Here is a 461,373-nt window from a genome sequence, read left to right as displayed (position 1 = left end):
TTGTGGCCGGAGTGGGCTGCTTCGGTTCGCCGCCGTAGAACTGTTGCTCCACCGTCCAGCCCGCTTTGGTGAGGGCTTCCGCCTGGGATCTCAGGCGCTCGCGCATATCTACCCAGCCGTCTGGGTGCAGCATGAGTGCCCTCGGTGGCCCGGTGCGCCGAGTGCGCTCCCACTCCAGCGTCTTGGCAAGCACCGCTCGCAGATCGTCCACAGTCGATACAGGCCAGCGCCCAACGCCGATTTCCGGCACATAAGAAACGGCGTCGAAGTTGATCGGCGGCTCCTTGAAATGCTCACCGCGGACTTCCCCGAAGTAGCTCCCGTGGAAGCCGTCCTTCCGGGCATTCCAGTCATCGAAGCTGCCATCGGCCCTCGCGAGGTCCGCGTAGTACAGGTCGCTTGCGTAGAAAGCGTAGTCGAAAGCCTCGGTGGTGTTGCGATCCAGCACCATCCACCGCACCGGGAAGGTATCCGCATCGCCCACCAGTAGGGCGAGCTGCAGACCATTCTCGCGCCACTCGCGGTACAGATAGCGCTTGATTCGCTCCGGGGCATCGACGCCATCCTCCCGGGCCAGCACATCCTCAAGCGCCACGCACCGGGCGTCGAAGGCCTGACTGCGGGCCTCCACCCAGGGCCGCATGTCATTCACCCATGCCCCGGGGCAGATCGCCAGCAGGCCAGGGCGCGCGGGGACGCTCTGGGCCGAGACGAGGGTCACCAGCGCGAAAGACGCCGCGACAGCAATACGAAGGAATCCGGGGCGAGTCATACTCCCGCCATCTCCTCGAGGCGCGGATCAGAAACCGAGACCATTTTGCTTCTCGCAGGGCTCCGCTTCGTGCGGTTCCATCCTGTGCAGGCCCTGGGCGGTCGCAGATCAGGCCCATCCGGACGCCCGCGTTTGTGGAGCCGTCCTCAAGCCTGACGCCCCAGCCTTTGGTGCCCGAGCACTGCCGGGCGACCTTCTGCTGCGTGGGCCGAGAACGGAACCCGCCCGCGTGATCGGCGTTGCCCGGGGGGCGTGGAATAGGCCGGTAACGCAGCGTGAGCGCCTGTTTCGCGAGCGCCTCCACGCTTCCTTTGCTCTGCCGCGGAGTCGCTGCGGGACGAAGTTCGTCGGTGCTCCTCAAACTGCGGCTCTTGGTGCATGGCTGCCGGTGTGCCGGCCCATTCCTCGCACACCCGGCAGGTTCCTTCGCGATGCGCCGTCGGTGACGAGCGGAGGCACCAACGGATGCAATATGGTGCCCGCGTGCAGGGGTGTCGTGCATGAGCCGAGAATTATGTTCACAGGACTTTCTCGCAGACTTCGACGAAATGGTTCGCGGGCATCGGAAAGCCGGCAGTATCGACGCCGGGCTGGACTTCGCAGCAAGGGAGTGAACCGCATGCGCATTGGAGTGCCGCGCGAGATCAAGACCGAGGAGAGCCGCGTCGCCTGCACGCCGGGTGGCGTGCGAATGTTCACCAGCAAGGGGCACCAGGTACTCATCGAGCGGGGCGCCGGCGCCGATGCCGGGTTCCCTGACGCGGCCTATGAGGAGGCCGGGGCGACGCTGGTGCCCTCGGCGGCGGAAGCCTGGGAATGTGATTTCGTGCTGAAGGTGAAGGAGCCGATCGCCCAGGAGTACGCCTATTTGCGCCCGGGTCTGCTCCTGTTCACCTACCTGCATCTGGCGGCGAATCGCCCGCTCACCGAGGCGCTGATATCCAGCGGCACCACTGCCATCGCATACGAGACAGTTGCGGTGGGTCGCCATCTGCCACTACTCGAGCCCATGAGCGAGATAGCGGGACGCATGAGCGCCATCGTCGGGGCGTATTACCTGAGCACCACCCAGGGAGGCAAGGGCGTCTTGCTCGACGGGGTACCCGGGGTGCTGCCGGGCAACGTGGTGGTGATCGGAGGCGGCACGGCAGGCCTCAACGCCGCGCGCATGGCAACCGGTCTCGGAGCGGATGTCACAATCCTCGAAGTCGATCTGGAACGCATGCGCTTCCTGGACCTGGCCATTCCCGGCGTCAACACACTCTACTCCAATGAACACAACCTGGTGGAATGCCTGCCCCGCGCCGACCTGCTGATCTGCGCGGTACTTGTGCCCGGAGCCAAGACCCCCAAGCTCATCCGGCGCGAAATGCTCGACCTCATGGAGCCGGGATCCGTTCTCGTAGATATCGCCATCGATCAGGGCGGATGCGCGGAGACATCGCGCCCAACGACCCATCTCGACCCGGTCTTCACGGAGCACGGGGTCATTCACTACTGTGTTGCGAACATGCCGGGAACCTACGCGCGCACCGCCACGCAGGCACTCACCAACGCAACACTGCCATACGCCGTGAAGCTGGCGACTTTCGGACTCACGGAAGCGATCTGCAGGGCACCCGAACTGCAGCCGGGGGTGAACGTGTTCGCGGGGAACGTGGTCCACCAGGCAGTAGCTGATGCGCACGGCATGCCCTACACGCCGTGGTCGGAGATCCGGCACGGGTAGCCGCTTCCGTGCGAGACGGGCAAGACGGCTCGCGCAGCTACTCCCCTTCGTCCCCCTCTTCCCAGAGCGCCCAGAGCCTGGCCTTGCGCGGGTCGTCGCTCTTCTCGTAGCTCCTCATGACCCGCTCCAGGCCGTGCGCAAGCCGTTCAGCGGCCTCGATGTAGCTCTTATCGGCAGCCAAGGCAGACGCAGGCGAAAGCTCCGGCAATTGCCCGGCTTTCTCCAACTCCAACCGGGTGCGCAGGGCCTCGAGATGCCGGATGATCAGCCGGCAGTGCCCGGCCTCGTAGCTGTCGACCTCTCCCGCAGCCGCCAGTTTCGCGTAGAAGCTGCCGATCCGGGCGAAAGCAGACGGCGAAGCGGGTGCACCCGGCCCCTGAGCCACTTGCCTGCCATTCAGGTACAACCGCAGGCCATCTTCCCCATCACAGGTCGCCGCAAGGTGCACCCACGCGCCGGGCTGAAGGTTGGCTCCGTACGACAGATGCCCGCGCTCGGTGATGAGCCGCAGGCTATTGCCCGGGAATGTGTCCAACAGATACCCGTCGTCCACCCCTGCGGTGACCCGGTCGATAATCCGCGCGCCGGAGTCGGGAAGAGCGCCCGGCTTGACCCACGCATCCAGCGTGTAGTCCGAGAGCGTAATGCGGGCGTCCGCGGGTACATCCAGGTAGCCATCGCCGCTGAAGCGCGCCACCTTCCCGCCGGCCTCCTCCACAATCCGCACATCCCCCACTGCTGCGGGTACGAGGTCCGGATTGGGCGGATTGGGGCAGCGGCCGTCCACGACGCGGTCGAAAAGCAGGTCAATGACAAGCGCGGGATCATCGCCACTGCCCGCGAGGGGGTCACCGGCGAGCGCGCCGATCTCTTCGGGGCCGAGCGCACGACTATATACTCTCACCCGGCGCATGTCGCCCACGAAAACGCTTTTCCCGTTGCTGTCGGCTCCAATGCGCAACGGGCGTCCATTGCCCAGCGGGTTCGACCACCACGTATTCACCTGCCAGAGCGGGTCATCGGGGCCGGGCGCCTGATAGGTCTCCTGCACGATTTCCGAGAAGACCGGCGCCGCGCCGCCGAAGCACATGATGATCTGCGCGCGTTCGGGCACTCGATGGTAGGGCAACGACACCCTCGCCGCATCGTGGTCTGTCCACGGCTCACCGTTCACGTAGACTGCGCTGATCGGGCCGCTGCCACAGGTTGACAGGTACAGGCGCTTGTTGCCCAGACGGACAGGGAAATGCTGCTGAAGCTGGGTGATTCCCGGCGGCACATGGGGCAGGAGCGTAAGACCGTCCGCGGTGTACAAGTACTCGAACAGCCCCCGGAGCATGGCCAACGGCCCGCCCCAGGAATCGTAGACGCAATTGATCGGCTCCTTCGGCTGATAGACCGCATCGCCGAAGTCAACCAGAGGATTGTCAAACCTGAATTCGCGGGCGAACCCCAACAGGTGCTCCACGGACCTGCGCGCGTCCTCGTGCTTGCCCAGCCGATAGTAGGCCAGGATCATACGGGCCTCGCAGGTAGTCCAGTGTCCCCCGTTGACCCAGCGCCCGAACTCCCACAGCCCCCGGGGCTCGGTGTACATGTCATCGAGAGACGGGAAGTTCGTGATGATCACGTCGTGTCGGCGAAGACCGGGGATGGAGGCGATCTTGTCGTAGATCCGTTGGGCCTGCTGGTCATCGACCACCCGGAAGGCGATGGCGTCGTGGTTGCAGACGGCCTCGAAATACCCGTGCTTCTCAGCTCCGTACACGCCGTGCTTCGCGCCGTCCGGGTCGAGTGATTTGATGAAATAGCCCTCGTCCGTGATGAGGTTCGGCAGGCCCTTCACCGCAAGCTTCCGGCGCTCGGAGTAAAGCGCCGCCTTTGCCTCATCGCCCACCAGCTTCTCCAGTTCGATCAGCCGGTCCAGCGCGGCAATGTACGTGATCGATAGCCCCGCGAGGTACGACTTGCCGTAGGTGCCGTCGGGCTTCCGGTATCCCGCGTGGCTTGGGGCCAGGAGATTTCCCGCCGCGCCGGCCAGGAAGCAGTTGTTCGCCGGGTCGCGCCGGGTCTCGATGAAGTTCGCGCTGCGTTCCAGCATGGGCAAGTAGTGGTCGATGGCGGCCCGGTCCCGGCTGATCAGGAGCTGCTCCGCCTGAAGCACGATTCCGGCCGCGGTGAACTCCATGCCCCAGTCGTGGATGTCGATGCGCCCGTCGCCCTGCTTGTACACGATCCAACCCGGCGCCGCGGCATCGCACAGGCAGCCGTCCGGCGCCACCCATCCATTGGAGCCCTCGCGCTTGCCGTCGCCCATCTGGCTGAACCACAGGTCCTGGGCGTTGCTGACGAAGGTGCAGTACGGCTCCACGAAGAACGGCAGCCCGCAGTACGTTGGACCGTAGCTATTCTGGATCCACCACGCACCCCAGGTTGGTCCCTCCACGAACCCGTTCCAGGCCGAGTTGTAGAGCATCCCGATGTTCTGCAGGTCCGGGCTGGGGTACAGCATCTGGTAGCAGGTGTCCAGAAGCTTCAGATACCCAACGTCGCCGCTTCCCGAGAAACCCGCGCCCTGGTACCGGTCGGCGGGTTGGGCGCTGCACAGCATGGGCAGGGCAAGCGCAACCGGCAAAAATGCAACCTTCCCCATGTCAGGCTCCTTTGCCAACGGCGATCGCCAGAGTTACGAGTGTAAATGGCCCAGCAACGCAACCGACCGGTCGGTGATCATCCCCAATGCCTCGGGCGCCAGGTACGAGCCCACCGATGCTCCCGGGCATTGCTGACCCGCCTACGCTGCTGGGGTCGCCTTGATCCTCACACAGTAGACCGAGTCGTCCGGACCCCAGGGCCCGGCGCCCAACAAGCGCCGGCGGCCCGGCTTCCACGCGCGACCGTGACAGGATGAACTCGGACATCAGTCGACCTCCGAGTCAGCGGGATCAGCCATCACTTCGCCCGTCTTCCGCCCTCAACCTGCCGCGCAGAGGAGTTCGCCTCGCGAGGCTGTCAGGTTGCCGGCGCGTCCGGCATCGCGGCCCACTGGCGGTGGGTGAAGGGAAGCAGGATCGCCATGAATACCAACCACCCCGCACCCAGCGCCCAACCCGTGCCGACCGCGGGCTGGAGAATGTGTATCGTGACCATCATCGGCAACATGGCGATGATCAGCACTGGGATCTGCCGCGACAGCGTCCACAGGCAGTGGCGGCCCTCGTACGAAGCGATAACGCCGACCATCGGGAATACCGTCATGAAGCCCTGCAACTGCTGTTTGATCACCACCAGGGCGATGATCACCAGGGCGATGAGCGCTGCCTTGAGCGGTACGGGTAGAGGGCTGCGGTGCGGTGGTTCGTCGCGGTGTGGCATGAGACGGTACAGCAGAATCCCGGCCATGAAGACCGAGCCCGCGGCAATCCAGAAGACGCGGTCAGAGGCCGGCAGGACGCGCGCAAGGAGCGTCCCCGCAAGGCAGTAACCCACAGCGCAGCCGATGATGCTGGGGATGATCGGCGCGCGCCACCGGGCGTGCAGGAGGTACACCCCCAGGGTGTATCCGAGGAGCAGCACCAGGCCAGCCACATTCGTGACGCCCACCTGCAGCCCAAGGGACAGCGTGGACAGGGAGAACGGGATGGGCAGCGTCAGGATGAATGCTTTCCAACGGGGGTGGCGAAGATACGCGAGCAGCGTCGCCTGCGCAGTCACCGCCAGGACCAGCAGTAGGTCCCACCCGGTCATTGCGAGCGTCGCTGGGCCCATCTCAACATGCAGCAGGTGCCCGTCCACTCGCACTACCTCTCAACCACGAAGAGCCGGCGAAGGGTGGTGCTCGCGGTCGCGTCCAGGGCCAACGGACCACGGTGCAGGTTCCGACGCGCGACAGGCACGCCGGCCTCCTGCCCCGTGATAACGAGACTTGCGCACAGGAATGCAGGAAGCGTCACGCCGGGGTGTGTCATTGGACTCTCCCGGGGGGCATTGGAATCGCGGCTGCCGCGCGGGATATACACCGCGGCCGTCGCATTATCGCTTACGCGGCACGTTCTCGATCGTTCAGGCAGCAACCTTCCTCAGACCGCTCACACCAGCGCACGGTCTAGCGGCGCCCCGGCAAGTATACCTGCGCGTCTGAGGAGCTCGTCCGGCTGACCGCGCGGAAGGCGTACTCCCGGTCGGCGCGCAGGAAATACACCCTCACCTGGTGGTCGGTCACCAGCGTCGGGTCGAAAGTAGTGCGCTGGGCGAACTGGCCGTCATCTCCGTAGAAGACCTGGGACGTCGCCGGCCGGTCGGTCCGCCAGGTGACCAGCGCTGAAGGCTGCGCTCCGGCGAACCCCTCCTGTGCCGGTTCCAGCACGACGCGGGCGTCGGAGATGTTGAGCTCGGGTTCGGCTTCTCCACCCGGCTGCGAACCATCGGCCATGGAAAGCTCCACTGCCTCCCCGTTGGCGACGAGTTGAAGCTGGAACGCTCCCGGACAGTCCACCAGGGCTTCATTGCCCCTCAGGCTGATGTTGCAGTAAGGGTAGCGCCAGAGAGAACTGGTGAACTTCAGGTCCTGTCCATTGCTGAGGAAGCTGCCGTCCTTCAGGCAGACTTCCTGCACCCGGCCCTGCCCATCCGCGTGGATGAACGCCAGTTCCCCATCAAAGGTGTAGTCGCCGTACTGCCTCATGCCCGGGCCGCTGTGGGAGATCAGGCATACGTCCCGGAAGCTCTCAGTCACCGTTTCCGCGCGCATGGCCGCGACGCGCTGAAGTTCAGCGTCAGGAACCCGGTAAGCTTCGAACTCGCGCAGCGACAACCGGCCACCGGATGGCCTGCGGACGAATACGGACAGCCGCGTTGCGCTCACTGGCCGGAACCGGGTCTCGCTGACCTGCTCGTCATGCCACGTTGTCTGCTGCGCCTCGGCGTCTACCCAGCCTTGCCCGTCCCAGAACTGTACGGTCATCTCCTCTGCCGGGTAGAGAATCTGGCTTCCGTTCCAGGTCCCGTGGTGCAGAATGACGCAGTTGACCTCAGTCTCGGACGCGAAGTCTACGGTGAAACGCCCCTCGAGCAGGACGTTGGGGGTGTACGGGCTGCTGGACACCGCACCACCGATGACTCGCGGCGAGGGGTCGCCGTCGGTGAGGAGTGCGGAGGTAGTGGCGATCTGCCCCTGGCTGACTTCGGCGAACCCGGGTCGGCCCAGGGCAAGATTTGCCCCCCGTTCCACTCTGATCTCCTGCTCTGCGTACCTGGGACGTGTGATGCTCCCGGTCATCGTGAAGCCGGCAGCTTCTGTCGGGCGAAGCGCTTTGCCGTCCTGCGCGACAGGCAGCGCCGTGACGCTCAGCTCTGCCGTTGCCCCCGCGGGGGTGGGGTAAAGCACATTGTGGAAGGCCTGGGGAAGGGCGCCCTCCCGGGTGTAGACCGCCACCGGCGCTTTCACCCGCTGGAAGGTCCCGCCCGTCACCATCCAACCCAGCATTGCCTCTCGAGTGTACTTGTCCTCGACCTTCATGTCCGTTTCCTGCGCGGCGGCGAACCGGGCAGTGAGCCCATCGGTGTGAACCGGAATGACCTGCACGTTGGCTGTCCCGGTATGCGTCGATGCCGCCACCAGGGTGTCCTCGTCCAGACTTGCCTGGGCCGCGGCGGTCTGGGTAGGCCCTGCGAAGTGGAAGAACTGCTCTAACTTGTGGTTGCCCTCGCCGGTCAGGAGGTCACACAGCACGAAGTAATCAGGCTTCAGGAAGATCACCTTGCGCCGGTGGGTGACCCCCAGCCTTTCGTAGGCGCCGTGGGACAGGTCCGCGAGATCGAAGGCGCCTGTGCTCAGCCACTCCCGGGGCATCATGGGAGCGGCTGCAACGCCGCGCGCCTGGTCCTGCTCATCCACCTCGATGGTGTTGTGCAGCGCGGCCCGGTACCCCCAGCCAAGGAAGTAGTCGCCGGTATCGGCGAGCAGAGGCTTGCCATACGCATACAGGTCGAAATGCAGGGCGTCATTGTGGGCATGGCCCATGGCCTGTGGCGTCAGGTCGAGGTAAAGGTACCGCGCCTGGTCGTTCTCCCAGTCACTGCGCATCACGTAGTAGCCGGAACCGGGGAAGGCCCGGGACGTCCAGTCGGGCTGCTCGGCATCCCGCCCGTCAGCAATGGCAAGGGCGGCCTTGAGCCGCGCATAGTCGTCTTCGATGGCGTTGAGGGCCGCCTGATGTTCGGGGCTCATCTGGCTGTGAATGAAAGAGGTCAGCATAGGGCCGGCGGCACTCTTGCTCCAGTCCGGACGGCCGTAGGTGTCGCCCACATTTGGCAGGCCCCCATTGGGCAGGGCGATGCGCAGCATCAATCCCAGCAGCTTGCCCACCTGCACTGTGACCATCTCCGCCATTGCGTCGAAGTCCCCGCTTTGAGGGTTCGCCCTCAGAAACTCGAGAGACCGCAACGACCAGGGCACCGACACGGTCTGGTAGGAGATGGACTGGGTGTCCCAGGCGCCCTCCGGCGACGTTCTGTTGACCAGGCAGAAGCGCAGGTTCGCTTCACCGCTCTTGAACCAGGACTCTCTCTCGGTGAACTCAGGGAACATCACCGCCAGCGGGATGAGGCCGGGGTACGAGACGCCCTCGTAGGTCATCAGCTCCCGCGCCGAGGCGATGAACAGCTTCCAGAAGGCCATGTGCATCGCCGGAGTCAGGGAAGGTGACTTGCGCACCGCCTCGTAAGCCACGATCAGGTTGCAGGCCCGGTTGCGCACCTCCATCCCGGACTTGACCAGTTGCCCGTCCTTCATGTAGCCGTACCCGCGCGGGCATTGGCGCGTCCACGAAAGAACCGACTGCCCCACCTCAAGCGCAAGCCTCTCATCTCCAGTCTGGGCGTAAAGACCCGAGAGGGAATTGAGGTGGTTCATCTGGTTCAGGTACAGGATCCAGCTGACGGCGGAACTGGGATTGCTCATCCACTGAATCTGCGGCCCCAGGTCGTAGGTCTCCATTTTTCCGGTGTCGTTATTGCTCAGGGTGAAGACATGACGCAGCCAGGTCTCGGCCTGTTCCGGGGAGGCTTTCGCTTGGACGCACATGGAGTTGCCTTCGCCAACGCCCGGGGCCATCGCAGGCGGAATGACCGGTTGCGCCCGTCCGGCAAAGTGTGCGACAAGCAGCTCCTGCGCGCGGGCCAAGTGCCCCTCACCCATGGCGGCGGCGAACTCCTCCAGACCGGGACGTGATACATCCACCAGCCGGAGCACTTCCTGGTCACTGACCTCGTCATCCACCGGGATGATGTCCTGCGCAAGGGCCGCGCAGGCGACCAGCAGCAGGGCAAACAGCGCATGTGGACAAGTCACGGTCGAAATGCTCCCTCCACAATTCTCGGGTGTTCGCTAACCACGCTCAACGCGGGTGCCCCATCGGATGGGCATCAATCTGAGGCGGCGCTTCTCCCAGATGAAGCTGCGACGCAGCTCACAGGGGAACGTCAGGCCGTCACCACGCCCCGGTGAGCCTGCGGAACAGTGGGGACCGGCATTGGGTCGCCACTCCCTTTGCGAGTCGAGGCGTCTCAACGGAAACCCCAAGAGCTTTCTTCTCACGCCACGGGTATCCTCCTGCAATGTCGGGCATTGATCCCGGCCGGCGAAGCCCGCCGGGCGTTCGTGCGTTCGTATCCGCCTTGACACGGTCATGCTTTATAGAGACAATCTTATTTACGATGCATTCCTATTTAGGACCCCAGATACATGTCTGCTACTCCCGAAGCCTTGCAAGACCCCATCGAGCACTGCAAGGAGGTCCTCAAGGCCTCGGGCGTGCGCGTCACCCACCAGCGCCTCGAAGTCTTCCGCGAGGTCGTGGATTCCCGTTTGCATCCCGATGCTGAAACCGTCTTCAAGGGAGTTCGGGCGCGGATCCCGACAATCTCTCTCGACACCGTCTATCGGACCCTGTGGCTGCTCAAAGATCTGGGCCTCATCACCACTCTCGGGCTTCCCCACGAGCGGCACCGGTTCGACGGCAACATGCGGCCACACCACCACTTCGTCTGCACCGGCTGTGGCCTGACGGCGGACTTCTACAGCGAGGAGCTGGACAGATTAGCCGTTGCCGAGGCCGTGCGCGAGTTCGGCGATGTGGACAGGACACAGGTCGAAGTACGGGGACTTTGCCGCAAATGCCTTCAGGGCGCGACACCGAGGAGGCACGAGCAGGGCGGATAGGCGACAGACGCCGGGGCGGGGGAAGCCCGGCGAGGTCCTTCTGCCGAGACCGAAGTTCGCTGCAAAACCCAAATTGGAAGGGAGAGGATGTGCGATGGAGGAGAGCAAGTGCCCGGTGACCGGGCGATCAGCGAGACCAGTGGCTGGAGGAGGCACGTCAAACCGGGATTGGTGGCCAAACCAGCTCAACCTTGGCATTCTGCACCAGCACTCGCCCCTGTCCAACCCCATGGGCGAGGAGTTCAACTATGCTGAGGAGTTCAAGACACTCGACCTCGCCGCGGTAAAGCAGGACCTGTATGCGCTGATGACCGACTCCCAGGACTGGTGGCCGGCGGACTACGGCCACTATGGTGGGCTCTTCATTCGCATGGCCTGGCACAGTGCCGGCACCTACCGCATAGGCGACGGACGCGGGGGGGCGGGATCAGGCAGTCAGCGACTGGCGCCGCTCAACAGTTGGCCGGACAACGTGAACCTCGACAAAGCGCGCAGGCTGCTGTGGCCGATCAAGCAGAAGTACGGGCGCAAGATATCATGGGCCGATCTCATGATCCTCGCCGGCAACTGCGCCCTCGAGTCCATGGGCTTGAAGACTTTCGGCTTTGGTGGCGGCCGTGAGGACATCTGGGAGCCGGAACAGGACATCTACTGGGGCACCGAGAGCGAGTGGCTCGGCGACAAGCGGTACTCAGGTGACCGCGAACTGGAGAACCCCCTGGCGGCCGTGCAGATGGGGCTAATCTACGTGAACCCGGAGGGGCCCAATGGTGTGCCGGATGCCCTCGCTTCGGCCCGAGACGTGCGGGAAACTTTCGCGCGCATGGCGATGAATGATGAGGAGACCGTTGCCCTGATCGCCGGCGGCCACACTTTCGGGAAATGCCACGGCGCAGCTTCCCCGACCCACCTTGGCCCCGAGCCCGAAGGCGCACCCATCGAGCAGCAAGGCCTCGGCTGGAAAAACAGCTTCGGAACCGGGAAAGGCGCCGACACTATCAGCAGCGGCCTCGAGGGCTCCTGGACGCCCCGACCGACCCAGTGGGATATGGGCTACTTTGACATGCTGTTCAACTACGACTGGAACCTGGTGAAGAGCCCCGCCGGCGCGTGGCAGTGGGTCCCGGTCAATCCGGATGAGGAGCATCTTGCGCCGGCCGCGCACGATCCGTCGAAGAAAGTCACCACCATCATGACCACGGCGGACCTGGCACTGCGGATGGACCCGGTGTACAACAAGATCGCCAAGCGGTTCCGCGACAATCCCGAGGAGTTCGCGGATGCATTCGCCAGGGCCTGGTTCAAGCTGACCCACCGCGACATGGGCCCTCGCTCGCGCTATCTCGGACCGGAAGTGCCCGAGGAAGAGCTCATCTGGCAGGACCCCATCCCGAAAGTCGACCATGAGTTGATCGACGATACGGACATCGCGGCGCTCAAGGCGAAGATCCTCGCTTCCGGGCTCTCAGTTTCCCAGCTGGTCTCCACCGCCTGGGCTTCGGCATCCACCTTCCGCGGTTCGGACAAGCGCGGTGGCGCAAACGGCGCGCGCATTCGTCTCGCGCCCCAGAAGGACTGGGAAGTCAACCAGCCGGTCCAACTGCAGACGGTGCTCGAGACCCTCGAAGGGATCCAGAATGAGTTCAACAGCGGTCGGTCAGACGGCAAGAAGGTTTCACTCGCGGACCTCATCGTCCTTGGTGGATGCGCGGGTGTCGAACAGGCTGCGAGAAACGCCGGGTACGAGGTGACCGTTCCCTTCTCACCGGGCCGCATGGATGCGTCGCAGGAGCAGACTGACGTTGCATCTTTCGCGGTGCTCGAGCCTGTCGCCGACGGTTTCCGCAACTACCTCAAGGCGAAATACTCCGTGGCCTCGGAGCATCTGCTGGTTGACAGGGCACAGCTCTTGACGCTGACCGCTCCCGAAATGACCGTGCTCATCGGCGGTCTGCGCGTGCTGGGTGCCAATTACGGCGGGGCCAAGCACGGTGTCTTCACCGACCGCCCGGAGACTCTCACCAACGACTTCTTCGTGAACCTGCTTGACATGAGTACTGAATGGAAGCCGACTTCGGAGGACGCAGAGCTGTTCGAGGGGCGCGACCGCGCCACCGGCGAACCCAGGTGGACTGGCACTCGGGTTGATCTGATCTTTGGTTCCAACTCCCAATTGCGCGCTATCGCGGAAGTCTACGCGTGCGCGGACTCCCAGGAGAAGTTCCTCCACGACTTTGTGGCGGCCTGGAACAAGGTCATGAATCTCGACCGCTTCGATCTCGCCTGACGTATGATGCCGCAGCAGGCGATGGTGCGCTACAGGCTCCAGACTGACAGACGAAAGGTGCCGGGGCGATCGTGCATAGCGCCCCGGCACCGTGCATTTGCAGGGCAGGTGCTCCGCAGATATTGTTCAGTCAGCCGTCAACCGGTACAGATGCACGGCGTAGGGCGCGAAGGAATCCTCGAACGCACCATCCACAACCTCTATGGTGCGGCTCTCGCCGATTACCTGGGCCACCTTGCCGGTATCTCCAACCCGGAAGCGAGCCGTCGTGGCCGCGTTTCGCATTCCCACCGCGAAGACATACGTGGCGCCTTCGTGCTGTTTGACCATCGCATCCACGGGCACATCGGGGGTCGCGGATTCCACTGAGACGACATCCGTGACCGTGGGACTGTTGAGCACCGGAGCGAGCTCGCGGATCTGCTGGTTGATGGCCGTGACTGCAGCGAGCATTTCGGGATCCTCCAGCAGCGCCCATTCGCAGAATGTCGGTTGGAACTGGTGGACGAAGTAGATCAGCCCGGTTGACCCGTGGATCAGCGCCATCCAGACCTCCGCCTTCACCTGGTCCGGACTCGCCTTTCCCTGGCCGCTGATGTTCGTACACTCGATGCAGTTCCAGATAATCTTCTGGCCCCCGGTCCAGGTGACCAGCCTGTCCACACCCTTCGGCACAAGCCACAACCTGTCGGCCCCGTTCTCTCCCCCGCTGGCGACGGGGTAGATGTCGAAGGAGATGATGTCGCCGCCCTTGACGTAGGTCTCATAGTCGCTGAGTTTGGCCCCACTGCCGCGCCCATGCCACTGGTCATTAGCCACGCCTTGCCCGAGGTTCAGCAGCACCGGGCGAGTGGGATCGGCAGCCGCGATGCGTCGGTAGTCCTCCACGATCCGCTCCGGCGGCACGCAGGGCCCCCAGGTGCGCTTGCCTGTGGCCGGGTCGATCACGGGCTGCGCGTTGTCCGGTTCGTCTCCGTGCATCCACCCAACGATAGTCGGGGAATCCAGGTGCGCCATGCCCACCTCGTTTTGTTCGCAGATCACCTGCATCCCCGCGGCTTCCAGGTCCGCAAGCTGCTTCTCGGTCGGCCCCTTCCACAGGGCGACATAGAGGTTGATTCCGGCGGCCTTGTAGCGCGCCGCGTTCTGCGGACCCTGCAGCCACACCGCGATTGGGAAGTAGCTCGGGTCCGCCGGAGGACCGTTCTCCCACTGGGCGTAGGCGCCCGTCCGGGCTTCATCGGCAGTGCTGCGACACGCCAGCCCCCCGAGCAGCGCTATCGCGCAGGCCAGGGCAATAGCCCCATGGGAATGGGCATCCTGCAGCATGATGATCACCTCGCATCAATTGGGCGACCCTGACCCAATGTTCGCCCGCGACGACAAGGGACCTTCCGTCCGGCAGCGACGCTTTCCGCGAGAGGGCATCACAGGTCTCCGACCTCGCTTCGCGAGACGGCTCCGCCGCCCGTGGCCTCACCCTCCGCGAGCCCGGGAGACGGCTTGCAGCGAGCAGACCAGCGAAGTACGGGGGCGAGATACCACGGGCCAGTATGCAGAGGATAGGTGACGTAACCGTGTGGAGAACGGATTGAGGCGTCTCGAGTGAAAAACTGCTCCCAGTATGCAGAAAACCCCTCTGCTGGCTTGTTAGCCTTGCAGAGGGGCCCTGGTGTACTGTTTGGCGGGGCTGACGGGACTTGAACCCGCGACCTCCGGCTTGACAGGCCGGCACTCTAAACCGACTGAGCTACAGCCCCAGAAACAAAAAACGCCCGCAGCATCGCGCGCACGTCTAATCTACCATTGCCCTTGCGATCTGTCAAGCACAATGTGAACATGTTCGAGTGGGGTCGCTTGACAGCCGTGCGGGGCACCTCTATACTTCACCCGCGTGCCGAGGTGGCGGAATTGGCAGACGCACCGGACTCAAAATCCGGCGGGGCTTATCCCCCCGTGCGGGTTCGACTCCCGCCCTCGGCACCAGACAGTGAATAAGACGGCTCCAGGCCCCAAGCAGGGCATCTGGAGCCGTTTGGGGTTTTCGTGGTGCCTCGTCGGTGTGCCTGCGCACTGACGGGAATACCTGCTGACAAGCAGGGGTGCCTCGGAATCCCCCGCACTCGGCGACCACCACGGACCGGCACCCACAGTCGCGGCTGTCGGGGCTGTGCAGTTCCACTTCCACCGCGTCGACGACCACGGGTTCGGCCAAGGCCACTACCGTGGGAGCGCTCACGAAAACCCAGGATGAGCCGTGGTTTCAGTCATCGTCGACGGATCCGTCATCTGCGCTGCTTGGGCGGCCTGCACAGGTGGGTGCGTTCACGGAACCGCAGCCCGTCGCCCCGCCTGGGCTGCTGGGTAGTCGACCGATGCCGCGCAGTCTGTGACTGCCGACAGGAGCAACGTGGCCGCGGCGAGGGCTGACCACGCGCAATGCAGGAAGGCCAATGTCGCCGGCCTCAGTCCATTTTCGTCACCGGCAGGCGGCCAAGCGGCAGATCGGCATCGCCCACGACCAGGAGCGTCAAGCCCTTCCAGCCGGGGGTGATCCTGATGGGGACGGACAGGATTCCGTCTCTTGGCCCAACGCGCCCCAGGTCCTGCATCTCGGCTGTTTCCAGAGGCCGTGCGAGTTGAACTCGCTGAGGACTTTCGGGCGGAAGGCCAACATCGGCGAGTGAAAGAGCAATGGTGACCTGTTGCGCCTCGCCCATGCTGAGCACCGGGACCACCGCCCATCCGGGGAGTTGCTCCGCGAAGGCGACCACGTCTGTCTCTTCACGAAGGAAGTCGGGGCTTACTGCCCCGGCCTTGAGCACCAGCCGCCCGGGTCGCATCCAATTCGCGGCATCGATGGCGCGCCACTGGGCTTCGCTGAAATCGCCATTGGGCGGCACGCCATTGCTGGTGGGTGTGAAACCGAATGCCACGCACATCGCCAGGTACCGCGCCTCGTCCTGCCAGTACAGGGGCAGCATGGCCCGCGCAGGTTCGTGGTGGATCTCGCTGTCGTAGCAGAACTCCACGGTGTCCCGCCACGCCGCGCTCGGGCTGAAGTAGCCGCACTCCAGCCAGTACAGGTCGGCGAAGGGCATATTCTGGGCATTCATCAACAGGGCGCAGTCGGGGTCGGTCGACCGGATGGTCTCGCGCAGTCGGCGATGGAACCGCATCCAGTCGTCGGGCAGGATTGGTCGCCGCAGCCGCCAATCGGTGCTCTCGAACATGGCGCCCCCGTCCAGGTAGATCCACCCCGGATGATAGCGCTTGCAGACGGCCTGAACGCGCCGCAGGAAATGGTCGGCAAAGGGCGACAGGACGTTGAAGAAGTACATCTCGCCCAAGGGGTTGTCGCGGAAACCGCTGAAGAAAGGCTTCCCCTCCCGGGTCTGCATGGCCCACTCGGGGTGCTCTCGGAATGCCCCGGAATCGCTGTCAATCAGGCCCCCCTGGAAGTAGGTTCCCACTTTCACCCGCGGGTCAGCCTGGATCGTGTCGATACTCCGGCCGAAGTATTCGGGGGTCATGATCAGGGTGCCGATTTCGTTCAGGAAAGGCGCGTCGGTCTCGTAGTCCCCATCGAGGGACCAGGCGAACACCCCCAGGGGCAGCGTGCCCTCGCCCAGGCGTTCCGCCAGCCGATGAGCGTCCTGCGCCTGACGCTCGAGCTGAAGAGGATCGGGATGCCAGAAACTCCCCAACGCCACGCGGTTCACCCATTCCGGTCCCAGGTAGTCCATGGTCTGCCGGAACTCCGGTAGTTCGCGGTACTCGCGCCACAGGTCACGCAGGTCGCCGTCGCAGAAATGGTAGACGGCTGTGGCATCCACGGGCGACGGCTCACCGTCCAGGGTGTGGAGCAGCTCGAAATCCCAGCCGGTCGGGGTGTAACGCAGGGCCTCCTCGAATGCCGTGGCCCAGGCACCCATCACCGACGATGGCGGGACGTACTGGCCCCGAACCGCCAGCCGGTAGTGACCGACCGCCTGCGTGGCGTTGAAAGCCACCACAAGTCGCGGATCCCAACCCGCGCCGGACACGATAGGTTCGGTGATATCGGCGGCCCTGCGCACCCCGAAGAGGTTGCGGTCGGGCGTTGCACTCCAGGACTGGCGCTGGCAGTAGTACCAGGAGCCCTGCCGGAAGCTTTCAACGAGGGTCACTGAGGAACGGACCCGGAACATCCCGCGCTGTTGGAGAACCGGGACTGTGACGCGTTTGGCCAGTGCTCTGCCGCCGGCGACGAGCCAGTACTCCTTGCGGATTGTCAGGCCGGTATGAGGCACCCGGCATACGAGTTGGACTCTTTCGGCGGACGCCTCGCAGTGAATGACCAGATCGTTGGACTCATCCAGCAAGGTCTTCCCGTCGTCGGTCACCCACCAGTAAACGTCATTGGAGGCGCCGATGATCGGCGTCTCGTTCCGCAGTCCGGCGACCAGGTTCCCGTGGTGCCCGGAGATACGGAACGCCGTGTCCGGGCCGCGTAGCCACAGGTCTCCCTGGGCGAGACTGAGGGTCGCAAGAGCCGCCGCTGCCAATGCCGCTGCGAACCTCACTGCGCATCACCCCCTGCGGGGAAAGTCACTTCATCGATTGCCGGCGGCGCACCGTCCGTGGTCCGCAGGATGCGCAGGCGGACCGACTTCACCTGCCGAGGCGCGAAGCTGACCGAACAGGTGGTGGGCTCACTGATACCGTACCTGCTCGCGGCCTGTTCCCAGCCCAGCCCGTCGCTGGACACCTCGATGATTACATCTGCAGGGGTGCCCTCGCGCCCAAGGCCCTCGCGGCTGCGGCTCCAGGAGACGCTCCCAATCATCTTTGGCTCCGCCAGCACGACCGTCAACTCGCCCTGCCCGGGGGTTGCGGATTTCCAGAGGCTCTGCTCACCCACGCGCCCGTCGATGGCCTTACCCGGGGGGAAGGAGCGCTGAAAGCGGGTCCGCTCCGTGGTGACCTGCGCGATCCTTGCCGGCGTTCCATCCGCCGCGAGCACCTGCACTTCGTCCAGCAGCGGCCACTGCCCGATCTTCGCAGTGGTGTCGCCGATGATCCGCATCCGGACCTGTTGCGCTGACACCGGCTCGAAGCTCACTGTGAAGCGCGCAGCAGTCATCTTCGCCAACTCACGGGGATCGATCTTGAAGCGCTCGCGCCGGGCCAGCTCGGTCCACGTCTCGCCATCGCGGGACGCCTCCACTACGAAGTCGCGGGGCAGGCTGTCCGCCCTGGCCCAGCCCTGTCCGTCCGGACCTGCGAAAGCTCTGCCGTCCCGGCTCCAGACCAGGCCGGCCACCTCGCAGGACTCGGCGAGGGTGATGGTCACGTCACCAGTTTCAGGGAAGAGGCCAATTCGGGTCTCGTCCCCGTAAGCCCCGTTGTGGAGGGCCGGCACGTCGGTCTCAGTGCAAACGTCAGCCGCAGTGCTGTCCGCGTATGCCGTGGCACCGTCCGCTGTGAGGGCGAGGCCCGGCGGAAGGTTGTCAGGGAGCCTGCGGTCAGGTACGGGGATGCTCTCCATTCCGGCGTACAGCGGAAGAGTGCACAATCGCAGCTCGTCCACGAGACCCCTGAGCGCCTCGCCCATGCCAGTGCTTCCGCATCCGATGTACAGCTTCCCCGTCGGGGGTGTGATCTGCAGCGGATCGCGGTAGTCCGCGGCGCTCAGGAGCTTGCCATCGCCGAAGAGACGCTGGCTGTGTTCCGTCCAGCAGATTGCCAGGTGGTGCCATTCGCCCTTGCGCCAATTTAGGCCGTCGGGCCCGGCCTCCACAGCGAGGGGGTGGTCCAGTCCGTCCATGATGTTGGACTCGAAGACCTCGGATTTCGGACCGATGAGGCCGTGGTGGCAGGCACCGATCGAGTTCCAGTGCCCGCCGGCCAGGGGAATGGTCACGAAGTTGCGGATTGCCCGCTCCCCGAAGTCCCAGTCCAGTTTCACCCACATCTCCAGCGTGCCCTGGCTCAACGATGTCTCCCGGCCGATGGGCAACGTGAAGCTGCCCCCGGGTGCAGCAATGCCCGCTTCAAGGGCGCCCGGGGTCGGGTCAGCGGGGCATCCCGGCTCCGGCCAGTACGCGAAGCCGGAGACCGTCGGCTCAATTGCGCCGAAATCGTTGACGGCGGCGCGCAAGTCGGGGGTATCGAAGTGGCAGACCAAGAGTCCGGGTGCGCCGGACGCGGTGACGCCGCTGATGCAGACCAGGGCAATCACGTGCAAAGCCGTAGGTGGGTTCACTCGAGCACCTCCCCGGTAACGTCAGTCGGAAATGGTCTTTGCGCCTAACAGCGCATTTCGCCCGGGCCGGCGAACAGACCACCAGGCGGTACATGAGGGGATGCCGCGGCCTTCTGGAGAACCCACTCAAGCCGATCCGAACACGCGCTTGACCGCCTCCAGGTAACCGTAGCCGAACATGGTGCAGGGCTGCAGGTAGCTCGTCTCCGTCCATTCATTCCAGCTGTTTATGGTAATCAGCGGGGCCTGGTCCGGGTGAGCGTCCACGTAGTCTCGCGCCTTGATCAAGGCCTGCTCGAAGTTCGCCGGCGTATTATTGGTGGTGATGGCTCCCCGGAAGCTCAGAGCGCGCGGGCTGCTGTCCCAACCCACCGAGACATGGGGATAGTATGGCGCAGAGTAGGCCGCGTCCAGGGCGTTCCATTCGGCGATGACGTCCTGCATGATGGCGTTGTAGTCCCGGTTCACGTCCACAAAGTGGCAGAACTGGTAGTGGGTCATGGAGTCGAAAGCCAGTCGCTCCACGAGCTCCCGTTGCGTGCCCACATTGTCGCCGGGTATGCCCGAAAGGCTCTGGGCGGAATCCCGGCGGAGGGTAAGCTGTAGTTCCAGGCCCGGGTGTCCGGCCCGCACGACTTCGGCCCGGAACCACTGGAGCGCCTCATGTGCCGCCTCCACACTGCCCAGCCCGTTGATGAAGGTAGCCAGTTCGTAGAGCATGAAGACGGGCTTGCCGTCGATGCGGTAGTAGGACGGGTGGCTGAAGTACCGTTCAATGACCCGGTGACAGACAATTTCGAACTCCGCCCGGTCCAGCCCCCCGCGCCAGATGACCGAACGGTTGCGCCCTGAGAAGGCGTCGTCGGCATTGCGCCTGTCCCAGGCGAGATTGACGTCGTGGTTTGCCCACATCAGGTAGAACTTCATCTTGTGATTGTTCTTGGCCCCCAGGAACCCGTCGTTCAGACACCCTTCGAGGTAGGGCATACCGTCATACCAGTACCAATCGTAGATGAAGACGTTGATGCCGTGGTCGGTGGCGGCTTCGATCTGCATCTCCATGACGTACGGGTCGGCTTCGTTCACATACCCCCAGAGCGGATAGCGCGGCTGGGCGTGCCCTTCGAACTTCGGGGCGTTCTTCATCACGGTCTCCCACTCGCCGATGCCCATGGGCCAGAAGACTCTGGCGCGAGGCTCCGGATGATAGGAAGGCCAGATGAAAGCGGCGACATCATACTTGCTCATTGTTTGGCTCCTGCGATCCCGTGGTTAGTATTGAGGTGATTCTGGGAAAGGGCCCAGGCTACTCGCCTGGTGGGGCCTGCTGGTGCACCGAACGCCAGAGCTCCTCGTCGAACTCGGCGTGCCGGGACGGGCAATTCTCGCGCCGGCAGACCTGGCAGGTGCGGAAGTCGGTCTCGGTGGCGAAATGGATGCCCGAAATGCTCTTGTTCGGCAACATGAGGAAAGATGGCGTTAGCTCAACCCCGATCAGGCTCTTCACGTCGCCGAAGAGCGCGAAGAGTTGCTCCTGCTGCTCGATGGGCCAGACGTCCACATCCGCCGAGCCCGGCAGCATGCTGGAGCTCTTCGTGAGCAGAAACCGGGTGCGCAGATAGTCGTTCATGTAAGCAGTCGCACATCCGAGAGCCACCGCCTTGATGGTGTCCCACCAGAACTCAGCCATGAACTCGTCTTTCGGCAAGCGCACCTCGTCCATCTCATGCCCGCAGGTGGCGATGAAGGGGAAGACCCGCTCCACCTTGTCCAGGTTCGCCCGGAGCATGGGGCTGGTGAAGGTGATCCCATCGATGCGGACGGTGTTCTCTCCTCGCTCCTCGAGAAACGCCTCCCGGATCAGCACCTTGGGCCTTGAGACTTGCCGCGCCGTGTCGGCAAGCTGCTCGATGGTCCGCGCGTCTTCGGTGTCGGGCTCGGCATGAACGCGTTTGAGCAGGGACGCGAGATCGAGCTCAAAGGGAATGCTGGTGAGGGCCTCAATCATCGTCTGACCTCCGGACGTGGCCGAAAGAACGCGATCCGTCTCGCATCTTCCGCTCGGCGCGACGCCCGAAATGTTCCCCGATGTCACTGCACAGACCTGCCGTGCTCTGGTCCGGCAAAAGGCCGACCTGAGTGAGATGCGGAATAATGTTCGGCTACCCCGTCCTGGCGCGCCCGGGTGACGGGCGCATTTGAGAGGAACCATCGCCTTGCGGATGCCCCGTCTACTTCTGCTGTGTCGCGGAGGTCTGTCCCTGATGTCCACCGTGTATGGCAAGACGGCCCCGAACTACTACACCCCCGAACGCATCGAGTGCATGAGGCAGAACCTGGAGCGCCACGAGTGGCGCGGAAACAGCGCAACCGCATCGGCAAGGAAGTGGATCATTGGCCGGGCTGGGGTGACGAGCGGATCCGCGATCCTGTGTCACATTGCGTGCCCCGGGCCTTCGTCCGTTGCCCCAAACAGCGCCCGGTGGTTGGCGAGAGCTGCCCTGGAAATGACTTCTACGCGTATCTCAAGGGTGGGATGAAGGACAAGTCGCTGCTTACCGGCGCCAGCCGGTATGCCGCACATCTGGAGTGCTCCTGCGGCAACTGGCGACCCACAACTCGACTACCAAAACGAGACCCGGTCCGGCTATGGCCAGGAAGTCGACCCCGGCTGCAAGGGGCGCCTTCTGTACCGCACCTGGGTGGGAGTGGCACAGAAACGCGCCGCGCGGATTGCCCGTGGCGACGGGTTGCCCCTGGTGCCGGCAGTGCAAAGGGAAGGGGTTCGCTCGTTCCGGGAGAAAGTCACTGGCAGCAGATAATGGGATGAGCCTGGCGCGAAGACGCGCTGCTTCCGGAAGGAGACGGATGCGATGAAACGCGTACCAGCCAAGTGGTGGATATCGCTCCTGTCGATGAGTGCTCTGGTTTCGGCGGCCTTCGCACAGGTCGCTGATGATACTGCGGAAAGGACTGTTGCCGTCATGACCGAGCTTGAGCCCCTTCAGACACCCGACGACTTTTTCCCAATCCTGCCCTGGGACCCGCTGCGCGGCTGGAACGACGAGACCGGACCTGCCGACGCGCTCGAGGGCATCGCTGAGTGCAATTTCACCATGGCCGGATTCGTGAAGCCCGCCGATCTGCCCGCCTGCGAGGCGCTGGGTCTGAAGGCCCTCGTCTTCGGCACGGCGGACCGTGGCCCGCTGAAGCGGGACGAGTGGAAGAAGCTGTCCAATGAGGAGATCGACGCGTTCTTCAAGCAGGTGGTCGAGGATGCGGGCGACAGTGAGGCAATTCTCGGCTACTACCTGCTGGATGAGCCGGGCGCCGGGCTCTTCCCGAAACTCGCTGCGGGCGTGGCGGCGGTGAGGAAATACGCGCCGGGAAAGCTTGCGTACATCAACCTGTTTCCGGGGTACGCCACCATCGGCGCGCCGGACATGTCGCAACTCGAGACCCAGAGTTTCAATGAATACCTGGAGCGCTTCGTCACCGAGGTCAAGCCCCAGATCATCAGCTACGACGATTACATGGTCCAGTACTCGATGGACCTGGAGAACCCCGGGCGCGCTTCGCGTTATTTCATCGATCTGCTGGAAGTCCGCGCGGTTGCGCAGAAGTACGGGCTGCCCTTTTGGAACATCGTGTCTTCCAACCAGATCCGCGCCCACACCACTATCCCCTCGCCCGCTAACCTCGCCATGCAGGCCTACACCACCCTTGCCGCCGGGGGGCGAGGGGTTACCTGGTACACATACAACTCCCGTGGTTACGGCTACGCGCCCATCGACAAGCAGGGCAACCGCACCATGACCTGGCAGTATCTGCAGATGGTGAATCGGCAGGTGAAAACCCTGGGGCCGATCATGAACCGGCTGCGATCGACGGGTGTGTACTTCACGAACCCCGCACCTGTCGAGTCCGCTCCGGTGCTGCCCGGCGAGGTGATCCGGGACCTCAAGACGGACGTGCCCATGATGCTGGGAGAGTTCGCGTCACAGGACGGAGCGCGTTGGGCCATGGTGGTGAACCTGAGTCTCCAGAAATCCGCGAAGGTCACGCTGGAACTGCAGGAGGGCTACCAGCAGGGCACGGTCATTTCCGCCGAGGACAGGTCGGAACTGGGGATGGAGGAAGGCAACGCCGTCTGGCTCGTCGCCGGGCAGGGCGCGCTCATCAGGATTCGGTAGCGTGGGTCTTGCAGCGCGAATCGGTGATTGAAAAGCTCCGGGTTCGGACGGCACGGTGTCGAGCAGTGATGGCTCGAAGGGCCGCCCGGCAACCGGAGCGAAGTTGCGATGCAGTTCACAATGTCCTGCAGGCGAGGTCCGTCCGATGGCATCGACTCTTCCGCCCCAGCCTGACGAAAGCACCTGGCAGTTCGTTGATGAACTGCGCACGGCGTCGGTCCATGCGCCCGTGAAGTGGACCCGGCGCAAGGCAGCCGTGGACGAAGCCCACTTCCCCGGCGGTTTCGTCCTGGATGTGAGCTTCCCTGACCCGCAATGCCTGCTGGCGACAGCATACGCGGATTTCGGCGTTTTCCAGGAGTCCGTCGGTCTCGCGCCGTCATCCGGCAACGCGAAACGCCTCGTACTGCTTTACGCACCCACCGAAGTTCGGGAGCAGTACACGGTTACGGTTACCCGGGATCTGTGCCAACTGTCCGCGGGCGATACCGAGGGCATCCGTCGCGGCCTGATCTTCATCGAAGACGAAATGCTGCGCCGAGGCGGGCCTTTCCTGCCGCTGGGCAGAATTACCCGCAAGCCGTGGGTACGGACCCGCATTTCGCGCTGCTTCTACGGACCGATCAACCGTCCGCCGAAGCTGCGCGATGAGCTCACCGACACCGTGGACTATTACCCCGATGAGTACCTCAACCGGCTGGCGCACGAGGGCGTCAATGTCCTGTGGCTCACGGTCAACTGGTACGAACTGATCCCATCGCGGATCATCCCGGAGTATGGCCGGAACGCCGGTCCTCGTCTGGACAAGCTTCGCAGAACCGTGGCCAAGTGTGCGCGCTACGGCATCCGTATCTACCCCTTCTGCATCGAGCCCGCCGGGTTCACCCGCAATGCGCCGGAAGTCCAGGCCGCGGCGGAGGCGCACGCGGAACTCCTGGGCCACAACCGCGCCTTCTGCACCAGCACGGAAACGGGGCGCGCGTATGTGGAGGAGGCGGTCCGGACGCTGTTTGAGGAGGTGCCGGATCTGGGCGGGATGATCGTGATTCCGGTGGGGGAGAGGCAAACCCACTGTTACTCCGCCGGCATACCCGATGGCGGCTCGTGGCCCACTCCCAACACCTGCCCGCGCTGCAGCAAGCGGCGGCCCTGGGAGGTACTGGCTGACACTCTGTCCGCCATGCGCCGCGGGATGGACCAGGCAAGACCCGAGGCCGAGCTGGTGGCCTGGCCTTACGGACAGTTCATCGGCTGGGGTGCGGAGAAGACCGTGGAAGCCGCCGGGCACATCCCGCCGGGGGTTATCCTGCAGCACAACTTCGAGACCGGCGGCGCGAACCAGCAACTGGGGAAGTCGCGGCCAACCTGGGACTACTGGCTCTCTTACGTGGGCCCGAGCGAGGTATTCCGGCGCGCTGCCGAGGCGGCCCGGGACAATGGCACGCGCACTTCGGCCAAGCTGCAGGTGGGCTGTTCGCATGAGGTCGCGACCACCCAGGTAGTCCCCGTGCCTGGTCTGCTGCACCGGAAGTATCGGGCCATGCGCGAACTCGGCGTGAGCAGCGCCATGCACTCGTGGTACTTCGGCACGTATCCATCTCTCATGACCCGCGCGGCCGGCGAACTGTCTTTCGAACCCTTCCCGCGCTCCGAAGGCCAGTTCCTCCTGGCTCTGGCGAAGCGCGACTGGGGCGATCACGCAGAGACGGTTGCCGAAGCCTGGCGCTGGTTCGCGCGGGGGTACTCGAACTACCCGACCTCCCACATCTTCGGGTATTTCGGGCCGATGCACGACGGCCCGGCCTGGCCCATGTACCTGGAACCCCGGCGGCTGCCCCTGGCACCCACGTGGCAGATCGGGTATGCGCCCAGCGGGGATTACGTGGCGGACTGCGTCACCAACGGTTTCACACTGAACGAAATTGTGACCCTCTGCCGCCGCATGACAGAGTACTGGGATCGCGGGCTGGCGCTCCTGGCGCCACTCAAGCGGAAGTTCGCCGACCAACCCGAGCGCCTGCGGGACATCGGCCTGGCCACGGCCCTTGGCCTCCAGTTCCGCAGCGGCTATCAGCTTCTGCGCTTCTACCAGCTTCGTGAACGGCTGGCTGATGCGAAGTCCCCGGATGCGAAGGCGAAGCTGCTGGCAGAGATGAAGGTGCTGGTGCAGTCGGAGATCAAGGTGAGCCAGGAGCTCTTGCCACTGGCCGAAGCGGATTCGCGCCTCGGCTTCCATTCCGAAGCGGAAGGCTACAAGTACCATCCGGCGTTGCTGCGGTGGCGGATTGAGCAGTTGCGTGAACTGCTGGCGGAGGAGTTCCCGCGGGTCGAAGCACAGGCCAAGGCGCCCGGTCAGCTCTGGCCTGATTACACAGGGATGGCCCCGACAGGACCGGCTTACCGCGCGGGGAAAGTGGACACGGCTCCGACCGAAGTCGACTGGAACGCGGCTCCGCTGGCCGCGTGCACCCACTGGTTGCGCCACGTCTACAACGCCGAACGCTGGCGCAAGTGCGGCTATGACCCCAACGATCATCTGACGGTCGACGAGGAGGAAAAGGCCGGGCGAACCACCACCTGGCAAGCCCTGTTGACCGCGGAAGGCATACGCTTTCGCATTGCCTGCAAGGGAGCGGGCAACTCTGTGCAGATCTACATCGAGCCGGCGCGCACTCAACCCCGACGGATCTTTTCAATCAGCGCCGACGGTGCGGCGCGCTGCCAGCAGGATGACGGGTACATCCCGCGCGAGCACGAGGGCTGGGAAGTGGAAACGCAGGCCTGCTCCGACGGCTGGACCGCCACGGTCACATTGCCGTGGGAGGTGCTGGGGGCAAAGGCTGCCCGCAGACCAAAGCCGTTGCGCGTCAACGTCATCCGGCAGTTGCCGATCGACAGTGCTCCCGGTGTGGCGGCGTGCTCCTGGGCCTTGCGCGAGCCGGTCAAAGGCCGGCTCGTCTGGGGCGACCTGAACCCGGCGACGGACTTCGGCTGGCTGCAATTCGGATAGGTACACGACCGTGCGTCCTGCAGGTCCCAGGGTGGAACGCCGTTCCCCTCAAGGTAGCCAATGTGCACGTTCCTTGCGGCTCGGATCTGAGGCCGCCCGTACCGGCACGGACAGCCTGTTGGTTGCGTCGGGTGGCCGTGGCGGCTCTCAAGCATGTTTGGCCCACGAGTTTGCTGATGCCGTCGCCGCCAATTGCCGTCCGGCAATGAACCCCAGGTAACCCGTGGGTTACATGGCCGAGGGCAGCGCTTCTTCAATCTGCTCGCGCGCATCCGGGGCGATCCGCAAACGGCGAGCGGCATTTCTTGAGGGGACCTGCCGGATCCGGCCGCGCTTCATGGAGAGAGGGCAAGCCGGCGTGCTCAGAACCAACTCGGGTCGGCATCGCCTGTTAGCTGATGCCGACCCAAGGCCGGATTGCCGCTGGTTCTCGTGGCGCTCAGGGCATGAACTTCGCCCTTCGGAGCAAGCCGGGAAGTAGCCTGCGAAAGGTCTCGTCCTGCGTCGATGGCTTGAGCTTACAAAGTCGGGTCCCAGTGAGCCGGATTGGTCAGATTGTCCTGCACCGAGAACTGACCCTCGCGTCCGGTCTTGAACCACTTGACGTGCCCGTCCACCATGACGATGTTAGAGCCGCCGTTGTGGCACGGGTTCATCCAGTGAGGGTAGACAGGGTCATTTGCCTGTCCGCTGCAGCATCCTTCGTTGCTGGCTAGCCAGCCGCCACACCAGCGCAGGGTTACGTTGGTGCGGTGATCTGCATACATGACCGTCGAGGACGGTTGCTTGCAGACGCTCAGTTTGCCGCCGCTGCCCCAGCCGTCGAGAGAGCGGTTCCATCCATAGGAGAACCTGCGGCAGTCATCGCAACTGGGGCATTCCCAGAGCTGTCGGTTCTTGATATAGGGCTGGATGGGCTGAGGACCACCGCTGCCGCAGAACTCGCCGGCCATGAAACAGCCGCTGATGGTATTGCAGTTCGTAGGGGGTTGAAACCGTTCGTCGTTGTCCTGGACGTACATGAGGGTCCCGAGGCCGATTTGTTTGAGATTGCTGAGACAGCTCGACTGCCGGGCTTTCTCGCGGGCTCTGGCGAACACGGGGAACAGGATCGCTGCCAGGATCGCGATTATGGCGATCACGACCAGCAGCTCAATCAGGGTGAAACCGCGGTTCCTCATCTGCGATCACCTCGCAGTTCGGCCCGACCGCGACGCCTGAAGGTGCCATTGCAGTCGGTGCCGACCGACTACCACGGACGGTTTTATACTATCAGCTACCCTGGTGTCTGTAAATATGGTCATTGTGAGGCGCTGACCTGGGGCTTGTCGTTTCGGCTCCCCAGAGCAGGAAAGGGAACCGGCGCGCGAAAGGCGAAGTTAGCGTCTGCGGTTATTGGGAAGCCCTTGGAAGGAGATCGCCTGATGCACCGGATCTGTCTCGCCCTCGTGACACTCGCGCTTTTCGCAAGCCTGCCCGCCTCCGCCGATCTGACCCCCGGCGCCTCACCCGATGAGACCTTCGAGCGTCTCAGCCAGGCCCTGACCGAAGCCGCGAAGACCGGCGCGGTGGTCACGCTCCAGCCCGGCGAGTACGTGATTGGCAGGGGCCTGAACCTCACCAACGCCACGCTCACCGGTCCGGGCGCGACGATCCGCGCGGTGAACCCCGAGTCGAACCAGGGGTATCTCTTCGGCGTGACCCTCGGCAGCAATGCGGTCCTTCGCGACATTGCCCTGATTGGCGAAGGGCCACGCTGCGTTCCGGTGGGCATCGGCGGCGGCGCAAGGAAGGTCGCCGTGCGCAATGTCACGATGACCGAAGGCACCATCCTCCTGGACAGCAACGTCCCAGACATCCACGACATTCTCATCGACGGTTGCGACTTCTACAAAGGGGGCTACGGCCTGTTGCTGGACGCCAACTGCTCAGGCGACAATGTGCGCGTCGTGAACTGCCATTTCAAGGACAACCGCGCGGATGCGATCGAGCTGAACTTCCCCAACAGCGAGAATGGGAAGGTTGTGCGCAACATCGTTATCTCCGGCTGCCTGTTCGAGAATACCGGCGGCAACCCCAACTCCGGCACATCGGGTTTCGGAGTTGGGATCGCTGCCGGGCAGAACGTACAGATTGTGGGCAACACCTTCTACAAGTGTGCGGTTCAGGGGGTCCACATCGAGGACGACAGCGACAGCATCACCATCGTGGGCAACAACTTCGAGGACTGCGGGATAGGTTGTACCACAGGTAACTGGACCGGTGGAGTGCATGTGCTCAAGGGCAGCAAGTACATGACCGTGAGCGGCAACAACTTCCGCCGATGCCGGTACGGCATCAGTGGGCTGTCGGGGAATGAGCTCCACCACATGACAGTCGTCGGCAACACCTTCCGCGACTGTGAGCGCGGCGCCTGGTTCATGGAGTTTCCCAAAGGCACGTTCCAGGCCAATATCCTGCAGAACTGCGGCATCGCCATTGAGTTGTGGCGCTCGCACCGCTGGATTGTGACGGGGAACTATGTCGCCGCCGACCCGGCTGATCCCGCTGCACAGGACGCGCCGAAGGAGTCGATCGGCCTGCGAAGTTTCGGCTTCCGCGAGTTGATCTTCACGAACAACATACTGGACGTTGACGTGCCCTTCGACCACGACAACCGGGACTGGTATGACCAGCACTACATCATCAGGGACAACCTGATCCTCCGGGGCAAGAGCCGGGAGAACGGCCAGGATGCGGCAAAGCACCCGGGTGCGCCGAGCTGAGCGTGACCTTCTCGGAAGTTGAATGTGAGAGTTGGTCCGCACCGGTGGTTCTCGCCCGCGACTCGGCGAAAGGCTGGGTCACATGCCCGTGTGCCTTCGAGGCCGAACCGGGCATGATCCGGCTGACCACCATGCAGGGCGGCCTGCGGGTCAGGATGCGGGAAACTGAATGCGGTCGCGCCTCACGATCAGCGGAACGACGACTTCTTCCGCATTTTCACCCACGCTCAAGGCCTCACCGAGACCGTTCGCCATGTCCCGCGCACTCCGGCGCTTGGCCCAGTCTGATTGACGATGCGGCGTTTAGGCTGTCGAAATGACCGTTCTATGCGGTGAGTTCGTCAGGAGGACTTGGGCGATATTCGGCGAAGCAGACCGGGTACGGGGCAGCGCGGCCACCCTCAGACCGGCGGGTGCATACATGATTGCGAGGTGCGAGAGCTCCCGCTTATGAAGCGAGGAGGCGACCACATCGCGCACCCGGCCGATATTCAGGAGGCCCCGGAATGGCGATCGTAGCTGAACAGCGCGCTGCCCAGCCCTCGTCGATCCCGAAGCGCAGACGAGTCGAACCGTCTGCAGGCGTCACGTACCTCGCGGTCCTCGCCGCGGTCTCACTGTGCCCTCTATTCATTCCTGTCTCCGCGTCTGCCGGGACCTACTATGTGAGCGTCCAGGGCAACGACACCGCACCGGGCACTCTTGAGGCTCCCTGGCGGACCATCCGAACCAGTGTCAGCAGGCTGCAGGATGGAGACGTCCTGATTGTTCAGCCTGGCACCTACTACGAAGGGAACATCAACACCGGCATACACCCCACACCCATCACTATTCAGGCCGCTGTGCCCCGCGAGGCCATCATCGACGGCACCGGCCACAACTGGTTTGGCATCGGGGTCAATGACCCCAACCCGGCGAAATACCAGGGCTGCAGGCTCATAGGGCTGAAGATCCAGAACCAGAAGATCGGCATCGGTTGCCAGACCACGGCTGACGACTTCTACATCGAAAACTGCGAGATCACCGGTTGCACAAACTCAGCCATCCACTGCTATTCCGGTAGCAACTGGACAGTGCGCGATACCTACGTCCATGGCAACAGGAACGGCATCTGGTTTGGGGTGGAGGGCGTCTCAGGCGTCAACGGTGTGCTGGTAGAAGACTGCCTCTGTGTCGATAACACGAACCCCACGGACCCCAATACGGATGGCGTGCTGGTGGAGGAACTCTGTGGGGACACCATCGTCCGGCGATGTACCGCCTCGGGGCATGGAGACCAGGGATTCGACATCAAGCCCAACAGGGCCCTGGTCGAGCGCTGCCTGTCCCATGGAAACATGGGCGGCTTCAAGCTGTGGGGAGAGGGTATTCGTCTGGTCAACTGCATGGCTCGCAACAACGCCGGCACCGGACTGAAACTCATGGGCGACCGGACTGAACTGTGGAACTGTACGGTCGCCTATAATGAAACCGGTCTCCGCCCGCAAGCCCCCGACAACAGCACCGTCATCGTCCGGAACACCATCGTCGCCTTCAACATGAACAAACAGTACACAACGGCCCTGTTCGACGACGACTACAATCTCTACTGGGCTCCTCCCGGGCAGCCCATGTGGCGCTTCTTCATCGGGGACGAGATGCACGACTATACCATCGATGACCTTGAGGCGGGAGACCTGGCAATCGGGCCGCACACCGTACTCGCGGACCCGCACTTCGTGAATGCAGCCGACGGCGATCTGACCCCGGGCGAACAGAGCCCGGCTATCGCGGCAGGCGTCTGGGCCGAGTTCCTCACCGAGGATCTCTCCGGGAAGCCAAGACGCATCGGGGCACCACCGGATATCGGAGCGATCAGTACCTGGACCGGGCCCGCAGCACCCTCCGTGGATGCCGTCTCGCCCGACAGTGGGGCCAATATCGGTCCCGTTCAGGTTACGATCACGGGAGCGGGGTTCCGCACCGGGGCAAGTGCCGGACTCACCCGGGCGGACCAGGCGGACATCACCGCGACAGGCACGGTCGTCGATGGCCCCGGGCAGATCCGTTGCACCTTCGACCTGTCCCGGGCGGCTCCAGGGGACTGGACCGTGGTGGTCACGAATGAGGACGGCCAGTATGGGAAGCTCAAGGACGCCTTTGCCGTCACGGGCGATCCTCCAACGATTGTGGGGTGGTCTGTCGGGGCAACGCACGGTGGCGGCGTGGGACAGATACTGACTCCCTGCACCGACGGCTATGTTGAGCCACGCACATGCCGGCTGGCGGTACTACGGGTGGATTTCAGCGCGCCCGTTGCCAAGGTATTGCCTTCCGACATCTCGGTCTTCGGCTTCAAGAGCGGCGACCTCTCCAGCAGTGTTTCCGCGCTCACGCTGAGTGGCGATGATGACGCCCTGTGGATCGAGTTCGCGCCTGCCCTGCCGGATGACGACACCTACACAATCGCCCTGGCCGACACGGTGGTGGGCCGAGAGTCGGGGCTGGCACTCTCCGGAGACCGCGATCGCATCCTGAAATGCTGCGTCGGCGACACCAATGGGAGCGCACGCGTAACCATCACCGATATGTATCAGATGCAGGGCATGCTGAATCAACCGGTTACAGCAGACACCTGCCGCTTCGACCTGAACTGCAATGGCGCGATCACTATTACGGAGATGTACCTGGTCCAGGCGCACATGAACCACGCGGCACCATAGGCGGCTGTGCGAGGCCCGCAGGTTTTCGTCGACGCCCTGACCGGAGAATCGTTTGGACGCGCGCGACACGCCGGCACAAAGAAGACCGCCGCCCGAACCAGGGGCGGCGGTCTTGACCATGCGTCGGTTCGTTGCCAGGTGACGGCTTACTTCTTCCTGCGGCGCCACCCGACGATGCCGATGGGCACGAGGCCCACAAGCATGAGGCTCGCCGAAGACAGTTCCGGCGACACCTTTCCCTCGATGGGGTCGTTGCTGCGAACATCCCACGGATAGCCGGTGCTGTTCATGGTGAACGACAGCTTCACGTTGTGAGGGGTCCCGGGTGTGCTCAACTGGTGCATGGACCACTGGCCGTTTCCTACACCCTCTCCCCAGTATGGGTCCACCCACGTACTTGCCAGGGCCCCACCGCTGCCAGTGATGATCTTCCCACTACTATCGGTGGTATACCGGCTGAAGTACTCGAACTGGGTTCCTGTGAACGAGGACTTGGCCCCCGGGTCTCCCAGAACGGACCGGAAAGTCCACAGGGGCACCGGCGAAGTTCCTACACCCTTCTTGTAACTGGTGGAGTCCTTCGATTCCGTGGCGCCCTGCATTTCCGGCAGCGGGTTGCCGCTTCCGTCGGTGCCGCGATTGGCCGCGCCGAGCTGTGCACCCTTCTCGAACGCACGATCATTCGGAGTGGTGGTCCAATCATTAAAGGTGCCAGAGATCGGCTCTGCGAAGAACACGGCGTACAGGCTCTTGCCGTAGACATTGGTCTGGCCGCTATTCGCGTCGACCGTTACCTCGGCGTCTTTCTCGTGGTAGAAGATACCGGTAATCTCCCAGCCACTCGTGGCGGCGTTCCAGATTTGTTGGTTGGTGTCTGTCAGCGTTATGTCACTGAGCTTGACGATACCCCAACTGTCCTCGAGCGAAGCCGTACCGGAAGTCGGGATCGGCGACCCGGTGGGCAGCACCTTATAGGGTCCGGCCGGAGGGCTCCCGCTGCCGTTCCATATCGGGAGCGCATCCAATGCCGCCTGGTTGTACGTGGTCCCCGGGTTGAGGCCGAAGTACAGGGTCCCGGCATCGAAGTTATACAGCTTCAACGTCACATTCTGGCCACCGTAACCCTCAAAGGGGTTGTAGTACGCCCATGAGGGCGGGCCGATGGCACATAGCGCGACTACGGCCAACAACACCACGATAGACCTCATCACGTTTCTCCTTTCCTATCAACTTGCACAGCAACCACTGAAGGAGACGAGACGGGTATCTTGCCGATCGGCCACCTCCCCCGGCGACATCGTGGTGCCGCACGGGCCGCTTAGTGTTTGGTGATGACTGGACACACGGGTGCCCTGTCCCCGTGTCCCCGCCCCACATTCACATTATTGTAATCATCAGAGCGATGATTTCAACTAAAGATGTCTGCAAAGCCTGCTGTTGCCAACATCAAGGTCCTCGGTGCCACAGTCCAGCCGCATCCGTCTCGAACCTGCTTCCCGAACCCGGGTCACGACGCCCGGTAGAAGGGTCAGGCGCGAGTTGGCCGGCATGCCAGGTGACGGACTTACTGCTCACCTCGGCTCCTGTACAAGTGACCACAACCAAGAGACCCCGATCCAGGCACTCACGCACACTCTGTGTCCAGCAAACGGACAGTATCGGTGATTTCTATCTGTACTACAAGACAAATCTTTGATATTTCCTTGATCCTGAGCGATCTTATGCTTATAATCAAGACATTCTTGAGTAAAACATGAGCTTCAAAGGGATGTTTGGACTTGGCGACGCTGGCGATGAGCGAATCTAAGGGTGTAGACCTGGTGCGCCCACTGGCGAACGCCGCCAGAATGACGCGTCGCATTCGAATGCTCAAGGACGCCGGGCTCCTGGCGCGCAGGACCTTCACCGAGCATATCAGCCGGGCGATTACTCCGGAGGATCTGCGTGAGGCCTACAGGCTCGTCCACGATGTCTATGTCGAACAGGGGTACATCCTGCCGCACCGCACCGGCCTTCGCGTCCGCGTCTTCGAAGCTTTGCCGCACACGGCGACTTTCATCGCGAAAGATCAGGGCGAGATCGTGGGCACAATGAGTCTGGTGCTGGAAGCCCCCGGTCTGGGCCTTCCATCGGAGAAGCTCTTTCGCGAGGAGATCCGGGCGCTGCGGGCCAACTCAGGCCACCGACCGTTGTGCGAAGTGAGTAACCTGGCCGTGAGACCCGAGTACCGCCGTACCAGCGTCTTCTATGAGCTCATCCAACCCATCTTCGCACAGGCCTTCCTCTGGAAATGCTCCTACGGGTTCATCTCGATCTGCCCGAAACACGCGAAGTTCTTCCAGGACGTCATCCAGTTCGACCCCTGGGGTGATTGCAGGACCTACTGCGAGGAGACAAATGACGAAGTCGTCGGTATGTCCATGGACCTGGCGACCATCGAGCGCCGTTTCAAGGCAACCGACGAGCTGCTTGGAGACGATGGTTTTCTCCACCGGGATTTCTTCGCGGACAATCCGTTCATCGACAAATGCCGCGAGTGGGAACTTGCGGCGCTGTGCGCTTTCCGTGACTCGGAGCCCCTTCGGTCTCTCCTCATCGAAGAAGCCTGCCTGCTGGAACGGTGCAGCGACGATGAACGGGAATGCCTTCGGATCGCATGGGGTCCGCTTCTTTCCCGTACTCTCTTGACCGAGTGCCCGGACGACACCTGCGAAGAAACGCGCTTCGGAGGCATCATCGTACGGGTCATCTAGCCCTCTACTTGCCTGGATCCGCTTCGCAGCGCGACTTCCTCCGTGGTGCGCTTCTCCCTATCCACCAGAAATGAACCCTCTTCACATCCCGCCCTGTGCCGTGATAATCTGGGGCCTCAAGGCGGCAGCGAGTTGCGCGATGGCCAGGTGCCCCCGCCCGGCCCGGCGGAACCTCACGATGTTCCGGCCCGGTCAGCGTTGCGCTCTGGCACATGTCGCCTGGTCATAGGCGTCCATGTACTTCTACTTTCGGGCCGCGTCCGTCGCATAAGCGCTGGTCAAGTTTGGTCGTCCGCAGATTCCTGGGGCAGGGATGGCGGCGATGGAATGTCTTTGTTGCGCGATATTCAGTCTGTGCTGATCGATGCGCGACACCGGCGAATAGCCGGAGCTCTCCAGGCGGCTGACCCTGGCAACCTCGTAGCAAGAGGGGAGCGCCGACTCCTTCAGGTTTTCCACCGAGCAGCGAAGTTGGTGCCCGCTTACCGAGAACTACTGCGCGCGAGCGGTGTTGATCCTTTCTCGGTCCGCTCAGCCAGGGACTTCGCCGAGGTGGTTCCGGTACTCGACAAGGAGAAAGTCTTCGTCCAGAATCGCCTGCGCGACTTGTGCGTTGGGGGCACTCTGGAGGAAGTGGCCTCCTTTCATTGCAGCTCAGGCCACTCTGGGGTGTTCTCCTATGGAGTGGAGACCTGGCGCGAACTCGTTACTTCGGCTCGACAACTGGAGCTCAGCCTGGATTTGGCCTTCAAGGTCCGCCGGCGCAAGACCCTTATCATCAACTGTCTGCCGATGGGCGTAAAGGTCAGAACGTGCACAGTGCCCGTGGCAGACACGAGCGTCAGATCCGACGTGGTTCTTGCGCTGATAGAGAAGCTCACCGATGATTTTGAGCAGTTCATAATCATCGGCGAGAGTCTGTTCCTGAAGAAGGTGCTCGAGGACGGCGTCGACCGTGGCACACCGTGGAGTGACCTGCTCATCCATGTGGTCACCGGCGGCGAATTCATCGCAGAGAGCATGCGCAGTTATTTCGCTCAGATCCTTGGTCTGGATTTCGATGCGCCCGACAGAGGCGCAATGCTTGTGAGCATGGGGCTCTCGGAACTGGGCCTCAGTCTCTTCTCCGAGACCCCTGAGCTGGTGTCCGTCCGCAGGCGCGCTCAGGAGGATGAGCGGCTGTGTGCGGCGCTAGGCGGCCGACCGAATGAGGCTTTTCCGGTCCTCATGCAGTACAACCCCCTGGTGACGTTCGTGGAGACCATCGCCAACCAGCAGGGCTTCCCGCAGCTTATCGTCTCCATCCTGGGCTCGGAACAGAAGATACCCCTACTGCGCTACAACACACGCGATGAGGGGCAGCTCTTGAGCTACTCTTCTCTGCACCTGGCTCTGCAGCGCTGCGGGTGCGAGGCCCTCCTGCCCAAGTTCCCCTTGCCGTGCGCCCTGGTCAGCGGAAGAAAGCAGCGAGTGGAGATCGGGAAGGATCACTGGCTTTCGCCAGACGAGGTGAAAGAAGCCATCTACAAGGATTTCGAAGTGGCCCAGGCGGTGACCGGGCACTTCAAGCTGCAGGGAGGGGTGGAGGGCGGCAGACTGCGTCTTCAGCTCAGGAGGGGGTGGAATGCGCCCGAGGGAGCTTGTGAGCGAGTGGCCACGCACCTGGCGCGCTACTCTTCGCAGCCCGTGTCCATCGATTTCGTTGAGTTCGGAGAGTTTGGCGAAAAGGTCGACATGGACTATGAGAGAAAGAGCCGATATGTCTGACTTGGGATCTACCCGCTGCTCCCAAAGGGGAGTGCTTCGAACGAACCGGTGCCTCGGTTGCTGGAATCACAATCCAGGGTTGATGGGTCACTGATTAGATGATCCCGTTACGCTCTGGATTTGCTCATGAAATCTCCGTTTTGGCCGGTATGCGGCTCTGGGACGTCATACTGCTTGACCCGGACCGCAGTGATGTCTAGAATGTGCTCGTGCGTGCCTGGAGAGGGCGCGCACCATTGGCCAACTTCTGGGGGACAGTACAGAGCACAGATCCCATCTCCTGTAACGGGTGCCGCCGACAAGAGATGAACTCCACAGCCCTGGCGCCGCCACCTGTGTGCATCAAGGCGCGTGAGTGCAGGACGGGGAAACGTTCTGCATCATCTGTGTCTGCCTCGGTGCCGTCCCCCAGAAGCGTGTCTTCATTCATTTGCGACTATCCGTGGGAAGCTACAGCGCCCGCGCAGGCTGGCGCTGTCGTAACGGCGCGAAACGGTCACTCCTGACGGGCGCAAGCTCGCGGAGCCGGCATTCGGCACCCGCTCGGACACCATGTTTTTTTGGGCTGCGGAGGATTGAGACCTGTTGCGCCCGTCCTGTACTTTGCAGCGGGGCATCGGTCCTCCAAGGTCCCGAGGAGTCGTGTCGCCCTCTCCCTGCCCCCGGCGATGCGGCTCCTTGTCATTTCCTTGACCGGTTGAGCTGGGGCACTGGAGTACAGGAAAGCCGTCATGGGGTCGCCGAGACGGTGGGGAGGTGGGAGCGGGGCGAGGATGCCGGTTTCCCCGGCACGGTCGCCGTTCCCGCGGAGATTTGCGCTCCTGGTGAGTAATATGGTGTTGACGGCTGTGACCAATTCGGGTAGCATCTGTGATACTGGGGTGAACTAGGCATTGCCATCGTCGGCCTGACACTGTGCGCAATTGTCAAGGTGGCGGTGCGGTGTCTTTCCCAAAGCGTCAGTCCTGTGCGCCAATTCCCGCTGCCGAAGGCATGAGAGGGTTCGTGCCGCAGTGGCAGATCACTTCACAGCACACATCACAGCTCACGCCGCCGCGCTATCCTAAGGACTGTCCACCAATGGCAACGTACGATGGTCGAAGCCAGAACGGGGCTCACCTTGCTGAGAATTCGTCGGCGCCGTTGCCGCAGTTGACGCTATTCCTCCTCCTCCTTCTCTTCATTGGTCCCAGCCTGGCCCAGCCTGCTATTCACGCCCTCAGCGTGATGGACGTGACCGCCGCCTTGCAGGCATCTATCTCCCCGGCGACTGACATCGCTTTCCCCCCAGGTGGCTCAACTGCAGCCACCATGCCCGGAAGCCGAACAACCGCGCCTCGGATCACGCCCGGCATGGCGATGACCCGGGGCACCGTCCGGTCTGGCGACCTCATCGACATCTATATCGCAGACGAGCCTGAGTTCTCGGGGCAGTTCCCCGTCTCCGCCGACGGCAAGATCAAGATGCCGTATCTCGGGGTCATTGCGGTTGCCGGGAAATCCACTGAACAAGTCGCGCGGATTATTGCAGACAAGGGCAGGAAGTACCTGGTCGACCCCGTGGTTGTCGTGTCCATTGTTGGCGGCACATCGGCGCTTGTACATATCATGGGAGAGGTGCCGCGCCAGGGACCGGTACCGCTTGACGAGGCACCCAATCTCCTTAGTCTGCTCGCGGCTTCAGGCGGGGTTACGCCAACGGGTGATCTGAGCCAGATCGTGATCGTTCGGGGTAAGCAGCGGATCAGGGTTCCGGCGGACGTCGAAGGCGGTGTTGATTTTATTCCAGCCAACGTTCCCCTGTCTGAGGGGGACATGGTCATCGTACCGCGCAAGCCCGAAAAAATGGTGTTCGTCACGGGCGCGGTCCAGCGCCCCGGTTTTGTTCCCATCGAGCAGGCGAACACCTGCACCCGCGCCTTCATCCTGGCAGGAGGCGGCGTATCCGGCGCGGCGCTGTCCCGGTCCTACATTCTTCGAGGCCCCGAACGGATCGAGGTCGATCTCACGCGGCTTCTCGACGGCTCGGCGGATACTGAAGACGTGGCAATGCAGGACAAGGACGTACTCGTAATTCCGCTGGCATCCAGCGAGACAGGCGTTGGGGCACCGGAGGTAGCCATCGTTGCGGGTGCCGTCCTTACCCCAGGTGCGATGCCATTGGCGCAGGTCCAGTCCGCGGCTCGTGCCGTGACCCTGGCAGGAGGGCTTGCCCCGACCGCGAACCCCAGCGCTTCCTACATCCTGCGTGACGGGACTCGTATCGATGCGGATCTCCAGGCGATCCTTCGGGGAACCTCGGAGGATATCCCGCTCAAGGCCAATGACATCCTGGTCGTGCCCTCGCTACCCATTGACAGCGTGTACGTCGTAGGGGCTGTGGCGAGCCCGGGTCCGAGACTGATGACCTGGGCCGACACGCTGGCGAAGGCCGTCACTTTCGCGGGCGGGCCCACACCCCTTGCTGACCAGACACAGTGCTACATCCTGAGAGGCAAGGAAACGATCCCGTTCGACCTCGGCGCTCTTATGCGAGGCGGGGCCGGGGACGTTGCTCTCGAGGCCAACGACCTAATTGTCGTTCCTCCGAAAACCCCGGAGCGGCTGCAGCAGGAACAGTGGGAACGCAGCGTGGTGGTCGCCGGGGCGGTCGCGCAGCCCACGCGGGTGCCGTTGGCTCAGGCTGATAGCCTGATGCGGGTGCTCGTGTACGCAGGCGGCGTCACACCCATGGCAGACTTGGCCGGTGTGCAGGTGCTGCGCGGCGCTGAGCGGATTCGGCTGGACATCACAGACCTCATGACTGGCAAGGGGTCGGATGACATCATCGTCCAGCCGGGGGATCTCGTGATCGTGCCCACGAAGTCGCCCGATCAGGTTGCGCAGGAGCAACTGGCGCGTATGGCGCTGATTGCCGGCGCGGTCAATCAGCCCCAGTTGGTGCCCATCGTTCAGGTGCCGACCGTGCGTCGCGCCGTTGTGTTCGCGGGCGGAACCGCCCCGAATGCCGACCTGGAAGGCTCCTACATTCTCAGGGGAGAGCAACTGGTATACGTCGATCTTGGGGCAATCATGAACGGTGAGGCCGAGGATGTACCACTGCAGGCGGGGGATCTGCTGGTGGTGCCGATTCTGACGATGGAACGCGCGATGGCGCGCCAGGCAGCAGTCACCGGCGCCGTTATGCAGCCGCGGCCGGCGCCCCTCTCTCAGGCGCGCACCGTGTCACGCGCAATCATCTACGCCGGCGGCCCAGCGCCTAATGCGGACCTGTCGGCAGCGTATATCCTGCGCGGCAGCGATCGCATCAGCGTGGACGGCGAGGCAGCGATCAGTGGCAGCGGCCCGGATCCCGAACTTCGGCCCGGGGATATGTTGGTGGTGCCACAGATAAGCCAGCTTCCGGTGGTCATCGTCGGCGCGGTGAGGCAAGCGTCGGCGCAACCGGCAAATATGGCCGACTCGGTGGCCAAAGCGGTGACACTGGCCGGAGGTCTGCTTCCCACTGCCGACGGCAAACGTGGCTATGTGCTGAGAGATGGAACGCGTATCGATGTGGATATCCCGGCGATCCTGGCCGGTGGAGAAGACTTCCCCCTCAAACCCAGCGACCTGCTGGTCGTGCCGACAATGACTGCGGCGAACCAGATGGCCGCCTCGATCCTCGTAATGGGGGCAGTTGCACGCCCTGGAATGATCCCGGCCGAACTGGCCGCCACTGCTCGGCAAGCCGTGCTGCTAGCCGGTGGCTTCACGACCAACGCAAACCCTGCACAGTGCCAGCTCTTGCGCCGCGAGTTGAGCAGTGAGGTTGACCTGGAAGCCGTCATGTCGGGATCGCAGCCAGATTTCGCTGTTGGCGGGGGAGACGTCCTCATCGTTCCCGACAAGGCAGACGCTATGGTCTACGTTGCCGGGGCCGTGACTGCACCCGGTCCACAGGCGCACCACTGGAGCAATTCGGTCTCTCGGGCTCTAGCCTTGGCAAGTCCTGCTCCCCAAGCAGATCTTGAGCGCACGTATGTATTGCGAGGGGCGACACGTGTGGACATTGACGCCCTGAGAATACTGCACGGCGAGGAGGCCGACTTTGATCTGCAGCCCGATGACCTCATCGTCGTCCCCCTGAGGTCACCCGAGGCGGACCTTGCAAGCCGAGCTCGGGAGAGTGTGACTATCGCGGGCGCGGTCGCGCGCCCGGGCCTCTTCGCGCCGGAGCAGTGCGACACCGTAGCGCGCGCCATGGCCTGGGTCGGGGGACCAACCCCCCAGGCAGACCTCGAGCACGCTTACGTGCTCCGCGGGAAAGAGACCATCTCTCTGAACCTGGCACAGCTCGGTAGCGAGGGCGGGCCGGACAACGTCGCGTTGCAGGCCAACGACATCCTCGTGGTTCCAGTCTTGACACCGGAAATGCTCGCGGCCCAGGAGTTTTCTCGCCGGATCATGGTGAGCGGTGCTGTCCCGCAACCTGGAATGCTGCTGCACGAGCAAGCAGGGACGGTAAACGCCGCCCTTGCCATGGCTGGCGGCGTGACAGAAGCCGCTGACCTCGAGGGTGCATACGTGCTGCGCGAAGGCATCCGGCACGATATCAACCTCAAAGCGATCCGCAACGGAACGGCGCCCGACTTTTCTCTGCAACCGCGAGACGTGCTGGTAGTGCCCCCTCGTGTTCCCGAGATGGTCATGGTTGCGGGTGCGGTGCGGGCGCCAGGCCGCGTGCCTCTTGATCAAGCCGGCACGGTGCTGTCTGCTCTCACTGTGAGTGGCGGGGCAGCTGAAGCAGCCGATCTGCAAGCGGCGTTCATCGTCCGCGATGGCGAACGCGTCCCTGTGAACCTGCGTGCTGTCATAGCGGGCGAGAGTGAAGATTTGGCCCTGCAGGCTGACGACGTACTCATGGTTCCAGCAGCGGATCCGGATCCAGTTTACGTGATTGGGAACGTCAAAGCGCCCGGTGCCCACCCGATCACGCGTGCTGTCACAGCCTCCAAGGCTCTCGTGCTGAGCGGCGGCCCCATCGACCTTGTCTCTGACCTGCGGGGCGCGTATATCATGCGGGGAAGCGAGCGCATCCCGGTTGATCTTGACGCCGTGATCAACCGGGGGCAAGCAGACGCAGATGTGCCGCTTCTGGCCAACGATGCGCTGGTGGTGCCCAAAGCAGAGGAGAATTTCCACGTTATCGGCGAGGTCAAACAACCGGGCAGTTATCTTCTCACGCAAGCCGATACGGTGCTCGCAGCGCTTGCGATCGCAGGCGGCACGTTGCCCACGGCGAACCTTGAAGCTGCCACTCTGCTGCGCGATGGGCAGACGATACCTTTGGACCTGCGGGCTCTTCTCGACAATAGAGACTACGCGACGAACCTCGAGCTACAGGCAGGCGACTCTCTCGTCATCCCGCTGAGCAAGGCACGTGTCTTCGTTTTTGGTAGCGTCGGACGGCCCGGGGCGTACCCGCTGCAACCTGGTGATACGTACTTGGACCTGATCGCTCACGCCGGTGGGCTCAGCGGTCAGAGCCGCGTCGACAGAATATGGATTGTGCGCGCCGCCCGCCAGAATCCCGTCCCAGAAACATCTGGCACCAGCGGCGACAAGACGGCGTCCGCATCCACGACGACACCGGCACCGCGAACTGCCCAACCTTCTCGTACGCGTCGCGAGGAGCAAGCTGCGGGCGAGCCCAGCATCCACCGGGCTTTCGGTGGTGCTCCGTCGCACCTGCAGCCCCCGGCACCACGAGACGGCTCTGTAAGGGCAGGCAGCGCGCAACAGGGCGCGCCGGTTCGAGTCAAAGACCGCTACAGTATTACGGAACTCACACGGCTGGACGCGACGTCGTACGCCGGCACGCCGCAGGACGGCGACCTGATCTACGTCCCGGGACCGAAGGAGCGGAAGCAGAACCTTCTGGATTGGCTCCTAAACATAGGCGTTGGCCGATTGCTCTTCAATGACTGATCCGTGCTCGAAACCGACGCCGTTCAAGGGCTCAATACCGTGGAATACATCGAGTACTACCGCATAATCCGTGAGCGCGTCTGGCTCCTGATTCTCGGCGCCGTTCTTGCGGGGCTGGTAGTGGTGGGAATCCAGCTGGTTTCCGGAGGGATGCGCTCCTACACGGCCGAAGGGACGGTTCTCGTGCACCCTGTCGCAATGCCCACTATGCTGACCCAGGGTGACGAGCTTGTCATCGCGCAGGAAAAGGAGTTCTGGCCGAACCTGCTTCAGATGGGCTCCAATCCCGACGCACTGGGCGAAATCCTGAAAAAACTCAAACTCCCGCCGGAGGCCGAGGACCAGTACAAAATCACGATCACTGCCAAGCAGATTAGAGACAGCAGGTTCGCTGTCTTCTCTTGCTCGGCATCCAGGCGACAGACAAGCATCGACGTAGCCAAAGCTGGTATGGAGTTGTGGGACGAGGTCTGGCGCGAAGAGAAAATCAGAGAGGCTCAGAGCGTGATCGATGGCCTGCGTGGCCGCCTGCCTATGATCGCGCAACGACTTCAGGAAACGCAGGCGCGTGCTGAAGCGATCGAGGCGAAGCACGGGGGCTTGGCCCCGGCCAAGGAAGCCGAAAGCATAGAAGCATCCCTTGCAGCGGTGCAGATGGCGTTGCAGAACGCCAATCTGGAGACGGCGGCGGCCAAAGAACGATCCAAAGCGCTTGCTACACAGCCCTCGAGAACCCCGAACGCGCCCAACTTTGCATTGGTCGAACGTATTGATGATCTCAAGCAGCAGATCATGGAGCGCGAGGTCCTGCTGGCCGATATGCTCGAGCGGCGCACCCGGGATCACCCGTCCGTTTTGGCGTTGCAGCGCCAGATTGATGATATGAGAAAGCGCGTCGCCACCCTCGAGAAGGCAGAGGCGGTTGCTCAGCAAGAATCGGCGTTCGTGCAGGAGTCAGCAATCGCCGCGCAAACATACGCGCAAGAGATGGCCGCACGCAGCGAACTGCTTGCAGCGCGCGAGGGCGAACTACGGAATCGTCTGTCCGCCGCCCGGACAGACTTGGTGGAGTACGAGAAGCTGAGTGCTGACGCCACCGCCCTGCAAAAGCGCTATTTGACAGTCCAGGAGAGCCTTCGGTCGGCCGAAGCTGAGCTTCGGGCTCGGCGCGACGCGGAATTTATGCTCAAGACGGTTGCGGAGCCGCGAATTCCCCGCGAGGAGGGCCTACTCAAGCAGTTCGCAATCCGGCTTGGGCTGGCACTGTTTGGTGGCGCGGGCCTCGGGATCATCGCGATCTTCCTGCTGCACTACACCGACACGACGTTCAAGAACGAAGAAGACGCCGAGAGGCTGCTGGGATGCCCTGTACTGGGAGGGATTCCTCACAGCGACGTGCAGGTGATTGAGGAATCTCCCGCAACAGGACCGCCCCGAGAGGAAGATCAAGCGGGAACGGGCTGAGGGTTTCCCGATGGTCCCAATAACAGCGGCCTGCACCGTTAGAACCCATAGGCCGGACTCGCTGGCGTTTGCGGAGAGTTTCCATGTTACCCACGACTGACACGTTCCTGGGGCCCGCGCCTCCAAACTCCGCCTTCCTTGAGGGCTTCCGCGTTCTGCGCGCGAACCTCCTGGGGCTCTGGGGGCGCGAGCCGTTCAAGACGGTGCTCGTCACCAGTGCGCAAGCCCGGGAAGGCAAGACCACTGTTGCTGCGAACCTTGCCACGGTTCTGGCCTTGGCCGGTAAGCAGACCATTGCCGTTGACGCCGACGCGAACCTCCAGGGTTTGAGCCGCGCGTGCGGTCTGCGTGGCCGGCCCGGACTGACTGACTTGTGCGCCGGCAACATGACCGCTGATGAAGTTCTCTGCCCGACACAAGTCGACACGCTGAAAATGGTCCCCGCAGGGACGCAGGTGGATAGAGCTTCCGAGCTCATGCTGAGCGAGCACCTGCACCAGGCGATTCGTCAGATCGCCGACATGAGTGAATTCGTCATCATCGATGCCATGCCCGCAGTCGGCTTCGGGGCGACGCTCTCTCTCGCGCCCCTGACCGACAGAGTCCTCGTCGTTGCCCGTGCTCGCGGCGATGCCCAGGTCGTGAAGCAGGCCCTCGGGTCGCTTCATGACGTGGGCGCGAATATCGCGGGCATAGTCGTGAACGACATCAACCCCCAAGACTCGGCAATCATGACCTCATACTATCGCTATTACTACCAAGAGGAAGAATAGCACTCTCTGGGCCAGGCTGACGCTCTCATCGGGGATTGAGGGTCACTGAGGGAGCTCATTGCCGCCATGCTTGTCGACAGGTGGTGGGCTGATAGGCTGCGGCCCCAGTCTGGGCGGCAAGCAAGTGGGCCCCGCGTGCCCCAGCAAATCGTCACCTGGGCTTAGGGAATCCTTGAGTTGACTTTGGTCTACGTGGAGTGTATCCTATTGCCTAGAATATGCACGCGTAGGCTTCCGCGCCCTGACAGGTGCCGCTGAGGGTGCGGTTCTTCGCGACACTATTGCCCTGGCTTTCTTTCCACTATCGTCATTCTTGTGCTTGTCCGCCCGGACTTCAGGCCTGACCGTCGGTTGTTTTGGTGTCACTGCCTGAGATGCAGAACCGCGGTCGAGGTGCGGAGCTTCTGGCGCGTTGGGTGCAGTGCAGAAGGGGCAGGGGAACCTGTTGCAGCTGAGATGTTCCGCACCGCGATAGGAGTCGCTATCACGGTCGGTCCTCGATGTTGCGCCGTTCTGTAGGCTAAGTTCCTCGGCTCGCCCCGCACTCGTTCTGAAGATCGGCCCTATGGCTATCCGAAGCGACGATGGACAAGAGCGAAAGCAGTGAGATCGGCTGACCTGCCCTGCAGTGATACCCGATCCTGCGCGGTTGCGGTTCATGGTTAGCGCCAGGCCTCGTCTGCCGGTGGCACGCCAGACGGGGGAGACCGACCGATGCTCCCTTGGTCTGAGCCGACGATGTGGGGACTAGATGGTTACCTCCCGTGCCGCACGAGTCATTCGCGATACGAGCTACCTCGTAGCTGGCCAATTCGTCGTTGGGTTGGCTAGCCTCCTGCCATCCGCATGGCTGGCCCGCAACCTGCCTTCGGGCGAGTTGTCAGCCTGGCCCGCCTGCGTCAGCCTCGTCGCAATCATCTATACGCTGAGCAACTTCGGCTTCCGTGATTGCTTTGCGCGGGAGATACCGAAGCTTCTGACCCAGGGCGAGGATGAACGGGCCTGCAGTCTGCTGCGCAGCGGCCTTCTCCTTGTCACGATCAGCACGCTGCTGCTGAGCGTGTTGGCATACCTGCTTGCCGAGCCCGTGACCACGGTCATGCTCAAGAATGAAGTGTCAGCAAATGTTGTCCGCCTCCTGGCAATCGCTGTCTTTCTCGCGACCATGGCCACACACTTGGAGTGGTTCCAGAACGCGTTCCAGCAGTACAAGATGTTTGCGGTAAGCCGCACCTTGAGGAACGTCATACGCCCTGTCGGTTCTGTAGTGTGCTACTGGATGGGCGGAATTGAGGGGGCGATCATCGGCCTGGCAATTGGGCCCGCATTAGGTTGCATTGTGGGCCTGATATCTCTGTGGCCACGGCTCAGAAGGGGGACGGGGTTTGCCCCCGGAAGCTCTCTCTTGCGCATTTCGATGCCGTACTTCGCGTCCGGTATCTCGGCGGGTCTTCTGTCCCATGCGGACTATGTTCTGGTTGGCGCCATCGGCGGGACGCAAAGCCTCGCTACATACTACGTGGCGTTCAAGATCATTGAGTACATTGCGCACGTCGATGCGCATCTGATGGATACCATGCTGCCAAAGCTCTCGGAGGCCGCCCACAGGGGGCGCACTGCCTTCCAGGAAGGCTTCACAAAGTGCAGCAGGTACTACTTCCTGGCCTTGGTCCCTCTTCATATCGGGCTAGCGGCTGCAGGGCGGCCCATCATCACTCTCTATGCCGGCGAAGAGTACTCAGCGGCAGGCAGTGTCTTCTCGGTCCTTTGCATGTACCTCCTCGTGCAGACCTTCTTCTCCCTCTATCGCCAGCACGTCATCGCCCTTGGGAACAGGTGGCACCCGTTCGTCCTCGACTCTCTCCTGGCCTTGAGCGGGACCCTTCTGATTGCGGTGCTAAGCTCCTATTGGGGAAGCATGGGCGCCGCGTTGGCGCGCGGCCTTGCGCCTCTTCTGGTGCTGCCAGTGGCGGTCTTCCTGACGAGACGTGTGTTTGAGCCCAGGCATTCCAGACAAGCGGTTCTTCTCGGGGCCACGGGCGGCGCCATGGCGCTATGTTTCACGATGATCTGGTCGGGTGCGTTCCGGAGCAGCGGGTTGCAGGCTCTGGCCATACTCATCACTCCCCTGCTTTACCTGCTGATGCTTCGGGGGCAACTCCGAACGGAAGATATCGGCATTATTCGAAGTCTGGTGCCGGAAGGAGCCAGGAACAGTGACACAGGCAAGCGAGTGTTCGATGCGCTGAACCGGTTCTATGTCAGACCCTCGAATGAGAGCTCGAGAGTTGAGATCCTGCCCAGGCAGGAGTAGGTCCGGGGCTGTGCGGCATGCGGGGTGTGCCAACATAGGATCTGGGGTCAGAGCAGGTGGCCATAGAGCTTCGCACTGGGCCCGAGCAGAGACTAAGCCGTGGAGGATAGACGGGTGGCAGAACAGACCGCAGTTGGGTTTCCGGCGGGCCTGAAGGCTTTCCAGAGTGGTTCGAAATCGGTACTGTACATCGCCGTTGCAGTGCTGGTAACGTCGTTGGTGCTTGGCTGGTCGGTCTTGCTGGATAACCCCGCGTATGGTCTCCTCGGCCTGGCGGGGCTTGCATTCGCCCTCGTCTGTCTGGCCGATCCCTTCTGGGGCTTGTTGCTGATGTTGGTGCAGTTCGCCGTGTTGCCGTGTGAGTCGACCTTCTTCGGTTACTACATCCCAAACGTGCTTCAGGCGGGCGTCCCAGTCGTCTTCCTCTTTGCTTACCTCTCCGCACTCAAAGACCGCCGTGAACTCCGGATAATGCCATCTGACGTGTTTCTGACCGGCCTTGCAATATGGGGGTTCGTCGGCCTTGTGGAGAACAACTGCTTTGATACCTACTACAAGCAGTACGTGAACAAGATGATCCTGCCGATGGGCTTCTACTACATCACGAGGATCATCCCGTTCGACGCCACAAGGATCAGAAAGCTCCTGCAAGCGAACGTCATAGTGCTGGGCGTCCAGGCGCTTCTGATGATACGACAGGGAACCACCGGCCACAGCTCTATCTACACAACTCACGACGGGAATGCAACCGGACCGTTTGTGTATTTCTGGGAGGCGGCGCCCTATCTGGCGATGTGGGTGCCTCTCTTCATACGTGCGCTCCACAACGCGAAGTCACCGTCGGGCCGCTTCCTTGCCTACACAGGACTGGGCCTGACCGTCTACGCAACGACTCTCACCCAGCAGCGAGGAGCTACTCTTGCGTTGCTGATCTGCGTTCCCTTGTGCCTTCTGTCGAGAAGCATGCGACCCACGGTGAAAACTGTGATAGCGCTCGGGCTGCTTGGCTATATTCCCTGGTCCACCTCAAACCTTGGCGAGGACCTGCTCAATCGATTCGATGAGAAGGATGAGTCGCGAGCAGCGTATCGGGAGATAGGCTACGCGATTCTCAGGTCGCCCGAGTGGAACCCCGCCTTCGGGATAGGTTTCTATCAGGCGCACCGGGTCATGCGCAGGATCGATGAGGCACTCATCCCTGATGAAGAGCTGACGCTGTGGGGCCGCACCCAACGCTCGCTCGAGAGCGTCGCCAGGGAGGGAAAGGAAACGCACAACTTCTACCTCTCCCTGCTAATTGAGTTCGGCATCGTTGGGGCCGCTTTCTGGGGCGGCCTTATGGTGCTCATCCTGGTCGCTATATACCACGGCTATCGTCGGGCGCGCGATGGTATAGACATCGATGACGGTCTCTACGTCAGCCTGTTAGCGTCTTTGGTCGCATGGGGAGGTGTCGCCTACCTGCACAACATCTACCGTTTCGAGGCGACCATGTCGATGTTCTGGTTCATCTACGCGCTGCTCGTTGCCCAACCAGGCGCATTCGTACTGAGCGAATAGGGGGAAGATCCGCTGGTGGAGCGTCCAGTTTGGTCAGGCCGGGGCCCCTCGGAGGTCGCGTTGACCAAGTCCAAGCATTACCTCTTCTTGGGCCTTCTTCCCCTGTACATCGGCCCCGCGGCAATCCGCCGCCCGCAGATCACGCTGTACGCAGGCCAGGCCTACCCCGGGCCAGGCCCCATCTTCTCCATGCTCTGTATCTACCTCTTCCTAGACACAGTCTTCGCACTCTACCGCATGCACGTGATCGCCATTGAGAACCGCTGGTATCCCATGCTGATCGACACCGTGCTGGAGGCCCTAAACGTGGTTCCCATCCCGGTCTTGGTGCTGCATTGGGGCGAGATCCGTGCGGCTATCGCCCGCGCCTTTGCGGTGGTGCTCGTGCTGCCGCTGACGATCGCGCTGACACCCAGACTCTCAATGTCGGGGATAGCCCCGGGTACGTCGGGGGGCATCATAGCACTGCTCTTTTCGGGCCTGTGGATGCACGCTTTCCAGCGGGATCGCATCCAGTGTTTGGCGATCACAATCACCCCCGTGCTCTACTTGCTCTTTCTGAAGAGGACGTTGCTGCCGGATGACGCGAATCTGATGCTTGGGCTGGTCCCGGGCAGGCTTCGACAGAGCGTGGTGGGAAAGCGCCTGATGGCGTCTTTGGAGCACTTCTGCTTAGGCCGAACGGGCGAACACGTCGTCCGTGGTTCAAGTGACTGACGCGGCCAGCAGCAAGGCAGTCAGGCCGGCGCTTGTCATCACCGTGGACACTGAAGCGGACAACGAGTGGGACCATGATCGCGAGCCCTCATACGACAACATCTCCACGATGGTCGATTTCCAGGCGCTGTGCGAGCACTACGGCGCTAAGCCAACTTATCTCGTCACTTACGATGTGGCCGCGCAGCCCGACTGCTCTGAAATCTTACGATGGGTCAGCACAGACAGCCGCGCCGAGATCGGGGCCCACTTGCACCCGTGGTCAACGCCGCCCCTGAACGGTGACGGCCCAGGGAGTGGCCATGCATACTGGTACGAGTACACGCAATGGGTTCGGCGCGCCAAACTCGAGAGGCTGACGGAACAACTCACAGACGTCTTCGGCTGCCGGCCAACCAGTTTCCGGGCAGGGCGTTGGGGCCTTGACGGCGACTGTCTGGCCTTGCTCACCGAGGCCGGTTACACCGTGGACACCTCGGTTGCTCCGCTCACTAGCTTCCGCCGGAACACGGGGCGATACCAGGGCGGGCCGGACTTCACCAGGTTCCCGGTCTGGCCTTACTACCCCGATCCGCAGAGCATCTCGAAGGCCGGAGGCAACGCGATCCTCGAGGTCCCGGTGTCCGCCGGTGTGCTGGGGCCGCTCGGAGCGGGGCTGGAGCTACTGCTACGGAGCGGCGTGCCCGGCGGCGATATTGGCAGGCGCGCGCTGCGGAAAGCGCGCCTCGCCCGGCGAGTCCTTCTGCAGCCTGTCTATGAGCCCCTAGACCTGATGATCGGGCTGGCGAAGCAGCTGATCGCGCAGGGCGCACCGGTACTCAACATTGCGTTGCACTCGAGCGAGTGGAAGGCCGGTTACAGCCCGACCATCACTGACCAGCGCGCCGAGGAGCAGATGCTAGCGCGCACCAGCGGACTGCTCGAGTATCTCCGTCCGCGGACCGAGAGCATGGGCCTATCCGAGTTCGCCGCCAGATGGGGCCGAGACCGTATTGCGTGGCCTGACACCGCACCGTCGCACTGATGCGCTGCCGCGCACTGACAGGAACTGGCGGCGGGTCGGCTGGTTGGAGAGGGGAAACCTGTGGCATCTGATTCGAGGCTCGCTCTGGCAGCGGCCAGTATTGCGCGCCAGCGACCGCCATATTGCTGAACGCGCGAGGGTGGGCCCGGCGGCTCCCGAGACTGTGCCGGGTAGTGCCGTTGCCTACAGCACACAGGGCACCCCGGCCTGCGCTGTGGGTTCCGCGCCGCCACAAAGGGCAAGAAGACGGGGAGTGTGGTTTCTCGCTGCGCTAACCTGCACTGCATTGTGCGCCTCGCAAGCACGGTCTTGCGGCGAAACAGAATCACGCGGTCGAAGGCGCGGGGTTGGTGAGTGTATAGGGGTCGAAACCCCATCGGCGGGACGGCGAACCTGCCTGCTACCCCAGACCGGTACTCAGACATGTTGTATCAGACGCTGGACCTGCAGGGAGGGTTACCTGATGCGGTCACCAAGCGGAGGCCTGATTGCTAAGCCCTGGGATGTGTTGGCTGGGCTGGCCGTCATTCTGGGGCTGTCGCTGCGCTTCACTGGGCTCGCACAGGAATCGCTGTGGGATGACGAGGTCTGGTCCAAGGCGGTCGTCACTACCCTTGCACTGCCGGACATGCTGCAGCGCGTCGCGCAGGACCAACATCCCCCTCTCTACTTCCTCTGCCTGTCTGGCTGGGCAGCCATCTTCGGCACCAGTGAGGCGGCACTGCGGTCGCTTTCCGCGCTGTTTGGCTCACTCACGCTCCCGATTGCATGGATCGCGATGCGGCGCGCAACCACGCCCCAGACTGCAGCACTATGCGTAGTGCTCTTGGCCGTCAGTCCGAAGCATCTGCGATGGTCCCAGGAGGTGCGCCAGTATGCGTTGCTGGGTCTTGCCGTGTGGGCAATGCTCTGGTGTGCGGTGAAGTGTTGCTACAGGCCCTCACGCACACTGGGTGGATCGGGCTATCTCTCACCGCGGCTTGTGTGCTGTACACGCATAACTCGGGGGCCCTCTTCGTGCTTGCCACAGTGGGTGCAGTGGGCGCATGGGCGGTCGTCACTAGGGATCGCGGAGTGTGGATGGGACTCCCCGCAGTCCTTCCGCTGACAGCGCTCTTCTATCTGCCTTGGCTCCCGCATCTGCGTGCGCAACTGGAGGCCGGTGGTCCGGCATACCTGCAAAGCGCCGTTCCGTCACTTCCGGGCATTGCGGCAGTCTTATGGGGTGATCTGGCCCGCTTTGGTGCTGCCGATGATCTCGACGAGATGTCCAGGGGGCTTTTGGTGTTGCGCGCGGCCTCTGTCGCGCTGGTGTTCGTGTCGTACTGCCTGGGATGCTGGCGATGGTCATCCCGTGGTGGACAAGGTATGAAGTGGCTCCTGATCGCCAACAGCATACTCGCGGTTGTCTTTTTCGCCGGCGTCTGCTTGATGCGAGGAGGAATGTGGTCACCGAAGGCGCTGATGCCTGCTGGTCTATGTGCGCTCGGGTTGGCGGCGACGGGCCTGTCAACGATGCGCCTTCGTGGAATTGCCGTCGGGCTCTCAGCGCTACTCATCGTGTCTGGCGCGTATGGGGTCTGGATCGACAAGACCACGCTTGAGAAGACGCAGTGGCGTGAGGTGGCACAGTACCTCCGTATGCATGCGGAGCAGGACGACATCATGATCACGACTGAACGATACTGTCTCCGTTCCTATGAGCCGGGTCTGGCGCGCATCATGGTCACAGTTCCAAGAAGCCACGAGGAGCCCGACCTCCAGATGCTGCTCTCCCGGCAACTGTCGACCGTCAGACGCGTCTGGGTGGTGAGAAGCGACCCGGATGCACACGTAGCTGAGTACTTGAGCACTCTGGGCAGCCATGCAAAGACCTGGGAACATGGTTGGATCAAGCTGAACGTCTCGCTCTGGCGAAAGCGGTCATAGCGATCAACCAGGATGCACTATCCGAAAGCCCCTGTTTCGCTCTGTAGCGAACAGAAGCATACCAATGAATGTCGCGGAACAGCAATCAGCGTGGGCCTCACCCTGGGGGAGTATCCGTGACAGATTTCCGGAGAGCAGACGCGGTTGACGTCCGGGAGTTCGCAGCATCCCATTTTCGGCGCTCGCGGACTTGGCTTTATCTGCAGGCGACAAGAAGGCTGTCTCGACGTATACTCGCATCGGTGCCGGTCATCGCGAAGGCGGCCGACCGGGTATCTCACCGCAGCTGGAAACCACCCGGAGACGAGGGATACCTGCGGCTCTTTGCCAAGTACTGGGGGCACTTCAGAGCGAGCGGCCTGGATATTGACCGGGCCACGGTCTGCGAGATCGGCCCAGGGCGCACGCTCGATGTCTCCCTCATGTTCGCACTGCTTGGGGCGAAGCGGGTCATCGCCGTCGACTGTGAACGTTGGGCATCCGTCGAAGAGACCGTGTCAGGGGCATTGAGGATTGCCGAAGAGATCCCTGCATTCATAGAGTGCACCGAGCAGGAAACAGCGGAAATCAGGCGGCGCGCCGTAAATGGTGACTATGAGTTGGTCTATGAGAATTGGGCCGCGCCGAGGACATCCCGCTGCCCGCGGGAAGTGTGGATTTCATGTTCTCCCACTCTGTGCTGCAGCACGTGGGCGACCTCGACCGCGCCTTCGAAAGCATGTCTCGGGTGCTCTCCCCCGCAGGAGTCGCTGTCCACCATATCGATCTCAAAGACCATGGGATGTCGCGATCGAAGAATCCCCTCTTGATGATGCAGTTTCCCCGATGGCTCTGGGACCTGTGTACACGGAATGCACCTGACGCGATCAATCGGGCGCGCCTGGGCAGATACCTCGAATTGGCTTCGAAACACGGTTTGGAGGCACAAGTACTGTCCAGCACCGTCACCGACGAGCTTCCCGTACCTCGGCGGGCTCTGGCGCCAGAGTTCCGCGATCTACCCGACGAGGACTTGTGTACCCTGGCGGCGGACATCCTTTTCCGAAGCATCGCCTGACCGCGGCGCGGGTGGCGCACCCGAGCGGGGACAAGGTCATCATTCTGGATGCTTCATCTCGGAACCGGCACCATCAGGATCCGTCCCCCGCACCCGCTGCCAGATCTCGAGCTTGGGATTAGCAGCAAAGGTCCGCCTTACCAGCCGCGTTGGGCCGCCGAAACTGGCGACAACCCGGTACTTGCCCGGATTCGTTCGGAGCAGATAGTCCACTTCGTTGTCAGGACGGTCTGCGGGGAAAAGCACCACGAACTCGGGATCAAGGTTGAGCAGATAGGGCAGAGACTTGACCTCATCCGGAACTGCCGGCCGACGGAAATGGCGCTTCGGGTCCGTCTGATTCTTCTTATCCGCGAAGTACGAAGCAGGGCCAAGTGAGCGCAAGCGGACCAGATCCTGCAATCTCGGCGCTCCATCAGGGTCCTGGTACACGATCACGGTCGCATCTCGGTACTGCGGTCTTTCCGCGAACCATCGCTCGGCCTGCTGGCGGCTGCCGTTGAGGAGCACGTAGTCTAGTGCAATGACACGGGCTAGTAGAAAGATAGCCAAGACGATAGCGACAAGACCGAGGGCAAAGCGGTATGCCCGGAAGCGGAGAGAAGCCTGCCATAGCCGCTCTGCGCCGAAAGCGGCCATCAACAGGAGCGGGACCACGAGCGGGAACAGGTAGCGGTCGAAGGCAGCGTTCACATACCAATAGAAGGCCCCATATGCGATGGACGGGCCGACGAGAGCCGCCGCCTTGATTGGCTGGGTGCTCACAAGCAAGACCAGGCCCAACGCCCCCAGCCCCAGCACTGGCAGGCTGAACCCTTCCCTGACGCATACCCAGGTGCCCTCGGCGAAACTCAGTCTTAGCATCGGATCGGCAGCGTGCATCGAAGCGGCAAGTCTGGCCCACTCCGCACGAGTCTCCTTCGAGCCTTCTGCCCCACGTTTCTTGTTCGCGATCCACTCCATCGAGCTGTCAAAGTTCAGCATCCAGTTGTTCGCGACCGCGAAGGTTGCAACAAAGATGACCAGTCCCAGCCCCGCCAGTCCCAGTCCTTTCCGGGTTCTGGCCGGCCCTTGCCTGTCGGTCCGGCGCTGATCCGCAAGAAGCACCCACAGCACCACGGGCACCATTCCCGCGAAGAACGGCAGCGCCTGGAACTTCACGCTTGTTGATAGTGCCGCCCAGAAAGCCAGCCACGAGATGCTCCGTGCCGAAGGCTTCTCCAGAAATGCGAAGCAGGCCAGGACGGCCACTGCCAACAATGCGATGTACAACATGTCGGGGTTGCCGACGTGCGCATAGTAGACGAATGGATAGTACAGTGCGCCAAGGACGGCCGCGGCAAGAGCGGTCACTCTCCCGCGCAGCCGCAGACCGATCTGGTACATGGCCCAGATGAGGAGCAAGTGGGAGGCCAATGACAGAAGGCGGCCAATGAGAATGACCCCACTGAGCACCCATTCGGGGTCTCTCAGGCCCCATGGGTATGTCCTCTGCACGTCAGACAAGTTGATGCCGCCGGTGAGGTAAACGTACGCGAAAAGCGGGACACACAGGAGCGCGATCAGGGCAGGCTGCAACGGCTGGTGTTGACCGAACCATCCGAAACTGAACTGGTTGAGCGCGCCCCGCAGGGTGGTCATCGGGACGGAAGAGTCGGCGTCCCACTCTGCCGTATTCGGCAACCCCCACCAGATGGCCCAGATATCCAGCATCATGGCCGAGACGAGTATGAGCAACAGCCACTTGTCATCAAGGTTGTGCCGCATGGGCAAAGGGCGCTCCTAGCTTCGCGGGTGGGGGTCGGGATCCTATTTGGTCTCCGGCAGCCCGGCGGGCAGCCATCTTCCATTCACGAGGCTCTCCACCTCGGTGACGCGCACTTTCAAGCTTCCGTATCCACTCGCGCTAATGACCTTCGCGTCCAGTGGTTCGCGGCGCGCCGCCGATGCGCAGCTTCTTGTACGCATGGTCACGGCGACAGTAGATGGTGTAGTGGTGCCGTCCTGGATCCTGTGAATACCATCGAGAGCGCGGCAGAGAGAAAACGGCCACCGGGACATAATTGGCCGAGAACCAAGTACGGTCTGCATCTCCGCGGAACGGTCTATACGGTGATGTGATGGTCTGGTTCTGGTTCAGAAGCAGCGTTCGCTCGACGCAGTATTCTGGCTTGGCCCGACGCAGCAGATCTGCGAACCACCCATCACCGAGGGCTCGAGAAGGCAATGCCATCGGACTCACAAGCCCCACTTCGTCGAGGATGGGCCGCTTGCTATAGTAACCGATGTAGCCGATGGGTTCTGTGGCGACAACTGCATCTGGGACTGTGTTCTGCTCAAGCCAGACGCCGATTGGCTTGCGCAACTCGTTCTCAAACCGCTGCATCTTGACGGCCTCACCGATGTGGTTCGGCCATCTGGCCACCAGGGGCGCCAGCACAAGAACCCATATGAGTAGTCCCGCTGCAGTCCGGATAGCACGTCTCCCTGGGCAGGGCCCAAGGCCGTCGCGACTCGGGCGTCTACGTGAGTATGCGTTCACGGCATACACCCAAGCATACTGTGCACCCATCGCGCCCTGCAAAGCCACAGCTACGATCAGAGGCGGATAGTACCATGCGAACAGCACAGGACGAGGGACTACGAGGAACGCCCCGTAGGCCAAGGAATACCCGCTGGTAGACATCACCAATCCTCGATGCTCTCGTCGCCGCTGGCCCATATCAGTGCATCTCTCCCCATCCGACTGGCGAACGATCAGCATCAGCGAGACCAGAGCTTCGTACTTGGATTCAGTCTCCGGCCGGCCGATTGCCGTCTGATACTGCCTCTCTCGGCATCCGCCCAGTGGGCCATTCCTAAGTCGGTACCTAGACCAGGTAATAGCGATTGAGTGCGGACCTGATTCTGCTCCACAGGTGCCTACCACCGGGTAGCAGCTGCACTGCGCCCTTGGCCCCATGCACCAGTACGTCTTGAAGCGCGTAGAACGGTCCTGGCAGACCATGCGCCAGGGAACACAGGAGTCGCAGCCCGAGAGCCTTCGATCTCGCTGAGCATCTCGAAAGACATTCACGTGCTTCCGTGGCCAGACCCCAGCGCCACAGCTCCCGTGCCTCAGCCCAGTAGTATTCCGCGATCTTCCGGTCTACCTGCCGATGAGATAGCCGCGCGGGGTACTGGGCTGCCAACACCCCATAGCTCTCGACAATCGGTGAGAGCACTTGGTGACGTTTCCTAACCATTTCCGCCGTCTTCTCTGCTTCCTGTCTTCGCGATCTGCCGTAATAACGAAACAGCGGGATCGTGACAAGTCCGAGTGAGAACCCAAGTAACAGGGCTCTGAGCATCCATTCCGTATCTTGTCCACGTCGCATGTGAACCGCGAACCCGCCGCATTGGTCGAACGCTGTGCGGCGCACTATCCATCCCGAACAGCCACAATGGAATGGGATCCGTGGAAAGACGGTATCAAAGGCAAGCGTCTGAAGTAACCCATCGCTGTCGTCTACTGGGCTCGGCTGGTCATCAGTGAGGCTCTCTGTGGTGGTCATCACGAGCCCTGGGTAGGCCCGAAAACACCCCATCTGCAGCGCTGTCTTCTCGGGTAACCACTCATCATCATCGTCGAGAAACGCAACATACTCTCCGGAAGATGCCTCCACGCCTCGGTTCCGCGCCCCCGGACTGCCCGTGTTGGCTTGCTGGATCACAGTCACCTCCGGGTACCTGCTGCGCACGATATCAGCGGTACCGTCGGTGGATCCGTCGTCGACAACGATGATCTCGTGGATGTCGTCATACGTCTGCGCATAGATCGAGTTGATGGCCCGCTCGATGGTGTCCTGTGCGTTGTAGGCAGGAACAACCACACTCACCCGAAGACCGCTCTGGATACGGCCTCCGGCCACGCAAGTCTCATGCTCGCAGCCGCGTGTCTCTCGCGTGATTTCTTCCATTGCGCTCGACCTCTGCGCTGCAATATCTATGTTAGCTTTGCGGTCCGAGTTACGAGCGCCCGGAGGCTCTGCCCCACCGTCTCCGGCGAAAAGATTCTCCGCCCGCGGATTATGTTAGCGCACTGCTCACGGTAGCGGTCCCTGGGTGGCGCTTCGATAATCGAGGTGATCTGTCTCCGCATCGATTCGTAGTCATCGCACAGATACCCAATGTCGCCCATCTGCGCAAAATAGCTCTCGACGTAGGGTGCCCTCAAGAAGACCCCGGGCTTCACGAAAGACAGCGTGTCAACGAACGAAGCGCTCGCAGTGAAGCGGTATTTGGCAGGCGAACCTGCCCAAATGGAGTACGTGATCGCATCCCCTCGCCGACAGTACTCCTCCGTCGTGAGGGGCTGGTGCGAGACGCCCGTCACATCCTGAGTTGGATAGTCCGGTACGTCTGTGTTCAGAAAGCCGATGAGGACAAACTCACAACGTCCCTCGGCCGAGTATTCCCGCATGTCCGTAGCCAGTCGGCAGAAGATGTCGAAGCCCGTCCCCGGGCGCGGTGCTCCGAAGAAACCAAATCGCACGCAATCGCCATCAGACAGATCTGTCCCGGCGTCTCGCGCCCACAGGCATGGAAGATCGAGTTGTTCGAAATGATCAGCTACCTGAGGCAGTATCTCGCAGACCGCCCCATGGATCGCCGGACCCAATGCAATATACCGAAGGCAGTCCGGGTGCCGGGAACGCAACACCTGTCGTAGATCGATGAACCAATTCCAGGGACTGCGACGGAAAGGCTCTGCGATGCACCCAAGACTACTATGCATGAACGCAAGTACAGGTGTTGCGGGACTGCTTCTGTTCAGCATCCCCTTCAGCAGCCACAGTCCGGCGTCGGCAACGGAGCACAGGATAATCGCCCTCGTTGTGTGCCGCGCTGCAAGCTGTACCACAGCACGGCACCAGTGCCGTTCATACGGAAGGCGCCGGATGCCCCCAAAGTCCTTCGGCGCAATCTGGATTTCCTGCCAGCGAACCCGCGAGGAAATGGGCCCCAGAGAGGTCTCGTAGGCTCTCCGGGCCCACTGCAAATGGGCTTCCTGGGCAAGGAAGAGAACCTCCTCCTCAGGGTATGCAAGCAACACGGCCTCAAGCAGGGCCGCATTGAAACTTGCGTGCTCCTGATTGCGCCTTTCAGGCTCTACCAGGACAACCGTTTCGCGAATGCCGGGCACCACCCTTCATTTCTGAACCAGCCGAGACAAGATGTCCAGGAACCTTTGCGCCGCGCTGCCCCACGAGAAGAGCTTCACCCGTCTTGCGCCCCGCGCTGCCAGCTCAGTCCGCAGTTGGCTATTGGTCTCGAGCGCTATCAGGGCTGCGCCGAAATCTCGCTCGTCATCAGGATCGATGTAGTACGCTGCATCCCCGCACACTTCCGGAATGGCGGTGCAGCGCGTCGTGATCACCGGGCATCCCACCGACATTGCTTCCAGTGGCGGGAGCCCAAATCCTTCGTACTTGGACGGATAGACCAATGCAATTGCGTTTCTATACAAACCCGGCAGCGCACTCTCGGACACGTATCCCAGTTCCTCTACCAGGCCGAGGTCAACTCCGGAGCGGACCAGCGCCCGGAACTCCTCAGAGTAGTACGAACGGTCTCCGGTCAGAACCAGTCGCGAACGGATCAGCCGCTCTCGGTGCAACCCAAGAAAGACACGAACAAGCCCTTCAACGCCCTTCCGCTTGCCATACCCTCCCACGTAGAGGAAGTAGCCACCTGCCCCGGCTGGCGCAACACTGCAAGCCACGTTGTCCAGCGTCACACCAATGTGGATCACTTCGGGTTCCGACCGCACCCGGAAATGCCGCATGATCTCAGTCTTTGAGTACTCGGAACAGGTAATGATAACATCGCTGCGCAGAATGTCCCGCTGCAGGGCTCTACAGAACCTTGCTCTTTCGGCCTCCGTCTTGAGGAACTCCGGAATCGAGAGCGGCAACACATCGAAGATGGTGGTCGCTATCTTGACACCAGGCATCCAGATGGGGAGACGTCCATTCCAGGGGAAATGCACGACATCCGGATGTAGCATCAGAGTCATCAATGGTAGGACGCTGTTGCGCCAGACAGCTGTGGGGACTGCACAGCCTGCAGTCACAGGCTGGATCCAGTCAGCTAGCGGCGTCAGCAACGGGCGGTGATGCAATCCCGAGACTATCACGTCCGGGGCCACCATGTGGCAGGCATCGTAGAGCCTTCGAGTCGCTTTGGATATCCCTGTCTCGATATGCTCAAATGTCTGTGCGTCCAGAGCGATATGCACAATCGATCGCCTTGCCTGCTCACCGTGTCGACGCGCTGCACAAGGCCATCAAGCCGCAGCGAGGGTCCGTCGCGGTGTCGGTCTCAGTTCATTCGCCAAACCATCGTGTGCACTTGGAGCGTTTCAGTCAGCGCTCTGGCTCATGGCTTGCTTGCTGTGATGCAAATGGCACCGGGGAAAGGGACGCACCGCGCCATCAGAGCGTCGATAGTGTTGATCAGCCGACGCACCTTTCGCCAGCGATAGAATCTCTGCACGATCCGCAGGGGCCTGCATTGGAAGCACCAGTCCCTTATGGGACCGTCGAGAAAGGTCAACTCTTCGACACTAAGGCCTGCGTCTTGGATCAGCGAGACCAGTTGCCTCGGTCGGTAGCGCCTCAGATGCCCAACCTCATCATCAAGCCTGAACAGTGCACGCATTGGCAGGAGTCTGCTAGCGATGAACGGCAGACTGCACGCAGTCGGCGCGAGAAGAATCACCATGCCGCCTGGCCTCACGGCTTCCGCGATCTTTCCCAGGAAGCGTACGTCGTCAGGGACATGTTCTACCACGTGGCTGCAGAGAACAAGGTCGAAGGAACCAGGCTCATTCCATTCGTTCACAAAGTCCATCGCTTCAAAGCGTGCGTTGCTTATGCCATGTCGTGCGGCACTTCTGCGTGCGTTATCCACGGCGTTCCGCGCTATATCGATGCCGAGTACATCACATCCGAAAGCGGCCATGTAAAGACTTAGCTTGCCATTGTCGCAGCCTAGGTCCAATACTCTCAGGCCGCTCCGCAGGTGCGGCCGAATTATGGACAACACTTGCCCGTGGACAAAGTCGTCGTCTTGGGGGGGCGCGACCATATCACTAGATCGATGATACCGTTTCTCATAGAACTCTTGCAGCGCGCAGTGCTCTTGATTGGGTGGTTGGTACATGACTGTCGCGCCTCCTAGGCCAAGTATACTTGAGAGGGTGTGGTTGTCGCTCACTATCACCCGGGCACAAGCAGACGGTCTGCAAATAGGCCCGGGGGGCTACAGGCAAGCCCCTACACTTGGGGGATGTCTTCGGGCTTCGTCGCATGCAAGCATACTGCGTTCCCAATGCGAGTCCGTATGCTGTGCCATTCGACTGTGTTGAGTCCAAGCGATTGCGTGATCCGCTTGCCGTAGCGAAGCCACCACCATCCAGCGATCGGGTTGTAGGCACAGACCTGCGGGGCACCGATGCCTGCTTGGAGAGCGATAGCCCGTAGACGCCCCGCGGTCACATCATCCGTGAACCCGTATTTCCAGGTGCCGCGCCACTGGGACCAGGTCTTGTAGATCACGTACGGAATATTAGCGCGGTTGGGGGCTTGGACGAACAAATGCCCTCCAGGGCTGACTACCCGCCACATCTCCTGCAAGAGCGCGATCTTCCCGTCGTCGTAGAAGTGTTCCACAACCCCTCCGTTCCAGACTACATCGAATGCCTCATCCTCGAAACCCATCCGCAGCGCGTCCTGCTGGACCAGTGTGACAGCGAGTCCGCGCTGACGGAAGTACATGCCCGCGAACTCCAAAGGCTGCGGCGCTATGTCCACAAGCGTGACATGCGCACCTTCCGCAGCCAATAATGCGCTAAGCCGGCCGGAACCACACCCAACCTCGCAGAAGCGACGGCCCTTGGGGGCACCGACGAACGCAACCATGGTTCGAAAGAACGCAAGGTAGTCCGGCCCGAGTTCTGCGTGTGGGTTGTACGTCAAGGCAACGTCGTCCCAGACCTGAACGGTATTCTGCGGTTGAAGTGGGCTGAACATCATATCCTCCACAGGGGCTTGCTGGGCATTCGGTGCCTCAAAGGAAGCAGTCCGAGCTGTCGAAAGGCCAGAAAGGCAACCAGCGCCGCCCCGCTTGCGTCGCAGCCTATTAGAGCAAGAGCAGCTCCGGCCGCGCCAAACTGAGGAATGAGTAGCAGGTTGAGCATCACGGCGACAGTTAGCTGGACCAGATTAACGCCCCAGTACGCGCGGACCAACCCAAAGCTGTAGCCGACCACGCCCATGGGGCACATAAGGAGAGCAACGCAGTAGCGAATGCAGAGAAGTTGCCCCAGGAAGACGCCCGATGCATACTCGTCGCCAAAGAGCCAGGCGGTGGCCATGGGAGCGAAAATCGCATAAAGCAAGCCGCCCACCGCGGCGAGTGCGCTGACTTTGAGGGTACCGCGTAGGAGCCGGAGGGTCTCCGGAAGAGAAGTCACTGCCGATGCCCGCGGCCACAGGGCGGTGTTCAAAGCGCCGATGAGCATCGTCAGCGGTAAGGTGAATCTGGTCGCCACCTGGTAGATGCCGATCTCGGATTGGCTCAGGAAATAGCCCATCAGCCAGACGTCAGCACGGAGTGTGATCGCGACTATGATGGATGAGAGCACCATGTAGAAGGCGAATGTGGTGGGGCCGGTGTCGTCCAGGGAGTTCTCGCCGGCACTTCCCTGGTCGGGGGCTTTCCACAGTCGGGTCAGAACCGATTTCGCCGACCCCTGCAGGTCAGCAAGTGAGAAAAGAGCCGCCTTGGGGACGAGGACGATGAAAGCTGCAGCCCCCAGCGCCGCGGTCAAGACGCTGACCCTGATCACCGCATCGACGGACCAATACTCCAGCCATGCGAGGGCGATGATGCCCGCGAGAGTCAGCAGCGTCTGGACGATACTGACGGTTGCATTGATCCGGAAGCGTTTTAGTGACTGGAAGTAGACGGAAGGCACTCCCGCAACGCCGCTCATGATGCCAATCCACAGGCCCAGCCGGACGATAGGTGCAAGGCTCGGATCGTGCCAGAAGCGTTGGGCGATCCACGGCGCGACGGCGAAGGCTGCGGCACTGGCGACCAGGACCATGGCCATGCGCAGGCGGAATGCCCAACGCAGGACGCTCATCTGCAGGCGCGTATCACCCAGGGCGGCGGCACGCGCGGCGAAACGCACAGCTGTCCGGCCTATCCCGAGATCGGACAGCTGTGATGTCAGTCCGCAGACGCTGAGCACCAGGGCGTACTGGCCCATGCCCTCCGCCCCAAGCCCCCTGGCGATGAGGACAGAGGTAACGACCCCGGCAACAAGGCTGACCGCCTGCGGAGCCATGGAGACGAGTACGTCCTCGATGGCCTGGCGATAATACGCAAGCCGGCCTCGCAGCCAGAGAAAGAACTGCCCGGATCTATCGTGAACGGCAGATTGCGAGTCTTCCATGCCGGTGATGAGTGGCACCTGTTCTCGTGTATCGCGTCAGATTCTCTGCGGCGTGACGCCTGTGGCCCAGAGACGGGCGGCGCTGCTCTCCGCGGAGGCCCTCACGCACGGGTGACGGTAAGGCCGTCAAAGTCGAAACTGACGTCGACGCCCTCAAGACCTCGGGCCCTGAGGGCCTTCTTGATGCGCGCTTTGGCCTTATCGCTTTTGGCGATGAAAAAGACGCAGCCTCCCCCGCCAGCACCTGACGGTTTCCCTCCGAGGGTCTCTGACGCCGTCAGTTCGAATAATTCTTCGATTTGCTCATTGCTGGTGGATGGGTCCAGGCGTTTCATGTAGTGGCGTTGGCTAGTCACGATTCGGGCGAATGCTTCCAGGTCCCAGTCCAGGAGGGCCTGCCTGGCGGCGTATGCAGAATCCCGCAAGTCGAAAAGGGCCCGCAGGGTGTCCTGCTTGCCCGCCCGGAAATTGCCCCAGACACTACGGTGGATATTTGAGGAGAGTCGTGACTTCCCTGTGTAGCACAGGACGATCAGTGAAGCCAGCTCTTCCGCGCGGGTAACTGGGAGTTCTACGGCTTGTCGCACAACGTTTTCTGCCGTGAACTCGAAGAGATTGATGCCACCCACAGCGGAAGCGTACTGATCCTGCTTGCCCCCCAAAATCCCGAGCGTCTTCTCGATCTCATACGCCAGTTTTGCGATGTGCATCTTGTCATCGATCGAACTGACCAGTTCCCGCCGGGCCAAAGCCAGCCAGACTACGTTGAGCGTCGCGGAAGTGCCCAGGCCGCTGCCAGCTGGAATGGCACTTGAGTAGCTTACGTTCAGAGCCGGTGGATCTGCCAGTACGTGCTTGCCCGAAGGGCCGCTAACTACCTTGTGATGCCCGACCAGGCCATCTAGCGTCTCCTCGTGGCTTGTCAGTGAGCCAGTAACATACATCTTGATTGCGGCGTTCAGTGTTGCGCCACCGAAAGCGTCCGCGAAGTATGAGACATCAGTCCAAGCGCCTGCGAAGTCGATGCGGACTGGTGCACGACTTGAGATGATCATGCGTACTTCTCCCCTCAGCATACGGACTATCTTGTATCGACGAACGCATCAGGCGTCGGGCGTAATCAACCCGGGCCGCCGAGCAACTCTTGATAAACCCCTTCGATGTTGCGCAGCAGAGCCTCTCTGCTGAATGCCTCTCTTGCGCGGGTGTGGCCGGCTTCGGCTTGTCTCTTGAGAAGGGACCTGTCGCCGTGCAGTTCCAGCAGCCGCTTCGCTGCCGCTTCGTCGTCATCATCGGGGACGAGGAAGCCCTGAACACCGGTCTCCACGATCTCGCGGATGCCCATTACGTCAGTGGCGACCACGCCGCAGCGCATGAACATTGCCTCGGCAATGCCTAGCCCGAACCCCTCGCCCCGAGACATCAAGCAAAAGACCTCAGCGTCTCGCAGGAGGCGGCCCACATCCTGGCAGTAGCCTGGGAAATGGACACGATCGGTCAGGCCCAATCGATCGCGCATCTCGATGAGTTCGTCGAGCAGCGGACCGTCCCCGGCGCAGATGAAGTGCACGTCGTCGGCCCGTTCGCAGACCCGCGCGGCGCAACGCAGCAGTGCCTTGTGGTTCTTCAGCTCCACCAGCCTGGCCACAGTGGCGACGACGAATGCATTGGGCGGCAGGCCGAGTACCTCGCGGGTATCGACTGGGCTCTGGGCATCTGCCAGCAGGCGTTCCTCGTCAACCGCATTGTAGACGGTGCGGGGCAGTATCCCCACACATTCGTGGAATTTCCGCGCAACGCCGTCACTCACCGCGATGACTCGCGAACGCTTGCTGTGGGCGATCCGATACCCCAGGCGGTACGCGAGGGACCCCGCTTTGCCATTCCATCCCTGAAGATGGCAGACCGTGGGAATACCCAGCGAGTGGGCCGCCATCCGGCCGCAGACGTCGCCGTAGATCAGGTATGTGTGGACCAGGTCGGGCCTGAGTTCGGCCAGCACCTGTCGGCATAGCTGAAATCGCTTCGGGATGCCCATCCGGCCGGGTGGGCCTGGTGCCATGATCTTGACCGGGACGTCGGCCTGCGAGAGAACGCCCTCCAGTTCGCCCCCAAAAAAGGTGACGACTGTGGGAGAGAAGGCGTGCCTCAATCCGACGGCGATGAAGGCCATCAGCCGTTCCGCCCCATAGGGCTCAAGACTTTCAATCAGGTGAACGACCCTTTTCTGGGACATTGGTGGGTCCCTTCGCCATGATCAACATGCCGCCAACCGTCGCCTCGACATTGGTCAGTCCATGCCGAGGAGTTCTCGATAAAGCGCATCAATGCTTCGTGCGAGCGCATCGAGGCTGAACTTGTCACGCACTCTCTCGTAGGCTTGTTGTCCCATCTGCTCGCGCAACTTGGGATCGTGGTATAGCTGGAGGATCCGTTCAGCCATCGCTGCGTCGTCACCGGCGGGAACCAGGAACCCCTGCTGGCCGTCGACGATGGTCTCTTCCGTGCCTATGACCCGTGTACCCACGATTGGGAGTCCTGCCCACATTGCCTCAACGACGGATCGGGGAAAGCCCTCACCCAGCGAGGTGATCGCGAAGACATGAAGGCTGTTTAGGATCGCGCCAACGTCCTCGCGGAAGCCGAGGAAGTGGACCCGATCCTGAAGGCCCAGCCTATCACGGAGCTGCTGCATCTCACTGAAAAGAGAACCGTCCCCGACGCACACGAAATGCGCTTGGTCTGTCATCGCACAGACGCGCGCCGCGCATCGTAGCAAGGTAGGATAGTCCTTCACATGCTCGACACGTCCGACAGTTCCGATGACGAAGGAGTCGGGCGCTATCCCTAACGCCACGCACATCTCTTTCCGGGGATTGCTCGCATTGAGGATGACGTTCTCGTCCACAGCGTTGTATATCGTGATCGAGTCCAAGCCAGTGGCAAGTCTCATCTTATCTGCTAGCCCACCGCTAACTGTCACCAGTCGGGTCTGCCCAACATGCGCGACACGGTACGCTATGCGGTACAAGAGTGTCCCGCATAGCCGCTCTGTCCCGCGGACATGCGCTACTGTTGGAATACCTAGCAGATGTGCAGCGATTCGGCCGAGGGTGTTCCCGTACTCGTAGTGCGTGTGCACGATGTCAGGTCTGTAACGCCTGATATTATTCATACAGAACCAGAAGCGGGACCATACGCTGGGATTTCTCTCGCCGTCGGGTGCCAGAGTTGCAAAGGGGATTTCGTGCGCCCTCAACATCGTCTCCATCGCCCCTCCCCTGAAGGCCAGGACGGAAGGAGTATACCTGTCTCGCAGGCTTAGGCACACATTCAGCATCGAACGCTCGGACCCGTAGGGGTCTAAGCAACCGATGATGTGCATGACGCGGGGGCGTCTCACAGCACTCACTCCCTGACTTCCTCCCGCGCGGGATCGCCCTGGGCCGGAGCAGTCGTCGGCCGGCGGGGCAGACCACGTTCACAATCTGCCGTTGAAAGCGCGTCGTATGCCTCGCTCACACCGATGAATTCGATGCCGATGGATGCGCAGTACGCGACAACACGCTCGATGCGGGACACCAGCCGTAAGGCTGCCCGGTCCGTGGGCGTGTAGGGCGATGTGCCCCCGATCAGCTCCTGGCTATGAAACATCATCGTGAGCACCACCGGGCACTTTCCGGATGATGTCGCGATGGTTTTCTCGATCAGGCGGATCATCCGATGCGCTGATGTGTTGGTGGGGCGCAACCAATCGTACAGAAACCAATGGTCCGGAAGAAACGGGAGTTTCTTTGCTCCGACAGTCACCGGGACCTCAAGCACTGGGCCGTTCCCTGGCAGGGCCAAATCGCGGCCGTGCGGCCAGTAGGGCTGGTGTGGCGCAGTCCGGAAGTCCGGCCCTCCCTTGCGGACCCAAGAAATGCCCGGTGTCACGCTGCTGTCCACCTTGTAGCCAAGATCGGCCAACGCTATCAGTGTTGCGCTGTCCGCTCCGAAACGCCCGGCGCGGAAGCTTGTTGGGCGAGTGCCGGTACGCTCTGCGATGGTCGCGGTGAGCACCGACAGCTTCTCCATCTCCTCTTCATCGGAGATATCGGAACATCCGAATAAAGCGCGGCCCGTGCCTACTGCCGCTCCGCTTCCGGGGGGGGTGACGTGCTCCGGATGAAGATGAGCGCCGATCTCGAACCGTCCCGGCATACCCAGGATAGCTTCCATTGAGCGCTGGTCGTTCAGCACCAGCCAGTCGAGAAAGTACGTCCCGCACGCACCATAGTTGTTCAGCATCGGCTGGAGCCTGCGACAGACACCCTCGGCCACGTTCCTGAACTCGGGCGTTCCCATGCCGCGCAGCGTCTTGCGGGACCCATCGCATTCGGTATCGATTGTGACGCACAGGTAGGTCTTCTGTGACATGGTTCCCCTATCGGTCGCTCACGACGCATGCTCACTAAGCGTTGTCGCTATGCCGCACCATGGCATCCTGGTAGCGTTGGGCCACGTGCCTCCAGGCGTACATATCCTCTGCGCTCTGCCTGGCCGTCTTCCCCAGGTGTGAGCACATTACGGGGTCATGCAATAGCCGTTCGAGCGCGCTATGCAGCGCACCAACACTCGCGGGAGGGACTTTGAGGCCCGAAGCACCGACAAGCTCCGCGGAGCCGGTTCCGTCCGCGACCACAACGGGCAGACCCGCGAGCATCGCCTCGAGTACAACGACCCCGAATGCCTCAGCCAGCGACGGGTGAACGAAAATGGAAGAGGTCTCATAGAGGTCCCTTAGTGCGCCGTTGCTCTTGTCGAGCCAGCCATGGAATACGACCGGCACTCCCAGCCGCTCGGCCAGATCCCGCAGAACCGGCAGGTACGGCCCGTCTCCCACGATCTCCAGGCGGTAGTCGCAGTCCAAGCCGACCATCGCCTCGATGAGGTACTGGTACCCTTTGGCCTCCTCGATCCGTCCTACCGCCAGGATCCGCTTCTCACGCGCTTCCAAAGGCCGTGGCCGGATGCTCTCCGGGTCAATTCCGTTAGGGATGATCTGCAGGTTCTGGACCGGTCCTCCATATGCGGCTCGAATGCGCTCAGCGAGGTATTCGCTCTGGCAAGTGACTGCCGCCGCGTCGCGGATAATTCGTCGCCACAGGGGGCGTGTGAGCCGATGAGCCAGTCCGAATTTTCGCGGATTGTGGCCGGGCACATCGGATCCCGATGTCGTCAGCATGTACGGTAGACCCGTGGCCTGATGCAACTGTCTCGCCACCAGGCCCCCCGGAAGGATGCAGGTACCGTAGATCAAGTCATATCGGCGCGCACGCATCAGGCCCAGGGCGTGTGCCGGTGCTCGCCGTACGTAGCCCAGCAGTTCCGGGACCGACGGGGCGATCCGACTCTTGCGCCCGCACGAGATCCGGTGGATGGCCACACCACCGACATGCTCACGCTCCGGAAGGTCCCCGTAGGCCGCGGTGACCACGTCGATCTCATGGCCCAGTGTCACGAGCTCCCTTGCAAGGTCTGCTAAGACCATACCTGCGCCGCCTATTGGAGGGAACTCGTGAATGACGGCAAGGATCCGCAACAGGAAAGCCCCTCTCTACTTGCTCGGAGTGCCGCAGGTGATGATCTTCGAGACCATCTCCGCCACCATGTCTGTCCCCAGCAACTGGGCTGCCGCCAGGAGCATCATCATCTCTCCCTGGGAGATGTCGTGCTCCCAGAAAACGCCGTGTATGAGCTTTACGAGCCCGACGATGGTGCAGAACACCGCCGGCGGGACGAATACGCGGAGCGGGTTGAAATAGCAGACTGTCCTGAGGATCAGCACGACGAAATTGTAGGTGTCTTTGATTGGCCGGATCTTGGATGTGCCCACGCGGTGCAGGTAATCGATCGGCCTGTAGACTACCCGAAAGCCATTCGTCAACATGCCGAGCGTAATGGTGGTTGTGAATGAGAAGCCGTTCGGCAGTATGTTGAAGAAGCGCATAACCGCATCCCTGCGAAATGCGCGCAGGCCGGAGTTGAGGTCGGGGATATGCTGCTCGGCCAGATAGCTCGCCAGTTTCGCGAGCAACCATTTGGCAGGCTTGCGTATCGTCGGGATCGCCACTGACGATCCGACCCGCGCGCCGACGGCCATGTCTGCTCCGTCCCTCACGTCCTGCACCAGTTCGGGGATGTATCTCGGCGGGTACGTGCCGTCTGCATCGGTGATCACGACTATGTCGGCCCGCGCGTGCCGGATGCCTGTCTTCAGCGCGGCGCCGTATCCGCGGTTTACTTCGTGGTTGATGAGTTGAATGCCATCCACTTTGGCGGCTTCGGCGGCAGTGTTGTCTTTGGAGCCGTCGTTGACCACAACAATCTCAAAATCGAGACCGCTGGCTTTGAGCTCCTCTTTCAGTGCCGCCAGATCCTCCGCGATAGCCCCCTCCTCGTTATAAGCAGGAATGACGATGGAGACCGCCGGTGCTGGCTGATGCTCAGCCACGCACTGTTCACCTTGGAGCTCGCCTAGTGTAATCATCGCCGCGCCATCCCTTCACTGTTTCGCCGAAGTGAGCGGTGGTACCCCGGAACGAAACTAGCGTTACGGCATCTTGTCGAATGCCGCGATGTACTCCAACCAGCCCGATGCCAGAAGCATCGCGATTCCAATGGCTATCAGGATACGCCCACGGCGCTGGTGGTCGATCAGCTCCTCGCCCAGTTTGGGCGGAGGGACAGGTCCCTGACGGTTCCCGTGCATGCCCAAGGCGAAGCCGATCATCCCGGCAGCGAAGAGCCCCATCAGGCTGGCGAATGCAAACGCCAGGCGCCGTGATAGATCCATGTTTGGCGGATTGGGCACCCGGTGGATGAGCAGAACGAGCGCAACCGAGCCCGACAGAAGGATCCCGATGGCCAGAAGCAGCGCCGGCCTGCGCATCATAGGCCGCGGAGCAGGACGCATGGCTCCCGGCACAGGTCTGAGATGCCGGACCTTGATCACGCGTCTTGCTGCCATCACTTGCCAAGCACCCAACGCCCTGTCTCCCTTCAGACCAGACCACGAATGTGCTCGCGCAGCGAGGGACCAAACTCCCCGTCCTGAAGGGCCACCTCGACAAAAGCTTTGGCGTATTCCTCAAATCCCCCCACATCGTAGCGGCTCTCTGTAGCTAGTAGGGGGACGGCGAGGACCTTTCCCCCGTCGTTGATCAGGCTTTGGATGGCATCGGTAAGCTGAATCTCATTGTTCCGTCCAGCTGGAATCTGTTGGAGGTGCTGAATAATATCAGGCGCGAAAAGATAACGACCGGAGACAGCCAGATTACTGGGAGCATCCTGGGCTGCCGGCTTCTCGACAATCCCGGCGACGTCAATGAATCCATCCCCGGTGTGGCTTGGAACGATCACGCCGTAGCGCGATAGCTGCTCCCTTTGCACCTCCCGTACGGCAACAACTGCCTGGGGCCTACGTTCCGCGAACACCCGCAGCATCCGTGCCAGCACGGGCTCTCCGGGACCGGGCGAGGCAATGACAGCATCTCCGAGAGCTACTCCGAAAGGCTCGCCCTGGATGAACTCAGCCGCAGTGAGGATCGCGTGCCCGAGGCCGAGAGGCTTGTTCTGCCTGACGTAGAAAAACTTCCCGTCACCTTTGAGGGCTTCGGGAAAGAGGTGCTCACTCGCTCCGCCAGGGTCTCCGTTCCCGCTGATCGCATCGAAGTGATTCTCTACGGCATGTTTCTCCACGGCGGTAACCACGATGATCGAGGAGAACCCGCAGGCGAAAGTCTCTTCCGCCACAAGTTGTATAGCGGGCTTCCGCCCAAGGGGCAGCATCTCCTTGGGAAGTGACTTCGTGACCGGGTACATTCGCGTGCCCCGGCCCGCGGCTGGAATCACCATTCTGTGGATACATCTCACGTCGGCCCTGCCCCCTTGCCTATGAGCACCTCAACGATGGGTGATCCCGGCAACGCCCCGCGCTCTCCCTCGCAGGTCCGAAGCCGGTATGCTGTCACGGTCGCGATCGAGGCCGTTGAGGCCCCTGCTATGTCGGCTCAACCAGAAGCGTGCGCTTCGTCCTCCCATTCCACCCCATCGTCATCTGTCTCACGATCATCGCGGGGCAAGAGTGCCCCAAGAAAAAGTATGACCAGGACAAGAGCCGACAGGTACACGAGGGCGTCGGTCCCGCCGTGCACGAGGTCGCCCATCGCCACCCGGGGCCCGAAGAATTGGGCCGTCAGAAGCACGAGTGAAAGGCGCACCACGTTCGCGCTGATAACGATGGGAAGCAGGCTGGCCAGTGCGATCAGTTTCCGCCCTGCCGTCAGCCCGGAGATCTCTATCAGGAAAATGACCGTGAGGCTCAGGGCAAGAAAGGAGCTCATGCCGCTGCATTGTTCAGCGACCACGTACTTCTGCCCCTCAAGAAACAGGTTGATTCCTTCGCGCTCGACCGGCAGCCCGAGCAGGAGGTTCGCCCCATGTGCGGCAAGCCAGGCGGAGATCTTCTGCATCGGCATTGTGATGAGCGCCAGCGCATGCATAGGCGGGGCGATGAGGAACAAAGCAACGAACAGGGGCATCGCCAGGATGCGCAGGGCTGCCGGGCCCCACAAGAGCAATATCAGCCCCGCCACCACAAACGGAAAGGATACCCCCGTAAGCAGGTTGAAACCGATCCTCGCCGCGGCGATGACCAGCAACAATCCAAAACCAAGCAGGCCTATCCCTGCGTAGGACGGTCTTGGCGGTGTTGACAGAAGTTGCTCGCGGCGCTGATACACGAGCCACCCCAACAGCGGGGGCACGGCAATACAGTGGTAGTAGACTTCATTGGAGAACCACCGGGAGACGAAGAGCACTCCGACCTCCCAGTATAGCAGGAGCATCAGTACAGAGATGGCTGCTGCCCAGGCAAGAGTCGACAGGGGCCAGGGCGGCGCCCAGGAGCACGGGCTGCACTTTGTCTCGGCCTGCATCTCTGCCATGGCTTAGCCTGCCATCGGTTAGCGGTCTCGAACTGTCTCCGTTGACCTGCTCGTTCTACTACGCATCAAGGGCGAGAGGGCTTGCCACTCCCCGACTGCGACGCGGACCCTCGATCGTCCGGACTCTCCTTCTTGGGGCCGACCGTGACGCCCTTGGCCTTCTTGTCTCGACGCTGATAGATGCTGACATCACCAAGATTGATGCTGTAGGAGATTCTCTTGCCGATGATCTTCTGTGCCTTCGCATCGCCGCGACTACTGGCAAAGGCCAATTGTGCCCAGGGGTTCCTCGGGTCCCCGGCCGCTCCACCGGTGAGAAACACATAGTCCGGATCGACGCCATACTGCTTGAGCTTGGGCAAGTCATTGGGATCAGGCGGGAGCATGACGGCTCGGCGGCCCGAGTACCAAGCAGCGGGAGCGGGGGCATCGGTCGCGATCACGGCATCTTTGGCCAGGTACAGGCCCAGAGGTGACATCGACCACGCCGCGTAAGCTGGGTTCCTGCCGCCCAAGAGCGATGTGGCATACGGGAAACCGGTCAAGATCATCAGCCCCAAAACCGCGGCAAAGCGCCAAGTGGGTTTGGGGATCCGTTCTGTAATCACGGCGGCGACTGCACAAGACGCAAAGCAAAGGCCCAACGGCAGGAAAACGTCCAACTCGATGAGGTCTGGAGTCACGTTGTACACAAGCGCCGTGAAAAGCTGGACACATCCCATCACAAGGAACGCAATCCACACTGCATGCCTCGTCTGCCTGGCGGCGGCCCCGAGCCCGAACATGACCAGGAAGGGGAAGAGGTACAGATTCATGAACGACGGAACGTTCCGGTAACTCGACACTGCGCCGCTGAACAGCTTCGCCGCCATCTCTCCTGGATGGGTGAGCGCCCAAGAGATGGGTTCGGGCAACTCGCTGGGGAGTGTGGTCAAAACCGAAGACCCCGGAAACGAAGGTGTCCCGGCGATCAACTGGTACTGCGCCAAGACTGGAGCGACTGTGCCGGAGACCATGATATTCCGCACGACCCAGGGCGCGATTACCAGAGCGAAAGCGCCGCAGACGAGTGCCCATGTCTCACGCCGCCATGCGCGAACACCTGTCGCCAGCCAAGCTAGAGGGATTGCGAGCAGCAGGCTAAGACCACCGGATAGATAGGCGCAGGCGGCGCTCGCCCCCGTCAGGCCTGCCAATACTCGGACCGACCGAGCGCGGGTCGGACTAGACGGATCCTGCGCAGCCCGACATTTCAGGGCCAGCAGAACGCTCAAGGACAGGAAGAACGAAGCCAGGGTCAGACCGGTCGCGGACAGGGCCGTCCCGATAGCCTCAAGACTGATATAGTACAGGAGTACCGCCAGAACCGCGGTTTTCTGGCCGCGCAGCTGAAGTGCGAGCAAATAGACGAGAAGTCCGGTCGCCAGGTGCACGAGGCCGTTGAGCAGCGCTACCCCCCGGTCGCTTGCGCCACGGAGGCGGAAGAACCCGGAGAGCACGATGGGATACAAGGGATGGTAACCGCCTGCGACCCAGCCACCATTATCGGCTTTCAGATTCAGGATCGGAAGGTAACCCACCGAGGTCGTGAAGCCGTCACCCGAGCGAAGGTTCCGCGCGATCTCGGCCTGCTCGATAGCAATCGGGTTCTCCAGGTATCCGAAACGAGCAGCGAAGAATCGGCCAAAGCATCCGATCCCGATCACGAGAATAAGAGCGGTGACCGCAGCTGTCTTGCAGAATCGCTCGATCCTGGCGAAGCCCTCGAAACCTCGCGCCGCCGCTCGGCGAGGTCTGCCTGACCTGACTGCCACCGATGTCGTCGCGGAGACTCCGCCTCCAGTTGTCTCACGTTGCCCGTTCAGTGCCATAGCTGAGCCTTTCGGAGTTAGATCGCTAGGACCGTGGGTGTCAACCTGAGGAGGAGGCGACACGTCCCCCCCCCCGCGACCCCTGTGGGTCCACTAAGACCATTGGCAGTAACTCAGAGCTCCGATTCCCGTGCGATGGTCGGCAGGTGTGGGGCTATGGCACTCGCCAGCCCCAATGCGTCTGCTTCGTGTTCCTTCATCTTGGCCTTCCCCGTGGAGGAGACTGCCACGTAGAGCCCCAACCAGGGTGATCTCCTGCCTACCAACCGATCTCGCCACGCCTTGGTCTCCGCTCTGGCCAGGCTCCCCGCCTGGTCTTGTGGCGACGTATACCACGAGACTGCATGCACGACACGCTCGCCCTTGGTGATGCGCTGCAGCCGGACGTTCACCGGGATCGGTGACCCGTCCACGCGCAGCGCCCTGGTCTCTTCGTGGGCGATCGTCCAGCCTCCGGTTGTGTGTGCTAACGGCCAGTCCCGCAGCCCTCCGAGCCGCGTGTAGGTGCCCTGGAGAATCACCTCTGCGCGGCGTTCTCCGGGCGCAACGTACTCACGGATCAGAGTTTTCACTTCGCTGCCGTAAGCATCGGACTCCTCAGACTTCGAGCACTTCCAGTCCCCGAGATCACACGGCACACGATCGAGCAGAATCGTACTGGCCGACACGCATCGGGACTCATACTTTGACCACGCGAGCGTGCCGCCCAGCATACCCACAGCTATCCACAGGGCTATCCTCGTGGTGAGAGCCATGTTCTACTCAGCGAGCCCCATTCCGGCGAATGACCACGAGCACAGTCTGCAGGACAATCCAAAGATCGTACGTCAGCGAACGCTTGCAGATGTACTCCAAGTCTCTGCCGATCATGTATGCGCATCCCGTATCCTTGCGTCCACTGATCTGCCAAAGACCGGTAAGGCCTGGCAGGACACCGAGGCGGATCGAGTTCCGTTTGTCGGCGATTGGACGAGATATCGGCCTGGGCCCGACGAGACTCATCTGGCCAAGAAGCACATTGATAAACTGGGGCGTTTCGTCGAAGCTGGTTTCCCGCAGCACTCTGCCCAGGCGGGTCACCCTCGGGTCGTCCTTGATGCGTATCAGAGACCCGTCATCTTCCTGGTTCAGATGAATCACTTCGGGAAGCCTGCTTTCGGCGTCGTCGACCATGGTCCGGAACTTGAGCAGCGTGAATGGTTTGCCGTTCAACCCGGGACGGCGCTGCCTGAAAAAGACCGGGCCCTTGCTGTCACGTTTGATCAGGTACGCCGTGATGATCCACAGCGGCGTGCAAAGCACGATGGCGGCAAGGGAGACGATGATGTCGATAACACGTTTGGCGCAGTTGTAGAAGGGCCGGGGTCGCGCCAATGCGAGCCTGGCCTGTTGTGCCAGATCGAGCTCCACCTGGTCTGGAGCGGCAGCTGACCATGCCATGCTATGCTCCACTCTGACGGCTTTCTCGGGCACCCAAACCCCTCCTCGACACCGCTCACCAGACGGATGCAGCGGGTGGGACTGAAAGTGATCCTAGCGTGCTCTTGAGCGACGCCATCACGGACTATCGAGCGGGCCCTGGCAGCGCCCTGGCGCGTTCCGCGTTTTCGAAGCAGGATTGGTAGACCTGTTCGTAGATATCCGTCGTTCTCTCCCAGTCGTAACACTGCCGTACATACTCGCGGACACGCGCAAACTGCGCCTCAACAACGTCAGGTCGCTCTAGAAGCCATTGGAGCTTCTCCGTGAGGGACTCTACGCGGCCAGCCTCAAAGGTATACCCGTGCCCGCCCAGTGCTTCCTGGTTCTGGGGTATGTCGCTGGCTAGCACGCACCGTCCGTAGCTCAATGCCTCGAGAACCGAGATCGAGAGGCCCTCCAGGTCAGATGGCTGCAGGAACAGGTAGGCGTGCGAGTACAGTTCCGCAAGGGTCCGGCCGGAGACGTAGCCTAGAAAGATGATCTTATCGCTGGCGTGCGAGAGCAGTTCCTTCACGTATTCGCACTCATACGGACAGTCTCCAGCGATGACGAGCTTCTTGTCAGTCTGCAGTCTTTCAAAGGCAGCAACTGCGTAGTGGACGCCTTTTTCGGGCATCAGCCGCGAAACGCAAAGCACGTAGCTACCGGGCTCAATGCGACGCTGGAGTATGTCTGAAGGGGCGGCGATGCTGGACACTGGAATCCCCGGAGGGGCGTAGGTGGCATTGCAGCCCCGCTCCTGCCGCAGATACTCCTGGAGCCCTCGGGACACGGCCGTGACGCGGTGGGCCAGTCGAAGACCCACGGACGAAGCCTGATACATGCACGCACGGGCAACCGCACTCCATTTGCTGCCCTGCCAGTCGCAAGCGTGAGCGGTCAGCACAATGCGTTTGCGCGTGGTGGCCCTGAGCAGTGGGACCACGAACCCCGGAGCAAGGCCATGGATGTGAAGGACATCGAAATCGCGTGCTATTGCGTCGCATGCGGCCGTGAACGTATGTGACGGAGCGTCCAGGTGCTTCCCACTCAGACCGGGGGTCTTGCACCGGTGGATCCCCGCATGCACGCTGCATGCCGGGTCATCAAGGTATTGCTGTCGGCAATAGACAGTGACGTGATGACCCCGAGCGGCCAAACGACGCCCGAGCTCCTCTGTGTACTTGGCGATCCCCCCGCTGCAGGGGACGCTTTTGACGCCTATCATGCCGATCTTCATTCAGCCAGCGTCCATTCCAGATTTGGTCTGCCGATATTCGCGTTCCCTGCGAGCACCCAGATGACTGATCTGGATTGCGGCGGGCATCCAGCACTACCCCGCTTGGGAGAAGGCAGACGGCATTGCGTCAATGACGGGCGGGTGCAGTCCGCGCGCAGCAGCCATTCCATTGGCGGGAAGCAGCTCCACAAACTCGAAACCGCGTTCGTGGAAGGCTTCCCGGGCGCGCACGAACTTCTCAGCCGTATCGCAGACGCCGACGATTGCCCCACCGGAGCCGGAAAACTTGGCGCAAAGCCCCAGGCTGCGGGCAAGCTCAATCATTTCGAGGTTGCGCCGACCAATGCACTCGTCCCCAAAGATCCTGCGTCGCAGATCGAAATTGCGGTCCATCAACTCCGCAAGGAGCTCATGATCTCCCGCGAGGAGAGCCTCCCTCGCAGTGTCCGTGAACTGTGCGAACTGGCGCATTGCCTGACGCACATCCTCGTCCCCGCGGTTATAGCGGTATCGTACGCCGCTGTGGACGACCCCCGAATCGCTGGGAGCGTCCGCGTACGCGAGGTACAAAGGGGGCAGCAGGGAGATGGGGAGTTGCTCATATAGCCCATGGCCCTGCTTTGCGAAGTATGCAGGGTCGAAGTCCATGTAGACCAGGCCGCCGTAGGTCTGGACCACCCGGTCCTGGAGACCCGCCTGGATCCCGAGTTCGTCCACTTCCACACTCAGGATGAGGTTGGGCATGACAGCCGGGGGGAGGTCCTCGTCCGTAAGCTCGTAGAAGTCCTTCAGCGCCTTGACCGCGCCGGTGACGATGGCGCTTGAGCCCGCAAGGCCCACGCGACGGGGGATGTCGGTGTCGTACTGCAGTACGAAATTGCGGTCGGGCAGAGTGATGCCGCGCTCCCGACAGAACTCGAAGAACCGCTTGCACGTGGCGAACAGGAGGCGTATCCCGCCGTAATATCCATCATGTCGCGCCGTCTCAGCCAGATCTGTGAGACTGCGAAAAGTAACGGGGTCAAAGAGGGGGTGACGGACTATCTCGATTGTCCCGCTCTCATACAGCATGACCCGAGCGCCGAAGTTCGCGAGCATACAGGAGATTGTCTTGCCCCCGTAGCCATCGGACGGGTTACCGACCAGCCCTACCCTTGCGCCCACCCACCTGTCGATGATCATTTCCCGAGCCTCTCCCGATGCGTCGGCCTTGGGACAAGCCTCGCTCGCCTATCCATAGCGATGCGGGCCTGCGCTGAGAAAGTCTGTCTGCGGAGGGTCCAGATAGGGTATTCGTAGGGGGACAGATGACTTGACTGGGGAGGTCGAGTAACACTACAATAGTAGATGGCAGAGTCACTTTCCCCGAGCCAGGGCGAAGTATCTGTCCCCCAGGGCCAAAGGGCGGCACCCCTTTGGCCCCTTCTCTTTGTGAATACCCCTTACTGCAAACGGCCCTCCAAAGTGCTTTCGCTGTAGACAGCGCCAGCGTCTGATCGGCAAATAACAACGACTTTGTGCTTGGAGCTCTTTCCGCACAGGGAATTGCGCTGACCGGGAGGGGGAGACTGAAGTTGGTTGCGATGCGAACCGGTGGTGGAGTGAATTGCTGCGAAATGGGTCCGTGTCGCCTGGGTCTATCCGTCTTCCCTGCCCCAGTGTGGCACACGCCCGTCCGTACTCAAGTCGACTGAATGCCAGTATGCTACTGATACAAAGTCTATGTGTCAATGCTTCTGACAGAACATGACCGAAACTTTAGTTCAATTCGGACATGGCGAGTCGTTGGTCACAGAAAATTCCACAGCAAAACGGCATCTTAACTCCGGCCGGACATTCGAGATCGAATCACGGACTATGGCTTCAGACAGGGCTAATCACGCCGGAATCTGGCTTTTGGCAACCATCTGCCCAGTGTGTACGGGGCGCTGGGCATACCACGCTTCAAACATGAGCAGCCGCCACAGCGCATCGCAGGCATTCCGGGACTCTGGGCCGGCGTCTACCAGGCTTTCGACACCCTCACGCTGGAACATCCCACTTTGGGACAGATGGCCGGTGCGCAGGTAGCCATCGACCAGGTCACTCAGCGACGTACGCAGCCACCTGCCAATGGGCGGCGTGAATCCCTGTTTGCGTCTCTCGAAGAACTCGCGGGGAACATAGCGCGCAGCGAGTTCCTTCAGCAGGAGCTTAGATTGCTTCGGATGCGTCTTCAGGTGTGGGGGAAGGGACGCAGCGAACTCCACGATTTCCTGGTCAAGCAGGGGACAGCGGCACTCCAGCCCGTGGGCCATCGAGGCGACATCGACCTTGACCAACAGCACATCCGCAAGTGGGCCCACAATGTCCGCGTGCAGGAGGGGAGCCAGCGTGTCAATCGTGGTCCCAGTCAAGGCATCGCTGATGGCCTGGGGAAACCGCGAACCGCGCACGGACGCAAAGATGTCCGGGACGACCAAGGTCTGCAGCCCCTCGTCACCACAGGGATCGAGATGATCCCAGTAGCGCTCCGAGAGCGGGGCCACAAGGCGCTGCAGCCGGGAAACACGCGAAGGGGCGACGATTGCCAGCACGCCTGCAAGAGCCCGGAAAGCTCGCGGATGCAGATGCTCCGGAATAGTTTGCAAGATAGCGCGTCTTAGTTTCTTCGTCTCGTCCCACGGCATGGGTAGCCCGCGCATGTAGTAGTAGCGTCCGTAGCCGCCGAACAGCTCATCTCCGCCATCGCCATTCAGAGCGACGGTCACATGCCGGGATGTGAGTTCGGACAGGGCAAAAGTCGGTAGGGCCGACGCATCGCAGTACGGTTCCCCGTAATGCCACGCCACCGTCTCCACGAGGTCCGGTGAGACATCGCCCATCTCGAAGGTCTCGTGGTCAGTGCCGAGGACCTCTGCCGCGCCCTCGGCATACCGGCGTTCATCGAGTTCGGGTTCCGGAAAGCCGATGCAGAAGGTCCTGACAGGCGTGCTGACCAGGCGCGTCATCGCACCCACAACCACGGTGGAATCTACTCCGCCACTGAGAAACGCTCCCAGCGGCACATCAGCCATGAGGCGCAGCCGTACGGATTGCTCCAGCAGTTCCGCCAGAGCTTCGAGGGCCTCCCCGACATCGTGCGGTCCGTCGTGGGTGAACTCCAGCCGCCAGTACTCGTTGAGTCTGAGCTCTCCATCCCGGTAGACTGCCGTGTGAGCCGGCGGCAGCTTGCGAATGCTCTTGTAAATGCTCAGCGGCGCGGAGATGAGCCCACACCTCAAGTACTGGAAGAGCGCATCCGGATCCATCTCGTCGGAGACCTTCGGATCGCATAGCAGCGCCCTCAGCCCCGAGGCGAAGACCAGCCCGTCAGGGGTCTGCGCGTAGAATAGAGGCTTCTTGCCGAGCCGGTCCCTGGCCAGGAGAAGCTGTTGCTCCATCTCGTCCCACAGGGCGAAGGCGAACATCCCCCGGAACTCGCGGACGCAGTCTTCTCCATATTGCTCATAGGCGTGGATGATGACCTCGGTGTCCGATTTCGTCCGGAAAAAGTGCCCGAGGCCCTCCAGGCGCTTGCGCAGTTCCTGGTAGTTGTAGATCTCGCCGTTGAATACGACGCAGACCGTGTTTTCCTCGTTGCTCATGGGTTGCGCGCCCGTGAACAGGTCGATAATGCTCAAGCGCGCATGCCCCAGGCTGGCGGCTGCGAAGTCCGCCTGCCCGTTCCCGTCCGGTCCGCGATGACGCAGGGCGGACACCATCGCGGCGACAATCGCAGTGTCGCCCTGCGCCAGTGCCCCGCCGCGCGCGACTTTGCCGCAGATACCGCACATGCCTTTCACCTTCACCCTTCGAGGGACGACTGCGCCAGGGCTCGAGCCCCGGTACAATGTTTGCACGTATTAGCTCAGGTTCCCCCACCCATCAGCACCGCTTCCAGCTTCGGCAGAACGGCGTCCACGCTGTGAACCCGTTCCAGATGCTGTCTGGCTCTGTCGCCCATGTGTCGGCCCTCTTTCCCGCAGAGCCGCGCGATCCCGTGCACCAGCGTTTCGATGTCGTCGCCCGAAACGCCAACATCGCCGCTGTTCAACATGCCGTCCGGGTTGTACGTGGACACCACCGGGGTCTTGTGGTTCCAGGCTTGAAGGAATGTGTTCGGGAAACCCTCGATAGTGGACGTGCACAAGTATACGCTGGCCCGGGCGTAGTATTGGTCGATCTCGGAGAACGGCACGAACCCCAGGGTCTCCACGTTGGGCAGGAGCGCCGCCTCGCGCTGGACGCGCTCATAGAGGTCCTCGTGTCCACTCACCGGGCCGCCGGCCATGACAAATCTGATCTCCGGCAAGCGCCGGGCGATCTCCAAAACCATCTCGGGCCTCTTGAGAGGCAGGTAGCGGGCGGCCCAGAAGACCTCGGGAGGGTCTGCTTTCTCGCCGGCACATGGTGTGACATCCCACACGTTCGGGATCACCGGACAGTCTCGGCCATACAACTCGCGCATGGCGTCGCGCTGCTCATCGGTCTGAGCGATGACCACATCGGCGCGCCTGAGCCCTTGCTCAGCGAGCCAGCGCTCGTGGGGGCTGGCGAGGGAGATATCCTTGCGACGGACATGCGGGTCGGATGAAGACGCGATCCACAGGATGAATCGCCGCCCGCGTCTGCGGCATTCCCGGGCAAGCGCTCCGGCGTGCCAGTTTGCGCCGAACCCCACATAGACCGAGGCATCCGCGCGGCGCACGGCGCGGACATCCGCAGGGAGCGTGTGGGTGAAGAAACGGAGCACCGGCAGGCCACCCCTGGGTGCGCCCGCTTTCAGCAGGCGGATTCCGTCGTCGGTCACAAGTTCGTCCGGCTGGCCGTAGTCGCAGATGATGAAAGTCAGCGGCCAGCCGCGTTTCACAAGCGCCCGGGCGAGGATGCTGGCGCGCACCTCCGCGCCGCCCGCCTGCTGGGGTCCCTCGCCCAGGAGGATGTGGGGTAGCGCGCGCCCGGTGTGGAAGAAACAGATCGATGGCTTGTCAGTCATATGCGCCCCAGTTGCGACTTCCCTAAGGTATCTGCGTCGGCGCGGCAGTCTCCTGCTGCGCGACTCCGGCAGCGCGCCTTTCCAGCAGCTTCAGGTACAACTCCTGGTAGGCGCGTGCCATGGTTCGGTCCGAAAACCGCTGCTCCACCGTCTTGCGCGCGTTTTCGGCCATGCGCTGCCCGAGGCATGGATCCGTCACTACCTGCCTGATGGCCGCGATCAGCCCCTCGCGATCGCCGGTGGGCACCAAAATGCCATTTTCGCCACTGCTGATCACCGATGGAATCCCTCCGGCTTCGGTGGAGACGCAGGGCAGACCCGCTGCCATGGCCTCCAGAAGAGACATTGGCAGGCCCTCCCAGAGCGAACTGAGCGCGAAGAGGTCCATGCCCCCCAGGAGCACCGGCACGTCGTCTCGCTTGCCAAGTAGCCTGACCTGGTCCGAGACCCCGAGCGTTTCGGCCGCGCCACGCACTCGCGGGCCGTCCCCAATGTCCGCGCCGACCACTACCAGGTATGCATTGTGACCTTCACTGCGAAGCCGGTGTACCGCATGGACAAGTTCCACCTGGTTTTTCTGCGGCTGGAGATGGGCGACATTGCCGATGACCAGGGCGTCCTGGGGTACTCCCATACGCTCTCTGGCTTCGGCACGCTGCTCTCGGCAGTGGGCGAAACGTTCCAGGTCAATGCCGTTGGGGATGGTGAGCACTCGTCTTGTGTCTGCTCCCAGCCGACCAACCCCATCGGCCGCGGCCTGGGACACCGCAACCACGGCCTCACATTGCGGCAGGACCAAGCGATTCACGATTCGACGCCAACGGGGGTAGAAGTCATTCACATTGTGTTCAGTGGCGACGAAATGCGGAACGCCCGCCATGAGTGCCGCAACATAGCCGTGGGTGATGGCGCCGAAGATATGGGCATTGAGGAGTTGTATCCCATCATCGCGGAGCTTTCGCGCGAGCCTCAATATCAGGCTGACGTCGATCTTTCTGTTTTTCCCCAGGACTGTGACCGGGATGCCCAGGTCTCTGATCTGATCGCCTATCTCTCCGTCACGAAAAGTGTAGACAAAGCTGGTGAACACTGCAGGGTCCAGGTTACGCAGCACAAGCTTCAGTACGAGTTGGGCGCCGGCAGGGAAGAGGTCGTCGATGACGTGACCTGTCCGATAGGGAGCTGCTGTGCGCTCTGAGCACCGCATTCAGCGATCCACCTCGGAGCCGCGGACTGGCCGGCTGTCATCTGGAGGATGCGAATTACTGGAGTAACACCCTGCCGCTAGTCTCTCCCTGAGTTCATTCGCTGTCACGAAGACGGGTTCGACCAACCGCGCCTGAGCACTCGTGACAATGATCCGCAGATTCACCGGGAAATGGCGGCTGGAGTAGAGGCTATGGCTGTCGTCCTCCAGGAAATCGTCGGGATGGAAGGCCGTAACGAGAACCCCGGTTCCGTCGGAAGACCGCTCAGCCGCTCTTAACCGCTCCGCGACCAGCTTGCGGAAGATCATCGGCTGGATGGTTACATAGGCCTTGGAGGCACTGCTCCTCCAGGTTCCCGCGGAGAAAGCCGCGGTGATCCCCGGAAGTCCCCGCGAGCGAAACGCTTTTCGGACCGTGCGAAGCCCGCCCAGCAGCCCGGAAGTAAACGTAGATAGCGGGATCTCGGTCAAAGACAGGCTCGCGCGTCCGGGTTCAGCGGGCCTTCTGTAGTCCGCGCGCCCCGGGTGGTACGGCGTCGCGGGTGTGCCCCGCCAGTCGCAATAGCAGTGGAAGCGGGAACCACGGCTGGACTCGCCCGGCATGTACCAGTTCGCGATGGCGGTGAAGTCTTGTTTGACGCCCAACGCGTCCACCGTCTGCATGGTGTAATCGTTGTGGAACTCCCAGCCCATGCGTGATGTGTTTATCGGCACCCCGGCCGCATTGACCAGCGCGCTATGTCCCTGGGACAGGCACGCTCCAGCCCAGTCGGCGTCTTCGATCTCCTGATACCAGCAGGCTGCACTTTCGTCCCAGCGCCAGAGGTGGGCATGCCAAGCGATTTCGTCGCCCTGCGCTGCCAGATACTTCCACAGCTCTTCTTGTGACCTGTAAGGCCACGCCGGGTCATCGTACAGCCTGGCCATCTGGTCATCAGATCGCACGCACCAGGTGACGCGGACCGGCAGCCCGATCTCCCGGCTCACCTGGTCCGCGATTTCACGCGCTCGAGGGACACCCTGCGATACCCCACGCCACCTCAGACCGTCCGGGGCGTCATAGCTCGCACCACCGTGATGCGGCCGGTCCGGGTCGCAGTCACTCCCCAACAGTATGTAGAGCCGCCTGCTCGATGCCATGTGCGATTTCCCCGGGCGCCTTCCCGGCGACCAGCGCTCCAAGAATCGTAAGCAGTGTCTCGCAGTGCTTCTCCGGCGAGTAAAGACGCAGAAGACGCTGCCGGCCGGCGCGGCCCATACTGCGCCGCAGTTCACTATCGCCGAGCATGGCCGTCATGCATGACGCAAGGGCGTCCGGATCGTCGGCTTCGAAGAGCATGCCGCACTCCGGCGTGATCTGTTCTGGAATGCCCCCGATATCCGCACCAATCACCGGTTTCCCATGCGCGAAACTCTCGAGCACGCTCATCGGACAGTTGTCGTACCAGCGCGACGGAACCACAGTGAAGAGGCAGTGAGTGATGAGATTGTCCAACTCATCCCGGCCCTTGTGTCCTACAAACTCCACTCGATCCCCGATGCCCAGTTCCGCCGCAAGAGCCACCAAGTCGCCGGTGATGCCGTCTACATCTGAACCAGCGAGAACAAGCCGCACCTCGGGGTTCGCGATGGCGAAGGCCCGCAGGAGGGTATCGATGGCCTTCTCGATGGCAATGCGCCCGAAGTACAGAATGTAGTCCTGTTCTTTGCCGTTTGCCGTCTCTGCCGCTGGGCCGGAGTAGAAGCTTCGCAGATGCACGATCCGGCTCTCGTGGTAACCCGCCTCGATCAGCGTCTTGCGCATGAACATGGAGGGCGTGATGAAGAGATCGACGTTGTGGTAGACGCCCAGCAGATTGTGGACCCACATCGAGACCGCACGTGCGGCGGTGGCTGCCCTGGAACCCTTCAGGCACCGGTGCCGTATGGCGCGCAGAGGCGAATGCCCCACGCATTCCCTGCAAACATGGTTGTCCCGCAGCAAGTGCAGCTCGGCGCAAACCAGATTGAAGTCCGGCACACGCATGACCACTGGCAGGCCCTGCTCCTTGCACTGGTCAATCATGCTCGGCGACATATAGTTGTAGAGGTTGTGGACGTAGGCGATGTCAGGGGAAGTGTCCCGAATCAGGTCTCGCACCTTGCGCCGGGCTTCGAGGGAATACGTGGCGCGGGCAAGCAGGCGCAGAGCGTTCAAGGGCGTCAACTTCATATCGCGCAAATGAGACGCCTCGGGACCAAGCGGGGGGCTCATGAAGTAGTCGGAGTACTCTGACGGCTCGTTCTGGGCGTAACGCACGCTGAAGGGAATGGGCTCGTGCCCATGTTCGCGCAGATAGTCCATAAGGGCGAACAAGTACGTGGACGTCCCCCCACCGCGGAAGAAGTACTTGTGCCCAAGCAGTATCTTCATCCCGTCTGCCCCCAGGCGCAGGAGAAGGTGGACTGTGCATTGGCGAAAAGACTGCCCGCTCGCCAATGAGCGGGATGGACTTGTATCTCCGCCGGACCGCAGGCCGGTCACCCGAAAGCGCCGGGCACAGGCCTGATGCTGGGGATCATGTTGAGCCAGGGACTTGGTCAACCCGGTCTCGAGGCAGCACCCTCATGGCCGGGCTCGGGTTCTCGCGAAATCGCTCCCCAGGGACTACCATGGGAGCGCGCGAAATGAACCATAGCATAGTCTGTCGCCCTCTATTATGCACACCAGTGGGGGCGAACACAATCAAGGAGAGCTATATTCTGTCTAAAGACAGCGAATGCGCCCCGCACTTTGCGGGGCGCATTCGTACTCGAAGAGAGAGCTCTCTCGCCCGACTCGCCCTCTCCCTGCCCTTGTTCTGCTAACGGCGTTCAGGCTATCTGGCGCTCGTCTGCTGCGAGTTCCTCCACCGCATCAAGGCGCTTCTCTGCCTCCGCCCCCACCGCGCAGCAGATCACCGCTACCATCCCCAAGAGCGCCACTCCAACCGCCGCTATTGCAAATATCATGATATGCTCAACCCCAGGGCCTTATTCTCTGCATTTGCTCAAATTACTATAGCAAATATCAACACAAGAGTCAAGATCTAAAAGAATCACGGCGAGCGCACGATGATGATGTCCAGTTGGTGCAAAGTGGGGGAGTGCCGCGGGCGTACTATGACCGCGCGGCAAGTCGTGTGAGGTGTACATAGTCACAATGAGCGTCAAAGAGCGAACTCGGCGGCCCTTCCCTTCCCGGGTTGTGAGACACACTCGCACTGGAGAAATCCGGAAGCGCTCAAACCGGGCTTCACATGGCGTGTGGACACCGACAAAGCCAAATTGCCTTCGTTGCCGGCCCGATCCGGCCCACTGCCGGATTCCCGCGGCAATGTTCCACGCACGCCACCACACAATCGGGGACGGAACACCCTGGGAGCCTCAGGAATGCCCGCGAAGCAGCCGATCCAGGGCAAGCTCCCGCTCCTGGACCGCACCGACGAGGCCTTCGCATGCGGTTACCCCGGCGCCGTTGCCCACCTTCTTCTCTTCCGCTGCGCCAGGGTGCGGTCGGCAACCGGAGCCGCTGGTGCGAGCGGTCCGAAATTGCCCCTCGCGCATATGCGCGCAAGGCGAAGACAGCCGTCGCTCGGATCGGCCTCACAAAGACGAGACGATCTCCGACACGAAGCTGTGAGTCCGTGCTGCCCGGTGGTTGATGTCCTCAAGCTCGCTGCCGCCGAGACACTCCACATACAACGGCCCTACGAACCCGGCCTGCGCCAGACCCGACAATACTGCGCGGAAGTCCACCAGGCCTTCGCCGGGGAGGATCCACACGTCGGGTTTGCCGTCGATGATGATGCAGTCCTTGATGATGCACGTGGTCACGTAAGGCGCCACGTCGCGCAGCTCCACCTCGGGCGTAGCCGCGCCCTTAGTGTAGTAGATGATATTCCCGGGGTCGAAGCAGATCGAGAAGTTCGGGTGGCCCACAAGCTCCACGGTCTCGGCCATCATGCGCCCGGTAAGACCGATGCCCCCATGCGGCTTCATGTTCAGTGCGACGCCCTTGCTCTCGGCGTACGGTGCGCATTGACGCATGATCTCCCGGAAATCGTCGTACGTCGCCGGGTTCTCGGTGCCGCAGTTCATGAGCCAGCGCGCGCCCAATGCCGCGGCGGCGTCGATGAGCCGGCAGTAGTCCGCGACCGACTCGTCTACGGGTATGTCCAGCTTCACCCCGCTGATGAGCAGCGAAGGGACAAGGCCCGCGCTGCGCGTGAAGTCGGCGACAGCTTTCGCCTCTTCCACCGACGTCTCCGAGTTGACGGGGATCTTGCCCTCATTCGCGAACACCGCGACGTCGGAATAGCCGGCCTTCGCGATGGACTCACAGGCGGTCTGGTACGAGAAAGTGTTCCACGGGCGAGTTGTGGCTCCGAGGGTCAGTTGCATGGTGGCCTCCGGGCATTCAGTTGGTGGCATAGCAGGGCACAGCCGGGCAGTTCAACCGGGACGCGGACTTGTCCTTCAGGGATGCCTGCGGACCAGCGGTGTCCTCCTCCCGGTTCTTCGCGCCCCGCTTACCCGGGTCCTTCGCAGCGCGGAAACAAAGAGGCACGCATTGCGCCCCCGCGCTGCACAAAGATGGGAGAGCAGGAAACACGGGGACCCTCGCCCCCGGCTACAGGCTGCCACCCGCTTTGCGAGCTGTGGGGCAAGGGTTCAGGGCGAAGGGCACGCCCAACGCGAATTGGGCCTCAACCGGCGCGTGTCCCACAAAACCTATGCTCCTATGCGGGGGGTGTTTCAGTCTTGCAGGCACCTGCGCGTCCTCTGTCGCCGTCCCGAGCATGCCAGTAATTCGCCGGCAGGCCCCTTGTCTCACAGCCCGCGCAGCGGCGCGAGCTCTATCCGGGCGATCCGGTCTCCGTGCGCCCTGGATGATCTGAGGGTCTACGCACCCGCGGGATAGTGGCCCGGCTGTCAGTCCAACCGGAAAACCGCGACGCGGTCGACAACGATCGGCGCCCGGGCATGCCAGGTGACCCGGGTTTCCATGAGGCTCGGCAATCCCGGCCAATCGGTCTGCACCGTGAACCACTGCCATGCGCCAGCTTCCGCGAAGTCTCGGCGGCGGAGATCCGCCTGCCCGCAGACCTTCGCGATGCCGCCATACCCACCCGCGTGGACGTCCAGCGTTGCCAGATGCACATCCGGGTCGGTGGTCGCGCTTTTCGACAGCATCACCCGGAAGGCCACCAGGTAGCGCCCCGCCGGCATCGGAGCATAGGGCCCGTAGATCATGCAGCCTGGCTTCGCGGGAAGCTCCGGAGAGCCCCAGGCCCTGCCCCAGAGCGCCGCGGGGTCGCTGACAGCACCCCCCATGGACCGGTTCAGCGCGGTGGCGCTCCAGCAGGCGGCGAAGGTCGCGCGGTCGATATCAGCAACGCACGGCACCACACACAGGGCCGCACGGGAGCGCTGGGTCCGTCCGGCCGCACGAAGGGTAACGCGCGCCGTGTCGGCCTTTTCGCCTCTGGCCACTGCTAGCACGAGGTCCTCCACCTGCCGCGTCTGTCGGGCCTCCAGTGGCACTCGGGCCGAGCACTTAGTGGCCCCGGCGCGCACCTGTATCATCGCTACAGTGGGCTCCTGGCACCCACTGCTCAGTGTCAATGGGATGCGTGTCGGCACGCCTTCCAGCGCCGCCCACGACAGCCGCTCGTTGATGCCTTCGGAGCCCATCACCACGCGACCATAGGCCCATTTGCGGATTCCTGCCATCGCCTCATCGAGTCGCGCGGGCTTGAAGCGCCGCGGGTCCAGCGCGTCGGCAATGTCCTTGTACAGCGTTGCGTGCTGTGGGTACGAGTGCAGGTCGCCGTAGACCAGGATCACGAAGGGCGGCTGGTGCCGGGCCGCGATGTCCTCGATCCTCGTCACGATCCGTTCAACGCCCTTCCGGCGCCCATCTTCGGTGGCGAAGACGCGGGACCAGGGAGCCCCATCCAGCCCGTCGGTCTGCCAGTAGGCAAGCTCATGGTAGGCCACCGGCGTGCCGTCGGAGAGCAGCTTTAGCCGGGCGGGGGCGCAGTTCACCGTCATGCCCAGAGGCCGCGTGATCGTCGCGTACTTTTCCTGCACGTCAGGCCGCGAAGCTCCCCACAGGTCAATGACCGGGGTTCCGGCATTGGCACAGGCCTCCGCCGTGTGCCGGGCAAACCGGTCCAGGTCCTTCATGTCGTCAGGGTAGCAGTACCCCGCGCCGGAGCAGCCCACGAAAAAGTAATCCTCCGGCGTCGCGGTATCATAGTAGTAGTCCAGCATGGCCGGGAAAAGCTCAGCCATGAGCGGGTTGATGCCCCAGTTCACCGGCACCTTCCCGCGTGCCTGGTCGAACCAGCTGTCATAGAAGAAGGGGATCGGCCCCTTCATGGTGTCGCCCTCGCTGGTCATGAAGCAGACGTAGAAGCGTTCGGTCTCCGGCTCCGTGGTCTCGGGCACGAAGTTGGCCCGTTGCTCAAATCGACTCCGCGCGCAGGGGACCTTGTTGTGAAAACTCCAGTTTGTGAATGCGTGGAAGGAGTAGTGGCCGTGCCGGCTGAGAAGCTGGCACCATTCGCCCTCGGGGTCACCATAGCCGTTGATCTGCGCAGGAGTCTCCAGGGCGTCAAGGATGCGCTCGTACATTGCGGCCTGCTCCGGGCTTCCGCCGCACACGGTCCCATAGCTGACCCGCTTCTCCGCGGTGCATCCGAGGTTGAACACGAAGCCCCGGTTCTGGGTCTGCCAGTCGAACCCGGACATCGGCCCGCAGACGCCCACGTTGATCCCGTCGACCTGCCCGCCGTTCACGGTGTGTGCCAGTCTGCGGCTGCACTTCGGCATCAGTTCGCGCAGCGCCCATTCGTACGCGCTGATGGTGTCCGTGAACTGTCCGCGCAGGTCATGTTTGACAGGCAACTTCGCGGTATCCAAGGGCTGGGCAGGAAGCTCATCTGCGGACTGCCCATTCTGCGACACGAACCGCACCCGTCGCCAGAGCACCTTCGCCCCTTCTCCGAGCACATGCAACTGCACCAGTGCGAAGGCGTGCTTCCCGCGCAGACCGGTCAGTTCGTTGATGTTCCACCTGACAAGACCCGGCTCACGTCTCAGGGGTAGGCACAGGTCATCCTCGCCGCCGCTCACATGCCCACTCCCATCGCGGTCCCAGGTGAGCTTGATCTGCCAGCCCGCGCCCTCGCCCTGGAGCTCGGCCACATCGGCTTCGAGAAACGGGTACCGATCCAGGTCCACCAGCACCGGCCCAATTGAGATGAAGCTCCAGGGGCTGGCGGCTGTGGGGTTGCCTTCCTGCACCCACAACCCTTTCCCGGATTCCACGGACAGCACCGGGTTTGCGGCTCTGCGCCACGACTGGAGTTCGGCAGGACTCTGGAGCACGAAATCAGCGCCGCCCCATTCACCGGTTGGCCTCATCCCCGGCGACCGGCCCTCCAGCACCGTCGTGGACACCGGGATCAGCCCTTCCACGCCCGCGAGAGTGATGGCCACGTAACGGCTCGCGTCTTGCGTCGGGTCGTACACCACAAGCCCGCCTGTCTCCCCGCCGAATCGGGCCAGCAGGTTCCGCAGTCCGGACAGGCGCTCGTACTTCAGGCCCGCCCGTTCGGCGTAGATATCCAGCCAGCGCTGTTCGTAGGCCGCGCCCCCGTGCAGGAAGAGCCGCGGGCCGCTCCGGTTCACAAGCCCCTGCAAGGCCTCCGCGGTGCAGCGCTCATCCCAGTCCAGCTGCCGGGCGTCGAAGACGACAGAGCTTCCCGGAGAGACTCCGGGTGTGACGTACTGTGCTTCTCCGCCCCCAAGAGTGGCGGCAATGGCGGCGATGGGCAACAGTCGACTGAACAACATGGCGCCCCAGCCTTTCCGGGTTCAGTCCTTCACTTCCCGCACTGACACCTGCACCCGCGTGGGGTCGTCAGGTGTGGTGAACACAACTTCTGTCTCGCCGAACACGTACCGCAACTCGTCCGGCTTGCCCAGGTACGGCTGCAGGATCTCGCGCACTGCCGGAAGTGTCACGTCGTCGGTCACGACCCAGCGCCCCGTTCCCGTCGCGTGCGCCGTGACTCCAGCATCTCCTGGGCCCGCGAACTCCGGCGGTGCAAGCCTGCTCGTGGACACCACCGTCAGGCCGTTCTCGCTCAATGCGCGCAGTGTGGCGAGGCACTCCGGGCTCACCTGCTTGCCCACCAGGAACACCAGTCTCGCGCTCCGATACAGCGCTGGATCAGCGGCCAGGTGGTCGTACACCGCCACGTCGTTCGCAGGGAAGAGCACACGGTACGGGATGCCGAGATGGGTGTTGTAGTTCAGCGCCACCGGGGGAATCGTGCCGTGGGAGATCACGTGCCAGACTTTGATCCAGTAGCGGGTATCGGCGTCAGGCTCCAGGTTACTGGCGCCGTAGAGATTGCGCCTGATCCACGGCCCGGGGTTTTCCTGCCCCCAGTCAGAATCAGGGAACCGCACGATGATGATCTCCGGCGCGAACTGCTCGAACCTCAGGCGTCGCGGGTTTGCCGGCAGGTACTCGCGGATGAACTCCCGGGCGACCTCTCCGTATGGCGAGAGGACCGCTCTGCCCCCCTCCGGCGAGTACAGACTGCCCTGGTAGTTGAAGTTCTCGATGTAGGTGGCTTCGGAGCCGGTCCAGTAGGCGATCAGCAGGGCCGAGCGCAGTTCCTCCGGAGAATGGCCCGGGTAGCCGCCCGGGCCCCACAGGTCCACCGATGTCCAGTGCTGAACGCCGTACTGCTTCGCCGCACCCATTGCCATCGCCAGCGTCACCGGCGTGATCGTTTCCTTGAGCAGCTTGGGCATCTGCACCATGCCGGCCCGGGCGAAGAGGTGTTGCAGGATCGGGAAGACGTTCTCGGTACTCACAATGGGCAGCTTCCCGGGCTCCCTCGCACGTTCCGCGAAACCAGGGAAGACGCGATCCATGAGTATCCCGATATTGCGCAGGTTCCCCTGGTAAGCCTCCTGCAGCGTCTCGCCTTCGGCGTCGTGGAAATGGGGCTTGAACTCTCCTCCACCGGTCACGTTCACACCGTTGCAGATCCAGTGCTCGCACTCGTCGTAGCAAAACCCCATGAAGTACGGAGACTGCAGGCAGCGCTCTACGTACTCTCTCGAGGGCTGGAAGAACCAGCCGGGCTTGTGGTAGACAGCAGGGTCACCAGGGACGCGCCCGGCGGTGGCATTTTCGTGGTTGAGGAAGTAGCGGTGCCCGCCTTCGGATGCCCAGCGATCCATACGCTCAACGTCCGCGATCTTCGCCTCGCCCCAGAAGTGGTACATGAGGAAGTCGAACCCGATCTTTTCGAAGGCATCCTGGGCTGCCGGGTCGTCTCCGATCCACCGTGTCGCGCCGGCGTCATCGACACCGACGGGCATGGGGTTCCCGTGTCCCTGCGCTCCGGCGCAGGCCGCGAGGAACAGCAGCCCGGAAGCAATCGCCATTGACCACACCATTGCCTGCGGTCACTCCTTGTCGGGTAGCGCGCCCCACATGTCGCCCTTGCCCTCGTTCTCAAGCAGGTCCATCAGGTGCGCCTGCATGGCCTCGGCCCAGATGCGGTAGCCGTATTCGGAGAGGTGCAGCAGGTCCCGCAGTTTCTCGCGCTTGATGGTCCCGTCGGGCTCCACGAAACGGTGGCCGAAATCGAGATAGAAGACCCGCTCCCGGTCGGCGAGGCGGCTGATGAACGCGTTGGTCTGGCGGACCTTCTCGCGGATGGGGTGGTCCGGCTTCTCCCAGCACGGGAAGATTCCGAGCACAAGTATCCTGGTCTCGGGCAGCTTGTTCCGCAGGTAGTTGACAATGGTGGTGATGCCCGCCGCGGTATGTTCCGGGGTGCTCCCCTGCAGCAGGTTATTGATGCCGATGAGCAGTACCAGCACCTTCGGGCTCAAGCCGTCGAGATCGCCGCCGGCGGTGATTCGCCAGAGAATGTGCTCGGTTCGGTCGCCCGAAATGCCCAGGTTTGCAGCGCCCAACGGCGCGTAGTACTCATCCCACACGCGCGTGCCACCCTCGTAACCGGACTGCGACCTCCACATCATGGTGATGGAGTCGCCCAGGAAGATCACCCGCGCGTTCTCTCTGGGTTCCCGGGCGAGCATCACAGTGTGGTACGCACTGGCCCAGTCGGTGCGCTCGAGGGGGATACAGGTGGGGAGGTCGCTCTCCGGAATGCCATACTTCGCCCAGGACCAGTTGTCAGCGGGCGCGATTGATGTCGAAGTCAGCAGCAGGCATGCCGACACGACGTGGATACGGATGCCTGCGGGGATACTCATTGTGAGAGACCTTTCCTTGGATTCTCGCACGGTGTGACGATCTATATACCCAGCTCCTCCCTCAGATCGCCGCTTTCGGACCGGATCGCAAGCACATCGCTGACGACGCCCACGTGGTCCGTCCATCCTGGTCCCGCGATGATGAGACCGTCATCTTCTGCCTCCCACGACACGTCCGCCGCATCACGGAGATTGGGGATCAGGGCGAAAAGTGAGGTCGTCGAACCCGCTTTCCAACGCGCGATAGCCACCTGGTTGGTGAATTCCGGCCTGCTGGAAATGGGCATCCAGCGCCCCTTCTCCACCGACAGCGACGCGAATGGCGGCGCCACCGTGGTAAGCTGCGTCCTGCCCGGCTTCAGCGTGCGCCATTCCAAAGCATCCAGGCCCGGCCAGGTCACGCTGCGCTCAGACTGTGAACAGCCCTCCGCATCGGGCGGGCAACTGGAACGCACCTGCCACGCATACTCATGCTCCGCGTCAGCCTGCACTCGATCCACCACCAGAACGTACCTCCCACGCACAAGGGCCAGTGTGCGGCGAATTGTGCAGCCCTGGTACGATACGGTCACCGTGGCGTGCTTCACAGGACCGTCCGTGTCTATCGCCGACATCTCGCCCGGCGTGTCCTGCTGTGGGCCCTTGCCGTCGATAAGCAGTACATTGTGGAATTCCGAGCCGAAGTAGTCGTGGCTCTTCCAGTGGTCGTAGCCGGAGTCCGCCGCGAGTATCTCGTCCCAACCGGCCACAACAAAGTGACCGGCGTCGCCCTGGCTATAGGTGCCGTACCGGTACTTCAGCGGCCAGGTCGGATCCTTCCCGGCGAACCAAACGCTGACTGTCTCATGTCCCCAATTGTCGCGTAGCACGACCGTCTGGGACGGGCCGAAATCCCTGGACGCGGGAGGCATCTCCCCCGGCACGTGTTCCTCCCAGACCGAAAGGGCCAATGGCACGTGGAATATGTGGGGGCTGGCCGTGTGCCAGTTGAATGCCCAGTTGAACAGGGGCGCAAGGTCACGGCCGTAATGCTGATTGGACAGCAGCGCGAAGAAACGCACGACTCGACCCGTCTCGCACGTGCCCCAGGGGATCATCTCGCCCTGTGCGGTGGTCTGGTAAGCGGCGAAAGTAAGCCATTCGCGCAGCCTCTGGTCTTCGAACAGATACTTCCCTGTGGCGCGTTCGTACGCGATCACGAAGGGCACGAACAGGCAGCCCATGTAGTCCGTGTATCCGAGACCCTCCACGAAATGCCCACCAGGGCGGAAGAACCACCAGTTCTCCTCGCGGCGGGTCTGATACAGGGCGCGGGTCATCCACGCCAGCGGCCCGCGGGGGCTGTCCTGGTATTCGCACAATGCCAGCGCGGCCAATCCGAGAGCCGACGCGGCCAGCGTGCGCTGGTTCCCGTAGTTGCACCCCCCGGGCACGCCGTCCATCACGCTGTAATAGTGGTCTGCTTCGGCCGCGATCCTGTCGCGGATCAGCTTCTCATCCTCATCGCTCAGTCCGGGCCAACTCGCCAGAATATCATACGCCAGCACGTAGTCCGCGAACCGGTGGGAACTGGGCTCCAGGTATCCGTGGCCTGGCTCGCGCCAGATCGGTTTGCCCACGAGATCGTCACGTGCTTTCTGCGCATCCGCTTCGTCGCCCAGCAACCACCAGCGCATCGCAGCGGCGCTCCGATATCCGGCGCTCGCGAAACTGCGCCACCAGTAGTCCGTGGGCCGTTGTTTGGTGCGCTCCAGCATGCGTGTGCGATCGCTCTCGTCAAAGAAGAGCGACGGGTGCCGCTCCTTGTCGGGAAGTTGCACCTGCCAGATTGGTCCCCAGTCCTGGGGCAGGATGTCCTGCGCCGCCGACGGTGATGCGCTCCGCACGAAAACCACCGCCCAGACCAGTACGGCAACGGCTTTGCTCGCAACTCGCAGGCCTGTGACGCTCGGATCGCTCATCAAATACTCTCCTGCTAGTCATACACCCCATACTTCAGGCAACTCTGGAAGTATGCGTGTATATTCTCGGGCGGAGTGCCCTCGCGGAAGCTGTCGCTGCTGCCGATGATGAACCCGCCTCCGGGCTTGGCAATCTCCATCGCTTGCGCCACAGTCTGCTCCACCAACTCCGGCGTGCCCCGCTTCACCACGTAGAGCAGGTCCACATAGCCCTTCAGTGTCACCTTCTCCCCGATGGTCGCCTTCGCCTCCTGCAGGTCGAAATCGCACACGGGTGGCGGGGTACACGTCTCCAGCACATCCACCCCGCAGTCCGCGATAAGCCCCATGCTCTTCGACAGGTGCCCATCGTCATAGTAGTCCACATATCCGCCGTAGCTGTGCACGAGGTCCACCTGAGCGGTGATGTGCGGTACGAATACCTCCTCGAAGATCGCCGGCGACCATCCCGCCGAGATGCTGTTGTAGTAGCAGTTTGCGAAGACCCACTCCACCCCGGCCTCCATGACGGCTTTCGTCTCGGCCATGGTGCGCTCCTGGAACAGTCCCAGCAGCTCATCGAAGAACGGCCGATCGAGGTAGTAGTCCATCATGATGTCCTGCATGTCCCGCACATCGCCCGCCTGGTGGCAGAGCTCACTGTACACATTGACCATGACCACCCCGCGGTCCCCGAGTTCTCGCATTCGCGCCACTGCATGGTCGTAGTTGCCTTCGATCTCCGGCAGAATGTACCGCAGCGCAGGAATGTCCTCGCGGCTCTTCACAAGATACTCGGTCTTGATCGGGTTCGGCGACATCCCATATTCCCGGCCTGATGGCGGGATTTTCGTGCGGTCCGAGAGCTTGCCGGCAGGCGTGTGAAAGACCCGCTCCACCACCTGGTATTCGTCCTCCTGGTATCGCGTTGTGTCCACACGCACGTCGGGCAGATCGTACTGCTCGGGGTAGGTGATGATATAGTTGGGGGTGGTGCCGGTGAGGATCTCCATGGGGTCGATGACCGGCGCGTAAAGCTCCTCGAGCCTGTGGCTCTTGTCCGGATCCAGCCACGCCCAGTTGATGCGCGGGCAGATGGGCACCCGGTCGGGCTCCTCGTGTCGGACGGCAGTCATCAGACGTTCCTTTCCGGTCATTTCGGCTTTGGGCATGGTGGGTGACCTCGCGGACGATTGGGCGGGGATATAGTGGATTGTAGGCAGTGTGACCGCTATTGGTCATCGATGACTGCACTGAGCATCATGCGGGTGCCGCGGATGTGGGCGCGCATTGCGGCTTCCGCCTCGTCGCCGTCGTGGGCTTCTATGGCGGCCATCAAGGCAACGTGGGGATCATGGGGTTGCGGCGCGAGACCCGGCAAGATGCTTAGACTTCTATCGCGCACGAGATATGCCAGAAGCATGAGGGATTCCGCATAGCCCGCGCTGCCAAGGTACCTGTTGTCGCAACCGCGAATGATCTGGCGATGCAGATTGAAGTCCAGCACTCGAACTCCCAGGGCGTCTTTCCTGGAACGCGCAAGCTCTAGTTCGCGGCGGGTCTGGAACAGCTCCTGGCGCTGTATGGGCCCGGCGCGTTCCGCGAAAAGCCGTGCTGCGAGCCCCTCGAGACTCTCGCGCACCTCGTACACCTGTACAAGCTCCGGGACGGAGGGTTGCGCCACCCGGGAGCCCCGATGAGTGTCCCTCTGCAGGAGGCCGAGTGCTGCGAGGTGGAGAATTGCTTCCCGGACAGGTGTCCGACTAACCTGCAGCTCCTCTGCGAGTTCGATCTCGCCCAGGTGGTCCCCGGGCTGCAGGTCTCCGTTCACCAGACGCTGGAAGAGAGCTTCCGCGACCTGTTGTGCAAGGGATGTGCGTGGAATAGGTTGACCGGGTCTTTGCATACTGTATACAATATACGAAAAGCATTGGGAAGTCCAGTCTCATTCCATGCGTCCGCCCACTTTGTCTTCCGCCAAAGCGAAGGCGTTAGATCCGGCGAGTCGTCGTTAGCTGCAGGGAGGGTCACCCATGAAGTTCGAACGTGGGACGTGCAGAACAGGATCTGTCATCGACCGGGCAGAGGCGATGGGGCTCGACCCGCGGATGCTCTATGAGACCGTGATTGAGCTTGCCAGCGAGGGCCTGCTCACCGCTCGCTGCGTCAATGCTGCCGCCGGGGTGCTGCTCACCCAGCTCGGCCTCGCAGAGTACTTCTTCCGCAATATCTCAAGGGATGCTCTGAAGCGGGTCTTGCGCGCTGTTGCGAACAACATCCTCGTGCGCGAGGATGACGAAGTGGTCTTGCGAGGCGAGGTAGCTGAGGCGCGGTTCGACATCGACGGGGGCGTTCAGGCGCGTATCGCAACTCCCCAGAGTCGCGACCGCATGGAGGCGGTGCTCGACTCGGTGATGAACGGCAATCGGGTTGAGTACTACTTCAGCCCCGAGAGCTCCTACTACACCTATATCATCCACCCGCAGGTGCCTCCACCGCTGCGACCGGGGGATAGGCCGGAAGACCTCTTCGCCTTCCAGCAGGACCCCGCGGTGCCGGAAGACACCCGGCGGCGCTACATCAAATTCCTGAAACGCTGCGCGGCAGCAGCGGTGCCACTGGTGGAAGTCTCCTCAGCCAAACCCACCGGTGAGACCCGCATCATGTTCGCCGATGACTTCAGCCACTCAGCCCTGCCGGTGATCCGCCGGATGATGGAAGACCTGGGGATCGTCCTGCGTCGCGCGTACTGGGAGACATATCGCGGCGTCACCGGGCGGCTGGAATCCATCTGTTCGCTCTACCTTGACGGGAAGCATTCAGCCACCGCACTGTCCAAGGCGGTGGCCAATCTCCAGTCCTTCCTCGCCATCCAGACCGGTGACCTCGACATCATGTACGTGTCCGGGCAGCTTGACTTCCAGGAGTATCTTTTCGCCACCGCTGCGGCAGCTTTCGTGCACAGCTTCATCCACAAGGGACTGCAGACCGACCTGCACATCATGAATGGGCTGGCGCGGAAGGAACTTCGCGACGCCTTTGCCCACCGCGTGTTTGAATCCAGCCGTTCCGAGTACACGCGCAGGTGGGTACTGGACACGGTGCGCGAGAGTCCTGACCTGATAAAGCGCCTTTTCGGCTTGTTCGACCGCAAGTTCAACCCGGCCCACAGGAGTCGCCCGAAGCCCTCGACCCTCCGGCGGGAGATCGAGGATTTTCGCCGGCAGGCGGCAATCTCTTTCGTCGACAATCGGACCGGGTTCGACATCATGAGTTTCATGGCGAATCTGGTGACCCACGTCCAGAAGACCAATTTCTACAAGCGGGAGAAACGTTCCCACGCCTTCCGTCTGGACTCCGCGATCCTCGACCCCCTGGTCTTTCCCGGACCCGTGTACGGTCTCTTCTTCGTCCTGGGCTTCTACGCGACGGCCACACACATGCGGGCCGAAGACGTGGCCCGCGGCGGCGTGCGTCTGATCCGGGTTACCCCCGGCAACTATGACGACGAGCTGGACAACATGCCACTGCTCAACTACGCGCTCGGGCCGGTCGCGCAGCGTCTCAAACACAAAGACATCGCCGAGAGTGGGGCCAAGGGCGTCATTGTGCCTCATCCTGAGTTCCCGCGCGATGGCCTCCGGTGTATGCTTGACTTCACCGAAGGCGTTATGGATCTCACCCAGCCCTGCGAGGAGGTCATCGACTACCTCGGCAAATCCGAACGGGTCTTCTTCGGCCCGGATGAGGGGACCGCGGGGCTTATGGACGCCGTCGCCTATCGCGCCCGTGAACGAGGCGATCGGCACTGGCGCACAGTCACCACCGGCAAGAGCTTCGGCATCCCCCACGATGTCTATGGCATCACCCACGACCGCCGCGTCTTCGGCCTGGTGTCCCGTGGCAGTGCAGGGACCGAACTGCAGATCGAGGGCGTGCCGGTGCTGACCACCCCGGACACGTCGCTCATCTACCGGGAGATTGGGGATGAGATCGACGCCAGCGGCATGACCACAATGGGCGTCATGACTACCCTCCGCACTGTCCTCGATCATGTCGGTCTCGACGAGGCCGAGACCAATCTGATGATGACCGGCGGCCCTGACGGTGACCTGGGCGCCAACCAGATACAGTCCTTCAAAGGGCGCATCTGCCTGGTCATCGACGGCGGTTCCGTTCTCTTCGACCCTGACGGCCTGGACCGTCAAACGCTCATGGAACTCGCCTTCGCCCGGCACACGGCACCGAGAGTCGATACCATGGGTTACCCTCTGGAACTCCTGGGGCCTCGCGGGTTCAGGGTCCCTCGGCAAGCCGGGGCCGTGCGACTCCCCGACGGGACACTCGTGCCCGACGGCGCCTTCTTCCACCGCAACTTCTTGTGCAACCCCGAGGTGCGTCGCTACCTCGCGGAGGCAAACATCACTGCTTTTGTTCCGTGTGGGGGGTTCAAAGACACTGTGAATGGCGAGAACGTGAGCCAGTTCATCGCCAATTTCCGAGAACTCAAGGTCATTGTCGAGGGGGCCAACGTCTTCTTTGACGATACTTCACGCGAGCACATCGCCCGCGAGACCGGGATCGTGCAGATCAAGGACTCATCGGCCAACAAGGGCGGGGTGACCTGTAGCGCCATCGCTGAGGTTCTGAGCGCGTTCCTGCTGGGGGAAGACTACGAGCCCTTCCTGGTCCGCAATGCCCAGACGCGCTCGGGGCTGATCCGGTCGGTGCTGGAACTCATTGCGGCAAATGCTGTGGCCGAGACTCGCATGCTGCTTTCCTTGCACGAGAAGACCGGGACGCCGCTCTACTCGCTGTCAATTCAGACCAGCGAACAGCTTCTGTCCCTGCAGCAGTTGCTCTACCAGCGCATTGAGGAGATCCTGCGCCGTTCGTCACTGGTACGAGAGATCATCGCACGGTATGTTCCCGCAGTACTCATGGAGCACCTAGGACCGGCGAAGGTGATGCGGATTCTCGGCAAGCCCGAACTGCAGGCATACAGAAACGCCATCGTGACCAAGAAGCTGGCCGCGATGGCGTTGTACAGGTATGCGTCGGATTGGGACGAGTTCCTGGGGCGCCTGGATGCAGATTTCACGGGCGAGCTGGGCCGCCTGCTCCAGGAATGATTCGCGTGACTTGCGCAGGAGGCATCAGGCGCCCGGCATGGTGTGTATCGAACCCTTGATGATCTCTTCCCAATTCGGGCAAAGTGGTTGCAGGCGGTTGGTCTCGAACACAACGCGCCAGCGTTGCCGCTGGTCTTCTTCGACGAGCCACGGCTCGAAGCCCAGCCGGAGGTAAGTCTTGATGGCGGGCGCTCGAAAGTCGTCGGTCTGCAGCACCGCGCGTGTGCGTCCCTCGAACACGAACCGGTGCAACACCGCCAGTGAAACCATGTGCCCGAGTTTCTTGCCGGAGTGCGCCGGGTCCGCGGCCACGTAGTGAACGTAGCCGGTCTCGATGCCCCACTCGGGTCGGTACCAGGCCGACGCGGTGGCAACCGCTTGCCCGCGACAGGTGACAAGAAGCACTCGCTCCGGTGAGCAGGCGGCATCGCGTCCCATGACATCGCGGAAGCTCCAGGCCGGCTCTTTCTGGCCGAAAGACGCGGCCATCACCGCCTCCCAGCCTGCCTCATCGCCAGGCACGAAATGCCTCAGTTCATACCCCTGCGGCAGTTCCACTGGCGGCAGACCCTCGAGGCTGTGTTTCATCATCACCAGTTGCATTTGGACGGCTCCTTGCCGAGACAGGTTACGTTTCCACAATTCGCACGTCAGGAACCGCCTTGGTAAGCCACTTGCGGTCCTTGCGTGTCAGCCCGGTGTCGGTCACCACGTGATCGAACTTTCTCCAGTCCGCAAACTGCACCAGCGCGCGGCGGGAGAACTTGCTGCTGTCCACCACGAGCCACGTCTCACCCGCACCGTCAATCATTGCTCTCGAGATCGCCGCCACCCCCAGGTCCGAGGTGTATGTGCCAGCTTTGTCCACCGCATCGGCGCCAAGAATCGCAAGGTCGGGCCGGAAGAGGCGCAAATTGTCTTCGGTCAGAGAGCCTGCGAGATCCGGGCTCTCCTTCCGCACTCTGCCCCCGAGCAGAATGAGTTCCAGGTTGTCGTGGGCCTGCAGTGCTGACGCGATGGCCAGCGAACTGGTAATCACGGAGATTCGCGGCGTTCCCGCGATCGCTCGCGCAACCTCCAGGGTTGTTGTTCCCGTATCGAGCACCACCGTCATCCCCGGTCGCACTACCCCCGCCACGTGCCGCGCGATGGCCCGCTTCTGCTCGATACACTCCTGCGCGCGCTCCCGGAAACTGAACTCGATAATGCCTGCTCGCGACAGAAGCGCTCCGCCGTGGGTGCGTGTGATCGGGCCCTGCCGGGCCAGGGCGTCCAGGTCTCGGCGGATCGTGACCGCCGAGACCTGAAACTGCTGCGCAAGCTCCTCCACCGACAGTTCCCTGCCGCTTCGAAGCTGCTCCAGGATCGCCTGTTGCCGGGGAGTCATACGCCTCCCTTGACCTGGTCCAGCGCTTCGGCGATGCGGTCAATCACAAAACCCACCACTTTGCGGCATACGGTGATCGGCAGTTTGGTCAAGGCTGTCGGCGGACACTCGGATTTGTATGTCTGGACGCTGATGTCTAGTCCGCGGGCGTTCAGGAGCGAGGTGAAGGCTTTCGCCGTCTGCAGGTCGCGGAACGCGATGCCGCCCATGTGCCGCCTGCCATTGATACCAGCCACCGTCTCCGGATGCCTCGCGGCCAGTTCACGAAGACCGGCCTCGTACTCATCCCCGATGGCGCCGACCGCATCCCCGTTATCCTGAGCCCAGCGCATGGTCACGAGATACGCCAGTGAAGCAAGTTCCTCCTGTCCGTTTGTGACCAGCGCGCCGAATTGGGGAAGGGAGTCCATCCCGGCGCTGAAAAGTAGACGCGAAGCCGGATACTCTCCGCCCGGGAACCCCTTGCCAAGCACCACCATGGAAGGCTTCAGTCCGTACTCGCGATACTGAAACAGCCCGGGAGCCCACAGGCAGGACTGGATCTCATCCACCATCGTGGGCACGTCGCACTGGGCGCACAGTTCATACGCGCGGTGCAGGAACTCGCGGGCCAGGACCACGGCCCCATAGTTCATCATCACAATTTCGTGGATGAATCCCGCGATTTTGTACGGCGGCTGCTCGAACTGCGCGAAAGCGTCTTCCAGGTCCTCAACGCGGTTGGGTCTGATCGGACACACGCGAAGCGTCTCACAGCCGGTCAGGGATTCGGCAAGCCCCGGCCACATCCCGCGCAAGATCTGGGTCAGCACCGTAGTCCCGTGGTAATTGGCGAGCAGGCCACCATCGTCATTGCCCATCACCAGGAATACGGGAACGCGGCCACTATACACTGGCTCGGGTGAGTCGTCCTGAACCCGGTAGAACCGGGCCAGCATCATCTTCACCCCGGCCTCCACCGCAAGGCTCCCGGTCTCGAGGTTCAGGACGCGGTTCAGGCCGTTCAGCGACCGGTCCGCAAGCACGGTCTGTAGTCCCGGAGCATCGCGTCGATCAAGCCCGTGTGCCGCGCGCACCAGCTCCTCTTCCAAGAGCCGCGTAATGTGCCCCCTCGTGTTGTTGTGCGTGGCGTTGGGAATGCCGAGGCTCCGTGCGATCTCCAGCAGTTCGTATCCCGGGAAAGAGTGGCCCAGGGGCGTGTGGTAGTGCTCGCTCTTGGTAAGCAGGTACAAGCGGCCGTCTTCCCCGACTCGGAAGAGCCCGTAGCCGGTGAGTGGCGCGGCAGCGGCGTTGGTTGCCGCTGTGAAGGCCTGACTTCCCGCGCCGGCAGCGCTGGTGTCCAGTCCGTCGCAGACCTTTTGCCCTACTTCCGGCAGGCGCTCGAGCAAACGTTCATGCCAGGCAGCAGGATAAAAGGATACGCGCTTGCGCGCTGTGTCGAGTAGCTCAGAAAAGCTCTCTCCGGACAACGCCGCGCGTGCCTGGCATGCTGCCTGTACGTATCCCTCACCGGCCAGATCACTCAGGGAGTAAGCAACATCAGCGAATGTGAACTGTATCATGAAATCTCGCTTGTTGAGCGTTAGTGATTGTTTCTGACTGTTTCATACACGACGAAAATGCCCTTGTCAACCGCGCCGTTATACCCACAATCCCGCACAGTTGTCAGAATAGGAAAGATGCGTGGCTCTCTGCACTTGGCCGGAGACGCTCCTTGGCTTGGCGCATCCGCGGGGTTGGGCCTGCAGGGCGTGAGCAAGTATCCAGCGAATAGACACGTGCGGTGTGTGAGTCTGGCTGAACTGACTGGAGGCGATAGGGATGAGAGTTCTCGTCTGGAATGCAAGCCCCAACAAGGACGGTCTCACCGCGGCCTGTGCCGAAGCCTTTTGCAAGGGCGCCGCGGAGGCGGGCGCTGAAGTGGAACTGGTGCACCTGTGTGACCATGCGATCCAGGCCTGCCGTCAGTGCGACCGCGGGTGGGGAATCTGCCGGTCGGAAGCCCGCTGCGTCATTGACGATGATTTCCAGCGCCTGCGCGAAGCCATCTTCGCCGCCGATGTCTGGGTGCTGGCCAATCCGGTGTACTTCGGCGATCTGGCGGAACGCGCCAAGACCTTCCTGGACCGCTTGCGCCGCTGCAAGGTGGGCCCCGGCGACAATCCCCTCCAGGGCAAGGACTTCGTGGGCATCGCGGCGGCGGGAGGGTCTGGTGGGGGCACAAGCTGGTGCCTTGAAGTAATGAACCGTATCGCGGCCCACACCGGGGTGCGCGTGGCGGACCTGATCACCGTGACGCGACGCAACAGGGCTTACAAGATCGCGGCAATCGAAGCCGCCGGGCGCTCCATCGTCGAGCAGGAATGGAGCGGTTAGCGCGATCGACGGCTGCTGCCCTGCGACTCCGAGGGAGGTTCGAGATCATGAACTGGCGTGAGATAGCGAGACTGAACGCTCTGCTTTCGCTGGCGCTCTGCGTCTGCGTGAACGCCGACATGACTATGGACTTCGCCGCCGACACCGCACTGGAGGGCTGGCAGATTGACGGCGACGCCAGTCTTGATGTCACGCGCAGTCGGGGCGGTGAGGTGGGCGGCTCGCTGCGTATCGGGCCGGGGGCGAAAGCTGTTCTCCCCCTGCGTGATGAGGACGGCTCCGGCGTGGTCGAGATGTGGGTCTATGACGACTGTGCGAAGCCTGACAACCCCAAGGACCGTCGGGTGGGACCGCGTTGGGGGCTGATCCAGAGCGACGGTCGTGTGCTGGTCGTGGGTGCTCTGTATGCCCCGTACCTTTCGGGGGACACCACCTACTGCGCCTCGGATTCCGACCAGAAAACCACATGGTTCAACGTGCAATACCTGGGTGTTCGCCGCGACCCTGCCTGGCATCGCTGGACCTTCACCATGGACGCCGCGAAGGGCCTGTCGATCAGCATCGACGGCACGGACGTGAACGCCCGCACGCCGCGCTTCGACTGGAACAAGACCCAGTTCAGGGGCTTTCGCGGCATTGCCCTGTTCGGCGACGAGATGAAAGCGCCCGCGCATACGATCTGGGTGGATGACATCACCGTGCAACTCGGCGGCCCGATGACAGCCACCCCCGTGCCTCCTCCGCCCCCACCGCCGGTGGTACCGACAACCGATCCCGCGCCCGACAAGCCGGTGGACATCGTCCCCGAACTGCGGGGCAGGCACCCCCGCTTGCTCTTCTCGGCCGAGGATATTCCGGCCATGAAAGAGCGTATCGCCGGGCCGTCCAAGGTCTTCTTCGACAAGATGCTGGCCTACCTGCAAGCCTGCAAACCGCCCGACCATACCCGATGGGTCACCGACGCCACCGATGCCCAGCGCCAGGGAGTCTGGCGCCTGCCCACAGTGGCCCTGCATTACGTGCTCACGGGCGAAAAGGCATCTCTGGACAATGCCGTCGGGTTCATGCGCAAGTTCCTGGAGACGCCCGACTGGGAGACCACCAGCGAACGAAACAGCGGGATGGGTGCGGCGAATATCATGGTCGGCGCTGCGCTGGCCTACGACTGGCTGTACGACAGTCTGCCTGCCGAATTCCGCGAACAGTTCCGGCGCAAGCTCCTGAACCATGCGCGGTGGCAGTACTACGGCGGGCACCTCAACGGAAACAAGGACACAGGCTACTGGCAGTCGGATCCACAGAACAACCACCGTTGGCACCGGGATGCCGGTCTGACCCTCTGCGCCCTGGCAATCGCGGGCGACGGCCCCGGCTGGGAGTGGATTCTGTCCAAGACTCGCGAGGAACTGGAGTTCGTACACCAGTGGCTTCCCGAGGACGGTAGCTGCCACGAATCACCTTCGTACATGGTGTTCGGGATGCCCTACCTGTTGCTGGCCTTCGACGCTGCGGACCGTTGCTTCGGGACCGAGTTCCTGAGTCACGCCTACTTTAGGAACAACCCGCTTTTTCGTATGCACACCTTGCTTCCGGGATTTACCGACGCTTTCTGCTTCGGCGATGCGGGGGGCACCGGGTTCATCAATGACTATGCATTCAGGTGCACCGCTGTTCACGAACTCGGGGACCTGCAGGATGCCCTGATGCAGTTCCACACGGCCGACCCGGAGACCAGCTTCAACTACGGCTGGTTCTCGGTCATCTGGTATGACCCGTCGCTGAAGGGTTCGATCGAGAAGGTGCCTGTCAATGCTCTGTACCCCGATCTCGGCCTGGCGCTGGTGCGTGACGGTTGGGGGCCCGATGCCGTGGCCGCGATGTTCAAGTGCGGGCCCTACGGGGGCGTGACGCTGAACGACTTCCGCAATGAGACGGGTAAGTACATCAACATTGCCCATGATGACCCGGACTGCGGCATGTTCACACTCTTCGCCGGCGGCGCAATGCTGGCCGAAGATGATCGCTATGCCTACAACAAGCAGACCGCATCGCACAACACAATTCTCGTCAACGGTAAGGGCCAGATCGGAGAGGGTTCGGGCCACTGGATGCAGCCAGTCCGCAACGTGGACATGAACACGGTGGCCCGGGTGGTTGCCTGGCGGAACACGCCGCAGTTCACTATCGCCGACGGCGAGGCCGGGAAGGCCTACCGGGGCCTGCAGCGTTTCCGAAGGACCTTCATCTGGATGCCAGGCCGCTATATCCTGGTCTTGGATGATATTCGAGGAGCCGCTCCAGTTGACATTACGTGGTTGCTGCAGGCACCATCCATCGAGGAGGCGGACGCCCATGAGAGAGCCTGGCGGCTGACCAACGGAAATGCAGCCTGCCCGGTGTACGTCGGCTCGGACCTGCCCTTCGAGAGCGCTGTCGTGGATTCCCCCGCCGACAATCGCGGGGAGCCCCTCGGTTTCCGGCAAATCCGTTTGAAGGCCGCCGGAGCGCAATGGCGGCTGGCGACGCTTCTCGACCCGTGGGGTCAGTGTGATCCGGGAGTCACTCTCGCAGCTCAGGGGCCCGATGCAGCCCAGATCACCGTCACCTGTGATGGCGCCACCGACACCTGGCGCTGGGAAGCCGCCCGGGACGAGACGTCGGCGACGCAACTCTCCTGCATCCGCAACGGTGAGACTGTGGCGCAATTGGGCGCGGACGACCTCGTGCCCAACTCCGGGCCGCCACTATACTGAAAACTCACTGCTGGTCACATGGGAAGCGGTTGCCGTGCGGAACCTCACGGCTGTCTGCTTTGCCGCCTTGTTCGCGGTCGCCTCAGGGGGCACGCCCAGGATGTCCTCTTCGAAGACACCTTCGCCGACCTGAGCAACTGGAATACCGCGCCGGGGTGGACTGGGTCCGAGGGTGTGCTCTTCGTGGCCGGCGGGCCATTCAGACCTGGGGTCACCCTCACACTCGACCTGCAGGTGGTTGGGGCGCAGTAGCACAGTTGCCCTGCTACACCCGCAGCGCCTCGACCATCAGGTTCTCCACCGCCTTGGACATCGCCGCATCATCCACCAGCGGCTCCAGCCAGGTGCGTTCCGGCTTGCCGGGCTGAAGCGGAAGGTACTCGTGCGTACCAGTCTCGGGGTCGAACCCGAGGCCATTGCCGCCGTGCTCCGCGAACAGTCCCGCTCCACCGCGCACCGCAACGATAGCCGCCAGTTGGTCCCAGCTTGAGCGCGCCGGCTCCCGGTCGCCGAACCAGATCCGCAGCGCCCGGGCAACCGGGTGGCTTTCCGGCGCGGCCTGCAGGAAACGGGGCCCTGTCAGCACACTGCGGCCTGCGTGACTGACCGTGATGGGTGCGGGCCAGTCATTGATCACCCGCGCGCTGGCCTGCCGGTCCAGTGTCCAGTTGAAGCTGTCTGCGCCGGACGGGTAGAAGCTCTCGGCCATGGTGACCAGGCGATTCACCTTCGTCCTAACCAGGTCCTCGCCGGTTAGCGGGCTGTGCTCATCGGGGCCGGAATCCAGGAGTCTGCCCAGCGCGGATAGCCCGCCGATGGCGCAGACGGTGACGCTCACCTCGGGTGCCCGCGACAGCAGATCCCGGTACAGACTCACCGCCTCTCGGGGCCGCCAGTCTGGGTTCGCCTCCTGCCACTCGCGCCCAATCACTTCGTTGTACAAGGGCCGCACCGTTCCGTCCGTCGACCTGCCCCGATGGTAGAGATATCGCCCGTAAAGGGTCTCGCGCTCCTCCTCCGGCAGGTCAAGGAGTCCCACCGGGATGTCGCTTCGCCCGCAGGCCTCATTGATCGCCGCGGCGCAGAGGGCGGTCCAGGGCACGGGTACGCTGCAGATCACGCCCAGCAGTTCGGCCTCGCCCCGGTTCGCCAGGGCATGCAGGACCGCCAGGGCCCCTGCATCGTCGCAGTCGGTGTCGATATCGGTGTCCAGGATGAGTTGCACAGGGGAGCCAGTGGGCATGGAAGCATCCTTTCCTGAGCGTATTCAGCCCACCGCGCACCCGGCGGTCCGTGGTTTGGCGCCCACTGCCTGCATCGCCGCCTTGATATACCCGTGGGCATAGGCGCGAGAAGCCAGCCCCAGCGGCGTGTCTCCCGCCAGCTTCGGCCAGTGGTCGGGCATGATCGCGTACCGGTAGCCGATCTCGTGGTATACCCGCATGGCTTCGATCATGTCCACGTCGCCATCGTCGATGAAGGTCTCGTCGAACCGTGGGCAGGAGCCGCGCACATTGCGGAAGTGTACGTGGTTGATCTTGTCCCGCACCCCGAAATACCGCACGATGCTGAGCACGTCCGCGCCGCACTGTTCGGCCAAAGACCCCTGGCAGATGTTCAGCCCATTCGCCGGGCTGTCCACCAGTTCCACGAGGCGCTTCATGCCCTCGAAGTCGCTGATGATCCGGGCCTCGCCCTTGAGACACGGGGTCTGGGGCGGGTCCTGAATGTGGAAAGCCAGGCGCACTCCCGCCTGCTCCGCCGCAGGCACGATTCGCACCAGGAAATACTCGAGACGCTCCCACATCTCGTCGGCATCCACAGCGTAACCCGGTTCGGGCGGGATGTGCTTGATCTTGTCGTAATCGTAGCGCCGGGTAATCGCTCCGCCGCGCGCGTAGGGACCGGATTCGCTGCCCCAGACATCGATGATGCTCCAGGTCCACTCCACCACCGGGATGCCGCACTCGCCGCAGACCGCGATGGTCTGGCAGACATCCTCAATCTCCCGGTCGCGCTCGGGCCGGCCGAAGCGCGCGTTCCAGTACTGGGTCTCGGGACCCTGGGGCAGGAGGAATACGTCCAGGGTGATGCCGTGCTTCTCGAGGCGGTCCTGCAAGTGGCGGATGACGTCGCGGGAGACCACGCCGCAGCCTTTCGGGGGCATGAGTTTTGCCCCGGTGATCTTCACACATTCCACGCCAACCTGGCTGAGGAACTGGATGAACTCATCGGACTGGTCGTGCAGATCATCACACAGCTTCATCCATTGGGTCTCCCGGTCAATAGGTTTCGTCGAGCTTCCGGTACACGTAAATCCGCGAGCCGGGCCGGTCATCGATGGCCACCGGCAGCCCGCGGTCCATGAGCTCCTCGCCCGAGAGTTCAACTGCGCCCTCGGCGTCAAGGTCGCGCACTTCATACCGCGCCTTGCCATCCAGGCCCCTCAGACGCAGCCGGGCCGCCTCGTAGATGCTCTGGTCGCGGCGGAACACCTGCACCACGCCGCGACCAAGCTCCGGGCGGTCGAATTGCCAGGCCATCCAGACATCAGGTGCGAGGCTCCAGGATGTGATGGGGTAGTAGTCGCCATGCATTACATCCGGCGCCACCTGGCGCCATTGTGCGAACAGTCGCCGAACTGATTCGTAGTCGATGTCCTCGCGGCGCACGTCGTAGCACAGGATCATCCATGGGCAGAGGACGCTGCGGTGCAGGTACGCGTCGGATGAGTTCACGCCGGTGCCCCAGTACGGATACCAGTGGGCGATTCCGTAGGTGTGTGCCTGCTGGGAAACGGGCTCCAGCAGCCAGTCGCTGCGCAGGAGTGGCACCGCGCGGCGCAGGGTCTCCAAGTCATTGCGCCGGCCGCCGCTGGCGCAAGAGTCGATGAGCATGTCCGGGTGCCGTCGTCGAAGCTCGTCCCAGTACGCAAGGTATCCCTCGACGTGGCGGATCTCCGTGATCCCCTGGCGGTCCGGCGCATCGTTGCCTCGCCAGAACCCGAGAGGGTCCATGTTGAAGTCCTGCCGGTACAGGTCGATGCCCTGGGTCCTGAGCAAGGAGTCTACGTGGTCGGTCAGCCACTGGCGGGCTTCGGGATTGCCCAGGTTCAGTAGCTGGGTGCCGCCGGGATCGCCCAGAAGCCATTCCTGGCGCTCATTCGACAGCCACGTGTTGGGCGTGACCCGTTCCGGCTCAAACCACACCAGGGTCTTGATACCTTTCGCCCGGGCGTGGTCGGAGATGGATCGCAGGCCGCCCGGGAACCGCCTCGTATCTACTTCCCAGGTTCCCGTGTTGGGCCAAGTGCCGTCGTTGATGTACCAGCCCGCGTCCATCCACCAGTAGTCGGGCTTGATGCCCTCCTCCAGATAGCGGTCCACGAACAGCTTCTGGTTGGCGTCGTTTGCGTGGATCATCTCGCCGAACTGGTGGGAACTACAGGCACCCAGCATCGGTCCGGGGAGCTCACCACCGGGCCGGGGGAGATTATGGGCAACCATCCAGCGCCGCCACAGGTTTTGTCCGCGGATCCAGTCACCTTTCCAGAACAGTAGCGCAACCAGTGGCGTGCGGATTTCCTCGCCGGGATGCAGCACCAGGTGTGTGAGTTCCTGCCCGGCCCGCACACGGAGGCCCGTCGGCCCGGTGCGTTCGAAAGTCGCCGCCCACTGTCCCGGCCAGCCCAACGCGATGATAACTCCGGCGCTGTCGGGCTGTTCGAGGTTGAAGTAGCACAGGTCTGAATTGGTGGGGCGACCTCCCGCAGCGGCGATGCGCTTGCTCGAAGCTTCGCCCAGTTCAGTTACATGGGGCTCGTAGTCCCGGGGTGTGCACGGGGTGCCCGTGAAGTGGTGCAGTGACCATTCGCAACCCGGAGCAGGCGGGAACGTCCAGCGCTGTGCGGTCCAGTCCAGCGCCTGGATGTCCTCGAGCAACGGGGTGTCCGCCTCGCCCTCATTGCGCAGGTAGACCGTCCACTCCACCACCGGGAAGTCCCTGTACTCGACAGATACGCAGCGGATCGACAGGTCGGTCTGCGGGTCGCGGCAGGTCATGATGCGCTGGACGCGGTTCTCGTCAAGCGCGGTCTCGGTGCGCTCGACTGACCAGGACGGGAGAAGCTCCGCCGACGGTTTTCCGGCGTAGACGAAGGAGAACGGTGGCGCCGGATCGGGACCCGGCACGCGCGGGTCGATGACCGGCAAGTCAGCGAGCCTGATGATCTGGCCATCGTGCAGCAGAACTCGCGCCTGGGCCCAGTCGGCCTGGTCGCAGGAGATGTCGTCGCCGCCGTCGGTAACTTCAAGGGTCAATTCCTGCCTTCCGGCGAGATCCACACTCACCGGTATGCCCGCCATACCCTCGCGCATCACAGGCGAGCGGAACAGTTCGGTCTCCTGCGCGCGGACGATGAACTCCACGCTGCCGCGGCCGCCGATTGTCTGGGCATTAGAGTCCACCCCCACGGTGGCCTCAAAGCGCCTGCCCGGGCCGGGGAGTGTGACCACCACCTCGCTCCGGGCGTGGGTGAACAGTCCGTCTCGGTACTCCTTCCCGGCGATGTTCAGCGCAGCTCCGAGCCGCCCGTTCTTCTGGATGACGTCGTTGTTCGCCAGCACTGTGAGTGACCCGTGACCGGGGGGCTCCGGTTGTGTCGCGGACAGCTTCGCAGCTACCCAGGCCCTCATCTGGTGCATCTCGTCGGCTGTTGCGGTCACGGCATGGGCGAAATTCGGGATCATCGACAACACAATCACCGCCGCCAGGTGCAAGGATATCACTCTCCCGTCGGGAGGCAGTGTCCGAGACCTACCCCTCACCGCAGCTCAATCAGCATGGGCCGCAGCACCGGGGCTTCGAACTCCGCCGGCACTTCGGCGCCGGTGATCAGGTCCATCCCGCTGCGCGGCTGCCCGTTCACCAGCAGTCTCACCTTCACCGGTTCGGCCCGGTAGTTCGCGATGTTCACGACTCTGCGGCCATCGACTTGCGCCGTCACATATTCCACGCCCCAGGCCGGCGTATCATCCTCGGGGGAGAGCAGGAGCGCATCCCGCGAGATGCCCCAGTCGGCAAAGCGCGTCTGTGCCCACGCATGCACGGCCTCGGACGAGAGCGGCAGGTCCGCCTGTTCGCCGATCATGTTCGCACCACGCTCGCGATCGTACTCGTCCCTGGTGAAGCACTCGCCCACCTGCACCACATTCCCGCCGGATTCGGTGAAGCGCTTCAGGCCCGCCAGCGTGCTATCCGGAGTGTGGGTCACCCGGGGGACTACGACCACTTTCGCGCCCTGCAGGGACAGCGGCATCTCGCCACTCTCGGCATACTCCCTGAGTTGTCGCTCCGTCACGAACCCCAGGCGCACGCCGCTGAAGTTCATCCCTTGGAACACCCGGCCGAGAGCGCCCAGGTGCTCGTCTCCGTACACCACCGATGCCTGAGACCAGAGAAGGACCACCGGCGGCTTCAGACTCTGAAGGGCGGTGATTTCAGGCGCCAGGCGCATGAGATCCAGCGCCGTCTGGCCCAGGGCCTCGGTGCAGGCCGGCCGGTGCATAATGCTCCCGGCGAAGTCGCTGGTGGGGTCGAATGTTCGCTCCCACACCCAGGTGGTTGTCGCGCTCTGCCCGTGAACTGAGCCCTGCCAGTAGACGTTGGAGATGTACTCTGGCGGCACGAAGTCCTGGTTGCGGTCGGGGATGATGTGGTTCTCCGAGTTGAAGATAGGCTTGTCCGCCACACTGCGCTGGAAGTCGTAGCCCATGATCTCGCTCTGCCAATTGGCCGCCCAGTCACCGCGGGCGCTGTAGGTCTTCCAGCTGTCGTTGCCGTTGATGTCGCTCAGGCGGCCGAACAACTCCGGGTCGATGCTCCACGGGCCATGGGTATGTCGGCTGAAATGCGCGCCGATCATGATCTTGGCATGCAGCGGAATCTCCGGCGCCATCTCGCGAATGATCCCGGCCATCCATGCGTGGAAGCCTGCGAATATCTCCGTGTTGAACCTGACGAAGTCGTAAGTGATTGGCTGGGGGGTGAAGTTCGCGGGAGGGATCGGGATGGCGTCGAAGTCCGCATAGTCCGTTCCCCAACGCTCATTCAGCCGCTGAATGGTGCCGTGTTGCTCGCGGAGCCAGTCGTGCCACTGACCGGGCAGCGTGTGGCAGTTCACACTGTCAATGCTCAGCGGCTCATTGGACAAGCACAGGCTGTGCAGCGCCGGGTGGTCCTTGATGCGCGGGATCACGATGCGCAGGAACTTCTCGAGCACCGCCCTGGCCTCGGGGGCATGCACGCAGTAGCCGAAGAACCCGCCGGTGCAATCCCTGAGTTCAGGCCACTTGTTCATGGCCCAGTTTGGGAAATAGTGGGGGCTCAAGAGCAGGTTGATGGATACGCCTGCCTTCGCCGCGCGGTCGGCAACCTGCAGGAAGGAGTCGATGGCCGCCGTGGAGACCGTGTTCTCATCGGTAAGCACGGAGTTGGGGCCGAACTCGATTTGAATGATATTCATCCCATAGCCCGGGAACTTCTCCACATCGCGCCGCACCGACCCGAAATGGCCGTGACCCACGAACTGCACCGGACGCCCTTCTTCCAGGCGCCCGTCAGGCCAGCGGACGGTCCCTATCAGCGCCGGGCCGTCCACCGTGATCGGCCTGCCCTCGCCGGGAGTTACAAAGCGTGGCACCGGTGGGAGATACGCGCGTTCCAGCGCCTGCTTCGCCATCGCCTCCATCTGCAATGCCGCGTCGTAGGCGCGCGCCTGTTCACCACGGAACAGATCTTCCCGGGCGTATTCCAGGAAGTTCCGCAGAATGGTGAGGGTCACCAGGGGATACGCAGGATCCTTCCCCTGCGCTCGCAGAGCGTCAACGTGGGCGGCAAGCCTTTCGCTGAGCGCCTCCACGCGCGCCAGGACGGCCTCGATATTTCCGGCCGTAATCACCTCGCGCGCGATTCGCGTCTGGGTTGCCACCACCCGTCCATCGTCGGTCCGGGCACCTTTGAGGCTGACGTCCAGCGTCACTCTTCCGCCCGGCGTCGTCCCGGTACCCCAGCCGAATGCCACCCTGTAGGCCCCGGCATCCAGATTTCCCTTGCGCGTCTCTGCTGCGAGCTCACCGTCATCCGGGCCCATCAGTCGAAGGGTGAGTTCCGCGTCGCGCAGTGTGTTCGGCAGGTATAAGAGCCCGTCGGTCCACAGTTCGCGCCCGGCGAAGGTGTACTGGTCCCGCGGGAATTGTGTCTGGTTCCAGACAGGTAGGAGCGCGGTGCCCCGATAAAGGAGCGGCAAGGGCTTTGCGAACTCCATCTCCAGCAGAGGCTTGTCGTCCTGGTCCGGGCCGAGGTACGGCATAGGCTCGGGTCCCTCCACCAGCTGGAGATCATCTACCCAGAATGTCTCGGTGGGGCTCTCGGTGACGATCATCACCGGGATTGTGGTTTCGTCGCCTTCCGTGGTGAAACTGCGCACCACGCGTTGCCAGCCGGCGTCCAACTTGCGCGGGAACAGGGCGCGCACCCGCCAGCCTGTAGCGCCGCCGATCCACGCGGTCCCGATGCTGCTGCCCTTGATGTAGCACGAGATCGTGTACGTGGTATCCGGTTTCACCGTCACCCCGCTGAGGAGGTTGAGAATCCCGTAGACATGGGCGCCGAAAGGCGTGCTATTGGTAATGCGCACCGAATTCTTCCCGGAGCGCGATACCTCGCTGTCCACGGTGAGGGTGGCGTCGGTGTTGCGCTGGTCCCAGAGCCAGTGGCGGGGCCTGTTGCCGTCCACCTCTTCGAAGGATGAGTTCGGCAGGAGATTCGGTTGTAGTTTCATGGGACGCAGATTGAGCTGAGACGTGCCCGGCTGAAGGGGCTCCAGCGGGTCGAACTCGGTCGGGACATTCCCCAACTCGACCTGCACGTCGTCCACCCAGATGCCCTCCGTGGGGCTTTCGGTGAGGATCATCAGCTCGAAACTGCGTTCCGCCGGGGTGGCGGTGAAGGTGGTCGATACGCGCTGCCATTGCTCACCGGTGGCTGGGAGCGGCTTGCGAATGTGCCAGCCGTCTCCGCCGCCGATCCACGCCACACCCGGGTCTTCACTGCGCACGTAGCAGGAGATGGTATAGGTCTCGCCGGGTTCCAGCGAAAGGTAACGGCGCAGACGGCTGTAGACGTGGGGCTCACGCGCCGCCTTGTTTGTGATTCTGATCGAGCGCTTACCCGTGTGGCTCACGGTCTCATCCACAGTCAGCGTGCCCTGCGCCCGGTCCGGCAACCACTCCCATCCAACAGGCACGCCGTCCTCCTCGTGCTCGAAGCTCCCATTGGACACCAGGTTCTTCTGGGGCCGCAGGCCCTCGGCCCATGAGCAACCGAAGCCCAGCACTGTCAGGACAAGAAGGCTCACGGTGGGGCTGACCCACGGTGCACCTTGTCGCATGTTGACCACTCCCGAAATTGCATGTGCTCGGGGTAATACCCGCTGTGACCATACTGATTCCCCGTTTCTCGAGGCGCACCTGCCCACTTGCCGGCCGGGGCGTTGCAGGAGAATCGGGCTGCGAGCGGAAAGCCTCATATTAGCCGTCTGATCCGCGCGCCTGAACCGGAGGCGGACGAAGGAGCGATCACCTTGTCTCACCTTTTCCGGGGCGTTACGGTGCTGGTGCTTGCGTTGACCTGTCTCTTTGGTCAAGCGTTGACGCCGGCCGCCGATGGCGACGTGCCGTCAGGCCCTGCGCGGCTGATCCTGGACCGGTCCGCAATACCCGGCGGGGTGGCTCTGGTAATCGGCGGCAGCGACTGGGGCCTTGCCGTCGCTCTCGCGCGCGAAGCACCCTTCCTGGTGCATGTCCTCGACACCAATCCCACGCGGGTGGCCGAGGCCCGGCGCCATGTGCTGGCGGCAGGCCTGTACGGAAGGGTCACCGCAGGCTCATGGGATGGCGTCCGCCTGCCTCTCGCCGATGGGTTGGTGAACCTCATCATCGCCGACACTCTGCCGCCGGAGCTGGAGCCTGAAGTGAACCGGGTATTGGCGCCTCTAGGCGTCACGATGGTGCGCGAGGGAGCCTCCTGGAACCGGGATGACAAGCCCTGGCCCGCTGATATCGACGAATGGACCCACTACCTGCACGATGCCGGCAACAATGCGGTGGCGAAGGATACGCGCATCGGACCGCCGAGTTCGCTCCAATGGATCGGCAGCCCGCGCTGGTCGCGGCACCATGACCGCATTGCCGCGCTGTCTGGCATGGTCTCCGCCGCCGGGAGGGTCTTCTACATTTTCGACGAGGGCCCCACAAGTTCGATCATCCTGCCCTCGAAATGGTCCCTCGTTGCCCGCGATGCCTTCAATGGCGTGGTCCTGTGGAAGAAACCGATCCCCGACTGGCAGACTCGTCTTTGGCCGCTGAAGAGCGGGCCTGCGCAGCTTCCCCGCAGACTGGTGGCGTCGGCGGATACCGTCTACGCCACGCTGGGCATCGACGTTCCAGTCACCGCAATTGACGCCCGCACCGGCGAGACTGTCCGCACCTACGACGACACCCGCGGCACTGAGGAAATCCTGTTCTCGAACGGAGTGCTGTTCCTGTCGGCCGACCCGGCGCTGGACATGGACAAGTACACCAACCCCGCGGCAGTGGAGCGCCCCTGGTGGACCGGCGAGGCCAAGCGCGTCATGGCCGTGGATGCCGGCAGCGGCAGGATTCTCTGGGAGCGCCAGACCAGCGTGGTTCCGCTCACGCTGGCCGTGGATGAGGCGCGAGTGTACTTCCACGACGGTAAACAGCTGGTATGCCTTGGTCGGACTGACGGCAGTGTGCAGTGGACCTCTCCCGATGCCCCACTGGTGAAGCGCCTCATGTCATTCTTCGCGCCGACGCTGGTGGTGCGGGATGGCGTGGTGCTTTTCGCCGGGGGGGAGGAGTCCGGGCTGGTCAAGTCCACCGGCGGCGCCACCAAGTCGGATACCATCACCGCCTTCGATGCCGCGACGGGCCGCGTGCTGTGGTCCGCCGAGCACCCGCCGTCGGGTTACAGCTCCCCCGAGGATGTGTTCGTGATCGACGGGGTGGTCTGGTACGCCGGAGTCTCCAACGGCAGCCTGCCCGGCGCGGTAACAGGGCGCGATCTACATACTGGAAGGATCGTGAAGCATTACGAGAAAGCGGACGTGGAGACCTACTGGTTCCATCACCGCTGCTACCGGGGCAAGGCCACCAGCAAGTATCTCATGGTAGCCCGCACGGGGACAGAGTTCATCGACCCGCAGACCGGCCACTGGGACATCAACCACTGGACCCGTGGCGGATGCCTGTACGGGATCATGCCTGCCAACGGGCTGGTGTATACCCCACCCCACAACTGCATCTGCTATCCGGAGGCGAAGCTGTTCGGCCTGTGTGCCCTGAGCGCCGGTGCTCATACGCCCAGCCCTCCTGACGCCCGTGCTCGACTGGAACGAGGCCCGGCATACGAAGCCAACACCGGGCCGGTGGCGATGTCCCGCGCCGATCCCGTCAATAGCTGGCCCACGTACCGCCATGATTCGAAGCGCAGCGGGGCAACATCGGAAACGATAGGCGCGAACCTGAGCGAAACCTGGAAGCGCGACCTCGGTGGCCCGCTGAGCACGGTCACGGTGTCGGACGGTCTGGTGTTCGTAGCCGCTACCGATGCCCACACCGTCTACGCCCTGGACTACACCAGCGGCGAGGTCGTGTGGGCTTACACGGCCGGCGGGCGCGTGGACTCACCTCCGACGATCCACGACGGAACAGCGATCTTCGGTTGTGCGGACGGCTGGCTGTACTGCCTGCGCGCCAGTGACGGCGCTTTGATCTGGCGCTTCAGGGCCGCTCCCGAAGACCAGCGAATCGTGGCCTTCGAGCAACTTGAATCGCGCTGGCCTCTTCATGGCAGCGTGCTGGTGCAGGATGGGATTGTCTATGCCGTGGCAGGACGGTCGGTTTTCCTGGACGGGGGCATGCACCTGTGCCGTGTGAACGCCCGCACCGGAGAACTCATCTCGGAGGAATTGCTGGACGAAACCAACCCGCACACCGGCCAGAGCATCCAGGCCGATGTGGTCAGACTGGGCATGCCTGTTGGCCTGCCCGACGTGCTTTCATCCGATGGGAAGCATGTCTACATGCGCTCCCAGGTGTTCGACATGGAGGGCAAGCGGCTAGACATGACGCTGCCCACCGGGAAACTCGGCACCCACGCACGGGTTCAACAGGGCGAAACCCGGCATTTGTTCTCCCCCATCGGCTTCCTGGATGGCACCTGGTTCCACCGCTCCTACTGGGTGTACGGACGAAGCTTCGAGGGCGGCTGGAACGCTTACTATCTCGCAGGCAAACAGACGCCTACGGGGAAGATCTTGTCTTTCGACGGTCGCCACGTGTTCGGGTACGGCCGCGAGCCCCAGTACTTCAAGTGGACCACTCCCCTTGAGCACCAGCTCTATGCTTCGCCACTGGAGGGAGCAGCCCCCGAGGAGCCGGTCGTAGAAGGCTCCATCGTGCGGGTCGAGAAGTCGGAGAGCCTCAATCCCGCCAATGCTCCGCTAACAGTGGCGGCGTGGATCCGCGCCGAAGCGCCCGACGGGGTGGTGCTCGCGCGTGGTGGTGGCATCCTGGGCTATGCGCTGTATCTGAAGGACGGCGTTCCGCGCTTCGCTGTCACCGCCGACAACAAGCGGTGGGAGGTTGAGTCTGGGGCCGAAGCATCTGAGGGCTGGATGCACCTGACAGGCACGCTCACTGCCAAGGGCGAGCTGCGCCTATACGTGGACGGTAGTCTCGTAGGAGTGACTACCGGAGCCAGGCTGATCCCGAGGGACCCCGCCGATGCACTGCAGATAGGCGCGGATGAGAGCAGTTGCGTGGGAGATTACACCAACGCCTTCCCCTTCAAGGGCGCCATCGATGAGGTCCGCATCTACCGGGGCGAACTCTCGGAAGCCGCAATCCGCGCCCTGGCTGCCGCGACCGAACCGGCGCAGGAGGAGAGCGCCACCCTCGTCCTGTACCACAAGTACGATGCGGGCGGGGCGAGTGACTTCTCGGGCAACCGGAACGACGGTTCGATTGAGGGTGCGGTCCGCGTGGACGGCCGTATCAGCGGCGCTTTGGGCTTCTCGGGCAAGCTCCCGGGAGCCGTCGAAACCAACGTCCGGTACGAGTGGGCGCGGAAGGTCCCGGTCCTCGTGCGCGGCATGGTGGCTACCCCCCGGGCACTGTTCGTTGCCGGGCCGGAAGACCTGATCGACGAGCCCTCCGCGCTGAAGGCAATCGCAGATCCCGAGACAGAACGGCTCCTTGCTGCCCAGGAGGAGGCAATCGCCGGCAGACGTGGCGGAATGCTCATGGTCGTCTCCGCGGCGGATGGTTCGACAGTCTCCGAGTTGCGGCTGGACACCATCCCCGTCTGGGATGGCCTCGCTGCCGCGAGCGGCAACCTGTACATGGCCGGAATGGACGGGACGGTTCGTTGCTTTGCGGGCCGGTAAAGGACGTCACGGGAGCGTGAGAGCTGGTGCCCACCATGATCGTACGCTTCGTCGCGCTTACAATTCTGATGTCGTATGCCCACGCCTTGGCCGCGGAGTACTTTGTTTCCCCCAGGGGCAATGACGACGGCTCAGGCGCTGAAGCCGCACCCTGGAAGACCCTTTCGAAGGCTTGCGCGGTCGCATCGCCGGGAGACACCGTGACCCTTGCCGCAGGCACCTACCGCGAGGTCCTCAAGCCCGCGCGATCAGGCGAACCGGGCAGACCAATCTGTTTCCGCGCCCAGGTCGGCCAGAGGGTCACGCTTTCCGGAGCTGATCCGCTTGAGGGTCACTGGGAGCAGCATGACGGCAGAATCTACCGGCTCTCCACCGATCTGAAGTTCACGCAGTTATTCGTGGACGGCACCATGATGCCCGAGGCACGGTGGCCCAATACTCCGCCGGGGAGCCTCATGGAATACAACCGCGCCACCATGGGCCCGGGCACCGGATACGAGGTACTGGCCGACGCCAACCTGCCTGATGGCGACTGGAACGGTGCGGTGGTCCTCTTCTGGCCGGGATCACGCTGGGTGAGCATGACGCGCCGGGTCACCGAGTACCAGCCGGGCAAGTCGCTCCGGTTTGACGTGACCACCGAGCAGAAAGTGAAAGACAAGTACCACACCTCAGACCCCTACAAGCCCCAGGCGGGCAATCCATACCTGCTTTTCGGCGCTCTCGCGGGCCTGGACAGCCCGGGCGAATGGTTCCTGGACGAGGAGAAAGGGGCTGTCTACCTGTGGCTGCCCGATGGTTCTGCGCCCTCCGGTCACACTATCGAAGTGAAACAGCGGGATTACGCCGCGGACCTGAGCAAGCTGGCGAACATCGAGATCAGCGGCCTCGAGATCATCGGCGCCGGGGTGAACATGGCTGATGCCCAGGGCTGCCTGCTGGACGACTGCCGCCTGCGGTACTCGGAGCACGTGCGAGCGTGGGAATCGGGGAAGCTGCCGCCGGTGCGCAACGTCATTACCGGGAAGGCCAACGAATGGCGGCGCTGCCTGATCTACGGCGCGGCCACCACCGGTCTGCAGATGGCGGGCGAGGACAACCGGCTTTCCAACTGCATCATCCGCGACGTCAATTACGTGGGTTCCGGCCGCGGCGGCCTGGACCTCACGCGATCTGTGGGCGCGGTGGTCTCGCACTGCACCATCTCCCGCACCGGGCGCGACAATGTCCAGCACCACGGAAGCAAGCGCATTCGAATCGAGTATTGCGACATCTTCCATACCAACATGCTGAACAATGATTCCGGCGCGATATATGCCTGGGGTACGGATGGTGAAGGCGGGGTGATCGCGTACAACTGGGTGCATGACAATCTGGGCCACAGTACCGTGGGCATCTACCTCGATAACTTCGACAAGAACTTCATCGTACATCACAACCTGATCTGGAACTGCACGGGCAGCGGCATCCGACTGAACAGTGATGCCATAAACCACCTGGTCTGCAACAATACGATCCAGCAGGTGCGCGAGCCTTTCGGCACATTCTGCTACTCCGCGTACACCCCCACCATGCAGGGCACGCGGATCATCAACAATCTGGTGAACGAGGCGATGGACCCGAAGAGCGCGGCGCAGTTCGTGCAGGGCCAGCTGGGGCCTGAACTGCACCACAACGCCGCCGGAGCGGTGGATCGCGACGGCTACCCTGTGGCCGGGTCAGCCGCGATTGATGCAGGCATCGTGATCGAGGGCATCACCGACGGATTCACGGGAGCCGCGCCTGACCTGGGCGCATACGAGTTCAGTGGCCCGAAGTGGACCGCCGGAGCCGATTGGGCTGACCCTGACGCACCGGAACCCCCTGTGCGCGATCTGTCCTACAGCCCGCACCCGCCGATCACCAGTGAAACCATGATCACCCAGGGCCTGGCACTGTGGCTTGACGCGGCAGACAGGGATACGCTTGAATTGGGCGCCGACAGCGTCGTCACTGCGTGGCACGACAAATCGCCCGAAGGACGGGTGGCCATTCCTGCGCTGCCCGGTGGGAGCGTGAAGCTGGTCTCGGATGGCCTCAACGGTCTGCCGGTGGTGCGCGGGAACGGTACAGGAAGCCTGCGAGTGGCCGATATGGGTGGCGCCCCCGGGCCGCTCGCGGTGTTCGTGGTGTCCCAGGCACTGGAGGAGACCGGGCCGTCCTGGCAACGCATCATCGCCAGCTTCAACGGCGAAGGGCAGGAATGGGTGCTGCCCAACTGGATGATCGGCGCTCCGGGCAGAGACAAGCCGGCAACCTGGCCTGCGCAGGTGTTCATCCACCAGCAGCGTGACGGCGCGAGCCTGAGCACTGTCACGGTGCTGGGGGCGTCGGCGGTGAATGGACAGGCTCTCGGAGGGGACGTGGCCGAGGTCTTGATTTTCAACCGCTCCTTGCGGTTCGACGAGACCGAAGCAGTGCTCAACTACCTGACCGAGAAATGGGGCCTGGAGCCGAAGGGGTAGACCCCTGTGCCGACCGGGACGGTCGGCCTGCGCGAGGTCCCCCGCCTCCGCCGCGTAGCTTGAGCGTCCGTGCATCGGGTTGCAACCCAGGGCTGGGGGACCTTCGATCCGAGCGTCCTGACGGGCGCACGAGGTGAGCATCCCGCTCACCGTCCTTCGGGTGGCCATGCCTTTCGCGTTGCTTCGCCCTTCGCGTGGCGCGGCCGTCTCGCCCGCATTGCCTGTGCCGCATAACCACCATCACTTCCCGGGGGCTCCGCATGACCTCACGAGAACGCATCCGCACTGCCCTCCGCCGACAGGAACCCGACCGCGTTCCGCGTTGCGAGCAGTCCTACTGGCCTGACACCCTTGCACGCTGGCGGCAGGAAGGAATGCCCGCGGACAAGTCGCCCCACGAACTGTTCGATCTCGACGGTTTCGCCAACGTCGGCCTGGACAACAGCCTTCGCCTGCCGAAGGAAACCGTGGACGAGAGCGACGACTGGATCATCGAGCGCGACTCCGACGGCGTGGCACACAAGAGCTGGAAGACCCGGTATGGGACGCCCTGCGAGGTGGACTTCCTGATCAAGACCCGTGCCGACTGGGAGCGTTACCGCGAACGGCTGGCCCCCGATCCGGCGCGCATCAGTGACGGCGTGCGGCAGGCGATCCAGGCCTACGCGGACGCCGGGACCTTCTGCACCATCAGCCCCGGCGAGCCGGTCTGGTGGACAATCAGCACCCTCGGGATGGAGAACGCGCTGCTCACCCTGGGCATGGATCCCGATCTGTTCGCGGAAATGCTCGAGGCCCAGGCGACATTGGCTCTGCAGATGACCCGGCAATTGCTGTCAGAAGGCTACCGACCTGACGGCATTCTTTTCTCCTCAGACCTGTGCTACCGCGGCGGGATGCTCTTCTCTCCGGCGAGCTACCGGGCGCTGATGATGGACTACCACAGGGAATACGCCCGCCTTTGCCATGAGAACGACATGTTCCTGATCCTCCACTGCGACGGTGACGTACGCCAGTTCATCCCCCTGCTGATCGAGGCCGGGTTCGACTGCATCGAGCCGCTCGAAGCCCGGCAGGGGAACGATGTCCGGGAACTCAAGCCGCTTTACGGCGACCGCATCAGCTTCTTCGGCAATATCAACATGGATATCCTCGCCACCGGGGACCGTGCCCTCATCGAGCACGAGGTGGTGAGCAAGATCGAGACGGCGAAAGTCGGCGGCGGGTACATCCACCAGTCCGACCATTCCGTCCCGCCGACCATCAGTTACGACTCATACTGCCTGTGGATGGACCTGGCGCTGGAACACGGACAGTACGGTTAGCGCCGGATATTTGGACTTCAGGTCAGGTTGGACTCTGCGGCCCGCTTGGTGTATGGTGCTGGCTGCAGCCGCAATCGTCCACTGCCTGTGCCAGTGCTCACACCGCGCGGCTATCGTTCGCGGGCCGGGAGGGTCGCCTCTCGCCGCGAGCTCAATCACACCGGAGGTCTGTCTGATGCCGAAGATCGCCTTCATCGGGGCCGGGAGTTTTGGTTTCACGCGTACGTTGGTCAAAGACATTCTCACATTCCCGCTGCTGGAGAACGCGGAACTCGCGCTCATGGACATCGACCCTGAGCGTCTCGAGTACAGCACCCGCGCGGTGCAGCGGATCGTGGACGAAGGCAAGTACCCGGCCACTGTGACATCCACCATGGATCGACGCGAGGCACTGGACGGAGCCGATGCCGTGCTCGTCACCATTCTCGCGGGCGGCGTGCAGGTCTGGCGGCACGATATCGAGATCCCCATGAAGTACGGCGTGGATATGAACGTGGGCGATACCCGCAGCGTCGCCGGGATCTTCCGTGCTCTGCGCACTATCCCCGTAATGGTGAGCATTGCCAAGGACATGGAAGAGCTCTGCCCCCGCGCGGTCATGCTCAACTACACCAACCCCATGGCCATGCTCTGCCGGGCCATGCAGCGCGAGACGAAGGTTGCCGTCAGCGGCCTGTGCCACTCGGTCCAGGGCACCGCGGCGATGCTTGCCAACTGGGCGAAAGTCCCGCCGGCAGAACTGGACTATGTCTGCGCGGGCATCAACCACCTGTCCTTCTTTCTCAAGCTCGAGCACAAGGGCCGGGACATCTATCCGGACCTGCGCAAGGCCATGAAAAAGAAGGAAATATACATGCACGAGCAGGTGCGCAATGAGATGTTCCTGGCCTTCGGATACTATGTCACCGAATCCAGTGGCCACAATTCCGAATACAACGCATGGTTCCGCAAGCGCCCCGACCTCATCGAAAAGTTCTGCAAGGATGGCACGGGATGGAACCCGGGCGAGCATGCGTACATCCTCAAGCACTACCTCAAGCGAGAGAAGGACTGGAAGAAGGACATCATCGCGTGGCTGGAAAACCCCGAGCCGCTCAATCTCAGCCGCGGGCATGAGTACGCCGCGTCCATCATCAATGCCTGGATGGGTGGTGAGATCTTCCAGTTCAACGGGAATGTGCCGAACACCGGGATCATCACCAATCTACCCGACCGCTGCTGCGTGGAGGTGCCCGTTTTCGCCTCCCGCAATAGCCTGAATCCTGTCCACGTGGGAGCTCTTCCCCAGAGCGTACAGCCCATGGTCGCTCAAAGCGTTGCAGTGGAAGAGATGGCTGTGGAAGCCGCACTGACCGGCAATCCCGAACTGGTCTACCAGGCCTGCTGTTACGACCCGCTCTGCTCGGCGGTGCTCGGTCTGCAGGAGATCAAGGACATGGTCAAGGCCATGCTCAAGAAGAACAAGCCTCATCTGCCCACCTTCAAGAGCGTGACCTGGTAGCCTGAAGTGGCGTCACAGACAATGCCGCCCGCCCGGCGAGTCAAACCAGACTCCGGGCGGGCGGTCTTGTTCGGGCTCAACGGCGATCAGACTCTCACTGTCACCTTCACTCCCGGAACCGCGTCCAGGGTCACGATGAAGTCCCTGCCCCGCTTTTCGCACCCGTAGACCTGTGACCGCAGAGCACCGCCGGGCAGCGGAGATGGCTGGAGGGACACCGCGCACTCTCTCGACGCCGGCAGACCCGACACGCGGAAGCTCAAGCGACTGCTGATCACGCCCACCGGCCAGTCCCCCCGCAGTTCGAAAGTCAGGCTTCGCTCAGCCGCCTCGATCACCTCCACGGTCAATGCCCTCCGCAGAAGAACGTAGTCCACCACATCGTCGGGTTTTGCAGCCCACAGCGCCCCTCCCGAGATCTCCCGCAGCTTCTCAAAACGCCGCGTGAGGTCTTCCGGCGTGATGCACTTGTGCGCTTGCGGCACATCCCACATCACCAGATGCGAGGTTTCATACAGCCATGATCCCAGCAGGAATCCCAGATCCAGGTTGTGGGTGAGCAATTCGCGCTTCCAGTCATACGCTGAATGGATCTCGCCCGATGCCACCATGAAGTTGCCGATCTTGTGCAGGTCGAAATTCTCGCGGTTAGGCGCGCCATCGATGTACGCGCAGGCGAGATAGTGCTGCTTCACGAGGTCGATGACCGGCGCGTAATTGTACTTGTCATTCGGCAGCGTGAAGATGCGCACCGGGTGGTCCAGGGCGTCTTCGAGACGATACTTGCTCCAGACGATCTCGCGCCAGAGGTCTAGCCCCGGCTGCAGCGGGTAGACGTAGTGAGACCATGAGTGATTGCCCACGCCCCAGCCTTTGTCCAGGAGGAAGCGCAACTCGTCCGCGCTCATGTGCACGTATGCGTTGAGGGAACTGCCGTAAGCCTTCCGCTGCCGGCCGAGTTGCCCGGCAACCACGTCCACGTGGCCGGGGAATCCGAACTTCTCGTGGATTGGCAGTGCATTGGCCAGGGCGTCGACGGTGCCCTCGTCGTAGGTCATGGAATACGCGAAGGGCGCGTCATAGAGCCAGGTGCAGGGCGTGACACAGGGCGTCGTCTTCGGGGGCATGTGCAGGATCCTCCCAGTGGATGTCGCCACGCCGATGTTACCCGTATGCGCCGAACTCCCGGATTGCGTCGGCCATGGCGCGCACGTTCTCGTCCTTCATGTCGGCGGTCAAGCTGTTGGAGGAAGAGATAATGTATCCCCCGCCGGCACCGATGCGCTGGATGCGGTCGCACACCTGCCGACGGATGTCCGCCGGCTGCTTGTGCACCAGGTCGTCCATAAAGATATTGCCCACCAGGCAGATCCGATTGCCGTACCTGGCCTTGACCGCGTTGATGTCCATCACGTCAGGCTGGATCGGGTGGATCGCCGCCTGCCCGAGCTGCAGCCAGTCGTCGAGGATCGGGGTCATGTCCCCGTCGCTGTGGGTGATGAGAGGCAGTTCCAGGGCGGCGGCCGCGCGCTGCTGTATCGGCAGAACCGTTTCCCGGTAGAATACCGGCGAGAACATGGGGCCGTTGTTGAAGGCTACGTCGTCGAAGGCCCAGAAGAGGTCGAAGCCGATTTCGGCCAGTCGCGGTGCGAGCCGGATTGTCCAGTCCGCGTAGCGTTCCAGAATCTCCACGATCAAGTCCGGATCGTCGGCCATGGCGTAGGAGAAAGCTGCCAGGCCCATGCTCATCAGCGTCGCGCCGATACCCAGCCGGATGCAGGCGATGGCGCAGAAATCCTCTTTGTGGGCGATGAACTCCCGCGCACTGTCCAGGAAACCGGGGGCATCTATATCCGGAAACTGCATCTTCTGCAGGTCATCCCGGGTGTGGATGAGTCCCTCCCCAACGATTACCACGCCCTGCATGCTGGTGCGCCCGGCGTATACCGGTGCGAAGGCGTTGTAGTTGATATTGTCCTTGCCCAGGGCTCGGCAGACGATCTTCTGCTGTTCGGCGAGATATGCGCCCGATGTCACCGGCGTCCCGTCCGGCGCGATGTCCCAGTTCACGTCGATCTTCCGGCCGCACAGACGCGTTGCCAACTCGTCGCTGACGATGCCCTCTATCCAGGGCACGCGGTCGGGGATCTCCCGGCGGAGCGCGGCAAGAACTCGTTCGCGTGAAGTCATGGGTCTGGCTCCTCAGGCTCGGTTCGCGTCTGCAACCGCTCGGATGATCTGCGCGGCGATACTGCAGTGCTCCTCGGTGTATTTCTCGCAGAAAGTGCTCCAGCGGATGAACCGCTGCAGGAACTCTGCGGCGACCGGAGTGCTGTGGGCGCCGTAGCTATACCGGCGGCTTGCCGGCGGCTGTGAGAACGGGAAGCGCCGGGCTTGCGCGTACTCGTCCAGGAAGACGCAGGCCTCGGGCATCAGATAGTACGCCCCCATGCCCGCGCCGGGGATGCCGGCTTCGGCAAGCTGCGCGGCGAAGCTCGCGGTGTCGCAAGAGAACTGCCCGGGTTCCAGGGTAATCCCGAACATCCAGCAGGAGTAGACCTCCTGGTAGTCGGGGATCGGCAGAGCGCGCACGCCGGGAATCTCGTTGATCAAGCAGGTTAGCAGTCGCGCCATCTCGTCCCGTCGGGCCACATTTTCGCGAATAATCTCCAGTTGTGCCAGGGTGATCGCAGCGGTGGACTGGGGCATCCGAAAGGCGTAGCCTGGCTCGGTGTGGATTCGGCCGTAACCCGGTTTCTGCAGTCCGCCCCGGCTGTGTCCCACGAAACGCAGGCGCTCGGCGACCTGGTCATCGTCGGTCACCACGCAACCGCCCACATCGGAGCCCAGGGTTTTTTCGGAGTCGAAGGAGAACCCGCCGGCCGTGCTCAGAGTGCCCGCCGGGTGCCCCTTGTAAGTGCTGAGAACCCCCTGGCAGGCATCCTCGTACACGATCAGCCCATGCCGCTCGGCCAGAGCGTTGATCGGATCCATGTCGCAGATGATTCCGGTCTTGTGTACGCACAGGATCGCCCGGGTGCGGTCGGTGATGGCCGCTTCCACGGTGTCCGCGCTGATGTTCACGCTGCCCGGCGCGGTGTCGGCGAAGACCGGGATGAACCCCTGCCGGAAGAGCCCCTGAATTGTGCCATAGTCTGTGATCGGGCTGACGATGATCTCATCGCCCGGCTCAAAGGGGAACGCCGCCGCCAGGATCGCCAGGGCGGGAGTGCAGCCTGGGGTGGCGATACAGTGCTTCACCCCGAGGGTCTCTGCGAAGGCGCGCTCGAAACGTCCCACGAGATCGCTCGTGAGACCGCTGTCCACGACTTCCTGCAGGTACGCCATGGCGTTGGGCCCCATGATGCGCGGGAAAGGATTGGGCAATTGGCCTCGGAGATTTGCGACGGCTGCGGATCCGAAAAGGGCACGGTCAATGGACATGTCTGACACTCCTTGGGTGCGCCGGACGCTTGTCGGCTCATGCATCGACGGGAATACGCCTGTGCTCGAGTGCTGACTGAGTAGCGAGAAGGGCCAGACGATTGGCCCGAATTGATGCGGACTGGGGAACCAGACACATCTCGGCGTCCGGAGCCTGCAGCCAGTCGGCAACCACGGACCGGGCCGGGGGCAGACTCAGCAGCGGAATGTCGGCTCCTTCCGGCGATGAGAGGGTGACGCCTTTGCCAAGCCGCAAGTCCGCGAAGCCTTCTGTGCCTGCAACGGTGACCCGGTAGTCGGAGCCCACGGTTCCCGGGAGCATGCGCTGGCCCTCCACCAGTGCGCTTCCGCCGCCGGACAACTCGCAGAAAACAGCAGCATGGTCCCGCAGGTTCTCATCATCCGGCGCACCCAAGTTGCCCGTCACGCCGGTTAGCACGGTGATCTGCTGCCCCGTGATCCACTCCACCTGATCGAGCCCGTGGATGAGCAGGTCGAGGAACAGTCCGCCGGACCGGCTGACATCCAGAAACCACGGCGGGCGCTGGGCGCGCTTGAGTTGCACCGCCATGCGGACCTCGACGAATGCTGGGGCACCGATCCTGCTCGACCGAACGACTTCGCGCAGGCCTGCGTACTCGCTGTTCCCTCGCAGAGTCAGCAGCATGAGCATTCGGCGTTCGGGGTGTGCCCGCAGGAATCTCTCGATCTGCGCCTGCTCATCCGCGGTGATTGCGAGGGGCTTGTCCACAATGACATCGCAGCCGGCGCTCAGCGCCGACAGTACTGCACTCGCCTTCAAGTCATTCTCATTTGCGACCGCCACCAGATCCGGCGCGGTTTCCGCAAGCAGCCGGTCGACCGCATCGAACACGGGAGCGCCGAAAGTGGTCTCCGCCCATTCGCGCTGGTCGGGGCGAACGCAGGAGCCGACCACCTGAATTGCGCTCCCCGCGAGAGCGGTAATCTCGCCGATGTGTGTTTCCCCGCCGACGATTGCGGCTCTGAGCATGGCGCGTGCCCCCGGAAATTCAGTGGCTTGACACTCCCGCTCACTATGGCATACATAGACGCCCGAGTCTTTGCACAATTCTGCCAATAGTTTGCACAAAGGGCGTGTGATCCATGTCGGGCTCCCGCATCGCCCGACCGCCGATTGAGGTAACAAAGGCCACTTCCTACTGCGTCCCGTCCGCGCTTATCGGCCCGCCGCACGCGCACCCCGGCAGCTGGCAGGTGGTTTACGTACTCTGCGGAAAGGGTCAGGTGCGCATCGGAGACGCCTGGTACGGTGTCCGGGCGCGTGATCTGTACATGATCCAGCCCGGGGAAGAGCACGCGTCCCGTGACGATGCGGGTACGCAGCCGGAACTCTGGGAGTTGCGTTTCTCGATCGGCCGCGGGGCCCGCATCCCCTTTGCACTATCCACCATCCCCGCGATTATGCGCGACGTGCGCGACCCGGCCCTCATGGAGACTTTGCGTCAGCTCATCGATGAGTTCTCGGCCCGTGAACCTGGCTGGGAATGGCTCTGTTCGTTGCTGGTGGAGGAGTTCCTGCTGCGGGTATGCAGGCTGGCGGGTTCGGCAGGGGCAGCGGCTGCGGGAAGAGCGCAGTCGGCGCATGAGGAGGCCATCATACGGGTTCGCCGCTATATCCATTTTCACTTTCACGAGCCGCTCACTGTCCAGGGACTGGCACGGGAAGCGGGAATGTCGCCCCGGCGGTTCGCCGAGATCTTCCGTGCGGTCTGTGGAAGGCCCCCAATGGATTATGTCATTGATGTGCGACTTGACCGCGCTGCCGAACTGCTGCGTGAGGGCCGGTTGACCGTCTCCCAGGTGGCCGACCGCACCGGATTTGCAACGGTGCACTACTTCAGCCGCGTCTTCAGGCGGAAACGTGGCGCCAGTCCGTCCGCCTACCGGCGTGCCTGGACCGGGCCCGAGTGAACCGCCACAGGTGTCGTCTCGTCACTCGGAAGCGGACGTGACCGTGGCGCTGCCCGCCGTAAACGAGAGGCATCACAGATGCGACTGTTCACACTCGTTGTTTCGCTGACCCTGGCCCTGTGTCTGCTGGAGACTGGTTTCGGCCAGACGCTGACGGACCAGTGGATGCGCTCCCCCAGGTGGGTGGTCCCCGACGTGCAGGCGCCGGGAGTTGAGAAGGGAATGCTCCAGAGCGAAGCGGCTGGATCACCGGTGAGCTACTTTGTGCTGAAGCCGCCAGGGTATGAGGTTGAACCGGAACGGAGGTTCCCCGTCCTCTACTGGCTCCATGGCAGCGGCGGACCGATGGGGTGCATCCGGCCGATGTCCGAGCACTTCCGGGCCGCCATGCTGGAAGGGAAGATGCCCCCGGCAATCGTCGTCTTCCCCAATGGTCTCCCACTGGGCATGTGGGTGGATTGGAAGGACGGCACTGTGCCCCTGGAGACGATTCTAATCAAGGAACTCATACCGCACATCGACGCCACATACCGCACCATTGCCTCCCGCGACCGTCGGATCGTCGAGGGCTTCAGCATGGGTGGCTATGGCGCCGCACGCTTCGGTCTGAAGTACCCGGAACTGTTCTGCGCGGTCTCGGCCATGGGTGCGGGACCCATGCAGCGGGTCCTCGATCATGGGCCTCGCATCACCGAACACCAGCGCGAAACCCTTCTCGAGGCTGTCTTTGGCGGTGACCACGACTACTTCACCGAGGTGAGTCCGTGGGTCCTGGCCGAGCGAAATGCAGACGCCGTGCGTGGCAAGATCCTCTTCAGGCTCGCGATCGGCGAACTGGACGAGACGTTGCCGGCGAACCTGGCGTTTCACGAGCACCTGGATTATCTGCGCATTGCCCACAGCTTCACGGTGGTGCCCGGAGTGGGGCACGACACTCTGAAGGTGCGCGATGGTCTGGGGGACAGCAACTGGGAGTTCTACCGGCAGGCCCTTCAATGAAGTCCGACGCTGGAAGTTCTACTGCCGCCGCCAGGCAGGTACAGACCCCCAATTGGCGAACCATTCCCGTGCCCGAAGACCGTAATGGACGCCAGTCTCACGGCGCGGGAGGACCAAGATGGCGGGTTGTGCGGGACTATCATCGTCGCCAGATTCGGTGAACAGTCATCGCTTCACGGCAAGCCCGATCCAGCGCTGACCTCCGACGAACTGCTGATGCTGGACCGCGCGCTGAGGCTTGACGACGTCCGGGCGTACGTGCTTGCCGCGAACCGTCTGAGAGAGCGCGAAGAGCTGTCGGGGCGGTGATGGGGGACAGGCGCCGCATGCATTACGAAACCGTGCCTCCGGAGCACGCACTCAGGAGCCGAGCGATGGAGCTTGCGTACAAACAAAACTGGCAGGAAGCCCGCGAACGCCTCCTCGCCTACTGGGACATGCAGATCATCGATCGACCCTGCATCGCAGTGACCGCGCCTTTGAGACCCGCGCGTCCGATCCCGCCCGCAGCGGATTGGCAGGAGTACTGGACCGACCCGGATTACGTGGCCGAGAGGTACGACGCCGGACACGAGGCCACCTACTTCGGGGGGGAATCTCTGCCCGGCACCTCACTCATGGTGGGCTACTGCTTCGGGTACGGCGCGCCTTTGCACTACAGCCAGCAGACCGTTTGGCAGGACCCGATCATCGATTCCTGGGAGCCCGAGCCAGCGCTGGAATTGTGCGAAGATGACTGGGCCTGGAGACGCATGCTGGCCGTCGTGGAACGCTGCGCAGAGGTCTCGAAGGGCAAGTGGATGACCGGCTGGCCCAACGTGCACCAGCCCAATGACCACCTGCCGCTCCTGCGGGGCACCCAGCGGTTCCTGATGGATCTGATCGACCACCCGGCCGAGGTCAAGCGGTCACTACGCAAACTGCTGGACAACTGGTATATCATGTACGATCGCATCGCCGACATGCTGGACCACCAGGAGGGCTCCAGTGGCTGGCTGGGCCTGTGGTGCCCATGGCGCCGGAGCGTTACGCTCCAGAGCGATGTGTCGTGCATGCTGTCGCCAGCACAGTTCGAGGAGTTTGTGGCGCCGGAACTGGACGAGTTGTGCGACTGGCTGGACGGCTGCAACTACCACCTGGACGGCCCCGGCGCTTTGCAGCATCTGCCGCGGCTGCTCTCTATGCCCCGGATTCACTCGATCCAGTGGACGCCCGGCAGCGGCGCGGAGTCCGGCCTTGCCTGGCTGGACCTGTTCAGGCGCATCCAGGAGGGTGGCAAAGGAGTGGTGGCGCTCCTTGCCTATGACGAGGTGGAAGTCGCCGTGAGGGAGCTTCGTCCTGAAGGCCTCTTCATCATCACTTCGGCGCCGTCGCCCGATGCCGCCGACGCCCTGCTTGAGCGGGCGGTGGAGATCACCGCGCAGCGCCGCCGGTAGGTTTGTGGTGCAGGAGCAATCGCCGCGGGCGCTCTTCGCCCGATCGGGATCATGCCGAGACCGATATGCACCACGGGACGTGAGCGGCCGAAGCTCCGGGAGTATCGCTTCGAACTCACCGACCACTTTCCTCCGGGCGTGGTGCAGTTGAGTCGGTCTGCCGCCTGCACACGCTGTCGCGCCCTCATGTCTCGGGTGGCAGTGAGCATTATATGAGTTCGCTTGCGCGCCCTGCGCCACGGGGGCGTACACCAGGAAGCACCGTCCCGCAAGGCCTTCCACCCCGACGGCTTCTCGCCCCGTTCTTCACTGCCAGTTCGGCGACAACTCGCGGTCAACTGCGCCCAGTTGCCGCAGATCATCCAGCGCCGCGGCCATTGCTTCCAGAGCGCCGTCATCCACGCCCTGATCCGCCACGCCGCGATTGCCGATGGTGGTGAGCGTCACCGCCGGACCGAGTTCGAAGATCGGCGTCGTGTTGTACCAGAAGTGGCCCGCGAGAATCAGCCGCACCGGCCGTGTGCCACTGGATACGAACTTCGGTTCCTTCGGCTCGACATAGAACTGGCTCTGCCCGTAGTACACCCGCCCGCCGTAGTCGCGGATATCCACCACCGGCTCCTGTGTGAACGTGTGCATTTTCGGCCCGCAGATGGTCACCGCGCCATCGGGTTGCCCTGGCGCGCCCTCGAGCACCAGGTGCTGGTCGCTCTGCTCGTTGTAGAAATCGCTCATGACGATGGAATGGTTGTCGCGGATGCGCAGCGTGGGCTTCGACAGCGTGGCCAAGCGCGTCATGAACCCGAGGAACCCGTCCCGCTCGGAACCGGGGCCCTCAACTGTGATGGTGCCCTCATAGGATGTGCGAAAGAGCAGCGTTGCCTGCTGGCTCCCGGTGATGTGCAGGTTCCCCTGCACATGCATCGCATCCACCACGCTCCCCGCAGGCAGGTTCAGCATCCGGATTCCGTGGGCATCGGGGGCCTTCTGGTACATCCCGTAGGCATAGACCTCGTCCAGCAGCACCCGGCAAGGCTGCCCCGACGAGGAGAGAATCCGGATGTCGTCGCCGTGCCTCATGGCGCCGGAGTCGTGATGGCCTGCCGCGAAGCTTGCGAGGGTCACGCCCTCGGCTCCGTCCACTTCCACCATCGGCAGCCCTTCTTCGCCGCGCCAGAGAAGACCGCAGCGAAACCCGGCGCCCCCGAAGATGTAGTCGCGTCCTGTTACCCGCAGCGTATCCGAGATGGCGTAGGCGCCGTTGGGCAGGTACGCGATGGCGTTATCGCCGGCATCGCGGGCCGCATCAATGGCCGCCTGGATCGCCGCGGTGTCGTCGGTCTTACCGTCCCCCTTCGCGCCGAAATCGCGGACGGCGTCGAACACCTTGCCGGGCACCCTTGCTGTGTCGCGCAGGAACCGCTGCTCGGCGGAATCGATCACTCCGACGCCACTGCCCGCTGGGATTTCGTACAGCCTCGCGGCAGGCGTGATCCCGACCAGCCGGGCCACCGGCTCAGGTGTGTTATTGCTTACAAACAGCGTCTGCCCCGCATTCACCAGTCGCACCGGCGGCGTGTCCGACGGCGGGTCTGTGAAGGCGCAGTCGAACATGAGCACCGGGCTGCCGTTGAGGTGCACTGCTCCGTCGGGGTCGGTCCAGCGCGCAACGTGGCAGTCCTGGATAGTGAGCGGGGCGATGGTGCCAACTTCCCGCACGAAACGCCGCGAACCCAGTGACGTGCAGCGCCGGATGGAACTGCCATGCTCGCTCCCCACGATGAAGTCCGCCTCGCGGCTGCCCTCGAAGTGGCAGTTGCGCGCGTAGAAGTTTGCCTTATTGTCGCGAATGCCCACTCCGCAGTTGCGGAACTCGCACTCATCCACGGTATTGTCGTAGTCGTTGAAGGTCAGGAATGCCATGCCCGTGCCGCAGCTCTCAAACAGGCAGTTGCGGTAGAGAATCTCCGCCGAGGCGATCTTCTGCTCATGTCCCACCCGGATACCGCACTCTGTGAAGTTGCGGTAGGCCTCATGCTCGTGGCGGACTTCGGTCTCGAACCGCTGCTGTGCCGCATGGTCGAATCCCACCGCCGCCTTGCCCTGACCGTCCCAGCTCAGGCCGACGAACCGGCTGTAGGCGACGCCATTGCTCCAGAACATCCGGCCGCCTTCAGGCCCGTCCCAGATGAGCCGTGTGTCTCGCCCGTGCCCCACAACAAGGCAACCAATCGCCGCCCCGGTGATGGTGAGGGTGTCGGTGATCCGATACGTGCCCGGCGGCAGGTAGACCGACTTGGTGGGTCCGCCCATGTTGAGCGCGGCCTGAATCGCCCGGGTGTCGTCGGCCTGCCCGTCACCCACCGCGCCGGGGGTCACGTCCGTCTGCACGTTGATCCAGTCCGACCGCTCCTCCCACGCCAGGCTGGGAATGTCCGTCTGCGCAAAGAGCGACGCGCACGCGGCGACGATCAGTGCCGATGTGAACCAGTGGGGCATTGAGGCCACCTCCGGGATGCTGCCGTGCTTCAGTGTTTCGACCAGTCCAGCGTCATCTGTTCCCGGGCGCCGACCGCCTCGACAATCGGCCATGAAGCGCGCAGGTCGTCCTCGTACGGGCCGATCTTGTCCACCGGGATCGGCTTGAAGCCCATCGCGAAGGCGGGCGACTCCGGCCTCAGACGGTAGTCGTCATTGGCCCGGTCCACGAACAGCGGGTCGGCGATCACCGAGTGCTGGTCGAGCCCCAGCTTCTGCCAGGCCTGCCATTCATCCACCGGCGTCGTCTCCTGCAGCTGGACCTCATCCACCCAGATGGTGCCCGTGCCCTGGGAGATGTCGATACGAATCTTGATACGCTCCATGCCCTCTTTCCAGTCTGAATCGCCTTTGGCCGGGAAGCGGAAGCCGGTCACGAACTCGGTCCATTCCGGGCCTGCCTTCGCACTCAGGCGTCCACCCGCCCAGAAGAACTTGTTCGGGACGTATGCCTGGGCCATGATGGCGAAGGTGACCCCCTCACCCTCTCCCCTGACTTTCGCAGTGAGACGGTAGCTCTTGCCCGGTTCCAGCCGGATGTCTTCGCTCACGAAGTTGCTGGGCAGCACCTGACCGCTGGAGTCCGTCATGGTGCCCTTGCCCTCAATGCGCACGGCTTTCTCGCCCGCTGCCGGTCGGTTGGCGTCGATGCCCGCCCACGAATCGTTGGGCCGCACCTGCCACGCCCAGCCGCTGGGCAGAGCACCGGGCTGTCCCTCTTCGAAGCCCGGGTTGGGCGCGAGATTGGGTCCGACTGGCTCGCCAATGGTGGCCACTCCCGTGCGGATGGGGTGCCCGTCATGCCAGATTACGTTGTAGTCGGATTCCGTCTTGTCGAAGGGCAGATTGTGGTGGGCGTAGAGGTGCGCCGTGGGTTCGCTGTAGCAGACCACATTGCGAAGGAACTTATTGCCCGCCATCTGCCAGGCATCCTCGAGGCTCTCGGTCAACTCCTTGTAACCGGGGTACTTGAGATACGCCTCGGTGCCTGAAAACTTGTTCCAGGTCTCGGTCATCATCGGCACCGGGTGCCCGCCTTTCACGTAGCCGCTGTACTGCATCTGGCTGTCCCGGCCGTCGATGAAGATGTTGTTCTCGATCACATTGTCCCGGCCGCCGTGAACGTGCGCGCCACCCAGAATCGTCCGCGCCACAATGTTCCCGTGAACATGGGTGCCGCAGGTGCCATCGTCCAGGTAGATGCCCCAGTTGAAGTGGGGACTGGTCCAGCGGCCGCCCTCCTGGCCGAAGCCCACGATGTCATGCAGGTAGTTGTAGCGGATCTCGGTGCCCCGCTTGGTCCAGTCCACCTGCCAGCAGTAGATGCCGCCGCAGTCCGCGGTCTCCAGGTTCACGTGGCGGATGTGGTTCAGCTCGATGATATGGTCATTGCCGCCCCAGACAATGCCGAAGCGCGGGCAGTCGTGGATGAGATTGCGCGACGCGCGGTTGCCCACCCCGCCGAGAGACACGCCCACGCCCTGCTTGTAGAACACCCCCGTATGGTGCAGATAGTTGTTCTCGGCGAAATTGCCCGCAGGTTCGAGGGTTTCGCGGTTGCCCCCGTTGAGGCTGATGCCATCGCGACCCACGTGGTGGATATCGCACCCCACGACCCCGTTGTTCTTTCCGCCATTGACCGCAATTCCCGATCCGTTGTAGTCCCCTACGTTGCGCACCACGCTTGCAGCGATGAGGCAGTTTTCGGCTCCGTTCATGGAAATCGCGGTGCCTTCGGCGCACTCGAAGATGAACCCGCGGAAAGTGATATTGGCGGCTCCCTCCTGGAATTGGAGAATCGTGCGCACCACCGGCGCGGACACGGTCATGGTATCCGGGTCAGCGCCTTCGGGCGGCCAGAAGTAGAGCGTCCAGGTTTCCCTGTCAAGGTACCACTCGCCCGGCGCGTCCAGTTCCTCGCGCAGGTTACGCACGAAGTACCGGTCCGTTGGCCGGATTGGGTACGAGGCATCCGCCGCGAGAGTGATGATGCGCTTCTCGCGGTCAATGGCCGCGATGCGGATGATGTTGTTCCACCAGTTGTAGCGCGGGAACACCATCACCTCGCCCTCCTGCGGGTTGGCCCATTCCCGAGCGTCGGCTTCCTTGTAGTGCAGAAGGTTCCGGGGTTCATCGGGGATGTTCTTGTACATGGGGATCGGCTCGCCGTCCACGTATGCCCAGCCACCGGTCACGTAATTGTCCGGGTCGAAGTTGGGGTACCGCGCCAGTTGCATGCGCTCTCCGTTGCACAGAAGCTGGCGGAAGTAGATGTCCCGAAAGCCGAGAGCCGCCACGTCGGCCTTGAGGATTTCGCCTTCATGCACCTGCCAGCCCACAATGGCCTTCCCGCCGATGATGACCGGCTTTTCGCCCTCGAAAGCCCGGTAGACGATGGGCGCTTCAGGGGTGCCGGAATCCTGTGCGTCCAGCACGACAGTATTGCTCACCTCGTAGAGCCCCTCGCGCAGCCACACGGTAACGCCGCCATCCGGCAGTGGCCCGGCCTGCTTCAGTGCCCGGATGGCGTCTCGGGCACCCTGAAGGCTGGCGAGTGGTCTCTCCTGCGTGCCCGGCCCGGCGTCATTGCCATCGGGAGACACGTAAAGTGCTTTTGGAGCGGCGCCGGCTGCGCCCATGGCAGTGAGCAGGCCGATCGCAAGAAGCATTGCGGTCCAGTTGCAGGCGAGCATTTTTCGCTCCTCCGTTGCGGGATATCAGTGCATCACCACGATTCGTTTCCCTGCCCCGCCGCCGCGTACCTTTTCACAGGATAATCTCTAGAAGCCTCCAATGCCGGCGGAGGTTATGTCTTTGGTCGGAGAAAGAGGAAAACCCATCTGGCGCAAGGAAAGCGTGACCACCACCGACACAGGAAAAACGAGCGCGAAGGCGAAGGTTCCGTGGGATGCCGCGGCCTTTTCAGGAGGAAGAGATGCCTGCCACGATGATCATCGACGCCGTCCGCACCCCCATCGGCCGCTTCGGGGGTGGGCTGCTTGAGTATTCCGCGGGTGGTCTGGCTACTCTCGTCGTCCAGGCCCTCGTGGAGCGTAATGACATCCCGCCCGACCAGGTGGATGAGGTCTTCTTCGGGCAGGTAATCCAGGGCGGTTCCGACGGAAATCTCGCCCGAAAGGCCGCCATCGCGGCGGGACTTCCGGTCAGCGTCTGCGGAGTCACAGTGAACATGGCCTGCGCCTCGGGCATGCGCGCCATCGACATGGCCCGGCAGGCGATCATGCTGGGGGAGGGGCGAATCTTCATCGCCGGCGGGGCCGAGAGCATGAGCAATGCGCCCTTCTATGTGAAGGACGCCCGGTGGGGACACAAGCTGGGCAGCATCACCATGATCGACGCCATCATGGACGAGGGCCTGCGCTGTCCGGTGACGGGAATGGGAATGGGCGAGACGGCGGAGGAGATCGCCACGCGAACCGGGATCACTCGGGAGGAGATGGATGCCTGGGCCCTGCGCAGTCAGCAGCGCGCACGGTCCGCCATTGATACCGGGCGCTTCGCCGACGAGATCATCCCGGTCCCGCGTGCGAAGGATGAGCCCTTGTGCGTGGATGAGCATCCCCGCGAGACATCCCTGGAAGCCCTGGCGAAGCTCAAGCCCGTCTTTCGCCCCGATGGCTGCGTGACCGCCGGCAATGCGTCGGGGATCAACGACGGGGCCTGCGCGCTCCTCGTGGCAGAGGCGGAGCGTGCCGCCGAGCTGGGCTGGCCCCAACGCGCCCGGATCGTCGCTTCCTCCTGGGCAGGGGTCGAGCCCGCCATCATGGGCATGGGCCCGGTGGATGCCGTCCGCAGGCTGTGTGAGATCGCCAAGCTCCAGATCAGCGATTTCGAACTGGTAGAGCTCAACGAAGCCTTCGCGGTGCAGGCGCTGGCGGTGATGCGCGGCCTTGGGCTGGACGAGGAGCGGGTCAACGTGAATGGTAGCGGTATCGCCCTGGGGCATCCCATCGGCGCTACCGGCGCGCGTATCGTCACCAGCCTGCTGTATGAGATGGAGAAGCGTGACCTCACACTGGGTCTGGCCACCCTCTGCGTCGGCGGCGGCATGGGCATGGCTATGGCCATCGAGCGCGTCTGAACCGCAGACAACAGTAAGCTGTCAGGGGGAGACACCGATGCAGGTCAAGACGATGTGCATTATCGGCGCTGGGACCATGGGCACCGGTATCGCCCAGGTCGCGGCAACGGCCGGAATCCAGGCGACCCTGATGGATGCATGTTCCGAAGCCCTGGACCGCAGCCGGCGCGCGCTGGACAGGTCGCTGAACACCGCGGTTGAGCGTGAGAAGCTCACGCCCGCTCAGGCTGACGGCGCCCGAGCGCTCATCCACTGGGACACCGATGAGCTAGCCATCTCCGAAGCCGATTGGATCGTGGAAGCGGTCTTCGAAAACATCGACGTCAAGGCCGAGGTGCTGCGGCGGATTTGCGGTCTTGCTCGCCACGATGCGGTGATCACCAGCAATACGTCCACGCTGCCGATCCATGAACTCGCGACCTGCTGCTTCCGGCCCGAGCGTTTCATGGGGATGCACTTCTTCAACCCGGTGCCGGTCATGAAGCTGGTGGAGGTCATTCCCTGGCAAGGCAGCGCACCGGAGACCACGCGTTTCGTCATCTCCCTGTGCGAACGCCTGGGCAAGACGCCGGTGGTTGCCCCCGACATTCCCGGTTTCCTGGTGAACCGTGCTTTCGGAGCATTGGTGGCGACGGCCGTCGATACCTGGCAGGCCGGCGCTGACCTTCAGGCGATTGACGACTCGCTGGAACTGGGTCTCGGGCACAAGATGGGCCCGCTGCGCACCGCCGACCTGGTGGGGCTGGACGTGACCCTGGCACTACTCCAGTCGTTGTGGGATCATACCCGCGACGAACGCTTCCGAGTCCCACCCGTGCTCGTGGACATGGTGAAGAGCGGGAAACTGGGGCGCAAGAGCGGCGAGGGTTTCTACAAGTACGAGGACTGATCACCGCGAAAGGCGGCTACAGACATGTTGGCAAAGCCTCTCGACGGCAAGAGCGCCCTGATCACGGGCGCATCCCGGGGGATAGGGCGCGCGATTGCCATCGCCTTCGCCCGGGCCGGCTGCGATGTGGCCATCAATTACGTGAAGGTGCCAGATCGCGACAACGCCGCCGAAGCGCAGCAGGTGGCCGATGAGATCGGGGATCTCGGCGCCAATGCGTTTTGCGTGGAAGCTGACGTCACCGACCTCGACGCCGTGGAAGCTATGGTGAAAGCGGTTATCGACCGTTTCGGCAAGCTCGATATCCTGGTCAATAACGCGGGTATAACCGCCGACAGCACCCTGAAGAAGCTAAGCAAAGACGCCTGGGACCGGGTGCTGGCGGTGAATCTGACAGGGGCCTTCCACTGCACCCGCGCAGTCATTGATCACATGCGCGAGCGTCAGTCCGGACGGGTCATCTCGCTCGCGTCCGTGGTGGCGCTGTCGGGGAACATCGGCCAGGCGAACTACGCCGCCAGCAAGGCCGGGCTCATCGGGTTCACCAAGTCCCTTGCGCGCGAAGTGGCCCGGCGGAACATCACCGTGAACGCCATTGCGCCCGGGTTTATCAACACGGAGATGGTCCAGGCCATGCCCGCTGCGGCGTTGGAGCAGACGCTGGCATCCATACCCATGGGCCGGCTGGGTGAGGCGGAAGAAATCGCGGACGCCGCGGTGTTCCTGGCATCCGATGCAGCGAAGTACATCACCGGCCACGTGCTTTCGGTAAACGGCGGGCTGTACATGTAGCCGCCTTGCGTGAGCTATCGCCGTCTTTGGGGTGGGGGCTCTTACCGGGTGGCCGCTTGCGGTCACCTTGCCAGCCGTTGCCGCTCTCCCCTCATCCTGAACCCGGCCAGCGGGCGAAGGAGAGGGGGATCCGCGTCGGCTACGACGCGCAGAGGATGAGGATGCCGTCCGCCGTCGCCGTGCAGCACGTCGGGACCCTTTAGAGGAGGACCATATGTCCGGGAAGTTCCAGCCGGTTGACCAGTCCGTCGCACGCATTCCCGATGGCGCAACCATCGCCATCGGCGGCTTCGTGGGCGCCGGGCACCCCGAGGCGCTCACCAGCGCCATCGAGCGTCGGTTCCTCGAAGAAGGCCACCCGCGGGACATCACAGTGGTCTACGCCGCCGGCCAGGGCGACGGCGCAAGTCGGGGCATCAATCATCTCGCCCACGAGGGCCTGGTGAAGCGGATCATCGGCGGACACTGGGGCCTTTGTCCCGCCCTTGGAAAGCTCGCGGTTCAGGGCCTGGTCGAAGCCTACAACTGGCCGCAGGGCGTGATCTGCCACCTGTTTCGCGAAATCGCCGCGGGTCGCCCGGGGCTCATCACCCATATCGGCCTGAAGACCTTCGTGGACCCGCGCAATGGCGGCGGCAAGCTCAATGACAAGACCACCGAAGACTTGGTGGAGGTCATCGAACTCGCCGGCCGCGAGTGGCTCTTTTACCGCGCTTTCCCGGTACATGTCGGGCTCATTCGCGGCACAACGGCCGATGAACGCGGGAACATGACCATGGAGCACGAAGCGCTCTTCGGCGAAATGCTGGCCATCGCCCAGGCTGCCCGGAACAGCGGAGGGCTGGTGCTGGCGCAGGTCAAGCGCGTGGCAGCCGCGGGCAGCCTCCCGCCGCAGCACGTTCGGGTGCCAGGTATTCTCGTAGACGCAGTCTCGGTGGCTGGGCCCGGTGAGCATGCGCAGACTTTCGGGGAGGACTACAATCCGGCCTACTGCGGCGATGTGCGCGTGCCCTTCGGCAGCATCCCCGCTCTGCCAATGGACGAGCGGAAGATCATCGCCCGCCGGGCAGCCCTCGAACTCTCTGCCGGAGACATCATCAATCTCGGAATCGGCATGCCCGAGGGCGTGGCAGCAGTGGCGAACGAGGAGGGCATCGCCCATTTCCTCAATCAGACCGTGGAAGCCGGCCCCATCGGAGGCGTTCCCGCGGGCGGTCTGTCCTTCGGCGCGGCCGCGAACCCGGAGGCCATCGTCGACCAGCCCTCGCAGTTCGACTTCTACGATGGCGGCGGGCTGGACGTCGCCTTCCTCGGAATGGCCCAGGCGGATGCAGCAGGGAACGTGAACGTGAGCAAGTTCGGCCCTCGTGTAGCAGGTTGCGGCGGCTTCATCAATATCACCCAGACAGCCCGCAAGGTCGTTTTCTGCGGCACCTTTACCGCAGGCGGTCTGGAGATCGCTTCCGGTCACGGACGCTTGACCATCGTCGCCGAGGGCAAGCACCGCAAGTTCGTGAATGCGGTGGAGCACGTCACCTTCTCGGGCGAGTATGCTGCGGACAAGCGCCAGCACGTGCTGTACGTCACCGAGCGCGCCGTGTTTGAGTTGACTGATGGCAGGCTGGTGCTGTCGGAGATCGCGCCGGGCGTTGACCTGCAGCGCGACATCCTGGCCCACATGGACTTCCGGCCCGATGTGCCCGGCGACGTGCCCTCCATGGACCCTCGCATTTTCCGGGACGAGAAGATGGGACTGGCCGCCGAGTGCAGCTGAGGGTGCCGAACGCCCGATCCGGCCGAAAGTAACGGAGACCCCAATGCCTCTTGTGACGCAGTACACGGAAGTGAAGCAGGCCTATTCCGACGCTGCCGCGCGAGGCATCGCTCTCCCGGCATTCTGCGCTGAGGACCGCGAGACCCTGGAAGCAGTCCTGGCGGCAGCGTTGGAAATCGCGCAGGAGATCGGCGTGGATGACCTGCCCGTGGTGCCCGCCTGGACCGGTCGCTATCCGGCCCGTGGTCAGGCCGGCCTGGTTGCGGCCTGCGGCGACCCGGTGCTGGGAACGCAGCTCATGTTCTCGGACCTGGAAGCCTTCACCGGCCCGCACAGCCCGTACCGCAGTCTACGGGTGATGCCTCACCTCGACCACGCTTTCCCGTGGCTGGATGGTGACCTGCTGGAAGACTTCGCCGACCAGTTCGCCTCAGTGATGCATGACGCCAGCGCGCGGCCGCTCGAAGAGAATATGCGGCTCACGGCAGCTTACCGGGAGCGCATGGCGGGGAGGGTGCTGGTGGAAGGCGCGGTGGCCGAGCTTTCGGAATCCGGGGAAGTCGGCCACGGTGGCGGCGGACCGACGACGGTCGAGCAGGCGGAGCGTTTCGTGCGCGAGACCGGCGTCGACCTCATCGTACCCGATGTCGGCACCGAGCACCGCAGTACCGGTCCTCCGGCGAAGTACCTGTCGGACCGCGCCCGGGAGATCCGTGCCGCGGTGGGCCCCATTCTCTGCCTGCACGGGACAAGCTCCGTCGCCGAAACCGACCTGCCGCTCCTGACCCGCGACGGGATTGTGAAGATCAATATCTTCACCACCCTTGCGGTGAAAGGTGGTCAAGCTGTTGCGCGGCAGGTGCTGGGCGACCTGGACCGCATCCTGCCAGCCGATGAACTGGCCGCCCTGCGGGATGCGGGGATGCTGGGCGATGCCTTCAGCATTGACGGCTCAGCGAAGCCCACCCTGGCCAGCGTCGCCAATGCCCCCCGCCGCGATGCGTGGTTCGCGGCCGTGAAGGCGCGCTGCAAGGAGTTCATGCTGCTGTTCGGGTATCAGAAGTATGCCGCGCAGGCAGGTTAGCGCGAAGGCACAGTATGCTTGTCGGGTGTCTGCTTCCGACGGTGGCCGGCTCCAAGTCCTGCCGTCAATCGACGCGGGAGCACGGCACCTTCGGATGACCGATCTGCCTGGACTTGAGTGTGTGAAGCCTGGCCCGTACCGCGACAGGAGGCGACCCGGATGTCCCGACGAGACCGAATGCTTGTGCTGCGCACCGGGCTGATGGCGCTGGCAGTGATTGCATCGTGGCCGTGTTGCGCGCAGCAGCCCACAGTACAGGGCGCGGACAACGCGGCGCCCACAGGAGGCAGGAACGTGTTCGGAGACCCCGTCGAAATCGACCCCGACAGCGGCGCACAGGTGTTCCTTCTCGGGGCTGACCCGCGCCCGGCCGACAATATCTACGGCGAGCAGGCCTACGGGGACGCCACCGGCCGACGCATCGCCATCCGCTACTACAACACAGACGACCAGCCCGGCGGGATCAGCATTCTCGACCTCGTGGACGGCTCGCGCCATGACGTGCTCGTCGGCAAGCCGCCGTTCCCGGCCTTCCACGCCTGGGGCGAGTGGCTGTATTACCGGCAGGCAGTGGACGGCGTGCCCATGCTGCGCCGGTGCAATTACCTCACGCTTCAGGTGGAAAACGTGGCCCCGCTCCCGCCGGAACGCGGCAACTACAGCTACGGTACGGTCTCGCCCGATCACCGCTATTACGCGGTGAGTGTGAGCAATGAGGGTGCTCCCTCCAACGTTCACCTGCTGGACATACAGACCGGGGAATGGAGCATTCTTCTGGACAAGCCCGGATACCACGCCAAGCACGAGCAGTTTTCCCTGGACGGCCGCAATCGAGTGCTGATTCAGCTCAACCAGATGCCTGACGTGAAGCAGGTGCTCCTGAGCGAACTGGAGATCGGCGGGCAGGAGAAGCCTTTCCCAGCAGATCGTCCTTACACGCCGCGCCCCACCGGCCATGAGGCGTGGGTGGGCATCACCGACCGCATTTTCTTCTCCACCGGCACCGACCCCGACAGCCGCACCAACGTCTGGACCGCCAGAGTGGGCGATCCCGGCCCTGTGCCTGCGTACGAGGGCAAGCTGCGCTTCAACCACATCAGTGTCTCCCGCTGCGGCAGGTACTTCATCTGCGACACGAATGAGGAGGGCGTCCCGCTGTACGTGGGCAGCTTCGCAACCGGCAACTGCAAGCGCGTCGCTTTCACCCGCACCGTCTATGATGGCAAGCAGTGGGCCCACGCCCACCCGTACATGACCGCTGACAACAAGTGGATCATTTTCGCATCTACTCGCGGCGGCCACCCACAGGTGTACGGCGCGCGCTTGGCTGAGGGTTGGCTGGACAGTCTCTGAGAACGGCGGTCCGTGCAGTTACTCATCCATCCACTGGCGGTGCATGTCCCATGTCAAGCCTGCGCATTGCCCGGGTCGCCCCCACTGCGTTCCTGTCGGGGCCGGAGAGTGATTTGCGCCAGATTGTGCGCGTGGTCGTCGAAAACGGCGGCTTGCCCGCGGATGCTGCCCTGGAAATGAGGGGTGCGGCCGACCTGCTTGCGGCGGATCGCGTTCACATTGCGGGAGGCGAATCCACTCACGAACTGCGCATCCCTGCTCCCCGGCAGGCCACGCCGGTCACCGTCTCGCTCAGCGTGCCGGGCCGTGAGTCCATTGCCCATGAAGTCACTCTGCATCCGCCGCGCAAATGGACGGTGCACGTGACCCAACGCTCGCACCACGATGTTGGCTACACCAACCTGGCATCCGTTGTCTTGCGTGAGCATGTGCAGTTTCTCGATGCAGCCCTGGACATGGCGGAGGCAACTGCCGACTGGCCCGAGGAGTCCCGTTTCCGGCTGGTGATCGAGCAGGCCTGGTCACTCCTGGAGTTCCTCCGGCGCGCCCCGGCTGACCGGATTGCGAAGATGATCGCCCTCCTGCGCGAGGGGCGTTTCGAACTGACCGCGCTCTTTGGCAACATGACCACCGAACTATGCGGGCACGAGTCCCTGATTCGCTGCTTGTATCCATCGGCGCGGCTGGCCCGGGAGCATGGGTTCGCCATCACGAGCGCCGAACACAATGACGTGCCCGGCATGAGCTGGGGTCTTGCGGAGATCCTGGTCGAGGCGGGGATTCGCATCTTTTGCCCCGCGCTGCCCCGTTACTGGGACTGGTGCCGGCCGTCGATGCAATCTTTCTGGGACGACGATGCCCTCTTCCCGAAGGGCCGCCCCGGCTGCTTCTGGTGGGAGGCGCCCTCTGGTCGCCGGGTCCTCTTGTGGGACAACTCGGGCGCCGGAAGCGGCCCGTACCCGTCCCTTCCGGGCCTCGCCGACCGCCTCCAGGAACTCTCGGAATCCGAATACCCTTTCAGCACCGTGCGCTGGACGGTGATCGGGGGCGCCCGCGACAATTCACCGTACATCCAGGACTACTGCCGGACGGTGCGCGACTGGAACGCGAAGTGGACATACCCGCGCCTGATCCTCAGCACGAACGCGATGTTCTTTGAGGACCTGTCTTCCCAGTTTCCCGATGACCTGCCCGTCTTCCGTGGAGAGCTTCCGGGGCCGGATTACCCCGTGGGCGCTGGATCCACCGCCGAGGCAACTGCGACCAACCGGGCCGGCAAGACCGACCTGCTCAACGCAGAGCGTCTGGCGTCTCTCGCCTCCGCGGTGACGGACTTCGCCTATCCTGGGGATGCGCTGGACGAAGCCTATGAGGACGTGCTCTGGCACGACGAGCACACCTGGGGTCACCATTTCCCCTGCGGTCCGGGATGCAGGGCCTCCCAGCATGAGAAAGCCGTCCACGCACACCGGGCTGCGGCAATCGCCGGGAATGTGGAGGACACTGCAATCGCGCGGATCGCCGACCATGTGCGCCTGCCGGGGGAGGGGTTCTACATCGCCGTCTTCAACCCGCTCCCGTGGATGCGCAGCGTCCCCGTGGTCACCCCGATGCGGGAGTTCGAGAACTGCGGCAGCACTATGGCCCGCCTGCCCGCAAAGACCTCGGACGAGGAGACCTTCCTCCGCGGCGTGCCCCTGACCGACCGCTGGCATGCTCACCCGCCGCCCGAGCTGGTGGCGGGCAGATTCCAGCTTGTGGATGTGGTCTCGAGACAGGCCGTGGACTTCCAGATCGCGCCGGTGGAGGACGCCTCCGAGACGGTGCCCTTCGCTCCCGAACGCGTCGGCCTGGGTCGCGGCGGCCTGCGTTACGGCGGCATGGAACACCCCTCGGGCCTGCTGAGCGACCTGCATTTCCTGGCCCGCGACCTCCCTGCCTGCGGCTACCGCGTCTACGAGCTCAAGCCGCTAACGGACGTGCCGGAGGTCGTCGCCCTGGATGTCTGCGCGCGGGTGGTTGAGAGCGATCACTACCGCCTGGAGCTTACTGCGTCCGGCCACATCGCCAGCCTTATCGACCGCGAGACGGGCCGCGAACTGCTTGATTACGGCGCGCCCCACGGACTCGGAGACTTCGTGGTCCGGGGGCCCGACGACGCGATGGCGATCCCGGCGCAGTTCGGCCCGTGGACCATCGAGCACACCGGGCCGGTCTACAGCCGCTTGCGCCGCACCGGATCAGCGCCCGGGCATCCGCAAATCACCCAGACCATCACGCTCCGGATGGGCATCAAACGCGTTGAACTCGCCACCCGAGTGCTCAAGGATGCGACCCCCGCGCTGGACGCACACCTCGCTTTCCCTTTCCGGTTTGAGCAACCGAGGTTCCGCTATCAGGGCGCCCTGAGCGGCGTGAGCCCGGTGGAGGACTTCCTGCCCGGCGCTTACTGGGACACCCTCGCGGTGCAGGACTGGGTCTGCGTGTCCGGGGCGGACGGCGCAGTTGTCTGGTCCAGCCTGGACGCGCCCCTGGTCTGCCTCGGTGACCTGTGGCCGGGGTATGTCTCCCCCGCCCACAGCGCCCGGGTCCCGGCGAGGGCCCATCATCCACCGATCGCGCTGGAGCAGGTGCGCAACGGGTGGGTGTATTCGACCCTCTTCACCAACAACTTCGGCACCAACTTCAGCGTCTCGCAGACCGGCAGCGTGCTGTTCCGGCACGTCTTCACAAGCCGCACAGGGGCGCCGGATGACGGGCTTGCAGGTCGCATCGGCCTCGACCAGATGACCCCTGCGCGAACCATCTTCCTCGAACGCCGCCGCGAGGGCCGCCTGCCCACGTCCGCAAGCCTCCTGGAACTCTCCGGCGACCCGCTGGTGCCTCTTGCACTGAAGCCCGCCGAAGATGGCCGGGGGCATATCCTTCGCTTGTGGAACCCAGCGCCTCGCGTTGCGGATGCAGCGATCGTGGTCAATTTCACCAGCCTCGCGGATGCCGAACCCGCGACCATCACCGAAGGCTATGCGCCCGACGACCCCGGCAGCGTGTCTCGTGTCGCCCCGCACCGTGTGCAGGTCACGATACCGCCGCGGCGGATCTTGACAGTGCGGCTGCTGAATACATAATTGCGTCCTGCCGAAGATGACCAACCGCGGAATGACCGCGATCTGGAGTGTGAAAAGCATGAGCGAGCAGGAGATCCGGGCACTGGTGGCCGAAGTGCTCTGCCTGCGCAATACCGTGCAGTACCAGGACGAAGAGAACGAGCTCATCTCTTCCGGCGCGGTGCTCAACTCCCAGGTTGGGCGGGCTGACATCCACGAGCGCGTGGCCGAACTGCGCGCCATGGCTCCCGGATACCTGCTGCTGCAGACAGACCTGGAGACGGGGAGCTACTTCGCACCCGACGGAACCGCGGTTCCGCCGCAAATGGCCCTCGGCGCGGCGGATGATGAGCAACTGGCCTTCGACTGGGGCTACGCGGTGGGGCTCGAAGGCCGGCGTCTCGGCGTCGACGTGACCTGGAGCCCGGTGCTGGACGTCAACACCAACCCGGATAACCCCATCGTGAATGTGCGTTCCTTCGGCGAGAACGTGGAACAGGTCGGGCGTCTCGGGGCAGCGGTGGTGCGCGGAATGATCGAGGCCGGGATGCACCCCTGCGCCAAACACTGGCCGGGCCACGGCGACGTGGCAGTGGACAGTCACATCTCCCTGCCCACCGTGGAGTGTTCCCGCCAGCATCTGGAGACCATCGAGTGGCCGCCGTATCTCGTAGCCCGGCAGGCGGGGCTGGAGAGTGTCATGACCGGGCACCTGCTCCTGCCGGCCGTGGACCCCGACAACTGCGCCACCGTGAGTCACAAGCTCATCACGGGAATACTGCGCGAACAGCAAGGATACGACGGCGTAATCTTCACCGATTCCCTGGGGATGGAGGGTCTGCGGCTGACCATCGACTCCGCCCAGGCGGCATGGATGGCTATCGCGGCTGGGCATGATCAGGTACTCATCGACTACAAGCGACCGCCCGGGGATTCCGTGGAAGCGGTCGTGGCCGCGTGCTTGGATGGCCGCGTCCCGGAATCTCGCCTGCGCGAAGCAGCCGCGCGGGTGCGCAATCTCAAGGCCCGACGGCTGCAGGCGCCTGCGTTGCCCCCCGATGACGAGATCCGCCGCGTCCTGCACGACATGGGGCGACGACTGGCTGAGGCGTCGGTGACGCTCTCGGGGGATCTTCCGGCGGGCGGCCTGGAACTGGGCGACCGGCCTCTGCTGGTCATCTGCGACGACCCGGTGCGCCATGGCAAAGGCCTTGCGGACGAACATGACGGGAAGGCGCTGGCTGGGGTGCATCCTCTGACCGGGCCCGTCTGTGACAGGCCTGGCTGGAGCGCCATTGTGTGCGACGAAAACACTACCCCGGAGGATCTTGCTCGGGTGCGCGAGAGAGTCTCTTCCGCCAGCGCGATTCTCGGCGCTACCTTCGCGCATATCACCTCGTACAAAGGCGAAGGCGTTCGCCTGCCCCGCACTCAGGCAGCAATGTGGCAGGAAGTCGCAGCCTCGGACAAGCTGCGCGCCATGATGCTCTTCGAGTCGCCCTACGCCCTGTCAGACTTGCCGGGCAGTGTGCCGGTGGTCATTGGCTACGGCGGCGATGACTTCACACTTCGCGCGGTCGCCGAGGCGACACTGGGCAAGCGCACCTGTCCGGGGAAGCTGCCGGTGACGGTGCAGCGCGGGAAGTGATTTCCCGCTCGAACTGGGCAAACATTTCCCGAACTAGTGCTCACAGCCAAGGGATGGGCGTGCCTGCAAACGCCTGGTGGAGGACTGGCATTCGAAACTCATGGCGGACTGAAGTCCGGCTCCGAGGGCCATACGGAACCGGTGCCTGTACCCACCGGGCATACGCTGCGGCTCCTACGGCCCGATGCGGATCTCGACGCCCATGACTTTCACCGTTGCGTCGCCGACCGCGGCGATCCCAACGGTGTCTCGCTGCATGCCCGGCAGCGCATTCGCCGGCGCATCGTAAATGAGCGCCCCTGCCGCCCCGGTCTCGCCCTCGCGCAGATTGCAGGTCTTGCCGTTGAGGCTGACAATCGGCGGGCTGTCGGGCTTCTCGACATGGACTTCGACCCAGACTCGTGCGTTGTCGGCCGGCTTCGGTCCGGTGGGGATTTGGAACGAGAGGCTCTTGCCTTCGGCCGGAAGAGGCGCCTGGTACTGTTCACCGCACCCGACGATGTCCCGCCAGGTGATGGCATGCCTTCGGGGCAGGGCGCTGATCGCGTCCAGTGAGGACATGGCGCTCAGTGTTGTGCGGTACCCCTCGGGCGTCCAGGCCGGGCTGTTAGCGATAGGGCTGAAGTAGTTGAACAGGTAGACCGCGTCGGCTCCGGCAGCAAGCACCGCGGTTGCGGCTCCGGCAGCCTGTTCTCTGGTCACCGGTACCGCCGGACCGGAAGGCATTGGCCGGTGCAGGATCTCCAGCCCACCTGCCAGCGTGACGCCGGTCCCCTCCAGCGCCTGTTTCCAATCCCCGAGGGGCATGTCATACTCCAGCGTGGCCCAGCGCGGAGTCGCCACCACAAGGTCGATCAGACCCTCTCGGGCCCATGCCGGCGCGTCAAGCCCCCAACTTAGGGCCACTTCCACGTGCGATGGCATGCGCACTCCAAGCAGGATCGGGTGTCCGCGCTTTTCGGCCGCCTCCTTGACGAGAGCACTTATCTCCCGTATCCACTGGGTCAGGATCGCGCGGCCCTCCTGCTCCGCGCCGGGTCGGAACAGGTAAGGCTCCCGCATGAAATCCAGCTCCAGGCCGTCCATGTCGTAGCGTCCAAGGCTTTCAACAATCAACGCACGATACAGGTCGCGCACTTCGGCATGCGCGTAGTCCAGCCCGCGCCCGTAGTAGCCCCCGCCGCCGCGATGGAATTCTTCCTGGCGCCAGATTGCGCCGTGGAAAGGGTGGTCGAGGTTGTCATTGAAATGCACGTCATTCATGCGCAGGCTGATCCACGGCGATACCCCGCGCACCCGGCAGCGCTCGATGACTCGGGCCGGGTAGTCCACGCCCTGCCGATCGATCTCCATCATGCTGTGGGTCATCCGCCGGTAACCCGCGGTGTCCCCGGGACCGAGCGACTGGATGAAGGGGTGGTCGTCTCCGGCCTTCGGGTCGTAGCCATCCCAGAAGGTCTCCCACACCTCGCTCTTGTAATTGGTCTTCCGAGCGTTCGTGTTGATCAGCAGCACCTTCACTCCTGCGTCTGCCAGCACGTCGAAGTACCTGTCTATCTCGGCCCCGGCGTCCTTATCCTCGGTGATGTAGTTCGTGTAGAAGAAATCGGTACAATCTTGGTTGAAAAGGGGTCCGGTGAGTTTGGGCATCCGAGTGCCTCCTCCCGCCTCCGGCGGGTCCTGGTTGGTCGTATCAGCGAGGCCTGACGTCGCTAAGCACACCGCAAACACAAGGCAGGTGAGAACTCGGCTCCTGGCAGTCATGGTCTGCCTCCTAGATGACGTGTTCACCAATTCCCCGCACACCGCATAGCAACCTCCCGCGCGGAGGGTCTCGCGGGGCCAACGACGAATTGCCCTCTGCACCCAATCATGTCGCGCCAGGAGCTTGGATCATGCCCGCCGGAAACCGCAGTGTGCTCGTTGTTCTCGACAGTCGCCGCAGGGCCCAGCGCGCCTTGTCAGACACCACCGTCTTCGCTGCGCTCGACCATTTCGGTGTTCCATGGGAGGTGCTCGAATGCGGCGACTACATGCCCCAGCCGCCCCACCACGTTACCCCGCGCGGCCTGTATGTTCTCGCCCATGATGGTGCGGGGGCGGGCCTGACCGATGTCGTTGCGACTGAGATCGCCGAAGCCGTTGCGGCCGGTGCTGGGCTCCTGTCAATGGACCGCGAAGTGAACGCATGGCCCTGTGCTCTGCGCGCGCTGGCCCCGAGCGAGTTGCGTTGCGCTGAAACCCCGGTTCTGCGTTTCCCATCTGCGCCGAACTTCATCACCTTCGGGCATGAGCAGGACGAGGAACTCGAGCTTGATGCGCCGTTGGCCGTCACCGCTTTCCCCGCCGCCGATGGCTGGGAAACGCTCCTTGCCACCAGCGCAGGCGATCCCGCTCTCGTGTGCAGGCAAGTGGGACAGGGCCGTGTGGTCATCTTCGGCACCGGCGAACGACTCTACGGCGAAGACGTTTTCGGCCATGTTCAGGGCGCCGACGGGCTTCTCTGGCGCTCACTGGTCTGGGCTGCAAGGAAGCCCTTTGCCATGCGTTGCATCCCGCCCTTCGTTACGGCCCGCATGGACGACTGCAACGGCACCTACGGCGCTTTCGCTTACGTGGATGTGATGAACCGGTTCGGCATCAAGCCCAATCTCGGCCTGTTCATCGACGAGATGGGGCCGTCGGACTGGGCTGCCGCAAAGCGCCTGTTCGATGCCGGCGGCGCGGACTTCTCCATGCATGCCTTCCGCGACGACTTCTACAAGGCCCGCGCGAACTACAAACCCTTCGCCGTATCGCCGGATAAGCCCGACCTGTCCAATGGAGGCAAGGTGACGGTCTTCGAGGGCCTGTCGCTGGACCACAACACCGGGCGCGACCTGGATTCGGCCACAATCCGCCGCAATTTCCAGCGCATGGATGAGGCTTTCGCAAGGGCCGGCATCCGGCACAGCCGCGTGATCAATGCCCATTTCGGGGAGATCGCCTGGCGCGCCGTACCCCTGTTCCTGGAGCGCGGAGCGGACATGCCCTGCAACAATAGCGTGGTCGGGCAGCTCTACGGCAACCAGCCTGCTTGGCGACCGGGACCCTACGGGAGCCGGGGCAGGTCCGGCCGATTCGGCCTCGTCATCCAACGTTGCCCGTACGGAAGCGGACTCACTTTCATCAATATGTCCGTGTCACACGCCAGCAAGACCCACATGACCGGCGATATCCTCAGCGGCCGCGTGCCGTTTCTGGGAGAATCCGAGACGCCGAAAGTCGCTGAAGCTGCGGCTCAGGGCGTGCGCAATATCAAGCTCGGACTGGATGCCCTGGCCTTCGGCGTCCTGATGACCCATGAGGAGCGCATCGACGCCATCAGCCCGGAAGACTGGGAGACTGTGGTCACCTCCATTGTCCGCGGTCTGAACGGCTGGGATGTGGAGTTCGCGGGTCGCGAGCACGTTGGGGTCATCACCAAGCGCCTGTACGACTCCCGCCTTGTGCGCGCCGATTACGCGGACGGAGGCTTGCAGTGCGAGCTTGCCGGCGTCACCGATGGTCCGTCCCCGCTGACGATCTGGGACAACGATGGCGACGGCTGCGTTCGGCGTGTCGTGGACATTGACAGGCTGGACGGATTTGCCGAAGTGCGCGTCTGATCAGCGAAATGGCAGGGGAGGAAGGCAGACGCGGGCGGAACGCCCGCGCCAGACGGAAGCACGAGGGTCTCTGTCCGCAAGATGACCAATCAATCCTTGGAGGAACCACCATGTCGGGCTTCAATGGTCTTGGGATGAACCTGGGGAACTTGTCGCGCCTGTCGTCTGCGAAGACCCGCTCCATTTCCGCCGAAAACTTCACCGGCGAGAAGGGCAAGGCGGGAATGGCCACCGAGGGCACCGGTGCCCATTGCGCCCGGGATCTCGGCCAGGGCTGGAAGATCTCGCCCTCGGTGCGCATTGAAGCCGGGGCGACATTCACCCTGTGCGACATCCACGGTTCGGGCGCGATCCAGCACGTGTGGATGACTCCCACCGGCCACTGGCGCTTCGCGATCCTGCGCATTTACTGGGACGACCAGGATACCCCGGCGGTGGAGTGTCCCGTCGGTGACTTCTTCGCCTGCGGATGGGGCAAGTACGCGCCTGTCTCGTCGCTGCCGGTGTGCGTGAACCCTGGGAGCGCCTTCAACTGTTACTGGGAGATGCCTTTCCGCAAACGCTGCCGGATGACCGTCACCAACATCGCTTCCGAAGCCATGACGCTGTATTACCAGATCGACTACACACTGACTGAAGTGCCCGAGGACTGCGCGTACTTCCACGCCCAGTTCCGCCGCACCAACCCGCTGCCGTACAAGGATGTCTACACGATCCTCGACGGTGTGCGCGGGCGCGGGCAGTACGTGGGCACCTATATGGCCTGGGGAGTCAATAACACGGGCTGGTGGGGCGAGGGCGAGATCAAGTTCTTCATGGATGGCGACGGGGAGTTCCCCACCATCTGCGGCACGGGTACCGAGGACTACTTCTGCGGCTCCTACAACTTCGAGAATCGCGACACTCATCAGTACCAGGAATTCACCACGCCGTATGCGGGGCTGTGCCAGGTGATCCGCCCTGACGGCGTCTACTCCTCACAGACCCGTTTCGGCATGTACCGCTGGCACATCATGGACCCAATTCGGTTCGAAGAGGACCTGCGGGTGACTATCCAGGCTCTGGGATGGCGCAGTGACCACCGCTACCTGCCCCTGCAGGATGACATCGCCTCGGTGGCCTATTGGTACCAGACGCTGCCCACGGCGCCCTTCCCTCAGTTGCCGGACAAGGACTACCTTGAGGTGATTTGACCGCCAGGGGGCGCTTGCCACCGCCACGGGCAGGGGTTACAATCCAGCGTCGCTCCGCGCAATGCCCATCTCTCTCGCTGGAGGCAGCACTATGAGCACAAGCGACCTCGCGCTTCTCGGCGGCACTCCTCTGGGCGCGCCCCCGGCTGACCCGCACCCGCGGTTCTCCCAGCACACGCTGGACCGAGTGGCTGAGATGCTCTCCAAGCCCCGCACAGTGGGCCTGAACAAGACCATCCCCGAGATCGCCGAAGCCGAGCAGGCTATCGCCGACTGGCAAGGCGTTCCGCACTGCATGGTCACCAGCTCCGGCCACTCGGCTCTGCACAGCGCCGTGATCGGCCTGGAGATCTCCTGGGGCGACGAGGTCATCACCACGCCCTTCACCTGGGGCGCGTCGATCGCCTGCATCCTGCATAACAACGCGGTGCCGGTCTTTGTGGATGTCTGCCCGGAGACTGGTCTCATCGACCCGGCGAAGATCGAGGCTGCGATCACCCCCCGCACCAAGGCTATCCTCGCAGTGCACATCTTCGGCCAGGCGGCGAACATGACTGCGATCCGGGAGATCGCCGACCGCCACGGACTGGTGGTGATTGAAGACGGCAGCCAGGCCCACGGCTCCATCCACGCGGGGCGCAAGGTGGGCACCTTCGGCCACGCCGCGGGCTTCTCTTGCATGGGCGGGAAGCTCCTTGCCGGCGCTGAGGGCGGCTACATGGTGACGCCGGACCCGGATGTGTACTGGAAAGCGGCGCTCTGCGGTCAGCACATGGGCCGCTCGCCCGAGCCGGACTTCCCACGAGAACGATTCGGTAAGTATGTCGATTCCCTGGTCTACACGTACCGACTTTCGCCGATGATCGCGGTGATCCTCACCGAACAACTCAAGAAGCTGGATGAGGAGAACGAAGGGCGGCGCCGGAACGTTGCCTGGTTCCGGGAAAAGATGGCCGGCCTGCGCGTGGTCAGCTTCCCTGAATACGCGCCCGGCGACGAGCCGGTCTACCACATGCTCACCATGAACTACGACCAGGAATATGCGGGCGTGCGCAAGGGTACCTTCTTTGCAGCCATGGCAGCCGAGGGCGTTGGCTGCTACCAGTACGTGCCATCGCCGATTACCACTTGGCCGCGGCTGCACTGGCAGACATACGACGGCCCGAAAGTCATGTGGACCGAGCCGCTGCGCCAGAATGGCATTGACTACCGTGACGTGGCGGTTCCCAACTGCGAGACCAAGATCGCGCGTTCCGTGGAGATGGGCTGGAACTACGTGACACCGGATGAGGGGAATATGCAGCGACTGGCTGATGTCTTCGCAAAGGTCGAGGCTAATCTGCCGGCGCTGAGGGACTGGGAAGCACAGCAGGATTCCGCAACGAGTTAAATCCAGGCGGAGGCAGAGTGTGCCGGGAGAGCCCTACGTTACCCTTGATGGCTCGGTGATCCGCGAACTGGTGCGCCCTGAGACTGAGGGCAGCCGGAACCTGAGCTTGGCCGAGGCCGTTCTAAATCCGGGGCAGCGAACCCATTCGCACGTACACCGCGAGAGCGAAGAGGTCTACTACGTCCTCGCGGGGGAGGGCGTGCTGAACCTGGGTGCGCTGCAGCTTGATTTGCGGCCGGGGGACGCCGTCCTGATCCCGCCGGGCTGCGAACACAGTGTTCTATGCGTGGGGCCGGAGCCGCTCCGGATCCTGTGTCTGTGCGCACCGCCCTACCAGCATGAAGACACAGAGATCACGGGCGAAGTCACGGTTTGATCCGCCACGCCGACGTCGGCGCGTCCGCTGCAACGGGCACGCGCATCTTGTGTCGAATAGCCGGACAAAAGTACCGGGTTTCCCCGGCATCATTTCCCTATTCGCCAGCCTTCGAGCTGTCTGGACCAGGGGTCTTTCGATGTGGTGCTGCATGACGCAATGGTCTGGAATCGTCTCAAGCTTCACATGTTTCTTCGTTCCCCTTCTGCGCCGGGCCGCCTCCGCGGTCCTCATGCTCATCCTGGCGCTTACGCCCCTGGGCATGGCATCGTGTGGCGATGATATAGATCGGGGAAGGGTCGTGGCCACAGTCAACGGCCAGGACATTACCTACGGTGAGCTTCTGCGGGAACTCGAAGAGCGCCAGGGGCCGGTGGTGCTGATGGACCTGGTGGATGAGGCCATCATTCGACAGGAAGCGGCAAAGCGCGGCATCAAGCTCACGGAGGAAGATCGGCGGCTGGCCGTTGAGCGAGCAGCTGCCCGGGTGGGATCGATGGCCGACCTCAAGACCCGCCTGGACGAGACCGGCATCCCGATGGATGCCTACGCGCACAGCGTCGAGACAGACGTACTCCTGGACCGCATCGCCCGTGAGGAAGTCAAGGTCACGGACAACGAAATCAGTCAATACTACTACGAGAACGTCTCGGAGTTCGAGCGCGGACCCCGGGTGCACGCACGGATGATGCTGTTCACCGACCGCGGCAGCGCTGAGGCTGTCGCTGAGGTGCTGAAAGACCCTGAAGCCGATTTCGCGGGTCTGGCGAAGAGCCTGTCAGAGGATGCCGCAACCGCCGCTGAGGGCGGTGACATGGGGTACTTCGAAAAGGACGACTACGCGGAAGCCATTACCGACGTGGCCTTCAAGCTCACGCCAAACGCAATCAGCGACATCATCCAGGTGCCTGATGGTTGGGTGATCCTGCAGGTGCTGGATCGCAAGCCCGCCGGGCCTCTGACCCTTGAGGAGGTCAGGGACCAGATTCGCCAGCGTCTGATCCACGAGAAGACCCAGCTGATGCGGGGGCAGTGGCTGCTCGAAGCCCGCAAGGCGGCAAAGGTGCGCATTGGCGACAAGAGGTTGCGTGAGGAATTCGAGAAGCGGATCGAGGTCCTCAAGCCGCCACCCATGCCCGGTCAGCTCTGATTCGGCCGTTCCCGGTGAACAAAAGGGCCTGCTCCCAGTGGGAGCAGGCCCTTTGGCTTACGCAGACGCTTGTCGGCGCGGTGCTTCAGAGGCTCTGGTAGATCGGGAAGGCTTCGCAGAGCTCCTCAACTTCCTTGCGCACCTGCGCGAGTACGGTCTCGTTGGGCGAGCCATCGGAGTTGCGGCCTTCATGGATGACACGTGCGATCCAGTCGCCGATGAGCTTCATCTCCGGCTCCTTCATCTGGCGCGTAGTGATCGCGGGCGTTCCAGGGCGAATGCCCGATGTTTCCTGCGCCCCAAGGGGGTCGTTGGGCACCAGGTTCTTGTTGAGCACGATGCCGGCGGTCTCAAGCAAATCCGCGGCGATCTTGCCGCTGATGTTCTTGTTGGTGAGCCGTACCAGCAGCAGATGATTGTCGGTGCCGCCGGTCACCAGGTCGAAATCATGCTCCTGCAGCGTGCGCGCGAGAGCCTGCGCATTGCGGATGATCTGACGCTGGTACTCGCGGAACCCGAACTCCTGGGCCTCTCGGAAAGCGACAGCCTTTGCCGCGATGATGTGCATGAGCGGGCCGGCCTGCACGCCGGGGAAGACCGCGCGGTCCAGAGCTTTCGCCCACTTCTCCTTGCACAGCGCCAGGGCGCCGCGGGGCCCCCGCAGGGTCTTGTGGGTAGTGGAGGTCACCACGTCGCAATACGGCACCGGATCCGGGTGGCACTCAGCCGCGACGAGGCCGCAGATATGGGCGATGTCTGCCATCAGGAATGCGCCCACCTCGTCCGCGATCTCCTTGAACCGTCGGAAGTCGATGATCCGCGGGTAGGCGCTTGCCCCGGCGATGATCAGCTTCGGGCGAACCTCACGGGCCACCTCGGCAATGGCGTCATAGTTGAGCTGGTCGGTGTCGGGATCGAGACCGTAGAAGTGGCAATCGTAGTTCTGTCCGCTGAAGTTCACCTTGTCGCCGTGGGTCAGGTGTCCGCCCTGCGGGACGCTCATTGCAAGTATCCGGTCGCCCTTTTCCAGGAGCGCCCAGTAGGCCGCCATATTCGCCGCGGTGCCGGTGTGGGGCTGGACATTGGCATGCTCGGCCCGGAAGATGGCCTTGGCGCGATCGATCGCGAGCTGCTCGATCTTGTCGTAATTCTCGCAGCCATTATAGTAGCGCTTGAAGGGGTACCCCTCGGCGTATTTGTTGGTGAGGACCGAGCCGCACGCGGCCATGACTGCGCGGCTGGCGTAGTTCTCCGACGGGATCATCATCAGTGTGCGCTGCTGGCGCTCAAGCTCGGCCTGCATGATGCGGGCGAGTTCGTAATCAGCCTCGAGAATACTGCGCTCCATCATGGTGCGGACTTCCTCCGAAAGCAGGTTGAGCCACGGACGTGGCGGGTACGGCCTGGCGTTTTCAGTGCCCCGGTTCCCGTGGCGTGGCCTGCGGATAGTGTTACGGGGCCACCGAACCGGGGCGCGTACCGCAACCGCCTCTTGCCCACTTGCAGCGGCCGAGGTGGGGCATTTCGCGGATCACGCTCCCCGTCAAAGAATTGGCGGGACCGGCCTGGTTCACCGGTCCGGGATGCTGTCTTGGATCAGGGGGTTCTTCTACTCATTCTCGTCGGGTGGGTCCTCTTCGGCCTCGGCCAGTGACCGCCGCAGCTCGGCAATCTCGTCCGGCGCCATGTTCCACAAAGGCCCGGATGACTTACCGGGTCCGGGTTTCTCGCGATCGTCCGTGGGCACGACCCCTTGCTCACGCTGCAGCCCCAGTATCGCTCGAGAGATTCGCTGTCTCTGCTCGAACGAAAGTGCGCGGAGCCTGCGGATCAGCTCCCTCTCAAATGCCGTGAGTTCGAGGTCATCGGCCACGGGATCCCGCTCCGAGCTGAGCCAAACTGGGTGCCCGCATCAATGCCAGAAGTGACGCATCCCCGACAGAACCATCACGACGCCCGCTTCGTCAGCCGCGCGGATGACTTCATCATCCTTCACCGAACCGCCCGGCTGGATGATTGCCACCGCGCCCGTTGTCGCCGCGGATACCAGTCCGTCTGCCGCGGGGAACATGGCGTCCGAAGCCAGGCACGAGCCCTGGGCGCGCTTGCCCGCTTTGCGCGCGGCGATGAGAGATGAGTCGATCCGGCTCATTTGACCGGCCCCGCATCCCACCAGCCGCTTCCCCTGGACTAGCACGATGGCGTTGCTCTTCACATGCTTGGCCACCTTGTCCGCGAACAACAGGCTTTCGAGTTGCTCCAGGGTAGGCTGCAGCTTCGTGACCACCTTCACGTCTGCGCGCGACACCGTGAGGCTGTCAGGCTCCTGCACCACGGCACCACCGGGTATCTTCTTCACGTCGTAGTCTGCGAACCTCCCCGGAGGCGCAAAATCCTTCATCCGCATGACCCGCACGTTCTTCTTCTGCTTCAGGATCTCCAGGGCCTCGTCGGTGTAGTCCGGCGCGATGACGCACTCGGGGAAGGCGCTGATGATGAAGCTTTCGGTGTCACCGCTCTCCTCTCGGAACCGCGGCTCAATCACCTCGCGCAGAAAGTCATTGTTGCCGATCATTGCCGCAACTTCCGCATCCACCAGCCTGTTGAACCCGAAGATGCCTCCGAAAGCGGAGATCGGGTCGCCGGACCATGCATCCTGGAAGGCCTGGGCAATGGTGTCAGCACTGGCGAGACCGCAGGGGTTCAGGTGCTTGATCACGCAGGCGGTGGGTTCCTCGAATTCCCGCACGCACTCGAGAGCAGCGGTGAGGTCCAGGTAGTTGTTGAAGGAGAGTTCCTTCTCGCCCAGGAGCTTCTCGGCCCGGGCGATGCCAGGCTCTGCGGCCCCGATCTGCGCGTATGCCGCACCGGCCTGGTGAGGGTTCTCGCCATAGCGCAGATCCCCGCCCTGTTTCACATACCACGGGGCGAAGTACTTCGGCAGCTTCTGGTCCGCCTCTTTGGTCTGTTCGCACAGGTACTTCACAATTGCGGCGTCGTATTGTCCGGTGTGCGCGAAGGCCTCCAGGGCCAGCTTCTGGCGGGTCGCGAAGCTCAGGCAACCGTCATTGGCGCGCATCTCGGCGAGGATCTGATCATAGAACTCCACCTTGCAGACCACGGCGACGTACTTGTGGTTCTTGGCAGAGGCACGGAGCATGGCGGGCCCGCCGATGTCGATGTTCTCCACCGCCTCATCCAGCGTGACGCCCTCCCTGGCCACCGTATCCTGGAAGGGATACAGGTTGACCACGACCATGTCGATCATCTGGATGCCCAGTTCGTCGGCCTCGCGCATGTGCTCGGCGTTATCGCGCACGGCAAGCAGACCACCATGCACCCGGGGGTGCAGAGTGACCACGCGGTGGTTCATGATCTCGGGGAAGCCCGTGTAGTCCTCGACCGCCTTGACTGGAATCCCGGCCTCTTCGAGCTTCCGTCGGGTTCCGCCGGTCGACAAAATCTCCACGCCCAGGTCCACGAGGGCGGTGGCAAACTCAACAACACCCGTCTTGTCGCTTACGCTGATGAGAGCACGCTGAATCTTGCGCATACGTACGGCTCCCCTGGCAGGAAAAAATGGCCGACACCTCGAGGACGGGTCGGCTCTCCACAACGATTCGATTATAGACCTGTGCCGAGAGGTTGTCAAAACAGCGGCGAGGCCTTTGCCGGGCTGCCGAGCCGTGGTATATTGGCCCCATGTCCAAAGACCAGACTGACAAAAGCATTCATCGCGCGGACTACTCTGTGTACCTTGTCACGGACAGGGCCCTCCTTGCGGGCCGCAGACTTGCTGACGTTGTCGCGGCAGCCGTTGCCGGCGGCGTGACGGTGGTGCAGATCCGCGAAAAGGACCTCTGCGCCCGGGATTTCGTGGCTGAGGCTCTGGAGTGCCTGGCAGTCACGCGCCCGGCAGGAGTTCCGTTGCTTATCAACGACCGTGTGGACGTCGCTCTTGCAGTGGGTGCGGACGGGGTGCACGTTGGGCAGGACGATATCCCCGCCGCAATGGTCCGACGGATTATCGGCCCGGACAGGATACTCGGCGTGACGGCCCATGACCGCGCCGAACTTGAGCAGGCCGTGGCTGACGGCGCCGATTACGTGGGCTCCAATGCGGTCTTCGGCACCCCGACGAAAAGCGACATACGGCCGCCGATAGGCCCGGAGGGGTTGCGCGAACGCTACGCGGATTCCCCCATCCCGGTGGTGGCAATCGGCGGCATCGACCATGGAAACGCGGCTGATGTGATCCGGGCCGGCGCTGACGGTGTGGCGGTAGTCCGGGCAATCATGGCCGCTCACGACCCCGAGCAGGCTGCCCGCAAACTCGCGGAGATCGTTCGGGCAAGCCTCGCCGAAACAAGCAGGGAGTAAGCGATATGTCTTCGGACAGCATTCAGATGCGGTTGGGGGACATCCTGCGCAGGCTTCGTGAACACAAACCGCTTGTCCACCAGATCACAAACTTTGTGGTGATGAATGATACCGCTAACGTGACCCTCCAGGTAGGTGCGTTGCCGGTCATGGCCCACGCGCCCGAAGAGGTGGAGGAGATGGTGGGCCTTGCCGGTGCGCTGGTGCTCAATACGGGCACCCTGGAGCGCCCGTGGATCGACGCGATGATCAGTGCGGGCAAACATGCCAGACTGCGGGGCATCCCCGTGGTGCTCGACCCCGTGGGTGCAGGCGCAACCAGCTATCGCACCGACACGGACCTGCTCATTATTCGCGAGGTGGGCCCCGACATCGTGCGTGGCAATCCGGGCGAAATCGCGGCCCTCATCGGTGCGGGTGGGGAAGTGCGCGGAGTGGAGAGCGTCGGCACCCTGGACGATCCGTTGGCTGTGGCGAAACTCGCGGCCAACGCCTGGGGCGCAACGGTGGCCATGACCGGCGCCCGGGACCTGATCACCGACGGCAAAGGCGCCCTGGGTGTAGACAACGGAGACCGCTGGCTGACCACCCTCACCGGCACCGGCTGCAGTTCAACCGCCATGGTCGCGGCCTACGCGGCGGTTGAGAGCAACCACGTCCTGGCTGCGGCAGGGGCTCTGGCGCATCTGGGCTATGCGGCGGAAATCGCGGCGAAAGACGCCAAAGGCCCCGGGTCTTTCAAAGCGGCCCTGTATGACGCTATCTACAACATGACTCCGGAAATGCTGTCCGAAAACGCGCGTGTGGTGGAACTGGGGTAGGGGAGACCAGGCGGGACGAAGATCGTTCATTGGCGAGGGCGTGTGAGAATCGAACTCACCCAGGACATCTCTCAATGCCCCGCAACGGGTTTGAAGCCCGCGAGCACCACCAGGCACCATCCGCCCCCAACCTTTGCGGCACCTGTATCATACAACACTCTGGGGCTCAGCGGAAGACGATTTGGCGCGGCCCGCAGTCACCGACCGGGTCGGCCGGCCTACGCATAGGGGTTCAGCGGAAGACGACTCGTCCCGCTTCTCCCGGACGCATGGTCCCGATGATCGCCGCGGGCAGTCCTTCCGCCTGCATCTGTTGGACCGCGCCCGGTGCCGCGTCGGGAGGCAGGCTGATCAGCAGCCCGCCCGATGTCTGCGGGTCGCACAGCACCGCGATCTGCTCGTCACTCGCCGGGCCGAAATCCACCCACTGGCCGTAGTACTCCCGGTTTCGCTGGCCGCCGCCGGTCACGATCCACTGCCCTGCGTACTCCAGCGCATCGGCGAACATGGGCACGGCGCCCAGCTCCACGTGCATCTCCAATCCGCTGCCTTCTGCCATCTCGTGCCCGTGGCCCACGAGGCCGAAACCGGTGACATCCGTGGCCGCATGGGCTCCGCAGTCCACCATGATTTCGGCGGCTCGCCGGTTGAGCGTGGTCATCGAGGCGGCGGCACGCTCAACCGCCTCCTGTGTCGCGGCGTCGAACATCATCGCGGACATGATGATACCCGTGCCCAGTGCTTTGGTGAGGATCACCACATCGCCTTCGCGCGCTGCGCTGTTTGTGATGACCCGGTCCGGATGGACCATGCCCAGAACGCACATGCCGTAGAAAGGCTCGGGGCTGTCAATAGTGTGTCCGCCTGCCACCGCGATGCCCGCTTCCGCAGCAATGGCACGGCCGCCCTGGAGCACCTCGTTCATGAGTTCCAGCGGCATGCTGCACGCCGGGAAGCCGCACACATTGATGGCGAGGAAGGGTTTCCCGCCCATGGCGTAGACGTCGCTGAGGCTGTTGGCGGCGGCGATCCTGCCGAAAGTGTGCGGGTCGTCGTGGACCGGTGTGAAGTAATCCACGGTGACGATGACCGCCTGACTCGGGGCAATACGATACACTGCCGCATCGTCGCTGGTACCCAGGCCGACAATGAGGTTGGGGTCAACAAAGGGCTCTAACCCTCGCAGGACCTGCGAGAGCGCCTCTGGCTCAAGTTTCGCCGCTCACCCAGCCGCGGAGGCCATTTTGGTGAGGCGGACACGCTCGTGGTCTGCCATTGAGCAGCCCAGACTCCCCGTCTGCTTCGGAGATTGCGGCCCGCAGGCCAGCACTGTGCAGTCCGAGTATAGGTGGCGCTCCTGAGACTGTCAACGTGGCGCTTTGGGGGCCGCCGCCGGGTCGTCCGTGTAGACTCTTGGAACAGATGACGGCACCGCCGTCCTGCGCACCGGAAGCACGACCTCGCTCTCGACACCCACTTCCGGCAGGTCCGTCAAGTCCACGCAGCACTGGTCCATAGAGATGCGCCCTACCAGCGCCGCGCTCTTGTCCCCGATGCCGACCCGCGGCAGCAGGGACTCGCGCCCTGACTTTGCCGCAAGCCTGCGCAGAAATGCCTTGGCGCAGGCCCGAGGCGTCTCTGCCACGGATTCGGGGGTCATGCCAAGGCCGTGGGTGAGGCCCACGGGCACTGTCCCCAGCCGCATTTCGCGAGGGGCTACGAAATCTCCGCCGTAGCCGATCTTCGCGCCTTTGCGAACGGTGTGGACCGACACGATCCGGCTGCGCAGCTCGAAAGTATCACGCAGGTCAAGGTCGCGCTTCGCTGGCGGGATGTGCCCCGGATGCTGTCCGTAAAGCAGCGTCCCGATGCGCGCCATGTGGAAATGGTGCTCTGGGTGCTCCAGGAAAACGGAACTCGCGGCCACATGAAAGATGGGCCGTTCGCCTGTGATCTCGCGCCAGGAATCCGCCAGCGCAGAGGCGTACAGCTTCAGGCTTGCCCCCTCGCACATCCACTCCACCTCGTCCACGCTCACACCGGAACCAGGTGGGCCGAAATGGCTGTAAAGGCCTTCGATGCGCAGGGATGGCCACGGCTCGGTTGCCGCCAGGATTTCCAGGACCGGCTCAGAGGGCCCCATGCGCGACAGGCCCATGTCCTCGTACAGGTGGCCGCGCGCGGTCTTGCCCTGCCGGTCGGCTTCGCGCATGAGCGCCATCGCGCCCGCAGTTGATGTGACGGTGGCAGTGAGGTCGTGCTCAACCAGCGCCGCAAGTTCGTCCCGCGCTGGCGGCAGGAAAACGAGAATCGGCAGGACGATGCCTGCCTCCCGCAATGCCACTCCCTCGTCCACGCTGCTTACAGCGAGCCACTGGGCGCCCGAATCCGCACAGCACCGGGCGACCTCCGATGTACCGTGGCCGTAGGCGTTGGCCTTCACCACCGCACAGAGCATCGCGCCGGGCGAAAGTCTTGCGCGGACCTGCTGCAAATTGTGGCGGATGGCCGCAAGATCCACGGCAACGTAGGTCACAGGCGCATGACGCAAGGGTTTCGTCCTTCCTCGTCGAGACTGCCGGAGGGCCGGGCGCTCAGGAGAGTGTCCGCGGCCAGCATGATCAGGGCGAGCGCGAGCAGCGGGAAAGCGAGGTTCACCCGGCGCGATGCCCTCCCGGAAAGGTAGTTGCCAAGTTCCTCCAGCCGGATCACCCGAGCTTCGGGAGCCTTCAGCCGGCGCCGCAGTTCGGTCACAGAAATGCGAGACAGGTCGGATTCCAGCGGATGCACGTTGGCTGCAAACTTCTGGCGCACCCGGCGACTGCCTTCGTTCCAGGCGGCCTCATACACCCCCGGAATCGACGGCGTGTACTGCCACCCGCCACGCTGGGGTCTCTGGGTCACGACCTGACCATCAGGCGCGGTGACGGCACATTCGCCACTGGAGCCGATGGGCACAGCGATCCGCAATGCCTGGCCGGCCCAGCCGTCAGGCCAGTTCCGGATCACCGGTCCGGCAAGATGATAACACAGGTGATGAATGAAAGGCACGAATGCCGGCTGGAAAGGCGCGTCGTTCCAGGAATCGTCAACACTTGTGTTCAGCAGGATGCAACGGCGCCCTGGGTCCGCCGACCCGATAATCGCCGGGCTGCCGTCCGAGAACCACGCCAGAACCCGCGCCTGCGCGTCCACGGTCAGCTCCCGGCGCCGGCTGAAGCTGAATGCCGCCAGATTGCCGGCCCTCGGGTTCGCGAAGGGCTGCAGTGGCCCGGGGTGGGTCTCGACATCTGCCAGCGTCCACGGCTCGTTCCTCGGCGCCGCGACGGTTCGACCAACGCTGACTCCCGCTCCCATCATTCGGCTAAGCATCCCTGCCGAGACGTTACCGGTCGTGCCCGCAAAAAGCAGAACACCTTTCCCGCGACGCAGCAGATCTTCGAGCAACCCGGCGCGCCAATCGTCGGGCACATCCGCGGCGATGTATGCGTCTGCCGTCGGCAGTTCGCCGGCAATTTGCCCCCACCGCAGGGACCGGACCCGAATGTGGGTCTCCGCCTCCCCCCCGGGATTGAGTGCCGTCGCAGCCAGCGAGGCATCGGATTCACCGGCGATGATGGCGACCTCCAGCAGCTCCCGAACGGGTTCGACCAGGCGGAAGGTGTTGTCAGCATCCATGCAGTCGCCGTCGAGTTCCAGCTCCCAGACTGCGGGTCCGCCAGCCTGCGGCGTGGCGCGAAGACTGACCTTCGCTCGGCCCTGCCGGAAAATCGCCGTCTGCCCAGGCACTGTGTTCCCGGCTATGGATGCGGTTACCCGCCCGGGTTCATCCAGCTCTCCCTTGCCAGACTCCCCCATTTCCGCACGCAGTTCCAGCGGCCGGCCCCTCAGGGGACAAGGGGTTACGGTGCGCACCGTTCGGAAGTACCGGTTGGCGGCCCGCGGATGCCCCACGTCCACGATCACGGGGGGCTGGGGCAATGCTTCGGGTAGCGCGCGGCCGAAGGACGTCGCCTGCAGGTCAGTGATGATGAAGACCTGCGCATCCGGGCCCCAGATGCGGTCGGAGCCTGATCGGAGGAGGGACCACATCACGTCGGCCCGCACCGGCCGCTCCCGGACGCGCGGGAGTCCCTCGGGTTGGATCGCTTCGAGCTCCGCACCGAGCACCAGCAATTCGGCTTGCTGTCCGTCCGGCAGGCTGTGCAAGATCATCTCTGCTGCTCGGATGCCCCGCGAGAGCGCCGTCTCGTCACCCACCTTGCACCCCATGCTGGCTGAGACATCCAGCAGCAGCGTCGGGCTCGCCGCGGACTCAGGGAAGCTGTGGTGTGCCCGCGTCTCAACCGTGGGCCCCGCCAGCGCCAGGGCGACCAGCCAGATCAGGAGCATGCGCAGGAGGAGAAGAAGCAGGTCGCGGATGCGCGAGAAGCTGCGCTGCCGGCGTTCCCCCGCTTTCAGTAGACGCAGTGAGGGGAAAGGGACCCGCCGGGGTCTCTGCCGGCCCCAGAGATGGATGAGCAGCGGCACACCTGCCGCCAGAAGCCCCCACAGCGCCGCCGGGTGCAGGAAGGTCATGTCCCCCCGGCCGCCTTCGACTTCCGCGATTCATGAGACATGGCGCATCTCACGGCGCAGTCGCTTCCAGGGCATCAATGGCCTTCTGGACTTCCGACAGCGCCAGCAACTCAGCGCCGAGCGCCCGGTATACATGCCCGGCGATGGCTTCGCGCCGGCCGGTGTCGTTGATCATCTCCGCACACGACCGGTCATCCTTCGCTCCGTTGGTCAGCCACGAAGCTTCCCAACGCTTGCGCCAGGCCTCGAATGCCTCTTCGTAGCGGTCCGCCGCCGCCAGAATGTGAGGCTCGGCTTTCGGCCCCAGCAGAGACGCGTTGCGACGCAGGTAAACAGCCGTGCACAGGCGGTTCTCGGTCTGCTCGCCGAGGGGGAAGCACAGCCAGGAATCCTGGGGCGACCAGGTGGTCGTGGGGTCCAGCAGGTCAATGGCAAGCTTCTGCATGGCTGCAATGCCCGCGGGGGCGCCGTCGCTTTCCGCCTCGTACGCCCGGATCAGCAGGTTCGCCAGGGTCCCCGCCAAGAGCGCTCTGGGCTCCGGGCCAGGCTCGTCGTCCTCGATGATTCCCAGCCCATGCAGTTCCTTCAGGAAGATCTCATTGAACTTCGACCGGCGAATCGCGCCGAATCCAGGGCCATTCGTGTTGAAGTAGACCGCCGGGTCCTCCAATGTTTCGTCGTACCCGTAGAGCACACCGCCGTCGATGTAGTCGGTAAGGACCGGGATTCCCGCGCCGATATTGGTGACGATGAACTCCCAGGCCGCGCGGGCCGCGAGCAGCCGATCTTCCTCATCGCTCACCTCGGGCCACGAGAAGAGCGTCAGGCGCTTGCCGTAGTTTTCGATGCCGCGGTTGAAGCATCTACCCGCCGGAAGCTTGTCCAGCGACAGGTACGCCAGCCATACCTTGTCATGGTCGTAATGGAACTCCGCCGACCAGCCGCTCACCGCACAGAATTCGGCATAGTTGGTCTTTACGCCATTGTAGACAAGCACTTGTGAGATCATCCAGGGGAGACTCGCGCGGTACTCGATGGCCTCTACACCCGCACTGACGTCAATGGCGGTGAGGGCCTCGATCATCTTCTTGCGCGGCCGGTCAGTCTGGGCGAGCGCGCTGGCGCCGATGAGCAGAATTAGCGCGCACAAGACAAGGCGCCGGCAACGGTTCACGATGGGAACACCTCCGGACTGGTCCTCCAGGTGAGGTTGTCCAGAGTGTATTCTGCCCGTGCCCGCGAGATTCCTGCGAACTCTGGCAGAGGCAACCGGTCTGTCGATGAAACTCCGCGACCATCGGCGTTGTGGGATGCGCGCGGGCCTCGGGTATGGCCTGCGTCTGGTGCCCGGGGTGTTGGCGCCGTGCCGCGGGCTGTCAGGCTCCGGATTTAGCCCTCCTTATTATAGCCCCCGGCGGAAGCCGGGGAATTCCGGCACCAGGAGTCGGCCAAGAATCCCTGAGGGGCGGCCGGACGCGGTGCGCGGGTAACGGCCCGTCGCCCGCTTCGGGGCTGTGGGGCAAGGGCTCAGGGCGAATGGCGTGCCCAACGCGAACAGGGCCTCTGCCTGCACACATCTCCCAGAACCGATACCCCCCCGGATGAGCATGGTTGACAGCAACTGCATAGGACCTTATTATTCCAATGCCGAAGGAATGCCACCTTATGACCAGGAGGAGCGATCGCATGCGGAAGGGTTTCACGCTGATTGAGTTGCTCGTCGTGATTGCAATCATTGCAATCCTGGCCGCCATTCTCTTCCCCGTTTTCGCCAGAGCCCGTGAGAAGGCCCGTCAGGCTTCGTGCCAGAGCAATATGAAGCAGATGGGCATCGCTTTCGCCATGTACATGTCCGACTACGACAATGTGACGCCCATGTGCCGGTACACTGGCCCCCCGGGAGTTCCATTGCAGGACCCGAACAACACCGCTGCCGTGACCGTGTGGTACTCCTTCGCTGAAGTGGCCATGCCCTACATCAAGAACTGGCAGGTGTTCTGGTGCCCCAGTCAGGCCGTGACGATCCGTTACGCAGGCACGGCTCCGGGGAATATCCGGGTCTACAGCTACGGTCGCCAGCTTGGGTACTTCAACAACAGCGCCGGCCACAACATGCAGCCCTGGAGCATTCCGGAGGCCAACATACCGCTGCCGGCCGAGACCGTGAACATGCAGGAATCCGACAGCTGCAACCGCCCCGGACCGCGGTATATCTCGTGGCCTGGCCCCACGGCGGCCGTTCCCTGGGCGAACGACGGTTTCGCGCCCAGCCTGCGCCACAACGACGGCTCCAACTTCCTGTTCTATGACGGGCACGTGAAGTGGTCCAAGCCGGACGGCATGCCCGCCCGGAACTGGTCTATTGAGAACGACTAGACTAGACGAGAGCAGGGTCGCGAGACAGCGACTGGACGGCATCATTCAAACTGCGCTCAGGGCCATCGTCACAAGGTGGACCTGAGCGCAGTCGCGTTTTCCCCGAGCGCCGAGCCGGCTCAAGCCTCGGCCTGGCTGCGTTCCCCGAAAACAGGTGAGTTCGGCGCTATCAACACCCTCGGCCAGCTGAGTCCATAGCAAGCAGGGAAAGCGCCGGACTTCGGCAGGTCCAGACCCGCTCGGGACAGCGATAGATGACGCGCAATCGGCCTGCAGAATGAAACGCACCCCCTCAATCTCGTGAGCTTTGACAGCCCCCGGATGCTGCTTGTATAATCACCTTCACGATTGGGTTCTCGGACACCGGAGGCAGTGAACGTATGGGCAATTTCGCGGACCGCCTGCACGCAGAGATGGGCAGGAAGGACAGCCGCGTCTGCGTTGGGTTGGACCCGCGAGTCGATAGTTTGCCGCCGCATCTCAGACAGGCCGCGCAAGCAGGTCCACGGGAAGCAGCGCGCGCCTTCGCTGAGTTCTGTGTAGCAATCATACATGCTGTAGCCGACTGCGCGGTGGCAGTCAAACCGCAGGCGGCCTTCTTTGAGTTGCTCGGGCCCCCCGGCTACCAGACTTTGTGGGATGTGATCGCTGAAGCACGTTCCGTCGGGATTGTGGTGATTCTGGATGCCAAGCGCTCCGACATCGGCTCCACTGCGGAAGCCTATGCCGAAGCATACCTTGACCCGCCGGGTGGTCTTGCAGCCCCAGATGCGCTGACAATCAACGCATATCTCGGCAGTGACGGTGTGCTTCCGTTCGTGAACGTCGCGGCTCGCACTGGCCGGGGGCTCTTCGTGCTCGCCAAGACCTCCAACCCTTCATCAGGCGAACTGCAGGACCTGGATGTGGGTGGCGCCGCGATTTTCCAGGTCATGACTGATCTCATCGCAACCTGGGGCCGGGAACTTGTGGGCGATTGCGGATACTCATCGGTCGGGGCCGTTGCAGGCGCAACTTTCCCTGAACAACTCGCCCAGATGCGCGCCGAGGCACCCACGGTGCCTTTCCTGGTGCCCGGCTATGGGGCGCAGGGAGCGGGCGCAGGCGATGTCGTCGGGGCTTTCGATGACAACGGTCTGGGTGCCGTGGTCAACTCATCCCGGGGCATCATCTTCGCCTGGCGCGACGCCGCGTATCGCGATCGGTTCGCGCCCGAACAGTACGCTGCTGCTGCCGCCGCCGCCGCATGTGACATGCGGGAAGATATCAACCGCGCCCTGGCCAGTCGCTGACCGTCCGCGCGGCAGCCTGGGGCGATCTGGGAGGAACGCGGGTGTCACTGGCCGGGCGCAGTCTGGTTGCTCTCGGGGATCTGAGCACAACCGAAATCCTGCAGATTCTCGACGTCGCCGACGGTATGGCCGATGCGGTGGGCTTTGACGATCCGTCCAAGCGCACCCCATCAGAGCCACTGGATCGCATCCTCGCCGCACTCTTCTTCGAACCCAGCACCCGGACCCGCCTTTCCTTCGAGTCCGCCATGCTGCGCCTGGGCGGCCAGGTCATCGGCTTCGCGGACCCGTCGGGGAGTTCGGTGAGCAAGGGCGAGTCGCTTGCCGATACCGTCCGCATGGCCGCCGGGTATTCCGACATCATCGTCATCCGCCATCCGCTGGCGGGGTCGGCGAAAGTGGCGGCGGACTTCTCCAGCGTGCCGGTGATCAACGCGGGCGACGGACCCCATGAGCACCCGACCCAGACCCTTACCGATCTGTTCTGCATCCGCCGCGCCCAGGGGAAACTGGACGGGCTCAAGGTCGGGCTCTGTGGAGACCTGAAGTACGGGCGCACTGTGCATTCGCTCGCGCCGATGATGGCGCGGTTCGGGTCGGAAATCGTCTGCATCGCGCCGGATGAGTTGCAGCTGCCCGAGCGGTGGATGAGCGAGTGCCAGGCAATCTCTGGCAGGCGTCCAGCTCAGGTTGCGAGCCTGGAGGAAGCCATCTCCGGGCTGGATGTCCTGTACATGACCCGCATTCAGCGGGAGCGTTTTGATCGGCCCGAGGACTATGAGCGGGTCAAGAACGTATACATCCTCACCCCGGAGATCATGAAACGCGGCCCGGAGGGCATGATCGTCCTGCATCCGTTGCCGCGGGTGAACGAGATCACGCCGGCAGTGGACGCGGACCCGCGCGCTTTGTATTTCAAGCAGGCCGCTGGTGGTGTCCCTGTACGCATGGCGCTCATATCACTGCTGCTTGGCATGTCGGGCAGTCGCACCAGCCGCGGGCAGTTCGGCCTCGGCGGCGGCTCTAACTCCGCCGGGTCCTGCGATGCGACGCAAGCAGCCACCGAGCCTCGCAAGCCCGCGCCGAAACTGGTGACGGGTCCGCGTTGCGCGAACCCGAAGTGCATCACGACCCAGGAGCCGCTGGAGCCGCTATTCTACGATGAACCCGGCGCCCTGCGGTGCGTATACTGCGAGGAAACCAGCGTCCAGAGGACGTTGTAGCAATGTGCTGGTTCCGCCACCGGTGCCGGCGACCTCAATTCCAACCATCCCGCAAGGGAATGTATCAAAGGCTTCCTGCTCACGATGATGCAGGCGCAAGCCATATAAGGAGGGACACAAATGGACCTGTCCGGAAAGTACACGATCGAAATCCCGCAGGTGAAGAAATGTGCCGTGGCGTATTCCGGTGGGCTCGATTCGGCGCTCGCGCTCAAGCTCCTGCCCGAATACTACGGCTGCGAAGAGGTCCTGGCCTGCACCGTCAATGTCGGGCTCACAGACGCTGAGATCGAGATGTGCAAGTCCAAGGCAGAGCTGCTGGGCGTGCCGTGGTTCTTCATCGACGCTGAAGAAGAGTTCGTCAACGAGTGCCTGACCAAGGCCATCTGGGCGAACTCATCCTACGAGGGCTATCCAGTCGCTACGTCTATGACCCGGCAGCTCATCGCCCGGAAGGTCGCCGAGTTCGCCGTCGAGCAGGGCTGCGACTCCCTGTGCGAAGGATCTACCGGCAAGGGCAATGACCAGTTCCGCATGCACAATGTCTTCTCCCTGTTCGCGCCGGACCTGACCATCGTGGTTCCGGTCCGCGACTTCAACATGAACCGCGAAGAGGAGAAGGAGCTGTCCAAGCAGTATGGCATCCCGTACAAGGCGGGGATCGGCGACGACCTGACCATGTGGTGTCGCAGCATCGGCTCGGGCGAGGTCTCGAACCTGAAGATGCGCATCCCGCAGGACGAGTTCATCTGGTACAAGTACCCGGAAAACGCCTGCGACGAGCCCCATGAAATGGAGATTGAGTTTGAGGGTGGCCTGCCGGTCAAGTGCGACGGAGTCGAGGGCCTGGCTAACATCGTCCACTACCTGAACGATCTCGGCGGATCCCACAGCATCGGCAAGATTGACATGTTCGAGGACGGCATGATCGGCCTGAAGTCCCGCGAGGTATACGAGGCCCCGGCGGCCAAGATCATCCTGACCATCCACCAGGACATGGAGCAGCTCTGCCTGAGCAAGGAGCAGGTGCTGTTCAAGCCCATTGTGGAGCGCCAGTGGGCGTATCTCGTATACCACGGCGGCTGGTATCACCCGCTGAAGCACGACTGCGACCAGTTCATCGCGGCCTCCCAGTGGGCGGTCAACGGCAAGTACAAGGTGGTCCTGTACAAGGGCAACATCGACATCATCGAGCGGCAGTCGGAAAGCCGGCTGTTCCGGCCCGAACTGCGCGCCATCGTTGAGCGCGAGAAGGAGCCGGGCGAGGTCCGCATCGTCTGGGACCAGCAGGAATCGGGCCCGGCGGTGAAGATCCACGGCTTCCAGTACCAGATCATGGGTCACCGTGGAATGCCGTATGTGAAGTGAGGCAAGGCGAGTTGAAGGGGCTTGACCAGGTGTTGCTCGAACTCCGGCGAGGCCTGCGGGAGATCTACGGGCCGCGCCTGGTCGGCCTCTACCTCTACGGGTCCAGGGCGCGCGGTGATGCTGGTGAAGACTCGGATGTGGATGTGGCCCTGATCCTGGATGACTAAGGGCGTATCGGTGACGAGATCACCCGGACGATGGACTTAGTCGCCCGTGTCTCGCTGACGCGCAACTGCGTAGTGCAGTTGATGCCGATCCGCGCGAATGAGTGGCTGGCTGGCGAGGAGCCGCTGGTGCGGAACATCCGCCGCGAAGGGCGCGCCGTGGCACGAGCGCTGACCGGCACACCGTAGCTCTGTTATCCAGGGCGGAGAGCAGCATCGAGGCGGCAGGAATCCTCGCTGCGCAGGAGGGCATGGCCGGGTTCACGGTGTCCAGAGCCTATTATGCCATGTTCTACGTTGCGGAGACCCTCCTCGCAGAGCAAGGGCTCGACCTGTCGAAACACAGTGCTGTCATCAGCAAGTTCGGGCAGGTATTTGCCAGGCAGTCGCTGATGGACGCGAAGTTCTACCGGATGCTCATCGATGCGCAGGAACGGCGTCTGATTGGCGACTACCGCGCAACGGAAGAGCTGACAAGCACGAAGCTGTGACGAAGATCGCGGATGCATCGGAGTTCCTCGCGGCTGCGCGAGACTATCTCGGGATACCCGGTGGGCCCGACCACTACTGACCGCGAGGCACGAACAGCCTGAACGGAGGGGTCATTCCATGGCCGATGATGTGCTTGTCATACTGCAGCAGGCGCTGAACAAGGAAGAAGACCGGAAGGCGTACTACGAAGATGCCGCGCAGCGGACATGCAACCCGCTCGCACAGCAGACCTTCACCTTCCTGGCCGCCCAGGAAGCGAAGCACGCCGAGTTCATCAAAGCGTACTATGGAAAGATGGAGCAGGACGGTGTCTGGCCGGATCCAGCCATGTGCGACGCCGAGTGCAAGCTCCAGGCCGAGGAGATCCGACAGGTCTTCACGAATGCCCGGGCCAACATCGATGGCGAAGTCACGTGCGACACCGAGTTGAGCGACGCCTACGCCATTGCCATGCAGGGCGAACGCGACAGCATCGACTACTACAAGGAGCAACTCGACGCGGCCACCGATCCCAACGCGAAGGCATTCTACGACGCTCTTCTGCACGCCGAACGCCTTCACCTGCAGCTTCTTTCGCAGACCGAAGACTATCTGAACGACACGGCGAAGTGGTTCTTCGACGAGGAGCAGTGGGGCGTCACCGGATAGCCACCTGCCCGCTTTCCCGTGCGCGACACATTGGGCCGCGAAATACCGCGGGCCGGTGTGTCTGCGCTGCTTCCGTGGCTGCGTGAAAAGGAGACCCCTTTCATGGCTGCGCGCATCCTTCTGATAGCGGCGACGGTCGCCCTGTTGCTGGCGACCGTGCCGGCCCAGGCCGATGACCTCACGTCCTTCGGCTCCGGCTTCATCGTGGACTCGCGCGGGTACGTGATCACAAACGAGCATGTCGTCCATCGCGCCAAGTCCGTGGAAGTCGTGTTACGCGGGCGCGAGCGAATCCCGGCGACGATCCTCAGCGTGGACCAAGATCACGACTTGGCGCTGCTGAAGGTGGACGCCGACCGGCACCTGCCGTTTCTGCCCATCGGGAGTTCCGCCGAGGTGAAGCGGCAGGAGGTGGTGCTTGCGCTGGGCTTCCCCTTCGGAGAGGGCGCCATCACCTCCACGAGCGGCCGGATCGTGTCGATCCGCACCGAAGACGCCAACCAGTTGATCGTCACCGATGCGGTCGCGAACCCGGGCAACAGTGGAGGACCGCTGCTCAACCAGAATGGCGAAGTCATAGGGGTAATCAGTTCGCTGCTAATGGCCAACGTCGATGGGGCGCGCGTCAAGGCCGGCGAGGTCTATGCCATCCCGATCAGTTTCGCGATGCCCATGTTCGCGTCGATCCCTGACTTCGACTGGATGTCCGTGGGCAAGGCCAAGGGACGTCTGGAACTCAATGAACTCGACGCCATGGCCAGCCCCGCGGTGGTCCAGATCATGTCCGACCGCGTCGCACCCGGCACCATCCAGGGCGCGGCCGGCGAGGGCATCAGTGACTTCGCGAAAAACGCCGTGGCGCTGTTGAGCGAGTATCTCGACCGAATGCAAGTGAAGTACGAGGTGAAGACCGACCTCCAGCACCCGCTCATCACCACCGAAATTACTCTCGAGAATGCCGTTCACCACCCCAATATCGTGGTCGATGCGAACCGCGAACTGGTCTACCTGTACCTCAACCGCTACCTCATGGCTCCTCCCGACCAGGCGAACATCGATACCGTCCTACGCACCTTGATGGACTATAACTGGCGGGTGAACATCGGTAAGTTCGAATGGGATAAGAGCGACGGTGAGGTGCGCTTCTCCCAGATTTTCACCACGGAGAACGGCTTGGGCTTCGAGGCATTCGAGGCCATGTACTTCGCTTTGGCCCGGCTGGGGGACCAGTTGTGGCCCGAACTGAAAGCGATTGTGGACGGGAAAGCTCCTGCGGATACGGACGAAGGGAACGAGTAAATGTCAGGCGACGGCAAGTCGAGTAAGCTCTGGGGCGGACGGTTTTCGGCGGAGATGGCCGACATTGCCCTGCAGATATCGGAATCGACGGGCGCAGACGGCCGCATGGTGTTTGAAGATATCTGGGGCAGTCAGGCCCACAGCATCATGCTGGCAAGCTGCGGTATCATCTCTCAAGAGGACCTGCGGGAGATCCTGCGTTGGCTCGAGCATGCTCGCCAAGCGTGGGAAGACGGAAGCTTTGAACTCAAGCGCGAGCTTGAGGATGTCCACATGAACGTGGAGACGTACTTGCGCCAGGGAGCCGGACCGGAGATGGGTGGCCGCTTGCACACCGCACGCTCCCGCAATGACCAGGTAGCCACCGACGGCAAGATGCACTGCCGCGCCAGACTCATCGACATTCGTGACGCCCTGGCGGAACTGCGGCAGGCGCTCCTCGACCGGGCGGAGGGGCACGAGCAGACGGTCATGCCGGGCTACACCCACACCCAGCATGCCCAGCCGATTTCCGTGGCCTTCTGGCTCACGGGTCACGCCGCCGGTCTCGCGCGGGACGATCAGCGCTTGTCCGACCTGTACACGCGTGTGAACACCTGCCCGCTGGGGGCCGCTGCACTTGCGGGCACTTCGTTCCCCACCGACCGCCGCCTGAGCGCGCGCCTGCTGGGTTTCGCTGATGTCCAGCCGCACAGCCTCGACTGCGTGGGCACCCGAGACTGGGCTGCCGAGACGGTGGCGGACCTCGCGATCATGATGTCCGCGTTGTCCAAGATCGCCGAGGAGTTCGTACTCTGGTCCACATACGAATATCGGATGTTGGAGATCGACGACGCCTACTCGTCAGGCTCCAGCATTATGCCGCAGAAGAAGAACCCTTGCATTGCCGAACTCACCCGGGGCAAGGTGGGCGTGGTCTACGGGCGACTGATGCAGATACTGACCATGCTCAAGGCCCTGCCCAGCGGCTACAACCGCGACCTGCAGGAAGACAAACCGCCGCTTTGGGACGCGCTGGACTGCGCCGAGCTATGCCTGCGTGCGGTGACGGAGATGGTGCGCACGGTAACCTTCAACACCGAGCGCATGCGGGAGCTTGTGGGCCGCAACTTCGCTACCGCAACCGAACTTGCCAACTACCTCGTGGCTGGGCGCGGCCTGCCCTTCCGGACCTGCCACGAGATCGTGGGCGGCCTGGTGGGGACCCTGGTGCGCGAGGGCAAGACGTTGGATGACCACGAACGCGTGCGCGAGCTCCTTGCAGAGCACGGGCAGGATCTCAGCCTGGAAGAGATAGCGCTGGTGGTGGACCCTGTCTCCTGTCTCAATCGGCAGGTCAGTCTCGGCAGCACCGGGCCGGCGGCCGTTCTTGAGATGCATGCGCTGCTTGCCGAGGGCCTCAAGAACAGTCGGGCAGAACTCGCCGCCTGGCGCAGTGGACTGAATGAGGCGTATGCGATGACGCGCAAGATCGCTGAGCACGTCCTGGCCGGTGGGGCGCTGGAAGACATGAACCTGCGCTGAAAGCTCGCGTGAACTGCACACCTGTTCGCATCACCGGCCGACGATGGGCCGACCCCGTGGGGGATCCCGCGATGGAGTCCCTGGCCGCGAGAATCACGCGCCGCGAGGAAGTTGCGCCGCATCATATCACCCTTGAGCTTGACTGCCCGGCGATCGCGCACGCTGCGACTCCGGGCCAGTTCGTTCACGTGCGCGTGTCTGGTACCGACGACCCGCTCCTGCGCAGGCCGATCAGCATCATGCTGCGCGACAACTACCGGGGGCGCATCGAGATTCTCGTGCGCGCGGTTGGCAGGGGCACCGCGATCCTGTCCAACCTCGCGCCAGGAAGCGCGCTAGACATCATTGGTCCTCTCGGTCACGGTTTCCCGGTGCCGGAGGAAGATAGCAGGGTTCTATTGGTAGCGGGCGGAGTGGGCGTCGCGCCGCTAATCTTCCTGGCCGACACGCTGCAGCTTGCCGAACAGCAGCACTATGTGCGTGGGCTCCTGGGCGCGGCAACTGAGGACATGTTGGTGTGCTGGCAGGACTTCGCCGGTCGCTGCGAGGCGTTCCAGGCAGCCACAGAAGACGGCACTGCGGGGGCGCGCGGGCTGGTTACGGAACTCGTCTCCGAGCAGCTGCAGCGCGGTGTCGACATCGTCTATACCTGCGGGCCACGGCCTATGATGGCGCGCGTGGCGGAGCTCTGCGCAGAACAGAGCGTTCCCTGCTGGGCGTCGCTTGAACAGTTCATGGGCTGCGGGGTGGGTGCGTGTCTGGGCTGTGTGATCCCGACCCGGCTGCAACCCAAACACCGCAGGGTGTGCAAGGACGGGCCCGTCTTCAGCGCCAGCGAGGTTGCCTGGGAGGAGCTGAGCGAGTGATGACTCCCGACCTGACTACCACCGTGGGCAAGATCCAGCTCAAGAACCCGATCCTCACTGCCTCCGGCACTTTCGGATACGGTGAAGAGTATGCCGAGTTCTATGACCTGTCGGCACTCGGGGGAATCATCCTCAAAGGAACCACTCTCGAGCCGCGGGAGGGGAATCCCCCGACGCGCATCGCTGAAACCCCGGCCGGGATGCTCAATGCCATCGGCCTGCAGAACCCGGGCATCGATGCGGTCATCACCGACAAGCTCCCCAGCCTGTCCCGTTTCGACACGGCGGTCATCGTCAATATCTCCGGCCGTACCGTTGATGAGTACGCGGAGCTTGCCCGGCGGCTGGATCCGGTGCCGTCGATCGCAGCCATCGAGGTCAACATAAGCTGCCCCAATGTTCAGCACGGTGGGATGCAGTTCGGGGTCGATCCGGTCCTGATCCGCGATCTTGTGCAGGCCGTCCGTGGCCAAACCACTCACCCGCTCGTTGTCAAACTCTCGCCCAACGTCACCGACATCCTGGTCATGGGAGAAGCGGCGGTCGAGGCAGGCGCCGACGCGCTGTCGGCGATCAACACACTGCTGGGCATGGCGATCGATGTCGAGCGTCGCCGCCCGGTGCTGGCAAACGTCACCGGTGGCCTATCCGGACCAGCCATTCGCCCGGTCGCTGTGCGCATGGTCTGGCAGCTTGCACGAGAGTTGGATGTGCCGATCATCGGCTCGGGCGGGATAATGACCGCCAGGGACGCGGTTGAGTTCATCCTTGCCGGAGCGAGTGCGGTGGCGGTTGGCACGGCGAACTTCGTGGATCCACGGGCCGCGCTCAAGGTGGTCCACGGCTTGCGGGATTTCTGCGGGACTCACGGCGTAAGTCGAATCGCAGAGCTAGTTGGTGCGGTGCAGACAGGCTGAATCCCCAGTCCAGTTCCCGGTGCGTTCCGGCTTCGTACGCGTCTGCGCGTGATCCGGTCGCTGTCTCCCCGGCGTTTGCGCCTGAGTTTTCTTGTGATATACTGGCGTTTCTCGTGGCCCCCGGGCCGCGATCAAATACCAGGTCGGCAGCCGTCGCCCTGTGAGGAGCGAGTACAGATGACGGAAGACACCCTGAATATCTTGCAGAACTTCATGTTCCGCACCCCGTGTGACCGGCTCTCCACCGATTTGAACGCGTGGCAGGCTGAGCTGAAGAAAGAGTTCCCCGGCGCCAGTGACGAGCGACAGGCCGAAATCGCCGAGGGCATCAAGGAACTGGCGATCGACCTGCAGTCCGGCCTTGCCGACTGGGCCCTGAAGTGCAATGTCCAGCACGAGCACTCCGCGGCCTGCTGCACCACCAACGAGGCAGTACTCGAGGGCGAGAGCAAGCAGTGCATCGGAATGCTCCGGGACTGGGGTCGGGCTGATCTCGCAGACGCTGCAGAAGCCGAAATCGCCGCTATCAAGTCCAGCAATCTGCTGAAGCTCACACGGATGAGCCTTTTCGGGCCGGTCAACACCTACTGGGGCAATGATTACGCCTCCCACCTGCGCGATGCAATGCGACGCGGTGCGGCGATGGTCACCACCAACCCAGTTCTCGTCAATGTCGCTCGTGAGGAAGAGCCGGAGTACTGGACCCCAGTTCGCGACAGGCTGCTCGAGGCGCACCCCAATTACGGCCCGGTAGACCTGGCCTACGCGCTGACCATCCAGGTCGTCGTGCATAACGCCCGGCTGCTGCGCCCGATCTGGGAGCTCACCGACGGCGAGATGGGATACGTCAGCCTGCAGCTCAGCCCGAAGAACGCCACCGATGCCGACCAGATGATCAAGGAAGCCAAGTGGGTTTGGGGCCAGCTTGAGCGCGAGCTTCAGGGCGTCCCGAACTGCGTGTTCAAGGTCCCTGGAACCAAGGCCGGGATCGATGTCGCCGCCGAGGCTACCCGCTGCGGCATGGGCGTGAACGTTACCGTCAACTTCTCTCTGCCCCAGCAGATCGCGTTCGCCGGCGCCATCGAGAAGAACAGCACCTGCAAGGTCAGCTACCGGACCCAGATGGACGGCCGCCTGGACGACCCTGTGGGCGATGAACTCAAGGAGTTCATCCCCGACTGGGAGGAGGTCAAGACCTGGTGCACCACCGCCATCCGGCAGCGCGAGTACCGGCTGCTTAGTTTCGCTCCGCAGCGCGGCGGTCTCGGGTTCACCAAGTCCCGGCCGTTGCCCGCTTCCGGCCGTGGCCCCTGGAATATCCTGCGCTCGGTGCACAGTGAGCCGGAAGTGCCGCTGTGGCTCACCGTATTCCCCAACCGCCAGGAAGAGTTCGACGCCGAACCCCGGGAAATCGACCCCAACGGCATGTGGACCCCCCTCCCCCCGGGCACGCTGGACAAGCTCTACAAGTCCGAGCTGTTCCGCAAGGCCTACGAGCCGGACGGCATGAAGGTCGATGAGTTCGACACCTATCTGCCCGTGGTCAAGACCTTGGCCCAGTTCAACGACAGCTACGACGAGTTCCTCGCCTGGGTCTCCGGCAAGTAACCGGACGAGAACAGCCTCCCGACGACAAAGAGCCCGCCGCGCATTTCCGGCGGGCTCTTTCGTGATTCCTGCCAGGGTACAAGCTGCGGGTCCAGCCGGAGAAACGGCGGCGGACGCAGGGGAAGACCTTTGCTCCACGGAGGCACGGAACAAATGCCCGGGTCGGCCGTCCGGAGCCCCTGCGAATGTTGCGTGACTGTGACATGCGAACGCTGTAGATGCGTCGCTCGTCCCCGATAGTGTGGTTGGAGGGCCTACGGCGAGGGAGCTTCGAGGAAAAAATGCGGTATTCCAGCGTTTCTCTTGATAATGTCTTGACTAAACGTTGAGTTTCGGGGTATACTGGGTTCGATGGATGATGAGGCGGGGAGCGAGAGCCGAGGTGAAGGACATGCCCGTCAATCGAGCTCGAACGCGGGGCCGCGGGATGCGCGGGGGAACGGCATCCGTCGAAATGGCGATGGTTACGCCGTTCCTGATAATTGCGCTGTTCGGAATCATTGAGTTCGGCATGATCTTCAGCAGTCTGATGCAGCTCAACAATGTCACGCGTGAGGGCGCGCGTGTGGCATGCACCGGTTCCACCGTAACAGAGGTTCTCGACCGGATGGAGGGTAGCCTGGGTCGCTTGGACCCGGATGCAATGACCGTTGTCCTGGAGTTTCGAACGTATTCAGGTGGATATTGGTCCCAATGGCAGACCCTGACGGATGACGGCGTCCGCAACACCGCACCCTTGGGCGCACAGATTCGCGTGAGAGCTTCATACGACCATCACCTCATGCTCGGAGGCTTGTTCGGCAGGTTCGCCGACGACACCACTGCCCACACCAAGACACTCCGCGCAAGTGCGGTGATGCGCCGCGAATAGCGCGTGAAATGGCCAAGCGCTGGGGGGCAGCGCGGTCGATGTCGCTGATCGGAGCGGGGGCAATCAAACGGTTTGCTGTCCCGGGCCCTAAGTAGGGGCTCCCTCAGAGACCCGGCGCCACCCCACCAGTCTGCCAGGACGGAGACTCGTGGAGTGGCGCCGGGGCATTTTGCATTGGGGGTTGAGGGAGCCGGGCCCGTTATGCGGGGCTATACCTTCAGTCGGGGAAGGAGAGGTGTGCAGGAGGTAGATTTACAAGTGTCGACCGGCCCTTGGTAGCTCCTGTCTGTCTTCGGAGACTGGCAGGTCGCAGTCCAAAGGCGCACCTTGATATCCGGGGCGAGAACTGAAACCCGGGCAGGACGACCGTCCGCCACCTGCGTGATTGCACGCGGGCGAATAATCTCACGGACCATGCTGGGGGGCAACCAGTATGCATAGGGTCCGAAAAGGGCGCGGGGCGGTCATCGCCACAGTACTCTTCTCACTGGCCGTACTGTTGGGGATGGCGGCCCTGTGCATCGACTACGGTGTGGCGGCCTTGGCCAAGCAGCAGCTGCAGAACGCAGTGGACGCTGCTGCGCTAGCGGCTGTGAGCGCACTGCAGATGAGCCTGGATCCCGTGGCGGCCGTTGACGCCGCCGTTGCCACGGCACAGGCGAACCGGGTCTGGGACGGCAACTTGACCCTCGACCCGGACAATGACATTGTCGTGGGCGCTTGGGATTATGAAAACCATGTCATACACCCGTTCGAGGTAAGCGAAGGCGTGATCTCCGTCCCCGACGGGACCGTGGCGGTTCAGGTGATTGGACGTCGAACTGAAGATGCGGCAGATGGTCCGATACATTTGTACTTTGCCAAGGTACTCGGCATTGAGACCGTCAATCTCACCGCCCGCGCCATAGCAACCCTCACGGTCTCACGCAGTCCGAGACCGCCTGTCGAGGTCATGCTGGCGCAGGACCAGTCGGGGTCGTTTGAGGACGAGTTCCCGTACGCGCGAACCGGGAATGTGGAGTTCATCAAGTTCATGCGCGAGTGTTTCGCGGACGGAGACCGGGTGGGTATCTGCGGATTTGGTCAGCACGCCATTCATGAGTTCATGGATGACCGCTCACGGATGGACACGAACCTATTCCATGATATTCATCCAACCGACGAGTACGAGACGGCGAAGTACTCCACCGGGCCCGATGAGTATAGCGACCCGCTCAGCGATTACGTGGCCGGGATGCCTACTGTCCCGTACAACCAAGCACCACAGCACAACTCCTGGACGAACATGTACACGGGGCTCCTTCGGGCGGGGCTTGGCTTCGCGGAAGCATCCGACGCTCAGGCGCGATGGCAGGAGTTCATTGATCACTTCTATGCCGACAAGTGGTGGGAGACGGCCAGCAGCACCAACTGCTACAGCAAGGGCACGTACAATCAGTGGGAGCCTTACCGGAGTGTCAATGCCAGCAAGTATACACAGGTGAAGTGGTTCAATGGCAAGAAGTACGGTCGTCGCAGTACCACTCTCTGGGTGCATAAGGACATCGGCTGGTACTGGAAAAACGGCACGACGACCCAAAAAAACCAGTTGAAGGCGTGGATCGACGAGCTGCTGGACTATGACTTCGCAAATAGCGATGCCGAGCACGTTGTCGTTCTGGTAAGTGACGGCATGCCCTGGTGGGGTGGGGGCAGCGCCGGCGACAGCTCGATCAAGGCCCTGGGGACATACATCGCGGACAAGCTCGCGGCAAAGGGGATCCGGATCCACACGGTGACTCTCGATCAGGGAACAGCTTCGGGCGACATGGGGGCAGACTCCGAGTACAACGCGTCACTGTGCCGCAATGGCGGGTATGCGTTCTACACCTACGACGCCGCGAAGCTGAAAACACTGATGGTGGGCGTGGGGCAGGTTGAGGTCGGCCAGTCACACCTGATGTACTAGACTCCGCGCAGTCGGACGCCAGGAGGCGACCAGCGTCCAGAGCAGACAACCTGGGGGGCAGTACCGGCAGCTCAGGCCAGGCGCACTATAGCGTCGAACTGAGTTGACCCGCTCATCTGCTTGCACGCAGCGGGTAGCGGGAGACTGTGCTTCAGGGGGGCTGTTCCATGCGATCACTTCGCACGGGAGGCCACGTCGGGCTCAACTCAGGCCGCAATGCAAGAAGAGGCGCTACAGTCGCAACCACGCTGTTTGCGCTGGTCGTGCTCCTGGCGTTCATGGGCATGGCTTTGGACGTCGGACAGGTGGTGCTTTCCGCCCAGCAGTGCCAGCAGATTGCGGATGCCGGCTGTCTGGGAGGGGCGCAGGACCTGCCGAACACGGACCTTGCCGTGACCACGGCGCTGGAGACGGCCCGCGCCAACATCCCCGCCGACCAGGCTCAAGTTTTCCAGGTCACCACCGGGGTCTATGCCGAGGGCGAGGAGATTCCCGATTTCGGTCCGGCGCCCAGCAAAGGGAGCTTCACCGTCACCGCCACCAAGTGGGTGGACTACATCTTCCTGCCTGTGATCGGAATGCGAGGAGTGCGCGTCTCCCGCACCGCGGCGGCGGCCCATCTGGACCTGGGCACCTGCATCAGCCCGATGTGGGTCTCGGAAGGCACCTATGTCGAGTACGGCCTGGGCATGGATATGCACTTCTGCGATGACCCCACCACCCAGTCCCGCTCGTACGGCATCTTCGGCTGGCTGGACACCCCCAGTGGGGTAGACTGGGACGAGGCCCTCAAGGGCACGGTCGAGCCCGAGATCGAAGAACTCTGCCGAGTACGCGAAGGGGACATCGTCTATAACCGCCCGGGGCAGCGAACGGGCCAGTGGATGGCCGATCTGGAGACCGACTGGGACTCCCGTCTGAGACGCGCCCAATGGCCGCGCTGGCGGAATGACACCTTCGAGAACTTCCACCACGACAATCCGCGCATCATGATCGTCCCATTCTGCGTCTACGAAGGGTCGAGTGGGAACAACGCCTACTTCACTATCACACGTTTCGGGGCCTGGTGGCTGGAGGACTGCAGGAAGCAAGGGAGCGACAAGGTCGTCTACGGACGCTTCATCGATTTCACGAAACCCGGCGGCACGGTCAAGGGCATCAAGCCGACACACCTATTGTACTAAAGCGGCGGCATCCGCCTGGAGAGCAGCGCGGGCGAGGCAATGAATGCCTCGCCCGCGCTGTGTTCGGAGGGAACGGTTGCGCCGTCTACTTTCCCTGCTGACTCAGTGCCTCGATCGCCCTGGCCATCGCTTCTCGGTGCTGGTACATGGGCCGGGGATCCAGCGAGAACTCGGTCTGGGACTTGACCACGTCCTCGGGCACTGCAAGCAGTCGCTCGTACTCAGTCCCCGGTTGCGCAGCGGTCAGCTTCTTGAGCAGCGCGAAGTACTCGAAGTCCTCCATGCCCTCACGCAGCATCTCCCAGCGGATCGAGTTGACCGGCCCCGTCACGAAGGGCTCGCGGTTCGCGTTGATGTCCTTATTCGGTGGATACAGGAACCGGCCGTCTCCGTTGCCCCAGTACGCGATATGCCCCGCGGGAAGCCCGTAGCCGGACACGTAGCCCATGGGGTCTTCCCAGGGGTTCTGCGGCTGATTCGGGTAGGCGCAGGAACTGGTCCAGTAGTTGGATGCCCACACCAGGACGCCCTGAACGTTCCACTTCCAGCTCATCCACAGCCAGACTCGCAAGTCTACGGCGGGATGGTCGATGAACAGGCCGGGGTATGGCGTCTTTGGGCCGGTGCAGACGTACCACCAAATCTTCTCGCCAAGTTCCTGGCGTTCGCGGCAGATCTCGGGTTCCATATTGCTCAGGACCGGGCACCAGATGTCCACCGCGCCGAACAGCGCCGGGGTGGGCTCCTCGGTGAGCATGCGCTGGATCAGCGGCCCGGCAAGCTTGATCTCCTGCATGCCTTCGCGCACGAACTCGTAGTCCCTCGGCTCAGGCTCGTCGAACCAGTAGACGTAAGCCTTGTCCAGCCAGCCGTTCTCTTGCAGATGATTCTGGATCTGCATGCAGTAGTCGCGGAAGATACGACGGTACTCCGGCGTGCCCTGGTCGTATGGACCGATCTTCCCGTAGTGGCGCTCGTGGAAGGTCCCACCGCCAAGCCCCGCCAGGGGGAGACTGAAAGCGGTGAAGTGGTATTCGTCCAGGTACTTGCGGGCTTCGACGTCCCAGGCAGTGAAGTCCACTTCAGGACGGACCGCGCCGGGGCCCTCCTCGAACCCGCCGCCGGCGACGAGGTTCTCTTCGGAGCCTTCGCGCGTCAGGCTGATTGCGTCGAACCACGCAGTGCCGATGTGCTTGCCGTCTTCCGTCCACGGCGCGGGGCGCAGGACCAATAGGAGGCTGCGCGCCTGAGGCGACCGGTCGGCGGGACGGAATGTAATCTGCTCCCGCTTCCAGGTTCCGGCACCGGTGAACGCTAGGTCAAGATTGTGTCCCGATATCCAGTTGCCGGAGGCATTGTAGCTCTGGAGTGTGACCAGGTACCGCTGGCCCGGGTCGGTGGTGCGAGCCGCGAAAGACAGCGTGTATAGCGCGTCAGGGTCGACATTCACTCGCCGGGCCGCCGTGGCGGCGATGGATGCGGACTCACTGTCATCCACGATCTGCAGGCACTTGTCACCCTCGAAGGCGTCGCCGGCAACCACCTGGCCGCCTGTCCAGTCGAAGCCCGTGTACTCCACTTTGATGGGACTGCGCCAGAAGGAGTACGGGGCGATGCGGTGATCGCGGAAGTTCTGCATATAAAGGTCCCAGACGTGGTCGCGCGTGGCCTCGTCGGTGATATTCTGGTACTGCCATATAGTCCCCGGGCTGAGCCCGAAGGCGCTGGTGAGCGAGGGCTCTTCGGGCAGCGCGAAATCCCAGACGCGGAGCTCCAGCGGCACAGTTGCCTGGAAGCCCTCTGCAACCAACTCGATGGCCCCGCGATAGAGGCCTGCACGCGCATCTGCTGGCACCTTCACCGTGAGCCACAACGGCTGGTTCTGCCCCGCGGTCAGATCAATGGGCTCCTCCAGCGGCGGCAGGGCATCGGGCCACCAGCCCTGGCAGCCGGCCGCGTCCGTGGGATGCTCGACATAGTGATACCAAACGCTGCAGATCTCCACGTTCCCAGCGGAGATGCGCGCCTCTCCCGGTCCGATGAGGTCCTGGGCGCGTGCGCGCAAGCCGCTGATATTGCGCTTCGGGCTCAGCACGATCTGGCAGGGCTCGAACTCATTGCGCGCCGCTGACAGCGACACTGGACTGAGCTGGCCCTGCATCGCGACAACCGCCGGGCGCTCTCGGCTCACCTTGTAGGTGCCCTCGCACCACCATAGGTCGCAGTCCGGCAGGCTGGTGACCGGTGCGCCATAGTCGGACGCATACAGGCTCGGGACGGTGAAACGGGTTGCCGCCGTGAACAGCGTCTCACCCCCTGCGGCGACCGTCAGTTGCAGGTCGCCTTCGCCTGCACCGGCAACAAGGTAATCCACCTCCGCCGATGCCTCGCCGTTCCCGGGTACCGTCACCTGCGCGGCAGTCTCGCGGCCGGGAACATCCGGCGTCGTGCTCCCGTCGGCGACAGTGACCCGGACACTGCAGGTCATCGGCTCGCCGGTGCGGTTCGCCAGACGCACTCGGGCCCGGTTCTCGCCGCCCGGCAGGAGCGCGCCCAGGTCATCCACTGTTACCGCGAGGCGTGGATCAGTGACGGGTACGTCCAGGTAACGCGTTGAGCCAATGGCGTCGGGCATGTCGTGGTCCAGGTTCGCGGTGAAGGCATAGTCATTGACTTGGAATGAACCGGGGTTGGAATCCTCGCGGGCTTCCTCCTGGCCGGGGCTGCGCAGTCTTATCCAAAGAGCGGCGGCAGGAAACAGGTTCGCAGGGAGCCCATACTCCCCCGTTTCAACGGCTCCAATGCGAGCCAGTTGAACGTACTGTTCGCCATCCGCAGAAGCCTCAACAATGCAGTCACCAGCGGAGTAGTAGTTGACAGTCACTCGCAGTCTGCCGCTGGTGAAGCGTGCCCCCGGCAGTGCATGACGGTAGGTAACGTGGGTGCCCGGGGAAAACACCCAGCGATTGGAGTTGAAGCCGGCGCTGAATGATTCAAGCGGACGGGAGTGATTGGAGCCCTCTCCCGACAATGGCGCGCGGAAGGAATACGACCCGGCGGAGATTTTCTCGCCCTCGCCAAGGACCACTCCGCCGGTGTTCCGATAGACCGGGGTCACCGGCTGAACAGAGACGTCATCGAAATACACCGTGCCGGTCTTCATCCACTGGCCCAGACGCACCGACATCCGTTTCTGTCCGGGACGGGTTGTGAACACGTGGGACTGGCGCGTCCAGCGGTCTGAGACGTTCAGGTCGCGATTGGCGAAATCCGGGCCTGAAACGATGCAGCCGCCACCTGATCCAGCTCCGGCTCGGGCGTGGAAAGCAAATCGGTAGGTCGTGAATGGCTCCACCGGGATGTCATCCTGGAACCACGCGTTGGTCTCTCGTTCGCCGTCTCTGGTGACGCTGACAGAGCGTTCGCCGCTATTGCCGCCCTTCTCCCACCTGCCATCTGGCGCCGACAGCCGCCAGTGATCCGGCATGTCCGCGCCGGACTCAAAGGAAGGGTTTCGTATGAGGTCGGCCGATGCCGAGAGAGCCAGGGCGAGAGTGAGAACCGTACAGAGGTGGATTGGAAGAGATGCCATGTGCTTGGGAGACGCCACGGTAGCCAACCGTCCTTTCCAAGTGCGCAATGTGAAATAGCCGCCGGCGGTCTGCTCACAGACATATGCGGCGGCCATTACACTGTGTCATAACCGATCCAGCGCGCGTCAGAAGTAGATGTCGTCCGGGGCTCTGCCGGCGACTACCTTTACGTCAAGAGTCTTGCGGCCCCGCTGCACGGTGAAGGTGATGGTCTCGCCGATCTTGTGTCGGAAGATAGCCCTCTGAAGTTCATCCAGGCTGGCTATGGGCTTTCCGTCGACGGCCAGGATCACGTCGTGGATCTCGATCCCCGCTTCCGCTGCCGGGCTGGGGGTGTAGATCGCGCGCACCACAAAGCCCTTGTCAGTGTCCAGCCCGAGGAAGCGGGACAGGCCCATGCTGTTGGGCGTGACCTGGGCAAAGCCCACGTACGGCCCTCGGTGGACCAGGAAATACATGAGTTCCTTGGCTTCATTGATGGGGATCGCGAAGCCTATGCCCACCGTGGTGGCCACCTGGTTGCGCTGGGGGTCGAAAATCGCGAAATTGATCCCGACCACATTACCTGCGAGGTCCACCAGCGGGCCGCCGCTGTTTCCGGCGTTGATCGCTGCATCGGTCTGGATCACATTGCGGGTCGTTTCGCCGATCTGGCGCATAGCCAGGGCGCTGACCACGCCGACAGTGACGGTGTGCTCGAAGTTGAAGGGGTTGCCGACAGCGATGACCCATTCGCCCGGGGAAAGTTTCTGAGAGTCCCCCAGCTTCGCCGCGACGAGGTCGTCCGGCGGGTCGATGATCTCCAGCACTGCAAGGTCTTCGGCCTGCTTGCGGCCAAGGGGCTTGGCCTTGAGTTCCCGGCCGTCGGTGAGTTTGAGGGTCAGGTCTGTGAAATCACCGATAACATGAGTGTTAGTCATGACCAGCTTGCGGCCGTCATACTCGAAAATGAAGCCGGAGCCCATGCCCTCGATGATGCCGCCGCTCATCAGTAGCTCCTGCCAATTGCGGGGTGGGCGGCTGCCGATGACCTTCACCACCGAGGGACTGATGCGCTTGACCGCATTGACGATGGCGTCCTTGTCAGTGACGACTTCGAGAGTCCCGGCGCTCTGAGAGACGGTGGTGCCGGGTTGTGTCGGCAGGTTGACCGGCGGAGGGGTCTCGCCCTGGGTGCGTGTGAACAGCCACGCGCCTACCCCCCCGCCGATGACCCCGAAGATCAACGCGAGCACGACGACGGAACATGCGCTGGGGCCGCTCCTGGAACTCACAGTGGTCCTCCCATCGCAAAGGGCTGGCTGGACCGTGCTCAGCCGATCTGTTTGAGCGCGTTCACGGCCTCAATTGCGGTTACGGCGGCCTCGAACCCGCGGTTGGGCAGGCGGGTGCCCGCACGCTCGATGGCCTGCTCAATGGTCTCGGTGGTGATGACACCGAAAATCACGGGAATGCCGGTCTGCATGGCGGCCTGCGCGATGCCTTTGGCCGCTTCACCGGCCACGAAATCGAAGTGGCTCGTGCCCCCGCGGATGACCGCTCCGACGCAGATGATCGCGTCATACCGGCCGGATTCGGCCATTTTCTTCGCCGCCAGAGGCAGCTCGAAAGACCCGGGCATCCAGACCACGTCCACGTCCTCATCCGACCCTCCGTGGCGTACGATGGCATCCAGCGCCCCGGCCAGCAGTTTTCCGGTGATGAACTCATTGAACCGGGAGACTACGATCCCGAACTTGAGGCCGGTGGCGTCGAGCTTGCCTTCGATCACTCTGGGCATGGCTGTCTCCTTCAGTCGTGTGGCGAAACCGGGCCCGACCTGCTGCCGCCCGAAGGCTGGATGTCGCCCTGCAGCAGATGGCCCATCTTATCGCGCTTGGTCTGCAGATAGTGCAGATTGTAGTCGGTGGGGCACACTTCCATGGGCACGCGCTCGACGATATCCAGCCCGAAGGCCTCCAGGCCCACGTACTTCGCCGGATTGTTGGTCATCAGACGCATGCGGGTAATGCCCAGGTCGGCCAGCACCTGCGCGCCGCTCCCATAGTCCCGCAGGTCAGGCTCGAAGCCCAGCGCCACATTGGCCTCCACCGTGTCGTAGCCCTCGTCCTGCAGATGGTAGGCCCTTATCTTGTTCGCCAGGCCGATGCCCCGCCCCTCGTGGCCCGGGATGTAGATGATGACCCCGCAGCCTTCCTCGGCGATTTTCTCGAAAGCACGCTCGAGCTGCTGGCCGCAGTCGCACTTGAGCGAGCCGAGGATGTCGCCGGTAACGCAGCCCGAATGAACCCGCACCAGTGGCGCGTCGCAGTGTTCAATATCCCCCCGCACCAGCGCGACGTAGTCCAGGTTGTCCACCACGGACGTGTAGATGACAATCCGAAACATCCCCCACCGGGTCGGCAGGTTGGCTTCGGCCTGCCGCTCCACAAGGCGCTCGGTGTGGCGGCGGTGTTCGATCAGGCTGGCGATAGAGGCGATCTTGATGCCCTCGCGCTCCGATAGCGCGATGAGGTCGGCCATGGTGGCCGCGTTGCCATTGTCGTCCAGGATCGTTGCGGTGAGCGCCGCCGGGATGCGGCCGGACATACGCGCAAGGTCCACCGCGGCCTCAGTGTGCCCCACGCGCCGCAGCACGCCGCCATCCATCGCCCGAACGGTCTGCACATGGCCGGGACGCACCAGATCATTTGGTCTGGTGGCAGGGTCGATCAGCGTCCGCACCGTTATCGCGCGATCTGTGGCCGAATCACCGTTCCGCACACCGTGCCGGGCATCGACACTCACGTGGAAAGCAGGGCCCGGGCGGCGGTCCTGGTCCGCGAGCATTGCGGGAATCGCCAGTTCGGCCAGGCGCTCGCCCGTCAGCGCCACGCAGAGCGTCCCACGGGCGTGGTGCATCATGAAGTTGATGGCCCGGGCATCGCCGTGCTCGGCGCACAACACAAGGTCGCCCGTGTTCTGCTCCCCGGCGTCGTCTACGAGTATGAGGAACTCTCCCGCACCGAAGGCCTTGATGGCCTCGCTGGCGGTGATTACTGACTGTGGCATGTTCAGCAGAAGCCCTGTTCTCGAAGGAATTCCTCGGTGATGCCGCCACTGTCCCGCCCCATCGCCAACAAAATCCGGCGGACGTACTTGGCCAGAATGTCGACCTCAAGATTAACGCGATCCCCGGGGCGTGCGGTTCCGAGGGTTGTGTGTGCGAGGGTGTGAGGGATGATCGCCACCTCGCATGCCCCGCTGGTGATCGCCGTGACGGTCAGGCTTATGCCGTCGATGGCGATACTGCCCTTTTCCACAATGAACGCGGCTAGTTCGCTCGGAATGCTGAACCGCCAGCGGGTTGTTTCGCCTTCGGGCGTCACCGAAAGCACCGCGCCAACGCCATCCACGTGGCCCTGCAAGAAATGTCCGCCCAGTCGACCGCCCACGCTTAGCGCGCGTTCAAGGTTCACACGGTCGCCCGGCTTCCACGCGCCCACCGTGGTGCGTGCCAGGGTTTCGGTCCCGGCGTGTGCGGTGAAGAAGCCGGAACCCAGGGAGGTCGCAGTCAGGCAGCAGCCATTGCAGGCGATACTGTCGCCGATGCGCGTGCCGTCCAGGACAATGGCAGCCTGAATGGCGATCTCGGCGCCAGTGTCGGTGCGGCGCACGGAGCGGACAACTCCGACTTCCTCGATGAGACCGGTGAACATGGAGCCTCCGGGCGGATCAGAGCTTCAGCCAGCCGTCCGCCACCTTGCGAACGGCCTCTCGGGTGCATTCCGGGAAGGCGCGGTCGAAGGGCAAGCAATTCCGCGTGCAGATGTCCAGCGCGAGTTCCCCCACGAAATCCGCGCAGGCAGCGAGAACCTGGGGCGACAGCGCCTCGATGTTGTCGAAATGGCTGTGGTGGAACCAGCGCCCGCCCGCGCAGTTACGCCGGCAGAACCACGCAGCGGGAACGTCCTCGATGATGAACGGGAAATGGTCGGAGAACCCGTCGGGTTCGTCGCGGATCGTCCCCGACCAGCCGCACTTTCGCATCATTTCGCCCATGTACTCGTGGAGCGAGGGTGACCCGGTGAGATACACCTCATTCACTCCGGTCCAACAGCCCTGGCCGTCGGTGTTGAGCACCATGTCGATTTCGCGAGCGCGGTTCTCGGGGTCCGCGACGAAAGCAAATGCGCCCTGGCTGAGCTGCTCTTCGGTGCCGAAGGACGCGAACCGCATGGGCTTTTCGAACTCGCGCCCGGCGAAGAGTTCCGCCAGCGCCAGAGCAACGCCCACACCCGCCGCATTGTCCTCGGCGCCGGCCGTACCGAGGACCGAGTCGTGGTGTCCGGTGATTATAACGCCGCCGGTGTCCGACTTGCCGGGCAGTTCCCCCGACACATTCTGCGAAGGGCGGGTCTCCACGATGCAGTCCAGCTCCAGGCGAACGCGATCGGCCCCCCGGCGCACCAGGTCCCATTCCACCGGATGCGGCACCGAGGCCGCAGGGAACTTCAGCAGCGGCAGGAAGGTAAACGGCAGGCCCACGCGCAGGTTCCAGTCCGGCGTGTAACGCACATCCACCCAGATGACCGCCGCGATTTCCTTCTCATTGAGACGCTTGAGAATGTGGCTGTTCGGCCCGTAACTGCCGTGCACGAGAGCCACCTTGCCCCTGAGGTCCAGGCGGTCCAGGATCATGTCCGATGCATTCTCGACGTAGACCAGTTCGGCCTCAAGCACCCCGTTGGTGCAGGGCGTGTGTGCGCACGCGTCCATGACCACGGGCTCCCACGTTTTGCCGAAACGCGCCTGCATCTTCGCCTTGCGCACTTCGAACCACGCGCAGTCGAACTCTCTGCGGCGGATATTCTGCAGGCCGATGCGCTCCATCTCGGCCTGGATATAATCGGCTGCCTGCGCTTCCCCGGCACTTCCGGCCAGTCTCTCTCCGATAGTGACCGCAAGATGCTCGACGTGACGCATGATGAGGTTCGGGTCGGTGCGGACTGCACAATCAGACATTCCCTGGTCCTTTCGGTGGAGATCAGCCGACGCGGCAGATCGCCCGGCGGCCGTCATGGATGGCGGTAACAGTGGCATCCCGGCCCAGCAGATCGCGGGCCATTTCCAGGGCCGCGGGAAGATCCGGCGCGGGATGCAGGTAGGTTCCGCGTAGTTGCTCCTGCAGTTGGGAGACCACGATCAGCGTGGCCGGCAGGTCATAGACCACGCGCATGAACAAGATGCCCGGGCTGCAGGGGCCCCAGTGGTGCTCGAGGCGCCCGGATCGGATGTCATCCAGGATCCGGGCCCGCAGCTCCAGAGCGCCCTCCGGGTCCATCAGGCCCATCTCCGGCGTGGATGCGCCCCAGCCCTGGGAGCATTCACCAAGGAGAATGATGACCCCGCCCGGGCGCACGCAGTCCATCGCCGGGACCAGGGTCTTCTTGGCCTGCACCATGTCCACGTCGTACGGATAGCCGCCAGCACAGCATATCACAATGTCGGCCCGTTTCGGAACCTCTTCGGTGTACAGGGACCGGGCGGCCCGCACCCCCGCTTCATGGGCGGCGCGCAGGTCGCCACAGGTGATCGCGTGCCAGGTGTCGTCCGGGTTTACCACCGCGTCGCAGATCCAGTGGATTCCCACCGCCAGGGCAGCCTGCATCATGTCCTCGTGAACCGGATTGCCCTCCAGCCGGCCTAACTGCGGGCCATGGAGTGCGGTCAGGAAATGGTTGTGGGTGATGCTGTCACGAGACGCGCAGCCGGGGAGCACCATCTTCCTGCCACCCGAAAACCCCGCGATGTAGTGGGGCTCGATGAAACCCACCACAATGCGCTTGTCGAACTCCCGCAGTACGGGACTGATCTCAAGCGGCGTTCCATTGGCAGTACGCCCCAGACACCACTGATCATCGCTGCGGGAATCATTCTGGTGTGCGACTTCGATACCCAGGAACTCCAGCAGTCGTTCGGGCCGCATGGGCCGGTGCAGGCCGAGACCCACCATGACCTCCGGCCGGCCACCCAGGTCCTCCACCCGTTCCATGAGGAAGTGCAGCATCGGCGAGGGGTTGGGACGGGTGTCATCCACGGTCATGAACAGAACGCGGTCACCGTGGCTGATGATCTCCTCCAGGTACGGGCCTGTCGGATAGGCTACGGACTTGCGCAGGGCGCCGGGGATGTCCTCGATAGCCCGATGTGCCCCGGCTCCCACCCGTGCAACCACCAGCGACGGGTCAACGTCCACGGTCTGTGTGCCTGTTCCGTACCGGAAGGAAAGCTCCATCGCATCACTTGCCCACGAACAGGAGTTCGCCAAATCCCTCGGGTCGGTGAGGGTCCGGGTTCTTCTGGCCGGACGGCGTCCACTCGCTCAGGGCGCGGTCGGGCGCGGTTCCGTCCCAGCGATTCAGGATGATGCGCCAGACATCCCCCGGCTCGGGGCGTGGTTTGCGGGACAGGCCCGAAAAGTTGGCCAGCGGGATCGCCACCTCCAGCGTCCAGCCCCGGTCCGTGTCCTCGCGGTCATTGACCGTGCCCTCGATGCGGGTGCGCAGGCTCCATCCGGCGGCATCCCACTCGTTGAGGAGAACGTCGGGGATCGCGTTGAAGTAGTCGTACATGGTGCCTAGTGCATTCATTTCGAACCCAAAGTACATACGGGAACGCTCAGGCGCGGCCGCGATGAAGATCTCCACGCAATCGTCCATGTAGGTGGGATCGTCGCGCTCCGTATGGGTCGCGGTGATGTCCGGGTCTTCACAGCGATAGGCCACATACAGGAAGCAGTCGTCCCAGGCCAGCGCGGCCCGGGTTTCCAGGCGCGGGCCGGTCTGGGCAGGCCACGGGTACACGAAGGGTTCAGTGAACTGCGCCTCATCCCAGTCATTGAGGCTGCCGTCCACCTTGATCCCTTCGGCGCGGCGGCACTCGTACCGCGGCTTGTCCGGGTCGGGCTTGATCGGCTCGGCACAGGCCACCGCGAGGGCGACCAGGGCGGCCGAGATGCTCAATCCGACAGCGATGCAGCGGCCCATGACAGCGCACCTCCGTTCAGTAGCGGCCCGACACGAAACGAACGAAACAGTGGGAAGGGGCCGCGTTTGGCGCGGGAAGAGACTTCAGCGTGACTGTGCTGCGCCGGTGGAAGCCCTGGAGCCGCAGGTGTGGCACCCGGCATGCTCTACAGCGGGCGGATCACCGCGCCTGTTTCGCCGCCGTGTTCCGCCAGGAATGCCTCGACTTCCTCACGCCGGGGCAGACTGGGCTGTGCGCCGAAACGCATGCAGGCCAGGGCGCCGCAGGCATTGGCGAAGGCCACCGCCTGATTAATAGGCGCGCCTTCAGCGCAGCGCACCGCAAGCCCGGCCGCGAAAGCATCTCCGGCGCCCGTGGTATCCACCACGGGGACATCATAGCCTTCGATGAGCCGCGGCCCCTGGTCGTCCAGGATCAGTGCACCCTGCCGCCCCAGTTTGATAAGGGGCACCTTCACCCCGCGCCGGCGGATCTTGCGGGCAGCCTCGAGAGCCTCCTCCGGTGTTCTCACGGGAGACTTGGCGATCTCGGCGGCTTCCACCTCATTGGGCGTCATGCGATACGCGCGGCGCCAGAGCTTGGGGAGCCCCCGGCTGATAGGCGTTGGATCAAGCTGTACCGGGACGCCGCGGTCCACCGCCACCTGGATCGCCCGGTCCACGACTTCCAGGGGAACGGCCAGCTGAAGCAGCAGCATGTCGGTGCGCTCGATGGCTGCTGCCGCTTTCTCCACGTGATCCGGGGTAATCAGCTCATTCGCGCCAAGAATCGACACAATGCTGTTCTCGCCACCAGGAAGGAGGGTGATGAAAGCGGCGCCGGTGTTGGCCTCCCGGCGGCGCGAGACATGGTCTGTGTTGATGCCCTCGCGCTCGAAGTTTTCCAGCAACGCCGGACCGTATGCGTCCCGTCCCACGCTGCCGATGAGCGTAACTTGGGCGCCCAGGCGCGCGGCCGTGACCGCCTGGTTGGCCGCTTTGCCACCGGGGACGAATCTCAGGTTGGACCCGATCAGGGTCTCGCCAGGGATCGGCATTCGCTCGGCTTCCATCACGAAGTCGATATTGATGTTCCCGAGAACGGACAGCTTTGCAGCCACACGAAGACACTCCTGACTTATGTGCTGGTGCGCGATTGGCATACTATAACATAAGAAGGCTTGGTGTGGGTGCGGTGGGTGACGAAAGTTGAATGGGCCGAGCCCCGCCGGACAGGCTACTCCAGCGGCGGACGTTTCCTTGCAAGGGCGCGCTCGCGGAAGAGCGCCCGGTGCACCCCGGCAAGGTCCTCCTCCGCGGCGGTCGCCAGCTCAGGGGAGACGGATGAGCCACCGTAGCGAGCGCGCAGGAATGCGTGGGTGATCCGACTGAGGGGCTCAGAGAGCGATGAGAGAGGGGAGCGCAGGCGACCCAGGAACTCCAGCGGCGGCTCGGATTCCCGCCTTGGCAGGCCGAACCGTTCAGTCCAGCGCAGGAGCTGACCGTAGACGAAATAGATGCGCTCTTCGGGTGTTGAGCGGCGCGGGTTCAGGCGCAGTCGGTAGTACAGGCGCCAGTGCTTCTCTCCGGCAGCGGCCGCGGCTACCAGCGCGATCAACCCCAGCGCCAGTAAGGCCCAGCGACCGGCTCTCTCCAGGGCTCCGCCAGGTTCGAGCAACCCCGGCAGCATCTTCGTCAGCTGAGCCCAGAGGGACGCGAAGAACCCCTTGTCGTCCTCCTCGTCCTGCGGCGGAGTAGGGTCGAAGCTCTGCCAGCCCCGTCCCTCGATGTACGCCTCCACCCAACTGTGGGCATCTTTGGCCTGGACCTGGTACGAGTCCGTCTCAATATCGAGTTCACCGGGCACGAACCCGGTGACGAAACGGGTCGGAATCCCGATGCAGCGACACAGAATCGCCATCGCGCTGGCGTAATGCATGCAGTAGCCGGACTTCGCCTCGAACAGGAAGTGATCCACGAAGTCCGCGTCCCGTGGTCGGATATCCGGGCGCAGGTCGTAAGGGTAGTTATCCACCAGATACTGGCGGATCATCGTAGCCGCGTCGAATTCGTCCCGCGCCTGAAGGGTAATCTGCCGGGCAAGCTGGGCGACCCGCGCCGGCAGTTCGGGGGGCAGTGCCAGGTACTGCCGCCGGAGTTCCGGGTCCAGGGGAGGCAGCCGGTTCTCCCGGGGCGCCGGGCCCTCAGCGGGCACCAGGGACACCACTTCGTAGCTCTGCCCCGGCCGGATGTACCCGGCGCAATGGATCACACCGCTGCGACTCACGCGGATGCGCGACACGGGCGCTTCCACTTCCGCCGCGCAGAACAGCCCTGGCAAGGAGGCCGCGAAAGGCGCCTGAATGTGGAACACCTGCTTGACGCGCGTCGCGTCCTGGGGCCGGAAACCGTGGATCAGGTCTGTGTCCACGATCCAGCGGGTGCCGTCGAAGGCGGTCCTGTCCCGACGTTCCCGGCCGATCTGCCACGACCGACCATTGTAGTTGGCATACACCTGCTGCCGCCAGTTCTCACCACGATCGCACTCGACCACGAACAGCACCCGGCTGCTTTCGGAGGGCGTCTCGCCGGTGAGCCAGATCAAGGGGTCGGGGGAGAAGTCTGCGCGCTGGCTGATCATGAACCCCGCCAGGTACCGCGCGAGTGTGTCCCGGAAGCTGCGCCCGACTGCACTGGAGCCCTGCATGTACGAGGCGCCGGCGCTGGCGACAATTGCCGCGACGAGGACCACAACGGACACGGCCTGCCAAGTGTTGAGCGTCGCACCGCTGCGAGGACCACGCTCCCAGATCACCCGGCGCACCAACAGGGCCTCAAGGCCGTTTTCGCGGCTGTCAGCGCGGTATTCGGCGGCCAGCAGGAACAGCGAGCCAACGATGACCATTGCCGCTCCCACCACTGCCAGTGCGGACGGCATCGCGACCATGACCAGGATGATGCAGGACATGGCCGGAATCGCAGACAGGACCATGTCGCGCAGTTCCCGAATGGCGAATGCGCGGAAGGCCATGACCCACAGGAACCCTTTGACCAGGAAGCGGTAGCCGGCAGTCAGTCCGTAGAGGGCCTCCATCCCCTCTGCGGGCCAGGTCAGGACCAAATCCAGGACGCCCAGTCCCACGGCCGCCAGGAACACGATGGTGTTCACACGCCAGCGCGAGATCCGGGAGAGGTACAAGTAGTAGGCTGCCGGGAACGCCGCCACCAGCAGCCCGCCGATCTTCAAAACGAAGGCCGGTTGCCCGATCAGGGGCGCGGAGGCCATGAGGGCCCCGAGCATGGTGGTCCAGCCGCCGATGCACAGGATGAACCAGGACAGCGGCGTCAGGCCCGCGCCGTGCTGCGGGCCGGCACGGTCATCCGGGCCGGGGATGACCCCGACCGCCACCATGCGTCGACGGAACCATGCGCCTGTGGGTCTGGGCAGCGCCATCAAGATGTCTGTCCTGTCAGGATACCGTCACGCCCCCGGCGGTCTGAGAGGCGACTTCGCCGAAGGCCTCCGGGATGTTTTCGAAACCCGTTGCTCGAGCCGCGTTCACGCCCACGGCCTGCAGTCGCCGCAGCGCCAGGTCATCGTCGCCGTGGAGGTACTCGAAAGTCAGGTCCTCGTCCGCTTGGTCGTCCGGCCAGTTCAGCCCTATCCATTCGAGGAATGTATCGATGGCGCGTATCCCCGTGCGGACGGGCTCTCCCAGGTCCGGGTCCTCGCCGAAACCCAAGAACTCCAGTAAACGTCGCCACGGGGTCTTCGGCAGGTAATCTGCCTCTTCCAGGTCCTCATCACCGAGCAGTCCCGCGACTGGCGCCTCATAATCCTCGCCGGCCAGGAAGACCACCACGTGCGCGCCACGCAGCCGGGCGGCGGTGAGGGCGTCTTCGAGGCCGGGTTCCGGGCGCGGCGTGATGACGAACAGATTCCGGAGCCTGGGAGAAGTGCGCAACTGCTCCTCGCAGAACTCAGTGAAACTCATCCCGGGTACGGGACGCACCTGGGCAAGCTCAACGAGACAGCGGTCCAGGTAACTCTCGCCGCGGGATGGCATGGCGAGGTCTCGCGGCAAGCCCTGTCCGGCCAGGGATATGAGATAGTCTCCCCGCACGTACAGATCCAGCAGTGTGGCGGCCAGCGAAATGGCGGTCTCGGTGTCTTCCATCCACCGGTGGTTGCGGTCCCACAGGTCAAGCCAGATGGTGATCTCTGCCTCGCGCCGCCTGCGGTACTCCTTGACGACCAGTTCACCTGCATGGGCGGTGACCTTCCAGTGAACGTGCTTCAGGTCGTCGCCCGGTGTGTGAGGACGGATCGACTGGAACTCCCCGCCGGAGCGCTGAAGCATCCGGGATGCCCTGCGCCCCTCGGGAGATAGCAGTTCCCAGCCGGAGACGCCCTCGGCCGGGTGCGAGCGAGGGACTGCCAGGAACCCTACAGAAACCGGCATTTCCGCGCGCCGGTGATATACCCCGATGGGGTCATGCGCATAGACGGTGGCATTCCGGATGCGGTGCGCTCCTCGGTGGGGGCAGTCGAGTAGCGTTTCCATTTCCGTCCGCGAACTGGGCGCCAGGGCGGGCAGCAGGAACTCGTAGTAACGCGAGCCATCGGGCACGGTCTCGTTCTCCACTTCCAGCGCCAGCGTCATCCCGGTCCGGGTGATCAGTCCCGCATTGCGCACGGTGATAAGAGCCGGCACGGCCTCTCCCGCACGGCTCCGGTGGTGATGCACGTCGACGTCCGCCTGGACGCCGCGAATCTGCAGACGCGTCAGGAAGTAGGCGGCGAGAATCACGGCGAGCGACGCGGCGGCCAGCACATACATGCCCACCGAGTCGTTGATCGCCCCGATCACATAGAAGATCAGCGCAGCGCCGCCGAATATCTTCAGATTGCGGGTCATTGTTTGGGTTCGTCCAGGAGCACGTTTCCCTCGCCTGCGGTGCGCGAGATCACCGCCACGTCACGCGGACCGATGTTCAGCCGCAGAAAGGCCCAGTCACCCTCCACCCGCGCAGGGATCGGCTCCCCTGTAAATTCGTCCCTGTATGTGGCTCCCGGCACATGCGCCACCTTCAGTGCCTCCGCCGAGAAACTGCGGTACCCGGTGTTGTAAACAGTCCAGCAGGTCTTTCCCGTTCCATCGGCGCTCTCGGAGAAGCGGTTGGCGTAGATTCCTTCTACCAGCACCGGCACCAGCGGCTCGAGGTAATCGCCCGCGAAACACTGGCGGTTCTCGCGAAGCACCCTGTGCATCCGGGCGATGTACTCCAGCGTCTCCGGCGCGAACCAGCGGTCAGGGATGCCCTCCAGCCAAATGGCTTCGCCGTTGAACAGAATGCGGCGGCAGGCATCCACGTTGGAACCCAGAGGCTTGTCGCAGACGATGATCTCGATGGTCTTGAAGGTGGGGAAGGCGAAGCGATACAGGTTGAGATGGTGCGGCGACCAGGCATCCGAGGCGCAGGAAATGGCGTAGGTGAAGCTCCCGTCCTGATACTGCGAGGTCACGTCAGCCGGGCTTTCCTCGGTGTAAAGCGCGCAGTCCGGTCCAAGGGCCTCGCGCACCTTGCGGGTCATCTGCTGCTCGCCGATCACCGGAGACGCGGGAATCGGATGCTTATGGGTCTTGTTGAAGCAGTTGTGGCCCGGCTGGGCGAAGCCGTACTCGTCAATGTAGAAGCCAACCGCGCCAGTCTGCCCGCGAACCCGGGCGTAGGTGGCGGGCAGGTAGTCCTGCCACTCATCGACCCACGAACAGATGTTATAGCTGGGCGCGAAGTAGGTGTACGGATTGCCTTCGGCGTCGAGCAACTGCCACTGCTGCCCCTTCGCTTTGCCCAGGTCTGATTGCGGGTCCACCAGGTAGCCCTCGATGTACAGACCCACGGGCACTCCGCTGTCTTTGACCTCCTGGATGGCCCGTTGGAAGCTCTCGGGCGGCCCGAGGTAATCCCAGGGCACGTAGTCTCCGCAGCGGCCATGCACCGGGTCCCAGCCCCAGTCGAAAATGTGCAGGTAGTCTGCGCCGCCGAATGCCTCGGCATCCTTCGCCAGCACCCTCGCCAGGTCCAGCTTCTTCGTCTCCGGGTCGAACATCCCGCTTCGCTCAGGCAGGGCGAAATGCAGGAACTGTTGGCGGAAGTTGAACACTTCCCGGAACCACTTCTTGCGCGGCGCGGCGGGTTCGTACCACGTCGCCACCCACTCGCGGTATCGTGCAAGTTGCGCGTGCCAGTCGCCCTGATTGCAGCCAATCACCGTGTGCGGGAGCCGGGTGCTGTGCACGGGCGAATACTCCACGCCCAGGTCCACCGTCCCCTCCGCTTTGGCGAGGCGGTAGAAGCGGGGGGTGGATTCCAGGTCCTGCGTCATCACGTACAGGCCTGTTCCCCGTGCCGGCGAAAACGCGCCCATGACCTGCATCGGCATCCTGCCACCGTAGGGCTCCCGCTGGCTGATGGGGATGTTGTTCACCAACGCGCCGCGCCGGGGCATCCAGTACCAGGCATCCTGTGGATCGTCGGCGAAATGCAGGCCGCGCAGGTCGGGGAAGAGGATCATGGCGGCCGCCGGGTCCTGCCCGGGGAGGTCGCCCTCCAGGCTCATCCCGATCTCCCGCGGGTCGGTGACATCCAGGCTCAGGCGCATCCGGATCGCGGGCTCCACGCTGTCACAGGCGAGGTTCACCACGCGCTTCGAAGTCTCCGCGGGGTCGCTTTCGATGGACGTCACCGCGAAATCCGCCGAAGTCAGTTCGCGCAACCCCAGGCGCATGCGGAACAGTGGACCAGGGGTGAACTCCAGCGCAGCGTTTGCGCCCGAGTGGTTCTCCAGCCCGGTGACGAGAAGTCCCCGGCGGGTGTCCAGGATCATTGCGACCGACCAGGCATCGACGCGAACGAACCCGTCGCCCACAGTTATCCCGGCCTGGCGCGCAGCCATCGGTCCAGGCGAGCCCATCTCGGCCAGCGGACGGAACCGGGTAGCATCGGTCGCCGGGCCGGGGTTCGCGCAGAGCGTGGCTGCCAGCAGCCCGAAAGCGGCGCGCCGAAATCCGTCGCGGAAGACCACGGATTTCAGTTCCCGTGCAGGATCCAGGGCCACGCAATATGTGCCCAGGCCGCGCGAGACTCGATGCTGTCCGGCCGGGGCGCTGAAGGGGAACTGTTCCTCACTGGTGCCGTCGGCATACTCGATGCGCACCCGCAGCCGGTCAATCTGGTTGAAGCTCCCCAGGGCCGATTCGCCGAAGGCCGGTTCATCCCGGGACGGCAACTGTGCCGCCAGGATGAAGTGCAACTCCGCCGCGCGTCCGGACAGCGGAATGGCAATTGCGCTCGGTTGCCGCACAGCGGTCATGTTCGCGGTCGAGTGAGCTTCGCGCAGCAGGAATGGGATACCGTCCACGGTCACCTGACCGGAAGGCAGGTCGCCTTCAAGGCGCAGACGGGTGACCAGCTCGGTGGCGCTGGTGTCCCCGGCGGGCAGGGCGACAGGACGGAATGCACCCATATCCTGTGGCCAGCCCGGTGTAGCGGCGAAGACTTCCGCCACCTTCACCCGGGGCGCGGAATCATGGAAGCGGATGGAGGCAATCTCCAGGAATGCGCCGGGGGATAGCGCCTGCACCTGCACCGCGAGTGTGGAGACCTGCGACACGGTGAGCCGGGCGGACTGTACATGCCAGACGCCGTCGGAGACCAGATCTTGCAGGCAGATGGCATACTGCTCTTCGGGTGCCTGCCCACCGGGGCGGTTGGCCACATACAGCGCGTAGTCCGGGTTCGCCACGAGGCCTTTCGCCCGGTAGCGCATGGATACCCAAACGGGGGCTTCCACCGGTTCGTCGAGGTTCCGCGACCACTTGGCGCCGGTTCCCGCGTCTTGCACCGAGAACCGCGTGCCGTCCCGGGTGGCCACGCAGGCGTGATTCTCGCTGTAGTTCGCAAGCCAGGAGGGCTGGATGGTCCATACGTGCGGATCGTTCACGGGGATCAAGGCGCTCCTCTCCTCGCCGGGCTGAACCGGCTCGGCAACGGTTCCCGGCGGCGGAGTGTCCGTAATCGCCAGCGTATCCACCCACAGATGCGCCGGGCCGTCCGGCCCTGCGTAACACTGCACCGCGATATGTTTGACAGGCGGGATGCACCCGGCCGCGGACAGGTCCACTACCCGCGTGTGCCATTCTCCGTCCGCAATGATGTCCGCGCCCAGCACTGCTCTCAACCCGTCGCGTTTGCGGTCGGCATCGTCCAGCCAGACCACGTAGTCCACCTTATCGGTGGCATATCCTTGAGCCCTGTAGCGGAACACCAGCCATGGGGCCAGGTCGGTGTCGGCCAGGTCCACCTCGCGCCGCCATTTCATGCCCTTGCCGGGCTCGGCGATGCTGAAATGGGCGCCCCCGTCAGTCATGGTCAGCGAGGGGTGCTCTGCCGCCGGTCGCAGCCAGCTCGGCTGGGCAGTCCAGACATCGGCGGAGCTGAAGTCCTCGCGGAACTCGTCGTAGCACAGCGCGCAGGTGCAGGCAGTGATAAGAAGCAGGAGGAACAGGCGGGTCACGGCAGATCACCATCCGTGGACAGCGGCGCGCACGCTGGTCCGCGCCGGGGCTCGCATTGAGGTCAGTTTCGACATCCCGGCCGCCAGTCCTGCGCGGACAATGCGAAGCGAACGGCCCGGGCGATGATCACCCGGGCCGTTGAGCGAGCGCAGCGTCGGTTGTCAGACGTTGCAAAGGTCGAAGGCGGCCTTGAGGGCGGGAAGGACTGAACCCTTCGCCCCGAACTCGTGGCCAACGAAGTACTCATAGCCCGTGTCCGCGATTGCCCGCATGATCGCTGGGTAATACAGCTCCTGGGTCTCGTCCATGTCCCGCCGGCCGGGATTGCCCGCGGTGTGGAAATGGCCGATATACTGGATGTTGTCGGCGACGGTGCGGATGATGTCACCTTCCATGATCTGCATGTGGTAGATGTCGTACAGGAGCTTGGCCCGGGGCGAGCCCACCATCTTGCAGACATGGACGCCCCACTTGGTGTGGTCGCACTGGTAGTCGTGGTGGTCAACCTTACTGTTGAGCAGCTCCATGTTCAGGTTGACCCCGGCCTCTTCCGCGTGGCCAATGACTTCAGACAGGCACTCTGCGCAGTTCTCGGCCCCGGTGATGTCGTCCATCCCGTTGCGGTTCCCCGAGAAGCAGATGAGCCCGGGGACGTTCCACTTGACTGCCAGCTCGATGCTTTCATGCAGTTCGTCCACAATTCGGCTCTTGTTCTCCGGCTTGTTCATGCCGTCGGTGAGCGTCCCGTGGCCGCTCATGCTGGCGATGCGGATTCCATACTTCTGGGTGAGGTCGAAGATCTGCTCGCAGTCCAGGCCCTCGCGGCTCCAGAATTCGATTGCGGCGAACCCGGTTTCGGATGCGAACTTGATGAGCTCCTCGAGGGTGATACCATCGCGCAGGTAGCACCCGAGGCAAAGGGACTGCTTGATTGAGCCCATGAGCATCTCCCGGCTTTCTGACGGTCGGGCCGTCGTGGTATGATACGCCCCGGGCCGCTAGGCCAGGGGTCAGCCCCCCATTCACGGCTGCATATCATACCACTGTTCGCGGGTGAACGGAATATTGGCTACCACAGCACCAATTCGCAGAATCCGACCGCTGCCTGGCTTGCTCGTCTTCCTGGCGGCGGCATCGGTTGCCCACGCGTATGACGTTACCTACCGCCGACCCATTGGGCCCGGCGTCGAATACACTGCCATCCGTCGGACCGAAGGCCCGTGGGAGATCCGGGTCTTCACCATCAACCGGGCCGAGGCCCAGATCCGGATGCAGATGGCCCCCGGTAAGGGCATGGTGAAAGGCGTCGAACGACTGTCCGGAATTATCGAACGAGAGACGAGAGAAGACGACTATGTGATCGCCGCCGCAAATGGCGACTTCTTTGTCATGGCTCCGGACCCCTGGGCCGGGACGCTCTGCGGCATGGCCGTGCGTGATGGCGAATTGCTCATGACCGCCCGGAACCGCCCGGCATTCGTCCTCCTGGAGGACTGGACGCCGCTCATCGGCGTCTTCGACACACAGGTGAAGCTGAAGACCCCCGCGGGTGTGATCCCACGCATCGGGTTCAACCAGAAGCCCTCGAAGGACATTGCCGTCGCCTGCACCGCGTCGTGGGGCTGGGACGGGGACGGCGGCTGCTGGATTGCGAAGATGGCCGGCCTGCCTGTGAAAGCTGACGGTAAATGGGAGGGGACTGTTACCGAGGTCGTCCCCCCCGGCAAGTCGCGAAGGCCGGGGCCGGATGAGGTCCTGCTGGCCGGCGACGGCTACGCCGCCGGGGTGCTTGAGAAGCTGGCCGTGGGACAGCCGGTGACTATCGAGACTGTGACAACGCCCGCGCTTCCGGGGAGCGTCCTGCTGGCAGTGGGCGGCAGCGGAGAACTCGTCAAGGGTGGCAAGCTCGTGGCCAATGAGGGACCGAAGCCGCCCCGACATCCCCGCACGGCCATCGGTTACAACGACAAGCAGATCATTCTGGCCATGGTGGACGGGCGCCAGCCCGGCTGGAGCATCGGCATGACATTGTCCGAACTGGCGTGCCTGATGCAGGAACTGGGCTGCACCGATGCCCTCAATCTCGACGGCGGGGGCTCCACCACCGCCTGGGTGCGTGGCAAAGTAGTCAACCGACCCAGTGACGGCCGCGAGCGGCTTATCGCCAATGGCGTCCTGGTGCGGTCCCTGGCGCCACGTGGCCCGCTGGCGCGACTGATCGTGAACCCGCCATCCATCGTGGCCCTCCCCGGCGCGAAAGTCCCCCTGGAACTGATTGGCACCGACGACTGGTATAATCCGGTGGCTGCGAAAGAAGCTGATTTCGTGGTGGTTGCGCCGGCTGGAGGCAACGGGAAACCAGTGCCCACCGCGACTCTCAAGGGTTCCGAACTCACGATCGGTCCCGGTCTGGGTGCGGGGGAGATCGAAATCCGTCACAGCAAGTCTCCTGCCTCCGCGAAGGTGCCGCTCAATGTGGTTGCCGGCTGCCCGAAGCTCCTGGTCTGGCCGTCTTCCGCGGACCTTGCGCCCGGAGACAGCGTGACCTTCGAGGCCCTGGGGCTCACGGACAATAATGAGCGGGTCTGGATGCCGGAGACCGCGCTGACGTGGTCGGTAGAGGGCTTCGGGGTGGTCCAGACCGGTCCGGCGACCTTCCGCGCCACCCAGGCGGGCGGCTCGGCAAAGGTCATCGCCCGGCTCGGAAGAGCGACCTGCGAGCTTCCGATACGCGTTGCCGGCGAGATGCTGGTGGAGGACTTCGAGAAGGGGGCTACGCTCAAGTTCGAGCGCTACCCGGACGACCCGGCGATCAGCGGCGGCATTCAGCTAAACACTGGCGATGCGGGCCAGGGCAAGCGCTTCTGCCGCATGAGCTATGACCTGGGCAAGCCCACCGCAACCCGGGCCGTCTATGCGCGCCTGGATAGGCCGGTTGGGGCCGCAGCTGCCGTTTCTCTCCTCGCAAGGGGTCGCAGCACCAAGCCGGTCTGGGTGCGAGCTGCGCTGGTGGATAAGGAAGGTACGCGGCACCTGGTGACCTTGAGCGAAGCATTGCCTGCCGGCGATGCCTGGACGCGGCTGGAAGCCCGCCTGCCCGCAGAGGCGAAAGGACCTTTGACCTGGCAGTCGGTATATGTTGTGGCTACTGCCGGCGAGACCTCTGCCGGTTACATAGACATGGATGATCTGCGCGTCAAATCCATCAGGGAGTGATCTCACGCATGGCCGTCTGCCCTCGTTGCAGCGCCGAACTGGCCCCGCAAAGTGTCGGCGGTGTGGAACTGGACGCCTGCTCTGATTGCGGCGGGTTGTGGTTCGATCCCGGCGAACTCGGCAGGCTCATGCAACAGGGTGCGGGTGATGCCCGGAACGCCGAGAATCTGGCCGAAGGCAGGCCTTCTCGGGCCCACGGTGGGGGGATGGCCTGCCCTCGCTGCGGGGTGACCCTGTACGAGTTCCAGTATGAGCACAGCCCGCAAGTCACGCTGAATGCCTGCCCCGAATGCCGCGGGGTCTGGCTGGATGACGGCGAACTGCAGGCACTGGCTTCGCGCCGGATCGCCACGCAGGAGACCACGGCTTCCTCTCCCCGCGCCAGATTGCGCCGGAATGTCCGGGCGGCCGCGTCGTTGATTCAGAAAGTGCCCTGCAGGCGCTGCGGGCAAGCGAACCCAACCTGCGCGCTGGTGTGCTGGGCTTGCGGGACGAACCTCACTGGACGCCGCGGAGCCATGCTCTGCCCCCGGTGCGATTCGCCGCTGGAGACCCGGGACGGCGCACCGGTTGCGGGCGACCTGGCTGACGCCAGACTGGACCTCTGCCGGGACTGCGGCGGGCTGTGGGTGTCGCGTGACACGCTGAGCACACTCGTGGCAGCCGCGGATGATGTGCTCCAGGCCTGGCAGGAGACCCTCCAGTTGCCTGAGGCGTCTCAGTCCCACGAGGACACCCGCGACGACGCCCTGGTCTGCCCGGTCTGCCAGGTGTTCCTGGACCGGCGCGCGTATGCAGGGGATGAGACCCTCTTCGTGGACCGCTGTCTTCGCTGCAAGGGCACCTGGGTGGACAGTGGCGAGCTCGTGCGCATGCGGGTCATCGCATTTGAGCAGGAAGAGTATGATGAGAGCCGCTTTTTCCAGAGGCCATCCGGGACGGACGGCGAATAGCTGCACATCGCAGTGTTCAGATTACCGCCTCTTGAGGGCGAGATGGAGGCAGTCAGATGGCAATCAGGGTGGCCGTTGTGGGAATGGGCGGCATCGGCAACAATCACGCCGGGTGCTACGCCGCCGATGACTTGTCCGAGCTTGTGGCCGTGTGCGACATCATCAAGGAACGCGCCGATAAGGCAGCGGAGAAGTTCGGGGTTCCAGCCTTTTACAGTGTCAAGGAGCTCCTGGCGGCGGGCATCGAGATCGACGCGGCCAGTGTGTGTTCGGCGGGAAAGGAGAATGGGGGAGACCACTTTGCCCCCACCATGGAACTGCTCGAGGCGGGCATCCCCACTCTTGGCGAAAAGCCGATCTCGAACAGTATCGAGGAGGGCAAACAGATGGTGGCCCTCGCGAAGCAGAAAAACATCCCCTACGCCATCAACCTCAACCACCGGTTCACGCCGGCGGCGCGACGGGCGAAGGAGTGGGTGGATGAGGGGCGTCTGGGCAAGCTGCACCTGCTCAACTTCCGCATGTGGATCAACAACCCCAACGAGACATCCGAATGGTTCCACCTGCGCGCCTTGCATCCGCATTCCATCGACGTCATGCGCTACTTCTGCGGGGACGTGACCCATGTCCACATGATCTGCATGAAAGGTGAGGGCCGGGGCATCTGGTCCAACGCGCACATCAACATGATGTTCGACTCCGGGGTCATCGGGCACCTTACCGGCAGTTATGACGCCGGCGGCTCGTATGGCCTGGAGCAGTGTGATCTCGTGGGGTCCGAAGGCCGGTTCGTCCTGGATGATGCTTGCGAGGTGCTCACGTACTACCCGCGGCGCTCGCAGCAAAAAGAGGTCTACTACTACCTGGGCGGGATGATGAGCTTCGGAGAGACTTTCGCCAGCCGCATCCACCGTTGGCTGGAGCAGCTCACCGAGGGCGTTGCACCGGACCAGATCGACGCGAAGGCCGAAGACGCCCTGCGTGCCCAGATGGTCATTGAGGCGGCGATCAAGTCCTGGGAGACGCGTTCCGCGGTGGATGTGGATTACAGCCTGTAGCCGTGACGGTCACGATAATGCGAGAGCCCGGTTCGCCGGGCTCTCCCTGATTCCGGCTACCGGATGTCGGGCCGGTTCGACTGGATCGCATACCGGCGCGCGCGCAATTCCGTGATGAACTCGTCCATTGTCTGCACCGGGCGGTCAAAGACGGTGTAGAACTGGCCGACCTGCACCACGCTGTGAGCGTCGCTGCCGGCCACTCCGAGAAACCCCCTGCACAGCACGGCCTGCCGCGCCTGGGCCACGTTGATGCGCGAGTGGTTCTGGTTGAAGATTTCGATGCCATCGACGTCCATCTCGTAGACCCGGTCGCCGGCGCCCATACCCTCGCGGAAGGGATGAGCCGAAATGCTCATCGCCCCCAGTTCCCGGGCTCTCGCGCAGGCCTCCTTGTACGGCGTCCAGATCTGCATCGGCGGCTCGTCTTCTGGTGCGCCGAAGATCAGCAGATCACCCGCATGGCGGCCGGTGCGGGGGTCGACGGTGGTGACTTCATATGCGCTGAGGACCACCAGACCGTCGGACGCGACCTCTCTGGCGATCTCCTGAAGTTCAGCAAGCGGCCACTGATAGTGGTGGTCGGTGACCACAAGGCCTGCAATGCCGAGTTCCGCGCAACGCGCGATCAACTCGCGTGCGGTCATACCCGAGCAGGCCGAATGTTCGGATGTATGTGAGTGTATTTCGAACGGGTACACGATGGAGGCTCCAGGAGCGAACGGGCAGTCAGTTAGAAACGTGGTTATACGACGATGATAGCACCGGCGCGGCGGGCAAGTCAAAGGCGAGGGAGAAAGGGGGCAAGACCAGGGGCTTTGTGGGATGCTCGCATGCCTCGTGTGTGGTCAGCGTCCGGTGCCCGCGGTGTTGAGGCCGTCCGCCTGTAGTCCCCGTCTATAGGCTGTCGCACGCTTCGCGGGCTTTGGGGCTACGGCTCGAGGCGAAGGGCATGCTGAACGCCACTGGGCAGCGCCGCCGGCATCCGCACCAGCCCTTCGTGGTCATCGTGCTCGCCGACGAGATTGCCACAGGTGAACGGTGGCGGATGAAGAACATCGCTTACAGAGCTTCCTCCCGGGGCTGCTTGCCAAAGAGCCCAATACCTGTCATCATCAGGGCTCATCAGACGGGACATATAGAATGTCCCCACCAGGAGGCCGCCTTTTGCCCAGATTCTTCGCCCTTACTGCTCTCCTCGCCGTGCTGGTGCCGTCTCTTGGCCAACAGACTGAATCTGCACCCCAGCAGGAACTCCAGCCGATCACCTTCGCCCTCCACTACAAGAACGCCGTATACACGGCGATTGTGGACCCGAACACCGGGAAACTGGAGTGCGTCTCAGACAACGACGGGTGCCAGTGGCGTGTCACGGTTGCCGAGCGACTGCGTTCCCTGGTGGACTTCGGAGCCGTCGCCACACCCGGCGGGCCCGTATTCATCTTCAGCCGGGACAACCAGATCAAGTATGCGCTCCTGCACTTCCAGTCGGGCAAGGCCGTCACGCCGATGGGGAACGCTCCGCTGTCAGGCGACATCGGCCCCGGGGCGCTGGAGAGTGCGGTCTTCGAGGTCGGGCAGTTTGGCGCGAAGGCGACAATCGAGGCGCGCGAGGCCGGAAAGAGGCGCACATACCGGTGGGACATCAACGTCCACGGGACCAGTAAGCAGCTTGAAGACCCGGTGACAACCGACGTGATCGATACCGTCACCCACGCGGGCACGGGTATCACCTTTTCGGCGCCTCGTGGCTTCCGCGCGCAACTGTCCGAAGATTCGGTAAAGTTCACCGGCCCCGTGCCAGGGGTCCGGATGATCCTCACCGCGGCCAATGCGGGGCTGGCACTGGATGCTTTCACCGAACAGTTTCTTGCCGAGTTCGCACCGGACAGCGGCTTCCAGGAGGAATCCCGGGACCAGATCAAAGTGGGCGGCACCTTGCCCGGGTACATCATCACCGGCCAGGGCCTTATTGGCGAGCAACCCGGCGGGTTCATGCTGCTGATCTTCACCCGCGGGAGCTGGTCATACGTGGCCGTCTTCGGCGCACCGCTGGACCGCTACGACGCCTACTTCGATGCCTTCCCGGCGCTGATTTCCGCGCTGGGGCTCCCTTGAGTCGGGCGTCGCAGGATTGGCGGCCCTGCGCGGCGAATTGTGGATCGCTGATGTTCGGCTCGCCGATAACCGTTGCCTCAGGGGGTCGCAGACATGCCGCGCATGACTAAAGTCCGGGACCGGAGTCTGCCCCGCTGGCTGGTGCTGACCTGTCTGCTGGGAATGCTGTGGGCTGCCGCCGCATTCGGACAGGATGCGCCGCCTGTCAAGGGAGTGCTGACCAGCATTGGCGAAGGCGAGGACATGATCCACGTCCTCAAAGTCTGGGGCACGCCCTACGAGATGGGCTATGCCCACGGGAAGCTGTGCGCCGAGAAGATCCGCGGGTTCTACACGCGCCTGACCATGGCGATGGCGCTGGGCATGGGAGTAGATATGAGCGTCCTGGATAATGCCTGGGCGCAGATGGAACCCTTCGTATCCGACCGGTACAAGCAGGAGATGAAAGGCCTCGCAGACGGCTCGGGCATCGACATCAAGATGGTTCAGCGCGCCCACGCCATCCCGGACCTGTCCGAGTTCCACTGCACCTTCTTCGCCGCATGGGGGAGCGCCACGGAAGACGGCAGCCTTCAGCAGATCCGGGCCCTGGACTACGAGACCCGCGCGGGGATCCAGGACGAGCCGGCCCTCATTGTGCAGATCCCCGATGACGCGAACGCTTTCGTGAACGTCGGGTGGCTGGGGTTCATTGGCGTCGTTACCGGCATGAACGAGGAGAAGATCGCGCTCAGCGAGATCGGCGACCATTTCGGCGATGACGTGGAGACCCTCGCCGGCGAGCCCATGCCCTTACTGATGCGCCGGGTGCTGGAGCAGTCCGAGAGCCTTGACGACGCATTGGCGATCTTCCGCGAAGCGAAGAGGACCAGCTCTTACCTCTACTGTGTCGGGGATGCGAAAATCCCCTCCGCGCGCAAGCTGCGGACCAGCAAAGCTTTCTGCGAAGTGCTCGGGCCGGACGACGGCGACATGAGGCTTCCTGACGTGGTATACTGGTCGATGGGTGCGGACTCGGTGAAGTGGAACACCAACGTCTACACGGTCTTGAAACAGAAGCATGGCCGGATTGATCCGCAGGTGGGCATGATCGACATCATGCGGGGACTGAAGACGGGGGACCTGCACGCCGTCCACTTCGACGTGGCCGGGCTCGAGCTTTGGGTGGCCAACGCCACCCCTGCCCCTGCCAACGCGCCCGGATATGACCAGGAATTCGTGCATTTTAGCTTTGCGGACGCCCTCGGCGCGTGCCGATACGAGGAATAGAAAACCCCCGGGGCCACTGAGCGCCCGGAGAACGCGCCACTGGAGAGGCCTGATGCATCACACCAGCCACAATCTACCAGCTCGGATCAGAGCACTGGGTGGGCTGCTGCTGGTTGTTACCAGCGCAGTCATCCTCGCCGGGTGCGGTGACAAGTCTGACGACCCCCTCGCCAAGGCCCGGCGAGAAGCCAGGCGTGCCCCGAAGTCCGCGGAAGCTCAGCTCGCGCTGGCCAAGGCCTATTCGGAACAGGGCATGCACAATGACGCTTTCGTCAGCTATCGCACGGCAATTGAGCTTGACCCCTCGAACGTTGCGGCGCGCATCGGTCTGGCTAAGACGGACCTGGAGCTAGGCAATGCCGAGCACGCCATCAAGGAACTGGGCGAGGTGCTCAAGCAGCAACCGGACAATGCCGACGCTCTGGACCTTCTCGGGCGAGCCTACATCCTCCGCCAAGATCCCGCGGAGGCTATCAAGGTGCTGGAAAAAGCCCTCGCCGCGGACCCAAACCACATTGACGCTGGTGTGGACCTTGTCTATGCCCACGTCCAGGCCAGGAACAAGGGCAAGGCGGTGGAATTGGCCTCAAAGCAGGCTGCACGGCATGCCAAGTCGGCACAGGTCCGATACACGTACGGAGATGTGCTGCTGCTCGCTGGGAGGCCTAAGGAGGCCGAGAAAGAGTTCCGCGCCGCTTTGAGCCTGGACCCGAATCACGCGATGGCGATGGTCCGGCTTGCGCGAGTCCTGCTGGAAAGGCAGAGCAATTACGAAGAAGTCCGGAAGCTTGGGCTCAAGGCTGCGGAAATCCAGCCAGGCGATGGACTGCCCGCGGCGATGGCGGCTGTTGCGCTGTTCAAGCTGGGCGATATTCCCGAAGCGATTTCGGAGATGGACGCGGTCTGCCGCGCCAATCCTTTCAACCCGGCTACCTGGACCATGTTTGCTGAAATGCTGGAGGCGTCAGGCCACAAGGAAGAAGCCAATCTGGCGCGGATGGAGGCCCTCAAGAACGCGCCGCATCTGGCACTCACCGAAGCCCAGCGCGAGGCCCTGAAGCGCCAGGCTGCAAAGGCCATGAAGAACGGAAGAGCCCCCTACGTGCAAGTGGACCCCAGATCGATTCTGGGCGAAGAGTCTGATGTCCTGAAGCGGAACGAGGAGACCAACCAGGCGGCGCTGGAGGCCGCCAAGCGGAAGAGGTAGCGGCCATGGAGTTCCTGTACCTGTCGCGCGCCGACGTTGAACGCCTTGCGCTCCCCATGGCCGAGATCATTCAGGTCGTTGAAGAGGGCTTTCGGCTCAAGGGCCTGGGACAGACCCAGATGCCGCCGAAAATCGCCGTCCATCCTCGAGGCGAGGGGACTTTCCTGCATGCAATGCCGGCGTATGTCGGCGGAAGCGTGGATGCCGCGTCGGTGAAATGGGTGGGCGGAGCGGATGATAACCACAAGCTGGGCTTGCCCACCATCAGCGGGCTTCTGATTCTCAACGACCCCGAGACCATGTTCCCGATCTGCGTGATGGACTGCATCTGGATCACGGCCATGCGCACAGGGGCTGCGAACGCGGTGGCCATGAAGTACCTCGGGCCGAAGAACGCCGAGCAGGCCGCGGTGCTGGGGTGTGGTGTCCAGGGGCGAAGCAACCTTCTGGCGATGACCACCCAATACCCCGGCTTGCGGGAGTGTCGGGCCTGGGACCCGAATCCCGAGGCGCTTGCGAAGTACGTGGCCGAAATGGGCGAGAAAGTAAGTTGCGATGTGATCGCGGTGGAGAGCGCAGAGAAAGCCGTGCGCGAGGCAGACGTGATCGTCACCGCAGGTCCCAGCCCGCGCGACCCCGAGCCCTATATCCCCTTCAACTGGCTGAAACCGGGAGCGATGGCGGCGCCCGTTGATTACAATGGCGCGTGGATGGAGGACGTGCTGACCGGCGTGGATCGCCTCGTTGTGGATGACCACGCTCAGATGGACTACTACCGGTCGAAGGGGTATTTCGCGAACACGCCCCGACCTGACGCCGATCTGGGCGAAGTAGTGTCAGGCAAGGCCCCCGGCCGGCAACGAGATGACGAGATCACGATGTCCATGTGCATGGGTATCGCAGTGGACGACTGCGTGACCGCGCGTCTGGTCCACGAGACCGCCGTGCAGCGCGGAGTGGGTATACGTCTGCCGCTGTAATCAGCCACAGGGCAGTTCGGGTGCTGAAGGGGAATTGGGCTGAGCGGTGAACTGTAAGTTCAGAGGCGGGGAACGAGAAGCACGCCCCCGCGCTGGGAGGGCCGGTATGCCGTCAGGCTGCGACGACACCGTGGAGGGACTCAAGGCTGAGGTGGCGTTGCTCGAGCGCCAACTCGCAGCGGTGGCGCGCCTCGCAGGCGAGTTGAGTTCCATCACGAAACTCGACGAGACGATCCAGGAAGCCCTGCGGGTCAGTCTGGAACTCGTGGATGCACACGCCGGTTCCATCATTCTGCACGATGAGAAGAAGGGCAAGCTGGTTTTCCGCTATGTCATCGGCGAAGCAGCCAATGACCTCATGGGCATGGAGTTGGAGACCGACCAGGGAATTGCGGGGGCGGTGTTCCATTCGGGCAAGACCCGTGTGAGTGAAGATGTCACCAAGGAACGGGACCACGACTCCGGTGTGGGGAAGAAGGTCCACTACCTCACACAGAATATGGTCACCGTGCCACTCAAGGCCCACGAAAACCGATGCATCGGGGTCATGCAGGTGCTGAACAAGTCCGATGGCCGGTTCAATGACCACGATGTGGCCACTCTTGACATACTCGGCGCCCAGGTTGCAGCGGCGATTGAGGCTACCCGACTGCAGGAGGAGGCGCGTCTCGCCCACGTCGTGCAGTTCATCGGCGACATCAGTCACGATGTGAAGAACATGATCACCCCCGTGCAGACCAGCGCGCAGACCCTTCTGTATATCGGGGAAGACGTGTTTAGCCAGTTTGATGAAGCGCTGGAGGCGGGTGAGTGCCCGGACGAGCTGAAGCAGAGACTCGCGGCCACAATCCAGGAGCTGCGGGATCTGTTGCCGGAGTTGGTGGAGCTGATGCTGGACGGCGCGGATACCGTCCAGCAGCGCATGGCGGAGATCTCGGCGGCAGTGAAAGGCATCGTTGCCCAGCCGCATTTCGAGAAGGCAGATATCACAGACGTGGTCCGGCGTGCAGTGGCTCTCCTGGAGCATCAGGCCGAGAAAGCCGGGGTGGCTTTGGGTGTCGAGGTCATAGGCGATGTGCCACAGTTTGCCGTGGACAAGAAGCAGATCTACAACGCCGTCTACAATCTTGTCTTCAATGCCCTGGACGCCTGTGACCCGGGCGCGAGTATCACGGTCAAGATCTCCGCGCAGCCCGATGGCGAGTTCCCGGAAGGGGGCTACTGCCAGGTTTCCTGCGTGGACACTGGCGCGGGGATGCCCGAACACGTACGGGCGAAGCTGTTCACGGTGGATGCCGTGAGTACCAAGCCGATGGGCACAGGCCTGGGCACGCAGATCATCAAGAACGTGGTGGATGCACACGGGGGCGTCATCAGCGTGGAGTCCACGGAGGGCGTGGGCACCACCATCACCCTCCGCATCCCGCTGGATCGCGAAGAGACCCCGGGGGCCGCGGAATCCTGAGTGTCTCTCTCAAGGAAAGGATCGACATGACCGGATTCGAGTATTTCAACCCTGTGCGCCTGCTGTTCGGCGAGGGCACATTCGGGCGCCTGGGAGACTGCATCCTTCCGGCGGAACGCCATGCTCTGCTGGTCACAGGTCGGGGGGCCGCGCGGAAACTGGGTTACATCGACCGCGCGGTGGAGATGCTGCAGTCCGCCGGCGCGGAAGTCACGGTATTCGATGAAATCCCGCCGAATCCCACGGATCAGGTGGTGGATCAGGGTGGGGCGCTGGCGCGCGAGATTGAGTGCGACGTGGTCATTGGCCTTGGCGGAGGAAGCGCCATGGATGCCGCCAAAGGCATTGCAGTGGCGGCAACCCATGACTTTCCGGTTCGCGAGTTCCTGGTGGCGGATTCCGCAGGCAACAAACGCGTGCCCACCGACAGCACGCTGCCGATTATCTGCGTCACCACCACTGCAGGGACGTCTTCTGAGCTGACGCCTTTCGCGGTCATCACCACCCTCGAGGCCACGCAGAAGAACGCTATCGGAGACCCGCACTGCTATGCGCGCGTGGGCATCTGCGACCCGGAGCTGACGTATGCGGTGCCTGCCGAAGTCACCGCCGCCACGGGCGTGGACATCCTGTGTCATGCGGTCGAAGGGTATGTTTCCACCAAGGCAGGGCCACTCACGGACAACGCGGCCGAGCAGGCGATTTCGCTGGTGGGCAGGTATCTGCCGCGCTTGATGGGCGACCTCGAGGACAGGGAAGCGCGGCATTACATGTCTCTGGCCAATGTGTTCGCGGGGATCACGCTGTCCAACTGCGGCGCCAATATCATGCACGGGCTCGAACACCCGGTGAGCGCCCACCTTCCAGAGGTTGCGCACGGGGCGGGGCTGGCCTCGTTGCTGGTTGCCTACGCCCAGACCTGCCACGGAAACGCGCCGGAGAAGTTCGCTCGCATCAGCTTGCTCCTGGGCGGCCCCGATGATCCCGAGGCGACCGCGGGGGTATTCGAAGCCCTGCTGCAGAAGGTGGGTCTGGATATGGGGCTGAGCAATCTCGGAGTGGATGCCGGAATGCTGGATACACTCGCGGACGACGCCCTGCGCTACATGGGCGGGGCGATCAGCACCGCGCCCGGTTGCCCGGGCAAGGATTGCCTCCTCGCTATCCTCCAGGCGAGCCTGTAACCGGCTCGATTGGCCTGAAGGCCGCAACCATGCAAGGCGAACCCAGTATTGCGGCGATCCTGCCATACCTTGCGGCGCCGGCGGCGCTTTTCCTGGTGTTGCTTGCTCTCGCCCGGAGACGGGGGGCGAGCTGGACCCAGGTGCAGGTGTCCTTCGGCGCTGCGATGCTTGGCGCGTTCCTGACCGTGACAGGCTGGTCTTTTGCCTCGTATCTTTCCGGCGAAACCCTGAGTGCGTGGCGGATTCTGGGCTCCGAGTTGCTCGTGTCTGCCGTCTGCGGTCTCACCGCTTACTTCGCAGCCATGCCGATCGAACGCGACCTTACCGAGGAACTGCGCGAATCCGACCGGCGCGGCACCCCGTGAACCCCCGACGCTCTGCGAGGTGTCCCTCTTCATGCGAGCTGCTATCTCACTTCTCATCCTGTGCGTTGCCGTCGCTTGGTCACACACCAACCTGTTGCCCAACGGGTCCTTCGAGAACGACCGCGACGGAGACGGTGTGGCTGATTCGTGGAGGGGCGAGGTCCATACCCACGAGGGTGCCCTGGGTTCCTTCACCCTGGACACGGAAGCGCCGCGAACAGGCAATAGCGCCCAGCGCATCGACAACGCTGCGAACACCGGGGCCTGGGTGCGCGTGGGGTACGAGCCCATCGCCGCCAGCCCGAACACCGCCTACCGCGTGGCCTTCTGGGTGCGCAGCCAGGGGTCATACACCGCAATTCTCTACGAGTTCCAGTCCGGCGGTCGCCCCTACGTAAGCACCACCCTCGCGTCGGGAAAATCCACCGATGGCTGGGTGCAGCACACGAAGACCGTCGTCACTGGCGAACACGCGACCCACTTCAAGCTGTCGCTGATCACCAATGGCCGCGGGACCGTCTGGTTCGACGATGCTTCGATAATCCGTATCGCCGAACGCCCCACGCTCAAGGCCCCGCGGACAGACACGGCCCCGGCCATCGACGGCCGCCCGGATGAGCCGGTCTGGGAGACGGCGGCCCTCGCGAAAGACTTCATGATCCTCGGGGCAGAGGGCGAGCTGGCCCCGGTGCAGACTGCTGCGCGCGTGATGTATGACAGCGATGCCCTGTACATCGCCTTCGAGTGCGACGAGCCATCCACCGGCACCCTGCTGCGCGGGGAAGCAGGTGCATCCTCGCGTGTCTGGGCCCAGGATGTGGTGGAAGTCTTCATCGACCTGGACGGGGATCGGCGAGGGTACCTGCATCTGGGGATCAGCGCCGGCGGCGGATGGTGGCAGGAACGCAGACTGGGCGGACGCTGGTACACAGACTGGTTCTCGTGGGCCGATGGAGATGCGCCGGCGCCACCGTGGTCGGCTTCGGCGGCGGTGGGTGAAGGTCGCTGGACTGCCGAGCTTGCCCTGCCTTTCCAGGGCGTTGGCGGCCTGCCCAGGCCCGGCAAGGTGTGGAATCTTCAGTTCTGCCGCACCCGTCGCGCAGGTGGGGGCGAGGAGCATTCCACCTGGTCCTATACTGAAGGCACCCGTTTCGCAGTGCCGCAGTGCTTCGGGACGCTCATACTTCGGGGGCACCCACAACAGGAGCCCCTCCCAATGGCCCGCGAAGTGAACGCGGCGCAGTTCGTGCCCACTGTGGTTCCGCAGCCGGCGCAGGCAACGTGGCTCGAAGGCGCATTGCGGATCAGCCCGCGCCCGGTAATCCGCATTGAGACCGACGACCAGCGCCCCGAAGCCCAGTGGCTTGCGGACGACCTGCAGGCGCGCTTCGGCCTGGCGCCGGTTATTGCGCTGAACACCGACCTGGAGGGCACCCTCATCGACATCGGCGCACCGGTTGGAGCGGATACTCCCGATCACCCGGAAGGCTACCGTCTCGATGTGACCGGCGACAGCGTGCGGCTCACGGCACGCACTCCACGGGGCAGGCTGTACGGTGTGGCGACGCTCCGACAGATGCTTGCCGAAGACTCGGCCGGGGTTTTCCTGCGCTGCGCGACGATCATTGATCAGCCTTCCCTGGAGTGGCGCGGCTGGCACATGGCGGCGCCGCCCGCATCTGACATCGGCGAGTACCGGCGCCTGGTGGATACCCTCGCGCTGCTCAAGTACAACACCATCGTCTGGGAGGTCAATGACCGTCTGCAGTACGAGAGCCACCCGGATATCACGGCGGCGAATTCTCCCACGAAAAAGGAGCTTGCGGAACTCGTTGAATATGCCCGGTCCCGGCATTTCGAGGTCATCCCGCAGCTTGCGACCTTCGCCCATTTCGGCTACGCGCTGGGCAAGCCCGCCTACCGTCACCTTGCCGAGAGCGAACAGACCACTTACGGCCACCGGAGCCTGTTCAATTACTGTCCCTCGAACCCTGCCACGTATGATCTCGTCTTCGATCTGATGGCTGAAATTGTCGAAGTCTTCCAGCCCCGGTACTTCCACATTGGGCATGACGAGGCCAGTTTCGACGACATCGGCGTCTGTGAGCGCTGCAAGGGAACCGAGCCGTGGGTGCTGTGGGCCGAGGACATCCGGAAACTGGATGCCTGGATCAAGGAGCGCGGGATGCGCACCATTCTCTGGGGCGACCAGTTCCTGCCCGAACACAATGGTGACGAACCCTTCTTCACCGCGCGCGCCACGGACATGATCCCGAAAGACATCCTCGTTTTCGACTGGCACTACAGCCCGAATCACAACTATGACGCCACCATCAGCTACTTCAAGGAGCATGGGTTCGAGGTGGTGGGGTGCCCGTGGTACGAGCCTGTAAACGTCTACAGGTTCGCCTCGGCGGCGAAGCGCAATGAGATCCTGGGCTTCTGCGGGACTACCTGGGCGGGGGTGGCCGGGATACTGCGCGCAATGCCCCATCTGCCCGCGGCGTGGGTCACTGGCGGCGAGAACTGCTGGACGCCCGATGCGCCGCCGATTGACAGCCTGGGATACGACCCGGTTCCGGTGTTCAACCGCCTCCACCGGCCTGCAGAGAGCCGCTTGCCCCTGGGCTTCCGGGCGCTGGACCTGTCCGGGCATTTCAACGAGACCATCGTGGACACCGAGCGTCGTGAGGGCTGGATGGGCGACGGCCCTCGGTACGATCTGCGCTCGTTGCCGACGGGTATCATCTGGGCGGGAGACATCCCCTTCATGATCCCCGAGAGCGCTGGGCGCTGCGAGCCCGCCTGCGTGATGCTGGCCTCCCGGACCACCCCGGAAGGCGCATACCCACTTGCGGTGTACGAGATCCCGGTGGGATTTGCGACCCGGGCGCTGTACTTCCTGCATACCTGTCAGGTACCGGCGAACCGTAATCGGCAGCTTTATGCCACCGAGAATCCGGGGACGATAGCCCGCTATGTGATCAACTACGAAGATGGCACGCAGGCGGAGATGCGGCTGGTCTACCAGGCGAACATCCACGACTGGAACGGGCAGCGCGGGCCGGCGCAGGCCCTGGGCTTGTGGACGGGGAAAACCGCTGGGGGAGCGCTCATCAGCCTGCCTGCGGTGCAGTGGACAAATCCGCGGCCCGAGGCGCCGGTGCGCAGCATCGACTTCATCTCGGAACCTGGGGATGTCCGCCCGGTCCTGCTGGCGATCACCGCGGCGGACTGACCAGGCAACCTGCCGTGAACCAGTGCAGTCCGCACGTTGTCCGGAGACTGACAAATGTACCGTTCGCTACTCATTGCCGTCGCCACCGTCGCCGTCACGGTGGCCTTGATGCCTTTCGATCCCGCGCTGAGCCGGGCTGCGCAGTCCATCGCACCCGGCAATGAGACCCTGCATTGGCTGGCGGAGGCCTCCGAGCACGTCCTGAACCCAGTGCTCGTGCTGGCCGGAGCGCTTGTGTACACGGCCCTGAACCGGGTGGATCGCGCGAGACGCTTCTGGATTCTGATGGGCACGGTGGTTGTTCAGAGCGCGCTGGTCAACGTGATGAAAGACTTCTTCGGACGAATGCGACCTGATGATCTCATGGCGAGCTTCGCCTTCCATGGCCCGTGGGACCTGGGCTATAACGCCTTCCCCGGTGGGCATGCGGCCGGGTCCTTCGCGCTGGCCACTGTCTTCAGCGCGTGGTACCCACGGTGGCGCTGGGCGTTGTACACCTGCGCGGTTCTCATCACCCTGGCCCGAATCTACCTGGGGCGGCATTTCGTGAGCGACTGCGTGATCGGGGCGGCCCTGGGGTACTGGGTGGCCCGCACGTTCCTGCACTATCTCGCACCCCGGCCAGGATCTCCCGCGCCGGAACCTGCCGCGACCCTGGAGGTGTGACTTTGGAGGAGCATCTCGCGGATGCGCAGGACAGCCCGCCCCACTGGCCCCGGCCGGAGCAGGTGCTGGACTGCAACTGCCTTTTCGGCCCCTGGCCTCGCGGCCCGCTGGATGCCTCTCTCGGGACGGTCAGCGGCCTCCTGGGTAAGGCGGGGATCGGTGGGGCCGTGGTCGGTTCGCTGAGGACAGCCCTGGGCAACGTTGACGAGGGCAATCTGGAGGTGCTGCGTGCTTGCGCTTCGCGGCCGACCCTCTTGCCCGCCGCTGGGATGATGCTGCGGCAGGAACTGAGCATTGAGAAGCAGGTCGCGTGGTGCGCTGAGCAGGGATTCCTTTTGCTGCGGCTGTTTCCGGATTACGAGGGCTGGCCCATGGACTTCCGGCCCTTTGAGATTGGGCTGCGGGCGGCTTCCGAATACGGACTATCGGTGCTGCTCACTGTCAGGCAGCCGGGCGAACTCACGGTGCTGGGCCGCATGGTGAACGCAACGGGCGCCAGTGTGATCGCAGCGGGTGTCAATACCTCCCACACACCGCTGGTCTCCGAGGTGATTGCGGTCGCGAGTGACTGCCCGGGCCTGTCAATCGAGACGTCGCGGCTGGAAGGGGCCGACACACTTGACATCGTCGCCGAAGCGCTGGGTCCCGACCGGCTGGTGTTCGGGACGGGACTGCCCTTCCAGTACCCTTCCAGTGCTCTCGCGCTGGTGGCCTGCAGCCGCATGACACAGTCGGATCGCCAACTGGTACTGCGTGACAATCTGCTGCGACTCATCGGCCGTACTGAACCAGGAGGATCGACATGAGAACCGCACTTGCTGTACTCGGACTGGCCGCACTGGTGTCGATGTCATGCTGGGGTGACGCGGTCTCTTTCTCGCGTCCGGAGGATCTAGAGGGGTGGGTGCCGGAGTGCGGGCAATGGTCGCTGAACGATGAAGGGCTGTTGCAGTCAGATGCGGGACTTCCGCGGACCATCACCTGGCTGCCGACGAAGGCCTGGTCGGACGTGGACGTGTCCGTGGAGTTCAAGATCCACGACGTGGGCGAAGGCGTGCGGTCGCCGGGTCTGGTGTACCGCGCGGAAAACCCCCAGAGCTATTACTACGTGCATATAGACCAGAAGAACCAGCAGATCGTCTGGGTTCGGTCCACCCCTGACAATGAGTGGACCGACGCCCGCAGGCACCGGCCTTTCGAGCTGGCGTCTGACGAGTGGCACACGCTGCGCATCAGGGCTATCGGCGAGTACCACGATGTGTATCTCAATGGGCAACTGATCTTCACCGAGCAGGACGACACCATCAAAGGCGGCATCATCGGCTTGCGCACCGGGCAGGGACGCATCGGTTTTCGGAACCTGAGCGTGACGGGGACGGATTACACGCTCGAAACGCCCTTCAAGATCTACAAAGCCCCGTTCTTCAATGTCTGCACCGACGCCGGCGCCGGCGCCTACGAGGCTTTCCCTGACGTCTGCCGCACCAGGTCCGGCCAGCTTCTCTGCGTCTTCTATGCCGGTTACGGGCATGTGAGCGTCCCCACCCCCAACCTGCCAAAGGGCGCGCGCATCAGCATGGTGCGGTCTGATGATGACGGGGAGACCTGGAGCCCTGCCGAAGTGGTGGTGGACAGCGACATCGACGACCGTGACGCCTCGATCACGGAGCTTTCCGATGGCCAGCTTCTCGTGACCTACATGAGCTACGACCCGGGGCGGCGCCCCGGCACCCACCAGGTGTTCATCGTGCGTTCCACAGACGGCGGGAAGACCTGGGGCGCGCCGGAGCGCGTGCCCACAACGTTCAACGGAAACGAAGCGGTGTCTGAGCCGATTCGCGAGATGCCCGACGGCACCCTGCTCCTGGCGGTCTACGGAGAGCTGTCTCCGCCCTGGCCCACGACCTACGTGTGCGAAGTGCTGGAGTCGAAGGACAAGGGCGTCACCTGGAAGACCATTTCGCGCATCGCGTCCGAGAAGTACATGCTCTGCGAGCCGTCCATCGTGCGCTTCCCGGACGGCCGGCTGCTCATGCTGATCCGGCCTACAATGACTTGGTGCGAATCCACGGACGGCGGAAAGACCTGGACGGAGCCGGTGCCGGTGGGCATTGCTGGCGACGCGCCGTACTTGCTTCTCACTTCGAAGAACGTGCTGTTGTGCGGGTATCGGGACCGCTCCGCGCACTCCACGAAAGTGATGGCCAGCCAGGACTTCGGCAAGACCTGGCAGGAGCCGGTGCTGGTGGACAAGGTCCTTGGCGCGTACCCGAGCATGGCGGAGCTGCCCGACGGCCGCATCCTGTTCGTGTACTACACGGAGGGCCCCGGCTCCGACATCCGCGGTGTGCACCTGAAAGCCGACGCCACCGGCGTCACGGTCATCCCCCGGGAGAGCGACTGAAGGCCATGCTCCCCCTGGCGGACGGGCCGATCATTGACCTGCATGCCCACATCCACCCCTTCGCGCTGCCGGTGCGGAGAGCATCGGCGCGGGAGCTCGTGGCGGACATGGATCGCCTGGGCATTGAGGTCACGGCAGTATCCTCGGCCCGAGCGATCATGCAGGACATGGTCGAAGGCAACGCCCAGCTTGCCCGGGACCTGGAGACCACCGACCGCCTGCGCGGATATGTCTTCGCGAACCCGAATCAGGTTGAGCTGTCGATCTCCCAGGTGCGCCGGTATCTGCCCGAGCCCGGGTTCATCGGCCTGAAGCTCTACAGCGGCGGATACATCGGCCATCCACTCAATTGCCGTGAGCACGAGCGGATTCTGGATGTGGTGGCGTCTGAGTTCCCGCGCGCGGTTGTTCTGGTGCATTGCGGGGAGAATGATCCGGCGAACTTCCCGGGCCTGCTGAGCCTGGCCCGGGAGTTCGCGTCGCTCACGTTCCTGGCCGGGCACATGGGCTCAAAGCTCTGGCGTGATGCCCTGCCGGTACTTGCCCAGGCACCGAACATAATGGCCGAGATCTGCGCTCCCGTGCCCGCTCGGAACCGCATTGAGGACGCGGTGGCGACAATGGGTGCGGAGCGCGTGGTATTCGGCTCAGATTGGCCGATCATCAGCCAGCCCTACATGCTGGGGTGCGTGGGCGACGCCGACATCAGCGACTCCGACCGCCGGGCGATCCTGTATGACAATGCCGCGCGCATTCTCAGGCAAGCCGGGCAGTTGGCTGATGAGCAGAACGACCCAGTGAGGTAGACACCTATGCACCGTCTCGAACTGTTCGTCTTCGCGGCTGTCGTGATAATGGTTCTCGGGAGGTGCGGACCCGTGCAGGCACAGGGCGTCGACCCGCAATTCAAGCCCGTTCTGGCCGCGGCCGAGTTCTCGTCCCGGGAAGTGCGTCCCGGCGATCCCTTCGCCATGACCTTGCGGTTCCGCAACGAGGGCACGAAGCCGGGCAAGACCGAGTACCGTGTTTTCACCCACTTCGAGGCTCCCGAGCAGAGCTGCCAGAACATTGTCATTCACGCCGACCACGAGCCCACCGTGCCCACCACGATGTGGGCGCCGGGGCAGGTTGCGGTGGACGGCCCGATCATCCTGTATGCCCCCACCAACCAGCCGGAGCAGGAGTACTTCGTCCACGTGGGAATCTTCGACCATCAGGGAACCGGCGCGCGGCTTCTGGAGACGTATGAGGCGGGTAAGATACGGGTCACGAGTGAAGCGAAGCCAGCGTCAGAACTGGCGCCGGAGCCCCTTGATGCGGATGAGATAGCGCGCCGCGCGCAGGCACTGGCCGCGCGCATTCCCTTGGAACGCCGCGTATCCCTTGATGGCGCCACATGGCGCGTTGACCTGGACCGTGAAACCGGTGCGTGGCAGCTTGTGGACAAGCGCACCGGGGTTCTGTGGGCATCGACCCCGGAGCGCCCGGTGTTCGCCCAGGTAACCATCGAGGACGGCGAACGTCGCCTGCTGTGGGATGTGGCGCGATTCGATTCCATCCAGCAGCGCAATGGGGCGCTGGTCGCCATTGCTCGCCCCCAGGTGGATGGCAGGCCCAGCGGGGTCACAGTCACCTTCACCTTCGAGCCGGTCCAGGGGCCGGACGGCGTGCGTCTGCGCTATACCTCGCAGGCTGCCGGCAAGTGGAAAGCCGTGCGCATGCGACTGCTGCACAATGCTTTGTGGACCACCGACGCCGACCAGGGGACTGTCTACGTGCCCCACCGCATCGGCATCGAACTGCCCGCGAGCCAGGGGCTCCCCGGCCGGCGATCCTGGCGCACCTACGACAGTCTGTCCATGGCTATGTGCGGGGCGGTGCGTCAGGGGTCGGCGCTTCTGGTGAACTGGAGCAATGTGGACACGAATCTGGAAGTGAACACCGCCTGGTCCGACCTGCCGTTGGTTCCTGGACGCCGCACCCGCGCCCTGAGCCTGGAGATCGCGGCGCCCGAGGGCGACTGCACTCTCCACCCTCTGGGGCGGGGCGGATATGTGGAAATTGCCCACGCGTACCGGCCCCTCGCCAGGGCGAAGGGGTGGCTGCGGACCTGGGCTGACAAGCGCGAAAAGTTCCCAACCGTGGACAAGATGTTCGGAGCGGCGAACTTCAAGCCCTTCGTTTTCTCACGCGTGCTGCCGGGATCCCGGTACAACACCAGTGATCAGGAACGGACGCATCTCGGCTTCACCTTCGACGAAGTGGCTCAGTGCGCCGAACACTGGCGCAATGATCTGGGCATCGACCGCGCCTACGTGGTGATGGCCGGGTGGATCAATGGCGGCTACGATGTGCGGCACCCGGATGTGCTCCCGGCGGCTCCCGAATGCGGCGGCAATGAGGAGATGCGCAAGGCGTTCGACCGCATCAAGGCCTGCGGCTATCTTGTGGGCGGGCACGACAATTACCAGGATATGTACGAGGACGCGCCCTCCTGGAGCGAAGACTGGCTCAACAAAGACAGCCGAGGGCGACCGAAGCGCGGCGGCAACTGGAATGGAGGGCAGGCCTGGCAGGTCTGCGCCATCAAACAGGTGGAACTCGCGGCCCGAGAGAAGACCAACCTGCCCGAGATCAAGCGGCTTTTCGAGCCCACGATCTATTTCATCGACACGGTTTTCGCCTGGGGCCTGGTGACCTGCGAGGACCCCAACCACCCCATGACCCGACAGGATGACCTGGAATGGAAGACCCGGCTGTGCATGCTGGCCAAGGAGCACTTCGGCATGTTCGGCAGCGAAGAGGGCCGCGAATGGGCCGTGCCCTGCGCCGACTATCTTGAGGGTATCTTCGGCCACGTGACGGACTCCGAACCCGGTGCTGTTATCCCCCTGTTCAACCTGGTCTACAGCGACTGCGTGCAGATCATGACTCATCAGGGCAACCGCATCGGGCCCGGCGATGAGAAAAAGATGGCAGACCACATCCTCTTCGCGGAGATGGGCCTGCCCCGTTTCGGCGAGCACCTGTATTGGCAGCGGGAAGCCGGGACCTCGGCGCTTCCCGTGGTCCCACTTGCGCCCGATGTGAAGGACCTGGGAGACAGCAGGATCAGCATCACCTACCGCTGGCGAGTGGATCAGAAGATCGACAATGACTTCTATTGCTTCGTCCATTTCACCAGCGAAGGCGCCGACCATGCCGAAAAGATTGCGTTCCAGAACGACCACGCTCCAGTCCCGGCGACATCGACCTGGCAGCCGGGAAGCATCGTCAGCGATGGCCCGCACACTGTGACGATTCCCGCGGGCTTCCGAGGCCCCGCGCCGATCCTGCTGGGGATGACCCGTCAGGGCGAGCGCATTCCTCTGTCGGATGCGCGCAGCTCCAACCTGCGCTACCACGTGGGCACGCTCATGGTCACTGATGAAGGCGTGGCCTTCGAAGCCGCCCCGGATGCAGGGATGAGCGCCCTTTGGTCCCGGGGTGACAATGGCTGGACCGACGGCCTGTGCATCACCGACCGGGTGATCAAGAACACCTGGGAAGTGCTCAGCCCGCTGAATCTCATCACCGCCGAGCGCGCTCTGGACAGCCACGAGTTCCTCAGCGACGACAGAAAGCTCCAGCGCTCGCGGTTCGGCGACGTGATCATCACTGTGGCGTACGACCGGCCCGCGGAGGTAAACGGAGTGAGCCTGCCCCCTTACGGGTTTGTGGTGGAGAGCCCGACCTTCCTGGCCTTCTGCGCTACGAAGTACAATGGCATCGAGTACGGGGCGCCGGTTCTTTTCACCGCGCGCAGCCTGGATGGCAAGCCGATAGCGGAGTCCTCGCAGGTGCGCATCTACCACGGCTTTGGCGACAGCAGAATCAGGCTGGGCGACAGAACTTTCGAGGTCCAGCGTGAGTCAGTGGTGTCGATGGTGGGGTAGGGGTAGTATCTGGGGGGCGCCTCAATTTTGTAGGTAATTTCACGTCTAGTATCTGCGCTCGCTTGACCTGAAGGTACTGCGGGTATAGTCTTTGTGCGAGGACGAGATGGGAGGCTACACTGTGGTTGCATCATCCGCAAGGCCAATACGCCGCAAACTGTACTCCAAGCCGACAGTCGACCACCTCGACATGCAACGATTCGCTGCGGAGCGCCAGTGCATTGAAGACTTGGCCGAGGAAGCGGCAGAGGAGGCTTGGGCACGGGACTGCGGACCCAAGGCACTCACTGAGGATTGCGTTCCCTGGTCGAAGGTCAGGGCGGACCTTGGTCTGTGATGCACGAGGTCTCGTTCACCCGCTCAGCCCAGAAGGGGTTGGAGGCTCTGCCGCGAGATGTCCAGGTACGTATTGCAGGGCGCATCGATGCTCTCTCAGAGGATCCGCGCCCGTCGGGATCACAGCCGCTGAAAGGCCATTTCGCGGGGCTCCGAAAGCTCAGGGTCGGCGACTACCGGGTGGTCTACCATGTGGATGATGAAAGCCGCACGGTATGCGTCCTGCGTGTGGGACACCGGCGTCACGTGTATGATTGATCTCGGGCAGTCTCACCATTCCCGCCACCGGATGCCGACCACGCTCCGGGGCGTTGTCATCATGATCCTGGGGGTGTGATGCTCGATGTCTCTCTTCGACAAGCTGAAGCAGGCCGTCAGTGAGGTCGCTGATAGCGGCGCACGGCAGATCGAGATTCTCAAGCTTCAGAACCAGATTGGCACGGTGGAAACCGAGATCGAGCGCCAGTACGCGGAAGCCGGCAAGCGGGTGCGGGAACTGTACCGCCGCAAGGAGGTCCTCGACAGCGAGATCGAGGTTATCATGAAGCGCATCGACGCGCTTCAGGCGGAGGTTGAGGAACTGCGGCTCAAGGTGCAGGAGCAGCAACAGGCCGGGCACACAGACAGTGCGGCCGCTCCGGCTGCGAACCAGGCGACGCCGCAGGCCCCAGTCACCCCGCCGCGGGTAGTGACCCCGGAGACACCGGATCCGACTGCAGCCTACCAGCCGCCGGTTGTGCAGACCCCCGCCCCGGCTCCCGAGCCCGAGCCCGAAGAGGCCCTCTGCCCCGAATGTGGCGCGAAGGTCAAAGCCGATGCACGTTTCTGCGCGGGGTGCGGACACAAGCTTGTTTCCGACTGATTCACTGCTGCCATCCGAAACCAACAGGCCGCCGGCACGCATCCCGCCGACGGCCTGTTCGTTTCAGGCGAAGTCCGCATCATCCGGTCTTGCCGTATACCACCACGTCCAATAACTCGTGGTTCTCGTCCTCCATTTGCCCGGTGAAGACGCCCTCGCGCTGGAACCCGGCGGCCTCGAGGACAGCCATCCTGTTCTCGGCCCGGCTATCGCAGAAAGCCTGCACTTTCGCACCTGCGGGTATCTCGATGGCTGCCGTCAGTTCGGCTGCCCGGTCTTGGAAGTTGGCGTGGACCATGAAGTCCAGCACCAGCGCCTTGCCCTTCCACAGGGGCTGCACGGCCAGCATGGCGTGGCCGACCACGGCTCCCTGAGCGGTCTGCATGACCCGGGTGTTCAGCACTTTGCCCTCGAGCATATCCAGGCGCAGGCGCAGGTACTGGCTCTCAAATCCGGTGTGGCCGAACTGTTGGAAGTGGAAATTCTTCAGTTGCCACTGGCCTTCCACGGCGTAGAGGGCTTCGAGCAGCGGCCAGTCACCCCAACGGGTCTCGCGAATCTCCACCGGGCCGGGCGCGAACCATTTCGCGTCGAAATCCGGCTCCACGCGCCAGGTCATCTTCCCGGAATCGCCCCGCCCGACGAAGCCGACAGTCTCATAGATGTGGTACGGGTGGGTATCGTAGCCCGTGCCCAGGTACATGGCACGGCCACCGCGGGCGATGAAGTCGTCGCGCAGTACGTTGATGATGTGGGTGCAGATACCCTTGCGCCGATGCTCCTCGGGGGTGAACACGTGGCCGAGTATACCCACGCCGCCGCACTCAAAGGTGGAGATGTTCCCCACCACCTCGCCGGACCCCAGCACCCCCAGATAGTCGCTCATGAACAGGTCATCCAGGCCGGAATCCAGCGCCACGCGCATGGGATCCAGCCAGACTGGGCCCTTGTGCTGCAGGAAGGAGAGAATGCGCTCGGTCCAGTCGGGCTCAGGGGCGATTACGTGGAGAATCTCCATCTCCTCGCCGGACTTGAGGGTTGCGTGGGCCATCGTCTTGACCATTGGCGGGCACCTCGAAATCGGGCAGATTCACGGGCCAGGGCTTCAGCTTCTCTTCAGGCAACCGACGGGCGCGGTAGACGCGGAAGGTCACGCCCTCGATGAACAGGCGGTCGGCGAACTGGTTCTCCAGATTCGGGTCGCCATTCCCCCGCTCGAACTCGCTCCAGATCACGAGATCGATGCGGGTGTCTTTCTCCACTGCAGGAAGCGCGCTGGGTCCGTAGGCGGCTGACTTCGCCACGAGGGCATCCAGGGTTTCCTGCGGCGGACCATCTGCATATGTTCGCCCGAACAGCCAGCCGCGAAGACGGGGCTGGCGCGGTGGTGAGCCGGACAGCAAATCCCGAAGGCGCTCTTCGGGCACACCGTAGGCCGAAGCGGTGAGCGCCGCGCGGTCAACGAGTTCGGTGGTGGGCAGCGGAGACACGAGAGAGTATGGCAGGAACAGATCGCAGGATGTGTAGACCGGAATCAACGCGGCGAGATCAGGGTCCAGGCACATGACCACGTCGCCGGACTCCGCGCGGATCGCCAGTTGCTGGATGGCTTGCAGGTCTCCAGGATGAACAGTGGCCTTCTCCGCGGTCTGGACTGAAAAGCGGGCCTGCTGTGCCGCGCCCATGGCCACGACGAGCAGGGAGAGGGCGATAAAGGCGCCCCGGGTCCTTCGCTGGACACGGACCGCATCGGGGCCGCTCGCGCGTCCCAGCAGGAGCCACGTCATCCACGCTCCCAGGAGCAGCATGAGGCTCAGCCTGGCCCAGGGCTGGAAGCAGCGGGTGATCCACAGCGAACTGACTTCCGATAATAGGAATGGCTCCGTGGTGGGCGCCAGAATCCACGGCGCGAGCGCGAAGAAGAGCACCGGGGAGAAGCCCCGGCGGCGCCGGGGGTACAGGAAGAGAAGAGTCACGAGCACCAGGGCGTCCAGCGGGTACTTGGACCAGGGCGCGATGATGTCCGCCGGCCAGTTTCGAGCCAGCAGGTCCTGCTTACCCGTGAGACCTTCGGGCGAGACAACCTGCCGGAGAACCGGCGCAGCCAGGGCGATCCCGAGCGCCAAGGCAACGCCGAGCATCGCGACGGAACGCCGCTGATCAGCAGACGCAAATGCGCCGCAAGCCAGCAGAATCGCCCCTGTAAGCACGAAGGACGCGGAGTACGGGTCGCTGTAGAAGCAGGCGCCCGCGAGCAGACCCGCTGCGATTGCTCGGCGCGGGCGGGGCTGTTCCCACGTGAGAATGAGCGCCAGAATCGCCCCGGCGGTGAGGACCCACGCGAACTCGGGGGTGGTCAGGCGGGTGAATTTCAGGGGCTCCGGGCCGCCGAGAAGCTCCGCGCGGTCGATGAAGAGCACCGCGAAGGCCGCACAGATCGCTACCCACAGTTCCGCGCCCAGGCGGCGGCAGATCGCGAACAGCAGCAGGAAGATGAGCGGCGGCAGGACGAAGTCGCAGAAGACGAAGACCGCCGGGACGCTGCGCCCAAGCACCAGTCCCAGGCCGCCGAGGATGAGGCTGTCCAGCCACGCATTGCCGAGAAACGGGATGTCCCCCGGGCGCTCCGGGGCGTGGGGGTCGGCGCTGAACAGGCGGCCCTCCATGACCTCGCGGATGCGTGGCGCGTACAGCGTGGTCTCGTCGTAAGTCACCGCGTCCGCGCTTTCCGCAACCAGCGGCAGGTAGGGCCGGCCCTCTCTCGACAGCATCGCCGGGCGGATGAAGTGGGGCAGGCCGCAGACCAGACCGACCAGAATCGCGGCGGCAGCCACCCAAAGCCGGTCGCCTCGCGGGCTCCGGGGTAATGGAATCGCAATGGGTCTGGGATCGGTCAGTTCAGCCATGGGTCTTCGTGCGTATCACGCCGACAGCAGCGCGGCATCGAGATCGGTGAAGGGCAGGTCGACGCGGCAATTGCCGTTGCGCTGAGAGTGCCGGATGGCCAGGCCTATCTCCAGCGCGTGCCGCCCGTCGTCACCGGCACAAAGGGGCTTGCGACCGGTCTCGATGCAATCGCAGATATCCTCCACCGTGCGGATGCCCCAGCTTGTCATCTGGTGGGGCATGGGGAACTGCTGCTTTGCCAGGGTTTTGTGTCGTGTTGGCACCGATCCTGGCAGGTACAGCTCCCAGTCGGCCTCACCATTGATGGAGCGGATGCGGCCGCCGGTGGCCACGAGGTCAAGTTCCACACCCACCGGCCCCGGGTCCAGCATGTTGAAATAGCCGTGGATTCCGTTCTCGTACTGAATCAGTCCCAGGCCGCTCACATCCGCGTCGGGGCGGTCTTCGGGCGGCATCGCGGTCTGGCCCACCACCCAGCTCGCCCGGCCCGCGTAGAACTGCATGAAGGTAAGTAGATGGCTGCCCATGTGGCTCAGGCCGCCCCCGCAGAACCCCCGAATGCAGCGCAGGTCGCCGATGATCCCCTCGTCGATGATCTCTTTCGCGCGGATTGCCCGCGGGTCCCAGACGCGGGAGCAGTTGACCGCCACCACGATGCCCTTCGCTCGGCATGCGTCCAGGAGGCGATCGGCGTCGCGCAGAGTCTCGGCCACGGGCTTGTCGATGAACAGCGCCTTGGGGTTGTGCTCCACCGCCGCGAGGCCCGCTTCCACGCGGGTCGCGGTCTGGGTCGCGAGGCTGACGATGTCGGGCCTGCAGGCCTCCATCATCTCGTGGATGTCGGTGAACGCGCGCTCTGTGCCCCAGCGCTGCCGGAACCGCTCGGCGCGTTCGGGGTCGGCATCGCAACCGGCGACGAGTTGCGTTTGTGGGGCCTGTGCGTAGCGGGCGGCGTGAGAATACGGGAGCATGACGGAGGACCAGCGGTCGATTTCATCGTCGATGGTGCTCCCGATGCGGCCACAGCCGATGACAGCGGCAGCAAACATGGTTCACCTTCCGGTGCGGAATGTTGCGGCAGATGAGCACGACCGACGACGGCACCGGGGGACCCGAGTCCCGGAGTGACGGCCTGCCGTCGCCATGCCGCCCCAATGCCGACGGTGACGAAAGCCAATCAGGACAGCAGTCTCACGGCTCTACGGTCAGCACCGAGACGATCTCGCCCGCGGGTGAGTACCGCTCCACGCGCCACTTGTCGCCCTCGATGGTGACCAGGTCCCGGCGACCGTCGCTGAAACGCAGTTCCGCGGACAGGCCGGCATCGGTGGGAACCTGCTGGAAGCCCTCCACCGGCGATTCCTCGCCGGGCGGCGTTGGGTAGACGGCGTACAGCACCCGGCTCTCGCCCGCCGCTTCCCAGGTGAAGCGCGCAACGGGCATGGGTCGCCGGCCGTCGAGACCATGCTTGCCGATCCAGCCCAGGTAGTACGGCGTCTCCTGGCCCTTGACGATCTCGGCGCTTACCGGGGCCCCGGCGGCAAGGATTTCCAGGTTCGCCTTGTCACTCAGCGTCCAGGCTCGAGCGCCGGCCGCCTCGGCGTTCTCCGGCCCGAAGTGGAAGAACGCCTCATAGCGGTGGGTCTCGGCATCGCCGGGCACCAAAGTATCCAGCACCAGCCAGTAGTCGGGCTTCACGAACAGGATTGCCCGTCTGTGGGTGACAGTCTCGTCATTGGATGTGCCGAATCCGTCGGCATACTCGCCGCTCATGAAGTCCAGTGTTTCGGTGCTGTACCAGGGGTTATCCTGGGGCTCGGAGTTGATGAAGGTCTCGCGGCGTGCCCGGCGGTGCTGCCCTCGGCCGTCCACGAGGACGGTGTTATGTGCCTGGGGGCTGAGCACGTACGAGCGCATCGCGGATCGATCGTAAGCGTAGCTGCCCACATCCACCAGCAGGTCGGAGCCGTAAGCGTGGACCACGAAGGCCAGCTTGTCCTCGTGCTGGTGCCCCATTCCGAAGGGCCCCACATCGAAGAACAGGTAGTTGTCATCGCGGTCCCAGCCACTGCGCATGACGGCCCAGCCTGACCAGGGGAACCAGTGAGAGGTGTGGCCCGGCGGCACTCCTTCCTTACCGTCGGTGGCGATCCAGCGGAAGTCGTCGCGGTCGGGGAAGTACTCCAGCGCCCGCTTCAGTTCACCGGGCACATTCACGTACCATGCGTCATTCACGTGGGGCAGGGTACGGTCCGGAGTCATGGCCCACATGCCCATCTCCCACATGCGCTCCAGTTTCGCGATGTAGTCTTCCGGCACCGGGACATCATTCAACATGCAGATGCGCACGAGGCCCAGGAAGTTGCCCAGCGCCACGTAGTGGTAACCGGTGGTCAGTTCTTTCTGGGGGCCGTCGGGGTAGACCTGTGTGTCCAGTTCCCGGTATAGCCGGGCCACAGCGTCGGTGCGCCAGGTCTCGGCTCGCTTGAACTCCGGGAAGAGAACGCCCACGTGGCCCATCCCGTTTGCTTCCATAGTGAGCCAGTTCCCTCCGGTGGGGTAACGGTGGAGGTAATCGGCCTGCTCGGCGAAGCTCTTTACCATGAGGATCACGTCATCCACGGTGAAGCTCTCGGCTGGCAGGAAGCGGAAGAACGCGTTGGGCCAGCTGCTTGCGAGACGAATTCCGCATTCGATGGTGCGCCAGCGCGAGCCCACGGAATTGTTGACTTTTCCGGGCATCAGGTTGGCGTGGACCCAGCTGCGCAACTCTTTCACGAACTGCCGCACGTACTTCTCGTCTCCGGTGTCCCAGTAGGCCCGGCCCAGCGATGACCACCAGTGGAAGCGCCCCAACTGCCAGGTCCATTCGGGGCTGAAGGGATCGGTGGGGTTGGCCCGCCAGTCGATCTCATCCTCGAACTGGAGCGGGACGCCCATTATCGTGTAACGCTGCTGGAGCGCCTCATCCGCGGCGCGAGTGTCGGGCTTCGCGGGTCGCTTGTCAGCAGTGGGGAAGTCCCTCGGGTTCACGTAGAAGCGCGGGCGCTCCCGGGTCCTGAGATGTGCCACGAAAGCCGCCTTCGCGGCCTCAAGGTCGCCCGCTCCCACGAGGCGCTTGGTCTCTTCCAGGCCGGGGTAGTCCAGGTTCATCGCGGCGAAAAGCTCTTCGTCGGTCATGCGCGGTCCCAAGCGTGCCGCCTCCCAGCTCAGTTTCACGTCGTCGATAATCACCTGCGTCTCGGGGTTGGGGGTGTTCTCCCACCCGGACGCGGTGAAGTTCAGCCCGCCGACTCGGTGCCAGCCCACCGGTGTGCGGTTTTCAGCCAGGTCATCGAGCAACGAAAAACTGTATTCGCGCCACCCAGTGAAATCCACAATGATGGCTGCTGAGTAGTAATCCATTCCATCGGTTATCGGGTTCTCCGATGGAATGATGAGCATGAAGCGCGAGCCGGTGGCTTTCGGCGAATACATCCAAAAGGAGAGAGTGTTGTAGGGCTTCCAGTCGTCCGGTACAGTTTTCAAGGCGAGTCGGTCGCTCTGGCCGTGGTCCCAGAGGATCGCACCGGAGCCTTGCTTCACCGGGGCGGCGACCAGCTTGCCGCCGGTCCAGTCGTCCGCGCTGTCGCAGGCGCTCAGAACGAGGGGCTCGGGCGTCTGGCAGGAGGCTCCCGCTGCGAGCGTGGTGAGCAATCCGACCAAGAGCAGTCTCAGGGCTGTGCGTGTCTTCATCATCTCACTCCTTGCGCGTCGCATCATCCGCAGTGGCCCCCTCTTCGTCCGGCTCCTCGGTATCCTCGGGTTTCCCCAGGTCCGTCAGTAAGTTTCGCAGCCCAAAGTCTGCGTCTTCCGTCTGCGCGTCCGCGCGCGAGACCCGTTCCTTGCGGGGACGCACTTCGGGTTCCAGCCAGCCCGATTGTTTCATGTGTGCGAGGGAGTTCCGCAGATACCGCGAGACGTCGATCAGGGCCACCGCCGCGAGCATCGAGGCGAAGGGCACAATGGGCACCAGGTAGCGGTTATAGCCGCTGCAACCCAGAGAAAGCTGGTGCACGGCGATCATCAGGAAGACCAGCGCCAGGCCTGCCCGGGCCTCACGCCGCCCATTCCACCAGCACCACAGGCCGATTGCCGTGAGGATCGCGAAGACGAAATGAAACAGGTAGAGCATGCCGTTGAGCCACAAAGGGAGCGGGTCCAGCCCGGTGATCTTCTCCCACGGTGCTCTCCCCGGCCCGAACCAGAGCAACGCCGCGGAGCGCACCAGGCCGGCGACGATCTCCAGCGGGTGCGCCAGAGCCCATTTCACAGCAGCCCGCGCCATGGCCCGGCTCTGGGCGAACTTGTCGGGCGTGTCCCAGTGTTCACCGAGCTCCTCGGGCGTCCAGACGTAGAGGCAGTTGCGGGAGTCCACGGGCAGGCGCTCGTGCATGACCCGCGCCGGGCCTACCCACATGACTGCGAGATTGTGCCCGCCGGAGGAGTGGATTTCGAAATGCCCCAGGTCCACGTAGTTTCGCGTCGCCCAGGCGATGTTCGCAAGCGCCACAGGAACCAGGAGGAGGGCGCAACTGATCAGACGTCGCCTTCGGTGGGAGACAGGGCCCGTGAGCGCGGTCCAGACACCCATGGCCACTGCAACCGGCAGCCCGACGAAGCGCAGGAGACTGCCCAGGGCCATGCCGACTCCGCCGAGAAGACCCCGGCGGATGCTGGCGGCGCGTTCGGCATCGAATGACCGCAGGAGCGCGAACAGCGAGCCGGTGAGAACGAAGACGTACAGGGTTTCGGTGAGCACAAGCCCGGTGTGGATGACCGCGCTGGGCTCCAGGGCGGCTATTGCGGCGCCGAGGACGCAGGCGCGGGGCTCCAGGCCCAGCAGACTGGCAATCCGCCAGACGAACCAGACCGACGCCGTGCCGCAGAGCAGATGCAGCGCCAGCAGGATGTGGAAGATCGGGCCCTTGCCCACGCTGAGCAGGAGCAGCTTCGCAAGGAAGGGGTAGACCGGCGGCCATTCAACCTTGCTGTAGTACCCTTCCTCCAGCCACAGTTCGGCCATGCCCACGTAGTTGTCGGTGGAAGGGGGAATGCTCGGGTCGCGCAGGGCCGCGACGACGACGATCAGGCGCACGAGGAAAGCCACGCCCAGGATCACCCACGGGGCGCGGCCGGCAAAGCGACTCGTTGTGGGTCTGTCGGTGGCCATTGCGGTCCATTGCCTCAATCCGCGGCGCGCCGGATACTCAGGAGAGCACCTTGATCACGTCCGCGAAACTCTCGAACGGGTGGTAACGCAAGCCGTCTCGCTGCGCGGCTTCGGCGAGATGGTCTTTCGCGAAAAGCACGTCGGCATAGCGCGCCGGGCACATGTCCGAAAAACCGTCGCCGAGGTAGATGACCCGGGCAAACTCGCGGCGCAGGCGGAACAGGTGGGTGAGCTTGCAGTTGCCGCACTGCGAGCAGATCGGGCTCATGTGCGGAAACTCGATGCGAACGCCGCTCTCGTCTACGGTGGCGTGATTGGCGAATCGCGGAATACAGTCATATTGTCGCTCCAGCACTCGTTCCCCTTCACAGGTGGTGAAACCGATGCGGCCGAGCAGGTAGTCCACGTAGAAATCCAGGCCGTCGCTCACCACCACGAGATGGGCTCCGCGGCTGCGTACGAAACAATAGAAGTCCTGAAAGTCATCGTGCAACGGGAAGGTATCCAGCAGCGCGTACAGGTCCTGCGGTGACAGGTGCACCATGGCGAACTGCCGGCGGAGGCACTCCATGGAATCAATGCGCCCGGCACGCCATTCATGCTCCACTTCCCAGGCTTCGTCCAGGTTGAGGGCGTCGATGATGGCGATGCCGGTGTCGGTCACGCTGATTGTGCCGTCAAAGTCGCAGAAGACCAGGTCGTTATCGGAAAGGGGGCTGTGGACGTCGCGTATCATTGGCGGATCCTCCGTGCCCTGGAGGATACACGAAAAGCGGGCATCAGGGCCACACCTTGAGTCCATCGTTCAGGGTCCCGGCCCCGCTGGAAGGTAAATTCGCCTGCTGTGGGGAATTGTACGCCATAGTCTTGCCTTTGGTCTGGGCATGGTCCATGATAACAGGGGCGCAACCATGGCCTGCTGGAGTGTCGGCAGGGCCCCATGCACCCAACAGGAGCCACCACGATGCGAGCGAAAAGCGGCGCAGGCGAGCGCATGCGCACCGAGATCATCCAGCAGCCCGATGCCATTACCGCCACCCTGGCGGCGGGCACGGACAGGGTCCGCGCCCTGGCCGACCAACTGCGCAAGAGCGACATCGGCAACGTCCTGCTGGTGGCCCGAGGGACGTCGGATAACGCGGCTATGTACGGCCGCTATGCCTTCAGCATCATCACTCACAAGATCACGACGATGATGCCCCCGTCACTGCTGACGGTGTACGATGTGCCCTTCGAGTTCAAGAACACCTTCGTCCTGGGGATCTCCCAATCAGGCGAGTCTGTGAGCGTCCTGGAGTTCCTGGACATGGCGCGCAAGCGCGGAGCTCTGACCTGCGGCCTTACCAATACCATGAACTCGCCCATCCGCGATGTCGCCGACCATCTCCTGGTGACCTACGCCCGGGAGGAGACCAGTGTTCCTGCCACAAAGACGTACACAACCGCGCTTGCGGTTCTACACCAGTTGGCGACACTCTGGGCAGGCGATCTCAACCGCGCTCGGCAGATCTACGATGTCCACAAGTGGATGCAGGCCGTGCTGGCGCATGAGGGCCTGGTTCGGCAGCATGCCGAGCGGTACCGCTACATGAACAACTGCTCGGTGATGGGGCGAGGGCTCAGTCTCGCCTCCGCCCTGGAGACCGCGCTAAAACTGGCTCAGTGCGCGCAGGTGGTCCCAAGTCCCTACAGCGGCGCCGACTTTCTGCACGGGCCGGTTGCCGGGATCGCTCCCGGTTTCCCGTGCTTCGTTTTCGCCCCCAACGGCAAGGCACTGCAGTCCATGGCGGAACTGCTCACGACCTTGCATGACCGGGAGGCGGAGACCTTCGTGGTCTCCAACAACCCTCAGCTTCTCGACGACGCCACCATCGGCATCCATATTCCGGACATGCCCGAGGAACTGGCGCCGATGGTCGAAGTGCTGGTAGGCCAGTTGCTGTCCCTGCACCTGTCGCTGCACAAGGGCATCGACCCCGATGCCCCGCGAGGGGTAACGAAAGTCACCCTCACACTCTAGCAAGCCTGCTGGATCATAAATCCGGGTTTGATCACACGTCTGGAGGAGACGGCGCAGATGGAACGCAAGAAGATGCTCATCGGTGGCGAGTGGGTGGAGGCGAAGTCGGGTGAGTGGTCGGACAATATCAACCCGCACAATGGAGAAGTCATCTCCCAGGTACCCAAAGCCGGGCCCGAAGACGTGGACCTCGCCGTAGACAAGGCCTATGAGGCCTACTATGAGACCTGGAGCAAGGTTCACCCTTCGGAGCGTGCGCGGCTGATCTTCAAGCTGGCGGATGCCATCGAAGAGATGACGCCGGAACTGGCCCGCATGGAATCGCTGGATATGGGAAAGCCCCTGACCCAGAGTATGGGTGAGATCCCGGCAACCGCCGACACTTTCCGTTATTTCGCGGGCCTCGCGGACAAGATAGAGGGCGAAGTCCTGGTCACGCCCCACGAGACTTTCGGCTACACGGTGCGCGAACCCTTTGGGGTTGTGGCTTCCATCACTCCCTGGAACTTCCCGATCCTGATCCTTTCCATCAAAGGCGCGCCGGCTCTTGCGGCGGGCAACTGCATCATCTTCAAGCCCGCCTCCTCGTCGCCGTCCACTGCTCTCGAGGTGGGGCGACTGGCCCAGGAGGTCGGCTTCCCGCCGGGCGTTGTGCAGGTGATCACCGGTGAGGGCGGCGCGATGGGTTCTCGCCTGGCAGGAAGCCCGAAGGTGGGCAAGGTCACCTTCACCGGGAGCACCGAAGTCGGTCGCAAGATCATCGAGGCCTCCGCGAACAACATCGCCAAGGTCACCCTCGAACTGGGCGGCAAGACTGCGAATGTGGTCTTCCCAGATGCGGATATGGACATGGCTGTTGCGGCCGCGGCGCGCACCATCTTCCTGAACTGCGGCCAGATCTGCACGTCCGCCAGCAGGCTCCTGGTCCACGAGAGCATCAAGGACGAGTTCGTCGGGCGCCTGGTCAAGATTGCCGAGGGCATCAAGGTAGGCGATCCCTTCGACCCAGCTACCAAAGTCGGCCCGATCTCCTCGAAGCAGCAGTATGAGACGGTCCTGCACTACATTGAGCTGGGCAAGGCGGAGAACGCCCGGCTGCTCACCGGCGGCGAAAGACCCAAGGATCCGGCGCTTTCACGCGGGTTCTACGTCATGCCCACGATCTTCGATGATGTCTGCTGCGACATGAGGATCGCGCAGGAAGAGATTTTCGGCCCGGTCCTGTCGGTCCTGACCTTCAAGGACGATGACGAGGCAGTTGAGATCGCCAACGCCACCGAGTACGGTCTCGCGGCAGCCCTGTTCACCACGAATCTGTCCCGGGCCCACAAGATCGCGGCGCGGATGGAAGCGGGGATCGTGTGGATCAACTGCACCAATCTATTCGGCGCCTGGATGCCTTACGGCGGCTACAAGACCAGCGGCCTCGGCTTCGAAGCGGGAATCGAGGGACTCAAGGAGTTCACCCGCCTGAAGACCGTTCTCATCGACACCAGCGACAGGCCCAACACCTGGGCCTACGCCTAAGGACCGGGAGCGGCTCTCTGAGCCGCAGATCGGGAGCTTGAGTCGGCCGGGCGCGGCGGTACCCTCTGCCGGCGCGTCCAGGGCCGCTGGACTCTGCATGCGACGGTGATCTAAATCAGCAGCGAGCATGAAACGCAGGGGCTTCAGGTCCCGCCTGCAAGCGAACGTCCGTACACCTTATCGTTGGAGCTACGCGTCGGGGCATTCCTGATCGTCTTCGCACACGCCCTCGACCTGTTCAGCACCTGGTGGAGGACACCCGACCTGCGGGACGAGATCGGCCCAGGGTACCTTGCGTTGAGAGGAATGGGTCTCGAAGGCTGGCCGTGGATGATCGCGCTCAAGATGGGCGCGATGCTCATCACGTTCGGGCTATTTGCGTTCTATGTCTATCGCAGGCGACAGTTCTATCCCGCTGAGCCGGGCCGCACATTCCACGAGTTCCTTCACGACGTTCACTCCGTGGGCGCCATCCGTAAAGCCGGCGGACAGTGGGTCGCACCCTCTCCGCTTCTGCTGGTCATCTGGATGGCCTTCACCGTGTCTATCGGTTCAGCCGCCTACGCGTACTTCCTTGCCATCCATAACCTCCTGGGCACACCGCTCATGAGTTGGATGGCCGAGACAGTGGCGCCCTTCGCGATCTTCATCGTGACCGCCGTCGTTTTCTGGCGCACGCTCTACTCCGACTACCTGCACGCGCCCTGATACAGGCCGGGCGGCACTGCTGCCCTGGAGCGATCATGCGCATGGACAAAGCCCCGAGAGCGCCCGAATCGAAAGGCGAAGGCGCGAGCATTCTGCCTTCGGCTGCACTGGGCCTGCTGACGGTTGTGCTTCTGGCCGGGGTGCTTCGCGGACTTGCCGGGCCCCACATCTTGCCGGAGTATCTGGCATCGCGCTACGTCGCCCTGATTCTGACTGTGCACGGGCTGCTCGCGGTGGTCATGGGGTTCACAGCGGCGACGCGCACAGATCCCTCGAGCGTGTGGGCATCGGGCGCGATTGCTCTTGGGGTCGGTGGCGTTGGGTCGCTGATCTACGCCCATCGGGGGCTTCTGCCCGACGGGGGCACTTACCCCGCCGCACTGGCATCGGGAAGCCTGGTTCTTGCGATCGTCGGCGCGCTCATCGCCCGGCAGTTCGAGCAGCGGCCGCTTGCGCCGGCGCTGGCCTACTTTGGGCTGCTTCTGGCCATCCTGGCAGGTGCATTCCTCAAGACCGGCGTGGTTTCCGGAACCATCACCCGGCCTGTGAACCTGGTCACCCTGGGGATGATGACCGGGCAGAAGGACGAGCCTGTGCCTGACGTACCAGTGGTGCTCGCAAGCCCCGACGGGAAACGCCGGCTGTATGAGACCCGAGCCAACGCAACGGGCAACTACGTGTTCAACGGTCCACCCCCCGGCAGCTATTCGCTGTTCGTCCAGGACACGGAACCGGTCCGGGGCACCGGCGACTGGGTACGGAGCACAGTGAAAGCCGGGTCGGTGCTCAGCGGGCAAGGGCTGGGCACCGGGGATGTAAGCCTACCCGCGTACAGCGCGGACCAGGGCAGCCCGTTCCTCGACGCGCCCCCGTCAGGGGCCGATGACACCGACGGCGGGATGCTTGACGTGCCCGGCGTGCCGGGGCAATACTGAGCGAGTTCCGCGGGGCCGGCCCAGGCTGCCCGCTCAAACCGATACGGTGGTGAATCCGCTTGCGCAGTGACACGTTGACATTGTTGGCCGCAATCGCCTTCTGCCTCGGCATTGCCGGTGCCCCTGTCTTTGCTCAGGAAGCCCCACGTCCCGGCCTGGATAGCCCGAAACTCCGGGTCGCCGTGGCTGATTTCCAGGCAATCGGTGGCGATCCGGCCCGGGCCACGCAACTCAGCGACGCCGTGCGCAGGGCGATCAGCGCTCACCCCCAGGTGGAGGTTGTCAGCGGCCAGGAGATATTGCGGGCGGTCGCTGATGCCCGCGTGGACATCCTGGCGTCGCGTCCCGAAGCCGCCCGCAGAATTGGCGACCGCTTCGGCGTAGATGCCATCGTTTTCGGGCGCGTTATTGCAGACCTGTCAGGGGTAACCGACGATGCTGTAGCGGTGCCTGTCCCGCTGGGACAGGTTGTCGTGGCCGAGACGCTCACGCTGGCAGGGCAGCTCCACCCCGGGGTCGCGGTGCCGCTCGGCCCGGCTGTGGACGCACCGGCTGAACTAGCGGCCCACGCCATCTCACTCTTGCCCGCGATGGGGCGCGTCTTGTCCATCATCGACTCCCCCGAGGGGGTCGTCATTCAGCTCTTCCCCGTGGGAGGCCGGGTCCTTGCCACCGCCTCGGAGTACGGCGTCTACGACCCGGTGCAGTTTCGCGTGCCCGGCGAAGATCCTTCGGGACTTGGTGCGGCCTTAGCCCGTCAGGACCTGCGCACCGGGCGCCTGACAGGCCGAGTGCGCACCGCTGCCGAAGCCGACGGTCACGCCATCGAGGCCACCTCCATCGACCCCGACGGCCGTATCGCGGTGGGCCAACTGGTGGGCCTTGCGCCGATGCCCGGTATGAAGCGGCCTGGACTCCCGCTCCCTGCGCTGGTTGTCAACTCCCAGCCCGGGCAGGCTCTGGTGACCGTGAACGGGCGCGTGGCGGGGATCACACCGGTGGCTGTCGCGCTCGCGGCTGGAGAGAGCACGGTGGCAGAAATCTCCCTTCGGGATCACATTGCGGGGGCCTACGAAATCACTGCCGCGCAGGATGAAGCGCTGGCGATGGCAGTGGCGCTCAAGGAAATCCCACCCTTCGGCGAACTGGTTGTCAGGACGGATCCGGTGGGCGCGAAGGTGAGGCTGGATGGGCGCGAGATAGGTGAGACGCCGCTATCTGTGAAGGATGTTGCTTCGGGCGACCACCAACTGACGCTGAACCTGCCAGGACACAAGCCGGTCACCCGCTCCGTGACAATCCGTCGCCAGCGTTCAACGGAAGTCGAAGTCGCCCTGGAGAAAGACCTGCGCTCCGTGCGCATCGTCTCGGTGCCCGAGGGCGCCCGGGTTGCTCTGGATGGGGTGCAGGTGGGCTCGACGCCGCTGGACCTTCCGTCTGTGGCCACGGGGCTCCGCGAACTGCGCCTGACGCTCCCGGGTCATGCGGTGCTCACTGAGCCGCTGACCGTGGAGTCCACAGACGAGTTGCAGGTCTTCAGTTTCCGCCTGCGGCCGTTGGCCGGGAATGTGCGCGTCGAGACCACACCGCCGGGGGCCAAGGTCACACTGGATGGCGAGGAACGCGGGAAGAGCCCCGTGGCGGTCACAGGTCTGCCCATCGGGCAGCACACGGTCAGCATCGAACTGGACGGCTTCCTGCCGGTGAAGCGAGCCGTCCAGGTCGAGGATCAGCAGACCGCGGTGGTTCAGGAAGCTCTGACTCGTGCCGAAGGACAGCTCATCTGCGTCAGCGTTCCCGCCGGCGCCAGGATCATCCTGGACGGACGGGACCAGGGCGTCACGCCGCGCACACTCACTGGAGTGCCGGTGGGCAAGCGGCAGGTGACGCTGGAACTCGAAGGTTACCAGACCTGGAGCGGGAAGGCCCCCGTCATCCATGGGCAAACCACCAAGGTTGAGGTGGGACTGATCCGCATCAACCCGTGACGCGACGCCCGCAGACAACAAGGCCCGCATGCGCGGACTGTCGTTCGCCGAGAAGTCGCGCCGCGAGACTTGGGCAGAATCAACACATTTCTGCCCCGTTTCTGGGAATCCGGAAGTCACCGGGACGGCCTGCGAGCGTTCATTCAGACTGGTCCGGGGCGTCCGGGACTTGCCACTGACGCCCCCTTGTGGTAAAGTTGGAGTGCCGCAGTCTATTGTATTTTGCGGAGGATCGGACGTTGACGGATAGCACCGCTCAGGGCTTCGATTGGCTCCGAAGGGAGCTTGACCGCATCATTGCCACGTACCAGACACCGCCGGAGCGTCGGGTTGGGTACGGGAATCTTCGCCATGAGTATTCCCATTGGAAGAAAGAGAACGAAGAGATCACGAATATCGCGGTCATCTATGAGACCCCGGGTGGTTCAACAACCCAGTTGAACGTCACCTACAACCACCACGATGGTACTTTCGCCTATCTGGATGACGGACTCGGGGACTACAAAGAGACCAAGGACCCCCGGGAGATACTGGAGTTCATCCACACCCACGTCGAACAGATTCCCGCGAAGCGCCAGGCTCAGCTTGACAGCCAGGTTGACGACTGGATGGGACAGGGCAAGTCAAGCCGCGAGGTCTTCGGCCAGCTCAACAAGCTCCTGCAGGAGGAGTTCCTGGGTGGCCGCGTGACCACCAACGAACTCAAATGCGCTATCCAGCATGCGATCAAGCTCAAGGCTCAGAGCAGCGCGTAGCCCACGAGTGAGAGCCTCGCGTGTTTTCCCCGCCGCCATTCCAGGCGGCGTTTTCGTTTCCGGCGCACCGGGAAGGTCTCGACCTTCTCAACGTCGAACCGCGGCCTCGTCTCAGTGTCAGCGCTGAAGGATGGTGCTCTGAATGAGGGTCCTGGTCACGGGTGGCGCCGGCTACGTTGGATCGGTCGTCTGCGAGCGGCTCGCCCGGTCGCATGAGGTCGTAAGCTTCGACGCGCGACTGCCCGAGCACGGGCACGGGCGCTTCATTCGCGGCGACATCCTCAACTCGGCCCACCTCGCGGAGGCCATGATAGGCGTCGACGCCGTCGTGCATCTCGCGGCCATTCCTCATCCGGCATATGACCCGTCCGACGCCGTGATGATGACCAATGTGATGGGCACCCAGCGCGTGGTTGAGGCCGCCGCGCTTGGTTCGCCGAAGCGCCTGGTGTTCGCGAGCAGCGATTCCGCCTACGGTTTCGTCTTTGGTCGCGGTGAGATCCTGCCATCCTACCTGCCGGTGGATGAACGTCATCCAACCGAACCCCTGGACTGCTATGGGCTGAGCAAGCTGCTCGGGGAGGAAATCTGCCGCCGCTATACCCGCTCCCATGCCCTCGAGACTGTCTGCCTTCGCTATTGCTGGGTCTGGAACGAAGCCCTGTACCAGAATCTGGCCGGGCTGTCGCGGGATCCTGGGCAGTTCGTGGGCCAGCTCTGGGGTTACGTAGACGCCCGCGACGTCGCGCAGGCTGTGGAGAAGTCCATCAACACGCCGGGAATTACCCATGCGACGCTGAACATCAGCGCCCCGCGCACTTTCCAAGCCCTGCCCACGCTGGAACTTCTGGAACGCTACCTGCCGCACGCCGCACGTAAGGATAACCCGATGTGGGATGACCCGCACTGTGCGCTGATCTCGATCGATCGCGCCCGGGAAGTCATCGGCTTCGAGCCGGAATATGACTGCCGCGAACAGGCTGGATTGACCGCCTGATCCCGACGCGGAAGCTCCCACGTCCGCGTCGCCACGAAACGGAGAGCAGCCAATGGCACGCAACATTCGAGTGTCCACCATCGCCTGGTCCGCGGGATCTGCGGGGCTGAAAAACCTGGACGACGTGCACGAGAAGCTGTCGGAACTGCTTGAGGAAGCAGCCCGCGCGAAGCCCGATCTCGTGGCGCTCACGGAGTTCTGCAACGTTCACGGCGGGTGCGATTGGGATCAGCAGGCCCAGCCGATTCCGGGGCCGACCTCAAACCTGTGCGCAGACATCGCCCGCAAGCATGGCATGTATGTGGTCTGCTCCATCCCCGAGCAGCAGGGCGATGTGATGCGCAATACGTCGGCCTTCATCGGGCGCGACGGGCAGATTGTCGGCAAGTACCACAAGTACCAGCCCACCATTGGTGAAATGGAGAAGGGGATCGTGCCCGGAGAGGATGCCCCGGCCTTCGACCTGGACTTCGGCAAGACCGGCGCGGCAATCTGCTTCGACCTCAAGTTTTTCGAGGTGGGGCAGACCCTGGCGAACCATGGCACGCGACTGTGCATCTTCTCATCCATGTTTATCGGCGGCGTGCGCCTGGAGCACTGGGCGCGGGACTTCGGCATGTACATGGTTTCCAGCGTGCCCGCACGCAGCTACATCGTGGACATGTCCGGCCGGGTGCTTGTGGAGACAGGTATGGAGATCAACCCGGTGCGGTCCGGGTTCCTGCCGCCCATCGCCTCCGCAGTCATCAACATGGACCGCTGCCTCTTCCACCTCGACGGCAACCAGAACAAGCTCCCGGACATTCTGAAGAAGTATGGACCGGGAGTGGAGATCGAAGTGGATTACCCCGAGGCGCACTTCACCCTGGCCAGCACGATGGATGATGTCACCGTGGACGACATCATCGCGGAGTTCGAGCTGGAACCGTGGAATGCCTACTTGAAGCGGGCCAGGGGCGTGCGAGAAAAGATGCTGCGGGAGGGCAAGGTGTAGCTGGTCCGCGACGAAGAATTGCAGCAGACGCGGGCGGCGCGCTTCAATGCGCCGCCTGCGCTATTTCGTGGCGTGGGTGAGGGTTGTGACGCAGCCGCTTTTCGGACGGGGGAGCGGCTCGCCAACCACGCAGACCTCCGTGTGCAGCTCCACTCCGAACAATTCGCGCACCCGGCCCTGCACCAGTTCGATGAGTTCCAGCACATCCTGGGCCGTTGCGCCGCCGGCATTGACGATGAAGTTAGCATGCTTCGGTGAGACTACCGCACCGCCAACCTGCATGCCTTTGGCGCCGGCCTCTTCGAGAAGGCGGCCCGCGTAGTCATTGAGGGGGCGCTTGAAAATGCAGCCGGCGCTGGGCATGGCGACGGGCTGCTTCTGGCACCGAAGCTGTACCACGTCGTGCATCTTCTTGCGCACGTCCGCGGCGCAGGAATGCTCGAGCTTCAGGCAGGCCCGGGCGATCACGGCGTCCATGGTCTGGAAGATGCTGGTGCGGTAGCCGAAGGAAAGCTCGTCCCGAGTAAGCGTCTTGAGTTCGCCGCAGTATGTGGCGACGGTTACCCACTCGGTGAGTTGGCCGATCTCTCCGCCGTTGGCACCCGCGTTCATATTCAGCGCGCCGCCAAGAGTGCCTGGTATTCCCGCCGCCCATTCCAGGCCCGTCAGGCCGTTGTCGGCACAGGTCCTGCAGATGCAGGCCAGACGCGCACCACTTTCCGCCGTCACCGTGTCGTCCTCAACAGTGACCGACTGCATGCCACCCGCGAGCTTGACAACTACACCCCGGATGCCACCATCGAGCACCAGCATGTTGGTGCCTTTGCCCAGAATTAGCGGCTTCTCGCCGGCATCGTGGCAGATTTTGAGGGTCTGGGCCAGCGCTTCGGCAGTGATGGGAGTGACGAGGATATCAGCCGGGCCGCCGATACCGAAAGAGGTGTGCAGAGACATGGGCACACCCGTCTCGACCTGGAGGTCCGGCACTCTTTGCAGGTCAGCAAGAAGGTTATTGCACATCGTGTACATGGCTACGCCGGCTCCGGTGTCTGCAACAACCCCGCTGACCACGGCGTGCCGATCCTTCGCGTTTTGTCCCTGCCAGCTTCGGCAAGGGCCGAGACGAGTGAAACCCTTTGCGGCCGGAGGTCAATCTTCGCCCCGCGGGTCCGTCTCTTCCGGCATCTGCGGCTGCGTATCCGGCTCCTGAACGGCCTCGGGTGGACGCCTATCTCCGCCGCTGACCGTTTCCTCGATGCGCTCTCCGGCATGCCGGGCCTGGTTCCGCGCTACTTCGGCCAGCCGGGCGAGTTGTGCCTTGAGCCCGCCCTCCACGCCAACATGATGCTCGAGGACCGAGGCGGGGATGATCACGGAATCTTTGCCGTCCACGGTGCCCTCAACCGGAGGCAGGCTCAATACACCTTCTGTGATGTCGCGCCAGGCGCCACCGGAGACTTCATACCTGGTGACGCGCCGCTCCTCCGGGTCGATGTAGATCGTGCCCAGCGTACCCACGCGCGTGCCGGCGTCGGTGAGCACTTCCCGGCTGCCCTCGCGCGGGTCGCGGCGCTTCTCCAGCAAACGCGGCAACTCGGACAGGTGCTTGGCCACCTTGTGCGTCTCAACCATCACCGCATCGACGCCAATGACCGTGATGTCCTTGGCCTCAATGCCCTTCTCGAGGGGCCCCTTGCCGACGATGACTCCCTCGAACTGGCCCGAGGCGAGGTCCACTATCACCTGGGTGACCGGGCCGAGGTCACGGCCTTCCCGGGCGGCAATCACCTTCAGTCCCACGATGGAAGCGATGTCCCGCATCGGCTCATTCCTTCCCACAGGCTCGCCCCCTCTGTGACCCGTCACGGCTCGTTACGAGAACCATTTCGCCGTGGATGGTCGGGTTCCTTCTTCCGCCGCGAGGAACCGTGAGACGGGCCCGACCGGGCCGGGAACGCCTAGCCGTCGATGCGGTCGATCAGTTCAGATGTGTACTTCCTCAGCCCCGGTCCGAGCTCTTCGTGGGACAGCATCAGGCGGATGAATGCTTTCGCATAGGACTCGAAGTTGCCCACGTCCAGTCTGTCCTCGCCGGCCACGAGAGGCACAGCATAGACCGGAAGGCCGTCGCGGATCATAGCCCGGATAGCGTCGGTCAACTGAACTTCGCCCCCATATCCGGGGGCCGTCTGCTCGATGTAATCGAAAACGACCGGCGAGAATACATACCGCGCGCAGACAGCAAGATTGCTCGGAGCTTTGTCCGGCCCAGGCTTCTCCACGATATCCCGCAGCTTCAGCGCCATGCTGTCATCCGAGCTCTCGGGGTCCACGATACCATACCGCGAGGTGGCCTCAGGCGAGACACGCTGGGTGGCGACGGTCGCGGCCGCACTGTGCTGTTCGTGTGTCTGCAGCAGACGGTTCATGAGCGACGAACGCTCGGGCCCCACGATGACGCAGTCTCCGAGCGCAACCACGAAATGCTGGTGCCCGACGAAAGACCGGGCCTGCATGACTGCATCGCCAAGCCCTTTCGGCACGGATTGGCGAGTGTAAAAGAAGTGGATGAGCGGGTTGTCGAACAGTTCGCTGCAGCGGTCGCAGTTGTCGTGGGGTGGGATACCATCGGCCTGGTCGAAGTGGTCCGCGATGGCTCGTTTGTGGCGGCCGATGACGATGAGAAGGTCCCGCAGTCCGGCCCCAACCAGCTCTTCAGCAACGAGATGAATGGTGGGTTTGGTGCCCAAGGGGAGCATCTCTTTGGGCTGGGACTTGGTCGCCGGATAAAGCCGCGTCCCAAGCCCGGCAGCTGGTATCACTGCCCTCAAGACGCTCAAGTCCTTGCCCTCCCGGTGTATGGTCCATCGCGCCCCCGGTCCGCAATGCCAATGCGAAGGTCGCCGGCAATAAGTGGAGCCAGCGATCAGACTCGAACTGATAACCTGCGGATTACGATTCCGCTGCTCTGCCAATTGAGCTACGCTGGCTCGCTTGCGGCCCCTTCAGGCAGAGCCGCTCGTTTTCAGTTATCTTGGTGGCGAGACCCAGAGTCGAACTGGGGACACACGGATTTTCAGTCCGTTGCTCTACCAGCTGAGCTATCTCGCCACCGAAACCGCCGCGAGTGACTGGAATGTGGTGGGCGGAGCAGGACTCGAACCTGCGACATCATGCGTGTAAGGCATGCGCTCTAACCAACTGAGCTACCCGCCCCGGCCCATCGCCAACATATTTTGGTAGCCCCTAGGGGAATCGAACCCCTGCCGCCGCCTTGAAAGAGCGGTGTCCTAGCCGTTAGACGAAGGGGCCAGTTGTTCAAAGAGCGTGTCTGGTGAGCCGTGCTGGGATCGAACCAGCGACCCTCGGATTAAAAGTCCGATGCTCTACCAACTGAGCTAACGGCTCGGCCGGAGTGCCGCGGTCGAAAAGAAAGCCGCGGAACACAAGCGGCACACGCGCCGCCAATGTGCCCGCGTTGTGGACGGTCAACATACAACACGCAGAAGGGTTTGTCAAGCGTCCCGAACGACTCGGTCCCACACTCGCCGCTGCAAATCTTGCCGAAGGTCTTCGTGATCGGTCTGAGGAATACTCATCCGGCTACCCTCCTTGGCCCACGGCGTTATGCCATGAGCCGGTTATTGTGTTTGACACCACAGAGGGTAGCCTTTTCCGTCCCTGTCGACAACCAGCGGCTACACCATCAAAGCCGGCGCGGTTGACTCCGGAAAGCCGATTGGTGTAATATCCCACATGATAAGTGGACCGGCTGAGGAGGAATGTTCGTGCCCAGTCGCGCAGAACTGCTTCGCCGAGCCGAAGAAGGCGTCAGGAAGATCCTGGAACAGGGCAACTCGGGCGCGAACCGCAATCCCGAGAAGGCGCAGTTCATTGCGCCCATGGCGGGGTTCACGTCCTTTGCGGTCCCCGCGCGGCCCGTCATCACTGAGCGACGCCGCAGTACTTGACAGGCGCGCCGCGTAAGAAAACACCCCCGGCATGCGCGGGGGCGTTTTGTTTTGCATAGCCTGTCTCGCGGGATCGACGTCAAATTCGTCTCGCCCGGGCGACCCTCTCAAATACCGGGCTCCAAGGCGAGCCCTGCGTCTCCTCGAACTCCACCGTCCCCGCTCTGTCCGGTTCATAGATACTCGTCAGCAGTTTCGCGGCCACGTGCCACAGACGTTCGTAGTTGTCGACGCGCGTATCGAAGCGCTCCTCTTCCGGCATTCCCGCAGCCCGCACGAGACCGCGGAAGGCGTCTCGCGCCTGGGTATACAGGCCATCATCCCCTGAGTTTTCAGCATCCACCGAGCGTGCCACAGCCCACGCCTGGAGCATGGTTTCTTCCAGGAGCGCCGCGATCACGATTGCTGCGGGCCCCAGGTCAATGAACCGTTGCTGCGCGGCCTTCAACAATTCAGGATCGGGCGTTCGGAGGCCGGTCTCGGATGCGGCGATCTCGTCGAGGCGCTGGGCGAACTGGTCCCAGCGTCCCTGATCGGACAGGTAGTGGCGCGGTTGAGATTCATGCATACTGCGCGCCCAGCTCCTCGCGGTGGTGACGCCCTCAATGGGGTCTACGAGGCGGTCATAGGGCAGCAGTAGGCCGAGTTCGTCGGGCATTCCGAACAGGCAGAATTGCAGGTATGCGCGCTGCAGGGCGGGTACGGCCATGGCTGCGTTCAGGAAGGGCACGTGATGCAGGATGCGGGAAGCATAGAGGTCGAATCGCTCTCCCACGAACTGGGAGATCGCCACTGTATCCGCTGCTACCTCGGACACCAGCGCCGCGGCATGGTGCCAGTCCAGCGCCTGCCGATACTCGTCCCGGAAGCTCTCCACCGCCCCGTCGTAGGCCTCCTGCAGGGCGTCCTCTGCACCTTCTTTGTCCCCACTGGCGATGCATCGCCGGGCGATCTCGGTGACCGTCAGCCGCTGCGCCTCCTGGTTCAAACGCCCGAACTCCTCGAAGGCGGCCTGGTAAAACGCCAGGAAGTTCCCGCGCGAGAACACAACGTCCGGCCCCACGGCCGCCGTGGAAATCAGGTCCATGCCGATGTACTCGTGAATCAGCATGTGGCCGATCTCATGGGCGGTTTCGGTGGCGATGGTCTCGAGGGCAACCACGCCCTGAGACGGGATCTGGGCCACCTTGCATGCGGCGGACTGGGGCGGCTGAGTGGGGCCGCTGGGTTCGCCGCCGACCATGGGGCGTTCGCCGTGACTGACGATCCAGCAGCCGCGCGGGGTGAACTCCCGGGAATCGCGTGCATAGGAGCTCAGGCGCTTGAGCGCCACTGTGTGCAGGGCCCATAAGCCCACCACGATCTTGTGCAGGCTCATGGTGTGGGAGAACATGTGCTCGGCCTGGTAGCCCATTATCCCGTAGTAGGCCCCGTTCAGGCGCTGCGAGAAGCTGTCTCCCAGGAGCCTGAGCTCCGGCCCAAGACTCTCGGCGAAGTCGCCCAGCGCACTCGCGGCTTCCGCGGGCGTGCGTCCTGGTTGGTCGCCCTGCACCGCCCAGCGCTCTGCCAGAAGCCAGCGAAGGTGCCAGTACAAGTCGCCGAAAGTAGTGCGCAGGGCCTCGTTCTCCATGCTCCAGTCGCAGGCTTCATAAAAGGCGTGCAGTGAGTCTACGCTGGAGGCGGTGATGCTGCTGGAGAGCCCCTCCACAAGACGGTCCGATACAGCATCCAGGCTGAGATACCGGAAATCCGTGTGGCCGCGAGTCGGCCGTTCAGGGTCCCAGGCGCAGGTGCCGATCTCGCGCTCGAACTCGCCGATGCACAACTGCGTTGAGTGGACGTACCCCGACACGGCGGGCAGGAATTCGTTGTAGTATGTCTGCAGGAACTGCCTGGCGTTCACTTTCGGAATGCCAGGGTCGGAGTCGCTCTTGAAACAGATGGTCCCGTCCTCATGACCCAGTTCGTTGAGGAACTCCGGGAGCGCGCCTGTGGCAGGTAGTATCCTGTACACGCTCTCGCAGATGGCGTCGGTCCAGCCGGGCCGAATGCGGGTCTCGATGCGGGGTGCCCGGATCATGTCATCCGCCGCCACCTTGCGCAGTGCCGCAGTGCCGGCTCCCCTGCCGTGCCTGAACCCCACCACGCTATAGGTGCGCACAAAGAGCCGGGCGTGAGGGTCATTCGAGTCGGGCGGCACAGTCTCCCAGGTCTCTCGCGCCAGCGACTGCAGGTCCGATAAACGGTCGCTGAAGCGCACCAGCAGGACGTCATTCCAACCCAGGGTGCGGATGGCGAACCAGTTCTCGCTGAACCGCATCAGGGGCAGGTCCCACAACTGTCGAGGGTCTGTCAGGCCCGCGAGGTACCGGTCATCCAGCTTGCCATACATCATCAGGACCAAAGGCGGATGACTGGGGGCGTTCTCAAACAACTCCCGGGCGCGTTCGGCGGGCATGTAGCCATACTGGATATCCAGCTTGCGCACCCCGCGGGGGCGCCAGATGCGTCCAACATGCTCAAGGCGCCGGGTACGAACCAGGTAGAGCATATCCTGCCGGCCCATGCAGGCGTAGCGCAGGATGTCCCGGTCCTTGACTCCAAATGCGTTTCGAATGGCCTGCCGGAGTTGTTCCACGGGGCGGGCGGTGCCATGCAGCCGGAAGGGCACGATGCGAGCCAGTACCACTGCCACCCCATCGTAGGCGGGCTCACGGACATCGGCAGGTGATCCTTGGGTCTGCGCGGCTCTACGCTGGGGCGATCCGGACATCTGAGTCCTCCGTCAGGTCGGGCTGGCTGCCAACCGGGTCTTGTCGGTGGCCGTGAGAGGGAAAAGGCTGCCTGCGAGCAGCCTCTGGCATGATTGTAGCATGATTGAGAACCTGCGCCAATTGCGGTCGAACAATAGGAGGTTCTCCTCAGCCCGTCTACGCTCTGGCCGGCAACTTTGCGCCCCCACTCAGTGGCCGATCAGAACAACTTGTGGGTTCTCTGCTCCCACTTCAGCCCGGCCATGAACCGACGCAGTTCAAGCTCCAGTTCGTCGGCTACATCGGTGTCGTCCGGCAGGAGGTCGTTCTGTTCCCCCGGGTCGCGATGAACGTTGTACAACTCTGACCCGAAAGGCGCCACGATCTGCCTCGGCACCGCATCGGGGCTGCACTGCATGGCCTGCTTGCCCGTGTCCGCGATGTCCAGGTGAAAGCTCCAGTCCCGGTCGCGGATGGTCCAGGACTGCCCGTGGTGTCCCGTGACCACATACCGGCGCACACAATCAGTCTCGCCCTGCACCAGCGGGAGGATCGACGGCGCAGTCTCGCCGGGCGGGTGTGGGACGCCCAGGAAATCGTAAATCGTCGGCGCGATGTCGCACGACTGCACCAGCGCTTGGCTGCGCGTGCCGGAACCGGTTCCGTCAGGCATGCGCAGGATGAAGGGGATGTGCACCAGTTCCTCGTAGTTCCATGGGCGACCCTTCCGGATGATTCCGTGCTCGCCGAAAGGTTCGCCGTGGTCGGTCGTGAAAAGAATGAGAGAGTTGTCGAAGTACCCAAGCGCCTGGGCCGCATCCAGGAAGATGCCGACCCACTTGTCCAGGAAGTCCACCTCGCCCGCATAGAGCGCCTTGATATCCGCGAGTTCCGCCGGCGTCAGGTACCCGTCCACCGGCGAGGGCACCGGATCGATGATGCGCTGCCCCTCGTAGGCCGGATCGGCATAGCGAGCGTAGTACTCCTCGGGCGGGTCCCACGGCTCGTGGGGGTCGAAGCTGTCGATCCACAGGAGCAGGTTGTCTCGGCCCTGCATGCGTTCCAGCCACCGGATGGCGGCATTGAAAACCCGTGGGATGAAGTAGTCCTCCTCCCCCTTCCGCACCGAGATGTTCCGCAGGTATTGCATGAACTGTTCGCGGAACCACGCCGTGCGCTCGGTGAGTTCCGACGGCTTGAAATGCCGCTCCATGCCCGCGGAGATGTCAATGGACGGGTCAACAATCCAGGGATCATACTCCTGCCCGCGGATGAACTCCACGCTGTCGAATCCCCGCCCACAATTCATCCCCGGCTTGTGCATGTGGTACACGTCGGTGATGAGGCTCGTGGTGAAACCCTTGTCCCAGAGCCATTCGGCGAGAAGAATGTCGTCATGGTCGAAGGTTCGCCAGCCTCGGAAAGGGAGGGTGTAGCGACCGGTCCACATGGCGGTCCGGGCCGGCAATGTGGGCAGCCCTTCGCTGAAGGCCTGGTCGAAGACGAGAGATTCCGTGGCGAATCGGTCGATGTTCGGAGTGCGGATCCAGTCATTTCCATAGCAGCCCAGGTGGTCCCTGCGCAGGCTATCGCAGACGATCACGATGACGTTCATGATTACAGCTCCTCCTCGGATGATTGCCTGTCCGGCGCTTGGGTGCATGATGCCTGGAAGCCTTCCGGCAACCAGAACCGCAGGACGCCGTGAGCAACCCGGGCGCTGAAGGGCGTCTCGCCTTTCAGGTCGCCGTCGGACAGCAGCGGCGTGGGTTCGGGCGTCTCGACGCTCACCTCAATCCCGCTCCAGTGCTTGACGGAGGGGTGGGACAGGTGTTTCCCGCCCATGACGCGCAGCAGGTTCGGAACCACCGTTATTCTGGGAACATGCCCTACCGCAACCACTTCCAGCCGCCCGTCATCGATACGGGAGCGCGGCGAAATCGGGATTCCGGCCCCGTAGCTGATGGCGTTGGCCACGGCGAGCAGGAGCACTTCGCCCTCCCACTCCTGACCGTCCACTCGGATGCGCACCGGGGTAAGCCGGTAGTCCACAAGTTCCGCCGCCAGCGCCATGAGATACGCGGGCATGCCACTGACCCAGCGCACTCGCCGGTTGGTGCGCGCCGCGACCCGGGCGTCCAGGCCAATGCCCATCACATTGATGGACCATAGGGCGCCGTGGTTCACGTCCAGCAGATCAATTGGCCGCGGCGTGCCCGCCAGCACCTGCCGTGCGGCCCGCCTGGGGTCAATACTGATGCCGGCTGTGCGCGCAAAGTCGTTCCCGGTACCCGCAGGGATGACGCCCAGAGGGATATTCGTGCCTGCGAGGCCGTTTGCTGCCTCGGACAGGGAGCCGTCGCCGCCGCAGACGAAGACCGCCTCGCAGCCCGCCTCCGCAGCAAGATGGGCCTGTCTTGCGGCATCTCCGGGAGCTTCGCTGAGGCGCAGCTCCGGCGCCCAGCCTCCCTGCCGCAAGATGCGCAGAGCGATTTCCGCGGCTTTCAGACCCCGCCTGCGCCCCGACCGGGGATTGGCGATGAGCGCCACTCGCATGACATCGTCCCTGCCGGGGCTCCCCGGCTCGTGTGCAGGATTGCGCGGGCAACTGGGCGAACAATCCCACCAGCCCTTGCGCGTCAGAAAGGCCTCATGTACCATGTCGGGCAACAGGCTGAATGACGATCTCTGCCCGTCTTGCGGCGTGCCCGTCCCCCACTCGCGGCGCGGTTTGACCTGCCCGCATTGCGGCCACCCGTTCGACGAGCCCGTAGAAGGCCGGGCCGGCCACCTGACGCCCTTCGGCTACGGCGTCTGCGGGCTCATTGCGGGCGGGCAGATCGGCGCGGCCGTTGCTCTGACTGATCAGGCGATACGATTCGAGGACCCTCGACTCGTGCTATTCCCCATGCTCGGGGGACTGGCCTGCTGCCTTTTGGCCGCCTGGCTCGGAAGTCGTTTGGATGTGGGGGTGCGCCGGGGCTACGAAGTGGCCATATTCAGCATTATCGGCGGCACGTTCACCGTCTTCGTTCTGTCCCTGTGGGGTGTGAGCAGGACGGAGACACTCGCCGCCTGGGGAGCCGGAGTCGCTCTCGCCTGCGTGCCTTTCGTCCGCAGAGCGCTGTTCGCATTGAGAACCGAAGAGGGGAGACGCACCTGATGAGCATCCATGACACCATTTACGACAGTGCCCGGCGCGCGAAGGAAGCCGGTCGTGTCCTGCGCACGGCGTCGCCCGAACTGAAGAATCAGGCACTGTACAAGATGGCTGAACTCCTGCGGGCCAAGCATGCCGCGATCATCCGGGCCAACGCCATTGACATGGAGAACGGTGAGAAGCGCGGCCTGTCTTCGGCCATGCTGGACCGCCTGAAGCTCACCGATGAGCGCATCGAAGACATGGCCATGGCGTGCGAGGAGATCGCGGGTCTCGAGGACCCCGTGGGCGAGATCCTCGACCAGTGGGAGCGGCCCAACGGCATGCTTATCCAGAAAGTCGCTGTGCCCATGGGGGTAGTCGGGATCATCTATGAGTCGCGGCCGAATGTGACCGTGGACTCCACATGCCTGTGCATCAAGGCGGGCAACACTGTGCTCCTGCGCGGCGGGTCGGAAGCCATCAACTCCAACGTGGCGCTGGCCGAAGTCCTGCGCGACGCTTGCGCTGCCGTGGGCTTGCCCGAAAGCTGTGTGGAGATCGTCAAGGTCACCGATCGCGAAGCGGTGCGCGCGATGAGCCGCTGCGACCAGTACCTGAGCCTCATCATCCCCCGGGGCGGTCACGGGCTGATCCAGGCGGTCACCGAGAACGCGACGGTGCCCGTGCTCAAACATGACCGGGGGATGACCCAGATCTACGTGGACGAGACCTGCGATATCGACCTCGCGGTCAATGTGGTGCACAACTCCAAGGTGCAGCGGCCGGGCGTGTGCAACGCGGTGGAGAATCTCTACATCCACAGCGCCAATGAGACTGCCGCGAAGGCCATCCTGGAAGACCTGAAAGCCGCCGGTGTTGAGCTGCGAGGCTGCCCTCGGACCTGCGCGCTCATGGATGGCATCCTCCCTGCCACCGAGGAAGATTTCGACACGGAGTATCTGGAGCTGATCCTCTCCGTCAAGCTCGTGGACAGCATGGAAGAGGCCATTGAGGAGATCGAAAAGCATACCAGCGGCCTGACCGAGTGCATCATCACCGACAACCAGGCTAATGCCGACCGCTTCCTGGCCGAAGTGGATTCTTCGGCGGTTTACCACAATGCCTCGACCCGGTTCACCGACGGCGGGCAGTTCGGGCTGGGCGCCGAAATCGGCATCTCCACCGACAAGATCCACGCCCGAGGGCCCGTCGGCGTGCGCGAACTGACCATTTACAAGTATGTGGTCCGCGGAACTGGCCAGTGCCGAGACTCCGCGGACAAAGCCATGCAGACCGTACGGGTCAGGGAAACGAGGTAACCGAAGCAAGCAAGGGCGCCTGTGGTGCAGGCGTCCCGCCTGCGTCCCTGCCGGGAGAATCGCAAACTGTCGCATGGCGCAGGCGTCTCGCCTGCGTCCAATGCCGGAGCACGAGATCAATGGACAGCAGCCAGACCCGCCGGCAAGTGAGAGATGCTCGGCGCATCGTCATCAAGATTGGCACCCGCGTGGTCACCGGCACCGGACCGGGGCTCGACCTGGAGTTCCTGGACCGCCTTGCTCGCCAGGTGGCACGCTTGCATGAGCGTGATGTGCAGGTCTTGCTGGTCACTTCCGGGGCCGTGCATCTTGGCCGCCGGGCCCTGGGTGTGAAGAAGACCAGTGAAGACATCAGCCTGCGCCAGGCGGCCGCTGCGGTGGGGCAGCCCGAGCTCATGCGCAACTACATGGAGGCTTTCGGGGCCCACGGTCTTCTCACCGCGCAGATACTCATGACCCAGGATGACATGCGCGACCGGCACCGATATGTCCACCTGAGCAATACCCTGGAGACCCTTCTGCGCCGTGGCGTGGTGCCCGTCATCAACGAGAACGACTCGGTGTCCGTGGAGGGCGTCACTTTCGTCGAGAACGATCTGCTGGCGGCGATGATCGCGGCCAAGGCGCGCGCGGATCTGCTGCTCTTCCTCTCCGATGAAGAGGGCCTCTACACGGCTAACCCCCGGACTCACGGGGACGCGAAACTCATCGCCTGCGTGCTCCCGGACGACGATGTTGAGCGTTTCGCCGAAGGCGCCGGCGGACCGGAGAGCCGTGGGGGGATGCTCAAGAAGTGCGAGGCTGCGCGCCTCGCGGCAGATTGCGGAATCCCGGTGGTCATGGCCGACGGGCGCAAGCGCAATGTGGTGCTCGCAGTGCTGGAAGGCGAGCCGGAAGGCACCCTGTTCCTGAGCCGCGAATCCCTGTCTTCCCGCAAACTCTGGCTGGCCACCGCCGCACGGCCCAGCGGCTCGGTGCTCATCGATCAGGGAGCCTGCCGCGCATTGAGCCGGCCCGACGGGAGCAGCCTGCTCCCCGTGGGCATTACCGGAGTGGAGGGCAGCTTCGAGGCGGGCGACCTCGTGCGGGTGAAAGGCCCGGACGGCAGGGAGATCGCGCGAGGGATCGTGAACTATTCATCAGCCGATGTGGCGCTGATTCAGGGGCATCACACCCGCGAGATTGTGGATGTCCTGGGCCACGTCGGCCACGCGGAAGTGATTCACCGGGACAACATGGTTCTCACGGGAGACGGGCGGCGCAACTGCGCGGGGTGAGACTTGGACGAGCCGACGGCACCACACCCCTCGCGCTCCGCATCCGAAGCTCACAGTCCGTCCTTCTTCGACGTCGCAACTGTGGATGCGGGGAGAACCACGGGCGGCGCAACTGTGCGTGATCGGAGCCGTCAATGCATTTCTGGCGGCCCGACTCATCGGCCGCACACCGCAAGCAGCAGCGATTGGAGGGTGAAGGACATGGAGCAGGGCTACTTCGAAGGGTCTCTCCTCGTGGGTGTTGCTAACCCCGCAACAATGCCGCGCCTCATGCAGCTTGCCACCTGGGTCGCACTCACTGCGGGCTGCGACATCACCGCGACGCGCATCGTGACCGTGCCCGGGCACGACGTGCTCGACCTGCCCGACGACTCGCCCTCAATCGTGGAGGCCAACGAACTGCTGCGTGGTGCTGTGGAATGCGCGCGGGGGACCGGGGTGGCCGTGGACCCCTTCGTGGAAGTGGCCCGTTCGGTGCCTGACGGTCTCACGTCCGCCGTCCAGGTCGAAGGCGCCGGGTTGCTGATGGTGGGCTACTCCGATGACACCCCGCAAGTCTCAAAGGACGAGAAGGCTTTCGACCGGATCATGCATCAGGTCGCCCGTTCCGTGGCCTGCGACCTCGTGGTCTGCAAGTTCAGGGCGGACCGGACGGAGCGCATCCTTGCCCCGATCTCCAGCGACCCGGGGATGCGCGTCAGCGCCTTGGTCTGCCGGGCCCTGTCCGAGCAGACCGGGGCCGCCATCCGCTTCGTGCACATTGCCCCACCGGGTGCGCCGCCCAACGAGGGCGAGCCCATCTGGGAGCAATGCTGCCTCCACTACGGGCTCGATGAGATCGGGCAGTTCGAAACGATCCGGTGTGCAAACCCCGACGCGCGGCTTCTCGATGAGATCAACGCCGCTGATCTGGCGATACTTGTGACGCCGGCACGGCATGGTCTGGCTCAGGCTATCTTCGGCAATCAGGCCGAGCGCATCGCCAGCCAGGCGACGGCCACGGTTCTCCTTGCACGAGCCGGCTCGGCATAGGGTTTCGCCAAATCCCTCTTCACCAGTTCCTGCTACTCGGGTTCCGGGAGGTACCCCGCCGTGATCCGCATCGCCCTCACCTGTCTTGCGCTGTCCGCCGCCATTGCCTCCCAGGGGGCTCAGGTAACCTGTGGGCCCGATGGCCTCGCGCTGAGCTTCGCGGGACCAGCAGCTCCCCTGAACGTGGTCCTGGGCTACGAGGCCCGGGACGACGCGGGTCTCGCGTTCCGCACTGCCGCTGCATTACCCGATGGTGACGGCGGCTACACCTTCACGCTGGAAGGCCCGGACAGCGAAAACGCGTCCGTGACGGTCACCCTTGAGCCACGGGGCGATGGCATCCGGGTGCTGGGGCATGTTCGGCATAGCGGCCCGTCGCGCAAGTGGAACCCGTGGACCAGCGGCTGGCGCCTGGAGTACTCGCAGCCTGTCCATTCCGCCGACACGCGCCCCGTGACACGCTGGATCAAGCCCACCGGGGAGCACCCATGGGAGGTTCCCGGCGACACCCTCTACCCCGACACCGAATGCCAGGTGAGGCGGGTGTGTTTTGGCGATCCCGACGGGGATGCGACCGGCTGCCTTGTGATGGTTAGCCCCCAGTACGACCCTGACTGGATCTACGGTAACACCCCCCAGCGTGCAGGGCTTGTGCGGATGGCTCCATCGGGAGAGGATCCTGCGGAGTGCCGGCTGGACCTGTGTTTCCTCACCGTTAGGCCGGGTGTCCTCGAACCCGTCGTCTGGGCTGCCCGCGCTGCCGGGCGACCGGTTGCGATCCGGCTTGAGACCGGGCGCACCGGGAACCTCTTCGCGCCGGGAGAGCGCGTTCCGGTCACCTGCGAGGTCGCCAATGTCACGAAGGCTGCCCGCGACTGCACCGTCCGCCTGCAGGTGCATGACTACTGGGGCCGCGAGTTGCTGGCCGAGACAGAGAGACTGAGCCTGCAGCCGGACGCGCGCCGCACACTCACCCACGAGCTGCCCGCCGGGGATCGGGGCGTCTGGTTCGTGGATGCGGTGGCGTCCTGGGACGGAGGCACGGAGCCGGTGCGTACCACCGTGGGCATCCTGCCTGAACGCAAGGCAACAGGACCTGCCGCCGACTCGCCCTTCGGGATGGCGGCCCTCATCGCCGCCCCGGAACGGTACCCTGACCAGTACCCCGCCGAGACCGTCCTGCCCCTCATGGAGCGCATCGGCGTCCGCTGGGTGCGCAAGGGCTGGTTTCCCTTCAAGGAGCACATCAGCGCGGAAGAAGAGCGGCAAGTCAGGCAGGACATTGATCTCCTGACGCAGCACGGGATCCTGCCCCATGTTCAACTGGGAAGCAGCCTGCCGAAGCCCGAGGAACTCGATGCCTTTCGCGCGCGACTCGAGGCGTCGCTGAGCAGGTTCGCGTGGGTATCCGACTACATCGAAATCGGCAATGAGCTGAATCACGCCGGGGTGTCGGGCGAGCAGTACGTGGAGAACATGCTCAAGACGGTGCATGAGGTCATGCGTCGCGTTCACCCGGCCGGGAAGATCATGTGCATGGGCCTTGGCGGTGTGACCCGTAAGTGGCTTGGAGAGTTCGTCGAGGCTGGCGGTATGGAGCTAATCGACGTGCTCTCCGTGCACCCCGGCTGCCACCCCAGGGCCCCGGAGTATTGGGAAGGCTGGCACGGGTGGGTTTTCCGGCCCCAGATGCTGGATGCGGTGAAAGCCGCTCGGCAGGCCGGGGGCAAGGAAGTGTGGATCAGCGAATCATACGCACCCACGCCGCCGGGACGCTCCCAGGTGGACTTGCGCACCAGCGCCGACTATCTGGTCCGCAACTACATCTGCTCCCTGGGGATCGGCGTCCGGGTGAACGAGTGGTACCAGTTCCAGGATGGGGTGTGGTTCGCTCAGCGCCCGAACCCGGATGACATCGAGTACAATTTCGGCATCGTCTACACGGACCTCACGCCCAAGCCCGCATATGTGGCGTACGGAACGATGACTCAGCAGCTTGAAGGCGCGCGCTATGTGGGCCGACTGGATCTGGGCGCCGACGACCTGTATGCCGCGCGGTTCGAGCGCGAAGGCGAGACTGTTGACGTGCTCTGGAGTTACCGCGAGAAACACGAGACCGATCTGCCCTGGTGGCCGCCCGAGGACTACAAGGACGCGTCACGCAAACCCGCGGAGCCCTGGGTGGAACGCTGGAAGCAGCCTGTGGAGGTGACGCTTCCCGCGGCGGGGACTGTGACCGTGACGGACATCATGGGCAATGCGAGAACGCTGACGCCGGAAGGCGGTACCGTGACACTGGCTTTGACCGGCTCGCCCGTGTACGTGAATGGTATCGGGCAGATGGCCACGCTGGAAGCCTTCTGGCAGGAGATTCCCTGAGCGGCGGGAAACTGGGGCAGAGGAGACATGCCGGTGGAGCAGTCCTAAGGAGGGAGTACGTATGCGTACCCTTGTGGTATTAGCGGCCATACTCGCAGCAACATCGGCGGCGATAGCCGCACCGACCCTTGAGGCGCTGAAGCTCACAAACAGGATCCCGGTCATCGACGGGAAGGTGGCGGACGATCGAGCCTGGGAGGGAGCGAATGAAGCCTCCAGTTTCGCGCTTCTGGGCAAACCCGATGCCCTGGCCACGCGCGCCACGAAAGCGATGTTTGCCTATAACGACCGCAATCTCTACGTGGCATTCGTCTGTGATGAGCCCGACATGAACGCGCTGGTGACAAAGGTCACCGAGGCAGACGGACAGGTGTACCTGGACGACTGCGTGGAAGTGTTCATCGGGCCCTTCAGGGATCGTGCGCGGTACTATCACTTCGTGGTCAATGCCGCAGGCGTCCTGCGGGATGAGATCGGGCAGGATGCCACCTGGAACAGCGGCGCACGCGTGGCTGCCGCGAGAGGGGACCAGTCCTGGAGCGCCGAAATTGCCATTCCCCTGGCCGCCCTGGACCTGGATCACACCGTGGGCACCACCTGGGCCGCTAACTTCTGCCGCGAGCAGCAACCGGCCGGCGAAGTCAGCTCCTGGGCGCCCTGCAAGTCCGGATTCCATGAGCCCGGCAGTTTTGGCGAGATTACCGGGGTTGCGCCAAGAATCGCGCCCCTGGTTGCGGGTACGCTCCGCGGACGGATCAGCGATCTGTCAAGAGAACTCGCGGCGATCCGCGGCGAGGCTGACGGTTACGCGGTGGAACTGTCCCAGGCTCGGGCCTTGTCGGGCGCATGCGCCCTGTTCGAGGGGAGACTGACCAATGCTGCCCGAGATCTTGCGCGCCGTCGCGACGAGGCCACAGTGAAGTCTGCCGGGTCTACGGTCGACGAGGCGCAGGCCGCTCTGCCGGAACTCAAGGCCCGCCTGGCCAAGCTGTCTCTCGTGCAGGCTGCAGGGCGCAGGGGTTACGTCGCCTGCACCGAAAGCACCATGACCAAAGTGCGGCCTGACAAACCTTACTCCGGCACCCCGGCGCAGTCGGTCAGCCTGTCACTGGCACGCAATGAGTCCGAAGCTGCCCAACTCGTGGTGGTTCCTCTGGACCGGGCACTGCGCGACGTGCAGGTCGAGGTGTCTGATCTCAAGGGGCCGCGCAAGTCGACGCTGCCCGCTTCGGCCATTGACGTGAACGTGGTGGGCTATGTTGACGTGAAGCAGAAGTCCGGCCGCTCTCCGGGTGAACCGGGGTTGTACCCGGACCCCCTCCTGCCCGCGGAGCCCGTGGATGTGGAGAAGACCCGGGTGCAGTCGTGGTGGATCACCGTGCATGCCCCCCGGGACCAGCCCGCGGGCATTTACCAGGGCTTCGTGACGGTGAAGCCGGAGAACGCGGATGAACTGCGCCTGCCTTTCACCGTCCGGGTCTGGGACTTCACCCTTCCCGTGGCGTCGCGCTTGCGCGGGTCATACGGAGTGGGGATGGGTTCGGTTTGGCCCTACTATGACATCGCTCCCGGGCCGGGCATCCCATCGGGCTGGATCGGCGGCGCCTGGACTGGCGCCGACATGAACGGCGTGCCCAACTACTTCGGCAATATCGAATACAAGATCGCCTTCGACTATGAGGACAAGCGCGACGGCAGACGCTCGCTGCGCGTGAACGTGACCAAGGTCGAGAAAGGCGCCGTTGAGTGGCCCCGATTCTGCTACTACACTCCACCGCTGGAACTGGAACCGGACACCGACTACGAGTTCAGCGTCTGGTACAAGACGGGGGCGAACGATCCGGACGGCCCGTCGGGATACTTCGGACCTGCCGGCAGCATCGTCTGGCCCCCAACCAGCGGCCAGTGGCAGCAGGCAACCTACAGCTTCAACTCCGGCAACAAGGAAGGGATTCGCGTCTACCTCAAGGCCGAGCGCGTGGGAACCTACTGGTTCGACCGCGCAAGACTCGTGCGCAAGGACGACGCTCTGGGCGAAAACCTGCTGCCCAATCCGGACTTCGAGCAGGGCGATGACACCGCCCGCGACCGGATCTTCGACGCCTACATGCTCAACGCCATCAAGCACCGGGCCAGCCCCACCAGCCTGGTCGGGCCCGATATCAGCACCGATGCCTCGGGCCGCGTCGTTATGGACTGGACGCGATTCGATGAGAAGATGCGCATGTACATCGACGCGGGCCTGAATGCCTTCAACGTCTTCTGGTGCCAATTGCCCAGCGGCTGGGGAACCGTGGAAGCGGTGGCAGATGAGGCCCGCATTCAGCGCAGCATGGACCTGCTCCAACAGACCCAGGCCCACCTTGACGAGATGGGCTGGACGCATCTCGCATACATTTACACCATCGACGAACCGGGCTGGCAGGCTTTTCCCCAGGTGAAACGGGCTTTTGAGCTTGCTCACACCGCTGCGCCGAAGCTCAAGACGCTGCTCACCTACGGCTATGGGGCGAGTAGACCCATCGAACCCGGTGCGCCGCGCTATGCCGATCTCGCGGGCTACGTGGACATTCACGTGCCCCATTCCGACTGCTATGAGCCGATCTACCTGAAAAAGCGCCAGGAGATGGGCGATGAGATCTGGGCCTATGTGTGCATCTCCGCCCAGCGCCCGTACCTGAACAACTGGGCCATCGACTATCCGGGCATGGATCACCGCCTGCTCTTCTGGCAGCTGTTCGACCACGACATCACCGGGTTCCTCTACTGGCAGATCACCTACTGGCAGGTGAACCCGTGGGAGGACACGCTCACCTACCCAGGCGGCAATGGCGACGGTTCGCTGATCTACCCCGGCCCCGACGGCCCGGTGAACTCGGTGCGCTTCGAGCTGAACCGCGATGGCACCGAAGACTATGACATGCTGGTGATGCTGCGCGATGCAATTGCTGCCCTGAACGCAAAGGGCATCCGGGTGAATGAGGACGCACTGCTGGAGTTCCCGCAACTCACGAAGTCCTGGACGGAGTACAGTGAGGACCCGCGGGTGCTTGAGAACCTGCGGGAGCGCATCGGGGATCGGCTGGAGCACTATACGCGCGTACTGAGCAGATAGCCGGCCGCTAAGAGCCAAGGAGACGCGCCCCTGCCCGGTTCAAAGGCAGGGGCGCGCTGTTGCTGTTCCAGGGCTGATGCTCAGTACTTCCCCCGCTCGTAACCCGCCAATCCGATCTTTTCCACCGGAATCTCCTCGAAGCCCAGGGCGAAGGCGGGGGAGTCCGGCTGCAGACGGTAGTCGTCCTTCGCCGGGTCCAGGAAGAGCGGGTCCGCAACCACCGAGTTGGTGTCGTAGCCCTTCTCGCGCCACGCCTCCAGGCTCATTCCCAGGAAGTTCACCGCCGGTTCCGCGGCGGCGCTCCAGTAGAGGTTATGGTCACATTCGGCCAGGACATTCTCGTTCCAGCCGCCGGCGCGAATCATGTTCCCGCCCGGTTTGAGCCGGTAGACGATGTTCCGCCGGAACACGTTGTCCACCATCTGCGCGCCGATGTTGTTGAACTCGCACTGCTGCTCGGTGGAGTCCACGAAGATATTATTCTCAATGATGTTCTTCTGCCCGCCGTGAATGTGCACCCCTCCGCGGTAGTTCCGCACGCAGATGTTGCCCACGATATGTGCGCTGCTGGAGTGGTCGTCCATGTAGATGCCCCAACTGTAGTACGGCGTCGCGAAAGTGCCGTCGGGCATGGCCTTGAGGCCCACGGTATCGGTGACCAGGTTGTAGCGGTAGATGTTGCCGGGGGCCTCCCGATTGCGCACACAGCTCTCGATGCCGCCGGTGTCATTGGTCTCCATGTTAGTGCGGCGAATCTCATTGAACTCCACTACATTGTTGCCCTGGTTCATCTTGATGCCGATGGCATATCGCGGGCAGTCGGTGATAAGGTTGTGGGCGATGAGATTGCCCGGCTCATTGGTGAGAGCGGGGTCGCGCCGGCCGATGTACACCCCCGCAACATGCTTGTAGATGAGCCCGATGTGCCGCATGGTGCAGCCCGCAACGATGTTGGAGTGGGGGAAAGGCCTGTCGCCTTCGCCACCCACCATGAACACACCGTTCTGCCCGACATATTCCACCAGGTTACCCAGGAAGCGGTTCTCCCGTGCGTCCCCTTTGAGATTCAGGGCGCTTCCACCGATGCGAGTGAAGGTGCACTTCTCGATGAGGCAGCCGGTGGCGTCCTCAATCCAGACGGCCGCGTCCGGCGGATAGTACGGGCTCTCTATGGTCGGGCTGTAGGCCGTATCCATGAAGGTCAGGCCAATCAGTTCGATGTTCCCCGCGCTGTCGCCCTCGCCCGCCGCGCCTTTGATGTGGATGATACGGTCGGAAACAGGCGCCACGATCTCCTTCTGCCGGAAGTCCGCGCTCTGCGGCCAGTAGCGGAGTGTTCCCGTCTCCCGGTCGAGATACCACTCGCCGGGGGTGTCCAGTTCCTCGGGGATGTTTTCGAGGAAGTAGTGGTTGCCGGGCCGGATCTCCTGGGCCGCATCGCGCTCTCCGAACGACACCACACCTTCCTCCAGGTTGATCTCGGCGACCGGCTCGATGGAGCTCACCCAGCCCCAGGCGGGGAAGACGTGCATTTCAATTTCGTCCGGCCGCGACCATGCCTTGAGTTCGCCGGGGTCGAAGCCGAAGTCCCGGCGGCTCGCGGGGAGGTTCACACTGAGTTCCCGGCCCTGACTCTTCACGAAAGTCTCCCCGTGGACCACGATCATGTGGAAACCTTCAGCGGGCGGCTGCGGGGGTGTCCCCTCCGGGATCCAGTCCGGGTCATCACACAGCACGAAGGCGTCGTAGTTCAGGCCGCCGCCCTCGACGTTGGTCCACCGGATTCGCCGCTTGCCCGCCTCGAGATGCAGCGTGGCGTTCTTCGCGGACCACTTCCACGACTGCCAGCCGCCGGTGTCCTGGAGATTCTGCAGGAGAACCGGTTCGCCGCCATCCACAGTGAAGCTCACGCGCCCGCCCATGTCATTGCGCCCGAAAGGCTGGTTGTGGGCACCGTAGTAGTGGAAAACGTTGTAGTCACCGGTGGCGGGGATTTCCACTTCCCACTCCATGAAATCCCCCCGGTTGTGGATGTTGGCAACCGCCGATCCGAACTGCCCCTTCGCGCGCCTGCTGGGCTTCGCGAACAGGAAGCCGCCCGTGTACGGGTTCTCGGGGTCCGCATTGGGGTAGCGCGCGCGGGTGGCCCAGTCATCTCCAACACGCAGCAGTCGGAAGTACCAGTCGCCGTCGGCCACGCCCGGCACGATGGTCGAGTAGATGCGCCCGTCTTCAGTGGACCACTCGTCAGCGATGGGTCTGCCCGAACTCAGGACAACTTTCTCGCCTTCGGCGGCCTGCCAGCGCACAGGGCTGCCGGGCGACCCGGAATCCTCGGGCCCCATGACGAGGGGCGCGGGCAGGAAGTAGGTGCCCGCGCGGAGCGTGACGGTCACGGGCCGCCCTGGACTGGCGAGCCGCGCATCGCGCACCGCCGCCTGGGCTCGGTGGGGGGTGGCGAAGGGACCGTCGTTGCGCGCGGCATTGGGCGCGGCGAGGGTCCCGGACCAGGCGTCGTTTCCGTCCGGGGCAACGAAGAACCCCGCCGCAAGCGACGGCAGAGTGCAGACAAGCAGCGCGCCAAGGGCAGTGGCAAAGATCGTGGCGGACATGGTTGGCCCTCCTTGCGGGGCGGTCCTGTTACTGCGGCTACTGTCTCCCGAACACCACCGTTATCTCCGGCGACTTCTCGCCCGCGAACAGCCTGCCCTGGGTGTAGAGCCAGTTGGGGACGCTGCTATAGACCTGCCAGTCGGCACTGCTCTCCACCCACGTGCCGTCAGCGAGTTGCGCCGCCAGGGCAAGTCCCGTGAATTTGTAGCAATCCCCGCCGGCGTTGGTAAGTTGCAGCTTGTTCTCCATCTCCACGAGCCCAAGCTGCTCGGGAGACAGGTCGATCACCGTCTCCTGCCAGGCGGAAAGCGTGCCTTTATTCGCAGGCACGAGACCAATTCGCTCGCCGTTGAGCAGGATGTACTTGTCGCGGTACTGCTCCTCGCCGTTGGAGTCGAAAACGCGGATACGGAGCTTCGCGGCCCGGATCGACTTGAGCTGCTCCGCCGTCACCGAAGCCTGCGCCTGGCGCCGTTCGAGGCGGGTCTCCGGCACCGCCTGCACGCTCACTCGCCGGAAGTCCTGGGAAATGGCAAAGGGCAGGTTTTCGGCAGGCACCGGAGCTGCGGCCACCGGCAGGTCGGCGATTACGTAGCCGGAGACTGTGACATCCGGACTGCTGAAAGGCTGGCTGCCGCCGCTCGGAATGTCCGCGGTTATCTTCACCGTGCGCCCCGCGCAGGGCTTCAGGTCGAGACAGTGCAGGATCCAGTCTTCACCGTCACTGCGCCGGGTCTTGAGCACTTCACCATCGACTCGGACCGCGCTGAAGTCCACACCCCGCGAGGTCCCGCCAATGATGAGGTACAGATCACACCGGGGCATTTCGCCAGGGGGAACGGCGCAGCTGATCTCCACGGTTGACGCTCCACCGTCGTCCATGGTCGCCTTGCCGGATGCCTGAACCGTCGTGGCGGGCCGGGCAGGGATGGCGGCTGACGGAGTGCCTGGAGTGAGCTCGAAGGCCATCACGCTGCATGCTGGAAGGGTGAGAGTGATCGGGGCGCCCGAGGTGAACGCAGCGGGTAGCGACTCTACCCACGGGTAAACCGCACGCGCCTTGAAAGGTCTGCCGGTGGGGCCGCGGTACTTCACGGACTTGTCGAAGGGGACGGTGATCTCTTGATCGAAAGGCGCAGGATTGCGCAGGCACAAGATCCCGGTGTCATCCAACCAGTGGGCGTACCCATAGGGCTCCCCAAGACGCGGATCGCCGCCTACCATGATCACCTTCTCGAGCACCCGGTGGTTGTCCGTGGCCCAGCGCGTGGCTTTCCCCAGCACTCGCCACCAGTCCTGGTCCAGCAGGTCCGGGGTCACGTAGAGCTCCTTGAGTTGCACCCCGCGGCCGTAGTACATCACACAGTAGTCGGACCACTCCCTCAGTGTCTCCTGGTTTCCGCCCAGCCTGCAGAGGCGGCCATGGATGATGCCGTGGGTCATCATCGCCGACACCGGCACCAGATGGCCCTGCTCGCGGTAGACTGTGTGGAAGTGGGCATCGCGGTAGCTCATGGCCCACTCGCGCGGGGAAAGCTGGGGGTAATCCTTGTTGTAGCCGAAGTCATTGGCGCACATCCAGATGCTGTCGGCATGCTGGAGCCACCAGGGCGACAGCCAGACGTTGGAGGTCACGTTCAGGAAGATACCCGGCTGCAGTTCGCGCTCGTAGGCAAGCAGATCCAGCTCGGCATCCAGGTTCGCCTCATGCCCGTGGCGGTCGTCGGGAAGGTGACCGTGGCCGTCGGCGCTGCAACGCAGAGAATTGAAGTCATGTTTGTAGTAGGAGAGATTGCCCTGGGTGATGATCCGTTTCGTGGCCTCACGGATGGCCGCATTGTACTTCGGTCCCACCAGGCAGTAGAAGCCCCCGCGATTGGACTTCTCGTAGCCCTGCGCCGCGCCCCACTCCGTGTTGAGATTGGTGCCGTTGAGGGGCATCCAGATGCCCATGCGCGTCCCCCGGGCCTCGAGAGCTTCCCGTAGTGGCGCGAAACCGTCCGGGTAGAGATTCTTCCGGGGCATCCAGATAGACTCCCCGTCCTGCCAACCGTCATCCGGCACGAAGGCGTGCATCGTCAAGCCGTAGGGCTCCAGCAGGTTTTCGCGGAAGCCTTCGTAGGTGGACACGAGATTGTCCACGGTCAGTTCGTTCCCGCGCCAGTCATACCAGCTGTTGTACTGCATGAAGTCCCGGCTCGGAATGCGGATAGTGTCCACGTAGTCGCTGAATGCAAGCTCAATGGGGTCGTCGGGGCTTCCGGTGCCGATGACCGCGGTCTTGCTCTGCACGCGCCACAGACCGGACCCAGCGTCCTGCTCGCGAGGCAGCCCGGGATAGTGGACCAGGGTGATCCGGCCCTCGACCGCCAGGTTGTCGGCGCCTGGGTACTCCAGGCCCGCGAACCAGTCATCGCCCATGAATACCGGCTCGCCGCGGCCTCCCGGCTTGCGAACAGTGGGCAAGTGACTGCGGAAGCGCTCGACCGCCAGGGAGTCTACCGCGCCGCGGGCTCTCATCGCGAGAACCAGCGTCTTGCGCAGGTAGGGCTCATCGGTGAGAGCATAGATCACCGTGACTGACTGCGGCTGGTCATCAGCCACCGGCGAGCGCGGGGTGTAGTGGACCCGCACCTCGGCACGCGAGTCCGTGAGGTCAACCAGCGGCCGGCCCTGGGCCACGTAGTTGCCGATGCCCAGTTGCGCGCCGTCCATCATGGTGATGAAGAACTCGTCGCTATCCGTGACCAGCGGGTCGGAGCCATCGGCGCGAGCGATGCTCACCGTGCGCCAGGTGTCGTCGATCAGCGCCAGCTCGCGCACCACGTGGTCATTAGCCAGACACAGGCGGTCGGGCTGGAGGTCCACGGTGACGCCGGCCAGAGCAGATAAGGGGATCAGGACTGCGAGGCAGAGGGTACAGGCGACGCGCATGGAGCTCACCTCGGCACTGGAACGCTTGGCTTCGGGGGTGATTTCGTCGCAGGGGAGTGCGAGGCCTTCAGGAGGGCTGCGCGTTCGCAAGCACACGCGCAACCGCGTCGAAGACTTCGTCCACCTCGATGGCTTTCATGCAGGCAAAGTCCTTGCAGGAAGGGTGCGCGTAGCACGGCTGGCAGGGGAAGGAGTGCTGGATCACCACGTGTCCTGGACCGTACGGCCCGGTGCTCAGGGGATTTGCCGGACCAAAGAGGGAGACCACATGCTTGCCCAGAGCGTAAGCGATGTGCTGCGGCCCGGTATCGCCGGTGACCAGCACATCACACCGGTCCAGTACGGCCGCCAGTTGCAGCAAGGTGGTCTTCCCCGCGGTGCAGAGCGGGTCAATGCCGGAGTCTCGGGCGATGCCCTGTGCGAGGGGCACTTCCGACGGCCCTCCGATAACAACCACACGGGCGTCGAGTTCCCGGTGGAGCCGGCCTGCGAGGGTCGCGAACCTGTCCGCTGCCCACATGCGGTGAACTGCGGCGGCTCCTGGATTGAGAGCAACAACCGGGCCCGTGGTGGCAAAGGAATGGGCAGCGAACAAGTGCTCGGCATGGGTCCGGTCGGATTGTGGGATGAACAGGTCGAAGCGCGGCCGGGAGATATCAGCCCCAATTGCGCCGGCAAGAGGCAGCATGCGCTCAACGGCATGGGCGCTGATGGGCGCTATACGTTCTCCGGGGAACAGCCAGGTGCGCTTCGCGATCCTTCCGCTGCCCATGTGAAGGGTGCGCTTCGCGCCGGCTGCGCGGGCGATGAAACCGCTCTTGAGAATCCCCTGCAAGTCCAGACAGACCTCATACTGCATTTGCCGCAGTTCGCGGCCCAGCGCCCGGCGTTCCGAAATCAGCCGTGGCCAGGCGAGGGGGGACTTCGACAGCTTCTTCCAGCGCGAGACCGGGGCGACGTGAAGCCGGTGGATGTCTGGGTCGGGCGCCAGCAGATCCTCGAAGCGGCTGTCCACCACCCAGCCGATCCGGGTCTCGGGGAAGGAGTCGCGGATGGCCCGCAGCACCGGGAGGGCGCAGATGATGTCGCCCAGGGCGCTCATGCGGATAATGAGGACGCTCTCAGGACCCGCTGGAGGCAATCTGTTTCTCCGCCTTCCAGCGATTATGAAACCACAGCCACTGCTCGGGGTGCTTGAGGATACCCTCGCCCAGGGCGTCATTGATCATCTGTGTCGATGCGAGGATGTCACTCTGGCGATCTCCCGTGTTTGGCAACTCGAGTGCCGGGTGGACCTCGACCCGAATCGTATCATCCGGCTGACGCACGGCGAACACGGGTACGATGGCAGTGCCCAGTCGCAGCGCAAAAGTGGCCGGACCGGTGTGGGTGTCGGCGACGCGGCCGAGGAACTTGATCCGCACTGCCGCCTCACTTGCATGCTGGTCGGGCACGAGTGCCACGATTTCATTGCCACGCAGGATCTTCACAAGCTGGCGCACGTCCTGACGGCCAAAGACATTGATTCCTTTGCTGCGGCGGGAGCCGTTGATCAGTTCGCGCATGACCGGGTCGTCGGCATCGCGCGCGACCACGTTCATCGGATAGCCTGCAACGGCAAACGCTGCGGCCGCAAGCTCCCAGTTGCCCAGGTGGGCGGTTACGATACAGACTCCATTCCCCCGCGCCAGTGCGGCATCCAGATGCTCCCGGCCCTCAATCCTTGTCAGCGCCCGCACCTGATCGTCCGTCAGCCACCGGAGCTTGAGGAGCTCCGCCATGGTCTTGAATGCATTGAGCGCCGCGCCGTTGCGTATGCGAAGGACCTCAGCATCAGTGATGGAGGCCCCGTAGACCCCGCGGATGTTCTCGTCTGCCAGACGTGTCCGCGCAGGCGAAGTCAAACGTCCCAGGACGGCCATTACCCTGGCGATCCCACGCAGCGCCGGAAGCGGCAGAGCCCACAGCAGCGGGTAGACGGTGACTGCGATGGTGCGCACCAGCACCCGTTCGCCGAACCGTCGCAAGCGGCTCTTGCGGGCCTTGTAGGCTAGTCGAGGGTCAGTGTGGATCCCGACGATTCTCTCCTCCATCAAGCTCCTCACACACCTCGGATATCTGCTGACGGGCTGCGTCCTCGCCCTGCATGAATGCAAGTTCACACCCAAGCACGGCCACGGGAGGTGAATCTGCCGGCGGATCAGGCAGCTTCACCGCGTCCTTCTCGGTTGTGACGATCAGGTCGGCACTCGCTGCTTCACAGGCCTGCCGAACGCAATGCCAGTCGCGTTCCGAATAGGCGTGGTGGTCTGCGAATCGCAGGGGCGTCACCCTGGCTCCGAGTTCCTCGAGACCGCGCTCGAAGGACACGGGATTCCCGAGGCCTGACAAGGCCAGCACGTGCAGTCCCTCGAGTCGCTCCGAGACCCTCATTCCATTGATGAGCGGTCGCAGGGCTCCCGTCTGGTGACGTGTCACGCAGAGGAGGCCACCGGGGCAGTGCCGAGATGCGAGCTGGGCCAGTTTCTCCACCGTTTCGACCGGCGCCAGATCCGCATGGGTTATCCAGATCTGGTGCGCCCGGGCAAGGTTCCGCCAGGGCTCCCGGAGACGGCCGGCGGGGAACAGGCCAGTCCCGCCAGAGCCCGCCAGGGCGTCGAGGAGCACAATGTCAAGACGCCGTGCCATCCGGAAATACTGGAACCCATCATCTAGAATGACGATCCGGACGCCTGTGGAGTTCCTTAGTAGCTCGATGGTTACCTCTCGGCGCTTCCCCACAGCAACCGCGCAGCCAGGGAGACTGCGGGCAAGCATGATGGCCTCGTCGCCGGCCTCTTCCAGGGGCGCCAGGACGCGCTCGCCATCGGACACCAACACGGGTCCCCGTTCGGACCGCCGCCGATAGCCGCGAAGGACGATGCCGGGCATGCACCGGTCGCTCAGCAAACGGGCGATGTAAGCGGTTGCCGTGGTCTTTCCGGTTCCGCCAAGACTCAGGTTGCCAACGCTGATGACGGGCAAGGCCGGAACAGTTCGCGCCTTCAGGCCAAAATTATAGATGGCGTGGTTCGCCTGCAGACCTGCCCCGTAAAGCCCCGCCAGCGCCTCGAGCCCGAGACGCCCGAGGGTCGCCATCGGACCCGTGGCCTGTCCGGTGATCAGCCCTTCCCAGCGGTCGCGCATGCGGTCCGAAGCCATTCAAAGTCTTCTCGCGATCCGGTTCACGAAGGCGAGATCGTCTCCCTGCGTGCTTCTCTCAGGAGTGCGACGAGTGCCTCGGCGTAACGCACGGAAGCACCTCCGTGGCGCTGAAGCATGGCTGCTCCGCGGGTTGCAAGAAGCTCTTGCTCCGCCGGTGACGCCAAGATCGCCCCGGCTCTTTCGGCAAGCTCCTCTGCGCTGAAGACTTGCACTGCCGCCTGTTCGCCAAGGGCTATATCGGTGATATCCTGGAAGTTGTGCATCCATGGGCCCATCAAGGTCGGCTTCCCAAGGGCAATCGGCTGCAGGATATTGTGCCCGCCCCAGCGCACGAGGCTGCCGCCCACGAACACAACTGTGGCAAGAGCATATACCCGGGTGAGTTCGCCGATGGTATCGAGGATCACCACGCGCACCTGGCCGGAAGCAACCCTCGCGCGTTCCGCCTCACTGTCCTGGAGCGCCCGGCTGCGGCGGTAAGCGGCATACCCGCGCTCCGTGACCAGCCGTTCGATGGCGTCGCCCCTCTCGGGATGGCGAGGCGCGATGACAAGCTGCAGATCGCGGTGCTCCTGGCGCAGGAGGTCGTAGGCTTCGAGCACCTTTTCGTCTTCGCCTTCGCGGGTACTCCCGGCCACGAAAATGGGGGCTTCCGGCGCTAGTCCAAGCTCCAGACGCAACTTGTTGGCCTCCGCGGCGGACACATCGGGCATCGGCTCATCGAACTTGCAGTTGCCGAGCGTGCTCACCTGCTCCGGGGCCGCGCCCAGGGAGATGAATCGCTCGGCGTCCTTGGTGGACTGGGCCATAATCGCAGAGAAATTGCTGAGCGTCCAGGCCATCAACGGCGTTGCCATGCGGTCCCGGGGATAGGCTTTGTCCGATATCCGGCCGTTCACAAGAGCCGTCACGATGCCCTGACTACGGGCGATGGCCACGATATTCGGCCAAAGTTCCGTATCCACCATCACCAGGATGTCCGGCTTCATGCCGTTCAGGACGCGGCGAATGCAGAAGGGAATGTCGAAGGGGAAGTAGATCAGCGCATCCAGTTCCAACTCGCGCTTTAGCGCCATCTCACGCCCGGTGGGGGTGGTGGTGGACAACACGATATGCGCCAACGGTTCGCGCTCGCGCACCGCATGGATGATGGGCTGCACCGCTGCTACCTCGCCCACGGAACAGGCCTGGAACCAGAAGACGGGGTCATTGTGGCTGGCTAGTTCGGCAGCCTCAGGCGGGATTTTCCCGAGACGGGCCGAAAACCCCTGCCGCGACTTGCCCTTGATGACCATCCGGTACAGGAGGTACAAGAGCAAGAGCGGGCTTGCCAGCACCAGGAGAGTATTGTACAGGAAGAAGCGCCAGTCCAGAGGCTTGGCCGATACGCGTTCTGGCATCTCGATTCAGGACACTTCCTCATCGGTAGTCTCATCGGTGCGCACTTCCTCGCCGGGGGCCCCGTTCCCTGCGGCAAGGTTTCCACTCTCGTAGAGCCTCCGGTAGACGCGGCCCAGCGCCATGAGTTCCTCGTGCGTTCCCTGCTCGACGATACGGCCACGCTCCAGGACCACGATCCGGTCGGCATTGCGCACCGTGGACAGTCGGTGGGCGATGATGATGGTGGTGCGTCCGTGGATCAGGGTCTGCAGCGCCGAATGAATGGCCGCCTCGGACCGTGCATCCAGCGAGGACGTTGCCTCATCGAGGATGAGAATCCGCGGGTCTCGCAGGAGCGCCCGGGCGATGGCCACGCGCTGTTTCTGGCCCCCGGAGAGCTTGGTTCCGCGCTCGCCAACCTGGGTCCGGTAACCCTCTGGCAGCCCCATGATGAAATCATGGGCATTGGCGGCCTTCGCCGCTTCCACGATCTCCTCTGGTGACGCGCCCGGGCGTCCGTACCCGATGTTTTCGGCGATGGATGCGCTGAACAGGATGGTCTCCTGAGGAACGATCCCCATGCAAGACTGCAGGGATTCGAAGCTGATCTTGCGCACATCCACGCCATCGATGGTTACGGCGCCGTCATTCACATCATACAACCGGGCAACGAGGTTGGCGATGGTGGTTTTTCCAGCGCCACTGGGCCCCACGAGCGCCACGACTTCGCCGGGGCGCACGTGAAGAGACATGTCATGCACGACGGGCTCGGAATCATATGCGAAGGTCACGTTTTCCAGCCGAATCTCGCCCTTGACGTCGCTGAGCGTCACGGGATTCGGGTCTTCAACGAGGTCCGACTTCTCGCTGAGAATCTGAAGTGTGCGGTCTGCCGCCGCCTCGGCACGCTGGAGTTCCATGTTCGCCCGCGCCAGGTATGACAGGCGGCTTGCAGCGGTCTCCATCAGGAGGATGAAGGTCATCAGTTGTGCGGTATTGGTGTGCTCAAGGGCCACCTCGCGTGCCCCCAGGAGCAGGGCGCCGCAGATTCCCAGTCCGGTGAGGCCGCCCACGGAGACGATGTTGATCGCCCGCATCCGGGCCGAGCGCATCTCATTGCGAAAGACCGCCAGGTTTTCAGTGTCGAAACGTCCCTTTGCGTGAGTCCCCAGGCCGAAGATTTTCACCACCCGGATGCCCTGGAAAGTCTCGTTGACGATTGCAGTGAGATCCGCCAGCTTCTCCTGAACGATCCGCGAGTAGCTTCTGATCTTCCGGCCCATCATGCTGCTGAAGAGGATGACCAGGGGGATGACGGCCGCCGTGACCAGAGTGAGGGTTACCGAGATGGTGAGCATCCCGATCACACAAGACAGCACGGTGACCGGGGACACCACCAGCCTGCCGAGGTTTGCCCCCAGGATTTGGCGCAGCACCTGGGTATCGTTGTTGATCCGCGACACGAGTTCGCCCGACTGCCGGCTCTCGAAAAAGGAAAGCGACAGGCTCTCAAGATGGGAGAAGATGGCTTCTCGGAGCGAGACCATGAGCCGTTCGCTGATGTAGGTGCCGATGTAAAAGGACAGCGCGGTTGCGATGGCGGCGGCCATGAAGTAACCCAGCAAGACGCCCGACGAGGAGTACAGTTGCTGGAGGATCTCCGCCCGGGTCTTGGGGGCGGCGGGTTGCTTCACCTCAGGTTCGGTGCGAATTCCGAGCTTCCGGGCGATGCTCTTGAAAAGGGATGTGCTCTGGTCTTCCGCCGGAGGCCTGGACTGATCGCGCAGGACGCGGGCGATTTCGGCACCCATCTGCTCGCCGCCCACCTTGCCCCGGGACGCGCCCATTTCCTGTCCGATCTGCCTGGCTGTGTCGACCTGGGCGGCACCGGCCAGTTCGGAAGCCACCTTGCCGCCTACCGCCCGGCCAAGGTCGCGCCCCAACTCTTCACCACGCCGAGCCCCGATTTCGCGCCCCTTCTGCTCAATGTCCTCGGCACCACCTGATGCGCCGGCAGCGCCCTGCAGTTCCACGAACAGCGGCTGGAAGACCCGCTGGGTCTCCCACATCGCCCGCATCTCAAGGAAACCGTTGGCAACCATGACCAGGATGCCCACGATGAAGACCTTGAGCAAGGGACGGACCAGATTCCTCAATTGCCACAGCGAACGGTATCTCATGCGCCAACTGCTTTCATTGCCCGCGAACGGGCCAGGTCAACGATCAGATCGGCGGTGCGCGGCGCCACTCCCGGTGTCCCAAGCATGGCTCGCACCTTGAGAAGCTCGGCGCGCATGGCATCGGCCCGGCCCGGATTGGTCAGGATGTCAATGGCCGGCTCGGCGATGCGCTCAGGCGTCACCTGATCGCGTGCCGCAAGCGGCACTACCTCCGGGACGATCATCCGTCCCGCCAGGAGGTTCGGCATGGCATAGAGGGGCTGCTTCTGGTGCAGAATGTACTCAGCGATCCACTTTGCCAGGTAGCCCGTGTCGAATGCAGCGATCATGGGCGTGAGGCAGGCCGTAGCTTCCACGGTGACGGTCCCCATCGCCACAATCGCTAGATCGCACGCCCGGAGTATAGCATGGCTGTCATCCAGCACGCTGACTCCGCCAAGGGCCTGAGCACGCGCCGCTGCATTTCGAGCAAGACGGTCTGCCGACGCGAACCGCGACCACAGGAACTGCGCTCCCGGCAGACGCGTCCGGATGACCTCGGCGGCATCCAGGAACAGGCGGGACATGGTGGCTCGCTCCAGTCCCCGGCTTCCCGGCAGGAGCCCGATGTATGGTCCCGGCGCGTTCAGACCCATCTTACGTCTCAACGCGGCCCGATCCGACGGCGGGCTGAGCGAGTCGAGAACCGGATGGCTCACGAAGTGGGCATCCGCACCGGACTGGCGCAGGTATTCGGCATTACGCTCGAAAGGCGTGGCGATGCGGTCCGTGAGAGCCGCCAGCCGGGACCAGTCCCTTGGCTCCTGACGCCAACTGCCAGGGGGGAAGTAGTAGAACACCGGCGGATCCCCGGCCCCGCGCAGAGCGGCTGCCACCCGGACGTTGAAGGCGCCGAAGTCCACGAGCACCACGACCGAAGGGCGCTCTCTGCGGATCGCTGCAAGCAGGCGGTGGCGCTGGATGAACAGTGCGGGGGCTCGCCTGAGAGAATCAGGAAGCCCAAGACCGCCCCACGTGGTGCTGTCGGCGATAAGGTCGGCGCCGGCCTCGCGCATGGCTGGCCCACCCACGCCGCGCACCGAGAATCCTCGCCGCACCAGTTCCGCCACAACGGGTGCGGAGTGCCGGTCGCCGGAAGGTTCGCCCGTGATGAAGAACGCGGTGTCAGCCCGGTCCATGTTGTGGTGACACCTGCGCTGTGTCAGGGTCTGCGCCCGTGTCATCAATCCAACTGCCGCCCGCGCTCGCCCTCATTGATCCGCTCAACGAAATCAAGCATGTGCAGTACTTCCGGCGCAGGGTCAGCTTCGGCACGCAAGGCCGCCAGGGCATCGGTCATATTGAGGTCGGAATGGTACAGGGTGCGAAAAGCGTGATGCAGTGCCTTGATAACCTCGGAATTGAGCCCTCGGCGCCGCAACCCCACGAGGTTGAGCTTCCGGGGTCGAGCCGGGTTGCCATCGGCGAGTGTGTAGGGCGGTACGTCGATGCGGACCACCGAGAAGCCACCAACCATACACATGGTGCCCACGCGCACGAACTGATGCAGACCCACCATGGCGCCGATGACCGCATAGTCGTCGATCCTCGCGTGGCCGCCGCATTGGACCATGTTCGCCATCATAATGCTGCTGCCGACCTGGACGTTGTGGCCCAGATGGGAATAGGCCATGAGCATGCAATTGTCGCCCAGGACGGTGGAATTGCCCTCGCCCGTGGCTCGGTGAATGGTGACGTACTCACGGATGTGGTTTCCGTCACCGATCTTCACGTAACTGGGTTCGCCCTTGTACTTCAGGTCCTGTGGCCGGTCGCCCAATACGGCGCCGGCAGCCACGTAGTTGTCGCAGCCCATCTGGGTACATCCGTGGATCTGAACGTGTGGCCCGATCTGGCAACGATCTCCAATTCGGGCGCCGGCCTCAATCACCGCATATGGGTGGACAACCACGTCTGCACCCAGCTCGGCGCGCGGGTCCACAACTGCGGTGGGGTGTATGCTCATCGGGGTCCTCCTGGTAGTGCACGGCCGGTACAATGCTGCACGCCGCGCGCATCGCCGCAGTCACGTCTACTAGGACAAACAGGGCCGTGAATCGGCGCGGCCCACCGCCAACGCGGGCAGATGTGCGAGGCTACTCCAGGGCGAACATGAGCATGCCCTCGCAGGCCACTTCGTCGCCCACCTTCGCCACGGCTTCAGCGCGCCCGATGCGCCCCTTGCGACGCTCCAGCCGCGCTTCGATGATAAGCTGGTCTCCCGGAACAACCTGCCGCCGCCAGCGGACCGCTTCGCACCCCACAAAATACGGAGTCTTGCCCGCGTCCTCCGCCTGGCACAGGAGCATGACGCCGCCTACCTGGGCCATTGCTTCGAGGATGAGCACCCCAGGCATCACCGGATTCTCGGGCCAGTGGCCGGTGAACTGCGGCTCGTTGGCGGTGACATTTTTCACGGCGACGATCCGCTGGCCCGGCTCCAGCTCCAGAACGCGGTCCACCAGCAGGAATGGGTAGCGGTGGGGCAAGGTGGCCAGAATCGCGTGGATGTCCATGGCGCAACTATCCATTAGTATTTCCTCCTGGTGCGGTCGCCGGAAGCCCGAACATGCTCACACAGGGTTCCGCTGAGCGGGGCCCTGGCAGGCCTCGCGCTGGCGGCAGCCGCAGGGTGAGCGGTGATTATAGGCTATCGCAGGGGTGTTAGCAAGCCCGCGGGGCAGTCCTTTCAGGAGCCCTTCCCATCAGATCCGTTCGCAGACATCTGAATACGTCGACAGGACCGGCGACCCTCTTCGCCCAGGGTCACGCCTACTTCTTGCCCACCGCCAGCACTTCCACCGATCTTCCGATGAGGTTCTCGACAGCCCACGGCGCGTAGGCGATGCGCTTGATGAACCAGCGGAATGCGCGCTTCCCTGCTGAAGGCACGCTGGAGTACACCTTGCCCTCCAGGACCTGCGTCATCTCCTGGCCCTCCTGCGGGGAGACTTCGACGCCGCGCCACCGCCACAGGAATGCGCGCAGTGTGTACAGGCAGCTGACCTCGAACACCATGGCGCCCTCGGGTTCGGGGATTGCGCGGGAGTTCACGGTCGCGAACCCCGCCGCTTCCAGCATGCGCGCAATGGACTTCGGGCTGAAGTGGAACAAATGGCGCGGGGTGTCGAGCCAGTGCCAGTAGCGCCCGAAGAGGCTGCGCTGCAGGGCATCCACATTGGGCACCTTGATATAGACGGATCCGCCCGGCTTGAGGAGCGCGTGAATCTTCCGCAGGTCTCCCAGCGGGTCGTGGACATGCTCCAGCACATCGAAGAGGGTGACGGCGTCGAAAGACCCGTCCGGGTACGATGTGTCCTGCAGAAAGGCGCAGTCCACCTCCAGCCCGTAATGCTCCCGCGCGATCCGGCAGGCGTGTTCGTAAGGCTCAAGGCCCACGGCATCCAGCCCGCGTTGTCTCATCTGAGCCGGGAGATTGCCCACTGCGCACCCCACATCCAGAACGCGCCCGCCGGGATAGTCGCGCACCAGGGCGTCCAGGGTGCGCTTCATGCCGGCGTCGAGATACGGGCGATGCCCTGTGGGAGTAGGAGGGCTCCAGTAGCGTGTGGGGTAATACTCGCCGATGCTCTCCGCATCCGGCCTGGGGCTGATGAACGCCAGGGAGCACGACTGACAGCGTTGGATCTCGAACTCTCCCGGAATGAGCAGATTCAGGTCTCGCGCGCGCATTATGAGACGCGCGGTCCCCGGCCCGCAGATCGGGCAGTCAATGGTCTCAAGGGCCATCCGTGTGCCTCCCAGCAAGCCCCGCAGCGTAACCGACCACGTGAGCGCAGTCGACGATCATGTTTGCGAAAGGTGCCAGCAGAGCGGCCTCCAGGGACTTCGTACGACGGCGCGCCCGCAAGGCGTGACGCACCCAGTATGCGGCCAGCAGTGCATGCAGCCCGAGCTGGACAGGGGGGAAGACGAACCCGCCCGCAATCAGGGCCAGTGTGAGCACCAGCAGCACGAAAGCTTTGGTGTAATGCCCGAACCACAGGCCGCGCACCGCATCGCCCCGGGCGTATGCCCCGAATTGCCGAAACAGCGCCTGCGGAGCCGCATTCGGCCGCCATTCCACAATCGCGGTCGGCTCGAAGACGAACTTCGCGCCCGACGCGCGCAGGGCGAGGTCGAAAGCGGTGTCCTCAGCCGTGTCGTTCCGCAGGCCCCTTGAATCGGGGTAACCTGCCACCTTCTCCCAGGCGCTCTTGCGGAAGGCCACGGACCGCGAAGAGGGCAGGAAGTTCTCCGGGTCGACTTCGCTGGCCGAGGGAACCGTTGCTGCGCACACTGCCTCTTCCCACAGGCTGCTCGCAACGGGCTCATAGTAGCCCGAGACCACATCCACATCGGGGTTGGATTCCAGCGGCGCAATGATTCGCTCAAACCAGTCCTTGCGGGGGATCGCCCCCACGTCCGTAACTGCGATGAGTTCGCAATTGGTCTTCTCTATGCCTGTGTTTCGTCCCGTCGAACGACTCGCTCCAACGGAGATGATGAGTCTGATCGGCGCGCCTTTCCCCGTGCGGTCAAGTATGCGGGAGATGGTCCCATCCTGAGAATTGGCGTCCACGATCACGATGTCATCGGGCTGTCGGGTCTGGGATAGCACCGCGTCCAGGAAGGCGTCGATGGCGTCGATCTCATTGAGGCATGTGGTGACTAACGCCGCCCTCATCGGCCGCCACCTTCCCAGAGGGCTTCGTACAGGTCGGCAACTGCGGCCCAGGTCTGAGTGCGCGCGAATTCGAAGGCCTCTCGCAGCCGTTGGTCCAGCGCCGCGCGGTCGCGCAGGAGCAATGCGGTGAGGGCCGCAAGCTCACCCGGGCTGCGCGCTATTTCGATGTACGGCGCTCCCGGGAACAGGCGCAGATAATCTCTCTTCAGTGGGTTGTCGTAGGTGGCCAGCACGGCGCATCCAGTCGCCATGGCCTCCAGCATCCCGAGCAGGCCGCTGGTGAAAGCGAATCGAGCGCGCAGGAGATACGGCGTGACATCGGGCACGCGGCCGGTGAAGCTGACATCGATCCCGTACTCATCCGCGAGAGTCTCGCCCCATTCGCGCAAGCTCCCGTCCCCGCACACCGTGAGAGGCAAAGCGATCCCGTGCACATTCCGCAGCGTTTTCAGGGCCTCGAGGGAATCGAGAAACCCGGTATCCTTCTCCAGCCGGCCTACGAACACCGCGCCATCGCCGCCGACGGGCATTTCATCGGGGCAGTCCACGCCGCCGTGAGTGATGTGCGTGCAGCGGAATCGGTACCATCTCGGGATGAACGCTCCGGCACAGATGCTCCCATCAGTGAGCCACAGGACAACCCGCCGCAGGACCTTGGCTTCCAGGGGAATGGGGTAGCCCTCGTACCCGTGGAAAGTGACGAAGTATCGCTTGCGCGGAAGCAGGAGCCGGAAGTTGAGGGCGTACTTGAGGAAGGGATAGGCGTCGTGGGTATGGATGATGTCGGCCCACTGGAACCAGTCCCGTAGCTGTCCCCGACCGGTGACGCCGTCCCGGCTCACCCGGCGGATGGGGATCCCGTCGAGGGTCTCGGCCTGTGGCCAGTCCGGTTCCCACAGCGGCGTGGCGATGCGAATTTCGTGCCCGCGGCCCCGAAGTTCGGCGCAGACGCGCCGGATGTGTCTCTCCACCCCGCCCGAGCGCGGTGAATACGACGGCGCAAGCATGAGCACGCGGCGAGTTTCCGCGGTGATCTGAGTCGCGCCGGCCGCCCGATCATCCCGTGCCATTTCCGTTTCCCTGCTCGGCCAGGTACGCGCCCACCACTTCTTCCGTGGGCCCATCGGCCCTCAGCTCGCCCTTCTCCAGCCAGATGGCCCGGGTACAGTGGCGCTCAATGGACGCCAGTTCGTGAGACACCATGAACAGTGTGCTGCCCTTTTCACGCAGGCGCGCCAGGTGGCCGTAGGCTTTGCGCTGGAAATGCTCGTCGGCCACGGCAAGCACCTCATCCACCAGCAGGACTTCAGGCTCGAAAGCGATGGCCGTGGCAAACCCCAGTCGCAGTGACATGCCGGAGGAATATGTCTTCACCGGCACATCGATGAATTCCCCGAGTTCAGAGAAACTGATGATGTCCTGGTAGCGGTCCTCCACTTGCCGGCGCGAGTACCCCATGAGCGCGCCGCTGAGCAGGATGTTGTCGGCTCCGCTGAGTTCCGGATGGAATCCTGCCGCAAGTTCGAACAGCCCGCCCGCTGCACCGCGCACAGTGATCTCGCCGTCGGTGGGCACGAGGATGCCTGCAATCAGCCGCAGCAGCGTGCTCTTTCCCGACCCGTTGCTGCCGATGATCCCCACGGACTCGCCTCTGACCGCGCTGAAGCTCACATTGCGCAGAGCCCAGAGCACTTCGGTGGGGTAGGGGCGGAATACCCGGACCACCGCCCGCTTTATGCTGGGCATCCGCTCGTGACGCACGTGGTATTTTTTTGCGAGATTGCGGACCTCAACCACAGTCTGGGACATCATACCATCTCGGGGAACTGCCACTGGTAGCGCCGCCAGACCAGCACTCCCAGGGCAAGGATGATTGCGGACCACACCGCCGAGATACCCACGTACAGCCAGAAATCGGGCACCGGCCACTCGCCCCCATGCAGCAGCGCCGTCCGGTAACCGATGAACAGGGGCGTCAGTGGGTTACCCATGATGTACAGCTCTTTCCAGATCGGCGCCAGCCGGTCGCTCTCCAGCACCTGGTCGATGGTGTACACGATGGGGCAGAGGAAGAAAAGCAGTTGCGTCAAAGAGCCCAGCAGGAACCGGATATCCTCATAGTACATGTGCAGCGTGGACAGGAGAAGCACGAGCCCCAGCGTCAGCGCGGCCTGGATGACCAGGAACGGGATCACCCAAAGCATGTAGACGTTGAAATGCACGGGCAGAAGGATGAAGATGATGAAGAGAACTGCGAAGCCGAAGCACAAGTGCACGAAGTTGGAGCAAAGACTGGAAATGGGCAGAATCATGCGTGGGAACGGGTACTTCTTCACCAGCAGGAAGTCCTTCGAGACACACACGGCTCCGTCATTCAGCGCCTGCGAGAAGAACATCCACGGCAGGAAACAGGTGAACAGCTCCATGGAGAAGTTCTGAATCCGCGATCCCATGATATAGCGGAAGACAATGGTCATCACCGCGATCTGCATCAGGGGATTGAGGAACGACCAGCAGAAGCCGAGAGCGGAGTTCTTATACCGGACCTTGAGATCACGCCGGACCAACTGGGTGATGGCCCAGCGCCAGGCAGGTGATAGCGCCCCGGGTTTGTCGGTCATGCTCATGCGGTCAGCTGCCCTCCAAGCGAGGGGAACGGCGGTGTGATGTCCGGCGCGGCGGCTATTCGGTGATTGCTCGCCGCGCCGGTATCCTTTTCTTGGCTACTTGTTGCCTACTGCCAGTCCCTCGCCCACGAGGTAAGCGTAACTGTCGCGGACGGCTTCCATCATGTCGGTGGCGCAGGAGTCAAGCTCAACGATGAGCCACTCCAGGACGCTTTCATCGGCTGCGCCGATGATTGCCGGCATATCCAGGACACCCTTGCCGACGGCGGTCATGGGCTGCGGTGGGTCGAGGGGGCCGTCCTTGATGTGCAGGACCGGAGCCCGGTGACCAAGGCGCTTCACGGTCTCGACTGGGTCCTGACCGCTCTTGGCGACCCAGTAGACGTCAAGTTGCGCGAAGAGGCAGGGGACTTCCTCCAGCATGATGTCTTCGGGCAGCTTGCCGTCCACAGGCTCGAACTCCTGCCAGTGGTTGTGCAGGCCGAAGCTAATGCCGGTGCCCTCGAGAAGCTCCACGGCGCGCTTCTGCTTCGCGACGCAGGCCATGACGCCGTCCATGGTGTCGATGGGCCCACCCGGGCCGGTAATGAGCTTGGTGATGCCGAGAGTCTTGCACTGGTCGATGAGTTCGGACGCATTCTCGTCGGTGACCATCGGCATGTGCGCGCTGGACACCTGCAGGCCGAGGTCGTCGATAATTGACTTGAGTTCCTTGAGGTCCATGTTGTGGAACCCGGCGAACTCAACGCCGACGTAGCCGATGTCGGCGATCTGCTTGAGGACGGCGGGGAAGTCCTGGGCCGCAGCTTCACGGACCGAGTAGAGCTGAACGGAAATCGGTTTTGCCATGTTTCTCTCCCCTTGGGGTTGGGTAATTGCACTCATCGTCGAGCCGAACGCCGTGGGGTACTATAGCGCAAAAGGCGGAGGGCGGAAAGTGCGAGAACGGGCCGTTCCGAGCATGTCCACAACCGCCCTCGCAAGGTCCATCGCCATATCCCGTGGAACTGTGGACTGTCAGGATCTGTCAATCGTGTTGATCGCAACCCCCTATTGGAGAGGCGATGTCCGCGAAACTGCCGCCGACTGTCCCCGCTGCCTTGCACGCGCGCCTGGTCGCCCTGGGCCGGACGCTGCGGTTGTACCGCGCGGTGAGGGGTCTCGTACTGTGGCTGGCGCTGTGGGGCATACTCGGCAGCACGCTTCTGCTGGTCCTCAACGCCTTGCCGGGCGCTCCGGCCTCCAGTACTCCCCTGGCGATCCTCGCGGCACTCAGCTTCGCCGTCCTGGTTTTCGTGCCACCGCTGCTTCCAGTCACTCCGCGTGCGCTGGGAAGGCTGGTGGAGCGTCGCTATCCTGACTTGCGCGACCGACTTCTGGCGCTGATCGACCCTGCTCCGGGCGCCGCACCAGGGCTCACAGATCGTCTGGCGGCGCAGGTCACCCGGCGGCTGGAGTCCGAGCGGCTGTGGACCAGCCTGGACCTCAATGGCCTGCGTAGACTGTCCCTGGCGGCGCTCCCGTGCGTTCTCACGCTGGTTATCATCGCGCTGGCCTGCCCGAACGGGCTCGCGCGACTGGCGGGGCAGCCAAACACTGGACCTCCCGGGCTGGACGGTGCAATCGAGAGCAAGCCCGAGAAGCCGCGCCCGGCTCCGCTGGGCCTGCTGGATGTAACCGTGACCGTCCATCCCCCGGAGTACACCGGCATTCCTGCTGAGACCTATGCCGACGGTTACGAGAGCCTGCGGGTAATCAAGGGCACGCAGATCATCGTCCGGGGTAAGCATACCGATGGCGCCCAGGCATTCCTCACGGTCACCGGACACGATGCGGTGAGGCTGGGCAAAGGTGAGTTCGAGGCCGGGTTCGCGGTACTCGAAGACCTGGACTGGGGGCTTCGCGCGTCACTTGGTGACCGGTCCGTGACGTCGGGTCCCTTTTCCGTGCGAGTCTTGCTCGATCGCGCGCCGACGGTTCGCGTGAGGGACCCGGGCCGCGACCTGGTACTGGATTTCGCCAGGCCCGTGCGTCTGGAAATTGCGGCAAGCGACGACTTCGGCATTTCCGCGGTAGAGCTTCAGTACCGCGTGGGCGGAGAGACATGGCAGGCGCTGCCCCTGGGGTCTGGGGGGAAGCAGTTCGTGTCCGCATCGCAGTGGGACATCACTCCGCTGGGCCTCCGGCCGGGGCAGGTGCTGGAGTACCGGGCGATGGTGCGGGACAACGACACGATTTCGGGACCGAAGAGCGCTGTGAGCCGCACCTACAGCATCAAGCTCGCTTCGCCTCCGGAACCTGACGCGCCGCCGGTGCAGATCGAGAAGACTCAGGAGCGCCAGGAAGACGCGCTGGACAGGCTGGCAGCGGAGGCCCGTGAGTTCGACCAGCAGCTTCAGGAGTTGATCCGCCAGGTCCAGGAGGCGTCCGCGGCCGGCGCCGCTCCCAATGTGACCCGAGGCGCCCTGCAGGAAGCGCAGCGCCGCCTCGAGGCACGTGCGGAGGATGTGCGCCAGGCCATGGCCCGGGCCGAGCAGGCTCTCGCGGATAACCCGCTGATCAGCGATGACCTGGTACAGAAGGTCCGCGAGTTGCACGAACTCATGGCCGAGCTCATGAATGAGGACCTCAAGCGTGTCATGGAAGAGATGCACGAGGCCCTCAAGAAGCTTGGCACCGACCAGTTCGCCCGGAATCTTGAGCGCGCCCGGCAGGCCCAGCAGGAGTTCATGGAAAAGCTCGACCGCACCATCGAGATGCTCCGCAAGGCGAAGCTCGAAGCCGGGCTGGAAGTCCTGCGCAAATACCTGGAACAGCTCGCGGACAGGCAGGCGGAGCTGGCTGAGCAGACCCGCAGGCTCCCTGAAGGTCGCCCTGCCAATCGCGAGACCGGCAGACAGCGGGAACTCGCGGATCAGACCGACCCGGTTGCGGCGCAGATAGAGAAACTTGCCGAGGAGATGCAGAAGGAGAGTGAGCAGATTGCCTCTGAACTTCGCAATGCCGCCGCCACACTGAAGCAGCAGGATCCGGCGGGACAGATGCGCAGAGCGGCCGGGGCGCTGAAAAGCGGCAGCCCCGATCAGGCGACCGGGCCCCAGCGTAAGGCCGAGCAGGCATTGCGAGACGCCGCCGCTTCAATGGCCGGAGCCGCCGCGGACCTGACCGCAGCCGACCGCAAGGCGATGTCGGACGCCGCCCGCAGGCTTACCCGCGATGCCCTGGCGGTGTCGGACGCGCAGGAGGACCTGCTCGCCGATTCGCAGGACCTCGCGGCACGCATGCGGGTGGATGTTGCCCAGTCCAAGCCTCGCCTGACGGAACTCCAGCGCAGGCAGGCGGCGGCGCGCAAGGGTGCGGAGGGCCTTGCGAGGCAGATGGACAACCTGTCGCGGCTCACCCCCGTGGTGCCGCCGGAGTTCGCTGGCCGCGCCCGAGACCTCGCGGAACAAATGGCTCGCGCCGAACGGCAGATCGACGCCGGCGAGATGGCCGACGCCCTCGCGGGCCAAGCGCAGACGCTCCGCGGCCTGAATGACCTCGCGCGGGACCTCATGGACCTGTCCCAGCAGCTCGGGCAGGCCTCGGCGCAGATGGCCCTGCAGGAGTACATGAAGCGCCTGGAGGAGATGGCGCAGCGCCAGAAGGCCCTCAACCAGCGCACCCAGCAGGAAGGCGGGCAGCCCATGCCCGGCGGAGACAAGCCCGGGAGCGCCGGCCGGCAGCCGATGCCCGGGCCCGGCGACCTGTCCCAGCTTGCTTTCGAGCAGGCCCTCATCCGCCAGGCCCTGCAGAAGCTCCTGTCCGGGCAGGGGTCGAACAACCTCGTGGATCAGCTTGGGGGCACCCCCGCGGAGATGGAGAAGGTGGAAGACGCGCTGCGGGGAGGGAGAGTGAGTGGCGAGACGGTGGAAAGACAGCGGGAGATCCTCCACAAGATGCTGGACGCCCAGCGGTCGCTGTACTCGAAGAAGAGTGAGAGCAAAGAGCGCAAGGCCGAGGCTCCGAAGCCTTACAAGCCCGCGCCGAAACCGCCCGTGCTGCGGCCCGATCAGACCCGTCCCCCAAGATCCCAGCGCGAACGCCGCGAGACCGGTCCGCGGGATCTGCCCCTGGACTTCGAGCGCGTGACCCGGGAGTACCTGGAGCGCCTGCGCCGACGATGAGCAGCGCAGTCCGTTGCCCTCTCTCCGCCGTCGTTGCCCCCCGGAAAAGGGTTTGCGCGCCGGGGCGCAGAATAAGGGGTACACACGCGCATCGTCGACTGACGCTGGCGCGCACCCCACTTCCAGCAGGTGATAGCGCTTGCCCGGCTCGGACGCAACTACCCGGTCACTGGAGAGCCGCCGCGTGCGGGGTATTCAGTGGGGGATTACCCTAGCATTGCTCATCGCCGTCCTACGCAGTACCCCCTGGACACCCGATCTGTTCATCTTCTCAGTGGTCGAGCACTACGCATACGACCTGATCCACGACTGGACACCCCCTGACCCGCCCTCCGACATTGTGATTGTGGAGATCGACGACAAGAGCCTGCGCGAACTCGGGCGTTTCCAGTCCTGGCACCGGGACATCTACGCGAATCTGCTTTTCGGTCCTCTCAGCCAGGCCCGCGTAGTCGCCTTCGATGTTCTCTTCCCCGAGCCTGATGATGCGCCGGTACAGGTAGCGTCCTCCGGCTCCGCCAGACATGTGAGTACCGCCGATGAGCTATTTGCCCGGGCAATCCGCGAACACGGCCGCGTGGTTCTTGCCGCACACTGGACACCACAGCCTGCCACGGAAAGCGACGACCCGGCCCTGCTGGAGCGATTCTGCTACCCACCAGCCCGTGGCGCCCTGCGACGCGCAAAGACAGGAGAACGGTTCGCACTGCCCACTCCGCAACTCGCCCGGGAAGCGGCGGCGGTGGGATACGTGCAGATCGACCCCGACCCGGACGGCGTGTACAGGCGTTTCTGCGCGATGATGATCGGCGATGGCGGCCGGGTGTTCCCCCATTTCGGCACCGCCATCGCCCAGGTGGCTGCCGGCACAGCGCCGGAGGACATCATCCGCCAGGTTGGAGAGGACCAATACTCGGTGCGCGGTTACGGCCAGGGGCAGTTCCCCATCGAGCGCGATGGCGCCACGCTCATCCCCTATTGCGGACCCACCGGGACGATCGGCCGGGTGAGCCTGGTGGACGCCCTGCGACAGGAGGGCATGGTTGAGAAGTTCCGTGACAAGATCGTGCTCATAGGCGCCACCGCTCCCGGCCTGTATGACATCCGGCCTGCCCCGTACCGCAGGGGCAACCGCGTGTTTTTCGGAGTGGAGACCAACGCCAATATCGCCAATGCCCTCCTGCATGAGGCACCCATCCTGGACGTCTCGGATTCGACGCTCATCACCGGGCTGGCCGTGGTCTTGGGCGCGCTGGTGACTCTCGCTGTCTGGCTGACCGGCGGCGAGAGCATTGCGGTTTTGATCTCAACGCTTATCGTGGCCGTGCTCGGGGTACCATCGTTTTACGTTGCATTCCGGCTTGCAAATGTCTGGATTCCTTACGGGGCCATACTTCTGGCCGGCGCAGTGCCTCTTGTGCTGGGGCTGTACGACCGCCTGACCATGGAGCGCAGACTGATCCAGCGACAGTTCGACGCGTACGTGTCTCCGGATGTCCTGCGCGAACTGATGAAAGAGCCCGAGGTAATCCGCCAGAGTCACCGGCGCGAGGTCACGCTCTTGTTCGCGGACGTGCGCGGTTCGACGACGCTCTCGGAGAGCATCCCGCCGGAAGTCTGGGTGGCCCAACTCAACGAGTACCTGACCCAGATGAGTCGGGCAATCTTCGCTTTCGATGGTTACCTGGACAAGTTCATGGGCGACGGGATTATGGCGTGCTGGAACGCCTTCGGCACCCAGGAGGATGACCACGCGCAGCTTGCCGTGCGGGCGGGCAAGCAGATGCTGGCGCGCCTGGACCTGCTCAACCGGAAGTGGGAGCGGGAGCCCGACCGAACGCCTCTGCGGATCGGCATCGGTATCCACTCGGGGCAGGCGGTTATGGGCAATGTGGGCTCGGAAGAGCGAATGCAGTTCACTGCCATCGGCGACACGGTGAACACCGCCTCGCGCATCGAGGGCCTCTGCAAAGGCTACCAGGTGGAGTTCATCATCAGCGAGACCACCGCTCGGCTCATTGCTTCCGATGAGCCTGTCCGCGAGCTCGGCGAGGCGGAGATACGTGGAAGGGAGGGAAAAATACGGGTCTTTGAGGTCCTTCGCTCTCGGGGGGGAGACAACAACGACAAGGAAGCGGTGATAAATGCTACTTCTCGGGGGCAGGAAGAAGGCGAAGCCGAAGAGTGAAGACGAGCTGCTGTCTGATGCGCTGGTGGACCTGGCCGGCGACCTGGATCGGAAGGAGCGCAGGCGGAAGCGGCGGTACCATAAGTTCCTGTTGCCTGCGTGGCTGGATCGCCGCGTGTTCATTGGGCTGGCGATTATCCTCGTGGTGCTCGTGGCGGATGGCGTGCGACGGGAGAATCAGGAGTTCTCGGCAACACTGACTGATTTCGGCGGGCAGGTTCTGGTGGCGCCGTCCGAGGGGGCGCAGGGCGTACCGGCCCAGACGAACCAGCAGCTCGGAGATAATAACGTGCTTCTGACGGGCCAGAACTCGTACGCCAGCCTGGAGTATCCCGACGGGAGCGTAACGAATCTCGGGCCCAATGCACAACTGGTGATCAAGCTCCTCGAGTACAGCCGTGGCGGGCGCTGGCGCTCTCGGGCGCTGATGCTGAAGGCAGGGCAGGTGTGGTCCAGCGTTGGGCCCAACTTCGGTGCTCAATCCGAAATGAAGGTCTACACGCCTTCGGCGGTGGCTGCGGTGCGGGGCACCATCTATGCAGTGCGGTATGAACCAGACAAGCGCACCACCGCGGTCACCTGCACTGACGGATTTGTGCAGGTGGAAGGCTTCACGGGGACGCCCACGTACGTCGCCCAGGGCGGTATGAGCACGGTATCCTACGGAAGACCACCAAAGGCTCCGGAATGGATGAGTGATGAGGAGCGCGCGATGTTCCAGGCTCAGGCATCGCTCTTCAGGCCGATTCCGCCGGAACTATGGTTGAAGACCGTCGAATTGACCATCACCCAGACTCTGGACGCGCCCCTGTCGATCCTCGGCATCGGAAAGTCCTCCTGGGCGCGAGGAGCAGCGGACATTGCGCGTCGCACCGCCGCTCAGGAGCAATTGCGGCGGATTATGCAGATGCTCGAGGGCTACCCGCGCTACCCGCCCTTCGTGAATCCGATTACCCTGGAGGAACTGAACGTCCCGTACGACGAGGCCAGCCGGATGCTCAAGGCCTTCCACGGGAATGCGATCCAGAAATACGAGGTGGGACCCGGCGGGCGCAGCTACCGCATGATCGTCCAGGCGCGCGACAAGCGGCGAACCACTTACGAATTGACGCCGACGGGTATCCGGAAGCTGGAAAGCCAGTAAGATCGGCCTGTGCGATTGGGCGCCGTCTCGGCAGAATGGTCCCGCCGTCGATCAATCTTCGCAGGAGGTACGGACATTGAACGAGGCTTCGCCCTGAGCGAGCTGCCCTTCCCTATCGCCATCATCGCGATCCTCGCGGCGGTCCTGTTCCCGGTCTTCGCCCGAGCGAGAGAGTAAGCGCAGCGGTCGCAGGCTGCCTGTCGAACATCAAGCAGCTTGCGGCCGCTTGGTTCGTGGGTATATGTCCGATATTTCGATAAGGTGACGTGTCCAACGTACGACGACGCCTCGAACCCCTGGTACATGTGGGTTTACGTGGATTCCTCGGGGAATCTGCAGTCCCGGCTCATGCCCTGCTTGAAGAAAGCACAGGTTTTCCAGCGCCCCCGCCGCCAAGGCCATGCACGGTATGAACCACGTGATGTCCTGCTACCGCGGTCACGCCAAGTGGCTCAAGGGCGACCAGTTCGCCCCGGAGAACAACAGCAATCGCCTGCGGAAGCTCCTGTACTACTGGAACTGATACGCGGAGACCCCAACCGCACACATAGACGGCGCGGCATATTGCTCCCGCGCCGTTTCATTTCTTCGGCTTCCCGCGCTACGACCGTCTCGCCTTGCGCCGGATCGTGTTCATGCCCACCGCCACGATCACCACCGAGCCCACGATCACGCCCTCCCACAAGGACGCGTTCTTGCTGATCACCAGGTTCAAGCCATTGAGGATGACGCTCAGGATGGTTGCCCCCAGGAGCGTCCCGAGAACGCTGCCTTCACCGCCGGTGAGACTGCAGCCCCCGATGACGGATGCAGCGATGGCGTTCAGTTCGTAGGCGATACCGCTGGACGGATTGCCTTGCCGTGCGTATCCTGCGAAAACCACGCCCGCAACTCCGGTGAGCAGCGAGCAAAGGCAATAGGCTAGCAGCTTCACCCGATCCACGTTGATCCCCGACAGCCGCGTGGCCTCTTCATTACTCCCCAGTGCGATCATGTACTTGCCATGGATCGTGTTGCGCAGGATCACCACGGCGATGAGAGCGACCAACACCAGCACAAGCGCGGGGGTGGGAATGCCGGCGGGACGACCATTGCCCAGCCAGGTCAAGCCCTCGTCTACAATGGGGATGGGCAGGGAGTCCGTGAGCAGGAGCGAGACTCCCCGCAGGATGCACATGGTGCCAAGGGTCGCCACGAAAGGCTGCAGACCGATGCGCGAGATCAGTGTGGCGTGCAGGGCGCCCACTCCGAGAGAGGCCGCGAGGACGATGGCGACAGCCGGAACCGTAGGCATGCCCAGGTTCACCGTCAGCAGCCCGGCCAGCACTCCCGCGAAGGCGATCAGCGAACCCACCGACAGGTCAATCCCGCCGGCAATGATGACGAAAGTCTCCCCGATAGCGAAAATGGCGAGCAGTGCGATCTGGCGAGACAGATTCTGCAGGTTCGCAGGCCGCAGGAAGCTCTCCCGCGGGCCCTCACCCATGAGCAGGATCACCGCGACGATCAATGCGAGGCTCAGGAAGATGCCGGCTTCGCGCGTGCGCAGAAAGCTCAGTGAAGCAGGCATTGCGAACTGATTTGACGGCGAGTTTTGGGCTTTCATGTGGTCAACTGTCCATCAGGATTGGCGGGCCCCGATACGCCGTCCCAGGCGGCGCCCGCGCCCGCGTTGCTCAGCCCTTCTGCGCCGCAAGGGCCATGATCTCTCTTTCGCAGAGCCGGTCTCCGGGCAGCTGGCCTGCCGGTCTGCCCTCTCGCATCACCAGCGCCCGGTGAGACAGGCCAATGATCTCCTCCATCTCGGAGGAGACCACCACCACCGCCACACCGCTTCCTGCGATACGGGCAATCAGCCGGTACACTTCCTGCTTGGCTCCCACGTCTATCCCCCGAGTCGGCTCGTCCAACAGGAGCACCTTCGGCTCGATTGCCAGCCACTTCGCCAGGAGAACCTTCTGCTGGTTGCCACCGCTGAGACTCACGACCGGCTGTTCGCGGGACGCGGCGTGCACGTCGAGCTGTGCGATGAACCGGTCAGCGACGCTGCATTCCCGGCTTTCGCGGCGGAACATCCCTCGTGCGAGATTGCGCAATACCGCCAATGTGATATTGTCGCGCAGGCTGAGCGGCAGGTGGAGCCCCTGCGACTTGCGGTCTTCGGGAACGAAGCCGATCCCGGCGCGCATTGCCTCTGCCGGAGAATCGCCCACCGGTCGCCCCAGCACCGACACGCGCCCGGCTCTCCTTTTCGACGCGCCAAAAATGGCCCGCAGGAGTTCCGTCCGTCCTGCTCCGACAAGTCCTGCGATCCCCAGCACTTCCCCTGAGCGCACCTCGAAGGAAACTGGCTCCGCGATCCCGGCAGCCAGCAGGTCTTCGACCCGAAGGACGACTTCGCCGAAGCTCTCGGGGCGACCCGGAAAGAGCGTTGACAGATCGCGTCCGACCATGGCCGTCACGAGCTGGTCCTGAGTGGTCTCGGAGGAACGCATCTCGGCCACCTTGAGGCCGTCGCGAAAGACCGCGATGCGGTCCGATATCCGTAGAATCTCATCCAGCTTGTGGGAGATGTAGATTACCGACATGCCCTGTTCGCGCAGTCCGGCCACGATCTGCAGGAGCGCGTCGGCATCACTCGTGGCCAGCGAAGACGTGGGCTCGTCCATGATGAGGATGCGTGCGTTCAGCGAAAGGGCTCGGGCGATTTCGACTCGCTGCTGCGCCGCGATGCTCAGGTTCATCACCAGCGTGCCAGGGTCCACCTCGAGGCCCACGAGTTCCAGCATCTCCAGGGCTCGCGCGCGCAGAGCCTTGCGGTCCGAGAGCCTGAGCAGCGGTACGTGCCACGGCTCGCGGCCCAGGAGGATGTTGCTCTCCACACTGAGGTGAGGGACCAGGTTCAGCTCCTGATGAACCACCGCAATGCCCAGACTCTGCGCGGTGCGCACATCCGGAATCGCGCGAAGTTCGCCCTCGACCTCAATGGCACCGGCATCCTGCTGGTGCACACCCGCGATGATCCGGGCGAGGGTAGATTTCCCCGCGCCGTTCTCGCCGACCAGGCCGAGGACTTCACCTGGCAGCAAGTCCAGATCGACGCCACCCAACGCGACGGTGTTGTCGAAACGCTTGTGAATGCCTCGCAGGCTCAGACGCGGCGAATCGGGCACGGATCATTCTCTCCGGCGGAAGTAGGCTGCAGCCTGGCGGTGCGTCGGGAGACACGACAAGCGGGGGCAGGCGGGTCCTTCGGTTCGTCCTGCCCCCGGCATACGGCTAAGAGGACTCGATCCCGCGTTCCTTGAGTTTCGCTTTGAACTCGCCGAGATTCTCGGGGGTCACAAGCTCGACCCCGGTGTCCACGATCTTGTTCTCGGGCACGAGTTCCTTGAGCTTGTCCTCGTTCTTCGAAGCGAGATGGAAGAGAATCTCCACCGACTTGTACCCGAACCCGTACGGGTTCTGCACCACGGTGCCGTCGATATCCCCGGCCTCGAGGCTCTGCAGGGTTGCCGGCTCGGCGTCAAAGCCGATCACGAGGATCTGGTCGCGCTTGCCGGATTCCTTCACCGCCGCGGCGATCGCGGGCAGGTTATAGGACCAGATGCCCACCAGCGCATCGATGTCCGGATGCTTCTGGATGACGTCTTCCACATTGGACCGGGCGCGGCCGATGACGCTGTGGTCCTGCATGACGTCTAGGACCTCGATCTTTTTCTCCGCGACCCCTTCCTTGAACCCGTTGATGCGAGCCTGGGAGTTTTCCACGCCCGCCTCGCCCACGAACAGCACACATTTGGCGCCTTCAGGCAGCTTTTCCTTCGCGTAATCCGCGAGGAGCTTGCCGGCGGCTGCATTGTCCGAGCCCACGTAGCAATAGCGCTTGCTGCCCGGGCAGTCGGAGTCGATGGCCACCACCGGCGTGCCCCTGTCCACGATCTCGTTGATGACCGGGGTTAGCGCCTTGGTGTCCAGGGGGGACACAGCGATACCCTTGACGCCCTTGGCCTCAGCGCTCTCCAACAGCCTGCGTTGCTCCTCAAGCTGGCCGCTCTTGCAGCCGACCATGTACGCTTTGCAGCCAAGGTCCTCGGCAGCCTTCTCCAGGCCGGCTTCCACCGCCGTCCAGAAAGGCGAGACGGTGTTGCTGATCAGGGCGATCTCGATCTCCGACGCCGCAGGTGCATCGGTCTTGGCCTCGGGGGCCAGCCCCGCATCCTGGGGACCCACCAGCGGTTCCCGGGCCTCCTGGGGCTTACTCGGGCATCCGGCTATGGCCAGCAGGGTGAGACACAGCAGTGCCAATGCGAGAACGACCCGGCAAGTCGAACACATGACAGGAGCCTCCTTCGGGCGCTCGGAGAGAAGGCCGCTGCAGAGCGATGCCTGTCAGCGGTCCGCCTACGTGTGACATGATTCGCTACAGGCGCGCACACACCTTCCCGCGCGAGACGCGCGAGTCCATCGTGGTGACGCGTATCGCCCTCTGTGCTATAATCGCTGGACCCCTACGAAAAGGAAGGCACCCCGAATGTACAAGATTGCTGTCCTGCCGTGTGACGGTATCGGGCCCGAAGTTACCGCGGAGGCCCTGAAAGTCATGGACGTGGCCGCGCGGAAGTTCGGCGTCAAATATGAAACAATTCCCTACGAGATCGGCGGCGACCGCTACCTGCGCACCGGCGACATCATCACCGACGCGGAGATGCAGGAACTGTCCCAGATGGACGCTATCTATCTCGGCGCGGTCGGCCACGACCAGGTCAAGCCGGGCATCCTGGAACACGGCATCCTCCTGCGCCTGCGCTTCGAGTTCGACCAGTACATCAACCTACGCCCCGTCAAGTTGTACCCCGGCGTCCCGTGTCCCCTCAAGGACAAGGGACCAGAGGACATCGACTTCGTCGTGGTGCGCGAGAACACCGAGGACCTGTACGCGGGCGTCGGTGGGTTCCTGAAGAAGAACACTCCCGATGAGGTGGCCGTGCAGGAAGCCGTCTATACCCGCAAGGGTTGCGAGCGTGTGATGCGCTGGGCCATGGAACTGTGCCGCAAGCGCAACAAGAAAAAGACCATCCACAGCGTGGACAAGGCCAACGTCCTCACTTACGGCCATGACCTGTGGCGCCGGACTTTCGCCGCAGTGGGCGAGGACTACCCGGACCTGACCAAGGAATTCGCTTTCGTGGATGCCTGCTGCATGTGGTTCGTGAAGAACCCCGAGTGGTTCGACGTCATCGTCACCACCAACATGTTCGGCGACATCATCACCGATCTCGGCGCCATGATCCAGGGCGGCATGGGCGTTGCGGCCTCCGGGAACATCAACCCGGAGGGCGTGAGTATGTTCGAGCCGATCCACGGTTCGGCCCCGAAACATGCGGGAACCGGGAAGGCGAGCCCGGTGGCGGCAATCTGTGCGGCGGGCATGATGCTGGAGCATCTGGGTGAGGTCGAAGCCGGCAAGGCCGTAGAGAATGCGGTTATCCAGGCATTGGGCGAGGGCAAGGTCCAGGCCGTCACAGGCGATCCGGGAAGCTGCCAGAAGGCCGGCGACATCATCGCGGGGTTGATTTGAGCATTCTGTACGCTTCTGTCCTACTGAATAGTCACATCTAGACACTGAAATAACAATATCTTGTGCATATTGTTGATTGACGTGGGACGATATGTGAATATAGTTGAATAGTCGCCGCTTCACGTACCGGACGCAGGGAGTGTTCCGGCCAGTGGCCACTATTCTTGGGCAGACCAGAAGCCCGACACCTGGAGCGCATCCGTGCGCAAGGTGCCGGGCTTTTTCGTGTTCTCCGCCGCCGGTCGTTGGTTCGACCGCTTCACGCTCGGTCCCAACCGCGAAGCCTGCCTTCGAGTCGCGGCCCGCCTGCGGTAGGCGTACCCTGAGCGAATGAAGTCGCACATGACTAATATGGCTGAAGGGGAGACCTAACGTGACAATGCGCCCCGTCGTTGCGGTCCTCAGCGTTTGCGTCTTGCTGCTGCCGATTACCCAGGCTCTGGGGGATGCAGTACTCACTGCGAAGGTGATGGAGACTACGTCCGGAGCCATTCCCCTCTTCCAGGGGAGTGAAAGCCCAAAGTCCGTCGATGAGGGCATGCCCATCAGGCTGGAGGCGACGGTGTCCGCCCCCAACGATAGCACGCTGTCCCGCTACGTGGTCCAGGTCGATGGTGCCGCGTGGCAAGGGCCCACTCCGGTACGCGGAATCGCGTTACCGTCGACGCAACAGGAAGTGCCTGTGGCCGAGGGCGGCAAAAGGGACCTGAAGCAGTACATTCTCACCTGGCCGCTTGGGCGCTTCGCTGCAGATCAGTTGGTGACGGTCACGCTGAAACGCAAGTCCGCCGACGACCCCGCCACGTTCGACTTCGAACAGGTTCTATCGCCCGTCTGGGTGGAGGATCTCTACCGCTTCACGACGCAGATCGGGATTCTTGGCACGGATCTCGGATCAGACAAGCTGACGCGCAGACCGAGCGGGGAGAACTCTGTCCTGGCTATGTACGATGGCGGTACCGAAGTGGCGCTCAGCTTCGCGGTCGCCATGTATATGGAGGAGCGTCCCGCGTCTCGGAAGGGAGCTGGATGGAAACAGCAGACATGCCTCATGGTGGGGACGGACCTTTCCGATCCGTTCAACACCGTATTCGCCGGCGTGGGCTGGGAGTTCACCCCAGGGGCGAACCTGATGCTGGGCTACGGGCTGGGGAAGATAGCCGACCTGGCTCCGGGCTACAAGCTCGGCGACGTTGTTGACGCCACGGGGAGCTTGCCGACAGTCGAGAAGTGGGACGGGGCGCTCATCTTTGGCGTCACCTACAACGTGGACATATTCACCAAGATATTCGGGCAGCGTTGGTAGGCGACCGCGCGCTCTGCAGTTGGATGGGTTCGCCACGAATCCCTCGCCGGGCCCCTGCCCCCGGGCCCGGCGAGGGCCTCTTCAGCTCAAGCCTCTACTTCACCGGGTCCAGCTTCAGGTTGTCGATGTAGAACACCGTCTCGGTCGTTGCGAGGCTGATGAAGCCCAGCCATCGCAGTTGGCGCCAGTCAGCCGTGCCGATCTTCAGGCCCTCGAAGCTCATTGCCGGGCCGTCCTTCACCTGCACGTCCAGGTCCCACGTCCCCGCGTCCTTGCCCAGCGGGCAGGTGATGGTGAGCTTCGCCCACCGGCCGTGCTGCAGCGAAGTCAGCGTCTTGCCGCCCACCTTCAGGTCCCCGTTAGCCTCGATGCGCAGAGACGGCCCCACCTTGTACGGGCTCGACGCGTCCCGCCATTCGTGCCAGAAGATGGCGCCCGGTTCAGTGCGCACATCGAAGCTCATGCGAACCGTGCCCTTGTTGTGGGTCGGGGAGTACGTGAGGTGCGGCTGCCATTCGTGCTGGAAATTGGGGCCGTCGGTGAACTTCAGGCTATGTGAGCCGGAGGAAGCGGTCTCGTCCGTTACCCGGATGAACGCCTGCTCCGCGATGCCGACGCGCGCACCCTTGCCCGGGGGATCGCCCACCGCAGTGTCCTCGAAATCATCATCCAACGGCTGGGGTTTGGGCGGTTCGGGGAGGTCCAGCACCGGCCGCACCACCTTCGATGGCAGCGCAACCCACTCCGCGTCGCCGTACAGGCCGATGTCGGACGCATCGAAGGACTGGAAGCCCAGCTTGAACGCCGGCGAGTCCGGCTTCAGGCGGAAGTCGTAGCTCCGCGCATCCACGAATAGCGGGTCGGCGATGATCGAGTTCACATCGCGCCCGAGGGCCTGCCATTCCCCGAACTCCATGCCCGCGAAGTCCAGGTCGGTCCCGTTGATATCCCAGTACAGGTTGCGGTCGATGGTGTACTTCCCGTTGCTCCAATTTCCGCCCAGGGGCTCGCCGTGGCTGGTGAGCACGATATTGCGCTCGATGGTGAAGGAACTGTGCTCCTCCTGCCGCGAACGGATGATGTCCGGCGTGTGTGAGCTGAAGGCGAAGATGTTGTTGCGGATGATGTTGTCCCGCCCGTAGTGCTGGTGGAAGGCCCCCGTCTTGCAGTTGTAGCAGATGTTGTTCTCCATCAGGATGTCGGTGGAGCCCTCATCGGTGTACAGGCCCCAGCCGCCGTAGCTGTAGCTGAAGACGTCGTGGATCAGGTTGAAACGCTCCACGGTTCCGGGAGACAGGCCCAGGGAGTAAATGCCGCCCATGTCACTGAGGACGTTCTTGCCGAGGTTATGGATGTGGTTGTACTCGAAGACATTGTGGTGTGCGGTGCTGGGCGCGTAGCCCCAACTCCAGCCCACGGAGCAACCGGAATAGTAGAAGTCGCAGATTTCGTTGTGCGAGACGGTGTTGTAGCTGCTGCGGCCGACCCAGACACCGATGCCGGCCCGAAACACGTGGCCGCCGTCGTGGATGAAGCAGTTGTCGACCGTGTTGTACTCGCTGCGGCGTTCGGGCTCATTGGGCAGGTCGGTCATGCCCAGCCGCACCCCGCCGCCGCCCAGATCGTGGATATGGCAGCGGGAGATGAGATTGCGTTTGCAGCCCTCGCCGAGGATTATCGCGTACTCCCCGACATGGGCGATTTCGCAGTCTTCGATGGTGCAGTCTCGAGCGCCTGAGGCAACCACCGCGGCGCTGAGATGCACGGCGGCCTGACCGTCGAGAACCTCCTGGCGGTCATCGGCCACCCAGTCGGCGTGCTGGAAACTGAGGCCGCGAATAACCAGATTCGACACAGGCAGGCCGAGTTCGGCGTCGCCCCGGATCTCGACAAGATGCTGGATTCGCGGGGCGATAACCCGGGCGGCGGTCATGTCCTCTCCGTCCATGGGCCAGTAATAGAGCATCCCGGTCTTGCGGTTGAGATACCATTCGCCCGGAGAGTCCAGAGCCTCGAAACAGTTCTCCACGTGGTAGCGCTGCCTGGCATCCCAGTACCCGACGGGCCAGCCGCAGCGGTTGGTGAACTTCAGCTCCCGCGTGTCCATGTTGATGCTGTCGATCCAGTGAAGGGAGGCGGTCCAGGAGTGGTAGAGGACGATCTGTACATCGTCAAGGTTGTCCCACTGCTGGATATCACCGGCCCGGAACCTGAACCCGATCTTGTACTGGTTGTCGCTGCGAGCCGCCGTGCGATCGGTCATCGGCACCAGATTGTCTTCGATGGCCAGGTAACCCTCATTGGGTGTGCGGGCACGGGTTCTGCGGGCATCGTTCACGAAAAGCTGGTGAAAGTACCAGCGGCCTTCACGGACTTCGGGTATCTCGGCGACCCACAGGCTGCCTTCGCCCTTGCGCCAGCCCGTGATGACCGTGCCGCCAGTGAAGACCGGCTTTTCGCCAGGGTAAGCTGCATAGATGATGGGCTTGCCCTCGGTTCCGGAATCTTCGGGGGTAAAGACGATCGGCCCGTCGAGCGTGTACGTGCCACCGCGGACCTGCACAGTTGCACCTGGTCCGGCTTGGCGGGCGGCCTGTTGGGCCCGGGCGAGGGTGGCGAAGGGACCGTCGTCGCCGGTGGCATTGGGCGCCTCGAGAGTCCCGGACCAGGCGTCATTGCCTTGCGGTGACACCGTGAACACAGGGCCGGTCTGGGCGCAGCTTGTGGCGATGAGGACCATCGGTGCGACGATGATGAGCATGGGCAGGGCGTACATGACAGGGTCCTCCGAATTGGGCGCTGCGTACGGAACGGTGCAGGGCCGACGCTAACTGAGGCAATTCACCTCGGGTACCCCCGGAACCTCCCCCGGTTGTGCTGCGACGAAGGCCCACGGCGTACTCACGTCGAATTGGTTCGGTATGTACCCGGACGCGACTTCCGTTGACTGGAGGCCCGATATGCGCCCGATCTTCACCGCCGTCTGCGTGATCTGTCTTCTCGGCGCCGCTTGCTCTCAGACGGACCTCAAGCTGATCCCATCGCCACGGTTGGTGGAAGTGCACAGGTCCCTGTGCAACTGGTCTGATGGCTATCACATTACTCTCGCGGATCTGACGGACAGCGACGATGTCTTCGCTGCGGATCAGTTGCGCGAAGAGGTGGCCCGGACACCCTCCGCGGGCAAAGAGACAAGCGGCGCGCGTTTGGATGTGCTCATCGGCGCCCTGAACCAGGCGGCAGTCTCGGCGGAGGTCAATCGCCTGGGAGTCGATCTGGCGCCTCTCGTCGGGAAGAGCACCGAGGCCTACCTGTTAGCGGTACGTCCGGACAAAATCATCGCCGCCGGGAACGGTTCTGCGGGGACCTTCTACGCGATCCAGACACTGAAGCAGCTTCTGCGGGGGAACTCCCGCAATGGCGCGATTCCGTGCGTGACCATTCTGGACTGGCCCGGTCTGACCTGGAGGGGGTACTCGGACGATATCAGCCGCGGGCCGATCCCGACCATGGAGTTCTTTAAGCGCGAAATCCGTACCATGTCGGAGTTCAAACAGAACATGCTCACCTTCTATACAGAGCATGTGTTCAAGCTGGACAAGCACCCCATTATTGCGCCGCCGGACGGGATCACCGCAGACGAGGTGCGGGAACTGTCCGCCTATGCCCGGAAGCATCACGTGGAACTGGTGGGCAATTTCCAGTCCTTCGGCCACTTCTACAACATCCTGCGCCACGAGCAGTACGCCAACCTCCGGGAGACCGGGTCGGTCATCACTCCGGCGAAGGAGGAGAGCTACCAGTTCCTGGACGATGTGTACAGCGAGATCTGCCCCGCTTACGAGTCGAAGCTGTTCAATGTGAACTGCGACGAGACGTGGGGCCTCGGTGAGGGACCCAGCAAGGAATTGGCCGCACAAATCGGTGTGGGCGGCGTCTACCTGCGCCACATGAACCGTATTCACGACATGCTCCGCGACAAGTACGGCAAACGCATGATGATGTGGGGCGACATCGCCCTGCAGCACCCGGATATTATCGATCAGCTTGCGAAGGACACGATCCTGCTGTCGTGGGGCTACGGCGCGGCGGCCAATTACGACCGGGCGATCGAGCCTTTCGTCAAGGCCGGGCTGGAGTTCATGGTCTGTCCGGGCACATCATGCTGGTCGCGGATCTTCCCTGTGTACTCCAACGCCACGGTGAACATCCGCAACTACGTGCGTGACGGGGCAAAGTTCGGGGCCATCGGCATGCTGAATACGACCTGGGATGACGACGGGGAGAACTTGTTCGTCTGGAACTTCTACGGCACCAACTGGGGCGGCGCTTGTGCCTGGCGTCCCGAGGACGCGGACCTGGAGGCCTACGACGCGGCGTACGCGCAGGTTAGCTACGGCACCCCGGACGACAAGGTGACCCAGGCCATCAACCTTCTGGCCTCCTGCAGCGCTAACCCCCTCACCCACGGCAACAGCAACGGGGCCTTCTACGTGAAGCCTCTTGGCGCGCTGGCAACCTCCTTCGACCTGGTGATGGAGCAGGCTGCCGATCTGTGCGACCGCACCGAACGGGCCCTGGAGCTTCTGGAACAGGCGAAGGGGCAGGTGCGTGTCGACAGCGCGGATCTGGACACCATCGCCTTCGCCGCGCGCAGGCTGCATTTCATCGGCAGGGCGCGAGAACTCCAGCTTGGCATGGCGCGGGAGTACACAGAGGCAGTTGCGCGGTTCCCCGAGATCGGCCCGTCGAAGACCGCGCTGGACCGGGCAATCGCCTCCGCGCGGGAACTGGGCGACACCGTGGAGGCCCTCCAGACCGAATACCGGCGGGTGTGGCTCGCGGAGAACCGGCTTTGGTGGCTGGACCGCATGGCGGGCAAGTACGACGGGCTGATCGCGGCCTATCGCAATCACCAAGCGACCCTTGAGGACGCCCGGGCCGAGCTTGAGCAAACCGGCACGCCGCCAGACCCGGCGGCAATCGGTCTCGAACTCGGCGAGACCAGCCGTCGGAATGTGGTCGCCACGGTATCAGCCGAGCCGATCATCCCGGCAGACGCCGCCTGGTGGGATGCACGCTGGCCGTTCCGCATCCCATTCAGCGTTGAGGGGGCCGGGAAGGCGCGGGTCGACTACCCGGTGGAACTACGCCTGAATTTCGCCCCGTATGATGTCGCGGCTGAGTCGGTGCGCGTTGTCGAGGTTGCGGCGGACGGGAAGCTCAAGCCGCTGCTCACCCAGTTCATTCCAGTGGAAGCCAGCATCGGCAATGTGGTTTTCCTGATGCCGGGGGAGACCGCGCCAGGGGCTGTGCGCAGATTCGCCGCGTATTTCGACGTGAAGGGGTCCGCGCCCAAGCCGGCCCAGGAGGGCGAAGCGGTCACTGTCAGGGCAGAAGGCGGCGACCGGTGGATCGAGAACTCGGTCTACCGCACGCTTCTCGGGACCCACGGCGCGCACCTGTTCGTGTGGGAAGTCAAGGCTCTGGGGAACCTGGACATCACTGAGCCGGGGCGCTTCGGGTGGGCCGGCTTTGCGGATGTGGGGCGCGAAGGTGGCCGGGACGCGAACTTCCAGATCACCGTGGAGGTTGCCGGACCGGTGATGGCGCGCATCAAAGCGACCGCACCTTCGGCAATGGCCGAGAAGCTGTTCACCTTCTACGCGGGCAAGCCGTATGTGGAAGTAATGCTGGCCAATCCCACGGACTTCTACTGGAATTACGACAATGTGACCAATTTCGCGAGAGACAAGGGCAATCCGGGCACGGCTATCTTCTCCAACGGCCACAGTGAGCCAGTCTGCGCATCTGACGAGCAGATTCACGCGGTTGCCCGCGGGGCAACATGGGGAGCCAAGACCCGGCCGGATGGCCTGCTGCTGGCGAACATCACGCCGGAGGTGGAGGACGCGACACACATGACCGGGCCCGGGGGCGGATGGGGTGGCACGGGGATCGAGCAGAGCAAACCGGCGGCGCACTTCGTCATCCTTGCAGACAAGGTCCAGGGCGACCCGGCGGCCTTGCTCAATTCGGTGCGCGATACGCTGGACATGCGCAACCAGCCGAGAATGAAGATCAGCGGCCTTCAGGCGAGGCCGGGCGGTTAGGGTCTGCGTGACGCGAGCCAGGTATGACCGCGAGACAAGAAAAAGGACGGGGACACAGGCCTGTGGGCCGCATCCCCGTCCTTGTTTGCTGCTGTCGTCCGTCTCCGATCCGGCTGTCGCTGAGCTCGTCGCAACCTACGGACCGTCGGCGGCGGGAGTCCAGTAGGCATTATGAATGCCGGGGTAGGTGTTGCCGTTCCAGGACAGGTTCTCGCCGTTGACCGTCATCCACTTTGCGTGGCCATCGGCGAAAGACATGTTCCAACCGCCATTGTGGAACTTCTGGTTGATGTAGCTGCCCGGGTCGGTGTGGGACGCCTGGTAGTTCAGCTTGGACTCGATGAGATGAATCGTGTTCGCAGCATCTGCGACCTGCGAGTCCTTGATCCCACTCATGCTGGTGTTGGGCTGGTAAGAGCGGTTCGGGAAACCGCAGCAGTTGGTGACGCCGTCGTCACTGGGGCAGATGATGATCTGGACATTCTTCAGGTACGGGGTGACGCAATCGAACCACCAGTATCGGTTCGCGCCATTACGGGAGTACGGTCCGGTGGATGTGGGCGGGTTGCTGGTGACGAAAGCGCCCTGCACATTGCGGCTGTCGTAGTCCTGCGCGTACATCATCATGCCAAGCTGCAACTGCTTCAGGTTGCTGAGACAACTGGTTTGCCGGGCCTTCTCACGGGCACGTGCGAAGACGGGGAAGAGGATTGCGGCCAGAATCGCGATGATCGCGATGACGACCAACAGCTCGATCAGTGTAAAACCATGGCGCCTCATTCGATGCATTCCTCGTGCTTGGATTTGGTGTGACTCACTGCGTGGCGAAAGCCACGAGCAGGAGGCTGAACGATACAGTATTGAAGCAATTTGCGCAAGTTTTGCTGTGTTTTTCCCTTGCTTCAGATAAAGAAGGCTGCAGTGAGCCGAAACGAAAGAGGAGGGTCTCATGCCCACTCGCATCACCACAATCGACGGTCTTTCTTTCGCCTTCGAGGAGTACCAGATGCCCGAGACCGGGCCTTGCGACGTGCGGGTGCGGGTGGAGTTCGCTGCACCCAAGCATGGCACGGAGAAGCAGCTTATCCAGGGCAGCCCCCTGGAACTGAAGCGTTTCGACCCTCACCTGCGCATGTATTTCGAGCGGGAGGAGCCTGTGCAACCCGATGAACGTAGGGCCCGGGGGATGGGCAACATGGTGGTGGGCACGGTCACCGCGATCGGACCCGATGTGACGCGCTTCGCGGTGGGTGAAAGGGTGTTCGGCTACGGGCCCATTCAGGAGGAGCACCAGCAGGGAGAAAGCCACTGGTGGCCGCTTGGGAAGCTTTCGGACTCCGATGGGGTCTGCGTGGACCCGGCGCACGTGGCCTTCGTGGCGGTGCGCGACGGGAACGTGCGGGTGGGGGACAATGTGGCCGTGTTCGGCCTTGGAGCCATCGGCCTCATGGCAGTCCAGATTGCCAGCGCTTCAGGAGCTTTTAAGGTCTTTGCCGTTGACCCCATCGCCGTTCGACGCGACTGCGCGGCCCGTTTCGGAGCGGACCTCGTGCTGGACCCGACTGCCTGCGACGCGGCTTTGGAGATCAAACGTGCCACAGGAGACCGGGGGGCGGACATCTCCATCGAGACTTCGGGCAATGCCCGGGCCTTGCATGAGTCAATCCGCTGTCTCATGCAGTGCGGAACGGTTGTTCATGTGCCGTGGGGGCCCGCCAACTGCAGCGACCTGCGGCTGAACGAAGAGTTCCACCTGAACCGGATCAGCATGATCGGAAGCCAAGCATGGGCGGGTTGGGGCAATGCTGACCGAGACTTCCCGCGCTGGACCCACGAGCGCGCTTTCGAGGCGGCGATCCAGCTGTTTCGCGATGGCACGATCACCGGAGAGGGGATTGTTGCGCCAATTGTGCCCTTTGCGGATTGCCCTGATGCGCTGCGGATGATTTTCGAAAACCCCGAGGAGACGGTGAAGGTTGGGGTGAGGTTCGGATAGGATGCAGGATCGGCCCGGCATTGATGCCGGGTCGGCCGGTACGGAGGCCCCGCGCTGAAGCACGGGGCTATGGAAGTCGGACGCCAAATCGGCCCCGCGCTAAAGCACGGGGCTACGGGCCTTTGGCCGGCCGTCCTCCGGACGGGGAGGCCAGGCGACGGCGTTGCGGAGGCCCCGCGCTGAAGCACGGGGCTATGGGCCTTTGGCCGGCCGTCCTCCGGACGGGGAGGCCAGGCGACGGCGCTGCGGAGGCCCCGCGCTAAAGCACGGGGCTATGGGCCTTTGGCCGGCCGTCCTCCGGACGGGGAGGCGACGGCGTTGCGGAGGCCCCGCGCTGAAGCACGGGGCTATGGAATTCGGACGCCAAATCGGCCCCGCGCTGAAGCACGGGGCTATGGGCCTTTGGCCGGCCGTCCTCCGGACGGGGAGGCGTTGTTTGCGTCCGTCAGGACGCTTGGTCCGACGCGCTCCGGCCACGGAGCGCCGGACCCTCAGACCCGTGCTTCAGCACGGGGCACCAAACGGCGGGATCGACCGCCCCTGGGGGGATTCCCCTGCCTAATTCCAAGTCTGAGATCTACCTCCACTTTGTCTGGGCCACCAAAGGACGCCTCCCGTTGCTTGTGCCCGAAATCAGGCGTCCCGTGTACCGATGTATCGGGGCGGAAGTGGCAAAACTTGGTTGCGTCCTGCTGGCTCTGGGGGGGACGGAGGATCATGTTCACATGCTAGTGCGGACTCCGGCCAAGGTCTGCGCGTCAAGCGTTGCACAGAGGGTGAAGGGCGTTTCCTCCTACACGGTCAGTGAGACCCGCCCAGCGGCGGGTGGGTTCTATTGGCAGCCGGGATACGGTGTCTTCTCCGCAGGCGCGGATCAGCTGGATAGAATTGCTGCGTATATTGCGATGCAGGAGGAGCACCATCGGAGGGGTAACGTCGAGGCTTTCTGGGAGAGGTGCGGTGATGCTGAGCGTTCGGCCCCGCATTGATGCCGGGTCGGCCGGTGCGAAGGCCCCGCGCTAAAGCACGGGGCTATGGGCCTTTGGCCGGCCGTCCTCCGGACGGGGAGGCGACGGCGTTGCGGAGGCCCCGCGCTAAAGCACGGGGCTATGGAATTCGGACGCCAAATCGGCCCCGCGCTAAAGCACGGGGCTACAGGCCTTTGGCCGGCCGTCCTCCGGACGGGGAGGCGTTCTTTGCGTCCGTCAGGACGCTTGGTCCGACGCGCTCCGGCCACGGAGCGCCGGACCCTCAGACCCGTGCTTCAGCACGGGGCTCGGCACGGGGCTACGGAATTCGGACGCCAAATCGGCCCCGCGCTAAAGCACGGGGCTACAGGCCTTTGGCCGACCGTCCTCCGGACGGGGAGGCGTTCTTTGCGTCCGTCAGGACGCTTGGTCCGATGCGCTCCGGCCACGGAGCGCCGGACCCTCAGACCCGTGCTTCAGCACGGGGCTCGGCTAGCCGGTCTTCCACTGGAACGGGGTTCTCAGGAGCTCCATGAAGTCGTCGGCGTGGGCGATCCCGATCTTTGCCGGGGCGTCTTCTGAGGGGCGCAGCTTGAGGATTCGTTCGTACGGTGGGTCAAGCCAGAAGCGCCCGATCTCCGACACCCTCTCGATTGCGCGGCATGCCTTGTGTCGGATCAGTTCCCGCGCTTTCGTGGGGTGCAGGTGGACCGCCGCGCCGTTGAAGCGACTGTTCTCGGCGCCCGTGAGCCCCGTTGCCGATCCGCGTTTCAGCCCTTCCTTTACCGCTGCCGTCTCGATGTCCGGCACCAGCGCCGTGGCCTCATCCGCCGCCGCGACATCCCCGCAGACCAGGACCGTCGGGACCCCGTAGTAGGCGCAGAAGAGCATGTTTACGCCCATCTCGCCCACCGAGACACCATTGATCGTCTCGTCTTCAACGTCGAAAGACCCTGTATGGCTCAGATGCCCGCCGTCGGTGTTGGATTTCGCGTGCTGGCCCACCATGATTGCGGCGTCGAAGCGGTCGTCGCAGCCGAATGGGTAGCCGATGGGGCGACCAAAAAGCAGTTTCGCCTCGGGGTGCAGGAGTATCGGGTTGATTGCACCGTGACCGTGCCCGTCCACCACAAGCACCTCGCCGGCCCCGGCATCCAGGCAGCCCTGCACTGCGGCGCTGGTCTCGAGAGTAACGATCTCCCGCGCGTATTCATACCAGCGATGTTCGGGCGCGCCGTAATCGTGCCAGCTCGGGATGCCTGCGCAGCCTTCGAGGTCGGTCATGACATAGACTTTCATGGTGGGCGCCTCCTTACGGGTCGTCCGACATTTCCCGCACTTGCCCCGGACTTCCTGCAATGTCCGCACCAAACGATAGGCCCCGGCGGACTGGCCGGGGCCTTCGCTATGTGATCAGCCTTCACAGGCTGGGTGAACCGACTATCGGTTCGGGTAGGGAATAGTGCCATCATCGGTCGGCGGGTTGTCATCCCAGTAGATGTTCCACGGCGGCACGCGGTTCTTGCCGTTGCGCTTGACGAAGGCCTGGAGGGTAAGCCACTTGACGTGCCCGTCGCAGTAGGCCGCATTTACCCCTCCATTGTGGCGGTTCGCGCCTTCCTTCTTGGAGTCCCAGTCGAGGTCGAGTTCTTCCATGAGTCCGGCCCAGTCATTGGTCCCTGGACGCACGGACTGGTCGCCGCTGTCGAATGCCATGTAAGTCTCGGCCGGATACTCAAGCTGGTAGATGCTGCCCACGGAGCCCTCAATGCCGTCGTACGGCCAGCCGTAGTTTCCGTCGTAGTTGTTATACCAGCCGGTGGCGTCCCAGGAACTGCTGACCCGGTCCGGGCTGGTGGGGCAGTCGAACACTCCGGCGTTCTTCACGTAGGGCATGAGCTTGTACCAGGATCCGTAGCCGGCATACTCGGGAGCAGCCTGGGTGGCATTGTAGCTGTACAGGTAGCCGTCGTAGTCTCCCGCGTACATGAGCATGGCTGTGGCGATCTGCTTCAGGTTGCTGGTGCAACTGGCCGCTTCCGCCTTCTCCCGCGCCTTGGCGAACACGGGGAACAGGCTCGCCGCAAGAATCGCGATGATCGCGATGACCACCAGAAGTTCGATGAGTGTGAAACCGTTCTTTCGCATGATCTCTCCTTTGATGCTTGCGCGTCGATGTCGCAAGAGTCAGCGGGTCAAAGCGTCCCGGATGGCCTGAACCACCAGGCCGGGTACACTGCTGACAACGCCAAGTGCCGCAGAAACGAGGACCAGCGCCAGCGCCGAACCAATCATGTACACACGCTCGCGCATCGCCTCGCGGGGTGTGGGGGTGAGTGCTTGATGCCATTGGGAGTCCGCCTGCGCCATCGTGTCCGTTCCTTCCTGGCCTGTACCGCGTCCGTCTGTGTCGCCCCTCAGCGGGGCCAGTCGAAGGTTAGCCTGCGTCAGTTAAGCCCGACGGAAGCCCGGGTTAAGACTCTGCTAACGCGCGGCGCAGGTTGTTCGCAGTGAAATCAGGAAATCCCACGGGACGCGGGCAATTCGCTGCAACGTCGGGGAGGCTGCCCCATGAACTGCATCGTCATCTGCCTGGACACGCTGCGCTGGGATCACCTGGGCTGCTATGGGAACACGGTGGTGGAGACACCGGGTATGGACTGGCTGGCGCGCATTGCCACCCGGTTCGATGCTGCCTACTGCGCCAGTTTCCCGACCATCCCCATGCGTACTGACGCTTTCACGGGCAATGTGCGCTGGCCGGTCTACGGCTGGAAGAACCTGGGGGAGGACGAGACCACTTTCGTCCGGATGCTCGCGGATGCGGGATACCACACGGCATTCATCCACGACACCTGGAACATGGTGCCCACAGGGTTCGGGCGAGACTTCCACGACGACATCCTCCTGGAGCCGCCGCCGGGGTGGGAGAGCAACATCGAGAAGATCGAGGTGCCCGTCCCGCGTGAGCATTACCGCCAGAATGCCGGCGGGTACATACGAGACCGGGCGAGAACCCTCCATTGCAGGCATGAGGAGGACTGGTTCGTGGCGCGCACCATGACCGCCGCCAGCGAGTGGCTCGAGGACAACCACAAGCGCGACAGGTTCTTCCTGTGGGTGGACAGCTTCGAGATCCACGAGGACTGGTATGCGCCGGACTTCTACACCGAGCATTACAGCCCGAACTACCGCGGGGTGGACTACTCCTACCCGAACTACGGCTACACGGATATCTACAAGCCCGCGGAACTCAAGCGCCTGCGGGCCCGGTATGCGGCCGAAGTGACCCTCACTGACCGGTGGGTGGGCCATCTCCTGCGCAGCGTGGAGCTCATGGGGCTGTTAGAGAACACAATGATCGTGCTGGTGTCCGACCATGGCATCTATATCGGGGAGCACAAGCGCACGGGGAAGCACACGGTGGACCCGGAAGACCCCTGGCCGATCTACGATGAGGTGGGGCGGATACCGCTACTGGTCTACCTGCCGAAGGCGAAGTTGCCGCGACGCTGCGGGGCACTGGTGCAGGCGGCGGACCTTGCCCCGACGATTCTCCAGGCGCTTGGTGTGAAGGCTCCGGAAATGACAGGCAGATCGGTCCTTCCGCTGCTGCGGGGGGAAACGCGGACCCATCACCCCTATGTCTTCACTTCGTGCCACAGCGGCCCCGGTCCGGGCCGCATCCAGTACCTGCCTTCGTGCATCACCGTGACCGGTCCGCGCTACACCCTTGTCACCGGACCCGAAGGTTGGAAGCCGGCGTTGCATGACCGGCGAGAGGATCCGGGTCAGGTGCGGAACATCATCCGAAAGCACCCGGAGATCGCGCGGAAGATGCAGGGGGCGCTGATCCAGTTCATGCGACGGCAGGGCGCGGACGAGGGGTACATCCAGGCATTCACAAGGATCTGATCAGGGGATCTCGGCAGGTCGGGCCGAACGGGGAAGCAGATCACTGTCACGAGGGTGACTCTCCCCATCCGGCCCGACCGATCAGTCTTCGGGTGGGTGCGGTTACGGTCCCGTGGATGGCGTCGCGCCCGGGACAAGCGGCGGCACAGCCCCGCCGGGTGCAGGTGCAATCAATGACGGTCCAGTTCCTGTGCCCGTGGGTATAAGCTGGGTCTGAGGCTCTTCGTACCAGGCTTCGGCCTTCTTCTCCAGGGTCAGCGCGTTGAAGCGGATCACCTTGCCATTGCAGGCGATATACAGATTGTCTCCGCTGATGAGCATCGCAGGCTGGGAAATGACTACGCTCGGTGCTGCTGCACCACCCGCACCCAGCGCGGACGCACTCAGTCCCCCAAGTCCGCCCAGCAGACCCAGCCCTCCCATACCGCCCATCCCTCCGAGCAGGTCTCCCAGGCCCATATCATCCCCCTGGCAAAAGGCCGTCCCGGTCAGGAACCCGATGAGTGCGAGGCTGGTGATGAGAATTGCGGCGCAACGTTTCATGGCACACGCTCCCCGTATCTGTGTCGGTGATCACGGCTCGCAGACGCTGTGATGAGCCTTCCCGCGCGCTCTCAATATCCTTAGACATCATTGGCCGGACGGGGGTGCCTTCAAACGCGCCGGGGCCGTCTACACCGACATCCCGATGAGTGCCAGCGTCCTGCTCCAGCATTCGCGCAGGGACTGGGACACCGGGCCATCCGGGTCGAACTCCACCAGCGGGGTTGCCGCTGCCACCGCTCGCGTCACCGTCTCATCGTAAGGCAGCCTGCCAACGATGCCGGCGCCCATTTCTCGCGCGACGCTTTCTGCCTGTCGGGCCCGGTCCAGGTTCAGATCGGCCTTGTTCACGATGAGCGCGGTGGGTATGCCGAAATGCGCGGCAGTCCCAATTACGCGGCGCATATCGTGGATGCCCGACGGCGTGGGCTCGGTGACGATCAGCGCGAGATCAACATCCGCGAGGGCTGCGGTTGCGGTGCAGCCAATTCCGGGCGGCCCGTCAATGAGCACCAGGTCTGTTCCGTTTTGCATCGCCAGATCTTCAGCGGCCTGGCGCACCATGGTGACCAGCCGGCCCGAGCTTTCCGCGCCGGGCACCAGTTTGGCGTGGGCCATCGGGCCGTAGCGCGTTTGCGAGATGAACAGGTCGCCGGTGAGCGCCGGTTCCATGTGCAGGGCAGTTCGGGGGCACACGAGGGTGCAAAAGCCGCAGCCTTCGCAGGCGAAGGGATTCACGGCTTCGACCGTGATCGCCTCGAATCGGCAGTGGCGCTCGCATTCCCCGCAGCGCGTGCAGAGGCTCTCGTCCCGCACTGCAATCTTCGCGCCGTAGAACTGCTCCCGCCGATTGATCTGTGGGTGAAGCATGAGGTGCAGGTTTGCGGCATCGACGTCAGTATCGGCCAGTATCTTTTCCGGCCCCAGGGCGGCGAAGGATGCCACCACGCTGGTCTTTCCGGTGCCACCCTTGCCGCTGACGACGGTGATCTGCCTGTACGGGGTCATTGCGACACCTCCCTGGCCACGGCGTCGAGCAGGCTCACCAGCTTCGGTCGCCAGTCGGGGAACTCCAGGGCCAGCGTGCGCCCGCGTGAGTATGCCCGGGCGATCTCACGGTCGTGAGGGATGCGCAGGAGGATGGGGATGCCGCTGCGTTCACAGTAGTCATCCACGCCGGCATCACCCACACCATCGCGGTTGACCACCACTCCGCAGGGCACCGAGAGCGCCCGACAGGTCTCGACCGCCGCTCCCAGGTCGCTCAGGCCGAAGGGCGTGGGTTCGGTGACGAGAATGCAGTAATCACTCTCGGCAACGGTTTCCTGCATGGGGCAGGCAGTTCCCGGCGGGGCGTCGATGATGGTGATGCAGTCGTCTTTGGCGTGCTTTTTCACGGCGCCCGTGATTGCGCCGGTGTGTTGTTGGGCTACCTCGGAGCGTCCCTGGACGAACTCAATGCCGCCTTCTGCCATGCCCGTGTCCACTCGCCCGACGACTCGGGGGATTTCGGTGATGGCATCAACCGGGCAGATCCAGGCACATGCGCCGCAGCCGGTACACAGTTCGTGGAACGTGATCACCGTCTGTCGGATGCGCGCGATGGCGCTTGCGGCGCATACTTCGGCACACTTGCCGCAACGGACGCACGTCTCCGGGTCGACCTGGGGCACCAGCAGCTCCACGGGCTGCGTGCCGGTGAACTGCACCGGGAGCACCAGGTCCGCGTTGGGCTCCTCAACGTCCGCGTCCAGCAGTTGCACGGCGCCGGGGTGCCGTTCAACCAGAGCATAGGCGAGGGACGTGGAAAGCAGCGTCTTTCCCGTTCCGCCTTTGCCTGCCGCGACGGACACCGTCAGCGCAGCTCGATCTAGATCCGTCTGCATATCACACCAACCTCTCAAGCGTTGGGAGACTGGCCGGACAGAGGTTACGAGATTCGGATCACGCCGTCAGGGGAGACGGACAGGACCACCCCGGCAGCAATGTCCAGCGTGCGGCCTGGGAATGCCTCGCGCAGCACCTGCGCGGACGTCTCCCCTGTGCAGTGAGAGGCACCGATTGCGGACAGACCAGCCGCCGCCAGGTCTCGCGCAAGCGCTCGGACTTCATCAACCGGCTCCGCTACCAGGTGCGTTCCGCCGACGATTGCCCAGACCGGAGCGCCCGGGGCGATTTCCCGGGCTCTTGCCAGGATGTTGCGCAGTCCCGCGTGGGCGCAGCCGGTGAGGATGAAGATGCCTTCGCCCGCACTGAGGACCAGGGACACGTCATCGGCGAAATCATCGGGGCCGATCAGCTCGTCGCGGGTCCTGAGCAGGTGCGGCGCCGGTACACTGCCGGTGACGGAGCGGGGCACGAAGCCGGTGGTCCGCACTCCGGGCGCCACCTCGACCGGGTTTTCCGACAGGTGGAACCGCGCCCCAAGCGCCTCGTACTGGGCCCGGGCAAGGGGCATTCCGATGTACCGGGCATCCCCTTGGCCACGGTCGGCGAAGGTGGGGTCGAAGGCTGCCGGGTGAGCCCACACGTCCAGCGGCCCCGACCGCTCCAGGAGTGACGCAAGCCCGCCTGTGTGGTCGTAGTGCCCGTGGCTGAGCACCAGGGCATCCAGCGTGGTCAGGTCCACCCCCGCCCGGTCCGCATTGGGCAAGAGCGTGGGCCCCGAGCCCGTGTCCAACAGCACCCGGCGTCCAGCGGACTCCACTAACGCAGCCCAGCCGTGCTCGCAGCCGAAACCCGGGCGGGCCCGGTTGTCGCACAGCACTGTTATCCGCAAGACTCTCGGGTGCTCAACCATGTCGCCGCGCCTCAGTCGATCTCATCGCACAACTGCGCGAAGCGGGACATCATCTCGGCTCTACGCCGCAAGACGTCTGCCCAGGCCTTGAGATGCGCCCGGCCGGCATCGGTCACCGCGTAATCCCGCCGGGCCGGACCGCCGCCGGTGGTATCCCAGGTGGACTCCACCAGGCCCGCATCTTCGAGCTGCCGAAGAGCGCGGTAGACCGCTCCCGCATCCACCGTGGTCTCGCAGATTCCAAGTTCGTTGGCCTGCTGAATGAGATCATAACCGTGGGTGCTGTCGCGTTTTGCCAGCAGGTATAACAGCGCGGGTTCGACCATTCTCGGGAACCGCCCGAAACCGCCCGGTCCACCTAACCCGAATCCTCGCCCCCCTCCTCGAGGGCCTCCTCGTGGCACACCAATCACCCCTATATGTTTACGACATATAGATATTATTCACAAACAATGACGGCGTCAAGAGCCACGTCCCAGGCCCAGGGCGCAGGCAATCATGCGTGAGGATGGAAACCGAGACGGCTCTTGACATTCCAGGGACCCTGTTTCCCCCCGCGAAGCCCGGTCGCCTCCTTGTATGGGGGACCGCGAGGGGGTATAATAAAGACACCAAGAGGTCGCCCTGCGCTGCGCGTGACATCACAACAGTTTTGGGCCAACACCCATGCCAAGGGAGCTCGGGCTTCGCGCCGGGCGCGACGTCCCGCTTCGCGGGATATGCAACTTGCGCGAGAGAGCACCCACCTTGCCTATGGGTCCAAAAACTCGCGGATGCACGGCACTTGCGGGGCCCTCTTGTCTCCCTATGTGGGGCCGCAGCCATGAATCTCTTTGACCGTTCTCCCACCGGCTCCAATGCTCCCCTCGCCGCGCGCATGAGACCCGTCAGCCTGGACGAGGTGGTCGGGCAAGATCATTTGGTGGCACCTCAGTCTGTATTGCGACGCGCGCTGGAGGGCGACCGTCTGCCATCCATCATTTTTCACGGACCGGCCGGGACAGGGAAGAGCACTCTTGCGCGGATCGTGGCCAACCATACGAGCCGGGATTTCGTGGAATTGTCGGCGGTGAGTGCCGGTGTGAAGGAGATCCGCGCCATCGCTGAGCAGGCCCGTCAGCGCCTGTCGCTCAATGATGTGGGCACGATCCTGTTTGTGGACGAGATTCACCGGCTGAACAAGGCCCAGCAGGACCAGTTGCTGCCCCATGTTGAGGATGGAACCTTCACTCTCATCGGCGCCACGACAGAGAACCCCTACTTCAGTGTGACGTCCCCGCTCCTGTCCCGCTGCCGGCTGTTCGCCCTGGAGAAGCTCACCGAGGAGGAGCTAAAGCTGCTGCTTCGCCGGGCCCTTGAGGACAGTGAACGAGGGTTGGGCGGTCTGGAGGTGGAAATTGCCCCGGACGCGCTGGAGCATATTGCGCGGGGAGCTTCGGGGGATGCCCGGGCGGCGCTCAACGCCCTGGAACTGGCGGCACTGAGTGTGCAGCCGGACGGGGACGGGAAACGGGTTATCACCATTGCCGATGCCGAGGAAGCCCTGCAAAGACCGGTGCTGAAGTATGACCGCGACGGCGTGGAGCACTATGACACGATCTCGGCGTTCATCAAGAGCATGCGCGGGTCGGACCCCGACGCCGCTGTGTACTGGCTTGCGAAGATGCTTGAGGCGGGGGAGGACCCTCGTTTCATCGCGAGACGGATCATCATCCAGGCGGCGGAGGACGTTGGTCTGGCTGACCCCACGGCGCTGAGGGTTGCGGTGGCCGCCGCCGATGCGGTAGAATACGTAGGGCTCCCGGAAGCTCAGATCCCGCTGGCGATGGCGGCGATCCACATTGCCGTCTCGCCCAAGAGCAACTCGGTGTACAAGGCGATCTCGCAGGCCCGGGAACTGGTGCGCAAGCAGGGAGCACAGGCCGTGCCCCCTCATCTCGCAGGCGGGCCCCGGCCCGGGGATTCCCGGGAAGACTACCTGTACCCCCACGACCACCCCCGGGGGTGGGTTGCGCAGCAGTACCTGCCATCCCAGGTTGAGGCGGTTCAGTTCTACCATCCCGGGGATAACCCCCGCGAGGCCAGGATAGCGGCCTATCTCGCGGATCTGAAGGGCGCTGGTGGAGCGGCGCCCGGGGAAAGCGGCGAGGCGGCAGATCCCTCCAAGGGTGAGTGACTTGAGAATTGATGTTGACGTCGTGGACGGCTGGCTTCAGACCATCCGCGTGGAGGGCGAACTGGACGCGTATACTGCGCCACAGTTCATGGAGGCCGTCACCCAGACTCTTGACGAGGGCTTCTCCTGGCTGGTGGTTGACCTGCGCCAGGTGGAGTTCATCGACAGCGTGGGCCTGGGGATTCTCATCGGCGGCTCCAAGCGCGCGGGCGAGAAGAACGGGGACATGGCGGTGGCCTGCGACAGGCCCAATGTCCGGCGGGTCTTCGAGGTGTCCGGAACCGCAGAATTGCTGAATGTTGTGGACGAACTGGCGCACGCCGTGGAGATACTGGCCACTGAACGGGCCGCGCGGAGCGGCGGTCAGGTCTGCAAGCCGGGGGGCGAGGCGCAGTGAATACGGTCCCTCAGGACGTGGTTGAACTCCGGTTGCCGCCGGACGCCAAGTACATTGCCGTGGTGCGCCTCATGGTGGCTGGTGTCGCATCCCGGGTGGGGATAGACGTGGACGAGGTGGATGATATGAAGGTCGCGATCTCCGAGGCCTTCACCAATACCATCGACCACGCCTACCAGGGACGAGAAGCCGGTATGGTCACCGTGCGCATGATCCCGTCTGATGCCGCCCTGCGCATTGAGGTAATCGATGAGGGGTTAGGCTTCGATCCGGGTTCTCGGGACTTCACCCAGGTTGGCGACCTCACCGGCGAAGGTGGTCTCGGGCTGTACCTGGTGCACCAATACATGGACGAAGTGAAGATCGAAAGTGCGCCGGGCAGTGGGACGAAAGTGATCATGACCAAGCGCCTGGCGAGGTGACCCACGTGACATCTCGCTGGGACAACATGTCCACCAACGAGCTGTTCGTGGAGCTGCGGCGCTCTGGAGACCCTGAACTGCGGGCATACCTGATCGAGCGGCACGAGGGGCTCGTACGCCACGTTGCCCGGGACTATATGTCCCGGGGCGAGTCGTATGAGGACATCGTGAGTGTGGGTCACCTGGGCCTCATCCATGCGGTGGACCGCTTCGACCCCGAGCGCGGCACTAAGTTCGCCACCTTCGCTGTCCCCACCATCAAGGGCGAGATGCAGCGGCATTTCCGTGACCGCACCTGGGGCCTGCGGGTTCCCAGGCGCATCCAGGAGCTGTCAATGCAAGCCCGGAAGCTCAGTGATGAGCTGGCGCAGCAACTGGGGCGGGCCCCGAACTATGCCGAGCTTGCGGTGGAACTGGGCGTGACCGAGGAAGATGTTATCGAGGCGATGGAAGTCGGCAGGCAGTACGAGCTTCTGAGCATCGAGGACGGTGGCCCCAACGAGGACGGCAACAACGGTCTCGCCGCGATCGACAGGGCCGGTGAGGAGGATGACGCGCTGGAAGAGATAGGGGCGCGGGACGAGATCACCAAGGCCCTGCGGCAGCTGCCTCCGCGGGAACAGGTCATCATAGTCCTGCGTTTCTTCCGGGATATGACCCAGCAAGAAGTGGGGGAGCGACTGGGCATTTCGCAGATGCATGTATCCCGTCTACAGGCGAGGGCGCTGAGGAGATTGCGGCAAATCCTGGGGCGTGAGCGCTGATTTCGCCCGAGCTTCGACAGGCACTCCGGGAGAAGCAATGAGCTGGCGTCGGTGGCTGCAGATGGCGAGCGCAGTGTGTGCCGGCGTCCTGATGGCTGCTGCTGCCGTCTGGTTTGTGAACCGCATATCCCAGACCCTGTGGCTCTTTGCCGCCGGACTGCTGATCGCGTTTGTCCTCGACCCGCTCCTGGACAAGCTCGAGGCCCGGGGGTGGTCGCGCGCAAAGGCAGTTGCCCTCGTGGCTGGCTGCGCCGTGGTGCTGGTGGCTTTGGCCCTGAGTTGGATCATCCCTGCCCTCGTGGCCCAGGCCCAGAGCCTCGCACAGCACTGGAGCGGCTACAGCGAAGCGATCGATCAGGCCTACGCCAACCTGGAGAGCGCCGTTCGGGCATACGCGCAGGAGCTTTTCCCGGAATACGACGCGGCACCGTACCTGGACGCGAAGGTTGAGGAAGGACAGGCGTGGCTGGAGGCCCGTCTGCCGGCCTTCCTTAGAATGGTGACCGACCGCCTGGTACGTTCCGTGTCCTTTACCGGGACGCTGATCCTGCTGGCCATCATCACGGTTCACTTCATGATGGTCATCGACCCATTCCGAGCGGCGATCCGGGATATGCTCCCACAGGCGGCCAGTGATGATGTTGAGGACATAAGCCGCAAGGTCGGTCTCATGTTGGGACAGTACCTTCGCGGGCAGGCCAGCATGATCCTCGTAGCCGGCTGTGTCGCCACGGTGTTCATGGTCGGCCTGCGCATGTTCTACGGTACCGAGTACTCGTTGGTCGTGGGGCTCGTGACCGGGATTACCTACATCATCCCCTGGATCGGCGCCGCCGCGAGCACTGTGCTGGCGGCGGTTCTGAGTTACGTATCGGCGACCCATGACCCGCTGCACGCGGCGATCATTGCGGCCGTTCTTATGACCGTGAACAACCAGATCTGCGATCAGCTCATCATGCCGCGCATCATCGGACGCCAGGTGGGTCTTCACCCGCTTGCAGTGATCTTCGCGATGCTGGCGGGATACCAGGTGATGGGCGTCGCGGGGATGATCATCGCGGCTCCTGCGGTGGCCAGTATCAAGATCATCCTTGCGCGGTGGCTACCGCTCAAGGAAGTGCAAGTCCGGCCGGGACGTGTGGCGCCGCTCCTGCTAGATATATCAGCCGCGGGGAAGATGCTCTCGGCGGGTGTTCAGGATCTCACTCGTCGGGTGGAGAACGCTATTGGCATTGGGCCCGAAGACGAATCTGACGGGCCGCACGCACCAACCGAGCAGAAGGATGTCTCAGACGATGGCAATCAGGAACCTGACGATCCAAGAACTTCGTGAAACCTTCCTGGGGTTCTTCGGTGAGCGAGGACACATAACCCGCCCCAGCGCTCCCCTGGTCCTGCATGACGACCCCACGAGCCTGTTCACCAGCGCCGGCATGCAGCCCTACATCGGCGCGTTTCGCGGCGAGGACCGTCCTCCCGCTCCGCGGGTAGCGAGTTGTCAGAAGTGCCTGCGCACCGGGGATATCGATGATGTGGGCCGGTACAACCGCTACCACACCTTCTTCGAGATGCTGGGCAACTTCTCATTCGGCGACTACTTCAAGAAGGAAGCCATCGAATGGGGCTGGGAATTCGTCACCGGGGTCATGGGGCTTCCACGGGAAGCTCTCTGGATCACGGTTTTCGAGACCGATGATGAGGCCGAGGAGCTCTGGCACAAGCACATTGGTGTCCCCGCCGACCGCATTCAGCGCTGGGACCGCAACGATAACTGGTGGCCGAAGGTGCGCTGGGAGGGTCCCTGCGGCCCGTGCACCGAGATCCACGTGGATCTTGGCCCCTCGGCCGGCTGCCCGAACGGGTGTGAGTTCGGCTGCAACTGCAATCGCTGGCTGGAACTGTGGAACCTCGTGTTCCAGCAGTACACCGAGTCCGAGGATGGTGTGCTCACACCACTGCCCGCGCCGGGTATCGACACGGGCATGGGACTGGAGCGCCTGGGTCTAGTCTCCCAGGGCAAAGAGTGGTCCATGGAGACCGACGAGCTGTGGCACGTGCTCACCACCGCCCAGAGCATTATCAACGAGGACCGCAACAAACCTTACGTCTACGGTCAGGATGCCGAGCTTGATCTTGCCCTGCGGGTCATCGCCGACCACCTCCGCGGTGTTGCTTTTGTCATCGCGGACAATGTGACCCCGTCCAATGAGGGCGCGGGGTATGTCATCCGCCGCCTCATCCGTCGCGCATACCGTTTCGGCCGCAAACTCGGGGCTCAGAAGCCATTCCTGTACCGCGCGCTGCCCGCAGTGACGCAGGCGATGGGGCAGGTGTATCCGGAACTCGCCCAGCGTCAGGACTATGCGGTCAAGGTGCTTCAGGGTGAGGAAGAGCGGTTCGACGCCACCCTCGAACACGGCCTTGCGCTGTTCGAGGAGATCGCCGAGGACCTGCGCCGACGCAATGAGACCTGCATCCCGGGCGACCTGGCGTTTCGATTGTCGGACACCTACGGGTTCCCGGTGGAGGTCACCCGGGAGTTGGCCGGCGAGCGCGGATTGACGGTGGACGAGGAGGGATTCCAGCAGGCTCTCGAGGCGCAGCGCGAGCGGGCCCGAGGCAAGGCCAAAGGGCTCGAGCTTGCGGTTGACCTGAGCATCTCCAGCGCCGCGGGGACTTCGGAGTTCACCGGTTACGAGCGATCCGAGGACCACGGCACAGTGACCCTCGTGATCGCCGACGGGCAGGTCGTGGAGAGTGTGGAAACGGGCGCTGAGGCGGGAATCGTGCTGGACCGCACTCCTTTCTATGCGGAACGCGGTGGCCAGGTGGGCGACACCGGCGTGATCGAGGCGGACGGAGCGAGGTTTGAGGTCCGGGACACTGTGCCCCTGGGCGACGCAATCATGCACGTGGGAACGGTGGTCCGCGGCAGGTTCGCAGTGGGTGACGCGGTCGCGGCCAGCGTGGATGCTGCCCGTCGAGCCGACATCCGGCGCAACCATTCCGCAACGCACCTGCTCCAGGCAGCCCTGCGGGAAGTGCTGGGCGACCACGTGGCGCAGTCCGGGTCCCTGGTCTCGCCCGACCGCCTGCGATTCGACTTTTCCCACCACGAGGCGGTCTCGCCCGAGCAACTGGATCGTGTCGAGGACCTGGTGAATGGCTGGATCATGGATAACTTCGAAATCGCGTCCTGCGAGATGGGGCTTGACGAGGCCCGACAGGCCGGTGCGATTGCGCTGTTCGGCGAGAAGTATGAGGACACCGTGCGCACGGTGAGCGTCGCCGGAGTGAGCATGGAGCTGTGCGGCGGCACTCACTGCTGCAGCACCGGGGAAATCGGTCTCATGCGGATCGTCCATGAAAGCGGCGTGGCTGCGGGGGTACGTCGCATCGAGGCGGTGACTGGCCGCGGAGCGCTCAAGCGTTTCCGCCAGGTCGAAGCTGATCTTACTGCGGCTGCCGCGGCGCTCAGCTGCCAGCCCCACGAGGTCGTGGAGCGCATCGATGGCCTGCGCAAACGCATCAGCGAACTGCAGCACGAAGTGAAGGCCGCGCGAGAGATGTCTGCGGCGACCAACCTGGATGACATCATCGCTTCTGCGCAAGCGGTTGGCGAGGCGCAGCTTGTAACCGCCGCGATTCCGGGGGCCGATCACGACGCTCTGGCGGCCCTCGCGGACAAGATCACCGACCGCCTGACCAACGGTGTTGCGGTGCTGGGCTCCGTGGATGATGGTAAGGTCAACCTTATCTGCAAGGTGGACAAGGGTGTCATCGACAAGGGAGGACACGCCGGCAACCTGATCCGCGAGGTGGCCCAGGTGTGCGGTGGTGGAGGAGGCGGCCGCCCGAACTTCGCGAAGGCCGGCGGCAAGGACGCGGACAAGCTTGACGCGGCGCTGGCGAAAGCCGCGGAGGTCCTCGCGGCGCAGTTGGGATGAGACCCGCGCCTGCAGCACTTGGCCCTCACCATGAAAACCATCGCCTTTGATATCGGCACGCGCCGGGTCGGGATCGCCACCAGCGACCCGTCCGGCGTGCTTGCCAGCCCACTGCGGGTGTTCACCCGGTCTGATGACCCCGACCAGGATGCCCGCGACCTGGCGACGATCGCGGACTTACAGGGCGCGGAACTCATCGTAGTGGGCATTCCCATCAGCCTGCGCGGCACCGAGGAGATTGCGGCCCAGCATATGCGGGAGTTCATCGCGCTCCTGCAACAGCACACTCGCCTGCCCATCGAGGTCTGGGACGAACGCCTGACTACCGCTATCGCCGAACGCGTCCTGCTCGAAGCGAACCTGTCGCGTGAAAGTCGGCGGGAGAAGATCGACCAGGTCGCCGCCGCCCTCATTCTTCAGAGTTTCCTGGATTCCCGCAAATCATGAGAGTAATCGTTCTGCTGGCCGTGATCGCCGTCGTCATTGTCGCGGTCTACATGACCGTTGTGTTGCCCCGCGTCCAGGAGAGGCTTCTGGAGGCTCCCGATGCTTCCCCCGGGGCCGCCTCGGTGGTTTTCGTGGTCAAGTCGGGCCAGACAGCGGGGCAGATCGCTCGGGATCTCGAAAAGGCTGAGCTGATCCGGAGTGCGAAAGCCTTCCAGGCGATGCTCAAGCGCAAGGACTGGGGCACGAAACTCAAGCCGGGTGTCTATCGGCTGCAGCGCAGCCAGGATGCGGAGCAGATCGCGCAGCAGATCGTGAACCAGGAGACGTGGCGCATCCGGGTGAGTATCCCGGAGGGCCTGTCGCTAACACAGATCGCGGAGAGGATTGAGAAGGCGGGGGCGCTCGGCGGTGGGCCCCATCTGCCGAGGGCCGCGGAGATCAGGAAGGCAGCCACCGCTCAGGCCGTTGAAAAGCGCCTGGGCGTAACAGTCCCCACGCCCACGGCGGAAGGGTATCTCTTCCCGGCCACGTACGAGTTCCCGGCCGGAGCGAGTGCATCCGAGGTCGTCGATGAGATGCTCACTGCCTTCCGTGACCGATTTCTGAGCAGGAATCAGGATGCCATCGAGAGAAGTGGCCGGAGCCTGCATGAGATCGTGACGTTGGCATCCATTGTGGAGCGGGAAGCCGCCGCGGACAAGGAGCGGCCGCTGGTGGCCCGGGTCTTCCTGAACCGCATCGACATCGGCATGAAGCTTGAGTCCTGCGCTACGGTACAGTATGCCCTTGGCAAGCACAAGACTCGGCTGCTATATGAGGACCTGAAGGTGGCCTCGCCCTACAATACCTACATACATCGGGGCTTGCCGCCGGGGCCTATCTGCAGTCCGGGGGAGGCGTCACTTCTCGCAGCGCTCAAGCCCGGCGAGACCGATGCCCTGTATTTTGTGTCGCGTAACGATGGCACCCATGTATTCTCGCGGACCTTCGCGGAACACCAGCGCGCGATCAACCAGATCCGGTCGAGGTAACCCAGTGGAGGCACGCGGTGCTCCAGAGCCTGACTCCTGATCTCATCTGCGAGAGCCTGTGCGGCGTGGACCTGGACGCGCTCCAGGAGCGGGGCATCCGGTCAATACTGCTCGACCTGGACAACACCCTCTGCCGGTGGAAGTGCGAGGATATCAGCGAGAGCACAGCGGACTGGATCAGGCGCGCGCAGGAGCGGTTCAGTCTCTGCATCGTATCCAACAGTATCCGCCCCAAGCGTCTGAACCGGATCGCGACAGCCCTGGGCATTCCCTCGGTGGGACGCTGGGGTCTGGGGCGCAAGCCCTTCAAGGGCGGTATCCGGGCGGCCCTCAAACTGCTGGGGGCGCAGCCCAATGAGACGGCGATGATCGGCGACCAGATCATGACGGACATCTGGGGCGGCAACCGGATGGGCCTGTATACCATCTGGGTACGGCCACTGTGTGAGAAGGATTTCATCGGCACCAAGCCCGCGCGGTTCGTGGAACGGTTGCTGATTGCCCATTTCCGCAAGCTGGGCATTCTCCCCGATGGTTGGAGGTGCGCGTGAGAACCCTTACTGACCTCGACGGCGAGACCCGGGTGGTGGGAGTCATCGGCTGGCCGGTAAAGCACAGCCTGTCTCCAGCCATGCAGAATGCGGCCATCGACGCGCTGGGCCTGAACTGGGTGTACGTGCCCTTCGCGGTCTCTCCGACCAGGCTCGAGTGCGCCATCGAGAGCATCCGCGCCCTCAATCTCGTGGGTCTCAATGTCACCGTGCCGCACAAGTCCGCAGTGGCGCAGCTTGTGGATGAACTGGGCGAGACCGCGCAGGCGTTGGGCGCCGTGAACACCGTGCGCAATCAGGACGGAATACTGATCGGCCACAATACGGACGGCGAGGGCTTTCTGCGCTCCCTGCGGGAAATCGGTGAGGATGTAGGCGGGAAGCGGGTCGCGATCATCGGCGCCGGTGGTTCGGCGCGTGCGGTGGCCTTGGCGGTTGCGCGAGACGAAGTGGGAGACTTGAAGGTCATCAATCGGACGGCTTCGAAAGCAGAGGACGTTGCGCGGCTCGTGCGCGAGACCACTGCCGCTCCGGCGGAGGCGCTTGCCCTGGACAGTCCGGCTGCGGAAGATGCGGTGCGGCAAGCCAACATCGTGATTGACTGCACCCCCTGCGGGATGCATCCGAATGTTGATGAGCCGCCCGCCATCCCGGAAGAGTGGATACAAGAAGGCCAGACGGTGTGCGATTTGGTGTATACGCCGCGGGATACCACGCTCTTGAAAGCCGCGCGGCGCAGAAATGCACGGACCCTGGACGGATCCGGAATGTTGGTATACCAGGGCGCAATTGCGCTGGAATTGTGGACAAGACAGGCCGCTCCCGTGCAGGTCATGCGGGATGCTCTGCTGAAAGCTCTGGAGAGCCGCGAGGGTCGTGCCGCAGGATGAAAGGCTTCGCCGCGTGCTCTGGACCCTGCGGCGGGACTTTTCAGTTTTCAGGCGTCTGCGTGTCATCTGATCGTTGGTCCGCGCGTGTCTAAATCTCGTTGCTAGGCATCTTGCATCACAGCCCGCGAAGCGGGTGTCGGTGTTTCGGGACTGCGGCCTGTGTCGCGGGCTGCAAGGTAACGGCGGCTTGTCTTTTCGTCCGCGTGCAGAGCCGACAGGGGAGACGAGGCCCCGGCGCGACCGCATCCACCTGCTTTGGGGGTACGCGCCGGCCCGCCGGACCCTTTGTTGACTTGCCCGAAGTCGGTAACCTATAATCCCTGCACTGGCTGCCAGAAGCAGTCGCACTTTGGGTTGCCGCTGAAGTTTGGCCACACCAAACGCGAGGTGTAACCGTCATGCGCAGGCCCGGTGGCCGCAAGCGTATCGGCCAGATGCTCATTGAGAAAGGTCTCATCAATGAGGATCAGCTCAATGAGGCGTTGAAGACCCAGCAGCAAACCACGCAGATGCTGGGCGAGATCCTGGTGGATCTGGGCTACGTTCAGCGCACAGCGTTTTTCGAGACACTCGCCGAGCAGATGGGTGTCTCGTACGTGGACCTGACCGCCCAGGCGGCGGACCCCAAGGTGGCCACGCTGGTGCCCCAAGATGTCGCAATGCGGCACCAGGCGATCCCGATCGCCCGCGGCGACGGTTGTATTCGGGTCGCCATGGCGGAACCCGGCGACGTTATGGCCGCGGACGACCTGAAGATGCACCTGCAGCAGAACATCGAGCCGCTCCTGGCGGACCCGGACGCCATCAAGCGGGCCATTACGAAGGCCTTCGAGCAGCCCGCTGCGGGTGGTGCCCCAGCCCAGCAGGGCGCCGCTCCAGCCAGAACCGGCACCTTCGGCGGATTCGACATGCAGGCCCTCGCCGACCAGGTCAGGAAGGAAGGCTCACTCGGCGCCCAGGACGGGTATGAGCGCGAGGAAAACCGGGTCACCACCGATCGCATCGGCGACATGGCCGACGAGGCTCCGATCATCAAGATCGCCAAGGTGGTTCTGCAGCGCGCCATTGAGGAGCGCTCCAGCGACATCCACATCGAACCGTACCGCGACCGTGTACGCATCCGCTACCGCATCGACGGCGTGCTGCACGAGGTCATGCAAGTTCCGAAGTACGTTCATGCCCCGTTGATTTCCCGCTTCAAGATCATGTCTGACATGAATATCGCTGAGCGCCGCGTCCCCCAGGACGGCCGCATCCACGTGCGGCACAGCGAGAAGGAGTTCGACCTGCGCTCCTCGGTCATCCCGACTACGCTGGGCGAGAAGTTCGTCATGCGGATCCTTGACAAGAGTTCCGTTCAGATCGGTTTGGAGTCTCTTGGCTTTGACCCGGCGATGCTCGCGGAACTCGAGAAGCTTATCCACCAGCCAAACGGAATGATCCTGTCCACGGGCCCCACGGGTTCGGGGAAGACCACCACGCAATACTCCATTCTGAACCGCATCAACTCGGTGGAGATCAACATTATCACCATCGAGGAGCCGGTTGAATACCAGCTGGACGGTATCGCGCAGGTGGACGTGAACCGCAAAGCTGGTCTGACTTTCGCGGTCGCGCTGAAGTACTTCCTGCGCCAGGACCCGGACGTCATCCTGGTCGGGGAGATCCGCGACCTCGAGACATCAGAAATCGCTATCCAGGCCGCTCTTACCGGCCACCTTGTTCTCAGCACGCTGCACACGAACGACGCGCCGTCCACGATTACGCGTCTGGTTGACATGGGCGTTGAGCCCTTCCTCATCTCCTCCTCGGTTATCGCATCCATGTCCCAGCGTCTGGCCCGGAAGATCTGCGAGAATTGCCGCGAGCCCTACGACCCGCCGCGCGACATGCTCATGGGCTTCGGCTTCGACCCAGATGCACCGGAGAACCGGGACGTTGTCTTCTACCATGGCCGCGGCTGTGAGAACTGCCGCCAGACGGGATACCGTGGCCGTATCGGCGTGTACGAACTGATGACCATGAACCAGGAAATCGCTGAGCTTATTGTGAAGCGCGCTTCCGCCGGTCAGATCAAGGAAGCGGCGCTCGCGGCCGGAATGGTTACTCTGCAAAAGGACGGTTTCCGCAAGGTACTGAAGGGTGTTACCACTGTGGAAGAGCTAACCCGCATCGTCTTCACCGCGGGCAGTTACAGCGGATAGGGGAGCAAGGCTCTTCGGGGCTTGGCTGCATGGTCGGGCATTTGACGATGCAACTGTGTGGCCGATAGGCCGCGTCCGCACACAATCAGGAGGAACTCAATGGTACAACAAGGCCCCCCCGGAGCCGGATCTCCGCCCTCGGGCACGAATGGTGCATCGGGCGGTGCCCCGCGCCCTGGCATGGCTCGCGCCGTTGCCGCGCAACAACAAAGAGCAGCCGCCCAGAAGCCCCAGGCCCGCCCCCTTGATGACGTGCACATCGATGAACTTCTCGAGATTGTTGTTGAGAATAACGCTTCGGACCTGCACCTGAGCGTCGGTCTGCCGCCCATGATCCGCGTTGACGGCGAACTGCGTCCGATGCGCTACGAGAAATTCACGCCGCCCGTCGTTCAGCGAATGATCTACGATGTTCTCACGGACGACCAGATTCAGCGCTTTGAGACCGATCTTGAACTAGACTGTTCGTACCAGATGCGCCAGGTCGCCCGTTTCCGCGTGAATGTGTACCGGGACCGCGGCAATGTCGCCGCTGCCCTGCGTCTCATTCCTCAGGAAATCCCCACCATCAGGCAGCTTGGTCTGCCGCCGGTCGTCGAGGATCTCGCGCGCCGACCTCGCGGTCTTCTGCTGGTCACCGGGCCCACCGGTTCGGGCAAGTCCACCACGCTGGCGTCCATCATCCATCAGATCAACATGGAGCGTGCCGAGCATATTCTCACTGTTGAGGATCCCATCGAGTATCTGCACCGGCACCGCAAGTCGATCATCAACCAGCGCGAGCTTGGACAGGACACATTGTCCTTCAACGCGGCCCTGCGCGCGTCTCTGCGGGAAGACCCCGACGTCATCCTCGTGGGTGAGATGCGCGACCTGGCCACAATTCAGCTGGCCATTACCTGTGCGGAAACGGGTCACCTCGTGATGGCCACCTTGCACACGAATAATGCGGCGGAGTCCGTAGACCGCATGATCGACGTGTTCCCTGCCAATGAGCAGGAGCAGATCCGGGTCCAGCTTTCGAATAACCTGGTCGCGATCTTGTCACAGCAGTTGCTGCCTCGCGCTGGTGAGAAAGGCCGTGTCGCCGCGATCGAGGTCATGGTGGCGACCTCGGCCATCCGCAACCTCATCCGCGAAAACAAGGCCCACCAGATGCATTCCATCATTCAGACTGGTCGCGAGCACGGAATGCAGTCCATGGACCAGGCGCTCTGCGACCTGTATAAGCAAAGCCTCATCACCTACGAGATGGCGATGCGCCGGTCGCACAACCCGGACGAGTTGGAAAAGCTGATTCATGGAACGGAAGTCTGAGCGGGACGTTCTGCAAAGACAAGCTCCGCGCCGTCTGTTTTGTGGAGCTTACCGCGGCCAGCCAGAGAGGATGTGAGGGCCCTTGCCAACATTCGAATACGTGGCCAGGGACAAGACCGGGGAGGAGCACAGGGGATCTATGGACGCGAAGACCAAGGAGGCGCTGGTGGATCAGCTTCGCCAGCGCGGTCTCATGGTCAGCTCGGTCCAGGAGCAGAAGGCCGCTACCGTTGTGAGGAGCAAGACCAAGCGCCGCATCTTCGGCGGCAAGGTGAACCTTCGGCATTTGTCCATCTTCTGCCGACAGTTCGCCACCATGATCAATGCAGGTGTGTCGCTGGTCCGCTGTCTGGACGTTCTTGAGCAGCAGACGGACAGCGCGCGCCTCAAGGAGATTATCCGGGAGATCGAAGCGGAGGTTGAGGGCGGCGCCACGCTCTCGCGCTCCATGGCGCGATTCCCTCGGGTCTTCTCGAACCTGGCAGTGGGTCTTGTGCGCGCCGGGGAGGTCGGCGGTGTGCTCGACGAAACCCTTGACCGCCTCGCAGGCTTCCTTGAGAAAGACCTTGAACTGCGCCGGAAGGTCAAGTCGTCCATGACCTACCCGATTCTGGTCATGATCGTCGCGGTGGGCATCGTGACCTTTCTGGTCACCTTCATCCTGCCCAAGTTCATGGCTCTGTTTCTCGAGCTTGGCATGACTGAAGACCAGTTCCCCATGCCCACGCTGATCCTGATGCGCGTTAGCAACTTCATGACCAGCAAGTGGTACATCATGGTCGCCATCGTAGTCGCCCTGGTGATGGCGATCAACCGTCTGCGCGCCACGAAGACCGGGAAACGCTACTATGATACGCTGATGTTGCGTCTGCCGGTTTTCGGCTCTCTAAACCACAAAATCGCCGTCGCCCGTTTCGCTCGCACCCTCTCGACGCTTCTGGCTTCCGGGGTTCCAATCCTGCAGGCAATGGAAACGGTTGCCGGTACAGTTGATAATGATGTCATTGCCGACGCGATCCTTCTGTCTCGGACGAGCATCCGCGAGGGTGACACCATCGCCGACCCGCTGGCGAACTCCCGCATGTTCCCGCCGATGGTCGTCCAGATGATCACCATTGGCGAGGAAACCGGTCAGCTTGACCAGATGCTGGAGAAGGTCGCTGACTTCTATGAGAGTGAAGTGGACGCGGCCCTGGAATCCCTGACAGCGGCGCTCGAACCGGTGCTCATTGTGTTCCTGGGTGTGGTCGTCGGCTTCATCGTTGTCGCCATGTTTCTCCCCCTGATTGGTATCATCTCCGAGTTGTCTCAGTAGACGCTCGGGTCGAGCAGCGAATCGTGGGCCGGACTGCGCAGAGCAGTTCGGCCCATTTGCTCTATCCACCTGGCATGCCGATTGCTGCCTGCGGCATTGGCGCGGATACCTCGGGTACCCATCGGAGGAATCATCTGCATGTTCGGTGAAGGCCAGTACACGGCGAAGATCGCGTATACCATCCTTGTTTTCGGTCTCTGCGTGCTGGGCATTCAGGCGCTGGCCTGGTACAGAGACTGGCCGTGGTAGATGCACTGCGGTTCACGTGGTTGGGCCGGAATACCGGGGGCTGTGGGATAGACGGCGACGACATCCCCTACCTGTCCAGCCGGGGGCGCCACCAACCTCCCTGCCCGCTGTAACCCATGTATGTTACTTGCTCAACTTGTTCACAGAGCGCCGCTTGACCTCTGAGTGTGGCGGCGGCTATCATCTATGCGCCCGGCCGCGTGACCGCGCGGCCGTTCCACCATCCCCGGCCCCCGGTGGGCTCATGTGAGCGCGCCATGGTCTATCTGCCTGACAACCCGATCGTGTGGGCGTTGCTGTTCGTGACGGGCGCTGTCATCGGCAGCTTCCTGAATGTGGTCATCTACCGCTGGCCGCGGCAAGAGTCCATCGTAGCGCCGCCCTCCCACTGCATGAGCTGCGGTGCCCGCCTGGGCATCATCGACCTGTTCCCGATAATCAGCTACGTTCTCCTGCGCGGACGCTGCCGGCACTGCGGCCACTCGTACAGCCCCCGATATGCCCTTGTGGAACTGCTCACCGGTCTGCTGATGGTGGGAAGCGCCTGGGCCTTTGGCGGCTCAGTCTATGGGCTGCTCGTCTTCATCGTCTGCTGCTGTCTCCTGGTGATTTTCTTCATTGATCTCGACCATATGATCATTCCGGATGAGCTTGTAATCGCGATCATGCTCATCGGTGTTGGGCTGAACGCCTACAATCTGTTGTGGCACGGTGCAGGGGGCTTGCAACCCGGCCAACCGGGGCAGGGATGGCCGGTCACTCACGCCCTGGTGTATACCCAGGAGATCGCGGGTGCGAACAAGACCGCTTTCCTGCCGTCCTCGCTGGTCGGCATTTGCCTGGGTGGCGGGGTGTTCCTGTTCGTGAGCTGGGTCTTCGAGCGTTTCTACGGCAGGCCGGTACTGGGTTACGGCGACGTGAAGCTCGCTGGAGCCATGGGGGCGCTGTTCGGTCCGGGCTGGCTTTTCGCCGCATGGTTCGTGGTTTCTGTGGTCGTTGGTGCAGTCGTAGCGGTGTTGTTGATGATGTTTGGATTTCGGCGTCGTGGGGAATACATTCCCTTTGGTCCAATGCTGGCAGTGGGTGGGATTGTTCTTTTGCTCTTCCCCGAAGTGGGACTATGGGTAGTGAGCCGCTACGGTGGTTGATACCAAGGGCTATTGGCCCGACGAACCATCGCGCATCATGCCACAACGCTGGGGTCTATGTGGTTTTCTCAAGATACGCACAATTGTCGTGGAAGGTTTAGTGAATGACGGTTGCGGGTAATCAGTCAGTGGCTGCGCGCAATGTGTGCTCACCCACGGTTCAAACCGCCATGCGCTCGGCCCAAAGCCTAAGGGGGCCTGCCCTCAAAATGAACAGTCGGAAGAAAGCCGGATTCACCCTGATCGAAATGCTGGTTGTCATCGCGATCATCGCGATCCTGGTGGCCATCCTGATGCCCGTTATCAGCAGCGTCCAGGAGAAGGCCCGCCAGGGACGTTGTTCAGCGAACCTCATGCAGATCGCCACAGCGATCCGGGCGTACAAGACCGACTATCACCGCTATCCGTTCAGACCCTACTTCGATGATGCCGCGTGGATGTACATGGGCGGGGTGAGCGCTCTGTACCCGGACTACCTGAGCTCAAACGCGAACCTCGTCTGCCCCAATGACGCCTCGAACCTGCGTGGCGTCAGCAATCAGCCCAAGAACTACAGTACTTACAACGGGCTGATCCACGGGATCGCGGACAGCTCTTTCACCGACTCCACCCAGGCAGACTACTGGCGGTTTGAGGCGGCTGCCGGCGGGGTAGGCAACGGGTCGGTCCTGTGCTTGATCACGTATAACTACGGCGGTTTCAGCAACAACGGCTGGGATGAGTCATGGTGGGACTCGACACTCACGCCGCCGGGCTGGAACATGCTCGTGCCACAGGGCGGCGCAGTGCCGGCCTGGCTGGCGTCTGAAGGGAAGAAGTGGCGGCATTTCCCGCGCCTTGCCAACCCGCGGGCCCCTGATAACACCATCATCTGCCGCTGTCGCGCGCACCACAAATGGTACGGCCGGGACGAGACCGACGCCAATCCGGAACCCGGTAAATGGCGCGACGTCATCGTGAGGCTCGGCGGCGAGGCGGAAACGGTGGACTACGCACCGATGACCAACGTGGTGTCAGGCGGGGCATCGGCCTGGAAGATACAAGAGTAACGCGGAGGGGCGCAGCGATGCTGGGGGTTGCCCGCACGGCGACGAAGCATCGTCTGCAGCCCCTTTTTTGTGGGCGTGCCGGGCGTGGGGGGAGCAATCCGGGAAGCAGTGGAGGAGCACAATGCAAGCAATGAGCACAGGGCGACGGATGCGGCACCAGCAAGCGGGACACGTCCGCACAGGCTTGGGCTCTCGCCGGGGTTTGACCCTGGTTGAGCTGCTTGCCGCAATGGTTGTGCTCCTGGTCGGCGTATACGCCATCGCGGCGCTTTTCCCGAAACTCTCGCGCAGCATCAGCGATGAAGAAACGCGCACCAGCATGAGTCGGGCGACACAGCGTCTTGCCGAAGGTTATCGTAGCGGCGAGCTTGAGCTGCCCGACGCCACGGCTCCGCACTACACTCAGGTTGACGCCGTTGAGCCCGGCAGCAGCCCGAATGACCCGGACAGTAACCTTACAGGAACCAACCCTCTGAACAGTCGGGATGACTTCATTGAGGTGTACGGAGAGCGTGTGACCGTTCCCGCACCGACAACACCGGGCGGGTACCCATGCTACGTTCCGAAGCTCGGGCTCGTGGACCCCAGTATGGTGCCGGTGGTCTATTCCTACCGCGAGATGAAGGAAGCGTATCGAGACCCCGGGGCAAGCACGACTCCTCGTGATGGCGAATTCTACCTGCGGACAGATGGCCAGTTCCTGTTCAATGGACCCGGCGGTGGAAGCAACGGCGCTATCGTCTATTACGATTGGGTGCAGCCGGGCGGAATCGTTCGGCGCGCCAATGGGGAGTTTGTTCCGAACTCGGGCAGTTACGTGCAGGCCGTGGCCAGCCGTGGCGGGCGAGTGGTCCCGGGCAGTGTGAGGGCCTACGCCCGATATCCGTGGGCCTGCACCTTTGGTCCGCCGGCAAGCATCTCGGGGCGGGTCTGCTGGGTGGATGCAACGGCAGGGCAGAGCATGTTCTTCCCGGCAACAGCAGCCGGCACGAAGCTGCGGATAGACTACCGGGTGCGCCGGGAAGACCTCCAGGCTGAGGGCACCTCGCGCCGGGCAAAGATCATGTTCGAGGACAAGCGGCTGCCCTCCGCGCCACCTTACCAGCTGGACCTGAATTTCGACGGCCTGAGTGACGAGTATCCGTTGATCACCAATGCCCTGGATGGCACTGACATCGCCGATATCTGGGTTCTTGTGGTGGATCTTACGGACGGAGCCACGTGGCTCTGGGACGACAACAGTGACGGGACAGGCGCCATCACCGAAGTAGACTTCAACCGGGGCAAGCTCTGGATGAACAGCTCGGTGGTGACCGGAGCATCGGGCACCAGTCGCGCTGGGAATCCCATTCGCATCTATTACCGGACGGCGAATGAACACACCATCCAGGTGCAGAAGGCACCGACCGAGTTCGTCGAAGTCGAGTCGCTGAGCCATCCAGCGAACGCCTACCTGCCTAACTGGGAGCACCGCAGGTTCCGCATCGGCACTCAGGTGGCCACCGGCGAGACCTACTACTATCTGTGTGACTTCCCGGCGTACCTCGAGGACCAGGCGGTGGAGGTGGACTACACGTATGATGCCGGTGATGGCCGTCCGACTCCGGTATCAAACGAGGTTCATGTGATCGCCGACCTCGGGGACCCTGGTCTGGGGTTCGGGTTCGTGCTCAATCACTCAAACGTGACGGGTGTCTATGAGGTCACGGGTGCGTCGGCGCGGATCGTGGGCTGGTGGCGCACTGAGGACGGACGCGTCAACAGGTTCGACGTGGCGAATATCATGTTCCCGGACACTGGGATTTAGCCGTCCGGGGCGTGCTGGAAGTTGCGCCCGAAGGGAGACTGGGATGAGGCGGATGCGACGCAATCGAGCCTTCACACTCATTGAACTGATGGTCGTCATGGGCATCGCCGCGGCGCTCGTGGCCATCACCGTGCCCGTCGCCCGCAACCTGGCCAATAGCAATAAAGGCCTGCGGTGCACCACGCGCCTGCAACGAATCAGCCAGGCCCTGAAGATGTACGTCCTGGATGAGGGATGCGTGCCGCCGTACTACCCGGACCCCGCAGGCACGGGCGCTTACCTGGGACCGGGGCTACAGGCGCTGTTCGAGACGGGGTATCTGGCGGGGGAGAGTTCCCTGCACTGTCCGGCAGATTCGAAGCATCCGGCAGGCGATCCGCTCTTTTCGTTCAGCTACATGAACCTCGACGACGATGCCATGTGCGATGGCTCAACGGAATACGGGGTAGATAACCAGTCCAAGTACCTGACCAGCCGCGGCCTGCGCAGGGACTCAGCGGACCCGGACGTTCGGCGCCAGCTTGCGCCCTTGCCGCCGAGCCCGAGCACAAGCTTGGTCCCGGAGTTTTCGCGAGAGTGGCATCCTGATGATACGACGGTTGTGACGTGGTGCAACTACCACGCGAAGACCATCACAAAGGGCGGCGAGGGCCAGTACCAGGTGCTCTTCTGGGACGGTTCGGTGCACCGGATGGACGCCGCACTTCTTCAGGATGGTGTGGATGTGGCGGAAGCGTGGCGCATCAAGCCATCGGACGACCCGGTGCCGTGATGGGCAATTGGAGAAGGGGCCGAGGACGGCGAGTGAGCGGTGAGTTGGAGCGGTGTACGCTAGTCTCGAAGAAGGTGGTAGTGTGGTGAGAATCGCCGGCGGAAGGTGTGCAGGTTTCACCCTGATCGAAGTGATGGTCGCGTTGGCCATCATGGTGATCCTGTTCGCCCTGCTTTTCGCCCCCATGATTGCGGGGCTCGAATGGGTTTCCAGTGGGCGGGCCAACGTGGGCATGCAGGATGCCTGCCGGTACGCCATGGAACAGATCCGGCGAGAACTGGGGGAAGCAGTGTATGTTCACCCGGCGCCCGGATACTCGTTCTCAGGCGCCGATAACACCCTCGGCACCTACGACGACATTCGCGTCATCAACTACTCGCAGATCCTCTTCAACCCACCGGCGCGAGACAGCCTGGGCAAGATCTACTACCCGCCCAGGCCGGCAACCGGTCAAAACGGCTATCAGAAGGTCATTCGCTACGCCGTCCATCTTGTGACCCCCGGACAGCCTTACGACGAGTTCAATCCGTTCGCACTGTACCGCCAGGAGTTCGTGTGGAACCCCAACGAGCCCTCTCCCCTGGGCAGCTTCAACTCTTCGGGCGTCTGGGTCCCGGGTCAGCCGGTGATTGAGAACGCGCTGACACCCAAGCGGGGCTCGACGTTCGTCCCGACCACGACCCTCTTCACCGACGGAGTGGATGGCGCGGGCCAGTATCCCGAGTACGTGGCGGGGTATGTCGAGAACACAGGCGGCCGCCCGGCGGTATACCTGTTCAACGGTGTACGCTTCGAACCCCACAGGGTGTCGGGCGAGACTCTGAAGACTGACAACGGCGTCGTCTACCGTGCGCGGTTCGGCGCCTGGGACGGCGTATCGCTTGGAGGTGCGTTCCTGGCCAACGCCGCGCTGGCCCAGTCCGAACTGGACCCGCGTGTGATGCTGTACGCCTGGGACGCCGCCACGGATACCTATTCCGTCCCGCGTTTGGACAGCCACACGACCCAGCCCCGCCCGGTTCAGGTTCGCTGGTCGGCTGACGGAGGAGTGGTGACCTGTGGCCAGCAGGCCCGCCAGGAGTGGCCCCCGGCATCCGGCAATATCGTTTACTACAAAGTCATCAGCTTCTCCACCGCGCGAAACGCCACCGGGTGGTATACGGTGAGCATGCCGAGCGACTTCACAGCGGTATATCCCGGCAGCCTGGCGACGGCACCGGTGGACCGGGCAGCAGCCCCCACGTCGTACCGCATTGACCCGAGCGTGGACATCAACGTCCCGGCCTTGATCCAGCCGAACACCGTAAAGGTCAAAGTGGTCGCGGTGGACACTGCGGGAGTACGGCGGCAGTTCGACCTGAAGCCTACGCAGAATTTCGATCAGGCCACGCTTCGGGGCGACGAGTTCAACGTGCAACTCACGCGGCGCGACTACAACAATGACGGCACGCCGGAGGGGACCACGGCGCTCCTGCGTTTCTCGCGGTTCGACCCGCCATCGCCGGAGTCCCGGGCGCTTTTCGGCAATACGCCGCCCGCGCTGAGTTCCTTCCAGCTTCAGGTGTCGTATTACTACCGGCGCAACTATACCTATGATCCACAGCTGGATGCTGCAGGCAACTGGCCCTTCGTGAATGATATGGTCAAGGTCGATTACTCGGTTCGATCCATCCAGAACGTCTCGTTGACATTGGAGCGCTATGTGGACCTGGAGGACGACGGGACTGGCCGCATGGTGCTTCCAGAGGGCGACCATCCCAATGAGGTCAGCATGCGCGAGCAGGTCTCGATACGCAACTTTGGACAGTAGGAGCGCGCGGCGGTCTGGACCGAGTATTGACAGAAGCGCGATTGACGGTCGCCAGGCGGGGCCAGGCCCCCAACAAGGCGGAGGCGAGAGTTAATGTACCGAAGCAACGGGAGAATACGCAGGACGCCACGACGAGGTCAGATTCTCGTCATCGCCGTTCTGCTGATGATGGTCATTCTGCTGACGGGCATCCTGTTCGTCGCTATCGTCACCTACAACCAGCAGCAGTCCTCCCGTGGCGCGGATGTCAACCTCGCCCAGGGCCTGGCGGAAGCAGGCATCAGCTGGTGCAACCAGAATCTGAGCGAGAGCCCCGTGGGCGCTGACTGGCGACCGCCTTTCCGGCCTTTGGTCCCGGCGTCTTATGTCGCCACAGACCCGAACACCTGGCCTGTGCCGCCGGTAATGGACACCGCAGGTACCGACTACGGAACATACGGGCTGGACGCCACCGCGGATACCGAGGACGACTATTACAGCGACTTCGAGCGCGCACACAACTGGCACGGCCTGGTTGACGCAACCACCGGGGAGTACGTCCGGTTCGGTTTCACCCGTATTCCCGACGTAAACACCACGCCGGCCGGTCTCAGCCTGCCCACGGAAGCCGCGACGCTTGGGGGCCAGGGCCACATCCTTGTTCGTGTCACTTACGACCCCGACCCGCCCTACGAGTTGCCCGATAGCGATCCGTACCGTGTGCCCGACGAGATGAGTGCGGCGCTGAAGATCGAGTCGATCGGCGTGATGTACGAGACTTCGCCGGTATACCGCTACCTGGTAGCCTACAAGCCGTTGCCACTCACCGACTACCTGCTCTACGTGACTGACGCGGGCAATACGGGCCAGCCGGCAGTGCTCGGGTTCAACCCCCGCGCCGACATGGACCGGGACGGCTGGGACCCGAACGACTGGCTTGGTCAGTACTTCTTCGGACCGATGCGTTTCAACTCGACCCTGCAGTTGGAGGGTGGCAATCTCAATGGAACCGTGAACGGTTCCGGCAGCTGGCTGACGCTCACGCCGCAGCCCACGTCGGCGACCAGCGAGGTGCCCGGCGTGAACCCGCTGGGGATTACCGGCGGTTACCTGCGTTCCGACCGCATCTTTGCTGCCGACGGCATTACCGAACCCGAAGCCCAGTACACCACGGCGGTTCGCGCGCGCAACGTCGACGGGACCTACACGACGCCGGCCCAGGTGCTGCCCAGCAACCACTTGTCCTTCACCACCTACGGTGGGTTGATCCTGGATGGATCCAACAGCACCGACGGTTCGGGTAACCCACGCTACACCGAGGCCTTGAAGGCGCCGACGGTGTTTGGCCCAGTGGGTGGCGACCAGTCGCGTGCCGAGGCGTATCGCAAGCTGACCCGCGATTCGGGGCGCATTGTGACACTCGCCAGCGGTGACACGGTGAATCTGGGGAACTACGGATTCGGCCGCGGGATCTACGTGGACAATAAAGATGACCTGCAGTTCGTGGACAGGTACGGGACCCGCGACTACGATGCGCTCATGGGCGAGTGGATGCAGGTTTTCGCGGATCGGTACTCGGCGGAAAACAGCGGCTGGGACCCGACCTACACCACCTACACGGCGCCGGGGGTTGAGGTTACCCTCTATCCCAGCGAGAACGCAGCCCTGGAGTTCGGCGCTCTGAGCGCCACCAACTCTCCCCCAACCAACCAGAATACGGTCTGGTGGCCGTACCACAGGCCCGGGGAGCCGGGCATCCGGTTGACGCGCTCTGATCGCACCTGGCGGTACTACGACGCGCCCAACAACCGGATCATCGATTCCGGCGAGTATACGGTGTACCTGGACTATCCGTCCTACCCGAACCAGCTGATATTCGCGGAGGGCAATGTGCGTATCCACGGGGTTCTTCCGCCGCGGAACGCGAATATCAACAATCCGCGGGATTACAATCTGACCGTGCTGTCGGGTGGGACGATCTACATCGACGGTCAGATTCTCAGCCCGCAGGATGTGCTGGGGCGAGACGTGGGCAGCGGGGTGCCGCCGGCCCCCGGTGCACCGATTCCGGACGAGTTCAACACCAAGATTGCGCTGATCGCCCGGGACTGTGTGTGTCTCAATGCGACGCGCATCGCCCCGCAGCTAACGTCGGGCGAGGTTTCGGTCGTGCCGGACGACCCCTTCAACCCGGCTTACGACGAACAGCACTGGGAGATGACCCCGGAGGTCCAAGGCGCGGCTTACATGCGCTGGACTTTGGGCGAGCCGATGCTTGCGGGGAACCGCATTCGGGTGGCCGTGATCCATTCCGCGGGCGATCCGGGCCCGGCGGCCATCAACATGAAGGTGTTCAATTCCGTTAGCTGGTCGAGCTTCGTATTCGGCGGGGTCTTGGACCAGGCCAAGTTCTACTTCCTGCAGCCCGGCCTGTATGCAGGGGCTAACGTGGAGGAGACCCTGGCACCCGACTGGAGCCAACCGTGGTCTGCCGCCAACCCCACAATGCCCTGGGACGTGACCGGGACCCTGGGCACCCTTGCGCCCGGGCAGCTCAAGGCGGTGGCGCTCTCCGCGGTCGATCCGTCCGATGCAGGGCTGGGCGCGGGATCGACCGAGTACCGTCTGAAGAACTGGAAGGTCGTGGAGCAGACCGCCGGTGGGGAGCCTACGGGTGCGATCCATGCTAAGGTGAATGCGGCGATTTTCGCCGAGAATGGTTGCTGGTTTGTTATCCCCGGCCGGTACTTCGATACGCGCCACGTCGGCAATGCGGCCCGGGCGTTCCTGCGGTACAACTATGACATCTGCGTGCGCGGGTGCATTACCGAGGCCTTCCACGCCGGGCCGGACATGGTGCGCGAATGGTCCGACAAGTGGGCCTGGCCGGTTATCGGAGCGGGTTGGAGCACAATCCGCTACGAGTTCGACGAGAGCATCCGGAACACGAGGGACCCCAGGGCGCTGCGGCTGACCACCCTGAACGCGGACACACGTTACGCCGATGCCGGCTCGCCCCAGATGCTGGCCACGGCCACAGTCCAGGGCAATTTGCCGGTGCTTCCCTGTCTCCCCGTGAGTGAAGAGTTGATCTTCTACGGTGAAGGGCAGTAGTCGCTCGCCTGAACCGAGCTTTGGCGTTGCGCTTCACACCAGTGGAGGTAGATGGTGATGCGAGCAAGCAGGCGCTCGTTGCTCCTTTGTACACTCATCGCGTGCCTGCCCGGCGCGTTCATCCCCGCCTTTGCGGGAACCGTCAGCTTTGACAGCACCCCCCCGCAGCGGGTGATCAAGGCCTGCGTTCTGGGCGGGAATTCGCTGATCTTCTACAATCTGTCCCGGGCGGCGCTTCGGCCCGATGGCTGGGTCTTTGAGAACCCCTTGGCGCCCGCGGACCTCACACCCACGGGCACGCCCGGGTGGATCGCCGCGAAGAACATGCCCATCTACTGGGCCGCGGACCTGTCTCGCCTTCAGTCGGTCGAGGGCATTGACGTCATCTACTGTCCTGATGCCGATGTGGACGCTACCGATGATGCGCGACTCATCCGGGCTGTGGAGAACGGTGCACTGCTCTGGATTGACGGGCCCGTGACGCGCCTGCAGCCGCCGAGGGTTACACCGACGGGCGGCGGGGGTGCCGAACCCGAACCGATTCCCTTCCAGGTGGAAGCCAGTGCGGCGGCGGTGGCCCGCCGCATCGCGTACGCAGTCGGTGAAGACCTGCTGAATGTTCCCTTCAAGCTCGAGGACTGGGAGGTCAACCGGTTGGGCGCCGGGGACTTCCGGGTCACCTGGCCTTTCACCGACGGCGGAGGCTGGCTTCACGAGACGGACGTGAGCTTCCGGCCGATTATCTCTCTTCTCGACGCCGGTGGTGCGCCCCTGGGGCACGGTGCAATGATCGCACCGTATGGCAGCGGCGCGATCCTGGTGACCGCAGGGAATGTCGGCAATATCATCGCGTCCTGGGGCACCAGCCTGTCTCCCAGCCAGGACCAGCTTCCAGCATTCAAGTTTGCCTACAACGCGATTGCGTGGATGTTCGGCCACAGGGCAGTGGGACCCGCTGGAGCCGGCCCGGGAGCCCCCGTGGCACAGGCTCCGGTGGACGGCAAGTGGCAGTACCCGCCGCCGGACCGTCTGGATCCCACGGGCGCGGCGATCAACTTCGGCCCGGTCATCGCTTCGCCGGTTCACATCAACGGGCGCGTGCTTGTGCTGACCAGCACCGCGTCAGACGGCATCGCGAGGCTGGTCTGTCTGGACGCCGAGCCCGAACAGGACCTTTGCGGGCCGAGGGCGGCGGGCTGGACGGTCAGCCCCCTCCCTGACGGGGAACCGGATGACGGCTGGGTTGATTACTCGCAGGGCGCGAACTATGACAAGATCTGGGAAGTTGAGGTCCTGCCGTCCGGCGCCACGCCTCGGTCGTCGGGACTGGTTGTTGGTAACCGCTGGCAGGACGCCAACGGGGACGGGAACCGAGAGGCAGAGGAGATCGAGCCGGTGGTCGTCTTCTCAGCCAGCGGGGAAAACCCAGGGGGCGGGGATCCCGGATTCGTCTACTGCTTCAGCGCCATCACGGGTGAACTGCGCTGGCAGTTTCAGGTGGACCCCTACCGAGGCTCGTCCAGAGTCTGCGATGTCTCCACCCCGGTGATCAACAACGGGTGGGTGTACTTCACGGCCTCCGAGTACGATCCGAGCCTACCAGACGCAACGGGGGATGGCGTTGACCGCACTTTCGGGCGCGCCTGGTGCATCGATCTGCAGACTGGCGGCAATCTGACCGGGAATGTGAACACCAGCGGGGCGGTATGGGTATTCCCGGACGCCGATCTGGACCGCGGCGACAGCACAACGGCCAGCACCCTCGGAGAGCCGATACGTGCCCTACCGTGCTTCAATGACCCTCTGTGGATAGTGGCGGTGGGTTCCGGCAGCGGCCCGGAACTGCCGACATATCCCACCCCTGCGCCCACTGTCACCTCGGCGGTCATGCTGCCCGATGGCATTCTGGCGGATGCAATCATGACCGTGCGATCACCTGTCAGCAACACCTGGGTTCCGGGAGCGGGGATTGTTACCGAGGGCTGGGTGTCGTGGGACAACCATGCCGGGGGCAGCGAGTTTGCTCTTGCGCCCACACCCACACGGGGCGATGCCAATACCATCGGCTACACGATCAACCGCGAATACTACGGTGTGAAGCTGGTCCGGGCTGCGACCGGAGCCTGGCAACACGCGAAACGCGCAGGCGACATTGAAGACCGCGTATCCCTCGCGCTGCCGTGGGACACTGATTTCCCGGCGCCGATTGCACACCTGAACAGCGTGAATGTGGGTGACACCGGTGTTCGCCAGATGCTGGCGAACTGGTACCTCACGCCGATGATCGACGACAATCCGTACGAGTTGCTCAAAGGCTGCGAGATCATGCTTCAGGACAGCAGCGGAGAGTGGGAGCGCCACTTCATGCGCGGCCCAATCCTGTGGCAGCGGCGTCACCGGTGGAATGATGTGACAACCGGGACCGCAGTGGCCCGGGACGGCAAGCTGTTCGCCCCCACCGGTGCAGCCATTGAGCAGCCCGAGAACTACCCGCCGGTGATCCCGCAGGCCGCGCTGATGCGGCCCGCGGACATCCCGGTGGTGCGCCTGGCGGACGGGGCTGTTCTCGGGTGCCTGAGCCCGTCGGCCGTGCTGCCTGCCTCGGACCCGTCCACGGACCTGGGCGTCCGCAACTCCCTGACTGTCGCGCTGGCCGGACCTACTGAAGACAACGGGGTGGTTGCGGCCGCGGTGTCCCAGTGGATCCCGCCCCTGGGGGGACCCGGTCCGGTATCACCACCTGCACGGGCCGCTCTGGTGGGGCTGAAGACCGACAGCGGGTTCGAGTTGCATCTGGGGCCCGGCGTTGACGACGCCATCGGAGTACGCAAGGCAGCGCCCAGCGTGAGCCTGCAGCTTCTCGAGCTTGCAGATCTGGGCACGGGACCGTCGGATATTCCGCCGTCAGCGTACGAGATCGATTACCAGCAGCGCGTGGTCCGCATCAAGCCTGAGTATGTCTCTGACGCGGGCGTGATTGAGGACACCGGCGCCAATGTGGACGTCTTCCCGAATCCGCTGGCGGGGAAAGTGGTGCTTGCCCGGTGGAACGGCACCGACAACTCCACCTACCCCGCGGGTGGCGGCTGGGAACTGCACCGTCTTGGCCCGGCGCACAGTTTCGTCTATGTGCCCGGGTTTATCAAGCTGAACCAGTATCCTGCGGTTTTCGCAAGCCTCGGGGTCCGGCTGCCGACCAACTCGCCCAATTTCCTGGACGGGGTCCCGGTGAGCGGGGTGTTCGCCGGTGAGCCACTGGTGAGTTACGACTACGGCGCCGGCAACGTTGAAGTCCTCCCCAACGGCTGGCTGGACATGCGCATGGCCTTCGCCGATGTGAACGGGAACGGGACGATGGATGTCGAGGACTGGTTCCTCGATCCGGGCACCGAGGTGATTGTGGGCTATACAGGCTTTGTGCCACACGCGCTGGGGTGGGTGCCTCCTCCGGGCATTCCGGCGGGCTACGATGACGTAAACGGCTTTGTGCCGATCCCCAACCCCGGTCTGGGCATGCCTGCAGAGCGCCACCAGGTACCCGTGGGCTTCGGCATCTCGAGGTGCGCCCCTGCGTTGGCCGGCAGGACGCTTCTGCTGGGCACTGAGGGCGTGACCGGCACCGCGATTCCGGTCCCCACAACCCAGGCCCAGCGAAGATACATCTACGGCACCCACTGGGATGGCGCTTTCATGCCGCCGGCGGGCGGATTGACCCCCGCTGAGACGTTGCTGGCTGCGTCGTGGGACCCGGTAACCGGGAACGTGACTGGGCGCATGGTCGCTCCGGCCCAGGATGTGGCCGGGAATGTGCCGGTGGTCTCGGCAACGCCCTGTGTCGCGGGCGACAATGCTTTCGTCGGCTCGCGGATCATGGCTGCGCCGGATTCTCCTGTGGGCGCCGGGTACCTGGCGTCAATGGCGACTGAGCGCACGCTGATCGCTTCGGGTTCGCGCATTCTTGAGTGCGTCGGGTCACAGCCGGTGCGGGTGCTGACCGGGAGCCGAGCGGCGGACGGCACGGACGTTTGGCCTTTCGCACACATCGCTAAGGTGACCCGCCTCGAAAATGGGAACTGGCTCGTGGTGGATTCGGGCGCCAACCAGGTGCTGGAACTGGATAACCGTGGTTGTCGGGTGTGGTTCGCGGGTGCGGGTCGCGGCACGGCGAAGCTGCTGCTGGATCGACCCACGGACGCCTGGCGCTACCACACCTATTACGCCGGTCTCCGCTACGAGCACACCGTCATCGCAGACGCAGGGCACAAGCGGATCATCGAGGTCGTGCGCAAGCCTGCCAACCCGGGCGAGCCGCCCACGGTTGAGTCCGCTTACGTGGTCACCCCAATATCCGTGCCCGTGGACGCTACCGGCAACGTGGTTGTTCCGTATAACCAGGCAGTCCGGTTTGTCGAACTGGAGTACCAGAAGGCGCAGCCGATTCTCGACCCGGCCACAGGGGAGCTGTGGGGCTATCTGGCGTGTGCTGCGAACTGGAATTTCCCGCTGATCGTGGAGCCGCCGCGTTTCGACCGAGCCGGAAACTTCTACGCGGCGCGGGTCAATCCCCCGCCAGGGGCGCAGGTTCTGGGCGCCCACATCGGCGAACCGCCTTTCGACGCCATGTCAGTGTTCGATCTGGGGCGGCTTCCGGCAATCACCACACTGAACCGGGTCTGGACGCCCTGGACTCCCATATACCAGCAAGAGTTCCGTAACATCCGCCAGGTTCAGTATGTGAATGAGGGCAACGGTCTGTTCGGCGACCCAATGAGCGCGACTTACGTCTGGGTGGTGGCCTCGCGTTACCAGGCCATGCCGACGGCCCCAATGGGTGTGTACGAGTTCCAGATCAGCCCGACCTTCGCGTTCACGTGGAGTTGGACCCGCAACGCATACACGGCTTCGGGGGTCGGAACGATACCTCTGCCCACGGGAACCAACTTCGCGAAGAGTTTCTTTCCGACGTCCGCACAGAGGCTTGCGAACGGCGACTATCTGATCGCGAACCTGTCCACGCTGCCCGATCATCTCACCGCGCAGAACACGGACTGGCGTGGTTGGGGACGGGCATTCGGCAGCGAGGTCCTTCGGGCAGAGCGCACAACGGGCGCCGCCTTTGGCCGGTACCTGATCCCGGACCCGCGCAGACCTGCCTGGCCGGAACCGCTGATGATGGTTTCGTACGCGGAACGATTGTAGATCCGGCAGAGACCCGAGCGGGGTGTGACACAAGGGCCGCACGCGCGGCCTGCAGATGAGAATCACGCGCCTGTCGCAGGGCAGTATGCCCGGTTAGACCAGACGACAGCGCGCTGCAGTTGGAGAGGGTGAAGCCCATGAGGCAGAGAAGTGGTATCGTTCCCCTCACGGTAGGTATTGCGCTCATCGCGGCGTCGGTTGCAATGGCGCAGCCGGCCTACGAAGTACGCACGAGCATCGTGGATACGGCAAGCGCCGCCTATGCGGATGACACCCACCAGTTTGGTCTGAGCAAACTGCGGGGCAATTACGTTTGCCCGATCTGTGGCTACTCCGCGGTGCTGCCGCCGGGCAACTACACTTGCCCAAATCCTCTGGGCCTGCCCGCCGCCCAGCACCCAAACACCACTCTGATCCCGGTTGAGGACCTGGAGCAGCGCGTACTTGATATCGCAACACCCCAGCGCAGCGCAGGCGGGGTGCCTTCCTGCGACGTAGCGTACCGCGACACCAGTATTCCCACCGGAGGCCAGACATACAACGACCCCAACCAGTTCCGCGCTGTGGTTGGCCGCCCATTTCACCCCAATCGCCCTGGCGCCTCGAACGCGCCGAACGGCACGGTCTACTCTGAGTTTGCCTGGCCTGCCGCAGATCCGAACCTGACTCGCGCTCACTTTGTCACTTTCCCGCCCGGCGTCAGCTATGCGCGGACATACGCCACTCGCTACACCCAGCAGAATTACGGGGACGCGCCTGAACTGCCGCCAAGTAATGTGCCCGACTGGTCCGCCGGCACTACGTATAACGTGGGAGACTGGGTGAAGCACGATCTGGGAGCGGGTACCCGGTATTTCGAGTGCCGCAACTGGCACATCGCCATCCCGCAGGGCTGGCCTCTTGCGAACGAGCCAGGCATCGGGACGCTCTGGTCCAATTTCGCGTGGACGGAAGTCTTCACGCGACCTGTCATCATCCAGCTCGGATCGCAGAAGATCGCCGACGAGGACGCCTACTACATCCGGTACGTGTCTCGCGCCGCGGATCCACTGGTGCCTGGCGAGATCAGCGGGTGGCGGATCTGGGTCTACTCGCGGCTCTATGGGCTGGAGTTTGACAGCGAAAGACAGCCCGGGGTCGCACCCGCGGGCGTCAACTACATCCGCATCGTCACAGCAAGCGGCTCACTGCGCCTGGTCCTGCCTGTGCTGGCCGATCCCACGGCCGACGCGACCGGCGCTGTCTGGGAGATCAGCTTCCAGACACGCTCCAATGTGAAGACCAATCCGCCGCCGACAATGGGCATGGATGGTCCTGCTCTGGGGTTCGGCAGCCCGGTTCTCAGCGAAGCGGGTCTGAACGACATGCCGTCCTGGGAGCGCCGCGGGGTCTATTTCACTTTCGGCGCCGACCGCATCGTGCACAGCACGGATGCAGTCATGGGCGACCCGACGGCTGCCGGGAACGGCACGCCATACTCCATCAGGCCAGGGGAAGTCGGGGCAGGCAAGGTCCAAATGCGCTGGCAGAATGGTGTGAACCCGTGGGATGCGGGGCTGCACACTCCTGCCCTCGACTCGATCGAACTTATCCACGGCGTCAACGCGAACGTCCGTACGTTCTGGTACGACGACACGGAATGGTACATGGATCGGCTGAACCGTCCCACAAACTCGGCGGTGGCCCAGAGTCTGCCGAGTTTCGCCTCGGAATATGAGCCGATCGAGAGCCGCTTCCTGGTTTCGCGTTACAATGTTCCGCGCAGTAATGACAGCGACCACCACGGGAACATCGAGACGCTGACGGGGACCTATCCGCGCTTCCTGGTTGGCGCCAGTGATGGCACCGGAATAGTAGTCCGGCCGGGTGAGACCAGCGCGCGGCGGGAGTTCGTGGTGCGCAACCAGCTCACCCAGAATGACCGGTACTATGTGTGCCCCGAATGCGGTGCGAAATTCACCGACATCCAGGACCGCGGGAGCGGTTTTGTCCACGCGCTGAACGGTGGGGTGTGGCAAGCCAATTACCACTACCGGCCCGGTGACCGGTTGCTAGGGCTACCGTGGTACCTGTGCATTCGAGAGCACATTTCCGCGGCGAACAATCGGCCACCAGTAGGCGCTAACTGGAACCTGTATTGGGAAGCCAACGGGGATGTCTACCCGGAGGACAAGGGCGCGGGGATCTGCCCGTACCACGGCGACCACGGCCAGCCTGACGCGGCCCATGCCGCGGACCTGTACATCGCGCCGGGGCCCCGCGTGGGTCTCGTGACGGTGGAAGCCGCCGGCAGCCCTGCAGATACCCAGTTGGTTCGGTCTCTGACCGTTCCCGAGATAGGCACGGATGGCTCGGGCAATCCGGTGCCCTGGATCAATGCTTTCCCGTCCCTGCGGCCGAGCATCCCCGACTCCCGGGTGACGGTGGGGCTGGACAACAAGGTGGTCAGCCTGGGCTCGGCTGCTGCAGGCTACGATGGGACGGACCAGTACATCACGGTGAGTGTCCCGCCCGGGCAGCCTGCGTCTGAGCCGGGCGAGGCGCCGGGAAACAGCCAAGATTACGAGGCAAACTGGGGCTACCGCGGGACCGCGCTGACGTATGGGCAGACAGAAGCACGGGCAACGGCTTTCGATCCCGCCGCTCCCCTCACCGACCCGCACAAATGGGAGTTGCGGCGTCTGCAGACTGTTTTCGATGATAACGACAAGTGGGACGCCTACTATGTGTGCCCCGACTGCGGCGCTCCGCTCCCGGGATGGCGGCCTGGGCAGGCTTACGTGACCAACAACCTGGTGACCAACGCCCAGGGCAGGGTGTTCATCTGCACCAGCAATCACACGGCGACCCCGGCCACCGAGCCCGGCATCGGCCCGGATTCCGGGTCCGCCTGGAACACCGTCCTCCCCGGACCGGGGCTGGCGTTCCACTGCCAGAATCCCGATTGTCCAGGGCACGAATGGAGCCCAATCACCGGCGCCGTGCATGCGGCCGGAACCGGCACCTGTCCGTTGACAGGCGTGCCGTTGAGCACCGTAGACCCCGCGCCGAACGTGGCCGGGAACCCGAATTTCGGTTTCGCGGACCTGACGGCCGAGGAATTCGACGCATACGACATCCAGTTATCGGTGCCGAAGCGGACCCAACTGGTGGCGTCCAGTCCGGCGACGGACATGGGGCGCGTGGCATCGGGCACTGGCGCCACACCGGACATCACGGTCGCGGATGCCGGCGGGACACCTGCCGGTCGTCGCGCGGACCCCATGGGGACATCCCACTGGGGGAACTTCAGTCTGCGAAACGATGGGAACACGATTCCCGGCATATACGGGACGTCGCCGGGGGTTTCCGGTGTAGACGATGCCTGGTACAGGTTCTTCCGGGCCGATGCGGGCCAGAATGACTGGGGACCCGACCCATCGAAGAAACGGGGCTACGGCTGGGTCAACCAGCGTAACCCGATTCCGGCGTCCCTCAAGGAGATCTTCCACGAAGCGGTTGGTCTGCTGCCTTTGTCGGCCGATGCCGCGACACCGTGGTTGCCGGTGATGAACCCTGAGGGTGGGGCGAGTGTAAGCGCAGGCGCCATGAACGTGGGTGCCACGAACATCGTGGGCACCGGCCAGCTTCTGGGCCGATATGAGATGCCTCAACTGTACTTCATGGATCAGAACGGTAACGGGCTGCTGGACTTCACGCGGCCCGGAGTGGGGAATGTCACCAGCGCCCGGTATGTGTTCGACCCGGACCGCGATGTGGCCTTGGAGCCTTACATGGCCGCCGAGGCCCATCTGAGGGTCTCCGAGTCCCGTCTTCCCTACAACGACTACCATTCGGTGGACACGTCTCCGACGGCGCTGTTCATGTATGATGCGAACGGTGATCCGCAGCAGTTGCAGGTCATGTGGATGACCAACGATCCGGATCCGGGAGACCCGGACGCCGTCCCGCCGCCGGATGCTCCCATGAACCTGGTATCAGCACGAGCGAACGTCTCGGGCTCGGGCATCAACCGCAGCTACGACTGGCTTGCAGGCCCTCCGACACCGCTGACCAGCCTGGGCGGCCCCCTGTCACAGAGCGGGCCGTTGGATGTGTACCCGTATCCCGCGGGCTACCGGTCTCTGTGGGTGTCTTCCGGCGCAGTGGGTGGCGCGTTGCGTTCGGAGATTCACTACTCCGATGCATCCGGCACGGGGCTGATCTGGACCGGACAGGCGAAGCCTCAAGGAGTGCGGGGCCTGTGGGACGGAGACATCGCCAATGGCGGAGCCGCATCCGGGCACTGGACCTTCTGGCATACCGGGGTACGGGGCCAAGAGCGCCCGATGTACCATGTCGCCCTTGCGGACGGCACTAACCGTGTGGCCGCCCTGCCGATTGATAACAGCATTCCCGCGATCGATCCGCAGACCACCGTGCAGACCATGTACGACACTGATGCCTTCGGGCCCTCGCCGGCATCAGCGGTCACGCTGCGGAGAACCCCGCATGGGCCGTTCCAGGCGGTGAAGGACCTGGCGCCAATGCTCTATCTGCCGCCGGTTGTCTACGACACCAGCACAGGTGGGACGGCGACCCAGCCCATGTTGCGGGTCTTCTTCGCCGGCTATGCGCGGCACCTTGGCAACTTCGACATCTACGAGGCTCGGTTCAACCGGCATGATCTGTTGACAGGGGCGAATAACAACGGGAAGGTGGAGTTCCAGTACGTTCATTCGGGGACCATGGACGGACAGCCGGAAGGGCTCCCTGTACTGAACCCCAGCGAGTCCCGGCCCGGGCCGCCACCGGGGACCGGAGCTACGAATTCGCCCGGTGAGAGCCCGGGCGAGGAATTCACGCCCGACGAGCTCCGTCGAGAGTTCCATTCACGCCATCTGGACTGGGTGACCGGAAGCAATTACATCAACAATGGCAGTCCGGGGGCATCCTTCCGCATCGGTGTGCGTCAGCACGGGACCACCTGGGAGATCAGCTACTACGACATCAGCTGGGGACCTGCAAACCCGACCCGGGGCGAACAGTATGACGAGACCCGGGGCGTCTACCGTGTCATTCCGCGTTTCGCAAGACACAAGGAGGATGGTCTGTTCACAGACCTGAGCACCCTCCAGTGGCCGGCCGGTCCTGTGGCTCCGGAGGATGGCAGCCTGCCCAATGTGCGCTATTACCCGGCCTCCGGACCTAACGGGGAAGATCGCTATGAGCTGATCGATCCGGCAACGTACGGCCTTCCTGACGCCGAAAAGCGCCCGTTGATGATGGAGATCGACCCGACTCTCGGGCGCGTCCGGTTCTCCGGACCTTTGTTCAATGCCCTGGAGCCGAACGACCCGGCGACCGTATTCAGCCGCTCTTTCCCCGCGCTCGCATCTACCATCGACGACGTTTTCCTGGCCGGCGAGTACTCACCGTTCCTGTGGCGCCACACCCTGAGTCCCGCTGATGATGATTGCCCGACCGCGATCCTGCAGTCCGGCGCATGGCTGGGGAACCAGCCCGCGGGTTCGTACACCTACCCGTGGCCGCTTGGAAGCCATAACAACCGCGTTCTGCTCTTCTGGCGTCGCAGCTATGGGACAGGCCAAGCGCCGTACTATGGACGCACCAGCTACATGATGAAGATGCAGTCGTGGACAATCCAGGTGAACCATCCTCCGATCGCCGGAAACCTGGTGGTGCGGTATCCATCAGATACCACCGATCCTCAGCCTGAACTCTACGGTCCGGGCACTCCGGAAGAGGTCGTGGGCGCTCTGCCCGGATATCCCGGCCTTCCCCCGGGCAGCTACTCCGGCCACCGCGCCGAGTTTGACGCCGACATGCAGAACGGGGAGATCGCGATCTGGCTTGGCGTCTATCGCTGGGTGACGTATCCGGACGGGCAGCGGCGGCGTGACCCGCTGGGGCCTGGCAGCCAGATCCGTGTGCAGTATGACTACGAGTATCTGGATGATGCCGGCAACGTGCAGACCGCCAGTGCGGATGAGATTCACACCATTGGCGGCTGGAGTCAGGAGACGATTGTGCCCATCGACAGCGTCCTTTCCGAAGGCCCGCTGCGGGTGGTTGAGGAAACCTACCGGGTACCGTCACTGCCCGTGACGAACCCGGACATGCTTGTGGCAAGGCGCTACTGGATCTTCTGGTCCAGCCCGAGGCCGCTGTACGACCTTCGCGATGCCTCCGATGGCGGGTCAGAGGTCCGGCAGTCTTCGGACATCTATTACTGCACTGTGACACCCGAGTTCCCGTCGCTGGTGCGAGAACGGCTTGCCGCCAGCAATGCGATGGACCGCTTCAGGCCCAATCTGCCGTACCCGTAGCGGCACAATGGGTCGCGGGGGAGATCCATTTCTTCCGGGCCCCGGGGCTGAGACTGAATGGCTGGGAACTCCGGGGCCCGTCACCTGTCTATCACTAGTGAACAATGTGTCGCGGTCTCTGGCACGGCAGCAGCGAGTTTGCCGGGGTAGGCGCGCGTGGTGCAGATTGTTCACGCCCCAACGGGGACCGAAGGCACTCCGGTTCCCGTGTGGGCTAACGGCTTGACGCCATTCTTGTCATGGGGTACACTTTGCCGGGTGCTTGCCGCAGGGCGCCTTCCGGTCTTGCATTGCCCGCACGCAGGAGGAGCCACGCATGGCGCGGGGCTATACCCATGTTCTGGGCCTCGACATAGGCAGTTCAACCATCAAGGCTGTTGAACTCCAACGGACCGGATCGGGCATTGAAGTGCTCGGCCGGCCAGTTGTTGTGCCGACGCCTCCGCGCAGTGTAGAGGACGGCGTCATCGTGGATGCCGCCGCGGTCACCAGTGCGGTGTCGGACCTCATCAAGGCCGGTGGTTTTCACACAAAGAACACCATTGCATCCGTCGGCGGCACATCGTCCGTGGTGGTAAGAATCACGGAAGTCCCCAAGATGTCAGGCAAGGAACTGGATGAGGCGATCCAGTGGGAACTCGACCGCCAGACTCCGTTTCCTATCGAGCAGACATACTACGACTACCAGCCCGTTGACGCGCCCGATGCCGACCCAAACGCGCAGAACATGGAAGTCCTCATTGCCGTGGCGCAGGAGGACATGATCAACACCCATGTGAGCGTGATGACCTCCGCCAAGCTGCTTCCCCAGGCCATCGATGTCGAACCCCTGGCAATATCACGCGCACTCGTGGAAGTGAGCGGATCTGCCTACAGCGACCAGACAGTGGCCATTGTGCATATCGGCGCGAATTCCACCTTGATTATCGTGGTTCGCCGAGGCTTGCTGGGCTTCGTCCGCACAATTCCCACCGCCGGAAACGCGCTGACCCAGGCGATCACCCAGAACTTCATGGGTGATGAGACCTTGGCTGAGCAGGTCAAGAAAGCCTTGGCTGACGTGTCGGAATCTGTTTTCCCCGAGGAAACCGGCTACGCTGCAGGAGGAGCCGGGGCAAGAGGGGAAGCATACTCCGAAGACGAAGCCGATTCCGTGTTCGAAGTCTCCGACATGATGGGCGAAGCGGGATTTGCCGACGAAGCCATTGGTGCGGAAGCCGAGGCGACGCAACTGGACACCATACTGCCGTCGGAAGCCGGCATCGGAGAAGCGCCGTCGGCCCCTGCTCCTGCCGAGGGTCCAACGGACCCGCAGGCGCAGCAGGACCTTCACGCGCGGCAGATCGTCTACGAAGCCATCGCTACCCCCCTCGTGGATCTTGCGGGCGAGGTTCAGGCGTCACTGAATTTCTACCGCAGACAGCACCGCAACGAGGAGATCGACCGCATTCTCCTGTCGGGCGGTACAGCGGTGATCCCGGGTCTAGGTGACTTCATCGCAGCGGAGACCGGTGTAACGGTAGAGCTCGCGGATCCCTTCGCCGAGCTTCTGACCGATGAGAATAAGCAGCCCGGCGCGTACCTGCGCGACATCGGCCCCACGATGGTCGTCGCGGTTGGGCTTGCGCTGCGCGATATGGTGGAAAGCTAGGGTGCGTTGGTCGCGGTCGCGCCCTGTGTACCCCGAATGGCTCGACTGCCTGCGGCAACCGCGCAACCAGGACTGTGCGAAAGCCGCTAGTTCGGTCTCTCGCCCACCTCAGGGAGGGTCAAGGTGCTAAGAATCGATCTGCTGCCCCCGGGTGTACGACGAGCCCGGACCAACAAGAAGCTCCTTGCACTGATCGTCCTCCTGCTCTTGGCTGCGGGCCTGGGAGTGGGCTTCTACGCCACCACGCTGCAGGCCAAGCTCTCCAGTCTGCAGGAGGAGTACACAAAGGTGAAGGCAGCCGCCGATGAGGTCCGTGCAACGGAGGCCGAGGCCGGCGGTATCCAGGGGCGCCTTCAGCCAATTGCCGACAAGATCAGCTTCATTAGACAGGCGGACGAGTGCGGCTATCCGTACTGGGAACGTTTCTTTGAGATTGCCGAGTACATTTACGGTGGAGCCGAGCTTCGTTTCTTCGGCATCATGGCCCATCCCGCCGGTGGTCTGGTGGGTGGCGGGGATCCGGAAGCCCTGTATCAGCAGACTGGCCCGTCCGGCGGAAGCCCAGACTGCGCCTTCGGTGTCACCGTCAAGAACGCGAATGAGTGCGCCCGCTTCATCCTGAATATCATTCGATGCCCGGAGATCAGCAATGTACGCATCTCCGGCACCGTACCGTCCGGCCGGGCAATTGCTGCGAAGTGGCCCGCGATACTCCAGCAGTGGAACCTGCCCAATCTTGGCGGGATCCCGACGATGAATATCGAGGGGCTGAACTTCTCGGGCGGCGGTGGTGGAGGGGGCGGGGCCCCGGGGATGGAGGGTGGCATGGGCATGCCCGGCGGTGACATGGGCGGCGGTATGGCGGGAGGGCCGGGTGGAATGCCGGGCGAACCCGGTGGCGGCATGCCCGGCGGCCCTGGTGGCGGCATGCCCGGAGCTCCCGGTGGCGATATGGGAATGGGCGGACGCGGTGGTATGGGTGGTGGCGGCGGGGTTTCGCCCGTGGTCCAACCCAGACTTGACGGGTCGATCGACCTGCTGATCACTTGCCAGCTTAACCGGCCCATCATGGTCCCCTCGCCTCCTGGCTTGGGTGGCGGCGGCGCCGCTGGTGGCATGGGCGGCGGTGGAATGATGGGGCCCGGCGGCGACATGGGCGGCATGCCCGGTGGCGGTGGGCCTCCAGGCGGTGCGATGGGCGGCATGCCTACTGAGGGTGCGGGCGGTCCTCCCGGTGGAGGAGGCGGGCCTCCGGGTGGCGGAGAGCCGGCGGGCGGTCCTCCCGGCGGCGGTGGCGGTGGCGGCGACGACGCGGGCGGTGGCGAGGAGTAGACTACACGCGGACTGTGACGCAGCGCGGTTGTGTCCCGACTTGAGCTGGAGTGCAATGCTGACTTGCCGCCCCAAGAACAGGGCTTGACGGTATCGAGGAGTTACCATCTATGCTTGGGAAAATACCGCCATTCGTGCTGGGCCCTGTAGGCATCATCCTCGTACTGGGTGTTGCATTCGCCGGCTACTGGTTCATGGTCAAGCCAAAGCAGGCTGAGATCGCCGGAGTGGAGGCCCAGATTTCCGAGGAGCAGAAAAAGGCCGACCAGAAAGAGGAGGCCGAGCAGAACCTCGAAAAGGTCAAGCGCGAATGGGAGACTTCCCACGAGTCCCTTGCCCAGAAGCTCGACGAGCGCAGCATCCCGCTGTCTATGGGGCACCCGCTCATCGCGATGGTCAACCTCTGGCGCGAGGTGCGCGAGGACTTGCCGCAGCTCATTGAGAAGTTCGTCGAAGACAGCGGTTGCGTGATCATCGAGGGACATCCCGGCTGGGAACCTCCGATGGAGCCTTACCCGGCCAACACCGCGTGGATCGAGTTCCCGCTGGGAGCACCTAGCGGTGGGGGACAAACTGTGGCTGGCGGCGGAAACAACCCCTTGTGGATTGCCGGCACCCTCGCCGATATTGAGCGGCTCTACAAGTCACTGCGCAACTTCCCGCGCATCCTTACGATCCATCATCTGGGGCTGGTCCGGCTCAGGGAAATGATGGATACGGATTTGTACGATCGGGTGCGAGAGGTTCTTGACCGGCCAGACGACGAAATCATGGTCGCCCCCCTCATTCTGAGTGTGTGGCTCGCGTGCGAGACGCCTGACACAGGAGGCGGGGCTGCAGCAGGAGGAGCGGCGGGCGGCATGGGCGGTGCGCCCGGCATGGGTGGCCCCGGCGGGCCTCCAGGAATGGGTGGCCCCGGCGGGCCTCCAGGAATGGGTGGACCAGGAGGTCCTCCCGGGGGCGGCATGGAAATGGGTATGCCGCCCGGAGGAGCAGGCCCTGGCGGACCTCCCGGAGGGGGCGCAGCTGGGCCGCCACCGGGGGACATGGGCGGCGGCGGTGGAGACGCCGGCGGCGGAGATGAATAGTTCGGTCTGACGTTCGGGCCTGTGATAGTGGCAGTTACGCACCCGTCTTGAGGAGACGCCACCGTGGACAGAGAGCAACTGGCAAGAGCTGCAGTAGCTGCGGGCATCTTCGTCCTCGTCGTGGCTGCAGTGTGCGCCTTCTGGTTCGTGCTTCCCGGCATGCAGCCCGCGAACGTTGCGTATGCGCAGGACGATGAGGCCGGTGCTGCCGATGCCGGCGCACCCCCAAGCGGCGGGGCACCAGCAGCCGAGCCCGGCGCGGGCGGAGCTCCGGGTGGAGCGATGGCTCCGGGCGGTCCTGGTGGCCCTCCCGGTGGCGCAATGGCGCCTGGCGGCCCAGGCGGACCCCCTGGAGGGGGAATGGAAGCCGGAATGGGTGGTCCCGGAATGGGCGGTCCCGGAATGGGTGCTGCCCCCGGGGGTGGCGGCGGCGGAACCTCTGCACCTGCCCCGCCCCTGGAACCGTCCCGGGCGAATCCCTTCGTGCCCCTTGATACGCCAGAACCTGAGGAAAAGTTCGTGACCCGAGCGACCAAATACGGACCGGACTGGAATGCCCTGCCGATCGGGTACGTCAAGCGCCTTCCCCAGGCATCCATTCCGGCCGCACCTCCTCAGCCACTTCCGCCCAATCCGTCCGCTACGGCTGATCTGGTGCGCATAAGCAGTATCATGTGGCCGGCGGATGACACCGGTGCCGGCGCCCCCGGGCGGGCCTTCGCCACCTGGGAGGATCCCACCGGGCGTACACGAATACTCAAGCCGGGGCAGACACTCCGGGTGGAGGACCGCGCCAGCGAGCGCACGCAGACCTGGCGTGTCATTTCCGTCGAGCCTGATGCGGTCACACTGCAGAATCCAGTCACTGGCGAGAGGGTTCGCAAGCGCGCTGAGCCGCGGAGCCGTCAGGAACGAGTGTCCCACGGCAGGCGCACGCTGGCTGAGCATTACCGGGAAGAACAGGAAGCCGGACGCATCATACCCGGGGAGAGACGGGATCTCCTTCCGGGTGCCGGGGCTGGTGCGACCGGTGGTGGCGGCATGATGGCCCCGGGCCCAGGCGGAGAGATGGGCCCGGGCGAGATGCCGATGCCCGGGATGCCTGGAGCTCCAATGCAGTAGCTTGGGCGACAATCGCGGGGCTTGCCTCCGCGCTATAGAGGTGATTGCCGTGACAAGAGGTTGGCTGAGTGTATTCGTGGCGATGGCGCTCCTGCTTATATTGAGCATGACCAGTTGGGCAGGCGGGCAAGGCGATACCCTGTCGATCACGTGGCAGGACAAGCCGCTTTCTGACGCGCTGGCAACGCTCAAGAAGAATTTCGGTATCAACTACGTTCTCCCCGCCGAGCTGGGGACGCTCGTGGTCAGCGCGACGCTCTGGGATGCAACGCCTGAGAGCGCGCTGGCTACCCTCGTGTCGCGGGCCGGCCTTCAGGCTGAGGATCGCAACGGCACATGGGTGATCTCAGCAGCCGCGGGAGCCCCGGGCGGAGATCTGACCTTCGCCCAGTTCCCCGGAATGGATATGGGCATGCCCGGTGGCCCCGGGGGATTCGCCGGTCCCGCACCTACAGGGATCCCCGGCATGCAGATGCCTGGCCCCACCAGCGGTTTCGGCACGCCGCCGGGACGAGGCGGCGCGCCCACCACGGGCCTCAACACCCTGGGCATGACCACGGGCACCATGACCCCCGAACAGCGCCCCATGCACTTCATCGTGATCCCGCTGTTCCGCGCCAGCCCGGAGACGGTGGGCTACGCCATTCAGGCCGATGACGTGATCTACGACATGAGTGGTGAGGGCGGCGGTGGATATGGTAGCAGTGGCGGCTACGGCAGCAGCGGCTACGGGAGTAGTGGGTATGGCAGCAGCAGCCGGGGTGGTAGCAGCCGGGGCAGCAGCCGGGGCAGCAGTGACTACGGTAGCAGCAGAAGCAGCAGTCGCAGCAGCAGCCGCAGCAACTACTAAGCTTGCCTGTCGCGCGGGGGCTGGACGGGACCGCAGGTGCCTTCGGGCGAACCTGCTCACGATTGCCGGAAATGCGCACAAAACGAACTGCGGCCGGCGGCGACCCGTCGGAGAATGAAACGCAGGGAGGGGCCCATGGCCAAGCCATCCATCCACACCCTAGGTGTCCTCGCAGCATCGATCGCAGCCATGATCCTGGTGTGCGCCGGGGCGTCGGCGGACGAGACTGCATCGAGCAGTCCGCCTATCAACCTGAACATCAAGGACGCTCCGATTTCTGAAGTCATGACAATGCTCTCAGAGGCGTCGGGAGTCAACATCGTGGTTGGCCAGGATGTCACTGGGACCATCGAGAGCGTGAACCTGCGCAATGTTAGCGTCGAAGACGCCCTGCGCTATATCGCGCTGAGCGCCGGGCTCTTCTGGTACAAAGAAGACTCGGGGTACATTGTGACGGCGCGGGAGCTGCCCGCGGGCGCTCTGCTCCGAAATCCCGGAGCGGGCGCCGCGGCGTCGGTCCCCGTCACGATACCTCCGAAGCCTGCAGTGCCGGCCCGTACCGGGGCTTCGCTGCCCACCAAGGTTATGGCACCGGTGGCTCCTGCGAGCGGCGCTGGACCGGCCTCGGCCCCGGTGGCCTGCGTGAGCCCGGTTGCGATCACCCGACCTGCAGCTCAGCAGGCACCGCTGGCGGCTGGATACGTTCCCGCTCCGATCCCGGCGGCGCCACCGGCCGCTGGTCCCGCTCCCATGACGACGGTCGCCGCTGTGACGGCTCCGGTAGGATCGCCCAGCCGCGTCCAAGTTCCGTCGGTGGGCTCGATTCCTGCCGCATCGCGAGTACCGTCAACAGGTACCGCCCCAGCCACTGCCGCCAACCTTCAGCCTGGAGTGTCGGCGCTAGGGCACCTCGGTATCGCGGCGGCCGGTAGGCCTTCGGTGCCCGCGGTTCCTGTGAACCGATCCAAAGGCGGTCCCGCGCCGGTTATCACTCCGGGAGGCAGAACAGCGGTGGTCGCGCCGAGTGTAAGCGCGTCCGCTCTCGCTCCGGGGGCTTCCGCGGTTCCCGTTGCGCCCGCGACGCCGCCCAAGATCGGGCCGTCCGCGGCTGCACCTGCCGCAAGTGGGGAAGAGGCTACAAAACTCGGCGCTGCTACTGAACCGACCGGACCTGAGACAACCAAGCCGGATGGGAACGAGTTCGCGCAGTTGCCCGGTGGCGAGTTGGCCGCTCCCGCCTACGCAGGGGCCGCTACTCCTGCCGCAGCTCCGGCGCCTTCGGGGTCGGCTCCGCAGGGCGAAATCCGGGAACTCAGCACCACGCTTATTCCCGTGAAGTACGCTGACCCCGCATACCTCGCCACCTTGCTCGGTGGGACAGTGGCTGAAGCGAACTACATGCGCCCCGGCAACCAGTATTCGCCGGGCCGCAGAGCTCGCGCAGGCGGCGTCAATAACGCGATTACCGGTGCAGGCGGCCGGGGTGCGGACGAACTCTGGATGCAGGGACTTGAGCTCGGCGGCGGCCTCGGCCGGGGTGCAGGGGGCACCCAGGGCGGGTTCGGCACTGGTGGTCGCGGCAGTGGTCGGAGTACGGGAGGCACCCAGTTTGGTGGTCGAGGCGGCCAGGGCCAGGGCCTGGGGATGCGGCCGGAGGGCGTTGAATCGATCATCGCTTACATGCCCCAAAACTCGCTCCTGGTGTCCGGAGATCCAGCCGCTATCGATCAGCTTCGGGAAGTGCTGGCGATCCTCGATCAGCCCGTGAAACAGGTCGAGATCTCGACCAAGTTCATTGAGGTGGACGTCACAGAAGACAACGCCTTCGGTATCGACTGGTTCGTATCCAATGGAAGTCTCGAGTTCTTCAACCTCGGGTTCGCTCCGGGTGAGGCCGTAAATAACGTTGTCCGCTGGGCGCAGGGCAAGTTCGAGGCCACTCTGGGGGTCCTCGAGAACATGAACCGTGGCCAGATCATCAACGAGCCGCACGTGACCACGCAGAACAATGTGCCCGCGTACATCTCCTTCTACACCACGATTCCATACTTCTCAGCCTCCATTACCTACAATGAAGCTGGGCGCCGAGACGTGGAGTTCGAGGAAGATGAGGTCGACATCGAGCAGACGCTTGAGGTCACCCCGCGCATCAATGCGGATGACACGGTGACGATGTACCTGACGCCGATCATGGAAGATCAGACGGGCGTCGTTGTGGGCCCCAATGGCGAGCAGGTACCGATCGTGGCATCGCAGGAGGTCGAGACCCAGGTAACCGTGGCCGATGGGGAGACCATCGTTCTCGGAGGCATGATCCGCAAGCAGCGGCGATACAACACCCGTAGCACGCCTCTGCTTTCGGAGATCCCGATCATTGGGAAGCTCTTCAAATCAGTTCGTGACAACACTCAGAATTCCGAGCTTCTGATCTTCGTCACTCCGCGCATCATGCGCGACATCCCCGCACCGTAGCAGCGGGATGTGGGTGGGGTCAGCCGGATTGCGAACGGCACGAGCTGCATGCTGGTGCCGTTCGTGCATAGTAGGAAAGGATTGCCGGACGTGCTGCGCACTATGACCGCCGGGGAATCCCACGGGCCTCAGCTCACGGCGCTTATCGAGGGCTTGCCGTCCGGGCTGCCTGTAAGCGCGGACATAATCGACCGTGACCTGGCACGGCGCCAGAAAGGCTACGGCCGCGGCGGGCGCATGCGCATTGAGACAGATCGCGCTGAGATCACAGCGGGCGTTCGCCACGGCAAGACGCTGGGCGGACCTGTCGCGGTCATCATCCGGAATCGTGACTGGGCCAATTGGACCGACGAAATGTCGGCCGACACGCCCGGGGAGAACTGGTCTTCGGGGCGTAGGGTTCACGTTCCAAGGCCTGGACATGCGGACCTTGCCGGCGCCACCAAATACCGCCAGCGGGACATGCGCAACATTCTCGAGAGGTCAAGCGCCCGAGAGACCGCGGCCCGCGTCGCCGTGGGAGCGATCTGCAGATCCCTGTTGACACTGGTGGGAATCAGGGTCGCAAGCGTTGTGTGCCGTATTGGCCCAGTGTCCTGGCGCCCACCATCCGACTGGTGCCCGCGAACGATAGCTGCCGCCGAGGAATCGGATGTGAGCTGTCCCGACGCGGCCGCCGCTCAGGCCATGCGGTGCGCCATCGATCGTGCCAGGACTGCGGGGGATACACTGGGCGGGGTCTTCGAAGTGCGCGCAATCGGCGTGCCGCCGGGCCTCGGAAGCCACGTCGCCGCCGACAGGCGACTGGACGCGCGCCTGGCCTCGGCCCTGATGAGCATTCCGGCGATCAAGGGTGTGGAAATTGGGCTGGGATTCGCCGTGGCGGGACTTCCAGGATCGCAGGTACACGATGCAATCACCGTTGGCGACGGCCCGTGGCCCTTCGCCCGGTCGACGAACAATGCGGGGGGCGTAGAAGGCGGCATGAGCAACGGGGAACCCATCATCGTCCGCGCAGCGATGAAGCCGATCCCCACGCTCACGCGACCGCTGGAGTCGGTGGATACGGACACCATGCGAGCAGCACCGGCTCATTCCGAGCGCAGCGATGTCTGCGCGGTACCTGCGGCGGCGGTTGTGGGCGAGGCAGAGGTCTCCATCGAGCTGGCTCGGGCGCTGCTGGAGATGTTCGGGAGTTCACATGTGGACGACTTGAGACGGTCCTTGGAGGAGTACCGGCTGGACCGCCGGCAGTTCTGGTCGCGGGAGGATGCTGGCTAATTGGACCTGCTGCCTCCTGCGCGCGCACTATTCCTCACGGGTTTCATGGGAACCGGGAAGACCACCACCGGGCGGCGTCTCGCGTCCCGCCTGGCCCTGCCTTTCGTTGATACCGACGAGATCGTGGAGTCACTGAGCGGGCGAAGCATTCCGGATATCTTCGCCCGCGACGGCGAGGATTCGTTCCGGGCATTGGAGACGGAGGCTCTGCGCAAAGCCATTAGCAGGGGGCCTGCAGTGGTATCCACCGGCGGCGGGATGATGCTGCGGGAGGAAAACGTGCAGGCCATGCGGGAAGCCGGGCCGATCATCTGCCTGCGGGCGAGCCCCGAGACCATCATCCGCCGCACAGGCCGCCGGGGGGACCGGCCGCTGCTGGAGTGCGACGATCCGCTCCAGCGCGTCCGAGACCTGCTTGCCGCGCGGGCCGAAGCTTATTCGAAAGCCGATGCGCAGGTCTCCTCTGATGTCGATGACCGAAACCTGGTGCTTGATGGCATCTGTCAAGCGCTGGCGGCTGATCCGCGCTCAGTGCTCTATGCGAAGTGCTCCTTCCGAGTCCCGGTGAACGCCGGGAACGGCCAGTACTCCATTCACGTGCAGCGTGGAGCTTACCGGGCACTACACAAGCTATGCCCCGTTCAGAAGCCTGGCGCACGGTGCCTGGTCGTGTCAACGGAGCCCGTGGCCGCTCTCTATGGAGACGGCGTGCTGGAAGGGCTGGCGCGAGGTGGATGGGAGGCGCAGCTTGTCTGCGTACCGGAAGGCGAACAGGCGAAGTCTCTCGAGGTTGCCTCGCGCCTGTACGATGCGCTGATTGATGCCGGGATCGATTCGGGGGGGATGGTCTATGCTCTTGGGGGGGGAGTTGTGGGGGATCTGGCCGGCTTCGTCGCAGCCACGTACCGCCGCGGAATCGGCTTCGCGCAACTGCCTACCACGCTCCTGGCTCAGGTTGACGCAAGCATCGGCGGCAAGGTGGCCGTGAACCACCCCCGCGGGAAGAACCTGATTGGCGCCTTCTACCAGCCTTGTGGCGTGGTGGTGGACACGGAGACCCTCACGACACTACCCAAACGCGACCTGCGCGCCGGGCTGGCCGAGGTCGTCAAACATGCTGCAATCGCTGACGCCGCGCTGTTCAAATACCTGGAGACGCAGGTGGAGGCATTCCTGGGTCTTGATGACGTTGCCGTGAGGTATGTGGTGGCCCGGAACTGTCAGATAAAGGCGAAGTTCGTTGAACAGGACCCGCTGGACCGTGGGGCGCGCGCCTGTCTCAACTACGGACATACGGTGGGCCATGCGGTGGAGAAAGCAGCCGGGGATTGGGACCTGAGGCACGGGGAGGCCGTGGCGATCGGCATGGTTGCCGAAGCGTGGCTGGCGGTCCGAATGGGAATCTCGGATGAAGAGACGGCGCAGCGCCAGGTGGATCTGCTGAAACGTATCGGTCTCCCCGTCAGCGCTCCCGCGCTGGACGTGGAATCTGCGAAATCCGCGCTCCTGCAGGACAAGAAGATCGCTTCGGGTCGGCTGCGTCTTCCGCTGGTGCCGCAAATCGGCAATGTGCGCCTGCTGCAGGAAATTGATCCGGCCCTTCTTGCCGAAGCACTTGAGTGTGCGATCCAACCCAACGATGAACGGTGAGATCGGGGCTCACATGAGAACTGCCGGCGCCGTCGCCCAGGTCATCTTTGAGATTATCCGCGGATTGATCGGCATTCTTCTCACGCTGGCCATATTCGCGGGTGTCATGGCTCTCGCGACCATGACCTTCTACGGCACCAGCCCCCAACAAGTGCACGTCCCCCGAGTGCAGGGGCTGACGCTCGCGGATGCCGAGCGAGCGCTGACAGAGCGCGGTCTGAAGCTGAAGCCGTCAGGCAAGGAGTACCATGACACAATTCCTGCTGACCACGTGATCCGGACCAAACCGTACGAGGGAAAGCGCGTCAAGCGGGGTCGGTCCGTGGAGTGCGTCATCAGCATGGGGCCTCGCGAGGTACGGGTACCTTCGGTGACGGGCCTGAACCTGGATCTGGCGGAACAGAAGCTGCAGCGCGCGGGCCTGATGATTGAGGACATCCGACGGCAGTCGGGCGACCAGCCCAAGGATCGCGTGATCAAACAGGATCCAGCACCGGGCACAAAGGTCGGCCGCAGCAAAGGGGTCGTGCTGGTGGTCAGCGGCGGCCCTGAGTTCGGCAAGCTCGAAGTCGCCGGCGGCCCGGACTGGTACTTCCGGCGGATTCGGCTGATCGTGCCGAAAGGCCCCGCATTGCAGAGAGTGCAGGCGGTCGTGATCACCGATCAGGGCGAGGAACGCCCTGCTTACGACCGCGTCCACAGACCAGGGGACGAGGTGCGGGTGAATATCGTGGTGCGTTCAGGATGGCGAGTGCGGGTTGAGTTGATGGGCAAGGAGATCCTGTCAAAGACATTCTGATCCGAGTCCGGTGAAGTCCGTGGCAGACAGTGACGCGAAGCTGATTGCGCGCGCCCAGCGCGGGGATCGTGCGGCCTTCGACGAACTCGTCAGGCAGCACTACTCCTTGGCGTACAATGTTGCCTACCGTATGCTGGGCGATCCCGACCTGAGTGCCGACGCCATCCAGGTTGCGTTCGTGCGCGCCTACAAGGCCATCGGGCGCTTCCGTCGTGAGGCCGGCTTTTCCACCTGGCTGTACCGGATCGTGACCAACGTCTGCCTCGACCAGCTGCGCCGGAATGCCCATTCCGCCAACAGCCTTACGCTGGTTGAGGAAGACGACGAGGACTCCCTTGAGGAACGCGAACTCCCCGATTACCGCGCCGACCCCGCTATGTCCGTGGAACAGCGCGAGCGTCAGCATCTCGTGCAGCGGGCACTTATGCGCCTGAATGGAGGGCATCGGGAGATACTGGCAATGTATGATCTGTCGGGGCTGTCCTACGAGGAGATCAGCGAAATCCTTCGGGTGCCCCTGGGCACCGTGAAATCCCGGCTCAATCGCGCGCGGCATGCGCTCAAGGAAGAGTTGTCCGGGCACATGGAACTTTTCGAGTAGGGGCTAAGTCATAGCTTCGACGGGCCGTCCCGTTGTTTCCAAAAGAGACGAGGCCCGTCAGGCATACGGACCAGACCCCGCGGTTGTCGCGGGCGGTCGCAAACGCCGTGTCTCAGGAATGCCGCATGACTTGTGCTGACTGGCAGGACAGGTTCACTGAGTATTTGGACAATACGCTTCCAGCGGATGCGCACCAGCAACTGGAAGCGCATCTCGCTGCGTGTCCGGATTGCGCGGCCGATCTTGCCGCGTTCAGGGCGACTGTCAGCGTGCTGTCTTCGCTTCCGCGCGTCCAACCGCCAGAAGACATGCTGGCCCGGATCTCCGCTGCAATCGATGCGGAAGCCGCCGAGGGCGCGGGATCGTGGAAGGCGCGGCGCTGGAACTGGTCGCAGATCAGCGCTCTTGCTGCTGCTGCCTGCCTGCTTCTCGGGCTCGTAGCGGTGTTCCGCGGCGACTTGACCGGGGCGCTGCTATCTGCGGAGAAGGGTGCTCAGATGGCCCAGCCGCAGGCCTCACGCCCTCTCCCTGCTGAGAAAGCCGCAACTCCCGCACCCGCTACAGAGAAGGAAGTCGATTCGGACGGCATTGCCGCCGGAGCAGACAGCGCGCCGGCCGAGCTTGAGGGTGCAGCGCCCGTCCGTGAGGCGAGCGGGGCTCCCGCTTCCGCCTCTGCCGCGTCAACACGCGCGTCTGCGGGCCGTGAAAAGACCCGGCGCGACGCGGGGACACGCGGTGCCGTTCCAGACACTGGGCCGATGCGCGCTGAGTCGCGACCGACCGCGCGTTTGGAGACCGTCCGGCCCCCTGCGCCGGCGACTGTTCCCACGCGAGAGGAATCGGCGCCGCGATTCGAGGATCTGCTGGACGCCGGCCACAGCGCTCTGAGCACTTCAGTGGCCCGGGAACTCGGCGAGCCGGACGCCTTTGCGATGGAACTGCCCGTACCTGCCGGCGTGGCTGGGGCCCGTGAAGGCTTCGCCGGTGCGACCGGGAAGGGTGGCGCAGGAGGGGAGCCGGCCATGCCTGGAGCTCCCATGCCTGCGGGTCCACGGGCCACCGCTTACACAGCGGACGCACCCCTGGCAGCGCCGTCTATGATGGCAACCAAATCAGCCGACGTCGCTATTCCCGGCGTAACTGATGGCTTCCTCATGACTTTCATCCCCCCCAGAGTCCGGGAGGTCGGCCGGACAGGGACCGCTGCGGTGGTCATTGAGCCCCAGTCCGAAGTGGGGAGCGCGGTGGTTACGGTCAAACCGGATACGCACCTGAAGGTTACCAATGCAGACCCGAGAGGGGTCGTGTATTCTGGTCGGCTGCGGGCTCAGCGGCGCACCACGCTGGCCCTCAATCTGGTTGCGACCGAATCCGGCACCCGGGAACTGCGGATCGGCGTGGCATCCGAACGGCCTGAGGTTCGCGGCCGGCTGGACGTGGAAATCCCCGGCTTCACACCCGCTCCAGCCGACGCAGCCGGGGACGTTGAGAGAAAGTCGCCGGACATCACCATCGAGTTCGATGAGACGCCGGTGCGCGACGCGCTCCTTGCGGTGGGACGGCAGTCCGGACTTGCGGTGAAAGTCGGGCCCGAGGTTGCCGGACCGCGCATCAACGCGCGTTTCCAGGAGGTTCCGGCGGAGGCGGCTCTGCGGATGCTGTGCGAAGAGGGTAACTACAGGCTGGAGGTCCGCGAAGATGGTTTCGCGGTCGCGGGGCCGTGATGCGTAGCACGATGTCACTCGCTCTTCGGGCCGCCCCGCACCATCGGGCGGCCCGCGGTGATTCCCATGGATGTTGACCAGATACTGCTCGAGACTGCGGGCCTGCACCTCGGCCATTCACTGGAGGTGCACAAAGTCATCGGCTCCACGAACGACCGGGTCCTGGAGCTTGCCGCGGGAGGCGCGCCCGAAGGGGTTGTGGTGTGTGCCGAGAGCCAATCCGCGGGCCGCGGTCGCCTGGGCAGGACGTGGAAAGACACACCCGGCGGGAGCCTGCTGTTCTCCGTGTTGTTGCGGCCCGGGACCGGTGAGTTCGCGCCGGGACTCCTAAGCCTCGGGGCTGGGGTGGCCACTGCCGACGCGCTGCACGAACTGGTCGGGGCGGCGGTGCGCACCAAATGGCCAAACGATCTGGTGGTTCCGTCCGCATCCCAGGATGGAGGCGCAGCAAAGCTCGGCGGTATCCTCCTTGAAGGCCGTGGGGGTTCGTTCGCCCTGGGCATTGGCATCAATGTCACCCAGGCTCCGCCGACCGAAGCGCCCGCATTGCCCTCAATCGCGCTTGACCAGGTCTGGCAACATGCGGCACCGCGCGAGATGATCCTTGCGGCGATCCTGCGGGCTCTTGACGCCGTTTACCTGGAGCTGCAACGCGGCTGCACCGGGCAGGTAGTGGCCCGGGCGCGCACGCTTGACACCGTCCTCGGACAGGCTGTAACGTTGCAAGTGGCCGGGGAGTCAGTGACCGGCATTGCATCCGGAATTGATGAGGCAGGGGCGCTGGTGATCAAGACCGCGGCCGGCATCCGATCCTTCACGGCGGGCGAATTGTCTCTCTCCAGTGGAATCCACCGATGAGTCAGACCTGCGAGACCCGGGAATCAGGGCGGGGAAGCCAGATTGTGCGCGCGGTCATCGCGCTGCTCGTGTGTGCTTGCCTGCCCGCGCTTGCCGGTACTTCCGAAGCCCTTCTGCAGGGCGCGTCACGGCTCCAGGCCGGAGATCTTGCGGGGGCGGCCTCCGCCTTTGAACGGGCCGCTACCGAGGACCGCCTGTGCGCGGAGGCGGTCGCCGGATCCGGTGCGGCAGCCCTCTTCTCAGGGGACGCTGACGGTGCGCTGCGTCACTTCCGCAATGCGCTGGTACTGGCGCCTGGGCTCGCCTGTGCGCATATGGGCGCGGGTTCGGCCTCGTGCGTGCTGAGCGATTACGCGTCGGCGATGAGCTACTTCCGCTCCGCGGTCAATAGCGCACCCCGCTCACCCGCTCTCGCGCTGGCGGGTGAAGCCTATGCTGCCTGCGCGCTGGGTCTGTATGATACGGCTATCCAGCAGGCACGGTCCGCCCTGGGCACGGTGCCGGACAGTCCCACGGCGCGGCATGCTCTGGCTGCTGCTCTGCTGGCGCGCGGGGACCCATCCGTTGCCGCCGGCATGTACTCTGAGCCTATGGTCCCGGGCAACCTGAGCAACTACTCTTCGCCGCTGTTCCTGCCCTCTTGCTTGTGGACGCCGCGTGCGGCGTACTGGGCCGCGCACTCCGCGGCGGATGAAAGCCAGCTTGCCCAGGCTCTTGCCCGTGTTCCGACGCCTGTGCCCGTTACAGGCCCATCCGGTACTCCCTCGCCCGTTGGTGACTTTGCCTTCGACACACCGCGGTCCGGGGATATACTGCGCGACCGGGTCACCGTCTCAGTGCGCGTGGATAACGGTCTGGACATCGACCACGTGATCGTGCGGATCGACGACAGCTACGCGGGCATTAGCTCGGCTCGCCCGTTCAAGGTGGTTGTGGATACCCGGTTGCTGGATGATGGCGTGTGTGAGATGCGTGCCGACGGCTTCGATACCCTGGGCCGCGTGGTGCGCACCACGAGCCTGCGTGTGAAAGTGCAGAACGGGAACCGGACGCTTGGTCCCGAGGAGCGAGAGGTTCGGCAGGCGGTTGCAGAGCTGCTGGAGCAGATGCTGGCGCCGCCCGTGTCACCGCTTGCGACGAGGCAGCTCATTGGGCACGGCCTCATGGCCACGGGGCAGCCCCAGCTGGCCGCAGGGTGCTTCGAGAGCGCTTATGCCGGAAACGCCCGCATCCCTGGCCTCCGCACGGATCTGCTCCTGGCCTACAAGGCGATGGGCCTCGAACTCGCCGCCGCTGCGCCGGAAGTCGCCACGACCCCGGCCAACAGCAAGCAGGTGGCAATCACCTTCGACGACGGGCCGCATCCGCTGATCACACCGTGGATCCTGGACGAACTGGACAAGTGGGGTGTGAAGGCCACCTTCTTTCTGGTGGGCAAGCAGGTTACGCTCTATCCGGAACTTGTGCGGGAGATCCGCCGCCGAGGACACACGGTGGGCAGCCATTCCCACGCCCACTACAGTCTGCGGCACATGAGCCTCAGCGAGTGCGAGCAGGACCTCGTGAAGAGCCGGCTGGCCCTGCGCGAGGCCAGCGGAGAGACAGTCACGCTGTTCCGGCCGCCCGGCGGGTACTACGATGACACAGTTCGGCAGGCCGCCGGCAACCTGGGTTTCACCACCGTCTTCTGGACCGCGAACATCACCAGTTTTCCGGGCCGTGACGGTCAGCGCATCGCCGCCGAACTGGCCCGGCAATGCGCGAACGGCGGGATCATTCTGCTGCACAACGGCGAGGACGAAACTCTGGACACCCTCCCGCATCTGATCCCGGCCCTGCGCAAGTATGGGGTGAGGTTTGTCACTTTCGACAACGGCAACCCGAACGCATACGCCCGGCTGGACAAGCCGGAACACGAGCGCGGACAGGCAATCCCGTGACGCCACAGCGCCGGTACACCGCAAACCCGACGAAGGCTTCTCTCACCTGGTCACGTTCGGCCATGCTGCTGGCCGTCCTGGCCTGGTTCTGTGTTGCCGATAGTGTGAGCGGGTCTCAGGACGTCCCCCTGCTCAATCCCAATCTCAGTGAGTTCCCGGCCGCTTCCATCGCGGATTGCTCAGACCTGCTCAGCCCACCCGCCGGCCGCAGGGGGTTTGTCTTTGCCGGTACGGATGGCCGCCTGTACTACGAAGACGGCACGCAGGCCCGATTCTGGGGCATCAATGTCGCCAAGGATTCTGTATTCCAGTCGCGGGAAACCATCGATCAGGCCGTCGCGGCCATCGCCCGTGCAGGGTTCAATCTGGTCCGGCTGCATCACGTGGATGATGAGAACGGGCTGCTTCCCGCGCGTCTGGCGGGATCGTCACCGAGGATCGACCAGACACGGCTGGATATCCTGGACTACTGGGTATCCGCACTGAAGGAGCGGGGGATCTGCGTCTATCTGGACCTGCTGGATTTCCGCACGTTCCGGGAAGCAGAGGGAGTGACGGCTGCAGGTGAACTCGGCCGCGGTGCCAAGCCCTGCGCGGTGTTCGACCCCACTCTCATCCGGTTGCAGCAGGAGTATGCGCGGGAGCTACTCTTCGATCACGTGAACCCGTACACTGGCCTGTCCTACGCGCGCGACCCGGCGGTGGTGACCGTCGAACTGTGCGATGAGAACGGGCTTTTTCACGAGGAGCGCCGGCTGGAGCGCCTGCCCACCTTCTACCGCACGCAACTTCTCCAGCGCTGGGGAAGGTGGCTTCTACAGCGTTACCAGACGCGGGAGCGTCTTGCGCAGGCATGGGCTTCCGATCCCGGCGCGCAACTCAAACCCTACGAGGACCCATCCCGGGCGTCCGTGGGCATGCCGGGCCTGAGCCCAGACCTGGAACTGGAGGGCCCAAGGCGCGTCGATCGCGACATGTTCTTCGCAGCGGTACACCGTGACTACTTCCGGCAGATGATCGGTTTTCTGCGCGAGAACGGGCTGCGTTGCCCGGTCACGGCGGTCACGGAGCCGCGAGCGCCGGGTGACCTGTGGTCCGTCGCCCAGGAGCTTGACTGCACGGCGATCAACTATTACTTTGACCACCCGTATTTCCGTGCCGCAACGCCCTGGCAGCTTCCGGGGTTCTTCTCGGGCAACAGCCCGCTGAGCGCTCCGGTTGCCACCGCATTCGCGCCAACCCTTGGCGCGGCCCGTGTGGACGGCAAGCCCCTGTTGGTGCGTGAGTGGGGTGTGTGTTGGCCAAACCCGTGTCGTGCCGAGGGCATGCTGGACGCCGCCTGCTATGCGGCGCTGCACGATGTGGACGCGATGATGCTGTTCACCTTCGACACTCGCCCGGCGACGCGGAGGATCGATTACTTCGATGTTGTTCACGATCCCGCGCGCTGGGGGATGGCTTCAATTGGCGCCCGACTGTTCCTTCAGCGCCAGATACGGACATCGGAGCGCACGGAAGTCTTGTCCTTCGGGCCGGCGGATGTGTTCACACGATCGCTGACGCGTTTTCCGGTCGACACACACGCACTGTCGTGGATCAGCCGCGTCGCCAACCAGTTTGCCTCGTCTTCCGCCACTCGTGCGGAGCCAGACGCGGTCTGTGTCTCTGATACCCGCGAGCTGGTCATTGACCGCGCCGCAGGCCTGCTGCGGGTCGAAAGCCAGCAGGTCAACGGAGCCGCCGGGAATCTGCGGCTGGCCGGTAAGATCGCATGCAGCGGCCTGTCCTTCGCGGGCAACTCCGAGCACGCGGCCTTCGTATGGCAGAGTCTCGACAGCCAGCCCTGGCGCACCTCGCGCAACTGGCTGGTCCGGTACGTCAGCGATGCCGCGAACACCGGCCAGCAGGTACGCATTCATCTGAAGAAGAAAACCCAGACGATTCTGGCGCTGGATGCCGTGGGCGGCGGGCCGGTGGTGAGTGACGGCCGGCCGGATGCCACGCCGACCGTTTTCTGGATGGGGGCGCAGCCGCTTATCCGGGTGTTCATGCGAGGGGGCGGCTTCGAACTCGTGCGCTCCGGCGAGAGGTACCTACTCTACTGCGACACCCCCGGGGCGTCTATCGAGCTCGGCCTGCCCGAAGCTCTCAGCCGCGCCGTTCCATACTCCGCGTCGGGCCAGGCGGGTAAGTCTCTCGACCCGCGCCGGCGGTTCGTCTGGGGCGCGGACACCGCTCTCGTCGTCATCGATCCCGCAGCTGCCGCGGGTGGGAGTTGATTTCATGGATCTGTCGCTGTTCGATTGCGTATCGCCCCTGGATTACCGCTATTACGGCGATGATCCGCGTATGGTGGAGTTGCTCGCACCGTATGTGACCGAGCGTGCCTACATCCGATCGGAGCTTGAGGTTGAGGCGGCTGCCGCGCGGGTGCTTGCGAGACGCGGGGTATGCTCGCAGGCGGTTGCAGACGAGATCACCCGTGCGATTGATCTCGTGGACCCGGAGGATGTGCACGCTGAAGATAAGCGCATCCACCATGACACGCGGGCAATGGTCAACTGTCTGAGGGACAAGGTAAGCGACGCGGCGAAGCCCTTTGTGCACCTGTCACTCACCAGCTTCGACGTGAAGGACACCGCTCTTGCCCTGAGAATGAAGCGCTGCGCTCATGAGGCGGTCATTCCGGAACTGCTCAAGCTCGAGCAAATCCTGATCGACCTGTCCCTGCGCGAGCGCCGTACGCTGCAGATGGGCCGGACCCACGGACAGCATGCGGTGCCGATTACTTTCGGTTTCGCAGTTGCCCAGTTCGTCAGCCGCCTGGGCGGGCGCATCGAGGCGATTCGCGCGGCAGCCGACAACCTGAGAGGGAAGATCAGCGGAGCGGTGGGCGCGTACAATGCCAGCAGCTTGTTCTTCGACGACCCGCTCGAGTTTGAGCGGGAGATACTGGCCGAGCTTGGTCTGGAGCCCTCGCCTGGTTCGACCCAGATCGTCGAGGCTGAGTTCGTGACAGACTATATGCACGCGCTCGTGTCCGCTTTCGGGGTGCTTGCGAACATTGCTGATGACATGCGCCATCTGCAGCGCACCGAGATCGCCGAGGTGGGGGAGAAGTTCGAGGCGGAACAAGTGGGCTCTTCAACAATGCCCCACAAGCGAAACCCGTGGAACTTTGAGAATGTGAAGAGCCTGTGGAAGGTCATGGTCGCGCGGATGCAGACCGTGTACGCTGACCAGATCTCCGAGCACCAGCGTGATCTGACGAACTCCGCGTCCCAGCGATTCCTGCCCGAGGTCATCGTGGGCCTGGTCAATTCCACCCGCCGCTTGCAGCGGATCATGGGCAAGCTGGTGACTGATGCTGACCGGATGAAGCGGAATTTCGATATGACCGCGGACATGGTGGCCGCCGAGCCTGCGTATATTCTGCTTGCGGCGTACGGCCACCCGGATGCACACGAGGCAGTGCGCAAGCTCACCCTCGAGGCACAGGCGAGCGGGCGACCACTTGGGCAGTTGGTGGATGAGTCGCAGGACCTCGCACCGTACCTGTCGAAATTCACGGACCAGCAGCGCGCGCTGCTGCGGGATACCACCCTTTACCTGGGGGCGGCAGTTGAGAAGACGGAGACGCTCTGCCGCATGTGGGCCGACCGCCTGGGCCTGAATGCATCCGTCTGAATGCACCTGCATTTCCCAACCCGGAGGGCACACCATGAGCCTCATCGGCATGGACATTGGCAGCACCAACTGCAAGGCTATTCTTTTCGATGAAGACGGCAGACAGCTTGCCACCGCATCGCGCGAGTACTCCGAGGTCTACCCCGGTCCGGCGATGATCGAGTTGCGACCGGATGACATGTGGCGGGCGATCTGCGAAGTCCTCCAGAGCGTCTGCGCGGCATCGGGCGATGACCCGGTGCAGGCCATCTCCTTCTCCGCGCTCGGGGAAGCTTTCACGCCCGTGGGCAGGGACGGCGAGTTCCTCTACAACACTATCGTCTCGCCGGACAACCGCGCGGTAGAGCAGGCCAACCGCTGGCACGACACCCTTGGCGCCAAGCGAGCCTTCGAAATCACCGGCATGCCCCTGCATCCCAGCTTCTCGCTGAACAAGATCATGTGGCTGCGCGAGAACCGGCCTGATATCCATGAGAAGACCTGGAAGTATCTGCTCTGGCCGGATTTGATCATGCACCGCCTCGGCTTGGAGCCGCGTCTGGACTGGAGCCTCGCGGGCCGCACCATGGCCTTCGACGTGGTGAACAAGTGCTGGTCGGAGGAGATGCTCGACATCGCCGGCATCTCCAGCGACCTGTTCGCCGAACCCGTGCGGCCCGGCGAGTGTGTGGGCGAGATCACCGCGCAGGCCAGCGCCCAGACCGGTTTGCCGGTGGGCTGCCTGGTGGTTGCGGGCGGTCACGATCAGCCAATGAACGCGCTGGGAGCCGGGGTTATCCGGGAGGGCATGGCGGTGGACGGAATGGGGACCGTGGAGTGCATCACGGTGGCATTTGAAGACCCCGTGACCAACGAGGACATGCGGACCCGCAACTATTGCTGCTATCCCCACGTCTGCAATGATCTGTATGCCAGCCTGGCCTTCAATTACTCCAGCGGCGCAATCCTGCGCTGGTTCCGGGACAATTTCGGCCGGGCCGAGGTGCAGCAGGCCCAGGCGGAGGGCCGCGACGTGTACGACATTCTCTTGTCGGACCTGCCGGACGGCCCTACCGGCTTGTACCTGGTCCCGTATTTCGCGGGTTCTGGCACGCCGTACATGGACCCGCTGTCCAAGGGCGTCATGGTTGGGCTGACCCTGGGCTGCGACCGGAAGACGTTCATCAAGGGCCTGATCGAGGGCATCTGCTATGAACTGGCGCTGAATGTTCGCGGGCTGGACGAGGCGGGGGTCGAGGTGGACCGGCTGCGCTGCACCGGTGGCGGCAGCAAGAGCCCGTACTGGCTGCAACTCAAAGCGGACATCACCGGGCGCGAATGCGTGACGCTGAATGTGACCGAGAGCGGCTGCCAGGCGGCGGCGATGCTCGCCGGCGTCCAAGCGGGGGTGTACGGTTCGATCGAAGAGGCTCTGGCGCGCCTGGTACGAGAGAAGGAGACTTTCGCTCCGCGGGAGTCTGAGCACCAGCGATACGCGGAGCACTTTGAAGTCTACCGGTCAATCTGGCCGGCGGTGCGTGACGTGGTCCACCGCATCCCGTAACAGATTGCCGAGGTGAAGACGACAGGAGCGGAATGCGATGGATGCAGCGGCGGCCCTGGGCTGCCTGATCGCGGTGTTCGCCTGGGGAGCGGCGGGGCTCTTCGACAAGCTGGGGGTGCGCGGCGCGGATCCCTTCGCAGCGGTCCTCGTGCGCATGGTCTTTGGGACGCTTATGGTACTCGTGCTGTGCCTGGCAACCGGCCGCATGAGGCATGTGACCGCGTTCCCGCCCACGACCTATGCTTTCCTGGCCGGCAGCGCCCTGTTCGGCGCGCTGGTGGGCCAACTGGCGTATTACGTTGCCATCAAGCACGCACCGGTCAGCCTCGTGGTGCCGGTCACAGCGACTTATCCGGTTGTGGCCGCGCTGCTTGCGGTTCTGGTGCTGAAGGAACAGCCAACGGTGGGGAAGTTCGTGGGGGTCCTGCTGGTGGTCGCCGGACTGGCGCTGGTTTCGGGAGCGGGGAGCAAGCCGAACAGTGTGAGCGTCCCGGAAACATCCGCAGGGGCCGGGCGGGTGATGGAGGGCGCCGTGCCGGAGAGTGACGGCGTGCCTTTGCCTGCAGCCGACGCGCCTGAATCCGAGTCACCCTGACCGCCGCGCCAGGATTGCCTGGTAAGCCGCGTTCCTGCCCATTCCGCTCGCGGCCGCAAGTATCTCCGTCGCCTGCCGCGTGGACAGGTTTGTAGCCGCCAGGAGATCGGCGACCCGATTCGGATCCCCGGGCTGCGCGGCGTCGTTGTGCTGTTTCCCGGATGGGCTGAAGACCAGCGTGAACTCGCCCAAGGGCTCCTGCCTCGTGAATCGGTCGCACAACTGCCCCAGCGGCGCGCGGATGTACTCCTCGAAATGCTTCGTCATCTCCCTGCCGACGAACACCTCGCGGTCCAGGCCCAGCGCCTCCCGCGCGTCTCGCAGGCACTCGCGGATCCGGTGAGGAGCTTCGAAGACCACCACGGGAACCTGTGCGTCTCGGATATCGGCGAAGAAACGGGCGCGCTCAGACTGCTTGCGCGGCGGGTACCCGGCGAAGAGATACTGGTCGGCGCGGAAGCCGGAGACGGACAGCGCCGCCGTGACCGCGCTCGGGCCGGGGACGGGCCGCACGGAGATGCCCGCCGCAAGGGCTTCCGCAACCAGCACGCTGCCCGGGTCTGAGATGGTCGGCACCCCCGCATCCGTCACGTAGGCAACAGACCGGCCCTCAAGGATCCGGGTGATGATGCGCGATGCCTTTCCGCGCTCGGAGTGTTCGTGGCAACTCTCCACGGGACGGTCCAGGCCGAGGTGCTCCAGCAAGCCGCGCGTTCGCCGGGTATCCTCGGCGGCGATCACATCCACCTCAGCAAGGACCCGGCGCGCGCGGGCAGTCAGATCTTCCAGGTTGCCGATAGGGGTCGCAACGATGTAGAGAGTTCCGGCGCGTGAGCTGGAAGGGTCGGCCATAGCTTGCTCCCGCGGCGCGTTCTGGCTGTGGCTCAGCGGCCCCAGTCGCGCGAGTACCGGAAGTCGCGGTCGATGGAGCGTTGGGAGACTTTGGCGATGAGCGGCAGCCGCCGCTTGTACTGGGAATTGCGGATCATTCGCGACACTCGATCGATGAAGTCCCAGTCAAACCCCGCATCGACCAGTTCCTCGCGGCTCCAGCGCAGGTCCACCATGCGATAGAGCAGCTTGTCCACGTCGGCGTAAGTAAATCCAAGCTCGCCCTCATCAGTCTGTCCCGTCCACAGGTCCGCGCTGGGTTTCTTGTCCAGAATCTCCTCGGGGACCTCGAGATAGCGTGCGAGCTGCCGCACCTGGGTCTTGTACAGGTCGCCGATGGGGTTGACGGCGGAGGCCATGTCTCCCCACAGGGTGGTGTATCCCAACAAGGCCTCGGTCTTATTGCTGGTACCGATGACCAATGCGCTGTCCGCCTGGGACTGGTCGTACAGGATCGTCATGCGCTCGCGCGCCATCTTGTTGGCGCGGCGCATGCGATCGGCATCGGGGAAACGGTCGAAGTAGGCGTCGATCTGCGGGGTGATCTCGATGACCCGGGTCTCGATGCCGAGCTTGTCGGCGGCCAGTTGTGCATGCCTCTGGCTGTCGGGGCTACTTGTCTTGTAGGGCATGATGATGCCCAAGACGTTTTCGCTGCCCAGTGCGCGCGTGGCGATGTAGGCGGAGAGTGTGGAGTCGATGCCTCCCGACATACCCAGGACGCCGCGCTGGAAACCAAACTTGGTGATCTCGTCCCGCACGAATCCCGTGAGGATATCTGCGACCAGCGCGCAATCAATGTCCAGGCCGGTCATCGGCGATCCTCCTCAGTTCGCGCAATGCGAGATCCAGGTTCTCCTGTCCAACCAGTGGGGTCTTCATGCGCTCACGGCGCACCTCGCCGGGGACAATCTCTGCGTCCACCTCGGCGGCTTCGAGCTTTGGCCCGCGTGCGATGATCTCCCCGCTCGGACTCACAACAAAACTGCCGCCCCAGAAGTTGACGCCATCTTCATAGCCGACGCGGTTGCAGAAGCAGATATAGACCTGGAACAGGCGGGCATACGTGGCGAGCATCTCTTCGTACACGCGGCGGATCACGAGGCCTTCGGGCCGCGGTCCGCGCGTTGGTGAGTTCGCGGTGACCACCAGGTACATGATGCCCTCCTGCGCCAAGATGAAGGGCAGCATGGGGTGCCAGACGTCTTCGCAGATGAGTATGCCGGCTTTGCCAAAGCGGCTGTCGAAGGCGCGCACGGTGTTCCCGGGCGACAGGTACCTGCCCTCGTCGAACATTCCATAGGTGGGCAGATAGACCTTGCGATGCACATGAGCCAGGTGCCCGCGCTCGTAATACAGGGCTGATGCGAACAGGCCGAAGCGCGGGCCTTCCTCGACCATCCCGGCGACGAGGGCAATGCTCTGGCTCAACTCGGACAACTCCCGCAGTTCGCGGGCCTGGGTGGTGAGAGCGATGTCGCTGGTCAGGTCGCGCAGATAGTATCCGGTGAGCGATAGTTCGGGGAAAATGAGGAGGTCCACCCCGTCCTCAATGGCACGGCGCGCGGCCGAAACATGGCTCCTCATGTTGGCTTCGAGGTCACCCAGGCGGGGAGCCATCTGGACGAGTCGGACCCGGATGCGGTCGGTCAGGCGCATGGCATCTGCCTTCTTCACTGTACGGCCCGGCCAGCTTGAATGGCCGGCCGGGCCGTCTACCATTGCCGGGTTGCTACTGCATCGGCATGATCGGCATCTGCTGCTGCTGTTGCTCCTGCTGGAACTTGGTGAACTCGTCGATCCACTTCTGCTCGGCGGCGGCCAGTTCAGGCTTCTTGAGCTCCTTGAACTTCTCCATCGCCTGCTGGTGGATGAACATGCTCTGATAGTCGTAGGACTGGGCCCAGTCGGACGCTGCTTTCAGCTCGTCGATGGCCTCGTCCGTGAGCTTCTCCTCAAGCAGCAGAAGCGCGAGGTCCATGTGGATCTGCGGGTTACTGGAGGACCGCTCAGACTGCGCCAGTTGCTTGAGGAGGTCGATGGCCTTGCTCTTCTCGCCCGCTTCTTTCATGAGAGTCGCGAGCTGGTATTTCGCGCCGACGTTGGTGGGGTCGGATTCGACCGCGCTAGACAGAAGCTGTATGCCTTCGGTTTTCTTGTCCTCTTCCAGCGCTTTGTAGGCTGCGAGCTCCGGGTCCTGTATCTCTATTTTCGCCTCTTTGCGCAGCTTATCCACGAACTCCCGCCAGTGCTCGTCCTTCTTCTTCTCAAGAAGCTGGTTACGGTACTCGTCTTTCTTCTTTTCGAAATCCTCAGGGTAGGCTACTTTCTTGTCCAGGGTCTGAATGATGTGGTAGCCGAACTGCGTTTTCACGGGCTCGCTAAACTCGTTGGGCTTGAGCTTGAATGCGGCTTCCTCGAACTCGGGAACCATCTCACCGCGCCCGAAGTAAGGGTCGGGAGCAGCGGCCTGTTGCCCAGGCGCCGGGGGCCGCGTGGACTGGAGCATCCCGCCCTGCTGGGCGCTGCCGAAGTCGTGGGATTCAGCCTTCGCAAGCTTTGCGAAATCTTCGCCTTTCTTGAGCTTCGCGAGGATCTCCTCGGCCTTCTTCTTAGCCTCGGCGTCGTAGTCCTTCTTCGGCTTCTGATCCTTCTTCTTCGCGTCCTTGTCCTTGTCGCCCTTAGCTGCCTCGTCCATCATCTCCAGCTGGTCGGGCTTGATCAGAATGTGCCGCGCCTTGACCTTTGTGTACTCTTGTTTGAGGTCTTCATCCGTGACCTTGACCTCATTCTTGACGCTCTCCTCCAGGCGCTCGAACAGAACGGCCTCGCGGATCATCTCAGGATCCTTGGCCAGTTCCTTGCGGATTTCCGCTTTGTACTGGTCCAGTGTCTGCTGGCGCTTGCGCAGGAAGGTGGCCATGCTCTTGCGGCTGGGGAACTGCTGGTCCACGCGTTCCTGAACGAGCTCGTCAATCTTTTTGTTGATGTCCTGGCGTGAGACCTCGATCCCGCGCTCGCGGGCGGCGTCGAGCATGAGGATGCGCTGGATCATGCCCTCGAGGATGCTTGTTTTCACGTACCTGTCGCTTCCCAGGAACTGTTCCTGGGGTATGTCTGAGATCTGTTGGATGTACCGTTGCTCGAATTCGGTGCGAGTGATGGTCTTGCCATTGACGGTAGCGACTGTGCGGGTGACCTTGCGGGCCTGCTGGGCGCCCTGTTCGCCACCAGCGCCGCCTCCAGAGGGCGCACCGAAAGTGTAGTAGGCGCCGACCACAAAGATTGCCACGATAGCCCAGAAGATAAGCTCCATCGGGCTCATCTGCACGCGCGCCTTACCGAATCCGATCTTCATTTTGCGGCGGAACGCTTTACGCAACCTGACGATCGACATGCCTGCGCTTTCTCCTCATGGGACCGGGGCGCCGCCAGGCCTATCCGGCGGGAAACCGTGGGGTCCAGTTGATCCACTGTCATGCGCACTGACGCCGGCGCGAAATTGGGCCGGCGTTTTCGCAATGCAACGCGTCCCCGGACAGCTGTGTTCCGGAACGCAGTCAGTCCTTACCAAGGGCCGAGGTGACCTTCATGGAGCAGAACCTGCCGCACATTGAGCAGGCCTCCGGGTCACGCGTGGCCCGCTCTCCCCGCACCGTTCGCACACGGCCCGGATCAAGGGCAGTCTCGGCCATCTTATCCCAGTCGAACTCCCGGCGCGCCCGGCTCATGCGTTCGTCCCATTCGAGCGCCCCCGGTATGCCCTTGACGATGTCCGCGGCGTGGGCCGCGATGCGCGAAGCCATCACCCCGTCCAGCACATCCTGCGGGGTGGGCAACCCGAGATGCTCCGCCGGAGTTACGTAGCACAGGAAATCGGCGCCGGCCGCTGCGCAGATGGCTCCGCCGATTGCCCCCGTGATGTGATCGTAGCCTGGCGCGATGTCGGTGACCAGCGGTCCGAGAACATAGAAGGGGGCACCGTGGCACAGGCGCTTCTGCAGCATGACATTGCCGGCGATCTGGTTCATCGGCATGTGTCCCGGGCCCTCGACGAAGGCCTGCACACCGGCCTGACGCGCCCGCGCCACCAGTTCGCCCAACACGATTGTTTCGGCGATTTGCCCTCGATCCGACGCGTCCTGGAGTGCGCCGGGCCGCAGGCCGTCGCCGAGGCTCACCAGCACATTGTAGCGCTTCAGAATGGCCAGGAGCTCGTCATACCGCTCGTACAGCGGGTTTTCCTGCCCGGTGGCCTTCATCCAGCGTGCCAGAAGACTTCCCCCGCGGCTGACGATCCCCATGAGCCGGGGCTGGCTTTCCAGCGCCGCAACCGTTTCGCGGGTGACCCCGCAATGCAGCGTCTGGAAATCCACCCCGTCAGCGGCGTGGCGCTCGATGACATCGAGCAGCAGGTCGCCTGTCATCTCGCTGAAAGACCCGAACTTCTCGTCGGCTTCGGCGGCTGCCTGGTAGATCGGGACGGTGCCCAGCGCCACCGGACACTCGCGGCGGATCGCCCGGCGGATGCCGTCGATGTCTCCGCCGGTGCTCAAGTCCATGACCGCGTCAGCGCCGGTATTGACCGCAACCTCCAGCTTTCGCAGCTCGTCGTCGAGACTGGGGTAGTCTTCGGAGGTCCCCAGGTTCGCATTGATCTTCGTCCGAAGTCCCGTGCCGATGCCCAGTGGTCTGGTGCGCCCAGTCTCATCGCCCATGACGATGATGGTTCCGGCTCTCAGCCCGGCGCGCACAAAGTCCTCGGATACGTGCTCGTCTCTGGCCACGCGGGCGACGACACCCGCCGGCACGTTCTGCCAGTCCGCAAGTTCCGGGTTCCCGTCAGGGGCGAGTGCTGCCCCGCTCGCGCTCAATGGGTCCTGCATACCAGTGCGCCTCCGTGTTCCGGGCAGGCGCGGAAGAAGCAAACCGCCGGCCAAACAATTTGGCTGGCGGGCAATGGCCGCATCGCTGCGGTCACCCGGTGGTCGCTTCCCTGCGCCGGCATTACCCGGGTCAGGTCGTTGGGGTCAGTGGGCAAGCCACTTTCTCAGCAGCCGTCGGCTCCCCCAGCGACAAGTCGGCGGTATCCTGCCACCCAACCTCCACATTCCGCCAGAACAGACCAATATTATAGGTTTCCGCCACTCATAGGGCAAGGTGCCGGGCCATTCTACTTTGCATTGGCAGTGCCGGCCTTGCATCGCGGGCCCGTGGCCCCCGATCGGTCAATGCTCGCCGCTGCCTGTCGGCGCCAGCTCTCCACGCGCCACCATTTCGGCGACCCGCTGGATCCGGGATACTACAGTCTCCCTCGGAAGAATCTCCAGCATGTGGAAAAGGCTGGGGCCCACCGTGGTTCCGGATACCGCCGCCCGGCACGGGTGGATCACGTTACCCGCCTTGACCCCAAGCTCTTCAGCCAGGGAGCGGACCGCCGCCTCCAGCGTCTCGGCAGTCCAATCTTCGAGTGCTGACAGCTTCTCTGCCAGGGGGCGCAGTGTATCGGCGGTCTGCGGGTTACCAAGCCACTTTTCGCGTGCGCGGTCCTCGAACTCGTAGTCGTCGGTGAAAAAGTACTTTGCCCAGGTCTCAAAAACATCCAGGAGCCGGGCGCGTTCGCGCATGAGGTCGATAACCTGTCCCAGCCACTGCAGGCGTTCCGGCGACGGGTCTTCCTCGAAGAGCCCCGCTCTCTGCAAGCGCGGGAGTACTAGGCTGACCAGGCGGTCCAGCGGCGTGATCTTGATGTACTCAGCATTCATCCACTCGGCTTTGCCGAGGTCGAACACGGCTGGGGCTTTGGAGCAGTTTTCGAGGCTGAATAGATCGATAATCTCCTGGCGCTCCAGTATCTCCCGTTCGTCGCCGGGCGACCAGCCGAGAAGCGCGAGGAAGTTGAACATCGTCTCGGGGAGGTATCCTTGCTCGGCGTAGTCTGTGACCGCCACCGCTCCGTGACGCTTGGACAGCTTTGACTTGTCCTGGCCGAGGACGATGGGCAGGTGAGCGTAGACGGGCGTGGGGAAGCCCAGCGCCTCCTGCAGCTGCATGTGGATCTGTGTATTGGGCAGGTGCTCCACGCCGCGGATGACGTGGGAGACCTCCATCAGCGCGTCATCCACAACCACCGCGAAGTGGAATGTCGGGTAGCCCGAAGTTTTGACAATCACCGGGTCTGCGATGAGATTGTTCTCGTAACTCACCCGTCCCTGGATCACGTCATCGATGACCGTCGCGCCCTCTGTCTTGACCCGGAACCGCACGCATGGCCGGCGGCCCTCATCCCGGTATGCCTGGCGCTGGGCATCGGTGAGCTGGGCGCATCGGCCGGTGTATTTCGGGGGCAGCCCGCGGGCCTTCATGACGGTGCGCTGCTCCTCGAGTTCCTCGGGGGTGCAGAAGCACTCGTACGCCATCCCAGCGGCCATTAGTTTGTCCAGGTGACTCGCGTAGATGTCCAGGCGCTCAGATTGCACATAGGGCGCGAATGGGCCGCCGATATCGGGGCCCTCGTCCCAGTCCATGTTCAGCCAGCGCAGGCCCTCGTAGATGACCGAGAGCGCTTCCGGTGTGGAGCGGACCTCGTCGGTGTCTTCGATCCGCAGCAGGAACTCACCGCCGCCGTGCCGGGCAGTCAGCCACGAGAACAGTGCGGTATGCAGATTACCCACATGCATGTAGCCCGTGGGTGAAGGGGCGAAACGTGTGCGTATCTTTTTGGCCATCAGACGGCGGCTCCCCAGTCCTTGATGATGTAGCGGTTCTTGGTCTGCACCGTACCCGCGTTCACCGCGCGCGGTGCGAAGATCCATGCCTCTCCCGTCTCATCGGCGGGGCGGAAGCACAGGTAGTAGCTCAATAGCGAGGCCACCTGCAGGCGCGTGGCGCGCTTGATGACGTTCACCTGTCCGAAGGCGGCTTCGAAGTCCATCCCATCGGGGAATGCGGTCATCACTTCGCAGAGCGCCTTGAACAGTGACCAGCCTTCGGCTTGCGCCTGCGTGCGCATCTGCTGCAGTTCGGTGAGACGTTGTGGAGTGAGCCCCCAGGCATCATCTTCCCCGGCAGGCTCCACAACGAACTCCATAGCCTCCTCGCCCGCGGTGATGCTGATAACGTCGCCCGCCTGGACCCCGAGATTGGCGTACAGGTCGCCCAGGCCCAGGATCAGTTTGGTGTCCGCGTTGATCCATGCGTCAACCGCATTGCCCTCGGTGTCCATGAACCTGGCAGGCGCGGCGGCCTCCGACACCCGGAACATGCCTCGGTCCATTTTTCGCAACCGCATGGTGCCTGCTTCGAGATGATGTGGGGGCAGGGTGTAGACTGTCTCATCAACGGTCTTCATATCTGCGGTGACCACCACGTCGTCGTCCATGACATCTTCGTGGTAAGCGTCCTGGATCTTCGCCGCGAGCCCATTGTCGAGTCCCTCGAGGCTCAGGACGACGTCCTGGGGGGAATCCACACGGGGGATGAGGACCTCGGGCACTTCTTTCACCCACGCCGGCAGCGCACCGCGGCCTGCGAACCTGACCAGGTCCACATCAATGATGGAGGGGTCCTCATGCAGCAGACCATAGATTGAGTGGGCAGCCGGCAGGAAGTCGGCATCGTCCGGGAAAAGCTCCAGGACTTCGAAAAGCAGCGTCTCAATGGACACCGGCTCCGGGGACTCGTGGACGACCTGGTAGATCATGGTCAGGTCGTTGTCCTCGATGTAGTACCCGGGATGGTCGGCGGGCAGGGGCTCATTGAGAAGGGTTGCAAGGTCTACATCCAGCACCGGCACGGGCTCGGCCCCGCGAGCGGCCTGGTTGAGCTTCCTCACTTCCTGGTCCACCTGCTCTCGGACATCCCCCGGCACCCAGCGCAACCCTGGCGCGGCGAACAGGCGCTCGTCGGCCAGCATGTCGCGCAGAAGCGCGAGCGGGTCGAAGTCTCCCGGATGCAGGCGATACACGAAGAACCCCAGTATCCTGTTGCTGATTTCGTCGCCGGCAGCCGACACCAGGTTCACTGCGGTCTCCAGCGGGGTCTCGCCGCGCAGCGCATCGTCGGAGAGGAAAGGCCGGTAGAGCTGGAGTTCCTCGTTCCCCTCCAGGTTGCAGAAGAAGAGCACGTCGTCCTCATTCTCACCGTCCGGGAAAAGCAGCCAGTCGAGGGGAATGACCCGGCCCTCGAGAACAGCCAGCACATCTCCGCGCTCGGACAGGCGCTGGAAGAGCTGGGTGTAGTAGTCGGCGTCGCGGTGGGTCAGGCCCCCGAAGAACGCGGCGAGGGCTCCCTCGGGGGCAGGTCTGCCGAGGTCTTCGAGTACCGCCACCACGGCGGAGTTGAAGTTCTGTCCGGACACTCTGTCCCGGATCGCCAGATCAAAGCGCCCGTCTGTTTCTACAAACCTGGGATCGGTCTCCAGCGCTTCACGGGCCGCAGTGGATGTGAATCCCGATGAGCGCGGCAATTCGTGCAGAATGAAAGATGCCCGTGTCGGCCCGGTCTGGTAGAGCATCACTTCGTACAGCGCGTCACCCAGACGGCGTCGCGCGTACTGTGCGGCAGTACCCATCGCGTCAGTGCTCCTTCTCCGAGTTTGGCGCCGAAATGTCCACTATTCTCCCCTGAAGGTCGTGGACCTCCGCCGTTTTGATCTCTACCTGCACGAAGTCTCCGGGCTCGAGCTTCCCCGCGTAACCGCGCGTGTCCACCCGGATCTGGGTATCCACATCGGGGGCATCCCGGTACGTGCGCCCGAACCACAGGTCTTGGCGGTCGGCCGGGCTTTCGAGCAGCACCCGCATCTCCTCGCCGACGAAGCCGCGGTTGATCTCCAAAGAGACTTCCTCCTGTACCCGCATTAGTTCGTCGAAGCGCTCCAGCGCAACCTGGGGATCCACCTGCTCGTCTATCTCCGCGGCGGGGGTTCCCTCCTCGGGAGAGTAGACGAAAGCCGTCACGCGGTCCAGACGCGCGGTGCCGACGAACTCAAGCAGGGCCTCGAAGTCCTGCTCCGTTTCGCCAGGATGGCCGACGATGAAGGTGGTGCGGATCGCGGCCCGCGGATCCGCCCTGCGGATTCGCCCCACCAGTTCCAGGTAGGATTCGGCGCTGCCCGCCCTGCGCATGGCTTTCAGGACATCGCGCGAGACGTGCTGCAGCGGGATGTCGAAGTAGGGTACCAAGGGCGGGCCCGAACAGATGCGGGCAATCAAGTCGTCGGTGACCAGGGATGGATAGAGATATAGCAGGCGCAACCAACCATCATACCCGACTTCGCACAGGCGGTCCAGCAACTCAAGAAGTGTCGCGCGCGGCTGCAGGTCACGGCCGTATGCGGACGTGTCCTGGCCGATGAGCGTGACCTCGCTGAACCCCTCGCGTACAAGTTCCTCGAACTGGGCGACCACGTCAGCTACGGGGACGCTCCGGTAGTCGCCGCGGATTGAAGGGATCGTGCAGAAGGCGCACTGATGGTCGCAACCGTCCGCGATCTTCAGGTACGACAGCCAGGAGCGTCCTGTATGAAGGCGCGGGGTTTCGCCGCGGTAGAGGTAGTCTCGGGATGCCTCGACGAGGAAACGCTCGCCGGCTAGTGCCCTTGCGACCGTCTGCGCGATGGTCGGGATGCCCCCGACCCCGACGAAAGCGTCCACCTCTGCGAGCTCGTCAAGCAGTTCGTGCCCGTGACGCTCAGTAAGGCAGCCTGCGCAGATCAGCGCCTTGAGCTTGCTCTGCTTCAGGTCCGCAAGGTCGAGCAGGGCGTCGATAGCCTCTTCCTCTGCCGGCGCGATGAACGAGCAGGTATTCACGATCGCGACGTCTGCGTCCTCAGTGTCGTCCACGATCTCATAGCCCGCGGCCTCGAGGATCCCGAGCATTACCTGGGAATCCACGAGGTTTTTCGGACAGCCCAGGGATACCAGCGCCACCTTTGCTCTGCGCGTCATGCGTGTCTCCCGCGTTATCAGTCGCGTGGGCCCCCGGGCTGAAGCCCGGGTCTGTGGGACCTTCGGTCCGGCGGTCCTCCCGGACGAAGTCTGCCGGAGATGCCCCGGGCTGAAGCCCGGGTCTGTGGGACCTTCGGTCCGGTGGTCCTCCCGGACGAAGTCTGCCGGAGATGCCCCGGGCTGAAGCTCGGGTCTGTGGGACCTTCGGTCCGGCGGTCCTCCCGGACGAAGTCTGCCGGAGATGCCCCGGGCTGAAGCCCGGGTCTGTGGGACCTTCGGTCCGGTGGTCCTCCCGGACGAAGTCTACCGGAGGGCCCCCACCATCTGTCCGTGCGGGGCCTCGTCATTCGCAGGGCGATGACATCTCGCACCTGGTTGGCGGGCCCCCAAATCCGTTTGCCGTGCACATCCCGCGCTTGTCCCCGTTGCTCAGTCCTGCTCCCTGCGTTGGAAGACCAGACAATAATGATGGTGGTAGTTCACAACGAAGCGCGACGGGAACCCCCAGATCCCCAGCGGCTTGCTGTCCTGGCACCAGATTCGCTCTCCCTGAAAGCTCAGGGTCTGCGAGATTCGCCGGGCAAGGTCCCACGCCAGAGGCTTCACTTCCTGCTCGGGCGTCCGCAGGTTCTGAACAACGCACACCAGGTACTTTCTCGGCTTGAGCAACCGGGCGCAGGAGTCGAAGACCTGGCCGAGCTGTTCAATGAACTCTGCGTAGTCGCCAATATTCCCCAGGTCGCCTTCACTTTCGCTGTAGCGGGTATCCAGGCCCCTCTTCTCGCGCATCCTGTGGGTCGATTCTACTCCGCCGCGGCTCTTGTGAAGCATGTCCCAGTAGGGCGGCGATGTCATGATGAAGTCGAATCGGGGCAGGCCGGAGGTCGACAGGCTTGGCCCGACGATGCCCTCCCAGAGTACAGGATCGTCAACCTGGCGCGCGTCCGCTTGGAGGACTCGGACCACGTCAGGACCGGCAAGCTTTGCCAGCCTGTCGTGTGCCACCTGGACGTAGCGGGGCGAAAGCTCAATGCCGATACCGCGGCGGCCGGTCTCAACGCAGCTTACCAGCGTGGCCCCGCTGCCGCAGAAGGGGTCGAGTACCCAGCCCCCGGGCTTCGTGAAGAACTCCAGGAATTCGGCGACCATCTCTTCGGGGTACCGGGCCGGGTGGAGTTCGGTGTCCCGGTTTCGGTAGTAGCGCCGGGAATCGCAGACGAACCACGACTTGGTGCGCTTGATCCATTCGCGCCCTGAGAGGTCATTGAGGTCGCCGGTGTTCTGTTTCTGCTCCGTGGGGGGCTTTTCAAGAGCGCCCTCGCCGCGGCTTGACAGGGGTCTCTCTGCCATCTGCTCATCTCGCTACGACCGTGTTGGGGTCTTGTGATTCGGCGAAAACGGGCCAGGTTCGCACCTGGCCCGGCGGCTCGGCAGCCCGGTGGCGCCTGCGCCGGAAGCTACCCGTGGTCGCTTTCCCCTGAGTCGCTGCAGCCCTCATCGTCCTCGTCGTCGAGGGTGAAGTCGTCCAGCGGCGGAAGGCTCAGCTCCTCGGCCTCATCGTCATCGTCCTGCTCAGCCGGCGGCTTTCCGAATAGTGCCCCTGCCATGTTCGGGGCCACCAGCACAACGCGCGGTTTTGAGCCCTCGTGCGGGCCGACAATGCCCCTGCGCTCCATCATGTCGATGAGGCGGCCGGCACGGGCATAGCCTACCTTGAATCGCCTCTGGATCATTGAGACGCTGGCTTCTTGCTCGGCGATGACATATTCAGCGGCGGCGGCGAACAGTTCGTCGCTGGCTTCCATCTCGCCCGAGAAGTCTTCTTCGTCTTCAGGGACCTCGGGGATGATGTCGAATTGCGGCTCGCCCTGATCCCGCAGATGGCGGACCACGCGCTCGATGTCCTGCCGTTCCACGAACGCTCCCTGAATGCGGCGCGGCTTACTGGCATCGAGGGGCGCAAAGAGCATATCGCCCCGGCCGATGAGGCGTTCCGCGCCCTGACCATCGAGGATCGTTCGAGAGTCATGCAGCGACGCGACCGCCAGAGCGACGCGGGACGGAATATTCGCCTTGATGTTCCCCGTGATGACTTTGACCGAGGGCCTCTGAGTCGCCAGGACCAGGTGGATGCCAGTCGCTCGCGCAAGCTGGGCGAGGCGGCAGATAGAGAACTCGAATTCAGCCCGTCCCTGCATCATCAGGTCCGCGAGCTCGTCGATGATGATGACCACGTGGGGGAGCGGGTCGAACTCGTCCACCACGTGCTCCTTGGGCATGGAAGCCAGGTCATTGTACTCCGCGAGGTTCACCACGCCCTTGAGCGCGAACTGGTCATAGCGCTTCTCCATTTCGCGGATCGCCTTGCGCAGGACGTCCGCCGCCTGTTTGACGCTGTGCACCACAGGAGCCATGAGATGCGGGATGCCGTCGTATACGGCAAGCTCAACGCGCTTGGGGTCCACCATGATCAGGCGCACCTCGTCGGGCGTGGCGCGCATGAGCAAGCTGACGATGAGCGAGTGGAGGCAGACGCTCTTGCCCGCGCCAGTTGCTCCCGCGATGAGCATGTGCGGCATGGCGGCCAGGTCGGCGACCACGGGCTTGCCGGCGATGTCGCGGCCCAGTGCGAAGGCGAGTTTGGATGGGTGACGCTGGTAGCTGTCGGACTCCAATATGGCCCGCAAGCCCACCGTCGCTCGGGTCGGGTTGGGCACTTCAATGCCGATCGCGGACTTGCCGGGGATCGGCGCCTCGACGCGCACATCCACCGCCGCCAACGCCATCGCCAGGTCGTCGGCGAGACGCACCACCTGATTGACCCGGATGCCCCGTTCGGGCTCCACTTCGTACCGCGTCAGAACTGGACCGCGCTCGTAGTGGGTCACCTTCGCGGTGATGTTGAAGCTCTCCAGGGTGTCTTCGAGCTTGATAATCTGCTCCGCCGCTTCCTCCCGCATTTCGGCGCTCTCCACGCAGTCGTCCACCTCGCTGAGCATGGAAATCGATGGGAGCGCGAACAGGTCGGAGTTGCGCAGGAGAGCCGGCTGGCCCTCGGGAGCCCTGCGGGATGAAGAAGGAATGCGCGCCCTCCGGCGTTTCGGCGCAGGAGGCTCGGGCATCGGCGACGTTTCAGCCGCGGGTGGTTCTTCGCTGTCCAAGGAGGCAGCCTGGGCGACTACCGGCTCGGGATCGGGCATGGGAGACGGCATCGCCCCGTCGTCGTCGAGGTCCACCCTGGGCCGGCGCGGCTTCTTCTCCTTCGGGGCCTTGGGCGGCGTGGGAGGTCGCACGACCCTGGGCCTCCGGGATACTTCCCGGGCCTTGGCTCGCACGTAGTTGCCCCCGTTGGCGACGCTGACGCCCAGTGATGACAGGAGTTCACGAGTAGTGCACTGGCTGAGAAGCACCACGGCTAAGAGCACTGTCCCGACAACGATGATGTAGGCTCCAGGCACCCCGAGAAGACGCAGGAGGATGTATGCGAGCGCCGCGCCGATGTACCCGCCCCCGGCCAGGACATCATTGGGGTCAGACATAATCACATGCCAGTTCGCGCTGACGCGAAGCTGCAACAATACAAGCAATGCCAGCACCAGGAGTGCGGTACCAACAAGGACCCTCCTGCCCGCGAATGGGCGCGTATCGAAGCCGTAGAACCCGGCGATCACAAAGATCCACACGGGCACGGCGTATGCGCCGAGACCCACAGCCGTGCGCAATGCAAGGGATATCTGGGCGGGGAGAAGGCCCATGGCGTCGCCCTGGTAGACGAGACTGACCAGGACCAACGCACCCAGTGTTGCAAGACCGATTGCGATGGCGTCGCGTTTGAGCGAGTCCTCGCTCCGCGGTTCCTCCGCGCGTGCCTTCGCCAAGGTGTCCACCCGCCAGTCGTGTGATGCAATGCTGTGATGGATGGTTGGGTGACCCACAGTCCGTCCGCTCACCGCGGCGAACAACCCGACATGCTGAGACTATAGCACAAAACCGTGGGTGCATAAAGGTGGGAGGCAGGAGCATTGGTTACGTGAGCGGCTTGCCGGCCTCTTGTGCGGCCAGCGTTCGGTTCCCGTGGTGTTGAAGCCGTGCCGTGGGCTGTCAGGCTCCGGCAGAAGCCGTCCGCCTATAGCCCTCGGCCGAAGCTGGGGGATTCCGGCCCCGAGAAAAAGCCCAATGACAGAACCAACGGGCCTGGCGGGAGGCTCCGTCAGGCCCGTAGAGGATCGGCTGTCAGCGCAGGCGCCGTGCAGCTGCGACTGCGCGGCTTGCTGGACCACGGCGGGGTTACATCAGGTCCAGGCAGGCGAGAGCCTTGGTGTTGCGGATGATCAGCTTGCCGCGGGCTACTACCGGCGGGGTCCAGCTCTGCCCGCCCAGTGGCCGGATCCTGCCCAGTTCCTGGAAGCCGTCGGGCACGGCGTTGACCATGGTGACCTCACCATTGCCGCCCTTCACCGCGATCAGTACCCCGTCCACTACGGTGATCCCGCCCTTCTCGTACCCGCGCTGCTTCCAAAGGGCCTGACCAGTTTTGGGATCGATGCATACGAGCACGCCGGGGTCTCCGATGCCGTAGATGTGGCCTTTGTACAGGACAGGGGAGTTGAAGTGGGCCTGAAGCTCAGCATTCCGCCAGGCGAGGGACGGTGCGGAACCGCCCACCGTGACCATTCCGCAGCCTACCCTGTAGCCGCTGGTGATGAACACACTGTCGCCGATGACCAGCGGGGTCGCCGCGTTCACATCAGCGTTTGTGGGCCATGGGAACTGCCAGAGAGTCTTGCCGGACGACTTGTCCACTGCGTACAGACCGTAGGCTGAGAAGCACACATACTGGGGCTTGCCGCCGATTTTCGCCGGAACGGCCATTGCATAGCCAGGAGCGCCGGGCAGGCCGCCGGTCCAGAGGGTCTTGCCGCTCTCACGGTCCAGCGCCACCACGCCCGTCTTCCCGCCAGGGCAGAGGACCAGTCTGTCGCCGTCCACCAGCACCGCGCCCGAGTAGTCCCACTTCGGCCGCTGTCCTCCGTACTCGTCGACGATGTCCAGCGCCCAGAGTTTCGCGCCGGTCTTCGCGTCCAGGCAGTGGAGCATGCCCAGGCGGCTGAGAGTGTACAGTCTGCCTTTGGCGTAGGTCGGCGCGGCACGTGCGAAGCCGTAGTTTGCCTGGTCCGTGTCGGCGTACCGGAAAGTCCAGACATCCTGCCCACTGTTCAGGTCGAGGGCGCGCACAATGTCCTCACTGCCCTGGTGGTCAATCACGAAGACCTTGCCGTCTGCCACCGATGGGACCGCGTATCCGTCGTCGGTCATGTTCACCCGCCACAATTCCCGTGGCGGCCGGCTCTTCCAGTCCTTGTTGATGCCCGTGTCCGGGGCGATCCCGTCCAGGTTCGGGCCCCGGAAGTTGGGCCAGTCAGCTCCGCCGCTGGTCTTCACGGCCTGTGTCGCCTGCGGTGCCGCAGGTGCGGGCGCAGCTGCCGTCTGAGCGGGCTGAGCCGGTGCGGGCGCCTGCTGTCCCGCGGCGGGTTGAGCCTGCTGGGGACTAGCGGCTGGTGCAGCTGCAGGTTCCGCAGGCGCGGCAGCCTGGGTGCCGGTCGAAGCCGTCGCGTCCGGTTCCATGGCGACGGGCTCTTCGACCTTCTTGCTGCAACCGGCGATGGTGGCGAGCGTCACGACAACGACCAGGGCCAGGAGCCACAGCAGTCTGTTCATTGGGTGGGTGCCCCCTGCAGGGATGAGTGCGGCGGTGCGGTGCGCAAACATGCGCGTCCACTGGGATAACCTCTGGGGCGGCGACGTGGTTCCGGAATGCCCGGAAGCTGGCTAATGATCCCTCACCAGGCCGAGGTACTGGGCGAGAAGCTCGATGTTCCGTTCGAAAACGCTCATGTCGATCATGTCGCCTTTCGCCCAGAAGCCGAGGTCACTCTGGCTGTCGATGGTCTGGCGGACCCGCCCTTCCAGGTTTTTCGCCAGGGCCGCCCTCGCCTGGGGGGTCAAAGGTTTGGGAGAGCGCTCCTCGGCATACGCCGCAAGACCGATCTCCATGATGCGGTTATACTCGCGCTGGACGTCGGCCGGGCTGTAGGCGCCTTTGAAGGAATAATGTGTCGGGCAGTCGCTGTCGTCGTAGGTGAGCAGGTAGGTGTCGCGGGTGAAGTACAGGGGCTTGTTGGTACCGAGCTCATAGAAGCGCGCCCACTTGCCCTTGTCCGCGCCGGTGAGCTCAGAGACGCGGAACCACTCGAAGGCCGCGGGGAGGGGCTCGAGGTAGCGCTCGTCTTGCAGGAATGTCGCGATGCGGACGAGGGTGCGCATGACGCCTACCGACTCAGAACTGCAGGCCGACGGGGGCTCGAACTTCCTGGCCCAGGCGGGCTTGAGGTCCTCGTCATACTGCTGCGCCCAGGTGGGTTGTCCCGGGAGTTGCGCGTCGATGATGAACTGACCGGCTTTCACCACGGCTTCCCTGGTGCGCGGGTCCCCGTAAGCCTCCCAGGCCCGCATCATCACGTCGATGCAGTCGGCCATCGAGTTGTCGTTGAAAGTGACGTAGCGGCTGTATCCGCGACTGCTCAAGGGTGATCGCTGGGGCCAGCCACCATTGGGCAGCTGGGCCTGGAGGATGAACTCGATTGCCGCCAATGATGCCTCGTGGATTGCTGCGTTCTTCTGCTCCAGCGCAAGATCCACCGCCATCAGGAGCCGAGTAGCGTGCTGGGTCACATTGTCGTCGAAGGTCGCCTGATTGCGGCCACCTTTGAGTTTCGGGTCCTGGGAGTTGCGGTTGTGGCGGTAATACCAGGCCACCGCACCGGCCGGACTGTGGTCCACGATGTAGTCCCAGCCGCCACACTCCAGTTGCCCGTACACCAGCGAGTTCGCCACTTGCACGGCGGCGTCGAGGTACTGCTGCTCCCCGGTCTCCTGCCAGGCGCGCAGGAAGGAGAAGCCTACGCTGGGGCAGCCTGGGGGCTGAATCCAGTTCTGGTCCGCGGTAGCGTGTCCTTCGCCCCACTGGTCCACGAACTTGCCGGTCTGCAGGTCGATCTTGTAGCTGCCCAGGTACCCGCCACCCACGGCAATCGTCTCCGTGAGGTACTTCACCGCCGCCGAAAGGGCCTTCGACGCCTGCGCAGCGAGGTCGTCATCCTGGCCCCAGACCCCGGCGCAAAGAACCGATGCCAGCAGAACCGCCGGTATGCAAACTCTCATGGTCTCCACCTTCCTTGTACGCGCATACGTCGCCGGCCGGCTTACTGCGCCGCGAGCTTTCCAGCGACGCTCTCCTTTGAAACGCGCACTTCGTCGATGGCGCCGTCAAGGAACAAGTACGGCAGGCCGGAAGACTCGGGCGAATTGCCAATTTCAAGCTGCCTGAATGCGCCGGGCGCCAGCTTCCGCCGGAACTCCACCTGCTTGCCGTCGCCATCCACCAGCAGCCACAAACGCTGTCGCTCGCCGGTGAGGTCCCATGACACGAGGATGTGGTGCCAGGCGGTGTTGTCGAGACCCGAAGTGCTCACATTCGCACCTTCGGTCTCTTTCTCGTCTGCTGACTTCGCTTCCAGCCGCAACTGCACATCCGGGCGGCGGTACAGGCCCAGCGAGACGCCGGAGCCATCCGGCGATGCAGGCTCCAGGTGCAGCAGGTAATGCCAGCCCTGATCCCACCACAACTGCTGGGCCTCCCGGGGCTTCACCCGGAACTCCACGGTGCCCGTGGGGCCGAGGTCCAGGGCGCCCAGGCTCACCACGAACCGGCCGTCAGGTACGCCCAAGTTGAGTGCCTTGCCGGTGGGGCCATCCACAAGCGCTGTGACGCCTTTCGCACCGGTAAACCGGCCTTCGAAGTCTTCAGCGAAGACCACATCCTGGGCAGGGGGAGTTCCCGGTACAGGGAGGCTCGCAAGGCGCGCGCTGGTCTCCATCCGGGGCAGCGCATCGGGATCGGGCGCAATGCCCTCCCCCGGCTTCCCGGGCAGGTCCTCCATGCGCACCTGGTCGGTCTGGAAAGTCCCGCGCACCACCGCCACCTGATCCACCACGAATCCGAGTTCCTGGGCGACCGCGGCCAGCAGGACCTGTTCAGGCGCGTCCACGGTGATGTTGTAGGCCATGGTATGCCAGCGTCTCTGTGTCGGGGGGACACGTCGGTCGCGCTTGTCGCGGATATCTACGAAGAAGCCGTCCTGGTCTCCCGCCGGAGCCCACACGCGCAAGAGCAATGTATACTCCCCGGGCTCGAATCCCATTACGGCCCATACGCCGCTGGTGGATCGGGTCATCTGCATGGCCTGCCCACCTGATGCGCCGGGTATTTCGATGGGCGACAGGTCACGGACCAGCCCGAACTTTTCCACCTCGCAGTAGAGGAGTACGTCATCGGAGGGTACACTCGCCGCCTGACACCAGGCCGGCAGAAGCGCGGCCAGCGTGACAAGGAGCAGAATGCACAAGGCCTGCTCTTCGCTGAGCGTCATCGTACCTCGACCTCCGCGAGCCACATCAGGTTGGGTCGGTGGATGCCCCCGCCGCCGGCGGGTTGCCAGATCCGCAGGCGCCGGGTGGTCACCGGCTCGAAGGTGAATGTCGTCAGCTGCGCAGGCGCCTCGCCGGTGGAGGGTGACCTGTAGATACTCCGCCAGCCGTCAGTCTTCGGCACCTGCACTTCGACGGTATGCGATGTGTTGAGCCGGTCCGTGTAGTTCGCCCAGTAGACCGTCACTTCCCGCACTGTGCGCTCGCGGCCGAGGTCGATCTCCACCCAGTGTGGGGAGTCGGTTTCGGCGGAAGCCCAGGTAATGGTTCCCGGCAAGGTATCGCCCGGCAGCGTGGTGTTCCCGTCCTGGAGCGGCGCCGTTGACTCATAGCCCGGGAAGCTGCTGTCCACGGTCATCGTGGTTCCGTGGGCGGCCAGTGCGAAGTTGTCCAGGTCCTGGCGGGCGAACTTCACGATGCCCTCCAGTCTGTTGCGCTGCGGCGAGTTGTCCGTCACCCAGTACCGGACCTCGTGGCTGCCGTAATCCACCGCGGGGAGCTTCGCGCGGACCCACAGGGACCCGTCCGGCCGGGACTCGACACGGGTCCGGGACAGTTCACGGCCATTCAGGAAGACCTTGGCGCTTCCGGGCGCGAGGGCGTTGTCGGAATCGCGCGCGATGAAGAGGATGCGTCGCGGGGCGGTCTTGCTGGCTCCGAGGAAGCTCTCGGCGGCCGGCTCGAGCCAGGCTGCGTCCACGCGCAGGGCCAGCAGTTCAGGGGAGTCCGCGTCATCGATGTCCATGCCCGGCGGCGGGTTCACGAGGAGCATCGCCCGGCCGTTGGGCATGAGCGACGGATCGAGTGCGATGACCACGCGGCCCTCAGCCGGGGTGAAATCGATGGGCCGCCATGGCGCGGAATCATTGCGCAGGTACACAGTCCCGTTGTCACCGGTAATGGGCACCGAGACGGTGGCCGGGCAGGACGCCTGGACGCTGTACAACTGGGCACTGGCGCAGCATGCGGTGAGGACGATGGTGGCCGACAGGGCGGGTCGCAACAGCCTCGGCATGAGGTTGTCCTCCGGAAACAAGTCATTTGCGGGTACCTTCCGACTTGCGCGTATGGTACTATTGAACGCGGAAGAGCCCGTGACCTGCCCCACCGGATGCGTCATCCAGGGAGTGCTGCCATGCGTGTTGCTGCTGTCCAGATGGCCGTGCGTTTCTGGCCCGACGAAGCGGGCTTCGCGGGTTCGGTGATGGACTGGAGCCGCCGCGCCTCGGACGCCGGGGCGGTGCTGGCGGTGTTCCCCGAGGATGTGGGGCTGCCCCTGGTCTGTCTGGACGACTACGACCTGGCATCCCGCGCCACCGCAGTGACTGGCCTCGCGATGGGTCTCATTCAGCGCCACTGGAAACAGATCGCCGGTGCCGCGTTCCGGCCAGGATTCCACCCGGCCCGGGTACTCTTTCAGGGCAAGGCCGCGCGCATGGAGGAGGTCTACAATGCCGCCTTCTCCGCCGCGGCGCGAGAATGTGGCCTGCACATCGTGGCCGGGAGCCTGCCACTGCCCTGTGGTAAAGATGATGCAAAGCCGTTGCACAATTTGTCCCGCGTTTTCGGGCCGGACGGGAGCCGGATCGTAGACTCCTGCAAAGTGGAATTGCTGGATATGGAAGCCCGGGACCTGGGTCTTCAGCCCGCCGGCGTGGAGGAACTGGGCGTTTTCGACTGCGGGGAGACCCGCGTGGGGGTGGCCATCTGTAAGGATGTCTGGAACCCGGCAACCATCTCCCATCTCGCCGGGAAAGGCGCTCAGGTGATCGCTTCGCCCCAGGCAAACCCGGCGGAATGGGACGAGAGTGAGCAGGCGTCCAATCGTGAGGGGCTCTACGCCCGCTGCCGGGAGCTTGGTGTCGCCGGCATACAGGCGATGGGGGTGGGGCGTCTTGCGGGTCTGGAGTTCCAGGGACAGTCGATGGTTTTCGCGCGCCCGACGGAAGTGGGAGCAGAGCCGGAGATCCTGGCGCAGGCCCCCGACGCGCGGGGCGAGCATCTTGTGATTGCGGACCTGAATCTGTAACAGCCCCCGGAATGTCCGGAGGCTGCTGCAGGTACGGGGTCTGGGGCCTGTGGCCCCAGCGGGGTTCGGGGCAGAGCCCCGAGACTTTCCGCCTTGCCATTCCCTCAATCGAAGTTCAGGTCGAACTGAATCGTCACCGTGTCGTCGATCGCGGGGTTGTTGTAGAAGTTCATGCCCGCGAGGATAGACGCGCTGTCCGAAAGTGTATACGCCACCCCAAAGCTCATCGCTCCGTAAGTGCTGTCTCCGCCCTGGTAGTCCACCGCACCCCACCACTTGTTGCCGAAAGACCGGTCCCAGCCGAAGAGGATGCCATCGCTCTCATCGGCCCCTGTGATTGGGTCCACCATCACCGTATCATCGCCCATGAAGTAGCCCAGGTGGAAGCGGTCCTTGCCGGGCTTGTAGCTGACGAGGGCATAAAGAATGTCGGGCGAGGTCGCGCTGTCGAAGCCGAAGTTGTAGCCTCCCAGCGAGCCCTGCCATTCACCATTGCTGCCGAAGGGTTTGGATGACCACTTTCCGTTGAGAAACAGGGGGTCGTCGATGCCGCTGAAGACGTCCAGGCCTGCCTCGAAGCCCTCAGCCACACCGTAGGTGAGACCGACCACGGTGGCGTCGGCCTTGATCTTCTCGGGGCTGCCGTAGTTGATGAGATCATCCACCCCGAAATGCCAGGTCTTCAGCCCCTGAATATCGGTAGAAGGGATCCAGACCAGGGTTGAGGGGGTTGCGAAACTGGTTCCGGCGGCGATCAGGGATACGGCCACTGTGATCAGAACTGTACGGGTCATGACACTGTCTCCTTGCGGTATGTCTCGATTGATGCGCCTTGCGCTGCACTGAGTATTCCGGAGCGGGGTCCCTGTGCCGGGACTGCCAGCGGGAGCAGGAGGGATCCAGCGGTGAGGACCCCGCTCCGGGCCCCCCGAGGGTCGGGGGAAACCGTCGGTCCGGCTTGCGGCAGTGTCTCCCTCAGACGGCGGCCAGACCACGCTCGCCAGTCCGGATACGCATGGCATCTTCCACCGCCGTCACGAAGACCTTGCCATCTCCCACTGCGCCGGTCCGTGCGACAGACATGATGGTGTCGGCAACGATCTGGGCTTTATCCTGGGGCACCACGATGTCCAGGCGTACCTTGGGCAGGAGCGAGACGGTGTATTCCACACCGCGGAAGCGTTCCTTGTAGCCTCCTTGCTGACCGCTCCCCCGCACTTCCGTGGCTGTCAGGGAGTTGATGCCGGCTGATGCCAGGGCCACCCGCACCCGCTCCAGTTCCTGGGGCCGGATGATGGCAGTCAGCAGGGCCAGGGGGCTTGCCGGGGTCTGGATGCTCTCGCTAATGCCATCGCCAACAGGCACGGCTTCGGCCTCCTGCAGCGCACTCACGGGGATTCGCATGTCGGTGGGCAGGCCTGGGAAGCTCTGGACGAAGATCTCGGTGTATGCCGCCGCGCCGTGCTCGTGCATGTCCAGTCCGTCGATCTCTTCCTGAGGAGTGGCGCGCAGGCCGAGCGTTGCCCGCAGTGTGCCAAAGATCGCGAGTCCGGTGACCGCCGCCCAGCCGAACACCGCAGCCACACCGATGGCCTGGGCAACCAGCAGCCCTGAGCCGCCGCCGAACAGCAGACCATTGCCCGTGGTGCCGGGAGCGAACTGGTCCTGAGCGAAGAGGCCCACCGCGAGGGTCCCCAGCGCGCCGCAGACACCGTGTACCGAAACCGCGCCGACCGGGTCGTCCAGGTGAATGCTGTCGAAGAAACGCACCGCGAGGATCATCGCGACCGCGCAACCGATGCCGATAATCGCAGAGGATAGTGGCGAGACGAAGGCGCAGCCTGCGGTGATGCCAACGAGCCCGGCGAGGGCACCGTTGAGAGACAGGCCCAGGTCCGGCTTGCCGTACAGCTTCCAGCTCAGGAGCAACGCAGCCATGGCTCCGGCCGCGGCAGCCATGTTGGTGGTGACGGCGATGTGACTGATCGCATCGGCGTCGGCAGCCATGGTGCTGCCGGGATTGAACCCGAACCAGCCCATCCACAGGATGAAGGTGCCGAGGGTTGCCATGGGCAGGCTGTGACCGGGGATGGCCAGGGTCTTGCCGTCCCTGTCATACTTGCCGATGCGTGGTCCCAGCATCCAGGCGCCGATCAGCGCCAGCCAGCCGCCCAGTGAATGCACGACGGTGGAGCCGGCGAAGTCCCACATACCCAGGTTCGCCAGCCAGCCGCCGCCCCAGATCCAGTGCCCGCTCACCGGGTAGACCACCGCGCAGATGACCGTGGCGTAGACAAGATAGGACCGGAACTGGGTGCGCTCGGCCATGGCGCCGGACACGATGGTGGCTGCGGTGGCGGCGAAGACGAGCTGGAAAAGATACTTGGCTGCGAGGGGCACACCAGTCCAGCTGAGGGAGGAGAACGTGTCAGGGCTGCTCTCATTCAGGAAGAACCCGCTGGTGCCGAAGAGAGCGTTCCCGGCGCCAAACATGATGCCGAACCCGACGATCCAGTAGGCGAGAGCGCCCACGCAGAAGTCCACCAGGTTCTTTGTGAGGATGTTCGTGGCGTTCTTGGCCCGGGTGAACCCTGCTTCCACGTACGCGAAGCCGGCCTGCATGAAGAAGACCAGCACCGCCGCGATCACAACCCACACCGTGTCCGCGGCAGTCTTCAGTTCGGCCGCTGTGGCCGCCAGACTCTCCAGGGTGGGGGCTTCGCCCTCAGCCCAACTACACTGTACGAGCAAGCCCACCAGTATCAGGGAAATCAGTAAGACGACGACAACCCGCTGCATGACACTGCCTCCTGACGCTCGTTCCCGCCGTAGCGACGGTCTTCAACGGGCATGAGCATAAGGAAGCGGTGTTTCCTCGGTCTTTCCAGCGTGTTTCCGCTTTGTTTCTGATGTAAACAGTGGGGTGGATCCCAGTGGCCGGCTCAGACGCTGTAGCCTTCCACAATCTCGGAGATCAGGCGCACCTTTTCGATGTCGCCCGGAGGGGAGATTTCGTCGGAGATGCCCAGCACGAGGTTCGGGGCGAACAGATTCAGAAGCCTCAGCGTGAACTCTTCCACCTCGCGGTAGCTGTGCTGCGGCAGGAAGTGGGTGCAGGGGATGCCGTCCACGAGAATCAGGTCGTCGCCGAGAGCTTCCTTGATCTGCTCGATGGTCACGTCGCCCTGAGGCTCGGGAGTGAGAGCCTCAAAGCCGTCGAAGCCGCAGTCGCGGCAGAAGGGCAGGAGAGTCTTGAGAGCCCCGTCCCAGTGGGGGTGGCAGTACTTACCTGCCGCACGCAGTTCAGCTGCACGGCGCTGGTAGTAGGGTTGGACGAACTCCTGGAAGTGGGGAACGGACAGCATGTTGCCATCCACATTGTCGCCGAAGTTGATGATCTCGATAGGCGACGCCTTCACGGCCTCATAGAAGAGGTCATCGGCTCTGTTGATTGCCTCGATGAGTGCCCGGGTCTCATCCGGCCAGTCGTGAAGGGCGTAGATCGTGTTCTCGAAACCCATCAAGTTGATAAACAGCCGCTGGATGTTGATGCGCGGCAGGTAGCAGGTGGGCGCGGCACGCTCGCCAAGCTCGGCGTCTCGCTGGCGGAACAGGGCCTCATCGAACTCCACCCGCTGGTGTTCCAGCAGGTACTGCTGGACCTTCATGTCAGCGGGGGTCTTGATGAGGTACTCCACGGTCATGTGGGAGGAGCCGATATTGCGGTGGGCTGTGCGCAGTTCGCCGACGGGGGTGCGAACTGTGTTGACGCAGGTATCGCCAACCTGCTCGCCCCAACTCTCCACGTCGCCCTCCTGAATGGTCTTGAAGCAGGGGTTGAACATGAAGTAGGTTCGAGGCGAGCAGTTCAGCTCATCGTACAGTTCGAGGTGCCCGATGCCCTGATAGCGGTCGGGCAGAGAGCCATTGCGGGTGTGTACGGCGTACCAGTGCTCCAGACGTGGCTGCCAGAGCACTCGGTCCACCGGTTCACGGCGGAAGGTCGCCAGGTGGCGCTCCCGGAAAGTCATCTTCAACGGCTACCTGATCTTTTCGGGTTTGCACAGGTACTCGGGCGAAACAGCTGTGCGGCCGCAGCTATTGCAGATGTAGGCAACCTCGGGGAGCTTGCCCTTGCACATGTGGCGCTCATCCACGATCATGGCGCCGCACCATTCGCACTGGTGCTCGTCTCCCTGCACCGGGGTGCACAGGTGCCCCGCTTCGCAGGTGGATTCTCCGCAGGTCGGGCAAACATGCTTGTGTTCGGACACGATGGCAATCTCCCTTGCGTGTGGGCTGGGGTGCGGCGCATTTCAAGCAGTGTCTCAGTATAACCCGTAAGGCCGGCTGCTGTTAAGATACTTTGGTCCTGTCGCGATGTCGGCCGGTAACATAGATGGGTGACAGCGGGCAAGGAGGTTGACGGCACCCCCAGGTGGGCAGGTGGGGAATGTCGTCGCCGTCGTCGAGCCCTGCCCCCCGGGGGGCGGCCGGACCCGAGTGTGCGGGGAACGGCCTGTCGCCCCCCTCGGGGGCTCACGGCACATCGCGGGGCGGCAGTCCGGGGCTTCCGCCCCCAGCTACAGGCTGTCGCCCGCTCCGCGGGCTGTGAGGCAACGGGGTATTCGCAGGAAGACCAGCGCTGATGATCGGGCCCGCTCCGTGGGCTGTGAGACAACGGTTCCGGGGAAAGGGCTCGCTGAACGCGGCTTCGGCCCCGGCCGGCAAACGTCCCACGAAACCGAGGGTCCTGCGTGCGCTCCGGGTCCTCTCGCAATTGACGCGACGCAGAATCTGTATTACCCTTTGCCCTGCTGCACCGTCTGTTCCGTGCACCAGGTTCTCATATCCGGCCGGACAGAGCCCTCGTGCGTTGCGGATAGCAGATGAGGACGCATGTGCCGAGGTGGCCTGCAGGCTTCAACGACTGGGGAGGGTGCTCTTCATTGCTGCCTGACAAGTTCGTGAACGGGCTTTTCGGCTCCTGTGGAGTGAGAGGCGTAGTGGGCGAGGAGATCACGGAGCCGCTCGTGGTCCGTCTCGCCGCAGCTTTCGCCGAGCATCTCGGTGAAGGCAAGCGCGTGTGCATCGGGCGCGATACTCGGCGCAGCGGTCCCGAGTTGGAAGGGATCCTTGCGAGAGAGCTGCGTCGCTGCGGCGTCCACGTCACCCGCCTGGGCGTGATCTCCACTCCCGGTCTTTACTTCCTTACCCGGGAGCTTGGATTCGACTCGGGTGTGATGATCACTGCCAGCCACAATCCCCCGAACTATAACGGGTTCAAGCTCTGCGACCCGCGCGGTATGTGTGCGAACCAGGAGAGCATCGAGGCCTGCTTCTACGCCGCCACCGAATGTCGGGCAAGGGTCTCGGGCGACGAAGAGTTCCTGCCCGGCGCGGATATCCTCTACGAACACCTGGCCCGTATCTGCCCGGCGCCGCGGGAACCCCTGAGGTTGGTGCTGGACTGCGCCTGCGGACCAAGCTCCACCCACCTTCCCGAGTTCCTGCGCCGCCAGGGGCATGATGTGCTCGAAGTCAACTGCGTCCCGGATGTGGAACAGTGCGACCGGGTAGTCGAGCCGATGCCTTCCACGCTCGGGAAGACCATCGAGTTTCTCAATGCCAGTCAGGCGGATGCGGGAATCTGCCTGGACGGCGACAATGACCGGGTCGTGTTCCTGGACCGCGAGGGTTTCCTGGGCTTCCAGCGGGCCAATGCCATCGTGGCAAGGGTCGCTCTGGAGCAGGCAGGGGGCAGGGGGGAAATCGTGGGGTCGGCGGAGTCCGGCCGATACATTGAGGATGCGGTGGTCCAGGCCGGGGGCGCATTCCACCGGACAGTGGTTGGCGACATCCACATTGCCCGGGCGGTGCATGATCGAGGCGCGGTCGCGGGTGTGGAGGAGTGTGGCCACTTCATCCTGCCGGCATTCGGGTTCTTCTCTTCCACCGTGTACACGACCACATTCCTTCTCGCTCACCGGGACATCAACACGGTGCGCGAGGAGTTGAGCTTCATTGCTCCGATCTTTTCATCCGAGAACCGCATTGACTGCCCGGAAAGCGAGAAACGGGCTGTGATGGACCGCATAAGGGAGCGGATGTCCGCTCTCGACGGCCGTATCAGTACTCTCGACGGGGTGCGGGTGGACTGGGAGGACGGCTGGCTCCTGGTGCGCCCCAGCGGCACATCGCCATACATGAAGGTGAACGCCGAAGCGTTCAACGAGTCACGGCTGGAGCAACTGGTGAGCATGGGCAAGGAATTCGTCCGGGAGGCAATGTCATGAAAGCAGTGATTCTGGCGGCCGGCACGGGCAAACGCGTCTTCCCCCTTGCGGTGAACAAGCCGAAGCCCATGTTCAAGCTCCTGGGCAAGCCACTGATGCAGTACGTCCTGGAGGAGCTTGCGGCCGCAGAGGTCCGTCATGCGGTGGTCGTCATTGGCCACCAGTCCGAGCAGATCGTGGAGTATTTCGGTTCATCCCACAGCGGCGTTAGCATTGAGTATGTGCGCCAGGATGAGCCCAAGGGTATGGCCGACGCGCTCCTCAGCGCTGAGGCCCGGGTGAGTGACGGCAAGTTCCTGGTATGTAACGGTGACGACGTGTTCGACCCCGGACTGGTCAAGAAGATGCTCCCCGTGGCCGTCAATGCCGACGCGGTGTTCGCATGCCAACCCGTTGAGGAGACCTGGAAGTTCGGGATACTCAGCCTGGACACCAGCGGGGATGGGCTGCGGGTGACCGGCATCGTTGAGAAACCCGACAAAGGCAAGGAGCCCTCCAACAACGCCGTTATCGGCGTGTACATGCTCTCGCCGGACATCTTCGGATACATCCGACAGTGCCCCCCCGGAGACGCCCAGTACGAACAGGCGATCCAGAAGATGATCGACCAGGGCCGCAAGGTGGAGGCCGTGGAATACTGCGACTTCTTCGGCTCCTACAAGCTCCCCTGGGACCTGTTGGTGCTCAATGAGTATTTCCTCACCCACCAGCCCACGTATATCGCCGAGACCGCCCAGATCTCCGAACACTCGGTGCTCAAGGGCGACCACATCTATATCGGGGAGAATGTCCGGGTCTTCGAGCATGCGGTGATCCAGGGCCCTTGCTACATCGGCAACGGTGCGGTCATCGGCAATAACTGCCTGATCCGCGCCTGTTCGTCTATCGGCGACGGCACGGTCATCGGCTTCGGCACAGAGGTGAAGCGCTCAGTCATCGGCGAGCAGTGCTGGACCCACGCCTCGTATGTGGGGGATTCGGTTATCGGAGACTACTGCTCTCTGGGCGCCGGCACAGTGACGGCCAATTACCGTTTCGACGAAGAGAACGTGCAGGTTGAGGTCGTGGGCAAAGGACGCATGGATTCAGGCACGCCGAAACTGGGCTGCATCATGGCCGACAACTGCAAGACCGGCAGCAATACCACGCTGATGCCTGGTGTAAAGATCGGCCCGAACTCCCTGGTTGGCCCCGGTGTGCTGCTGTTCACCGACCTGGAGCCCAACAAGATTGCCCTGCAGGACAAGCAGGTCCTGGAGATCCGCGACAATAAGATCTCGTTGGACCAGGTGCGCCGGAGCGCTCTGCGCCGGGGGCTTTTGGACAGTACGGACGTGTGATGCGCGGCGTCTGTGGTGCAATGTCGCCCCGCGCTGAAGCACGGGCCCCTGACGCAATGTCGCCCCGCGCTGAAGCACGGGCCCCTGACACAATGTCGCCCCGCGCTGAAGCACGGGGCTGAGGGCCTTCGGCCGACGGTCCCGGGGACCGGGTCGGGTGACACTGCTTTCGGTGCGGCCGAAGCAGCGCTCCCTCAAACCAGCACACCGTGGGGCGCATGGTGCGGCCCCATCCTCTTCCTTGACGCTAGCCCCGCCCGAGACTACAATCCGCACAGTCCCTCTCGTCCCTCGCAAAGGTGATTCACGATGCCCGCGATTTCACGCCAGGAAGTTGAGCACGTCGCCAAACTCGCCCATCTCGCACTCACCGAAGCTGAGCTGGAGCGCTTGGGGCAGGACTTGAACCGGGTGCTTGAGCATTTCCGCGCCCTGCAGGAACTGGACACCACCGACGTGCCGATCACGTCCCACGCGATACCCATGCGCAATGTGTACCGGGAGGACGAAGTGCGCCCGTCCCTGCCGGTTGAGGAAGTTGTCGCGAACGCTCCGGACGGCCTCGAGGAGTATTTCCGGGTGCCGCGTATCGTCGAGGAGTAACCTGGTATGCGTCTGTCGATTTCCGCGAACTGATCGCGAAGGTGGGTCTACCGTGTCTCTGACCGAACTGAGTGCATACGAGCTTTCCCTGAGACTTCAGTCTGGCGAGGTGAGCGCGCGGGAGGCCGTGGCCGCCTGCTTCGACAAGATCGAGCAGGTAGAGGATGACGTGAAGGCTTTCGTCCTGCTTACCCAGGACCATGCCGAGGCCGCCGCGGCCGAAGTCGACGAAAAGCGCGCGGCGGGGGAAAAGCTTGGGCCGCTTGCCGGGGTGCCCATCGCGCACAAGGACCTCTTCTGCACCCGCGGCGTGCGCACTACCTGCTGCAGCCGGATTCTCGAGAATTTTGTGCCCCCGTACGATGCCACCGTGGTGGCCCGGTGCCACGAGGCTGGCATGCCCATGCTGGGCAAGACGAACATGGACGAGTTCGCCATGGGCTCCTCCACCGAAAACTCCGCCTTGCAGATCACCCGCAACCCGCTGGACCTGGACAAGGTGCCCGGCGGGTCGTCGGGTGGGAGCGCGGCGGCGGTTGCGGCCGGGGAAGCTTTCCTGGCACTGGGGACGGACACGGGCGGTTCAATCCGTCAGCCCGCGTCGCTGTGTGGGATCGTGGGCATGAAGCCCACCTACGGCCGCGTGTCGCGCTACGGGGTCATCGCCTATGCGTCTTCACTGGACCAGGTCGGTCCCTTCGCCCGAGATGTACGCGACTGTGCGCTTCTCCTGCAGACCATCGCCGGTCCGGACCCGATGGACTCCACCTGTGCGAGCATGGAGCCCCCGGATTACCTGGCCTGCCTTGGGGATGACGTGAAGGGTCTCAAGGCGGGGATCGTCAAGGAACTGGTGTACGGCGAGGGTATCCACGCGCCGGTCAAGGATTCGATTCTGCAGGCGGTGGACACCCTCGCGGGTCTCGGAGTGGAGTGTGAAGAGGTCAGCCTGCCCAACATTGACTATTCGCTGCCCGTGTACTACATCATCGCCCCGGCGGAGTGCTCGTCAAATCTGGCTCGCTATGACGGCGTGCGTTACGGCCACCGGACTGAACTGCCCGCCGATGACATCCACGACATGTACTCAAAGACTCGGGCGGAGGGCTTCGGGGATGAGGTGCGCCTGCGCATAATGCTGGGCACGTACACCCTGAGCGCGGGCTACTATGACGCTTACTACAAGAAGGCGCTGCAGGTGCGGACCCTCATCAAGCGCGACTTTGATGAGGCTTTCGAGAAGTTCGACATACTGCTCTCGCCCACGTCCCCCTGTGTGGCGTGGAACTTCGGCGCGTTCGACCAGATGGCCATGAAACTCGCGGATATCTGCACGATTCCGGTGAACATCGCCGGTATCTGCGCCATGAACGTGCCGTGCGGGATGCAAGATCACCTTCCCATCGGTCTGCAGATCATGGGGGCACCCTTCGCAGAGGATGTTGTACTGCGCGCGGGGTATGCCTTCGAGCAGGCAAGAAGGTAACAGGGGCGAGACAGCGTGTTGAACCACAAGGCCCGGCTCGCGTGAGCCGGGCCTTGTATGGCGGGCAAAGACCCTCGTCTACCCCTCGTCCTTTGCGGCCTCTTTGCGCGCCTTCATCTCCTCTTCCAGCTTCGTCCTGAACTCCTCCCTCTTCGCAGTGACGTGGGTCTCGAACTCTTCGGGCGTCATTTTGAGGCCTTTGCCGTCATAAGCAGCTTCGAGCTCCCCGTTCAGCATGTGGTGCAGGTCCGCCATGTCCCAGCCGCCATCCAGGGTGAGGTACAGGGTGCGCTCTTTGCCAGGTTCTTGCTCCGTCGGAGCACTGCCTCGCATATTGGTCTGCGTGGCAGCCTGCCCGGCGTCTGTTGCCGCGCCGGGCTTGGGTTTCCGCGGCGGGAGTTTGAACTTTGTCTTTCCGTTGATCGCCATTCCCTGCTCGCAGCCCACGCTGAGCTCCGAGAAGCGCTTCCGGCCCGCCTCGCTCCCGGTGTCGACGAAGTCAACGCGCAGCCGCTCAGGCTCAACTGTGCCCAGGCTCTGCCCGAGATACAGAAAGTCCACGTGGCAGGCATCGCCCTGATGGAGGAAGATCTCCACCGTGACCTTCGCGTCTTCCGCGCCCATGTCCTCGGGCAGCTTCCACCCTTCCATCGCCGCCGAGGCATTGGTCGTCCTGCCCATGATTACGCCTTTGAGCGTCTTCTCGCCCCTGGCGATTGCGGAGATGTCGGGCCAGTTGACGGCCACAGCGACCACCAGCAGCAGCGGAATCAAGAGGAGCAACCGCCCGGGATTGCTCCCCGACTTTCCCTTTTTCATGGTCATCGTCTCCCTTTCCCGCGTGATCGGGTCGATGCCGATCCATACCGCCCACTACTTCAGTACATGCGTGAGAATGCGCATGAAGTTCCCGCCGAGGACCTTGAGAATTGTCTCGTCATCCCAGCCGCGCGAAGCCATTTCCGCAGTGATTTCTCCCAGCCGCCCGACATCAGGTGGCACAGGGATCTCCGTGTCCGGCAGGCCATCGTAGTCCGCGCCTATGCCCACGTGGTCGGGACCGACGAGATTGATGCTGTGTTCGATGAGGTCTACGAGGCTCTTCATGTCAGGGTGCTCGCGGTGGATGAACCTCGTGTAGCAGGCCACCCCGTGAACGCCGCCGGCTCCCGCGAGGGCACGGATCTGGTCGTCCGTCAGCCCGCGGGAATGGGGGCATAGCGCGAAAACCGAACCGTGGGAGAAGATCGGGGGCGTTGTACTGATCTCAAGCGCCTCGTAGAAAGCCGCGTCGCTGGCATGCGCAAGGTCCACCACCATGCCCAGGTGGTTCATCTCGCGGATCGCCTCTCGGCCGAAGTCGGTGAGGCCGTAGTAGGGCCGGCGGAATGTCTCGCGGTCGGACGCATCCACGTAGTCGAAAATACTCGGCTTCTTCTGCGTCCCATGCTCGGTCGCCTCGCCGTGGGTGAGATTGCCCACGCGCACCCCCAGGCGATAAAGGTCGCGGAGAACCTCGAGGCTGCCCATGCAGCAGGTCAGGCTCTCAAGTTGGGGGATGAGACCGATACGGCCGGATTCCTTTGCAGCAACCACGTCGCTGGCCGTCAGTGCGAGGGAAAACCCATCGGGATGCTCCGCGACCATGGCATGCAGGGCGTCGATAAGCTGGAGGGACTTGACGAGGTCCGTGCTGCCGCAGTAAGTGAACATGGCGGTCACACCGCCCTCGCGCAGGCGGGGCAGGTCCACATGGAACTCGGGCACAGGCACCGCGAGATCGGTGGGCAGGCCGCGTTCCATGCGGCGGACGATGCTGTCATTGTGTGCGTCGATGATGACGGCTGACTGATGCAGGGTCTGAGCATTGGTGGACATGGTAGGGTGTCTCCAGCCGGGGATACGCGTCGTCGCTGCTTTCGCCGGGCGGCGTGTGGAAACCTTGCGGGAAAAGGTGCAGGAAAATGAGAACGGCGCCCGCATTGAGCAGGGCGCCGCTGTGTGCGAGGTTGGCTGCCGGGCAAGGACTCGAACCTTGAATGGCTGATCCAGAGTCAGCTGTGTTACCATTACACCACCCGGCAACGGACTACTATGATACCGAAGCACCTGCGGCCTGTCAATCAGAACGGATGTTCTCTTATTGGCGGCTCGTGGCTTGCCAATGCTCCTTGCTTGTGCTAACCTACGCTTCGAGCGCGCCGGACCTCACCGTCTGGGCGCACTCTACTCTCCTGAACCGGTGCGAGCAAGTTGCAGCGCGAAGGTCTTCTCCTGGTGGTCTCCGGCCCCTCCGGGGTCGGCAAGGGCACGGTTATCCGTGAACTCATGCGGCGGCGTCCTCAACTGCGCCGCTCGATTTCGTGCACGACCCGCGCGGCTCGCAAGAACGAGACGCATGGGGTCGAGTACTTCTTCGTCACCCATGATGAATTCTCGCGCATGCGCGACGCCGGCGAGCTCCTGGAATGGGCCACTGTCCATACCGATACTTCGTACGGAACACCCCGGAAGCCTGTTGAGGATGCGTTGGCGGCGGGGGAGGACATCATCCTGGAAATTGACTATCAAGGCGCACGCACAGTGCGCTGCACTCTTGGGCGCCGGGCGGTGTTGGTCTTCATCGCGCCGCCGAGCTGGGAAGAGCTCGAGAGCAGGCTCGTTGGCCGGGAGACAGAGTCGCCTGATGCAGTTCGGCAGCGGCTCAATACGGCGCGGCGCGAGATCGCCCACATGGACTTGTTCGAGTACGTGATCGTGAACGGAACGGTGAAGAAAGCGGCCGACGAACTGGAAGCTATTCTGGTGGCTGAGGGTTGCCGGGCTGTTCGTGTTGACCGCGACGGGCTGGTCAAGGGCCTTCTGGGAAGCGGGGGCTGAAGATGAGCCACACCACCTTCCAGGGGCGGCGGGTTGTTGTGGGTGTCTGCGGTGGGATTGCGGCATACAAGGCCTGCGATGTGATCAGCCGCCTGAGGCAGTCCGGGGCCGAGGTGCGGGTAATCGCAACTCAAAGCGCTCTCGAGTTCGTCGGCGAGACCACGTTGCGCACCTTGTCTGGCTGTAATGTGGCCAGCGAGATGTTCAGCGCCTACCCGACCGTTGACATCCAGCACATCTCACTGGCGGAGTTTGGTGAGGTTATCGTAATTGTGGCGGCCACCGCCAATGTGATCGCGAAAGTGGCCGCGGGTATCTGCGACGACCTGCTGACCACCACGATCTGCGCGGCGGCAGGGAGGGTGATCTTCGCCCCCGCCATGAACTGGCGGATGTGGGAGAACCCCATCAACCTTCGCAACGTGCAGACACTCAAAGACCTGGGGTACGGGTTCGTGGGGCCGGATTGCGGCTATCTCGCCTGCGGGGAGTCCGGACAAGGACGGCTCTGCCCGCCGGAAGACATTCTGGATGCGATTGACCAAGGCCTGGGGCCGATCGATAGCAAGCTCAAGGGACGCAAGGTGCTCATCACCTGCGGGCCCACGCGGGAATGGATCGATCCGGTGCGGTTCATCAGCAACCCGTCCTCCGGTAAGATGGGGTTCGCGCTGGCACAGGAGGCCATGGCGCGTGGAGCAGAAGTGACTATTGTGCGCGGGCCGACGGAACTGCGGCCGCCATGGGGTGCGCAGGTTGTATCCGTGGAGACCACTCGGGAGATGCTGGACGCGGTGCTCGCGGCCTACGATGACTGTGACGTCCTCATCGGCGCGGCTGCACCGGCGGATTTCGCGCCTGCGGCGACCGCGCAACAGAAGATCAAGAAGTCGGGCGGCTTTTCGAGCCTGGAGCTCGTGGGAACGCCGGACATTCTGGCAAGTGTTAGCTCTCTGAAGGGGAGCAAGATCCACGTAGGTTTCGCCGCCGAAAGCGAGAATCTGAAAGCGAATGCGCAGGCAAAACTTGCGGCCAAAGCACTTGATCTGATCTGCGCCAATGACATTACGGCTCCGGGCACCGGCTTCGGCGCCGACACCAACGAGATCGCCATGTACTCCCGGGACGGCCTGGCGCGGCACGTTGAAAAGACCGGAAAGCGGGAAGTGGCCATCGAGATACTCGACGAGGTCGAACGGCTCCTCGGACCCGAGGCAGTCTCACCGCAAGGAGGGCTCTAAGTTGGCGAGGGTATACCACCTGACATCGGAGTCGGTCACGGAAGGCCACCCCGATAAGATGTGCGACCAGATATCCGATGCTGTCCTGGACTACATATTGGCGCATCACGAATACAAGGACGCCAAGGGCAATGAGCTACCGGTGCGCGTGGCTGTGGAGACCCTCGTTACCACGGGCACCTGCATCGTTGCGGGGGAAGTGACCACAAACTGCTATTGCCCCGTGGATGATGTGGTCCGGGCGACGGTGGAAGAGATCGGCTACACCCGCGCCAAATACGGGTTCGACTCCGAGACTATCGGTGTCCTCACGGCGATCCATGGCCAATCGCCGGATATCGCAATGGGTGTGGACCGCGGAGGGGCCGGCGACCAGGGCATGATGTTCGGCTACGCCACCAACGAGACGCCCGAATTCATGCCGACCCCGATCATCCTCGCCCACAAGCTGGCCAAGCGGCTGGCCGAAGTGCGCAAGAACGGCGCATTGGACTACCTGCGCCCGGACGGGAAAACCCAGGTGACCGTGCGGTACGAGGATGATCGGCCCGTCGCGGTAACCAAGGTGCTCCTGGCTGCCCAGCACAAGCGCGGCATCTCCTGCGAAGCGATCAAGGGCGAGATGTACGAGCAAGTGGTTGACCCGATCATTCCGCGGGAACTGCTGCCCGACGGCGACCCGGAGTTCCTTTTCAACTGCACAGGGGCTTTCGAGATCGGCGGGCCGCAGGCGGATACCGGATTGACCGGCCGAAAGATCATTGTGGACACTTACGGCGGCCTGGCGAGGCATGGCGGCGGCGCATTCAGCGGCAAGGACCCCACCAAGGTGGACCGTTCGGGCGCCTACATGACCCGCTACATGGCCAAGAATATCGTAGCGGCGGGGCTCGCCGACAAGTGCGAGCTTCAGATCGCTTACGCCATCGGCGACCCCAAGCCATTCTCTGTGGCGGTCTTCACCTTCGGGACCGCGAAGATTCCTGAGGAGCAGATCGCGAAGATCGTCGCGGATGAGTTCGACCTGTCGCCGCGCGGGATGATCGAAAAGCTGGACCTGCTGCGGCCGATCTACAAGAAGACCGCGGCGTACGGTCACTTTGGACGCAATGAGCCGGAGTTCACCTGGGAGAAGCTGGACATGGTGGACCGGCTGCGGGAGGTCGCGGGTCTCTGAGGAGCAAGCAACCGTTTCAGGCTTCGCTGTTCGCGGACGAAGCGCGTCAGAGCGACGCCTATTGCGAGGTCATCGTTGACGCTGACACCCGGTCCCTGGACCGGGTGTTGACGTATTCGCTGCCCGAGCACCTGCGCCAACAGGTGCATGTGGGCAGCTACGTCAGCGTGCCTTTGGGCAGGCAGACTGTGCCCGGGTTTGTGATCCGCATCACCGAGACCGCGCCAGACTTTCGCACACGCCCAATCACCGACAAGCTCAGCGACGAAGACCCTCTGCGTCCTCAGGACGTTGACCTTGCGCTGTGGATGGCGGACCGTTACCGGTGCTCGCTGGCCGATGCGCTGCGGTGCTTCCTGCCTCCTGGTGGTGTGAGGAAAGCAGTTCGGACGGTGGAGCTGACCGAAGCGGGCAGGCATGCCTCAGCGGACCTGGCAGTCTCATCGGCGCCCAATCAGAATGTGGTCCTGCAGGAACTGAGGCAGCGAGAATCGGCCACTGTCTGGCAGCTTGGAAAGGCCTTCGGAGGCGGAAAGGCAGGGGCAGCGAAAGCCGGAGCGGCGCTCCAGGGGCTGATCAGGAAAGGGCTCGTTGTGGAGCGCCGGGAAGTCAGCCGCCCCGCAGCCGCGCCGAAGACCCGTCTGACCGCGCAACTCGCGGGGGATGCTGAGGAGGACTGGGAGGCCGTCGCTGCGGGGCTGGAACGCCGGGCCCCGAAGCAGGCTGAAGTGATCCGGGCGCTGATGAAAGCCGACGAACCGGTGCCGGTATCGGAGCTTCCGCGACAGGCGGTCAATGCCCTGCGCGCGACGGGGCTGGTCTGCATTGGGCAAAGCCGAGTGGAGCGTGCGCCCCAGGAGCAGTCGATCGGCAATGAGAGCGAGTTGTTCCTGAACCTCAACGCCGCGCAGAAGGCGGCGGTGGACCGGGTGCGCCAGGCCCTGGCGCGGGGTACGCACGAAGCGGTGCTCGTATTCGGCGTGACAGGAAGCGGCAAGACGGAAGTGTATCTTCACAGCATCCGGTCGGCGCTGGAGGCAGGGCGCGGCGCTATCGTGCTCGTGCCGGAGATCGCCCTCACACCCCAGACGGTGGGGCGTTTCCGCGCGCGATTTGGCGAAAGGCTGGCGGTGCTCCACAGTTCGCTGGGGCCCGGAGAGCGGTACGATGAATGGGACCGCATCCAGCGCGGCGATGCCGACATCGTGATCGGCGCGCGTTCCGCGATCTTCGCACCGTGCCGCAATGTGGGCGTGATCGTGGTGGATGAGGAGCACGAGCGCGCCTATAAGCAGGATTCCGATCCGCGCTATGCCGCCCAGCTTGTGGCAGCGGAGCGTGCCCGGCGTGAGAACGCGGTGCTCATCGTGGGTAGCGCGACGCCGTCAATTGAGACGTACTTCGCAGCGAAGGCCCAAGACAGCGGGCTTTGCCTGGTGGAACTTCCGGAGCGTGTCGACAGCCGCCCGCTTCCACCGGTGCAGATTGTGGACCTGCGCAAAGAGCCGGTGGACGGACAGGGCGGCACGTTCTCGGAGGCACTTCTGCAGGCCCTGCAGGAGTGCGTAGACAATGGCGAACAGGCCATGCTGTTCCTGAACAGACGAGGGTTCTCCACCTTCATCCTGTGCCGCGAATGCGGCCACAGCCTGCGTTGTCCGGACTGTGCGGTTGCGCTCATCTACCATCACGGAACGCGCCGGGCGTGCTGCCACCACTGCGGATACGAGCGTGCAGTGCCCGATCAGTGTGAGAACTGCCAGGGATACGATATCGGCTACCGCGGGCTGGGTACTGAGCGGGTCGCTGACCAGGTGGAGCGCCGGATTGCGGGGGCGGTTGTGGTCCGCCTGGACCGGGATACCACCGCCAACAAAGGTGCGTATGGCGAAATCCTGCGCCGATTCGCACGAGGCGATGCCAACGTACTCGTGGGGACCCAGATGATCGCCAAAGGCCACGACTTCCCCAACGTGACCCTGGTGGGTGTGCTCAACGCGGACACGGGGCTCAATCGGCCTGATTTCCGGGCTTCCGAGCAGACATTCCAGCTCTTGACTCAGGTGAGCGGGCGCGCTGGCCGCGCGGACCGACCGGGCCGGGTGATCGTGCAGACGTACAACCCGGAGCATCCTGCAATTGCCGCCGCGAGCCGTCACGACTACTCCGAGTTCTACCACCGAGAGCTTGCTTCGAGGCGCGAGAATGGGTATCCTCCCTTCAGCTCCCTGGTCCGGATCACTTTCGCTGACCCGGACCCCGAACAGGTTGCCCGAATCGCCGCGCGAGCCGCGGCGATCCTCGAGGAATCCGGTGTCGCACGCGGACGTGGTGAGGTTCACTACCTGGGGCCGGTGGAGGCGCCGCTGCGCAAGCTGCGGGGCCAGTTTCGCTTCCACATGCTCATCAAAGGACCGGACCCGGCGCGCATCAGCCGCGCCCTCGACGGTCTGTGCGAGCAGCTGGGCGACGTCGGTGAGACCCGGATAACCGTGGACATCGACCCGCAAGACATGATGTGACATGAGAAAAGAGTGCTATGAAACGCGAGATTCTGTTCTGTGGAGATCCGGTGCTGCGCAAGAAGGCAAAACCGGTTCATGCGATAACCGATGAGATCCTGCAGCTTTTCGACGACATGGTTCCCACCATGATCGAGGCCCGGGGCGTAGGACTTGCGGCACCCCAGGTGGGCGAGTCCCTGCGCGCGGTCTGTCTGCAGTGGATTGATGAAGATGCGGAGACAGAGGAGGACGAGGATGCGGAGATCGTCTGCCTGCTCAACCCCCGCATCGTGGAACGCGAAGGCGAACAGGAGGGTATGGAGGGCTGCCTGAGCCTGCCCACACTCCACGCCGTGGTCCGCCGCAGCGCCCGGGTGATCGCTGAGGCCGTGGGCCTGGACGGGGCGGATCTGCGGATCGAGGCCGAAGGGCTAATGGCCCGTGCTATCCAGCATGAGATTGACCACCTCAACGGCGTACTTTTCGTGGACCGCGCGGAAGAGGGTACGCTGAGGTGGATGGTCCCTGACGAAAGCGCCGAGCATGGGTACCGTTTCGACGAGACCACCTGGGAGGAGGCCAAGGAGCGCTTCGAGCGTATGCGCAGGAACAGGAGTGGTGGACGATGAGGTTGGCGTTCTTCGGGACACCCGCGACGGCGGCGAGGTACCTGGAGCATCTGGCTCCGAAGCATGACATCGTGGCGGTGGTCACCCAATGCGACCGGCCACGTGGAAGAAGCGGCGCGCTCGAGCCACCGGCGGTGAAGAAAGTGGCCGAAGAACTCGGCCTGCCCGTGTTGCAGCCCGAACGCGGGGCGTGCGGCGAGGCTTGCGAGAAGCTGCGCGACGCGCGACCCGATCTCTGCGTCGTCGTGGCATTCGGGCAGATCATTCCGTGCGACTTCCCGGATGACCGTGACCCGCTGCGGTTCATCAATGTTCATTACTCGCTGCTGCCGAAACTTCGGGGCGCCGCGCCGGTGCAGCATGCGATCTTGCAGGGACTGTCCGAAACCGGGGTAACGGTGCAGGAACTCGTGCAGGAGCTTGATGCGGGAAACATCATTGTGCAGCGCAGGACCGCCATCCATCCGGACGACACATCGGCGTCTCTGATGAGCCGCCTGACTGAGATCGGTCTTGCAGCGCTGGATGATGCGCTGGACTTGATCGAAAGCGGAAACGCGCCTTCTGTGCCGCAGGATGAGAGCCAGGCAACGTGGGCGCCCTGCATCCGAAAGGCGGATGGTCTCATCGACTGGCGCGAGCCGGCTGAACAGATTGAGCGCGAGGTGAGGGCATACTATCCTTGGCCGAGCGCCTACACGAGCTACCGTGGCCGACTCTTGAGAATCCTGAAGGCGAAACCCGTGGAAAGCCAGGAAGGGCTTGAAGGTATTCCCGGGTCCGTTGTGGAAATAAAGCCCGGCGAGAGCTTCACCGTGGCATGCGGGAGGGGGGCTCTGGTTGTCACCCAGGTGCAGGGCGCGGGGAGGGCGAGTATGTCAGCGGCCGAATGGCTGAACGGAGCACGGCTTGAAATTCGCGCCCAATTCGGTTAACTTATTGAGCAAACACGTAGAGCGACCACCCTTGGAGTAAAGAGTCGCAGTTCATGGAAGAGGCTATCCAGCGGCTTTATGAGCAGGCCGAGCAGGCGCGTCTGAACGGAGACTACGCCACAGCCAAGTCACTGCTTGAAGAAGTGGCGCAGGCCTGTCCCAATGAAGCCTGTTGCCACTGGTCCATGGGGCACGTTCTCATGAACTCCGGTGACTTTGACGGTGCCCCCGAGGCATTTCGTACAGCCTGCGAACTGGAGCCCGACAATCCCAGGTTCCTCCTGGATCTGGCAAAGTTCCTGGAAATGATGGGCGAGTTCGATGAAGCGCGCCCGTATCTCGAAAGAGTGGTCGAGGTCGCACCGTCGTCCCGTGAAGCAGGCGAAGCAAAGAAGAGCCTGAGCTACTACTAACACCTCTGTCTGCCGGCATTCCCCCGAACACCCCGGGGGGCCAGGCCGGTAGCGGCATTTGAGAGTACGGGCCCGGGAGCGCGAAACACCATATCGCCCCGGGCTAAGTGCTGAGGGCAGACCATTGGCTGAACAGATTGCCGTACTCATCCAACCGGACGGCCTGCAGGTCCGCGCAGTCGCCGGCACGTTGGTGTCCGACATCACCCACGCGGCCGATATCGACCTACACCTGCCATGCGCGGGGCGGGGAACCTGCGGCAAGTGCAAGTTCACGGTCATTGAGGGTAACGTCTCGGAACCCACTGACGCTGAGAGACGCGCGCTGGATGAAACCGAGCTCGCTCAGGGCGTGCGCCTCGCCTGCCAGACGCGGGTTCTGGGAGATGCAGTCGTTCTGGTCCCTGCCACTGCGCGCGTCATCGGCACCAAGTCCCTCGATGGCGAACTGGTCCGGCCTGTGGCGCTCGAGCCCAATGTGCGGCAGATTCCGGTGAAGCTCGATCCGCCGGCGCTCGAAGACCAGCGCAGCGACTTCGACCGACTCGCAACCGCACTTGAGCCGCTGGTGCCGCGCCTCTATGCCTGTCCACCCGCTCTGCAGCGCCTGCCGGAAGCGTTACGGGCGGATCATTTCCAGGTAGTCGCCTCCATCGTCGGTTCACGCCTCGTGGACGTTCACCCAGGTCTCGAGCCGCCCCGCACCCTGGGGGTAGCAGTGGACATCGGGTCCACCACCGTTGTCGCCTATGTGGTAGACTTGCTCACCGGCAGGCAGCTCTCGGCGGCTGCGGCTTACAATGAACAGGGTCGTCATGGCGCGGACGTTATCTCCCGTATTGAATACTCCAACAGCCACGAGGGAGGGTTGGAGGAGCTTCGGGAGCTGGTTGTGGGCACGGTCAATGACGTCATTGACAAGGCGCTGGCAAATTGCGACTGCCGACACGAAGAGATCTACGAGGTGACGGTGGTCGGGAATACGGCCATGAACCACTTCTTCATGGGGCTGGACCCGCGCTACGTCGCCCAGGCGCCTTACATCCCTGTAAGCTCGCGGCCCCAGGAGTTGCGGCCGGCTGACGCGGGGCTGAGAATGAACCCGCGCGGCAACGTGTTCTGTCTCCCTGTAATCGCCGGTTTCGTGGGCGCTGATACTGTAGGGGTAATCCTGGCCACCGACATGATCGAGCGCCCGCGTCCTGTGCTTGCGGTAGACATTGGCACCAACGGCGAAGTGGCACTGTGGACCGGGAAAAAGCTGCTGGTGACCTCCTGCGCGGCTGGTCCTGCCTTCGAAGGAGCACAGATCGAGCACGGCATGCGCGCCGCGCCCGGCGCAATTGAGCATGTCTCAATCGACGGCGACGACATCTCGATTCAGACAATCGACGGCCAAGAGCCCGTGGGGATCTGCGGATCGGGGCTTTTCGACGCCTTGGCGGTGGCGCTGGAACTGGGCGTGGTGGATCAGGGCGGGCGATTCGTGAACGGTTCGCTTCCGGAGAACATGTCGGCGGCCGCTCAGGCGCGTATTGTGGGCGACGGTAACGAACGTCGTTTCCTGCTGAGCGCTCTGGATGCCGCGCGTCCGATCTATCTTTCGCAGCGGGATGTGCGTGAACTGCAACTGGCGAAAGGTGCTGTTCGTGCCGCCATCGAATTACTTCTGCAGTTTTCGGACCTTTCCGCTGACGATCTCGACGAGATCCTGCTCGCCGGCGCGTTCGGGAACTATATCGACCCGGCGAGCGCCCTGCGCATGGGGATGCTTCCGCCTGTTCCTCTGGAGCGGATCAAAGGGGTCGGGAACGCTGCGGGCGCCGGTGCGCTGCTTGCCCTGATCTCGAAGGAAGAGCGCAGAACGTCGGTGGAGATTGCCGCTTCGGCTGAGCACATTGAGCTCTCGCGCCGGCCCGAGTTCCAGATGGCCTTTATGGAAACGATGATGTTTCCTTAGGTGTTGCACCGCATAGGCCTTTCGGCTACACTATGCGGACCCACGGATGGTTCCGAATGGAGACAGGAGGACACGTTCAATGGCGGACCTGCAGGCCTTGGCGGACAGTGTCATCGCGGGCAAGCGCGATGATGTCGCGAAGTTGACGCAAGCGGCCGTGGACGAAGGCGTATCCCCGGCTGACATCATCAATGACGGTCTCATCGCAGGAATGTCCGTCGTTGGTGAGAAGTTCAAGAACAACGAGTTCTACGTGCCGGAGGTCCTGATCGCCGCGCGCGCCATGCACGCGGGGATGGACATCATCAAGCCCCTGCTGGCCGAAAGTGGAGTTCAGCCCCGAGGAAAGGTTGCCATCGGCACGGTCAAGGGCGACCTGCACGACATCGGCAAGAACCTCGTGGCTATGATGCTCGAGGGTGGCGGCTACGAAGTGCTGGACCTCGAGGTCGACGTTCCAGCCGAGAAGTTCGTGGATGCCGTCAAGAGCGGGGGCGCGGACGTGGTCGCGCTGTCTGCACTCCTGACCACGACGATGCCCGCGATGAAGGACACCATTGATGCGCTGAAGGAGGCCGGTGTGCGCGACCAGGTCAAGGTCGTCATCGGTGGCGCGCCCGTGACTCAGAACTACGCGGATGAGATCGGCGCGGACGGGTACGCCCCGGATGCGGCGTCCGCCGTGGACAAGGTCAGAGAACTGCTGGGCTAGAGTGCTGTGCACAGAAGCGTCTGATACCGGGTCCGGTGGCATTCGGTCCGCCGGACCCGGGTTGTGTTGTCTGCGCGAAGGTGTGCCAATGAAGCCGGGATCGCTGACCACCATGCTGCCATTCTTCATTATCCTCATCGTCGCCATCGGCCTTGGTGCAGCCGGGCAGATCATGCTCAAGGCCGGGCTGAAGCAACTTCCGGCAGATGCCGCCGTGAGCGCAATCATCGCGTCCATCTTCACCAACACCCGTGTCTTCGCGGGGTTCGTCTGCTACGGCCTGAGTTCGCTGGTCTACCTGGTGGCCATCAAGCATCTCCCGCTGAGCCTGGCTTACCCGATGGTGGCCCTCAGCTACGTTCTCGTGGTTGCAGCATCGTGGAAGCTGTTCCATGAGGAGATCCCTCCGCTTCGCATCGCCGCGATTGCGGTCATCCTCGCCGGGGTCGTGATGCTGGCCTTCAGTTCCGAAAACGGAGGCGCAGAGAGCGCGAAGTCCGCCCCTGCCCCTTCGGCTATGTCAGACGCAGGCACGGGGAACCACTGATCTCCCGGTTCCCAGCACATTCCGGACACAGTACAATGAAGCTGGCGGATGCCGGCTTTTTTGCTGTCTGCAGGAGGGTCAGACTGCCCGCATGAGCGCACCGATGTGGTGCAAGCCCGCGGTTCTTGCGCCTGCATTTCTGATCCTGGTGATCGCCGGGTTCTGGGCGCCGTGGTACCTGCAGGGCAAAGTGCCGGTGCCTGCCGACCAGCAGACATGGATGCTGCCCTGGGCGGATGAGTACCCGCCGATTGAGAAACCCGTGCAGTGGCAAGCCTGGTGGTGGGATGGAGTTGCGCAGTTCTACCCGTGGCGCGCGAAACTCGGGCGCGAACTGGCTGCCGGTCGCATCCCCCTATGGAACGAGCAGCAGTTCTGCGGCTACCCCTTCGCCGGCAACGGTCAGTCTGCGATCTTCTATCCGCCCAACTGGCTCTACGCGATGATCCCTTCCCGCGTGTGCCTGGTTCTCTCCGCGCTGCTCCACCACATACTCGCTGCGCTGCTCACCTTCGCCTTCCTGCGAATCTTGGGCATCAACGCCGTGAGCGCTACCTTTGGGGGCATGACATACGCCCTCGGCGGGCCGATGATCGGCCTGGTTCCCCTGCCCACCATGACCAATGCCGCTGCATGGCTGCCCGGGTGCCTGCTGGGTGTTGAGATGATCTCACGCAGGCGCCGAGGCTCTGCAAGAACCGGCGCCGTAGTGTGCGGAGGCTGCGCCGGGATGGCCGTCCTGTCCGGGCACCTTCAGATCGCGGCGTATGTTCTGCTGGCGACACTGGTCTACGCGGCAGCGCGATGGTTGCATGCTCTCCTGCACGGCAAGGGACGAGGGCTTTCGTGGCTGCTGGTCGCGGGGCTGACCGCCGGGCTGCTTGCTTCGGTGCAGCTGCTTCCGGGGCTCGAACTCGCGCAGCTTTCCCCGCGCGGCGGGGCCCAGGCGGATCCCGGTCTGTTCGGGTTCCACAAACGTTTTGCGCTGCAGCCCGCAGAGCTGATCACTTTTGTGTTCCCGGATGCCCTGGGGCACCCAGCGCGCAGTGACTACCCGCTTTTCAGCTACGGCGAACGTGCCGGCTTTGCAGGCATCAGTGCGCTGCTGCTGGCTGTAATGGGGCTGGCGTTGTCCAGGCGATGGTGGCGTTGGGCCTTCTTTCTCATGGCGGTCCTCGTACTATGGGCGGCCATGGCCGGACCACCTGCCCTGCTGGTTTTCAGGCTGGTGCCCGGCGTGGGTCTTGCGGGAGGCTTTGTGAGGCTGCTGTTCCTGTATACCTTCGGGCTTGCTGTGCTCGCGTCCCTGGGGCTGGACGCGTTACAGTCCCGGCTGACCAATTGCCGACCGGATCTGGCCAGATTTGCGCCGGTTGCAGCCGTGGCGGTGCTTGTCGTACTGTCTGCTGAACTCACCGGGTGGGGCTGGATGACCATTCCCCGCGCCCCGGGGGATCGCCTGTACCCGGATACTGCGCTGATCCACAGGCTCCAGGAGGAAGCGGCGCCCGGGGAAAGGCTGCTCGCCGTCACCCCGCGCCACCAGTGGACGCTCCTGCAAAGGCCCCGGGCGCTGATGCCCCCCAACTCAGCCTCCGCTTACCCGGGCCTGGAGAGCATTCAAGGCTACGATTCGCTCTACCCCCGCGCCAGTCTGACGCTGGCCGGCCTGATCGAGAACGGCGCGACGCCTTCGCCCGAAGCCAATGGGAACATGATTCTGCTGGAGAACACCCAGTCGCCGCTGCTGCGGCTCGCGGGGGTGCGCCGGGTGCTGACCGAAGCGAGTTCGGCATCAGGAGACGATGTGGTGAACGGGGTGCGCATTACGCCGCGGGCCGACACGCTTCCCAGGGCTTTCGTCACTCGCCTGCCGGTGGAAGACAAACGCCGAGGCACGCGGATGCTCACGCGGCTGGCTATGTCTCAGCCATCCGAAAGAGTGCGGATCACGTCTCTGGAGCCCGGTGCGTTGGCGGCTGAAACCCCTGCGCTGCCTCCGGGCAGACGGCTAGTCATCACCAACACCGCCTATCCGGGGTGGCGCGCCTGGCAGGATGGCAGGGCTCTCCCGGTTCATTCGGTAGGCGGCGTGTTTCAGGCTCTGAAGCTCGATTCGGGCGCCGCTGGCCGGGTGTTCCTCGCTTACTGGCCCGGGACTGTGCTAGCGGGGCTGTTCCTTCATCTTGTGGGGGCAGGAACCATTGCCGGGCTTCTGGCCTTTGAGTATTTCAGACGGCGCGATGTGCACCTGACAGAGCCCGGGATCGGTTAGCTGCCTGTGCATGAGACCCTGCTGGTGTTTCCGCGAACCAGGTATCCCTCAGGCGACCCGCCGCTTGGGGTGGCTTACCTTGCGTCATGCCTGCGAGAGGCGGGGCATCCAGCGCGCATTTTCGATGCTACTTTCTGCAAGCGCCCCTTCGAGGACTTCGCCCGCGAGCTGAATGAGCATCGGCCACGTCTGGTGGCTATTTCGACGCTCACCTCGATGCTGGACAGCGCGGCGCGGATGGCCCGGATTGCAGCGGACGTCCTGCCCGAAGCCGTGATTGTCCTCGGAGGGCCGCATCCAACCGTTGAGCCGGAAAGCGCCGCGCGGTTGCCTGGAGTGAGTGCCGTCTGTGTGGGCGAAGGCGAACGCGCGCTTCCGGCGCTACTCAATGCCGACCTGGATTGGCGAGGCATCCAGGGGTTCGGTTACGTGGAGAATGGGCATTTCATCTCCACCGGCTGCGCACAGCCGGTGGATGACCTCGATGATGTGCCGTTCCCGGCGTGGGACCTGCTGGATATGCCCCGCTACCTGCGGCTGTGGTACCATCTGGATGCTGTGGGCATGGGGCTGCGTGGGACGTCGATCATCGCGTCGCGTGGCTGCCCATTCAACTGCGCATATTGCCAACCCACGCTGCACACAATCTTTGGCAAGCAGATCAGGCGACGCTCTACGGGCAATGTTGTTGCGGAGCTGTCGGAACTCAAGGGCCGCTTCGGGATCGACGGCGTGATGTGGCTGGACGACACCTTCTTGCTGGACCGGGCCTGGATGCGCGAACTGTGCGGGGAGATGGTTCGGGCGCGGCTGGGGCTGGTATGGGGATGCAATGTGCGCGCGGACGTGGTGGACCGCGAGACACTTGCGGTCATGAAGGAAGCAGGGCTTCGGATCATTCACCTGGGGATCGAATCCGCAAGCCAGCGGATCTTGGACGAGATCTACCAGAAGGGGATCACCATCGACCAGGTGCGCGGCGCAGTGGCGATGGCGAAGAATCTGGGATTGTGCGCACGGGGGTATTTCATGCTGGGCGCGCCCACGGAGACTGAGCAGGAGGCGCGGGCGACGGTGGAACTGGCCTGCTCGCTGCCCCTGGACGACGCCACCTTCAGCATCACCACACCCTTACCCCATACCCACTTGTGGGATATGACGCGGCAGCTTGTGGGCCTGGAAATGACGGACATGGACTACTACAAGGTGCCGGCCTACCGTTCGGCGCAGGTCTTGCCGCCCGGGAAGCTGGTGCGGCTCAAGCGCGAAGCTTACTTGCGTTTCTACCTGGGACGCAAGCGGTTCTGGCGCACGGTGCAGTCGGTCTGCTCACCCATGGGCCTGCAGAAGACGTTGCTCAAGCTGATGCGATTCTGATGGGACCCAGACACGGCTTGGGATGAAAGGACGAGTCTCCGGGCGAGAAGTTGTGTGGGTGCTGGTCTGGGCCGCGGCGGTGATGGGCGCCACCGCGGTCCCGTATGCACTTGCGCGAGCGGAAGCCGGGCCGGAGCGCGCCTTCGCGGGTTTCATCTGGGGCGTGGATGATGGGAATGTGTACCTGTCGTGGGTGAGGCAGGCGGCCGAGGGCAAGTTGCTCCTGGGCAACCCGTACACCACGAAGGACCAGTCCCCCCATTTCCTGAACCTGTTCCTGCTGGCGCTCGGGCGAATCTGCCGTGTCACCGGGATCACACCGCCGGCGGCGTTTATGGGTTCGCGATATGCCTGCGGAGTCCTGTGTTTGCTGGCCATCTACCTGCTGGCGGCGGAAGTAACCGCGAGCAGAATCGCCCGGGCGGCGGCGCTGGTGCTGGCGTCGGTGTCTTCGGGGCTGGGCTGGCTCGTGGTGATGTTCGGGTCCGAAGGCGGTCAGCTTGGCAGCCTGAGCTTCCAGCCCATGGATGTCTCCAATGGCTGGCAGACCCAGCCCGAGGCCATCGTCTTTCTATCATTGCTGCTCAACCCCCTGTTTGCCCTGTCCCTGGCCCTGATGGCCCTCACGGCGCGGGAACTGCTCAGGATGTCGGCGCCGGATGGGCTCTGGGGCGCAGTCCGGGCGGGTCTGGCGCTTCTGGTGCTGGGCAACATACACGGCTATGACATTTTCGTGCTGCATGCTCTGGCGCTGTGCTGGCTGCTCGCGAACTGTCTGGCCGGGCGCCTGAACTGGGTGCGAGGGGTGGCCCTGTATGCGCTCATGGCGGCCATCTCCGCGCCGTCGGTGATCTGGGCCTGGTATGGCGCACAGGCAGACCCGAGTTACGCCGCGAAGATCAACACGCCGACGCTGTCGCCTCGCCCGCTGGACGTGGCGCTTGGGTTCGGACTGGTGCTGGTGATGGCGGCGGCCGGGGTGCGCATCGCCTGCGGGCAGCGCACAGGCAGGTTGGGTCAGGTCCTTGCGGTGGGCTGCGCGCTGGTGGCTATCGCGTCTGCTCTCGCGCACGTGCCGGGGATGCCGGGGAGCCTGAAGTTCGCCGCATTCTTGCTCCCGGTGCTGGCGCTCGTGGCCACCTCGGGTCTGAAGGGTGAACCAGATGTCCCTTGGCGCAGAGCGTTCCCGGTTTTATGGGCGGCATGTGGGTTCGCGGTGATCTATCTGCCCGCACCTTTTCAGCGGAAAATGCTGGAAGGGCTGCATATCCCGCTCTGCATTTTGGCGGGGATCGCGCTGGCGAGCCTCATTCAGAGGCCCCCGGGAATCCTCGCGGGTCTGGGGAGACCAGTCCGGGTTGGGCTTGCGGCGGCCCTGGTCGTGGCCACGCTGCCGTCGAACCTGCTGCTCGTGAGCGACTGCATGCGCCACGTGCGCGCCAATAACCGGACGCTCCTGCACGTTCTCGCGCCGCCGGTGTACCTGGCGAGGTCGGAACTGCAGGGGATGCGCTGGCTGGCCGACAATGCGGCGGAGGGCAGCATCGTGATGGCCTCGAGCCTGACGGGGAACCACATCCCGGCGCACGCGCCCTGCCGCGTGGTCGCCGGGCACTGGGCTGAGACCATCAATTTCGCGGCTTACGTGGCCACGGTCGGGCATTTCTACAGGCCGACGACGGCGGCGCCGGAGCGTCTGGCCGCTTTGGACTACTGCCGCGCGGAGTACGTCTGGTACGGCCCGCAGGAGCGTCTGCTGCAGGAAGCACAGGGCGACGAGCCGGTGGATGTTGCTGCCGGCTTGCCCGGCCTGAAGACTGTGTACACCAATGATACCGTGCGCATCTACCGACGGGTGCGGGAGGCAGACAGACCGCGTGATCCAGCCCAGGTTGTCCCTGGTGTTCCCTGCGTACAATGAATCCGCGCGCATCGAGACTGCGCTGCGCGAGGCCCTGGCGTACCTGGATTCCCGGGGCATCGCAGGCGAAGTGGTGGTGGTGAACGACGGTAGCCGCGATGACACGCTGGAGAAGGCACAGGCGGTTGCCAACGCCGACTCACGGGTGAAAGTCTTGACCCACGCCCCAAATCGCGGCAAAGGATACGCGGTGCGCGAGGGAATGCTGAAAGCACAGGGCGAGTTCCGCGTCTTCCTGGACGTGGACCTTGCGACCCCGGTGGACCAGGCGGATTCACTGCTGGCCGAACTGGAACGGGGCGCGGATGTAGTCATTGGGTCGCGGCACATGCCGGGCGCAGTGATTGAAGTGCATCAAAGCTGGATCCGGCGCTGGATGGGCACGGCCTTCCGAGTCATCGCGGCGGCCTTGCTGCCGCTGAGGGTGTCCGATGTGACCTGCGGGTTCAAAGGCATGCGCGGGGATGTGGCCGGCGACCTGTTTTCGGTACAGCAGGAGACCGGGTGGGCGTTCGACGCGGAATTGATTTTCGTGGCTCGCAAGTGGGGCTTGGACCTGCGCGAGGCGCCGGTACGCTGGCGCGATTCAGGGGAGACCCGGGTGCGTCCTCTCGCAGCGGCGATCAGCTCCTTCCAGGAGATTCTGCGCATCCGGGCTCACGACAGGAGGGGCTGCTATGTCCGGCCCGGGAGCCCGTAAGCGGGGCGAGTTCATCCCCTACGCGGTGCTCGCGGTGCTAGCCGTGGGCTTCCTTTGGCGCTGCAATTTCGGCGGGAAAGTGATGCTGCCGGGGGACCTGCTCCTGCTTATGGAGCCCTGGAAGCACTATTCCGGGCAGTTCCCGGAGTTCCGGCAGGTTAGCAACCCCATCCTCGACGCAGTTCAGCAGTTCTACCCCTGGCGGAAGTTCGCGGGAGAGAGCCTGCGCGCGGGACAGATACCCTTCTGGAACCCGTATGAGCTCTGCGGCAATCCCTTTGTGGGCAATAACCAGTCCGCGGTGTTCTACCCCGAGACGTGGCTGAGCGCCTTCATGCCCGCCGAAAGAGCGCTGGGCTGGGCGACATCTGTTTACTTCCTGATTTCCGGTGCGCTGATGTACGCCTTCCTGCGGGCGCTGGAATTGCGCCGAGCTGCGTGCTTGCTCGGCGCAATCGCATTCATGTTCAACGGGTTCGTGATCGGCTGGCTCTGCTTCCCCAGCTTCCGGTCGGTTCCGGGCTGGTTGCCGGGCATGCTGCTGGGCGTGGAGATGATGGCGCGCGGTCGCAGAGGTCTGGGAGCTGCAATCTGCGCGTTCTGCACCGGGCTGCAATTTCTTGCGGGCAATCTCCACATCTCCCTGTACATCCTCCTGATCTTCGCGGCCTACGCGGTCTTCCGGTCTGTGGTTGTATGGCGCGCGGAAGGCCGCTCGAGGGCGGTTTCAGCAGCGTGGTGGATCGCCTGTGGGGTGGGAATCGGCGGGGCGCTGGCTTGCGCTCAGCTCTTGCCCACCCTGGAACTCGCGGGCCTCTCCAGCCGGGCCGGAGGCGCTCCGTATCTGAAGATACTGGAGAACGCGCTGGCTCCGCAGGCGCTTCTCGCGGGGCTCATGCCGGACCTGTTCGGCAATCCGGTGGACTACAACCACTGGGGCGCGGAACTGGGCAAGGTCTACCGGGCGTACACCGAAAGCACCTTCTACGTGGGGGTGCTGCCGCTTCTGTTCGCGCCGCTGGCGTTCACGTACAACCGGCGCGAGCCCCTGTTCTGGCTTGGGGTGGCAGTCGCGGGAGCGCTGCTGGCGACGGGGACCCACCTGAACGCGGTTCTGTACTATCTGGTGCCCTCGTTCAGTTCGCTCTCCGGGATTGGCCGGGCCGTAGTGATGATCTGCATCGGGGTCTCTATGCTCGGGGCATACGGGGCACACGCCCTGCTGGAGATGGCGCGGAAAGAGCCGGACCAGATCGCACGGCGGGTGGCGGCGTGCGGGTTGGGCCTGGGGCTGATCGGGCTGATCGCTGGGCTCTGGGTGTGGATGGCGACGGCGCAGTTCGAGCGCGCGCTGCCAGGTATTGGCGACTACACGTTGGCGCAGATTGGCCGCTTCGCGCTGTTTGTGGTGCTTGGAGCGGCCGGTGCGGTGGTCATGCGGGCCAACCACCGGGTCGGCGTCTCCATCGTCATCCTGTGCCTGACGGCCGATCTGTACCTGTATGTGGACAAGTTTACTCCGGCCACGAACCCGGCCTACCTCCATGTGAAAGCTCGGGCAGTGGAGACCATGCAGGCGGAACCAGGACCGTGTCGCATACTGTCGCTGGGCAAGGACCCGATACGGCGCATGCCCCCGAATACCCCCATGCTATTCGGGCTCCAGGACATTCAGGGATCGGACTCCCTGGAAATCGGCGCGTACCGGCGAGTGTGGTCGGAGTATTGTACTGATGAGCGCGGCTTTCCGCAGCCTGACCCGAGCCGGCCCGTGATGGACCTGCTGGGGGTGCGGCTCGTGCATTCCTCCTTCCCCCTGGAGGGTGTTGCCGGGCTGGCACTGGTTTCAGATTTCGACGGATACCTGTACCGGAACGCGGAAGCCCTCGACCGCGCTTTTGCGCTGGCGAAGATGCCGCAGAGCCCGGGTAGCGCGCAGGAGGTAGCGGCGAAGCGCTTCAGACCGGGCAAACAGGGGCGCGGTGAAGTGAGTGAAGTCCGGCACGAGACGAATGTGGTCACGGTTCGTGGTAGTTTTGTCCCCGGCGAGGCGGTGGTTCTCGCGGACACTTACTTCCCCGGTTGGCGGGCGTTCGCGGACGGCAAACCAGTTCCGGTGCGACGGGTGTTCCATGCCCTGCGCGCAACACCGGTGGATGAGCCGGCGCGAGGGATCTGGTATGTGTACGTGCCCGGGAGCGGATGGGTTGGCGGTTTCTTGACGCTGACGGCATTGGGGATGATTGCGGGGCTGATTGTTGCGGAGAAGGGGGGCGGGCGAACCAGGCATGACGGCTCGGACCGCTGAAAACTCCGTACCGGCACGACGCCTCGCGCTGCCCCTGGTGGTCTTCGCGCTGTCCCTGGTGGTTCTCATGGCCACAGACAGCATGTATGGGATCACCTATGATGAGCCGATCTACCAGTCAAAGTCGATCCAGGCGTTGGAGTGGTTGCGGCTCTTCGCCACGAGCCCCGGGCTGGCGACGTCGGAGTTCGGCGTGAACCGTTACTGGCAGGCAAAGGACCGGCACCCGGGGTTTTTCAAGCTCCTGACTGCAAGTTGCGGGGCCACGCTGGGCAGGCTGGTTGCGTACAACGCCACCTGGCGCACGGGGACAAACCTGCTGGCCGCCCTGTGTGTTGCAGGGCTTTGTTGCTGGGTCTCGGGGCTCTGGGGGCGCGCGGCGGGAATTGTGGCGGCGGGATCGCTGCTGCTTATGCCGCGAGTATTCGCCCACTGCCACCTGGCGGCGCTGGATGCGCCTGTCATGTCCCTGAGCTTCCTGGCGGTGGTGGCTAGTTGGTCGGCTTGCCGGCGCGCTGGGCGAAGCTCGTGGGGTTGGGCAGCGCTGGCAGGAGTGCTGTGGGGGCTTGGACTGGGCACGAAGCTGAATGCCTTCTTCGTGCCGTTCATCGTTTTCCCGTGGGTGTTGGTGTTCGCCAGGCGCGGATTTTGGCCCCTGGCGGCGTGTTTCGCGTTGCTGGGGCCGCTGAGCTTCTGGGTCACCTGGCCGTGGCTGTGGCACGATACGCTGCCGCGATTCTTGGAGTACTTCCGTTTCCATCTGCAGCATTACCCGGTCTCAGTGATGTACCTGGGGCGCAACTGGGACTACGCGCCGTGGCATTACCCCTTGGTGATGACGCTGGTGACCACGCCGCCTGCAGTGCTGGTTCTGGCGGTAGTGGGCATGAGCAGGCTCTGGGGCCGAAAGCGGCTTGAACGGGGACCCATGCACATACGGAAGGCGGCCCTGGTCCTTGCGGGGTGGGCGCTGGTGGTGAACATCCTGCCTAACTGTCTGCCCGAAACGCCCAAATACGGCGGCGTGCGGCTGTTTCTGCCCGTTTTCCCGTATCTGGCGCTGTTCGCCGCAGTGGGGTTTCAGGAGATCCTCGGCAGGGCAGTGGAATTGCTGCGGCCCCGGGTGCAGGTGGATGACCTGAGGCCGAAGCTGGCGGCACTGGCGGTCTTTCTCGCGCTGGTAGGGCCGCTCATGGCGGTGGCTCGGTTCACACCGTACCACCTGTCATACTATAATGCCTTCATCGGCGGCCTGCCCGGTGCGGTCCGGGCGGGAATGGAGCCGACGTACTGGGGCGACACCTACCGCACAGCCGCCCTATGGCTGGCAGAACACGCCGGTGAGGGGGAGCGTGTCTGGGTGGACCCGGTGGGGTTCGAAAGCACCGTGCGGCTATTCGAGATCATGCCCCTGAGACCCGATCTGGAGACTACTTCGGGGCCAGACACGCTGTCGGAAGCGGACTGGGCGGTAACGCAGAACAAGCCCATCGAGTTCAGCCCCCCTGCCCGCAGGTTAGTGGAGAGCGCGAGGCCGGCATACACTGATGGTATTGACGGCGTGCCGCTGATCTACGTGTTCCGGATGACACCTGAAGACCAGTCTCCGGCCGAACAGATTGAGGACTGAAACCATTGCGCAAGCCAGACAGGCCCGGCAGAAGGATCAAAGCGCTGTTCTCGGATGTCGACGGGGTCTGGACCGACGGCGGGATGTATTTCAGCCAGGTCGGCCAGGCCATGAAGCGTTTTGACGTCAAAGACGGGTACATTGTGCAGTTCGCCCAGCGGGCGGGTATACAGATTGTGTGGGTGACCGGGGACGATTCCGCGATTACCCGGGCGAGGGCACGCAAACTCGGGATAGAATGCGTGTGCCCAGGTGTTGAGGGTAAGCGGGAATGTGTGCACGCGCTTCTGGAGCGCAAGGGCCTGCGGCCTGACGAGGTTGTTTTCATGGGCGATGACCTGAGCGATCTCGGGGGCATGGAAGTGGTGGGGATCACGGCGTGTCCAGCGGACGCGATGCCGGCCGTGCTGGCTGCGGCGGATTGGGTCACCGAGCGCACGGGCGGGCACGGGGCCGTGCGGGAAGTACTGGACCAGATCATGGTGTGGAATGCTGAACTGGAGCAGGAGGGCGGGGAATAGATGGACCTGTCGATCTGCATTGTGAGTTACGAATGCAGGGAGAAACTTCGGCGGTGCCTGGAGAGCATTCGGGCCAACCGCCCGTCGGTTGAGCATGAAGTGATCGTGGTGGACAATGGCTCCACCGACGGCGCGGTCACCATGCTCAAGGAACATTACTACTGGGTGCGGGTGCTGGCTAACCCCGAGAACCGGGGCTTTTCGGTGGCCATGAACCAGGCGGTGCAGGCATCAACAGGCAAGGTCATCCTCATGCTGAACCCGGATACTGAGGTCGTGGGGGATGCGTTGGGTGCATTGCTGCGGTTCGTGCGCGAGCGGCCCTGGATCGGGGCTGTTGGGCCGAAACTCGTGGATCCCGACGGTGACCCGGAGAACTCTTGCCGGGAGTTCCCCACGCTGATGAACGCTCTGTGGGACCTTACCGGGCTTTCGCGGGCGTTCAGCGGCAGCAGAGTGTTCGGGCACTACCTGATGAGCTGGTGGGATCATTCGGAACCCCGCGCGGTAGACTGGCTGAGCGGTGCCGCGCTTATGTTCACCCGCATGGCCTGGCAGAAGGTGGGCCCGCTGGATGAGGGGTTCTTTCTTCCCGCCGCCGATCTTGACTGGCAGAAGCGCCTGCAGAAAGCGGGTCTCGACCGCTGGTACCTGCCTTCAGCGCAGGTCCTCCACCACCACGGCCGCTCCTGGGGCGGGGATGAAGCGGATGAGATCGTTCCCCTGCACATGGCGGCATTCCGGTATTTCGCGAAGCACCACGGAACGCTGAGCGCCCTGGCACTGCGGGCGCTGACGATCCTGACCTTCCTTCCAAAGGCGCTGTGGGCAACCCTGCGGGCGCTGGTGCGGCCCTCTCATGACACCCGGCGCAGCTTGCGCACCGCGTTGGCCGTGTTGCGGACGGCCCTGGGCTTTCCGCCCCGGTCGTCCCTGGACGGACGAGACTTCGTACCACCTGGCAACCGGAGGCAGGGCGACGCATCTTCCGAGCCCCAGGCCAGGGCCACGGACAGCGCCACGGAGTAAGATCGCCGCAATCTTCGACCAACGCGCTGCACACTGAAAACAACTCGCGGCAGACTGCTCTGCCGGGGAACCATGGACCTGTCGATCTGCATTGTCAATTGGAACACCCGGGGTCTGCTGCGGGCGTGCCTGGAGAGCATCGACCGGGCCCGTGCGGGGCTGGATGTGCAGATCGTGGTGGTTGACAATGGCTCCTCGGACGGAAGCGCGGAGATGGTCGCCCGGGAGTTCCCGCACGTTGAACTGGTACGCAACGCGGAGAACCGGTACTACGCCGCGGCCAATAACCAGGCGCTCACCATTGCCCGCGCTCCGCTGAAGCTGCTGCTGAACTCCGACATCGAGGTTCCGCCCGATGGCCTGCGGGGGCTTGTTGACTGGATGGGCGAGCACCCGAAGGCGGGAGCCGTGGCACCCCGCCTGGTGTACCCGGACGGAAGGCCTCAGCAGTCGTGCAGGTCTTTCCCCGATCCGGACACGGTGCTGTGGGAAGTCACCGGCCTGAGCCGGTTGTTCCCCCGGAGTAAGGTCTTCGGCAAGTGGCGGATGACCTGGTGGAACTACGATGAAGACCGGCCAGTACCGCAGCCGATGGCATCCGCATTTCTGGTCCGGGATGTGGCGCTGGCCCAGGTAGGCCTGTTCGACGAGCAGTTCCCCATGTTCTTCAATGACGTGGACCTGTGCCGGAGGCTGTGGGATGCAGGCTGGGAGATCTGGTTCACGCCTTCGGTGAGCATGGTCCACCACCACGGAGGATCGACGCGGCTCGTGCGCCGGGCGATGCTGATTGAGTCCGGCCGCAGTTTCGTGGACTACTACCGCAAGCACTACCGCGGCAGGATTCCGTGGCTCGTGTACGAGATCACCGTGGCCCTGATCCGGGCGGCGTATGCCGTGAGATTGCTGGGCGCGCGCTGAGCACGGCGCGCACCGCGGAGGGATGACGGGATGCTGGACGAAAAGCTGCTTGAAATCATTGCGTGCCCCAAGTGCAAGGGCGAATTGGAGTACACCGGCGAGGAGCTTATCTGCCACTCCTGCAGCCTGGCGTATCCGATCCGAAACGATATCCCGATTATGCTCATCGACGAGGCGCGCAACACGAAAGAGAAAGGCGCGGACGAAGGAGCCGGGGAGTAGGCCGCCCGGGCCCGCTGGTGAAGCCCTGTCCGCCTTCGCACCAAGCGAATGGATCTGTCGGTGTGCGTCGTCAACTGGAACGTGTGCGATGATCTCGCCAACTGCCTCGAATCCCTGCGTGGTGGAATGCGGGGTGTGGATGGGGAGATCATCGTGGTTGACAACGCCTCGGCGGACGGCAGCGTGGAGATGGTGCAGCGACGGTTTCCCCACGTGCGGCTTATCGTCAATGACGCTAACGTGGGCTTCGCCGCGGCAAACGTCCAGGCGATGCATGAGTCCTCGGGCAGATACATCTTGCTGCTGAACCCCGACACCCTTGTGCCCCCGGGGGCCATGCGTGAACTGGTGGACTTCGCGGATGCCCACCCGGAGGCCGGAATCGTAGGCCCGAAGCTGGTCTATGGCGACGGCAGTCTCCAGGCCTCGTGCCGGTGCTTTCCAACGGTCCAGGCCGCATTGTTCCGCAACACCGTGCTGGGCGGGTTGTTCCCAAAGGCCCGGGCCAGCTCGTGCTACCTTATGGAAGACTGGGACCATTCCAGCGTGCGCGAGGTGGACTGGGTGTCCGGCGCATGCCTGATGGTGCGGCGAGAGACCTACGAACAGGTGGGCGACCTGGACGCCGGCTTCTACTGGGGTTCGGAAGACGTGGACTTCTGCTGGCGCGCGCATAAGGCAGGCTGGCGCGTTCTGTATACGCCATCCCCGGTAATCACGCACCTCGTTGGCCGCAGCACGAACCAGGTGGTGTTTCGGACCATTGTAAGGCATCACCGGAGCATGTACCGGCTGTATAGCAAGCATATCGCCACCAACCCGGTTTCGCGGGCCCTGGTATGGCTGGGAGTGTGGACGCGCGCGGGCGTGGTGATCCTGCAGGACTTGGCCCGTCATGTCTGGGGCAGACTGCTGCAGATCGCCCGGCGAGCCGGCCGACAGGAGGTGCGGGCCCAGGGATGAGCCGCCGCAGCGTGTTGCGCGGAGCCTGTCGGGTGGTCCTTGTGGGGCTGGCAGGCCTCGCGCCCATCGTGTTCGGGCGGCTGCAGGACTGGGAGATGTGCGCGTTCGTCCTGTCCGTGGGAGTTGCTCTTGCGTTCTGGTACCTGGGCGGGCGAAGCGCCCTGCCGAGCCCCTGGACGGGGGTAGACAGCCTGCTGGTGTCGGCGTTTGCCGGCACTGCGCTCGCCTGCTTTTCCTCTGTGTCCATCTATGACAGCCTTCTGCGCACAGCCCTCCTTGCCGCGGGTATCGCGATGCTCTGGCTTGCACGCGCCAGCCTTAGCAAGCCGGGCTGGCGCATGGCAGCGTGGTGGTCGCTGGTCGCCGGGGCATTCCTGGCGGGAGTCTGGGGGCTGCGCGAGTACTCCCACAGCGCCATCGCTGCCGGTAATACAAGCTGGCGCGCCTTCGGCCCGTTCTACAATCCCAACTGTCTCGGCGGATATCTCGCTCTTTGCCTGCTGGTGCCTGTGGCGCTGCTGCTCGTGGCCCGAATGGGCCCGGATGAACCTGCTGAGAGACCCAGGCGCGGAAAGAAGCGAGAACCGGCCGTGCCGGACGACTACCCCCCGCGCTACGCGGAGATCGCCGGGTTCTTCGCGGCGCTTATCTGCGGCCTGGGTCTGCTGGTGACAGGCTCGAAAGGCGCCCTGCTGGCGATCATGGCGGCAACCTTGGTTTTCGGTCTCCTCGCGGCGCACAGAGGCACCGCGCTGGCCCGAGTGTTGAGGCTGGCCGCCATCGGGCTTGTGCTGGTCACAGTGCTCGGGGCGCTCGCTGTGCCCTCGGTGAGAAACCGCATCCTCTCGGCTTTCAGTAGCCAGCAGAACTCGGGGAACTTCCGGATCTGCACCTGGCAGGGAACTGCGGAGATGATCGCCGCGCGCCCGTTGCTCGGGTACGGCCCCGGCACCTTCGAGCATGCCTACCCACGCCATGCCCGGGCGGGCTTCACCCGGCAGGCCCACCAGACCCCCCTGCAGATTCTTGCCGAACAGGGGGTGTTGGGCGGCTTGCCGGTACTGGTTGCCATCGGGGCGCTACTCGCTCAGGCCTGGCGTAACACCGGTCGGCAGACCGGCCCGGAACGGCTGCTCTCTGCCGCGGGCCTTGCGGGAGCTCTGGGGCTGTGGGTCCACAATCTCGTGGACTACACGTGGTATGTGGTGGCGCATCAGGCGGCTTTCTGGCTGATTCTGGGGCTGACCTGCTGCGCGCAGGATGAACCGACGCCGGCAGGCGACACCAAGAGATGGCCCACGTCGGTGCTTGCGGGAGCTCTGGTGTTGTTCGGCGCGGTGACGCTGTTCTCGCAGATCGAGGTGAATATCGGGCGGTACTTCGCGCAGATCGGCGCAGATCAGTTTGCGGAGCATCACCTGTCGCGAGTGCTTCCTATCGATCCGGCACGCTGGGCCGATGGGTCGCGCATACGTGAGCGTCTGGGATCGCGGGGGCGGCCGGATGAGCTCAGGAAGGCGCTGGAATTGCGGCAGAGAGCCATCGATCTTCAGCCCACGGAGCCCACCCATTACTACGCGATGGCGCGGATCTGCCAGGGCCTGGGCGACCAGACCCGGGATGCGGCCTGGTACGCAAGAGCGCTGGACTGGCTCGAACGCGGGGTACAGGCATACCCGACCTCCACCGAGATCCTCGGACGAATGCTGTTGCTCCAGGAACGCACCGCGCAGGACGATGCGGCTCTGCAGACGGCGCGACGACTGGCAGGGTTGTATGACAGCCCGGTTCGCACGGCCCAGGCGGTTGAGTACTTCACAGACCAGCATTTCGCCGATGCCTTCCTGCTCCTGGCGCAGGAGCGAATGAAGGCCGGCGACCGCGATGGGGCGCTGTACCCGGCCATCAAGGCGGCGGATGTGGCGGCATTCTGGGTCCTGCAGCAGCGCACCAACCGCCAGCTTCTCGAAGTCGGCGGACGGTACGATCCCGCGGAGATCCAGCGAGTGGAAGACGTGGCGCGGGAGGCCATGGGATTGCTGCAGGAACTCGGCACGCCGCTGGGGAATTACCATTATGCGCTGAATGCGTACCGCCTGGGCGAGTATGAGGAAGCCAGGGGTGTTCTGGAGGACATCATCCGGAGGACGGACCAGGCCGGCGATCTGGAAAAAAAGGTCGTGCTTGCGCAGGCGCACCTGACGCTGGTGGACGTGCTGCTGCAGCTTGACGAGGATGAGACGGCGCGAGCCCTCAGAGAGACGGCCATTCCCATGGCGCGCGAGACACTGAGGGCGCTGCGGGAAGCCGGGCCGGAACCGTTTCCAGGCTGGCGCGCCGAAGATACAGTGGCATTCGAGGCCGCGGTCCGGGCCGCGGCCCAGTGATTCGGGTGGCCATCCGGGCGGCTGCCTGTCAAGGTACGGGAGGGATCGACGACATGCCGCGGGTGCTGGTAATCCATGGGCCGAATCTGAACATGCTGGGAATGCGCGAGCCCGATGTGTATGGGAGCAAGACGCTGGATGAGATCAACAAGATGCTGGAAGCTGAAGCAGCGTCTCTCGGGCTGGAGCTGCGGATCATCCAGTCCAATCACGAGGGCGAGATCGTGGAAGCCATCCAGCGGGCTTTCAACGACTGCCAGGCAGTGATCATCAACCCGGCGGGCTACACTCACACCAGTGTGGTCATCCGGGACGCAATTGCAGCCGTGCGCCTGCCCACCATTGAGGTCCACCTGAGCAACATCTGGGCGCGGGAGGAATGGCGCGAGAAGTCGATGACGGCCTCGGTGTGCGTGGGGGTTGTGGCGGGATTCCAGGCCATGAGCTACGTCTTCGCACTTCGCGCCGCCCACGCCATAATTGAACAGGAAGCCTGATTGCGCCCATGGATTATGCGAAGCGTCGCAGGAAGCTGCGAGACTGGCTGGACGCCAACGGTGTGGATGCCCTGCTGATCTCCAGCGAGGCGAACCTGCGCTATCTATTCGGATTCGCAGGGGAAGGTCTCGGGGTGGTGGGCCGGGATGCCCTGGTCAGCACGGACCGCCGATACGAACTGGAGGCCGCCGGACTCCCGGGACGTGTCAAGGTGGCGCTGGTTCCCGATGGTCATCTGGCGGGTGCGGTAGAGTACCTGCAGTCCGCTCAGGCGCGCAAGGTGGCGTTCGAAGCGGACAGCACCCTCTATTCGGCCTTCGAGACCCTCAAGAGCAAGCTGTCGGACGCAGAACTCGTTCCCGCGCGCAAGGTGGTCGAGGAGCTGAGGATGACCAAGGAGCCGGCGGAGATCGACTGCATCCGGCGGGCCGCGGCGATCATGGATCAGGCGCTTGATGCGGTGCTGCCCACGGTTGAGATCGGCATCACCGAGAAGGAGATGGCGCTGGAACTAGAGCGTGCGGCCAGACTCGCAGGCGCCGAAGCCATGGCTTTCAGCACTATCTGCGCCTTCGGGTCTTCGGCCGCATTTCCCCACGCGGTGCCCAGGCAGCGAAAGCTTACCGCGGGGGATATGATCAAGATTGACTGCGGCGCGAAACTGGACGGTTATTGCTCGGACATCACCCGGACGGTGCCGCCACTGGAACCAGATGAGCGGTTCGTTGAGGTCTACTCGGCGGTGTACGATGCACAGCAAGCTGCGGTGGAGGCGGCGCGTCCGGGGATCACAGGGCGCGAGCTGGACACTGTGGCCCGGGAGATCATCGCAGAGCGTGGCTATGCGGATCATTTCAGCCACAGCCTGGGGCATGGCGTGGGGCTGGAAGTGCATGAAGGCCCGCGGGTGAGTTCGCGCAGCGACGAGATACTTCGCCCCGGCATGGTGGTGACCATCGAGCCTGGGATCTACATCGAGGGCTGGGGTGGGGTGCGTATCGAGGACTGCGTGGCAATCACCCGCAGCGGTTGCGAGCGCCTGACCAATGCGCCTAAGGCCGAACCGCCGCGCCGCTGATCGACAAAGGTGCGCTGGTCAAGTCCGTCAGGGGTACCGTGAGGTCCAGGCATCTGCGCGTCAGTTGATCCCTCGCTCGAGGGTGTCTGGTCCCACCGAGACCGCGGGCTTTGTCTGTCTGGGATTCGCTCAGCAAGCCAAAGGTGTTGATAGCGTGCCGGCATCTCGCCGGTGGGCCTTTTGCCCCACAGCCCGCGAAGCGGGTGGCAGCCTGTAGCCGGGGGCAGAAGCCCCCGGATTCCCGTCCCACGTTACGCTTTGAGCCCCTGAACGAGGGCGACCGACCGTTGCCCGCGCATCGGGTCCGGCCGCCCCTTCGGGCCTGCGGCCCTTTTTTGGCGCCGGAATCCTCCGACCTCCGCCGGGGGCTAGATGCGGACGGCTCCTGCCGGAGCCTGACAGCACACGGCACGGCTCCGACGCAACGGGCACCGGGTGCCGGCCAGACACGAGACAGGAACGCATCCCACAAAACTGATGGTCCTGGCCAGTCCCTTGGCTTTGACTTCGCCGTTCTTATCGTGTAAACTCGCTTCGGTCAGAGCAGTCGTCGGCGCGCCTTTTCGCGGGCCGATCGCGGCATTCCCACACAGGGACCGAAGAGCCGGCGCAGCCAGGATACGTCAGCCCGGCAAGAGGTGATATGTTTGGTCTCGACGCAAGATTTCAAGCCCGGTCTGACCATCGAACTGGATGGTCACGTTTACCAGATTATCTCCAGCGAACACCACAAGCCCGGCAAGGGCCAGGCAGTGGTGCGAACTCGGCTTCGCGACATCAAGACCGGCAATGTGTTCGCCAAGACTTTCCGTTCCGGCGAGAAGGTAGAACGCGCCCACGTGGAGCGCAAGGACTATCAGTACCTGTATAGCGCCGCGAATACGTACTATTTCATGGACAACGATTCGTATGAGCAGATCGAGCTCACCGCCGACCAGGTTGGCGAACTGGCCAAGTGGCTCAAGGATGGCGAGGATGTCCAGCTGGTGACGTACGAGGGCGAGCTGATCGGTCTTGAAGTCGCCAATACGGTGATCCGCGAGGTTATCCAGACTGAGCCCGGCCTGCGCGGCGACACCGCCAGCGGCGGCAGCAAGCCCGCAGTCATCGAGGGCGGCGCCACCGTCACAGTGCCGTTGTTCATCGAAGTCGGTACAAAGATCAAGGTGGATACCCGCAGCGGGGAGTATGTCGAGCGAGCATGATCGACCGCGAGCGCGTGGAACAGGTCATTGCGATGCTCAAGAACTCCTCCGCCATGGAGCTTGCGGTGCGCGAGGAGGGCCTTTACATCCGGGTGCGCCGGGCGCCGGTGGTCTCGCCGACAGTGCATGTTCCCGCACCGTCGCGTGGGGATCAGGGATCGATTGAGGCGGCTTCGGTTGCCGATGCCCCAAAGGCGGCCGCGCCCGATGACCTGGTGGTCAGGGCTCGGCTCGTGGGCCGGTTCTACCGGGGCAAAGGGCCCGGGCAGCCGCCGCTGGTGAACATCGGCGACACGGTGCAGGCGGATGCTCCGATCGCGACCATCGAGGCACTGGGCAAGATCACCGTGGTGCCGGCTCCGGAAGCCGGAGACGTCATTGAGCACCTTGCCGAAGACGGGCAGTCGGTGGAGTGGGGAACTCCGCTGATCAGGATCCGCACGAAGCAGAGGTAGGCCGCGATGAGTGACCGGCGGGGCTCGTTGTTCATCGAGGTCATTGTCGTCGTGGTCATCATCGTGCTTCTGGCCGGTGCCTATCTCGGGCTTTTCCGGCGGTCTGTCGGTGGTGAGGACGGCAAGTCCATGCCAAAGGCCGCGACGGACAAAGCCCGGGGCGTGGAATGCGCCAACAACCTGAACCAGCTTCGCATGACGATCCAGATGAAGGTGGCCGAGGACGGACAGTATCCCGCCGCGCTGGACCCGAACAACAGCATGAGCAGGTGCCCAGTCAGCGGCAAACCGTATACGTATGACCCTTTAACCGGGAGCGTTCGCTGCACAACTCCCGGGCACGAGACCTACTGAACTCTACCCCGAGAGAATGCGCCCCCTGGCAGGAGACGTGCATGTTTGACAAAGTATTGGTCGCAAACCGTGGCGAAATTGCCTGTCGTATCTTCCAGGCCTGTCGGGAGTTGAAGATCGCTACGGTCGCGGTCTACTCCGAGGCGGACAAGGATTCCCTGCACACCCGTCTCGCCGACGAGGCGGTCTGCATCGGACCGCCTCCACCCCGCGAGAGCTACCTCAACTTCGCCAATATCATCAGCGCGGCCAAGATCACCGGCGCGCAGGCTATCCACCCCGGCTACGGCTTCCTGTCGGAAGTCACGAGTTTCGCGGAGATCTGCGAGGCCAGCGGGATCGTGTTCATTGGCCCACCGTCTCACGTGATCGCGCGGATGGGCAACAAGAGCGAAGCGCGGCGGGCCATGCAGGCCGCGGGGGTGCCGGTGATTCCGGGGACGCAGGAGCCCGTGGGCAACGTCAGAGATGCGCGGGAGATTGCCGAACAGCTGGGTTACCCGGTGATGATCAAGGCCGCGCTGGGTGGCGGTGGACGGGGTATCCGTGAGGTCCATGATCCGGCTGATCTGGCGACCCAGCTGGAGCAGGCGCGGTCTGAGGCGCGAGCGGCTTTCGGCAGCGGCGAAGTGTACATAGAAAAGTGCCTGATCCACCCACGGCACATCGAGGTTCAGGTTCTGGCGGACACTCACGGCAACGTGGTGCATCTGGGTGAACGCGACTGCTCGGTCCAGCACCGCAAGCAGAAACTCATCGAGGAAGCACCGTCACCGGCCGTAAACAGCGCCACGCGACGCAAGCTGGGAGAAGCCGCGGTGAAAGCGGCCCGCACCGTTGGCTATGTGGGCGCGGGCACTGTAGAATTTCTCATGGACAAGAAGGGCAAGTTCTACTTCCTGGAGATGAACACCCGGATTCAGGTGGAACACCCTGTCACCGAGATGCTCACCGGCGTGGACATTGCGCGCGAGCAGCTACGCGTGGCCAGCGGCGAGAAACTCAGTTGTGAGCAGGGCAGCATCTGGTTCAACGGTCATGCCATTGAGTGCCGTATCCTCGCGGCTGACGGAGACGACGGCTTCCGACCATCACCGGGGAAGATCGAGCGCTGGTCCATGCCGGTTGGACCCGGCATCCGCGTGGACAGTGGCGTGGGCGGGGGCTCTACTATCCCGCCGTACTATGACCCGATGATCGCGAAGGTCATCTGCTGGGCGGAGGACCGCCCGCGGGCGATTGCCCGCATGCAGGCGGCCCTGCGCGGCATGCAGATCGAGGGCGTCAAGACCACCATTCCGTTCCATCTGCGCGCCCTCGCTGTCGAGAGCTTCCAGAGGGGCGAGACAGATACCAGCTTCATCGAGAAGATGACACAGGGAAACTGAGGGGTTTCATGCCGGATCGGGGACGCCGCAGGAGTGAGCCGAAGACGCCGCAAGGGGACATTGCGAGCAAAGGGGGAGCACGCCGCAAGGGACGGGAGTTCGCCCTGGGTCTGCTGTTCATGGCCGATGTGGGTGGTCTGAATGCCGGCGGGGCCATCATCGGCGCTGATGAGACGCTGGACATGTTCTTCGAGCAGTGGCAGATGGCGCTGGAGGAACGCCAGAAGCTGCGGGTTGAGATCGAAGACTTCGGGCGCAGACTTTTCGAAGCCTATTTCCGGGACGCGAAAGTCATCGACCAGATCATCAATGAGTTGTCCCATGACTGGGCCATCGACCGCATGCCGGGGATTGATCGGAACATCCTGCGCATGGCCCTCGCGGAACTGCGACACCTGCCCGACGTGCCCACCAGCGCGGCGATCAACGAGGCCGTGGAGCTGGCCAAGACCTACGGGACGCCCGAGTCGGGGAAATTCGTGAACGGTATTCTCGGAGCATATGCGCGGCGCGAGAAGCTGATCGCCGACGCTCAGTGATGAGTGCCTTGCGGAGGCGAGACGTATGAACCTGCAAGTGCTGATGGTCATCGCAGGGACCGTCGTCTGCCTGGCGCTTATCGCCTGGCTGATGTTGACCACCATGGCCGGCCTGCGCGGGCGCGAGCCTTTCGAGACCAGTCCCGGAGAGCTCTTGCGGCGGGTCAGGGAACTCGAAGATCGCGTCGAGCAACTGGAGCGACGGCAACGTGGGTCCTGATGGATTGCCTCTCGAGCCGACAAGGCCTGGAAGCGACGGGATCCTGTCAGTTCGCGAGATCACCGCTTACCTGAAGCATCTGCTGGACCGTGACGAGTTCCTGCAGAATGTGATTGTGCGCGGCGAGATTTCGAACTTTACCCGGTCGACGGCGGGGCACCTGTACTTTTCGCTGAAAGATGAGTCGAGCCAACTGGGGTGCGTTTGTTTCCGCGGAGCCGCGTCCGGCCTGCGGTTCGACCCGAAAGACGGCGACCGTGTGGTGGTGGGCGGCAGTATCAGCGTCTATGAGAGGGGCGGCAAGTACCAGCTGGTCGTCCGGTTCATGCGGCCCGACGGTGTGGGGGAGCTTGCCGCGGCGCTGGAAATTCTGCGGGCGCAACTCGAAGCCGAAGGCCTGTTCGACCCGTCGCGCAAGCGCGAACTGCCGCGGTTTCCGAAGGCGGTGGCAGTCTGTACATCGCCCACGGGAGCTGCCGTGCGGGACATCACGAGCATTCTGGCGCGGCGCTATCCACCGGCGCGGATCGTGGTGATTCCCACCATCGTCCAGGGGGACGAGGCCTGCGCCAGCATTGTTCGTTCTCTGCAGATTGCGGATGGTATGGACGATGTAGACGTGATCATCGTCGGTCGCGGCGGCGGGTCCACTGAAGACTTGTGGGCATTCAACCTGGAGCCTGTGGTGCGCGCGATTTTCGCCTGCCACAAGCCGGTGGTCAGCGCGGTGGGCCACGAGACAGATTTCACGCTGGCCGACTACGTGGCGGATGCCCGTGCCGCGACGCCGTCTATGGCGGCGGAGATGGTGACGCCCGACTCACGCGAGTTGCTGGCCAGCCTGGGAGTTGTGGCGCAGCGGCTACGGGCGGCGCTTGGGGCGCAGTTGGAGCGCAAGCAAGGGCGTTTCCGGGCGCTGGCGGGGCACCCATTGCTCCAGAGGCCGCGGGCGCTGCTGGAGCAGCGCGAGCAGCGATTGGACGAGGCGATCCGGGGGATTGAGAGCGCGCAGCGGGCTCGGTTGGAGCGTCTGGCTCACCGACTGGAACGGGTGTCGGTAGCATTGGCGGCTATGAACCCGACGGCGGTGGTGCAGCGCGGGTACGCGATCTGCACGCTCCCGGACGGGAGTCTGGTGCGGCGGCTGGCAGATGCGCCAGTGGGGCAAGATATCGAGGTCATGGTAGGGGACGGAGACCTGCTGGGCACCGTCAAGGGGCACCGGCCGGCGGCAGAGTGAAATCAGCTTTTCGCAGGTGCGAGACCTGACCTCGTTGGGTGGACGGCGGCGTGATGCCTTTGGCGGTGGAGACGTCGCAAGGGCAACATTGCGGCAGCATCGGGGATCAAGTACGGGGTCTCATCCACGTCCAGTGCGCGGAGCTCGTACGAGCAGTGGGCAAGAGAGCAGACTGACCAGTGCCGGGAGATGCAGAGATGGCTGAGAGCGCAGAGATGAGCTTCGAGCAGGCCCTTGCCCGGCTGGAAGAAATTGTGGCCCGGTTGGACGGGGGCGATCTGCCGCTGGACGAGTCGATGCGGCTGTTCCAGGAGGGCATGGCGCTGAAGGACCTGTGCGTCCGGCTGCTCACCGAGGCGGAAGCGGTCGTCGAGCAGTACTGCGCCGAGATGGAGCCCCAGATCGACCTTCAGGCCGACGAAGACGATCCCTTCCAGTAGACCCCGAGCGGTCGGGGCACGTACGCGACACCGGACTGAGAGCATGGCAACCAAGTATCTGGACCAGATCGATTCACCGCGCGACCTGAAGCGGCTCAGCCGGTCGGAACTGGTGGAGCTTGCGGCTGAATGTCGCCAGCGGATCATCGAGACCACTGCGGCCACCGGGGGCCACCTGGCGCCCAGCCTGGGTGCAGTGGAACTCACCATCGCCCTTCACCGCTGTCTGGATTCCCCCCGTGACCGGCTGATCTGGGACGTGGGGCACCAGTGCTATACCCACAAGCTGATCACAGGCCGGCGCGAGCAATTTCACACGGTTCGACAGCCCGGCGGCCTGTCGGGTTTTCCGCGCCGCGACGAAAGCCCGCACGACGCCTTCGGAACTGGCCATGGCAGTACTTCGATCTCCGCGGCTCTGGGTTTCGCGGAAGCGCGGGACCTGCGCGGCGGGGATGAGAAGATCGTCGCGGTCATCGGCGACGGCGCGCTGACGGGCGGCCTTGCGCTGGAAGCCCTGAACCAGGCGGGTGCCCGGCGGACCAACCTCGTAGTGGTGCTCAACGATAACGAGATGAGCATCAGCCGCAATGTGGGCGGGATGTCGGCATACCTGGCCCGCATCCGCGCGGGGATTGTGGAGCCCGCAATTCGGCAGGCGCGGCGTGATGTGTCGCGCATGCTGGAGCGCCTGCCGCTGGGCGATGCGATGCTCGAAGCGATGGACCGGTTCCGCGATGGCCTGAAGCAGCTCGTGGTCCCTGGGATGCTCTTCGAGGAGTTCGGGTTCACGTATCTCGGTCCGATTGACGGGCATGACATGAGCCAGCTTCTGGCGGTGTTCGAGCAGGCCTTCAAGCTCAGCGGGCCGGTGCTGGTGCATGTGCACACGAAAAAAGGGCGGGGCTATCCACCGGCTGAAGAGGATCCCAGCAGGTTCCACGGCACCCGACCTTTCAACATCGAAAACGGTAAGTGCGCGCCGCGCGAGGGCCCTGCGACGTACAGCGACGTTTTCGGCGAGACCCTGTCCGAACTGGCGGAGCAGGACGACCGGATCGTGGCCATTTCGGCGGCGATGATCGACGGGACCGGGCTGCAGTGCTTCCGCCAGCGGTTTCCGGACCGTTGCCTGGACGTGGGCATGGCCGAGGAGCATGCGGTGACCTTCGCGGCCGGTCTTGCGGCGGCGGGGATGCGGCCCGTAGTGGCGATCTACTCCTCCTTCTTGCAGCGTTCGTATGACCAGATCCTGCACGACGTGGCCCTGCAGAAGCTACCGGTGGTGTTCTGCATGGACCGCGCGGGGATCGTGGGCGATGACGGGCCCACGCATCACGGTGCCTTCGACATTGCCTACATGCGCCACGCGCCGGGAATGGTGGAGATGGTTCCCGCCGACGAGTCCGAACTGCGTGACATGCTGCTCACCGCGCTGCAACTGGACGGGCCCGCTAGCATCCGCTATCCCCGGGGTTGCGGCGAGGGCTGCGGGTACGATCGCCCTCCGACCGCGCTGGAACTGGGTAAGGCGAAGGTGCTGCGCGAAGGCAAGGATGTGGCGATCCTGGCCCTGGGGCCTCAGGTGTCAGCGGCGATGGAGGCGGCGAGAGCGCTGGCGGCGCGGGGCATTGAGGCGACCGTTGTGAACATGCGGTTCGTGAAGCCGCTTGACCAGGAACTCGTATACCGGCTGGCCGCCGAGGTGGGCAAGCTGGTGACTGTGGAGGAGGGCTGCCTCATCGGCGGGTTCGGCGCAGCGGTGTGCGAGTGTCTCGCAGACGCCGGGGTGCATACTGCGGCGGTTCGGAGGTTGGGTCTTCCCGACGGCTTCGTGCCCCACGGTCAGACCGACGACTTGCGTGGCCAGTGCGGGATTGACGCGAAAGGTATTGAGCGGGCGTGTCTCGAAGTCTGCGGGGCAGGCGCTCGGCCGGATGCTGCGCCTGATGACCCGCAAGCCCCGATAGGATTGTGATGCCGATGAGCGCCCAGATCTGCAAGATGTTTCTCTGCCTGGTGCTGCCGGTGGTGGTGATAGCGCCTGCGGTGGCGCAGGAGGACGCGCAGAGCGTGCTGGAGCGGGTGGATGCGTTGTATCGCGATGGCGCGTACGAGCAGGCAAAGACCGAACTGGATGCCCTCCTGGAGCGCATGCCGGAGAGCGCCGTGGCCCTGCAATGGCGCGGCACCGTGGCCCTGGCGCTCGGTGAACTGCCGGATGCGATCAAATACCTGACGGCGTCCCTCACCGCGGACCCGAACAGCGCCGTGAGTCGCAACAACCTGGGCACCGCGCAGTTGCGCAGTAATCGCGCCGACCTTGCGGTGGCCGAGTTCGAGAAAGCTGTGGAGCTCGACCCCGGCGGCTTCGAGGGGCATTACAACCTGGCGACCGCTCTGAGCCGGCTTGGACAGAACGACCGGGCTTTCGCGGAGTATGAGAAGGCTCTGGAGATCCGGCCCCTGGATTTCGGAGCGTTAGTGGGCTATGGGCGGGCGCTTGAGCTTGCGGGGGACACGCGGAAGGCCATCGTGCAGTACGAGCTTGCGCGCACCGTGGCTGCGGACAACCTGCCGCTGCTGCTCACCCTGGGTACGCTGTATGCGAACCTGGGCAACCATGCAAAGGCCATCGAGATCTACACCGGGGTCATCAAGCTGGATCCGCAGAATGTGCCGGCGCACCTGCAGCTCGGCGCGGCGTACTACATGGATGGCAAATATCAGGAAGCGGCGGAGTGGTTTTCCGTGGCTGCCGGACTGGCTCCGGACAGCTTCGTGGCGTACTACAATCTCGGGCAGACCCTGGCTCAGTTGGGCCGGGATGAAGAGGCCATCGCCAGTTACGAGAAAGCGCTGAATGTCGATCCGTCGTCCGCGGCGGCGCAGGAGCAGATCGGCCTGTTGAAGATGAAGGCGCAGGACTGGGCAGGAGCAGTAGCGGCTCTCAGCGCGGCGCAGATGCTTGACCCGGGCAACAAAGACGTGCAGGTGAACCTTGCACGCTGCCACGCGGCTGCGGGAGATGAGACGGCTGCTCTCGCCCAGTGGGAGCAGGTAGTGGCCCGATTTCCGGACGACGCCGCGGCGCACCGCGCATTGGCTGCCTTGTATCTCAAGTTGGAGCTCTATGACGAGGCGCTGCGCGAGTATCTGTACGCACTGGAACTGGCGCCGGGGGACGGGCATGCCCACAACAATGTGGGGCTGATCTACCTGCGGCGCAACAATCTGGCCGCCGCCGGGGTGCACTTTGCAGCGGCTATCCAGGCACAGCCGGATAACCTGTACGCGATCAATAACCTCGGTGTAACGTTGGAGCGCAAGGGACAGCGAGATCTGGCTCGCGCGCAGTACGAGAAGGCGCTGGCCGCGGACCCGAACTTCGAGCCGGCGCGCAAGAACCTGGACCGCTTGAACATGGGCCCTGCGGTCGGGGGCTGATGGAGACGCCGCCCGACAGGGAGACGGTTGGCGCCGTGAGCAAGCCCTTGCGGACGATCGGCATCGCGACCGCGCACCATAAGGCCGAGGTCCACACGTGCGCGCTCAAGCTGTGCCGGGCACTTGGCGAGGCAGGCTGCCAGATACTGCTGGGCCCCGACGCCGCGGACCTCAGTGAGTGCGCGGGAGTTCAGTGCCGGCTGGTGCGCTTCTCGGAATTGGCCGCGGCAGACCTGGTCATTTCCTTGGGCGGCGATGGCACTCTCCTGGCTGTGGCGCGCGAGGCCGGGCCTCGCGGCACCCCCCTGCTGGGTATCGACCTTGGGAGCTTCGGTTTCCTCGCCGCCGAGACGTTTTCGACGCTGCTTGACAACCTGGACCGCATCATCGCGGGCGACTTCGCCACCGAGAACCGGCTGATGGTCGCGGCCACCGTGTTGCGCGCGGGAGAAGTGGTGGGGGAGTACTACGGGCTCAATGAGGCGGTCATCGCCAGCAGCACGGTGGGGCACCTGGTCCATCTGTTCACCCGGGTGAACGGAGAACACATGGCGACTTACCCGGCGGACGGTCTGATCATCAGCACTCCCACCGGTTCGACTGCCTACAGCCTATCGGCGGGCGGGCCGATCGTGTCGCCTGCGGTGGAGTCACTCCTGATTGCCCCGATCTGCTCGCACACTCTCTATACGCGGCCCGTTGTGGTGGAGCCAACGGCGGTGATTGAAGTCACTGCATGGCGGCGGGGAAAGCCGGCGGCCGATGTGAGTGTGACGCTGGATGGTCAGGACGTCGTTGATCTGCAGCCGGGGGACCTGGTTCGCGTTTATCGGGCTCCATTCGCCGCGCGATTGGTGCGCGTGGCAGCCGGCAGCTTCTTCGAGCGACTGCGCACGAAACTCCACTGGGATGCAGAACGGTAAGCCCTCGCCAACGGTGCGTGACGGCACGGGATGCTACACGAACTGACCATCGAGAACCTCGCGCTCATTGAGTCGCTGACGCTCCGCCCGGGGGCTGGATTCACGGTGCTCACGGGGGAGACCGGAGCGGGTAAGTCGATTATCATCGACGCGCTCAATGCGGTACTCGGCGAGCGCGTTGGATCGGACGCAATACGCAGCGGCGAGAAGACCGCGAGGGTGGAGGCGGTCTTCGATGCTGCTGACTGCCCCCGTGCCTTGCAGGATCTGGATGAGGCTGGGCTGCGAGATGGTGACGAGACGCTGGTGATCCTCAGCCGGGAGATCGCCAGTGGGCGCAGTTCGTACCGCATCAACCGCCGACCATCGACGCTGTCGGTACTGCAGGATATCGGTCGGCACCTTGTGGACATTCACGGCCAGCACGAGCACCAGACGCTCTTCCACGAAGAGAACCACCTGGCGTTTCTGGATGCTTTTGGCGGTGCCGAGCACCTCGAGTTGCGGGCGCGGTATGCCGAGGCTTTTGGACGCTACCACACCGCCCTCGAGGCGCTGCGGCAATTGCGTATGGACGAGAGAGAACGGGCGCAGCGCCAGGACATGCTGCGATTCCAGGTGCGCGAGATTGAGGAGGCGCGAGTAGAAGCGGGAGAGGACGAAGCCCTTTCGGCGGAGAAGGCCCGTTTGCAGCACGCCGAGAAGCTGCGGGAAGCGCTTACGACGGCGAGAGACCTGCTGGACGGGGACGCGGATGGGGTTCCGGCGGCACTGGCCGCGACCCAGGCTGCGGAGCATCATGTGCGCACCGTGGCGCGGTTCGATCCGGAGCTGGAGCCACTGGCGGCGGAGCTCGCAAATGCGGCGGTGTCATTGCAGGAGACCGCCCGGTCGCTGCGACAGATGCTGGACGGCCTCGACGCGGATCCGGACAGGCTGGAGAAGATCGAAACGCGGCTGGCCGAACTGTCCACGCTGAAGCGCAAGTACGGGGATAGCATCGCCGACGTCCTGGCGTTCCTTGAAGAGGCGCGTGCGAAACTGGACGGTCTTGAGAACCTGGAAAGCCGGGAGGAACAACTGCGAGCCGAGGCGGAAGAAGCCAGGCGGCAAGCTGGTGTGCTTGCGGACCAGCTTTCGGCGAGCAGGGCCAAGCTGTCCGGGCAACTGGCCAAGACGGTCACCCGGGACCTCAAAGGCCTTGGGATGGACGCGCCACGGCTGGAGTTGGAGCTGTCGCGGGAGGAGCACCCGGATGGGGTGCTGAGTGCTGACGGCAGGCGTTATCGGGCGACCTCGCGAGGCATTGACAACGTGCGGTTCCTGTTCAGTGCGAATGCGGGCGAGGCACTGCGGCCCCTGAGCAAGGTGGCTTCCGGTGGCGAACTCTCCCGCTTGATGTTGGTGCTCAAGACCATTTGCACCCGGGGCGCGGAGATCCCGACGATTGTATTCGACGAGGTGGACGCGGGTATCGGAGGCAGGGTGGCACACGCGGTGGGTGAGAGGCTGGTGAGCCTGTCGGCAGCGGCACAGGTATTGTGCGTGACCCACCTGCCGCAGATCGCGCGCTTGGCGGATACCCATATTCACGTGAGCAAGGCGGTGCGATCCGGGCGCACGGTGGTGAGCGCGGAGGTGCTGGACGAAGCCGAGAGAGTTGCTGAGCTTGCCCGGATGCTCGGAGGAGCGGAGACGGACGAGGCCGCTCGCGGGCATGCCGAGAAGATGTTGGAAGATGCGAAAAGCTTACGCGAGAGACTGGGGGCAAACCAGCGCGCCGGATGATTTGCGCGGCGCGGTTCGCAGGTGCATCCATGGTCAAGGTAGTCATCGACGGCAAGCGCTGCATGGGGTGCGGTCTGTGCGTGGAAGTCTGCCCCAGGCACAACCTGGCGCTTTCGGAACAGATCAATGAGCGGGGCGTGTACCCAGTGCAGCCCACGACGGAGGACGCCTGCACCGGCTGCAAGCTGTGCGTGCTTATGTGTCCCGCCGTGGCGATTGCCCTGTACCGAGTCTCCCCGGAAGAGGCGAAGACCCCGTGAGTGAACGCGTCCTGATGGAGGGCAATGAGGCGGTGGCGGAGGGCGCTATCGCCGGCGGTTGTCGAGCGTTCTTCGGCTACCCGATTACGCCCCAGAGTCAGATTCCGGAGTACATGTCGTGGCGCATGCCCCAGGTGGGCGGCATCTACCTCCAGGCCGAAAGCGAAGTCGCCGCGATCAATATGGTCTACGGCGCGGCGGCGGCAGGCGCGAGGGTCATGACCTCGTCCTCCTCGCCGGGAATCTCGCTGATGCAGGAGGGCCTGTCCTACATGCTTGGGGCTGAGATCACCGGAGTAGTGGTGGACATCGCCCGGGGTGGCCCGGGCCTGGGGAATATCGGCGCGGCCCAGTCCGACTACTGGATCACGACTCGCGGAGCCGGGCACGGGGACGGCAGCACGCTGGTGCTGGCGCCGTATAGCGTCCAGGAACTCCACGACATTACCGCCGAGTCATTCGAGCTGTCGGAGCGTTTCCGGTTGCCGGTGACGGTGCTGGGAGACGCGTATCTCGGCCAGATGCGAGAGCCGTGTCTGTTGCGGCCCGTGGGGGATGCGCCCTTGGCGCGGCAACTTGGCTGGACGGTCGGCGGCGGGCTTGAGGGCCGGGACAGGCATATCGTCAACTCGTTGTGGACCAATCTGGAAGTCATGGAGCAGATGAACCTGCGCATGGCGGACCGGCTGGCCCGCGCGAAAGCGGAATTGACCCGATGGGAAGAGTATGGGGCGCCGGAGCCGGAGATTGTCCTGTGCGCTTACGGCATCATGGCCCGGGTATGCGAGACCGTGGTGGACTGGTGTCTGGAGCGCGGTATCGCGGCGAAGCTGTTTCGTCCCATCTCGCTGGTGCCTTTCCCGGATCAGGCGATCCGGTCTCTCGCCGGGCGCGCGAAACACTGCCTGGTGGTGGAGCTGTCGCTGGGGCAATTCATCGAAGACATCCGGCTTTCCGTCCAGGGCCTCTGCCCGGTAAGCCACTATGGACGGACCGGGGGTGTGGTCTGCACTCCGGAAGACGTGCTAGACCACGTAGTGGAGATCCTTGGCCGTTGAGCGGGGGCGTAGCAAGCAAGCCTGTGGGAAGGCGGCGTGACCGTGGCAACAATCGACACAGACCGAGAACTGCGAGGAGAACCGATCTACGAGTGCCCCGAGGCACTCACGGATACCCCTCTGCGATACTGCCCCGGATGTACCCACGGTATCGCGCATCGGCTGGTGGCTGAGACCATTGATCAACTGGGGGTGCGCGACCGCACGGTGGCGGTGGCTTCGGTGGGCTGCTCCGTGTATGCCTACGAATACTTCAACACGGACAGTGTGCAGGCGGCTCACGGGCGCGCACCCGCGGTGGCCACGGGGATCAAGCGTGTACGGCCGGACGCCGTGGTCTTCACCTACCAGGGGGACGGTGACCTGGCAGCCATCGGGCTCGGCGAGGTGCTTCAGGCGGCCACCCGGGCTGAGAACATCACGGTGATCTTCATCAACAACGGCGTATTCGGGATGACCCGCGGCCAGATGGCGCCAACCACACTGTTGGGCCAGAAGACTACGACGACCCCGGCCGGACGCACAGTGGCCGAAGCCGGGTTCCCGCTGGATGTCTGTCGTATCCTGGACCAAATTGACGGCGTGGCGTACCTGTCGCGCGAGACGGCCATCGACCCGAAGCACGTGATGCGCGCGCAGAAGGCTGTGAGAAAAGCATTTCAGGCGCAACTGGACGGGTTGGGCTTCTCGCTGGTTGAAATCCTGAGCACCTGCCCGCACTGCTGGCACATGTCGCCCATAGAAGCGCTGGAGCACGTGCGGACCGAAGTGATCGCGCGGTACCCTTTGAAGGTTTTCCGCGACCCGTACGCTGAGAAGCCTTCGGCGGACAGCGGCGCAACCAGGACTGAGTGAAACGATGAGACACAATGTGCTGATGAGTGGTCTCGGCGGCCAGGGTGTGCTGATGGCCGGGCAACTGCTGGCCCAGGCCGCGATTGAAGCGGGTCTGGAGACCTCGTGGTTCCCCAGTTACTCGCCCGAAGTCCGCGGGGGCTCGGTGGAATGCACGCTGGTGGTCGCTGATGGTCGCGTGGGCAGTCCGGTGGTCGGCAGGCCGCAGGCCGCGATTCTCATGGCGCCGGTGTGCGTCGAGCAGTACGCGCCGAAAATCGAGCCCGGCGGCATTGCGGTGCTGAATGTGGGGATGGGCAGGGCTCCGATAGGCCGGGATGACCTTCGGGTGGTCGAAGTCGATGCGAACGCGATCGCCCGTGAGACGGGTTCGGAGCGCGTGGTGAACCTTGTGCTGGCGGGGGCCTGGATGCAACTTGTGATGCCGCAACTCATCGAGAATGCGGTGGACGCGCTGGCGAGGGTGCTGCCCGAGCGCCACCACAAGCTGATTCCCATGAACGCCGCGGCATTGAGGGCTGGTGCCAAAGCGGCCCAACAAAAGGCAGGATAGCAGGGAGGGTCTGACATACTCGACAACATCGACCAGATCGCTGAGAGGATCCGCGAGCATTTCGACACGCTGGATGAGGGCCGGGAGAAAGCGTATGTGATCTCTCGACAGGTTGTGCGGGTGTCCTCGGAAGCTATCAAGCGGGTGCACCGGAAGGAAATCGAGGGCGCCCACGAGCGTCTGGCGGAAGCGGCGGAGTTGTGTCGGCAGATGGTGGCGGCGCTGGATGGCTGCATCGAATTGCGCTACGGCGGGTTCGTGACGGATGCGCAGAAGGAGTACGCTGAGGCTGCGATCACCATCGCGGCAATACAGAATGAGCCACTGCCGGGGCCTGAGGAACTGGGCGTGGACGATGCGGCGTGGCTAAATGGGCTGGCTGAAGCGGCAGGGGAGTTCCGCAGGCATGTGCTGGATTCGATCCGCGAGGACAATATCGAGCGGGCCGAGCAGTTCCTGTCCGCCATGGATGACATCTACCATCTCATCATGGGCTTCGACTATCCGAACGCTATCTCCCTGGGGCTGCGCGGGCGGTCCGATGCGGCTCGCGGGTTTGTGGAGAGGACCAGGGGTGATGTGACCAATGCTCTGCGGCAGAAACGGCTGGAGGAGCGATTGGCGGAACTGGAAGACAAGCTCGGCGGCTGATGCTCGAAAGTGAAGACACGCGAAAACCCCCGCGGCCATGGGCCTATGGGGGTTTTCGCTTGCCGGCTTGCGCCGGCTGCGGCGGCACACGCTCTGCAGGAGGGCAGATGCGTATTAGATTGTTGTGGCCGGATCAGTGTCCGGCCCCGTCACGGTGACCCGCGGGTCACCCAATCTGGTGCCGGCTACCAGCGACCACGTCCACGAGGAACGCGCACCCCCTCAATGAACCCGTCGTGATGACCATCGTCGTACCCGTCGCCGTACCCGTAGCGGTATCCGGTCTTGACGCCTCTGCTATAGCCGTTGCGTTCGCCCTGCCGATACCCATCCACGTGGCCTTCTCTGTATCCGTACTGCTCGCCGTCCTTGAAACCGTCCCGGTAGCCCTCGTTGTACCAGTAGCGGCTCTCGCCACCGTGGTAATAAGGGGACGGCGGGTTGTAATTGTCGTGGACAGGGGGCGGGGCGGGACGACAAGCCGCTGGTGGCGGGCTGCAGTATCCTCCCCGCGTGTTGTCTCTGATGTCATCGAGACCGTCAAGGACCTCGTACGTGACATACCCCACCGCGAGCGCTCCCAGGATCTTGCCGAGGTCCCCCGCGTGTGCCCTCGGCGCCGCCGTGGTGAATAGGAGCAGAGCAGCCACGACGGGCAATACGAAACGACTGTGTGTGGCAGCAGCGGTCATCTTGTCCAGCTCCTTTCCATTATTCTGGCGGCTGTTGCCGCCGATACTACATGTCGTAGTAATTGCGCCCCTTTTTTTGGGGCCGCCTGCACGGCCCCGGGATTCGACTCAACAGCGGTTGGGCTATCTGCGTGATCCCCTGTATCGCTCGGACAGCCTTCCCATGCTGTATGGCCCGCTCTGTTCGGAACGCTGCTCATACTTCACGTAAGGCCATCCGGCAGTGATCGGTGTGCGGAAGTTGTAGTGGTTCTGTTTCTCGTAGTAGTACTGACCGGGTAGCAGGTCTGGAGCGCGCCTGTAAACGATATCCGGGTCCAGGTGAGTGCCGTTTCCCTCGCAGACCTTACCGGTGGCGGGCGAGTAATACCCTGATCGGTGGTAGGCCCCACAAGTGCTGCACGGAAGGTAGTCCGAAAAGCGTTCTGCTTCGTAAAGCGGGTAGGTGGTGGGGCGAGATGGCCGGTAGTAAGCTCCCGCACCCGGACCATCGCGGAGCGTGACTTCGCCATCGAAATACCCGCGGTACCAGAGAGTCTGGGCATTCGCGGCGATGCTGCTGAAAGCGATTGCCACGGTTGTCAAGGTGCACGTCAGGAACCCCTTTGCTATAAGGCTCATGGGTCTTACACCTCTCACCCTCCTCATACTTGTATGGATTATAGTCGTCTGACTTACTACTGTCAATAGTAGTTTTCACGCTCATAGACGCGTGGGCCGGAGCTTTGTTCAGGGCGCCAAGGGAAATCTTACGGCGGGGCCGCGCGTTCACCGGAATGCTGCGGCGGAAACCAACCGGCCGCAGAAGGGTCTAACGCTGAGAATATACCCTCCCTGATTCCACGGCGCGAGGTTCTCCGGCATTGCGGTCCGCAGCCTGCGGGTGCATGCTCTCACAAAGGGGCCGGTAGCATCGCAAGATGAGGCTGCGCAGTGCAGTTGTCCTGATCACGATTCCCATGATGAGCGTGGTGCCCGCCCGGGCGTCGGGCCTGCTGGTGCCCTCCGAGTCTGCCTGGGGTGAAACAAAGCCGGTGGTGCCACGTCTGCCGGTGCACCGTGCTATCATCTACCGCCCCGACGCCGATTCGCAGGTCCTCTTATTGCAGCCGTCCTACCACGGCCCCCTGAAGGAATTCTGTTGGATCATCCCTGTGCCGGAACGCCCGGGCCCCGACGACGTATTCCTGGCTTCCCAGGAGTTCATTGACGCGGTATTCGAGCACACCGCGCCGCTTGTTTCCACGGAGATCATGGATTCGGGAAGTTCCGGGGATGTCCGGGACGACGGGGCGGATGCGATCACAGGCGTCCCTTACTATTCGGCGGCGCGCGCCAGTGACTGGCTGGCTACGGGTGACTACCGCATCGACCGGCCGAATCGCCGGAACTGCGAACGCCTGGCAGAGTGGCTTGGGTGGGCAGGGTACCAGGTCCCGCCGGGCTTCGAGACGGCAATCAAGCGCTACCTGGACCGTGACTGGCGGTTCGTCGTGGTAAAGGTTTACCCGCAAGCGGACAGCGAGAAGCGGGTGTCAGCGCGTCTGCGCCCCCTGGGCATTCGCTTCGCCACCAGGGGGCCAATCTACCCCCTGGCACTGTCGCGCCTGGGTGCGCCACAGGTGACGGCGCTGGAGATCGTGGTGCTCGGGACCACGCCGGTGGTCGTGGCATCATGGGCGGCGGCGGACCTGACCCGGCAAGTGACTCTGGAGCCGGGCGAGAGCTATGAGGACTACCGTGCGCGCGAAGCGCAGGGCAAGCTCGCTCGGGAAGCAGTGGTGCGGGGCGCCTGCGAGTACTCGGATTTGCACTACGAGACCCGGCGCTGGATGGGGGTGCGTGACCCGCGCTGGGCCAAACTGTGGGCCACGCGGTTTTTCGGATTGCTGCCGCCGGCGAGGCTTGCGGATTTGAGTTTCGTAGCAGACCCGAAGGGCGCGGCTTTTCGGGTGCACGTGGCGCGCACGCGCGACCTGGCTGCCACGCAGAGCCGACAGCGGCCGGGAGCAGCGCGAGCAAGGTCGCTCATCCCGCTGCTCATCCTGCTGGCGGCGGGGCTGCTGCTATGGGGCGCTGGGCTGACCGCCGACCAATCATCAGCGCGCGAAAAACACGGGAATGAGCCGTCCGCGGTGGGCTATGTGGGGCGGCTGCTGGTGTACTGCGGTGCGGTGTTGCTCCTGCCTGCTGTTTTTCACGCGCTGGGGGGAAGTCTGGATTCGCTGCGGCCGGTGCGGCTGTTCGTGTCCGGGCAGTTGCCGCTGCTATCCACATGCTGGTGGGGAGCGCTGCTTCTCGCCTGGTCCCTGGCCTGCATCATCTTCGTGGTCCGCAACCGCCGCGGTCAGGCCCGAGGCAGGTGGTTGTTCGCCCTGACTGCGAGCGTGGTCTGGGCAGCGCTGGCGGTGACAGTGGTCTTCGCACCCTCCCCGGCCATGCGTGAAGCCTCCCGTCTGGGGTCCACCGAGTCCCTGGCCATCGCTCAGAGCACAGCGCTCCTTGCCATTACCGCGCTCGCCGCCCTCGCGGGCGCCCTGCTTCAGCTGGGGCTTGCAGGTTCTCTGCGGGGGCAGGTGGTGTGCGCTGAGTTCCTGGTAATTGCGCTGGTCTGGACCCTCCTGACGCCACGAGTCGGGGTTTCCACGCAGTCTCAGGCCCAGGTGGAGGAACGCGCAGGGTCTTTGAAAACCGCATTGGATGAGGAGCTGTCCCTGCTGCGGGAGGCAATCGTCGATTTCGCGTCTTCCTACGGATGTTTTCCCAAATCGCTTGAGGCGCTGACCAGGTCAACTGCGCCGAAATCGGGCATTGACGAGGCAGGGAACACGGTGGAGTCCAATACGACACGCGGTGCTTCGCGCCGCTTCCTGGCCCGAATCCCTGCCGATCCCCTGGACTCCAACACAGCAGATTGGCTCTATAGCCCGTTGCGCCCCGACTTCGTGGAAAGTAGCGCCTTCCGCGTCCACGTGAGCGCGCCCACGCGCGGGGCCGCTTCCGAGCCGGTGCTTCGGCGTCACTGGGAGCTGCCACGTGCCGCCGGCGTACGAGAGGCCCTGGGGCCGATTGCGTCGATGATCTGGGGCGAGGGCGATGCACTGTTCCGGATGGACGCCGAGGCCGACGGCACCCCAGTGGCACGGGCAGTCGCGGTCAGGCTGCTCAAAGGCGCGGTTGTCGCGGTGCACGATGTACCGGGCATCACTTCGCCCCGCCTGTCATCGATTCCGGGCAGCACCAACATGGTGCTCGCTTGCGCCGTACGCAGGGGCAGCGAAGGGATCTCTACCGCCAGAGGAGTCTCGGACAGCACAGCGGTGTTCGAAGTCACCAGCGCGGGACACCATATCGGCGTAATGGGCCCACCCGTGCGCGGGCGAGTGACCCAACTCGAGGCCGCGCCCGATGGGGTGCGGGTCGCCTGTATTCTGGAGCGCCCCGGGCCATCGGGTAAGCCAGTGAGGCAGCTTTGGTCGCTGGGCGACAGAGGCGAGTGGCTTGGCCCGCTGGCCGAGGATGTGGCGCGCGTCGCCTGGCATCCATCAGGAATGCCACTGTTCGCACTTGTGCGCACCGCCGGCAACACCGGTGTCGGCGCGGCGTCCAACTGCAGGCTGGTTCAGATCTGGCCCGATGGACAGACGGACACGCTGACGCCCGAACTCAGGTTCCGTGACACTGTCCTTGCCGCCAACATCCGCTCTGTCTTCGCGTTGGATACAACGAATAAGCTGAGGATGATCCCTCTGCGCCGGGGAAGCGTTCGGACCCTGGAGACAGGCGGCGGGAGAGTGATGGATTTCCATTGTTTGTCCGGGGAACGAACGGCCACTCTCCTGATCAACAGCCACAGCAGCAAGGAGCGCAAGACCGCTGAGCGGCTGCTCATTCACGACATGCGAGGGCGCTCCGCGGCCGATCTCTCGCCGGTCGCCCCGCCGGGGGTAAAGTGGCGGCACGGCCTCGTCATCGGCCAGCACGATGCCACCGGCTACCTGTTTCTGCACCTTTGGCAGGATGAGCCGGCCAGCGGCGAGATCGTGCTCCTGGGCGAGGATGGCACGCCTCCCCAGGGCATCGCGATGTTCGGGGAATAAGCCGCGCCCCCCCTGCGCCGTGGGAGGCCCTGGAAATTACCGACGTCGCAGGACGAAATAGTCCACGTTCAGGTGGTACTGGAAGACGCCCGTAACCCTCAGTCTGTGAGTCCCCGCCTTGAGATCCAGCGCGGGCAGAGCGTCGCTGGCCCCCGCGACGTGCATCGCCCACCACTCGCCTGGCGAGTGCGCCCAGCCGCCCGTGCCCGGAAATCTCACCAGCCGATATCCCGGTGCCGGGAACTCCCCGTCCACGGTGATTTCGCGGAAGGACATGGCTTCACCCGTGGCCACTCTTGCGAACAAGTCATACTTGCCATCCTGCGGCACGGTGAATTCCCATTCGAGCCAGTGGCCGTCGCCGGTGAAGGTGTAGATGCTCTTGCCACCGTGTTGATCCACGTGCTCCCCCTCGGATATCTTCACGTCGCCATTGCCCTGCGCAACGAAGTCTTCGGCCTCAATCAGGATGCCCGTGTCCGGCATAGCGTCGACCTTCACGGGGTCTGCAGCGATGGATAGAGGCTCGATTTCGACGGCTACGATGGGACTGGTCAGGAGTCCGTTGCCGGAATAGACCAAGGAGACAAGGCTCTCTCCGGACGTAATCACGTGGCCGCGTCCCTGCCAGCGGTCGCGCACACGTCGCCATTCGGAGACTGAGTCGTTGCCCAACCTGACCACAGCCGGAGGCGCCTCGTCTTGCGGGCAGCCATCGAGCCACACCCGAGCCACGCCGAGAGGTAGCTTCACCGTCCCCTGAGCTTCCAACCTGTCGAAGGTGAAGCTCACAGGAAGCTGGGCAATGCGGGTGCCGCCGACGAGCAGGGGGATCGTCTGCCCCGGCGCAGGTCGCTCTCCCGTGCCCGCCCAGCCGATCTCCGCTGAGTGGGTCCCAGCCTCGAGAGCAACCGTCGCCATCCTGCCGGTTTCGTCCCAGGTTACTGCATCAACAGCAAAGGGCTTACCGTTCAGATAGGCCCACAGAGGCGGCCGCGGCAGGTGGATGCTGAGCCGGAAGGGTTCGGATGCGCTGGTTGAGATGAGGGCGCGGTCCGGCAGATAGCGGACTGAGAAAGCTCCAGGCGCGGTGGCGCGAAGCAGGTCGTGTGCAGCCGAGGCCGCGGCAGGCTGTGTGGTCACATCCGCCGAGATTGCCAGACTGAGGGCGATGGCGGCGCAAAGCATTGTGACGCGCACTGAGATCACTCCCATGTCAGCGTGAGACGGCAACCGCTGCGTGCTCATTTCTCTCACGGCCCCGAAAGACCTTCTTTTGGTTGCGACAAATAGTCGGGTGGATCGGGGGCGCCAAAGGGCTAGGTCGAAGTAACGAAGGTGCAGGTGTTGCGTCCGTGGCACTCGAGGCATCAAATCTACCTCGGGTGATTCGTGGATTCTTCCGTAAGATAGAGGCGACAGTGTGCCTGCTATGACCCAATCCGCGAGCGCTCTGCATATTATCGGCACATCTTTAGTGAACCTTTATCTCCTGGATACCAAATGTCTCTTGCATGGAGAAGGCGTATATGCTAATGTTATGCGTGGTGACGGGTATGTACTTGGCTGGACTTTGTTCCCGATGAAACGAGAGGGATGGCACTTATGAAGAAGACTTACGTCAAGCCGACCGTGTCGCGCTTCGCGATCCGCCCGGAAGACGCAGTCGTGGCCGCGTGCAAGATGGTAGGGCCGGTCCAGCTCCCGAGCTGCCAGCCTGGCGGTATCCAGGAGTTTGCCGCGGGCTCCTAAGGCAACCATCCTGTAGTCTCTCGGTTTCGGGTTAGGTACAGTTCCCGCTTCCGTTGAGACGTAGGTGGTCGAGATGTGCGCGGGTATGCTCGTGCGCATCTCCTGTCGTGTAATAACCCCGGTGCTGCCCGTTCAGGTGGCACCGGTTTTCATTGGTCGTGAAGTGTTGCGGGAATCATTCCCCCGGAGGCAGTCCGGCCCATGGTGCATGAGTTACAGATCCGCATCGCCGGGATGAGCGCGCGGGCCTGGACCGTGCAACCCCATGTCAGGCTGCACTGCCCCGAGCCGGACAGCCGGTTCCTCGTGGACGGACAGTCTCCGGACCTCGATATCGAAGTTCGGATCGGGAACCTTCCCGACACGGGTAATAGGCCACTGCTGTTCCGAGGGCGGGAAGTGTGGAGCCTCGTGGGCGACGACCGCTCTTTGTACCTGCGTTACGGTAATGAGCGCGAGGGCATTGAGTTCGACCGAGTCCTCCAAGTCCTTCCCGACCGCACTGGGCTACTGACTGTTCTCCCCGAGCCCGATCTACCGCCGGACTCGCCCCAGGTCATCGTTCCGTTTGCGTTTCCGGGCCTGGAAGTCCTGCTGTACCGCGAAGCCGCCGTGCGCGGCGGTGTGTTCGTATGCCGGGCATGTTCATGATCTCGGAGGTGGAAGTCCTCTACGGTATCGGAGACCGTAACCGTTAAGCGAAGGCAAGGGCGTCGCCGCGAGGCGGGGTCTGAAAGAAGCCTTAGCCACAGCCAC

333 protein-coding genes, 9 tRNA genes, 1 other RNA gene, 3 pseudogenes and 1 riboswitch (1 of these 347 only partly in view) are annotated in these 461,373 nt (G+C 63.6%); of the genes and pseudogenes, 192 read left to right on the top strand and 154 right to left on the bottom strand.

The annotated features are described in order from the left end of the window. Positions 1–772, bottom strand: partial view of a hypothetical protein gene (locus HPY44_13130; GenBank protein ID NSW56947.1) — the 5' portion only. Its footprint begins 593 nt before the window's first position; 772 of the gene's 1,365 nt are visible here — the first part of the coding sequence; it begins with the start codon at positions 770–772; the stop codon falls past the left edge of the window. A gap of 619 nt (positions 773–1,391) precedes the next feature. Between HPY44_13130 and ald the strand changes: the two genes are divergently transcribed. Continuing rightward, entirely contained in the window at positions 1,392–2,501 is a 1,110-nt protein-coding gene (gene ald / locus HPY44_13125) for an alanine dehydrogenase (protein NSW56946.1), read from the top strand. Positions 2,502–2,538: 37 nt separating this feature from the next. On the opposite strand, the gene HPY44_13120 is transcribed toward ald, so the two are convergent. From HPY44_13120 to HPY44_13105, 4 genes are all read right to left on the bottom strand, one after another. Beyond that, positions 2,539–5,154, bottom strand: a complete 2,616-nt coding sequence (locus HPY44_13120) for a hypothetical protein (protein NSW56945.1) — start codon at positions 5,152–5,154, stop codon at positions 2,539–2,541. A gap of 359 nt (positions 5,155–5,513) precedes the next feature. After that, entirely contained in the window at positions 5,514–6,296 is a 783-nt protein-coding gene (locus HPY44_13115; protein NSW56944.1) for a hypothetical protein, read from the bottom strand. A gap of 5 nt (positions 6,297–6,301) precedes the next feature. Next, positions 6,302–6,469 carry a hypothetical protein gene (locus HPY44_13110; protein ID NSW56943.1) on the bottom strand — a complete coding sequence of 56 codons (168 nt, stop codon included), beginning with the start codon at positions 6,467–6,469 and terminating at the stop codon, positions 6,302–6,304. A gap of 137 nt (positions 6,470–6,606) precedes the next feature. Continuing rightward, the gene (locus HPY44_13105; GenBank protein NSW56942.1) at positions 6,607–9,852 is read right to left on the bottom strand and encodes an alginate lyase family protein; all 3,246 of its coding nucleotides are present in this window, start codon (positions 9,850–9,852) and stop codon (positions 6,607–6,609) included. Positions 9,853–10,245: 393 nt separating this feature from the next. Here HPY44_13105 and HPY44_13100 point away from each other — a divergent pair, with 393 nt between their 5' ends. Then, positions 10,246–10,722 (top strand): transcriptional repressor, encoded by a 477-nt coding sequence (locus tag HPY44_13100; GenBank protein ID NSW56941.1) that lies wholly within the window; start codon positions 10,246–10,248, stop codon positions 10,720–10,722. 94 nt (positions 10,723–10,816) lie between these two features. Continuing rightward, positions 10,817–13,009 (top strand): catalase/peroxidase HPI, encoded by a 2,193-nt coding sequence (gene katG / locus HPY44_13095; GenBank protein NSW56940.1) that lies wholly within the window; start codon positions 10,817–10,819, stop codon positions 13,007–13,009. A gap of 126 nt (positions 13,010–13,135) precedes the next feature. Here katG and HPY44_13090 read toward each other — a convergent pair whose 3' ends face one another. Both HPY44_13090 and HPY44_13085 read right to left on the bottom strand, forming a co-directional pair. Further along, positions 13,136–14,338, bottom strand: coding sequence for a hypothetical protein (locus HPY44_13090; protein ID NSW56939.1), 1,203 nt, complete (start codon positions 14,336–14,338; stop codon positions 13,136–13,138). 353 nt (positions 14,339–14,691) lie between these two features. Further along, positions 14,692–14,769: transfer RNA gene (locus tag HPY44_13085), tRNA-Asp, on the bottom strand. Positions 14,770–14,905: 136 nt separating this feature from the next. Here HPY44_13085 and HPY44_13080 point away from each other — a divergent pair. Continuing rightward, positions 14,906–14,995, top strand: a tRNA-Leu gene (locus HPY44_13080). 479 nt (positions 14,996–15,474) lie between these two features. On the opposite strand, the gene HPY44_13075 is transcribed toward HPY44_13080, so the two are convergent. From HPY44_13075 to HPY44_13060, 4 genes are all read right to left on the bottom strand, one after another. After that, positions 15,475–17,574 carry a hypothetical protein gene (locus tag HPY44_13075; GenBank protein ID NSW56938.1) on the bottom strand — a complete coding sequence of 700 codons (2,100 nt, stop codon included), beginning with the start codon at positions 17,572–17,574 and terminating at the stop codon, positions 15,475–15,477. Beyond that, complete coding sequence (locus HPY44_13070; GenBank protein ID NSW56937.1) at positions 17,571–19,256, bottom strand: discoidin domain-containing protein; 1,686 nt, start codon at positions 19,254–19,256, stop codon at positions 17,571–17,573. The genes HPY44_13075 and HPY44_13070 overlap by 4 nt, the downstream gene beginning before the upstream one ends. Positions 19,257–19,382: 126 nt before the next feature. Then, positions 19,383–20,504 (bottom strand): glycoside hydrolase family 99-like domain-containing protein, encoded by a 1,122-nt coding sequence (locus HPY44_13065; protein ID NSW56936.1) that lies wholly within the window; start codon positions 20,502–20,504, stop codon positions 19,383–19,385. 58 nt (positions 20,505–20,562) lie between these two features. Then, positions 20,563–21,264, bottom strand: a complete 702-nt coding sequence (locus HPY44_13060) for a vitamin B12 dependent methionine synthase (GenBank protein ID NSW56935.1) — start codon at positions 21,262–21,264, stop codon at positions 20,563–20,565. A 256-nt stretch (positions 21,265–21,520) separates the two neighbouring features. Here HPY44_13060 and HPY44_13055 point away from each other — a divergent pair, with 256 nt between their 5' ends. From HPY44_13055 to HPY44_13045, 3 genes are all read left to right on the top strand, one after another. Beyond that, positions 21,521–21,796, top strand: coding sequence for a hypothetical protein (locus HPY44_13055; protein NSW56934.1), 276 nt, complete (start codon positions 21,521–21,523; stop codon positions 21,794–21,796). A 333-nt stretch (positions 21,797–22,129) separates the two neighbouring features. Beyond that, positions 22,130–23,449 carry a hypothetical protein gene (locus HPY44_13050; GenBank protein NSW56933.1) on the top strand — a complete coding sequence of 440 codons (1,320 nt, stop codon included), beginning with the start codon at positions 22,130–22,132 and terminating at the stop codon, positions 23,447–23,449. Positions 23,450–23,594: 145 nt separating this feature from the next. Continuing rightward, entirely contained in the window at positions 23,595–26,459 is a 2,865-nt protein-coding gene (locus HPY44_13045) for a hypothetical protein (protein NSW56932.1), read from the top strand. A 518-nt stretch (positions 26,460–26,977) separates the two neighbouring features. Here HPY44_13045 and HPY44_13040 read toward each other — a convergent pair. Then, on the bottom strand, positions 26,978–27,640 hold the full coding sequence (locus HPY44_13040; GenBank protein NSW56931.1) for a DUF1559 domain-containing protein: 663 nt from the start codon (positions 27,638–27,640) through the stop codon (positions 26,978–26,980). A 243-nt stretch (positions 27,641–27,883) separates the two neighbouring features. On the opposite strand from HPY44_13040, the gene HPY44_13035 reads away from it, so the two are divergent. Both HPY44_13035 and HPY44_13030 read left to right on the top strand, forming a co-directional pair. After that, complete coding sequence (locus HPY44_13035; protein NSW56930.1) at positions 27,884–29,224, top strand: right-handed parallel beta-helix repeat-containing protein; 1,341 nt, start codon at positions 27,884–27,886, stop codon at positions 29,222–29,224. A gap of 506 nt (positions 29,225–29,730) precedes the next feature. Next, the gene (locus HPY44_13030) at positions 29,731–31,926 is read left to right on the top strand and encodes a right-handed parallel beta-helix repeat-containing protein (protein ID NSW56929.1); all 2,196 of its coding nucleotides are present in this window, start codon (positions 29,731–29,733) and stop codon (positions 31,924–31,926) included. A gap of 146 nt (positions 31,927–32,072) precedes the next feature. Here the strand turns inward: HPY44_13030 and HPY44_13025 are convergent, their stop codons facing one another. Further along, positions 32,073–33,134, bottom strand: coding sequence for a hypothetical protein (locus tag HPY44_13025; protein NSW56928.1), 1,062 nt, complete (start codon positions 33,132–33,134; stop codon positions 32,073–32,075). A gap of 585 nt (positions 33,135–33,719) precedes the next feature. Here HPY44_13025 and HPY44_13020 point away from each other — a divergent pair. From HPY44_13020 to HPY44_12965, 12 genes are all read left to right on the top strand, one after another. After that, on the top strand, positions 33,720–34,679 hold the full coding sequence (locus tag HPY44_13020; protein ID NSW56927.1) for a GNAT family N-acetyltransferase: 960 nt from the start codon (positions 33,720–33,722) through the stop codon (positions 34,677–34,679). A gap of 327 nt (positions 34,680–35,006) precedes the next feature. Then, the gene (locus HPY44_13015) at positions 35,007–36,446 is read left to right on the top strand and encodes a hypothetical protein (protein NSW56926.1); all 1,440 of its coding nucleotides are present in this window, start codon (positions 35,007–35,009) and stop codon (positions 36,444–36,446) included. A gap of 1,353 nt (positions 36,447–37,799) precedes the next feature. Beyond that, positions 37,800–42,416: an SLBB domain-containing protein gene (locus HPY44_13010; GenBank protein NSW56925.1), complete on the top strand. Its 4,617-nt coding sequence runs from the start codon at positions 37,800–37,802 to the stop codon at positions 42,414–42,416. A gap of 3 nt (positions 42,417–42,419) precedes the next feature. Next, positions 42,420–43,880 carry a hypothetical protein gene (locus HPY44_13005; GenBank protein NSW56924.1) on the top strand — a complete coding sequence of 487 codons (1,461 nt, stop codon included), beginning with the start codon at positions 42,420–42,422 and terminating at the stop codon, positions 43,878–43,880. An 83-nt stretch (positions 43,881–43,963) separates the two neighbouring features. After that, the gene (locus HPY44_13000) at positions 43,964–44,653 is read left to right on the top strand and encodes a CpsD/CapB family tyrosine-protein kinase (protein ID NSW56923.1); all 690 of its coding nucleotides are present in this window, start codon (positions 43,964–43,966) and stop codon (positions 44,651–44,653) included. Positions 44,654–45,404: 751 nt separating this feature from the next. Then, complete coding sequence (locus tag HPY44_12995; GenBank protein NSW56922.1) at positions 45,405–46,967, top strand: oligosaccharide flippase family protein; 1,563 nt, start codon at positions 45,405–45,407, stop codon at positions 46,965–46,967. A 114-nt stretch (positions 46,968–47,081) separates the two neighbouring features. Further along, the gene (locus HPY44_12990) at positions 47,082–48,527 is read left to right on the top strand and encodes an O-antigen ligase family protein (GenBank protein NSW56921.1); all 1,446 of its coding nucleotides are present in this window, start codon (positions 47,082–47,084) and stop codon (positions 48,525–48,527) included. A gap of 60 nt (positions 48,528–48,587) precedes the next feature. Then, on the top strand, positions 48,588–49,244 hold the full coding sequence (locus HPY44_12985; protein ID NSW56920.1) for a hypothetical protein: 657 nt from the start codon (positions 48,588–48,590) through the stop codon (positions 49,242–49,244). Further along, the gene (locus tag HPY44_12980; protein ID NSW56919.1) at positions 49,237–50,268 is read left to right on the top strand and encodes a hypothetical protein; all 1,032 of its coding nucleotides are present in this window, start codon (positions 49,237–49,239) and stop codon (positions 50,266–50,268) included. Before HPY44_12985 ends, HPY44_12980 begins: the two co-directional genes overlap by 8 nt. A 463-nt stretch (positions 50,269–50,731) precedes the next feature. Further along, complete coding sequence (locus HPY44_12975; protein ID NSW56918.1) at positions 50,732–51,376, top strand: glycosyltransferase family 39 protein; 645 nt, start codon at positions 50,732–50,734, stop codon at positions 51,374–51,376. Then, on the top strand, positions 51,349–52,197 hold the full coding sequence (locus HPY44_12970) for a hypothetical protein (GenBank protein NSW56917.1): 849 nt from the start codon (positions 51,349–51,351) through the stop codon (positions 52,195–52,197). The genes HPY44_12975 and HPY44_12970 overlap by 28 nt, the downstream gene beginning before the upstream one ends. Before the next feature lie 613 nt (positions 52,198–52,810). After that, the gene (locus HPY44_12965) at positions 52,811–53,254 is read left to right on the top strand and encodes a methyltransferase domain-containing protein (protein ID NSW56916.1); all 444 of its coding nucleotides are present in this window, start codon (positions 52,811–52,813) and stop codon (positions 53,252–53,254) included. A gap of 39 nt (positions 53,255–53,293) precedes the next feature. Here HPY44_12965 and HPY44_12960 read toward each other — a convergent pair whose 3' ends face one another. From HPY44_12960 to HPY44_12790, 35 genes are all read right to left on the bottom strand, one after another. Continuing rightward, complete coding sequence (locus tag HPY44_12960; protein ID NSW56915.1) at positions 53,294–55,021, bottom strand: glycosyltransferase family 39 protein; 1,728 nt, start codon at positions 55,019–55,021, stop codon at positions 53,294–53,296. 139 nt (positions 55,022–55,160) lie between these two features. Then, entirely contained in the window at positions 55,161–55,640 is a 480-nt protein-coding gene (locus HPY44_12955) for a hypothetical protein (protein ID NSW56914.1), read from the bottom strand. Positions 55,641–56,124: 484 nt separating this feature from the next. Then, positions 56,125–57,213 carry a glycosyltransferase family 2 protein gene (locus HPY44_12950; protein ID NSW56913.1) on the bottom strand — a complete coding sequence of 363 codons (1,089 nt, stop codon included), beginning with the start codon at positions 57,211–57,213 and terminating at the stop codon, positions 56,125–56,127. A gap of 26 nt (positions 57,214–57,239) precedes the next feature. Then, positions 57,240–58,439, bottom strand: coding sequence for a hypothetical protein (locus HPY44_12945; GenBank protein NSW56912.1), 1,200 nt, complete (start codon positions 58,437–58,439; stop codon positions 57,240–57,242). A 6-nt stretch (positions 58,440–58,445) separates the two neighbouring features. Continuing rightward, positions 58,446–59,249, bottom strand: coding sequence for a glycosyltransferase family 4 protein (locus tag HPY44_12940; protein ID NSW56911.1), 804 nt, complete (start codon positions 59,247–59,249; stop codon positions 58,446–58,448). A gap of 425 nt (positions 59,250–59,674) precedes the next feature. Then, positions 59,675–60,298 (bottom strand): class I SAM-dependent methyltransferase, encoded by a 624-nt coding sequence (locus HPY44_12935; GenBank protein ID NSW56910.1) that lies wholly within the window; start codon positions 60,296–60,298, stop codon positions 59,675–59,677. Positions 60,299–60,573: 275 nt separating this feature from the next. Next, a complete protein-coding gene (locus HPY44_12930; GenBank protein NSW56909.1) occupies positions 60,574–61,329 on the bottom strand; it encodes a methyltransferase domain-containing protein in 756 nt (251 codons plus the stop codon). Next, positions 61,329–62,777, bottom strand: coding sequence for an oligosaccharide flippase family protein (locus HPY44_12925; GenBank protein NSW56908.1), 1,449 nt, complete (start codon positions 62,775–62,777; stop codon positions 61,329–61,331). The genes HPY44_12930 and HPY44_12925 overlap by 1 nt, the downstream gene beginning before the upstream one ends. 83 nt (positions 62,778–62,860) lie before the next feature. After that, entirely contained in the window at positions 62,861–63,814 is a 954-nt protein-coding gene (locus HPY44_12920) for a hypothetical protein (protein NSW56907.1), read from the bottom strand. Between the two features lie 65 nt (positions 63,815–63,879). Beyond that, a complete protein-coding gene (locus HPY44_12915) occupies positions 63,880–64,995 on the bottom strand; it encodes a glycosyltransferase (GenBank protein NSW56906.1) in 1,116 nt (371 codons plus the stop codon). Between the two features lie 54 nt (positions 64,996–65,049). Continuing rightward, a complete protein-coding gene (locus HPY44_12910) occupies positions 65,050–66,162 on the bottom strand; it encodes a glycosyltransferase (protein ID NSW56905.1) in 1,113 nt (370 codons plus the stop codon). A 5-nt stretch (positions 66,163–66,167) separates the two neighbouring features. After that, the gene (locus HPY44_12905) at positions 66,168–67,178 is read right to left on the bottom strand and encodes a hypothetical protein (protein ID NSW56904.1); all 1,011 of its coding nucleotides are present in this window, start codon (positions 67,176–67,178) and stop codon (positions 66,168–66,170) included. A 34-nt stretch (positions 67,179–67,212) separates the two neighbouring features. Continuing rightward, complete coding sequence (locus HPY44_12900) at positions 67,213–68,292, bottom strand: glycosyltransferase family 4 protein (GenBank protein ID NSW56903.1); 1,080 nt, start codon at positions 68,290–68,292, stop codon at positions 67,213–67,215. Between the two features lie 66 nt (positions 68,293–68,358). Continuing rightward, positions 68,359–69,291 (bottom strand): glycosyltransferase family 2 protein, encoded by a 933-nt coding sequence (locus HPY44_12895; protein ID NSW56902.1) that lies wholly within the window; start codon positions 69,289–69,291, stop codon positions 68,359–68,361. Positions 69,292–69,354: 63 nt separating this feature from the next. Next, positions 69,355–69,771, bottom strand: a complete 417-nt coding sequence (locus HPY44_12890) for a hypothetical protein (GenBank protein NSW56901.1) — start codon at positions 69,769–69,771, stop codon at positions 69,355–69,357. 32 nt (positions 69,772–69,803) lie between these two features. Then, positions 69,804–70,625: an NTP transferase domain-containing protein gene (locus HPY44_12885; protein NSW56900.1), complete on the bottom strand. Its 822-nt coding sequence runs from the start codon at positions 70,623–70,625 to the stop codon at positions 69,804–69,806. Between the two features lie 188 nt (positions 70,626–70,813). Then, the gene (locus HPY44_12880) at positions 70,814–71,749 is read right to left on the bottom strand and encodes an exosortase/archaeosortase family protein (GenBank protein NSW56899.1); all 936 of its coding nucleotides are present in this window, start codon (positions 71,747–71,749) and stop codon (positions 70,814–70,816) included. 65 nt (positions 71,750–71,814) lie between these two features. Next, on the bottom strand, positions 71,815–73,563 hold the full coding sequence (locus HPY44_12875) for a glycosyltransferase family 39 protein (protein NSW56898.1): 1,749 nt from the start codon (positions 73,561–73,563) through the stop codon (positions 71,815–71,817). Between the two features lie 170 nt (positions 73,564–73,733). Further along, the gene (locus HPY44_12870) at positions 73,734–74,375 is read right to left on the bottom strand and encodes an exosortase-associated EpsI family protein (protein NSW56897.1); all 642 of its coding nucleotides are present in this window, start codon (positions 74,373–74,375) and stop codon (positions 73,734–73,736) included. A 7-nt stretch (positions 74,376–74,382) separates the two neighbouring features. Further along, positions 74,383–75,060 carry a sugar transferase gene (locus tag HPY44_12865; GenBank protein NSW56896.1) on the bottom strand — a complete coding sequence of 226 codons (678 nt, stop codon included), beginning with the start codon at positions 75,058–75,060 and terminating at the stop codon, positions 74,383–74,385. A gap of 124 nt (positions 75,061–75,184) precedes the next feature. Next, a complete protein-coding gene (locus HPY44_12860) occupies positions 75,185–76,321 on the bottom strand; it encodes a glycosyltransferase family 4 protein (protein NSW56895.1) in 1,137 nt (378 codons plus the stop codon). 93 nt (positions 76,322–76,414) lie between these two features. Beyond that, positions 76,415–77,503, bottom strand: a complete 1,089-nt coding sequence (locus HPY44_12855; protein ID NSW56894.1) for a hypothetical protein — start codon at positions 77,501–77,503, stop codon at positions 76,415–76,417. Between the two features lie 695 nt (positions 77,504–78,198). Then, positions 78,199–80,136, bottom strand: a complete 1,938-nt coding sequence (gene asnB / locus HPY44_12850; GenBank protein ID NSW56893.1) for an asparagine synthase (glutamine-hydrolyzing) — start codon at positions 80,134–80,136, stop codon at positions 78,199–78,201. A gap of 74 nt (positions 80,137–80,210) precedes the next feature. Next, the gene (locus tag HPY44_12845; protein NSW56892.1) at positions 80,211–81,338 is read right to left on the bottom strand and encodes a glycosyltransferase family 4 protein; all 1,128 of its coding nucleotides are present in this window, start codon (positions 81,336–81,338) and stop codon (positions 80,211–80,213) included. Positions 81,339–81,360: 22 nt separating this feature from the next. Next, on the bottom strand, positions 81,361–82,545 hold the full coding sequence (locus HPY44_12840) for a glycosyltransferase (GenBank protein NSW56891.1): 1,185 nt from the start codon (positions 82,543–82,545) through the stop codon (positions 81,361–81,363). Beyond that, the gene (locus tag HPY44_12835) at positions 82,546–83,685 is read right to left on the bottom strand and encodes a hypothetical protein (protein ID NSW56890.1); all 1,140 of its coding nucleotides are present in this window, start codon (positions 83,683–83,685) and stop codon (positions 82,546–82,548) included. It lies immediately after the preceding gene. After that, the gene (locus HPY44_12830; protein ID NSW56889.1) at positions 83,645–84,958 is read right to left on the bottom strand and encodes a glycosyltransferase family 4 protein; all 1,314 of its coding nucleotides are present in this window, start codon (positions 84,956–84,958) and stop codon (positions 83,645–83,647) included. The genes HPY44_12835 and HPY44_12830 overlap by 41 nt, the downstream gene beginning before the upstream one ends. A gap of 440 nt (positions 84,959–85,398) precedes the next feature. After that, positions 85,399–85,536, bottom strand: coding sequence for a hypothetical protein (locus HPY44_12825; GenBank protein NSW56888.1), 138 nt, complete (start codon positions 85,534–85,536; stop codon positions 85,399–85,401). 633 nt (positions 85,537–86,169) lie between these two features. Continuing rightward, entirely contained in the window at positions 86,170–86,967 is a 798-nt protein-coding gene (locus HPY44_12820; protein ID NSW56887.1) for a sugar phosphate isomerase/epimerase, read from the bottom strand. Between the two features lie 531 nt (positions 86,968–87,498). After that, entirely contained in the window at positions 87,499–90,429 is a 2,931-nt protein-coding gene (locus tag HPY44_12815) for a hypothetical protein (GenBank protein ID NSW56886.1), read from the bottom strand. A gap of 21 nt (positions 90,430–90,450) precedes the next feature. Then, a complete protein-coding gene (locus HPY44_12810; protein ID NSW56885.1) occupies positions 90,451–92,055 on the bottom strand; it encodes a hypothetical protein in 1,605 nt (534 codons plus the stop codon). A gap of 9 nt (positions 92,056–92,064) precedes the next feature. After that, positions 92,065–92,706 (bottom strand): GDSL family lipase, encoded by a 642-nt coding sequence (locus tag HPY44_12805; protein NSW56884.1) that lies wholly within the window; start codon positions 92,704–92,706, stop codon positions 92,065–92,067. 218 nt (positions 92,707–92,924) lie between these two features. Next, positions 92,925–94,844, bottom strand: a complete 1,920-nt coding sequence (locus tag HPY44_12800; protein ID NSW56883.1) for a heparinase II/III family protein — start codon at positions 94,842–94,844, stop codon at positions 92,925–92,927. 14 nt (positions 94,845–94,858) lie between these two features. Further along, on the bottom strand, positions 94,859–95,995 hold the full coding sequence (locus tag HPY44_12795) for a hypothetical protein (protein NSW56882.1): 1,137 nt from the start codon (positions 95,993–95,995) through the stop codon (positions 94,859–94,861). A gap of 59 nt (positions 95,996–96,054) precedes the next feature. After that, positions 96,055–96,729, bottom strand: coding sequence for a GntR family transcriptional regulator (locus tag HPY44_12790; protein NSW56881.1), 675 nt, complete (start codon positions 96,727–96,729; stop codon positions 96,055–96,057). Between the two features lie 127 nt (positions 96,730–96,856). Here HPY44_12790 and HPY44_12785 point away from each other — a divergent pair, with 127 nt between their 5' ends. Next, the gene (locus HPY44_12785; protein ID NSW56880.1) at positions 96,857–99,955 is read left to right on the top strand and encodes an NAD-glutamate dehydrogenase; all 3,099 of its coding nucleotides are present in this window, start codon (positions 96,857–96,859) and stop codon (positions 99,953–99,955) included. Positions 99,956–99,979: 24 nt separating this feature from the next. On the opposite strand, the gene HPY44_12780 is transcribed toward HPY44_12785, so the two are convergent. The 3 genes from HPY44_12780 to HPY44_12770 are packed head-to-tail and all read right to left on the bottom strand — an operon-like array spanning position 99,980 to position 102,904. Further along, positions 99,980–100,558: a GNAT family N-acetyltransferase gene (locus tag HPY44_12780; protein NSW56879.1), complete on the bottom strand. Its 579-nt coding sequence runs from the start codon at positions 100,556–100,558 to the stop codon at positions 99,980–99,982. A 25-nt stretch (positions 100,559–100,583) separates the two neighbouring features. Beyond that, the gene (locus HPY44_12775) at positions 100,584–101,342 is read right to left on the bottom strand and encodes a DeoR/GlpR transcriptional regulator (protein NSW56878.1); all 759 of its coding nucleotides are present in this window, start codon (positions 101,340–101,342) and stop codon (positions 100,584–100,586) included. Continuing rightward, positions 101,339–102,904: an aminotransferase class III-fold pyridoxal phosphate-dependent enzyme gene (locus HPY44_12770; GenBank protein NSW56877.1), complete on the bottom strand. Its 1,566-nt coding sequence runs from the start codon at positions 102,902–102,904 to the stop codon at positions 101,339–101,341. The genes HPY44_12775 and HPY44_12770 overlap by 4 nt, the downstream gene beginning before the upstream one ends. Positions 102,905–103,163: 259 nt before the next feature. Between HPY44_12770 and HPY44_12765 the strand changes: the two genes are divergently transcribed. Both HPY44_12765 and HPY44_12760 read left to right on the top strand, forming a co-directional pair. Then, a complete protein-coding gene (locus tag HPY44_12765; protein NSW56876.1) occupies positions 103,164–103,718 on the top strand; it encodes a flavodoxin family protein in 555 nt (184 codons plus the stop codon). A 47-nt stretch (positions 103,719–103,765) separates the two neighbouring features. Then, positions 103,766–106,471: a heparinase II/III family protein gene (locus HPY44_12760; GenBank protein ID NSW56875.1), complete on the top strand. Its 2,706-nt coding sequence runs from the start codon at positions 103,766–103,768 to the stop codon at positions 106,469–106,471. A 265-nt stretch (positions 106,472–106,736) separates the two neighbouring features. Here the strand turns inward: HPY44_12760 and HPY44_12755 are convergent, their stop codons facing one another. The 4 genes from HPY44_12755 to HPY44_12740 are packed head-to-tail and all read right to left on the bottom strand — an operon-like array spanning position 106,737 to position 114,920. Further along, positions 106,737–107,714 carry a nucleoside hydrolase gene (locus HPY44_12755; protein ID NSW56874.1) on the bottom strand — a complete coding sequence of 326 codons (978 nt, stop codon included), beginning with the start codon at positions 107,712–107,714 and terminating at the stop codon, positions 106,737–106,739. Positions 107,715–107,738: 24 nt separating this feature from the next. Further along, on the bottom strand, positions 107,739–108,737 hold the full coding sequence (locus tag HPY44_12750; GenBank protein ID NSW56873.1) for a mannonate dehydratase: 999 nt from the start codon (positions 108,735–108,737) through the stop codon (positions 107,739–107,741). 16 nt (positions 108,738–108,753) lie between these two features. Beyond that, on the bottom strand, positions 108,754–111,249 hold the full coding sequence (locus HPY44_12745) for an NPCBM/NEW2 domain-containing protein (protein ID NSW56872.1): 2,496 nt from the start codon (positions 111,247–111,249) through the stop codon (positions 108,754–108,756). 44 nt (positions 111,250–111,293) lie between these two features. Next, a complete protein-coding gene (locus tag HPY44_12740; protein NSW56871.1) occupies positions 111,294–114,920 on the bottom strand; it encodes a beta-galactosidase in 3,627 nt (1,208 codons plus the stop codon). Between the two features lie 192 nt (positions 114,921–115,112). Here HPY44_12740 and HPY44_12735 point away from each other — a divergent pair, with 192 nt between their 5' ends. The 4 genes from HPY44_12735 to melA all read left to right on the top strand — a co-directional run bounded on the left by HPY44_12735 (position 115,113) and on the right by melA (position 124,330). After that, positions 115,113–119,000, top strand: coding sequence for a PQQ-binding-like beta-propeller repeat protein (locus HPY44_12735; protein ID NSW56870.1), 3,888 nt, complete (start codon positions 115,113–115,115; stop codon positions 118,998–119,000). Positions 119,001–119,026: 26 nt separating this feature from the next. Next, positions 119,027–121,504, top strand: coding sequence for a right-handed parallel beta-helix repeat-containing protein (locus HPY44_12730; protein ID NSW56869.1), 2,478 nt, complete (start codon positions 119,027–119,029; stop codon positions 121,502–121,504). A 260-nt stretch (positions 121,505–121,764) separates the two neighbouring features. Then, on the top strand, positions 121,765–122,829 hold the full coding sequence (locus HPY44_12725; GenBank protein NSW56868.1) for a hypothetical protein: 1,065 nt from the start codon (positions 121,765–121,767) through the stop codon (positions 122,827–122,829). Positions 122,830–123,004: 175 nt separating this feature from the next. Further along, positions 123,005–124,330 carry an alpha-galactosidase gene (melA, locus tag HPY44_12720; GenBank protein ID NSW56867.1) on the top strand — a complete coding sequence of 442 codons (1,326 nt, stop codon included), beginning with the start codon at positions 123,005–123,007 and terminating at the stop codon, positions 124,328–124,330. 86 nt (positions 124,331–124,416) lie between these two features. Here the strand turns inward: melA and HPY44_12715 are convergent, their stop codons facing one another. The 4 genes from HPY44_12715 to HPY44_12700 are packed head-to-tail and all read right to left on the bottom strand — an operon-like array spanning position 124,417 to position 128,786. Then, positions 124,417–125,457, bottom strand: coding sequence for a polysaccharide deacetylase family protein (locus tag HPY44_12715; GenBank protein NSW56866.1), 1,041 nt, complete (start codon positions 125,455–125,457; stop codon positions 124,417–124,419). A 37-nt stretch (positions 125,458–125,494) separates the two neighbouring features. After that, a complete protein-coding gene (locus HPY44_12710) occupies positions 125,495–126,520 on the bottom strand; it encodes a hypothetical protein (GenBank protein NSW56865.1) in 1,026 nt (341 codons plus the stop codon). A gap of 12 nt (positions 126,521–126,532) precedes the next feature. Further along, the gene (locus tag HPY44_12705) at positions 126,533–127,774 is read right to left on the bottom strand and encodes a DegT/DnrJ/EryC1/StrS aminotransferase family protein (protein NSW56864.1); all 1,242 of its coding nucleotides are present in this window, start codon (positions 127,772–127,774) and stop codon (positions 126,533–126,535) included. Positions 127,775–127,811: 37 nt separating this feature from the next. Beyond that, positions 127,812–128,786: a Gfo/Idh/MocA family oxidoreductase gene (locus tag HPY44_12700; GenBank protein NSW56863.1), complete on the bottom strand. Its 975-nt coding sequence runs from the start codon at positions 128,784–128,786 to the stop codon at positions 127,812–127,814. A gap of 113 nt (positions 128,787–128,899) precedes the next feature. Between HPY44_12700 and HPY44_12695 the strand changes: the two genes are divergently transcribed. The 4 genes from HPY44_12695 (at position 128,900) to HPY44_12680 (ending at position 132,162) form a co-directional block, all read left to right on the top strand. Then, a complete protein-coding gene (locus HPY44_12695) occupies positions 128,900–129,727 on the top strand; it encodes a helix-turn-helix transcriptional regulator (GenBank protein ID NSW56862.1) in 828 nt (275 codons plus the stop codon). 78 nt (positions 129,728–129,805) lie between these two features. Beyond that, positions 129,806–130,726: an esterase family protein gene (locus HPY44_12690; protein NSW56861.1), complete on the top strand. Its 921-nt coding sequence runs from the start codon at positions 129,806–129,808 to the stop codon at positions 130,724–130,726. A gap of 84 nt (positions 130,727–130,810) precedes the next feature. After that, the gene (locus tag HPY44_12685) at positions 130,811–131,035 is read left to right on the top strand and encodes a hypothetical protein (protein NSW56860.1); all 225 of its coding nucleotides are present in this window, start codon (positions 130,811–130,813) and stop codon (positions 131,033–131,035) included. 65 nt (positions 131,036–131,100) lie between these two features. Then, positions 131,101–132,162: a hypothetical protein gene (locus tag HPY44_12680; protein NSW56859.1), complete on the top strand. Its 1,062-nt coding sequence runs from the start codon at positions 131,101–131,103 to the stop codon at positions 132,160–132,162. Between the two features lie 306 nt (positions 132,163–132,468). Here the strand turns inward: HPY44_12680 and HPY44_12675 are convergent, their stop codons facing one another. Next, positions 132,469–134,661, bottom strand: coding sequence for a hypothetical protein (locus tag HPY44_12675; protein NSW56858.1), 2,193 nt, complete (start codon positions 134,659–134,661; stop codon positions 132,469–132,471). A gap of 29 nt (positions 134,662–134,690) precedes the next feature. Then, positions 134,691–137,393 (bottom strand): right-handed parallel beta-helix repeat-containing protein, encoded by a 2,703-nt coding sequence (locus HPY44_12670; protein ID NSW56857.1) that lies wholly within the window; start codon positions 137,391–137,393, stop codon positions 134,691–134,693. Positions 137,394–137,635: 242 nt separating this feature from the next. Between HPY44_12670 and HPY44_12665 the strand changes: the two genes are divergently transcribed. The 8 genes from HPY44_12665 (at position 137,636) to HPY44_12630 (ending at position 149,449) form a co-directional block, all read left to right on the top strand. Further along, a complete protein-coding gene (locus HPY44_12665; protein ID NSW56856.1) occupies positions 137,636–138,802 on the top strand; it encodes a thiolase family protein in 1,167 nt (388 codons plus the stop codon). Positions 138,803–138,839: 37 nt separating this feature from the next. Next, on the top strand, positions 138,840–139,691 hold the full coding sequence (locus HPY44_12660; GenBank protein ID NSW56855.1) for a 3-hydroxyacyl-CoA dehydrogenase family protein: 852 nt from the start codon (positions 138,840–138,842) through the stop codon (positions 139,689–139,691). Positions 139,692–139,715: 24 nt separating this feature from the next. After that, a complete protein-coding gene (fabG, locus tag HPY44_12655) occupies positions 139,716–140,483 on the top strand; it encodes a 3-oxoacyl-[acyl-carrier-protein] reductase (GenBank protein NSW56854.1) in 768 nt (255 codons plus the stop codon). A 214-nt stretch (positions 140,484–140,697) separates the two neighbouring features. Beyond that, entirely contained in the window at positions 140,698–142,257 is a 1,560-nt protein-coding gene (locus HPY44_12650) for an acyl CoA:acetate/3-ketoacid CoA transferase (protein ID NSW56853.1), read from the top strand. 43 nt (positions 142,258–142,300) lie between these two features. Then, complete coding sequence (locus HPY44_12645; GenBank protein NSW56852.1) at positions 142,301–143,341, top strand: class II fructose-bisphosphate aldolase; 1,041 nt, start codon at positions 142,301–142,303, stop codon at positions 143,339–143,341. A gap of 159 nt (positions 143,342–143,500) precedes the next feature. After that, positions 143,501–144,694 (top strand): hypothetical protein, encoded by a 1,194-nt coding sequence (locus HPY44_12640; protein NSW56851.1) that lies wholly within the window; start codon positions 143,501–143,503, stop codon positions 144,692–144,694. A gap of 50 nt (positions 144,695–144,744) precedes the next feature. Next, positions 144,745–147,822, top strand: a complete 3,078-nt coding sequence (locus HPY44_12635) for a hypothetical protein (GenBank protein NSW56850.1) — start codon at positions 144,745–144,747, stop codon at positions 147,820–147,822. 58 nt (positions 147,823–147,880) lie between these two features. Next, the gene (locus HPY44_12630) at positions 147,881–149,449 is read left to right on the top strand and encodes a hypothetical protein (protein ID NSW56849.1); all 1,569 of its coding nucleotides are present in this window, start codon (positions 147,881–147,883) and stop codon (positions 149,447–149,449) included. A gap of 174 nt (positions 149,450–149,623) precedes the next feature. On the opposite strand, the gene HPY44_12625 is transcribed toward HPY44_12630, so the two are convergent. Further along, the gene (locus HPY44_12625; GenBank protein ID NSW56848.1) at positions 149,624–151,099 is read right to left on the bottom strand and encodes a hypothetical protein; all 1,476 of its coding nucleotides are present in this window, start codon (positions 151,097–151,099) and stop codon (positions 149,624–149,626) included. Between the two features lie 245 nt (positions 151,100–151,344). Between HPY44_12625 and HPY44_12620 the strand changes: the two genes are divergently transcribed. The 5 genes from HPY44_12620 (at position 151,345) to HPY44_12600 (ending at position 157,205) form a co-directional block, all read left to right on the top strand. Next, the gene (locus tag HPY44_12620) at positions 151,345–153,096 is read left to right on the top strand and encodes a hypothetical protein (protein NSW56847.1); all 1,752 of its coding nucleotides are present in this window, start codon (positions 151,345–151,347) and stop codon (positions 153,094–153,096) included. A 110-nt stretch (positions 153,097–153,206) separates the two neighbouring features. Beyond that, positions 153,207–154,289 (top strand): DUF2961 domain-containing protein, encoded by a 1,083-nt coding sequence (locus tag HPY44_12615; protein NSW56846.1) that lies wholly within the window; start codon positions 153,207–153,209, stop codon positions 154,287–154,289. A gap of 91 nt (positions 154,290–154,380) precedes the next feature. Beyond that, on the top strand, positions 154,381–155,679 hold the full coding sequence (locus HPY44_12610; GenBank protein NSW56845.1) for a DegT/DnrJ/EryC1/StrS family aminotransferase: 1,299 nt from the start codon (positions 154,381–154,383) through the stop codon (positions 155,677–155,679). A 19-nt stretch (positions 155,680–155,698) separates the two neighbouring features. After that, complete coding sequence (locus tag HPY44_12605; protein ID NSW56844.1) at positions 155,699–156,055, top strand: cupin domain-containing protein; 357 nt, start codon at positions 155,699–155,701, stop codon at positions 156,053–156,055. Positions 156,056–156,206: 151 nt separating this feature from the next. Then, positions 156,207–157,205: a peptidyl-prolyl cis-trans isomerase gene (locus HPY44_12600; protein ID NSW56843.1), complete on the top strand. Its 999-nt coding sequence runs from the start codon at positions 156,207–156,209 to the stop codon at positions 157,203–157,205. 85 nt (positions 157,206–157,290) lie between these two features. On the opposite strand, the gene HPY44_12595 is transcribed toward HPY44_12600, so the two are convergent. From HPY44_12595 to purH, 3 genes are all read right to left on the bottom strand, one after another. Then, complete coding sequence (locus tag HPY44_12595; protein NSW56842.1) at positions 157,291–158,553, bottom strand: serine hydroxymethyltransferase; 1,263 nt, start codon at positions 158,551–158,553, stop codon at positions 157,291–157,293. Positions 158,554–158,814: 261 nt separating this feature from the next. After that, on the bottom strand, positions 158,815–159,078 hold the full coding sequence (locus HPY44_12590) for a hypothetical protein (GenBank protein ID NSW56841.1): 264 nt from the start codon (positions 159,076–159,078) through the stop codon (positions 158,815–158,817). A gap of 39 nt (positions 159,079–159,117) precedes the next feature. Continuing rightward, positions 159,118–160,758, bottom strand: a complete 1,641-nt coding sequence (purH, locus tag HPY44_12585; GenBank protein NSW56840.1) for a bifunctional phosphoribosylaminoimidazolecarboxamide formyltransferase/IMP cyclohydrolase — start codon at positions 160,756–160,758, stop codon at positions 159,118–159,120. A gap of 149 nt (positions 160,759–160,907) precedes the next feature. On the opposite strand from purH, the gene thiE reads away from it, so the two are divergent. Next, positions 160,908–161,585 (top strand): thiamine phosphate synthase, encoded by a 678-nt coding sequence (gene thiE, locus HPY44_12580; GenBank protein NSW56839.1) that lies wholly within the window; start codon positions 160,908–160,910, stop codon positions 161,583–161,585. Between the two features lie 5 nt (positions 161,586–161,590). Then, positions 161,591–162,406 carry a hydroxyethylthiazole kinase gene (gene thiM / locus HPY44_12575; protein ID NSW56838.1) on the top strand — a complete coding sequence of 272 codons (816 nt, stop codon included), beginning with the start codon at positions 161,591–161,593 and terminating at the stop codon, positions 162,404–162,406. 30 nt (positions 162,407–162,436) lie between these two features. Here the strand turns inward: thiM and HPY44_12570 are convergent. The 5 genes from HPY44_12570 to HPY44_12550 all read right to left on the bottom strand — a co-directional run bounded on the left by HPY44_12570 (position 162,437) and on the right by HPY44_12550 (position 168,158). Next, positions 162,437–162,534, bottom strand: a tRNA-Sec gene (locus HPY44_12570). A gap of 104 nt (positions 162,535–162,638) precedes the next feature. Then, positions 162,639–163,592 (bottom strand): selenide, water dikinase SelD, encoded by a 954-nt coding sequence (selD, locus tag HPY44_12565; protein ID NSW56837.1) that lies wholly within the window; start codon positions 163,590–163,592, stop codon positions 162,639–162,641. Positions 163,593–163,772: 180 nt separating this feature from the next. Continuing rightward, the gene (gene alr / locus HPY44_12560; protein NSW56836.1) at positions 163,773–164,957 is read right to left on the bottom strand and encodes an alanine racemase; all 1,185 of its coding nucleotides are present in this window, start codon (positions 164,955–164,957) and stop codon (positions 163,773–163,775) included. After that, positions 164,939–166,984: a BatA domain-containing protein gene (locus tag HPY44_12555; protein NSW56835.1), complete on the bottom strand. Its 2,046-nt coding sequence runs from the start codon at positions 166,982–166,984 to the stop codon at positions 164,939–164,941. Before HPY44_12555 ends, alr begins: the two co-directional genes overlap by 19 nt. A gap of 49 nt (positions 166,985–167,033) precedes the next feature. Further along, positions 167,034–168,158: a hypothetical protein gene (locus HPY44_12550; protein ID NSW56834.1), complete on the bottom strand. Its 1,125-nt coding sequence runs from the start codon at positions 168,156–168,158 to the stop codon at positions 167,034–167,036. Positions 168,159–168,670: 512 nt separating this feature from the next. Here HPY44_12550 and HPY44_12545 point away from each other — a divergent pair. The 15 genes from HPY44_12545 to HPY44_12475 all read left to right on the top strand — a co-directional run bounded on the left by HPY44_12545 (position 168,671) and on the right by HPY44_12475 (position 184,764). Beyond that, complete coding sequence (locus HPY44_12545) at positions 168,671–169,360, top strand: DUF1559 domain-containing protein (protein NSW56833.1); 690 nt, start codon at positions 168,671–168,673, stop codon at positions 169,358–169,360. Positions 169,361–169,740: 380 nt separating this feature from the next. Continuing rightward, positions 169,741–170,652 (top strand): orotidine-5'-phosphate decarboxylase, encoded by a 912-nt coding sequence (pyrF, locus tag HPY44_12540; GenBank protein NSW56832.1) that lies wholly within the window; start codon positions 169,741–169,743, stop codon positions 170,650–170,652. 47 nt (positions 170,653–170,699) lie between these two features. Then, positions 170,700–171,875, top strand: a complete 1,176-nt coding sequence (gene pyrB, locus HPY44_12535) for an aspartate carbamoyltransferase (GenBank protein NSW56831.1) — start codon at positions 170,700–170,702, stop codon at positions 171,873–171,875. Positions 171,876–171,995: 120 nt separating this feature from the next. After that, positions 171,996–173,243 carry an argininosuccinate synthase gene (gene argG / locus HPY44_12530; protein ID NSW56830.1) on the top strand — a complete coding sequence of 416 codons (1,248 nt, stop codon included), beginning with the start codon at positions 171,996–171,998 and terminating at the stop codon, positions 173,241–173,243. Positions 173,244–173,254: 11 nt separating this feature from the next. Then, entirely contained in the window at positions 173,255–173,410 is a 156-nt protein-coding gene (locus HPY44_12525) for a nucleotidyltransferase domain-containing protein (GenBank protein NSW56829.1), read from the top strand. A gap of 101 nt (positions 173,411–173,511) precedes the next feature. Then, complete coding sequence (locus tag HPY44_12520; protein ID NSW56828.1) at positions 173,512–173,898, top strand: HEPN domain-containing protein; 387 nt, start codon at positions 173,512–173,514, stop codon at positions 173,896–173,898. Between the two features lie 118 nt (positions 173,899–174,016). Then, positions 174,017–174,547, top strand: a complete 531-nt coding sequence (locus tag HPY44_12515; GenBank protein ID NSW56827.1) for a ferritin family protein — start codon at positions 174,017–174,019, stop codon at positions 174,545–174,547. A 102-nt stretch (positions 174,548–174,649) separates the two neighbouring features. Further along, positions 174,650–175,846, top strand: coding sequence for a trypsin-like peptidase domain-containing protein (locus tag HPY44_12510; GenBank protein ID NSW56826.1), 1,197 nt, complete (start codon positions 174,650–174,652; stop codon positions 175,844–175,846). Then, on the top strand, positions 175,847–177,370 hold the full coding sequence (gene argH, locus HPY44_12505) for an argininosuccinate lyase (protein ID NSW56825.1): 1,524 nt from the start codon (positions 175,847–175,849) through the stop codon (positions 177,368–177,370). A gap of 71 nt (positions 177,371–177,441) precedes the next feature. Continuing rightward, positions 177,442–178,236: a dihydroorotate dehydrogenase electron transfer subunit gene (locus HPY44_12500; protein NSW56824.1), complete on the top strand. Its 795-nt coding sequence runs from the start codon at positions 177,442–177,444 to the stop codon at positions 178,234–178,236. Further along, on the top strand, positions 178,236–179,153 hold the full coding sequence (locus tag HPY44_12495; protein NSW56823.1) for a dihydroorotate dehydrogenase: 918 nt from the start codon (positions 178,236–178,238) through the stop codon (positions 179,151–179,153). The genes HPY44_12500 and HPY44_12495 overlap by 1 nt, the downstream gene beginning before the upstream one ends. Positions 179,154–179,330: 177 nt before the next feature. Next, positions 179,331–180,761, top strand: coding sequence for a hypothetical protein (locus tag HPY44_12490; GenBank protein NSW56822.1), 1,431 nt, complete (start codon positions 179,331–179,333; stop codon positions 180,759–180,761). Between the two features lie 391 nt (positions 180,762–181,152). Beyond that, a complete protein-coding gene (locus HPY44_12485) occupies positions 181,153–181,632 on the top strand; it encodes a pilus assembly protein (GenBank protein ID NSW56821.1) in 480 nt (159 codons plus the stop codon). A gap of 433 nt (positions 181,633–182,065) precedes the next feature. Beyond that, positions 182,066–183,580, top strand: a complete 1,515-nt coding sequence (locus tag HPY44_12480; protein NSW56820.1) for a hypothetical protein — start codon at positions 182,066–182,068, stop codon at positions 183,578–183,580. Positions 183,581–183,747: 167 nt separating this feature from the next. Beyond that, positions 183,748–184,764: a hypothetical protein gene (locus tag HPY44_12475; protein NSW56819.1), complete on the top strand. Its 1,017-nt coding sequence runs from the start codon at positions 183,748–183,750 to the stop codon at positions 184,762–184,764. 85 nt (positions 184,765–184,849) lie between these two features. On the opposite strand, the gene HPY44_12470 is transcribed toward HPY44_12475, so the two are convergent. From HPY44_12470 to HPY44_12410, 13 genes are all read right to left on the bottom strand, one after another. Next, a complete protein-coding gene (locus HPY44_12470; protein NSW56818.1) occupies positions 184,850–188,356 on the bottom strand; it encodes a DUF4091 domain-containing protein in 3,507 nt (1,168 codons plus the stop codon). Positions 188,357–188,482: 126 nt separating this feature from the next. Beyond that, positions 188,483–189,631, bottom strand: a complete 1,149-nt coding sequence (locus HPY44_12465; GenBank protein ID NSW56817.1) for a trypsin-like peptidase domain-containing protein — start codon at positions 189,629–189,631, stop codon at positions 188,483–188,485. Positions 189,632–189,669: 38 nt separating this feature from the next. Beyond that, on the bottom strand, positions 189,670–190,137 hold the full coding sequence (locus HPY44_12460; protein NSW56816.1) for a 6,7-dimethyl-8-ribityllumazine synthase: 468 nt from the start codon (positions 190,135–190,137) through the stop codon (positions 189,670–189,672). Positions 190,138–190,148: 11 nt separating this feature from the next. Beyond that, on the bottom strand, positions 190,149–191,408 hold the full coding sequence (gene ribA / locus HPY44_12455) for a GTP cyclohydrolase II (GenBank protein ID NSW56815.1): 1,260 nt from the start codon (positions 191,406–191,408) through the stop codon (positions 190,149–190,151). Between the two features lie 2 nt (positions 191,409–191,410). After that, on the bottom strand, positions 191,411–192,055 hold the full coding sequence (locus HPY44_12450; protein ID NSW56814.1) for a riboflavin synthase: 645 nt from the start codon (positions 192,053–192,055) through the stop codon (positions 191,411–191,413). 16 nt (positions 192,056–192,071) lie between these two features. Continuing rightward, on the bottom strand, positions 192,072–193,361 hold the full coding sequence (locus HPY44_12445; GenBank protein ID NSW56813.1) for a M28 family peptidase: 1,290 nt from the start codon (positions 193,359–193,361) through the stop codon (positions 192,072–192,074). 22 nt (positions 193,362–193,383) lie between these two features. Then, positions 193,384–194,634 (bottom strand): nickel-dependent lactate racemase, encoded by a 1,251-nt coding sequence (gene larA, locus HPY44_12440; GenBank protein ID NSW56812.1) that lies wholly within the window; start codon positions 194,632–194,634, stop codon positions 193,384–193,386. A 4-nt stretch (positions 194,635–194,638) separates the two neighbouring features. Continuing rightward, positions 194,639–195,385, bottom strand: a complete 747-nt coding sequence (locus HPY44_12435) for a carbohydrate-binding family 9-like protein (protein ID NSW56811.1) — start codon at positions 195,383–195,385, stop codon at positions 194,639–194,641. Between the two features lie 146 nt (positions 195,386–195,531). Next, positions 195,532–196,485, bottom strand: coding sequence for a ribokinase (locus HPY44_12430; protein ID NSW56810.1), 954 nt, complete (start codon positions 196,483–196,485; stop codon positions 195,532–195,534). 116 nt (positions 196,486–196,601) lie between these two features. Beyond that, positions 196,602–198,818: a transglutaminase domain-containing protein gene (locus HPY44_12425; protein NSW56809.1), complete on the bottom strand. Its 2,217-nt coding sequence runs from the start codon at positions 198,816–198,818 to the stop codon at positions 196,602–196,604. A 16-nt stretch (positions 198,819–198,834) separates the two neighbouring features. Beyond that, complete coding sequence (locus tag HPY44_12420; GenBank protein ID NSW56808.1) at positions 198,835–200,283, bottom strand: DUF58 domain-containing protein; 1,449 nt, start codon at positions 200,281–200,283, stop codon at positions 198,835–198,837. Then, the gene (locus HPY44_12415) at positions 200,280–203,945 is read right to left on the bottom strand and encodes a hypothetical protein (GenBank protein NSW56807.1); all 3,666 of its coding nucleotides are present in this window, start codon (positions 203,943–203,945) and stop codon (positions 200,280–200,282) included. The genes HPY44_12420 and HPY44_12415 overlap by 4 nt, the downstream gene beginning before the upstream one ends. A 162-nt stretch (positions 203,946–204,107) precedes the next feature. Next, the gene (locus tag HPY44_12410) at positions 204,108–204,887 is read right to left on the bottom strand and encodes a sugar phosphate isomerase/epimerase (GenBank protein NSW56806.1); all 780 of its coding nucleotides are present in this window, start codon (positions 204,885–204,887) and stop codon (positions 204,108–204,110) included. 124 nt (positions 204,888–205,011) lie between these two features. Here HPY44_12410 and HPY44_12405 point away from each other — a divergent pair, with 124 nt between their 5' ends. The 3 genes from HPY44_12405 to HPY44_12395 are packed head-to-tail and all read left to right on the top strand — an operon-like array spanning position 205,012 to position 209,173. Next, a complete protein-coding gene (locus HPY44_12405; GenBank protein ID NSW56805.1) occupies positions 205,012–207,162 on the top strand; it encodes a phosphodiester glycosidase family protein in 2,151 nt (716 codons plus the stop codon). 8 nt (positions 207,163–207,170) lie between these two features. After that, complete coding sequence (locus HPY44_12400; protein ID NSW56804.1) at positions 207,171–208,115, top strand: zf-TFIIB domain-containing protein; 945 nt, start codon at positions 207,171–207,173, stop codon at positions 208,113–208,115. A gap of 56 nt (positions 208,116–208,171) precedes the next feature. Further along, a complete protein-coding gene (locus HPY44_12395; GenBank protein NSW56803.1) occupies positions 208,172–209,173 on the top strand; it encodes a Gfo/Idh/MocA family oxidoreductase in 1,002 nt (333 codons plus the stop codon). A gap of 56 nt (positions 209,174–209,229) precedes the next feature. On the opposite strand, the gene HPY44_12390 is transcribed toward HPY44_12395, so the two are convergent. After that, positions 209,230–209,874, bottom strand: coding sequence for a PHP domain-containing protein (locus HPY44_12390; protein ID NSW56802.1), 645 nt, complete (start codon positions 209,872–209,874; stop codon positions 209,230–209,232). Positions 209,875–210,340: 466 nt separating this feature from the next. On the opposite strand from HPY44_12390, the gene HPY44_12385 reads away from it, so the two are divergent. From HPY44_12385 to HPY44_12315, 15 genes are all read left to right on the top strand, one after another. Then, the gene (locus HPY44_12385; GenBank protein ID NSW56801.1) at positions 210,341–211,291 is read left to right on the top strand and encodes a hypothetical protein; all 951 of its coding nucleotides are present in this window, start codon (positions 210,341–210,343) and stop codon (positions 211,289–211,291) included. Between the two features lie 93 nt (positions 211,292–211,384). After that, positions 211,385–212,560 carry a hypothetical protein gene (locus HPY44_12380; protein ID NSW56800.1) on the top strand — a complete coding sequence of 392 codons (1,176 nt, stop codon included), beginning with the start codon at positions 211,385–211,387 and terminating at the stop codon, positions 212,558–212,560. Between the two features lie 52 nt (positions 212,561–212,612). Further along, on the top strand, positions 212,613–213,767 hold the full coding sequence (locus HPY44_12375; GenBank protein ID NSW56799.1) for a tetratricopeptide repeat protein: 1,155 nt from the start codon (positions 212,613–212,615) through the stop codon (positions 213,765–213,767). 5 nt (positions 213,768–213,772) lie between these two features. Beyond that, positions 213,773–214,747: an ornithine cyclodeaminase family protein gene (locus HPY44_12370; GenBank protein ID NSW56798.1), complete on the top strand. Its 975-nt coding sequence runs from the start codon at positions 213,773–213,775 to the stop codon at positions 214,745–214,747. A 106-nt stretch (positions 214,748–214,853) separates the two neighbouring features. Continuing rightward, positions 214,854–216,212: a GAF domain-containing sensor histidine kinase gene (locus HPY44_12365; protein ID NSW56797.1), complete on the top strand. Its 1,359-nt coding sequence runs from the start codon at positions 214,854–214,856 to the stop codon at positions 216,210–216,212. A 26-nt stretch (positions 216,213–216,238) separates the two neighbouring features. Further along, positions 216,239–217,396, top strand: coding sequence for an iron-containing alcohol dehydrogenase (locus HPY44_12360; protein NSW56796.1), 1,158 nt, complete (start codon positions 216,239–216,241; stop codon positions 217,394–217,396). Positions 217,397–217,425: 29 nt separating this feature from the next. Further along, positions 217,426–217,761 (top strand): hypothetical protein, encoded by a 336-nt coding sequence (locus HPY44_12355; GenBank protein NSW56795.1) that lies wholly within the window; start codon positions 217,426–217,428, stop codon positions 217,759–217,761. A gap of 31 nt (positions 217,762–217,792) precedes the next feature. Then, positions 217,793–220,999, top strand: coding sequence for a family 20 glycosylhydrolase (locus HPY44_12350; protein ID NSW56794.1), 3,207 nt, complete (start codon positions 217,793–217,795; stop codon positions 220,997–220,999). A 54-nt stretch (positions 221,000–221,053) separates the two neighbouring features. Continuing rightward, entirely contained in the window at positions 221,054–221,665 is a 612-nt protein-coding gene (locus tag HPY44_12345) for a phosphatase PAP2 family protein (GenBank protein ID NSW56793.1), read from the top strand. A 2-nt stretch (positions 221,666–221,667) separates the two neighbouring features. Continuing rightward, positions 221,668–222,471 (top strand): hypothetical protein, encoded by an 804-nt coding sequence (locus tag HPY44_12340; protein ID NSW56792.1) that lies wholly within the window; start codon positions 221,668–221,670, stop codon positions 222,469–222,471. Further along, complete coding sequence (locus HPY44_12335) at positions 222,468–224,069, top strand: exo-alpha-sialidase (GenBank protein ID NSW56791.1); 1,602 nt, start codon at positions 222,468–222,470, stop codon at positions 224,067–224,069. Before HPY44_12340 ends, HPY44_12335 begins: the two co-directional genes overlap by 4 nt. A gap of 5 nt (positions 224,070–224,074) precedes the next feature. Beyond that, positions 224,075–224,875 (top strand): amidohydrolase, encoded by an 801-nt coding sequence (locus HPY44_12330; protein ID NSW56790.1) that lies wholly within the window; start codon positions 224,075–224,077, stop codon positions 224,873–224,875. A 6-nt stretch (positions 224,876–224,881) separates the two neighbouring features. Next, positions 224,882–228,004 carry a hypothetical protein gene (locus HPY44_12325; GenBank protein NSW56789.1) on the top strand — a complete coding sequence of 1,041 codons (3,123 nt, stop codon included), beginning with the start codon at positions 224,882–224,884 and terminating at the stop codon, positions 228,002–228,004. Positions 228,005–228,340: 336 nt separating this feature from the next. Continuing rightward, positions 228,341–228,598, top strand: a complete 258-nt coding sequence (locus tag HPY44_12320) for a type II toxin-antitoxin system RelE/ParE family toxin (GenBank protein ID NSW56788.1) — start codon at positions 228,341–228,343, stop codon at positions 228,596–228,598. An 85-nt stretch (positions 228,599–228,683) separates the two neighbouring features. Next, entirely contained in the window at positions 228,684–229,202 is a 519-nt protein-coding gene (locus HPY44_12315; GenBank protein ID NSW56787.1) for a zinc-ribbon domain-containing protein, read from the top strand. Between the two features lie 79 nt (positions 229,203–229,281). On the opposite strand, the gene HPY44_12310 is transcribed toward HPY44_12315, so the two are convergent. The 6 genes from HPY44_12310 to HPY44_12285 all read right to left on the bottom strand — a co-directional run bounded on the left by HPY44_12310 (position 229,282) and on the right by HPY44_12285 (position 238,057). Further along, on the bottom strand, positions 229,282–230,265 hold the full coding sequence (locus HPY44_12310; GenBank protein ID NSW56786.1) for a hypothetical protein: 984 nt from the start codon (positions 230,263–230,265) through the stop codon (positions 229,282–229,284). Continuing rightward, the gene (locus tag HPY44_12305) at positions 230,192–232,108 is read right to left on the bottom strand and encodes a hypothetical protein (GenBank protein ID NSW56785.1); all 1,917 of its coding nucleotides are present in this window, start codon (positions 232,106–232,108) and stop codon (positions 230,192–230,194) included. The genes HPY44_12310 and HPY44_12305 overlap by 74 nt, the downstream gene beginning before the upstream one ends. Before the next feature lie 15 nt (positions 232,109–232,123). Continuing rightward, positions 232,124–233,158, bottom strand: coding sequence for a Gfo/Idh/MocA family oxidoreductase (locus HPY44_12300; GenBank protein ID NSW56784.1), 1,035 nt, complete (start codon positions 233,156–233,158; stop codon positions 232,124–232,126). A gap of 142 nt (positions 233,159–233,300) precedes the next feature. After that, positions 233,301–235,844 (bottom strand): alginate lyase family protein, encoded by a 2,544-nt coding sequence (locus tag HPY44_12295; protein ID NSW56783.1) that lies wholly within the window; start codon positions 235,842–235,844, stop codon positions 233,301–233,303. Between the two features lie 4 nt (positions 235,845–235,848). Beyond that, a complete protein-coding gene (locus tag HPY44_12290; protein ID NSW56782.1) occupies positions 235,849–237,321 on the bottom strand; it encodes a glycosyltransferase family 39 protein in 1,473 nt (490 codons plus the stop codon). Between the two features lie 37 nt (positions 237,322–237,358). Beyond that, positions 237,359–238,057: an MtnX-like HAD-IB family phosphatase gene (locus tag HPY44_12285; protein NSW56781.1), complete on the bottom strand. Its 699-nt coding sequence runs from the start codon at positions 238,055–238,057 to the stop codon at positions 237,359–237,361. Positions 238,058–238,285: 228 nt separating this feature from the next. Here HPY44_12285 and HPY44_12280 point away from each other — a divergent pair, with 228 nt between their 5' ends. From HPY44_12280 to HPY44_12245, 8 genes are all read left to right on the top strand, one after another. Continuing rightward, positions 238,286–239,341 (top strand): SIS domain-containing protein, encoded by a 1,056-nt coding sequence (locus tag HPY44_12280; protein NSW56780.1) that lies wholly within the window; start codon positions 238,286–238,288, stop codon positions 239,339–239,341. A 57-nt stretch (positions 239,342–239,398) separates the two neighbouring features. Next, the gene (locus HPY44_12275) at positions 239,399–240,868 is read left to right on the top strand and encodes an aldehyde dehydrogenase family protein (protein ID NSW56779.1); all 1,470 of its coding nucleotides are present in this window, start codon (positions 239,399–239,401) and stop codon (positions 240,866–240,868) included. Positions 240,869–241,051: 183 nt separating this feature from the next. Beyond that, the gene (locus HPY44_12270; protein NSW56778.1) at positions 241,052–241,576 is read left to right on the top strand and encodes a hypothetical protein; all 525 of its coding nucleotides are present in this window, start codon (positions 241,052–241,054) and stop codon (positions 241,574–241,576) included. 41 nt (positions 241,577–241,617) lie between these two features. Next, positions 241,618–242,511 (top strand): carboxypeptidase regulatory-like domain-containing protein, encoded by an 894-nt coding sequence (locus HPY44_12265; GenBank protein ID NSW56777.1) that lies wholly within the window; start codon positions 241,618–241,620, stop codon positions 242,509–242,511. Between the two features lie 59 nt (positions 242,512–242,570). Beyond that, positions 242,571–244,499, top strand: a complete 1,929-nt coding sequence (locus HPY44_12260) for a PEGA domain-containing protein (protein ID NSW56776.1) — start codon at positions 242,571–242,573, stop codon at positions 244,497–244,499. Positions 244,500–244,738: 239 nt separating this feature from the next. Beyond that, on the top strand, positions 244,739–245,254 hold the full coding sequence (locus tag HPY44_12255) for a hypothetical protein (GenBank protein ID NSW56775.1): 516 nt from the start codon (positions 244,739–244,741) through the stop codon (positions 245,252–245,254). 142 nt (positions 245,255–245,396) lie between these two features. Continuing rightward, positions 245,397–246,251 (top strand): NAD(P)-dependent oxidoreductase, encoded by an 855-nt coding sequence (locus HPY44_12250; protein ID NSW56774.1) that lies wholly within the window; start codon positions 245,397–245,399, stop codon positions 246,249–246,251. A gap of 52 nt (positions 246,252–246,303) precedes the next feature. Continuing rightward, positions 246,304–247,245 (top strand): carbon-nitrogen hydrolase family protein, encoded by a 942-nt coding sequence (locus HPY44_12245; GenBank protein NSW56773.1) that lies wholly within the window; start codon positions 246,304–246,306, stop codon positions 247,243–247,245. 60 nt (positions 247,246–247,305) lie between these two features. On the opposite strand, the gene murB is transcribed toward HPY44_12245, so the two are convergent. The 8 genes from murB to HPY44_12205 all read right to left on the bottom strand — a co-directional run bounded on the left by murB (position 247,306) and on the right by HPY44_12205 (position 250,653). Further along, positions 247,306–248,274: a UDP-N-acetylmuramate dehydrogenase gene (gene murB / locus HPY44_12240; GenBank protein NSW56772.1), complete on the bottom strand. Its 969-nt coding sequence runs from the start codon at positions 248,272–248,274 to the stop codon at positions 247,306–247,308. A 120-nt stretch (positions 248,275–248,394) separates the two neighbouring features. Beyond that, a complete protein-coding gene (locus tag HPY44_12235; protein NSW56771.1) occupies positions 248,395–249,066 on the bottom strand; it encodes a PRC-barrel domain-containing protein in 672 nt (223 codons plus the stop codon). Between the two features lie 137 nt (positions 249,067–249,203). Then, entirely contained in the window at positions 249,204–250,085 is an 882-nt protein-coding gene (locus tag HPY44_12230) for a UTP--glucose-1-phosphate uridylyltransferase (GenBank protein NSW56770.1), read from the bottom strand. Positions 250,086–250,159: 74 nt separating this feature from the next. Next, positions 250,160–250,235, bottom strand: a tRNA-Thr gene (locus tag HPY44_12225). A gap of 45 nt (positions 250,236–250,280) precedes the next feature. Beyond that, positions 250,281–250,356, bottom strand: a tRNA-Phe gene (locus HPY44_12220). Between the two features lie 28 nt (positions 250,357–250,384). Continuing rightward, positions 250,385–250,461, bottom strand: a tRNA-Val gene (locus HPY44_12215). Between the two features lie 21 nt (positions 250,462–250,482). Next, positions 250,483–250,557, bottom strand: a tRNA-Glu gene (locus tag HPY44_12210). Positions 250,558–250,577: 20 nt separating this feature from the next. Further along, a tRNA-Lys gene (locus HPY44_12205) sits at positions 250,578–250,653 on the bottom strand. 380 nt (positions 250,654–251,033) lie between these two features. Here HPY44_12205 and HPY44_12200 point away from each other — a divergent pair. After that, a complete protein-coding gene (locus HPY44_12200; GenBank protein ID NSW56769.1) occupies positions 251,034–251,216 on the top strand; it encodes a hypothetical protein in 183 nt (60 codons plus the stop codon). A gap of 79 nt (positions 251,217–251,295) precedes the next feature. On the opposite strand, the gene HPY44_12195 is transcribed toward HPY44_12200, so the two are convergent. From HPY44_12195 to HPY44_12185, 3 genes are all read right to left on the bottom strand, one after another. Next, positions 251,296–253,989: a hypothetical protein gene (locus tag HPY44_12195; GenBank protein NSW56768.1), complete on the bottom strand. Its 2,694-nt coding sequence runs from the start codon at positions 253,987–253,989 to the stop codon at positions 251,296–251,298. 200 nt (positions 253,990–254,189) lie between these two features. Beyond that, positions 254,190–255,584, bottom strand: coding sequence for a sulfatase (locus HPY44_12190; protein ID NSW56767.1), 1,395 nt, complete (start codon positions 255,582–255,584; stop codon positions 254,190–254,192). A gap of 2 nt (positions 255,585–255,586) precedes the next feature. Then, positions 255,587–256,525: a diacylglycerol kinase family lipid kinase gene (locus HPY44_12185; protein NSW56766.1), complete on the bottom strand. Its 939-nt coding sequence runs from the start codon at positions 256,523–256,525 to the stop codon at positions 255,587–255,589. Positions 256,526–256,628: 103 nt separating this feature from the next. Here HPY44_12185 and HPY44_12180 point away from each other — a divergent pair, with 103 nt between their 5' ends. From HPY44_12180 to HPY44_12155, 6 genes are all read left to right on the top strand, one after another. After that, the gene (locus HPY44_12180) at positions 256,629–257,132 is read left to right on the top strand and encodes a hypothetical protein (GenBank protein NSW56765.1); all 504 of its coding nucleotides are present in this window, start codon (positions 256,629–256,631) and stop codon (positions 257,130–257,132) included. After that, positions 257,132–258,430: a glutamate-5-semialdehyde dehydrogenase gene (locus HPY44_12175; GenBank protein NSW56764.1), complete on the top strand. Its 1,299-nt coding sequence runs from the start codon at positions 257,132–257,134 to the stop codon at positions 258,428–258,430. The genes HPY44_12180 and HPY44_12175 overlap by 1 nt, the downstream gene beginning before the upstream one ends. A 119-nt stretch (positions 258,431–258,549) precedes the next feature. Next, complete coding sequence (proB, locus tag HPY44_12170) at positions 258,550–259,707, top strand: glutamate 5-kinase (GenBank protein NSW56763.1); 1,158 nt, start codon at positions 258,550–258,552, stop codon at positions 259,705–259,707. Positions 259,708–259,908: 201 nt separating this feature from the next. Continuing rightward, positions 259,909–260,739: a universal stress protein gene (locus HPY44_12165; protein NSW56762.1), complete on the top strand. Its 831-nt coding sequence runs from the start codon at positions 259,909–259,911 to the stop codon at positions 260,737–260,739. Positions 260,740–260,799: 60 nt separating this feature from the next. Next, the gene (locus tag HPY44_12160) at positions 260,800–263,118 is read left to right on the top strand and encodes a hypothetical protein (GenBank protein ID NSW56761.1); all 2,319 of its coding nucleotides are present in this window, start codon (positions 260,800–260,802) and stop codon (positions 263,116–263,118) included. Between the two features lie 61 nt (positions 263,119–263,179). After that, on the top strand, positions 263,180–266,233 hold the full coding sequence (locus tag HPY44_12155; GenBank protein NSW56760.1) for a DUF4091 domain-containing protein: 3,054 nt from the start codon (positions 263,180–263,182) through the stop codon (positions 266,231–266,233). A gap of 80 nt (positions 266,234–266,313) precedes the next feature. Here the strand turns inward: HPY44_12155 and HPY44_12150 are convergent, their stop codons facing one another. From HPY44_12150 to HPY44_12075, 16 genes are all read right to left on the bottom strand, one after another. Further along, positions 266,314–268,845 (bottom strand): right-handed parallel beta-helix repeat-containing protein, encoded by a 2,532-nt coding sequence (locus HPY44_12150; protein ID NSW56759.1) that lies wholly within the window; start codon positions 268,843–268,845, stop codon positions 266,314–266,316. 37 nt (positions 268,846–268,882) lie between these two features. After that, positions 268,883–271,780, bottom strand: a complete 2,898-nt coding sequence (locus HPY44_12145; protein NSW56758.1) for a hypothetical protein — start codon at positions 271,778–271,780, stop codon at positions 268,883–268,885. 67 nt (positions 271,781–271,847) lie between these two features. Continuing rightward, the gene (locus tag HPY44_12140; protein ID NSW56757.1) at positions 271,848–272,921 is read right to left on the bottom strand and encodes a glycosyltransferase family 9 protein; all 1,074 of its coding nucleotides are present in this window, start codon (positions 272,919–272,921) and stop codon (positions 271,848–271,850) included. Further along, on the bottom strand, positions 272,902–273,873 hold the full coding sequence (locus HPY44_12135; protein NSW56756.1) for a lysophospholipid acyltransferase family protein: 972 nt from the start codon (positions 273,871–273,873) through the stop codon (positions 272,902–272,904). The genes HPY44_12140 and HPY44_12135 overlap by 20 nt, the downstream gene beginning before the upstream one ends. Next, positions 273,842–274,981, bottom strand: coding sequence for a tetraacyldisaccharide 4'-kinase (gene lpxK, locus HPY44_12130; protein ID NSW56755.1), 1,140 nt, complete (start codon positions 274,979–274,981; stop codon positions 273,842–273,844). The genes HPY44_12135 and lpxK overlap by 32 nt, the downstream gene beginning before the upstream one ends. A 23-nt stretch (positions 274,982–275,004) precedes the next feature. Next, positions 275,005–276,384: a 3-deoxy-D-manno-octulosonic acid transferase gene (locus tag HPY44_12125; protein ID NSW56754.1), complete on the bottom strand. Its 1,380-nt coding sequence runs from the start codon at positions 276,382–276,384 to the stop codon at positions 275,005–275,007. Between the two features lie 6 nt (positions 276,385–276,390). After that, entirely contained in the window at positions 276,391–278,544 is a 2,154-nt protein-coding gene (locus tag HPY44_12120) for an ABC transporter ATP-binding protein (protein NSW56753.1), read from the bottom strand. After that, a complete protein-coding gene (locus HPY44_12115; protein ID NSW56752.1) occupies positions 278,541–279,722 on the bottom strand; it encodes a hypothetical protein in 1,182 nt (393 codons plus the stop codon). The genes HPY44_12120 and HPY44_12115 overlap by 4 nt, the downstream gene beginning before the upstream one ends. Positions 279,723–279,766: 44 nt before the next feature. Next, positions 279,767–280,549: an acyl-ACP--UDP-N-acetylglucosamine O-acyltransferase gene (lpxA, locus tag HPY44_12110; protein NSW56751.1), complete on the bottom strand. Its 783-nt coding sequence runs from the start codon at positions 280,547–280,549 to the stop codon at positions 279,767–279,769. 130 nt (positions 280,550–280,679) lie between these two features. Then, positions 280,680–281,099, bottom strand: coding sequence for a 3-hydroxyacyl-ACP dehydratase FabZ (gene fabZ, locus HPY44_12105; protein ID NSW56750.1), 420 nt, complete (start codon positions 281,097–281,099; stop codon positions 280,680–280,682). 256 nt (positions 281,100–281,355) lie between these two features. After that, complete coding sequence (locus HPY44_12100; GenBank protein ID NSW56749.1) at positions 281,356–282,333, bottom strand: class I SAM-dependent methyltransferase; 978 nt, start codon at positions 282,331–282,333, stop codon at positions 281,356–281,358. Continuing rightward, positions 282,323–283,270 (bottom strand): glycosyltransferase, encoded by a 948-nt coding sequence (locus HPY44_12095; protein NSW56748.1) that lies wholly within the window; start codon positions 283,268–283,270, stop codon positions 282,323–282,325. The genes HPY44_12100 and HPY44_12095 overlap by 11 nt, the downstream gene beginning before the upstream one ends. Next, a complete protein-coding gene (locus tag HPY44_12090; GenBank protein ID NSW56747.1) occupies positions 283,267–284,340 on the bottom strand; it encodes a glycosyltransferase family 4 protein in 1,074 nt (357 codons plus the stop codon). The genes HPY44_12095 and HPY44_12090 overlap by 4 nt, the downstream gene beginning before the upstream one ends. Further along, positions 284,327–285,082, bottom strand: a complete 756-nt coding sequence (locus HPY44_12085; GenBank protein NSW56746.1) for an ABC transporter ATP-binding protein — start codon at positions 285,080–285,082, stop codon at positions 284,327–284,329. Before HPY44_12085 ends, HPY44_12090 begins: the two co-directional genes overlap by 14 nt. After that, positions 285,079–285,897: an ABC transporter permease gene (locus tag HPY44_12080; GenBank protein ID NSW56745.1), complete on the bottom strand. Its 819-nt coding sequence runs from the start codon at positions 285,895–285,897 to the stop codon at positions 285,079–285,081. The genes HPY44_12085 and HPY44_12080 overlap by 4 nt, the downstream gene beginning before the upstream one ends. A gap of 96 nt (positions 285,898–285,993) precedes the next feature. Next, positions 285,994–286,746: a sugar phosphate isomerase/epimerase gene (locus HPY44_12075; protein NSW56744.1), complete on the bottom strand. Its 753-nt coding sequence runs from the start codon at positions 286,744–286,746 to the stop codon at positions 285,994–285,996. Positions 286,747–286,961: 215 nt separating this feature from the next. Here HPY44_12075 and HPY44_12070 point away from each other — a divergent pair, with 215 nt between their 5' ends. The 3 genes from HPY44_12070 (at position 286,962) to HPY44_12060 (ending at position 293,395) form a co-directional block, all read left to right on the top strand. Continuing rightward, a complete protein-coding gene (locus HPY44_12070) occupies positions 286,962–290,063 on the top strand; it encodes a hypothetical protein (GenBank protein ID NSW56743.1) in 3,102 nt (1,033 codons plus the stop codon). Positions 290,064–290,247: 184 nt separating this feature from the next. Then, a complete protein-coding gene (locus HPY44_12065; protein ID NSW56742.1) occupies positions 290,248–292,251 on the top strand; it encodes an adenylate/guanylate cyclase domain-containing protein in 2,004 nt (667 codons plus the stop codon). Next, on the top strand, positions 292,208–293,395 hold the full coding sequence (locus tag HPY44_12060) for a FecR domain-containing protein (GenBank protein ID NSW56741.1): 1,188 nt from the start codon (positions 292,208–292,210) through the stop codon (positions 293,393–293,395). The genes HPY44_12065 and HPY44_12060 overlap by 44 nt, the downstream gene beginning before the upstream one ends. Positions 293,396–293,996: 601 nt before the next feature. Here HPY44_12060 and HPY44_12055 read toward each other — a convergent pair. From HPY44_12055 to HPY44_12045, 3 genes are all read right to left on the bottom strand, one after another. Further along, positions 293,997–295,001, bottom strand: a complete 1,005-nt coding sequence (locus HPY44_12055; protein ID NSW56740.1) for an ABC transporter permease — start codon at positions 294,999–295,001, stop codon at positions 293,997–293,999. Positions 295,002–295,071: 70 nt separating this feature from the next. After that, on the bottom strand, positions 295,072–296,568 hold the full coding sequence (locus HPY44_12050; GenBank protein NSW56739.1) for a sugar ABC transporter ATP-binding protein: 1,497 nt from the start codon (positions 296,566–296,568) through the stop codon (positions 295,072–295,074). Positions 296,569–296,674: 106 nt separating this feature from the next. After that, complete coding sequence (locus tag HPY44_12045) at positions 296,675–297,733, bottom strand: sugar-binding protein (GenBank protein NSW56738.1); 1,059 nt, start codon at positions 297,731–297,733, stop codon at positions 296,675–296,677. 196 nt (positions 297,734–297,929) lie between these two features. Here HPY44_12045 and HPY44_12040 point away from each other — a divergent pair, with 196 nt between their 5' ends. Continuing rightward, positions 297,930–298,976 (top strand): 3-isopropylmalate dehydrogenase, encoded by a 1,047-nt coding sequence (locus tag HPY44_12040; GenBank protein NSW56737.1) that lies wholly within the window; start codon positions 297,930–297,932, stop codon positions 298,974–298,976. 373 nt (positions 298,977–299,349) lie between these two features. Continuing rightward, complete coding sequence (locus HPY44_12035) at positions 299,350–300,282, top strand: hypothetical protein (GenBank protein ID NSW56736.1); 933 nt, start codon at positions 299,350–299,352, stop codon at positions 300,280–300,282. A 94-nt stretch (positions 300,283–300,376) separates the two neighbouring features. Here the strand turns inward: HPY44_12035 and HPY44_12030 are convergent, their stop codons facing one another. Next, complete coding sequence (locus HPY44_12030; protein NSW56735.1) at positions 300,377–303,058, bottom strand: right-handed parallel beta-helix repeat-containing protein; 2,682 nt, start codon at positions 303,056–303,058, stop codon at positions 300,377–300,379. Positions 303,059–303,242: 184 nt separating this feature from the next. Between HPY44_12030 and HPY44_12025 the strand changes: the two genes are divergently transcribed. Continuing rightward, entirely contained in the window at positions 303,243–306,395 is a 3,153-nt protein-coding gene (locus HPY44_12025; GenBank protein NSW56734.1) for a family 20 glycosylhydrolase, read from the top strand. A 588-nt stretch (positions 306,396–306,983) separates the two neighbouring features. Here HPY44_12025 and HPY44_12020 read toward each other — a convergent pair. Continuing rightward, positions 306,984–307,175: pseudogene (locus HPY44_12020) on the bottom strand (prepilin-type N-terminal cleavage/methylation domain-containing protein). Between the two features lie 169 nt (positions 307,176–307,344). Here HPY44_12020 and HPY44_12015 point away from each other — a divergent pair. Next, positions 307,345–308,391 carry a zinc-binding alcohol dehydrogenase gene (locus tag HPY44_12015; protein NSW56733.1) on the top strand — a complete coding sequence of 349 codons (1,047 nt, stop codon included), beginning with the start codon at positions 307,345–307,347 and terminating at the stop codon, positions 308,389–308,391. Between the two features lie 548 nt (positions 308,392–308,939). Next, on the top strand, positions 308,940–309,380 hold the full coding sequence (gene tnpA, locus HPY44_12010; protein NSW56732.1) for an IS200/IS605 family transposase: 441 nt from the start codon (positions 308,940–308,942) through the stop codon (positions 309,378–309,380). A gap of 471 nt (positions 309,381–309,851) precedes the next feature. Here the strand turns inward: tnpA and HPY44_12005 are convergent, their stop codons facing one another. The 3 genes from HPY44_12005 to HPY44_11995 all read right to left on the bottom strand — a co-directional run bounded on the left by HPY44_12005 (position 309,852) and on the right by HPY44_11995 (position 311,729). Further along, complete coding sequence (locus HPY44_12005) at positions 309,852–310,658, bottom strand: M55 family metallopeptidase (protein NSW56731.1); 807 nt, start codon at positions 310,656–310,658, stop codon at positions 309,852–309,854. A 141-nt stretch (positions 310,659–310,799) separates the two neighbouring features. Further along, positions 310,800–311,507, bottom strand: coding sequence for a DUF1559 domain-containing protein (locus tag HPY44_12000; protein ID NSW56730.1), 708 nt, complete (start codon positions 311,505–311,507; stop codon positions 310,800–310,802). A gap of 39 nt (positions 311,508–311,546) precedes the next feature. Next, on the bottom strand, positions 311,547–311,729 hold the full coding sequence (locus HPY44_11995) for a hypothetical protein (GenBank protein NSW56729.1): 183 nt from the start codon (positions 311,727–311,729) through the stop codon (positions 311,547–311,549). A gap of 201 nt (positions 311,730–311,930) precedes the next feature. Here HPY44_11995 and HPY44_11990 point away from each other — a divergent pair, with 201 nt between their 5' ends. Then, on the top strand, positions 311,931–313,274 hold the full coding sequence (locus HPY44_11990; protein NSW56728.1) for a sulfatase: 1,344 nt from the start codon (positions 311,931–311,933) through the stop codon (positions 313,272–313,274). Positions 313,275–313,376: 102 nt separating this feature from the next. Here the strand turns inward: HPY44_11990 and HPY44_11985 are convergent, their stop codons facing one another. The 5 genes from HPY44_11985 to HPY44_11965 all read right to left on the bottom strand — a co-directional run bounded on the left by HPY44_11985 (position 313,377) and on the right by HPY44_11965 (position 316,943). Continuing rightward, positions 313,377–313,817: a hypothetical protein gene (locus HPY44_11985; protein ID NSW56727.1), complete on the bottom strand. Its 441-nt coding sequence runs from the start codon at positions 313,815–313,817 to the stop codon at positions 313,377–313,379. A 129-nt stretch (positions 313,818–313,946) separates the two neighbouring features. After that, positions 313,947–314,825, bottom strand: coding sequence for a P-loop NTPase (locus HPY44_11980; protein ID NSW56726.1), 879 nt, complete (start codon positions 314,823–314,825; stop codon positions 313,947–313,949). After that, positions 314,822–315,703, bottom strand: a complete 882-nt coding sequence (locus HPY44_11975; protein ID NSW56725.1) for a P-loop NTPase — start codon at positions 315,701–315,703, stop codon at positions 314,822–314,824. The genes HPY44_11980 and HPY44_11975 overlap by 4 nt, the downstream gene beginning before the upstream one ends. A gap of 44 nt (positions 315,704–315,747) precedes the next feature. After that, positions 315,748–316,617 (bottom strand): MBL fold metallo-hydrolase, encoded by an 870-nt coding sequence (locus HPY44_11970; protein NSW56724.1) that lies wholly within the window; start codon positions 316,615–316,617, stop codon positions 315,748–315,750. An 11-nt stretch (positions 316,618–316,628) separates the two neighbouring features. Then, positions 316,629–316,943, bottom strand: a complete 315-nt coding sequence (locus HPY44_11965; protein NSW56723.1) for a helix-turn-helix transcriptional regulator — start codon at positions 316,941–316,943, stop codon at positions 316,629–316,631. 292 nt (positions 316,944–317,235) lie between these two features. Here HPY44_11965 and ssrS point away from each other — a divergent pair. The 40 genes and pseudogenes from ssrS to HPY44_11765 all read left to right on the top strand — a co-directional run bounded on the left by ssrS (position 317,236) and on the right by HPY44_11765 (position 376,727). Beyond that, a non-coding RNA gene (ssrS, locus tag HPY44_11960) (6S RNA) lies at positions 317,236–317,414 on the top strand. Between the two features lie 26 nt (positions 317,415–317,440). Next, positions 317,441–318,793 (top strand): replication-associated recombination protein A, encoded by a 1,353-nt coding sequence (locus tag HPY44_11955; GenBank protein ID NSW56722.1) that lies wholly within the window; start codon positions 317,441–317,443, stop codon positions 318,791–318,793. Between the two features lies 1 nt (position 318,794). Beyond that, complete coding sequence (locus HPY44_11950; GenBank protein NSW56721.1) at positions 318,795–319,190, top strand: STAS domain-containing protein; 396 nt, start codon at positions 318,795–318,797, stop codon at positions 319,188–319,190. Then, complete coding sequence (locus HPY44_11945) at positions 319,187–319,612, top strand: ATP-binding protein (protein NSW56720.1); 426 nt, start codon at positions 319,187–319,189, stop codon at positions 319,610–319,612. Before HPY44_11950 ends, HPY44_11945 begins: the two co-directional genes overlap by 4 nt. 5 nt (positions 319,613–319,617) lie before the next feature. Further along, complete coding sequence (locus HPY44_11940; GenBank protein ID NSW56719.1) at positions 319,618–320,376, top strand: SigB/SigF/SigG family RNA polymerase sigma factor; 759 nt, start codon at positions 319,618–319,620, stop codon at positions 320,374–320,376. 61 nt (positions 320,377–320,437) lie between these two features. Then, entirely contained in the window at positions 320,438–321,709 is a 1,272-nt protein-coding gene (locus HPY44_11935; GenBank protein NSW56718.1) for an AI-2E family transporter, read from the top strand. Beyond that, a complete protein-coding gene (gene alaS, locus HPY44_11930) occupies positions 321,672–324,323 on the top strand; it encodes an alanine--tRNA ligase (GenBank protein NSW56717.1) in 2,652 nt (883 codons plus the stop codon). The genes HPY44_11935 and alaS overlap by 38 nt, the downstream gene beginning before the upstream one ends. A 30-nt stretch (positions 324,324–324,353) precedes the next feature. After that, a complete protein-coding gene (gene ruvX, locus HPY44_11925) occupies positions 324,354–324,770 on the top strand; it encodes a Holliday junction resolvase RuvX (GenBank protein NSW56716.1) in 417 nt (138 codons plus the stop codon). Next, the gene (mltG, locus tag HPY44_11920; GenBank protein NSW56715.1) at positions 324,767–325,801 is read left to right on the top strand and encodes an endolytic transglycosylase MltG; all 1,035 of its coding nucleotides are present in this window, start codon (positions 324,767–324,769) and stop codon (positions 325,799–325,801) included. Before ruvX ends, mltG begins: the two co-directional genes overlap by 4 nt. Before the next feature lie 17 nt (positions 325,802–325,818). Continuing rightward, the gene (locus HPY44_11915; GenBank protein ID NSW56714.1) at positions 325,819–326,352 is read left to right on the top strand and encodes a YqeG family HAD IIIA-type phosphatase; all 534 of its coding nucleotides are present in this window, start codon (positions 325,819–325,821) and stop codon (positions 326,350–326,352) included. Then, positions 326,349–327,242 carry a shikimate dehydrogenase gene (locus tag HPY44_11910; protein ID NSW56713.1) on the top strand — a complete coding sequence of 298 codons (894 nt, stop codon included), beginning with the start codon at positions 326,349–326,351 and terminating at the stop codon, positions 327,240–327,242. The genes HPY44_11915 and HPY44_11910 overlap by 4 nt, the downstream gene beginning before the upstream one ends. Before the next feature lie 398 nt (positions 327,243–327,640). Further along, positions 327,641–329,446, top strand: coding sequence for a Flp pilus assembly complex ATPase component TadA (tadA, locus tag HPY44_11905; GenBank protein ID NSW56712.1), 1,806 nt, complete (start codon positions 327,641–327,643; stop codon positions 329,444–329,446). A gap of 180 nt (positions 329,447–329,626) precedes the next feature. Then, the gene (locus tag HPY44_11900; protein ID NSW56711.1) at positions 329,627–330,763 is read left to right on the top strand and encodes a type IV pilus twitching motility protein PilT; all 1,137 of its coding nucleotides are present in this window, start codon (positions 329,627–329,629) and stop codon (positions 330,761–330,763) included. An 82-nt stretch (positions 330,764–330,845) separates the two neighbouring features. Next, the gene (locus tag HPY44_11895) at positions 330,846–332,078 is read left to right on the top strand and encodes a type II secretion system F family protein (protein ID NSW56710.1); all 1,233 of its coding nucleotides are present in this window, start codon (positions 330,846–330,848) and stop codon (positions 332,076–332,078) included. 506 nt (positions 332,079–332,584) lie between these two features. After that, the gene (locus HPY44_11890) at positions 332,585–333,475 is read left to right on the top strand and encodes a prepilin peptidase (protein NSW56709.1); all 891 of its coding nucleotides are present in this window, start codon (positions 332,585–332,587) and stop codon (positions 333,473–333,475) included. Between the two features lie 104 nt (positions 333,476–333,579). Further along, positions 333,580–333,771: pseudogene (locus tag HPY44_11885) on the top strand (prepilin-type N-terminal cleavage/methylation domain-containing protein). Beyond that, entirely contained in the window at positions 333,685–334,524 is an 840-nt protein-coding gene (locus HPY44_11880) for a prepilin-type N-terminal cleavage/methylation domain-containing protein (GenBank protein NSW56708.1), read from the top strand. Before HPY44_11885 ends, HPY44_11880 begins: the two are co-directional and overlap by 87 nt. Before the next feature lie 121 nt (positions 334,525–334,645). After that, a complete protein-coding gene (locus tag HPY44_11875; GenBank protein NSW56707.1) occupies positions 334,646–336,331 on the top strand; it encodes a prepilin-type N-terminal cleavage/methylation domain-containing protein in 1,686 nt (561 codons plus the stop codon). Positions 336,332–336,383: 52 nt separating this feature from the next. Next, the gene (locus HPY44_11870; protein ID NSW56706.1) at positions 336,384–337,103 is read left to right on the top strand and encodes a type II secretion system protein; all 720 of its coding nucleotides are present in this window, start codon (positions 336,384–336,386) and stop codon (positions 337,101–337,103) included. An 85-nt stretch (positions 337,104–337,188) separates the two neighbouring features. Then, positions 337,189–338,913 (top strand): prepilin-type N-terminal cleavage/methylation domain-containing protein, encoded by a 1,725-nt coding sequence (locus HPY44_11865; protein ID NSW56705.1) that lies wholly within the window; start codon positions 337,189–337,191, stop codon positions 338,911–338,913. Between the two features lie 93 nt (positions 338,914–339,006). After that, positions 339,007–342,006, top strand: a complete 3,000-nt coding sequence (locus HPY44_11860; GenBank protein NSW56704.1) for a hypothetical protein — start codon at positions 339,007–339,009, stop codon at positions 342,004–342,006. Positions 342,007–342,063: 57 nt separating this feature from the next. Then, on the top strand, positions 342,064–347,205 hold the full coding sequence (locus HPY44_11855; protein ID NSW56703.1) for a hypothetical protein: 5,142 nt from the start codon (positions 342,064–342,066) through the stop codon (positions 347,203–347,205). 137 nt (positions 347,206–347,342) lie between these two features. Next, positions 347,343–353,534, top strand: a complete 6,192-nt coding sequence (locus HPY44_11850; protein ID NSW56702.1) for a hypothetical protein — start codon at positions 347,343–347,345, stop codon at positions 353,532–353,534. Positions 353,535–353,850: 316 nt separating this feature from the next. After that, positions 353,851–355,185: a type IV pilus assembly protein PilM gene (pilM, locus tag HPY44_11845; GenBank protein ID NSW56701.1), complete on the top strand. Its 1,335-nt coding sequence runs from the start codon at positions 353,851–353,853 to the stop codon at positions 355,183–355,185. Between the two features lie 123 nt (positions 355,186–355,308). Continuing rightward, entirely contained in the window at positions 355,309–356,517 is a 1,209-nt protein-coding gene (locus HPY44_11840; protein ID NSW56700.1) for a hypothetical protein, read from the top strand. Between the two features lie 881 nt (positions 356,518–357,398). Then, positions 357,399–357,605 (top strand): annotated as a pseudogene (locus HPY44_11835) (hypothetical protein). Between the two features lie 63 nt (positions 357,606–357,668). Continuing rightward, positions 357,669–358,727 carry a hypothetical protein gene (locus tag HPY44_11830; GenBank protein NSW56699.1) on the top strand — a complete coding sequence of 353 codons (1,059 nt, stop codon included), beginning with the start codon at positions 357,669–357,671 and terminating at the stop codon, positions 358,725–358,727. A gap of 49 nt (positions 358,728–358,776) precedes the next feature. Beyond that, positions 358,777–359,577, top strand: coding sequence for a hypothetical protein (locus tag HPY44_11825; GenBank protein NSW56698.1), 801 nt, complete (start codon positions 358,777–358,779; stop codon positions 359,575–359,577). 135 nt (positions 359,578–359,712) lie between these two features. Further along, positions 359,713–362,049, top strand: coding sequence for a hypothetical protein (locus HPY44_11820; protein NSW56697.1), 2,337 nt, complete (start codon positions 359,713–359,715; stop codon positions 362,047–362,049). 93 nt (positions 362,050–362,142) lie between these two features. Then, entirely contained in the window at positions 362,143–363,330 is a 1,188-nt protein-coding gene (gene aroC / locus HPY44_11815; GenBank protein NSW56696.1) for a chorismate synthase, read from the top strand. Then, positions 363,331–364,980: a 3-dehydroquinate synthase gene (aroB, locus tag HPY44_11810; GenBank protein ID NSW56695.1), complete on the top strand. Its 1,650-nt coding sequence runs from the start codon at positions 363,331–363,333 to the stop codon at positions 364,978–364,980. A 13-nt stretch (positions 364,981–364,993) separates the two neighbouring features. Then, positions 364,994–365,779 (top strand): PASTA domain-containing protein, encoded by a 786-nt coding sequence (locus HPY44_11805; GenBank protein NSW56694.1) that lies wholly within the window; start codon positions 364,994–364,996, stop codon positions 365,777–365,779. Between the two features lie 19 nt (positions 365,780–365,798). Then, positions 365,799–366,380: a sigma-70 family RNA polymerase sigma factor gene (locus HPY44_11800; protein ID NSW56693.1), complete on the top strand. Its 582-nt coding sequence runs from the start codon at positions 365,799–365,801 to the stop codon at positions 366,378–366,380. 125 nt (positions 366,381–366,505) lie between these two features. Next, positions 366,506–368,104: a zf-HC2 domain-containing protein gene (locus tag HPY44_11795; GenBank protein NSW56692.1), complete on the top strand. Its 1,599-nt coding sequence runs from the start codon at positions 366,506–366,508 to the stop codon at positions 368,102–368,104. Positions 368,105–368,170: 66 nt separating this feature from the next. Further along, entirely contained in the window at positions 368,171–368,962 is a 792-nt protein-coding gene (locus HPY44_11790; GenBank protein ID NSW56691.1) for a biotin--[acetyl-CoA-carboxylase] ligase, read from the top strand. After that, the gene (locus tag HPY44_11785; GenBank protein NSW56690.1) at positions 368,959–370,902 is read left to right on the top strand and encodes a polysaccharide deacetylase family protein; all 1,944 of its coding nucleotides are present in this window, start codon (positions 368,959–368,961) and stop codon (positions 370,900–370,902) included. The genes HPY44_11790 and HPY44_11785 overlap by 4 nt, the downstream gene beginning before the upstream one ends. Next, the gene (locus HPY44_11780; GenBank protein ID NSW56689.1) at positions 370,899–373,181 is read left to right on the top strand and encodes a beta-galactosidase; all 2,283 of its coding nucleotides are present in this window, start codon (positions 370,899–370,901) and stop codon (positions 373,179–373,181) included. Before HPY44_11785 ends, HPY44_11780 begins: the two co-directional genes overlap by 4 nt. A gap of 4 nt (positions 373,182–373,185) precedes the next feature. Beyond that, the gene (locus tag HPY44_11775; GenBank protein ID NSW56688.1) at positions 373,186–374,589 is read left to right on the top strand and encodes an adenylosuccinate lyase; all 1,404 of its coding nucleotides are present in this window, start codon (positions 373,186–373,188) and stop codon (positions 374,587–374,589) included. A gap of 34 nt (positions 374,590–374,623) precedes the next feature. Next, positions 374,624–376,132, top strand: a complete 1,509-nt coding sequence (locus tag HPY44_11770; protein ID NSW56687.1) for a hypothetical protein — start codon at positions 374,624–374,626, stop codon at positions 376,130–376,132. A gap of 37 nt (positions 376,133–376,169) precedes the next feature. Further along, positions 376,170–376,727 (top strand): DMT family transporter, encoded by a 558-nt coding sequence (locus tag HPY44_11765; protein ID NSW56686.1) that lies wholly within the window; start codon positions 376,170–376,172, stop codon positions 376,725–376,727. Here HPY44_11765 and rsmI read toward each other — a convergent pair. From rsmI to HPY44_11695, 14 genes are all read right to left on the bottom strand, one after another. Beyond that, positions 376,719–377,579: a 16S rRNA (cytidine(1402)-2'-O)-methyltransferase gene (gene rsmI, locus HPY44_11760; GenBank protein NSW56685.1), complete on the bottom strand. Its 861-nt coding sequence runs from the start codon at positions 377,577–377,579 to the stop codon at positions 376,719–376,721. The genes HPY44_11765 and rsmI overlap by 9 nt on opposite strands. 32 nt (positions 377,580–377,611) lie before the next feature. After that, positions 377,612–378,433 (bottom strand): NAD+ synthase, encoded by an 822-nt coding sequence (locus HPY44_11755; protein NSW56684.1) that lies wholly within the window; start codon positions 378,431–378,433, stop codon positions 377,612–377,614. Then, complete coding sequence (locus HPY44_11750) at positions 378,414–379,277, bottom strand: carbon-nitrogen hydrolase (protein NSW56683.1); 864 nt, start codon at positions 379,275–379,277, stop codon at positions 378,414–378,416. The genes HPY44_11755 and HPY44_11750 overlap by 20 nt, the downstream gene beginning before the upstream one ends. 73 nt (positions 379,278–379,350) lie before the next feature. Continuing rightward, positions 379,351–381,015 carry a peptidylprolyl isomerase gene (locus HPY44_11745; protein NSW56682.1) on the bottom strand — a complete coding sequence of 555 codons (1,665 nt, stop codon included), beginning with the start codon at positions 381,013–381,015 and terminating at the stop codon, positions 379,351–379,353. A gap of 163 nt (positions 381,016–381,178) precedes the next feature. After that, on the bottom strand, positions 381,179–382,504 hold the full coding sequence (gene thiC, locus HPY44_11740) for a phosphomethylpyrimidine synthase ThiC (GenBank protein ID NSW56681.1): 1,326 nt from the start codon (positions 382,502–382,504) through the stop codon (positions 381,179–381,181). A 90-nt stretch (positions 382,505–382,594) separates the two neighbouring features. After that, positions 382,595–382,699, bottom strand: a riboswitch (TPP riboswitch). A gap of 147 nt (positions 382,700–382,846) precedes the next feature. Further along, positions 382,847–384,346 (bottom strand): glutamate--tRNA ligase, encoded by a 1,500-nt coding sequence (locus HPY44_11735; GenBank protein ID NSW56680.1) that lies wholly within the window; start codon positions 384,344–384,346, stop codon positions 382,847–382,849. After that, on the bottom strand, positions 384,346–386,190 hold the full coding sequence (locus HPY44_11730) for a hypothetical protein (protein ID NSW56679.1): 1,845 nt from the start codon (positions 386,188–386,190) through the stop codon (positions 384,346–384,348). Before HPY44_11730 ends, HPY44_11735 begins: the two co-directional genes overlap by 1 nt. A gap of 4 nt (positions 386,191–386,194) precedes the next feature. Continuing rightward, positions 386,195–387,568 (bottom strand): 30S ribosomal protein S12 methylthiotransferase RimO, encoded by a 1,374-nt coding sequence (gene rimO / locus HPY44_11725; protein NSW56678.1) that lies wholly within the window; start codon positions 387,566–387,568, stop codon positions 386,195–386,197. A 429-nt stretch (positions 387,569–387,997) separates the two neighbouring features. Beyond that, positions 387,998–388,918, bottom strand: coding sequence for a class I SAM-dependent methyltransferase (locus HPY44_11720; GenBank protein NSW56677.1), 921 nt, complete (start codon positions 388,916–388,918; stop codon positions 387,998–388,000). 107 nt (positions 388,919–389,025) lie between these two features. Beyond that, a complete protein-coding gene (locus HPY44_11715) occupies positions 389,026–391,446 on the bottom strand; it encodes a DNA translocase FtsK 4TM domain-containing protein (protein NSW56676.1) in 2,421 nt (806 codons plus the stop codon). A gap of 409 nt (positions 391,447–391,855) precedes the next feature. Further along, positions 391,856–393,286 carry a PQQ-binding-like beta-propeller repeat protein gene (locus HPY44_11710; GenBank protein NSW56675.1) on the bottom strand — a complete coding sequence of 477 codons (1,431 nt, stop codon included), beginning with the start codon at positions 393,284–393,286 and terminating at the stop codon, positions 391,856–391,858. Between the two features lie 111 nt (positions 393,287–393,397). Continuing rightward, positions 393,398–394,789 (bottom strand): hypothetical protein, encoded by a 1,392-nt coding sequence (locus tag HPY44_11705; GenBank protein NSW56674.1) that lies wholly within the window; start codon positions 394,787–394,789, stop codon positions 393,398–393,400. A 41-nt stretch (positions 394,790–394,830) separates the two neighbouring features. Further along, positions 394,831–396,057, bottom strand: a complete 1,227-nt coding sequence (locus HPY44_11700) for a hypothetical protein (protein NSW56673.1) — start codon at positions 396,055–396,057, stop codon at positions 394,831–394,833. Next, complete coding sequence (locus HPY44_11695) at positions 396,054–397,130, bottom strand: discoidin domain-containing protein (protein NSW56672.1); 1,077 nt, start codon at positions 397,128–397,130, stop codon at positions 396,054–396,056. Before HPY44_11695 ends, HPY44_11700 begins: the two co-directional genes overlap by 4 nt. A gap of 120 nt (positions 397,131–397,250) precedes the next feature. Between HPY44_11695 and HPY44_11690 the strand changes: the two genes are divergently transcribed. Next, entirely contained in the window at positions 397,251–398,144 is an 894-nt protein-coding gene (locus tag HPY44_11690; protein NSW56671.1) for a hypothetical protein, read from the top strand. Positions 398,145–398,248: 104 nt separating this feature from the next. Here HPY44_11690 and HPY44_11685 read toward each other — a convergent pair whose 3' ends face one another. The 4 genes from HPY44_11685 to HPY44_11670 form a co-directional block, all read right to left on the bottom strand. Next, entirely contained in the window at positions 398,249–398,938 is a 690-nt protein-coding gene (locus HPY44_11685) for a hypothetical protein (GenBank protein ID NSW56670.1), read from the bottom strand. Between the two features lie 181 nt (positions 398,939–399,119). Continuing rightward, the gene (gene amt / locus HPY44_11680; GenBank protein NSW56669.1) at positions 399,120–400,943 is read right to left on the bottom strand and encodes an ammonium transporter; all 1,824 of its coding nucleotides are present in this window, start codon (positions 400,941–400,943) and stop codon (positions 399,120–399,122) included. A 143-nt stretch (positions 400,944–401,086) separates the two neighbouring features. After that, positions 401,087–402,175 (bottom strand): hypothetical protein, encoded by a 1,089-nt coding sequence (locus HPY44_11675; GenBank protein NSW56668.1) that lies wholly within the window; start codon positions 402,173–402,175, stop codon positions 401,087–401,089. A 9-nt stretch (positions 402,176–402,184) separates the two neighbouring features. After that, the gene (locus tag HPY44_11670; protein ID NSW56667.1) at positions 402,185–402,418 is read right to left on the bottom strand and encodes a hypothetical protein; all 234 of its coding nucleotides are present in this window, start codon (positions 402,416–402,418) and stop codon (positions 402,185–402,187) included. 675 nt (positions 402,419–403,093) lie between these two features. On the opposite strand from HPY44_11670, the gene HPY44_11665 reads away from it, so the two are divergent. From HPY44_11665 to gatA, 4 genes are all read left to right on the top strand, one after another. Then, complete coding sequence (locus HPY44_11665; protein ID NSW56666.1) at positions 403,094–404,440, top strand: hypothetical protein; 1,347 nt, start codon at positions 403,094–403,096, stop codon at positions 404,438–404,440. Beyond that, positions 404,437–405,780: an NTP transferase domain-containing protein gene (locus tag HPY44_11660; protein NSW56665.1), complete on the top strand. Its 1,344-nt coding sequence runs from the start codon at positions 404,437–404,439 to the stop codon at positions 405,778–405,780. Before HPY44_11665 ends, HPY44_11660 begins: the two co-directional genes overlap by 4 nt. Before the next feature lie 309 nt (positions 405,781–406,089). Next, positions 406,090–406,383: an Asp-tRNA(Asn)/Glu-tRNA(Gln) amidotransferase subunit GatC gene (gene gatC, locus HPY44_11655; protein ID NSW56664.1), complete on the top strand. Its 294-nt coding sequence runs from the start codon at positions 406,090–406,092 to the stop codon at positions 406,381–406,383. 52 nt (positions 406,384–406,435) lie between these two features. Beyond that, positions 406,436–407,869: an Asp-tRNA(Asn)/Glu-tRNA(Gln) amidotransferase subunit GatA gene (gene gatA, locus HPY44_11650; protein ID NSW56663.1), complete on the top strand. Its 1,434-nt coding sequence runs from the start codon at positions 406,436–406,438 to the stop codon at positions 407,867–407,869. A 78-nt stretch (positions 407,870–407,947) separates the two neighbouring features. Here gatA and HPY44_11645 read toward each other — a convergent pair whose 3' ends face one another. The 3 genes from HPY44_11645 to HPY44_11635 all read right to left on the bottom strand — a co-directional run bounded on the left by HPY44_11645 (position 407,948) and on the right by HPY44_11635 (position 409,953). Next, complete coding sequence (locus tag HPY44_11645; protein NSW56662.1) at positions 407,948–408,688, bottom strand: hypothetical protein; 741 nt, start codon at positions 408,686–408,688, stop codon at positions 407,948–407,950. A gap of 54 nt (positions 408,689–408,742) precedes the next feature. After that, positions 408,743–409,747 carry a membrane dipeptidase gene (locus HPY44_11640; protein ID NSW56661.1) on the bottom strand — a complete coding sequence of 335 codons (1,005 nt, stop codon included), beginning with the start codon at positions 409,745–409,747 and terminating at the stop codon, positions 408,743–408,745. Between the two features lie 132 nt (positions 409,748–409,879). Further along, positions 409,880–409,953: transfer RNA gene (locus HPY44_11635), tRNA-Gln, on the bottom strand. Positions 409,954–410,122: 169 nt separating this feature from the next. Here HPY44_11635 and gmk point away from each other — a divergent pair. The 40 genes from gmk (at position 410,123) to HPY44_11435 (ending at position 454,073) form a co-directional block, all read left to right on the top strand. Then, positions 410,123–410,749 carry a guanylate kinase gene (gene gmk / locus HPY44_11630; protein NSW56660.1) on the top strand — a complete coding sequence of 209 codons (627 nt, stop codon included), beginning with the start codon at positions 410,123–410,125 and terminating at the stop codon, positions 410,747–410,749. A gap of 1,059 nt (positions 410,750–411,808) precedes the next feature. Next, positions 411,809–413,167 carry a methionine adenosyltransferase gene (locus tag HPY44_11625; GenBank protein NSW56659.1) on the top strand — a complete coding sequence of 453 codons (1,359 nt, stop codon included), beginning with the start codon at positions 411,809–411,811 and terminating at the stop codon, positions 413,165–413,167. Continuing rightward, complete coding sequence (gene priA, locus HPY44_11620) at positions 413,116–415,689, top strand: primosomal protein N' (GenBank protein NSW56658.1); 2,574 nt, start codon at positions 413,116–413,118, stop codon at positions 415,687–415,689. Before HPY44_11625 ends, priA begins: the two co-directional genes overlap by 52 nt. Before the next feature lie 17 nt (positions 415,690–415,706). Next, entirely contained in the window at positions 415,707–416,300 is a 594-nt protein-coding gene (def, locus tag HPY44_11615; protein ID NSW56657.1) for a peptide deformylase, read from the top strand. After that, positions 416,297–417,235 carry a methionyl-tRNA formyltransferase gene (locus HPY44_11610; GenBank protein NSW56656.1) on the top strand — a complete coding sequence of 313 codons (939 nt, stop codon included), beginning with the start codon at positions 416,297–416,299 and terminating at the stop codon, positions 417,233–417,235. The genes def and HPY44_11610 overlap by 4 nt, the downstream gene beginning before the upstream one ends. Positions 417,236–417,288: 53 nt before the next feature. Continuing rightward, positions 417,289–417,648, top strand: a complete 360-nt coding sequence (locus HPY44_11605) for a tetratricopeptide repeat protein (protein NSW56655.1) — start codon at positions 417,289–417,291, stop codon at positions 417,646–417,648. Positions 417,649–417,772: 124 nt separating this feature from the next. Further along, complete coding sequence (locus tag HPY44_11600) at positions 417,773–419,608, top strand: DUF4445 domain-containing protein (protein ID NSW56654.1); 1,836 nt, start codon at positions 417,773–417,775, stop codon at positions 419,606–419,608. Between the two features lie 79 nt (positions 419,609–419,687). Continuing rightward, the gene (locus tag HPY44_11595) at positions 419,688–420,320 is read left to right on the top strand and encodes a corrinoid protein (GenBank protein ID NSW56653.1); all 633 of its coding nucleotides are present in this window, start codon (positions 419,688–419,690) and stop codon (positions 420,318–420,320) included. A gap of 88 nt (positions 420,321–420,408) precedes the next feature. Then, positions 420,409–420,867 carry an EamA family transporter gene (locus HPY44_11590; GenBank protein ID NSW56652.1) on the top strand — a complete coding sequence of 153 codons (459 nt, stop codon included), beginning with the start codon at positions 420,409–420,411 and terminating at the stop codon, positions 420,865–420,867. A gap of 91 nt (positions 420,868–420,958) precedes the next feature. Further along, positions 420,959–423,142 carry a hypothetical protein gene (locus tag HPY44_11585; GenBank protein NSW56651.1) on the top strand — a complete coding sequence of 728 codons (2,184 nt, stop codon included), beginning with the start codon at positions 420,959–420,961 and terminating at the stop codon, positions 423,140–423,142. A 6-nt stretch (positions 423,143–423,148) separates the two neighbouring features. Then, complete coding sequence (locus HPY44_11580; protein NSW56650.1) at positions 423,149–424,519, top strand: B12-binding domain-containing radical SAM protein; 1,371 nt, start codon at positions 423,149–423,151, stop codon at positions 424,517–424,519. A gap of 22 nt (positions 424,520–424,541) precedes the next feature. Next, on the top strand, positions 424,542–426,440 hold the full coding sequence (locus HPY44_11575) for a hypothetical protein (GenBank protein ID NSW56649.1): 1,899 nt from the start codon (positions 424,542–424,544) through the stop codon (positions 426,438–426,440). Beyond that, positions 426,397–427,140 (top strand): glycosyltransferase family 2 protein, encoded by a 744-nt coding sequence (locus tag HPY44_11570; GenBank protein NSW56648.1) that lies wholly within the window; start codon positions 426,397–426,399, stop codon positions 427,138–427,140. The genes HPY44_11575 and HPY44_11570 overlap by 44 nt, the downstream gene beginning before the upstream one ends. Next, positions 427,118–429,448 (top strand): hypothetical protein, encoded by a 2,331-nt coding sequence (locus tag HPY44_11565; GenBank protein NSW56647.1) that lies wholly within the window; start codon positions 427,118–427,120, stop codon positions 429,446–429,448. Before HPY44_11570 ends, HPY44_11565 begins: the two co-directional genes overlap by 23 nt. Next, positions 429,429–431,078, top strand: a complete 1,650-nt coding sequence (locus HPY44_11560) for a glycosyltransferase family 39 protein (protein ID NSW56646.1) — start codon at positions 429,429–429,431, stop codon at positions 431,076–431,078. Before HPY44_11565 ends, HPY44_11560 begins: the two co-directional genes overlap by 20 nt. Positions 431,079–431,083: 5 nt before the next feature. Further along, a complete protein-coding gene (locus HPY44_11555; protein ID NSW56645.1) occupies positions 431,084–431,599 on the top strand; it encodes an HAD family hydrolase in 516 nt (171 codons plus the stop codon). Further along, entirely contained in the window at positions 431,600–432,628 is a 1,029-nt protein-coding gene (locus tag HPY44_11550) for a glycosyltransferase family 2 protein (protein NSW56644.1), read from the top strand. It abuts the gene before it with no gap. A 72-nt stretch (positions 432,629–432,700) separates the two neighbouring features. Next, positions 432,701–433,549: a glycosyltransferase gene (locus HPY44_11545; GenBank protein ID NSW56643.1), complete on the top strand. Its 849-nt coding sequence runs from the start codon at positions 432,701–432,703 to the stop codon at positions 433,547–433,549. A gap of 33 nt (positions 433,550–433,582) precedes the next feature. Beyond that, positions 433,583–433,771 (top strand): Trm112 family protein, encoded by a 189-nt coding sequence (locus HPY44_11540; GenBank protein ID NSW56642.1) that lies wholly within the window; start codon positions 433,583–433,585, stop codon positions 433,769–433,771. Positions 433,772–433,819: 48 nt separating this feature from the next. Next, positions 433,820–434,734, top strand: coding sequence for a glycosyltransferase family 2 protein (locus tag HPY44_11535; GenBank protein ID NSW56641.1), 915 nt, complete (start codon positions 433,820–433,822; stop codon positions 434,732–434,734). Next, the gene (locus HPY44_11530; GenBank protein NSW56640.1) at positions 434,731–437,121 is read left to right on the top strand and encodes an O-antigen ligase family protein; all 2,391 of its coding nucleotides are present in this window, start codon (positions 434,731–434,733) and stop codon (positions 437,119–437,121) included. Before HPY44_11535 ends, HPY44_11530 begins: the two co-directional genes overlap by 4 nt. 53 nt (positions 437,122–437,174) lie before the next feature. Continuing rightward, entirely contained in the window at positions 437,175–437,618 is a 444-nt protein-coding gene (aroQ, locus tag HPY44_11525; GenBank protein NSW56639.1) for a type II 3-dehydroquinate dehydratase, read from the top strand. 8 nt (positions 437,619–437,626) lie between these two features. Next, on the top strand, positions 437,627–438,697 hold the full coding sequence (locus tag HPY44_11520) for an aminopeptidase P family protein (GenBank protein NSW56638.1): 1,071 nt from the start codon (positions 437,627–437,629) through the stop codon (positions 438,695–438,697). A gap of 647 nt (positions 438,698–439,344) precedes the next feature. Next, a complete protein-coding gene (efp, locus tag HPY44_11515) occupies positions 439,345–439,902 on the top strand; it encodes an elongation factor P (protein NSW56637.1) in 558 nt (185 codons plus the stop codon). Further along, on the top strand, positions 439,899–440,357 hold the full coding sequence (locus HPY44_11510; protein NSW56636.1) for a hypothetical protein: 459 nt from the start codon (positions 439,899–439,901) through the stop codon (positions 440,355–440,357). Before efp ends, HPY44_11510 begins: the two co-directional genes overlap by 4 nt. Before the next feature lie 6 nt (positions 440,358–440,363). Beyond that, positions 440,364–440,711 carry a hypothetical protein gene (locus tag HPY44_11505; GenBank protein ID NSW56635.1) on the top strand — a complete coding sequence of 116 codons (348 nt, stop codon included), beginning with the start codon at positions 440,364–440,366 and terminating at the stop codon, positions 440,709–440,711. Between the two features lie 41 nt (positions 440,712–440,752). Then, a complete protein-coding gene (gene accC / locus HPY44_11500) occupies positions 440,753–442,099 on the top strand; it encodes an acetyl-CoA carboxylase biotin carboxylase subunit (GenBank protein ID NSW56634.1) in 1,347 nt (448 codons plus the stop codon). A gap of 8 nt (positions 442,100–442,107) precedes the next feature. Next, on the top strand, positions 442,108–442,638 hold the full coding sequence (gene nusB / locus HPY44_11495; protein ID NSW56633.1) for a transcription antitermination factor NusB: 531 nt from the start codon (positions 442,108–442,110) through the stop codon (positions 442,636–442,638). Positions 442,639–442,663: 25 nt separating this feature from the next. Beyond that, positions 442,664–442,858 carry a hypothetical protein gene (locus tag HPY44_11490; protein ID NSW56632.1) on the top strand — a complete coding sequence of 65 codons (195 nt, stop codon included), beginning with the start codon at positions 442,664–442,666 and terminating at the stop codon, positions 442,856–442,858. After that, entirely contained in the window at positions 442,848–444,098 is a 1,251-nt protein-coding gene (xseA, locus tag HPY44_11485) for an exodeoxyribonuclease VII large subunit (protein ID NSW56631.1), read from the top strand. The genes HPY44_11490 and xseA overlap by 11 nt, the downstream gene beginning before the upstream one ends. Before the next feature lie 197 nt (positions 444,099–444,295). Next, complete coding sequence (gene xseB / locus HPY44_11480; protein ID NSW56630.1) at positions 444,296–444,538, top strand: exodeoxyribonuclease VII small subunit; 243 nt, start codon at positions 444,296–444,298, stop codon at positions 444,536–444,538. A 43-nt stretch (positions 444,539–444,581) separates the two neighbouring features. Beyond that, the gene (locus HPY44_11475) at positions 444,582–446,516 is read left to right on the top strand and encodes a 1-deoxy-D-xylulose-5-phosphate synthase (GenBank protein NSW56629.1); all 1,935 of its coding nucleotides are present in this window, start codon (positions 444,582–444,584) and stop codon (positions 446,514–446,516) included. Positions 446,517–446,521: 5 nt separating this feature from the next. Further along, complete coding sequence (locus tag HPY44_11470; GenBank protein ID NSW56628.1) at positions 446,522–447,985, top strand: tetratricopeptide repeat protein; 1,464 nt, start codon at positions 446,522–446,524, stop codon at positions 447,983–447,985. A 35-nt stretch (positions 447,986–448,020) separates the two neighbouring features. Continuing rightward, on the top strand, positions 448,021–448,908 hold the full coding sequence (locus tag HPY44_11465; GenBank protein NSW56627.1) for an NAD(+)/NADH kinase: 888 nt from the start codon (positions 448,021–448,023) through the stop codon (positions 448,906–448,908). 30 nt (positions 448,909–448,938) lie between these two features. Next, positions 448,939–450,696: a DNA repair protein RecN gene (gene recN / locus HPY44_11460; protein NSW56626.1), complete on the top strand. Its 1,758-nt coding sequence runs from the start codon at positions 448,939–448,941 to the stop codon at positions 450,694–450,696. A gap of 29 nt (positions 450,697–450,725) precedes the next feature. Next, on the top strand, positions 450,726–450,956 hold the full coding sequence (locus tag HPY44_11455) for a ferredoxin family protein (GenBank protein ID NSW56625.1): 231 nt from the start codon (positions 450,726–450,728) through the stop codon (positions 450,954–450,956). A gap of 14 nt (positions 450,957–450,970) precedes the next feature. Beyond that, entirely contained in the window at positions 450,971–452,014 is a 1,044-nt protein-coding gene (vorB, locus tag HPY44_11450) for a 3-methyl-2-oxobutanoate dehydrogenase subunit VorB (protein NSW56624.1), read from the top strand. 69 nt (positions 452,015–452,083) lie between these two features. Continuing rightward, positions 452,084–452,869: a 2-oxoglutarate oxidoreductase gene (locus HPY44_11445; GenBank protein ID NSW56623.1), complete on the top strand. Its 786-nt coding sequence runs from the start codon at positions 452,084–452,086 to the stop codon at positions 452,867–452,869. A gap of 4 nt (positions 452,870–452,873) precedes the next feature. Next, positions 452,874–453,422 carry a 2-oxoacid:acceptor oxidoreductase family protein gene (locus tag HPY44_11440; protein NSW56622.1) on the top strand — a complete coding sequence of 183 codons (549 nt, stop codon included), beginning with the start codon at positions 452,874–452,876 and terminating at the stop codon, positions 453,420–453,422. A 96-nt stretch (positions 453,423–453,518) separates the two neighbouring features. Beyond that, positions 453,519–454,073, top strand: a complete 555-nt coding sequence (locus HPY44_11435; protein NSW56621.1) for a haloacid dehalogenase — start codon at positions 453,519–453,521, stop codon at positions 454,071–454,073. A gap of 185 nt (positions 454,074–454,258) precedes the next feature. Here HPY44_11435 and HPY44_11430 read toward each other — a convergent pair whose 3' ends face one another. Both HPY44_11430 and HPY44_11425 read right to left on the bottom strand, forming a co-directional pair. Next, positions 454,259–454,765, bottom strand: a complete 507-nt coding sequence (locus HPY44_11430) for a hypothetical protein (GenBank protein NSW56620.1) — start codon at positions 454,763–454,765, stop codon at positions 454,259–454,261. A 123-nt stretch (positions 454,766–454,888) separates the two neighbouring features. Beyond that, positions 454,889–455,386 (bottom strand): hypothetical protein, encoded by a 498-nt coding sequence (locus HPY44_11425; GenBank protein ID NSW56619.1) that lies wholly within the window; start codon positions 455,384–455,386, stop codon positions 454,889–454,891. A gap of 299 nt (positions 455,387–455,685) precedes the next feature. Between HPY44_11425 and HPY44_11420 the strand changes: the two genes are divergently transcribed. Continuing rightward, positions 455,686–458,865: a DUF2330 domain-containing protein gene (locus tag HPY44_11420; GenBank protein NSW56618.1), complete on the top strand. Its 3,180-nt coding sequence runs from the start codon at positions 455,686–455,688 to the stop codon at positions 458,863–458,865. 36 nt (positions 458,866–458,901) lie between these two features. Here HPY44_11420 and HPY44_11415 read toward each other — a convergent pair whose 3' ends face one another. After that, positions 458,902–460,065: a carbohydrate-binding protein gene (locus HPY44_11415; GenBank protein NSW56617.1), complete on the bottom strand. Its 1,164-nt coding sequence runs from the start codon at positions 460,063–460,065 to the stop codon at positions 458,902–458,904. A 405-nt stretch (positions 460,066–460,470) separates the two neighbouring features. Between HPY44_11415 and HPY44_11410 the strand changes: the two genes are divergently transcribed. Both HPY44_11410 and HPY44_11405 read left to right on the top strand, forming a co-directional pair. Next, positions 460,471–460,617, top strand: coding sequence for a hypothetical protein (locus HPY44_11410; protein ID NSW56616.1), 147 nt, complete (start codon positions 460,471–460,473; stop codon positions 460,615–460,617). Positions 460,618–460,818: 201 nt separating this feature from the next. Further along, the gene (locus tag HPY44_11405) at positions 460,819–461,268 is read left to right on the top strand and encodes a hypothetical protein (protein NSW56615.1); all 450 of its coding nucleotides are present in this window, start codon (positions 460,819–460,821) and stop codon (positions 461,266–461,268) included. Positions 461,269–461,373 lie beyond the last annotated feature (105 nt).

The sequence above is a fragment of the Armatimonadota bacterium genome (assembly GCA_013314775.1).
GTDB lineage: Bacteria > Armatimonadota > Zipacnadia > Zipacnadales > JABUFB01 > JABUFB01.
This window is presented reverse-complemented; position numbering and strand designations above follow the sequence as displayed.

Excerpts from the sequence above, each read along its gene's own strand:
- ald (NSW56946.1), top strand. The coding sequence starts at position 1,392 with ATGCGCATTGGAGTGCCGCGCGAGATCAAGACCGAGGAGAGCCGCGTC.
- HPY44_13120 (NSW56945.1), bottom strand. The coding sequence starts at position 5,154 with ATGGGGAAGGTTGCATTTTTGCCGGTTGCGCTTGCCCTGCCCATGCTG.
- HPY44_13110 (NSW56943.1), bottom strand. The coding sequence starts at position 6,469 with ATGACACACCCCGGCGTGACGCTTCCTGCATTCCTGTGCGCAAGTCTC.
- HPY44_13100 (NSW56941.1), top strand. The coding sequence starts at position 10,246 with ATGTCTGCTACTCCCGAAGCCTTGCAAGACCCCATCGAGCACTGCAAG.
- katG (NSW56940.1), top strand. The coding sequence starts at position 10,817 with ATGGAGGAGAGCAAGTGCCCGGTGACCGGGCGATCAGCGAGACCAGTG.
- HPY44_13090 (NSW56939.1), bottom strand. The coding sequence starts at position 14,338 with ATGCTGCAGGATGCCCATTCCCATGGGGCTATTGCCCTGGCCTGCGCG.
- HPY44_13065 (NSW56936.1), bottom strand. The coding sequence starts at position 20,504 with ATGAGCAAGTATGATGTCGCCGCTTTCATCTGGCCTTCCTATCATCCG.
- HPY44_13060 (NSW56935.1), bottom strand. The coding sequence starts at position 21,264 with ATGATTGAGGCCCTCACCAGCATTCCCTTTGAGCTCGATCTCGCGTCC.
- HPY44_13055 (NSW56934.1), top strand. The coding sequence starts at position 21,521 with ATGTCCACCGTGTATGGCAAGACGGCCCCGAACTACTACACCCCCGAA.
- HPY44_13050 (NSW56933.1), top strand. The coding sequence starts at position 22,130 with ATGAAACGCGTACCAGCCAAGTGGTGGATATCGCTCCTGTCGATGAGT.
- HPY44_13045 (NSW56932.1), top strand. The coding sequence starts at position 23,595 with ATGGCATCGACTCTTCCGCCCCAGCCTGACGAAAGCACCTGGCAGTTC.
- HPY44_13040 (NSW56931.1), bottom strand. The coding sequence starts at position 27,640 with ATGAGGAACCGCGGTTTCACCCTGATTGAGCTGCTGGTCGTGATCGCC.
- HPY44_13035 (NSW56930.1), top strand. The coding sequence starts at position 27,884 with ATGCACCGGATCTGTCTCGCCCTCGTGACACTCGCGCTTTTCGCAAGC.
- HPY44_13030 (NSW56929.1), top strand. The coding sequence starts at position 29,731 with ATGGCGATCGTAGCTGAACAGCGCGCTGCCCAGCCCTCGTCGATCCCG.
- HPY44_13025 (NSW56928.1), bottom strand. The coding sequence starts at position 33,134 with ATGAGGTCTATCGTGGTGTTGTTGGCCGTAGTCGCGCTATGTGCCATC.
- HPY44_13020 (NSW56927.1), top strand. The coding sequence starts at position 33,720 with ATGAGCGAATCTAAGGGTGTAGACCTGGTGCGCCCACTGGCGAACGCC.
- HPY44_13015 (NSW56926.1), top strand. The coding sequence starts at position 35,007 with ATGTCTTTGTTGCGCGATATTCAGTCTGTGCTGATCGATGCGCGACAC.
- HPY44_13010 (NSW56925.1), top strand. The coding sequence starts at position 37,800 with ATGGCGATGACCCGGGGCACCGTCCGGTCTGGCGACCTCATCGACATC.
- HPY44_13000 (NSW56923.1), top strand. The coding sequence starts at position 43,964 with ATGTTACCCACGACTGACACGTTCCTGGGGCCCGCGCCTCCAAACTCC.
- HPY44_12995 (NSW56922.1), top strand. The coding sequence starts at position 45,405 with ATGGTTACCTCCCGTGCCGCACGAGTCATTCGCGATACGAGCTACCTC.
- HPY44_12975 (NSW56918.1), top strand. The coding sequence starts at position 50,732 with ATGCGGTCACCAAGCGGAGGCCTGATTGCTAAGCCCTGGGATGTGTTG.
- HPY44_12970 (NSW56917.1), top strand. The coding sequence starts at position 51,349 with ATGGGACTCCCCGCAGTCCTTCCGCTGACAGCGCTCTTCTATCTGCCT.
- HPY44_12960 (NSW56915.1), bottom strand. The coding sequence starts at position 55,021 with ATGCGGCACAACCTTGATGACAAGTGGCTGTTGCTCATACTCGTCTCG.
- HPY44_12955 (NSW56914.1), bottom strand. The coding sequence starts at position 55,640 with ATGCAGCGGTTTGAGAACGAGTTGCGCAAGCCAATCGGCGTCTGGCTT.
- HPY44_12950 (NSW56913.1), bottom strand. The coding sequence starts at position 57,213 with ATGGAAGAAATCACGCGAGAGACACGCGGCTGCGAGCATGAGACTTGC.
- HPY44_12940 (NSW56911.1), bottom strand. The coding sequence starts at position 59,249 with ATGCCTGGTGTCAAGATAGCGACCACCATCTTCGATGTGTTGCCGCTC.
- HPY44_12930 (NSW56909.1), bottom strand. The coding sequence starts at position 61,329 with ATGTTCAGCCCACTTCAACCGCAGAATACCGTTCAGGTCTGGGACGAC.
- HPY44_12920 (NSW56907.1), bottom strand. The coding sequence starts at position 63,814 with ATGATCATCTCAAGTCGTGCACCAGTCCGCATCGACTTCGCAGGCGCT.
- HPY44_12915 (NSW56906.1), bottom strand. The coding sequence starts at position 64,995 with ATGTCCCAGAAAAGGGTCGTTCACCTGATTGAAAGTCTTGAGCCCTAT.
- HPY44_12905 (NSW56904.1), bottom strand. The coding sequence starts at position 67,178 with ATGTCACAGAAGACCTACCTGTGCGTCACAATCGATACCGAATGCGAT.
- HPY44_12900 (NSW56903.1), bottom strand. The coding sequence starts at position 68,292 with ATGGTCTTAGCAGACCTTGCAAGGGAGCTCGTGACACTGGGCCATGAG.
- HPY44_12895 (NSW56902.1), bottom strand. The coding sequence starts at position 69,291 with ATGATTACACTAGGCGAGCTCCAAGGTGAACAGTGCGTGGCTGAGCAT.
- HPY44_12890 (NSW56901.1), bottom strand. The coding sequence starts at position 69,771 with ATGGCAGCAAGACGCGTGATCAAGGTCCGGCATCTCAGACCTGTGCCG.
- HPY44_12885 (NSW56900.1), bottom strand. The coding sequence starts at position 70,625 with ATGTACCCGGTCACGAAGTCACTTCCCAAGGAGATGCTGCCCCTTGGG.
- HPY44_12880 (NSW56899.1), bottom strand. The coding sequence starts at position 71,749 with ATGGCAGAGATGCAGGCCGAGACAAAGTGCAGCCCGTGCTCCTGGGCG.
- HPY44_12870 (NSW56897.1), bottom strand. The coding sequence starts at position 74,375 with ATGGCTCTCACCACGAGGATAGCCCTGTGGATAGCTGTGGGTATGCTG.
- HPY44_12865 (NSW56896.1), bottom strand. The coding sequence starts at position 75,060 with ATGGCATGGTCAGCTGCCGCTCCAGACCAGGTGGAGCTCGATCTGGCA.
- HPY44_12860 (NSW56895.1), bottom strand. The coding sequence starts at position 76,321 with ATGAAGATCGGCATGATAGGCGTCAAAAGCGTCCCCTGCAGCGGGGGG.
- HPY44_12855 (NSW56894.1), bottom strand. The coding sequence starts at position 77,503 with ATGATCATCGACAGGTGGGTGGGCGCAAGGGTAGGGCTGGTCGGTAAC.
- asnB (NSW56893.1), bottom strand. The coding sequence starts at position 80,136 with ATGTGCGGTATCTGCGGCAAAGTCGCGCGCGGCGGGGCACTGGCGCAG.
- HPY44_12845 (NSW56892.1), bottom strand. The coding sequence starts at position 81,338 with ATGACTGACAAGCCATCGATCTGTTTCTTCCACACCGGGCGCGCGCTA.
- HPY44_12840 (NSW56891.1), bottom strand. The coding sequence starts at position 82,545 with ATGCGGTGCTCAGAGCGCACAGCAGCTCCCTATCGGACAGGTCACGTC.
- HPY44_12835 (NSW56890.1), bottom strand. The coding sequence starts at position 83,685 with ATGGCATCGAGCAGGCGGCTCTACATACTGTTGGGGAGTGACTGCGAC.
- HPY44_12830 (NSW56889.1), bottom strand. The coding sequence starts at position 84,958 with ATGAAGATACTGCTTGGGCACAAGTACTTCTTCCGCGGTGGGGGGACG.
- HPY44_12825 (NSW56888.1), bottom strand. The coding sequence starts at position 85,536 with ATGATATTTGCAATAGCGGCGGTTGGAGTGGCGCTCTTGGGGATGGTA.
- HPY44_12820 (NSW56887.1), bottom strand. The coding sequence starts at position 86,967 with ATGCAACTGACCCTCGGAGCCACAACTCGCCCGTGGAACACTTTCTCG.
- HPY44_12815 (NSW56886.1), bottom strand. The coding sequence starts at position 90,429 with ATGTTGTTCAGTCGACTGTTGCCCATCGCCGCCATTGCCGCCACTCTT.
- HPY44_12810 (NSW56885.1), bottom strand. The coding sequence starts at position 92,055 with ATGGTGTGGTCAATGGCGATTGCTTCCGGGCTGCTGTTCCTCGCGGCC.
- HPY44_12805 (NSW56884.1), bottom strand. The coding sequence starts at position 92,706 with ATGCTCGCCCGGGAACCCAGAGAGAACGCGCGGGTGATCTTCCTGGGC.
- HPY44_12800 (NSW56883.1), bottom strand. The coding sequence starts at position 94,844 with ATGAGCGATCCGAGCGTCACAGGCCTGCGAGTTGCGAGCAAAGCCGTT.
- HPY44_12795 (NSW56882.1), bottom strand. The coding sequence starts at position 95,995 with ATGCCCAAAGCCGAAATGACCGGAAAGGAACGTCTGATGACTGCCGTC.
- HPY44_12790 (NSW56881.1), bottom strand. The coding sequence starts at position 96,729 with ATGCAAAGACCCGGTCAACCTATTCCACGCACATCCCTTGCACAACAG.
- HPY44_12785 (NSW56880.1), top strand. The coding sequence starts at position 96,857 with ATGAAGTTCGAACGTGGGACGTGCAGAACAGGATCTGTCATCGACCGG.
- HPY44_12780 (NSW56879.1), bottom strand. The coding sequence starts at position 100,558 with ATGCAACTGGTGATGATGAAACACAGCCTCGAGGGTCTGCCGCCAGTG.
- HPY44_12775 (NSW56878.1), bottom strand. The coding sequence starts at position 101,342 with ATGACTCCCCGGCAACAGGCGATCCTGGAGCAGCTTCGAAGCGGCAGG.
- HPY44_12770 (NSW56877.1), bottom strand. The coding sequence starts at position 102,904 with ATGATACAGTTCACATTCGCTGATGTTGCTTACTCCCTGAGTGATCTG.
- HPY44_12765 (NSW56876.1), top strand. The coding sequence starts at position 103,164 with ATGAGAGTTCTCGTCTGGAATGCAAGCCCCAACAAGGACGGTCTCACC.
- HPY44_12760 (NSW56875.1), top strand. The coding sequence starts at position 103,766 with ATGAACTGGCGTGAGATAGCGAGACTGAACGCTCTGCTTTCGCTGGCG.
- HPY44_12755 (NSW56874.1), bottom strand. The coding sequence starts at position 107,714 with ATGCCCACTGGCTCCCCTGTGCAACTCATCCTGGACACCGATATCGAC.
- HPY44_12750 (NSW56873.1), bottom strand. The coding sequence starts at position 108,737 with ATGAAGCTGTGTGATGATCTGCACGACCAGTCCGATGAGTTCATCCAG.
- HPY44_12740 (NSW56871.1), bottom strand. The coding sequence starts at position 114,920 with ATGCGACAAGGTGCACCGTGGGTCAGCCCCACCGTGAGCCTTCTTGTC.
- HPY44_12725 (NSW56868.1), top strand. The coding sequence starts at position 121,765 with ATGACCTCACGAGAACGCATCCGCACTGCCCTCCGCCGACAGGAACCC.
- melA (NSW56867.1), top strand. The coding sequence starts at position 123,005 with ATGCCGAAGATCGCCTTCATCGGGGCCGGGAGTTTTGGTTTCACGCGT.
- HPY44_12715 (NSW56866.1), bottom strand. The coding sequence starts at position 125,457 with ATGCCCCCGAAGACGACGCCCTGTGTCACGCCCTGCACCTGGCTCTAT.
- HPY44_12710 (NSW56865.1), bottom strand. The coding sequence starts at position 126,520 with ATGACTTCACGCGAACGAGTTCTTGCCGCGCTCCGCCGGGAGATCCCC.
- HPY44_12705 (NSW56864.1), bottom strand. The coding sequence starts at position 127,774 with ATGTCCATTGACCGTGCCCTTTTCGGATCCGCAGCCGTCGCAAATCTC.
- HPY44_12700 (NSW56863.1), bottom strand. The coding sequence starts at position 128,786 with ATGCTCAGAGCCGCAATCGTCGGCGGGGAAACACACATCGGCGAGATT.
- HPY44_12695 (NSW56862.1), top strand. The coding sequence starts at position 128,900 with ATGTCGGGCTCCCGCATCGCCCGACCGCCGATTGAGGTAACAAAGGCC.
- HPY44_12690 (NSW56861.1), top strand. The coding sequence starts at position 129,806 with ATGCGACTGTTCACACTCGTTGTTTCGCTGACCCTGGCCCTGTGTCTG.
- HPY44_12685 (NSW56860.1), top strand. The coding sequence starts at position 130,811 with ATGGACGCCAGTCTCACGGCGCGGGAGGACCAAGATGGCGGGTTGTGC.
- HPY44_12680 (NSW56859.1), top strand. The coding sequence starts at position 131,101 with ATGGAGCTTGCGTACAAACAAAACTGGCAGGAAGCCCGCGAACGCCTC.
- HPY44_12675 (NSW56858.1), bottom strand. The coding sequence starts at position 134,661 with ATGCCCCACTGGTTCACATCGGCACTGATCGTCGCCGCGTGCGCGTCG.
- HPY44_12670 (NSW56857.1), bottom strand. The coding sequence starts at position 137,393 with ATGCTCGCCTGCAACTGGACCGCAATGCTTCTTGCGATCGGCCTGCTC.
- HPY44_12665 (NSW56856.1), top strand. The coding sequence starts at position 137,636 with ATGCCTGCCACGATGATCATCGACGCCGTCCGCACCCCCATCGGCCGC.
- HPY44_12660 (NSW56855.1), top strand. The coding sequence starts at position 138,840 with ATGCAGGTCAAGACGATGTGCATTATCGGCGCTGGGACCATGGGCACC.
- fabG (NSW56854.1), top strand. The coding sequence starts at position 139,716 with ATGTTGGCAAAGCCTCTCGACGGCAAGAGCGCCCTGATCACGGGCGCA.
- HPY44_12650 (NSW56853.1), top strand. The coding sequence starts at position 140,698 with ATGTCCGGGAAGTTCCAGCCGGTTGACCAGTCCGTCGCACGCATTCCC.
- HPY44_12645 (NSW56852.1), top strand. The coding sequence starts at position 142,301 with ATGCCTCTTGTGACGCAGTACACGGAAGTGAAGCAGGCCTATTCCGAC.
- HPY44_12640 (NSW56851.1), top strand. The coding sequence starts at position 143,501 with ATGTCCCGACGAGACCGAATGCTTGTGCTGCGCACCGGGCTGATGGCG.
- HPY44_12635 (NSW56850.1), top strand. The coding sequence starts at position 144,745 with ATGTCAAGCCTGCGCATTGCCCGGGTCGCCCCCACTGCGTTCCTGTCG.
- HPY44_12630 (NSW56849.1), top strand. The coding sequence starts at position 147,881 with ATGAGCGAGCAGGAGATCCGGGCACTGGTGGCCGAAGTGCTCTGCCTG.
- HPY44_12625 (NSW56848.1), bottom strand. The coding sequence starts at position 151,099 with ATGCCCAAACTCACCGGACCCCTTTTCAACCAAGATTGTACCGATTTC.
- HPY44_12620 (NSW56847.1), top strand. The coding sequence starts at position 151,345 with ATGCCCGCCGGAAACCGCAGTGTGCTCGTTGTTCTCGACAGTCGCCGC.
- HPY44_12615 (NSW56846.1), top strand. The coding sequence starts at position 153,207 with ATGTCGGGCTTCAATGGTCTTGGGATGAACCTGGGGAACTTGTCGCGC.
- HPY44_12610 (NSW56845.1), top strand. The coding sequence starts at position 154,381 with ATGAGCACAAGCGACCTCGCGCTTCTCGGCGGCACTCCTCTGGGCGCG.
- HPY44_12600 (NSW56843.1), top strand. The coding sequence starts at position 156,207 with ATGACGCAATGGTCTGGAATCGTCTCAAGCTTCACATGTTTCTTCGTT.
- HPY44_12595 (NSW56842.1), bottom strand. The coding sequence starts at position 158,553 with ATGGAGCGCAGTATTCTCGAGGCTGATTACGAACTCGCCCGCATCATG.
- purH (NSW56840.1), bottom strand. The coding sequence starts at position 160,758 with ATGCGCAAGATTCAGCGTGCTCTCATCAGCGTAAGCGACAAGACGGGT.
- thiE (NSW56839.1), top strand. The coding sequence starts at position 160,908 with ATGTCCAAAGACCAGACTGACAAAAGCATTCATCGCGCGGACTACTCT.
- thiM (NSW56838.1), top strand. The coding sequence starts at position 161,591 with ATGTCTTCGGACAGCATTCAGATGCGGTTGGGGGACATCCTGCGCAGG.
- HPY44_12555 (NSW56835.1), bottom strand. The coding sequence starts at position 166,984 with ATGACCTTCCTGCACCCGGCGGCGCTGTGGGGGCTTCTGGCGGCAGGT.
- HPY44_12545 (NSW56833.1), top strand. The coding sequence starts at position 168,671 with ATGCGGAAGGGTTTCACGCTGATTGAGTTGCTCGTCGTGATTGCAATC.
- pyrF (NSW56832.1), top strand. The coding sequence starts at position 169,741 with ATGGGCAATTTCGCGGACCGCCTGCACGCAGAGATGGGCAGGAAGGAC.
- argG (NSW56830.1), top strand. The coding sequence starts at position 171,996 with ATGGACCTGTCCGGAAAGTACACGATCGAAATCCCGCAGGTGAAGAAA.
- HPY44_12515 (NSW56827.1), top strand. The coding sequence starts at position 174,017 with ATGGCCGATGATGTGCTTGTCATACTGCAGCAGGCGCTGAACAAGGAA.
- HPY44_12510 (NSW56826.1), top strand. The coding sequence starts at position 174,650 with ATGGCTGCGCGCATCCTTCTGATAGCGGCGACGGTCGCCCTGTTGCTG.
- argH (NSW56825.1), top strand. The coding sequence starts at position 175,847 with ATGTCAGGCGACGGCAAGTCGAGTAAGCTCTGGGGCGGACGGTTTTCG.
- HPY44_12500 (NSW56824.1), top strand. The coding sequence starts at position 177,442 with ATGGAGTCCCTGGCCGCGAGAATCACGCGCCGCGAGGAAGTTGCGCCG.
- HPY44_12495 (NSW56823.1), top strand. The coding sequence starts at position 178,236 with ATGACTCCCGACCTGACTACCACCGTGGGCAAGATCCAGCTCAAGAAC.
- HPY44_12490 (NSW56822.1), top strand. The coding sequence starts at position 179,331 with ATGACGGAAGACACCCTGAATATCTTGCAGAACTTCATGTTCCGCACC.
- HPY44_12485 (NSW56821.1), top strand. The coding sequence starts at position 181,153 with ATGCCCGTCAATCGAGCTCGAACGCGGGGCCGCGGGATGCGCGGGGGA.
- HPY44_12480 (NSW56820.1), top strand. The coding sequence starts at position 182,066 with ATGCATAGGGTCCGAAAAGGGCGCGGGGCGGTCATCGCCACAGTACTC.
- HPY44_12475 (NSW56819.1), top strand. The coding sequence starts at position 183,748 with ATGCGATCACTTCGCACGGGAGGCCACGTCGGGCTCAACTCAGGCCGC.
- HPY44_12470 (NSW56818.1), bottom strand. The coding sequence starts at position 188,356 with ATGGCATCTCTTCCAATCCACCTCTGTACGGTTCTCACTCTCGCCCTG.
- HPY44_12460 (NSW56816.1), bottom strand. The coding sequence starts at position 190,137 with ATGCCCAGAGTGATCGAAGGCAAGCTCGACGCCACCGGCCTCAAGTTC.
- ribA (NSW56815.1), bottom strand. The coding sequence starts at position 191,408 with ATGCCACAGTCAGTAATCACCGCCAGCGAGGCCATCAAGGCCTTCGGT.
- HPY44_12450 (NSW56814.1), bottom strand. The coding sequence starts at position 192,055 with ATGTTCACCGGTCTCATCGAGGAAGTCGGAGTTGTCCGCTCCGTGCGC.
- HPY44_12445 (NSW56813.1), bottom strand. The coding sequence starts at position 193,361 with ATGTCTGATTGTGCAGTCCGCACCGACCCGAACCTCATCATGCGTCAC.
- larA (NSW56812.1), bottom strand. The coding sequence starts at position 194,634 with ATGGAGCTTTCCTTCCGGTACGGAACAGGCACACAGACCGTGGACGTT.
- HPY44_12435 (NSW56811.1), bottom strand. The coding sequence starts at position 195,385 with ATGGGCCGCTGCATCGCTGTCGGATTGAGCATCTCGGCCGCCCTGGTC.
- HPY44_12425 (NSW56809.1), bottom strand. The coding sequence starts at position 198,818 with ATGGCGCTGCCCAGACCCACAGGCGCATGGTTCCGTCGACGCATGGTG.
- HPY44_12420 (NSW56808.1), bottom strand. The coding sequence starts at position 200,283 with ATGACCCGCAATCTGAAGATATTCGGCGGCGCTGCGCTGATCTTCTAT.
- HPY44_12410 (NSW56806.1), bottom strand. The coding sequence starts at position 204,887 with ATGGGCTCAATCAAGCAGTCCCTTTGCCTCGGGTGCTACCTGCGCGAT.
- HPY44_12400 (NSW56804.1), top strand. The coding sequence starts at position 207,171 with ATGGCCGTCTGCCCTCGTTGCAGCGCCGAACTGGCCCCGCAAAGTGTC.
- HPY44_12395 (NSW56803.1), top strand. The coding sequence starts at position 208,172 with ATGGCAATCAGGGTGGCCGTTGTGGGAATGGGCGGCATCGGCAACAAT.
- HPY44_12380 (NSW56800.1), top strand. The coding sequence starts at position 211,385 with ATGCCGCGCATGACTAAAGTCCGGGACCGGAGTCTGCCCCGCTGGCTG.
- HPY44_12375 (NSW56799.1), top strand. The coding sequence starts at position 212,613 with ATGCATCACACCAGCCACAATCTACCAGCTCGGATCAGAGCACTGGGT.
- HPY44_12370 (NSW56798.1), top strand. The coding sequence starts at position 213,773 with ATGGAGTTCCTGTACCTGTCGCGCGCCGACGTTGAACGCCTTGCGCTC.
- HPY44_12365 (NSW56797.1), top strand. The coding sequence starts at position 214,854 with ATGCCGTCAGGCTGCGACGACACCGTGGAGGGACTCAAGGCTGAGGTG.
- HPY44_12360 (NSW56796.1), top strand. The coding sequence starts at position 216,239 with ATGACCGGATTCGAGTATTTCAACCCTGTGCGCCTGCTGTTCGGCGAG.
- HPY44_12355 (NSW56795.1), top strand. The coding sequence starts at position 217,426 with ATGCAAGGCGAACCCAGTATTGCGGCGATCCTGCCATACCTTGCGGCG.
- HPY44_12350 (NSW56794.1), top strand. The coding sequence starts at position 217,793 with ATGCGAGCTGCTATCTCACTTCTCATCCTGTGCGTTGCCGTCGCTTGG.
- HPY44_12345 (NSW56793.1), top strand. The coding sequence starts at position 221,054 with ATGTACCGTTCGCTACTCATTGCCGTCGCCACCGTCGCCGTCACGGTG.
- HPY44_12335 (NSW56791.1), top strand. The coding sequence starts at position 222,468 with ATGAGAACCGCACTTGCTGTACTCGGACTGGCCGCACTGGTGTCGATG.
- HPY44_12330 (NSW56790.1), top strand. The coding sequence starts at position 224,075 with ATGCTCCCCCTGGCGGACGGGCCGATCATTGACCTGCATGCCCACATC.
- HPY44_12325 (NSW56789.1), top strand. The coding sequence starts at position 224,882 with ATGCACCGTCTCGAACTGTTCGTCTTCGCGGCTGTCGTGATAATGGTT.
- HPY44_12320 (NSW56788.1), top strand. The coding sequence starts at position 228,341 with ATGCACGAGGTCTCGTTCACCCGCTCAGCCCAGAAGGGGTTGGAGGCT.
- HPY44_12315 (NSW56787.1), top strand. The coding sequence starts at position 228,684 with ATGTCTCTCTTCGACAAGCTGAAGCAGGCCGTCAGTGAGGTCGCTGAT.
- HPY44_12310 (NSW56786.1), bottom strand. The coding sequence starts at position 230,265 with ATGGTCAAGACGATGGCCCACGCAACCCTCAAGTCCGGCGAGGAGATG.
- HPY44_12305 (NSW56785.1), bottom strand. The coding sequence starts at position 232,108 with ATGGCTGAACTGACCGATCCCAGACCCATTGCGATTCCATTACCCCGG.
- HPY44_12300 (NSW56784.1), bottom strand. The coding sequence starts at position 233,158 with ATGTTTGCTGCCGCTGTCATCGGCTGTGGCCGCATCGGGAGCACCATC.
- HPY44_12295 (NSW56783.1), bottom strand. The coding sequence starts at position 235,844 with ATGAAGACACGCACAGCCCTGAGACTGCTCTTGGTCGGATTGCTCACC.
- HPY44_12290 (NSW56782.1), bottom strand. The coding sequence starts at position 237,321 with ATGGCCACCGACAGACCCACAACGAGTCGCTTTGCCGGCCGCGCCCCG.
- HPY44_12285 (NSW56781.1), bottom strand. The coding sequence starts at position 238,057 with ATGATACGCGACGTCCACAGCCCCCTTTCCGATAACGACCTGGTCTTC.
- HPY44_12280 (NSW56780.1), top strand. The coding sequence starts at position 238,286 with ATGCGAGCGAAAAGCGGCGCAGGCGAGCGCATGCGCACCGAGATCATC.
- HPY44_12275 (NSW56779.1), top strand. The coding sequence starts at position 239,399 with ATGGAACGCAAGAAGATGCTCATCGGTGGCGAGTGGGTGGAGGCGAAG.
- HPY44_12265 (NSW56777.1), top strand. The coding sequence starts at position 241,618 with ATGGACAAAGCCCCGAGAGCGCCCGAATCGAAAGGCGAAGGCGCGAGC.
- HPY44_12250 (NSW56774.1), top strand. The coding sequence starts at position 245,397 with ATGAGGGTCCTGGTCACGGGTGGCGCCGGCTACGTTGGATCGGTCGTC.
- HPY44_12245 (NSW56773.1), top strand. The coding sequence starts at position 246,304 with ATGGCACGCAACATTCGAGTGTCCACCATCGCCTGGTCCGCGGGATCT.
- murB (NSW56772.1), bottom strand. The coding sequence starts at position 248,274 with ATGTACACGATGTGCAATAACCTTCTTGCTGACCTGCAAAGAGTGCCG.
- HPY44_12235 (NSW56771.1), bottom strand. The coding sequence starts at position 249,066 with ATGCGGGACATCGCTTCCATCGTGGGACTGAAGGTGATTGCCGCCCGG.
- HPY44_12195 (NSW56768.1), bottom strand. The coding sequence starts at position 253,989 with ATGTCCGGATCGCCCCAGCGTAGAGCCGCGCAGACCCAAGGATCACCT.
- HPY44_12190 (NSW56767.1), bottom strand. The coding sequence starts at position 255,584 with ATGAACGTCATCGTGATCGTCTGCGATAGCCTGCGCAGGGACCACCTG.
- HPY44_12185 (NSW56766.1), bottom strand. The coding sequence starts at position 256,525 with ATGCGAGTGGCGCTCATCGCCAATCCCCGGTCGGGGCGCAGGCGGGGT.
- HPY44_12180 (NSW56765.1), top strand. The coding sequence starts at position 256,629 with ATGTCGGGCAACAGGCTGAATGACGATCTCTGCCCGTCTTGCGGCGTG.
- HPY44_12175 (NSW56764.1), top strand. The coding sequence starts at position 257,132 with ATGAGCATCCATGACACCATTTACGACAGTGCCCGGCGCGCGAAGGAA.
- proB (NSW56763.1), top strand. The coding sequence starts at position 258,550 with ATGGACAGCAGCCAGACCCGCCGGCAAGTGAGAGATGCTCGGCGCATC.
- HPY44_12165 (NSW56762.1), top strand. The coding sequence starts at position 259,909 with ATGGAGCAGGGCTACTTCGAAGGGTCTCTCCTCGTGGGTGTTGCTAAC.
- HPY44_12155 (NSW56760.1), top strand. The coding sequence starts at position 263,180 with ATGCGTACCCTTGTGGTATTAGCGGCCATACTCGCAGCAACATCGGCG.
- HPY44_12150 (NSW56759.1), bottom strand. The coding sequence starts at position 268,845 with ATGTCCGCCACGATCTTTGCCACTGCCCTTGGCGCGCTGCTTGTCTGC.
- HPY44_12145 (NSW56758.1), bottom strand. The coding sequence starts at position 271,780 with ATGCGCGTCGCCTGTACCCTCTGCCTCGCAGTCCTGATCCCCTTATCT.
- HPY44_12135 (NSW56756.1), bottom strand. The coding sequence starts at position 273,873 with ATGGAGGAGAGAATCGTCGGGATCCACACTGACCCTCGACTAGCCTAC.
- lpxK (NSW56755.1), bottom strand. The coding sequence starts at position 274,981 with ATGGCTTCGGACCGCATGCGCGACCGCTGGGAAGGGCTGATCACCGGA.
- HPY44_12125 (NSW56754.1), bottom strand. The coding sequence starts at position 276,384 with ATGCCAGAACGCGTATCGGCCAAGCCTCTGGACTGGCGCTTCTTCCTG.
- HPY44_12120 (NSW56753.1), bottom strand. The coding sequence starts at position 278,544 with ATGAGATACCGTTCGCTGTGGCAATTGAGGAATCTGGTCCGTCCCTTG.
- HPY44_12115 (NSW56752.1), bottom strand. The coding sequence starts at position 279,722 with ATGGACCGGGCTGACACCGCGTTCTTCATCACGGGCGAACCTTCCGGC.
- lpxA (NSW56751.1), bottom strand. The coding sequence starts at position 280,549 with ATGAGCATACACCCCACCGCAGTTGTGGACCCGCGCGCCGAGCTGGGT.
- fabZ (NSW56750.1), bottom strand. The coding sequence starts at position 281,099 with ATGGACATCCACGCGATTCTGGCCACCTTGCCCCACCGCTACCCATTC.
- HPY44_12100 (NSW56749.1), bottom strand. The coding sequence starts at position 282,333 with ATGGCCCTTGAGACCATTGACTGCCCGATCTGCGGGCCGGGGACCGCG.
- HPY44_12095 (NSW56748.1), bottom strand. The coding sequence starts at position 283,270 with ATGAGGGCGGCGTTAGTCACCACATGCCTCAATGAGATCGACGCCATC.
- HPY44_12090 (NSW56747.1), bottom strand. The coding sequence starts at position 284,340 with ATGGCACGGGATGATCGGGCGGCCGGCGCGACTCAGATCACCGCGGAA.
- HPY44_12085 (NSW56746.1), bottom strand. The coding sequence starts at position 285,082 with ATGATGTCCCAGACTGTGGTTGAGGTCCGCAATCTCGCAAAAAAATAC.
- HPY44_12080 (NSW56745.1), bottom strand. The coding sequence starts at position 285,897 with ATGAGCATGACCGACAAACCCGGGGCGCTATCACCTGCCTGGCGCTGG.
- HPY44_12075 (NSW56744.1), bottom strand. The coding sequence starts at position 286,746 with ATGGCAAAACCGATTTCCGTTCAGCTCTACTCGGTCCGTGAAGCTGCG.
- HPY44_12070 (NSW56743.1), top strand. The coding sequence starts at position 286,962 with ATGTCCGCGAAACTGCCGCCGACTGTCCCCGCTGCCTTGCACGCGCGC.
- HPY44_12060 (NSW56741.1), top strand. The coding sequence starts at position 292,208 with ATGCTACTTCTCGGGGGCAGGAAGAAGGCGAAGCCGAAGAGTGAAGAC.
- HPY44_12055 (NSW56740.1), bottom strand. The coding sequence starts at position 295,001 with ATGAAAGCCCAAAACTCGCCGTCAAATCAGTTCGCAATGCCTGCTTCA.
- HPY44_12045 (NSW56738.1), bottom strand. The coding sequence starts at position 297,733 with ATGTGTTCGACTTGCCGGGTCGTTCTCGCATTGGCACTGCTGTGTCTC.
- HPY44_12040 (NSW56737.1), top strand. The coding sequence starts at position 297,930 with ATGTACAAGATTGCTGTCCTGCCGTGTGACGGTATCGGGCCCGAAGTT.
- HPY44_12030 (NSW56735.1), bottom strand. The coding sequence starts at position 303,058 with ATGTACGCCCTGCCCATGCTCATCATCGTCGCACCGATGGTCCTCATC.
- HPY44_12025 (NSW56734.1), top strand. The coding sequence starts at position 303,243 with ATGCGCCCGATCTTCACCGCCGTCTGCGTGATCTGTCTTCTCGGCGCC.
- HPY44_12015 (NSW56733.1), top strand. The coding sequence starts at position 307,345 with ATGCCCACTCGCATCACCACAATCGACGGTCTTTCTTTCGCCTTCGAG.
- HPY44_12005 (NSW56731.1), bottom strand. The coding sequence starts at position 310,658 with ATGAAAGTCTATGTCATGACCGACCTCGAAGGCTGCGCAGGCATCCCG.
- HPY44_12000 (NSW56730.1), bottom strand. The coding sequence starts at position 311,507 with ATGCGAAAGAACGGTTTCACACTCATCGAACTTCTGGTGGTCATCGCG.
- HPY44_11995 (NSW56729.1), bottom strand. The coding sequence starts at position 311,729 with ATGGCGCAGGCGGACTCCCAATGGCATCAAGCACTCACCCCCACACCC.
- HPY44_11990 (NSW56728.1), top strand. The coding sequence starts at position 311,931 with ATGAACTGCATCGTCATCTGCCTGGACACGCTGCGCTGGGATCACCTG.
- HPY44_11985 (NSW56727.1), bottom strand. The coding sequence starts at position 313,817 with ATGAAACGTTGCGCCGCAATTCTCATCACCAGCCTCGCACTCATCGGG.
- HPY44_11980 (NSW56726.1), bottom strand. The coding sequence starts at position 314,825 with ATGACCCCGTACAGGCAGATCACCGTCGTCAGCGGCAAGGGTGGCACC.
- HPY44_11975 (NSW56725.1), bottom strand. The coding sequence starts at position 315,703 with ATGCAGACGGATCTAGATCGAGCTGCGCTGACGGTGTCCGTCGCGGCA.
- HPY44_11970 (NSW56724.1), bottom strand. The coding sequence starts at position 316,617 with ATGGTTGAGCACCCGAGAGTCTTGCGGATAACAGTGCTGTGCGACAAC.
- HPY44_11965 (NSW56723.1), bottom strand. The coding sequence starts at position 316,943 with ATGGTCGAACCCGCGCTGTTATACCTGCTGGCAAAACGCGACAGCACC.
- HPY44_11955 (NSW56722.1), top strand. The coding sequence starts at position 317,441 with ATGAATCTCTTTGACCGTTCTCCCACCGGCTCCAATGCTCCCCTCGCC.
- HPY44_11935 (NSW56718.1), top strand. The coding sequence starts at position 320,438 with ATGGCGAGCGCAGTGTGTGCCGGCGTCCTGATGGCTGCTGCTGCCGTC.
- alaS (NSW56717.1), top strand. The coding sequence starts at position 321,672 with ATGGCAATCAGGAACCTGACGATCCAAGAACTTCGTGAAACCTTCCTG.
- ruvX (NSW56716.1), top strand. The coding sequence starts at position 324,354 with ATGAAAACCATCGCCTTTGATATCGGCACGCGCCGGGTCGGGATCGCC.
- mltG (NSW56715.1), top strand. The coding sequence starts at position 324,767 with ATGAGAGTAATCGTTCTGCTGGCCGTGATCGCCGTCGTCATTGTCGCG.
- tadA (NSW56712.1), top strand. The coding sequence starts at position 327,641 with ATGCGCAGGCCCGGTGGCCGCAAGCGTATCGGCCAGATGCTCATTGAG.
- HPY44_11900 (NSW56711.1), top strand. The coding sequence starts at position 329,627 with ATGGCTCGCGCCGTTGCCGCGCAACAACAAAGAGCAGCCGCCCAGAAG.
- HPY44_11890 (NSW56709.1), top strand. The coding sequence starts at position 332,585 with ATGGTCTATCTGCCTGACAACCCGATCGTGTGGGCGTTGCTGTTCGTG.
- HPY44_11880 (NSW56708.1), top strand. The coding sequence starts at position 333,685 with ATGAACAGTCGGAAGAAAGCCGGATTCACCCTGATCGAAATGCTGGTT.
- HPY44_11875 (NSW56707.1), top strand. The coding sequence starts at position 334,646 with ATGCAAGCAATGAGCACAGGGCGACGGATGCGGCACCAGCAAGCGGGA.
- HPY44_11870 (NSW56706.1), top strand. The coding sequence starts at position 336,384 with ATGCGACGCAATCGAGCCTTCACACTCATTGAACTGATGGTCGTCATG.
- HPY44_11860 (NSW56704.1), top strand. The coding sequence starts at position 339,007 with ATGTACCGAAGCAACGGGAGAATACGCAGGACGCCACGACGAGGTCAG.
- HPY44_11855 (NSW56703.1), top strand. The coding sequence starts at position 342,064 with ATGCGAGCAAGCAGGCGCTCGTTGCTCCTTTGTACACTCATCGCGTGC.
- HPY44_11850 (NSW56702.1), top strand. The coding sequence starts at position 347,343 with ATGAGGCAGAGAAGTGGTATCGTTCCCCTCACGGTAGGTATTGCGCTC.
- pilM (NSW56701.1), top strand. The coding sequence starts at position 353,851 with ATGGCGCGGGGCTATACCCATGTTCTGGGCCTCGACATAGGCAGTTCA.
- HPY44_11820 (NSW56697.1), top strand. The coding sequence starts at position 359,713 with ATGGCCAAGCCATCCATCCACACCCTAGGTGTCCTCGCAGCATCGATC.
- HPY44_11805 (NSW56694.1), top strand. The coding sequence starts at position 364,994 with ATGAGAACTGCCGGCGCCGTCGCCCAGGTCATCTTTGAGATTATCCGC.
- HPY44_11795 (NSW56692.1), top strand. The coding sequence starts at position 366,506 with ATGACTTGTGCTGACTGGCAGGACAGGTTCACTGAGTATTTGGACAAT.
- HPY44_11790 (NSW56691.1), top strand. The coding sequence starts at position 368,171 with ATGGATGTTGACCAGATACTGCTCGAGACTGCGGGCCTGCACCTCGGC.
- HPY44_11785 (NSW56690.1), top strand. The coding sequence starts at position 368,959 with ATGAGTCAGACCTGCGAGACCCGGGAATCAGGGCGGGGAAGCCAGATT.
- HPY44_11775 (NSW56688.1), top strand. The coding sequence starts at position 373,186 with ATGGATCTGTCGCTGTTCGATTGCGTATCGCCCCTGGATTACCGCTAT.
- HPY44_11770 (NSW56687.1), top strand. The coding sequence starts at position 374,624 with ATGAGCCTCATCGGCATGGACATTGGCAGCACCAACTGCAAGGCTATT.
- HPY44_11765 (NSW56686.1), top strand. The coding sequence starts at position 376,170 with ATGGATGCAGCGGCGGCCCTGGGCTGCCTGATCGCGGTGTTCGCCTGG.
- rsmI (NSW56685.1), bottom strand. The coding sequence starts at position 377,579 with ATGGCCGACCCTTCCAGCTCACGCGCCGGAACTCTCTACATCGTTGCG.
- HPY44_11755 (NSW56684.1), bottom strand. The coding sequence starts at position 378,433 with ATGACCGGCCTGGACATTGATTGCGCGCTGGTCGCAGATATCCTCACG.
- HPY44_11750 (NSW56683.1), bottom strand. The coding sequence starts at position 379,277 with ATGCGCCTGACCGACCGCATCCGGGTCCGACTCGTCCAGATGGCTCCC.
- HPY44_11745 (NSW56682.1), bottom strand. The coding sequence starts at position 381,015 with ATGTCGATCGTCAGGTTGCGTAAAGCGTTCCGCCGCAAAATGAAGATC.
- thiC (NSW56681.1), bottom strand. The coding sequence starts at position 382,504 with ATGCAGGACCCATTGAGCGCGAGCGGGGCAGCACTCGCCCCTGACGGG.
- HPY44_11735 (NSW56680.1), bottom strand. The coding sequence starts at position 384,346 with ATGGCCAAAAAGATACGCACACGTTTCGCCCCTTCACCCACGGGCTAC.
- HPY44_11730 (NSW56679.1), bottom strand. The coding sequence starts at position 386,190 with ATGGGTACTGCCGCACAGTACGCGCGACGCCGTCTGGGTGACGCGCTG.
- rimO (NSW56678.1), bottom strand. The coding sequence starts at position 387,568 with ATGACGCGCAGAGCAAAGGTGGCGCTGGTATCCCTGGGCTGTCCGAAA.
- HPY44_11720 (NSW56677.1), bottom strand. The coding sequence starts at position 388,918 with ATGGCAGAGAGACCCCTGTCAAGCCGCGGCGAGGGCGCTCTTGAAAAG.
- HPY44_11710 (NSW56675.1), bottom strand. The coding sequence starts at position 393,286 with ATGAACAGACTGCTGTGGCTCCTGGCCCTGGTCGTTGTCGTGACGCTC.
- HPY44_11705 (NSW56674.1), bottom strand. The coding sequence starts at position 394,789 with ATGAGAGTTTGCATACCGGCGGTTCTGCTGGCATCGGTTCTTTGCGCC.
- HPY44_11700 (NSW56673.1), bottom strand. The coding sequence starts at position 396,057 with ATGACGCTCAGCGAAGAGCAGGCCTTGTGCATTCTGCTCCTTGTCACG.
- HPY44_11695 (NSW56672.1), bottom strand. The coding sequence starts at position 397,130 with ATGCCGAGGCTGTTGCGACCCGCCCTGTCGGCCACCATCGTCCTCACC.
- HPY44_11690 (NSW56671.1), top strand. The coding sequence starts at position 397,251 with ATGCGTGTTGCTGCTGTCCAGATGGCCGTGCGTTTCTGGCCCGACGAA.
- HPY44_11685 (NSW56670.1), bottom strand. The coding sequence starts at position 398,938 with ATGACCCGTACAGTTCTGATCACAGTGGCCGTATCCCTGATCGCCGCC.
- amt (NSW56669.1), bottom strand. The coding sequence starts at position 400,943 with ATGCAGCGGGTTGTCGTCGTCTTACTGATTTCCCTGATACTGGTGGGC.
- HPY44_11675 (NSW56668.1), bottom strand. The coding sequence starts at position 402,175 with ATGACTTTCCGGGAGCGCCACCTGGCGACCTTCCGCCGTGAACCGGTG.
- HPY44_11660 (NSW56665.1), top strand. The coding sequence starts at position 404,437 with ATGAAAGCAGTGATTCTGGCGGCCGGCACGGGCAAACGCGTCTTCCCC.
- gatC (NSW56664.1), top strand. The coding sequence starts at position 406,090 with ATGCCCGCGATTTCACGCCAGGAAGTTGAGCACGTCGCCAAACTCGCC.
- HPY44_11645 (NSW56662.1), bottom strand. The coding sequence starts at position 408,688 with ATGAAAAAGGGAAAGTCGGGGAGCAATCCCGGGCGGTTGCTCCTCTTG.
- HPY44_11640 (NSW56661.1), bottom strand. The coding sequence starts at position 409,747 with ATGTCCACCAATGCTCAGACCCTGCATCAGTCAGCCGTCATCATCGAC.
- HPY44_11625 (NSW56659.1), top strand. The coding sequence starts at position 411,809 with ATGACATTACGGCTCCGGGCACCGGCTTCGGCGCCGACACCAACGAGA.
- def (NSW56657.1), top strand. The coding sequence starts at position 415,707 with ATGAAACGCGAGATTCTGTTCTGTGGAGATCCGGTGCTGCGCAAGAAG.
- HPY44_11610 (NSW56656.1), top strand. The coding sequence starts at position 416,297 with ATGAGGTTGGCGTTCTTCGGGACACCCGCGACGGCGGCGAGGTACCTG.
- HPY44_11605 (NSW56655.1), top strand. The coding sequence starts at position 417,289 with ATGGAAGAGGCTATCCAGCGGCTTTATGAGCAGGCCGAGCAGGCGCGT.
- HPY44_11595 (NSW56653.1), top strand. The coding sequence starts at position 419,688 with ATGGCGGACCTGCAGGCCTTGGCGGACAGTGTCATCGCGGGCAAGCGC.
- HPY44_11590 (NSW56652.1), top strand. The coding sequence starts at position 420,409 with ATGAAGCCGGGATCGCTGACCACCATGCTGCCATTCTTCATTATCCTC.
- HPY44_11585 (NSW56651.1), top strand. The coding sequence starts at position 420,959 with ATGAGCGCACCGATGTGGTGCAAGCCCGCGGTTCTTGCGCCTGCATTT.
- HPY44_11575 (NSW56649.1), top strand. The coding sequence starts at position 424,542 with ATGAAAGGACGAGTCTCCGGGCGAGAAGTTGTGTGGGTGCTGGTCTGG.
- HPY44_11565 (NSW56647.1), top strand. The coding sequence starts at position 427,118 with ATGTCCGGCCCGGGAGCCCGTAAGCGGGGCGAGTTCATCCCCTACGCG.
- HPY44_11560 (NSW56646.1), top strand. The coding sequence starts at position 429,429 with ATGACGGCTCGGACCGCTGAAAACTCCGTACCGGCACGACGCCTCGCG.
- HPY44_11550 (NSW56644.1), top strand. The coding sequence starts at position 431,600 with ATGGACCTGTCGATCTGCATTGTGAGTTACGAATGCAGGGAGAAACTT.
- HPY44_11545 (NSW56643.1), top strand. The coding sequence starts at position 432,701 with ATGGACCTGTCGATCTGCATTGTCAATTGGAACACCCGGGGTCTGCTG.
- HPY44_11535 (NSW56641.1), top strand. The coding sequence starts at position 433,820 with ATGGATCTGTCGGTGTGCGTCGTCAACTGGAACGTGTGCGATGATCTC.
- HPY44_11530 (NSW56640.1), top strand. The coding sequence starts at position 434,731 with ATGAGCCGCCGCAGCGTGTTGCGCGGAGCCTGTCGGGTGGTCCTTGTG.
- aroQ (NSW56639.1), top strand. The coding sequence starts at position 437,175 with ATGCCGCGGGTGCTGGTAATCCATGGGCCGAATCTGAACATGCTGGGA.
- HPY44_11520 (NSW56638.1), top strand. The coding sequence starts at position 437,627 with ATGGATTATGCGAAGCGTCGCAGGAAGCTGCGAGACTGGCTGGACGCC.
- HPY44_11510 (NSW56636.1), top strand. The coding sequence starts at position 439,899 with ATGATCGACCGCGAGCGCGTGGAACAGGTCATTGCGATGCTCAAGAAC.
- HPY44_11505 (NSW56635.1), top strand. The coding sequence starts at position 440,364 with ATGAGTGACCGGCGGGGCTCGTTGTTCATCGAGGTCATTGTCGTCGTG.
- accC (NSW56634.1), top strand. The coding sequence starts at position 440,753 with ATGTTTGACAAAGTATTGGTCGCAAACCGTGGCGAAATTGCCTGTCGT.
- nusB (NSW56633.1), top strand. The coding sequence starts at position 442,108 with ATGCCGGATCGGGGACGCCGCAGGAGTGAGCCGAAGACGCCGCAAGGG.
- HPY44_11490 (NSW56632.1), top strand. The coding sequence starts at position 442,664 with ATGAACCTGCAAGTGCTGATGGTCATCGCAGGGACCGTCGTCTGCCTG.
- xseB (NSW56630.1), top strand. The coding sequence starts at position 444,296 with ATGGCTGAGAGCGCAGAGATGAGCTTCGAGCAGGCCCTTGCCCGGCTG.
- HPY44_11475 (NSW56629.1), top strand. The coding sequence starts at position 444,582 with ATGGCAACCAAGTATCTGGACCAGATCGATTCACCGCGCGACCTGAAG.
- HPY44_11470 (NSW56628.1), top strand. The coding sequence starts at position 446,522 with ATGAGCGCCCAGATCTGCAAGATGTTTCTCTGCCTGGTGCTGCCGGTG.
- recN (NSW56626.1), top strand. The coding sequence starts at position 448,939 with ATGCTACACGAACTGACCATCGAGAACCTCGCGCTCATTGAGTCGCTG.
- HPY44_11455 (NSW56625.1), top strand. The coding sequence starts at position 450,726 with ATGGTCAAGGTAGTCATCGACGGCAAGCGCTGCATGGGGTGCGGTCTG.
- vorB (NSW56624.1), top strand. The coding sequence starts at position 450,971 with ATGGAGGGCAATGAGGCGGTGGCGGAGGGCGCTATCGCCGGCGGTTGT.
- HPY44_11440 (NSW56622.1), top strand. The coding sequence starts at position 452,874 with ATGAGACACAATGTGCTGATGAGTGGTCTCGGCGGCCAGGGTGTGCTG.
- HPY44_11430 (NSW56620.1), bottom strand. The coding sequence starts at position 454,765 with ATGACCGCTGCTGCCACACACAGTCGTTTCGTATTGCCCGTCGTGGCT.
- HPY44_11425 (NSW56619.1), bottom strand. The coding sequence starts at position 455,386 with ATGAGCCTTATAGCAAAGGGGTTCCTGACGTGCACCTTGACAACCGTG.
- HPY44_11420 (NSW56618.1), top strand. The coding sequence starts at position 455,686 with ATGAGGCTGCGCAGTGCAGTTGTCCTGATCACGATTCCCATGATGAGC.
- HPY44_11410 (NSW56616.1), top strand. The coding sequence starts at position 460,471 with ATGAAGAAGACTTACGTCAAGCCGACCGTGTCGCGCTTCGCGATCCGC.
- HPY44_11405 (NSW56615.1), top strand. The coding sequence starts at position 460,819 with ATGGTGCATGAGTTACAGATCCGCATCGCCGGGATGAGCGCGCGGGCC.